Annotated in this window: 417 protein-coding genes, 9 tRNA genes, 1 other RNA gene and 4 pseudogenes (1 of these 431 cut by a window edge); 290 read left to right on the top strand and 141 right to left on the bottom strand. The window is 71.6% G+C overall.

From position 1 onward, the window contains the following. Positions 1–16: 16 nt before the first annotated feature. The 7 genes and pseudogenes from htpX to ACQP2P_RS43035 form a co-directional block, all read right to left on the bottom strand. Positions 17–892 (bottom strand): zinc metalloprotease HtpX, encoded by an 876-nt coding sequence (gene htpX / locus ACQP2P_RS43065; RefSeq protein ID WP_433611024.1) that lies wholly within the window; start codon positions 890–892, stop codon positions 17–19. 82 nt (positions 893–974) lie between these two features. Continuing rightward, entirely contained in the window at positions 975–2,477 is a 1,503-nt protein-coding gene (locus ACQP2P_RS43060; protein WP_433611022.1) for an NADH-quinone oxidoreductase subunit N, read from the bottom strand. Further along, a complete protein-coding gene (locus ACQP2P_RS43055) occupies positions 2,474–4,084 on the bottom strand; it encodes a complex I subunit 4 family protein (protein ID WP_433611020.1) in 1,611 nt (536 codons plus the stop codon). The genes ACQP2P_RS43060 and ACQP2P_RS43055 overlap by 4 nt, the downstream gene beginning before the upstream one ends. Beyond that, a complete protein-coding gene (locus ACQP2P_RS43050; RefSeq protein WP_433611018.1) occupies positions 4,081–5,922 on the bottom strand; it encodes an NADH-quinone oxidoreductase subunit 5 family protein in 1,842 nt (613 codons plus the stop codon). Before ACQP2P_RS43050 ends, ACQP2P_RS43055 begins: the two co-directional genes overlap by 4 nt. Positions 5,923–6,158: 236 nt before the next feature. Further along, positions 6,159–6,524, bottom strand: a pseudogene (gene nuoK / locus ACQP2P_RS43045) (NADH-quinone oxidoreductase subunit NuoK); the annotation flags it as partial. A 298-nt stretch (positions 6,525–6,822) separates the two neighbouring features. After that, positions 6,823–7,344 (bottom strand): NADH-quinone oxidoreductase subunit J family protein, encoded by a 522-nt coding sequence (locus tag ACQP2P_RS43040; RefSeq protein ID WP_433080850.1) that lies wholly within the window; start codon positions 7,342–7,344, stop codon positions 6,823–6,825. 96 nt (positions 7,345–7,440) lie between these two features. Beyond that, positions 7,441–7,989 carry a NuoI/complex I 23 kDa subunit family protein gene (locus ACQP2P_RS43035; protein WP_433619517.1) on the bottom strand — a complete coding sequence of 183 codons (549 nt, stop codon included), beginning with the start codon at positions 7,987–7,989 and terminating at the stop codon, positions 7,441–7,443. A gap of 58 nt (positions 7,990–8,047) precedes the next feature. On the opposite strand from ACQP2P_RS43035, the gene ACQP2P_RS43030 reads away from it, so the two are divergent. The 58 genes and pseudogenes from ACQP2P_RS43030 (at position 8,048) to truA (ending at position 51,496) form a co-directional block, all read left to right on the top strand. Further along, positions 8,048–8,491: a hypothetical protein gene (locus tag ACQP2P_RS43030; protein WP_433611015.1), complete on the top strand. Its 444-nt coding sequence runs from the start codon at positions 8,048–8,050 to the stop codon at positions 8,489–8,491. A gap of 429 nt (positions 8,492–8,920) precedes the next feature. After that, a complete protein-coding gene (locus tag ACQP2P_RS43025; protein WP_433611013.1) occupies positions 8,921–9,133 on the top strand; it encodes a hypothetical protein in 213 nt (70 codons plus the stop codon). A gap of 67 nt (positions 9,134–9,200) precedes the next feature. Continuing rightward, positions 9,201–11,738 (top strand): putative bifunctional diguanylate cyclase/phosphodiesterase, encoded by a 2,538-nt coding sequence (locus ACQP2P_RS43020; protein WP_433611011.1) that lies wholly within the window; start codon positions 9,201–9,203, stop codon positions 11,736–11,738. A gap of 271 nt (positions 11,739–12,009) precedes the next feature. Further along, positions 12,010–12,082, top strand: a tRNA-Thr gene (locus ACQP2P_RS43015). A 32-nt stretch (positions 12,083–12,114) separates the two neighbouring features. Then, positions 12,115–12,187: transfer RNA gene (locus tag ACQP2P_RS43010), tRNA-Met, on the top strand. A gap of 111 nt (positions 12,188–12,298) precedes the next feature. Then, positions 12,299–12,466 (top strand): 50S ribosomal protein L33, encoded by a 168-nt coding sequence (gene rpmG / locus ACQP2P_RS43005; protein WP_033357682.1) that lies wholly within the window; start codon positions 12,299–12,301, stop codon positions 12,464–12,466. Between the two features lie 243 nt (positions 12,467–12,709). After that, entirely contained in the window at positions 12,710–13,156 is a 447-nt protein-coding gene (locus tag ACQP2P_RS43000) for an FAS1-like dehydratase domain-containing protein (protein WP_433611009.1), read from the top strand. 3 nt (positions 13,157–13,159) lie between these two features. Beyond that, positions 13,160–13,573 (top strand): MaoC family dehydratase, encoded by a 414-nt coding sequence (locus ACQP2P_RS42995; RefSeq protein ID WP_433611007.1) that lies wholly within the window; start codon positions 13,160–13,162, stop codon positions 13,571–13,573. Positions 13,574–13,680: 107 nt separating this feature from the next. After that, positions 13,681–13,753 (top strand) — tRNA-Trp (locus ACQP2P_RS42990). 210 nt (positions 13,754–13,963) lie between these two features. Then, positions 13,964–14,449: a preprotein translocase subunit SecE gene (secE, locus tag ACQP2P_RS42985; RefSeq protein WP_433080838.1), complete on the top strand. Its 486-nt coding sequence runs from the start codon at positions 13,964–13,966 to the stop codon at positions 14,447–14,449. A gap of 156 nt (positions 14,450–14,605) precedes the next feature. Continuing rightward, positions 14,606–15,241: a transcription termination/antitermination protein NusG gene (gene nusG / locus ACQP2P_RS42980; protein ID WP_433090385.1), complete on the top strand. Its 636-nt coding sequence runs from the start codon at positions 14,606–14,608 to the stop codon at positions 15,239–15,241. A 228-nt stretch (positions 15,242–15,469) separates the two neighbouring features. Next, positions 15,470–15,901 carry a 50S ribosomal protein L11 gene (rplK, locus tag ACQP2P_RS42975; protein ID WP_350619877.1) on the top strand — a complete coding sequence of 144 codons (432 nt, stop codon included), beginning with the start codon at positions 15,470–15,472 and terminating at the stop codon, positions 15,899–15,901. 80 nt (positions 15,902–15,981) lie between these two features. Further along, on the top strand, positions 15,982–16,713 hold the full coding sequence (gene rplA / locus ACQP2P_RS42970; protein WP_433080836.1) for a 50S ribosomal protein L1: 732 nt from the start codon (positions 15,982–15,984) through the stop codon (positions 16,711–16,713). 61 nt (positions 16,714–16,774) lie between these two features. After that, positions 16,775–17,503, top strand: coding sequence for an ATP-binding cassette domain-containing protein (locus ACQP2P_RS42965; protein WP_433611004.1), 729 nt, complete (start codon positions 16,775–16,777; stop codon positions 17,501–17,503). Further along, positions 17,500–18,189: a hypothetical protein gene (locus ACQP2P_RS42960; protein WP_433611002.1), complete on the top strand. Its 690-nt coding sequence runs from the start codon at positions 17,500–17,502 to the stop codon at positions 18,187–18,189. Before ACQP2P_RS42965 ends, ACQP2P_RS42960 begins: the two co-directional genes overlap by 4 nt. A 241-nt stretch (positions 18,190–18,430) precedes the next feature. After that, positions 18,431–18,979 (top strand): 50S ribosomal protein L10, encoded by a 549-nt coding sequence (gene rplJ / locus ACQP2P_RS42955; protein ID WP_433611000.1) that lies wholly within the window; start codon positions 18,431–18,433, stop codon positions 18,977–18,979. 45 nt (positions 18,980–19,024) lie between these two features. Beyond that, positions 19,025–19,408 (top strand): 50S ribosomal protein L7/L12, encoded by a 384-nt coding sequence (gene rplL / locus ACQP2P_RS42950; RefSeq protein ID WP_433080828.1) that lies wholly within the window; start codon positions 19,025–19,027, stop codon positions 19,406–19,408. Positions 19,409–19,936: 528 nt separating this feature from the next. Further along, positions 19,937–23,362, top strand: a complete 3,426-nt coding sequence (locus ACQP2P_RS42945) for a DNA-directed RNA polymerase subunit beta (RefSeq protein ID WP_433080826.1) — start codon at positions 19,937–19,939, stop codon at positions 23,360–23,362. A gap of 106 nt (positions 23,363–23,468) precedes the next feature. Further along, complete coding sequence (locus ACQP2P_RS42940) at positions 23,469–27,356, top strand: DNA-directed RNA polymerase subunit beta' (RefSeq protein WP_433610997.1); 3,888 nt, start codon at positions 23,469–23,471, stop codon at positions 27,354–27,356. A 99-nt stretch (positions 27,357–27,455) separates the two neighbouring features. Further along, on the top strand, positions 27,456–27,791 hold the full coding sequence (locus tag ACQP2P_RS42935) for a hypothetical protein (RefSeq protein ID WP_433610995.1): 336 nt from the start codon (positions 27,456–27,458) through the stop codon (positions 27,789–27,791). Beyond that, positions 27,792–28,307, top strand: a complete 516-nt coding sequence (locus ACQP2P_RS42930) for a hypothetical protein (RefSeq protein WP_433610993.1) — start codon at positions 27,792–27,794, stop codon at positions 28,305–28,307. A 336-nt stretch (positions 28,308–28,643) separates the two neighbouring features. Further along, a complete protein-coding gene (gene rpsL, locus ACQP2P_RS42925; protein ID WP_033357671.1) occupies positions 28,644–29,018 on the top strand; it encodes a 30S ribosomal protein S12 in 375 nt (124 codons plus the stop codon). Position 29,019: 1 nt separating this feature from the next. Beyond that, positions 29,020–29,490 (top strand): 30S ribosomal protein S7, encoded by a 471-nt coding sequence (rpsG, locus tag ACQP2P_RS42920; protein ID WP_350619901.1) that lies wholly within the window; start codon positions 29,020–29,022, stop codon positions 29,488–29,490. Between the two features lie 46 nt (positions 29,491–29,536). Continuing rightward, positions 29,537–31,636: an elongation factor G gene (fusA, locus tag ACQP2P_RS42915; protein WP_433080818.1), complete on the top strand. Its 2,100-nt coding sequence runs from the start codon at positions 29,537–29,539 to the stop codon at positions 31,634–31,636. 145 nt (positions 31,637–31,781) lie between these two features. Then, on the top strand, positions 31,782–32,975 hold the full coding sequence (gene tuf / locus ACQP2P_RS42910; protein WP_433610990.1) for an elongation factor Tu: 1,194 nt from the start codon (positions 31,782–31,784) through the stop codon (positions 32,973–32,975). 324 nt (positions 32,976–33,299) lie between these two features. Further along, entirely contained in the window at positions 33,300–33,608 is a 309-nt protein-coding gene (gene rpsJ / locus ACQP2P_RS42905; protein ID WP_018347762.1) for a 30S ribosomal protein S10, read from the top strand. Positions 33,609–33,620: 12 nt separating this feature from the next. Further along, positions 33,621–34,292, top strand: a complete 672-nt coding sequence (gene rplC / locus ACQP2P_RS42900) for a 50S ribosomal protein L3 (RefSeq protein ID WP_433610987.1) — start codon at positions 33,621–33,623, stop codon at positions 34,290–34,292. Further along, complete coding sequence (gene rplD, locus ACQP2P_RS42895; RefSeq protein ID WP_433610985.1) at positions 34,289–34,954, top strand: 50S ribosomal protein L4; 666 nt, start codon at positions 34,289–34,291, stop codon at positions 34,952–34,954. The genes rplC and rplD overlap by 4 nt, the downstream gene beginning before the upstream one ends. Positions 34,955–34,957: 3 nt before the next feature. Beyond that, positions 34,958–35,260 (top strand): 50S ribosomal protein L23, encoded by a 303-nt coding sequence (rplW, locus tag ACQP2P_RS42890; RefSeq protein WP_033357665.1) that lies wholly within the window; start codon positions 34,958–34,960, stop codon positions 35,258–35,260. Positions 35,261–35,272: 12 nt separating this feature from the next. Then, a complete protein-coding gene (gene rplB, locus ACQP2P_RS42885) occupies positions 35,273–36,112 on the top strand; it encodes a 50S ribosomal protein L2 (RefSeq protein ID WP_433610983.1) in 840 nt (279 codons plus the stop codon). A gap of 12 nt (positions 36,113–36,124) precedes the next feature. Next, entirely contained in the window at positions 36,125–36,406 is a 282-nt protein-coding gene (gene rpsS, locus ACQP2P_RS42880) for a 30S ribosomal protein S19 (RefSeq protein WP_259859810.1), read from the top strand. 31 nt (positions 36,407–36,437) lie between these two features. Next, positions 36,438–36,887 (top strand): annotated as a pseudogene (gene rplV, locus ACQP2P_RS42875) (50S ribosomal protein L22); the annotation flags it as partial. A 113-nt stretch (positions 36,888–37,000) separates the two neighbouring features. After that, a complete protein-coding gene (gene rpsC / locus ACQP2P_RS42870) occupies positions 37,001–37,855 on the top strand; it encodes a 30S ribosomal protein S3 (RefSeq protein ID WP_433610980.1) in 855 nt (284 codons plus the stop codon). Positions 37,856–37,858: 3 nt separating this feature from the next. Next, positions 37,859–38,284: a 50S ribosomal protein L16 gene (gene rplP, locus ACQP2P_RS42865; protein ID WP_203845084.1), complete on the top strand. Its 426-nt coding sequence runs from the start codon at positions 37,859–37,861 to the stop codon at positions 38,282–38,284. Next, on the top strand, positions 38,284–38,523 hold the full coding sequence (rpmC, locus tag ACQP2P_RS42860) for a 50S ribosomal protein L29 (RefSeq protein WP_350611877.1): 240 nt from the start codon (positions 38,284–38,286) through the stop codon (positions 38,521–38,523). The genes rplP and rpmC overlap by 1 nt, the downstream gene beginning before the upstream one ends. 2 nt (positions 38,524–38,525) lie before the next feature. After that, on the top strand, positions 38,526–38,810 hold the full coding sequence (rpsQ, locus tag ACQP2P_RS42855; protein WP_344615991.1) for a 30S ribosomal protein S17: 285 nt from the start codon (positions 38,526–38,528) through the stop codon (positions 38,808–38,810). Positions 38,811–38,897: 87 nt separating this feature from the next. Then, positions 38,898–39,266, top strand: a complete 369-nt coding sequence (gene rplN, locus ACQP2P_RS42850; RefSeq protein WP_033357657.1) for a 50S ribosomal protein L14 — start codon at positions 38,898–38,900, stop codon at positions 39,264–39,266. A gap of 2 nt (positions 39,267–39,268) precedes the next feature. After that, a complete protein-coding gene (rplX, locus tag ACQP2P_RS42845; protein WP_350611878.1) occupies positions 39,269–39,583 on the top strand; it encodes a 50S ribosomal protein L24 in 315 nt (104 codons plus the stop codon). Beyond that, positions 39,583–40,146 (top strand): 50S ribosomal protein L5, encoded by a 564-nt coding sequence (gene rplE / locus ACQP2P_RS42840; RefSeq protein ID WP_350611879.1) that lies wholly within the window; start codon positions 39,583–39,585, stop codon positions 40,144–40,146. The genes rplX and rplE overlap by 1 nt, the downstream gene beginning before the upstream one ends. 12 nt (positions 40,147–40,158) lie before the next feature. Then, positions 40,159–40,344, top strand: a complete 186-nt coding sequence (locus ACQP2P_RS42835; protein ID WP_190249376.1) for a type Z 30S ribosomal protein S14 — start codon at positions 40,159–40,161, stop codon at positions 40,342–40,344. Between the two features lie 63 nt (positions 40,345–40,407). Next, the gene (gene rpsH, locus ACQP2P_RS42830; protein ID WP_433610975.1) at positions 40,408–40,815 is read left to right on the top strand and encodes a 30S ribosomal protein S8; all 408 of its coding nucleotides are present in this window, start codon (positions 40,408–40,410) and stop codon (positions 40,813–40,815) included. Positions 40,816–40,828: 13 nt separating this feature from the next. After that, on the top strand, positions 40,829–41,371 hold the full coding sequence (gene rplF, locus ACQP2P_RS42825) for a 50S ribosomal protein L6 (protein WP_433610973.1): 543 nt from the start codon (positions 40,829–40,831) through the stop codon (positions 41,369–41,371). Next, positions 41,368–41,763 carry a 50S ribosomal protein L18 gene (rplR, locus tag ACQP2P_RS42820; RefSeq protein ID WP_433080801.1) on the top strand — a complete coding sequence of 132 codons (396 nt, stop codon included), beginning with the start codon at positions 41,368–41,370 and terminating at the stop codon, positions 41,761–41,763. Before rplF ends, rplR begins: the two co-directional genes overlap by 4 nt. A gap of 15 nt (positions 41,764–41,778) precedes the next feature. Next, positions 41,779–42,405, top strand: a complete 627-nt coding sequence (rpsE, locus tag ACQP2P_RS42815) for a 30S ribosomal protein S5 (protein ID WP_433080799.1) — start codon at positions 41,779–41,781, stop codon at positions 42,403–42,405. A 2-nt stretch (positions 42,406–42,407) separates the two neighbouring features. Further along, positions 42,408–42,590, top strand: coding sequence for a 50S ribosomal protein L30 (gene rpmD, locus ACQP2P_RS42810; RefSeq protein ID WP_350611883.1), 183 nt, complete (start codon positions 42,408–42,410; stop codon positions 42,588–42,590). Positions 42,591–42,594: 4 nt separating this feature from the next. Then, the gene (gene rplO / locus ACQP2P_RS42805; RefSeq protein ID WP_433610970.1) at positions 42,595–43,053 is read left to right on the top strand and encodes a 50S ribosomal protein L15; all 459 of its coding nucleotides are present in this window, start codon (positions 42,595–42,597) and stop codon (positions 43,051–43,053) included. Between the two features lie 196 nt (positions 43,054–43,249). Further along, positions 43,250–44,587 carry a preprotein translocase subunit SecY gene (secY, locus tag ACQP2P_RS42800; RefSeq protein ID WP_433619515.1) on the top strand — a complete coding sequence of 446 codons (1,338 nt, stop codon included), beginning with the start codon at positions 43,250–43,252 and terminating at the stop codon, positions 44,585–44,587. Next, entirely contained in the window at positions 44,587–45,240 is a 654-nt protein-coding gene (locus ACQP2P_RS42795; protein WP_350611885.1) for an adenylate kinase, read from the top strand. Before secY ends, ACQP2P_RS42795 begins: the two co-directional genes overlap by 1 nt. 49 nt (positions 45,241–45,289) lie before the next feature. Next, entirely contained in the window at positions 45,290–46,138 is an 849-nt protein-coding gene (map, locus tag ACQP2P_RS42790) for a type I methionyl aminopeptidase (protein WP_433080794.1), read from the top strand. Positions 46,139–46,207: 69 nt separating this feature from the next. Then, on the top strand, positions 46,208–46,705 hold the full coding sequence (locus tag ACQP2P_RS42785; protein WP_433610967.1) for a DUF1707 SHOCT-like domain-containing protein: 498 nt from the start codon (positions 46,208–46,210) through the stop codon (positions 46,703–46,705). Positions 46,706–46,891: 186 nt separating this feature from the next. Then, on the top strand, positions 46,892–47,113 hold the full coding sequence (gene infA / locus ACQP2P_RS42780) for a translation initiation factor IF-1 (protein WP_007073013.1): 222 nt from the start codon (positions 46,892–46,894) through the stop codon (positions 47,111–47,113). A gap of 82 nt (positions 47,114–47,195) precedes the next feature. Further along, a complete protein-coding gene (rpmJ, locus tag ACQP2P_RS42775; protein ID WP_014440745.1) occupies positions 47,196–47,312 on the top strand; it encodes a 50S ribosomal protein L36 in 117 nt (38 codons plus the stop codon). 172 nt (positions 47,313–47,484) lie between these two features. Then, positions 47,485–47,865, top strand: a complete 381-nt coding sequence (gene rpsM, locus ACQP2P_RS42770) for a 30S ribosomal protein S13 (protein WP_433080790.1) — start codon at positions 47,485–47,487, stop codon at positions 47,863–47,865. 41 nt (positions 47,866–47,906) lie between these two features. Beyond that, positions 47,907–48,317: a 30S ribosomal protein S11 gene (gene rpsK, locus ACQP2P_RS42765; protein ID WP_223099064.1), complete on the top strand. Its 411-nt coding sequence runs from the start codon at positions 47,907–47,909 to the stop codon at positions 48,315–48,317. A gap of 14 nt (positions 48,318–48,331) precedes the next feature. Beyond that, a complete protein-coding gene (rpsD, locus tag ACQP2P_RS42760; RefSeq protein ID WP_350611889.1) occupies positions 48,332–48,958 on the top strand; it encodes a 30S ribosomal protein S4 in 627 nt (208 codons plus the stop codon). An 83-nt stretch (positions 48,959–49,041) separates the two neighbouring features. Continuing rightward, positions 49,042–50,064 carry a DNA-directed RNA polymerase subunit alpha gene (locus ACQP2P_RS42755; RefSeq protein ID WP_433610952.1) on the top strand — a complete coding sequence of 341 codons (1,023 nt, stop codon included), beginning with the start codon at positions 49,042–49,044 and terminating at the stop codon, positions 50,062–50,064. Positions 50,065–50,094: 30 nt separating this feature from the next. Further along, entirely contained in the window at positions 50,095–50,616 is a 522-nt protein-coding gene (gene rplQ, locus ACQP2P_RS42750; protein WP_433610950.1) for a 50S ribosomal protein L17, read from the top strand. A 70-nt stretch (positions 50,617–50,686) separates the two neighbouring features. Continuing rightward, positions 50,687–51,496 carry a tRNA pseudouridine(38-40) synthase TruA gene (gene truA, locus ACQP2P_RS42745; RefSeq protein WP_433610948.1) on the top strand — a complete coding sequence of 270 codons (810 nt, stop codon included), beginning with the start codon at positions 50,687–50,689 and terminating at the stop codon, positions 51,494–51,496. A 54-nt stretch (positions 51,497–51,550) separates the two neighbouring features. On the opposite strand, the gene ACQP2P_RS42740 is transcribed toward truA, so the two are convergent. Continuing rightward, positions 51,551–54,403, bottom strand: a complete 2,853-nt coding sequence (locus tag ACQP2P_RS42740) for a hypothetical protein (protein ID WP_433610946.1) — start codon at positions 54,401–54,403, stop codon at positions 51,551–51,553. 136 nt (positions 54,404–54,539) lie between these two features. On the opposite strand from ACQP2P_RS42740, the gene ACQP2P_RS42735 reads away from it, so the two are divergent. The 4 genes from ACQP2P_RS42735 (at position 54,540) to ACQP2P_RS42720 (ending at position 58,054) form a co-directional block, all read left to right on the top strand. Beyond that, positions 54,540–55,142 carry a class I SAM-dependent methyltransferase gene (locus ACQP2P_RS42735; RefSeq protein WP_433619513.1) on the top strand — a complete coding sequence of 201 codons (603 nt, stop codon included), beginning with the start codon at positions 54,540–54,542 and terminating at the stop codon, positions 55,140–55,142. A gap of 29 nt (positions 55,143–55,171) precedes the next feature. Further along, positions 55,172–56,866, top strand: a complete 1,695-nt coding sequence (locus tag ACQP2P_RS42730) for an ABC-F family ATP-binding cassette domain-containing protein (RefSeq protein WP_433610944.1) — start codon at positions 55,172–55,174, stop codon at positions 56,864–56,866. 50 nt (positions 56,867–56,916) lie between these two features. Next, positions 56,917–57,717, top strand: a complete 801-nt coding sequence (thiD, locus tag ACQP2P_RS42725) for a bifunctional hydroxymethylpyrimidine kinase/phosphomethylpyrimidine kinase (RefSeq protein ID WP_433610942.1) — start codon at positions 56,917–56,919, stop codon at positions 57,715–57,717. Positions 57,718–57,808: 91 nt separating this feature from the next. Continuing rightward, positions 57,809–58,054 (top strand): DUF2630 family protein, encoded by a 246-nt coding sequence (locus tag ACQP2P_RS42720; protein ID WP_433610940.1) that lies wholly within the window; start codon positions 57,809–57,811, stop codon positions 58,052–58,054. A 43-nt stretch (positions 58,055–58,097) separates the two neighbouring features. Here ACQP2P_RS42720 and ACQP2P_RS42715 read toward each other — a convergent pair whose 3' ends face one another. Genes ACQP2P_RS42715 through nirB form a run of 3 tightly spaced genes read right to left on the bottom strand, consistent with a single transcriptional unit; the run spans position 58,098 to position 62,022 of the window. Beyond that, positions 58,098–59,237 (bottom strand): uroporphyrinogen-III synthase, encoded by a 1,140-nt coding sequence (locus ACQP2P_RS42715; RefSeq protein ID WP_433610938.1) that lies wholly within the window; start codon positions 59,235–59,237, stop codon positions 58,098–58,100. Beyond that, a complete protein-coding gene (gene nirD / locus ACQP2P_RS42710) occupies positions 59,234–59,560 on the bottom strand; it encodes a nitrite reductase small subunit NirD (RefSeq protein ID WP_433610936.1) in 327 nt (108 codons plus the stop codon). The genes ACQP2P_RS42715 and nirD overlap by 4 nt, the downstream gene beginning before the upstream one ends. Then, positions 59,557–62,022 carry a nitrite reductase large subunit NirB gene (gene nirB / locus ACQP2P_RS42705; protein ID WP_433610934.1) on the bottom strand — a complete coding sequence of 822 codons (2,466 nt, stop codon included), beginning with the start codon at positions 62,020–62,022 and terminating at the stop codon, positions 59,557–59,559. Before nirB ends, nirD begins: the two co-directional genes overlap by 4 nt. 372 nt (positions 62,023–62,394) lie before the next feature. Between nirB and ACQP2P_RS42700 the strand changes: the two genes are divergently transcribed. From ACQP2P_RS42700 to tsaE, 10 genes are all read left to right on the top strand, one after another. Then, a complete protein-coding gene (locus tag ACQP2P_RS42700; protein WP_433610932.1) occupies positions 62,395–63,108 on the top strand; it encodes a hypothetical protein in 714 nt (237 codons plus the stop codon). A 102-nt stretch (positions 63,109–63,210) separates the two neighbouring features. Then, positions 63,211–64,551, top strand: coding sequence for a nitrate/nitrite transporter (locus ACQP2P_RS42695; RefSeq protein ID WP_433610930.1), 1,341 nt, complete (start codon positions 63,211–63,213; stop codon positions 64,549–64,551). Between the two features lie 245 nt (positions 64,552–64,796). Then, positions 64,797–65,240, top strand: coding sequence for a 50S ribosomal protein L13 (gene rplM, locus ACQP2P_RS42690; protein WP_350611902.1), 444 nt, complete (start codon positions 64,797–64,799; stop codon positions 65,238–65,240). Positions 65,241–65,260: 20 nt separating this feature from the next. Beyond that, positions 65,261–65,758, top strand: coding sequence for a 30S ribosomal protein S9 (gene rpsI / locus ACQP2P_RS42685; protein ID WP_433080762.1), 498 nt, complete (start codon positions 65,261–65,263; stop codon positions 65,756–65,758). Positions 65,759–65,872: 114 nt separating this feature from the next. Then, positions 65,873–67,219, top strand: a complete 1,347-nt coding sequence (gene glmM, locus ACQP2P_RS42680) for a phosphoglucosamine mutase (RefSeq protein ID WP_433610927.1) — start codon at positions 65,873–65,875, stop codon at positions 67,217–67,219. A 13-nt stretch (positions 67,220–67,232) separates the two neighbouring features. Beyond that, positions 67,233–67,991, top strand: a complete 759-nt coding sequence (locus tag ACQP2P_RS42675) for an SDR family oxidoreductase (protein ID WP_433610925.1) — start codon at positions 67,233–67,235, stop codon at positions 67,989–67,991. Positions 67,992–68,076: 85 nt separating this feature from the next. Next, the gene (gene glmS, locus ACQP2P_RS42670) at positions 68,077–69,948 is read left to right on the top strand and encodes a glutamine--fructose-6-phosphate transaminase (isomerizing) (protein ID WP_433610923.1); all 1,872 of its coding nucleotides are present in this window, start codon (positions 68,077–68,079) and stop codon (positions 69,946–69,948) included. A 23-nt stretch (positions 69,949–69,971) separates the two neighbouring features. Next, a complete protein-coding gene (locus tag ACQP2P_RS42665) occupies positions 69,972–71,408 on the top strand; it encodes an NAD(P)H-hydrate dehydratase (protein ID WP_433610921.1) in 1,437 nt (478 codons plus the stop codon). A gap of 20 nt (positions 71,409–71,428) precedes the next feature. Further along, the gene (locus tag ACQP2P_RS42660) at positions 71,429–72,505 is read left to right on the top strand and encodes an alpha/beta fold hydrolase (RefSeq protein WP_433610919.1); all 1,077 of its coding nucleotides are present in this window, start codon (positions 71,429–71,431) and stop codon (positions 72,503–72,505) included. Beyond that, entirely contained in the window at positions 72,502–72,981 is a 480-nt protein-coding gene (gene tsaE / locus ACQP2P_RS42655) for a tRNA (adenosine(37)-N6)-threonylcarbamoyltransferase complex ATPase subunit type 1 TsaE (protein WP_433610917.1), read from the top strand. The genes ACQP2P_RS42660 and tsaE overlap by 4 nt, the downstream gene beginning before the upstream one ends. Before the next feature lie 714 nt (positions 72,982–73,695). Here tsaE and ACQP2P_RS42650 read toward each other — a convergent pair. Continuing rightward, positions 73,696–75,759: an Hsp70 family protein gene (locus tag ACQP2P_RS42650; protein WP_433610915.1), complete on the bottom strand. Its 2,064-nt coding sequence runs from the start codon at positions 75,757–75,759 to the stop codon at positions 73,696–73,698. 81 nt (positions 75,760–75,840) lie between these two features. Here ACQP2P_RS42650 and tsaB point away from each other — a divergent pair, with 81 nt between their 5' ends. From tsaB to ACQP2P_RS42620, 6 genes are read left to right on the top strand one after another with little or no spacing between them, the layout of a single operon-like run. Then, on the top strand, positions 75,841–76,491 hold the full coding sequence (tsaB, locus tag ACQP2P_RS42645; protein ID WP_433610912.1) for a tRNA (adenosine(37)-N6)-threonylcarbamoyltransferase complex dimerization subunit type 1 TsaB: 651 nt from the start codon (positions 75,841–75,843) through the stop codon (positions 76,489–76,491). An 11-nt stretch (positions 76,492–76,502) separates the two neighbouring features. After that, complete coding sequence (rimI, locus tag ACQP2P_RS42640) at positions 76,503–76,952, top strand: ribosomal protein S18-alanine N-acetyltransferase (protein WP_433610910.1); 450 nt, start codon at positions 76,503–76,505, stop codon at positions 76,950–76,952. Beyond that, positions 76,945–77,985: a tRNA (adenosine(37)-N6)-threonylcarbamoyltransferase complex transferase subunit TsaD gene (gene tsaD, locus ACQP2P_RS42635; protein ID WP_433610908.1), complete on the top strand. Its 1,041-nt coding sequence runs from the start codon at positions 76,945–76,947 to the stop codon at positions 77,983–77,985. The genes rimI and tsaD overlap by 8 nt, the downstream gene beginning before the upstream one ends. 25 nt (positions 77,986–78,010) lie before the next feature. Beyond that, entirely contained in the window at positions 78,011–78,268 is a 258-nt protein-coding gene (locus ACQP2P_RS42630; protein ID WP_433610905.1) for a hypothetical protein, read from the top strand. 46 nt (positions 78,269–78,314) lie between these two features. Beyond that, the gene (locus ACQP2P_RS42625) at positions 78,315–79,988 is read left to right on the top strand and encodes an ABC transporter transmembrane domain-containing protein (RefSeq protein ID WP_433610903.1); all 1,674 of its coding nucleotides are present in this window, start codon (positions 78,315–78,317) and stop codon (positions 79,986–79,988) included. A gap of 2 nt (positions 79,989–79,990) precedes the next feature. Beyond that, the gene (locus ACQP2P_RS42620; RefSeq protein WP_433610901.1) at positions 79,991–81,721 is read left to right on the top strand and encodes an ABC transporter ATP-binding protein; all 1,731 of its coding nucleotides are present in this window, start codon (positions 79,991–79,993) and stop codon (positions 81,719–81,721) included. Here ACQP2P_RS42620 and ACQP2P_RS42615 read toward each other — a convergent pair. Together ACQP2P_RS42615 and ybaK are read right to left on the bottom strand one after the other, a co-directional pair. Next, positions 81,676–81,993 carry a DUF1707 SHOCT-like domain-containing protein gene (locus tag ACQP2P_RS42615; RefSeq protein ID WP_433610899.1) on the bottom strand — a complete coding sequence of 106 codons (318 nt, stop codon included), beginning with the start codon at positions 81,991–81,993 and terminating at the stop codon, positions 81,676–81,678. The genes ACQP2P_RS42620 and ACQP2P_RS42615 overlap by 46 nt on opposite strands. 4 nt (positions 81,994–81,997) lie before the next feature. Then, on the bottom strand, positions 81,998–82,477 hold the full coding sequence (gene ybaK, locus ACQP2P_RS42610) for a Cys-tRNA(Pro) deacylase (protein WP_433610897.1): 480 nt from the start codon (positions 82,475–82,477) through the stop codon (positions 81,998–82,000). Between the two features lie 17 nt (positions 82,478–82,494). On the opposite strand from ybaK, the gene ACQP2P_RS42605 reads away from it, so the two are divergent. Continuing rightward, a complete protein-coding gene (locus ACQP2P_RS42605) occupies positions 82,495–83,241 on the top strand; it encodes a hypothetical protein (RefSeq protein WP_433610895.1) in 747 nt (248 codons plus the stop codon). Here the strand turns inward: ACQP2P_RS42605 and ACQP2P_RS42600 are convergent. Beyond that, positions 83,201–84,406: a class I SAM-dependent methyltransferase gene (locus ACQP2P_RS42600; RefSeq protein WP_433610893.1), complete on the bottom strand. Its 1,206-nt coding sequence runs from the start codon at positions 84,404–84,406 to the stop codon at positions 83,201–83,203. The two genes, ACQP2P_RS42605 and ACQP2P_RS42600, sit on opposite strands and share 41 nt — an antisense overlap. A 190-nt stretch (positions 84,407–84,596) precedes the next feature. On the opposite strand from ACQP2P_RS42600, the gene groES reads away from it, so the two are divergent. The 3 genes from groES (at position 84,597) to ACQP2P_RS42585 (ending at position 88,305) form a co-directional block, all read left to right on the top strand. After that, the gene (groES, locus tag ACQP2P_RS42595; protein WP_223099008.1) at positions 84,597–84,911 is read left to right on the top strand and encodes a co-chaperone GroES; all 315 of its coding nucleotides are present in this window, start codon (positions 84,597–84,599) and stop codon (positions 84,909–84,911) included. Positions 84,912–85,006: 95 nt separating this feature from the next. Next, positions 85,007–86,650 (top strand): chaperonin GroEL, encoded by a 1,644-nt coding sequence (gene groL, locus ACQP2P_RS42590; protein WP_433610890.1) that lies wholly within the window; start codon positions 85,007–85,009, stop codon positions 86,648–86,650. Between the two features lie 146 nt (positions 86,651–86,796). Then, on the top strand, positions 86,797–88,305 hold the full coding sequence (locus ACQP2P_RS42585; protein WP_433610888.1) for a molybdopterin-dependent oxidoreductase: 1,509 nt from the start codon (positions 86,797–86,799) through the stop codon (positions 88,303–88,305). A gap of 132 nt (positions 88,306–88,437) precedes the next feature. On the opposite strand, the pseudogene ACQP2P_RS42580 reads toward ACQP2P_RS42585, so the two are convergent. Further along, positions 88,438–88,812 (bottom strand): annotated as a pseudogene (locus ACQP2P_RS42580) (WhiB family transcriptional regulator); the annotation flags it as partial. Positions 88,813–88,992: 180 nt separating this feature from the next. Between ACQP2P_RS42580 and ACQP2P_RS42575 the strand changes: the two are divergent. Then, the gene (locus ACQP2P_RS42575; RefSeq protein WP_433080722.1) at positions 88,993–89,751 is read left to right on the top strand and encodes a helix-turn-helix transcriptional regulator; all 759 of its coding nucleotides are present in this window, start codon (positions 88,993–88,995) and stop codon (positions 89,749–89,751) included. Positions 89,752–89,820: 69 nt separating this feature from the next. Here ACQP2P_RS42575 and ACQP2P_RS42570 read toward each other — a convergent pair whose 3' ends face one another. Beyond that, entirely contained in the window at positions 89,821–90,213 is a 393-nt protein-coding gene (locus tag ACQP2P_RS42570; RefSeq protein ID WP_350611924.1) for a DUF5319 domain-containing protein, read from the bottom strand. Between the two features lie 122 nt (positions 90,214–90,335). Between ACQP2P_RS42570 and guaB the strand changes: the two genes are divergently transcribed. Together guaB and ACQP2P_RS42560 are read left to right on the top strand one after the other, a co-directional pair. Continuing rightward, a complete protein-coding gene (gene guaB, locus ACQP2P_RS42565; protein ID WP_433610885.1) occupies positions 90,336–91,835 on the top strand; it encodes an IMP dehydrogenase in 1,500 nt (499 codons plus the stop codon). Positions 91,836–91,873: 38 nt separating this feature from the next. After that, positions 91,874–92,992 carry a GuaB3 family IMP dehydrogenase-related protein gene (locus ACQP2P_RS42560; RefSeq protein WP_433610883.1) on the top strand — a complete coding sequence of 373 codons (1,119 nt, stop codon included), beginning with the start codon at positions 91,874–91,876 and terminating at the stop codon, positions 92,990–92,992. 156 nt (positions 92,993–93,148) lie between these two features. Here the strand turns inward: ACQP2P_RS42560 and ACQP2P_RS42555 are convergent, their stop codons facing one another. Next, on the bottom strand, positions 93,149–93,568 hold the full coding sequence (locus tag ACQP2P_RS42555; protein ID WP_425556692.1) for a roadblock/LC7 domain-containing protein: 420 nt from the start codon (positions 93,566–93,568) through the stop codon (positions 93,149–93,151). Then, positions 93,565–96,381: a nitrate- and nitrite sensing domain-containing protein gene (locus ACQP2P_RS42550; protein WP_433610881.1), complete on the bottom strand. Its 2,817-nt coding sequence runs from the start codon at positions 96,379–96,381 to the stop codon at positions 93,565–93,567. The genes ACQP2P_RS42555 and ACQP2P_RS42550 overlap by 4 nt, the downstream gene beginning before the upstream one ends. A 318-nt stretch (positions 96,382–96,699) precedes the next feature. Between ACQP2P_RS42550 and ACQP2P_RS42545 the strand changes: the two genes are divergently transcribed. Continuing rightward, positions 96,700–97,959, top strand: a complete 1,260-nt coding sequence (locus ACQP2P_RS42545) for an ABC transporter substrate-binding protein (protein ID WP_433610879.1) — start codon at positions 96,700–96,702, stop codon at positions 97,957–97,959. 25 nt (positions 97,960–97,984) lie between these two features. On the opposite strand, the gene ACQP2P_RS42540 is transcribed toward ACQP2P_RS42545, so the two are convergent. After that, on the bottom strand, positions 97,985–99,235 hold the full coding sequence (locus tag ACQP2P_RS42540; RefSeq protein ID WP_433610877.1) for a hypothetical protein: 1,251 nt from the start codon (positions 99,233–99,235) through the stop codon (positions 97,985–97,987). A gap of 77 nt (positions 99,236–99,312) precedes the next feature. Between ACQP2P_RS42540 and ACQP2P_RS42535 the strand changes: the two genes are divergently transcribed. The 5 genes from ACQP2P_RS42535 to ACQP2P_RS42515 all read left to right on the top strand — a co-directional run bounded on the left by ACQP2P_RS42535 (position 99,313) and on the right by ACQP2P_RS42515 (position 105,519). Then, positions 99,313–100,968 (top strand): FAD-dependent oxidoreductase, encoded by a 1,656-nt coding sequence (locus ACQP2P_RS42535; RefSeq protein WP_433610875.1) that lies wholly within the window; start codon positions 99,313–99,315, stop codon positions 100,966–100,968. Beyond that, the gene (guaA, locus tag ACQP2P_RS42530) at positions 100,965–102,518 is read left to right on the top strand and encodes a glutamine-hydrolyzing GMP synthase (protein ID WP_433610873.1); all 1,554 of its coding nucleotides are present in this window, start codon (positions 100,965–100,967) and stop codon (positions 102,516–102,518) included. Before ACQP2P_RS42535 ends, guaA begins: the two co-directional genes overlap by 4 nt. A 62-nt stretch (positions 102,519–102,580) precedes the next feature. Beyond that, entirely contained in the window at positions 102,581–103,516 is a 936-nt protein-coding gene (locus tag ACQP2P_RS42525; protein ID WP_433610871.1) for an NUDIX domain-containing protein, read from the top strand. A 5-nt stretch (positions 103,517–103,521) separates the two neighbouring features. Next, positions 103,522–104,235, top strand: coding sequence for an NUDIX hydrolase (locus ACQP2P_RS42520; protein WP_433610869.1), 714 nt, complete (start codon positions 103,522–103,524; stop codon positions 104,233–104,235). A gap of 291 nt (positions 104,236–104,526) precedes the next feature. Next, a complete protein-coding gene (locus ACQP2P_RS42515; RefSeq protein WP_433619511.1) occupies positions 104,527–105,519 on the top strand; it encodes a CDP-alcohol phosphatidyltransferase family protein in 993 nt (330 codons plus the stop codon). Positions 105,520–105,587: 68 nt separating this feature from the next. Here ACQP2P_RS42515 and ACQP2P_RS42510 read toward each other — a convergent pair whose 3' ends face one another. From ACQP2P_RS42510 to ACQP2P_RS42500, 3 genes are all read right to left on the bottom strand, one after another. Further along, positions 105,588–106,841 carry a phosphatidylserine decarboxylase gene (locus tag ACQP2P_RS42510; protein ID WP_433610867.1) on the bottom strand — a complete coding sequence of 418 codons (1,254 nt, stop codon included), beginning with the start codon at positions 106,839–106,841 and terminating at the stop codon, positions 105,588–105,590. A gap of 156 nt (positions 106,842–106,997) precedes the next feature. Then, complete coding sequence (locus ACQP2P_RS42505; protein WP_433610865.1) at positions 106,998–107,240, bottom strand: hypothetical protein; 243 nt, start codon at positions 107,238–107,240, stop codon at positions 106,998–107,000. After that, positions 107,237–109,198: a PspC domain-containing protein gene (locus tag ACQP2P_RS42500; RefSeq protein ID WP_433610863.1), complete on the bottom strand. Its 1,962-nt coding sequence runs from the start codon at positions 109,196–109,198 to the stop codon at positions 107,237–107,239. Before ACQP2P_RS42500 ends, ACQP2P_RS42505 begins: the two co-directional genes overlap by 4 nt. Before the next feature lie 160 nt (positions 109,199–109,358). On the opposite strand from ACQP2P_RS42500, the gene ACQP2P_RS42495 reads away from it, so the two are divergent. Both ACQP2P_RS42495 and ACQP2P_RS42490 read left to right on the top strand, forming a co-directional pair. Then, the gene (locus ACQP2P_RS42495; protein ID WP_433610861.1) at positions 109,359–110,639 is read left to right on the top strand and encodes an ATP-binding protein; all 1,281 of its coding nucleotides are present in this window, start codon (positions 109,359–109,361) and stop codon (positions 110,637–110,639) included. Continuing rightward, positions 110,636–111,292: a response regulator transcription factor gene (locus ACQP2P_RS42490; RefSeq protein WP_350611938.1), complete on the top strand. Its 657-nt coding sequence runs from the start codon at positions 110,636–110,638 to the stop codon at positions 111,290–111,292. Before ACQP2P_RS42495 ends, ACQP2P_RS42490 begins: the two co-directional genes overlap by 4 nt. A 149-nt stretch (positions 111,293–111,441) precedes the next feature. Here the strand turns inward: ACQP2P_RS42490 and ACQP2P_RS42485 are convergent, their stop codons facing one another. After that, positions 111,442–112,170, bottom strand: a complete 729-nt coding sequence (locus tag ACQP2P_RS42485; RefSeq protein WP_433610859.1) for a PIG-L deacetylase family protein — start codon at positions 112,168–112,170, stop codon at positions 111,442–111,444. A 17-nt stretch (positions 112,171–112,187) separates the two neighbouring features. Next, positions 112,188–112,466 (bottom strand): chorismate mutase, encoded by a 279-nt coding sequence (locus tag ACQP2P_RS42480; RefSeq protein ID WP_433619509.1) that lies wholly within the window; start codon positions 112,464–112,466, stop codon positions 112,188–112,190. Between the two features lie 311 nt (positions 112,467–112,777). Here ACQP2P_RS42480 and pcrA point away from each other — a divergent pair, with 311 nt between their 5' ends. The 3 genes from pcrA to ACQP2P_RS42465 all read left to right on the top strand — a co-directional run bounded on the left by pcrA (position 112,778) and on the right by ACQP2P_RS42465 (position 118,308). Then, positions 112,778–115,177, top strand: coding sequence for a DNA helicase PcrA (gene pcrA / locus ACQP2P_RS42475; protein WP_433610858.1), 2,400 nt, complete (start codon positions 112,778–112,780; stop codon positions 115,175–115,177). A gap of 211 nt (positions 115,178–115,388) precedes the next feature. After that, complete coding sequence (locus ACQP2P_RS42470) at positions 115,389–116,693, top strand: acyltransferase family protein (protein WP_433610856.1); 1,305 nt, start codon at positions 115,389–115,391, stop codon at positions 116,691–116,693. A gap of 49 nt (positions 116,694–116,742) precedes the next feature. Beyond that, a complete protein-coding gene (locus ACQP2P_RS42465) occupies positions 116,743–118,308 on the top strand; it encodes a hypothetical protein (protein WP_433610854.1) in 1,566 nt (521 codons plus the stop codon). A 721-nt stretch (positions 118,309–119,029) separates the two neighbouring features. On the opposite strand, the gene ACQP2P_RS42460 is transcribed toward ACQP2P_RS42465, so the two are convergent. Next, positions 119,030–119,602, bottom strand: a complete 573-nt coding sequence (locus ACQP2P_RS42460) for a M23 family metallopeptidase (protein WP_433610852.1) — start codon at positions 119,600–119,602, stop codon at positions 119,030–119,032. Between the two features lie 397 nt (positions 119,603–119,999). Between ACQP2P_RS42460 and ACQP2P_RS42455 the strand changes: the two genes are divergently transcribed. The 4 genes from ACQP2P_RS42455 to ACQP2P_RS42440 all read left to right on the top strand — a co-directional run bounded on the left by ACQP2P_RS42455 (position 120,000) and on the right by ACQP2P_RS42440 (position 124,268). Continuing rightward, positions 120,000–120,401 carry a cobalamin B12-binding domain-containing protein gene (locus ACQP2P_RS42455; protein WP_433080684.1) on the top strand — a complete coding sequence of 134 codons (402 nt, stop codon included), beginning with the start codon at positions 120,000–120,002 and terminating at the stop codon, positions 120,399–120,401. A gap of 429 nt (positions 120,402–120,830) precedes the next feature. Continuing rightward, a complete protein-coding gene (sucC, locus tag ACQP2P_RS42450) occupies positions 120,831–122,006 on the top strand; it encodes an ADP-forming succinate--CoA ligase subunit beta (protein ID WP_433610849.1) in 1,176 nt (391 codons plus the stop codon). Between the two features lie 5 nt (positions 122,007–122,011). Then, a complete protein-coding gene (sucD, locus tag ACQP2P_RS42445; protein ID WP_433610847.1) occupies positions 122,012–122,899 on the top strand; it encodes a succinate--CoA ligase subunit alpha in 888 nt (295 codons plus the stop codon). Positions 122,900–122,963: 64 nt separating this feature from the next. Beyond that, positions 122,964–124,268 carry a cell division protein PerM gene (locus ACQP2P_RS42440; RefSeq protein WP_433610845.1) on the top strand — a complete coding sequence of 435 codons (1,305 nt, stop codon included), beginning with the start codon at positions 122,964–122,966 and terminating at the stop codon, positions 124,266–124,268. 91 nt (positions 124,269–124,359) lie between these two features. Here the strand turns inward: ACQP2P_RS42440 and ACQP2P_RS42435 are convergent, their stop codons facing one another. Continuing rightward, on the bottom strand, positions 124,360–124,950 hold the full coding sequence (locus ACQP2P_RS42435) for a DUF4190 domain-containing protein (protein WP_433610843.1): 591 nt from the start codon (positions 124,948–124,950) through the stop codon (positions 124,360–124,362). Between the two features lie 220 nt (positions 124,951–125,170). Between ACQP2P_RS42435 and purN the strand changes: the two genes are divergently transcribed. Further along, positions 125,171–125,782, top strand: a complete 612-nt coding sequence (purN, locus tag ACQP2P_RS42430; protein WP_433080674.1) for a phosphoribosylglycinamide formyltransferase — start codon at positions 125,171–125,173, stop codon at positions 125,780–125,782. Then, positions 125,775–127,307, top strand: a complete 1,533-nt coding sequence (purH, locus tag ACQP2P_RS42425; RefSeq protein ID WP_433610841.1) for a bifunctional phosphoribosylaminoimidazolecarboxamide formyltransferase/IMP cyclohydrolase — start codon at positions 125,775–125,777, stop codon at positions 127,305–127,307. The genes purN and purH overlap by 8 nt, the downstream gene beginning before the upstream one ends. Positions 127,308–127,327: 20 nt before the next feature. Here purH and ACQP2P_RS42420 read toward each other — a convergent pair whose 3' ends face one another. Continuing rightward, complete coding sequence (locus ACQP2P_RS42420; protein WP_433610839.1) at positions 127,328–128,245, bottom strand: hypothetical protein; 918 nt, start codon at positions 128,243–128,245, stop codon at positions 127,328–127,330. A 31-nt stretch (positions 128,246–128,276) separates the two neighbouring features. Between ACQP2P_RS42420 and ACQP2P_RS42415 the strand changes: the two genes are divergently transcribed. Beyond that, positions 128,277–129,140, top strand: coding sequence for a bifunctional methylenetetrahydrofolate dehydrogenase/methenyltetrahydrofolate cyclohydrolase (locus tag ACQP2P_RS42415; RefSeq protein WP_433610837.1), 864 nt, complete (start codon positions 128,277–128,279; stop codon positions 129,138–129,140). A 48-nt stretch (positions 129,141–129,188) separates the two neighbouring features. Here ACQP2P_RS42415 and ACQP2P_RS42410 read toward each other — a convergent pair whose 3' ends face one another. The 3 genes from ACQP2P_RS42410 to ACQP2P_RS42400 form a co-directional block, all read right to left on the bottom strand. Then, entirely contained in the window at positions 129,189–130,406 is a 1,218-nt protein-coding gene (locus ACQP2P_RS42410; RefSeq protein WP_433610835.1) for an NADP-dependent isocitrate dehydrogenase, read from the bottom strand. A gap of 302 nt (positions 130,407–130,708) precedes the next feature. Next, complete coding sequence (locus ACQP2P_RS42405; protein ID WP_433610833.1) at positions 130,709–131,662, bottom strand: glycosyltransferase; 954 nt, start codon at positions 131,660–131,662, stop codon at positions 130,709–130,711. Next, positions 131,659–132,582, bottom strand: a complete 924-nt coding sequence (locus tag ACQP2P_RS42400; protein ID WP_433610831.1) for a sulfotransferase — start codon at positions 132,580–132,582, stop codon at positions 131,659–131,661. Before ACQP2P_RS42400 ends, ACQP2P_RS42405 begins: the two co-directional genes overlap by 4 nt. 80 nt (positions 132,583–132,662) lie before the next feature. Here ACQP2P_RS42400 and ACQP2P_RS42395 point away from each other — a divergent pair, with 80 nt between their 5' ends. After that, positions 132,663–133,478, top strand: a complete 816-nt coding sequence (locus ACQP2P_RS42395; RefSeq protein ID WP_433610829.1) for a WecB/TagA/CpsF family glycosyltransferase — start codon at positions 132,663–132,665, stop codon at positions 133,476–133,478. Between the two features lie 426 nt (positions 133,479–133,904). On the opposite strand, the gene ACQP2P_RS42390 is transcribed toward ACQP2P_RS42395, so the two are convergent. The 3 genes from ACQP2P_RS42390 to mfd are packed head-to-tail and all read right to left on the bottom strand — an operon-like array spanning position 133,905 to position 139,179. Beyond that, positions 133,905–134,849 (bottom strand): MazG family protein, encoded by a 945-nt coding sequence (locus ACQP2P_RS42390; protein ID WP_433610827.1) that lies wholly within the window; start codon positions 134,847–134,849, stop codon positions 133,905–133,907. Between the two features lie 5 nt (positions 134,850–134,854). Further along, on the bottom strand, positions 134,855–135,562 hold the full coding sequence (locus ACQP2P_RS42385; RefSeq protein WP_433610825.1) for a hypothetical protein: 708 nt from the start codon (positions 135,560–135,562) through the stop codon (positions 134,855–134,857). Positions 135,563–135,576: 14 nt separating this feature from the next. Beyond that, positions 135,577–139,179 carry a transcription-repair coupling factor gene (mfd, locus tag ACQP2P_RS42380; protein ID WP_433610823.1) on the bottom strand — a complete coding sequence of 1,201 codons (3,603 nt, stop codon included), beginning with the start codon at positions 139,177–139,179 and terminating at the stop codon, positions 135,577–135,579. A 211-nt stretch (positions 139,180–139,390) separates the two neighbouring features. Here mfd and ppc point away from each other — a divergent pair, with 211 nt between their 5' ends. The 9 genes from ppc to ACQP2P_RS42335 all read left to right on the top strand — a co-directional run bounded on the left by ppc (position 139,391) and on the right by ACQP2P_RS42335 (position 152,604). Further along, positions 139,391–142,201, top strand: coding sequence for a phosphoenolpyruvate carboxylase (ppc, locus tag ACQP2P_RS42375; RefSeq protein WP_433610821.1), 2,811 nt, complete (start codon positions 139,391–139,393; stop codon positions 142,199–142,201). A gap of 69 nt (positions 142,202–142,270) precedes the next feature. Continuing rightward, positions 142,271–143,785: an adenylyl-sulfate kinase gene (gene cysC, locus ACQP2P_RS42370; RefSeq protein ID WP_433610819.1), complete on the top strand. Its 1,515-nt coding sequence runs from the start codon at positions 142,271–142,273 to the stop codon at positions 143,783–143,785. A gap of 207 nt (positions 143,786–143,992) precedes the next feature. Next, positions 143,993–145,855, top strand: coding sequence for a Wzz/FepE/Etk N-terminal domain-containing protein (locus ACQP2P_RS42365; protein WP_433610817.1), 1,863 nt, complete (start codon positions 143,993–143,995; stop codon positions 145,853–145,855). After that, the gene (locus tag ACQP2P_RS42360; protein WP_433610815.1) at positions 145,852–147,246 is read left to right on the top strand and encodes an O-antigen ligase family protein; all 1,395 of its coding nucleotides are present in this window, start codon (positions 145,852–145,854) and stop codon (positions 147,244–147,246) included. Before ACQP2P_RS42365 ends, ACQP2P_RS42360 begins: the two co-directional genes overlap by 4 nt. After that, complete coding sequence (locus ACQP2P_RS42355) at positions 147,243–148,451, top strand: hypothetical protein (protein ID WP_433610813.1); 1,209 nt, start codon at positions 147,243–147,245, stop codon at positions 148,449–148,451. Before ACQP2P_RS42360 ends, ACQP2P_RS42355 begins: the two co-directional genes overlap by 4 nt. Before the next feature lie 2 nt (positions 148,452–148,453). Further along, on the top strand, positions 148,454–149,326 hold the full coding sequence (locus tag ACQP2P_RS42350) for a sulfotransferase domain-containing protein (RefSeq protein WP_433610811.1): 873 nt from the start codon (positions 148,454–148,456) through the stop codon (positions 149,324–149,326). Then, positions 149,323–150,801 carry a lipopolysaccharide biosynthesis protein gene (locus ACQP2P_RS42345; RefSeq protein ID WP_433610809.1) on the top strand — a complete coding sequence of 493 codons (1,479 nt, stop codon included), beginning with the start codon at positions 149,323–149,325 and terminating at the stop codon, positions 150,799–150,801. Before ACQP2P_RS42350 ends, ACQP2P_RS42345 begins: the two co-directional genes overlap by 4 nt. Further along, complete coding sequence (locus ACQP2P_RS42340; protein ID WP_433610807.1) at positions 150,798–151,544, top strand: methyltransferase domain-containing protein; 747 nt, start codon at positions 150,798–150,800, stop codon at positions 151,542–151,544. The genes ACQP2P_RS42345 and ACQP2P_RS42340 overlap by 4 nt, the downstream gene beginning before the upstream one ends. 10 nt (positions 151,545–151,554) lie before the next feature. Further along, positions 151,555–152,604 (top strand): glycoside hydrolase family 26 protein, encoded by a 1,050-nt coding sequence (locus ACQP2P_RS42335; RefSeq protein WP_433610805.1) that lies wholly within the window; start codon positions 151,555–151,557, stop codon positions 152,602–152,604. A gap of 43 nt (positions 152,605–152,647) precedes the next feature. Here the strand turns inward: ACQP2P_RS42335 and ACQP2P_RS42330 are convergent, their stop codons facing one another. After that, entirely contained in the window at positions 152,648–153,502 is an 855-nt protein-coding gene (locus ACQP2P_RS42330) for a DMT family transporter (RefSeq protein WP_433610803.1), read from the bottom strand. Between the two features lie 71 nt (positions 153,503–153,573). Here ACQP2P_RS42330 and ACQP2P_RS42325 point away from each other — a divergent pair, with 71 nt between their 5' ends. The 5 genes from ACQP2P_RS42325 (at position 153,574) to ACQP2P_RS42305 (ending at position 159,140) form a co-directional block, all read left to right on the top strand. Next, a complete protein-coding gene (locus ACQP2P_RS42325; protein WP_433610801.1) occupies positions 153,574–154,944 on the top strand; it encodes a PLP-dependent aminotransferase family protein in 1,371 nt (456 codons plus the stop codon). 45 nt (positions 154,945–154,989) lie between these two features. Further along, positions 154,990–156,591: a DUF885 domain-containing protein gene (locus ACQP2P_RS42320; RefSeq protein WP_433610799.1), complete on the top strand. Its 1,602-nt coding sequence runs from the start codon at positions 154,990–154,992 to the stop codon at positions 156,589–156,591. A 95-nt stretch (positions 156,592–156,686) separates the two neighbouring features. Continuing rightward, positions 156,687–157,967: a phosphopyruvate hydratase gene (eno, locus tag ACQP2P_RS42315; RefSeq protein WP_433610797.1), complete on the top strand. Its 1,281-nt coding sequence runs from the start codon at positions 156,687–156,689 to the stop codon at positions 157,965–157,967. Positions 157,968–158,046: 79 nt separating this feature from the next. Further along, entirely contained in the window at positions 158,047–158,598 is a 552-nt protein-coding gene (locus tag ACQP2P_RS42310) for an FtsB family cell division protein (RefSeq protein ID WP_433610795.1), read from the top strand. Then, on the top strand, positions 158,595–159,140 hold the full coding sequence (locus ACQP2P_RS42305) for a DUF501 domain-containing protein (protein WP_433610793.1): 546 nt from the start codon (positions 158,595–158,597) through the stop codon (positions 159,138–159,140). The genes ACQP2P_RS42310 and ACQP2P_RS42305 overlap by 4 nt, the downstream gene beginning before the upstream one ends. On the opposite strand, the gene ACQP2P_RS42300 is transcribed toward ACQP2P_RS42305, so the two are convergent. After that, positions 159,117–160,067, bottom strand: coding sequence for a phosphotransferase (locus ACQP2P_RS42300; RefSeq protein ID WP_433610791.1), 951 nt, complete (start codon positions 160,065–160,067; stop codon positions 159,117–159,119). The genes ACQP2P_RS42305 and ACQP2P_RS42300 overlap by 24 nt on opposite strands. A gap of 76 nt (positions 160,068–160,143) precedes the next feature. Continuing rightward, positions 160,144–160,629 (bottom strand): cellulose binding domain-containing protein, encoded by a 486-nt coding sequence (locus ACQP2P_RS42295; RefSeq protein WP_433610789.1) that lies wholly within the window; start codon positions 160,627–160,629, stop codon positions 160,144–160,146. A 24-nt stretch (positions 160,630–160,653) separates the two neighbouring features. Between ACQP2P_RS42295 and ACQP2P_RS42290 the strand changes: the two genes are divergently transcribed. Together ACQP2P_RS42290 and ACQP2P_RS42285 are read left to right on the top strand one after the other, a co-directional pair. Next, on the top strand, positions 160,654–161,157 hold the full coding sequence (locus tag ACQP2P_RS42290; protein WP_433610787.1) for an amino-acid N-acetyltransferase: 504 nt from the start codon (positions 160,654–160,656) through the stop codon (positions 161,155–161,157). Positions 161,158–161,175: 18 nt separating this feature from the next. Further along, complete coding sequence (locus tag ACQP2P_RS42285) at positions 161,176–162,078, top strand: exopolyphosphatase (protein WP_433619507.1); 903 nt, start codon at positions 161,176–161,178, stop codon at positions 162,076–162,078. A gap of 59 nt (positions 162,079–162,137) precedes the next feature. On the opposite strand, the gene ACQP2P_RS42280 is transcribed toward ACQP2P_RS42285, so the two are convergent. After that, a complete protein-coding gene (locus ACQP2P_RS42280; RefSeq protein ID WP_433610785.1) occupies positions 162,138–162,560 on the bottom strand; it encodes a hypothetical protein in 423 nt (140 codons plus the stop codon). Between the two features lie 157 nt (positions 162,561–162,717). Between ACQP2P_RS42280 and ACQP2P_RS42275 the strand changes: the two genes are divergently transcribed. The 10 genes from ACQP2P_RS42275 to ACQP2P_RS42230 all read left to right on the top strand — a co-directional run bounded on the left by ACQP2P_RS42275 (position 162,718) and on the right by ACQP2P_RS42230 (position 171,333). Then, on the top strand, positions 162,718–163,413 hold the full coding sequence (locus ACQP2P_RS42275) for an LppU/SCO3897 family protein (protein ID WP_433610783.1): 696 nt from the start codon (positions 162,718–162,720) through the stop codon (positions 163,411–163,413). A 121-nt stretch (positions 163,414–163,534) separates the two neighbouring features. Continuing rightward, positions 163,535–163,861, top strand: a complete 327-nt coding sequence (locus tag ACQP2P_RS42270) for a PadR family transcriptional regulator (RefSeq protein ID WP_433610781.1) — start codon at positions 163,535–163,537, stop codon at positions 163,859–163,861. 85 nt (positions 163,862–163,946) lie between these two features. Beyond that, entirely contained in the window at positions 163,947–164,867 is a 921-nt protein-coding gene (locus ACQP2P_RS42265; RefSeq protein WP_433610779.1) for an HAAS signaling domain-containing protein, read from the top strand. Between the two features lie 10 nt (positions 164,868–164,877). Then, complete coding sequence (locus tag ACQP2P_RS42260; protein ID WP_433610777.1) at positions 164,878–165,570, top strand: uracil-DNA glycosylase; 693 nt, start codon at positions 164,878–164,880, stop codon at positions 165,568–165,570. A 9-nt stretch (positions 165,571–165,579) separates the two neighbouring features. Beyond that, entirely contained in the window at positions 165,580–166,323 is a 744-nt protein-coding gene (locus ACQP2P_RS42255; protein WP_433610775.1) for a DUF4129 domain-containing protein, read from the top strand. Continuing rightward, positions 166,313–166,978 carry a hypothetical protein gene (locus tag ACQP2P_RS42250; protein ID WP_433610773.1) on the top strand — a complete coding sequence of 222 codons (666 nt, stop codon included), beginning with the start codon at positions 166,313–166,315 and terminating at the stop codon, positions 166,976–166,978. Before ACQP2P_RS42255 ends, ACQP2P_RS42250 begins: the two co-directional genes overlap by 11 nt. Continuing rightward, entirely contained in the window at positions 166,975–167,964 is a 990-nt protein-coding gene (locus tag ACQP2P_RS42245) for an AAA family ATPase (protein ID WP_433080596.1), read from the top strand. Before ACQP2P_RS42250 ends, ACQP2P_RS42245 begins: the two co-directional genes overlap by 4 nt. A gap of 6 nt (positions 167,965–167,970) precedes the next feature. Continuing rightward, positions 167,971–169,299: a DUF58 domain-containing protein gene (locus tag ACQP2P_RS42240; RefSeq protein ID WP_433080594.1), complete on the top strand. Its 1,329-nt coding sequence runs from the start codon at positions 167,971–167,973 to the stop codon at positions 169,297–169,299. After that, the gene (locus ACQP2P_RS42235; RefSeq protein WP_433610771.1) at positions 169,299–169,874 is read left to right on the top strand and encodes a hypothetical protein; all 576 of its coding nucleotides are present in this window, start codon (positions 169,299–169,301) and stop codon (positions 169,872–169,874) included. Before ACQP2P_RS42240 ends, ACQP2P_RS42235 begins: the two co-directional genes overlap by 1 nt. Before the next feature lie 94 nt (positions 169,875–169,968). Beyond that, entirely contained in the window at positions 169,969–171,333 is a 1,365-nt protein-coding gene (locus tag ACQP2P_RS42230) for an NAD(P)/FAD-dependent oxidoreductase (protein ID WP_433610769.1), read from the top strand. Here the strand turns inward: ACQP2P_RS42230 and ACQP2P_RS42225 are convergent. After that, positions 171,330–172,988, bottom strand: a complete 1,659-nt coding sequence (locus tag ACQP2P_RS42225; RefSeq protein ID WP_433610767.1) for a hypothetical protein — start codon at positions 172,986–172,988, stop codon at positions 171,330–171,332. The two genes, ACQP2P_RS42230 and ACQP2P_RS42225, sit on opposite strands and share 4 nt — an antisense overlap. Positions 172,989–173,185: 197 nt before the next feature. Between ACQP2P_RS42225 and ACQP2P_RS42220 the strand changes: the two genes are divergently transcribed. The 3 genes from ACQP2P_RS42220 (at position 173,186) to ACQP2P_RS42210 (ending at position 174,529) form a co-directional block, all read left to right on the top strand. Next, positions 173,186–173,266 (top strand) — tRNA-Leu (locus ACQP2P_RS42220). 160 nt (positions 173,267–173,426) lie between these two features. Further along, a complete protein-coding gene (locus ACQP2P_RS42215) occupies positions 173,427–174,194 on the top strand; it encodes a Bax inhibitor-1/YccA family protein (RefSeq protein ID WP_433610765.1) in 768 nt (255 codons plus the stop codon). Next, positions 174,194–174,529 (top strand): hypothetical protein, encoded by a 336-nt coding sequence (locus ACQP2P_RS42210; protein ID WP_433610763.1) that lies wholly within the window; start codon positions 174,194–174,196, stop codon positions 174,527–174,529. The genes ACQP2P_RS42215 and ACQP2P_RS42210 overlap by 1 nt, the downstream gene beginning before the upstream one ends. A gap of 5 nt (positions 174,530–174,534) precedes the next feature. On the opposite strand, the gene ACQP2P_RS42205 is transcribed toward ACQP2P_RS42210, so the two are convergent. Together ACQP2P_RS42205 and ACQP2P_RS42200 are read right to left on the bottom strand one after the other, a co-directional pair. Continuing rightward, positions 174,535–175,899: a cystathionine beta-synthase gene (locus ACQP2P_RS42205; RefSeq protein ID WP_433610761.1), complete on the bottom strand. Its 1,365-nt coding sequence runs from the start codon at positions 175,897–175,899 to the stop codon at positions 174,535–174,537. 29 nt (positions 175,900–175,928) lie between these two features. Continuing rightward, positions 175,929–176,279: a YkvA family protein gene (locus ACQP2P_RS42200; RefSeq protein WP_433610759.1), complete on the bottom strand. Its 351-nt coding sequence runs from the start codon at positions 176,277–176,279 to the stop codon at positions 175,929–175,931. Positions 176,280–176,716: 437 nt separating this feature from the next. Between ACQP2P_RS42200 and ACQP2P_RS42195 the strand changes: the two genes are divergently transcribed. The 4 genes from ACQP2P_RS42195 (at position 176,717) to ACQP2P_RS42180 (ending at position 181,537) form a co-directional block, all read left to right on the top strand. Further along, positions 176,717–177,130, top strand: coding sequence for a PPOX class F420-dependent oxidoreductase (locus ACQP2P_RS42195; RefSeq protein WP_433610757.1), 414 nt, complete (start codon positions 176,717–176,719; stop codon positions 177,128–177,130). Between the two features lie 55 nt (positions 177,131–177,185). After that, positions 177,186–178,292, top strand: coding sequence for an SGNH/GDSL hydrolase family protein (locus tag ACQP2P_RS42190; RefSeq protein WP_433610755.1), 1,107 nt, complete (start codon positions 177,186–177,188; stop codon positions 178,290–178,292). Positions 178,293–178,951: 659 nt separating this feature from the next. Beyond that, entirely contained in the window at positions 178,952–179,734 is a 783-nt protein-coding gene (locus tag ACQP2P_RS42185; RefSeq protein ID WP_433610753.1) for an SGNH/GDSL hydrolase family protein, read from the top strand. 555 nt (positions 179,735–180,289) lie between these two features. Further along, positions 180,290–181,537, top strand: coding sequence for an acetyl-CoA C-acetyltransferase (locus ACQP2P_RS42180; protein ID WP_433610751.1), 1,248 nt, complete (start codon positions 180,290–180,292; stop codon positions 181,535–181,537). A 39-nt stretch (positions 181,538–181,576) separates the two neighbouring features. Here the strand turns inward: ACQP2P_RS42180 and ACQP2P_RS42175 are convergent, their stop codons facing one another. Beyond that, positions 181,577–182,506, bottom strand: a complete 930-nt coding sequence (locus ACQP2P_RS42175) for a S1C family serine protease (protein WP_433610749.1) — start codon at positions 182,504–182,506, stop codon at positions 181,577–181,579. Between the two features lie 43 nt (positions 182,507–182,549). Beyond that, positions 182,550–184,205, bottom strand: a complete 1,656-nt coding sequence (locus ACQP2P_RS42170; protein ID WP_433610747.1) for an aminotransferase class V-fold PLP-dependent enzyme — start codon at positions 184,203–184,205, stop codon at positions 182,550–182,552. Positions 184,206–184,331: 126 nt separating this feature from the next. Here ACQP2P_RS42170 and ACQP2P_RS42165 point away from each other — a divergent pair, with 126 nt between their 5' ends. Beyond that, on the top strand, positions 184,332–184,673 hold the full coding sequence (locus tag ACQP2P_RS42165) for a hypothetical protein (protein WP_350612011.1): 342 nt from the start codon (positions 184,332–184,334) through the stop codon (positions 184,671–184,673). A 441-nt stretch (positions 184,674–185,114) separates the two neighbouring features. After that, positions 185,115–186,323 (top strand): IPT/TIG domain-containing protein, encoded by a 1,209-nt coding sequence (locus ACQP2P_RS42160; protein ID WP_433610746.1) that lies wholly within the window; start codon positions 185,115–185,117, stop codon positions 186,321–186,323. Positions 186,324–186,400: 77 nt separating this feature from the next. Here ACQP2P_RS42160 and ACQP2P_RS42155 read toward each other — a convergent pair whose 3' ends face one another. Continuing rightward, positions 186,401–187,090 carry a hypothetical protein gene (locus tag ACQP2P_RS42155; protein WP_433610745.1) on the bottom strand — a complete coding sequence of 230 codons (690 nt, stop codon included), beginning with the start codon at positions 187,088–187,090 and terminating at the stop codon, positions 186,401–186,403. A gap of 296 nt (positions 187,091–187,386) precedes the next feature. On the opposite strand from ACQP2P_RS42155, the gene ACQP2P_RS42150 reads away from it, so the two are divergent. Next, positions 187,387–187,893: a hypothetical protein gene (locus ACQP2P_RS42150; RefSeq protein ID WP_433610744.1), complete on the top strand. Its 507-nt coding sequence runs from the start codon at positions 187,387–187,389 to the stop codon at positions 187,891–187,893. A 639-nt stretch (positions 187,894–188,532) separates the two neighbouring features. Here ACQP2P_RS42150 and ACQP2P_RS42145 read toward each other — a convergent pair. From ACQP2P_RS42145 to ACQP2P_RS42130, 4 genes are all read right to left on the bottom strand, one after another. Then, on the bottom strand, positions 188,533–189,024 hold the full coding sequence (locus ACQP2P_RS42145; RefSeq protein WP_433610743.1) for a GNAT family N-acetyltransferase: 492 nt from the start codon (positions 189,022–189,024) through the stop codon (positions 188,533–188,535). 6 nt (positions 189,025–189,030) lie between these two features. Beyond that, entirely contained in the window at positions 189,031–189,312 is a 282-nt protein-coding gene (locus ACQP2P_RS42140) for a DUF1778 domain-containing protein (RefSeq protein ID WP_433610742.1), read from the bottom strand. A 58-nt stretch (positions 189,313–189,370) separates the two neighbouring features. Further along, a complete protein-coding gene (gene msrA, locus ACQP2P_RS42135) occupies positions 189,371–190,042 on the bottom strand; it encodes a peptide-methionine (S)-S-oxide reductase MsrA (protein WP_433610741.1) in 672 nt (223 codons plus the stop codon). Between the two features lie 63 nt (positions 190,043–190,105). Next, the gene (locus tag ACQP2P_RS42130; protein ID WP_433610739.1) at positions 190,106–190,522 is read right to left on the bottom strand and encodes an HIT family protein; all 417 of its coding nucleotides are present in this window, start codon (positions 190,520–190,522) and stop codon (positions 190,106–190,108) included. A 33-nt stretch (positions 190,523–190,555) separates the two neighbouring features. Between ACQP2P_RS42130 and ACQP2P_RS42125 the strand changes: the two genes are divergently transcribed. From ACQP2P_RS42125 to ilvA, 4 genes are read left to right on the top strand one after another with little or no spacing between them, the layout of a single operon-like run. Continuing rightward, complete coding sequence (locus tag ACQP2P_RS42125; RefSeq protein ID WP_433610737.1) at positions 190,556–191,695, top strand: cystathionine gamma-synthase; 1,140 nt, start codon at positions 190,556–190,558, stop codon at positions 191,693–191,695. Positions 191,696–191,737: 42 nt separating this feature from the next. Further along, complete coding sequence (locus ACQP2P_RS42120; RefSeq protein ID WP_433610735.1) at positions 191,738–193,126, top strand: amidase; 1,389 nt, start codon at positions 191,738–191,740, stop codon at positions 193,124–193,126. Further along, positions 193,123–193,749 (top strand): hypothetical protein, encoded by a 627-nt coding sequence (locus tag ACQP2P_RS42115; RefSeq protein ID WP_433610733.1) that lies wholly within the window; start codon positions 193,123–193,125, stop codon positions 193,747–193,749. The genes ACQP2P_RS42120 and ACQP2P_RS42115 overlap by 4 nt, the downstream gene beginning before the upstream one ends. Next, positions 193,746–194,969: a threonine ammonia-lyase gene (ilvA, locus tag ACQP2P_RS42110; RefSeq protein WP_433610731.1), complete on the top strand. Its 1,224-nt coding sequence runs from the start codon at positions 193,746–193,748 to the stop codon at positions 194,967–194,969. The genes ACQP2P_RS42115 and ilvA overlap by 4 nt, the downstream gene beginning before the upstream one ends. A 30-nt stretch (positions 194,970–194,999) precedes the next feature. Here the strand turns inward: ilvA and greA are convergent, their stop codons facing one another. Beyond that, positions 195,000–195,500 (bottom strand): transcription elongation factor GreA, encoded by a 501-nt coding sequence (gene greA / locus ACQP2P_RS42105; RefSeq protein WP_350612024.1) that lies wholly within the window; start codon positions 195,498–195,500, stop codon positions 195,000–195,002. Positions 195,501–195,587: 87 nt separating this feature from the next. Next, entirely contained in the window at positions 195,588–196,013 is a 426-nt protein-coding gene (locus ACQP2P_RS42100) for a DUF4307 domain-containing protein (protein ID WP_433610729.1), read from the bottom strand. A gap of 97 nt (positions 196,014–196,110) precedes the next feature. Between ACQP2P_RS42100 and mca the strand changes: the two genes are divergently transcribed. From mca to ACQP2P_RS42080, 4 genes are all read left to right on the top strand, one after another. Further along, positions 196,111–196,992, top strand: a complete 882-nt coding sequence (mca, locus tag ACQP2P_RS42095) for a mycothiol conjugate amidase Mca (RefSeq protein ID WP_433080544.1) — start codon at positions 196,111–196,113, stop codon at positions 196,990–196,992. A gap of 4 nt (positions 196,993–196,996) precedes the next feature. Next, positions 196,997–197,218, top strand: coding sequence for a hypothetical protein (locus ACQP2P_RS42090; RefSeq protein WP_433610726.1), 222 nt, complete (start codon positions 196,997–196,999; stop codon positions 197,216–197,218). A 226-nt stretch (positions 197,219–197,444) separates the two neighbouring features. Beyond that, complete coding sequence (locus tag ACQP2P_RS42085) at positions 197,445–200,135, top strand: putative bifunctional diguanylate cyclase/phosphodiesterase (protein WP_433610724.1); 2,691 nt, start codon at positions 197,445–197,447, stop codon at positions 200,133–200,135. Positions 200,136–200,277: 142 nt separating this feature from the next. Continuing rightward, positions 200,278–200,913 (top strand): hypothetical protein, encoded by a 636-nt coding sequence (locus ACQP2P_RS42080; protein ID WP_433610722.1) that lies wholly within the window; start codon positions 200,278–200,280, stop codon positions 200,911–200,913. Between the two features lie 23 nt (positions 200,914–200,936). Here the strand turns inward: ACQP2P_RS42080 and ACQP2P_RS42075 are convergent, their stop codons facing one another. From ACQP2P_RS42075 to trpB, 3 genes are read right to left on the bottom strand one after another with little or no spacing between them, the layout of a single operon-like run. Further along, complete coding sequence (locus ACQP2P_RS42075) at positions 200,937–201,668, bottom strand: GntR family transcriptional regulator (protein ID WP_433610720.1); 732 nt, start codon at positions 201,666–201,668, stop codon at positions 200,937–200,939. Positions 201,669–201,708: 40 nt separating this feature from the next. Next, the gene (gene trpA / locus ACQP2P_RS42070; protein WP_433610718.1) at positions 201,709–202,419 is read right to left on the bottom strand and encodes a tryptophan synthase subunit alpha; all 711 of its coding nucleotides are present in this window, start codon (positions 202,417–202,419) and stop codon (positions 201,709–201,711) included. After that, positions 202,416–203,597 carry a tryptophan synthase subunit beta gene (trpB, locus tag ACQP2P_RS42065; RefSeq protein WP_433610716.1) on the bottom strand — a complete coding sequence of 394 codons (1,182 nt, stop codon included), beginning with the start codon at positions 203,595–203,597 and terminating at the stop codon, positions 202,416–202,418. The genes trpA and trpB overlap by 4 nt, the downstream gene beginning before the upstream one ends. Positions 203,598–203,676: 79 nt before the next feature. Here trpB and ACQP2P_RS42060 point away from each other — a divergent pair, with 79 nt between their 5' ends. From ACQP2P_RS42060 to ACQP2P_RS42020, 9 genes are all read left to right on the top strand, one after another. Beyond that, a complete protein-coding gene (locus tag ACQP2P_RS42060) occupies positions 203,677–204,414 on the top strand; it encodes a class I SAM-dependent methyltransferase (protein ID WP_433610715.1) in 738 nt (245 codons plus the stop codon). A gap of 66 nt (positions 204,415–204,480) precedes the next feature. After that, complete coding sequence (locus ACQP2P_RS42055) at positions 204,481–206,451, top strand: thioredoxin domain-containing protein (RefSeq protein ID WP_433610713.1); 1,971 nt, start codon at positions 204,481–204,483, stop codon at positions 206,449–206,451. Between the two features lie 125 nt (positions 206,452–206,576). Continuing rightward, positions 206,577–207,146 (top strand): hypothetical protein, encoded by a 570-nt coding sequence (locus ACQP2P_RS42050; RefSeq protein WP_433610711.1) that lies wholly within the window; start codon positions 206,577–206,579, stop codon positions 207,144–207,146. A gap of 206 nt (positions 207,147–207,352) precedes the next feature. After that, positions 207,353–208,483, top strand: a complete 1,131-nt coding sequence (locus tag ACQP2P_RS42045; protein WP_433610709.1) for a 5-(carboxyamino)imidazole ribonucleotide synthase — start codon at positions 207,353–207,355, stop codon at positions 208,481–208,483. A gap of 29 nt (positions 208,484–208,512) precedes the next feature. Further along, a complete protein-coding gene (gene purE, locus ACQP2P_RS42040; RefSeq protein ID WP_433090374.1) occupies positions 208,513–208,998 on the top strand; it encodes a 5-(carboxyamino)imidazole ribonucleotide mutase in 486 nt (161 codons plus the stop codon). Positions 208,999–209,054: 56 nt separating this feature from the next. Then, a complete protein-coding gene (locus ACQP2P_RS42035; RefSeq protein ID WP_433610707.1) occupies positions 209,055–209,606 on the top strand; it encodes an exonuclease domain-containing protein in 552 nt (183 codons plus the stop codon). Between the two features lie 38 nt (positions 209,607–209,644). Next, positions 209,645–209,953, top strand: a complete 309-nt coding sequence (locus ACQP2P_RS42030; protein WP_433610705.1) for a hypothetical protein — start codon at positions 209,645–209,647, stop codon at positions 209,951–209,953. A 104-nt stretch (positions 209,954–210,057) separates the two neighbouring features. After that, positions 210,058–210,351 carry a hypothetical protein gene (locus ACQP2P_RS42025; protein ID WP_433610703.1) on the top strand — a complete coding sequence of 98 codons (294 nt, stop codon included), beginning with the start codon at positions 210,058–210,060 and terminating at the stop codon, positions 210,349–210,351. Between the two features lie 174 nt (positions 210,352–210,525). Next, a complete protein-coding gene (locus ACQP2P_RS42020) occupies positions 210,526–210,927 on the top strand; it encodes a PPOX class F420-dependent oxidoreductase (RefSeq protein WP_433610701.1) in 402 nt (133 codons plus the stop codon). A 366-nt stretch (positions 210,928–211,293) separates the two neighbouring features. Here the strand turns inward: ACQP2P_RS42020 and ACQP2P_RS42015 are convergent, their stop codons facing one another. The 5 genes from ACQP2P_RS42015 to ACQP2P_RS41995 all read right to left on the bottom strand — a co-directional run bounded on the left by ACQP2P_RS42015 (position 211,294) and on the right by ACQP2P_RS41995 (position 220,286). Continuing rightward, complete coding sequence (locus tag ACQP2P_RS42015) at positions 211,294–211,551, bottom strand: hypothetical protein (protein WP_433610699.1); 258 nt, start codon at positions 211,549–211,551, stop codon at positions 211,294–211,296. Between the two features lie 79 nt (positions 211,552–211,630). Beyond that, entirely contained in the window at positions 211,631–214,318 is a 2,688-nt protein-coding gene (locus ACQP2P_RS42010; RefSeq protein ID WP_433610697.1) for a pPIWI_RE module domain-containing protein, read from the bottom strand. Between the two features lies 1 nt (position 214,319). Further along, positions 214,320–217,700: a hypothetical protein gene (locus tag ACQP2P_RS42005; protein WP_433610695.1), complete on the bottom strand. Its 3,381-nt coding sequence runs from the start codon at positions 217,698–217,700 to the stop codon at positions 214,320–214,322. Next, entirely contained in the window at positions 217,693–218,724 is a 1,032-nt protein-coding gene (locus tag ACQP2P_RS42000) for a hypothetical protein (RefSeq protein WP_433610693.1), read from the bottom strand. The genes ACQP2P_RS42005 and ACQP2P_RS42000 overlap by 8 nt, the downstream gene beginning before the upstream one ends. Continuing rightward, on the bottom strand, positions 218,721–220,286 hold the full coding sequence (locus tag ACQP2P_RS41995) for a PD-(D/E)XK nuclease family protein (RefSeq protein WP_433610691.1): 1,566 nt from the start codon (positions 220,284–220,286) through the stop codon (positions 218,721–218,723). Before ACQP2P_RS41995 ends, ACQP2P_RS42000 begins: the two co-directional genes overlap by 4 nt. Before the next feature lie 36 nt (positions 220,287–220,322). Here ACQP2P_RS41995 and ACQP2P_RS41990 point away from each other — a divergent pair, with 36 nt between their 5' ends. Beyond that, positions 220,323–221,228 carry a serine/threonine-protein kinase gene (locus tag ACQP2P_RS41990; protein ID WP_433610689.1) on the top strand — a complete coding sequence of 302 codons (906 nt, stop codon included), beginning with the start codon at positions 220,323–220,325 and terminating at the stop codon, positions 221,226–221,228. Here the strand turns inward: ACQP2P_RS41990 and ACQP2P_RS41985 are convergent. The 3 genes from ACQP2P_RS41985 to ACQP2P_RS41975 form a co-directional block, all read right to left on the bottom strand. Continuing rightward, entirely contained in the window at positions 221,218–223,995 is a 2,778-nt protein-coding gene (locus ACQP2P_RS41985; protein ID WP_433610687.1) for an AfsR/SARP family transcriptional regulator, read from the bottom strand. The genes ACQP2P_RS41990 and ACQP2P_RS41985 overlap by 11 nt on opposite strands. Before the next feature lie 457 nt (positions 223,996–224,452). Continuing rightward, complete coding sequence (locus tag ACQP2P_RS41980; RefSeq protein WP_433610685.1) at positions 224,453–225,013, bottom strand: Uma2 family endonuclease; 561 nt, start codon at positions 225,011–225,013, stop codon at positions 224,453–224,455. Between the two features lie 350 nt (positions 225,014–225,363). Beyond that, on the bottom strand, positions 225,364–226,512 hold the full coding sequence (locus ACQP2P_RS41975) for an acyl-CoA dehydrogenase family protein (RefSeq protein ID WP_433610683.1): 1,149 nt from the start codon (positions 226,510–226,512) through the stop codon (positions 225,364–225,366). 188 nt (positions 226,513–226,700) lie between these two features. Between ACQP2P_RS41975 and ACQP2P_RS41970 the strand changes: the two genes are divergently transcribed. Next, on the top strand, positions 226,701–228,122 hold the full coding sequence (locus tag ACQP2P_RS41970; RefSeq protein WP_433080510.1) for a UDP-glucose dehydrogenase family protein: 1,422 nt from the start codon (positions 226,701–226,703) through the stop codon (positions 228,120–228,122). 126 nt (positions 228,123–228,248) lie between these two features. Beyond that, entirely contained in the window at positions 228,249–233,369 is a 5,121-nt protein-coding gene (locus ACQP2P_RS41965; protein ID WP_433610681.1) for an SCO7613 C-terminal domain-containing membrane protein, read from the top strand. A 7-nt stretch (positions 233,370–233,376) separates the two neighbouring features. Here ACQP2P_RS41965 and ACQP2P_RS41960 read toward each other — a convergent pair whose 3' ends face one another. Next, positions 233,377–233,931 (bottom strand): PadR family transcriptional regulator, encoded by a 555-nt coding sequence (locus ACQP2P_RS41960; protein ID WP_433610678.1) that lies wholly within the window; start codon positions 233,929–233,931, stop codon positions 233,377–233,379. Between the two features lie 100 nt (positions 233,932–234,031). Here ACQP2P_RS41960 and ACQP2P_RS41955 point away from each other — a divergent pair, with 100 nt between their 5' ends. The 3 genes from ACQP2P_RS41955 to ACQP2P_RS41945 all read left to right on the top strand — a co-directional run bounded on the left by ACQP2P_RS41955 (position 234,032) and on the right by ACQP2P_RS41945 (position 238,105). Continuing rightward, complete coding sequence (locus ACQP2P_RS41955) at positions 234,032–234,700, top strand: VC0807 family protein (RefSeq protein WP_433610676.1); 669 nt, start codon at positions 234,032–234,034, stop codon at positions 234,698–234,700. A 112-nt stretch (positions 234,701–234,812) separates the two neighbouring features. Beyond that, positions 234,813–235,967, top strand: coding sequence for an FIST signal transduction protein (locus ACQP2P_RS41950; protein ID WP_433610674.1), 1,155 nt, complete (start codon positions 234,813–234,815; stop codon positions 235,965–235,967). Between the two features lie 11 nt (positions 235,968–235,978). Then, complete coding sequence (locus ACQP2P_RS41945) at positions 235,979–238,105, top strand: putative bifunctional diguanylate cyclase/phosphodiesterase (RefSeq protein WP_433610672.1); 2,127 nt, start codon at positions 235,979–235,981, stop codon at positions 238,103–238,105. A gap of 59 nt (positions 238,106–238,164) precedes the next feature. Here the strand turns inward: ACQP2P_RS41945 and ACQP2P_RS41940 are convergent, their stop codons facing one another. Both ACQP2P_RS41940 and ACQP2P_RS41935 read right to left on the bottom strand, forming a co-directional pair. Beyond that, positions 238,165–239,538 (bottom strand): carbohydrate-binding protein, encoded by a 1,374-nt coding sequence (locus ACQP2P_RS41940; RefSeq protein ID WP_433610670.1) that lies wholly within the window; start codon positions 239,536–239,538, stop codon positions 238,165–238,167. Positions 239,539–239,712: 174 nt separating this feature from the next. Continuing rightward, the gene (locus ACQP2P_RS41935; RefSeq protein WP_433610668.1) at positions 239,713–241,761 is read right to left on the bottom strand and encodes a hypothetical protein; all 2,049 of its coding nucleotides are present in this window, start codon (positions 241,759–241,761) and stop codon (positions 239,713–239,715) included. Between the two features lie 24 nt (positions 241,762–241,785). On the opposite strand from ACQP2P_RS41935, the gene ACQP2P_RS41930 reads away from it, so the two are divergent. The 4 genes from ACQP2P_RS41930 to ACQP2P_RS41915 all read left to right on the top strand — a co-directional run bounded on the left by ACQP2P_RS41930 (position 241,786) and on the right by ACQP2P_RS41915 (position 246,136). Then, positions 241,786–242,307, top strand: coding sequence for an acyl-CoA thioesterase (locus tag ACQP2P_RS41930; RefSeq protein ID WP_433610666.1), 522 nt, complete (start codon positions 241,786–241,788; stop codon positions 242,305–242,307). A 144-nt stretch (positions 242,308–242,451) separates the two neighbouring features. Next, positions 242,452–242,997, top strand: a complete 546-nt coding sequence (locus tag ACQP2P_RS41925; protein ID WP_433610664.1) for an RNA polymerase sigma factor — start codon at positions 242,452–242,454, stop codon at positions 242,995–242,997. Then, a complete protein-coding gene (locus ACQP2P_RS41920) occupies positions 242,994–244,097 on the top strand; it encodes a hypothetical protein (protein ID WP_433610662.1) in 1,104 nt (367 codons plus the stop codon). The genes ACQP2P_RS41925 and ACQP2P_RS41920 overlap by 4 nt, the downstream gene beginning before the upstream one ends. 89 nt (positions 244,098–244,186) lie before the next feature. Further along, a complete protein-coding gene (locus ACQP2P_RS41915) occupies positions 244,187–246,136 on the top strand; it encodes an acetoacetate--CoA ligase (RefSeq protein ID WP_433610660.1) in 1,950 nt (649 codons plus the stop codon). Here ACQP2P_RS41915 and ACQP2P_RS41910 read toward each other — a convergent pair. Then, on the bottom strand, positions 246,120–246,737 hold the full coding sequence (locus ACQP2P_RS41910; RefSeq protein WP_433610658.1) for a TIGR03089 family protein: 618 nt from the start codon (positions 246,735–246,737) through the stop codon (positions 246,120–246,122). The genes ACQP2P_RS41915 and ACQP2P_RS41910 overlap by 17 nt on opposite strands. A gap of 121 nt (positions 246,738–246,858) precedes the next feature. Between ACQP2P_RS41910 and ACQP2P_RS41905 the strand changes: the two genes are divergently transcribed. From ACQP2P_RS41905 to ACQP2P_RS41895, 3 genes are all read left to right on the top strand, one after another. Further along, a complete protein-coding gene (locus ACQP2P_RS41905) occupies positions 246,859–248,946 on the top strand; it encodes an FG-GAP-like repeat-containing protein (protein WP_433610656.1) in 2,088 nt (695 codons plus the stop codon). A gap of 210 nt (positions 248,947–249,156) precedes the next feature. After that, positions 249,157–250,305, top strand: a complete 1,149-nt coding sequence (locus ACQP2P_RS41900) for a glycosyltransferase family 4 protein (RefSeq protein ID WP_433610654.1) — start codon at positions 249,157–249,159, stop codon at positions 250,303–250,305. Between the two features lie 110 nt (positions 250,306–250,415). Beyond that, entirely contained in the window at positions 250,416–251,534 is a 1,119-nt protein-coding gene (locus ACQP2P_RS41895; protein ID WP_433610652.1) for a mannose-1-phosphate guanylyltransferase, read from the top strand. Between the two features lie 96 nt (positions 251,535–251,630). Here the strand turns inward: ACQP2P_RS41895 and ACQP2P_RS41890 are convergent, their stop codons facing one another. The 3 genes from ACQP2P_RS41890 to cofD are packed head-to-tail and all read right to left on the bottom strand — an operon-like array spanning position 251,631 to position 254,208. Beyond that, positions 251,631–252,179 (bottom strand): NUDIX hydrolase, encoded by a 549-nt coding sequence (locus ACQP2P_RS41890; protein ID WP_433610650.1) that lies wholly within the window; start codon positions 252,177–252,179, stop codon positions 251,631–251,633. Next, positions 252,176–253,255 (bottom strand): coenzyme F420-0:L-glutamate ligase, encoded by a 1,080-nt coding sequence (locus tag ACQP2P_RS41885; protein ID WP_433610648.1) that lies wholly within the window; start codon positions 253,253–253,255, stop codon positions 252,176–252,178. The genes ACQP2P_RS41890 and ACQP2P_RS41885 overlap by 4 nt, the downstream gene beginning before the upstream one ends. Beyond that, positions 253,252–254,208: a 2-phospho-L-lactate transferase gene (cofD, locus tag ACQP2P_RS41880; RefSeq protein WP_433610646.1), complete on the bottom strand. Its 957-nt coding sequence runs from the start codon at positions 254,206–254,208 to the stop codon at positions 253,252–253,254. Before cofD ends, ACQP2P_RS41885 begins: the two co-directional genes overlap by 4 nt. A gap of 124 nt (positions 254,209–254,332) precedes the next feature. Here cofD and ACQP2P_RS41875 point away from each other — a divergent pair, with 124 nt between their 5' ends. Both ACQP2P_RS41875 and ACQP2P_RS41870 read left to right on the top strand, forming a co-directional pair. Next, entirely contained in the window at positions 254,333–255,748 is a 1,416-nt protein-coding gene (locus tag ACQP2P_RS41875; RefSeq protein ID WP_433610644.1) for a hypothetical protein, read from the top strand. A gap of 142 nt (positions 255,749–255,890) precedes the next feature. Then, positions 255,891–258,371: a bifunctional FO biosynthesis protein CofGH gene (locus ACQP2P_RS41870; RefSeq protein WP_433619505.1), complete on the top strand. Its 2,481-nt coding sequence runs from the start codon at positions 255,891–255,893 to the stop codon at positions 258,369–258,371. Here the strand turns inward: ACQP2P_RS41870 and ACQP2P_RS41865 are convergent. After that, positions 258,368–258,862, bottom strand: a complete 495-nt coding sequence (locus ACQP2P_RS41865) for a signal peptidase I (RefSeq protein ID WP_433610642.1) — start codon at positions 258,860–258,862, stop codon at positions 258,368–258,370. The two genes, ACQP2P_RS41870 and ACQP2P_RS41865, sit on opposite strands and share 4 nt — an antisense overlap. Before the next feature lie 383 nt (positions 258,863–259,245). Between ACQP2P_RS41865 and ACQP2P_RS41860 the strand changes: the two genes are divergently transcribed. Then, on the top strand, positions 259,246–259,503 hold the full coding sequence (locus ACQP2P_RS41860) for a WhiB family transcriptional regulator (protein ID WP_033364663.1): 258 nt from the start codon (positions 259,246–259,248) through the stop codon (positions 259,501–259,503). An 87-nt stretch (positions 259,504–259,590) separates the two neighbouring features. Here ACQP2P_RS41860 and ACQP2P_RS41855 read toward each other — a convergent pair whose 3' ends face one another. Then, positions 259,591–259,944, bottom strand: a complete 354-nt coding sequence (locus ACQP2P_RS41855; RefSeq protein ID WP_350612062.1) for a DUF3499 domain-containing protein — start codon at positions 259,942–259,944, stop codon at positions 259,591–259,593. Positions 259,945–260,108: 164 nt separating this feature from the next. On the opposite strand from ACQP2P_RS41855, the gene ACQP2P_RS41850 reads away from it, so the two are divergent. Then, positions 260,109–260,558: a metallopeptidase family protein gene (locus ACQP2P_RS41850; RefSeq protein ID WP_350612063.1), complete on the top strand. Its 450-nt coding sequence runs from the start codon at positions 260,109–260,111 to the stop codon at positions 260,556–260,558. Between the two features lie 48 nt (positions 260,559–260,606). Here the strand turns inward: ACQP2P_RS41850 and ACQP2P_RS41845 are convergent, their stop codons facing one another. The 6 genes from ACQP2P_RS41845 to ACQP2P_RS41820 all read right to left on the bottom strand — a co-directional run bounded on the left by ACQP2P_RS41845 (position 260,607) and on the right by ACQP2P_RS41820 (position 269,693). Further along, positions 260,607–261,059 carry a hypothetical protein gene (locus ACQP2P_RS41845; RefSeq protein ID WP_433610640.1) on the bottom strand — a complete coding sequence of 151 codons (453 nt, stop codon included), beginning with the start codon at positions 261,057–261,059 and terminating at the stop codon, positions 260,607–260,609. Between the two features lie 16 nt (positions 261,060–261,075). Continuing rightward, positions 261,076–265,812: a hypothetical protein gene (locus ACQP2P_RS41840; protein ID WP_433610638.1), complete on the bottom strand. Its 4,737-nt coding sequence runs from the start codon at positions 265,810–265,812 to the stop codon at positions 261,076–261,078. A gap of 80 nt (positions 265,813–265,892) precedes the next feature. After that, positions 265,893–267,242: an NAD(P)/FAD-dependent oxidoreductase gene (locus tag ACQP2P_RS41835; protein ID WP_433610636.1), complete on the bottom strand. Its 1,350-nt coding sequence runs from the start codon at positions 267,240–267,242 to the stop codon at positions 265,893–265,895. Continuing rightward, the gene (locus ACQP2P_RS41830) at positions 267,239–267,829 is read right to left on the bottom strand and encodes a pyridoxamine 5'-phosphate oxidase family protein (RefSeq protein ID WP_433610634.1); all 591 of its coding nucleotides are present in this window, start codon (positions 267,827–267,829) and stop codon (positions 267,239–267,241) included. Before ACQP2P_RS41830 ends, ACQP2P_RS41835 begins: the two co-directional genes overlap by 4 nt. Next, positions 267,814–269,196: an aspartate aminotransferase family protein gene (locus tag ACQP2P_RS41825; RefSeq protein WP_433610632.1), complete on the bottom strand. Its 1,383-nt coding sequence runs from the start codon at positions 269,194–269,196 to the stop codon at positions 267,814–267,816. Before ACQP2P_RS41825 ends, ACQP2P_RS41830 begins: the two co-directional genes overlap by 16 nt. After that, the gene (locus tag ACQP2P_RS41820) at positions 269,193–269,693 is read right to left on the bottom strand and encodes an Lrp/AsnC family transcriptional regulator (RefSeq protein ID WP_433610630.1); all 501 of its coding nucleotides are present in this window, start codon (positions 269,691–269,693) and stop codon (positions 269,193–269,195) included. The genes ACQP2P_RS41825 and ACQP2P_RS41820 overlap by 4 nt, the downstream gene beginning before the upstream one ends. A 248-nt stretch (positions 269,694–269,941) precedes the next feature. Between ACQP2P_RS41820 and ACQP2P_RS41815 the strand changes: the two genes are divergently transcribed. From ACQP2P_RS41815 to speB, 6 genes are all read left to right on the top strand, one after another. Beyond that, the gene (locus tag ACQP2P_RS41815; protein WP_433610628.1) at positions 269,942–271,132 is read left to right on the top strand and encodes an extracellular solute-binding protein; all 1,191 of its coding nucleotides are present in this window, start codon (positions 269,942–269,944) and stop codon (positions 271,130–271,132) included. Between the two features lie 3 nt (positions 271,133–271,135). Beyond that, positions 271,136–272,272, top strand: a complete 1,137-nt coding sequence (locus tag ACQP2P_RS41810; protein ID WP_433610626.1) for an ABC transporter ATP-binding protein — start codon at positions 271,136–271,138, stop codon at positions 272,270–272,272. Between the two features lie 85 nt (positions 272,273–272,357). Further along, complete coding sequence (locus ACQP2P_RS41805) at positions 272,358–273,260, top strand: ABC transporter permease (RefSeq protein ID WP_433610624.1); 903 nt, start codon at positions 272,358–272,360, stop codon at positions 273,258–273,260. After that, entirely contained in the window at positions 273,260–274,063 is an 804-nt protein-coding gene (locus tag ACQP2P_RS41800) for an ABC transporter permease (RefSeq protein ID WP_433610622.1), read from the top strand. The genes ACQP2P_RS41805 and ACQP2P_RS41800 overlap by 1 nt, the downstream gene beginning before the upstream one ends. Before the next feature lie 6 nt (positions 274,064–274,069). Then, positions 274,070–275,275, top strand: coding sequence for a saccharopine dehydrogenase family protein (locus ACQP2P_RS41795; protein ID WP_433610620.1), 1,206 nt, complete (start codon positions 274,070–274,072; stop codon positions 275,273–275,275). A gap of 7 nt (positions 275,276–275,282) precedes the next feature. After that, positions 275,283–276,263, top strand: coding sequence for an agmatinase (gene speB, locus ACQP2P_RS41790; RefSeq protein ID WP_433610618.1), 981 nt, complete (start codon positions 275,283–275,285; stop codon positions 276,261–276,263). Here speB and ACQP2P_RS41785 read toward each other — a convergent pair. From ACQP2P_RS41785 to ACQP2P_RS41765, 5 genes are read right to left on the bottom strand one after another with little or no spacing between them, the layout of a single operon-like run. Beyond that, positions 276,260–276,628, bottom strand: a complete 369-nt coding sequence (locus tag ACQP2P_RS41785) for a DUF779 domain-containing protein (RefSeq protein ID WP_433610616.1) — start codon at positions 276,626–276,628, stop codon at positions 276,260–276,262. The two genes, speB and ACQP2P_RS41785, sit on opposite strands and share 4 nt — an antisense overlap. Positions 276,629–276,630: 2 nt before the next feature. Beyond that, positions 276,631–278,154 (bottom strand): aldehyde dehydrogenase, encoded by a 1,524-nt coding sequence (gene adh, locus ACQP2P_RS41780; protein WP_433610614.1) that lies wholly within the window; start codon positions 278,152–278,154, stop codon positions 276,631–276,633. A gap of 9 nt (positions 278,155–278,163) precedes the next feature. Next, positions 278,164–279,417, bottom strand: a complete 1,254-nt coding sequence (locus ACQP2P_RS41775; RefSeq protein ID WP_433610612.1) for a GAF domain-containing protein — start codon at positions 279,415–279,417, stop codon at positions 278,164–278,166. A gap of 50 nt (positions 279,418–279,467) precedes the next feature. Further along, positions 279,468–280,790 (bottom strand): 4-aminobutyrate--2-oxoglutarate transaminase, encoded by a 1,323-nt coding sequence (gabT, locus tag ACQP2P_RS41770; RefSeq protein WP_433610610.1) that lies wholly within the window; start codon positions 280,788–280,790, stop codon positions 279,468–279,470. Beyond that, a complete protein-coding gene (locus ACQP2P_RS41765) occupies positions 280,790–282,220 on the bottom strand; it encodes a gamma-aminobutyraldehyde dehydrogenase (RefSeq protein WP_433610608.1) in 1,431 nt (476 codons plus the stop codon). The genes gabT and ACQP2P_RS41765 overlap by 1 nt, the downstream gene beginning before the upstream one ends. A 97-nt stretch (positions 282,221–282,317) precedes the next feature. On the opposite strand from ACQP2P_RS41765, the gene ACQP2P_RS41760 reads away from it, so the two are divergent. Then, positions 282,318–283,754, top strand: a complete 1,437-nt coding sequence (locus ACQP2P_RS41760) for an aldehyde dehydrogenase family protein (protein WP_433610606.1) — start codon at positions 282,318–282,320, stop codon at positions 283,752–283,754. Here the strand turns inward: ACQP2P_RS41760 and ACQP2P_RS41755 are convergent, their stop codons facing one another. Beyond that, positions 283,755–284,735, bottom strand: coding sequence for a cation diffusion facilitator family transporter (locus ACQP2P_RS41755; protein WP_433610604.1), 981 nt, complete (start codon positions 284,733–284,735; stop codon positions 283,755–283,757). It abuts the gene before it with no gap. A 126-nt stretch (positions 284,736–284,861) separates the two neighbouring features. Here ACQP2P_RS41755 and ACQP2P_RS41750 point away from each other — a divergent pair, with 126 nt between their 5' ends. The 10 genes from ACQP2P_RS41750 to ACQP2P_RS41705 all read left to right on the top strand — a co-directional run bounded on the left by ACQP2P_RS41750 (position 284,862) and on the right by ACQP2P_RS41705 (position 296,933). Beyond that, complete coding sequence (locus tag ACQP2P_RS41750) at positions 284,862–286,232, top strand: phosphomannomutase/phosphoglucomutase (RefSeq protein WP_433610602.1); 1,371 nt, start codon at positions 284,862–284,864, stop codon at positions 286,230–286,232. 31 nt (positions 286,233–286,263) lie between these two features. Then, positions 286,264–286,503 (top strand): Trm112 family protein, encoded by a 240-nt coding sequence (locus ACQP2P_RS41745; RefSeq protein ID WP_433080430.1) that lies wholly within the window; start codon positions 286,264–286,266, stop codon positions 286,501–286,503. Further along, positions 286,500–287,708, top strand: coding sequence for an SIS domain-containing protein (locus tag ACQP2P_RS41740; protein ID WP_433610599.1), 1,209 nt, complete (start codon positions 286,500–286,502; stop codon positions 287,706–287,708). Before ACQP2P_RS41745 ends, ACQP2P_RS41740 begins: the two co-directional genes overlap by 4 nt. Positions 287,709–287,790: 82 nt before the next feature. Then, the gene (locus ACQP2P_RS41735; RefSeq protein ID WP_433610597.1) at positions 287,791–288,759 is read left to right on the top strand and encodes a cation diffusion facilitator family transporter; all 969 of its coding nucleotides are present in this window, start codon (positions 287,791–287,793) and stop codon (positions 288,757–288,759) included. A 2-nt stretch (positions 288,760–288,761) separates the two neighbouring features. Next, a complete protein-coding gene (manA, locus tag ACQP2P_RS41730; RefSeq protein ID WP_433610595.1) occupies positions 288,762–289,910 on the top strand; it encodes a mannose-6-phosphate isomerase, class I in 1,149 nt (382 codons plus the stop codon). Between the two features lie 343 nt (positions 289,911–290,253). Beyond that, positions 290,254–291,720, top strand: coding sequence for an adenosylhomocysteinase (gene ahcY / locus ACQP2P_RS41725; RefSeq protein ID WP_433610593.1), 1,467 nt, complete (start codon positions 290,254–290,256; stop codon positions 291,718–291,720). Positions 291,721–291,856: 136 nt separating this feature from the next. Further along, positions 291,857–292,711, top strand: coding sequence for an iron uptake transporter permease EfeU (gene efeU, locus ACQP2P_RS41720; protein ID WP_433610591.1), 855 nt, complete (start codon positions 291,857–291,859; stop codon positions 292,709–292,711). 40 nt (positions 292,712–292,751) lie between these two features. Beyond that, the gene (efeO, locus tag ACQP2P_RS41715; protein WP_433610589.1) at positions 292,752–293,897 is read left to right on the top strand and encodes an iron uptake system protein EfeO; all 1,146 of its coding nucleotides are present in this window, start codon (positions 292,752–292,754) and stop codon (positions 293,895–293,897) included. A gap of 17 nt (positions 293,898–293,914) precedes the next feature. Further along, the gene (efeB, locus tag ACQP2P_RS41710; RefSeq protein WP_433610587.1) at positions 293,915–295,153 is read left to right on the top strand and encodes an iron uptake transporter deferrochelatase/peroxidase subunit; all 1,239 of its coding nucleotides are present in this window, start codon (positions 293,915–293,917) and stop codon (positions 295,151–295,153) included. A 22-nt stretch (positions 295,154–295,175) separates the two neighbouring features. Beyond that, positions 295,176–296,933, top strand: a complete 1,758-nt coding sequence (locus ACQP2P_RS41705; protein ID WP_433610585.1) for an ABC transporter family substrate-binding protein — start codon at positions 295,176–295,178, stop codon at positions 296,931–296,933. A gap of 16 nt (positions 296,934–296,949) precedes the next feature. Here ACQP2P_RS41705 and ACQP2P_RS41700 read toward each other — a convergent pair whose 3' ends face one another. Beyond that, positions 296,950–297,918, bottom strand: a complete 969-nt coding sequence (locus ACQP2P_RS41700; protein ID WP_433610583.1) for an RDD family protein — start codon at positions 297,916–297,918, stop codon at positions 296,950–296,952. A gap of 93 nt (positions 297,919–298,011) precedes the next feature. Between ACQP2P_RS41700 and ACQP2P_RS41695 the strand changes: the two genes are divergently transcribed. Beyond that, positions 298,012–299,010 carry a stage II sporulation protein M gene (locus tag ACQP2P_RS41695; RefSeq protein WP_433610581.1) on the top strand — a complete coding sequence of 333 codons (999 nt, stop codon included), beginning with the start codon at positions 298,012–298,014 and terminating at the stop codon, positions 299,008–299,010. Positions 299,011–299,175: 165 nt separating this feature from the next. Beyond that, entirely contained in the window at positions 299,176–300,405 is a 1,230-nt protein-coding gene (locus ACQP2P_RS41690; protein ID WP_433610579.1) for an MFS transporter, read from the top strand. Here the strand turns inward: ACQP2P_RS41690 and ACQP2P_RS41685 are convergent. From ACQP2P_RS41685 to ACQP2P_RS41665, 5 genes are read right to left on the bottom strand one after another with little or no spacing between them, the layout of a single operon-like run. Further along, positions 300,372–301,718: a DUF58 domain-containing protein gene (locus ACQP2P_RS41685; protein WP_433610577.1), complete on the bottom strand. Its 1,347-nt coding sequence runs from the start codon at positions 301,716–301,718 to the stop codon at positions 300,372–300,374. The genes ACQP2P_RS41690 and ACQP2P_RS41685 overlap by 34 nt on opposite strands. Next, positions 301,715–302,704: an AAA family ATPase gene (locus tag ACQP2P_RS41680; RefSeq protein WP_433619503.1), complete on the bottom strand. Its 990-nt coding sequence runs from the start codon at positions 302,702–302,704 to the stop codon at positions 301,715–301,717. The genes ACQP2P_RS41685 and ACQP2P_RS41680 overlap by 4 nt, the downstream gene beginning before the upstream one ends. Positions 302,705–302,709: 5 nt before the next feature. Further along, positions 302,710–304,143 (bottom strand): DUF4350 domain-containing protein, encoded by a 1,434-nt coding sequence (locus tag ACQP2P_RS41675; protein WP_433610575.1) that lies wholly within the window; start codon positions 304,141–304,143, stop codon positions 302,710–302,712. Next, on the bottom strand, positions 304,140–304,709 hold the full coding sequence (locus ACQP2P_RS41670) for a DUF4129 domain-containing protein (RefSeq protein WP_433610573.1): 570 nt from the start codon (positions 304,707–304,709) through the stop codon (positions 304,140–304,142). The genes ACQP2P_RS41675 and ACQP2P_RS41670 overlap by 4 nt, the downstream gene beginning before the upstream one ends. Beyond that, on the bottom strand, positions 304,706–305,563 hold the full coding sequence (locus tag ACQP2P_RS41665) for a hypothetical protein (RefSeq protein WP_433610571.1): 858 nt from the start codon (positions 305,561–305,563) through the stop codon (positions 304,706–304,708). Before ACQP2P_RS41665 ends, ACQP2P_RS41670 begins: the two co-directional genes overlap by 4 nt. Before the next feature lie 140 nt (positions 305,564–305,703). On the opposite strand from ACQP2P_RS41665, the gene mtrA reads away from it, so the two are divergent. The 5 genes from mtrA to hpf all read left to right on the top strand — a co-directional run bounded on the left by mtrA (position 305,704) and on the right by hpf (position 311,983). Then, complete coding sequence (gene mtrA / locus ACQP2P_RS41660) at positions 305,704–306,393, top strand: MtrAB system response regulator MtrA (RefSeq protein ID WP_223098678.1); 690 nt, start codon at positions 305,704–305,706, stop codon at positions 306,391–306,393. A 76-nt stretch (positions 306,394–306,469) separates the two neighbouring features. Then, entirely contained in the window at positions 306,470–308,068 is a 1,599-nt protein-coding gene (gene mtrB, locus ACQP2P_RS41655; RefSeq protein WP_433619501.1) for an MtrAB system histidine kinase MtrB, read from the top strand. Then, positions 308,065–310,005: an LpqB family beta-propeller domain-containing protein gene (locus tag ACQP2P_RS41650; protein WP_433610568.1), complete on the top strand. Its 1,941-nt coding sequence runs from the start codon at positions 308,065–308,067 to the stop codon at positions 310,003–310,005. Before mtrB ends, ACQP2P_RS41650 begins: the two co-directional genes overlap by 4 nt. Before the next feature lie 11 nt (positions 310,006–310,016). After that, complete coding sequence (locus ACQP2P_RS41645; protein WP_433619499.1) at positions 310,017–310,787, top strand: ComF family protein; 771 nt, start codon at positions 310,017–310,019, stop codon at positions 310,785–310,787. A gap of 545 nt (positions 310,788–311,332) precedes the next feature. Continuing rightward, positions 311,333–311,983, top strand: a complete 651-nt coding sequence (gene hpf, locus ACQP2P_RS41640) for a ribosome hibernation-promoting factor, HPF/YfiA family (RefSeq protein ID WP_433610566.1) — start codon at positions 311,333–311,335, stop codon at positions 311,981–311,983. A 337-nt stretch (positions 311,984–312,320) separates the two neighbouring features. On the opposite strand, the gene ACQP2P_RS41635 is transcribed toward hpf, so the two are convergent. Both ACQP2P_RS41635 and ACQP2P_RS41630 read right to left on the bottom strand, forming a co-directional pair. Then, positions 312,321–313,373, bottom strand: a complete 1,053-nt coding sequence (locus ACQP2P_RS41635) for a GNAT family N-acetyltransferase (RefSeq protein ID WP_433610564.1) — start codon at positions 313,371–313,373, stop codon at positions 312,321–312,323. After that, the gene (locus ACQP2P_RS41630; protein WP_433610562.1) at positions 313,370–314,518 is read right to left on the bottom strand and encodes a GNAT family N-acetyltransferase; all 1,149 of its coding nucleotides are present in this window, start codon (positions 314,516–314,518) and stop codon (positions 313,370–313,372) included. The genes ACQP2P_RS41635 and ACQP2P_RS41630 overlap by 4 nt, the downstream gene beginning before the upstream one ends. Positions 314,519–314,689: 171 nt before the next feature. On the opposite strand from ACQP2P_RS41630, the gene secA reads away from it, so the two are divergent. Then, the gene (gene secA, locus ACQP2P_RS41625) at positions 314,690–317,617 is read left to right on the top strand and encodes a preprotein translocase subunit SecA (protein ID WP_433610560.1); all 2,928 of its coding nucleotides are present in this window, start codon (positions 314,690–314,692) and stop codon (positions 317,615–317,617) included. A gap of 1,265 nt (positions 317,618–318,882) precedes the next feature. Here the strand turns inward: secA and ACQP2P_RS41620 are convergent. Continuing rightward, the gene (locus ACQP2P_RS41620) at positions 318,883–319,389 is read right to left on the bottom strand and encodes an Rv3235 family protein (protein ID WP_433610558.1); all 507 of its coding nucleotides are present in this window, start codon (positions 319,387–319,389) and stop codon (positions 318,883–318,885) included. A gap of 823 nt (positions 319,390–320,212) precedes the next feature. Beyond that, positions 320,213–320,446 (bottom strand): helix-turn-helix domain-containing protein, encoded by a 234-nt coding sequence (locus tag ACQP2P_RS41615; protein ID WP_350612106.1) that lies wholly within the window; start codon positions 320,444–320,446, stop codon positions 320,213–320,215. A gap of 103 nt (positions 320,447–320,549) precedes the next feature. On the opposite strand from ACQP2P_RS41615, the gene ACQP2P_RS41610 reads away from it, so the two are divergent. Next, positions 320,550–321,056, top strand: coding sequence for a DUF6912 family protein (locus ACQP2P_RS41610; RefSeq protein WP_433610555.1), 507 nt, complete (start codon positions 320,550–320,552; stop codon positions 321,054–321,056). Between the two features lie 123 nt (positions 321,057–321,179). On the opposite strand, the gene ACQP2P_RS41605 is transcribed toward ACQP2P_RS41610, so the two are convergent. Continuing rightward, on the bottom strand, positions 321,180–322,046 hold the full coding sequence (locus ACQP2P_RS41605; protein ID WP_433610553.1) for a hypothetical protein: 867 nt from the start codon (positions 322,044–322,046) through the stop codon (positions 321,180–321,182). 122 nt (positions 322,047–322,168) lie between these two features. On the opposite strand from ACQP2P_RS41605, the gene pruA reads away from it, so the two are divergent. Further along, positions 322,169–323,788 carry an L-glutamate gamma-semialdehyde dehydrogenase gene (gene pruA, locus ACQP2P_RS41600; RefSeq protein ID WP_433610551.1) on the top strand — a complete coding sequence of 540 codons (1,620 nt, stop codon included), beginning with the start codon at positions 322,169–322,171 and terminating at the stop codon, positions 323,786–323,788. 328 nt (positions 323,789–324,116) lie between these two features. On the opposite strand, the gene ACQP2P_RS41595 is transcribed toward pruA, so the two are convergent. Beyond that, complete coding sequence (locus tag ACQP2P_RS41595) at positions 324,117–325,838, bottom strand: hypothetical protein (protein WP_433610549.1); 1,722 nt, start codon at positions 325,836–325,838, stop codon at positions 324,117–324,119. A 26-nt stretch (positions 325,839–325,864) separates the two neighbouring features. Here ACQP2P_RS41595 and ACQP2P_RS41590 point away from each other — a divergent pair, with 26 nt between their 5' ends. The 12 genes from ACQP2P_RS41590 (at position 325,865) to ACQP2P_RS41535 (ending at position 340,019) form a co-directional block, all read left to right on the top strand. Then, on the top strand, positions 325,865–326,686 hold the full coding sequence (locus tag ACQP2P_RS41590) for a tryptophan 2,3-dioxygenase (RefSeq protein ID WP_433610547.1): 822 nt from the start codon (positions 325,865–325,867) through the stop codon (positions 326,684–326,686). A 90-nt stretch (positions 326,687–326,776) separates the two neighbouring features. After that, positions 326,777–328,597, top strand: coding sequence for a protein kinase domain-containing protein (locus ACQP2P_RS41585; RefSeq protein WP_433610545.1), 1,821 nt, complete (start codon positions 326,777–326,779; stop codon positions 328,595–328,597). A gap of 104 nt (positions 328,598–328,701) precedes the next feature. Then, entirely contained in the window at positions 328,702–329,217 is a 516-nt protein-coding gene (locus ACQP2P_RS41580; RefSeq protein ID WP_433610543.1) for a PadR family transcriptional regulator, read from the top strand. Between the two features lie 29 nt (positions 329,218–329,246). After that, complete coding sequence (gene prfB, locus ACQP2P_RS41575) at positions 329,247–330,365, top strand: peptide chain release factor 2 (RefSeq protein WP_433610541.1); 1,119 nt, start codon at positions 329,247–329,249, stop codon at positions 330,363–330,365. Positions 330,366–330,585: 220 nt separating this feature from the next. Beyond that, positions 330,586–331,266, top strand: coding sequence for a cell division ATP-binding protein FtsE (gene ftsE / locus ACQP2P_RS41570; protein ID WP_190251422.1), 681 nt, complete (start codon positions 330,586–330,588; stop codon positions 331,264–331,266). Between the two features lie 66 nt (positions 331,267–331,332). Then, positions 331,333–332,208 (top strand): permease-like cell division protein FtsX, encoded by an 876-nt coding sequence (ftsX, locus tag ACQP2P_RS41565; protein ID WP_433610539.1) that lies wholly within the window; start codon positions 331,333–331,335, stop codon positions 332,206–332,208. A 606-nt stretch (positions 332,209–332,814) separates the two neighbouring features. Beyond that, positions 332,815–334,101, top strand: coding sequence for a peptidoglycan DD-metalloendopeptidase family protein (locus ACQP2P_RS41560; protein WP_433610537.1), 1,287 nt, complete (start codon positions 332,815–332,817; stop codon positions 334,099–334,101). 701 nt (positions 334,102–334,802) lie between these two features. Then, the gene (gene smpB, locus ACQP2P_RS41555) at positions 334,803–335,282 is read left to right on the top strand and encodes an SsrA-binding protein SmpB (protein WP_433610535.1); all 480 of its coding nucleotides are present in this window, start codon (positions 334,803–334,805) and stop codon (positions 335,280–335,282) included. A 69-nt stretch (positions 335,283–335,351) separates the two neighbouring features. After that, entirely contained in the window at positions 335,352–336,734 is a 1,383-nt protein-coding gene (locus tag ACQP2P_RS41550; RefSeq protein WP_433610533.1) for an SRPBCC domain-containing protein, read from the top strand. A 71-nt stretch (positions 336,735–336,805) separates the two neighbouring features. After that, positions 336,806–337,179, top strand: a transfer-messenger RNA (tmRNA) gene (gene ssrA / locus ACQP2P_RS41545). A 536-nt stretch (positions 337,180–337,715) separates the two neighbouring features. Further along, on the top strand, positions 337,716–338,291 hold the full coding sequence (locus ACQP2P_RS41540) for a Uma2 family endonuclease (protein WP_433619498.1): 576 nt from the start codon (positions 337,716–337,718) through the stop codon (positions 338,289–338,291). A 309-nt stretch (positions 338,292–338,600) separates the two neighbouring features. Then, positions 338,601–340,019, top strand: coding sequence for a stress response protein (locus tag ACQP2P_RS41535; protein ID WP_433610531.1), 1,419 nt, complete (start codon positions 338,601–338,603; stop codon positions 340,017–340,019). 78 nt (positions 340,020–340,097) lie between these two features. Here the strand turns inward: ACQP2P_RS41535 and ACQP2P_RS41530 are convergent, their stop codons facing one another. Beyond that, positions 340,098–340,499, bottom strand: a complete 402-nt coding sequence (locus tag ACQP2P_RS41530; RefSeq protein ID WP_433610529.1) for a hypothetical protein — start codon at positions 340,497–340,499, stop codon at positions 340,098–340,100. A 106-nt stretch (positions 340,500–340,605) separates the two neighbouring features. On the opposite strand from ACQP2P_RS41530, the gene ACQP2P_RS41525 reads away from it, so the two are divergent. Continuing rightward, positions 340,606–341,055 carry a hypothetical protein gene (locus ACQP2P_RS41525; protein WP_433610527.1) on the top strand — a complete coding sequence of 150 codons (450 nt, stop codon included), beginning with the start codon at positions 340,606–340,608 and terminating at the stop codon, positions 341,053–341,055. Positions 341,056–341,076: 21 nt separating this feature from the next. Continuing rightward, positions 341,077–341,415, top strand: a complete 339-nt coding sequence (locus ACQP2P_RS41520) for a DUF5615 family PIN-like protein (protein WP_433610525.1) — start codon at positions 341,077–341,079, stop codon at positions 341,413–341,415. A 170-nt stretch (positions 341,416–341,585) separates the two neighbouring features. On the opposite strand, the gene ACQP2P_RS41515 is transcribed toward ACQP2P_RS41520, so the two are convergent. The 3 genes from ACQP2P_RS41515 to ACQP2P_RS41505 form a co-directional block, all read right to left on the bottom strand. Next, entirely contained in the window at positions 341,586–341,957 is a 372-nt protein-coding gene (locus ACQP2P_RS41515) for a type II toxin-antitoxin system VapC family toxin (RefSeq protein WP_433610523.1), read from the bottom strand. Then, positions 341,954–342,205, bottom strand: a complete 252-nt coding sequence (locus ACQP2P_RS41510; RefSeq protein WP_433610521.1) for a type II toxin-antitoxin system Phd/YefM family antitoxin — start codon at positions 342,203–342,205, stop codon at positions 341,954–341,956. Before ACQP2P_RS41510 ends, ACQP2P_RS41515 begins: the two co-directional genes overlap by 4 nt. A gap of 269 nt (positions 342,206–342,474) precedes the next feature. Then, positions 342,475–343,392 carry an IS5 family transposase gene (locus tag ACQP2P_RS41505; protein WP_433604667.1) on the bottom strand — a complete coding sequence of 306 codons (918 nt, stop codon included), beginning with the start codon at positions 343,390–343,392 and terminating at the stop codon, positions 342,475–342,477. Between the two features lie 196 nt (positions 343,393–343,588). Between ACQP2P_RS41505 and ACQP2P_RS41500 the strand changes: the two genes are divergently transcribed. From ACQP2P_RS41500 to ACQP2P_RS41490, 3 genes are all read left to right on the top strand, one after another. Next, positions 343,589–344,602 carry an aldo/keto reductase gene (locus tag ACQP2P_RS41500; protein ID WP_433610519.1) on the top strand — a complete coding sequence of 338 codons (1,014 nt, stop codon included), beginning with the start codon at positions 343,589–343,591 and terminating at the stop codon, positions 344,600–344,602. 172 nt (positions 344,603–344,774) lie between these two features. After that, positions 344,775–345,719, top strand: a complete 945-nt coding sequence (locus ACQP2P_RS41495) for an RNA polymerase sigma-70 factor (RefSeq protein WP_433610517.1) — start codon at positions 344,775–344,777, stop codon at positions 345,717–345,719. A gap of 93 nt (positions 345,720–345,812) precedes the next feature. Further along, positions 345,813–346,994 (top strand): NAD(P)/FAD-dependent oxidoreductase, encoded by a 1,182-nt coding sequence (locus tag ACQP2P_RS41490; protein WP_433610515.1) that lies wholly within the window; start codon positions 345,813–345,815, stop codon positions 346,992–346,994. Positions 346,995–347,840: 846 nt separating this feature from the next. Here ACQP2P_RS41490 and ACQP2P_RS41485 read toward each other — a convergent pair. Both ACQP2P_RS41485 and ACQP2P_RS41480 read right to left on the bottom strand, forming a co-directional pair. Beyond that, positions 347,841–347,913 (bottom strand) — tRNA-Ala (locus ACQP2P_RS41485). Between the two features lie 76 nt (positions 347,914–347,989). Then, the gene (locus ACQP2P_RS41480) at positions 347,990–348,544 is read right to left on the bottom strand and encodes a YqgE/AlgH family protein (protein ID WP_344619484.1); all 555 of its coding nucleotides are present in this window, start codon (positions 348,542–348,544) and stop codon (positions 347,990–347,992) included. A gap of 220 nt (positions 348,545–348,764) precedes the next feature. Here ACQP2P_RS41480 and ACQP2P_RS41475 point away from each other — a divergent pair, with 220 nt between their 5' ends. Next, on the top strand, positions 348,765–349,523 hold the full coding sequence (locus ACQP2P_RS41475) for an S-methyl-5'-thioadenosine phosphorylase (protein ID WP_433619496.1): 759 nt from the start codon (positions 348,765–348,767) through the stop codon (positions 349,521–349,523). Here ACQP2P_RS41475 and ACQP2P_RS41470 read toward each other — a convergent pair. From ACQP2P_RS41470 to ACQP2P_RS41455, 4 genes are all read right to left on the bottom strand, one after another. Then, positions 349,459–350,502 (bottom strand): sensor histidine kinase, encoded by a 1,044-nt coding sequence (locus ACQP2P_RS41470; RefSeq protein WP_433610512.1) that lies wholly within the window; start codon positions 350,500–350,502, stop codon positions 349,459–349,461. The genes ACQP2P_RS41475 and ACQP2P_RS41470 overlap by 65 nt on opposite strands. Then, positions 350,495–351,175, bottom strand: a complete 681-nt coding sequence (locus ACQP2P_RS41465) for a response regulator transcription factor (RefSeq protein ID WP_433610510.1) — start codon at positions 351,173–351,175, stop codon at positions 350,495–350,497. Before ACQP2P_RS41465 ends, ACQP2P_RS41470 begins: the two co-directional genes overlap by 8 nt. An 18-nt stretch (positions 351,176–351,193) precedes the next feature. After that, complete coding sequence (locus ACQP2P_RS41460; protein WP_433610508.1) at positions 351,194–351,559, bottom strand: hypothetical protein; 366 nt, start codon at positions 351,557–351,559, stop codon at positions 351,194–351,196. A gap of 80 nt (positions 351,560–351,639) precedes the next feature. After that, entirely contained in the window at positions 351,640–352,089 is a 450-nt protein-coding gene (locus ACQP2P_RS41455) for a MarR family winged helix-turn-helix transcriptional regulator (protein WP_433610506.1), read from the bottom strand. Positions 352,090–352,170: 81 nt separating this feature from the next. On the opposite strand from ACQP2P_RS41455, the gene ACQP2P_RS41450 reads away from it, so the two are divergent. Next, complete coding sequence (locus ACQP2P_RS41450) at positions 352,171–353,751, top strand: MFS transporter (protein WP_433610504.1); 1,581 nt, start codon at positions 352,171–352,173, stop codon at positions 353,749–353,751. 121 nt (positions 353,752–353,872) lie between these two features. On the opposite strand, the gene ACQP2P_RS41445 is transcribed toward ACQP2P_RS41450, so the two are convergent. The 3 genes from ACQP2P_RS41445 to ACQP2P_RS41435 all read right to left on the bottom strand — a co-directional run bounded on the left by ACQP2P_RS41445 (position 353,873) and on the right by ACQP2P_RS41435 (position 355,858). Next, on the bottom strand, positions 353,873–354,646 hold the full coding sequence (locus ACQP2P_RS41445; protein ID WP_433610502.1) for a hypothetical protein: 774 nt from the start codon (positions 354,644–354,646) through the stop codon (positions 353,873–353,875). 89 nt (positions 354,647–354,735) lie between these two features. Further along, positions 354,736–355,497, bottom strand: coding sequence for a hypothetical protein (locus ACQP2P_RS41440; RefSeq protein WP_433610500.1), 762 nt, complete (start codon positions 355,495–355,497; stop codon positions 354,736–354,738). A gap of 46 nt (positions 355,498–355,543) precedes the next feature. Further along, positions 355,544–355,858 carry a hypothetical protein gene (locus ACQP2P_RS41435; protein ID WP_433610498.1) on the bottom strand — a complete coding sequence of 105 codons (315 nt, stop codon included), beginning with the start codon at positions 355,856–355,858 and terminating at the stop codon, positions 355,544–355,546. Between the two features lie 80 nt (positions 355,859–355,938). Here ACQP2P_RS41435 and ACQP2P_RS41430 point away from each other — a divergent pair, with 80 nt between their 5' ends. The 6 genes from ACQP2P_RS41430 (at position 355,939) to ACQP2P_RS41405 (ending at position 361,576) form a co-directional block, all read left to right on the top strand. Further along, a complete protein-coding gene (locus ACQP2P_RS41430) occupies positions 355,939–356,511 on the top strand; it encodes a thymidine kinase (RefSeq protein ID WP_433610496.1) in 573 nt (190 codons plus the stop codon). A gap of 53 nt (positions 356,512–356,564) precedes the next feature. Continuing rightward, on the top strand, positions 356,565–356,858 hold the full coding sequence (locus tag ACQP2P_RS41425) for a metal-sensitive transcriptional regulator (RefSeq protein WP_433080324.1): 294 nt from the start codon (positions 356,565–356,567) through the stop codon (positions 356,856–356,858). Positions 356,859–356,880: 22 nt separating this feature from the next. Then, positions 356,881–357,381, top strand: a complete 501-nt coding sequence (locus ACQP2P_RS41420; protein WP_433610494.1) for a hypothetical protein — start codon at positions 356,881–356,883, stop codon at positions 357,379–357,381. A 244-nt stretch (positions 357,382–357,625) separates the two neighbouring features. Next, on the top strand, positions 357,626–358,099 hold the full coding sequence (locus ACQP2P_RS41415; protein WP_433610492.1) for a lipoprotein: 474 nt from the start codon (positions 357,626–357,628) through the stop codon (positions 358,097–358,099). A gap of 493 nt (positions 358,100–358,592) precedes the next feature. Continuing rightward, a complete protein-coding gene (locus ACQP2P_RS41410) occupies positions 358,593–360,800 on the top strand; it encodes a ricin-type beta-trefoil lectin domain protein (RefSeq protein WP_433610490.1) in 2,208 nt (735 codons plus the stop codon). Between the two features lie 101 nt (positions 360,801–360,901). Next, positions 360,902–361,576 carry an MOSC domain-containing protein gene (locus tag ACQP2P_RS41405; RefSeq protein ID WP_433610488.1) on the top strand — a complete coding sequence of 225 codons (675 nt, stop codon included), beginning with the start codon at positions 360,902–360,904 and terminating at the stop codon, positions 361,574–361,576. On the opposite strand, the gene ACQP2P_RS41400 is transcribed toward ACQP2P_RS41405, so the two are convergent. The 7 genes from ACQP2P_RS41400 to ctaD all read right to left on the bottom strand — a co-directional run bounded on the left by ACQP2P_RS41400 (position 361,573) and on the right by ctaD (position 369,778). Then, positions 361,573–362,436, bottom strand: coding sequence for a dioxygenase family protein (locus ACQP2P_RS41400; protein ID WP_433610486.1), 864 nt, complete (start codon positions 362,434–362,436; stop codon positions 361,573–361,575). The genes ACQP2P_RS41405 and ACQP2P_RS41400 overlap by 4 nt on opposite strands. Positions 362,437–362,660: 224 nt before the next feature. Next, entirely contained in the window at positions 362,661–362,879 is a 219-nt protein-coding gene (locus tag ACQP2P_RS41395; RefSeq protein WP_433610484.1) for a hypothetical protein, read from the bottom strand. A 301-nt stretch (positions 362,880–363,180) separates the two neighbouring features. Continuing rightward, entirely contained in the window at positions 363,181–363,843 is a 663-nt protein-coding gene (locus ACQP2P_RS41390; RefSeq protein ID WP_433610482.1) for a phosphotransferase, read from the bottom strand. A 447-nt stretch (positions 363,844–364,290) separates the two neighbouring features. Then, positions 364,291–364,920, bottom strand: coding sequence for a response regulator transcription factor (locus ACQP2P_RS41385; protein ID WP_433610480.1), 630 nt, complete (start codon positions 364,918–364,920; stop codon positions 364,291–364,293). 541 nt (positions 364,921–365,461) lie between these two features. Then, positions 365,462–366,535 (bottom strand): M20/M25/M40 family metallo-hydrolase, encoded by a 1,074-nt coding sequence (locus ACQP2P_RS41380; protein ID WP_433610478.1) that lies wholly within the window; start codon positions 366,533–366,535, stop codon positions 365,462–365,464. Between the two features lie 561 nt (positions 366,536–367,096). Next, a complete protein-coding gene (locus tag ACQP2P_RS41375) occupies positions 367,097–367,615 on the bottom strand; it encodes a hypothetical protein (RefSeq protein ID WP_433610476.1) in 519 nt (172 codons plus the stop codon). Between the two features lie 429 nt (positions 367,616–368,044). Then, entirely contained in the window at positions 368,045–369,778 is a 1,734-nt protein-coding gene (gene ctaD, locus ACQP2P_RS41370; RefSeq protein ID WP_433610474.1) for a cytochrome c oxidase subunit I, read from the bottom strand. Between the two features lie 508 nt (positions 369,779–370,286). Between ctaD and ACQP2P_RS41365 the strand changes: the two genes are divergently transcribed. The 4 genes from ACQP2P_RS41365 to ACQP2P_RS41350 are packed head-to-tail and all read left to right on the top strand — an operon-like array spanning position 370,287 to position 373,433. Next, entirely contained in the window at positions 370,287–371,207 is a 921-nt protein-coding gene (locus ACQP2P_RS41365) for a LacI family DNA-binding transcriptional regulator (RefSeq protein ID WP_433080304.1), read from the top strand. Between the two features lie 49 nt (positions 371,208–371,256). Further along, a complete protein-coding gene (locus ACQP2P_RS41360) occupies positions 371,257–371,886 on the top strand; it encodes a transcriptional regulator (RefSeq protein ID WP_433610471.1) in 630 nt (209 codons plus the stop codon). Beyond that, positions 371,883–372,692, top strand: coding sequence for an NADP-dependent oxidoreductase (locus tag ACQP2P_RS41355; RefSeq protein WP_433610469.1), 810 nt, complete (start codon positions 371,883–371,885; stop codon positions 372,690–372,692). Before ACQP2P_RS41360 ends, ACQP2P_RS41355 begins: the two co-directional genes overlap by 4 nt. Positions 372,693–372,725: 33 nt before the next feature. Beyond that, on the top strand, positions 372,726–373,433 hold the full coding sequence (locus tag ACQP2P_RS41350) for a hypothetical protein (protein ID WP_433610467.1): 708 nt from the start codon (positions 372,726–372,728) through the stop codon (positions 373,431–373,433). A 262-nt stretch (positions 373,434–373,695) separates the two neighbouring features. Here ACQP2P_RS41350 and ACQP2P_RS41345 read toward each other — a convergent pair whose 3' ends face one another. The 5 genes from ACQP2P_RS41345 to ACQP2P_RS41325 form a co-directional block, all read right to left on the bottom strand. Next, positions 373,696–374,034, bottom strand: coding sequence for an RNA-binding S4 domain-containing protein (locus ACQP2P_RS41345; protein ID WP_433610465.1), 339 nt, complete (start codon positions 374,032–374,034; stop codon positions 373,696–373,698). Positions 374,035–374,545: 511 nt separating this feature from the next. Next, positions 374,546–374,920 carry an STAS domain-containing protein gene (locus ACQP2P_RS41340; protein ID WP_433610463.1) on the bottom strand — a complete coding sequence of 125 codons (375 nt, stop codon included), beginning with the start codon at positions 374,918–374,920 and terminating at the stop codon, positions 374,546–374,548. Positions 374,921–375,136: 216 nt separating this feature from the next. Further along, entirely contained in the window at positions 375,137–375,709 is a 573-nt protein-coding gene (locus ACQP2P_RS41335; RefSeq protein WP_433610461.1) for an isochorismatase family protein, read from the bottom strand. Then, positions 375,706–376,962, bottom strand: coding sequence for a nicotinate phosphoribosyltransferase (locus tag ACQP2P_RS41330; RefSeq protein WP_433619494.1), 1,257 nt, complete (start codon positions 376,960–376,962; stop codon positions 375,706–375,708). Before ACQP2P_RS41330 ends, ACQP2P_RS41335 begins: the two co-directional genes overlap by 4 nt. Before the next feature lie 168 nt (positions 376,963–377,130). Beyond that, a complete protein-coding gene (locus ACQP2P_RS41325; protein WP_433610459.1) occupies positions 377,131–379,755 on the bottom strand; it encodes a LuxR C-terminal-related transcriptional regulator in 2,625 nt (874 codons plus the stop codon). A 296-nt stretch (positions 379,756–380,051) separates the two neighbouring features. Between ACQP2P_RS41325 and ACQP2P_RS41320 the strand changes: the two genes are divergently transcribed. The 6 genes from ACQP2P_RS41320 to ACQP2P_RS41295 are packed head-to-tail and all read left to right on the top strand — an operon-like array spanning position 380,052 to position 384,148. Continuing rightward, positions 380,052–381,479, top strand: coding sequence for a hypothetical protein (locus tag ACQP2P_RS41320; protein ID WP_433610457.1), 1,428 nt, complete (start codon positions 380,052–380,054; stop codon positions 381,477–381,479). A 15-nt stretch (positions 381,480–381,494) separates the two neighbouring features. After that, a complete protein-coding gene (gene clpS, locus ACQP2P_RS41315; RefSeq protein WP_433610455.1) occupies positions 381,495–381,791 on the top strand; it encodes an ATP-dependent Clp protease adaptor ClpS in 297 nt (98 codons plus the stop codon). Positions 381,792–381,793: 2 nt separating this feature from the next. Next, positions 381,794–382,288: a DUF2017 domain-containing protein gene (locus ACQP2P_RS41310; protein WP_433619492.1), complete on the top strand. Its 495-nt coding sequence runs from the start codon at positions 381,794–381,796 to the stop codon at positions 382,286–382,288. Positions 382,289–382,337: 49 nt separating this feature from the next. Continuing rightward, on the top strand, positions 382,338–382,829 hold the full coding sequence (locus ACQP2P_RS41305; protein ID WP_433610453.1) for a Mov34/MPN/PAD-1 family protein: 492 nt from the start codon (positions 382,338–382,340) through the stop codon (positions 382,827–382,829). Positions 382,830–382,881: 52 nt separating this feature from the next. Continuing rightward, the gene (locus ACQP2P_RS41300; RefSeq protein WP_392802699.1) at positions 382,882–383,193 is read left to right on the top strand and encodes a MoaD family protein; all 312 of its coding nucleotides are present in this window, start codon (positions 382,882–382,884) and stop codon (positions 383,191–383,193) included. Between the two features lie 4 nt (positions 383,194–383,197). Next, positions 383,198–384,148, top strand: a complete 951-nt coding sequence (locus ACQP2P_RS41295; RefSeq protein WP_433610451.1) for a PLP-dependent cysteine synthase family protein — start codon at positions 383,198–383,200, stop codon at positions 384,146–384,148. Between the two features lies 1 nt (position 384,149). On the opposite strand, the gene ACQP2P_RS41290 is transcribed toward ACQP2P_RS41295, so the two are convergent. Next, the gene (locus ACQP2P_RS41290) at positions 384,150–384,476 is read right to left on the bottom strand and encodes a hypothetical protein (protein WP_433610449.1); all 327 of its coding nucleotides are present in this window, start codon (positions 384,474–384,476) and stop codon (positions 384,150–384,152) included. 285 nt (positions 384,477–384,761) lie between these two features. Between ACQP2P_RS41290 and ACQP2P_RS41285 the strand changes: the two genes are divergently transcribed. The 5 genes from ACQP2P_RS41285 to rdgB all read left to right on the top strand — a co-directional run bounded on the left by ACQP2P_RS41285 (position 384,762) and on the right by rdgB (position 388,341). Continuing rightward, entirely contained in the window at positions 384,762–385,514 is a 753-nt protein-coding gene (locus ACQP2P_RS41285) for an MBL fold metallo-hydrolase (RefSeq protein WP_433610447.1), read from the top strand. Between the two features lie 67 nt (positions 385,515–385,581). Next, positions 385,582–386,730: a glycosyltransferase family 4 protein gene (locus ACQP2P_RS41280; protein WP_433610445.1), complete on the top strand. Its 1,149-nt coding sequence runs from the start codon at positions 385,582–385,584 to the stop codon at positions 386,728–386,730. A gap of 66 nt (positions 386,731–386,796) precedes the next feature. Further along, on the top strand, positions 386,797–387,009 hold the full coding sequence (locus ACQP2P_RS41275; protein ID WP_433610443.1) for a hypothetical protein: 213 nt from the start codon (positions 386,797–386,799) through the stop codon (positions 387,007–387,009). A 10-nt stretch (positions 387,010–387,019) separates the two neighbouring features. Next, positions 387,020–387,748 carry a ribonuclease PH gene (gene rph, locus ACQP2P_RS41270; RefSeq protein WP_433610441.1) on the top strand — a complete coding sequence of 243 codons (729 nt, stop codon included), beginning with the start codon at positions 387,020–387,022 and terminating at the stop codon, positions 387,746–387,748. Continuing rightward, positions 387,745–388,341 carry an RdgB/HAM1 family non-canonical purine NTP pyrophosphatase gene (gene rdgB, locus ACQP2P_RS41265; RefSeq protein ID WP_433610439.1) on the top strand — a complete coding sequence of 199 codons (597 nt, stop codon included), beginning with the start codon at positions 387,745–387,747 and terminating at the stop codon, positions 388,339–388,341. The genes rph and rdgB overlap by 4 nt, the downstream gene beginning before the upstream one ends. Before the next feature lie 190 nt (positions 388,342–388,531). Here the strand turns inward: rdgB and hutH are convergent, their stop codons facing one another. From hutH to ACQP2P_RS41235, 6 genes are read right to left on the bottom strand one after another with little or no spacing between them, the layout of a single operon-like run. After that, entirely contained in the window at positions 388,532–390,052 is a 1,521-nt protein-coding gene (gene hutH, locus ACQP2P_RS41260; RefSeq protein ID WP_433610437.1) for a histidine ammonia-lyase, read from the bottom strand. After that, entirely contained in the window at positions 390,049–391,218 is a 1,170-nt protein-coding gene (gene hutI / locus ACQP2P_RS41255) for an imidazolonepropionase (RefSeq protein WP_433610435.1), read from the bottom strand. The genes hutH and hutI overlap by 4 nt, the downstream gene beginning before the upstream one ends. Continuing rightward, entirely contained in the window at positions 391,215–392,606 is a 1,392-nt protein-coding gene (locus ACQP2P_RS41250; protein ID WP_433619490.1) for a formimidoylglutamate deiminase, read from the bottom strand. Before ACQP2P_RS41250 ends, hutI begins: the two co-directional genes overlap by 4 nt. Next, the gene (locus ACQP2P_RS41245; protein ID WP_433619488.1) at positions 392,603–393,808 is read right to left on the bottom strand and encodes an allantoate amidohydrolase; all 1,206 of its coding nucleotides are present in this window, start codon (positions 393,806–393,808) and stop codon (positions 392,603–392,605) included. Before ACQP2P_RS41245 ends, ACQP2P_RS41250 begins: the two co-directional genes overlap by 4 nt. Continuing rightward, a complete protein-coding gene (gene hutU, locus ACQP2P_RS41240) occupies positions 393,808–395,487 on the bottom strand; it encodes a urocanate hydratase (RefSeq protein WP_433610433.1) in 1,680 nt (559 codons plus the stop codon). The genes ACQP2P_RS41245 and hutU overlap by 1 nt, the downstream gene beginning before the upstream one ends. A gap of 12 nt (positions 395,488–395,499) precedes the next feature. Then, positions 395,500–396,363, bottom strand: a complete 864-nt coding sequence (locus ACQP2P_RS41235; protein ID WP_433610431.1) for a MurR/RpiR family transcriptional regulator — start codon at positions 396,361–396,363, stop codon at positions 395,500–395,502. A gap of 95 nt (positions 396,364–396,458) precedes the next feature. Here ACQP2P_RS41235 and ACQP2P_RS41230 point away from each other — a divergent pair, with 95 nt between their 5' ends. The 7 genes from ACQP2P_RS41230 (at position 396,459) to ACQP2P_RS41200 (ending at position 402,908) form a co-directional block, all read left to right on the top strand. Then, on the top strand, positions 396,459–397,259 hold the full coding sequence (locus ACQP2P_RS41230; protein ID WP_433610429.1) for an MOSC domain-containing protein: 801 nt from the start codon (positions 396,459–396,461) through the stop codon (positions 397,257–397,259). Between the two features lie 336 nt (positions 397,260–397,595). Beyond that, a complete protein-coding gene (locus ACQP2P_RS41225; protein WP_433610427.1) occupies positions 397,596–398,300 on the top strand; it encodes a hypothetical protein in 705 nt (234 codons plus the stop codon). Between the two features lie 323 nt (positions 398,301–398,623). Further along, complete coding sequence (locus ACQP2P_RS41220) at positions 398,624–400,186, top strand: circularly permuted type 2 ATP-grasp protein (protein ID WP_433610425.1); 1,563 nt, start codon at positions 398,624–398,626, stop codon at positions 400,184–400,186. Between the two features lie 12 nt (positions 400,187–400,198). After that, positions 400,199–401,146: an alpha-E domain-containing protein gene (locus ACQP2P_RS41215; RefSeq protein WP_433610423.1), complete on the top strand. Its 948-nt coding sequence runs from the start codon at positions 400,199–400,201 to the stop codon at positions 401,144–401,146. Then, complete coding sequence (locus ACQP2P_RS41210; protein WP_433610421.1) at positions 401,143–401,982, top strand: transglutaminase family protein; 840 nt, start codon at positions 401,143–401,145, stop codon at positions 401,980–401,982. The genes ACQP2P_RS41215 and ACQP2P_RS41210 overlap by 4 nt, the downstream gene beginning before the upstream one ends. Positions 401,983–402,005: 23 nt before the next feature. Continuing rightward, positions 402,006–402,078: transfer RNA gene (locus ACQP2P_RS41205), tRNA-Leu, on the top strand. 95 nt (positions 402,079–402,173) lie between these two features. Then, entirely contained in the window at positions 402,174–402,908 is a 735-nt protein-coding gene (locus ACQP2P_RS41200) for a hypothetical protein (protein ID WP_433610419.1), read from the top strand. Between the two features lie 572 nt (positions 402,909–403,480). On the opposite strand, the gene bcp is transcribed toward ACQP2P_RS41200, so the two are convergent. Next, on the bottom strand, positions 403,481–403,954 hold the full coding sequence (gene bcp, locus ACQP2P_RS41195; protein ID WP_433610417.1) for a thioredoxin-dependent thiol peroxidase: 474 nt from the start codon (positions 403,952–403,954) through the stop codon (positions 403,481–403,483). Positions 403,955–404,101: 147 nt separating this feature from the next. On the opposite strand from bcp, the gene ACQP2P_RS41190 reads away from it, so the two are divergent. The 4 genes from ACQP2P_RS41190 to ACQP2P_RS41175 all read left to right on the top strand — a co-directional run bounded on the left by ACQP2P_RS41190 (position 404,102) and on the right by ACQP2P_RS41175 (position 408,189). Next, positions 404,102–405,844, top strand: coding sequence for a copper resistance CopC/CopD family protein (locus tag ACQP2P_RS41190; RefSeq protein ID WP_433610415.1), 1,743 nt, complete (start codon positions 404,102–404,104; stop codon positions 405,842–405,844). A gap of 106 nt (positions 405,845–405,950) precedes the next feature. Further along, the gene (locus tag ACQP2P_RS41185) at positions 405,951–407,336 is read left to right on the top strand and encodes a hypothetical protein (protein ID WP_433610413.1); all 1,386 of its coding nucleotides are present in this window, start codon (positions 405,951–405,953) and stop codon (positions 407,334–407,336) included. Between the two features lie 85 nt (positions 407,337–407,421). Next, positions 407,422–408,060 (top strand): oligoribonuclease, encoded by a 639-nt coding sequence (gene orn / locus ACQP2P_RS41180; RefSeq protein ID WP_433610411.1) that lies wholly within the window; start codon positions 407,422–407,424, stop codon positions 408,058–408,060. A gap of 53 nt (positions 408,061–408,113) precedes the next feature. Further along, positions 408,114–408,189, top strand: a tRNA-His gene (locus ACQP2P_RS41175). A 49-nt stretch (positions 408,190–408,238) separates the two neighbouring features. On the opposite strand, the gene ACQP2P_RS41170 is transcribed toward ACQP2P_RS41175, so the two are convergent. From ACQP2P_RS41170 to ACQP2P_RS41155, 4 genes are all read right to left on the bottom strand, one after another. Continuing rightward, complete coding sequence (locus ACQP2P_RS41170; RefSeq protein ID WP_433610409.1) at positions 408,239–409,498, bottom strand: delta-60 repeat domain-containing protein; 1,260 nt, start codon at positions 409,496–409,498, stop codon at positions 408,239–408,241. Between the two features lie 103 nt (positions 409,499–409,601). Further along, positions 409,602–410,069: a globin gene (locus tag ACQP2P_RS41165; RefSeq protein ID WP_433610407.1), complete on the bottom strand. Its 468-nt coding sequence runs from the start codon at positions 410,067–410,069 to the stop codon at positions 409,602–409,604. After that, a complete protein-coding gene (locus ACQP2P_RS41160; protein ID WP_433610405.1) occupies positions 410,023–411,513 on the bottom strand; it encodes an MFS transporter in 1,491 nt (496 codons plus the stop codon). Before ACQP2P_RS41160 ends, ACQP2P_RS41165 begins: the two co-directional genes overlap by 47 nt. Before the next feature lie 215 nt (positions 411,514–411,728). Then, positions 411,729–412,745: a mechanosensitive ion channel family protein gene (locus ACQP2P_RS41155; RefSeq protein WP_433619486.1), complete on the bottom strand. Its 1,017-nt coding sequence runs from the start codon at positions 412,743–412,745 to the stop codon at positions 411,729–411,731. Between the two features lie 253 nt (positions 412,746–412,998). Between ACQP2P_RS41155 and ACQP2P_RS41150 the strand changes: the two genes are divergently transcribed. Continuing rightward, a complete protein-coding gene (locus ACQP2P_RS41150; protein WP_433610403.1) occupies positions 412,999–413,541 on the top strand; it encodes an HNH endonuclease in 543 nt (180 codons plus the stop codon). Positions 413,542–413,665: 124 nt separating this feature from the next. Here ACQP2P_RS41150 and kynU read toward each other — a convergent pair whose 3' ends face one another. After that, the gene (gene kynU, locus ACQP2P_RS41145) at positions 413,666–414,916 is read right to left on the bottom strand and encodes a kynureninase (protein WP_433610401.1); all 1,251 of its coding nucleotides are present in this window, start codon (positions 414,914–414,916) and stop codon (positions 413,666–413,668) included. Between the two features lie 96 nt (positions 414,917–415,012). Here kynU and ctaJ point away from each other — a divergent pair, with 96 nt between their 5' ends. Both ctaJ and ACQP2P_RS41135 read left to right on the top strand, forming a co-directional pair. Further along, a complete protein-coding gene (gene ctaJ / locus ACQP2P_RS41140) occupies positions 415,013–415,321 on the top strand; it encodes an aa3-type cytochrome oxidase subunit CtaJ (protein WP_433610399.1) in 309 nt (102 codons plus the stop codon). Then, positions 415,308–415,712, top strand: coding sequence for a DUF5130 family protein (locus tag ACQP2P_RS41135; RefSeq protein WP_433610397.1), 405 nt, complete (start codon positions 415,308–415,310; stop codon positions 415,710–415,712). Before ctaJ ends, ACQP2P_RS41135 begins: the two co-directional genes overlap by 14 nt. Positions 415,713–415,768: 56 nt before the next feature. On the opposite strand, the gene pepN is transcribed toward ACQP2P_RS41135, so the two are convergent. Then, positions 415,769–418,315 carry an aminopeptidase N gene (gene pepN / locus ACQP2P_RS41130; protein WP_433610395.1) on the bottom strand — a complete coding sequence of 849 codons (2,547 nt, stop codon included), beginning with the start codon at positions 418,313–418,315 and terminating at the stop codon, positions 415,769–415,771. 185 nt (positions 418,316–418,500) lie between these two features. Here pepN and ACQP2P_RS41125 point away from each other — a divergent pair, with 185 nt between their 5' ends. The 8 genes from ACQP2P_RS41125 to ACQP2P_RS41090 all read left to right on the top strand — a co-directional run bounded on the left by ACQP2P_RS41125 (position 418,501) and on the right by ACQP2P_RS41090 (position 422,615). Further along, positions 418,501–419,130, top strand: a complete 630-nt coding sequence (locus ACQP2P_RS41125; RefSeq protein ID WP_433610393.1) for a mycothiol-dependent nitroreductase Rv2466c family protein — start codon at positions 418,501–418,503, stop codon at positions 419,128–419,130. A 15-nt stretch (positions 419,131–419,145) separates the two neighbouring features. After that, positions 419,146–419,508, top strand: a complete 363-nt coding sequence (locus ACQP2P_RS41120) for a hypothetical protein (protein WP_433610391.1) — start codon at positions 419,146–419,148, stop codon at positions 419,506–419,508. An 11-nt stretch (positions 419,509–419,519) separates the two neighbouring features. Next, positions 419,520–419,843, top strand: coding sequence for a DUF3817 domain-containing protein (locus tag ACQP2P_RS41115; RefSeq protein WP_433619484.1), 324 nt, complete (start codon positions 419,520–419,522; stop codon positions 419,841–419,843). 83 nt (positions 419,844–419,926) lie between these two features. Further along, positions 419,927–420,340 carry an ATP-binding protein gene (locus ACQP2P_RS41110; RefSeq protein WP_433610389.1) on the top strand — a complete coding sequence of 138 codons (414 nt, stop codon included), beginning with the start codon at positions 419,927–419,929 and terminating at the stop codon, positions 420,338–420,340. Positions 420,341–420,488: 148 nt separating this feature from the next. Further along, positions 420,489–420,683 (top strand): hypothetical protein, encoded by a 195-nt coding sequence (locus ACQP2P_RS41105; RefSeq protein WP_433080214.1) that lies wholly within the window; start codon positions 420,489–420,491, stop codon positions 420,681–420,683. 17 nt (positions 420,684–420,700) lie between these two features. Continuing rightward, positions 420,701–421,879, top strand: a complete 1,179-nt coding sequence (locus tag ACQP2P_RS41100) for a DUF1015 family protein (RefSeq protein ID WP_433610386.1) — start codon at positions 420,701–420,703, stop codon at positions 421,877–421,879. A 54-nt stretch (positions 421,880–421,933) separates the two neighbouring features. Then, positions 421,934–422,128 carry a hypothetical protein gene (locus ACQP2P_RS41095; RefSeq protein WP_350616040.1) on the top strand — a complete coding sequence of 65 codons (195 nt, stop codon included), beginning with the start codon at positions 421,934–421,936 and terminating at the stop codon, positions 422,126–422,128. A gap of 13 nt (positions 422,129–422,141) precedes the next feature. Next, positions 422,142–422,615, top strand: a complete 474-nt coding sequence (locus tag ACQP2P_RS41090) for a ribose-5-phosphate isomerase (protein WP_433610384.1) — start codon at positions 422,142–422,144, stop codon at positions 422,613–422,615. 56 nt (positions 422,616–422,671) lie between these two features. Here ACQP2P_RS41090 and ACQP2P_RS41085 read toward each other — a convergent pair whose 3' ends face one another. Continuing rightward, on the bottom strand, positions 422,672–423,124 hold the full coding sequence (locus ACQP2P_RS41085) for a hypothetical protein (RefSeq protein WP_433610382.1): 453 nt from the start codon (positions 423,122–423,124) through the stop codon (positions 422,672–422,674). 87 nt (positions 423,125–423,211) lie between these two features. Beyond that, positions 423,212–424,432: a GNAT family N-acetyltransferase gene (locus ACQP2P_RS41080; protein WP_433610380.1), complete on the bottom strand. Its 1,221-nt coding sequence runs from the start codon at positions 424,430–424,432 to the stop codon at positions 423,212–423,214. Between the two features lie 105 nt (positions 424,433–424,537). Here ACQP2P_RS41080 and ACQP2P_RS41075 point away from each other — a divergent pair, with 105 nt between their 5' ends. Both ACQP2P_RS41075 and ACQP2P_RS41070 read left to right on the top strand, forming a co-directional pair. After that, entirely contained in the window at positions 424,538–426,211 is a 1,674-nt protein-coding gene (locus ACQP2P_RS41075) for a protein kinase domain-containing protein (protein WP_433610378.1), read from the top strand. Next, complete coding sequence (locus ACQP2P_RS41070) at positions 426,208–426,954, top strand: tyrosine-protein phosphatase (RefSeq protein ID WP_433610376.1); 747 nt, start codon at positions 426,208–426,210, stop codon at positions 426,952–426,954. The genes ACQP2P_RS41075 and ACQP2P_RS41070 overlap by 4 nt, the downstream gene beginning before the upstream one ends. A 113-nt stretch (positions 426,955–427,067) precedes the next feature. On the opposite strand, the gene ACQP2P_RS41065 is transcribed toward ACQP2P_RS41070, so the two are convergent. Then, complete coding sequence (locus ACQP2P_RS41065) at positions 427,068–427,901, bottom strand: SDR family oxidoreductase (RefSeq protein WP_433610374.1); 834 nt, start codon at positions 427,899–427,901, stop codon at positions 427,068–427,070. A gap of 120 nt (positions 427,902–428,021) precedes the next feature. Between ACQP2P_RS41065 and ACQP2P_RS41060 the strand changes: the two genes are divergently transcribed. Both ACQP2P_RS41060 and ACQP2P_RS41055 read left to right on the top strand, forming a co-directional pair. Further along, the gene (locus ACQP2P_RS41060) at positions 428,022–428,672 is read left to right on the top strand and encodes a DUF2625 family protein (protein ID WP_433610372.1); all 651 of its coding nucleotides are present in this window, start codon (positions 428,022–428,024) and stop codon (positions 428,670–428,672) included. After that, positions 428,669–428,902, top strand: coding sequence for a hypothetical protein (locus tag ACQP2P_RS41055; RefSeq protein ID WP_433610370.1), 234 nt, complete (start codon positions 428,669–428,671; stop codon positions 428,900–428,902). The genes ACQP2P_RS41060 and ACQP2P_RS41055 overlap by 4 nt, the downstream gene beginning before the upstream one ends. 27 nt (positions 428,903–428,929) lie before the next feature. On the opposite strand, the gene ACQP2P_RS41050 is transcribed toward ACQP2P_RS41055, so the two are convergent. Then, positions 428,930–429,310, bottom strand: coding sequence for a DUF2267 domain-containing protein (locus tag ACQP2P_RS41050; protein WP_433610368.1), 381 nt, complete (start codon positions 429,308–429,310; stop codon positions 428,930–428,932). A 199-nt stretch (positions 429,311–429,509) separates the two neighbouring features. Here ACQP2P_RS41050 and ACQP2P_RS41045 point away from each other — a divergent pair, with 199 nt between their 5' ends. Further along, a complete protein-coding gene (locus ACQP2P_RS41045; RefSeq protein WP_433080192.1) occupies positions 429,510–429,653 on the top strand; it encodes a hypothetical protein in 144 nt (47 codons plus the stop codon). Here ACQP2P_RS41045 and ACQP2P_RS41040 read toward each other — a convergent pair. Beyond that, complete coding sequence (locus ACQP2P_RS41040) at positions 429,641–430,318, bottom strand: GntR family transcriptional regulator (protein WP_433610365.1); 678 nt, start codon at positions 430,316–430,318, stop codon at positions 429,641–429,643. The genes ACQP2P_RS41045 and ACQP2P_RS41040 overlap by 13 nt on opposite strands. Before the next feature lie 191 nt (positions 430,319–430,509). On the opposite strand from ACQP2P_RS41040, the gene ACQP2P_RS41035 reads away from it, so the two are divergent. The 5 genes from ACQP2P_RS41035 (at position 430,510) to ACQP2P_RS41015 (ending at position 436,104) form a co-directional block, all read left to right on the top strand. Next, the gene (locus tag ACQP2P_RS41035; protein WP_433610363.1) at positions 430,510–430,809 is read left to right on the top strand and encodes a hypothetical protein; all 300 of its coding nucleotides are present in this window, start codon (positions 430,510–430,512) and stop codon (positions 430,807–430,809) included. Positions 430,810–432,099: 1,290 nt separating this feature from the next. Next, on the top strand, positions 432,100–432,873 hold the full coding sequence (locus ACQP2P_RS41030; RefSeq protein WP_433610361.1) for a DUF5131 family protein: 774 nt from the start codon (positions 432,100–432,102) through the stop codon (positions 432,871–432,873). Positions 432,874–432,993: 120 nt separating this feature from the next. Further along, positions 432,994–434,232, top strand: a complete 1,239-nt coding sequence (tcmP, locus tag ACQP2P_RS41025; RefSeq protein WP_433610359.1) for a three-Cys-motif partner protein TcmP — start codon at positions 432,994–432,996, stop codon at positions 434,230–434,232. Between the two features lie 103 nt (positions 434,233–434,335). Beyond that, on the top strand, positions 434,336–435,547 hold the full coding sequence (locus tag ACQP2P_RS41020) for a helix-turn-helix domain-containing protein (RefSeq protein WP_433610357.1): 1,212 nt from the start codon (positions 434,336–434,338) through the stop codon (positions 435,545–435,547). Between the two features lie 5 nt (positions 435,548–435,552). Continuing rightward, positions 435,553–436,104 (top strand): flavoprotein, encoded by a 552-nt coding sequence (locus ACQP2P_RS41015; protein WP_433610355.1) that lies wholly within the window; start codon positions 435,553–435,555, stop codon positions 436,102–436,104. On the opposite strand, the gene ACQP2P_RS41010 is transcribed toward ACQP2P_RS41015, so the two are convergent. Further along, positions 436,101–436,643 (bottom strand): hypothetical protein, encoded by a 543-nt coding sequence (locus ACQP2P_RS41010; protein WP_433610353.1) that lies wholly within the window; start codon positions 436,641–436,643, stop codon positions 436,101–436,103. The genes ACQP2P_RS41015 and ACQP2P_RS41010 overlap by 4 nt on opposite strands. A gap of 580 nt (positions 436,644–437,223) precedes the next feature. Here ACQP2P_RS41010 and ACQP2P_RS41005 point away from each other — a divergent pair. The 7 genes and pseudogenes from ACQP2P_RS41005 to ACQP2P_RS40975 all read left to right on the top strand — a co-directional run. Further along, a complete protein-coding gene (locus tag ACQP2P_RS41005) occupies positions 437,224–437,457 on the top strand; it encodes a hypothetical protein (protein WP_433610351.1) in 234 nt (77 codons plus the stop codon). Next, a complete protein-coding gene (locus ACQP2P_RS41000; protein ID WP_433610349.1) occupies positions 437,457–437,831 on the top strand; it encodes a hypothetical protein in 375 nt (124 codons plus the stop codon). Before ACQP2P_RS41005 ends, ACQP2P_RS41000 begins: the two co-directional genes overlap by 1 nt. Before the next feature lie 336 nt (positions 437,832–438,167). After that, positions 438,168–438,896: a GntR family transcriptional regulator gene (locus ACQP2P_RS40995; RefSeq protein WP_433610347.1), complete on the top strand. Its 729-nt coding sequence runs from the start codon at positions 438,168–438,170 to the stop codon at positions 438,894–438,896. Positions 438,897–439,073: 177 nt separating this feature from the next. Continuing rightward, positions 439,074–439,517 carry a hypothetical protein gene (locus ACQP2P_RS40990; protein WP_433610345.1) on the top strand — a complete coding sequence of 148 codons (444 nt, stop codon included), beginning with the start codon at positions 439,074–439,076 and terminating at the stop codon, positions 439,515–439,517. Positions 439,518–439,766: 249 nt separating this feature from the next. Further along, positions 439,767–440,123, top strand: a complete 357-nt coding sequence (locus ACQP2P_RS40985) for a hypothetical protein (protein WP_433610344.1) — start codon at positions 439,767–439,769, stop codon at positions 440,121–440,123. Then, the gene (locus ACQP2P_RS40980) at positions 440,123–441,547 is read left to right on the top strand and encodes an FtsK/SpoIIIE domain-containing protein (RefSeq protein ID WP_433610342.1); all 1,425 of its coding nucleotides are present in this window, start codon (positions 440,123–440,125) and stop codon (positions 441,545–441,547) included. Before ACQP2P_RS40985 ends, ACQP2P_RS40980 begins: the two co-directional genes overlap by 1 nt. After that, positions 441,544–441,937: pseudogene (locus tag ACQP2P_RS40975) on the top strand (DUF2637 domain-containing protein); the annotation flags it as partial. The gene ACQP2P_RS40980 and the pseudogene ACQP2P_RS40975, both read left to right, overlap by 4 nt. Positions 441,938–442,079: 142 nt before the next feature. Here the strand turns inward: ACQP2P_RS40975 and ACQP2P_RS40970 are convergent. After that, positions 442,080–442,370 (bottom strand): CPCC family cysteine-rich protein, encoded by a 291-nt coding sequence (locus tag ACQP2P_RS40970; RefSeq protein WP_433610341.1) that lies wholly within the window; start codon positions 442,368–442,370, stop codon positions 442,080–442,082. Between the two features lie 29 nt (positions 442,371–442,399). Here ACQP2P_RS40970 and ACQP2P_RS40965 point away from each other — a divergent pair, with 29 nt between their 5' ends. The 4 genes from ACQP2P_RS40965 to ACQP2P_RS40950 are packed head-to-tail and all read left to right on the top strand — an operon-like array spanning position 442,400 to position 445,446. Next, positions 442,400–444,058: a replication initiator gene (locus tag ACQP2P_RS40965; protein WP_433610339.1), complete on the top strand. Its 1,659-nt coding sequence runs from the start codon at positions 442,400–442,402 to the stop codon at positions 444,056–444,058. After that, a complete protein-coding gene (locus ACQP2P_RS40960; RefSeq protein WP_433610337.1) occupies positions 444,051–444,269 on the top strand; it encodes a helix-turn-helix domain-containing protein in 219 nt (72 codons plus the stop codon). Before ACQP2P_RS40965 ends, ACQP2P_RS40960 begins: the two co-directional genes overlap by 8 nt. Continuing rightward, positions 444,269–445,024 (top strand): tyrosine-type recombinase/integrase, encoded by a 756-nt coding sequence (locus ACQP2P_RS40955; protein ID WP_433610335.1) that lies wholly within the window; start codon positions 444,269–444,271, stop codon positions 445,022–445,024. Before ACQP2P_RS40960 ends, ACQP2P_RS40955 begins: the two co-directional genes overlap by 1 nt. A gap of 11 nt (positions 445,025–445,035) precedes the next feature. Then, a complete protein-coding gene (locus ACQP2P_RS40950; RefSeq protein WP_433610333.1) occupies positions 445,036–445,446 on the top strand; it encodes a tyrosine-type recombinase/integrase in 411 nt (136 codons plus the stop codon). An 18-nt stretch (positions 445,447–445,464) separates the two neighbouring features. Here ACQP2P_RS40950 and ACQP2P_RS40945 read toward each other — a convergent pair. Then, positions 445,465–445,535, bottom strand: a tRNA-Gly gene (locus ACQP2P_RS40945). A gap of 146 nt (positions 445,536–445,681) precedes the next feature. Here ACQP2P_RS40945 and ACQP2P_RS40940 point away from each other — a divergent pair. The 6 genes from ACQP2P_RS40940 to ACQP2P_RS40915 all read left to right on the top strand — a co-directional run. Continuing rightward, positions 445,682–445,755 (top strand) — tRNA-Pro (locus ACQP2P_RS40940). A 64-nt stretch (positions 445,756–445,819) separates the two neighbouring features. Then, positions 445,820–447,190, top strand: coding sequence for a trigger factor (gene tig, locus ACQP2P_RS40935; protein ID WP_433610331.1), 1,371 nt, complete (start codon positions 445,820–445,822; stop codon positions 447,188–447,190). A gap of 131 nt (positions 447,191–447,321) precedes the next feature. Then, positions 447,322–447,972, top strand: coding sequence for an ATP-dependent Clp protease proteolytic subunit (locus ACQP2P_RS40930; protein ID WP_433610329.1), 651 nt, complete (start codon positions 447,322–447,324; stop codon positions 447,970–447,972). Between the two features lie 11 nt (positions 447,973–447,983). Beyond that, positions 447,984–448,643: an ATP-dependent Clp protease proteolytic subunit gene (locus tag ACQP2P_RS40925; RefSeq protein WP_350616060.1), complete on the top strand. Its 660-nt coding sequence runs from the start codon at positions 447,984–447,986 to the stop codon at positions 448,641–448,643. Positions 448,644–448,879: 236 nt separating this feature from the next. After that, entirely contained in the window at positions 448,880–450,178 is a 1,299-nt protein-coding gene (clpX, locus tag ACQP2P_RS40920) for an ATP-dependent Clp protease ATP-binding subunit ClpX (protein ID WP_350616061.1), read from the top strand. Positions 450,179–450,188: 10 nt separating this feature from the next. Continuing rightward, positions 450,189–450,747 carry the 5' portion of a carbon-nitrogen hydrolase family protein gene (locus tag ACQP2P_RS40915; RefSeq protein WP_433619482.1) on the top strand. 236 nt of this gene lie beyond the right edge of the window, so only the first 559 of its 795 coding nucleotides appear in the window; it begins with the start codon at positions 450,189–450,191; the stop codon falls past the right edge of the window.

The raw sequence follows: 450,747 nt of genomic DNA, 5'->3' as shown, positions 1-450,747 counted from the left end.
CGTCTTCGGCTAAGGGTCACCGGTGCAGCGCGAGCCCCGCCATCTGCTCAAGCCGCGCCACCCGCTGCTCCATCGGCGGGTGCGTGGAGAACAGCGACGCGATCCCGCCCCCGCGCAGCGGGTTGTCGATCATCAGGTGCGCCTGGCTGGCCAGCTGCCCGTCGGCCGGCAGCGGCAGCGCCTGGGTGCCCCGGTGGATCTTCCGCAGCGCGCTGGCCAGCGCGAGCGGGTCCCCGGTGAGCTGGGCGCCCGACTCGTCCGCCTGGTACTCCCGGCTCCGGCTGATCGCCAGCTGGATCACGGTCGCGGCCAGCGGTCCGAGGATCATCATGAGCAGCAGCCCCGCGAGGCCGGGCCCCTCCTCGTCGTCGTCGGACCCGCCGAGCGGCAGGAAGATCGCGAGGTTGGCGAGCATGGTGATCATCCCGCCGAGCGCCCCGGCCACGCTCGAGATCAAAATATCCCGGTTGTACACGTGTGACAGCTCGTGTCCGATGACGCCCCGCAGTTCACGCGGCGTGAGCGTCTCGAGAATCCCCGAGGTGACCGCGACGGCCGCGTTCTGCGGATTGCGCCCGGTCGCAAACGCGTTCGGCTGCCGGGTCGGGCTGATGTACAGCCGGGGCATCGGTTGCCCGGCGCTGGTCGCCAGCTCGCGAACCATCGCGTAGAGCTGGGGCGCCTGGGCCTCGGTGACCGGCTGCGCGTTCATCGCGCGCAGGGCGATCTTGTCGGAGTAGAAGTAGCTGAACGCGTTCATGGCCAGCGACAGGAACACGGCGATGACCAGACCGGTGCTACCGCCGAGCCAGTAGCCGACAAGCAGAATGAGCGAGGTCAGCAACCCGAGCAGGGCTGCCGTCTTCACGCCGTTGAAATGCCTGTGCTGCATGTCACCTACAACAGCGCGACTCCCCGTACTCTTCCCGACGCTCGCCGTGAGCTGGCTGAGAGTCATGCCGAGAAGCTGATCGTCAGCCGAATGTCCCCGCGGCGCGCATCACCAGCTCGGGGCCGAAGCCCACCAGCACGGCCACGACCGCGGCGGCCCCCACGGAAGCGGCGACCGGCCACGGCACCCGAGCGCGCGGCGTCGCGGCCGCCGGCCCGTCGCCCGGTGCGGCGAAGAAGGTCGCGCCCACGCGCACGTAGTACGCGAGCCCGATCACCGCGTTCACCGCGACCACGATCGCCAGCCAGGTGGCGTCCCCGCCGAGCAGCGATCGGACCACCGCCACCTTCGCGAACAGCCCCGCGAGCCCCGGCGGCAGCCCCGCGAGCCCGGCCAGGGCCAGCACCAGCACCGCGGTCAGCCAGGGCGAGCGCCGGGCCAGCCCGCGGTAGTCGGCGATCTCGCCGCCGTCGGCCGCCCCGCGCACCGCGACCAGCGCCCCGAACGCGGCGAACTCGAGCACCACGTAGAAGAAGGCGTACCCGATCGCGGCCGCCACCAGCAGCGGCGTCACCTTGCCGGCGGCGACCAGCGCCCCGAGCGGCGCGAGCAGATAGCCGGCCTGCGCGACCGACGACCAGGCGAGCAGCCGCACCATCCGCCGCTGCCGCAGCGCCACGAGGTTGCCGACGGTCATGCTCAGCACGGCCAGCACCGCGAGCGTCAGCCCCGAGGTCGACAGCACCGGCCGGGCCGCCGAGACCCCGACGAGCAGCAGCGCGACGACCCCGCCCAGCTTCGACGCGGTCGAGAGGTACGCGGCGACCGGCAGCGGCGCCCCGTCGTAGGTCGCGGGGGCCCACGCGTGCGCGGGCACCGCCGCCACCTTGAACCCGAGCCCGACCAGCAGCAGCACCACGCCGACCTTGAGCATCGCCCCGGTCGCGAGCCCCGCCGCGCCGGCGTCGGCCGGCTGCCCGGCCAGGTGGGCCTGCCCCGCCGCGATGTCCGAGAAGTGCACCCCGCCGGTCGCGGTGAACACGAGCGCCGCCCCCAGCAGCGCGATCGCCGTCGACACGACGCTCACCACGAAGAAGGTGACCGCCGCCGTCGCGCCCTCGCGAGCCCCGCGGCGCAGCCCCACCAGCAGGTACAGCGGCAGGGTCAGCGTCTCCAGCGCCACGATCAGCGTGATCAGATCGCGGGCGCCGCCCAGGACCACGGCCCCGGTCAGCGAGCAGGCGAGCAGGAAGCAGTGCTCGCCGACCGGCACCTCGCCGGTCCGCAGCAGCGGCACCGACAGCGCCAGCGCCCCGAGCGCGAGGGCCGCGAACACGCCGGCGACGATCGCCGTCGCCGGGTCGAGCACCAGCGAGCACTGGTCGGGCCCGACGCAGAAGGCGGTCCGCCGCTCGCCCCCGGCCCCGGCCGCGATCGCCGCGGCGAGCACCCCCGCCATCCCGAGCGCCGTGGCGCCCATCACCGGCCCCCGCCGCCCCGGTACGAACAGATCCACGAGCAGCGCGAGCACGGCCGTCCCCGCCGCCACGTACGCGGGAATCAGCGCCACCTGGTCGATCCTCATCGCCCGAACACCCCCGCGAGTGCCTCGACGGCCGCGTTGGACCAGCCCAGCGCCAGCGCCGGCGCCACACCCACGGCGAGCGTGAGCACGATCAGCGGCGCCCAGGCGACCAGCTCACCCGCGGTCAGCCGGGCCGCCGTCCGCCCGCCGCCGTCGTCCACCGGGCGACCGGGTTCTTCGCCACGGGGGAGCGGCGCGCCGGGTGGCGCCGCGCCCACGAGCGCGGGCAGCGGCCGGGCGAGCGCGGCGACGTCGGGCGTGGCCGCGCCGTGGGTGACCCGGCGCAGGAGCCGCAGGAAGTACGCCGCCGCCAGCGCCGCCCCCGCCGCGGCCAGCACGCCCAGCGTGGTCCACAGGGGCCCGCCCCGCTGGAACGCCGCCACCACCGCGAACGCCTCGCCCCAGAACCCGGCGAGCCCCGGCAGGCCGAGCGACGCGATCGCCGCGAAGGCCAGCACCCCGCTCAGGGCCGGAGCCGTCTCGCGCAGGCCGCCGAGCCGGTCGAGGTCTCCGGTGTGGGTGCGGTCCTTGATGCCGCCGGCGACGAAGAACAGCAGCCCGGTGACGATCCCGTGCGCGATGTTGCCGATGAGCGCCGCCTGCATGCCCGTCGCCGTGAGCGTGGCCACGCCCAGCAGGACGAAGCCCATGTGACCGACGGAGGAGTACGCGATCAGCCGCTTCAGCTCCGTCTGCGCCAGGCAGATCAGGCCGCCCGCGAGGATCGCCGCCGTCGCGAGGATCCCCAGCACCGGCGCGCTGCGGGCCGCGCCGTCCGGCGCCACCCCGACGGCGATCCGCAGCAGCCCATAGGTGCCCATCTTCAGCAGCACCCCGGCCAGGATCACCGACCCGACCGTCGGCGCCTCGGTGTGGGCCGCCGGCAGCCAGGTGTGCAGCGGCCAGAGCGGGCTCTTCACCGCGAACGCGAGCGCCAGCAGCACGAACGCCAGCAGCTGCATGCCCGCCGACATCGGCCGCACCGCCGGGTCGCTCAGCGCCACCAGGTCCCCGGTGCCGGACGACGACACGACCACGAACACGCCGACCAGCAACAGCACCGAGCCGAACAGGGTGTAGAGCACGAACTTCCGCGCCGCCCGCCGCCGATCGGCCCCGCCCCAGACCGCGATCACCGCGTACATCGGCAGGAGCACGACCTCGAAGAACACGAAGAACAGCACCAGGTCGAGCGCGAGGAACACCCCGGTGATGCCGGTCTGCAGCACCAGCAGCAGCGACACGAGCAGCCGCCCGCGCCCCGGCTCCGGCACCCGCCAGAGGCAGTAGGCGCAGCAGAGCACGGTCAGCAGGGCGGTCAGCGCGACGAGCGGATAGGAGATGCCGTCCACGCCGATGTGGAACCGCAGGCTCAGCGACGGCGCCCAGGGCGCGTCGATCTCGGCGAACGGCTCGATCCGCCGCACCCCGGTGGTCTCGGTGCGCGCGAGGCCGAGGGCGACGACGACCCCGGCGGTGGCCGCCGCGAACACCGTCCCGCCGACCCGCCCGGCCCGGTCGAGCCGGGCCGGCATGGCGGCCGCGAACGCCGCCCCGATCGCCGGCAACAGCAGCGTGGCGAGCAACAACGTCTGTGCGGAGCTCATCGCCCCACCCCCAGCGCGATGACGATCACGGCCGCGAGCACCACGCCGCCGGCCAGCACCGCGGTCGCGGCCCGGGGCAGCGCGGCGCTGTGGGCCCGGGCGAGCAGCCCGCCGAGCCCGCCGGCCCCGGAGCCGACCCCCTCGACGGCCCCGTCCACGAGCCCTTCGTCGCCGCGGCGGGCCAGCCGCGCCAGCGCGGCCACCGGCCGCGTCACGAGAGCGTCCTGCACGGCATCCAGATAGAAGGCGTTCGTGAGCAGCCGCCCGAGCGCCGTGTCGGGCGGCGCGGCGGCCGGATCGCGACGCCAGGCGAACAGCGCCCCGGTGGCCAGCAGCACGAGCGCGACCAGCGACATCCAGCCCAGGTGCGCCACCGGCTCGCCGGCGCCGAGCCGCTCGCTGAAGCCGGTCAGCAGCCCGGCCAGCCCGAGCAGCGCCGCCGGCACGGCCAGGACCAGCAGCGGCCCCCGCATCGCCCACGGCGGCTCGTGCCCGGCCTCGGCCGCGGCGGTGCGCGGCGTGCCGAAGAACGTCCGGCGCCAGAGCCGCACCACGTAGGCCGCGGTCAACGCCACCGTCACCCCCGCCGACCCGAGCACGATCCACGCGACCCCGCGCGGCACCGGCCCGGACCCGGTCATCGCCTCGAGGATCGCGTCCTTGCTCCAGAACCCGGCCAGCGGCGGCACCCCGGCCAGCGCCCCGAGCCCGATCGTCATGGTCCAGAACGTCGCCGGCATCCGGCCGCGCAGCCCGCCCATCGCCGACATCAGGTTGGTGCCGACCGCGTGGATCACCGACCCGGCCGCGAGGAATAGCAGCGCCTTGAACGCCGCGTGGGTGAGCAGGTGGAACAGCGCCGCCGAGGGCGCGCCGACCGCCAGCGCCCCCGTCATGTACCCCAGCTGGCTCACCGTCGACCAGGCGAGCACCCGCTTGATGTCGTCCTGCCCGAGCGCACTGAGCGCGCCGAGGAGCATGGTCACCGAGGCCATCACCGCGAGCACGACCATCGCCGCGGTCGAGCGCTCGAACAGCGGGTACAGCCGGGCGACCACATACACCCCGGCCGCCACCATCGTCGCCGCGTGGATCAGCGCCGAGATCGGCGTCGGGCCGGCCATCGCGTCGGGCAGCCACGTGTGCAGCGGGAACTGCGCGCTCTTGCCCGCCACCCCGGCGAGCAGCAGCACACACGCCGCGGTCAGCGTCCCGCCGGAGACCGCCCCCGACCGCGCCGCCGCGAACACCTCGGCGATCCGGAAGCTGTGCGCGTGCAGCCCCAGCACCACGATCCCGAGCAGGAAGCCGACGTCGCCGACCCGCGTCACCAGGAACGCCTTGACCGCGGCCCGCGGCGCCTCGGGCAGCCGCCGATCGTGCCCGATGAGCAGGTATGAGCAGATGCCCATGACCTCCCACCCCACCAGCAGCGCGATGAGGTCCCCGGACACGACCACCAGCAGCATCGCGCCCGTGAACAGGCTCACCTGCGCCGCATACGGCGCATATCGCTCGTCGTCGTGCAGGTAGGCGACGGAGTAGACCTGAACGCAGAGCGCGACCACGCCGACCGCCACGGCGACCAGACCCGCCGGCCCGTCCAGCCACGTCCCGAACGTCACCGTGAGCCGCCCGAACTCGGCGATCGTCACCCCGGCGTCGGCGCCGCGAACCCCCCGCACCGCGACCGCGATCGCGCACGCGAGCGCGACGGTGGCCCCGCCCACCCCGAGAAGAGCGGCAAAGCCCCGCATCCGGTACCGCAGCAGCAACCCCACCAGCCCCGCCGCGACGGGCACCCCGGGCAGCGCGGCCCCCAGCGCATCGACGCTCACCGAGCCACCCCCGTTCCGCCCGCGTCCGGCTCTTCCACCGCTTCATCGGATCGAGGGCCGGCACCGGTTCTCGCCGCGCCCGCCTCGCCGCCGCCCACTCCCCCGTCCGGCACTGGGACTGGGACTGGGACGGGCACCGCACCCTCCCGCTCTGGCTCCTGCGACGGGTCTGGGGTCGGCGCCGCACCCGGCTCCGGCTCCGAGTTGGCGGCCGGCGCCGCACCGGGGTCCGGCGGCGGGGCCGGCACCGCGCCCGGCTCCGGCGACGGGGAGGTCGACGGTCCGGGAGGAGGCGATCCGTCGCCGAGCGGGAGGTCGTCGACGCCGACCGTGCGCCGCAACCGGTACAACTGCAGGATCAGAGCCAGTCCGACCCCGATCTCCGCGGCCGCCAGGACGATCACGAAGAGCGTGAAGGACTGCCCGGCCTTGGGCGCCGCGGCCCGGATGGTCGCGTCGGCGGTCACGAACACCAGGTTGACCGCGTTGAGCATGAGCTCGACGGCCATGAGCAGCAGGACGGCGTTGCGGCGCACCAGCACGCCGTAGACCCCGATGCCGAACAGCAGGCCGGCGATGGTGAACGGCAGCACGGGATGCATCAGCCGCGCCCCCGTCCGCTCGGGGCAAGCCGGGAGATGCCGGCCGCTCGCGAGCCGCGGGCCGGTCGGAAACTGCGAGCCGGCCGGGAGATACAGGTCGGCCCGGCGGCGCGGGCCGGCCTGGAGCTGCGGACCGGTACGGCGGCGCGGGCCGGCCTGGAGCTGCCGACCGGTACGGCGGTGCGAGTCGGCCGGGAGTTGAGCACCGGCCGGGAGACGCAGGCCGGCCTGGAGGTGTGGGCAGGCCGGGAGATGCGGGCCGGTGCGCGGCCGCTTGCAAGCGTCGGGCGTGGTGTCATCAGCCACGCCTCCGTTCCGCCGCGCGGCCGCCGATGTCCGGGCGGGACACCACGATCGCGCCCACCAGCGCCGCCAGCAGCAGCACCGACACGAGCTCGAAGGGCAGGACCCACGTGCGGAACAGGGCCGCGCCCAGGCGCTCGGCGGTGCCCGGCTCCGGCATCGCGACCCGCGTCCACCGGAACGCGTCGATGAACAGGGCCGCGAGTCCCAGCCCGGCACCGGCGCCGATCAGGGCCCCGGGCCACCGGGTGCGATCGAGGTCGTCGCTCGCCCCGATCGGAGCCCGGGTGAGCATCACCGCGAAGAGCAGGAGCACCACGACCGCGCCGACGTAGACCAGCACCTGCACCCAGGCGACGAGTTCGGCGGTGAGCACCAGATAGAGGCCGGCGATCGCGCCCAGGGCGACGACGAGCCAGAGCCCGGCCCGCACGACGTGCCGGGTGGTCACAACCAGGAGGCCGGCGCCCAGCGCCACAGCGCCGAGCGCCAGCGTGAGCACGTCGGCCACGGTCATCGCTGCGCCACCCTCATGGCCGACATCCTGCCATCCGGGTATGACAGGAATCGACCGCCGGGCCGCCTCGCGATCAGCCTGGGTTCGTGCGCAACGTCAGGATGCGTTCGACTCGCGGGCGGCGCGCTTGGCGGCGGCCGTCTGCTCCTTGGCCGGCTCGCCCCGCGGATCGTGGGCGGGTGGCGCCGGCACGGTGGGCACCCACTCCTCGAGCCGCTCCTTCTCGTGCAGCAGGTCGCGGATGTCGTGCTCGGCGTACTCGAACTCCGGCGACCAGTGCAGCGCGTCGAACGGGCAGACCTCGACGCAGATCCCGCAGTACATGCAGAGGGAGAAGTCGATCGCGAACCGGTCGAGGACGTTGCGCTGGCGGGGCCGCGCGGCGCCGGGGACCACAACCTCTTCCTTGTGCGAGTCGATGTAGATGCACCAGTCCGGGCACTCCCGTGCGCACAGCATGCACACGGTGCAGTTCTCCTCCTGCAGCGCGATCACGCCACGGGAGCGGGGCGGGAGGTCAGGCTCGACGTCCGGGTACTGCTGCGTGTGCGACCGCTTCGTCATCGTGCCGAGCGTGACGGCCAGCCCCTTGGCGAGGCCTTTTCCCGGGAACTCCACATTCGGAAGGTAACACCGCACCCGGATGGGTGGAGGCGCCCGACGAGCCCCAAAAAATGTCGTACACCTGTTCTAAGATGTCCCCATGAATGAGCGACGGTGGTGGAACGGCAGCTGGTCTCGGCTCACGCGCCGCGACGTCTACGTGCGCAACGCGGCCGACGGCCGGTGGGATGTGGAACTGCGCCGGGGCGGGCCCGAGGGGCGCGTGCGGACCCGCGAGTTCGGCTCCGAGCGGGAGGCGATCGAGTGGATCGAGGCCACGGTCGTCGGCGCCGAGCCGAACTGGCGCGAGGTCGCCCCCATCCGGTCCAAGGGAAAGGGGCGCGGCCGTCGCGGCGCGGTCCGGGTCGGGCCGGACGGTGGCAGCGTCAGGCGGGTCGCGCCGGGTGGAGGCGGCGGGCGGGTCGGGTCGGACGGAGGCGGCGGGCGGGTCGTGCCGGACGGTGGCAGCGTCAGGCGGGTCGCGCTGGGCGGTGGCAGCGGCGGGCGGGTCGCGCCGGACGGTGGCGGCGGGCGAGTCGCATGAGGGGGTGCCGGGTCCGTCGGTGGCGGGGCGGATGGCGAGGTGGCCGGCCGCGAGTGAGGGCGACGTGCCGGACACGTCGGACTTGCGGCGACATGTGAAGTCGTTCGGATACTTACGATCATTCGGACGGGCGGAAGAACGGGGGTCCGATTTGTGTGAGCTTGCAGAGACCGAACGGTCGGCGGCGGCGAACGGCGGATGTGGAGTTTGACGGAGGCCGACTCCTGACGACGCCAAAACGTTGCGGACAAGCTGCGACGAGTGAGCTGATATAGCCGGTTCGCCAGCCCTGAAATCGGCCGAAAGGTCGATTCTTCCGCGAGGCCACGTCATCTTGGCCCGCGCTCTGTTGGTCCTGACGTGGCGTGTGGCACGATCGTGGGTAACCAAACCGGGCCACGTGTCACAGCGATCGCATGGGAGCAAGAGATGCGCGATAAGACGCTAGGCCGGTGGATTGTGCGGTTGGCGGTGACGGTCGGGGCCGGCTCGCTGGCGTTAGGGCTGTCCACCGCTGCGGCCCACGCTGACGAGTCCACTTACGCCCGATTCAGTGCTCACCCGACGACGTTGGTCGGCGCGGCGCGGCTGAGCCCGGCGCAGGAGCAAATGTTCGTCACCGAGGACTATAGCTGGGAGTGATCGGGTCGTCGCCATCGCAGCCGGCGACGGTCGATCATGGCCACTGCTGTGCGCGAATGGGGAACTGGTGCCCGCACCGAAGACGCCGATCAGGCGTGCTGACACTCACGCCTGGCTGATCACCGGTCCACTTCTGTTCCTCGGCGTCCTGATGGCCCTGCCGGGGCTGCTCTCCGACCAGTCGTACCCGATCACGCACAACATCCAGTACGCGCCCGTGCTGCTGCTGTTCGCGATCGTGGCGACCCACACGCAGCTGAGGCTGGACGTGCGTCGGCAGGTGCTGGCGATCGGGATGAACGACGTCCCGATCCTGCTGGCGCTGTGCTACCTCTCGCCGGTGCTGGTGATCGTCATCCGGATCATCGCCAGCCTCAGCTGGAACGTGCTCAAGCTGAGGCTGGGCCCGCACAAGGTCGCGTTCAACGCCGCCAGTCACTTCGCGGGCGTCGCCGCGGCCACGCTGGTCGTCGCCGAGCTGCACATCGGGGAGCCCCGCGAGCCGCGCACCTGGCTGGTGCTCGCGCTCGCCATCGTTGCGAGCAACATCATCAACCTCGCGGCGATCTCGGGCGTCATGGCGATCGTGCAGGGCATCGCGCACCTGCCGCAGTTCCTGCGCACGGCCCTGCCGGGGCACGCGGTGATGGGCGTCGGCATCGTGCTCGGCCTCGTGATGCTGCTGACGCTGCAGGCCAACCCGTGGGCGAGCCTGCTGCTGATCTTCATCGCGATCGCGCTGGTGCTGGGCAACCGGGCCTACGCGCGGTTCCTGCGCCAGCACAAGAGCCTCATGGAGATGTACGGACTGACCCGCGACATCGCCAGCACCAACCACGACGGCACCCTGCCCGACGTGCTGCTCGGCCGGGTCCGGGCGCTGCTCGTCGCCGACTCCGCGTCGCTCTGGCTCCCGCATCACGGGCGGCACCAGGAGGTGCTGCTCTCCGCGCGCTTCGACTACCCGGGGCTGCTCGACGCCGCCCCGACGCCGGATCTCTTCCGCGAACTCGCGATGCGCAGCGGGCGCACGATCGCCGTCGGCCCCCGCGTCGGCGACCCCGAGCTGCGCGTGGCGCTGCAGGAGGCGTCGGTCAAGGACATCATCGTGGTCCCGCTGCGCTCCGGCGGCGTCACCATCGGCACGCTCGAGGTGGCCGGACGGCTCGGCGAGCGCACCGCGTTCGGCAAGGACGACGTGCAGCTGATCGAGACGCTCGCGGCGCACACCGGCGTCGCGGTCGAGAACAGCCGGCTCGTCGACCGGCTCCAGTTCGACGCCAACCACGACTCGCTCACCGGCCTGGCCAACCGCCGCCGGATGCTCGAGGCGCTCGGCGAGGCGATGACCGGCCGCGGGCCGCGCGAGGTCGTGGCCGTGCTGCTGTTCGACGTCGTCGCGCTGCGCCAGGTCAACGACTCGCTCGGGCACGCCGCCGGCGACAAGGTGCTCGCCGAGGTGGCCCGGCGCCTGCGGACGCTCGCGCCGCAGGGGGCGCTGGTGGCCCGGGTCGGCGACGACGAGTTCGCGATCGAGCTGCGCACGGCCAGCGCCGACGCGGCCGCGACCGTCGCGGACACGTTGCGCCAGGGCCTGCGCGATCCGATGGTGATCGACTCGCTGACGATCGACATCGACACGTACGTCGGAATCTCGATCTATCCCGAGCACGGCTCGGACCCCGAGGAGCTGGTGCAGCGGGCCCACGTGGCCACGCACGTCGCGAAGTCGCGGGGGATCGTGCAGGTCTTCAACGCCGGCCTGCAGTCCCGCGCGGTGCGGCGGGTCGGGCTCGCGGCCGACCTGCGCACGGCTCTCGCCGGTGGCGAGCTCGAGGTGTACTTCCAGCCGAAGGTCGCCCTCTCCGACCGCCGGCTCGTCGGCGTCGAGTGCCTGGCCCGCTGGGAGCACCCCGTGCACGGCCAGGTGGCGCCGCCGGACTTCGTGGCCGTGGCCGAGCACACCGGCCAGCTCGGCCGGCTCAACGGCGTGGTCCTGCGCGAGGGCATCCGCCGCGCCCGCGAGTGGGCCGACGCCGGACGGCCGCTCGTCGTCGCCGTGAACCTCTCGGCCCGCACGCTGGGCGACTCGGACCTGCCGCTGCAGATCTCGGAGCTGCTCGACGAGCACGGCGTCCCCGCGGACCGGCTGATCCTGGAGATCGCCGAGGACGAGGGCCTGCTCGTCGGCGGCCGCGCCCTGTCGACCCTCACCCGCCTGCGCGATCTCGGCGTGCGGCTCTCCGTCGACGACTTCGGCGCCGGGCGCTCGTCGTTCGCCGACCTCAGCCGACTGCCGGTGCAGGAGGTCAAGATCGACCGTTCGTTCGTGCAGGGCATGGCCACCTCGCCCAGCGACCTCGCCATCGTGCGCACGATCGTGGACATGGCCCGCCACTTCGAGCTCGACGTGGTCGCCGAAGGCGTGGAGAGCGAGCTGACGCTCGGGCTGCTCGAGGACATGCGCTGCGACATGGGCCAGGGCTTCCTGTTCAGCCGCCCGCTGCCCTACGAGCGCTTCGAGTCCTGGCTGCAGGTCCAGACCGCGGAGGATTCGGCCGAGGCCCCGGCGGGCGAGGTCCGCTGGCTGCGCGCCGTCCCGTAGCCGAACGCGGAGGCGCAGGGCAGTCGAACGCGGAGGCCCACTCCAGCCAGCCGGAGGCGGACGCGCCGGGCGGCAGGAGGCGAAAGCGGCTGACGGTGAGGGCGCAGGGCGAGCCTCGAACGCCGCGCGAGCGAGGCGGGGAGCAGGGGGCCAAGACGCGCCGAAAAGGGCCTCTGAGCTGGGAGAAGACCGAAAGTTGGTAAGTCGATTTCGTGCCCGGCCGGGGGCCGTGTACGCTTAGCGAGCGCGTGTACGGGAACGTACGCGATGCGCCCCCTTAGCTCAGTCGGCAGAGCGTCTCCATGGTAAGGAGAAGGTCTACGGTTCGATTCCGTAAGGGGGCTCGAGACCGGGCTTGAGACATCGAGTCCGCCGCGGCGGTGTAGCTCAGATGGCAGAGCAAGCGGCTCATAATCGCTGTGTCGCCGGTTCAAGTCCGGCCACCGCTACAGAAGCACCACTGGGACGCCCGATTGGGCGTCCGTCTGTGTGAGCCGTTATGATGGTTCGCTGGATCTGATTCCGCCCCACCTGAACGTTCTGAAGGAAGGCACTTCGCCATGGCCAAGGCGACCGACGTTCGTCCGAAGATCACGCTGGCGTGCACGGAGTGCAAAGAGCGGAACTACATCACGAAGAAGAACCGCCGCAACGACCCGGACCGCATCGAGCTGAAGAAGTTCTGCCCGCGCGACGGCAAGCACACCGTCCACCGCGAGACCCGTTAGTCGCTGCGCAGCACGAGCGTTCGATGAAGCCCCGGCCCCGATGGGACCGGGGCTTCATCGCGTACCCGGGCGGTTGGAGCCGCAGAAACGACCACCCCCCCCCGACCGTGGGTGGGGGAGAGTCGCCGCGGGAGCGACCGGCCCGTAACCGGGAGGCCGGAGAAGCCGTGCGCGGGGGGAGCCGCCGCAGGAACGACCGGCCTGCGACCGGAGCGCTTGGGCGTTACCGGTAAATTTCAGGTCATGCCGCTGGATCAGTCGTTCTTGGGCCGGGTGTACCCGCCGACCCCGCCCTACGAGGTAGGCCGGGAGAAGATCCGCGAGTTCGCGGACGCGGTCTTCGCCGCCGACCCCGTGCACCGAGACCTCGCCGAGGCGCGCGCGAGGGGCTACAGCGACGTGATCGCCCCGCCGACGTTCGCCATCATCCTGAGCCAGAACGCCGGCCAGCAGCTCGTCGACGACCCCACGTTCGGCATGGACTACAGCCGGGTGGTGCACGGCGGCCAGACGTTTCGCTACGTGCGGCCGATCCAGGCCGGCGACCACCTCGTCACGGTCATGACGGTGGAGGAGATCAGCAGCCGGGCCGGCCACGCGTTCCTGACCACGCGGCACGAGGTGGCCACCGTCGAGGGCGAGGCCGTCGTGACGATCTGGACCCGGCTCGTGATTCGTGGGGAGGGCTGAACGATGCAGCCAGGTACCGAGTTCCCGGCCCAGACGTACCGGGTCACCAGGGCCGCCCTGGTGCGCTACGCGGGCGCGTCCGGCGACTTCAACCCGATCCACTGGAGCGACCGCCAGGCGACCGCTGTCGGACTGCCCGGCGTCATCGCGCACGGCATGCTGACCATGGGTCTGGCGGGCCAGGCGGTGGCGTGCTGGGTGGGCGGAACAGCGGCGATCGTGGAATTTTCCACCCGCTTCGCGAATCCGGTCGTCGTGCCCGACGACGACAAGGGCACCGAGGTGGTCATCAGCGGGGTGGTCAAGAAGATCCACGACGACGGCCTGGTGCAGATCGACGTGACCGCGACCTGCGAGGGGGACAAGGTCCTGGGGGCCGCGAAGGCACTCGTTCGGAACAACGACGACAACCGGTAGAGGGGGGTGGTTGGGATATCCCGCCGACAACCCGTACACTGGTCCGCCGTGGGGTGAGCAACCCGACACCGTCCTGTCCGGACCTGTCGGAGCTGCCTTCCTCGCGAAGGGGTGTGGCGCAATTGGTAGCGCAGCGGTCTCCAAAACCGCAGGTTGCAGGTTCGAGTCCTGTCGCCCCTGCGCCGAAGGCCTGACCTGGGTCTGGTGCGCCCGGCCGGAAGGCCGGGACGTCGACCACAGCGGTCACGGTTGGTCCGACCGCGTGCCACCGGCTTCTCGCCGGTGTCCCGCGAACCGAGCCGAACCGGTGGTCGACGGGTCCAAGGGCCCGGGTTCTCGCTGTCGGCCGACACGGACCGAGCACTCGCGAGATCACGGAAGAGGGCGAAAGTGGCCGAACGCAGGCGACGCGGGACCAACCCCGCCGACGATCGCCGTGAAGAGGAGCTCAGCGCCGAGGACGCCGCTATCGAGGAAGAGTTCGCCGACGAGCTGGACAGCCTCGACACCGCGGACGACGTCGATGACGAGATCGACGAGGACGATGACCTCGACGAGGAGACCGCGAGCAAGAACGGCCGGTCCAAGGACAAGTCCAAGGACGCCAAGTCGAAGGACCTCAAGACCAAGGACGGCAAGAAGGTCAAGGTCAAAGAGGGCAGCTCGAACAACATCTTCGCGCGGCTCATCAACTTCATCCGCGAGGTTGTCGCCGAGCTGCGTAAGGTTATCTGGCCGACCCGCAAGGAGCTGACCACCTACACCCTCGTCGTAGTGGTGTTCGTGATCATCATGCTGGCCATCGTCGGCGGCCTCGACTTCGGCTTCGCCAAGCTCGTCCTCTGGTCCTTCGGCAACGGCAACGCCGACCAGTAAGGGCACCGGCCGACCGGGCGGAACGCCGCCGATGAAGGCCGGACCAGCACAGACGGCGACCCGAAGATCAGACAGACGGAAGTGAGCAGCGTGCAGGAATTCGACGAGACGCCCGGTACCGACGACGACGAGCAGCACGAGGAAACGTCGACGGTGATGACGGCCGACACCCCGCCGGTGACGACCGACGCCGAGGACCCCGTCGCCGAGCTGCGTGCCGCACTGCGCTTCGCACCCGGTGACTGGTACGTCGTGCACTCCTACGCCGGCTACGAGAACAAGGTCAAGACGAATCTCGAGACCCGCATCACGAGCCTCGACATGGAAGAGTTCATCTACCAGGTCGAGGTCCCGACTCGTGAAGAGGTCGAGATCAAGAACGGCAAGCGCACGCAGGTGCAGAACAAGGTCTTCCCCGGCTACATCCTCGTCCGGATGGAGCTGACCCCGGAGTCGTACTCCTGCGTGCGCAACACGCCGGGCGTCACGGGCTTCGTCGGCGCGACCGACCGGGCCGACCGCCCGGCTCCGCTGTCGCTCGACGAGGTGCTCAAGTGGCTGGCCCCCGTCGTGCAGCAGGAGGGCGGGAAGAAGGCCGGCGGCAAGACCGAGGTCAAGGTCCTCGACTTCGAGGTCGGCGACTCCGTCACCGTCACCGACGGCGCCTTCGCCTCGCTCCAGGCGACCATCAGCGAGATCAACGCCGACCAGCAGAAGCTCAAGGTGCTGGTCTCGATCTTCGGTCGCGAGACCCCGGTCGAGCTCAACTTCAACCAGGTCACCAAGATCTGAGTCGTGACCCGGCCGAGGCCAGGTCACAAAAGACCCCGGCCGAGGCCGGGTCCCGAAGATCTGAGCACGACCTGGCCCCGGGCCAGGTCGAAGATCGAATTCGCCTACGGTACGCTTGAGCGTCCGGCCTCAGTTGCCGGGCGCTCAGTCGTGCGTAGAGACCGCCGCTAAGGCGAACTCGAGGAACAGCACGAAACCGAATTCCAGCCCAGGAAGACGAAAGCAGCCATGCCTCCGAAGAAGAAGCTCGTCAAGACCTTCACGCTTCAGTTGCCGGGCGGCCAGGCCACCCCGGCGCCGCCGGTCGGCCCCGCCCTCGGTCAGCACGGCGTGAACATCATGGAGTTCGTCAAGGCGTACAACGCCCAGACGGAGTCCATGCGCGGTGACATCATCCCGGCGCAGATCAGCGTCTACGAGGACCGCACGTTCACCTTCATCCTCAAGACGCCGCCGGCCGCGCGCCTGCTGCTCAAGGCCGCCGGTGTGCCCAAGGGCTCCGGCGTCCCGCAGAAGGACAAGGTCGGCTCGATCACCAAGGCTCAGCTCCGCGAGGTCGCCGAGAAGAAGATGGCCGACCTGAACGCGAACGACATCGAGATGGCCGAGCGGATCATCGCCGGCACCGCCCGCTCCATGGGCATCGTCGTCAAGGACTGACGCTCCGCACCGCACCGAACCGCACAAGTGGGAGGGCGCCCGCGGGCGTCCGCACTGAGACCACAGGAGAACTCAGCGACATGTCGCAGCACGGCAAGAACTACCGCAAGGTCGTCGACCTCGTCGACCGCAACGCGCTCTACAGCCCGATGGCCGCCGTCAAGCTCGCGAAGCAGACGACGACCGTGAAGTTCGACCCCACCGTCGAGGTGGCCATGCGCCTGGGTGTCGACCCGCGCAAGGCCGACCAGATGGTCCGGGGCACGGTCAACCTGCCGCACGGCACCGGCAAGACCGCCCGCGTCATCGTCTTCGCGCAGGGCCCCAAGGCCGCCGAGGCCGAGGCCGCCGGTGCGGACGCGGTCGGCACCGACGAGCTGGTCGCCCGCATTCAGGAGGGCTGGCTGGACTTCGACGCGGCGATCGCCACGCCCGACCAGATGGCCAAGATCGGCCGGATCGCGCGGATCCTGGGCCCGCGCGGCCTGATGCCGAACCCGAAGACGGGCACGGTGACCATGGACGTCACCAAGGCGGTCAACGAGATCAAGGGTGGCAAGATCACCTACCGGGTGGACAAGCACTCGAACCTGCACCTCATCATCGGCAAGGCGAGCTTCAGCGAGCAGCAGCTCGTGGAGAACTACGCGGCCGTGCTCGAGGAGGTCAACCGGGCGAAGCCCTCGGCGGCCAAGGGCAAGTACCTGCGGAAGATCTTCCTCACCACCACCATGGGCCCGGGCATCCCGGTCGACCCGAACAAGACGCGCAACCTCCTCGAGGACGACAGCGTCGTCACCGCCGCGGAGTAGTCAGCAGACTCCCAGCCAAGCGGGAACATCCGGGACAGCGTGCCTGTGGCACGCTGTCCCGGTGCGTTTGCAGGACGTGTGGTTTCGATACAGCCGCCGCGCACCCTGGACCCTGCGCGGGGTCGACCTGACCCTCGAGCCGGGGGAGACCGCGGTCGTGGCCGGCCCGAACGGGTCCGGGAAGTCCACGCTGCTGCAGCTGGCCGCCGGTGTGCTCCGGCCGGGTCGGGGCCTGGTCGCGCAGCGCCCCCCGGTCGTCGGCTGGGTGCCCGAGCGCTTTGCGGCGGATCAGCCGTTCACGGCGCGCGCCCATCTGCGGCACATGGCGGCCATTCGCGGCCTGGACGCCGACGAGGACATCGAGCGGTGGGCGCGCCGGCTGCACTTCGAGCACTTTCTCGACGTCCGGCTCAACCGGCTCTCGAAGGGCTCGGCGCAGAAGGTCGGCCTGGTCCAGGCGCTCCTGCGCCCGCCCGGGCTCCTGGTGCTCGACGAGCCCTGGGAGGGCCTCGACGCGCAGACCCGCGAGCAGGTGCCCGCGATCGTCGCCGAGGTCGTCGGTCGCGGCGGGTCCGTGCTGGTCAGCGACCACCTGGGGGAGGTCGCACGGCTGCCTGGCGCACGCCGCTGGCACGTTCGCGACGGTGAGGTGCACGCGGGCGAACGGTCGGCGCGCAAGACGGTGATCGAGCTGGCGGTCGACGCGTCGGAGGCGGGGGACGCGGTCTCGCGGTTGCGCTCGGCCGGTTTCGACGTGGTGGCGGTACGCGATGAGGTGCCCCTGTCATGACCGCCCTGATCCGCATGCGGCTGACCGGGTTCGTCCAGACGGGCCGTGCCGCCGCACCGCTGCTCGCCGCGCTCGTGGTGCTCTCCGTCCTCTACGGCGGCGGGCAGGCCCAGGCCGGCGAGGCCTACGGCGTCTCCGCGGCCGTGCTGTTCGTGGTGCTCGCCTGGCAGACCAAGGTGCTGCTCGACGTCGAGCCGGACGTGCAGCGCCGCCTCGGCCGGGTCGCGGTCGGCGGCGCCACGCGGGAGATCGCCGCCGGGCTGGCCGCCGCCCTGCTGGCCGGGCTGCCCCTGATCCTCGTCGCGATGGTCCTGCCATGGGTCGTCAACGGCGTGACGACACCGGGTCCGGGCGACCCGTCGCTGGCCACCGGCATCGCGCTCGGCCTGTGGGCGCACCTGCTGCTCCTGCTGCCGGCCGTGACGCTCGGCGCGCTGGCCAGCCGCGCGGTGACCGTCCAGGCGGCGCGGGGGCTGACCGTGCTCGTGGCCGGCATCGTGTTCACGATCGTCTTCGGCCTCAAGAGCTTCCCGGCGCCCTGGCTCGCCCCGCCGGTGATGGCCACGGCCCGTGACACCGTCGGCGGCGCCCACCTTCCCACGCTCACGGTCACGACCCTGTGGGGCATCGCGTGGACCGCAGTATTCGTGATCGTGTACGGCCGCATGCGGCTCGACCGCGCCTGATTTGGAGAAACGTCGAACCGTCGCGTATTTTGGTAGCGCAAACCCGAAGACCGCTGGTCATGTCCGCGTGAGCGGACATCGAAGGCCCCGCCGCAATGCGGGCGACCCGCGCAGGGCCGCGAACATGGTGTGAATGCCGGCGCCGCAACGTGCCGTCCTCCGCTCCGAGCGCCCCTGCGCCCGGGGCGTTTTTCATTGCTGGGGCCAGTGACTGGCACCGAAGCAACGAGAGAGGAGGGACATGGCGGACAAGCCGGTTCGAGACGACAAGGCCACGGCTGTCGCGGAGCTCACCGAGCAGTTCCGGGGCTCCTCGGCCACCGTGCTGACCGAGTACCGCGGCCTCACCGTGGCGCAGCTCAAGACCCTGCGCCGCAACCTGGGCCGCGAGACCACGTACGCCGTCGCGAAGAACACGCTCGCGAAGCGTGCCGCGACGGACGCGGGCATCAGCGGGCTCGACGATTTGTTCTCCGGTCCTACCGCGCTCGCCTTCGTCGGCGGCGACCCGGTGGAGGCGGCCAAGAGCCTCCGCGAGTTCGCGAAGACCAACCCGATGCTCGTCATCAAGGGTGGTGTCTTCGAGGGCAAGGCCATCAGCGCGGACGAGGTCCGTCGCCTGGCCGACCTGGAGTCCCGTGAGGTGCTGCTGGCGAAGCTGGCCGGCGCCATGAAGGGCAACCTGAGCAAGGCGGCGGCGCTGTTCCAGGCTCCGCTGTCGAAGGCGGCCCGCACCGCCCAGGCTCTGGTGGACAAGCGCGCGCAGGAAGCCGGTGGCGCGGCCGAATAAGTCCGGCCCGCCCCGATACCCAAACTTTTGAGAGGAAACGCCACCATGGCGAAGCTGAGCACCGACGAACTCCTCGACGCGTTCAAGGAGATGACGCTGATCGAGCTCTCCGAGTTCGTGAAGCAGTTCGAAGAGGTCTTCGAGGTCACCGCGGCCGCCCCGGTCGCCGTTGCCGCCGCCGCCGGCCCGGCCGCCGCGGCCGCCGAGGTCGAGGAGAAGACCGAGTTCGACGTCATCCTCGAGGGTGACGGCGGCAAGAAGATCCAGGTCATCAAGGTTGTGCGCGAGCTGACCGGCCTGGGCCTCAAGGAGGCGAAGGACCTCGTCGAGGCCGCGCCGAAGGCCGTCCTCGAGAAGGCCAACAAGGAGAACGCCGACAAGGCCAAGGCGAAGCTCGAGGCCGAGGGCGCCAAGGTTACCCTCAAGTAACTCAGCGTCGATCCAAGGACGGCCGCCGGACTCCGGCGGCCGTCTTTTTTGTCAGCAACTTGTAAGGACCCCAAGATCTAGTGGGCCGACCACAACACTTAGTGGTCGGGGTGCGAGATATCTGTCACGAAGCCCCGACGCGCGTGGGAACCCTTGACGCGGTGACCGGCGGCCAGGCACGCTAATCAGGCACTGCCTTCCGCAGACGCGGTGGGCCGGGCGGACCGACTAGATGTGCCCCGATCCTTCTTGGGTCCGGTTCAGCGCGCATCAACAGGGAAACCGCAGGCCACGACCGTCGCGAGCGGCCCGGCCGGTGGAGAAACGATCTTCGCAAAAGGTCGTTGGAAACATCGTGCACGATGCCGCTGGACAGCGGTGAGCCTCTCGGCTACACTGCTAGTTTGCGCTGTCTTCTGACTTCACCTTCGGCGTGAGGTGCCCCTTCGTGGGCTCCTCCACATCGGGGGTCGTCAGGCTGCACGCGAAACGGCCTGTCTGCAACACCGGTCCTCGGAAGGACGCATCTTGGCAGCTTCCCGCCCTGCGAAGACCAGTTCGAGCGCTTACGCTCCCCGCCGGGTCTCCTTCGGCAGGATCACCGAACACCTAGAGGTTCCCAACCTCCTTGCCATCCAAACCGACTCGTTCGACTGGCTGGTTGGCAACGAGAATTGGCAGAGCCGCTCGGCCGGTGATCAGCACGCCCGTTCCGGGCTCGCGGAGATCCTCGATGAGATCAGTCCTATTGAGGACTTCTCCGGCACGATGTCACTGTCGTTCTCCGCGCCGCGCTTCGACGAGGTCAAGGCCCCGATCGAGGAGTGCAAGGAGAAGGACCTCACCTACTGCGCCCCGCTGTTCGTGACCGCGGAGTTCACCAACCACACCACTGGCGAGATCAAGAGCCAGACGGTGTTCATGGGTGACTTCCCGATGATGACGCCCAAGGGCACCTTCATCATCAACGGCACCGAGCGCGTCGTGGTGAGCCAGCTCGTCCGCTCCCCGGGCGTGTACTTCGACAAGCAGCCGGACAAGACCTCCGACCGCGACCTCACCAGCGTCAAGGTCATCCCGAGCCGGGGCGCCTGGCTTGAGTTCGACATCGACAAGCGCGACACCGTCGGTGTCCGCATCGACCGCAAGCGTCGGCAGGCGGTCTCCGTCCTGCTCAAGGCCATCGGCTGGTCCGCCGAGCGCATCCGTGAGAAGTTCGGCTGGTCCGAGCTCATGATGACCACGCTCGAGAAGGACCACATCGCCGGTCAGGACGAGGCGCTGCTGGACATCTACCGCAAGCTGCGGCCGGGTGAGCCGCCGACGCGGGAGAACGCGCAGAACCTCCTCGACAACCTGTTCTTCAACCCGAAGCGGTACGACGTCGCCAAGGTTGGCCGATACAAGTTCAACAAGAAGCTCGAACTGGACGTGCCGATCAACCAGGGCGTCCTGACCGAAGAGGACATCGTCGCCACGGTCGAGTACCTCTGCCGCCTGCACACGGGCGAAGAGGGCTACGAGGCCGACGACATCGACCACTTCGGCAACCGTCGCCTGCGCACGGTCGGCGAGCTCATCCAGAACCAGGTCCGCGTGGGCCTGTCCCGGATGGAGCGCGTCGTCCGCGAGCGCATGACGACCCAGGACGTCGAGGCGATCACGCCGCAGACCCTGATCAACATCCGCCCCGTCGTGGCGGCGATCAAGGAGTTCTTCGGCACCTCCCAGCTGTCGCAGTTCATGGACCAGACCAACCCGCTGGCGGGCCTGACCCACCGGCGCCGGCTGAGCGCGCTCGGCCCGGGTGGTCTGTCCCGTGAGCGGGCCGGCTTCGAGGTCCGTGACGTGCACCCGTCCCACTACGGCCGCATGTGCCCGATCGAGACCCCTGAGGGTCCCAACATCGGTCTCATCGGCGCGCTCTCGACGTTCGCGCGGGTCAACCCGTTCGGCTTCGTCGAGACGCCCTACCGCAAGGTCGTCGACGGCCGGGTGACCGACCAGATCGACTACCTGACCGCTGACGAAGAGGACCGGTTCGTCAAGGCCCAGGCCAACGCCCCGCTCAAGAGCGACGGCAACTTCGCCGAGGACCGCATCCTGGTTCGCCGAAAGGGCGGTGAGGTCGACAACGTCCCCGCCGACCAGGTGGACTACATGGACGTGTCGCCGCGGCAGATGACCTCGGTCGCGACCGCGATGATCCCGTTCCTCGAGCACGACGACGCCAACCGGGCACTGATGGGCGCGAACATGCAGCGCCAGGCCGTGCCGCTGGTCAAGGCGGAGTCGCCGCTGGTCGGCACCGGCATGGAGTACCGTGCCGCCGTCGACGCCGGCGACGTGGTCGTGGCCGAGGTCGGCGGGGTCGTCGAGGACATGTGCGCCGACTACGTCACGATCCACCAGGACGACGGCCACCGTCGCACCTACCTGCTGCACAAGTTCCGCCGCTCGAACTCCGGCTCCTGCGTCAACCAGAAGCCGGTGATCTTCGAGGGCGACCGGGTCGAGGCGGGGCAGGTCATCGCCGACGGCCCGTGCACCGACGAGGGCGAGATGGCGCTCGGGCGCAACCTGCTCGTGGCGTTCATGCCCTGGGAGGGCCACAACTACGAAGACGCGATCATCCTGTCCCAGAAGCTGGTGCAGAACGACGTCCTCACCTCGATCCACATCGAGGAGCACGAGGTCGACGCGCGCGACACCAAGCTGGGGCCGGAGGAGATCACCCGCGACATCCCGAACGTCAGCGAGGAAATGCTCGCCGACCTCGACGAGCGGGGGATCATCCGGATCGGCGCCGAGGTCGTCACCGGCGACATCCTCGTCGGCAAGGTCACGCCCAAGGGTGAGACCGAGCTGACCCCCGAGGAGCGGCTGCTGCGCGCGATCTTCGGCGAGAAGGCCCGCGAGGTCCGCGACACCAGCCTCAAGGTGCCGCACGGCGAGACCGGCACGGTCATCGGCGTGCGGACGTTCAGCCGCGAGGACGGCGACGAGCTGTCCCCGGGCGTGAACGAGCTGGTGCGCGTCTACGTGGCCCAGAAGCGGAAGATCCAGGACGGCGACAAGCTCGCCGGCCGCCACGGCAACAAGGGTGTCATCTCCAAGATCCTGCCCGTCGAGGACATGCCGTTCCTCGAGGACGGGACCCCGGTCGACATCGTGCTCAACCCGCTCGGCGTGCCGAGCCGTATGAACATCGGCCAGGTGCTGGAGACCCACCTCGGGTGGGTGGCCAAGACCGGTTGGAAGATCGACGGCGACGAGCACGAGTGGCAGCGCGCCCTGAAGGCCATCAACGCGGGGGAGTCCGAGCCGGACACCAACGTGGCGACCCCGGTCTTCGACGGCGCCAAGGAGGAGGAGATCGCCGGCCTGCTGAGCAGCACGCTGCCCAACCGGGACGGCAACCAGCTCATCGGGGCCAGTGGCAAGGCGCGGCTGTTCGACGGCCGCTCCGGCGAGCCGCTCCCGGACCCGATCGCGGTTGGCTACATCTACATCCTGAAGCTCAACCACCTGGTCGACGACAAGATCCACGCTCGCTCCACCGGTCCCTACTCCATGATCACGCAGCAGCCGCTGGGTGGTAAGGCGCAGTTCGGTGGCCAGCGCTTCGGTGAGATGGAGTGCTGGGCGATGCAGGCCTACGGCGCGGCCTACGCGCTGCAGGAGCTGCTGACCATCAAGTCCGACGACGTCCTCGGACGCGTCAAGGTCTACGAGGCGATCGTCAAGGGCGAGAACATCCCGGAACCGGGCATCCCGGAGTCCTTCAAGGTGCTCCTCAAGGAGCTGCAGTCGCTGTGCCTGAACGTCGAGGTGCTCTCCAGCGACGGCGTGGCCCTCGAGATGCGCGAGACGGACGACGAGGTGTTCCGCGCGGCCGAGGAGTTGGGCATCGACCTCTCGCGGCGCGAGCCGAGCAGCGTCGAGGAAGTCTGAAATCGCGGGCGGCGCTCCTGCGGGGGCGCCGCCTCGCCGGCCCGTTGAGGACCGGCACGCGACCTAGCAATTACCCGAGCAACTGAATCGTGAGGACATAGACGAAGTGCTCGACGTCAACTACTTCGACGAGCTCCGCATCGGCCTGGCCACGGCCGACGACATCCGCCAGTGGTCGCACGGCGAGGTCAAGAAGCCCGAGACCATCAACTACCGCACCCTGAAGCCGGAAAAGGACGGGCTCTTCTGCGAGAAGATCTTCGGTCCGACCCGGGACTGGGAGTGCTACTGCGGTAAGTACAAGCGGGTCCGCTTCAAGGGCATCATCTGTGAGCGCTGCGGCGTCGAGGTGACCCGGGCGAAGGTCCGCCGTGAGCGCATGGGCCACATCGAGCTCGCCGCGCCGGTCACGCACATCTGGTACTTCAAGGGTGTGCCCAGCCGCCTCGGCTACCTGCTCGACCTGGCGCCGAAGGACCTCGAGAAGATCATCTACTTCGCGTCGTACGTGATCACCAGCGTCGACAAGGAGGCTCGCCACCGCGACCTCGCCACCCTCGAGAACGAGGTGTCGGCCGAGAAGCGGCAGGCGGAGAACGCGCGCGACTCCGAGATCGAGAAGCGGGCCGCGAAGCTGGAGCAGGACCTGGCCGAGCTCGAGGCCGAGGGTGCGAAGGCCGACGTGCGCCGCAAGGTCAAGGAGGCCGGCGAGCGCGAGATGCGGCAGATCCGTGACCGCGCGCAGCGCGAGATCGACCGCCTCGACGAGGTCATGGACACGTTCCGCAAGCTGGAGCGCAAGAACCTCATCACCGACGAGCTGCTCTACCGCGAGCTGCGCGACCGGTTCGGTGAGTACTTCAACGGCGCCATGGGCGCCGAGGCGATCAAGGCCCTGCTCGAGAACCTGGACCTCGAGGAGGAGGCCGAGCTGCTGCGCGAGACCATTCGCAGCGGCAAGGGCCAGCGCAAGATCCGGGCGCTCAAGCGCCTCAAGGTCGTCGCCGCGTTCCTCAACACCGCCAACTCGCCGCTGGGCATGGTGCTGGACTGCGTCCCGGTCATCCCGCCGGACCTGCGCCCGATGGTGCAGCTCGACGGTGGCCGCTTCGCCACCAGCGACCTCAACGACCTGTACCGCCGGGTCATCAACCGCAACAACCGGCTCAAGCGCCTGATCGACCTGGGTGCCCCGGAGATCATCGTCAACAACGAGAAGCGGATGCTGCAGGAGGCCGTCGACGCGCTGTTCGACAACGGCCGCCGCGGTCGTCCCGTCACCGGCCCGGGCAACCGGCCGCTGAAGTCGCTGTCCGACATGCTCAAGGGCAAGCAGGGCCGGTTCCGGCAGAACCTGCTCGGCAAGCGCGTCGACTACTCCGGCCGTTCGGTCATCGTCGTCGGCCCGCAGCTCAAGCTGCACCAGTGCGGCCTGCCGAAGCAGATGGCCCTGGAGCTGTTCAAGCCGTTCGTGATGAAGCGCCTGGTGGACCTCAACCACGCGCAGAACATCAAGTCGGCCAAGCGCATGGTCGAGCGTCAGCGCCCGGTCGTGTGGGACGTGCTGGAGGAGGTCATCGCGGAGCATCCGGTGCTGCTCAACCGCGCGCCGACCCTGCACCGTCTGGGCATCCAGGCCTTCGAGCCGCAGCTGGTCGAGGGCAAGGCGATCCAGATCCACCCGCTCGTCTGCACCGCCTTCAACGCCGACTTCGACGGCGACCAGATGGCCGTGCACGTGCCGCTGTCCGCGGAGGCGCAGGCCGAGGCCCGCATCCTCATGCTGTCCAGCAACAACATCCTCAAGCCGGCCGACGGCAAGCCGGTCACCATGCCTACCCAGGACATGGTCATCGGCCTGTACCACCTCACGCACATCCAGAAGAACCTGCTCGGCGAGGGGCGCACCTTCAGCTCCGACGCCGAGGCGCGGATGGCGTTCGACAACGGCGAGCTGCACCTGCAGGCGCCCGTCAAGATCCGGCTCCGGGAGCTCATCGGCGTCGACAACGGCGCCGGTGCCGAGCCGTGGGAGGCGCCGGAGGGCTGGCAGCCGGGCGACACGGTCACGATCGAGACCACGCTCGGGCGCGTGCTGTTCAACGAGGCGCTCCCGGTCGGGTACCGCTTCGTGAACTACGAGATCCGCAAGGGTCAGCTGTCGGCGATCGTCAACGACCTCGCCGAGCGCTTCCCGAAGGTCTCCCTCGCGGCGGCCCTGGACGCGCTGAAGCTGGCCGGCTTCCACTGGGCCACCTGGTCCGGCGTCACCATCGGCATGGAGGACGTCATCCAGCCGCCTCGCAAGCGCGAGATCCTCGAGCGCTACGAGAAGGAGGCGGAGCGGATCGACAAGCAGTACCAGCGTGGTCTCATGACCGCCGAGGAGCGCCGCGGCGAGCTCATCGAGATCTGGACCAAGGCGACCGGCGAGGTGGCCAAGGAGATGGAGAGCGCGCTGCCGCGCGAGAACCCGCTGTGGAAGATGATCAACTCGGGTGCCCGCGGTAACCTCCTCCAGCTCCGCCAGATCGCCGCGATCCGTGGCCTGGTGGCCAACCCGAAGGGCGAGATCATCCCGCGGCCGATCAAGGCCAGCTACCGGGAGGGTCTGTCCGTGCTGGAGTACTTCATCTCCACGCACGGTGCCCGCAAGGGTCTGGCCGACACCGCGCTGCGGACCGCCGACTCGGGTTACCTGACCCGTCGTCTGGTCGACGTCTCGCAGGACGTCATCATCCGCGAGGAGGACTGCGGCACCGACCGCGCCATCCCGATGGCGGTCGGCGAGCTGGTCGACGGCGTGCTGCGCATCCACCAGCACGCGGAGACCGGTGTGCACGCGCGCACCCTCGCCGACGACGTGCGGGACAAGGACGGCCGGATGGTCGCCGAGCGGGGCACGGACATCAACTCGATGGTCGTGGACCTGCTGGTCGCGGCCGGCGTCGAGAACGTCCGGGTCCGCAGCGTGCTCACCTGCGAGTCGAAGCTGGGCGTCTGCGGCGCCTGCTACGGCCGGTCGCTGCCCACGGGCAAGACGGTCGACGTCGGCGAGGCGGTCGGCATCATCGCCGCCCAGTCCATCGGTGAGCCGGGCACGCAGCTGACGATGCGTACCTTCCACACCGGTGGTGTCGCGGGTGAGGACATCACCCAGGGTCTGCCGCGTGTCACGGAGATCTTCGAGGCCCGCGTGCCGAAGGGTAAGGCGCCCATCGCCGACACCCCCGGCCGCGTGCGCATCGAGGACGGCGAGCGGATGCGGAAGATCATCATCGTGCCGGACGACGGCAGCGACGAGATCGTCCACGACAAGCTCAGCCGCCGCGTCAAGCTGCGCATCCAGGACGGCGAGCACGTCGAGGTCGGCGAGAAGCTGACCGAGGGCACGATCGACCCGCACGAGCTGCTGCGCATCATGGGTCCCCGGGCGGTGCAGGTGCACCTGACGTCCGAGGTCCAGGAGGTGTACCGCTCGCAGGGTGTGCTCATCCACGACAAGCACATCGAGATCATCATTCGCCAGATGCTCAAGCGGGTGACGGTCATCGACTCCGGCTCGACCGAGTTCCTGCCGGGCGTGCTCGTCGACCGCGCGATGTTCGAGGCGGAGAACCGCCGCGTCGTCGCCGAGGGCGGTGAGCCGGCCGCGGGTCGTCCGGTGCTCATGGGTATCACCAAGGCGTCGCTGGCGACGGAGTCGTGGCTGTCCGCGGCCTCGTTCCAGGAGACGACCCGGGTGCTGACCGATGCCGCGATCCACGCGCGCAGCGACTCGCTGATCGGTCTGAAGGAGAACGTCATCATCGGTAAGCTCATCCCGGCCGGTACGGGCATCAGCAAGTACCGCAGCATCCGGGTCGAGCCGACCGAGGAGGCGAAGGCGAAGGTCTACTCGATGACGGGCTACCCGGAGGCCGACTACGGCTTCGGGCCCGCGAGTGGTCAGGCCGTCCCGCTGGACGACTTCGACCTGGGCTCCTTCCGCTAGGCTCCTTCCGCAAGGCCGAGCAAAGCGATCTGAACGGCGCAGGGGCGGGGACCTTCAGGGGTCTCCGTCCCTTCGCCGTTCACCGGATAGAGTCGTCTGGTGACGTCATCGACCCGGCATCCGCTGGATCCGGATCCCGTTCGGGCGACCAAGGCCACCGCCGTGTTCGGGCTGGGCCTGCTGTCCGTCGTCACGGGCCCGTTCCTCGGTGGGGTGATTCCGGCGACGCTCGCGCTGCTCATGGCCCGCGAGTCGCACAAGGACCTGGTCGCCGCCGAGGGCTTCCTGCTCGGCGCCCGGCGGTTGCGCAACGGCGTGCGGCTGGCCTGGACCGGGATCGTGCTGGCCATCGCCGGCCTCGTCGTGCTGGCGATCGTCGGCCTGCTGCACTACGCGCGGCAGCGCGGCACCGACTTCGACCCGACGGTGAACTAGATGTCCTACCCGCCGTATCAGCCGCAGCCGCCCGCCTACGGCCCGCCGCCCCCCTACGGCCCGCCGCCCGCCTATGGCCCGCCACCGGGCTACGCGCCGCCCCCGCTCCCGCCGTCGCCCGCGCTGACGCCCGCCATGCGCGTCGACGTCGTGCAGGGCACGCAGTTCGGCGTCGCCTACCCGGCCGCGCCGACCACGCCGAGCGGCCCGTCCATCGGCTCCCTGGTCGCGGGCATCGCCTCGATCCTGGTCGCGCTCTTCGCGCTCTGCCTCGGCGCCACCGGCGCGTCCGAGGGCTGGGGCCTCGCCGCCGCGGGCGCGTTCACCGTCCTGGGTATCTTTCTCGGCGCCGGAGCGGCCGGCCTGGGCCTCGCCGGCACCCGCCAGATCCGCCGGGCCGCCGCAGCCGGCGCCGCGGTGAGCGGGCGGGGCATGGCCATCACCGGCATCGTGCTCGGCTGCACGGGCGGCGGCCTGGCGATGTTCGTCGTGCTGCTCACATTCCTGCTCAGCTGAGCGGGGAAAACGAGCCCCCCGGACGCTTCGATCGGCGACCAGGTACTCTTGGTGTGAAGAGTGTTCCGTCGGGGGGCGTGCCGGGCGATTTTGACCAGCGTCCTTACGGTGGGTACTCTTTCCCCTCGTGCCCGGCTTTGCTGGGCAACTCGTGCGTGCGCCCACATCGCCCGCTCCGCGGGAGTGAGGGTGGGTGCGGACCACAACCCCGGGCTGGGATCAAACGGGCCGGGTCCGCGGAACTGGCGACACGCCCGACCGCGGGTGCCGGTCTACGCCGGGCAGACAGATAGAGAAGACGTTGCGGCCGCGAGGCCGAAGGGAGAGGCAGGCCCAGTGCCTACGATCCAGCAGCTGGTCCGCAAGGGCCGCCAGGCGAAGCTGAGCAAGACGAAGACGCCGGCGCTCAAGGGAAGCCCGCAGCGGCGGGGCGTCTGCACGCGTGTGTACACGACCACGCCGAAGAAGCCCAACTCGGCGCTGCGCAAGGTGGCCCGCGTGCGGCTGAGCAACGGCATCGAGGTGACGGCCTACATCCCCGGTGTCGGTCACAACCTTCAGGAGCACTCGATCGTGCTGGTCCGTGGCGGTCGTGTGAAGGACCTCCCCGGCGTCCGGTACAAGATCATCCGTGGTTCGCTGGACACCCAGGGCGTCCGCAACCGCAAGCAGGCTCGCAGCCGTTACGGCGCGAAGAAGGAGAAGAGCTGACATGCCGCGTAAAGGCCCCGCGCCGCGCCGGCCGCTCGTGGCGGACCCGGTCTACAACTCCCTGCTCGTGACCCAGCTGATCAACAAGATCCTGGTCGAGGGCAAGCGTCAGCTCGCCGAGCGCATCGTGTACAGCGCGCTCGAGGGTGCTCGCGAGAAGACCGGTACCGACCCCGTGGTGACGCTCAAGCGCGCCATGGACAACGTGAAGCCGACCCTCGAGGTCCGCAGCCGCCGTGTCGGTGGCGCGACCTACCAGGTGCCGGTCGAGGTCAAGCCGGTCCGCGCCACCACGCTGGGCCTGCGCTGGCTGGTCACGTACTCCCGCGCCCGCCGCGAGAAGACCATGACCGAGCGGCTGATGAACGAGCTGCTCGACGCCAGCAACGGTCTCGGTGCTTCGGTGAAGCGCCGCGAGGACACCCACAAGATGGCGGAGTCCAACAAGGCCTTCGCGCACTACCGCTGGTAAGCGACGCTTCCCCAGCATCCGACGAGAGACGAAGTAGGGATTTGTAGTGGCTGCCGCAGACGCCGCCCTCGCCAAGGTCCGCAACATCGGCATCATGGCGCACATCGACGCCGGTAAGACGACGACGACCGAGCGCATCCTCTTCTACACCGGCATCACGTACAAGATCGGCGAAGTCCACGAGGGCGCGGCGGTCATGGACTGGATGGAGCAGGAGCAGGAGCGCGGCATCACCATCACCTCCGCCGCCACGAAGTGCGAGTGGAAGGGCCACACGATCCAGATCATCGACACGCCCGGCCACGTCGACTTCACGGTCGAGGTCGAGCGGTCGCTGCGCGTCCTCGACGGCGCGGTGGCGGTCTACGACGGCGTGGCCGGCGTGGAGCCGCAGACCGAGAACGTCTGGCGGCAGGCGGACAAGTACAACGTCCCGCGTATGTGCTTCGTCAACAAGCTGGACCGCACCGGTGCCGACTTCTTCCGCTGCGTGCAGATGATGGTCGACCGGCTCAACGCCACCCCGCTGGTGCTGCAGATTCCGATCGGCCTCGAGGGCGACCACATCGGCGTCGTCGACCTGCTGGAGATGCGCGCGCTGACCTGGCGCGGCGAGACCCAGAAGGGCGAGGACTACGCCATCGAGGAGATCCCGGAGAACCTGGTCGAGCAGGCCAACGAATACCGGGACAAGCTCCTCGAGACGCTCGCCGAGACCGACGACGAGATCATGGTCCGCTACCTCGACGGCGACTCGTTCGACGTCAAGGAGCTCAAGGCCGCGATCCGCAAGGCCACCATCGCCGGCAAGCTCAACCCGGTCGTGTGTGGCTCGGCGTTCAAGAACAAGGGCGTTCAGCCCATGCTCGACGCCGTCGTGGAATTCCTGCCCTCCCCGCTGGACATCCCGGCCATCGAGGGCATCGCGACGGACGGCGAGACGCCGCTGCTGCGCAAGCCGTCGACCAGCGAGCCGTTCTCGGGCCTGGCGTTCAAGATCCAGACCGACAAGCACCTCGGCAAGCTCACCTACGTGCGCATCTACTCCGGCACGCTCGACTCCGGCACCCAGGTGGTCAACTCCACCAAGGACCGCAAGGAGCGGATCGGCAAGATCTACCAGATGCACGCGAACAAGCGTGAGGAGCGCAGCAGCGCCGGCGCCGGCGACATCATCGCCGTGCAGGGTCTCAAGCAGACCACCACCGGTGACACGCTGTGCGACCCGGCGAACCCGGTCATCCTCGAGTCGATGACCTTCCCGGAGCCGGTCATCGAGGTGGCCATCGAGCCCAAGACGAAGGCCGACCAGGAGAAGCTGGGCACCGCCATTCAGCGCCTGGCCGAGGAGGACCCGACCTTCCGCGTCAAGAACGACGAGGAGACCGGGCAGACGGTCATCGCCGGCATGGGCGAGCTGCACCTCGACATCCTCGTCGACCGCATGCGGCGCGAGTTCAACGTCGAGGCGAACATCGGCAAGCCGCAGGTGGCGTACCGCGAGACGATCAAGTCGGTCGCGGAGAAGGTCGAGTACACCCACAAGAAGCAGACGGGTGGCTCCGGCCAGTACGCGCGCGTCATCATCAAGCTCGAGCCGCTGGAGACCAGCGCCGACGGCCCCACGTACGAGTTCGTCAACGCGGTCACCGGTGGTCGCATCCCGAAGGAGTTCATCCCCTCGGTCGACGCCGGTGCGCAGGACGCGATGCAGTACGGCGTGCTGGCGGGCTTCCCGCTCGTCGGCATCAAGCTCACGCTGCTCGACGGGCAGTACCACGAGGTCGACTCCTCCGAGATGGCGTTCAAGATCGCCGGCTCGATGGTGCTCAAGGACGCGGCTCGCCGCGCCAACCCCGTGCTGCTCGAGCCGCTCATGGCGGTGGAGGTGACGACGCCCGAGGAGAACATGGGCGACGTCATCGGCGACCTCAACTCCCGGCGTGGCACCATCCAGGCGATGGAGGAGCGTGGCGGCGCCCGTGTCGTCCGCGCCACCGTGCCGTTGTCGGAGATGTTCGGCTACGTCGGCGACCTGCGGTCGAAGACGCAGGGCCGGGCGAGCTACTCGATGCAGTTCGACTCCTACGCCGAGGTTCCCGCGAACGTGGCGAAGGAAATCATCGCGAAGGCGACCGGGGAGTAAGCACCCCGGTAGTTTGGCCGTGAGGCTGTGTCAGCGGGGCTGAGTCGGATTCCTGCAAGGGGCCAGCCAGACCCAAGTCGACAGGGTGCGTCGGCGCTTCCAGCGTCGGCGCACCGCGAACCAAGAAGTCCACAGGAGGACACCAGTGGCGAAGGCGAAGTTCGAGCGGACTAAGCCGCACGTCAACATCGGCACCATCGGTCACATCGACCACGGTAAGACGACGCTGACGGCGGCCATTACCAAGGTGCTGCACGACGAGTTCCCGGACCTGAACCCCTACACGCCGTTCGACGAGATCGACAAGGCGCCGGAGGAGAAGGCTCGTGGTATCACGATCTCCATCGCGCACGTCGAGTACCAGACGGCGAACCGGCACTACGCGCACGTGGACTGCCCGGGTCACGCCGACTACATCAAGAACATGATCACCGGTGCCGCGCAGATGGACGGCGCGATCCTGGTGGTGGCGGCGACCGACGGTCCGATGCCGCAGACCCGCGAGCACGTGCTGCTGGCCCGCCAGGTCGGTGTGCCGTACATCGTCGTGGCGCTCAACAAGAGCGACATGGTCGAGGACGAGGAGCTCCTGGAGCTCGTCGAGCTCGAGGTTCGCGAGCTGCTGTCGAGCCAGGAGTTCCCGGGCGACGACGCGCCGGTCGTGCGCGTTTCGGCGCTCAAGGCGCTCGAGGGCGACAGCCAGTGGACCGGCGCGCTCATGGAGCTGATGAACGCGGTCGACACCGCGATCCCGCAGCCCGAGCGTGAGACCGAGAAGCCGTTCCTCATGCCCGTCGAGGACGTCTTCACGATCACCGGTCGTGGCACGGTCGTCACCGGCCGTGTCGAGCGTGGCATCCTCAAGCCGAACGAGGAGGTCGAGATCGTTGGCATCAAGGCCAAGTCGATGAAGACCACCTGCACGGCGATCGAGATGTTCCGCAAGATCCTCGACGAGGCGCGTGCCGGCGAGAACGTCGGTCTGCTCCTGCGTGGTATCAAGCGCGAGGACGTCGAGCGCGGCATGGTCGTGGTGAAGCCGGGCACCAACACCCCGCACACCGAGTTCGAGGCGACCGTCTACATCCTCTCCAAGGAGGAGGGTGGCCGGCACACCCCGTTCTTCCAGAACTACCGGCCGCAGTTCTACTTCCGTACCACGGACGTCACCGGTGTCGTCACGCTGCCCGAGGGCACCGAGATGGTCATGCCGGGCGACAACACCAGCATGTCGGTGCAGCTCATCCAGCCCATCGCGATGGAGGAGAACCTCCGCTTCGCGATCCGCGAGGGTGGCCGTACCGTCGGCGCCGGCCGCGTGACGAAGATCATCAAGTAACACCTGGAGGTACCCCGATTTCACTTTGCCGCAGGACGTGCGGCATAATGGTCGGGTTGCGTTGTGGGGCGGTCGAGACTGCTCAATGAGGAGTCTCGACCGCTTCCGCGCGGCGTCGGTCCAGTGACTGGCGCGGATCCCCTCGACTGGGCGTGGCACGCCCTGGGGTAGGTCTCCACAGCGGAAGTTGTCTGCGGCGGAGCCTGGCCCTTGGCCGCGACACGCCCGACCGCGGGGGTCGGACAAACACATTAGGCGGCACCGGACCCTGCGGGGTTTGGCGGGGCTGCGAGGCCCCGCATGAGAGAGGGAACTGAAGCCACCATGGCGGGACAGAAGATCCGCATCCGGCTCAAGGCCTACGACCACGAGGTCGTCGACTCCTCGGCGCGGAAGATCGTCGAGACGGTCACGCGCACCGGGGCTCAGGTCGCTGGGCCGGTGCCGCTGCCCACTGAGATCAACCGCTACTGCGTGATCCGCTCGCCGCACAAGTACAAGGACTCGCGCGAGCACTTCGAGATGCGCACGCACAAGCGTCTGATCGACATCATCGACCCCACGCCGAAGACGGTCGACTCGCTCATGCGGCTCGACCTGCCGGCCGGCGTCGACATCGAGATCAAGCTGTAGGGACTCGGACTTATGGACAGGCAAGTCAAGGGCATCCTGGGTGAGAAGCTCGGCATGACCCAGGTCTGGGACAACGGCAAGGTTGTCCCCGTGACCGTGGTGCAGGCCGGCCCGTGCGTCGTGACCCAGGTGCGCACGCCCGACAACGACGGCTACTCGGCGGTCCAGCTCGCGTGGGGCCAGATCGACCCGCGCAAGGTCAACAAGCCGCGCGCCGGCCACTTCGCCAAGGCGGACGTCGCGCCGCGCCGGCACGTCGTCGAGCTGCGCACCACCGACGCGGGCGACTACTCGCTCGGCCAGGAGATCAACGCCGACACCTTCGCCGCCGGCCAGCGCATCGACGTGACCGGCCGCACCAAGGGCAAGGGCTACGCCGGTGTCATGAAGCGGCACGGCTTCCACGGCCTGCGGGCCAGCCACGGTGTCGAGCGCAAGCACCGCTCGCCCGGCTCCATCGGCGCCTGCGCGACCCCCGGTCGCGTCTTCAAGGGCGTGCGGATGGCCGGTCGCATGGGTGGCGCGCGCTTCACCGTGCAGAACGTCACGGTGCAGGCGGTCGACGCCGAGCAGGGCCTGATCCTGGTTCGCGGCGCCGTCCCCGGCCCGAAGGGCAGCCTGGTCCTGCTGCGCAGCGCGGCCAAGGTCGAGGCGAAGGCGCAGAAGGGCGGGATCACCCGATGACGACCGTCGACGTTCGCAAGGCCGACGGCACCACCAACGGCTCCGTCGAGCTCCCCGACGACATCTTCGACGCCCAGGCCAGCATCCCGCTGATGCACCAGGTCGTCGTCGCCCAGCTGAACGCGGCCCGCCAGGGCACGCACAAGGCGAAGTCCCGCGGCGAGGTCGCCGGCGGTGGCAAGAAGCCTTACAAGCAGAAGGGCACCGGTCGCGCCCGCCAGGGCTCGATCCGCGCGCCGCAGTTCACCGGTGGTGGCGTGGTCCACGGCCCCGTGCCGCGCGACTACACCCAGCGGGTGAACAAGAAGATGAAGGCCGCCGCCCTGCGCGGCGCGCTGTCGGACCGTGCCCGCGAGGGTCACATCCACGTCGTCGAGTCCTTCATCGAGGGCGAGACGCCGAAGACCAAGACCGCGCTGGTCGCGCTGCGCGCCATCACCGAGGCCCGCCGGGTCCTGGTGGTGCTCGCCCGCGACGACGAGGCGAACTGGCTCAGCCTGCGCAACGAGCAGTCGGTGCACCTGCTGGTGGCCGACCAGCTCAACACCCACGACGTGCTCCTGGCCGACGACGTGGTGTTCACCACCGCGGCGCTGGACGAGTTCCTCGGGGTTCCGGCCGAGTCGAGCGCGCGCGCCGACGACAGCAACGAGGAGGGCTGAGCCATGGCGACGATCGCAGACCCGCGGGACGTGATCATCCAGCCGGTGGTCTCGGAGAAGAGCTACAGCGAGCTCAACCGCAACTGGTACACGTTCCTGGTGCACCCGGACGCCAACAAGACCGAGATCAAGATCGCGATCCAGCAGATCTTCAACGTCCGCGTCCTGTCGGTCAACACCATCAATCGCGAAGGCAAGCGCAAGCGCACCCGCACCGGCTGGGGCAAGCGCAAGGACACGAAGCGGGCGATGGTCAAGCTCGCCGAGGGTGACCGGATCGAAGCCTTCGGCGGACCGGTCAGCTGAGGGGTATAGACGATGGCTATCCGTAAGTACAAGCCGACGACGCCCGGTCGTCGTGGTTCGAGCGTTGCCGACTTCGCCGAGATCACCCGATCGACGCCCGAGAAGTCGCTGCTCGTGCCGCTGCCGAGCAAGGGCGGCCGCAACGTCCACGGGCGGGTCACCGCTCGGCACCAGGGCGGCGGGCACAAGCGCCAGTACCGGTTGATCGACTTCCGGCGTGCGGACAAGGACGGGATTCCCGCCAAGGTCGCGCACATCGAGTACGACCCCAACCGCACCGCGCGCATCGCCCTGCTGCACTACGCCGACGGCGAGAAGCGCTACATCATCGCCCCGAAGGACCTCAAGCAGGGCGACGCGGTCGAGGCCGGTGCCGGCGCGGACATCAAGCCGGGCAACAACCTGCCGCTGCGCAACATCCCGGTCGGCACCACGGTTCACGCGGTGGAGCTGCGCCCGGGCGGCGGGGCCAAGCTGGCCCGCTCGGCCGGCGTCGGCATCCAGCTGCTGGGCCGCGAGGAGCAGTACGCCACGCTGCGTATGCCCTCGGGTGAGATCCGGCGCGTCGACGTGCACTGCCGCGCGACCGTGGGTGAGATCGGCAACGCCGACCAGTCGAACATCAACTGGGGCAAGGCCGGCCGCATGCGGTGGAAGGGCAAGCGCCCCACCGTCCGTGGTGTCGCGATGAACCCCGTTGACCACCCGCACGGTGGTGGTGAGGGTAAGACCTCGGGTGGTCGCCACCCGGTCAACCCGAAGGGCAAGCCGGAGGGCCGCACGCGGCGCAAGGGCCAGCCGAGCGACCGTCTCATCGTCCGTCGGCGTTACGCCACCCGGAAGCGCGGCTAAGGAGCCTGAGCAATGCCTCGCAGCCTGAAGAAGGGCCCGTTCGTTGACGACCACCTGATCAAGAAGGTGGAAGTCCAGAACGCCAAGAACTCCAAGAACGTCATCAAGACCTGGTCGCGCCGGTCGACGATCATCCCCGAGATGCTCGGGCACACGATCGCCGTCCACGACGGACGCAAGCACGTGCCCGTCTTCGTGACGGAGGCGATGGTCGGGCACAAGCTCGGCGAGTTCGCGCTGACCCGCACGTTCAAGGGTCACGAGAAGGACGACCGGAAGAGCCGCCGCCGCTAAGGCAGCCGATAGGAATCAAGAGGATTTCCCGATGCCAACGAAGAGCGAGGCGGCGCTGCCCGGTGCGCGGGCGATCGCGCGGCACGTGCGCGTGTCGCCGATGAAGGCGCGTCGTGTGGTGAACCTTGTGCGTGGCCTGCCCGCGCGCGAGGCGCTCACGGTGCTGCAGTTCGCGCCGCAGTCGGCGAGCGAGCCGGTCTACAAGGTTCTGGCCAGCGCCATCGCCAACGCAGAGAACAACGAGCGCCTCGACCCGGATTCGCTCCTGGTCGCTGAGTGCTACGTCGACGAGGGCCCGACGCTCAAGCGGTTCCGGCCGCGGGCGCAGGGCCGGGCGTACCGGATCCGCAAGCGCACCAGCCACATCACGATGGTGGTCGAGAGCGTTCCGGCCGCCCAGGCCCGTGCGGCGAAGGCCGGCGTGGCCAAGGCGACCAAGGCCGCGAAGGCCGTGACGCCGGAGACGGACGAGGGCGACGAGGTCGAGTCGCGGCCCGCGAAGAAGGCGGCCGCGAAGAAGGCCCCGGCCAAGCAGGCCGCGCCGGCCAAGAAGGCGGACGCCGAGCAGGCTGACGCCGAGGAAGGGACCGAGTAATGGGTCAGAAGGTTCACCCGCACGGGTTCCGGCTCGGTATCAGCACCGACTGGAAGTCGCGCTGGTACGCCGACAAGCTCTACAAGGACTACATCGCGGAGGACGTCAAGATCCGCCGGATGATGTCCAAGGGCCTGGAGCGGGCCGGCATCGCCAAGGTCGACATCGAGCGCACCCGCGACCGGGTCCGCGTGGACATCCACACGGCCCGCCCGGGCATCGTGATCGGCCGCAAGGGCGCCGAGGCGGACCGCATCCGCGCGGAGCTCGAGAAGCTCACCGGCAAGCAGGTGCAGCTCAACATCCTCGAGGTGAAGAGCCCCGAGTCGGACGCCCAGCTCGTCGCGCAGGCCGTGGCCGAGCAGCTGTCCAGCCGGGTCAGCTTCCGTCGCGCGATGCGCAAGTCGATGCAGTCGGCCATGAAGAACCCGCTCGTGCGTGGGATTCGGGTGCAGGTCTCCGGTCGCCTCGGTGGCGCCGAGATGAGCCGCACCGAGTTCTACCGCGAGGGTCGCGTGCCGCTGCACTCGCTGCGCGCGAACATCGAGTACGGCTTCTTCGAGGCGCGTACGACCTTCGGCCGCATCGGCGTGAAGGTCTGGATCTACAAGGGCGACGCCGTTCCGGGTCGCGAGGCACCGGCCGAGGCCGCGCCCTCGCGCGGTCGCCGTGAGCGTGCGGACCGGCCCGAGCGGCCGCGTCGCGGGCGTTCCGGCTCGTCCGGTACGACCGCCGGTGGCACCGAGGCCGGACGCGCGGCGGCCGCCGCGCACGCCGCCGAGGCCGCCGCGACCGAGAGCGCACCCGCCGAGGCGGCCGCTCCGGCTCCGGCAGAGACGCAGCAGGAGGGCTGACGAATGCTGATCCCTCGTAAGCCCCCGAAGGGCTTCCGCAAGCCGCACCACCCGGACCGGCACGGTCCGGCCAAGGGCGGCACCCGCGTGGTCTTCGGCGAGTTCGGTATTCAGGCCCTCGAGCCCGCGTACATCACGAACCGCCAGATCGAGGCGGCCCGTATCGCCATGACCCGGCACATCAAGCGTGGTGGCAAGGTCTGGATCACGATCTTCCCGGACCGCTCCATCACCAAGAAGCCGGCCGAGACCCGCATGGGTTCCGGCAAGGGCTCGCCGGAGTGGTGGGTGGCCAACATCAAGCCGGGCCGGATCCTCTTCGAGATGTCATTCCCGAACGAGCAGATCGCCCGGGAAGCAATGCGTCGTGCGATCCACAAGCTTCCGCTGAAGTGCCGGATCGTCACGCGCGAAGGGGCTGATGTCTGATGGCCGCCGGTATCAAGGCGACCGACCTGCGTGAGCTGTCCGACGAGGGCCTGGTCGAGAAGCTGCGGGAAGCCAAGGCGGAGCTGTTCAACCTCCGCGTGCAGTCGGCCACCGGCCAGCTGGACAACCACGGGCGCCTGCAGATCATCCGCAGGGACATCGCCCGGATCTACACGATCATGCGCGAGCGTGAGCTGGGTCTTTCGGCTGCGCCCGACGCTGTGGCTGAGGTGGCATGAGCATGAGCGAGCAGACGACCGAGTCGGGCACCGAGGTGCGCGGCCGCCGCAAGGTCCGCGAGGGCCTCGTGGTCAGCGACAAGATGAACAAGACCGTCGTCGTGGCGGTCGAGGACCAGGTCAAGCACCCGCTGTACGGCAAGGTCATGCGCCGCACGAGCAAGCTCAAGGCGCACGACGAGCAGAACGCGTGCGGCGTCGGTGACCGGGTGCTGCTCATGGAGACCCGCCCCCTGTCGGCGACCAAGCGCTGGCGGGTCGTGGAGATCCTCGAAAAGGCCAAGTAAGGCCGTCGTTCCGCCAAGCTCGGCGCCGGGCTCCCAGGATCGCCCAGGGACCTGGCGCCGAGAACTGGCAGACATTAGGAGACAAGCGTGATTCAGCAGGAGTCGCGGCTGCGCGTCGCCGACAACACGGGAGCCCGGGAAATCCTGTGCATCCGTGTGCTCGGTGGCTCCGGCCGCCGCTATGCAGGTATCGGCGACATCATCGTGGCCACGGTGAAGGACGCCATCCCGGGCGCCGGCGTGAAGAAGGGTGACGTGGTCAAGGCCGTCGTCGTCCGCACCACGAAGGAGCGGCGCCGGCCGGACGGCTCATACATCCGCTTCGACGAGAACGCCGCCGTCATCATCAAGGACGGTGGCGACCCGCGCGGCACCCGTATCTTCGGCCCGGTCGGCCGTGAGCTGCGGGACAAGCGTTTCATGAAGATCATCTCGCTCGCGCCGGAGGTGTTGTAGCCGTGAAGGTCAAGAAGGGCGACACCGTCCTCGTCATCGCCGGCAAGGACAAGGGTTCCCGCGGCAAGGTTCTCGCCGCGCTGCCCCGCGAGGACAAGGTCGTCGTGGAGGGCGTCAACCGGGTCAAGAAGCACACCCGCATCCGCACCACCCAGCGGGGCTCGAAGACCGGCGGCATCGTGACGCAGGAAGCCCCGATCCACATCTCGAACGTGATGGTGATCGACTCGGACGGCAACGCCACCCGCGTCGGCTCCCGCGAGGACGAGAACGGCGTGAAGACCCGCGTGTCCCGTCGTTCCGGTAAGGAACTGTGATGACGACGGTCGAGAAGGTGAACCCGCGCCTCAAGCAGCGCTACCGCGACGAGATCGCCGGCGCGCTGCAGGAGCAGTTCAAGTACGCCAACGTCATGCAGATCCCGGGCGTGGTGAAGGTCGTCGTGAACATGGGTGTCGGCGAGGCCGCTCGCGACTCCAAGCTCATCGACGGTGCGGTGCGCGACCTGGCCACCATCACCGGTCAGAAGCCGCAGGTCCGGCGGGCGACCAAGTCGATCGCGCAGTTCAAGCTCCGTGAGGGCATGCCGATCGGCGCCAAGGTCACCCTGCGCAACGACCGCATGTGGGAGTTCCTGGACCGGCTGCTGTCGATCGCGCTGCCGCGTATCCGCGACTTCCGCGGTCTCGACGGGCGCAAGCTCGACGGCAACGGCAACTACACGTTCGGTCTCACCGAGCAGTCGGTGTTCCACGAGATCGACCAGGACCGCATCGACCGGCCGCGAGGGATGGACATCACCGTGGTCACCACCGCCCGCACGGACGAGGAAGGTCGCGCGCTGCTCAAGCTGCTCGGCTTCCCCTTCCGTGAGAACTAGGGAGAACTGACCATGGCGAAGAAGGCTCTCGTCCTCAAGGCCGCCGCGAAGCCCAAGTTCGCGGTCCGCGCGTACACCCGCTGCCAGCGCTGCGGCCGGCCCAAGGCCGTCTACCGCAAGTTCGGCCTGTGCCGCGTGTGCATCCGCGAGATGGCGCACCGTGGCGAACTGCCCGGCGTTTCCAAGGCTTCCTGGTAATCCTCCTTCGCCGCAGGCCCACCGGCACGGTGCGGAACCGCGGCGAGAAAGGCTGACAAACCCATGACCATGACCGACCCGATCGCAGACATGCTGACCCGTCTGCGCAACGCCAACCAGGCGTACCACGACCGGGTGTCGATGCCATATTCGAAGATCAAGGCGAACATCGCCGAGGTGCTCAAGTCCGAGGGCTACGTGTCCTCGTGGCTGGTTCAGGACCCGGAGGACGGCAAGGTCGGCAAGACCCTTGTCGTCGACCTCAAGTACGGCCAGAACCGTGAGCGCAGCCTCGCCGGCATCCGCCGCGTGTCGAAGCCCGGCCTGCGCGTCTACGCGAAGTCGGTCGAGATGCCGCGCGTGCTCGGCGGTCTCGGTGTGGCCATCATCTCGACGTCCCAGGGTCTGCTGACCGACAAGCAGGCTCGCAAGCGAGGGGTGGGCGGGGAAGTCCTCGCCTACGTCTGGTAAGGGAAGGCATCACATGTCTCGAATCGGACGTAAGCCGATCGCGGTGCCCGCCGGTGTCGAAATCAAGATCGACGGACCGGTTGTCACCGTCAAGGGCCCCAAGGGCGAGCTCAAGCACACGCTGGCCGAGCCGATCTCGATCGAGCGGGCCGAGGACGGCACCTACAGCGTCGTCCGCCCGAACGACGAGCGGAAGTCCAAGGAGCTGCACGGCCTGTCGCGCACGCTGGTCTCCAACATGGTGGTCGGCGTGACCGAGGGCTACCGCAAGAGCCTGGAGATCGCCGGCACCGGTTACCGCGTCACCGCCAAGGGCAGCGACCTCGAGTTCGCGCTCGGGTTCTCGCACCCGGTCGTGGTGACCCCGCCGCCCGGCATCACCTTCACGGTCGAGAAGCCGACGGTGTTCCACATCGCCGGCATCGACAAGCAGCAGGTCGGCGAGGTCGCCGCGAACATCCGCAAGATTCGCCCGCCGGAGCCGTACAAGGGCAAGGGCGTGCGCTACCAGGGCGAGGTCATCCGCCGCAAGGCCGGAAAGGCTGGTAAGAAATGAGCGCCACGCTGCTCAAGCGCCGCAACTCCGGCGGCGTTGCCGCCGCGCGCCGCACGGGGCGTGCTCGCCGGCACTTCCGCATCCGCAAGCACGTGGGTGGCACCGCCGAGCGTCCTCGCCTGGTGGTCACCCGCTCGCTGCGGAACATCACCGCGCAGATCGTCGACGACCTCAAGGGCCACACGCTGGCCTCGGCCTCGACGCTCGACGCGACCATCCGTGGCACCGAGGGTGACAAGAAGGCCCAGGCCGCGAAGGTGGGCAAGCTGCTCGCCGAGCGCGCCACGGCCGCGGGTGTCGGCAAGGTCGTCTTCGACCGTGGTGGCAACAAGTACGCCGGCCGCATCGCGGCTCTGGCGGACGCCGCCCGCGAAGCCGGACTCGAGTTCTGAGAAGGAGAAACGTTCATGCCTGGTCCTCAGCGCAGGGGCGGCGGGTCCGGTAACACCCAAGAAGGTGGTGGCGGCCGTCGCGAGAATCGTCGCGAGGGTGGCGGCCGCGGCAACGCGCCCGCCGAGAAGACCCCGCACCTCGAGCGGGTCGTCGCGATCAACCGTGTCGCCAAGGTCGTGAAGGGTGGTCGTCGCTTCAGCTTCACCGCCCTGGTCATCGTCGGCGACGGCGACGGCACGGTCGGCGTCGGCTACGGAAAGGCCAAGGAGGTGCCCGCGGCCATCGCCAAGGGTGTCGAGGAGGCCAAGAAGCACTTCTTCAAGGTTCCGCGGCTCGCGGCGAGCATCCCGCACCCGGTGATCGGCGAGGACGCGGCCGGTGTCGTGCTGCTCAAGCCGGCCTCCGCCGGTACGGGCGTCATCGCCGGCGGCCCGGTTCGTGCCGTCCTGGAGTGCGCGGGCATCCACGACGTGCTCTCCAAGAGCCTCGGCTCCTCCAACGCCATCAACATCGTCCACGCGACGGTGGCGGCGCTGAAGAAGCTCGAGTCCCCGGAGGCCGTGGCGTCGCGCCGTGGCCTGCCGGTCGAGGACGTCGCGCCGGCCGCCATGCTGGCCGCTCGCGCCGGTGTGGGGGCATAGCCATGGCCCGTCTGAAGGTGACCCAGATCCGGTCCGAGATCGGTGGCAAGCAGAACCAGCGCGACACGCTGCGCACGCTTGGCCTGAAGCGGATCCGCGACGTGGTCGTCAAGGAAGACCGCCCGGAGATCCGCGGCATGATCCACACCGTGGCGCACCTCGTCACCGTGGAAGAGGTGGAGTAATCCGATGACGATCAAGCTGCACCACCTGCGGCCCGCCCCGGGCGCCAAGACCGACAAGACCCGTGTGGGTCGCGGTGAGGGCTCTAAGGGCAAGACCGCCGGTCGTGGCACCAAGGGCTCCAAGGCCCGCAAGAACATCTCGGCGGCGTTCGAGGGTGGGCAGATGCCCCTCCACATGCGCCTGCCGAAGCTCAAGGGCTTCCGCAACCGCAACCGGATCGAGTTCCAGGTTGTGAATCTTGCACGCCTCGCGGAGCTTTTCCCGCAGGGCGGCGAGGTCGGCGTGGCCGAGCTCGTCGACGCCGGCGCCGTCCGCAAGGGCGAGCTGGTGAAGGTCCTCGGCGACGGGGAGCTCGGCGGCGTGAAGCTGCAGGTCAGCGCGCACAAGTTCAGCGCGTCGGCCAAAGAGAAGATCCAGGCGGCCGGCGGCTCTGTGAAGCTGCTCGGCGGCGACAGCGAATAGAGCGCTATCGTGGCGTCCACCATCTTGGTGGGCGCCACGCGGCGCCTCAAAAGCCGGACGTGATGTGCCCCGGACATCCTGTTAGAGTCCGTTGCGCAAGAGCACACTCGACTCATACGTTCGACAGCGTCACCCGCACCACCCGGACCCCACCTCGTCGGCCGAACGACCGGCCGCCTTGCGCAGGAGGATGAAGTTGCTCTCCGCCTTTGTTAGTGCGTTCCGAACGCCTGACCTGCGCAAGAAAATCCTGTTCACGTTGCTGATGATCGGCATCTACCGGCTCGGCGCGACGCTGCCCAGCCCGGGCGTCAGCTACGGCAACGTGCAGAAGTGCCTCAACATCGTCGAGAACAGCAAGGACAACCAGGTCTTCACCCTGTTGAACCTGTTCTCCGGTGGGGCACTGCTCCAGCTGTCGGTGTTCGCGCTGGGCATCATGCCCTACATCACCGCGAGCATCATCCTCCAGCTGCTGACGGTGGTGATCCCGCGCCTCGAGCAGCTGCGCAAGGAAGGCCAGTCCGGCCAGGCGAAGATCACGCAGTACACGCGCTACCTGACCCTCGGCCTCGGCATCCTGCAGGCCTCGGCGTTCGTCGCCCTGGCGCGGTCCGGCCAGCTCTTCGGCGGCGCGTGCGACCAGTCGCAGTACCCGATCATCCCGGACACCGGCAAGATCCCGATGTGGCTGACGCTGACCACCCTGGTCGTCACCATGACCGCCGGCACCGGCGTCATCATGTGGCTGGGCGAGATGGTCACCGACCGCGGCGTCGGCAACGGCATGTCGGTCCTCATCTTCACCTCGATCGCGGCCCGGCTCCCGCTCGAGGGCATCCAGATCTGGCAGGACAACAAGACCACGTTCTTCGTGATCGTCGGCCTCGCGGTCGTGGTCATCGCCTTCGTGGTCTTCCTCGAGCAGGCCCAGCGCCGCATCCCGGTGCAGTACGCCAAGCGGATGATCGGCCGGCGGATGTACGGCGGCACCTCGACCTACATCCCGCTGAAGGTCAACCAGGCGGGCGTCATCCCCGTCATCTTCGCGTCGTCGCTGCTCTACATCCCGCAGCTGATCACGTCGTTCGCGGGCTCCGACTCGACGAACAAGACGATCCTCTGGATCAACCGGAACATCGTGCCGCAGAACAGCGCCTGGCACATCTCGATCTACTTCCTGCTGATCATCTTCTTCACCTACTTCTACGTCTCCATCACCTTCAACCCGACCGAGGTGGCGGACAACATGCGGAAGTACGGTGGTTTCGTGCCCGGCATCCGCCCGGGCAAGCCGACGGCCGAGTATCTTGACTTCATCCTCAGCCGCATCACGCTTCCCGGCGCGCTCTACCTGGGCATCATCTCGATCCTGCCCAACCTGCTCATCGGGATCGTGGGCGGCGGGCAGGCTCTGCAGAACTTCCCGTTCGGTGGCACCGCGGTACTCATTATTGTTGGTGTGGGACTCGAGACGGTGAAGCAGATCGAGAGCCAGCTGATGCAGCGCAACTACGAAGGGTTCCTCCGGTAGTGAGGCTGGTGCTGGTAGGTCCCCCCGGGGCGGGCAAGGGGACCCAGGCCGAGTACATCGCCGCGCATCTCGCCGTGCCCAAAATCTCCACCGGCGACATCTTCCGGGCCAACGTCGGGCAGGGCACCCCGCTCGGCGTCGAGGCCAAGCGATACATGGACGCCGGGCAGCTCGTGCCGGACGAGGTCACCATCAACATGGTGTCCGACCGGCTCGCCGAGGGAGACGCCACTGACGGCTTCCTGCTCGACGGCTTCCCGCGCACGGTGCCCCAGGCCAACGCGCTGGACAAGCTGCTGGCCGACCTCGGCACCGGGCTGGACATCGTGCTCGAGCTCGTCGTGGAGAACGAAGAGGTCATCCGCCGGCTCTCGGGCCGGCGGACCTGCCGTGGCTGCGGCAAGATCTGGCACGTCGAGTTCGACGCGCCGACCCACGACGGCGTCTGCGACCGCTGCGGCGGCGAGCTGTTCCAGCGCGACGACGACAAGGCCGAGACCATCGCCGAACGGCTGAAGGTCTACGCGCGCGACACGTCGCCGCTGGTGGACTACTACGGCGCCCAGGGCAAGCTGGTGGGCATCGACGCGACGGGTCCGGTCGAGGACGTCACCGTGCGCGCGATCGACGCCCTCCGCTCCTACGGCGCCTGAGCCCACCACAGCACACGGCGCCGACGACAGCACACGACGGGTAAGTCTCATGGCTCCTCATCAGCTCGAGATCGAGCTCAAGACGCCCGAGCAGATCGGGCTCATGCGCCGTGCCGGGCTGGTCGTGGCCGACGCGCTGGAGCGGATGCGGGCCGCGGTCGCGCCCGGCGTCTCCACCGCGGAGCTGGACCGCATCGCCGAGGAGACCATCCGCGCCGCGGGAGCCGTGCCGTCCTTCAAGGGCTACCACGGCTACCCGGCCTCGATCTGCTCCTCGGTCAACGACCAGGTCGTCCACGCGATCCCGAGCCCTCGGCAGATCCTGGCCGAGGGTGACCTCATCTCCATCGACTGCGGCGCGGACCTCGACGGCTGGCACGGGGACGCGGCGATCACGGTCGGCGTCGGAGCGGTACACCCGGATCTGCGCGGTCTCGTGCGCGTCGCCGAGGACGCCATGTGGGCGGGCATCGCCGCGGCCGCCCGGGGCGCGCGCTCGGGCAAGGGGCGGCTGACGGACATCTCGTTCGCCATCCAGTCCTCGATCCGCAAGGCCGGCCGCTTCGGCATCGTCGAGGGCTACGGCGGGCATGGCATCGGCAGCGCCATGCACCAGGACCCGTTCGTGCAGAACTCCGGCCGCCCCGGCAAGGGCCCGCTGCTGCGGTCCGGCATGGCGCTCGCCATCGAGCCGATGATCACGCGGGGCAAGCCGAAGGTCGCGGAGCTCGACGACGGCTGGACCGTGGTGACCGTCGACGGCTCGGTCGCGGCGCACGTGGAGCACACGATGGCCTTCTGCGACGACGGCGTCTGGGTGCTCACCGCGCACGACGGCGGGCGCGGCCGCCTCGGCGACCTGGTCACGGCCCGCGAGCCCGTCCCCGCCACCGAGTAAGGGAAATCCCGGGGTGGAACCGGTGTGCGCCTCGATGCGATGCTGTGTGCAGTGTCCGAAGGGGGAACGGTGGCAGACCGGCGGGAAGACCTGCGCGCGGCCGACGTGGACCGGCAGTTCGTGGCGGAGCGCCTGAAGGCGGCGCTGGACGAGGGCCGACTGTCGCTCGGCGAGTACGACGACCGCCTCAAGGAGGCCTACGCCGCCCGGACCTACGGTGACCTGGACGCCATCCTCAAGGATCTTCCCGGCTTCCACCCGGCAGGCGGCTCCCAGCTGGCGCCGAAGGAGCCCCTGGCCGACGACCCGGACGAGCGCCGCGGGCGCGGCGACACCCGGAGCAACCCGCGCTGGCTGATCGGCATCTGGAGCGCCTGGCTCGTCGCCGTCTCGGTCAACGTGGTCATCTGGGCGCTGGTGAGCCTGTCCGCCGGCGAGGCCGTCTACTTCTGGCCCATGTGGGTCGCGGGCCCGTGGGGCGCGGTGCTGCTCGTGTCGACGTTCTCGGTCAAGGCGCTCGGTCAGGGGCCCGGCGAGAGCGAGCAGCGACGGTACCGGGACAGTTAGATACCCCCGATTTGGTGCCTGGGAGTCCCGCGCGTAGACTTGCCGATTGGCGCAGAGCGTCCACTCCGGCATGCCCCCACGCGCTTCTAGTGGCATGACCGGAGCCGCGGCTGGCTCGGGGTCTCCTGACCTCGAGAAAAGGATGCGAGCGTCGACCAACCGACCCGATGTCAGGTAGCGGAGGACATGCCGAAGAAAGACGGGGCCATCGAGATCGAGGGCCGAGTGATCGAGCCACTGCCGAACGCGATGTTCCGGGTGGAGCTCGCCAACGGCCACAAGGTCTTGGCGCACATCAGCGGCAAGATGCGACAGCACTACATCCGCATCCTGCCCGAGGACCGTGTCGTCGTGGAGCTCTCGCCCTACGACCTCACTCGCGGGCGCATCGTCTACCGCTACAAGTAATCGGTGTCGGTACCCAGGTAACGGTCGGGTTCTGTCGTGCCCGCTCGCCATGAGCGCGCACGCAGCGAGAGTTAGGCAAACCGTGAAGGTCAAGCCGAGCGTCAAGCGGATCTGCAACAACTGCCGGGTCATCCGGCGGCATGGCCGGGTCATGGTCATCTGCAGCACTGACCCGCGCCACAAGCAGCGCCAGGGCTGAGTCCCCGGCACCCGCTTTTCTGAGTAACAGCCCGTTCCAGCCTCGGGCGGCCCGCCGGCAACGGCGTGGCGTGCGTGGGGCTGCACCCCTGGTCGGAGGCCAGGGCCCGTCTGTGGGCAGACGGGAGCGGAGCGGGCACAGACCTCCGCACACTTGAGGAGCACGCCCACTTATGGCACGTCTCGTCGGTGTCGATCTCCCGCGCGACAAGCGCACCGAGATCGCACTCACCTACATCTACGGCATCGGGCGTACCCGCGCCGTTGAGACCCTGGCCGCCACCGGCATCGACCCGAACAAGCGGGCCCGGGACCTGACCGATGAAGAGGTCGTGCAGCTGCGCGACTACATCGAGGCCAACTACAAGGTTGAGGGTGACCTTCGCCGCGAGGTCGCCGCGGACATCCGCCGCAAGGTTGAGATCGGTTGCTACGAGGGCATCCGGCACCGCAAGGGCCTGCCCGTGCGCGGTCAGCGCACCCGGACCAACGCGCGCACCCGTAAGGGCCCGAAGCGCACGGTCGCCGGCAAGAAGAAGCCGGGCAAGAAGTAACCACCGGTCCGATCAGAAACGTATCTAGGAGCGCATAGAGAATGCCGCCGAAGGCTCGCGCCGGTGGGGCCGCTGTCAAGAAGGTCCGGCGCAAGGAACGCAAGAACGTCGCCCACGGGCAGGCGCACATCAAGAGCACGTTCAACAACACCATCGTGTCGATCACCGATCCGACCGGTGCTGTGATCTCCTGGGCCTCCGCCGGCCAGGTGGGTTTCAAGGGCTCGCGCAAGTCGACCCCGTTCGCCGCGCAGCTGGCGGCCGAGGCCGCCGCGCGTCGCGCGATGGAGCACGGCATGCGCAAGGTCGACGTCTTCGTGAAGGGCCCCGGCTCCGGCCGGGAGACCGCGATCCGTTCCCTGCAGGCCGTGGGCCTGGAGGTCGGGCAGATCTCTGACGTCACGCCGCAGCCGCACAACGGTTGCCGTCCGCCGAAGCGCCGCCGGGTCTAAGGGAAGAGAAGAACATGGCTCGCTACACAGGTGCCGACTGCCGCCGTTGCCGGCGCGAGAAGATGAAGCTGTTCCTCAAGGGCAGCAAGTGCGACGGGCCGAAGTGCCCGTTCGAGTCGCGTCCCTTCCCGCCCGGCCAGCACGGCCGCGGCCGGCCGAAGGAGACCGAGTACCTCCTGCAGCTGCGCGAGAAGCAGAAGGCCCGCCGCATCTACGGCGTGCTGGAGCGGCAGTTCGCCGGCTACTACGAGGAGGCCGTGGCCAAGCCGGGCAAGACCGGTGAGGAGCTGCTGCGCATCCTCGAGTCGCGGCTCGACAACGTCGTGTACCGCGCCGGCCTGGCGTCGTCGCGCGACATGGCTCGCCAGCTCGTCAAGCACGGCCACATCGTGGTCAACGGCCGGAAGGTGGACATCCCGTCGTACCGCCTGCGTGAGCACGACATCGTGCAGGTGCGGGAGAAGTCGCGGGAGCTCACCCCCTTCCAGGTCGCGCAGGGCCTCGCGGGCAGCAAGACCGTCCCGGCGTGGCTCGAGTTCATCCCGAGCGAGTTCAAGGTCCTGGTGCACAGCCTGCCGGCCCGGCAGGTCATCGATACCCAGGTCCAGGAGCAGCTCATCGTCGAGCTCTACAGCAAGTAGCAGGACAGTCGGAGGGGCCTCACGGCCCCTCCGATCCGGAGCGCGTCATATAGCGGGCGCGCAACGAACTGGAGGAACAGAAAGTGCTCATCTCCCAGCGGCCCAGCCTCGCGGAAGAGTCGATCAGCGAGGTCCGGTCCAAGTTCACCATCGAGCCCCTCGAGCCGGGCTTCGGGTACACCCTCGGCAACTCGCTGCGGCGCACCCTGCTCAGCTCGATCCCGGGCGCGGCCGTGACGAGCATCAAGATCGACGGCGTGCTGCACGAGTTCACCACGATCCCCGGCGTCAAGGAGGACGTGGTCGAGCTCGTCATGAACATCAAGGAGCTGTGCGTCAGCTCCGAGCTCGACGAGCCGGTCTCGATGTACCTGCGCAAGCAGGGCCCCGGCGACGTCACCGCGGGCGACATCCAGCCCCCGGCCGGCGTCTCCGTGCACAACCCCGACCTCAAGCTGGCCACGCTCAACGGCAAGGGCCGCCTCGACATGGAGCTCACCGTCGAGCGGGGCCGCGGCTACGTCACGGCCAACCAGAACAAGCAGCAGGGCCAGGAGATCGGGCGCATCCCGGTCGACTCGATCTACTCGCCGGTGCTCAAGGTGACGTACCGCGTCGAGGCGACCCGTGTCGAGCAGCGCACCGACTTCGACCGGCTCATCATCGACGTCGAGACCAAGGCGTCGCTGACCCCGCGCACCGCGCTGGCCTCGGCCGGCTCGACGCTGGTGGAGCTGTTCGGCCTCGCGCGCGAGCTGGACGAGAGCGCCGAGGGCATCGACATCGGCCCGTCGCCGCAGGACGCGCAGCTCGCGGCCGACCTGGCGCTGCCGATCGAGGAGCTGGACCTCACCGTCCGCTCGTACAACTGCCTCAAGCGCGAGGGCATCAACTCCGTCGGTGAGCTGATCAGCCGCACGGAAGCCGACCTCCTCGATATAAGGAATTTCGGTCAGAAGTCGATCGACGAGGTCAAGATGAAGCTCGCCGGGATGGGTCTGGGTCTGAAGGACTCCGCCCCGACGTTCGACCCGGCCCACGTCGTGGACTCCTTCGCCGAGGTGGACTACGACGCCGACGACTACCGCGAGACCGAGCAGCTGTAGTTCAGCCGCTGTATTAGAGGAGCCCTGACAATGCCCACGCCCACCAGAGGTCCCCGCCTCGGCGGCAGCCCCGCGCACGAGCGGCTGATGCTGGCGAATCTCGCCACGTCGCTGTTCAAGCACGGTCGCATCACGACGACCGAGACGAAGGCCAAGCGGCTGCGCCCGCTCGCCGAGCAGCTCATCACCAAGGCCAAGCGCGGCGACCTGCACGCGCGCCGTCAAGCGCTCTCCGTGGTGCGGGACAAGGACGTGGTGTTCGCGCTGTTCGACCAGATCGCGCCGCGGTTCAGCAACCGTCCGGGTGGCTACACCCGCATCGTGAAGACGGGCCCCCGCAAGGGCGACGCTGCTCCGATGGCGATCATCGAGCTGGTCGAGGAGCTCGAGGTGGCCGCCCCCAAGGCGCCGCGCACGACCGCTCGGAAGGCCGCCAAGGCCGACTCGATCGCGGTGCTCGCCGGCGAGGACGCGGACGAGACCCCGGCCCCGGCGACCTCCTCCGCGGACGAGGACGCCGCCGAGGCGAAGGACGAAGAGACCAAGGCCTGATCACCGGTCGAGGTTCGTCGGCCCGGCACCCTTTCGGGGGTGCCGGGCTTTCTTTTGGGAGTTGTACCGCATGAGCGTGCGCATCCGCCTGGACGTCTCCTACGACGGGACCGACTTCTCCGGCTGGGCCCTGCAGCCGGGCCGCCGAACGGTGGCGGGCGAGCTGCTCGCCGTCCTGGAGCGCCTGTTCGGCTCGGTCACCGGCCTGACGGTGGCGGGGCGCACGGACGCCGGCGTGCACGCGACCGGGCAGGTGTGCCACGTCGACGTGGCGCAAGTGCGCTGGGCGGCGCTCGAGTCCGCCCTCGTGCGCAAGCTGGCCGGGCTCCTCCCGCCCGATGTACGCGTGCTCGCCGCGGCCGCGGTGCCGCCCGAGTTCGACGCGCGCTTCTCGGCGCTGGCGCGCCGGTACGAGTACCGCGTCACGGATGCCCCCTTCGGCGCCGAGCCCCTGCGCCGCCGCGACACGCTCGCCTGGCCGCGCCCGCTCGACCTGGCGCTGCTGAACGAGGCGGCGGCGGGGCTGGTGGGCGAGCACGACTTCGCCGCGTTCTGCCGGCGCAAGGAGCACGCGAGCACGATCCGGGCGGTGTCGCGGATGGAGTGGCGCCGCGACGCCGACGGCACCGTGGTGGCCACCGTGGCGGCGGACGCGTTCTGCTGGTCGATGGTCCGCAGCCTCGTGGGGGCGCAGCTGGTGGCGGGGGACGGGCGGCGGGCGGCATCGTGGCCGGGTTCGCTGCTGACGCGGACGGCGCGGGCCGACGAGGTGGTGGTGGCGCCGGCGCATGGGCTCACGCTCGTGGAGGTGACGTATCCGGCGGATGCGGCGGCGTTGAGCGCGCGGGCTGAGCTGACTCGGCGGCGCCGCGACCTGTGACGGTTTGCGGGCGGCAAGCCGGGCGCTGCGCGCCGCGACGCATCGCAGGGGCGATCAGCTCGGCGGGGCCGAGCCGGGCAGGGACGCGGCCGGGGTCGCCTCGGGCTGGATGACCGAGCGGTTCTCGATGATCCCGTTGTCCAGGTACGTCTCGACGATGTCGTACGTGATCTGGTTCGGATAAGGGTCGCCCTGGGTGAAGTTGTTGCCGTCGACGCGGGCGATCACGCAGTACGTGATGAAGTGCCCCTTGTAGTTCCACCCGAGCTGCGTCGGCGCCCGCACGAGCGCGTCGGTGCCGGTGCCCGCGCCCACGCTCATGCCCGCGAACCGGCCCTTCTGGCCGTCGACGATGGGCTTGATCCCGTCGAAGGTCTTGGCCGCGACCTCCTCGCTGGTCACGTTGAAGATGCCGGCCGTGATGAGGTACTCCTGATTCGGCGACTTCATCGTCGCCCGCACGACCTGCGAGCACCCCGCCCCCGCGAGCAGTGTCGCCAGCTCCTCGGTCGCGGCCACCTTGCAGTCGTTGGACGCCTTCGTCGCCAGGATCACGTAGGGCGCCTCGTCCGGCACCGCCACGATGTTGTTGCTCGGGAACACCTCGGCCTCGGTGAGCGCCTTCGGGTCCACGTCGCGGCTGCTGATGTCGCGCTTCTTCGGCGCCGACGACTGGCCGGACTTGGCCGACTCCGGCCCGTTCTTCTCGTCCTTGAAGATGAACCAGGTGCCCACGCCGCACGCGCCGAGCACGACGACGACCGCGATCGCGCTGAGCAGCGCGACCCATCGGTGCGGCCGCGGGACCGGGCGCACCGGGTCGATGACGGCGCGCGGGCGGTCCAGCCGGTCGATGCGCTCCGGCGGGTCCCCGCGGTCGGGGCGGCGGGGCGGCTCGCGCAGGGCCCGCTTGGTGCCCCCGGTGGTGTATTCGCCCGTGTACTCCCCGGTGCCCCGCCCGCCGCGGCCCCGGCGCACGCCGGAGGGCTCGTCGTAGCGGTCGTGGCCCAGGTCGTCGTCGGGTGCGCGGCGCTGCTGCGGAGGCTCGTCGTAGGCGGGCCGGCGCCGCATGGCCTCGTCGCGCCGCCGCACCCCGCTGTCGTCGCGGCGCCCGGTCTCGTCGCGGCGCCCGGTCTCGGGTGGGGCCGCCGACTCGAACGCGGCGCGGGCGCGGCGCCCGGTGCTTTCGAGGTCGTCGTCGTAGGCCGGGCGCCCCCGACGCCCGCGCGGGTCCTCGCCCGGGCGGAACATCGTGGTCTCGCCGGCGTAGGGCGCGCCGCTGCGCGGCCCGTCTTCGTCGAAGCCGCGCGCGGGCGGGTCGGTGACCGGGGCGCCGTACGTGCGCGCGGAGCCGTTGCGGGGCCCGTCGGCACCGTCGCGCCGGCGGCGGGCGCCCGTGTCGTCGCCGGGGCGGAACATCGTCGTCTCGCCGGTGTAGAGCGCGCCCCGGCCGCCGTTCGCCTCGTCGCCAGGGTCTCCGAAGCCGTTGCGAGGCTCGGGCTCGGCCGCGCGACGGCGCCCGCCCACGTCACCCGTGCGGGGCTCATCGGCGGCCCGGCGGCGCCCGCCACCGTTGACCTCGCCGGTGCGGCTGCCGAGGTCGCCGGTGCGCGGGCCGACGTCACTCGTGCGAGGGCCGAAGTCGCTGGTCCGCGGCGTGAAGTCGCCGGTGCGCGGGCCAGGATCGCCCGTCCGGGGGCCGAAGTCTCCGGTGCGCGGGCCGAAGTCGTCCGTCCGGGGGCCGAAGTCGCCGGTGCGCGGGCCGACGTCGCTGGTGCGCGGGCCGGAGTCGCTCGTGCGCGGGGTGAAGTCGCTGGTGCGCGGGTCGGCCGCGTAGGCGCGCTGCTCCTCGGCGGCGCGGCGGGCCCGGCGGGCGGCGCCGCTCGTGGGCGACGCGTCCGGGCGCATGTTCGGGAAGATCGGCACCAGCGGAGGCGGGTCGGCCGGGGGGCTGGCCGCGCTCAGCTCGGCGAGCGGCTTGATGATCGGGGTCAGCCGCGGACCGTGATCGTATGACTCCGAGGCGCGCACATCCTCCTCGTCCCGCGCCCGCCGGCGCCCCCCGCGCGGCTCGTCGAGCCCGGCGCCGGGAAGCTGCTGGTCCAGCGGGGGACGGGCCGGAGGCGCGGCCGGGCGTCCGTAGACGCCGCCCGGGGAGTCGTCGTCGGCGGCCCGGCGGCGACCCGCGGGCGGCGCGGAGGCGCCCGGCGTCGACCAGCCCTCGACGTTGGCCGGACGGCTCGGCGGCGGGGCCGGCGGGAGCGAGCCGGGGCCGAACACGCCGCTGGGGGAGCCGAAGACCCCGCTGGGGGAGTCGTCGTCCCGCGAGCGGCGGCCGCGCCGGGCGTCCCCGGTCCGCGGCTCACGAATGTCGCCCGTGCGGGAGTCTCCGCGCGGGTCGCCGGGGCGGGAGTCGGCGCCGGGGCGGCGGATGGCCGTCGTGCGGTCGAAGTCGACGGCGCGCTCACCCGTGCCCGAGCGCTCCATGCGCCCGGGGCGGTCGAAGTCGGCGGCGCGCTCGCCGGTGCCGGAGCGCTCCATCCGCTCGGGGCGCTCGAAGGAGGAGGCGCGCTCGCCCGTGCCCGAGCGCTCCATGCGACCCGGGCGCTCGAAGGAACCGGAGCGGTCCATCGGGTCGGGGCGATCGAAGTCGAAGGAGCCGGGGCGGTCGGGCGGGCCAGGGCGTTCGGGTGGGCCAGGGCGTTCGGGTGGGCCGGGGCGGTCGGGCGGGCCGGGGCGTTCGGGTGGGCCGGGGCGGTCGAAGGGGTCGGGCGGCCCCGCGAAGGGGTCGGGTTCGCCGCGTCCGCTGCCGCGCAGACCGGCCAGCCAGTTGTCGGCTTCGTCCGCCTCGTCCCGGCGGAACGAGTCGGATCGCCGCTTCCGGCGCTGCTCGTCCCGAGAAGTCATGTCGCACAGGGTAGCCGACGCCGCCGCGCGGTGGCTTGTCGGCGATGTTGCGCACAATCCGAACGGGTGGCCGCGCAAACCGCCGGTCACCTGCGCGTGGACAATGCGTTGCGGAACGCGGGCGATGGAGGGCATGTTGTCAGGCGAGCACTACTTCTCGGCCGACCCGGCGGTCGCGCACGAGCGTCACGAGGTCGTGTTCGAGGCCCTTGACCAGGAGTTTCGCCTGGCCTCGGCGTCCGGGGTGTTCTCGTGGAGCGGGCTGGACCGGGGCACCGCGGTGCTGCTGGCCGAGGCGCCGCCGCCGGAGCCGGACACGGAGGGCGCGCTGCTGGACCTGGGCTGCGGATATGGCCCGATCTCGATCGTGCTCGCCACCGCCGCGCCCCGCGCGACGGTCTACGCGATCGACGTGAATCAGCGCGCGTTGGACCTGGTGCGCGAGAACGCGGGCGGGCGGCGCATCGTCGCGGCGCTGCCCGACGAGGTGCCGGAGACTGTCAGCTTCGCGCAGATCTGGTCCAACCCGCCGATCCGCATCGGCAAGGCCGAGCTGCACGCGCTGCTGCTGCGGTGGCTGCCCCGGCTCGCCCCGGACGGCGTCGCGTGGCTGGTCGTGGCCAAGAACCTGGGCGGCGACTCGCTGCAGCGCTGGCTCGTCGAGCAGGGTTTCACGGCCGAGCGCCACGCGACCGACAAAGGGTTCCGGGTGCTGCGGGTCGGAAAACCGCTTTCGTGACGTACGGTCGCCGATGAAGCTCTTCAGACGTGGGATATGTGGACGTCGCAGGGGTCGGGCACACGCTGCCGGACGGTCGTGAGCTCTTCTCCGAGGTCTCGTTCCGGGTCGGCGAGGGCGCGAAGGTGGCGCTCGTCGGGCCCAACGGGGCCGGCAAGACGACCCTGCTGAAGATGGTCGCCGGCGACCTGCCGGTGCACGAGGGCGCCGTCGCGCGCTCGGGCGGGCTGGGCGTGATGCGCCAGTTCATCGGCATGATCGGCGACGATCGGACGCTGTCCGACCTGGCGCTGCAGCTGGCGCCGCCGCGCCTGAGCGAGGTCGGGCGCCGGCTGGCCCTGGCCGAGCGGGCGCTCGCCGACGGGACCGAGAAGTCGCAGCTCAGATACGCGAATGCGCTGACGGCGTGGGGCGAGGCGGGCGGGTACGACGCGGAGGTGCTCTTCGACACCGTGAGCGTCGCGGCGCTGGGCCTGCCGTGGGATGCCACGCGGGACCGGCCGGTGCGCACGCTGTCGGGCGGGCAGCAGAAGCGGTTCGCGCTCGAGCTGCTGCTGCGCGGCGAGGACGAGGTGCTGCTGCTGGACGAGCCCGACAACTTCCTGGACGTGCCGGGGAAACGGTGGCTGGAAGAGCGGCTCCGCGAATCCCCGAAGAGCGTGCTCTATGTCTCGCACGACCGTGAGCTGCTGGCCCGGTCCGCGGATCGCGTGGTCGCGGTCGAGGGCGGCTCCGCATGGGTGCACCCCGGCGGGTTCGCGTCCTGGCACGAGGCCCGCGGCGCGCGCCACGAGCGCCTGGAGGAGCAGCGGCGGCGCTGGGACGAGGAGCACGAGAAGCTCAAGGCGCTCGTGCTGATGTACCGCACCAAGGCCGCCTACAACGACGGGCTCGCCTCGCGCCTGCAGGCCGCCCAGACCCGCCTGCGCAAGTTCGAGGAGGCCGGGCCGCCGCCGGCACCCCCGAAGGAGCAGGACATTCGCATGCGTCTTTCCGGGGGTCGTACGGCCAAACGCGCCGTCATGTGCGAGCAGCTGGAGCTCGACGGGCTGACCTACCCGTTCGACCTGGAGATCTGGTACGGCGACCGCGTGGCCGTCCTCGGCGGCAACGGCACCGGCAAGTCGCACTTCCTGCGGCTGCTGGCCCGCGGCGGCACCGACCCCGACGGTCCTCAGATCGGCGCCTGGTCCGGGTCGATCGGCGCGGAGCCCCATCGAGCCGGACCAGGCGTAGCCGAGCTCGCCCCCGTGGCCCACGGCGGCCGGGTGCGCCTCGGCGCGCGGGTGCGGCCGGGCCACTTCTCGCAGACGCACGACCGCCCGGAGCTGCTGGACAAGACCCTCGCCGAGATCCTGTGGCGCGGCGACGACTGGCGCGCCGGCCTGCCGCGGCCGCAGGCGATGCCCGCGCTCGGGCGCTACGAGCTCGCGGCCCAGGCCGACCAGCGCTTCGGCACCCTCTCCGGCGGTCAGCAGGCCCGGTTTCTGGTGCTGCTGCTCGAACTGTCCGGGGCGACGCTGCTGCTGCTCGACGAGCCGACCGACAACCTGGACCTGGCCAGCGCGGAGGCGTTGGAGGAGGGGCTGCGCAGCTTCGACGGCACCGTGATCGCGGTCACGCACGACCGCTGGTTCAGTCGTTCCTTCGATCGCTACGTCCTCTTCCGCGCCGACGGCGAGGTCGTGGAGGTCCCCGAGCCGGTCTGGGAGGGCCGCTCCTGACGGACTGCTTGTGCGGTCCGCGCGTCACGCTCCGTGGTCACCTATCGCCCGTGGAGCCGACTGTTGTCCTCACCATCGGGGCGTCCGACTCGTCCGGCGGCTCGGGCCTGCAGGCCGACCTGCGGACCCTGGCCGCGCTGCGGATGCACGGCGCCTCGGTGGTGACCGCGGTGATCTCGCGCAACACGCGCGACGTCACCGGCCTCTTCCCGCAGCCCACGAACGTCGTCACCGCGCAGCTCGGCTGCGTGCTGGAGGACCTGCCCGTGGCCGCGGTGAAGACCGGCATCCTGCCGACCCCGGAGACGGCGGTGGCGATCGCGGCCCGCGCGCGGACGGGCGCCCTGCCGAACCTCGTCGTCGACCCGGTCCTCACCGCGGCGTCGGGCTCGCGGCGGGGGCTGGTCGCGGCGTACGAGCGGCTGCTGCCCCACGCCAGCGTCCTCACCCCGAACCGTGAGGAGGCCTCGGCCCTGCTCGGCTGGGACGTCTTCACCCCGACCGACATGGCCACGGCCGCGTCCCAGCTCTCCGCCCTCGGCCCGCGCTGCGTGGTCATCACGGGCGGCGACTTCGCGGCCGGCGGGGATGCGATCGACGTCGTCTGGTCGGACGGCGAGGCGCGCGTCCTGCACAGCCCGCGCATCGCGAGCCGCAACACCGACGGCAGCGGGGCGACCTTCGCGACGGCGGTGGCCGCGCGCCTGGCGATCGGCGACGAGGCGGACGCGGCCGTGTCGTGGGCGAAGGGCTTCGTGGGCCGGGCCATCGGCGACGCCGCGGACTGGCGCCTGGGCCGCGGCACCGGCCCGATCGACCACTTCGGCTGGTCGTCGCTGACCCTGCGCTGATGCGCCGGGTGACCGGGTGGCGTGGGTGGTGTGGAGAGCGAGACAGGCACGGGGGCGAGAACTTCGCGATGCGTGGTGGATGATGCAACCCATGGACGAGAAGACGTTGATCCACCAGATCTCGACCCTGGTCGACGAGGAGCACAAGCTCCGCACGCAGCTGCAGGCCGGGAAGATCTCCGAGCAGGAGGAGCACGACCGGCTGCGGGGGCTCGAAGAGCAGCTCGACCAGCTCTGGGATCTGCTGCGCCGCCGGCGGGCGGCGAAGCTGCAGGGAGTCTCGCCCGACGAGGTCGAGGCGCACTCCGTCGACGAGGTCGAGCACTACCTCCAGTAGCGAAGGCAACGGGCGCCACCGGCACGAGGTGAGGGCGGGGGCCTCAGTCGACCCTGAGGCGGTAGCCGCGCTTCACCACCGTCTGGACGAAGGCCGAGCCGCCCAGCGCCGCCCGCAGGCGCGCCACCGCCATCTCCACCGCGTGCTCGTCCGCGCCCCGAGGCAGCTCGCGCAGCAGGGCCGCCCGCGACAGGACACGGCCCGGAGAGGCGGCCAGGGCGCGCAGGACCGCCATGGGGCCGGGCGCCAAGGGCTTCAAGGTGCCGTCGATGATCGCGGCGTGCCCGCGCAGGGTCACCGCGGCGCCCGCCACGTGCAGGGTGGGGGAGCGCTTCGGCAGCTCGTCCACGAGGATGCGGACGAGGGCGCCGAGGCGCGCCCGGGACGGGGCCGCCACCGGCACGCCCAGGCGTTGGAGCGGGGCGGCGGTCACCGGGCCCACGCACGCCGCGAGCACGTCGGTGCGCAGCGCCTCCAGCACGTCCGGCGCCTCCGGGCCGGCCACGCGCAGCAGCGAGCTCACGGCCGGGGCCGACGTGAACGTCACCGCGTCGACCAGGCGGGAGCAGGTCAGGTCGACCAGGCGGCGAAGGGGGGCCGGGTCGACCGGAGGCGCCCAGCGGTACACCGGAATCTCCACGACGATCGCGCCGGCCTCGCGCAGGGCGGACGTGAACTCGGGGTGGGGCTCGCCGTGCAGCTGCAGGGCGATGCGCCGGCCCGCGATGCCGCCGGGGAAGGACTGCGTCAGGTAGTCGAGCACCTCGTCGCAGCTCTCGGTCTCCGGGGACCAGGCCTCCAGCATGCCGGCCGCGCGGACGGCGCCCTTGGCCTTGGGGCCGCGCGCGATCAGGTACGCCTCGCTGAGCCGCGTCCGCAGCGCCTCCCCGAGACCCCAGCCCTCGGCGGCCTCGATCCAGCCGCGCAGGCCGATGCCCGTGGTGGCGATGACGATGTCGGGGGCCACGTCGACGCACGAGACCGTGGCCGCCTTGAGCTCGGTGTCGTCCGCGACCGGCACGATCCGCAGCGCCGGGGCGAGCACGACCCGGGCCCCGCGCCGCTCCAGCAGCGCGCTCAGCTCGTCGCGGCGCCGGTCCGCGGTCACGGCCACGGTGAACCCGGCGAGCGGCAGGTCCTCGCCGGACGCGGGCCGCGCCTCCAGCCGGCTGCCGGCGCTCATGCGAGACCGCCGATCTCCACCATGCCGTCGTTGACGCGCACGGAGTACACCGGAACCCGCATGCCCGGATCGTCGAGGCACTCGCCGGTGGAGAGGTCGAACGACTGCTTGTGCATGGGCGACGCGACCACGGCCCGATCGCCCCGGCTGCCGACGATCCCGCGCGAGAGCACGGCCGCGCCGCTGATCGGGTCGACGTTGCCGATGGCGTAGAGACCGCCGTCGAACACGCGGAACAGCGCCACCTGCTGCCCGCTGACGAGCGCGGCCACCCCGCGGTCCGGCTCCAGGCGGACGTACGGGCACACGGCGGTCCAGTTCATGGGCGCACTCCCAGCGCGACGGGTACGGGCTGTCCGCGTTCGGACACGAAGGTGATCGTCGGGTCGGGCGTGCCGGGCGCGTTCACGAACGACACGAACCGGGCCAGCCGCTGCGGGTCCTCGAGCGTCGCGCGCCACTCGTCGGCGTACGACGTGATGTGCCGCGCCATCTGCGCGTCGAGCTCCGCGGCGATGCCCAGGGAGTCCTCGACGATCACCGAGCGCAGATAGTCCAGGCCGCCCTCGAGCCCCTCGATCCAGGCCGCCGTGCGCTGGAGCCGGTCGGCGGTGCGGATGTAGAACATGAGGAACCGGTCCACGACCCGGATCAGCTCCTGCGTCGACAGGTCCGGCGCGAGCAGGTCGGCGTGGCGGGGCCGGAAGCCGCCGTTGCCCCCGACGTAGAGGTTCCAGCCCTGGTCGGTGGCGATGATGCCGAAGTCCTTGCCCCGGGCCTCGGCGCACTCGCGGGCGCAGCCGGACACCGCGGACTTGAGCTTGTGCGGGGCGCGCAGGCCGCGGTACCGCAGCTCGAGCTCGATCGCCAGCGCGACCGAGTCCTGCACGCCGTACCGGCACCAGGTCGACCCGACGCAGGACTTCACGGTGCGCAGCGCCTTGCCGTAGGCGTGCCCGGACTCGAACCCGGCCGCGACCAGCCGGCCCCAGATCGCGGGCAGCTGCTCGACCCGCGCCCCGAGCAGGTCGATGCGCTGGCCGCCGGTGATCTTCGTATACAGCTCGAAGTCCCGGGCCACCTCGCCGATCACGATCAGCTTCTCGGGCGTGATCTCCCCGCCGGGGATGCGCGGCACCACCGAGTAGGTGCCGTTGCGCTGGATGTTGGCCAGGAAGTGGTCGTTGGTGTCCTGCAGCGAGGCCTGCTCCCCGTCGAGGACGTAGTCGTTGTGCAGCGAGGAGAGGATCGAGGCGACCGTCGGCTTGCACACGTCGCAGCCGCGCCCGGTCCCGTGCTCGGCGATGAGCTGGGAGAAGGTGCGGATCTCGCGGATCCGCACGATGTCGAAGAGCTCGGCGCGGCTGTGCTCGAAGTGCTCGCACAACGCCTTCGAAGCCACGACCCCCTGCGCGGACAGGATCTTCTTCAGCAGCGGGACGCAGGACCCGCAGCTCGTCCCGGCCCGCGTGCACTCCTTGAGCGCGCCGACGTCGGTGCAGCCCTCGGTGATCGCGGCGACCACCTGGCCCTGGGTCACCGCGTTGCAGCTGCACACCTGCGCCTCGGCGGGCAGTGCCACGTCGCCGGACGCGTCCCCGGCCAGCAGCGCGAGCGGGTGCCCGGGCAGCGGGCCGCCGACGCTGGCGCGCAGGGTGGGGTACGCGCTCGCGTCCCCGACCAGGATGCCGCCCAGCAACGTCTGCGCGTCGTCGGAGAGCACCAGCTTCGCGTAGCGCCCGTTCGCCGGGTCGAGGTACACGATGTCGAGCAGGTCCGCCCGGGCGCCCGCCTCGGAAGGCAGGGCGTCGCCGAAGCTCGCGACGTCGACGCCGAGCAGCTTGAGCTTGGTCGACAGGTCGGCCCCGGGGAACTCGGCCGAGCCGCCGAGGAGCCGGTCGGCGACCACCTCGGCCATGGCGTACCCGGGCGCGACGAGCCCGTAGCAGTTGCCGTCGACCGCGGCGCACTCGCCGATCGCGTAGATCGCGGGGTCGTCGGTGCGGCAGGCGGAGTCCACGAGCACCCCGCCGCGCGGGCCCGTGGCCAGTCCGGCGGCCCGGGCGAGCTCGTCGCGGGGCCGGATGCCGGCCGCGACCACCACGAGGTCGGCCGGCACGTGGGCGCCGTCGGAGAGCGTCAGGTTGAGCCGCCCGCTCGGTGAGGTCTGCCGGATCGCGGTCGTGCCGGCGCCGAGGTGCACGCGCACGCCGAGGTCCTCGACGTAGCGGCGCAGCACCGCCCCGCCGGCCGCGTCGACCTGCATCGGCATCAGCCGCGGGGCGAACTCGATCACGTGCGTGCGCAGGCCGAGCAGGCGCAGCGCGTTGGCCGCCTCCAGGCCGAGCAGGCCGCCGCCGATGACCGCCCCGACCTCGCGGCCGCGGGCGTGGGCCCGGATGGCCTCGAGGTCGTCGAGGGTGCGGTAGACGAAGACGCCCGCCTGGTCCACCCCGGTGATCGGCGGCACGAACGCGGACGAGCCCGTGGCCAGGACCAGGGCGTCGTACTGGTACTGCGCGCGGGCCGTGCGCACCCGCCGGGCGCCCCGGTCGATCGACAGCACCGGCTCGCCGAGCCGGACGTCGACCCCCTCGGGCACGTCGTAGGTCAGCTCGTCGGCCGTGACCCCGTCGAAGTACGCCGACAGGCGCACCCGGTCGTAGGCGCCGCGGCCCTCCTCGGCGAGCACGGTGATGCGCCACCGGCGCCCGGGGTCGCGAGCGGTCAGCGCCTCGGCGAACCGGTGCCCGACCATGCCGTGCCCGACGACCACGACATGCATAGACGAACCTGAGTTCTTCATTCGTGCGCCCCGGTAACGCTGGCATGACACAGCCATTTCGGTGCTGTAACAACCCTGCGACCGCGGTGCTCGCGGGCGGGGCGGCAGGCGTCGACCGCTTCGGACATGGCCCAAAGGCTGCCGGTGGGCGGTTTCGCTCCAAAGTCCCGAATGTTTCGCGCCTGCTAAGAGCGCCTCACACGCATCGACATCGGGCCGTTACCGTTCCGTGTCGGAATCACTGTCGACAAACATCGATGGAATCCCGGATTTTGGGCGTCGGTTGTGCCAGATCTTCACACTGTAGGGTGGCGACGGTTCGCGGCTGGGTAAAGAACCACCGACCCCTATGTAGCAACGAGGAGGAAGCAGATGCGCACGACCGGCAAGGCCGCACTCGCGGCCGTTGCGGTGCTCAGCATCGGGCTCACCGGATGCGGTGGCGACAAGGCTCAACCCGGGGCCGGGGCCTCGGCCGGAGCCTCGGGCGCCGCGGGCACCGGCACGTCGGCCGGCGCCTCCGCCGGCGCCTCGGGCGACACCGGTGGCACGACCGGCGGCGGCGCCGGCAGCGTGGCGTCGTGCCTGGTCGGCACGTGGAAGGCCGACAACATCACCGGCAAGCTCTCCGGCCCGGTGGGCGGCACGTTCCAGGGCGGCGGCGGCACCCTGCTCACGATCGACTCCGGCGGCAAGGCGCAGGTCGACTTCGGCTCCATGCAGCCGGTGACCTTCACGTTCTCCGTCTCCGGCAACGACGTGAAGGGCAGTTTCTCCTACGGCGGCAAGGTCAACGGCGCGGTCAAGAGCCCGTCGGGCACGACCGGCACGCTCGAGCCGAGCGGCCCCGTGGACTTCAGCACGCTCACGGTGACCGTGGACCTCACCGCGCCCGTCGCCCAGCGCGTGGCCGACAAGGTCTCGATCTCCGAGTTCGCCGGGACGGGCACCGCCAACACCGGCGGGGCCGTGGACGCCCAGCCGATCCTCAAGAAGAGCCAGTACGAGTGCGGCAGCGGCACCCTGAAGCTCTCGCCGCCCGCCGGTGCCGACGACACCGGCACCTGGACGTTCAAGAAGGCCTAGCAACGGTTTCCGGACGGCGGCGGATCGCTCACAAGGGCAGATCCGCCGCCGTCAGGGAAAGAGGCCGCCACCTGAAACAGGGCGGTCCTAGCATCCACGGCCATGACTCTTGCCGTGGACAAACCGCAGTCTCAGCCCGAGCCGCGCCGCGGCCGGTGGATCGACGAGTGGCACCCCGAGGACCCCGAGTTCTGGGCGCGGACCGGCGCGAGGATCGCCCGGCGCAACCTGATCGTCTCCATCCTTTCCGAGCACATCGGCTTCTCGATCTGGAGCCTGTGGTCGGTCTTCGTGCTCTTCCTGGGCCCCAGGTATGGGCTCGACCCCGCGCAGAAGTTCCTGCTCACGAGCGCGCCGACGCTGGTCGGGGCCGTTCTGCGGCTGCCGTACACCTTCGCCGTGGCCACGTTCGGCGGGCGCAACTGGACGATCTTCAGCGCCCTGCTGCTCCTGGTGCCGACGATCTTCGCGGGCATCATCCTCGAGCCGGGCGTCTCGTTCCCTGTGCTGCTCGTCGCGGCCTCCGTGGCCGGCGTCGGCGGCGGCAACTTCGCGTCCTCGATGGCCAACATCAACGCCTTCTACCCGCAGCGCCTGAAGGGCTGGGCGCTGGGCGTCAACGCCGGCGGCGGCAACATCGGGGTGGCCGCGGTGCAGCTCGTCGGGCTGCTCGTGCTCGCCACCGCCGGGGCGGCCCACCCGCGGCTCATCGTGCTGATCTACCTGCCGCTGATCGTCATCGCCGCGGCGCTGGCCGCGATCTACATGGACAACCTGACGCACGCCTCGAACGACCGGCGGGCGATGCGCGACGTGATCAAGGACGGCCACGCCTGGATCATGTCCCTGCTCTACATCGGGACGTTCGGTTCCTTCATCGGCTTCGGGTTCGCCTTCGGGCAGGTGCTCCAGGTGCAGTTCAAGGCCGACTTCGACACCCCGGTGAAGGCGGCCTACCTCACCTTCCTCGGGCCGCTGCTCGGCTCGCTCATCCGCCCGGTCGGGGGGATGCTGGCCGACCGCTTCGGCGGTGCGCTGATCACCTTCTGGAACTTCGTGGCCATGGCGCTCGGCGCGGCCACCGTCCTGCTCGCCTCGCGCCTGCACTCGCTGCCGCTGTTCGTGACCGGGTTCGTGTTCCTGTTCATCTTCAGCGGCCTCGGCAACGGCTCGACGTACAAGATGATCCCGGCGATCTTCAAGGCCAAGTTCCCGGCCGACGAGCGCGAGGCCCGCCGGCTGGCGACCGCGCTCATCGGCGTGGCCGGGGCGATCGGGGCGGCCGGCGGGGTGCTCGTGAACCTCGCCTTCCGCGAGTCCTTCCTGACGTACAAGACCGGTGACGGGGCGTACATCGCGTTCATCGCCTTCTACGCCCTGTGCTTCGGCGTCACCTGGCTGGTCTACCTGCGCCGATCGCCGCGCAAGCTCGCCGGCGTGTAGCGGTAGCGAGCGGGCGTGGTGGCCGGTCACCAGGGACCGGTCACCATGAACACCGCCTGGGCCCGGCACGAGCACCCCGATTTGGCTCCGGTGGGCGCGCCGAGTATCGTGGATTGCTGTTGTGCGATGACAAGGCGTTCCCACCGTTCGGGTACGCTGGATGATCGTGCGCCCGGACTGATTCGGTTCAGCGCCGTCATCGAGACGCACCCCAGAACCGACGACGTGGAAGACAAGGTAGACCTGTGGGTACGTACAGCCCGAAGCCGGGCGAGATCGAGCGCGTGTGGCACGTCATCGACGCCACCGACGTTGTGCTCGGCCGCCTCGCCACGCACGCTGCGACGCTGCTGCGCGGCAAGCACAAGCCGACGTTCGCCCCGCACGTGGACACCGGCGACTTCGTCATCGTGATCAACGCCGGCAAGGTGGCGCTGACCGGCAACAAGCGGCAGACGAAGGTGGCCTACCGCCACTCGGGCTACCCGGGTGGTCTGAAGCGGGTCGGCTACGAGGAGCTGCTCACCAAGAACCCCGAGCGGGCGATCGAGCTGGCCGTCAAGGGCATGCTCCCGCACAACCGTCTGGGCGCGCGCCAGATCCACAAGCTGAAGGTGTACGCGGGGTCCGAGCACCCGCACGCCGCTCAGCTGCCCCAGCCGTTCGAGATCAAGCAGATCGCGCAGTGAGCGCGGACGAAGGACTGAGCGTGACCGACGAGACCACCGCCGCCCCGACGCCGGCCGCTGTCGCGACCGTCGAGACCCCCGCCGCCCCGGCCGCCACGGCCACGGCGGCGCCGACCCGCGCGCGCCGCGCCGGCCAGCCGATCCAGACCGTCGGTCGCCGCAAGGAGGCCATCGTCCGGGTCCGCCTGGTCCCCGGCACCGGCAAGTTCCTGCTCAACGGCCGTGAGCTCGAGAACTACTTCCCGAGCAAGGTGCACCAGCAGTCGGTGAAAGAGCCGCTCGTGATCGTGGAGAAGGCCGAGGCGTTCGACGTCTTCGCCAACCTGCGCGGCGGCGGCACCACCGGCCAGGCGGGTGGCCTGCGCCTCGCGATCGCCCGCGCCCTGGTCGAGAACGACCCGGACGACCGGCCCGCGCTCAAGAAGGCCGGCTTCCTGACCCGGGACGCCCGCGCCACCGAGCGCAAGAAGTACGGTCTGAAGAAGGCCCGTAAGGCTCCTCAGTACTCGAAGCGCTAACGAAGCACGTCGGCCGGGTGCCACCCTGGGAGGTGGGCGCCCGGCCGTTTCGTGTCGCGCGGACGGGTACAGGCGGGCGAGGCGCGCGGTGGTTCGACCTTGGGAGGTTTCGCGATGGGGCGACTCTTCGGCACTGACGGAGTCCGTGGGCGGGCCAACGCCGACCTGACTCCCGAGCTGGCGATGGGGGTCGCCATCGCCGCGGCCCAGGCGCTGTTCGAGCACGATCACTCCCATGCGCCGGTCGCGGTCGTCGGGCGGGACCCGCGCGCGAGCGGCGAGATGCTGGAGGCGGCCGTCGTGGCCGGCCTCACCAGCGCGGGCGCGAACGTGGTGCGGGTCGGCGTGCTGCCGACGCCCGCGGTGGCCTATCTCACCGGCGTGCTGAACGCCGACATCGGCGTGATGCTCTCGGCCTCGCACAACCCGATGCCCGACAACGGGATCAAGCTCTTCGCCGCCGGCGGGCACAAGCTGCCCGACGAGGTCGAGGACGAGATCGAGAGCCTCATGGAGGGCGCCAGCCACCGCCGGCCCACGGGCGCCGGGGTCGGCCGGGTCACCGACTACGCCGACGGCGAGGACCGCTACGTCCAGCACCTGCTGACCTCGCTGCCGAGCCCGCTGGCCGAGCTGACCGTCGTGGTCGACTGCGCCAACGGGGCCGCCTCGTCCGCCGCGCCCGAGGCCTACCGCCGCGCCGGCGCCTCGGTCATCGCGATCAACGCGGACCCCGACGGCCTCAACATCAACGAGGACTGCGGCTCCAACCACATCGCCGCCCTGCGCCAGGCGGTCGTCGAGCACGGCGCCGACCTCGGCATCGCGCACGACGGCGACGCCGACCGGTGCATCGCGGTGGCCGCGGACGGCACCGAGATCGACGGCGACCAGATCATGGCGATCCTGGCGCTGTCCATGCGCGAGGCCGGCCAGCTGACCGAGGACACCCTCGTCGCGACCGTCATGAGCAACCTGGGGCTGAAGCTGGCCATGGCCGAGGCCGGCATCCGGCTGCTGGAGACCAAGGTCGGCGACCGGTACGTGCTGGAGGAGCTGCGGGCCAAGGGCCTCGCGCTCGGCGGCGAGCAGAGCGGGCACATCGTCATGCCGGCGTTCGCCACCACCGGCGACGGCGTGCTGACCGCCCTGCACCTCATGGGGCGCATGGAGCGCACGGGCAAGAGCCTCAAGGAGCTCGCGTCCGTGGTGCACCGGCTGCCGCAGGTGATGATCAACGTGCCCGTGCTCGACCGGGCCGCGGCCGCCCGCTCGCCGCAGGTGCTCGACGCGGCCAAGCAGGTCGAGGCCGAGCTCGGCGGGGCGGGCCGGGTGCTGCTGCGCCCCTCCGGCACCGAGCAGCTCGTCCGGGTCATGGTCGAGGCCGGCACGCAGGAGGTCGCCAAGGCGGCCGCCGAGCGGATCGCTCACATTGTGCGGACGGTCAGTCCTACTCAGTAGTAACCTGCGCGCCATGACAGAAGCCCGCACCGTCATCGTCACCGGCGCATCCCGCGGCATCGGCAAGGCGAGCGCCCTCGCCTTCGCCGCCGAGGGCTGCAACGTCGTGCTCACCTCGCGCAAGATCGAAACCCTGGACGAGGTCGCGGCCGAGATCACCGCGCGGTTCCCGGGCGTCGGCGTGCTCACCCACGCCGCGCACGCCGCCGAGCCGGACCAGGCCTCGGCGGTGGTCGAGGCCGCCATGGCCCGCTTCGGCGCGATCGACGTGCTGGTCAACAACGCCGGCACGAACCCGTACTTCGGACCGCTCATGGACATCGACCCGGTCCGCGCCGAGAAGACCGTCCGGCTCAACCAGTTCGGCCCGGTGCTGTGGAGCCAGCTGGTGTGGAAGGCCTCGATGTCGCAGCGCGGCGCGGGCACGATCGTCAACGTCGCCTCGGTCGGCGGCGTGCTCACCGAGCCGGGGATCGGCTACTACAACGCGACCAAGGCCGCCGTCATCCACCTGACCCGTCAGCTGGCGGCCGAGCTGGCCCCCGTCCGGGTGAACGCCGTCGCGCCCGGGATCGTGCGCACCCATCTGGCGCGCGGGCTGTGGGAGAGCAACGAGGACTTCCTCAACGACAAGCTCCCGCTCGGGCGCATCGGCGAGCCGGACGACATCGCCGATGTCATCACCTTCCTGGCCGGTCCTGCGTCACGCTGGATGACGGGCCAGACCCTGGTGGTCGACGGCGGGGCGCAGATCCGCTCCTCGCTCATCTAGTCGTACCCGTTCGTGCGCAGTTCCCGTGCGCGTATGCGACAGTTTCGCGCACGGGACCTGCGCGAAAGTCTGCTACGGTACGGGCATGTGCGGAATCGTGGGGTACGCCGGCGCCCGGCCGGCTCTGAACATCGTGCTGGACGGGCTGCGGCGGCTGGAGTACCGCGGCTACGACTCCGCCGGCGTCGCGGTCGTGAACGGTGAGCTGCTCACCGCCAAGCGCGCCGGCAAGCTCGCCAACCTGGAGAAGGCGCTCGCCGACGAGAGCTCCCACGGCCTGGACGTCGGCACGACCGGCATCGGCCACACCCGCTGGGCCACGCACGGCGGCCCGACCGACCGCAACGCGCATCCGCACCGCTCGTTCGACGGCCGGGTCGCGGTGATCCACAACGGCATCATCGAGAACTTCGCCAAGCTGCGGGCCGAGCTGGAGGACGGCGGCATCGAGTTCGCCAGCGACACCGACTCCGAGTGCGCCGCCCACCTCCTCGCGCAGGCCCTGGCCGACGCGGCGGGGGACACCCCGGCCGAGCGGCTGGCCGAGGCCATGCGCGCCGTGTGCCGCCGCCTGGAGGGCGCGTTCACCCTGCTCGCCGTGGACGTGCGGGCCCCGGGCGTGGTGGTCGGTGCCCGGCGCAACTCCCCGCTCGTCGTCGGCCGCGGCCAGGGCGAGAACTACCTGGCCAGCGACGTCTCAGCGTTCATCGAGCACACCCGCGAGGCGGTCGAGCTCGGCCAGGATCAGGTCGTGCTCATCAGCGGCGACGACATCGTGATCACCGACTTCCTCGGCAACCCCGCCGAGGGCAAGACGTTCCACATCGACTGGGACGCCTCGGCCGCCGAGAAGGGCGGCTACGACTACTTCATGCTCAAGGAGATCGCCGAGCAGCCGCACGCGGTCGCCGAGACGCTGCTGGGCCGGCTCAACGAGCACGGCGACCTCATGCTCGACGAGGTCCGCCTCACCGACCAGGACCTGCGCGACGTCGACAAGGTGTTCATCGTCGCCTGCGGCACGGCCTACCACGCGGGAATGGTCGCCAAGTACGCGATCGAGCACTGGACCCGCATCCCCTGCGAGGTCGAGCTGGCCAGCGAGTTCCGCTACCGCGACCCGGTGCTCGACCGCTCCACGCTGGTCGTGTCCATCTCCCAGTCCGGCGAGACCATGGACACCCTGATGGCGCTGCGCCACGCCAAGGAGCAGAAGGCGCGGGTGCTGGCGATCTGCAACACCAACGGCTCCACGATCCCGCGCGAGTCCGACGCCGTGCTCTACACCCACGCCGGCCCGGAGATCGCGGTCGCCTCCACCAAGGCGTTCCTGACCCAGCTGGTGGCCTGCTATCTCGTCGGGCTGCACCTGGCCCAGGTGCGCGGGGTGAAGTACGCCGACGAGGTCGCCGCCGTCGTCGCCCAGCTGCAGGAGATGCCGGCCAAGATCGAGCAGGTGCTGGCGATGATGGCCCCGATCCGCGAGCTCGCCCGCGAGCTGGCCGAGGCCAAGAGCGTGCTGTTCATCGGGCGGCACGTGAGCTACCCGGTGGCCCTGGAGGGCGCGCTGAAGCTCAAGGAGCTGGCGTACATGCACGCCGAGGGCTTCGCCGCCGGCGAGCTCAAGCACGGCCCCATCGCGCTGATCGACGAGGGCACGCCCGTCGTGTGCGTGGTGCCCTCGCCCCGGGGCCGCGGCGTGCTGCACGACAAGGTCGTCTCCAACATCCAGGAGGTCCGCGCCCGCGGCGCCCGCACGATCGTGATCGCCGAGGAGGGGGACGTGGCCGTGAAGCCCTACGCCGATCACCTCTTCTACGTCCCGGTCACCCCGACGCTGCTCGCCCCGCTCGTCACCACGGTGCCGCTGCAGGTCCTGGCCTGCGAGATCGCCTCGGCCCGGGGCCACGACGTGGATCAGCCGCGCAACTTGGCCAAGTCCGTGACCGTCGAATAGGGCCCGTGTGGTTGGGTTGTTCCGTGAGAGCAGCCTGGCGGGTCGCGCAGGTGCGCGCGGCCGAAGAGTCCCTGATGCAAACGCTGCCCGACGGCGCGCTCATGCAGCGCGCCGCCGCCGGCCTGGCCCGGCGCTGCGCCGACACCCTGCCCAGGGTGTACGGCGCGCGCGTCCTGCTCCTCGTCGGCCCCGGCAACAACGGCGGCGACGCGCTCTACGCCGGTGCCCTGCTGGCCCGCCGTGGGGCCCGTGTCGACGCGCTGCTCTTCGACCCCGACCGGGTGCACCGGGGCGGGGCCGAGGCGCTGTACCGGGCCGGGGGACGCCTGAGTGAGGCCGCCCCGGACGGGGCCGACCTCGTGGTCGACGGCATCCTCGGCATCGGCGGGCACGGCGGCCTGCGCGAGCCCGCCGCCGCCAAGGTCGCCGACATCGCCGGCATCCTCATCGGCGCGCCCGTGATCGCCGTGGACGTGCCCTCGGGGGTCGACGCCGACACGGGGGCCGTGACCGGCATGGCGGTGCACGCGGACATCACCGTGACCTTCGGCGTGCTCAAGCCGGGCCTGCTCGTCGGGGCGGGCGCGGTGCACGCCGGCATCGTCGAGCTCGTCGACATCGGACTCACCGGGCACCTCGACGGGGAGCCGGCGCTGTACGTCCCCGACTCCGACGACATCGCGGCGTGGTGGCCGCGGGCGCAGCCCAGCGACAACAAGTACTCCCGCGGGGTCGTCGGGCTCGCGACCGGGTCGGACAAGTACCCGGGCGCCGCGGTGCTCTCCACCGCCGGGGCGCTGGCCGGGCCGGTCGGGCTGGTGCGGTACGCCGGGAGCGCCGCCGACGCCGTGCGGTTGCACCACCCGCCGGTCATCGCCACCGAGCGGGTCGCCGACGCCGGGCGCGTGCAGGCCTGGGCCTGCGGCAGCGGCCTCGGCACCGACGAGCGCGCCTACGGCGAGCTGCGCGCGGTGCTCGGCGCCCCGGTGCCCGCGATCCTCGACGCCGACGCGCTCACCCTGCTCGCCGACGCCCGCCTGGCCGACTGGCTGCGCGAGCGCGACGCGCCCACCGTCGTCACCCCGCACGACGGGGAGTTCCAGCGGCTCTCCGGCGGCGCGCCCGGCGACGACCGGGTCGCGGCGGCCGTGACCCTCGCGGCCCGGATGGACGCGGTGGTTCTGCTCAAGGGCTACCGGACCATCGTGGCGACCCCGGACGGACGGGTCTACGTGAACCTGACCGGCACCGCGGCGCTGGCCACCGGAGGCACCGGGGACGTGCTCGCCGGGCTGCTCGGCGCGCTGCTCGCCGGGGGCATGCAGGCCGAGCACGCGGCCGTGGCCGCCGCCTACACGCACGGGCTGGCCGGGCGGCGCGCGGCCGAGGGCGGGCCGGTGACCGCCTCCGACGTGGCCTCCCACCTGCGCGGGGCCGTCGGGAGCTTAACCCGTCGGTAACGACCGTTTAGGCTCTTGTCATGGGCACAGAGGTGGTCAAGGGCGGCAGCCGCAAGCGCACTGCCGGGATCATCGGGGCGATCGTCGGCCTCGCCGCGGCCGGGGTCGCGGCGGGGGTGGCCACCGAGCGGTACCTCGTGCGCCGCTCCAAGACCGCCGACGACCCGTACGCCGACGAGGACTTCGGCGTCTGGGCCGCGGACGAGCAGCTGACGGTCACCACGGACGACGGCATCGACCTGCACGTCGAGGTCGTCGCGGGGCCGGTGGACGAGCCCGGCCCGACGCTGGTCTTCGTGCACGGGTTCTGCCTGGACATGGGCACGTTCCACTTCCAGCGCACGTACTTCGAGGGCAAGCACCGCATGGTCTTCTACGACCAGCCCGGGCACGGTCGCTCGGGGCGGCTGAGCAAGGGGGAGTACACGATCGACGCCCTCGGCTCCGGGCTCCGCGCGGTGATCGCGGCCACGTGCCCCGAGGGCCCGATCATCCTGGTCGGGCACTCGATGGGCGGCATGACGATCATGGCCCTGGCCGAGCAGGTGCCCGAGCTGTTCGAGAACCGGGTCGTGGCCTGCGTGCTCATCTCCACCTCGGCCGGCAAGCTGGACCAGGTCACGTTCGGCTTCCCCGAGGTCGTGGCCCGGTTCCGCCGGCCGCTGCTGCCGGTCGTCGGGCTCGCCGGCCCGATCAGCTCGTCCGTGATCGACCGCGCCCGGAAGGCCTCGACCGACCTCGCCTGGCTGCTGACCCGCCGCTACGGGTTCGGCACGTCCCGGCCCAGTCCGGCGCTGGTGTCGTACGTCGAGAAGATGAACTCGACCACGTCGACCGAGGTCATCGCCAGGTATCTGCGCACCCTCTACACGCACTCGCGGCTGCTCGTCCTCGGCCCGCTACGCTCGGTCCCCGTGCTACTGGTCTGCGGCGACAAGGACGTGTTGACGCCGCTGGCCCACACGTACGAGATAACGTCGGTGCTGCCCGAGGCGGAGCTGGTCGTCGTCGCCGACGGCGGCCACGTGGTGCTCCTCGAGCACGCCGACGAGGTCAACGAGGCCATGGACCTGTTCCTCACGAAGGTGCTGCAGTGACTCGAATCCTGTCCACCGTCGAGCAGACGCGGGACTTCGGCAAGGCGCTCGCTTCCGTGCTACGCGCGGGCGACCTGGTCGTGCTCACCGGCCCGCTCGGCGCCGGCAAGACCGCCCTGGCGCAGGGCGTGGGCGCGGGGCTCGCCGTGCGCGGCGACGTCACCTCCCCGACGTTCGTGATCGCGCGCGTGCACCGGCCCGACGCCGAGCGCGGGGGCACGCTGCCGATGGTGCACGTCGACGCGTACCGGCTCGGCAACGTCTCCGACCCGATCGGCGAGGTGGACGCGCTCGACCTCGACGCGACGCTGGAGGACTCCGTCACGCTGGTCGAGTGGGGCGAGGGGCTGGTCGAGCAGCTCAGCGACGAGCACCTGGAGGTGCGCCTCGACCGCCGCGACGACGACTCGCGCGTGGTGGCGCTGATCCCGCGGGGCGGGGACTGGGCGGCGCGCGCGGAGGCGTTCGCTCGCTGAGCCTCGCCTGGGTGCTCGGCGCCGCGGGTGTGGCCCGATAAGTCGGGCACTCCGTGCCGCGACTTATCGGATTTATACCTTAAGTCGGATTTGCGCGAGTGGCCGTCGCGCGGTCGCCGGAACCGCAGCTCGGCGCCGGAATGGGGCGGAGTCGCCGCGGAAGTCCAGCTCGGCGCCGGAATGGGGCGCGGTCGCCCCAGAAGTCCAGCTCGGCTCCGAAATGGGGCCGGCCCTCGCCGCCGCTGTCGATGCGATGCGTGGCAAGGCGAAGACGTTGTGGGCGGCCGCGGGGCTGATGCCGCCGGTGTCGGCGCCGTGCGCAGGCGGGTGCCGACGGTTTGGGCGGCGCGGCGCGGTGCCGGTGTTGCGGGTGGCCGCGCGGGGCGGTGCCGGTGTTGCGGGTGGCGGCGTGGGGCGGTGCCTGTGTTGTGGGTGGCGGCGCGGGGCGGTGCCCGTGTTGTGGGTGGCCGCGCGGGTGCCGGCCTTGCGGGTGGCGGCGCGGGGCCGGTGTCGCCGTCGCTGGTGCCGTGCGCGGGCGAGTGAGGGCGTCGTGGCCGGCCGCGCGGAGCAGGTGCCGGTGTTGTCGATGCCGCGCGGTCGCCGTGAACGCCCAGCCGGTGGCTCAGGCGGGCTTGGAGCACGTCCCAGACGTCGGCTCAGGTGCCGGTGGTGTTGTCGGTGCCGCGCGGTCGCCGTGAACGTCCAGCCGTTGGCTCAGGCGGGCTGGAGCACTTCCCAGACGTCGACCCACGTGCCGGCGTCGTCGGTGCCGCGCGCGAGCAGGTGGCGCCCCTCGTGGCAGAACGCGGTGCTCACCGAGCGGCCCGGCGTCAGGTCGGCCCGGAACACCTCGGCCTCCGTCTCCAGGTCGCGGACCGACAGGGTGCCGTCCAGCGCCGCGGCGCGCAGCCGGCCGTCCGGGCTCTCCATCTCCGCCGCGAACGCGTCCGCGCGGCTCGACTCGGTGTAGCCGGCGAAGCGCCGGGGCAGGTCCTCGCCCACGATCCGGTCGAGGCGGGCGCCGGTGGCGAGGTCCCACACGGTCGCGACGTCCCGGCGGTAGCGGCCGACGTGCGCCGCGCCCTCGCCCGTGGTGACGAGGCGCCATTCGGCCTCATTGAGCAGTACGGCATCCGGCTTGTGCACATCGGAGAAGCTCGCCGTCACACGGCCGGAGAGCACGTCCCAGACCGCGAAGTGCCCCTCGGCGTCCCAGGTCACGAGGGCCAGCTGCTGGCCCGGCCCCAGCGCGACCTGCGCGTGCCCGCCCCGCCCGGCGCCGCGGCCCGGCCGCAGCTCGGTGACCAGGGCGCCGGTGGCGATCGCGCGCACCTTGACGTATTCGCCGTCGGCCGAGCACTCCACGAGCGTGCGCCGGTCCGGCGTGAGCAGCCAGTCCCCGGCCACGCGCAGGTGATGGCGCTTGGCCAGCTGGAACCGCTCGGGCGCGGCCGGTTCCAGGCGTGCGTGCGCGGCCACGGCGCCGGAGACCACCATGCCCCCGATCGCGACCCGCTGCTCGAGCAGGATTCCCTCGCCGCGGCCGGACGTGAGGTCGAAGACGCGGTCGTCGGCGGTGCGCACCTGGGCGAGGGGAGCCTCGCGGCCGTACGCCTCGCCCTCCTTCACCAGCCAGCGCACCAGCCGCCCGCGCCCGCCCGGGATGGTCCAGGACAGCGGCTCGACGCGCCACGAGGGCGGGTCGGCGGCCACGCCGCGCGCCGAGCGCCCGCGCGCCCACGCCGCGGCTCCGCGTAACACCGCCAGCTCCGGGTCGGCCGGGCGGGTCACCGGGCGCCCGAGCCCGTCGTGCAGGACCTGGCCGATCCCCGGCAGCCGGGCCGCGCCGCCGACGAGCAGCACCGCGGCCACGTCCGGGGGCCGGATGCCCGCTCGCGCCACGACGGCCCGGGCGCTGGCGATCAGCCACCGCGCCGCGGGTTCGGTGAGCCGGTCGAGGAGCCGGCGGTCCATCCGGTACGGCGGAACCCCCGCCTCCACCTCGTCCGCGGCCTCGGGGACGTCGGCGAGGCGGTGCTTGAGCCGGCGCACGATGTCCAGCGCGTGCAGGTTCGCCCGCACGCTGGTGTCCCCGCCGGCCGCGAACGCGGGCTCGACCCACTCGGCCAGCGCGGCGCGCAGATCGGCGACGAGCATGACGTCGATGTCGCGGCCGGTGCCCGAGCTTTCCTGGCTCAGCGGCACGGGACGGCCGTGCTGCATCTGCGCGAGCGTCGCCGTCCAGGTCGCCCCGAGATCACAGACGAGCACGTAGCCGCCCTCGGGCACCTCCAGCATCGTCATCGGGTCGAGCACCGCGGCGCTCGCGTCCACGACGAGCTCGGCGTCGGGGAAGCCGGCCACGGCGGCGGCCGCGACCAGCGCCTCGCGTCGCGGATCATGGGTCCGGTACGCCGCCGGAGCGCTCAGCACCAGGCGCGCGATCGGGCCGTACACCCGGCGCGCCTCGTCCACGATGGGCTCCAGCGCGGCGCCGAGCAGCTCGACGCCGCTCACGAGCTGGTCGCCGAGCCAGATGGGCGCGCCGGCGTCGACCGCGCGGCGCACGCCGTCGACGTACTCGCGCGGGTGACTGTCGCGGGCCTGCTCGGCCGCCGCCCCGACGAGCAGCCGCGAGCGGCCGGCCATCGTGGCGCTGCCCGGCCAGCGGGGCGCGCCCGTCACCGGCTCGCGCACCGGGTGCAGGTCATCGGGCAGCACGACAGCGGCGGACAGGGCCCAGGACCCGATGTCCACGACCAGGATCGGTGCGTTCACGGCGGCTCTCTCCCCGCGTCGACAGGCGCCGATGCTAGGTCTCCCTCATTGCGGCGCTGTTAACTGATTTAGAGTTGGGCCGTGCTGGTGATGGTGGTGGACACAGCGACGGCGGCGGTGACCGCGGCGCTGGCGCGGATCGACGACGAGGTCACCGTGCTCGCGGAGCGGGTGACGGTCGACGCGCGCGGCGCCGGGGAGCTGCTGGCCCCCCAGATCGCCGCCGTGCTGGCCGAGGGCGGGGTTGCCGCCGGTGACCTGGCCGGCGTGGTCGCGGGCGTGGGACCGGGCCCGTTCACCGGCCTGCGCGCCGGGCTCGTGACGGCCGCGGCGCTGGGGCACGCCCTGGCGATCCCGGTCTACGGCGTCTGCACGCTCGACGCGATCGGGCTGGGGCTGCCGGGTCGGGCGCTGGTCGCGACCGACGCCCGGCGCAAGGAGGTCTACTGGGCCACCTACGTCGACGGCCAGCGGCTCGCGGGGCCCGACGTGGCCAAGCCGGCGGCGGTCGCGCTCGACGGGATCGGGCTCGCGGCGGGCGACGGCGCGGTGAAGTACGCCGACGTGCTGAAGCTCCCCGTCGACGGGCCGCGCTATCCGCCGGCGCTCGCCCTGGCCGAGCTCGCCGCCGACCGGGTGCGGAGCAAGGCGCCCGCCGAGACGCTCACGCCGCTCTACCTGCGCCGGCCCGACGCCGTGCTGCCCGGTGAGCGGAAACCGGCACTGCAGTGACGGGCGCGGTCGTGCACGACGTCGAGCTCGCCGAGCTGCGCTGGTTCCACATCGCCGACCTGCTGCCGATCGAGGACGAGCTCTTCGGCGAGGAGCGGTGGTCGGCGGGCATGTTCTGGAACGAGCTGGCGATGGGCCACCACTACCTCGTGGCCCTCGACGGCGAGCGCGTCGTGGGCTACGCCGGACTGGCGCTCGCCGCGCCCGACGAGGCCTGGGTGCAGAACATCGGCGTGCGCAAGGACGCGCAGCGGCGCGGGATCGGCCGGCGCCTCCTGGAGGCGCTGCTCGCCGAGGCGCGGCGGCGCGGGGCCGAGCAGGTGCTGCTGGAGGTGGCCGTGGACAACGGCCCCGCGCAGCGGCTGTACGCGGAGTACGGGTTCGAGGCCGTCGGCATCCGCCGCGGCTACTACCAGCCCAGCAACACGGATGCACTGGTGATGAAGCGTGAACATGTCTGAACCGCTCGTTCTGGGGATCGAGACGTCGTGCGACGAGACCGGCGTCGGGATCGTGCGCGGGCACACGCTGCTCGCGGACGAGATCGCGTCCAGCGTCGACGAGCACGCGCGCTTCGGCGGCGTGGTGCCGGAGGTCGCCAGCCGGGCCCATTTCGAGGCCATGGTCCCGACCATGCAGCGGGCGCTGGACAAGGCCGGCGTGACGCTGTCCGATGTGGACGCGATCGCGGTCACCGCCGGGCCCGGGCTCGCCGGCGCGCTGCTCGTCGGGGTCGCGGCGGCCAAGGCCTACGCGCTCGCCGCCGGCAAGCCGATCTACGGCGTCAACCACCTCGCCGCGCACGTCGCCGTCGACACGCTCGAGCACGGGGCGCTGCCCGAGCCCGCGGTCGCCCTGCTCGTCTCCGGCGGGCACTCCTCGCTGCTGCGGGTGGATGATCTCGCCGGGGGCGTGGTCCCGCTCGGCGCGACCATCGACGACGCGGCCGGCGAGGCCTTCGACAAGGTCGCGCGCCTGCTCGGGCTGCCGTTCCCGGGCGGCCCGCCGATCGACAAGGCGGCCCGCGACGGCCAGGTCGTGATCCCCTTCCCGCGCGGGCTCACCGGCCCCCGGGACCTCGCCGAGCACCGCTTCGACTTCTCGTTCTCGGGCCTGAAGACGGCGGTGGCGCGCTGGGTCGAGGCCCGCGAGCGCGCCGGCGAGCCGGTGCCGGTCTCCGACGTGGCCGCGAGCTTCCAGGAGGCGGTCTGTGACGTGCTCACCGCGAAGGCGATCGACGCCTGCCGCGAGCACGGGATCGAGACCCTGGTCATCGGCGGCGGCGTCGCGGCCAACTCGCGCATCCGGTCGATGGCGCAGGAGCGCGCCGCGAAGCACGGCATCACGGTGCGCGTGCCGCGGCCGAAGCTCTGCACCGACAACGGCGCGATGGTCGCCGCGCTCGGCTCGCACCTGGTCGCGGCCGGGGCCGCGCCCGGCGAGCTCGGCCTGCCCTCGGATTCGGCCATGCCGATCACCCTCGTGACCGCCTGACGCCGTGGGGGTAGAGTCCAGCGCCGTGATCGTGCGCATGTGGGAGGTCAGGGCGCACCCGGAGGGGTTCGGGGAGCTGTTGTCCTGGGTCTGCGAGGCGATGCTGCCCAAGGTCGAGGTGCACCCGATGCATCTGAGCAGCGAGGTGTACGCATCGACGGACCAGCGCCTCGTCGTCGTGTCGAAGTGGCGGGGCAGCACGCCCGAGTCGTTCGCCGAGCCGCCGTCGCACCTGGTCGCCCGCAAGCCGCAGTTCTGGGACTTCACCGAGGTCGACCGGTAGAAAATGTAAGGCGCTGCGAGTGCCCGCGCGGTTACCGTCGGGAGCTGTGCGGAGACTGCCTCAAGCCGAGCCCGCAGAGCCCGACAGTCGTTCGGCGGGCCGCTACCTGCTCTGGATCGTGCGCGGGCAACTGTCCCTGATCGTCGGGGGCGTGTGCTTCGGCGTGCTGTGGATGGTCAGCCAGGCGCTCGTGCCCGCCGTGATCGGGTCCGGCGTCGACGCGCTCGCGCGGGGCGACCGGCACGGGCTGCTCCTGGCCGGCGCGGCCGTGCTCGGCCTCGGCGCCGCCACCGCGATCACCGGGATCCTGCGCCACCGGTTCGCGGTGTCCAACTTCCTCAGCGCCGGGTTCCGGACCGTCCAGGTGACCGCGCGTCACGCCACGCGACTCGGGGCGGCGCTGCAGAAACGGGTCGCGACCGGCGAGGTCGTGAGCATCGGCACGACGGACTTCGACCACATCGGCTACTCCGTCGACGTCTCCGCCCGCGCCGGCGGCTCCGTGGTCGCGATCGTCGTCGTGACCGCGCTGCTGCTGCGGGTGTCGGTGCCGCTCGGCCTCGTCGTGGTGCTCGGGGTGCCGCTGCTGGTCGCCGTGGTCGGGCTGCTGCTGCGGCCGCTGCACCGCCGGCGCCGTCACCAGCGCCAGCTCGCCGGCGAGCTGACCGGCCGCGCCGCGGACATCGTGGCCGGCCTGCGCGTCCTGCGCGGCGTCGGCGGCGAGGCGGAGTTCTCCCGGCGCTACCGCACGCAGTCGCAGCGCGTCCGCTTCGCCGGCGTGCGCGTGGCCAGGGTCGAGTCGACGCTGGAGGCCGCCCAGATCCTGCTCCCCGGCTGCTTCATCGCCCTGGTGACGTGGCTGGGCGCGCGGTTCGCGGTGGCGGGCCGGATCAGCCCGGGGGAGCTGGTCGCCTTCTACGCCTACGCGGCGTTCCTGATCGGGCCGCTGCGCACGCTGACCGAGTTCGCCGAGAAGCTGACCCGCGGCCTGGTCGCCGCGGGCCGGGTCGTCGCCGTGCTCCGCCTCGAGCCCGACTTTCAGGAGCATCCGGATTCGGTACCGGCAACAGAAGGCGACCTCGACGACCCCGACTCCGGGCTGTGCGTGCGCGAGGGGCGGCTCACGGCGGTCGCGGCCGTGCGCCCCGAGGACGCGATCGCGATCGCGGAGCGGCTCGCCCTGCTGGATCCGGCGTCCCGGGTGCGGCTGCGCGGAGTACCGCTGCGGGACATGGCGCTCGCCGACGTCCGGCGCCACGTGCTGCTCAGCGACAACGACGCGACGCTGTTCCGCGGCCCGCTGCGCGACGAGGTCGGCGACGGGGCCACGCTCGCCGACGCCGCGGCGCTGGACATCGTCGAGGCGCTGCCCGGCGGGCTCGACGCCGAGATCGCCGAGCGCGGGCGCGACTTCTCCGGCGGGCAGCAGCAGCGGCTGCGGCTGGCCCGGGCGCTCGCGGCCGACCCGCCGGTGCTCGTGCTCGTCGAGCCCACGAGCGCCGTCGACGCGCACACGGAGGCGCGCATCGCCGAGCGGCTGCCCGCCGCGCGGGCCGGGCGCACGACCGTGGTGTGCACGACCAGCCCGCTGCTGCTCGACCGGGCCGACACCGTCGCGTTCGTGGGCGCCGACGGGCGCGTCGCCGCGACCGGGGCGCATCGGGAACTGCTCGACCGCTGCCCGCAGTACGCCATGACCGTCACGCGCGGGGAGGACTGACGGTGCTGCCGATCGCATCCGGCGGGGAGGTGCGCGCCTACCTGCGCACGCTGTTCACCGACTACCCCTGGCGGCTCGCCGGGGTCCTCGCGCTGCATCTCGCCGGGGCCGCCGCCGGCCTCGCCGCGCCCCCGCTGCTCGGCACGCTCGTCGAGCGGGTCGCGGCCGGGACGACCGCGTGGACCGTCGATCGCATCGCGCTCGCCATCGCCGGGTTCGTCGTCGCGCAGGCGGTGCTCGTGCGCTGCGCCCGCGTCGCCGCCGCCCAGCTCGCCGAGCGCGTGCTCGCCCGGCTGCGCGAGGAGTTCGTCGACGGGGTGCTGGCGGTGCCGCTGTCCACCGTGGAGCGGGCCGGCACCGGCGACCTGCTCAGCCGCGCCTCCCGGGACGTCTCGCAGACCTCCGACTCGGTGCGCTCGGCGCTGCCCACGATCGTCGTCGGCGGCCTGCAGATGCTGCTGACCCTGGTCGCCGTCGCGCTGGTCGGGCCGATCCTGCTGCTGCCCGGGCTGCTGGCCCTGCCGCTGCTGTACCTCCCGTCGCGCTGGTACTTCCGCCGCGCCAACGCCGGCTACCTGCGCGAGACCGCGGCCCTGGCCCGCGTGGCCGACGGCCTCGCCGAGACCGTCGAGGGCGCCCGGACCGTCGAGACCCTCGGGCTGCGGCAGCGGCGCCTCGAACGGACCCACGAGCAGCTCGAGGGCGCGTACGCCGCGGCGATGTACACCCTGCGCCTGCGCACGGTCTGGTTCCCGCTCTCCGAGTTCGGCTACGCGCTGCCCGCCGCCGTCACCCTGGTCGCGGGCGGCTGGTTCGTGCTCGAGGGCTGGGCGAGCGTCGGCCAGGTCACCGCCGCGGTCCTGTACTTCGTGTCGATCATCGACCCGCTCGACCGCATCCTCAGCTACATCGACCAGCTGCAGCTCGGCCTCGCCTCCTTCGCGCGCCTCATCGGCGTGCGCGCCGCGGCCGAGCCGCCGATCCCCGCCGGCGGCCCCCAGCCGGTCGACGAGGTGCTGGTGGCCAAGGACGTCCGCTACTCCTACGTGGACGGTCGCGACGTCCTGCACGGCATCGACCTCGCCGTGCGGCCCGGGGAGCGGCTCGCCATGGTCGGCCCCAGCGGCGCCGGCAAGTCCACGCTGGGGCGGCTGCTCGCGGGGATTCACGCGCCGCGGTCGGGGGTGATCGAGCTCGGGACGGTACCGCTGCGAAATCTGTCCCTCGACGAGCTGCGCGGCCACGTCGCGCTCGTGACCCAGGAGCACCACGTGTTCATGGGCAGCCTGCGCGACAACCTGACCCTGGCCCGCGCGGGCGCGACCGACGCCGAGGTGTGCGCGGCCCTGGCCACCGTCGACGCGCTGGACTGGGCGCTCGCGCTGCCACAGGGCCTGGACACCACGTCGCTGTCGCTGTCGCCGGCCCAGGCGCAGCAGCTCGCGCTCGCCCGGCTCGTGCTCGCCGACCCGCACACGCTGGTCCTCGACGAGGCGACGTCGCTCATCGACCCGCGCGCCGCCCGGCACCTGGAGCGGTCGCTGGCCGGGGCGCTGGAGGGCCGGACCGTGATCGCGATCGCGCACCGGCTCTTCTCCGCGCACGACGCCGACCGGGTCGCGGTGGTCGAGGACGGCCGGATCACCGAACTGGGCAGCCACGACGAGCTGGTCGCGGCCGGGGGCGCCTACGCCGCGCTCTGGCGCTCGTGGCACGGCTCCCGCGCTACTTGAGCAGCGCGTAGACGACCGCGAAGACCGCCACCACGGCGATGGCCAGGGCAAAGATCACCAACAGGTGGCGGCCGGGGGCTCGGCGGAGGGCACCGGGCGAGCGCGGGGAGATCCACGACCGCGGCGCGCAGGTCGTCGAGGGTCTTCGCGGCGTACACGGTCCCGACCCGGTCGGAGAACTCGTCCAGCGACAGCCGGCCCTCCTCGGTGTGCCGTTGCAGGACCCCGATCACCCGCTGCCGGTCCTCGTCCGAAGCCCGCACGAGCGCCATGGTGTCAGTGCGACGCGATCGGCGCCAGGGTCGCGCCGGTGACCTGCACGAGGTCGGCCGGGGCGAGCTCGATCTGCAGGCCGCGGCGGCCGCCGGAGACGTACATCGTGGGGAACCCCTCGGCCGAGGCGTCGATGACGATCGGCAGCCGCGAGCGCTGCCCGACCGGGGAGATCCCGCCGGTGACGTAGCCGGTCGCGCGCTCGGCCGCGGCGGGCTCGGCCATCGCGGCGCGCTTGCCGCCGACCGCGGCCGCGAGCGCCTTGAGGTCCAGCGAGGCCGACACCGGCACCACGCCGACGGTCAGCTGCCCGTCGACGGTCGTCACCAGCGTCTTGAACAGCCGCGCCGGGTCGACGCCGAGGGCCGCGGCGGCCGCCTCGCCGTAGGAGGAGGCGCGCGCGTCGACCTCGTAGGTGTGCGGGGTGAACGCGATCTTCGAACGCGTCAGCAGCGCGGTCGCCGGGGTGCCTTTGCTCGCCACTGGCCCACAATAGCGACATGCAGATCGGCTCGGTCCAGTTGTACCTCGGCCACGGCCACCTGTTCCTGGGCGCGACGAGCGGCGTCGACCTGTCGGTGTTCGACGGCGACGGCGCGGTGACCGCGACCGAGCACCACGTCCGCATCGCCGCGCGCCCGCAGGTCGGCCTGGTGCGGGTGCGGCTCTGGCAGGGAGCCGGTCCCCGGGTCGGCAAGCTGGTCTTCGACGGGCTGCTGAAGCTGCCGGACGCCAAGTTCTGTGTCGAGGAGGGCGGGGGGCTTTCGCGGTACGTCACCAAGGTCAACAGTCACAGCCCGCGCGTGCTCGTCGCGGTCGACGACCCCGGCCACGCCTCGCGGGTCGAGGTCGTGCTGGACCCCGAGTTCGTGCCCCGCAGCGCGCAGGTGTGGACCGCGGGCGAGCCGCCGTTCCCGAAGCTGACCGTGTCCCCGACCGCGCCCCGGCACCGGGCCGACGCGTTCGCCGACGCCCTGGCCGGGCACGATTTCGCGCGGCGGCGCCTGGCCGCGGCCCTGCTGGTGGTGGCCGAGGAGCGCCGGCAGCGCAACTCCGAGCAGAGCGTGGCCTTCTACGTCAACGACATCGTGGAGTGGCTGCGCTGGCTCAACGACCGCCTCACCTACGAGATGTGCCGCGACACCGGGCGGCACCTGCTCAGCCAGCTCGGCCTGCGCCCGCCCGAGGCGCTGGCCGACGACACGCTCAGCGACCTGCAGCGGCGCCTCGGGCATCCGCTGGTCTGAGGAGGATGGCCGCGGGCTGGTGGTTGATGCGGGTGAGCGCCAGGACGGCGCTTTCCGTCCCCTGGAGTCTGAGCTGCCGGCGCAGGTCCTCCACGTCGTGCGCCGAGCCGCGCTTGAGGATCTGCAGGGCGCCGATGTTCCTGTCCCGCAGCGCCGCGCGCAGCTTCTTGAGCGCGATCGGCAGGGTCTCGGTCACCGCATAGCACTTGGCGAATGCTGTGGGGATGGGGGAGGTAGTGGTGATGTAGGCGATGGACTCGTCCAGCAGGGTGCCGTCCAGCGTCTCGGCCAGCTCCGCGATCAGGTGCGAGCGCACCACGGCGCCGTCGGGGTCGTAGAGGTACGAGCCGATGGGCCCGACCGGGGCCTTGCGGTCCCCGGTGCCCGTGATGTGCGCGACTTGCCCGTCCCGCAGGAGTGTCGCCCGCCGGGGGACCTCGGCCAGCGGTCCGCACCAGGCCGCCGCCTCGACCACGTCCCCGTCGACCGACACCCACTCACCCTCCGCGCCCTCCGGCAGCAGCGCGTGATCGATCCCCGGCGCGAGCTTGAGCACCGTGTGCGGGACCCGGGCCGGCAGCGCGGTGACGAAGTCCCACGGCGGCGAGTACGCCCGCGGGTCGAACACCCGCCGCCCGCCCGACGTGCGCCGGGCCGGGTCGCAGAACACCGCCTCGATCGCGGCCAGCGGCGTCTCGGTCGCGTCGCGCGCCTCGACGAGGACCCGGTCGGCGAGGCCGAGCGCCCGGACGTTGGCGCGGGCGACCTCGGCCGTGGCGGGGTCGGCTTCCACGGCCAGCACGCGCATCCCGGCCCGCGCGAACGCGATCGTGTCCGCGCCGATCCCGCAGCCCAGGTCGGCCACCCGGGTCACGCCGGCCGCGGCGAGCCGTTCGGCCCTTCTCCGCGCGACCGTGGCCCGGGTCGCCTGCTCCAGTCCGGCGCGGGTGAAGAACATGACGGCGGCATCGGTACCGAACTTCGCCGCCGCCCTGCGCCGCAGCGCGACCTGGGTCAGCGCCGCCGCGGCGAGCTCGGGCGGCAGACCCCGCGCGCGCAGGGCGGAGGCCGCGGCCAGCGGATCGCCGTCGTGCAGCTGCGACGCGGCCGCCAGCGCGTCCCGCCCGGCCGCCGTGAACAGGGGCTGCACATCCTCGGGGCGCACGTGATCCTTCAAAGTCCGGGGTGATTTCGTGGCGTGTTTGGCACTCTAGTTGACGGAGTGCTAGCGACCGGCATAACCTCCGAGTTAGCACTCTCCTATGGAGGGTGCCAGACATACCCGGCCGGGGCCGGCACCCGCGACGACGGCTTCACCGGGCACTCGATTAGCAAGCTCGATACCCCAGGAGGGTATGCCCGTGACTACCGCGACGCAGGTTGCGATCAAGCCGCTCGAGGACCGCATCCTGGTCCAGGCCAACGAGGCTGAGACGACGACCGCCTCGGGCATCGTCATTCCGGACACCGCGAAGGAGAAGCCCCAGGAGGGCACCGTCATCGCGGTGGGCCCGGGTCGCATCGACGACAAGGGCAACCGGGTGCCGATCGACGTCAAGGTCGGCGACACCGTCATCTACTCGAAGTACGGCGGCACCGAGGTCAAGTACGCCGGCTCGGAGTACCTCGTGCTCTCGGCCCGCGACGTCCTCGCCGTCATCGAGAAGTGACCGTTTTTCACTAGAAGCAGTGGCCACCGCCCCGGACCCGTGCGAACAGGCGCGGGGCAGCCGGGGCGGTGTCGCTTTGAAGGGAATCCACACGCATGGCGAAGATCCTGAGCTTCTCCGACGAGGCGCGCCACCTTCTGGAGCACGGCGTCAACCACCTGGCCGACACGGTCAAGGTCACGCTCGGCCCCCGCGGGCGCAACGTCGTCCTGGACAAGAAGTTCGGCGCCCCGACCATCACCAACGACGGCGTGACGATCGCCAAGGAGATCGAGCTCGCCAACCCCTACGAGAACCTCGGTGCGCAGCTGGTCAAAGAGGTTGCCACCAAGACCAACGACGTCGCGGGTGACGGCACCACCACCGCGACCGTCCTGGCCCAGGCGCTCGTCCGCGAGGGCCTGCGCAACGTGGCCGCCGGCGCCAACCCGGCCGGCGTGAAGCGCGGCATCGACCAGGCCGCCGCCACGATCGTCCAGACCCTCAAGGACAAGGCCACCCCGGTCGAGAGCCACACCGAGATCGCGCAGGTCGCCACCATCTCCGCCCAGGACGCCACCATCGGCGACCTGATCGCCTCGGCCATGGAGCGCGTCGGCCGCGACGGGGTCATCACGGTGGAGGAGGGCTCGATGCTGACCACCGAGCTCGAGGTCACCGAGGGCATGCAGTTCGACAAGGGCTTCGTCTCCCCGCACTTCGTCACCGACGGCGAGGCGCAGGAGGCGGTCCTCGAGGACGCCTACGTCCTCATCACCACGCAGAAGATCTCCGCCATCGAGGAGCTCCTGCCGCTGCTGGAGAAGATCGTCCAGACCAGCAAGCCGCTGCTGATCATCGCCGAGGACGTCGAGGGCCAGGCCCTGTCGACCCTCGTGGTGAACGCCATCCGCAAGACCTTCAAGGTCGTCGCGGTCAAGGCCCCCGGCTTCGGCGAGCGCCGCAAGGCCATGCTGCAGGACATCGCGATCCTGACCGGCGCCGAGCTCGTCGCGCCCGAGCTGGGCTACAAGCTCGAGAACACGGGTCTCGAGCAGCTCGGCACCGCCCGCCGCGTGGTGGTCACCAAGGACCAGACCACGATCGTGGACGGCGGCGGAGACAAGTCCGAGGTCGCCGCCCGCGTCGAGCAGCTCCGCAAGGAGGTCGAGGCCTCCGACAGCGACTGGGACAAGGAGAAGCTGAACGAGCGCATCGCCAAGCTCTCCGGCGGCGTCGCGGTCATCAAGGCCGGCGCCGCGACCGAGATCGAGATGAAGGAGCGCAAGCACCGCATCGAGGACGCCATCTCGGCGACCAAGGCCGCGGTGCAGGAGGGCATCGTCCCCGGCGGCGGCGCGGCCCTCGCCCAGGTCGCCTCGGTCCTCGACGGCGACCTCGGCCTGACCGGCGACGAGAAGGTCGGCGTCGCGATCGTCCGCAAGGCTCTCGTGGAGCCGCTGCGGTGGATCGCCCAGAACGCGGGCTTCGACGGCTACGTCGTGGTCGGCAAGGTCCAGGCCCTCGACTTCGGCCAGGGCCTCGACGCGGCCACGGGCGAGTACGTCGACCTGGTCAAGTCCGGCATCGTCGACCCGGTGAAGGTGACCCACAGCGCGGTGGCCAACGCCGCGTCGATCGCGGGTCTGCTGCTCACCACCGAGAGCCTGATCGTGGAGAAGCCGGAGGCGGCCGAGCCGGCTGCCGCTGGCCACGGCCACGGGCACGGTCACGGGCACTCGCACGGGCCGGGCTTCTGACCGGTTCCCGCACCGCACGTTCGACGAGCCCCGGGTTTCGGCCCGGGGCTCGTCGCTGTCCGGGCCTCGGCACGGCCGGCTCAGGGAAAGATTAGGGACCCATTACGCGGCTGGTGGTGTGCGGATGATCGCCGCATGCTGTAACCGTGCACACTCGAAAGTTCGGTGCGCTCGCCGGCCTCGCCGCCGCGGGCACCGCGCTCGGCGTGGCCGAAGTGGTCGCGATCTTCACCGGCGCGCCCACGTCGCCGTTGGTCAGCGTCGGCGGCGTGGTCGTCGACAGCGTTCCGGCCAAGGTCAAGGATCTGGCCGTCGAGGTGTTCTACACCTACGACAAGCTTGCGCTGAGCATCGGTACGCTGGTCATCCTCGCGGCCTTCGCGGCCGGCATCGGGGTGCTCGCGATCCGGCGGCGCTTGTGGGGGTACGCCGGAATCGCCCTTTTCGGCGGCATCGGGATCGCCGCCGCGCTCAGCCGCCACAACGCGCCCTGGTATGCGTTCCTCCCCACGCTGCTGGGCGCGGCCGCCGGCGCCGGGGTCCTGCACTGGCTGCTCACCCACGAGGCCGGCGACAACGCCACGGCCGAGGAGCGCCGGTGGTTCCTGCGCGCGAGCGGGTACACCCTGCTGGGCGCCGCCCTCGTGGGCTTCGCCGGGCGCTGGTGGTCCACCCGGCGCAACGTCGAGGAGGACCGGGCGTCGATCGAGCTGCCCACTGTCGCGCCGAACAGCGTGGCGCCGCTGCCGCCCCAGGCGGACGCGGCCCTGCCCGATCTCGCCCCCTTCGTGACCCCGAACAAGGATTTCTACCAGATCGACACCGCGCTGGTCGTCCCGCAGCTCACCACGCGGGACTGGAAGCTGCGCATCCACGGCCGGGTCGGCAAGGAGCTCACGATCAGCTGGGACGAGCTGCTCAAACGGCCGATGATCGAGCGGTACGTCACCCTGGCCTGCGTCTCCAACGAGGTCGGCGGCGGCCTCATCGGCAACGCGAAGTGGCAGGGCGTGCGCATCGCCGACCTGCTGGCCGAGGCGCGGCCCCAGCCCGGCGCCGACCAGGTCGTGAGCCGCTCGATCGACGGGTTCACCGCGGGCACGCCGACGGCGGTGCTCCAGGACGGCCGCGACGCCATGCTCGCCATCGCCATGAATGGCGAGCCGCTGCCCGTCGAGCACGGCTTTCCGGTTCGGATGGTGGTGCCAGGGTTGTACGGATATGTGTCGGCCACCAAATGGCTGGTCGAGCTCGAGTTGACCTCGTTCGCCGATTTCGACGCCTATTGGATCAAGCGCGGATGGGCCGCCAAGGGGCCGATCAAGACCGAGTCAAGAATCGACACGCCGCGGGACGGGAGCAATCCCAGGGCGGGCGAGATCATGATTGCCGGCGTGGCCTGGGCGCAGCACCGTGGCATTTCCAAGGTCGAAGTCCGGGTGGACGACGGGGCCTGGCAGGTCGCGAGCCTGCTGCCCGTACCGTCGATCGACACCTGGCGGCAATGGACCCTCAAGTGGCAGGCCACGCCGGGGCGGCACCGCATCACCGTGCGCGCCACCGACAACGGCGGCGAGACGCAGACAGACGCCGTGGCGCCGCCGGATCCCGACGGCGCCACGGGGTGGCACTCGATCGATATTGAGGTGAAGTAGTGCCTAGCGGGCCGCGGTGCGGGACCGGGCGTTGCCGGCCGACACCTGCGGGCGCCGCTGCGACGGCACCCCGGGGGCCGGGTGCGTCGGGCCCGGGCGGGCCGGCACCGCGCGCAGCGGCTGCTGGGCGCCCTGGTTCGGCGACGGCGTCGGCGCGGTCGGGCGCAGGCCCAGCTTCGCCTCCAGGCGCCCGACGTCGACCCGGGTGTGGCGCCGGTCCGCGGCGTCCTCCCAGCCCAGCGCCAGCAGCCGCAGCCGCTCGCTCTCGGTGAAGCCGCCCCACACGCCGTAGGGCTCCCGCGTGGTGAGCGCCTGCGCGGCGCACTCCGCACGGACCGGGCACGCCCGGCACACGTTCTTGGCGGCGGACTCCCGACGACCGCGCGAAGCGCCGCGCTCGCCGTCGGGGTGGAAGAACTGCGCGCTGTCCCGTCCGCGGCACAGCCCGAGCCGCTGCCAGTCCCAAATGTCCGCGATCGGACCGGGCAGGCGAGTCACATTCGTCATTCGCTCCTCCTTCCAGGCGTGCGGCCTGGAATTCGCGCGTTGCCCATTCCGGGTACAACGCGCGAGACCGCCACAGGTAACGGCATGTCGTCGGTCAATTTCTCGTAGGCCAATCGCGGTGAAACCACGTCTAGATCTCGCCTTTTCGTGTTTCTCTCTTTGAGAGAGAGGAGCACGACGGTGCGTACGATTTTGGTGTGTGTGCGAACACAGGTCGCGGCACAGACGGTTGCGGCGGCCGCGGCCAGGCTGGGAGTGGCACACGCGGTGCGGACCGCCGTCACGATGGTCGAGGCCCTGGCGCGTCTTTCCGAGCAGCCGGCCGACCTGGTGCTGGCGGACCCGACGCTGGCTCGTCCCGACAGTGCGGAGTTCTCCCGCCGCGTGCTGGCCGTGGCGCCGGGCGCGACGGTCGTCTTCTTCGGCACGGAGGAGCCCCGGGCCGCCGCCGCGGCGATCGCGGCCGGTGCGCGGGCGGTCATCCGGGTCGACACGGCTGACCCGGTCACGACGCTCGCGAAGGCGGTGCTGCTGGTGCTGAGCCAGGTGGGCCGCAGCAACGGCGAGCCGGTGCTCCAGGCGCGCATGGGCGCGCCGAGCCAGGCGGCCGGGGGAATGCTGCAGGCCGGGCGCGGACTGCCCGGGACGGCGCGGACCGCGGTCGGGATGCCCGGGGCCCGGGTGACCGGGGCCGGCGTGCCGCAGCAGCGCGGCGACGTGCCGGGCGAGCCTCCGCGCCGGCGGGTGGAGCTCACCGAGCGGGAGCTGCAGGTGCTGCGCGGGATGGCGGACGGCAAGAGCAACGCCGAGATCGGGCGCGAGCTGTTCGTCTCCGAGGACACGGTCAAGACGCACGCTCGCCGGCTGTTCCGGAAGCTTGGCGCACGCGACCGGGCACACGCCGTAGCGGCGGCGTTCCGCGCCGGGCTCGTGAGTTAGCGGCGCTGCAGGCCATCCGGGGCATGCCGCTGCGGTACCCGCCGCGCGGCAAACCTAAACGAGGGCCTGCTAGCCGTCGCCGTCGTCGGTCGCACTCGCCAGTGCGTCGTGAACACCGTCAGCGTAACCCCGCGCGTACTCCCATGTGACGTAATGGTCGGGATCGGGGTCGAAGGCGGGCTCGTGCACGCGCGGTCGGCCGGACGTGAGCAGGTGTTTCAGGTTCCCCCGCAGCAAATCCCAGTCGAAATAGTGCGGCTCGTGGCAATCCTCACACTCGATGACGAGCCCACGGACGCCGATCGCCGTGAGCAGCGCCTGGTAGATCTCGAGGTCCGCGAGGTCCTCGAGAACGTCCTGGCGCTCGGCGGCGGTCAACGGGTCTTCGTTCCCGCTGTCGTCGAGCTCGGCCGAAGGATCGGCCGGGTCGCCGGCGAAGGGGTCGATGGGCTCTTCGTGCACGCCTCAACGGTATCCCCATTCGGCCCTGGTGTGGGGCCGGGCACGGCTCTGCCATGGCGGACGGGTGCGCCGCCGGGGCGGAAGTACGATGAGACGCACCCGCCGGACGACCGAGAGCTGGGATGCGCTTCATGGATTTCTCCCGACCTGACGTGCTGCCTTTGGGCCTGACCTTCGACGACGTGCTGCTGCTGCCGGGCGAATCGGACGTCGTGCCCAGCGCCGTGGACACCTCGAGCCGGATCACCCGGAACATCACCCTTCGGATACCGCTGGTGTCCTCCGCGATGGACACGGTCACCGAGGCCCGGATGGCGATCGCCATGGCGCGGCAGGGCGGCATCGGCACCCTGCACCGCAACCTCTCGATCGAGGACCAGGCCCAGCAGGTCGACCTGGTCAAGCGCTCCGAGGCCGGCATGGTGACCAACCCGGTGACCTGTTCGCCCGAGGCGACGCTGCGGGAGGTCGACGCGCTCTGCGGGCGGTACCGCATCTCCGGCGTGCCGGTCACCGACGCCGACGGCCAGCTCGTGGGCATCGTGACCAACCGCGACATGCGCTTCGTCTCCGACCCCGAGACCCGGGTGCGGGACATCATGACCGTCACCCCGCTCATCACGGCGCAGGTCGGGGTCAGCAAGGACGAGGCCCTCGCGCTGCTGCGCAAGCACAAGGTCGAGAAGCTGCCGATCGTCGACGGCTCCGGCAAGCTGCGCGGCCTGATCACCGTGAAGGACTTCTCCAAGAGCGAGAAGTTCCCGCACGCGACCAAGGACGACGCCGGTCGCCTGCGGGTCGCCGCCGCGGTCGGGGTCGGCGAGGACAGCTACAAGCGGGCCCGCACCCTGATCGACGCCGGCCTCGACATCGTGATGGTCGACACCGCGCACGGGCACAATCGAATGGTTGTGGAGATGGTGCAGCGGCTGAAGAAGGACACCGCGGTCGACGTCGTCGGCGGCAACGTGGCGACCTACGAGGGCGCCCGGGCGCTGGCCGAGGCCGGCGCCGACGCGGTCAAGATCGGCGTCGGGCCCGGCTCGATCTGCACCACGCGCGTCATCGCCGGCGTCGGTGTGCCGCAGATCACGGCGATCATGGAGGCGTCCCGGGCCTGTCGTCCACTGGGCGTGCCGGTCATCGCCGACGGCGGCATGCAGTACTCCGGCGACATCGCCAAGGGCATCGCGGCCGGCGCCGACACCGTGATGCTGGGCAGCCTGCTGGCCGGCTGCGAGGAGAGCCCGGGCGACCTGATCTTCATCAACGGCAAGCAGTTCAAGACGTACCGCGGCATGGGCTCCCTCGGCGCGATGCAGTCCCGCGGCCAGGCGCGCTCCTACTCCAAGGACCGCTACTTCCAGGACGACGTGAGCTCGGACGACAAGCTGGTGCCGGAGGGCATCGAGGGCCAGGTCGCCTACCGCGGCCCCCTCTCCGCCGTCGCCCAGCAGCTCATCGGCGGCCTGCGCTCCGGCATGGGCTACGTCGGCGCGGCCACGGTGGCCGACATGCACGAGCGCGCCCGGCTCATCCGGATCACCGCGGCGGGCCTCAAGGAGAGCCACCCGCACGACATCCAGATGACCGTCGAGGCCCCGAACTACCACTCGCGCTGACGCGGTGGACGAACACCCCTATTCCAACAGGAGCTGACATGCGTGACGTGGTCGAGATCGGGCTCAGCAAGAGTGCCCGGCGTGGCTACCACCTGGACGACATCGCGATCGTCCCGACGCGCCGCACCCGCGACGTCGACGACGTTTCCACGAACTGGCAGCTCGACGCGTACCCGTTCAAGATCCCCTGCGTCGCTCACCCGTCCGACGCCACGATGAGCCCGGCCACCGCGGTCGCGCTCGGCAAGCTCGGCGGCCTGGGCGTGCTCAACGTCGAGGGGCTCTGGACGCGGTACGCCGACCCGACCAAGATCCTCGAGGAGCTGGCCGGTCTCGACGACGAGGCCCCCGCCACGCAGCGCCTCCAGGAGGTCTACGCGGAGCCGATCAAGCCCGAGCTGATCGGCGAGCGGGTCAAGGAGATGCGCGACGGCGGCATCACGGTCGCCGTGCGCGTCTCGCCGCAGCACACCCTGGCGCTCGCCCCGGTGATCCTCGACGCCGGCGTGGACATCCTGGTCATCCAGGGCACGCTGGTCTCGGCCGAGCACGTCTCGACCACCGACGAGCCGCTGAACCTCAAGGAGTTCATCGCCGACCTCGACCTGCCGGTCATCGTCGGCGGATGCACCAACTACCAGACCGCGCTGCACCTGATGCGCACCGGCGCCGCGGGCGTCATCGTGGGCATCGGCGCCGACGAGTGGTCGACGACCGACCGCGTGCTCGGCATCCGGGTGCCGATGGCGACCGCGATCGCCGACGCCGCGGACGCGCGCCGCGACTACCTGGACGAGACCGGCGGGCGCTACGTGCACATCATCGCCGACGGCAACATCCAGACCTCGGGCGACATCGCCAAGGCGCTGGGCTGCGGCGCCGACGCCGTGATGGTCGGCGAGCCGCTCTCGCGCAGCGACTCGGCCCCGGGCGGCGGCGCCTGGTGGCACTCGGCGGCGAGCCACCCGAAGCTGCCCCGCGGCTCCTTCGGCTCGGCCGAGCCGAAGCTGGGCACGCTGGAGAAGGTGCTCTACGGCCCGTCCGAGGACCCCGACGGCGCGCTCAACCTGTTCGGCGCGCTCAAGCGGGCGATGGCGAAGTGCGGCTACCGCGACCTCAAGGAATTCCAGAAGGTCGGGCTCATCCTCGATAAGTAACAGCAGCGAGCTACCGCGACGTCCGTCGTGGTCCGGACCGTAACTCCCGTGGCCTCACCGTCCGCGGTGGGCGCGGCGGCGGGACCATCGCGCTCGTCAAACCAGCCACACGACCTCGGGTGCCGGGCGCAGAGCCCGGCACCCGAGGTCGTCTCGTCAGCGGGGCAGCGCCTGTTGCAGCTCCGCGCGCAGCGCCGGGGTCAGCATCTCGCCCGCCTGCTTGGCCAGGCGAGCCATCTCGTAGCCGACCACGCCGATGTCGGCCTCGCGGCCGGCCAGCGTGGCCAGGATCGAGCCGTCGCGGATCGACATGACCAGGAAGAACCCCTGGCCCATCTCCACCACGGTCTGCTTGACCTCGTCGCCGTCGAAGATCCGCGCGGCGCCGCTGGTGACGCTCACCAGGCCCGACGTGACCGCGGCGAGCTGGTCGGCGCTGTCACGGGGCAGATGGTCCGAGACGGCCACGAGCAGGCCGTCGGAGGACACCACCACAGCATGGGCGATGCCGGGGACCCGCTCGGTGAACGCGTTGATCAGCCAGCTCAGGTCCCGTGCTTGTTGGCTCAGGGTCACGCCGTGCTCCCTCGATGTTCGTTGATCGGCACCGTGGGCACCTCGTCCTCGTTCGCGGCCCGATGCACGCCACTGTAGAACCGGGTCAGCATGCTGCCGACGCTGGCCGGGTCCGGCTCGGTGTGCACCACCGTGACCTGCTGCGTCTCCTCCGGCGCGGGCGCGGGCACGCTCGGATCGCCCGGCAGCTGCGCCTGCGGCACGCGGATCGGCAGCCCGGCACTGCTCGTGCCGGCGGTCAACGGCTGCCGCTGGGCCGGGACGACGGGCGCCGGGGCCGGGGCGTCGCCGCCCCCACCGCGCGACCACCAGCGGGTGCCCTTCGCGGCCGTCGCGGGCGCACCGTTGGGCCGCGACGCACCGGCGATGACGTCCTCGGCGCGGACCGGGCCGCGCTTGACGCCGTTGACGCTCTTCGGCGGCGCCGAGCCGGGCGCGGCCGTGACCGGCGCCGCGGACACAGGGACCGCCGAGACGGGGGCGGCCGACACCGGAGCGGCCGAGACAGGTGCGGCTGAGACAGGTGCGGCTGAGACGGGTGCGGGCGAGACGGGTGCGGCTGAGACGGGCGCGGCTGAGACGGGTGCGGCCGAGACCGGCGCCGCGGACACCGGCGCGGCGGACACCGGGACCGTCGAGACCGGGACCGCCGAGACCGGCACGGCGTCGGGCGCTTCCGGCAGCCGGGGCGCCGCCACTGCCGGTACGTCCGAATCCGCCTCGTCATCCGCGGGCTCCTCGGCCGGCCTCGCCGGGCGGGACGGCAGCGCCGGCAGGACCGCGGTCGGGTGCTCGCCGGACGGCTCGGTCGCGGCCGGGGCCTGCGAGGTGCCGCCGTCGACCGGGATCGGCAGGCGAGCCGCCCCCGCGAGCCGCGTGGCCGCGTTGTTGCCGTAGAGCCCGACCCCGTCGGGCGGGGCCGCGAGGAGGCGGGCGGGCAGGGTGACGTATGCCGTCACACCCTCCTCGCTCGCCGTGAGCCGCACCGACACCCCGTGCCGGTCGGCGAGGTGGCCGACGACGACCAGGCCCATCCGCTCGGAGGCGGCCACGTCGATCGCGATCGGGCTGGACACGCGCTCGTTGGCCTCGATGAGGCCGGACTCGGTCATGCCGATGCCCTTGTCCTCGATGACGATCGTCGCCTCGCGGGCCTGCTGGGCCGGCCAGCCGGTCACCGTCACCACGGTGTCCGGCGGCGAGAACGTGGTCGCGTTCTCCAGCAGCTCCGCGAAGAGGTGCACGATGTCGGAGACCGCGTGGCCGACGACGAAGACGTCGTTGGACACGTCCTGGCGGATGCGGGCGTACTGCTCGATCTCCGCCATGGCCGCGAGCATGACCGCGGACAGCGACACGGGCTGGGCCCACCGCCGGGTCGCCTCGCTGCCCGCGAGGACCAGCAGGTTCTCGTCGTTGCGGCGCATGCGGGTGGCCAGGTGGTCGAGGCGGAACAGGTTGGCCAGCTGGTCCGGGTCGGTCTCGGCCGACTCGAGCTGGTCCAGCAGCTGCAGCTGGCGCTCGACCAGCGTCTGCGACCGGCGGGCCAGGTTGACGAACATCGAGTTGACGTTGCGCCGCATGACCGCCTGCTCGACGGCCAGGCTGACGGCGCTGCGGTGCACGGCGGTGAACGCGTCCGCCACCTCGCCGATCTCGTCGGACGAGCGCACGCGGGTCGTGGTGTCGACGGTGACCGTCTCGCCCCGTGGCAGCGTCCGCAGGCGCTGGATCGCCTCCGGCAGCCGGTGCTGGGCCACGTCGAGCGCCTGGGCCCGCAGCTGGCGCAGCGAGCGGGCCATCGACCGGCCGATGAGCCAGGACAGCAGCAGCGCCAGGAGCATGACCAGCACGATCGCCGAGGTGGCGACGATGGCGTTGGTCCGCTGGGTGCTACTGCGATCGGCGGCGCCCGTGATCGCGTCCTCGAGCATCGCCTTCTCGATGCTGCGGATGTAGCCCAGCTCCAGCGTGCTCGCCCGCCACCAGTCCTCGGCGGAGACGCCGACCGCGGCGCCCCGGGCCCGGGAGATGATGTCCTGCTGCAGCCGGGCGACGGTGGAGACCGCGTCCTGGCGCAGGTTGCTCACGTAGAGCGCGAGGTGGGCCGGGCTCGCCGACGCGCGGAACCGCTCGACCGCGGCGACCTGCCGCGCCTGGATCTCGGAGAAGGTCTCGAAGTCGTCCGGCGCGAACTTGCCGGCGCTGGCCGCGGCGAAGATCCGCCCGCGCAGCTGGTCCTTGAGCTCCTTGGCCTGGGCGAGGTCCATGAGCGAGGCGACCTCGGCCACCGACTGGGAGTCGCCGCCGATGTCGGGCCGGTCCGGCACCAGGTCGAAGAGGTGCTGGATGGTCACCGAGAACTGCTCGAACACCGCCTCCTCGCGCAGCCACCGGTGCGCGACGCCGTCGCGGACCAGGCCGAGGTCGGTGAAGTCGGTGGTCATCCGGTTCTGCACGCCGCTGAAGATCGGGTTCTTGAGCAGCGGGCGGGCCTGCTCGGAGAAGGCGCGCAGCGCGGAGTCGGTCGCCGCCTGGCTCTCGGCCAGGTCGTCGGCTGCCTGATTCGGACCGGACGGCTGGGGCCCGCTGGTCGACTTGGCGAGATATCCGACCGTTCGGTCCCTCTCCAGCTGCAACTGGTGGATGAGATCGGTCAGTTGGCGGCCGACCTTGACCCCTTGGGCGAACTGGTCCAGCTTCGTCGCGTCCTGCACGGAGACGTTGATCTGCACGCCGGCGATGACCAGGAACGCCACCGCGGGCAGCACGAGCACGGCCGCGAGCTTCGTGGGCACGCGCCAGTCGCGCACCCGGAACAGGGATGCGCTGCGCCGTTGCGGTTCCCCGGGCCGCCTACGGCGATGGCTGTTCACCTTCATCACGACGGCCGGAGCCCTCGTCGAAGGCGGCGAAGCGAAGGTCTGCACCCCTCCACACCTTTCGCATGCGTCATCGCGCTGCCGAGCAGCGTGCGGCACTTATCAAACCAGGGTTGCGACCAGTGTCCAACCACGTCATAGTGGCGCAGGTCACAATACTCGAAGCCGGACAGCGGGCTTGCTACGCATTGATCAGACGGGAAGGATACGGCCGTCCGACCAGCCACCCGCCACAAGGAGTCATACGCCGTGCTCACCCGGGGCCGACGGCCCGCAGTGACCGCCCTGGTGCTGGCGTCGGCGTTACTCATGTCGGCGTGCACGGGCGACGCGAAGCCGGCCGTGACCCCGCCGGCCAGCGTCGCGATCGGGCTCCTGGTGCCCACGAGCGGGCCCAACGCGCAGCTAGGCCAGCAGGCCACCCTCGGCGCCCGGCTCGCCATCGAGGTGGTCAACCGCGACGTCCCGAGCAAGCCGCTGCCCCTGCCCCTCGGCCCCGGCGTCGGCCTGCGCGGCGGCACCAAGCTCACGCTGCTGACCGGCGACACCGCCAGCGCGCCGGAGCGGATCGAGAAGGAGGCGACCAAGCTCGTCGACGACGGCGCGGTCGGCCTGATCCTCGCCGACACCATCGACGTCGCCCAGACGACCAGCCGCGTCGCGGACTTCCTCGGCGTCTCCCTGGTCGACAGCCTGACCACGTCGGACACCTTCAGCGAGTCCAACCGCGCCGGGCACTTCCGCATCCAGCCGACCGACCGGCACCTGGTCAACACCGCGCTGGACCTGCTCTACCGCTACAAGGGCACGAACGGCCAGGTCAAGCGCATCGTGACCGCGTCCGGCGCGCCCGGCGGCGAGCTCGGCAAGGAGGTCGCGAGCCTCAAGAACTCGATCGAGGACCTCAGCCAGTCCTCCGGCTACGAGGTCGCGGGCAAGGACCACGTGCTGCCCCTCACCGGCAGCGAGGCCGGCCAGCCGAACGGGCAGGTGCAGAAGGGCGACGCGGTGTTCGCCGTCGTCACCAGCCCCGCCGAGGCGAGCGCCGCCAACGACCTCGCGGTGAAGCTCAAGGGCATCGCCTCGGTGATCGCGCTCGGCCCGGGCGTCGCCGCGCTCGACGGGGTGAAGAACCCGACCGCGCTGCGGGCCTCGGGCTGGTCGAACGAGTTCGCCACGCGCAACCCGACCGCGCAGGTCATCGGCGCGATGTTCGAGCAGGCGTTCCACACCAAGCTGACCGAGGTCGCGGCGGACGCGTTCATGGCGACGCTCACCCTGGCGATGGCGATGGACCAGGCGGGCGACTACACGAAGCAGGCGGTGCGCAACTCGGTCCAGCAGCTCACGCTCCCCGCGACCCAGACGATCATGCCGTGGAACGGGGTCCGGTTCGACGGCACGGGCGTGAACCAGCTCGCGGCGGGGGTGGTGGAGCAGCGGACGCAGAACGGGTACATGGTGATCCAGCCCGCCGAGCTCTCGATCACGCAGGCGCCGAACCTGTAGCTCTCGCGCTTGTCCGCGCCCGGCGTCAGCCCAGGTGCGTGCGCAGGGCGCCCGGGTCGCTGCGTACCAGCTCGTTGAGGTCCAGCACCGCATCCGAGTCCGGCGTCACGAGCCGCCGCGGCAACAGCGGATGCTCCCGCCGCCACCCCTTGCGCAGCAGCGTGTACTCGACCACCACGGCCAGCAGCGCCGCCCCCATCCACGGCGGCGGTGGCTCCGAGTCCGCGGCCGCCGGCAGGCCCCGCCGCGCCCGCTCCACGTCCACCGGGCGGCGCAGCAGCGTCCCGGCCAGCTCGTCGCGCCCGTCCGGCGCGCGGCCCAGGACCTCGTTGACCGCCTCGACGTACTGCCGGGCCCGTCGCTCCACGTCCGGCAGGTAGGCCTCGACGGGCAGGTCGGCGAGCCGGACCCAGGGCTCGCCCGAGCCGGACGGCAGCACCTCGGCGGCCAGGCTGCGCAGCGCCGCCGGGCCGAGCTCGTCGAGGTGGGCCGCGTCGGGGTCCAGGCTCACCAGCGGGCCGTCGGCGGGGGCGCGCAGCTCCTCGGCGAGCCCGGGGTGGTGCCCGGCGAGCTCCTCGCGGTCGATGTCGGCGGTGGGCGCGCCCCAGCGTGAGAGCCGCAGCCGCCAGCCCGCGTGCAGGTCCTCCGCGCGGATCGGGCCGCTCGTCGGCAGGGAGCCGGTGTTGAAGGCCGACATGGTGCCCGAGGCCAGCGGGGCCGCGGCGAAGGCCGAGAACGCGGCGTGGATCGCGGCCGCCTTGAGCAGGGCGCGGGCCGCGTCCTCGACGGCGGAGAGGCCGCCGCCGGCCGCCGTGATCGCGGCCGCGTCGCGGACCTGCTCGGCCTCGGCCAGCAGCGGCTCGGTGGCGGCGAGCAGGCGGGCGTGGCGGGCGGCGGCCTTCTCCCCGGCCGGGGTGCGGTGGCGGGCGTCGAGCAGGCCCCGCACGAGGTCGGGGTGGCGCGAGGCGGGCAGGGCGAGCTCGTGGGTGAGCAGCACGCGCAGCTGGTCGGCGGAGAGTCCCCAGGCCAGGGGCAGGCCGATGACGAGCGCGCCGGCGCGGAACTCCACCGTCGGGGAGCCGCCGAGGTGCACCGACTGCGGAGCCCCCACGTCGGCGAACTTCAGCGCGTCGAGCACCACGGAGTGCAGCGCCGCGTGGTGGCCCGCATCGACGGCCGGCAGCGCGGGCGGCGACGCCCCGGCGCGGCCGGCCTCGTCGGTGCCCAGCAGCCGGCGACCACGCCAGACGGGCAGCCCGCCGGGAAGTCTCGCCATAGTTGACCAGTCTGCCGCACATGACCACCGAAACCGAAGGGGCTTCCGTCCAAGTTACTCACGAGTCACTATGGGGCATGCGCTACGACGTCGTGGTCATCGGATCGGGGTTCGGCGGCAGTGTGACCGCATTGCGCCTGGCCGAGAAGGGGTACTCGGTCGCGGTCCTGGAGGCCGGGCGCCGCTTCGCCGACGAGGAGTTCCCGAAGACGTCCTGGGACGCGCGGCGCTTTCTGTGGGCTCCGGCACTGCGCTGCTTCGGCATCCAGCGGATCACCATGCTGCGCAACGTGCTGGTGCTCGCCGGCGCCGGGGTCGGGGGCGGATCGCTGGTCTACGCCAACACGCTGTACCGCCCCCTCCCGCCCTTCTACGAGGACCCCCAGTGGCGGGGCATCACCGACTGGCGGGCCGAGCTCGAGCCCTTCTACGACCAGGCCGAGCGCATGCTCGGGGTCGCGACCTACGCCCGCACCACCGCCGCCGACCGGGCCTTCCGCGCGGTGGCCGAGCGCATGGGCGTCGGGGAGTCCTTCCACGCCACGCCGGTCGGGGTGTACTTCGGCCGCTCCGGCGTGGACCCCTACTTCGGCGGCGCCGGGCCGATCCGCCAGACCTGCACGCACTGCGGCTCCTGCATGACCGGCTGCCGCGTCGGGGCCAAGAACACGCTCGTGAAGAACTACCTCTACCTCGCCGAACAGCAGGGCGTGCGGGTGCACCCGCTCACGACGGTCACCGCGGTGCGCCCCACCGCCGAGGGGTACTCGGTCGAGACCCGCGGCACCGACCGGCGCCGCCGGCGGCAGACCTTCGAGGCCGGCCAGGTCGTCTTCGCCGCCGGCGCGCTCGGCACCCTGCGCCTGCTGCACCGGATGCGGGCCGACGGCGTGCTGCCCCGGATCTCGCCCCGCCTGGGCACGCTGACCCGCACCAACTCGGAGTCCATCGTCGGCGCCCGCTCGCTGCGCAAGGGCGTCGACTTCACCGACGGCGTGGCGATCACCAGCTCCTTCCACCCGGACGCGAACACCCACATCGAGCCGGTCCGCTACGGCCCCGGCTCCAACGCGATGGGCCTGCTGCAGACCGTGCTCACCGACGGCGGCCCCTGGCGGCCGCTGCGCTGGTTCGGCGTGTTCTTCCGGCACCCGCTGCGGCATCTGCGGGTGCTCTCGGTCCGCCGCTGGTCGCACAAGACCGTGATCGCGCTGGTCATGCAGTCCCTCGACAACTCGCTGGACGTGCACTACAAGCGCTCGTGGACGGGCCGGCGGCGGCTCACCACGACACAGGGGCACGGCGAGCCGAACCCGGCCTGGATCCCGGCGGGCAACGAGGCCGTCCGCCTGCTCGCCGAGGAGATCGGCGGGCTGCCCGGCGGCGGCTGGTCGGAGGTCTTCAACATCCCGCTCACCGCGCACATCCTCGGCGGCGCCGCGATCGGGGAGTCGGCGGAGACCGGGGTCGTGGACGCGTACCACCGCGTCTTCGGTCATCCGGGACTCCACGTCGTCGACGGCGCCGCGGTCTCGGCCAACCTGGGGGTGAACCCGTCGCTGACGATCGCGGCGCAGGCCGAGCGGGCGGCGTCGATGTGGCCGAACAAGGGTGAGCCGGACCGGCGCCCGGACCTGGGCGAGCCATACGTCCCGGTCGCACCGATAGTTCCGTCACGTCCCGCCGTCCCCGCGGAGGCTCCGGCCGCACTCCGTCTAGGCTTTTGTCCATGACCACGCCGCAGCCAGTGCTCGTCGTCGACTTCGGTGCGCAGTACGCCCAGCTGATCGCCCGCCGGGTGCGCGAGGCCCACGTCTACTCGGAGATCGTGCCGAGCTCGATGCCGGTCGCCGACCTGCTGGCCAAGCGCCCCGCGGCGATCATCCTCTCGGGCGGTCCGTCATCGGTCTACGAGGAGGGCGCGCCCCAGGTCGACCCGGCGCTGTTCGAGGCCGGGGTGCCGGTCTTCGGCATCTGCTACGGCTTCCAGGCGATGGCGGTGGCCCTGCGCGGCGAGGCGGCCCACACCGGCAACCGCGAGTTCGGCGGCACCCCGCTCACCCTCGCCGCCGGCGGCGGCGTGCTGCTGCGCGACCTGCCGGCCGAGCAGTCGGTGTGGATGAGCCACGGCGACTGCGTGACCGCGGCGCCGGCCGGCTTCACGGTCACCGGCGGCTCGCCGGGCGCGCCGGTGGCCGCGTTCGAGGACACCGGGCGCCGGCTGGCCGGTGTGCAGTTCCATCCCGAGGTGGCGCACACCCCGCACGGCCAGGAGGTGCTGCGCCGCTTCCTCTACGACATCGCCGGCATCGAGCCCACCTGGACCTCGAGCAACATCATCGAGGAGCAGGTCGAGGCGATCCGGGCCCGCGTCGGGACCAAGCGGGTGATCTGCGGGCTGTCCGGCGGGGTCGACTCCGCGGTCGCCGCCGCCCTCGTGCACAAGGCCGTCGGCGACCAGCTGACCTGCGTGTTCGTGGACCACGGCCTGCTGCGCGCGGGCGAGGCGGAGCAGGTCGAGAAGGACTACGTCGCCGCGACCGGGATCAACCTCAAGGTCGTCGACGCGTCCGCGACCTTCCTCGGCGCCCTGGCCGGGGTGACCGACCCGGAGCAGAAGCGCAAGATCGTCGGGCGCGAGTTCATCCGCACCTTCGAGGCGGCCGCCCGCGAGCTCGACGCCGACGAGCACGTCGAGTTCCTCGTGCAGGGCACCCTCTACCCGGACGTGGTCGAGTCCGGCGGCGGCACCGGCACCGCCAACATCAAGTCCCACCACAACGTCGGCGGGCTGCCCGACGACCTGCAGTTCGCGCTGGTCGAGCCGCTGCGGACGCTGTTCAAGGACGAGGTGCGCCAGATCGGGGCCGCGCTCGGGCTGCCCGAGGAGATCGTCATGCGCCACCCGTTCCCGGGGCCGGGCCTGTCGATCCGGATCATCGGCGCGGTGGACGAGCAGCGGCTGGCCATCCTGCGGGCCGCCGACCTGATCGCCCGCGAGGAGCTGACCGCCGCGGGGCTGGACCGCAGCGTGTGGCAGTTCCCCGTGGTGCTGCTCGCGGACGTGCGCAGCGTCGGGGTGCAGGGGGACGGGCGGACGTATGGTCACCCGATCGTGCTGCGCCCGGTCTCCAGCGACGACGCGATGACCGCGGACTGGTCGCGGCTGCCGCACGAGCTGATCGCCAAGATTTCGACCCGGATAACCAACGAGGTCCGCGAGGTCAACCGCGTGGTCGTGGATGTTACGTCCAAGCCCCCGGGCACTATTGAATGGGAGTGAATCCCCCTTCAGGCTGAACTTGCTCTTGGCGAGCGGCGGGGAAGGCCGGACAATTTATCTCCGTGACTCCAGCGCTACAGCCGCTGCGGCGCATCGCGGCCTACTGCGTGTGCGTTGACGGCGATGCCTTCCTGCTCGTGCGCGCCTCGGCCAAGTCCGGGACGCCCGGTGCCTGGTCGCTGCCCGGCGGCGCCGTCGACCACGGTGAGAACCCGGTCGACACCGTCGTGCGCGAGACCGCGGCCGAGACCGGGCTCTCCGTCGCCGTGGTCAAGCTGCGCGACGTGCTGGCCGACATGCGGGCCGTGCCGGCGCGCGGGCTCACGATCCACACCGATCGGCTGATCTACGAGGTCTCGGTGCGCGGCGGCGCGCTGCGCGACCGGGTCGGGCAGCCCACCGATCTCGCCCGCTGGGTCACCATCGAGGAGGCGCAGACCCTGCCGCTGCGCCGGTTCACCGCCGACGCGCTCGGCCTGCCCGACGCCACCGCCGACATCCGGCCCGACGGCACGCCCGAGGTGCCGTCCTTCTACGCGGTGCCCGGCCCCGACGGGCTGCACCGCGCCCAGCGCTTCGCCGCCTACGCGGTCTGCACCGACCGGCGCAACCGCGTCCTGCTCACCCGCATCTCCGACGGCTACCCCGGCGGCGGCTGCTGGCACCTGCCCGGCGGCGGCACGGACTTCGGCGAGCAGCCCGGCGTCGCGCTCATCCGCGAGCTGGTCGAGGAGACCGGCCAGGAGGGGCAGATCGTCGAGCTGCTCGGCGTGGCCAGCCACCGCGACGCGGCCCAGCTCGGCCCCGAGGGCTACCCGATCGACTGGCACGGCGTCCGCGCGTTCTACCGCGTCCAGGTGGCCCGCTCCAGCCGCCCGGTGATCCACGACGTGGGCGGCTCGACCGCCGAGGCGCGCTGGTTCGACCCGGACGACCTGGACGAGCTGCCATTGACCGAGGTGACGGAGGAGGCCCTTCGCGGGGTCGGCCTACGCTGATCACCATGACGCGGACACGGGTGATCACGGTCTACGGGCGGCTGCCGGGCGCGACCGAGGAGATCGGCGGGCCGATCCGGCACGGGGAGAATCCGGCGTCCGCGGTGGTCCGGCTGTTCCGCGAGAGCGCCGGGCTGCCGGTGGCGGTTTCGGGTGTACGCGACGTGCTGGCCCTGATCACCCCCGATCTCCACGAGGATCGCGTCCTCTTCGACGTCGTCCCCGCCGACGCGCCCGGGCGCGTCGACGCCGAGCCGGGGAGCGAGTCCGAGCTGCCGAAGGGGCAGCGCTTCGCCGCCTACGGGTTCGCCACCGACCCGGCCGGACGCGTCCTGCTCACCCGCATCGCCCCCGGGTTCCCCGGGGCGGGCCGCTGGCACCTGCCCGGCGGGGGGACCGACGTCGGCGAGCAGCCGGCCGAGGCTCTGTTGCGCGAGTTGTACGAGGAGACCGGCCAGCGCGGCGAGATCGTCGAACTGCTCGGGGTGACGCACCGGCGCAGTTCGGGTCTTGTCGGCCCGGAGGGGTACCCGATGAACTGGCACGCGGTCCGGGCGCTCTACCGCGTCCGGGTGCCCGAGCCGTCGACACCGAGCGTGACGGAGGAGGCCGGCGGCTCGACCGCGTCGGCGGCCTGGTTCGCGCCGGGCGACCTCGCCGGGCTGCCCGTGACCGAGGTGGTCCAGTGGGCCGCTTCACTGCCCGCGACGACCGAGTGACCGACGTCGTTACAATGGACTAGAGGTTAACAAAAAACTACATTGAGTAGTTCCGCGGCTCGCCTGAACCGGCGGTTTCCGCCCTGAGGCATCGCCAATCTCGACCTGATATGAGACCGTGTAGATCGCGAGACCGTCTCGCGAAACGGACACCGAGGGTCGAAAGGCCCCGAAAAGCGACCGTGGGAACCTCGTTCCTACAGTGGAGGATCAGTGCCGAGCACACCTTGGCAGCGACGACGCACTACGGACAGCCCGCGCCCCGGTGGCGGAAGGCAATGGGCGGGACGGCTGCGACGCAGCGGCTCCCTCGCCCGCCAGGTGCTCTTCGCCGGGCGTGTGGGGCGGCGCGGTGAGGGTAATGTGGCCGGCGCGACCTCCCTGCTCGTCCCCGCCGCGGAGACCGACACCCGCACCGGCCGCGTCCGCCTGCCACGCCTGCGCATGCGACGCCGTGACGGAGTGTCACGGGATCTGGCGGCCGAGGTCATCGCGATCGCGCCGGTCAGCCCGGCCGTCGAGACCGCGCGGCCGGCCGCCACCCCGGCGGTCACGTCGCCGGTGGAGGAAGAGCCGCAGTCGCTGTCCATCCCGCTGCTGCCCGGCGAGCGCACCATCGCCCGCCGCATCCGCTTCGCGCTCGTCAACGCCTGCACCCTGAGCAGCCTCATGCTCGGCCTGTCGGCGATCTTCATCGCGGTGAACCAGGGTGACGTGCGGGTCGCGGCCTCGCTGCTCATCGCCTGCGTCATCTTCGACGGCCTCGACGGCTTCCTGGCCCGCCGCCTCGGCGTGGCCAGCCCCTTCGGCGCGCAGATGGACTCGCTCGCCGACATGTGCTCGTTCGGCCTGGCCGCACCCGTCGTGGTCTACGCCTGGCTGAACGCCTCCGCGCCCGGCTGGCTGCTCATCCCGGCCTGTGCCCTGGTCGCGGCGGCCGCGGCGATCCGCCTCGCGCGCTTCAACGTCTCACCGAAGGACGGCCGCTTCTTCTGCGGCGTGCCGACCACGATGTGCGCCGCGGTCCTCGCGCTGGCCACGCTGATCGCCCCGCAGATGCCGGCCGCCCTGCGCGTCGCCGGCGTGGTGCTGCTCGGCCTCGCGATGGTCTCGAGCTTCCCCTACGCGAAGCTAGCCCGCCTCGTGAAGCTGCCGCCGTGGCTGCTGGTGCTGCCGGTGATCGGCGCCCTGGTGAACTACCGCGTCACGTTCGTCGTGGTGGTCTTCGCCTACCTGGTCAGCGGCCCCCTGCTCTGGCTCAAGCAGCGCAACAAGGCCGCCTGAGTCTCAGGTCTTCCCAAGCGAAACGGCCCCGCTCCTGATTGCCGGAGCGGGGCCGTTTCGCTTGCTGCCTACTTCCAGGAGGCGATGACCGTCTGGCCGCCCACCACGCGGTCGCCGGGCGCGACCTCGGGGTCGGCCTTGTCCGCGGGCACGTAGACGTCGGTGCGGGAGCCGAAGCGGATCAGGCCGAACCGCTCGCCCTTGGCCAGCAGCGAGCCGATCGGCGCGCGCTGCACGATCCGGCGCGCGATCAGCCCGGTGCGCTGCACGACCGCGACGGGGCCGTGGGCCGTGTCGAGCAGCGTGTACGCCGCGACGTTGTGCTCCGCCTCCGGCTTCATCGCCGCCGCGAAGCCGCCGTCCTCGACGAAGTAGTCGACCACCTTGCCGGCCACCGGCGCGCGGTTGACGTGCACGTCGAGCACCGACAGGAACACCGCGATCCGCAGGAACTCCATGTCGCCGAAGCGCTTGTCGTGCATCCGCTCGACCCCGAGCACCTTGCCGTCGCTGGCCGCCACGATCGCCTTCGCGTCCTCCGGCACGTCGCGCTGCGGGTCGCGGAAGAACGCCGCCACCGGCGCCGCGGCCAGGGCCGGGACCAGCCAGAGCTTCGACTTCGGGCGGGCCGCCTTGGCCAGCGCGGCCAGGCCCAGCGCGATGCCGGCGGCGGCCACGCCGTTGGAGTCGATGTTCATGCCCCGGGTCAGCGGCACGCTGGACGGGCGCAGCGCCGGCAGGAGCTTCTCGGCCGCGCTGTGGTGGGCCGGGGTGTGCCGCAGCCGGTGGATGCGCACCGGCGGGACGTTGCGCAGGACCAGGTCGCTGCCGACGCCGTAGAGCGCCGCCTGCCGCTCGACCTCGTCCGCCGCCCCGCTGGGCAGGCGGGTCGCGGCCACCACGACGGTGAGCACGCCGCCGTCGGCGACCAGCTTGGCCAGGCCGCCGAGCACCTCGCGGGCGTCCTCGGCGCTGCCGCTCAGCGCCTCGGCGTGGATCACGACGTCGGCGGGCTCGGCGGCGTCGATCGAGTCGATCACGCGGGTGCGGTCGGCGACCCAGCGGCCCTGGCGCTCCACGTGCTCGCGCAGGGCGGCGGCCGTGCCGGGCCCGGTGCCGACCACGGTCAGCCGGTCGTCGGGCAGCAGCGCGTCGATCACCGCGGCCAGCGCCGCCGAGCCGGCGGCCGCGCCGACCACCAGGCCGGTCTTGGGACCGCCGTGGCGGGCGAGCTCGGAGGCGAGGACCCGGGCGGCCCGGTCACCGATCTGGATCGGGCGGCGGGAAGCGCCGGATGTGCCGCCAACGGGAAACTGGGTCATCTCGGAAGGGCTCCTCAAAGGCAGAAGGGTGAAGATGTCTTGGCCGCAACAGGCAGCTGGCCGACGGGGTCACGAACCCCGTCGGCCAGCATATTCCGTGCCGCGATGCGGCGGTCCACGTCCTGCAACGCGAGCCGGGCCCCCCGCCCGGCCGGGCTACTCCGCGTCCAGGTCGTAGTCGAGCCCATCGCCGTGCGGCCCGGCCCGGCCACGCTCGGGTTTGTCCGAGCGCAGCGCCCCCAGCAGGCCGAGCCCCCCGAACAGGATCAGGCCCACGGCCACGATCCAGCCGGCGTTCAGGTGCACCGAGACGGCCTGGTTGAACAGCCAGACGACCACGATGCCCAGGAAGATCAGGCCGAACGTCAGCGAGACTCCGTCCAGACGGTGCGGCTTCATCGGTCCACCCTCACATCTCCCCATTGCGTGTCCAGGTCCAGCTCCAGCTTGCCGCCACCGGGCCCGTCCGCGCCGTAGTCGGTGACGGTGGTGGTCGTGTTGAACCCGCCGCAGCTGGACCCGAACACCCGGCAGTCCCCGCCCTGGACGTGCACCCTCACCGTCACGTCCACGTCCGGCGGGACCGTGATGGTCAGGTTGCCCGCGGTACCGATCCGGAAGGCGACCACCGTCGGGGTGACCTCCTGCGCCTTGAAGTTGAGCTGCGTGAGGTCGGCGGCGATGTTGCCGATGTCGGTGGAGTACCGCTCGCCCAGCTGGTCGAACGAGGTCGGCTGGATGGTGATGTTGTCGCTGCGGTGCGGCACCGAGGTGCCCGTCGCCGCGGTCGCGATCGCCAGCGCGATGCTCAGCACGGCGCCCAGCAGGATCAGGATCCGCGCCCGGCCGAGCCACGCGCCCGTGAGCAGGCCGAGGGCGGTGATCGCCAGCGGTACCGCGAAGAACGTCGAGGCCTTGAAGTCCGCCACGGTGACCTCGAGCGCCGCGAGGATGCCCAGCGAGAGCAGGATCAGCGAGAACGTGATCCGGCCCAGGCGCGAGCGCTCCTTGGGCTTCTTCGGCGGCGGCGTCGGGGCCAGGCCCGGATACGGCGACATCGGCACGCCGGGGGGCGGGTAGCCGAGGCTGGCCGCGTACGGGCTGGAGGCCGCGTAGGGCCCGTGCGGCGCGAACGGCGGCCGGTAGCCGGCCCCGGGTCCGCTGCCCGGCATCGGCGGCAGCGGGGGCAGGGGCGGCAACGGCGGCAGCTGCGGCGGTCGCGGGCCGATCGTCGGCGACTTGCCCTCCGCGTACGCCGCGGGCTGCGGGGCCGGCGGTGCCGGGGCGAGGCGGTCGCCGGCCGGGAAGTCCGCGGCCGGGTCGGTGCCGGACTCGGGCGCCGGGGGCGCGCCGGGCACGGTGGACATCGTGGGTGCTCCTGGGGTCACTGGGGCCTGGGGCTGCATCGGTGCCGGGCCGAACGACGGCGCACCGAACGACATGGGGCCGAACGAGGGGCCTGGTGCCGTCGACTGGAACTGCGGGCCTCCGAACGGCGCGCCGGCGGCCGCGAACGGCGCGGGCGGCGGGTTGGGCACCGCCGGCGGCACGAACGGCCCCGGCGGCGACTCGCCGTTGCCGGCCTGCCCCCGCACGACCAGCGCGATCACCCCGACGACCACGGCCAGCCCGACCAGCGCGGCGCCGAAGTTCTGCGACATGACCAGCAGGAACGCGAGCACCGCGCCGACGCCGATGACGATCGCCAGGGGCGCGGAGGTGCCGGAGCGGCCGCGGCCGAGCAGCGCCTCGAGCGGGGAGCCGGTGTCGCCCTCGGCGGGCAGCAGGAGCCAGGCGAGCAGGTACGCGACGATGCTCACGCCGCCGGCCAGGGTCAGCACGGCGAAGATGACCCGCCACAGCGTGGGGTCGGTGTTCGTGGCGCGACCGATGGCGGCGCAGACGCCCGCGATGTACCGGCCCTGCTGCGGCCGGACGAGCAGGTGGCGGTTGAACCCCGCGGACCCGAACGGGGGCGGTGGCGGCGGTGGTGCGCCGAACGGCGGCGGGGGTGGTGGCGTGCCCCCGGGCGGCGGGGGTGGCGGCGTGCCCCCGGGCGGCGGCACGTCTGCCTGCGGCGGCGGGGGAGCCCCGGTATCGCCCGTCGGCCATTCGAACGGCGCGGACGGGTTCGCCGGCTCGTACTCGGCCTCGAGCCGGGGCCCGTCGTCCTTGGGTGTTCTGCCGGATTCGTCCGCGGCGGTGGCGTCGAGCCGCACGGTGTCCGACTCCGGCTTGGGCGTTTCGGGCGTCGCGTCGCCGGCCCCGGGGACGGCGGGCGGCGCGGGATCAGGCTCCGCGCCCCGTCCCGCGACGGCGTGGGCGGCCGGCTCGTCGGCGGCAGGCGGGTTCGTCATGTCATCCATGCTGGCGGACGGGCGGGGCGGGCCGCCTCAGGCATCGACCCTGACGCCACCCTGATTCTGTGGCTCCGGGGCGTTCGGAGTGGTTTCGCGCCCTGGATCCATGTGACGATCTGGGGGTACCGAATCCGCGCCCCGAGCAGAGACGAGCCCGATGAGCAGCCCGTTCCCCGTCCGCCGCCTCTACCGCGAGCCCGCCGACCGGGTCGTGGGAGGGGTCGCCGCCGGCATCGCCGCGCACCTGGGTGCGCCGGTCGTGCTGGTTCGGGCGGCGTTCGTGGTGCTGGCCGCGTTCAACGGGCTCGGGGCGCTGCTCTACGCCGCGTTCTGGGCCGTCCTGCCGCTGCAGCCGCACGGGCGCGGCGGCGGGCGCAACGTCAACCAGCTGTTCTCGTTCCTCGCGCTCGGCGTCGGCATCGTGATCCTGCGCCTCATGGTGCAGCCCGACGGCAGTGTCTCGTCGGTGATCGGCTGGCTCGCCGCGATCATCGCGCTCGGCGCCGGCATCATCTGGCACCAGGCGGACCCGAAGCGCCGCGAGCGCTGGTCGGCGACCGTTCCCGGGATGCCGTGGCTGGGCGCGGCGGTCGACAACAACCGCAAGTCCTACCTCCTGCGTTTCGTCGGCGGCGGCCTGCTCGTGGTGGCCGGGATCATCGGCGTGTTCGTGGTCGGGGTGTTCCCGCTGCGGGGCGTGCCGTTCTCCTCGATCGGCTACGGGCTCGCGTTCGCGGCCGTGGCCCTGGCCGGTGTCGGGCTCGCCCTCGCGCCGCTGCTGTACCGCATGTTCACCCAGCTCAGCGCCGAGCGCGAGGCCCGGGTGCGCGAGCAGGAGCGGGCCGAGCTGGCGGCGATGATCCACGACCAGGTGCTGCACACGCTCGCCCTGATCCAGCGCAACGCGGGCGACGTCAAGGAGGTCCAGCGGCTCGCGCGGGGGCAGGAGCGGACGCTGCGCAACTGGCTCTACAAGCCGGCGGCCTCGCCCATGGAGAAGCTCAGCGCCGCGCTGGAGGAGGCCTCGGCCGAGGTCGAGGACACGTTCGCGGTCGCCGTGGAGACCGTCGTGGTCGGCGACGTCGACGTCGACGAGAAGGTCGGCGCCATCGTCGCGGCCGGGCGGGAGGCGCTGGTGAACGCGGCCAAGCACGCGAAGGTGCAGACGATCTCGCTGTACGCCGAGGTCGAGCCCGACTGCGTGAGCGTCTTCGTGCGCGACCGGGGCGCCGGCTTCGACCTGTCCGCGGTGGACGACGATCGGCACGGGGTGCGCGGCTCGATCGTCCTGCGCATGCAGCGCCACGGCGGCAAGGCCGAGATCCGCAGCGCGCCGGGGGAGGGCACCGAGGTGCGCCTCAGCATGCCGATCGACACCGAGGCCCGGCGCCGCAAACCCGCGGCCACCAGTTCGTCTTCTGAAAGCGGAGAGCGATGAGCACCGAAGAGACCCAGCGGCTGCGCGTGTTCCTGGTCGACGACCACGCGATGTTCCGGGCAGGCGTGCGGGCCGAGCTCGGCCTGCACGTCGACGTCATCGGCGAGGCGAGCGCCGTGGCCGAGGCGGTGCAGAAGATCTCCGCGCTGGAGCCCGACGTGGTGCTCCTCGACGTGCACATGCCCGACGGGGGCGGCCGCGCGGTGCTCGACGCGATGCGCCGCACCCATCCGCAGGTGCGCTTCCTGGCCCTGTCGGTCTCCGACGCGGCCGAGGACGTGATCGGGCTGATCCGGGCCGGCGCCCGCGGCTACGTCACCAAGACCATCTCCCCGGACGAGCTGGCCGACGCCATCCGCCGCGTGGCCGACGGTGACGCGGTGTTCTCGCCGCGGCTGGCCGGCTTCGTGCTCGACGCGTTCGCCGCCCGCCCGGACGCGCCCGTCGCCGACCCGGAGCTGGACCAGCTGACCAACCGCGAGCGGGAGGTGCTGCGGCTGCTCGCCCGGGGGTACGCGTACAAGGAGATCGCGAAGGAGCTCTTCATCTCGATCAAGACGGTCGAGACGCATGTCTCCAACGTGCTGCGGAAGCTGCAGATGTCGAACCGGTACGAGCTGTCACGCTGGGCTGCCGACCGCCGTCTGGTCTGAGGCCGCGGCTGGTGCCGAGTGCGTGACATTCGGGTGGGGTGACCAACCGCGGGCCTGGCAGCGTCGGCGCGCCAGCGCCCAGCGGTGTCTGGCGGGAGCGACGGTCCGCACCACCGCGGACCCGAGTCATGCGCTTCGGCCGTTGTTCCTCAGGCGGTCGAGAAGATCGAGTAGCCCTCGGCCAGGCGTCCCTCGGGCAGGCCGCCGGCCCGGGCGACCATCGCGTGGCGCTCGCGCAGCATCTCCTCGAAGCCGTCCAGGTGGGCGGTCTGCGAGGCGTGCGCGCGCAGGGCGGCGAGCTTGCGCGGGAACGTGTCGGTGATGTCGACGATGTGATCCGGGTCCGGGCCGCCGCTGTACCAGATCTCCCGCACGGTCCAGGCCTCGAGCCCGATGTCGGTGAACGTGAACGGGTTGCGCGCGTCCGGGTACACCGCGCAGGTCGTCGCCTCGCCCGCCGCCAGGTGGTCGGGGTGGCTGGGCCCGGCGAGCCGCTCCCAGCGCCGCAGCGGCGAACTGGTCAGCACGCGGTCGGGCCGGAACCGCCGGATGGCCGCCGTGATGTCCCGGCGCAGCCCGATCGTCGGCTCGAGGATGCCGTCACGGTACCCGTCGAGGAACTCCACCTGCTTCACGCCCACCGCCGCCGCGGCCGCCCGCTGCTCCGCCTCGCGCAGCACCGGCATCTGCTCGCGCGGCGTGTCGTCGAACCCGCCCGCGTCGCCGCGCGTCACCAGCAGGTAGGCGACCTCGATGCCGGCATCGACCCAGGTCGCGATCGTGCCGGCCGAGCCGAAGTCGACGTCGTCGGGGTGCGCGAGGACACACAGCACGCGCTGCACGTCGGTCAGGGGCGCGGCCGAGGGAGGAAACGTCATGTTCCTATTTGTACCGCCTACAGCGGCCCGCGACCCGCACGAAGAATCAGCAGCGCCAGCTGCGTGCCGTCGGCGCCGAGCTCCTGGGAGAAGCGCTCGAGGATCTCGCGCTCGCGGCTGAGCACGAGCCGGGTGCCACCGGCGGCGACGCGGGTCTTGCCGACCTCCTGCGAGATCGCGGCCCGCTCCTTCCACAGCGCCACGATCGCCGAGTCGATCTCGTCGATGCGGGTCCGCAGGCCGGAGATGTGCTGGTCGGGGGTTGCCGTCTGGGCGTCGGCGGGCTGCTGCTCCATGGTGATGGCGGCCATTTCTCTTCGTTCCTCTGACTCGGGGTGGGCTCCCCGGGAACGCGAACGCCCCGGGCTTCGGAGCCCGGGGCGTCGATAGGTTCTGCGATCAGGCGCGACCTACGGCTGCCGGACTCCGGTAGCCGTAAAAAAAGTAGCGTGCGCTCTCGATCACGTTGCCGAGTATGGCACGACGTCAAGGTCAGCGGAAAGGTCTTCCGAAAGTTGGGACGGCGTCGGTTTTCGGTCACCCGTTCGACCCGCCGGGCCCGGGGCGCCGGAAACTGTCGGACGGTCGGCGTAGAGTCGCCCCTGCGATGCATGCTCTCTTCGAGGTACCTCAGTCCCGCCCGCCGCAGCCCGAGGGCTCGGCGGCGCAGCCCAGGCCACCCAGGCGCGACCTGCTGGACGGGCTCAACGGCCCCCAGCGCGACGCGGTGACGCACGAGGGGCAGCCCCTGCTCATCGTGGCCGGCGCCGGCTCCGGCAAGACCAAGGTGCTCACGAGCCGCATCGCCTACCTGCTCGGCGAGCGCCACGTGCACCCCGGCGAGATCATCGCGATCACGTTCACCAACAAGGCCGCCGGCGAGATGAAGGAGCGGGTCGCCAAGCTGGTCGGCAACCGCGCCCGGCTGATGTGGGTGTCCACGTTCCACTCCGCCTGCGTGCGCATCCTGCGCGCCGAGCACGACCACGCCGGGCTCAAGTCGACGTTCTCGATCTACGACGCCGACGACTCGCGCCGCCTCATGCAGCTCGTCGCCCGCGAGCTCGACCTGGACCCCAAGCGCTACCCGGCCCGCGGCCTGGCCACGCAGGTGTCCAACCTCAAGAACGAGCTCGTCGACCCGGAGACCTTCGCCGGCACCGCCAAGGGCCCGGCCGAGCGGGCGCTCGCCGAGGCCTACACGCTCTATCAGCAGCGCCTCGCCGAGGCCCACGCGCTCGACTTCGACGACCTGATCATGCGCGTGGTCCACCTGCTGCAGAGCCACCCGGAGGTCGCCGAGACCTATCGCCGGCGCTTCCGCCACGTGCTCGTCGACGAGTATCAGGACACCAACCACGCGCAGTACATGCTGGTGAAGGAGCTGGTCGGCACCACCGGCGAGCTCTGCGTGGTGGGCGACGCCGACCAGTCGATCTACGCCTTCCGCGGCGCCACGATCCGCAACATCCTGGAGTTCGAGCGCGACTTCCCCAACGCGCACACGATCCTGCTGGAGCAGAACTACCGCTCCACCCAGACCATCCTGTCCGCGGCCAACGCCGTGATCGGCCGCAACACCGAGCGCAAGCCCAAGCGCCTCTGGAGCGACCAGGGCCCCGGCGAGCAGATCGTCGGCTACGTCGCCGACACCGAGCACGCCGAGGCCGACTGGGTCGCCCGCGAGATCGACCGCCTCTGCGACAACGAGGGCGTCCGCCCCGCCGACGTCGCGGTGTTCTACCGCACCAACGCGCAGTCCCGCGTCTTCGAGGAGATGTTCATCCGCTTCGGCCTGCCCTACAAGGTCGTCGGCGGCGTCCGCTTCTACGAGCGCAAGGAGGTCCGCGACGCGCTGGCCTATCTGCGCGCCGTGGTCAACGAGGACGACACGGTGAGCGTCCGGCGCATCCTGAACACCCCGCGCCGCGGCATCGGCGAGCGCGCCGAGGCCTGCGTCGAGGCCCTCGCGAGCCGCGACCGCATCTCCTTCGGCGCCGCCCTGCGCCGCGCGGCCGAGGCCCCCGGCATCTCCAGCCGCGCCGTCAACGCCATCGGCGACTTCGTCGCCCTGCTCGACGACCTGCGCACCCTGGCCGAGACGGCGATGCCCGAGGAGGTCCTGGAGGCCGCCCTGGAGCGCTCCGGCTACCTGGGCGAGATCGAGGAGAGCACCGACCCGCAGGAGGCCGGCCGGGTCGAGAACCTCCAGGAGCTCGTGAGCGTGGCCCGCGAATACACCGAGCGCGCCGAGGCCACGGTCGCCGTGGCCGCCGAGCAGGGCGACGCGACCGCCGCCCCGCCCCCGAGCGTCGCGGGCTTCCTGGAGCAGGTCTCCCTGGTGGCCGACGCCGACCAGATCCCCTCGGACGACCCCGACCACACCGGCGTCGTGACCCTCATGACCCTGCACACCGCCAAGGGCCTGGAGTTCCCGGTCGTCTTTCTGACCGGCCTGGAGGACAGCGTCTTCCCGCACCAGCGCGCCATGAGCGACCGCAAGGAGCTCGAGGAGGAGCGCCGCCTGGCCTACGTGGGCATCACGCGGGCCCGCCAGCGCCTCTACATCTCGCGCGCCGTGACCCGCTCCGCCTGGGGCCAGCCGTCCTACAACCCGCCGTCGCGCTTCCTGGAGGAGCTGCCCCCGGAGCTCATGCGCTGGGAGCGGACCGAGGCGTCCTACACGAGCTGGTCCGGCCGCGCGGGCGTGGGCGGCCGCTCCTCGGGCCCGACCCAGTCCCGCAACTCGTCCTTCGTGGGCGGCACGCCGAAGGCCGCCCAGCTGGCCGCGAAGCTGGGCCTGGACGCGTCGAAGCTCTCGACGGCCAGCGAGCTCCAGCGCGACGTGCCGGCCCTGGCCGTGGGCGACCGCGTCAACCACCAGCGCTACGGGCTCGGCCGAGTCCTGGCCGTGGAGGGCGCCGGCCCCCGAGCCCAGGCCCAGATCGACTTCGGCGACCAGGTGATGTGGATCGTGCTGCGGCACGCCGCGGTGGAGAAGATCTGAAACGCTTTTTGCTCGGGTCCGCGTCACTTGCGGACCGTTGCTCCCGCCAGACAAAAGGGCGGTCCGGATGGCCTTCGGCCGGAGGGACCGCCCTAGCCATGTCCGCGGTGGTGGGTATCGCCGGCTCCGGTTGGTGGCGGCAGGTTGGACGGTGCGTGAGGTGTCTGGTAGGGCGGCTGACAAAAAGTCGGGGGTTCTCTATGCTGCCTTGGTGCGACGCCAGGGTGCCGGAGAACAGGTCGACCGGCACGCGCGGTTGGACTGGTTGGATGCGCTGCGAGGCGTCGCGGTGCTGCTGGTGGTGTATGAGCACGCCACTGACAACATCCTGCGCGCGGTGCGGGTGCATCTGGATTCCTGGTTCAACCCGGGTCAGGCCGGGGTGTTCCTGTTTTTTGTGATCAGTGGGTATATCGTGCCGGCGTCGCTGGAGCGCCGGGGTGACCTGCGTGCGTTCTGGACCGGCCGGGTGTTCCGGCTGTATCCGATGATGCTGGCGGGCATGGGCGCAACGCTGATCATGCTGGTGACCGGTGTGGTGTCCGCGCAGTCGCTGGGGGTCAAGCACGGGCTGGCGGCGGCGATCGCGTCGACGGTGATGCTGCAGGACATTCTGGGTCTTCCGTCGGTGCCGGCGGTGCTGTGGTCGCTGTCCTACGAGATGATTTTCTATCTCTTGGTATCGGCGTTGTTCGTGGTCCGATGGCATCGGTTCAGCGCTGCGTGGGCGGTCGCGTGGGCCGGCCTCGCGGCCGGGCTGGGGGGCTTGTTCCCGCTCGTCACGCTGCCCTCGCTCGGCCTGGGTCCACGGCGGGCGGCCGTTCTGGTCGTGCTGGCCACCGTGCTGGGTGTCGGCGCCCTGGTCAGCCGCCGGCCGGCGCTGGTGGGGGCGGGCGCGGTGGTGCTCACAGGGCTGGCCGCGGCGCTGCTGGTGACCAGCGGCCGGTTCCCCGGCTGGTTCCTGCTCTCGATTCCGGCCTTGATGTTCGCCGGCACGGCGCTGTACCGAGCTGAGCAGGGCCAGTTCTCCTGGCGGGTCACCGCGCCGGCGATCGGGGTGGTGTTCGCCTGCGTCATGGCCAGTGCCTGGTGGGCGCTGTCCGATCTGAGCGCGGCGAGTCTGCGTTCGACCCGCCCGTGGATCGGAACGCTGACGCTCGTGGCGGTGCTGTTCGTCATCGGGATGGGGTTGCGTCGCCGCCGTGTTCCGCGGGTGCTGGTGCGGCTGGGGGTCATCAGCTACTCGGTCTACGTGGTGCACTACGTGGTGATTCTGTGGATGGGGCCGGTCATGCAACGCCACCTGCATGAGCCCGTGTTCGTGCAGGTGCTGTGGGCGCTTGGGTTTCTGGCCCTGTCGCTGGGCATCAGCGAATTGACCCATCGTCTTGTCGAGCGGCCGGCGCAGCGGCTCGGCCGTCGCGTGGCGCAGGCTCTGGACGGGCGCGGGCGGCACGTCCGGCAGGCGCCGCAGACCGATCTGGACGTGCCGGTGGTCGCGCGGATCGGCAGCTGACGTTCCTGCCCGAAGAGCAACTGTCGTACCCACCCGTCATCCTGTCCTCGTGAACCTCATCGCTCGCGCCGCAGGCGTCGTCGTCATCGGGCTCGGCGTGGTCGCCACCATCGCCGGCCTGGCACTGCCGTGGACGATGGCCGGCGGCCGCCATCCCGACCTGGTCACCATCGCCGGGATCGCGTTCCTGGGGCCCCTGCTGAGCGGGCTCTGCGTGGTGTACGGCCGCAGTGAGCCGCGCCGCTCGCGCCTGATCTCGGTGGTCGCCGGAGTCGCGGCCGCCGCGGCGACCGTGATCGCGGTGGCGCTCGCCCGCCTGGTCGAGCCCAGCGCGGGCATCGGGCTCGGCGGGCCCGTGACCGTGGTGGGGACCGCCGCGCTGGTCCTGGGCTGGGTGCTGCTGGTCGTCACCGGCGTGGGCCGCCTGCCCGGCGCGAACTGGCGGCGGTGGGCTCCCGTGGGGGTTTTCGCAGTCGCGCTGGCCGTGGCCGCCGGATACGGCATCTCCTGGGCGCGCGAGGGAAGGTTCGTGGACGCCACGACCGCCGGCGCGGCCCCGGCGACCTCGCAGGGGCAGACGGGGCCGCAGGCATACCCCGGCGTGCAGCTCGTCGGCGTCCACAAGGGCCTGGCCGTCGTCCGCGCCGCCGACGGCATCCGGGCGGTCTGGCTCGGCAACGCCACCCCGGCCTGGCAATACGTGCGATCCGATCTGCCCAGTCAGGCCGCGGGGCTGGTCGACGGCGCGGTCGTGGTCGTGTTCGGCACCGACGACGGCGTGCTCGTCACCGCGCTCGACGCGGCGAGCGGGGCGGAGCGGTTCTCCCGGCGGTACCAGTCGGGGAAGATGGCGACCGTCCGCGCCGCCGGGAGCACGGCGGTGCTGTCCGGGGCCGGGATCGGCGCCGGGGACCTGCTCGGCATCGACTCCCACGACGGCACCCAGCGCTGGCGGTGGACCCCGGCGCGGGGCGGGGCGGCGTGCGACGTGACCGACCTGGCCGGCTCCCCGCAGACCGTCGCGGTCGCGCTGCGGTGCCGGGCCCAGGGCGTCGACGACGTGGCCGTCGGGCTCGACGCCGGGTCGGGGGCGGAGCGCTGGTCGTGGCACGCGATCCAGCGCGGCACGACCGAGCTGCGGGTCCTCTCCTCCGGCGCCGGGTTCGTGACGCTGACGGGCGCGGCTCCGCAGCGGGTGACGTACATGGACGCGGTGAGCGGCTCGGTCGGGGCCCGCCACGAAGCGCCCGGCCCGCTGCCGCTGGCCGTGGGCGCGAGCATCGTCTACGCCGGCGCGGGCTCGGCCAAGGCCCGGATCGCGTCCGTCGAGGCCGCGACCGGCAAGGAGCAGTGGAAGGCCGACCTCGCGGGACTCGGCGGCTATCAGCCGGTGGCGGCGACGACGGCCGACGGCCGCGTCTACACGCTGTGGCGCAACACCGCCGGCGCTCTCCGTCTGCTCACGGCCTCGACGAACGACGGCTCCACGATGGAGGAGCGCGCGATCGCCTGCGACACGCGCTGTCCGGAGGCCACGATCGAGGCGGCGGACGGCCGCGTGGTGGTCGCGACCCGGGAGGAGAAGGCCACGAAGGTGTATCTGAGCGTCATCTGAGCACGGGCGCGACTCGGCACTTCGGCGGGCGCGCGACGCGCGGGGTCCGCGGCGCCCGGCGCCGGGGGGAGTTGCTGAAGTCCGGCGTCGGCCACGGCGGCGACTCCCGGCAAGGCCCCGCGCGTGTCCAGCCCAGCCGGCGTGTCCAGCCCAGCCGGATCGACTCCACCCTGGCCGCTTCGGGCTCACGTCGGCCGGCCGGGCCGGGGCGATTCGGCCGGGCGTCCTGCGGCGGGCGGTTCGCGTCGGTCAGAGCGGCGGAGGGCGAACAACGGCGTCCCCGCGCCCGAGTCCGCGGGACAAGGACCGCAGGTCCCGGACGTGGGCCAGATCCGCGGGCGTCCCGGGCGCGAGGCACTGCGGGCGACCGGAGGCGTGGGTCGTTCGAGCCGGCGCGGAGATCGGGCCGTGGCCGGTCCCGGCCGTCCGACAAGCGAAGGCCCGCGGGTGGGCGCGGGTTCGCACCGCGCGCCGCCAGAGCAGTGCGCGCTGCCCGGCGCGACAGTGGACGAGAGCGGTGACGCGTGTGAGGGGCGTGCCGGGGATGGATGCGGGCGCCGCGCCGTGCGGAATCCCGCCCGGCCGCGGAACGACCCTTCGAATTGCCTGCGCGCCCTGGGAACAGCGCGGCGAGCTGTAGCGGCGGCCGCCGGGGGAATGCGGTGCGGCTGAGCGTCCGATCGGAGCGGAAACGTGAAATCGGCCGAGAGCCGAAAAGGATTTACGAATAGATCGCTTCCGTGTGCCGCTGGATGTCCACGCCGTGTTCGCGCATGAAGGACAGCGGTTCGACCGGCTTGTCGTTCTCGCGGACCTCGAAGTGCAGGTGCGACCCGAAGGAATGCCCGGTGTTGCCCACCAGCGCGATCGGATCCCCGGCCTTGACCCGCTGGCCCTCCCTGCAGAGGAGCTTGGAGGCATGGCCGTACACGGTGACGACGCCGTCGCCGTGGTCGATCATCACGTTGTTGCCGTAGCCGGCGTTCCAGCGGCACAGGATGACCTTGCCCGCGGCCACGGCCACGAACGGGGTGCCCTGGGCCGCGCCCAGGTCCACGCCGGGGTGCAGCCGGCCCCAGCGCTGGCCGTAGAACGAGGTCAGCGTGTATTTGCGCAGCGGCAGGATCCACACGTCCGGTGCGGGCTGGTTCGCGGTCGTCACCGTGCTGTGGACAACGCCGCGGCTCGCGCGGTCGCCCGAACGGGTCGAGATGTCGTCGTAGTTGCCCGTGGACTGCATGGACAGCCCGTCCGTGTGCGAGCCGGGCAGCGTGGTGGCGGTGCCGAGCGCCACGATTCCCGAGGCGACCAGCGCGGTCGTGAATACGGTGAGATAACGGGTTCGGGGATCCTCGAGACGGCGGCGGCCGCGGTAGTTCGCGCGCGTGTTCCTTGCTGGCAACGCGGGAACCTCCGAGTCGGACACAGGACGAGGAAATCGTGAACATAAATCAAAAATGCTGTTGACCGAACGTCACGGTAGCCACGCCGGAATCGTTCGCACAAGCTGTGCTGCGCGCCGCGCCGAATAAAAGCCCGTCGGGTGAATTGTGCGTAACCGCATTGTCGGGTCGTCGTTGCGCGCGCACCGCGGAATGGGTCGCCCGGCGTGCGGTACCTTCGGCTGAGATCCCGCAACGGTGCGGGCTCGACCCAGTGGCCGCCACGAACGGCCGGGAAGGACCGTGAGGATGAGCGCGCGGACCCGCGTCGTCATCGCCAAGCCTGGCCTCGACGGGCACGACCGAGGCGTCAAGATCGTGGCGCGCGCGCTGCGCGACGCCGGCATGGAAGTCATCTACACCGGGCTGCACCAGACGCCCGAGCAGATCGTGGAGACCGCGATCCAGGAGGACGCCGACGCCGTCGGGCTGTCGGTGCTCTCGGGCGCGCACATGACGCTGTTCCGCCGGGTGATCGAGCTGCTCGCCGAGCGGGGCGCCGCCGACGTCACCGTGTTCGGCGGCGGGATCATCCCGGACGAGGACCTGCCCGAACTCCAGCGGCTCGGCGTGGCCGCCATCTTCACCCCGGGCGCGACGACACAGTCCATCGTGGAATGGGCGCAGGGGAATCTGGTCGCCGACGAATAATCAGCTTCCGCAGGAATCGTTTCAGCTTGAGGGGGTGTGGGTGGAGCGAAGCTCCCCCACGAAATGGAAGCGAAGCTCCCTCACGAAATGGAAACAGGGGGAGGGGCCGGACGCACCCCTCACACGTCCGGCCCCTCTATCGCACGATGCCCCGCCGCCACCCCTCGACCGACAGGGCATCGGCCGTTTTGGTGCCGACCTCGCCCCCCGGGGTTTCCCGCGGGCGGGCCGACACTGCTCTCAACGACGCTCCGCCGGGGCGGTTACGCGGTCGCGCCCGTGTCCCCCGGAAGTGAAAAGTCACAGGGAGTGGAATGGGGCACATCGGGAACCCGCGCGAAGCCGGACGACCCGCGCCTGGTTAGGCTGCGATCGTTGAGCCGTCCTCGCGATGGGGCAGGCGGCACGGTTGACGGAACGGGACCAACTGTGGACCTGTACGAGTACCAGGGGCGCGCCCTCTTCGCCAAGCACGGGCTGCCCGTGCTGGGCGGCGGTGTCGCCGAGACCCCTGAAGAGGCCCGGGCGATCGCCGAACAACTCGGTGGCCGGGTCGTCATCAAAGCCCAGGTGAAGGTCGGCGGCCGCGGCAAGGCCGGCGGCGTCAAGCTCGCGGAGGGCGCCGACGAGGCGACCACGCACGCGACCAACATCCTCGGCATGGACATCAAGGGCCACACGGTCCACAAGGTGATGGTCACCACCACGGCCGACATCGCCGAGGAGTACTACTTCTCCTACCTGCTCGACCGGGCGAACCGCACCTTCCTGTGCATCGCCAGCGTCGCGGGTGGCATGGAGATCGAGACCGTCGCGCACGACGCCCCGGAGAAGGTGGCCAAGGTCGCCATCGACGCCGTCAAGGGCGTCGACGAGGCCCTGGCCCGCCAGATCGTCGAGCAGGCCAAGTTCCCGGCCGACGTCGCCGACCAGGTCGTGTCGATCGCGGTCAAGCTGTGGCAGGCGTTCGTCGCCGAGGACGCCACGCTCGTCGAGGTCAACCCGCTGGCCAAGACCACCGACGGCACCGTGCTCTGCCTGGACGCGAAGGTCACGCTGGACGCCAACGCCGACTTCCGTCAGCCGGACCACGAGGCGCTCGAGGACAAGGCCGCGGCCGACCCGCTGGAGCAGGCGGCCAAGGAGAAGAACCTCAACTACGTGAAGCTCGACGGCAACGTCGGCATCATCGGCAACGGCGCGGGCCTGGTCATGTCGACCCTCGACGTCGTGGCCTACGCGGGCGAGGGCCTCGGCAGCAAGCCGGCCAACTTCCTCGACATCGGCGGCGGCGCCAGCGCGCAGGTCATGGCCAACGGCCTCGAGATCGTGCTGGGCGACCCCGACGTCAAGAGCGTCTTCGTCAACGTCTTCGGCGGCATCACCGCCTGTGACGCGGTCGCCAACGGCATCGTGCAGGCGCTGCAGCTGCTCGCCGACCGCGGCGAGGCGGTCACCAAGCCGCTCGTGGTCCGCCTCGACGGCAACAACGCCGAAGAGGGCCGCCGGATCCTCGACGAGGCCGCCAACCCGCTGATCGAGCGGGTGGACACGATGGACGGCGCGGCCCGCCGGGCCGCCGAGCTCGCAGCGAGTGGGGTGTAACGACCATGGCGGTTTGGCTGACCGAGTCCAGCAAGGTCATCGTCCAGGGCATGACCGGCGCCGAGGGCTCCAAGCACACCCGGCGCATGCTCGCCGCGGGCACCGACGTGGTCGGCGGCGTGAACCCGCGCAAGGCGGGCCAGCAGGTCGACTTCGACGGCACGAAGCTGCCGGTGTTCGCCAGCGTCCGTGAGGCGATGGAGCAGACCGGCGCGGACACCACCGTCATCTTCGTCCCGCCGGCCGGCACCAAGTCGGCCGCGGTCGAGGCGATCGACGCGCAGATCCCGCTCGCGGTGGTCATCACCGAGGGCGTGCCGGTGCACGACACGGCCTCCTTCTGGGCGCACGCCCAGGCGACCGGCAACAAGACCCGGATCATCGGCCCGAACTGCCCCGGCATCGCCAGCCCGGGCAGGTCCAACGCCGGCATCATCCCGGCCGACATCACCGGCCCGGGCAAGATCGGCCTGGTGAGCAAGTCGGGCACGCTGACCTACCAGATGATGTACGAGCTGCGCGACATCGGCTTCTCCACGTGCATCGGCATCGGTGGTGACCCGGTCATCGGCACCACGCACATCGACGCGCTGGCCGCGTTCGAGGCGGACCCGGAGACCGCGGCGATCGTCATGATCGGCGAGATCGGCGGCGACGCCGAGGAGCGGGCCGCGGAGTTCATCAAGGCCAACGTGCGCAAGCCGGTCGTCGGCTACATCGCGGGCTTCACCGCCCCGCCCGGCAAGACCATGGGCCACGCGGGCGCGATCATCTCGGGCTCGGCGGGCACCGCCGACGCCAAGAAGCTCGCGCTCGAGGCGGCCGGCGTCGCCGTCGGCAAGACCCCCACGGAGACGGCGAACCTCATGCGGGACATCGTCACCGCCCTGTAAAGACGTAGGTCCGGACGGCCGGGGTTCGTGACCGGCCGTCCGGTCTTTGGCAGAGTAAAAGGCGATGCCGACCACCACCCCTGAAGACCCGGAAGAGGGGGCGCAGACCCGGCTCGCCGACCGCGAGACCGTCCGGCTGCCGATCCAGCGGCGCGCGGTGCGAGGCAAGGACCCCGCCAAGCGCCCGGCCCGGCGTGCCCCGCTGGCGCTGGCCGCGGTGGTCAACTCCCTCTGGGCGGCCCTGGTCTCGCTGCTGCCGACCCTGCTGGTGGTCTGGCTGCTCTTCGCCCTCGACAGCTCCGGCGCCCCGCTCGGGCAGGTGCTGCGCCTCGGGCTGGCCGGCTGGGTGCTGGCCCATTGGGTACCGCTGCAAACCGGCATCGGCCCGATCAGCCTCGCCCCGCTCGGGCTCACCGCGATCGCCGCGTGGCGGGTCTACCGCGCGGGCGTGCACACGGCTCGCGCGATCGGCGCGCGCGCCCACCACAAGGGCACGCCGTGGTCCCCATGGCCGGCGACGCGCGCCGGGGCCGGGATCATGGTGGTGTACGGCCTGCTGGGCGCCCTCGCCGCCACGATCGCCGGGCACAAGGGCATCACCGTGTCCCCGGTCCGCGCCGCGCTCACGTTCGCCGGCTTCGGCCTGGTCGCGGGCTCCCTCGGGGCGTTCGCCGAGGCCCGCGGCATCGCCCGGCTCGCCGCCCGCACGCCGCGGGTGCTGCGCGACGCGACCCGCACCGGGGCCGTCGCCGCCCTGCTGGTGCTCGGGGCCGGCGCGGCGACCACCGGCATGGCCGTCGCGTTCAGCGGCGGCGACGCGAGCCAGATCATCGACGACTACCACACGGGCATCGCCGGGCAGGTCGGGCTCGTGGTGATGTGCGGGTTCTTCGCCCCGGACGTGGCGACGTGGGCCGCGAGCTACCTCGTCGGGCCCGGCTTCACCATCGGCTCGGAGACCTTCATCAGCGCGGCGCACGTGACGGTGGGGCCTCTGCCCGCCGTACCGCTGCTGGCCGGTCTTCCCTCGACACCGGCGACGGGCTACGCCCCGCTGCTGCTCGGGCTGCCCCTGCTGGCGGCCCTGATCGCCGGCTGGCTGCTGGCCCGCCGGTCGCTGCGGCTCGATCCCGGGCGCTCGTGGTATGCGCTGCTCGGCGCCGCCCTGCTCGCCGGGCCCGTGGCCGGGGTCCTGCTCGGGCTGGTGAGCGCGGCGGCCAGCGGCTCGCTGGGCTCCGGCGGCCTGGCCGACGTCGGCCCCCACGCGGGCGCGGTCGGCTTCGTCGCGATGTTCATGGTCGCGATCGGCGCGCTGCTGTCGGCGGCCGCGACCAAGATCGCCCTGCGGTCAAAGCTGGCGCGCGAGTGAGCGCGCTGCTGTCGGCGGCCGCGACCAAGGTCGCCCTGAACGCAAAACGGGCGCGCGAGGAACTCGCGCGCCCGTTCAGCTGTTTCGCGATTTACGGGTAGGACGTGGGCGTCAAGCTCAGGTTGAGCGCGAACGCCAGAATGATGAAGACGACCCACAGGCCGATCGCGCCGGCGCCGCAGAAGAGGCCGGCCTTGGCCTGGCCAGCGTTGTTGGCGAGGCCCTGCTTGACCTTGTTCTGGCCGAGGTAGCTCACGATCACGGCCGCGATGCCCAGGGGCAGGCCGATCGAGCAGCAGAACACCAGCGGGATGGCGGCGATGCCCAGGATCATGCCGACGAGGCCGAGCGTGTTCTGCGGCTGGCCGCCCGCGGGCTGACCGTAGGGCGCCTGGTAGCCGGCGGCCGGGTAGGCCCCACCGGAGGTCGGGTACGCACCGCCCGAGGTCGGGTACGGCTGGCCGGAGACCGGCGGCTGCTGCGCGTACGGGTCCTGGTACGCCGGCTGCTGCGGCTGGGCGTAGGGGTCCTGGTAGGCGGGCTGCTGCGGCTGCGCGTACGGGTCCTGGTACCCGGGCTGCTGCCCGTACTGGGGCTGCTGACCGTACTGCGGCTGCTGGCCGTAGGGATCCTGGTTGGGCTGCTGCCCGTACGGATCCTGGCCCGGTGGTGGGTAGCCCATGACTGCTGGCTCCTAAGGCTGGGGACAATTGCTGTGTGGTGGTCCGCACCAGGGTAGTCCCGAGGGGATACGGAACCACGGCAGCCTACTTGGACCGATCAACTCTTCGCAGTGCTAATCGATGGAGTATCGGTAACACGCTAAAGTTTTGCGCAGTTTGTCCGTAAATGGCGGGCGACCCGGCGCTGAGCAGGGCCGACCCGGTCGATAGAGTTTCGCAGTGACCGTTCGGCTTCTCGTGCTCGTGTCCGGTTCCGGGTCAAACCTGCAGGCCCTGCTCGACGCGGCCGACGACCCCGCCTATGGCGCCGAGGTCGTCGCGGTCGGCGCGGACCGCCCCGGCATCGAAGGGCTGGCGCGTGCGGAGCGTCACGGCGTGCCCACGTTCGTGGCGTCGGTCAAGAGCTTCGCGACCCGCGACGAGTGGGACGCCGCGCTGCTGGCCGAGTGCTCGCGCTTCCAGCCGGATCTCGTGATCTCCGCCGGGTTCATGAAACTCGTCGGGCCGCGGTTTCTCGGCGAGTACGAGGGCAGGTATGTCAACACGCACAACGCCCTGCTTCCGGCGTTCCCCGGGACGCACGGGCCCCGCGACGCCCTCGCCTATGGCGTGAAGCTCGCCGGGGCCACGCTGCACTTCGTCGACAGCGGCGTCGACACCGGGGCGATCATCGCGCAGGTCGCGGTGCCGGTCCTCGACGACGACACCGAGGACACGCTGCTGGAGCGGATCAAAGTGGCCGAGCGCCGCCAGCTGGTCGACACGGTCGGGCGGATGGTGCGCGAAGGGTGGACCGTCAACGAACGAAAGGTCAGGCTGGGCCGTGGCTAACCGCCGTCCCATCAGGCGCGCGCTCATCAGCGTCTACGACAAGACCGGTCTCGAGGAGCTCGCGCGCGGCCTCGCCGGCGCCGGTGTCGAGATCGTCTCCACCGGCACGACCGCGGGCCGCATCGAGGCCCTCGGGCTGCCGGTCACCCGGGTCGAGCAGCTGACGGGCTTCCCGGAGACGCTGGACGGGCGGGTCAAGACGCTGCACCCGAAGGTGCACGCCGGGCTGCTGGCCGACCTGCGCCTGGAGGCCCACGCCGCCCAGCTCGGCGAGCTCGGCATCGAGCCGTTCGAGCTGCTGGTCTCCAACCTCTACCCGTTCACCGACACGGTGGCCTCCGGCGCGTCGGACGACGAATGCGTCGAGCAGATCGACATCGGCGGGCCGGCCATGGTGCGGGCCGCGGCCAAGAACTTCCCGAGCGTCGCGGTGGTCACGTCGCCCGCTTCCTATGAGTCGGTACTGCAGGCCGTCGCCGACGGCGGCTTCACGCTGGACGAGCGCCGCGCCCTCGCCGGGCAGGCCTTCGCGCACATCGCCGAGTACGACGTCGCCGTGGCCGCCTGGTTCGCCCGCGACGACCAGCGGTTCGCCGGCACGGCCCTGCGCCACGCGGCGACCCTGCGCTACGGCGAGAACCCGCACCAGGCCGCCGCGCTCTACACCGACCCCGCCGCCGCCCCGGGCCTGGCCCAGGCCGAGCAGCTGGGCGGCAAGGAGATGTCCTACAACAACTACGTCGACGCCGACGCCGCCTGGCGCGCCGCGCACGACTTCACTGACCCCTGCGTCGCGATCATCAAGCACGCGAACCCGTGCGGCATCGCGGTCGGCGCCGACGTGGCCGAGGCGCACCGCAAGGCCCACGCCTGCGACCCGGTCAGCGCCTACGGCGGCGTGATCGCCGTCAACGCCCCGGTCTCCGTCGAGCTGGCCAAGCAGATCAGCGAGATCTTCACCGAGGTCGTGGTGGCGCCCGCCTACGAGGAGGGCGCCGCCGAGCTGCTGACCGCCAAGAAGAACCTGCGCGTCCTGCGCGCCCCGGTCTGGACGCCGGCCCCGGCCGAGCAGCGCCAGATCTCCGGCGGCGTGCTCGTGCAGGCGGCCGACCGCATCGACGCCGACGGCGACGCCCCGGCGAACTGGACCCTCGTCACCGGCTCGGCCGCCGACGAGGAGACGCTGGCGGACCTGGCGTTCGCCTGGCGGGCGGTGCGCGCGGTCAAGTCGAACGCGATCCTGCTCGCCTCCGGCGGCGCGACCGTCGGGGTCGGCATGGGACAGGTCAACCGGGTCGACTCGGTGCGCCTGGCGATCAGCCGGGCCGGCGAGCGGGTCACCGGCTCGGTCTGCGCCTCCGACGCGTTCTTCCCGTTCCCGGACGGCCCCGAGGCGCTCATCGCGGCCGGCGTGAAGGCGATCGTCCAGCCCGGCGGCTCGATCCGCGACGACCAGGTCATCGCGGCCGCGAACGCCGCCGGCGTGACCATGTACTTCACCGGCACCCGCCACTTCTTCCACTGACGAAGGCGGCCCGCCCCCGGCTACGGCAGCGTGACGGGGGCGGGCACCCTGGCCCCGAAGTAGGTCGCGACCGCGTCGCTGACCGCGTGGGCGCCCTTCTCCAGGGTGCCGCCCGGCTTCTGCTCGTACATCGCGGCCACGACATAGCGCTCACCGTCGCCCGCGAACCCGACGGTGTGGGTCACCCAGACGTTCTTGCCGTCGACCGGCTTCTCCGCCCAGCCGTCCTTGTTGCCGGGCCGCAGCGCCGAGCCGGCCCCCCACACGCCCCAGTGCTGGTTGGCCGCGACCTTCCGCAGCGTCGTCACCAGATAGGTCCGGCTCGTCGCGTCGAGCTTCTCCAGCACGTACGTCATCAGGCTCTGCAGATCCTCGGCGCTGCACCGCAGATTGCGCCAGAAGGTGTCGTACCCGTCGATGACGGCGAGGTCGCCCATGCCGAACCTCGCCTTGAACCGCTCGAGCATGCCGGGCCCGTCGAACTTGTTCCACAGCGCCGTGGCGGCGTCGTTGTCGGAGTTGATCAGGGCCTTGTCGAGGTTCGCCCGGTCGGCCGCGGCGAGCGTGATCGCCTTGGCCTGCTGCCGTTCGAGCAGGTCGGCGGCGATCGCGAGCTTGATGGTCGACGCGGTCCAGGTCGTCGCCTTCGTGTCCCCGGCCCGCCAGACCTGCCCGGTCTGCCGGTCCCGCACGACGATGCCGAAGGTGCCCGGCTGCCGCTGCACGAACGCGAGCGCCCGCGCGGCCCGATCCGCGGTGCTCCCGGGCGCGGCCGAGGCGCCCTTGCCGGCCAGACCGGCCGAGCCTTCCTCGACCTGGCGGCCCTGGCTCGCCCCGCCCGAGGGCCGGCCCGCCGTCGGCTGCGGCGCCGCGTCATCGCCACATGCCGTCAGGACGCACAGGGTGAGGAGGACGACAACGCCCCGCCGAAGCAGCACGCCCTGCACTCTAATGGCAGGATCAGCATCCGTGACGGCAACGATTCTCGACGGTAAGGCGACCGCGACCGCCATCAAGGACGAGCTGCGCGCGCGGGTGGCGGCGCTCGCGGCCCGGGGCATCACCCCCGGCCTGGGCACCGTGCTCGTGGGCGACGACCCGGGCTCGCACGCGTACGTGGCGGGCAAGCACCGCGACTGCGCCGAGGTCGGCATCGCCTCGATCCGCCGCGACCTGCCCGCGACCGCGACCCAGGACGAGGTCGAGGCGGCGGTGCGGGAGCTGAACGAGGATCCGGCGTGCACGGGGTACATCGTGCAGCTGCCCCTGCCGGCCGGCCTCGACGAGCAGCGCCTCCTGGAGCTCATCGACCCCGGCAAGGACGCCGACGGGCTGCACCCGACCAACCTGGGCCGGCTCGTGCTGAACATCCCGGCCCCGCTGCCGTGCACGCCCAACGGCATCGTGCAGCTGCTGCGGCGGTACGACGTGCCGATCAACGGCGCCGAGATCACCGCCATCGGCCGGGGCACCACCGCGGGGCGCCCGCTCGGACTGATCTTCACCCGCAAGACGGAGAACGCCACCGTGACCCTGTGCCACACCGGCACCCGGGACCTGGCCGCCCACACCCGCAACGCCGACATCGTGATCGTCGCGGCGGGCTCGGCCGGGCTGCTCACCCGGGACATGGTCAAGCCGGGCGCGGCGGTGCTCGACGTGGGCGTGACCCGCGTCGTGGACGCGTCCGGCAAGGCGCGGCTGGTCGGCGACGTGGCCCCCGACGTGGCCGAGGTGGCGGGGTTCCTGGCCCCGATGCCGGGCGGCGTCGGCCCGATGACCCGCGCGATGCTGCTGGCCAACGTCGTGGAGCTGGCCGAGCGCCAGGCCTGACGCCAAAGGCCCCGCCACCCATCGGGCGGCGGGGCCTTTCGCGGGAAACTAGGCGCTCAGGCGCTTCGCGAGGTTCTGGTCCAGCGCGTTCATGAACTCGTCCGTGGTCAGCCACGGCGCGTCGCGCGAGATCAGCAGGGCCAGGTCCTTGGTCATCTGGCCGCCCTCGACGGTGTCGATGCAGACCTGCTCCAGGGTGTTGGCGAAGTTGGTCACCTCGGGCGTGCCGTCGACCTTGCCGCGGTGGGCCAGGCCGCGCGTCCAGGCGAAGATGGACGCGATCGGGTTCGTCGAGGTCTTCTCGCCCTTCTGCCACTGCCGGTAGTGCCGGGTGACGGTGCCGTGGGCCGCCTCGGCCTCGACGGTCTTGCCGTCCGGGGTCATCAGCACGCTGGTCATGAGGCCGAGCGAGCCGAAGCCCTGCGCGACGGTGTCGGACTGCACGTCGCCGTCGTAGTTCTTGGCGGCCCACACGAAGCCGCCCTCCCACTTCAGCGCCGCGGCGACCATGTCGTCGATGAGCCGGTGCTCGTAGGTGATGCCGGCCTTCGCGAACTCGTCCTTGAACTCGGTCTCGAAGATCTCCGCGAACAGGTCCTTGAAGCGGCCGTCGTAGGCCTTGAGGATCGTGTTCTTCGTCGACAGGTAGACCGGGTAGCCGCGGTCGAGGCCGTAGCGCAGCGACGCGCGGGCGAAGTCGCGGATCGAGTCGTCGTAGTTGTACATCCCCATCGCGACGCCGCCGCCGGGGAAGTTGGCGACCTCGAACTCCATCGGGGCGCCGCCGTCGGCCGGCGTGTAGGTGACCGTGACCTTGCCCGGGCCGGGCACCACGAAGTCGGTCGCCTTGTACTGGTCGCCGTGGGCGTGGCGGCCGATGATGATCGGCTTGGTCCAGCCGGGGACGAGCCGCGGCACGTTCGACATGATGATCGGCTCGCGGAAGACCACGCCGCCGAGGATGTTGCGGATGGTGCCGTTCGGGGAGCGCCACATCTTCTTGAGCGAGAACTCCTCGACCCGCGCCTCGTCCGGCGTGATCGTGGCGCACTTCACGCCGACGCCGTGCTGCTTGATGGCGTTCGCGGCGTCGACCGTGACCTGGTCGTCGGTCTGGTCGCGGTACTCGATCGACAGGTCGTAGTACTTCAGATCGACGTCGAGGTAGGGCAGGATCAGCTGCTCACGGATCTGCTTCCAGATGATCCGGGTCATCTCGTCGCCGTCGAGCTCGACGACAGGGTTGTTTACCTTGATCTTCGCCATCGGCCGGGCGCTCCTCTCGCGCTGTCCACGCTTAGCAGTACGAGCGTACTGCATGGCTGGGGCGGGCTCGAAGTCGGGCCCTGAGCTGGCAGGATAACGCTATACCGGGAAATGTCCGATAAGTCGGGGGCAGTCCTGGAGCGCCTGCTCCAGCTCCAGGGCCGCGGCCACGCGGCCGTCCGGGTCGCGCGCCGCCAGGCACGCGCCGAACCTGGCCGTCGCCCTCTGCGTCGAGGCGGCCGGCGAGGCAGCGACGGCTGCTCCCGCCCGGCGGCGAACGTGGAACCTCTTGGACAGGCGGACTAAATGCCGCGGCCCCTGCGGTGCAGGGCCCCGAGGACGCTCTCGACCTTGACCACGCCGGTCACGGCCGCGAGGGCGATCGCGGCGCGCGGCTCCCGCCAGTTCGAGCGCATCGCCGCCTTCGTCCAGCGCCACGCGTCCCGCCGGTTGCCGGTCGCCGCGGACCAGCACGCGAGCTGCCCGTACACGCGGCCCGCCCCGGTCGTCGACGCCGCGATCTCGGGGTGGCGGCTCATCATCCAGCGCAGCGAGGCCATCTTCGTGCCGTACTCGTAGGCGAACAGCGACGAACGCCCCCACAGCACCCGCACCAGCGGGTCGTCGACGTGCACGATCTCGCTGCGCTTGACCGCCCGCAGCAGCAGGTCCCAGTCCTCGTTCTGGCTGCCGGGCGCGTCCTCGGCGACCAGCCCCATCTCGTCGGCGGCGAACGCGGCGCGCCGCACCAGGAACGTCGAGGAGTGCAGCATCGACATCCGCGAGCGGACCAGGTCGTCCAGCCCGACCAGCGAGGCGCCCGCCAGCCGCGGCGTGAGCCGGTCTCCGAACTCCACCTCGATCGCCGACGTGCAGAACTCGGCCTGCGGCCGCTGCTGCAGCGCGTGCACCTGGCGGCGCAGCTTCGTCGGCAGCCACACGTCGTCGTCGTCGCAGAACGCCACCAGGTCGGTGTCGAGCGCCACGATGCCCGTGTTGCGCGCGCCGGCCAGGCCGGGCTTGCGCAGGTTGGGCAGCACGTCGAGGGGGCGCTCACCCCCGCGGCACAGACTCGCGTCCGGGTCGTGCTGGTCGAAGATCACGATGGTGCGCACCGGGCCCGGGTAGTCCTGGGCGACGATCCCGGCCACGGCCCGGCGCAGCAGCTCGGGCCGGTTGCGCGTGGGAATGATGACGCCGACGCTCGGCCAATGACCGGCCGCGTTCGTTGGACCAGTGTGGCCGGTCGCGTTCATCGGGCGCCCCGGTAGCCGTACGCGCCGAGCAGCGGCGCGGTCAACGCGCTCACGACCCGCCGCTGCCGGCCGGGCAGGGCCGTGCGCCAGGCGTCGTCGCGGCGCAGCGGCACCGGCCCGACGGTGAAGCGCATCGGGTTGCCGGCGGCGCTGTGGCAGGCGCCGAGGGTGGCGGTGTTGCCGGCCAGGAACGGCAGGTCACCCGGCTTTATCTCGATAAATCTCGACAAATCGCGCAGGATGGCCTCGGGGCGGTCGAGCAGCTCCTCGTACCGCACCCGCTGCACCGGCACCCCACAGCGGTGCAGCGCCGAGAACGCCACGTTGTGCGCGTTCCACAGGAGGGCGGAGCGGCCGGGGGAGTACCGCGTCATCTCCTCGGCATTGTCGGTCTCCGGCCGCGAGACCTTCTTCGTCCAGGAGTAGGCGACCCCTCGGCTGTCGCGGACCATGTGCACGACGCGCAGGTCGATGCTCGGCGCGAACCGCAGGCAGTAGGCCAGCGCGGCGTGCTTGGAGGAGTCGACGAGCACATCGGCCCCGGAGACGATCGCGGCGGCCTCATAGAGGCGGGCGTACCAGTCGGCGTACTCCTCGACGAGCATCCGGTGCGCCGGAGTCATCCGCACACTGGCGAGCCGCGGGATGTGCCGCGTGCGCTCGACGGCATGGCGCAGCGCGAGCACCCGCCACACGTCGACGTGCTGCCACCCGCCGAACGCCTTCTCCCCGACCGCCTGCCAGAACCCGCACTCCGAGAAGTGCTCGCCGCACGCGCAGCGCTCGTCGCCGGCGATGTCGCGCTCCCAGAGGTGCACGACCTCCCCGAGCGGTACCACGCCGGGCAGTTCCCCCAGCAGGCGTTCGAGCAGCGTGGTGCCGCTGCGCCCAAGCCCTCCGAGGAACAGAACGCGTACCAAAGCGTCCTCCTTGGTCGTTTTGGTAGATATGCCAGTTTCGCTGGCATCTGGTAGGTCTAACGAGGAATCGCGGACGAACGATGCTGCGCAGCTACTCCCACACCCGCCGAGTACCGGTCGGCGGCCTGCCCATCGACCCGGTGACGGAGTCCGAGGTGGTCACCCGCGTCCTGAGCGCCCTGAAGCGGGGCCGGGGCGGCTGGATCGTGACCCCGAACGTGGACATCCTGCGCAAGGTGGCCCGAGACGCCGCCCTGCGAGCCCAGCTGAGCGCGGCCGATCTCGTGGTGGCCGACGGCGCCCCCCTGGTCTGGGCGGCGCGGCTGGCGGGCCGGGCGCTCCCCGCTCGGGTGCCCGGCTCGGATCTGATCTGGTCGCTGTCGCGGGGCCTGGCCACACGCGGCGGCAGCGTCTTCGTGCTGGGCGGCACTCCCGCGGATTCCGCACAGGAGGACGGCGCTCACCGCGCGGCCGCCCGCCTGGCGGAGGCGTGCCCGGGCCTGCGGATCGCCGGAGCGTACTGCCCGCCGTTCGGCTTCGACCGCAACCGAACCCAGCTACGAGCCGTCTGCGCGCGCGTCATCGAGGCGGAACCCCAGATGGTGTACGTCGGCATCGGCTTCCCTCGCCAGGAGCACCTGATCGCGTCCCTGCGCGAAGCGTTGCCCGCGACGTGGTTCCTGGGCTGCGGCGCGGCGGTGAACTTCGTGGCGGGCGACGTGCAGCGAGCCCGCCCGGCGCTGCAGAAGGCCGGGCTGGAGTGGCTGGATCGTCTGGCTCGCGAGCCCCGGCGCCTGGCCCGGCGGTACCTTCGCGAGGACGCCCCGTTCGCCGCCGCTCTGCTGGCTCGTTCGCTGCACTACCGCCTGACTCGCCGCCCGGCTCACCGAGCCTGACCTGTTCGCGCAGGTCGCGCGCCGTTCCGCGCGTGGGCGGGCCGAGTCGGCGGCCCCAAGCCGCCGCGAGCGGTGACCACAACGTTGCGGGCGTCGATGACGAGCCGGGACAAGTCTGCGGCGATCCGTGGAGGCCGCCGGAATCAGAGCGCGCACCGCGTAGCGGTCTGCTCCGCGACCCTGGGCAAGACGGTGCAGGTCCTGGCCCGGGTAGGCGAGGCCGCAAGTCAAGCCAAACCCGACGCACGCGCGCGACGGACGTGACGTCCGAACGAAAGGCCACCCACAGACACTGGCCCGCAAATTTCAAGAGATTGCAGAATTTGCCTCGGCCGGGCGTTCCGATTTACACCTCAAGCGTACCCGACTCAACCTAATCGATCTTCGGGTCGAACACGTGGCGCAACCGGACTTCACTCAAGGTAGTCAGCGCTCCTCGGCGGCCCGCACGGCCTCCATGTACCGCAAGGCCGCCTCCCGCAGCGCGGCCTCCGCGTCCTCGTCCGACGCCCTGGCCTCCGCCACCGCCGCGAACAGCCGGCCGCCCAACGTGGACGGATCCGGCGGCGGCACGTCCAGGCCCGCGCGCGACACGCGTTGCAGGAGCTTCGCGGCCAGAGCCAGCGCCGGCTGCGAAAGCGCGACCCCGTCCACCGAAGATCCCCGCGCCTTCTCCGCCTTCTTGATCTGCTCCCAGTTGGCGATGATCTCGTCGATCCCGCCCACCTCCGTGTCCGCGAACACGTGCGGGTTGCGCCGGATCAGCTTCGCCACCAGGTCGCCGGCCACGTCGTCGATCGTGAAGTCCGACGTCTCCTCGGCCAGGCGCGCGTGCAGCACCACCTGCAGGAGCACGTCCCCGAGCTCCTCGCGCACGGCGGGCGGGTCGTCGGAGGAGATCGCGTCGTACAGCTCGTAGGACTCCTCCAGCAGGAACGGCGCCAGGCTCGCGTGCGTCTGGGCGCGCTTCCACGGGTCGCCCTCCGACGGGTGCATGAGGCGATCCATCACCGTCACCACGTCGAGGAGCCGGGCGCCCGGCGGGTCCCAGGAGCCGTGCACCAGCTCCAGGGCGGCCAGGCCGGGCTCGCGGGCCAGCCGCAGACCCAGCTCCCGGGCCAGGTCCTCGTCGCCGTCGGGCGCCGCCAGCCACACCACGGTGCCGTGCGTCGCCACCGCGGTCAGCAGGGTGTCGACGAAGGCGGACGTCAGCACCGACACCGAGGCGCCCGCGGCCGCCAGGGCGTCGGACTGCGGGGTCGCGGCGGCGGTGAACACGGGGTGCGCGCGCACCAGGTCCCAGGCCTCGGCCGTCAGGACGCCCGCCGGCAGGCGAGGGGACGTCACCAGCAGGACCACGCTGCCCGACACCGCCGTCAGCCCTCCTCCGAAAGCAGGTCCTTCTCGGAGGGGAACCCTACGTCAAGGTGCTTGCCCTCGAAGACCACGGGCATGACGACCGGGCCGTACCGCGGGTTCACCGACACGTCCGACGCGTCGAGGGCCCCGGCCAGCCGCTGCTGGGCCGAGAACAGCGGGCCCAGGCTGATCTGGGTCTTGAAGTGGTGCGTGGCCTCGTCGTAGTCGGCGTCCGCGTCCGCCCCGCCGGCCTCCCAGAGCCGGTCGGCCTCCTCGTCGGTGAGCGGCCGCGCCTGCTCGGCCGCGGCCACGGACTGCAGGCCGCTCAGGTACTCCGTCCACAGCACCACGTACGGGTCCGACGCCGACATCCCGAAGGTCTTCGCGATCGTGTCGACCGGCGCCGTCCGCGAGCCCAGGCCGCGCTCGGCGATGACGCGTTTGCCGAGGTCGGCGAGGACGATCAGGGAGACGACCTCGGTGCCGTTGGTGCGCACGAGCGGGGGCGGCAGGGTGCCCGAGTCCTTCGCGCGGGCCGCGGCGAAGGCGGCGATGCGCCGGTCGGCCTCGTCGTTGACGCTCGTCACGATCGCGTCGACGGAGGCCGCGGAGACCTGCCGGTCGCCCACGTAGACGGCGACGTCCGGCTGGGAGCGGCAGGCGGCCAGGGCGGAGGCGGCGGCCAGGGCCAGGGCGACCACACCGGCTAGGCGACGAACACGCATAGTGCAGCAGCTTCTCACGCAGTGTTGGCCGCGGCCCGCAGCGACGCGGGTTCGCCCAGGACCGTTTTGAGCAGCTCGGCCGCCCAGTCCAGCAGCTGCGTGTCGCGCATCGGCTCGCCGCCGACCCGGCGCGTCGACGGCCGGGGGAGCGAGACGGTGTCGGCCGCGGCCTTGTAGACGGCCTCCGGGTAGAGCCGCTTGAGCCGCATCTGCTTGGAGTCCGGCAGTGCCAGCGGCCCGAACCGCACGTGCTTGCCCTGCAGCGACACGTCCGTCAGCCCGTAGGAGCGGGCCAGGAACCGGAAGCGCGCGACGGCCAGGAGGTTCGCGACGGGCAGCGGGGGCTCACCGTAGCGGTCCTTCATCTCCGCCACGATCTCGTCCAGCGCCGCGTCGTCCTTGGCCCCGGCGATCTTGCGGTAGATCTCCAGCCGCAGCCGCTCGGCCGCGATGTATTCCAGCGGCAGGTGCGCGTCGACCGGCAGGTCGATCTTGACGTCCGGCTCCTCCTCCTCGGGCCGCTCGCCCTTGAACTGCTGGACCGCCTCGCCGACCATCCGCACGTACAGGTCGAAGCCCACGCCCTCGATGTGCCCGGACTGCTCGCCGCCCAGCAGGTTGCCCGCGCCGCGGATCTCGAGGTCCTTCATCGCCACGTACATGCCCGCGCCGAGCTCCGTGTGCTGCGCGATGGTCGCCAGCCGCTCGTGGGCGTGCTCGGTCAGCGGCTTGTCCGGCGGGTAGAGGAAGTAGGCGTAGGCCCGCTCGCGCCCGCGCCCCACCCGGCCGCGGATCTGGTGCAGCTGAGCGAGGCCGAGCAGGTCGGCGCGCTCGACGATGAGGGTGTTGGCGTTGGGGATGTCGATGCCGCTCTCCACGATCGTGGTGCAGACGAGGACGTCGTACTCCTTCTCCCAGAACCCCACCATGATCTTCTCGAGGGCCTCCTCGGTCATCTGGCCGTGCGCGACCGCGACCCGCGCCTCGGGCACCAGCTCCCGCAGCCGCCGCGCCGCCCGCTCGATCGACTCGACGCGGTTGTGCAGGTAGAAGACCTGCCCGTCGCGCAGCAGCTCGCGGTGGATGGCCGCGGCCACCTGCTTGTCGTCCTGGGCGCCGACGAACGTGAGCACCGGGTGGCGCTCCTCCGGCGGGGTGGCGATCGTGGACATCTCGCGGATGCCGGTGATCGCCATCTCCAGGGTGCGCGGGATCGGGGTCGCCGACATGGTGAGCACGTCGACGGAGGCGCGCAGCTGCTTGAGGAACTCCTTGTGCTCCACGCCGAAGCGCTGCTCCTCGTCGACGATCACGAGGCCGAGCTGCTTGAAGCGGGTCGCGGTCTGCAGCAGCCGGTGGGTGCCGATGACGATGTCGACGGTGCCGTCGGTGACCTTCTCCAGCGTCAGCTTCGTCTCCGTCGGCGTCTGGAACCGCGACAGCTGCCGCACCTCGACCGGGAACTGCGAGACGCGCTCGGAGAACGTGTTGAAGTGCTGCTGGGCCAGCAGCGTCGTGGGCACGAGGACGGCGACCTGCTTGCCGTCCTGCACCGCCTTGAACGCCGCCCGCACCGCGATCTCGGTCTTGCCGTAGCCGACGTCGCCGCAGATCAGGCGGTCCATCGGCACCGCCTTCTCCATGTCGCCCTTGACCTCTTCGATCGCGGCGAGCTGGTCGGGGGTCTCGTGATAGGGGAAGGCGTCCTCCAGCTCGCGCTGCCACGGCGTGTCGGGGCCGAACGCGTGGCCCTGCGAGTTCTGCCGGACCGCGTAGAGCTGGATGAGCTGGGCGGCGATCTCGCGCACCGCCTTGCGCGCCCGCGACTTGGCCTTCTGCCACTCCGAGCCGCCCATCTTGTGCAGCGTGGGGGCCTCGCCGCCGACGTAGCGCGACAGCTGGTCGAGCTGGTCGGTGGGGACGAAGAGCCGGTCGCCGGGCTGGCCGCGCTTGGACGCCGCGTATTCGATGACGAGATATTCGCGGTCGGCCCCGTTGACCGTGCGCTGGACCATCTCCACGTAGCGGCCGATGCCGTGCTGCTCGTGCACCACGTAGTCCCCGGCGCGCAGCTCCAGCGGGTCGATCTGGTTGCGCCGGCGGCTGGGCATCTTGCGCATGTCCTTGGTGGACGCGCCCCGGCCGCCGGAGATGTCGGTGCCGGTGATGACCGCGAGCTTGGCGCCGTCGTCGAGGAAGCCGAGCTCGAGCGAGCCGGTGGTGATCGTGATGACGCCGGGGGCGGGCGCGGCCGGGATCCCCTCGGCGAAGGAGACGCCGAGGTCGGAGCCGCGCAGCACCTCGGCGGCCCGCTGGGCCGGCCCGGTGCCCTCGAACACGAGCGCGACCCGCCACCCGTCGCCGGTGAGGCGCTTGAGGTCGTCGACGACCCGGGCGGTCTCGCCGTGGTAGAGCGACACGGCCTGCGCGGGCAGCGTGATCGAGATGGCGTCGTCCGAGACGGCGACCGCCGGGGCCGCGTCCTGCCAGGGCTCGGCGGGCGGCGCCGAGTCGGGCGTCGCGGCGAACGGGCTCAGCGACCACCACGGCTGCCCGAGCGAGGCCGCCGCGGCCCGGACGTCGCCCAGGTGGCGGAAGGCCGCCGCGCCGAGGTCGATCGGCGCCTTGCCGCCCACGGCGGCCGCGGCCCAGCTGGCCTCCAGGAACTCCTCGCCGGTGCGCACGAGGTCATGGGCGCGGGTGCGGATGCGCTCGGGGTCGCAGAGCAGCACGTGCGTGCCCTCGGGCATGCAGTGCAGCACCAGCTCGAGCGAGTCGGTGCCGCTGAGCAGCGCCGGCGCGAGGGACTCCATGCCCTCGACCGGGATGCCCCCGGCGAGCTTGTCGAGCATCTCGGCGAGCTGCGGGTGGTCGGTGGACAGGGCCCGGGCGCGGTCGCGGACCTCGTCGGTGAGCAGCAGCTCCCGGCAGGGCGGGGCCCACAGCCGCTCGACCTTCTCGATGGTGCGCTGGTCGGCGACGGCGAAGGAGCGGATCTCCTCGACCTCGTCGCCCCAGAACTCCACCCGCAGCGGGTGCTCCTCGGTCGGCGGGAAGACGTCGAGGATGCCGCCGCGCACCGCGAACTCACCCCGCTTGGTGACGAGGTCGACGCGCGCGTAGGCCAGCTCGGCCAGGCGCACCGTGAGCGCGTCGAGGTCGGCGGAGCCGCCCGCGCGCAGCTCGATCGGCTCCAGGTCACCCAGGCCCTTGAGCTGCGGCTGGAGCACCGAGCGGACCGGTGCGACGACGACCCGGGGCCGAGGCGCCTCGGCGGTCGGGTGGGCCAGGCGGCGCAGCACCGACAGCCGCCGCCCGACGGTGTCGGAGCGGGGGGAGAGGCGCTCGTGGGGCAGCGTCTCCCACGACGGGTAGACCGCGACCGCGTCCGGCTCCAGCAGGCAGGTCAGCGCCGCGGCCAGGTCCTCGGCCTCGCGCCCGGTGGCGGTGACGGCCAGGACGGGGCGCTCCCCGGCGATGGCGGCCGCGACGAACGCGCGCAGGGCGGGCGGCCCGGTCAGGTCGACCTGGTCGCTGTGCCCGGCGCGGGCGAGGTCACGGGCGCGGGCGAGGGCCGGATCGGCGAGGATGGCGTCGGTGAGACCGGCGAGCTTCATGGCGTTTTGCACCCAATCTGCACGGCAAACAGCCCCGCGCCGAGATTCGGGCGGGGGTGGTCGATGCGGGTTCAACCCTATCCGGAGGGTATGACAGAAACCGAGACATGGCTCACCGGAACGGCACGGGCCGACGACAGAGCCGATACGATGCCGATGAAATCGGACAGCGCCGTCCCCGCCCCGAGCCGACCGCAATTGGAGGGGACACATGTCCGACGACGCCGCTGACGCCGCCCTGCGGGCGGACATTCGCCGGCTCGGCTCGCTGCTCGGCCAGAGCCTGGTGCGCCAGGACGGACAGCAGCTGCTCGACCTCGTCGAGGAGGTGCGCGCGCTGGTGCGCACCGACCCGGAGGCGGCCGCCGAGCGGCTGCACGGGCTCGACGTGGTGACGGGCACGCAGCTGGCGCGGGCCTTCTCGACGTATTTCCACCTCGCCAACATCACCGAGCAGGTCCACCGCGCGCGCGAGCTGCGCCGGATCCGCGTCCGCGAGGGCGGCTGGCTCGAGCGCGCCGCGAAGCTCATCGCGGACCGCGGCGTGGGCGTGCGCGAGATCGGTCAGATCGCCTCGAAGCTGGCCGTGCGCCCGGTCTTCACCGCGCACCCGACCGAGGCCTCCCGCCGCTCGGTCCTGACCAAGCTGCGCGCCGTGGGCGACGAGCTCGACGCCGAGGCCGTGGCGACCGCGCTGGACGGCTCGGTGGAGCCGGACAAGACCCGCACCGCGCGCACCGACCGGCGCCTGGCCGAGGTGCTCGACCTGCTGTGGCAGACCGACGAGCTGCGCCTGGAGCGCCCGGAGCCCAGCGACGAGGCCCGCAACGCGGTCTACTACCTCGCCGACCTGGCCGAGGGCGCGGCCCCGCAGGTGCTCGACGACCTTTACGAGACGCTGCGCGACCTGGGGGTTCAGCTCCCGCCGACCGCCCGCCCGCTGAGCTTCGGCTCGTGGATCGGCGGCGACCGGGACGGCAACCCGTTCGTCACCCCGGCGGTCACCCGGGACGTGCTGCTGATCCAGCACGAGTACGGCATCCGCACGGCCGAGAGCGTCATCGACACGCTCATCGACGAGATCTCGGTCTCCAAGCGCCTGCGCGGCGTCTCGCTGGACCTCTCGGCCAGCCTCGCGGCCGACCTCGACAACCTCCCGGAGCTGCCGGCCCGCTACCGCCGGGTCAACATGGAGGAGTCGTACCGCCTCAAGCTGCGCTGCATCCGCCTGAAGCTCGGCCACACCCGCCAGCGCCTGGCCACGGGCACGCCGCACAAGCCGGGCCGCGACTACCTCGGCACCGGCGAGCTCATCGCCGACCTCGAGCTCATGCGCGCGTCCCTGGCCCGCAACGGCGGCCAGCTCGCCGCGACCGGCAAGCTGGCCTCGGCGATCCGCACCCTGTCGGCCTTCGGCCTGCAGCTGGCCACGCTGGACGTTCGCGAGCACGCCGACGCCCACCACGAGGTGCTGGCCCAGCTGTACCGCCGCGTCGGCGAGGTCGACTACAGCGACCTGTCCCGCGAAGCACGCCGCGATCTGCTCATCGACGAGCTCAACGGCCGCCGCCCGCTGGCGACCCGCGACACCGGGCTGTCGGACTCGGCGCGCAAGACGTTCGACGTGTTCGCCGCGATCCGCGAGGTGCAGGAGCGCTTCGGGCCGGAGGTCGTGGAGACGTACATCATCTCGATGACCCAGGGCATCGACGACGTCCTCGCCGCGGTGGTCCTGGCCCGCGAGTGGGGCCTGGTCGAGGTGAGCGCGGGGGCCGGCTTCGGCGGCGCGTCGATCGAGTCGGCCCGGGCGCGCGTGGGCTTCGCCCCGCTGCTGGAGCAGGCCCGCGAGCTGGAGATGGCCGGCGAGCTGCTGGACGAGCTGCTGTCGATCCCGGTGTACCGCGCGATCGTGCGCGCCCGCGGGGACGTGCAGGAGGTCATGCTCGGCTACTCCGACTCGAACAAGGACGCCGGCATCACCACCTCGCAGTGGATGATCCACAAGGCCCAGCGCCAGCTGCGTGACGTCGCGGCCCGCCACGGGGTGCGGCTGCGGCTGTTCCACGGCCGGGGCGGCACCGTCGGGCGCGGCGGCGGCCCGACCCACGAGGCGATCCTGGCCCAGCCGTGGGGCACGCTGGACGGCGCGATCAAGGTGACCGAGCAGGGCGAGGTGATCTCGGACAAGTACACCCTGCCCGCCCTGGCCCGCGAGAACCTCGAGCTGACGCTGGCCGCGGTGCTGCAGAGCGCGCTGCTGCACACCGAGCCCCGCCAGCCCGCCGAGTCGCTGGCCCGCTGGGACTCGGCGATGGAGACCGTGTCCTCCGCGGCCTTCGCCAACTACCGGGCGCTGGTGGAGAACCCGGACCTGCCGGCGTACTTCTGGGCGGCCACCCCGACCGAGCTGCTCGGCGCGCTGAACATCGGCTCGCGGCCGGCCAAGCGCCCCAACGCCGACGCGGGCCTGTCGGGCCTGCGGGCGATCCCGTGGGTGTTCGGCTGGACGCAGTCGCGGCAGATCGTGCCGGGCTGGTTCGGCGTGGGCAGCGGTCTCAAGGCGGCCCGCGAGGCCGGCCTCGGCGACGTGCTGCGCGAGATGCACGAGAAGTGGCACTTCTTCGCGACGTTCCTGTCCAACGTGGAGATGATGCTGGCCAAGACCGACCTGGAGATCGCGTCGCGGTACGTCGAGACGCTCGTGCCGGCCCCGCTGCGCCCGATCTTCGAGGTGATCAGCGCGGAGTACGAGCAGACGGTCGCCGAGGTGCTGGCGATCACCGGCGAGACGGCCCTGCTCGACCGCCAGCCGGTGCTGCAGCGCACGCTCGGGGTCCGCGACAGCTACCTCCAGCCGCTGCACCATCTGCAGGTGACGCTGCTGGGGCAGTACCGCGACAGCAAGTCGGCCGACGCGGGCGCCTGGCCGGGTGGCCGCCGCTCGTCGCCGGACCCGGCCCTGGAGCGCGCGCTGCTGACCACGATCAACGGCATCGCGGCCGGTATGCGCAACACCGGCTGAGCCCCCGGACCGTTCCTATGGCAGGCTTGCGAGGTGTCTGTGAACGGTTGGGGTGTCGAGGGTTTCACGTTGCCGGATGACGTCTTGCGGGACGCCCCGACCTATACCCCCAAACCGTCCGAACTCGCGGACCTGGAGCTGCTCGTGTCGGGGGCCTATGCGCCCCTGACCGGGTTCCTCGGCTCGGCCGACCTGATCGCGCTGCGCCGCACCGGCCGGCTGGCCGACGGCACCGCCTGGCCGGTGCCGGTCACGCTCGAGCTGCCCCGCAGCCTCGCGGAGCAGTTCGACGTGACCGACCCGGCGCGGCGGGTGCTGATCCTCGCCGATCTGGAGGGCGCGCCGGTCGCGGCCCTGGACGTGCAGGAGGTCTACCCGGCCCGCAAGACCACCGCCGGCGTGGCCGGCCCGGTCCGGCGGCTCGGCGACGGCGGCCACGGCGCGTTCCGGCGGATGCGCCGCACCCCGGCGGAGGTGCGCGGCTCCCTGCCGCCCGGGCGGATCCTCGGCGTCATCGCCGACCGGCCGCTGCACCGCCCGCAGCTGGCCCAGATCGCGCGCGCGGCCCGGACCCTGGCCGCGCACCTGGTGGTCCTCGTCCCGATCGACGGGCCCGGCCCGGACGGCCTGGCCCCGGAGGCCCTGGTCCGCTGCGTGCTGGCGGCCCGCGACCGCATGCCGGCCTCGACGATCGTGGCCCTGCCGCTGCCCAACCACGACGGCGACGACATCCGCGACGCGATGCTGCGCACCCGGGTCGCCGCCTCCTACGGCGTGACCCACCTGCTGGCCTCGAGCGAGTCGATGCTCTCCGGCGGCGGCCTGCGCGTGCTGGTCCCGCGCGAGCTGGCCTACGACGGCCGCGACGGCCAGTGGCGCTCCCTGGACGACATCCCGCCGCGGCACCGCCGCCTGCCGCTCACCTTCGCCGAGATCGACGACTTCCTCGACCGGGGCACGATCCTGCCGGAGTGGCACACCCCGCCGGCCGTCGCCCGCGAGCTGGTCCGCGCCCGCCCGCCCCGTCGCCAGCGCGGCCTGGTCGTGTTCTTCACCGGCCTGTCGGGCAGCGGCAAGTCCACGATGGCGACCGGCCTCGCCGACGTGCTGCTGGAGACCGGGGAGCGCACGATCACCCTGCTCGACGGTGACATCGTGCGCCGGCACCTGTCGGCCGGGCTGGGCTTCTCGGCCGAGGACCGCGACACGAACATCCGCCGCATCGGCTGGGTGGCCGCGGAGGCGGCCCGGCACGGGGGCGTGGCCATCTGCTGCCCGATCGCCCCCTACCGCGACGCCCGGGCCGCGGCCCGGCAGTTCGCGCACAACGCGGGCGCCGACTTCGTGCTGGTGCACGTGGCGACGCCGCTGGCCGAGTGCGAGCGGCGGGACCGCAAGGGGCTGTATGCGAAGGCCCGGGCCGGGCTCATCAAGGGCATGACGGGCATCGACGATCCGTATGAGGATCCGCTGGACGCCGAGCTGACGATCGACACGACCGACCTGTCCCAGGGCGAGGCGGTCACGACGGTCCTGCGCTACCTGGGCAGCAACGGGTGGCTGGACCCGAGGCCCATTCCTTAGGAGATTCCTTGCTCGGGTCCGCGGTGGTCCGGACCGTCGCTCCCGCCAGGAATCCCGGCCTCCGCGGTGACAAGAGCAGGCTCGACGCGTTGAACCCCGTAGCGAGCACGGGTGAACTCGCGCCGACCCGGACCAATCGGCCATTACGAACATAGCGGTCGCGGCGTTAAGGGCTGGAGAACCCGACGCCGAAGGGGCCGCCGCTCAATGGACGCCACACGCCTGCACTCCGCTGATGCCGCAACCGACTCCTCCGGCGTCGATCTGCTCGGCATGGCCCGGCGCCACTGGTGGCTGGTGCTGGTGTTCGTGCTGGTCGGCCTGGCCGGCGCCGTGCAGTTCACCTCCACGCAGACCAAGGTCTACGAGTCCTCGACGTCGGTCCTCGTCTCGCCGATCGGCAACGGGCAGGACGCGAACTCGACCAGCGGGCGCACCAAGGGTGACATCAACCTCGACAACGAGGCCCAGCTCGTCGCCAGCACCACGGTCGCCACCGACGCCGCCGCGCTCATGCGCTCCACCACGCCGCCCGACACGCTCGCGGCGAGCGTGCGCGTCGAGGTCCCGCCGAACACGACCTTCCTGGTGATCACCTTCTCGGCGGGCACCGCCGAGCAGGCCCAGGCCGGCTCGCACGCGTTCGCCGAGGCCTACCTGCGCAACCGCGAGGAGTCCGCCAAGGCCGACGTCGCCGGCCGCATCGCGATCCTCAACGACAAGATCAACCAGCTCAACACCGGGCTGACCCAGATCAACACCAAGCTCGCCACGCTCAAGCCCTCGGACCCGAACCGGCCCAACCTGGAGAGCCAGCGCAGCACCGCCACCGCGCAGATCAACGCCCTCGCCGGCCAGCTCAACCAGCTGCTCACCACGACCGTGAGCGCCGGCAAGATCACCCGCGACGCCGACCTGCCCAGCGCCCCGGTCAAGCCCAACCGCCTGCTCAACCTGGCCAGCGGCGCGGCCGCCGGCCTGCTGCTCGGCGTCGGCGCGGCCATGCTCCGCGAGCGGCTCGACCAGCGCGTCCGCCGCGCCTCCGACCTGCCCCGCCGCGTCGACGTCGGCGTGCTCGCGAGCGTCCCGGGCCGGGTCAAGCCGCGCCTCGACGACGTGTTCGCGCCCTTCGGGGCCGGCGGGCGCATCTTCAACCGGCTACGCAACGAGGTCCTCGCGAGCATCCCGGCCCCGGCCGGCGGCGACGCCCGCGTCGCGCTCGCGGGCCAGGTCGTGGTCGTCGCCGGGGCGAGCCGGGGCGCCGCCTCGACCGTGGTCGCGGCCAACCTCGCCGCCGCGTTTGCCCGCACCGGCGCCGAGACCGTGCTCGTCTGCGCCCACCTCCCCGACAGCATGGTCGACACCGCCTCGGTGAACCGGATGCTCGGCGTGCGCGCGGTGCCCGGCCTCTCCGACGTGCTCGCCGGCCGCTTCTCGCTCAGCAGCGCCACCCAGCGCGCCCCGCGCCACCCGAACCTCAGCGTCGTGACGACCGGCGGCACCGCCAGCGCCGGCGGGCTGCTGCAGTCGCAGGCGCTGCGGGACACCCTGGCCACCCTGCGGGAGCGGGCCGCCTACGTCGTGGTCGAGGCCCCGTCCACCGCCACCAGCGCCGACGCGCAGAGCCTGGCCGCCCTCGCCGACGCCGCCATCGTCGCCGTCGAGGTGCGCCGCACCCGCCACACCGAGATCGCCGACGCCGCCGACCAGCTGCGCCGGGTCGGCACCCCGCTGCTCGGCGCCGTGGTGCTGCCCAAGCTCGCCGCCCCGCGCGGCGGCGAGGAGCGCGACACCGCCGCGGCCACGCCCGCCATGGCCGACGACATGACCACGGTGCTGGAGAAGCTCCCGCCCAAGGAGGAGAAGGAGGAGCCGGTGGTGGCCAAGCGCATCCGCACGGCCCCGGCCGCGGCCCCGTCGTCCCCGGCCCCCACGGCTCCCGCCACCCCCGCGCCGCCCACCGTGAACAAGACCAAGACGGTCCCGCCGACGCGGCAGACCCGCACCATCTCGGTCACCCGCATCCCGGCCGAGGCCCCCAGCGAGAACGGTGCCGACAAGCGCCGATGACGACCCTGACGAGCCACCCCTCCGCCGACGCCGGCCTCGCCGGCCCCGGCGCGCCGTCCCGGCCCCGCAGACCGGTCCACCGGCTGGCCGCCTGGCCCATGACCGGGATCCTCCTGCTGTACCCCCTGTGGTGGGCCCTGGGCCTCGGCGTCCTCATCTTCTTCATCGCCGCGGTGCCGATGGCGTGGTCGCTGATCCGCCACCGCGCGGCCGGCCACGTGGTGAAGCTGCCGCCCGGGTTCCTGCTGTGGCTGCTGTTCCTGGCCACCGTCGGCTTCGGGCTGTTCACCCTCGGCGCCGATCCGGCCGGGACCGTCCCCGGCACGTGGTCGAGCCGCTCGGTGTCCTACGCCTTCCGCCTGGGCGGCTACGGCGCGCTCACCGTGCTGCTGGTCTACGCCGGCAACCTCGAGCGCCGGGTGCTCACGCAGGAGCGCTTCGTGCGCCTGCTCGCCTGGCTGTTCGCGGTCACCGTGGCCGGCGGCGTGCTCGGCATGGCCGCGCCCCGCTTCGAGTTCACCGCGCCGTTCGAGCTGCTGCTGCCCGCGCACGTGCGCCACGACGGGTTCGTGCAGTCGCTGGTGCACCCGACCGCGGCCCAGATCATGAACCTGCTCGGCGGGGAGACGCCGCGGCCGGGGGCGCCGTGGGGGTACACGAACACCTGGGGCAACAACGTGTGCCTCCTGGTGGGCTGGCTCGCCGTCGCGGGCTTCTGGCTGGCCCGGCGCCGGCGCACCAGGGTCGCCGCGGCCGCGACGCTGCTCGTCGCCGTCGTGCCGATCGTGTACTCGCTCAACCGCGGCCTGTGGATCGGCCTCGGCGTGATGGCCGTCTACGTGGCCGTGCGGCTCGCGCTGCGGGGCCGCCTGGCCGCGCTCGGCCTCGTCGCGGTCGTCACCGTCGGCCTGGCCGTGGCGCTCGCGGTCACCCCGCTCGGCGACGTGGTCAACGCGCGCGTCGACGACGGCAAGTCCAACGGCGTGCGGATGTACACCACCCAGAAGGCCCTCACCGGCATGTGGGAGTCGCCGCTGATCGGCTTCGGCTCGACCCGCAGCACCATCGGCGGGCGCAACTCGATCGCGGTCGGCGAGAGCAGCAACTGCGCGCGCTGCGGCAACTTCACCATCGGCGGCAACGGCCAGCTGTGGCAGCTGCTCTACGCGCACGGGCTGATCGGCACGTTGTCGTACATCGGATTCTTCCTGGCCGGCCTGTGGCGGTTCCGGCGCGACGCGAGCCCGATCGGCCTCGCCGGCGGCGCCGCGCTCGTGTCCGGCTTCGCGGCGATGCTCTGGTACAACGCCCTGGTCACCCCGCTGGCCCTGACGTTCCTGGCGTACGCCGTCCTGTGGCGCAACCAGCAGAAGGGTTTCAGCGAGCGATGAGTCCGATGAAGACCGCGCCGGCCGCACTGCGAGCCGACGACGAACAGCTGCGCGCCCAGTACATCGAGGAGGTTCTGGGCCTGCTGTACCCCGGCGACGGGGACCGGCCGGTCGAGTACCTCGTGATCCCCAACGCGCGCAAGCCGCGCCTGCTGGTGCCGGCCGACGACCGGCGGGTGGCCGCCGCGGCCGTGCGCCGCTACGCGGAGCCGCAGTCGCGGCTGGCCCGGCTCAAGCGCGACGCCGTCGTGGCCGCGCTGCGCACCGGCCTGTCCGGGCTGCTGCTGCGCGACCGGCTGACGCTGAGCCCGGCCGAGGACACCATCGACACCTACCTGGGCCGCCACCTCGGCGCCGGCCTGCGCCTGAGCGTCCACATCGGACCCGCGCGGGCCAACCGCAAGCCGGTGCTGCAGCTGCTCGACGGCGACGGGCGCACCCTCGCCTTCGCCAAGCTCGGCACCTCGGCGCTGACCCGGGAGCTGGTGCGGGCCGAGGCGGCCGCGCTGAGCACCGTCGGCGCGGCCGGCCTGACCCAGGCCCGGGTGCCGGACGTGCTGCACGCCGGGCAGTGGGGCGAGCACGAGGTGCTGGTGCAGTCCGCGCTGCCGGTGTGGCAGCCGCGGGCGCCGCTGACCGCGCCGCGCCTGGCGGGCGCCATGCTCGAGGTGGCGCGCTGCTGCGGCACGAGCCACGGCCGCCTCGACGGCAGCGGCTACTGGAACCGGCTGCGCGCGCGGCTCGACGCCGTCGCCGACCACGCCGAGGGCGCCGCCCTGCGCACGGCCGCGGAGCGCATCGCGCGCGCCGCCGGCGACGTGGAGCTGCACTTCGGCTCGTGGCACGGGGACTGGTCGCCGTGGAACATGGCGGCCGTCGCCGACGCGGTGCTGGTCTGGGACTGGGAGCGGTTCACCCCGGGCGTGCCGATCGGCTACGACGGGCTGCACCACGCCCTCCAGCTCGGCATCGGCCGCTCGCCCTCGGCGGGCCAGGCCGTCAACGAGCTCGTCGCGGCCGCGCCCGACCTGCTGCTGCCCTTTGGCGTGGTGCACCGCCAGGCGGTCGAGGTGACCGCGCTGCTGTACCTCATCGACCTGGCCACCCGGTACGTCACCGACCGGCAGGCGGAGGCCGGCGCCCGGCTGGGCGTGCTCGGCAGCTGGCTGCTGCCCGTCCTCGTCGCGCGAGTGGAGGCGCTGTAACCATGCCCGTGCAGGTCCCCGAGACGATGAAGCGCATCGTCCACTTCGGATCCCGCAACTACGGTCACCTCACCGCCGGGCGGCGGATGCTGCCGCAGTTCCTCATCTGCGGCGGGCAGCGCTGCGGCACCACCTCGCTCTACCGGGCGCTGGCCGCGCACCCTGCGGTCATCAAGGCGGTGCTGCACAAGGGCGTGCACTACTTCGACGTCGGCTACCACCACGGCCTGCGCTGGTACCGCGGCCACTTCCCGCTGCAGCGGCGAGCCGAGCGGGTGCGGGCCGAGTTCGGCGTGCCCGCGCAGACCTTCGAGTCCAGCCCGTACTACATGTACCACCCGCACGCGCTCACCCGGATCGCCGCCGACCTGCCGGGCGTGCGCCTCGTCGTGCTCGTGCGCGACCCGGTCGAGCGGGCCTACTCGCAGCACGCCCACGAGGTCGCCCGCGGCTTCGAGCCCGAGGTCGAGTTCGGCCGCGCGCTCGAACTGGAGCAGGAGCGGCTGGCCGGCGAGCGGGAGAAGCTGCTGCGGGACCCGTTCGCCTACAGCTTCGCCCACCAGCACCACGCCTACCGGGCCCGCGGCGAATACATCGAGTACCTCGAGCCGATGGCCCGCCTGCTCGGCCGCGACCGCATCCACGTGGTCGACAGCGGTGAGTTCTTCACCCGGCCCGAGCCCGTCTACGACGCCGTCGTGGACTTCCTCGACCTGCCGCACGTGAACACCTACCCGAAGTTCGAGCGGCACAACGCCCGCCCGCGCAACCGCCTCGACGACTCGATCGCTCAGCGGCTGGCGGAGCACTACGCCCCCTACGACGAGCGCCTCGCGAACTTCCTCGGGTACAAACCCTCCTGGATGCCATCGTGACGGCAACGCTGGAGCGGCCCGCACTGGAGTCGCCCGGCGGGATGCTGCGCGGTGCGGCCCGCGGCGGGATCGCCAACCTGGCCGGCACCGCCTGCACCGGGCTGGCCGGCGTCGGGGTCACCTGGCTGGCCGCCCGGGCCCTCGACCCGCACGCGGCGGGCGCGTTCTTCGCCGCCACGGCCACGTTTGGGCTCGGCGTGACCTTCGCCAAGCTCGGCGTGCAGACGTCGCTGGTCTACTGGCCGGCCCGGATGCGCGCGGTCGGCGACCTGTCCCGCTTCGGCGAGTGCCTGCGCATCGCGCTGGTGCCGGTGGCGGTCGCCGCCGTGTGCATCGCGGGCGGGCTGTGGTTCGCGGCCGACCTGCTGCCGGGCCGGCCCGACCTGGTGCGGGCGCTGGCGCTGTTCCTGCCCGCGGCCGCGTTCACCGACGTGCTGCTGTCCATCACCCGCGGGCTGCGGGCCATGCGCCCCACGGTGCTGCTGGACCGGGTCATGCGCCCGGCCGCGCAGCTCGTGCTGCTGGTGCTGGTCTGGTCCGCGGGCTGGGGCGAGCAGCTGTTCGCCGCGTTGTGGGCGCTGCCGTACGTCCCGACGGCGCTGCTGGCCGGGTACGCGCTCAAGCGCCTCCGGATCCGCCTCGACCTGAACCGGACGGAGACCTCGGACTTCACCCCGAAGCGGTTCTGGTCCTTCACCGCCCCCCGCGCCGTGGCGAGCTTCGCCCAGATGGCCCTGCAGCGCGTCGACGTGCTCATGGTCGCGGCGCTGGCCGGGCTCGCCCCGGCCGCCATGTACGCCGTCGCCGGCCGGTTCGTCATCCTCGGCCAGTTCGTGAACCAGGGGGTGTCCCAGTCCGTGCAGCCGCGGCTCGCCGAGCGCCTGGCCGTCCGGGACACCAAGGGCGCCAACCTGCTCTACCGGCAGGCCACCGCGTGGGTGGTGCTGTGCTGCTGGCCCCTGTACCTGCTGGTGTTCACCTACGCCCCGCTGTATCTGGGCCTCTTCGGCGACCACTACGAGGACGGCGGCGTCGGGGTCGTGCGCGTGCTCGCCTCCGCGATGCTGGTCGCCACCGCCTGCGGCATGGTCGACGTGGTGCTGGCGATGGCCGGGCGCACCTGGTGGAACCTGGCCAACGTCGGGCTCGCCCTCGTCGTGATGCTCGCCGCCGACGCGCTGCTCATCCCTCGTAGCGGTGCGCTCGGCGCCTCCGTGGGGCTCGCGGCCGCGGTGCTGGTGAACAACCTGGTCCCGCTCGTGCAGGTGGTGCGCGGGCTCGGACTGCACCCCTTCGGCCGGGCCACGCTGCTCGCCGCCGCCATGGCGACCATGTGCTTCGCGGTGCCGCAGCTCGCGCTGTGGCCGCTGCACCCCGGATTGATCGTGAAATTCGCCGCCACGGGGGCGGGTGCCGTCGCGTATTGCTGCGCGGCGGTGCGCATGAAACAGGTTCTGATGCAGGGGGAGCGATGAGAACGGACTACGCGGAGGTCTTCCAGTCGGAGGCGGCGGTCGACAAGTACGAGCGGGTGGTGTACGCGCCGGAGACCTACGCCTCGGCGGTGAGCGGGCGCCAGCGGGCCTTCCTGCGCCGGCTGGTGCGGCGGGAGTTCACGGCGCGGCGACCCGTTCAGCACGACTTCGCCTGCGGCACCGGCCGGGCCATCAAGCTGCTGCACGGGGTGGTGCGGGCCGCGCACGGCTACGACACCTCCGAGCAGATGCTCGCCAAGGCCCGGGAGGCGGGCGTCTACGCGAAGCTGCACCAGGTGAGCGAGGAGGGGCCGCTGCCGGAGCCGGCGACGGTCGACGGGCCGGCCCTGGTGACCGTGTTCCGGCTGCTGCTCAACGCGCCGAAGGACGTGCGCGACCGGGCGATCGCGTTCGCCGCCCGGATCCTGCCCGAGGCCGACTCGGGGCTGCTGGTGGTGGAGAACCACGGCAACCGCGCGTCGCTGCGCCACCTGCGCCACCGGCGGCACCGCGGCAACGCCTGGTTCGCCGAGCTGCAGCACGCGGAGGTCGAGCAGCTGCTGGCCCGCCACGGCTTCGAGGTCATCGACCGGCGCGGCTTCGCGGTGTTCCCGGCCGGCGCGTACCGCCGCGAGTGGCTGCGCCCGATGGCCCGCAAGGCCGACGACCTCGCCACCCGCTCGCGCAGTCTCTCCGGGGTGGCCACGGACGTTCTCTATGTAGCCAGGCGCATTCCGAAGTAGGGGAGCCCCTTTGAAGCGGATCGTCGTTACCGTCGCCGTGGTGGCCGTGACCGTCGCGGTCGCCGCGGGGATCACCCTGACGGTGCTCAACCACGGGAGCCGGACGCATCCGCCGTCGGCGGCCCCATCGTCCACCGTGGACACGGGGCCGCCGGCCATCGCGACGTCGGAGGGGCCGTTCCAGGCCGGGCCCGTCGGGCCGCCGAAGCATGGCTCCTACCTCGGCGCCTGGGTGCGGCCCGGCAGCCTGACCGAGTCCGGCCGGGTGACCGCGATGACGGCCTGGGAGCAGTCGCTCGGGCGCAAGATGGCGATCGTCAACACCTACCGCCGCTTCGACGAGGACTTCGACACCGTCTCGGACCGGCAGTTCGCGGCCCGCGGCAGCACGCTGATGCTGTCGTGGGCCGGCGGCGACACCCGGCTCATCACCATGGGCCGCTACGACGACCTCATCCGCCAGCGGGCCCGGGAGCTCAAGGCGTTCGGCCACCCGGTGCTGCTGCGCTACCGCTGGGAGATGGACCGCCCGAACCTGCGTGCGCAGATGTGGTCGGGCGCGGACTACATCGCGGCGTGGAAGTACGTGCGCAACATCTTCACCCAGGAGGGCGCGACGAACGCCTCGTGGGTGTGGTGCCCGACGGCCGAGGGCTTCCAGGGCGGCTACGCGGCGGACTTCTACCCCGGCGACGACCAGGTCGACTGGACCTGCGTGGACGTGTACGCCGGCACGAAGTACGGCACCATCGGCCAGCTCATGCGCCCGTTCCTCGAGTTCGGCGCGAAGCACCCGAGCAAGCCGGTGATGGTCGGCGAGTTCGGCATCGCCCGCAGCTGGGGCACCGAGCAGCGGGCGTCGTGGTTGCGCGACGCCTCGGCCACGTTCAAGGCCAACCCGCAGATCCGCGCGGTGCTGTACTTCGAGTCCGACCCCACCGACAACAAGGGGCCGACGAACCAGTTCATGGTCTCGGACGACCCCGGCGTGCTCGACGCGTTCCGCTCCTCGCTCGCGCAGGACACGTACTACAGGCCGATGACGAGCTCGCGGCCCTGACGCACGGCCGCGGCGGCGGTGCGCGGGTCGGCGAACGCGCCGATCAGCGCGCCGGTGAACGGCTCGCGGTCAGCAGGAGTCCGGCACCCACCAGCAACACGCCGAGGACCTTGGCCGGGCCCGGAACCTCGTGGTCGACCACGGCCGCGGTGCCCAGGGCGAACACCGGCACCAGGGCCAGGAAGACGCCCGCGCGGTCGACGCCGAGGCCGGCCACGCCCGTGTACCAGCACACGAACGCCACCACGGTCAGCACGAGCCCGAGGAACGCCAGGGCGGCCGCCTCGCACGGGTGCGGAAGGCGCGGCCGCTCGCCGGTCAGGGGCAGGAGCAGCAGCAGCAGTGGTACGGCCAGGGCCGTGCTCCAGGCCGAGACGCGCACGGGTCCGAGCCGGGGCAGCAGCGGCGCGGCGAGCAGCGAGAAGGCCGCCTCGCAGGCCAGCACGCCACCGGCCGCGACGAGCCCCGCGGTGTCGTGCGCGCCGAAGCCGGAGACCAGCGCCGCCCCGGCGACGACCACCGCGGCCGCGCCGAGCAGCCGCGGGGCCGGGCGGCGGCCCTCCGACAGCGGTCCGAGCAGGGCCAGCAGCAGCGGGCTCACGCCGACGACGGTGGCGATGACGGCCGGGTCCGCGTGCTGGAGGGCGTACAGGAGCAGGATGTTGAACGCGACCAGCCCGGTCGCGGCCACGAGCCCGAGGCGCACCAGCTCCCGCCCGGTCGGGTGGGTCCGCGCGGGTTCGCGCCGGACGAGCGCGAAGAGCGTGACGGCGGCCAGCGCGTAGCGAAGGGCCTGGCCGGACAGGATCGGATAGGCGACGACCGAGCGGCTCACGACGAACGAGCCGCCGAGAATCGCGCAGGTCAGCATGCAGTAGGCGGAGTGACGCCGGGTCATGCGCACGAACTTACGAGCGCCAGTGGTACCCGCTACAGTGCCACCGAGGGACCGTTTCGGAGGGCCACTTCTTGTCGGTATGGGAGGCGTTGGTCGAGCTCGACCGCACCCGCCCACGGGTCGGCGAGCAGCTCGTCGGCGCCCTGCGCGAGGCGATCACGCGGGGCCGCCTCGCCCCCGGCACCCGGCTGCCCTCGACCCGTGACCTCGCCGCCGACCTGGGCGTGTCCCGCGGCTTGGTGGTCGGCGCCTACGAGCAGCTGGCCGCCGAGGGCCGCCTGGTCAGCCGGCGCGGCTCCGGCACCGTGGTGGCCGAGGTGGTCGCGGCCGCGCCCCGCCGCCGCGCCGACGTCGCCGAGCGGCGCGCCGTGGTCGCCCCGCTGCGCCCGGGCGTGCCGGATCTGGGCGCCTTCCCCCGCACGGCCTGGCGCCGCGCCTACGAGACCGCCCTGACCAGCGCGCTCGACGCGGACTTCGACTACGGTGACGCGACCGGCGTGCCGCGGCTGCGGGCCGAGCTGGCGGGCTACCTCGGCCGCGTCCGGGCGGCCCTCGTGCCCGCCGACGGGCTGATCGTCACCGCGGGCGTCACGCAGGGCCTGGCGCTGCTGGCCCGGGTGCTGCTGGCCCGCGGGGTCAAGCGGATCGCGCTGGAGGACCCGGGCCCGGCCGCGCTGCGCGAGCACCTGGCCCGGCTCGGCCTCGACGTGCTCGCCGTGCCGGTGGACGCCGACGGCCTCGACGTCGCCGCCCTGGCCCGCACCCGCGTCCGCGCGGTGGTGCTGACCCCGGCCCACCAGTTCCCGACCGGCGTGGTCCTCGCCCCCGGCCGGCGGGCCGAGGTGATCACCTGGGCGCGGCGCGTGGACGGGCTCGTGGTGGAGGACGACTACGACGCCGAGTACCGCTACGACCGCGAGCCCGTGGCCTGCCTGCAGGGCCTGGCCCCGGACCGGGTGGCCCTCGTCGGCTCGGTGAGCAAGGTCCTCGCGCCCGGCCTGCGGCTGGGCTGGCTGGCCGCGCCGCCGCAGTGGCTGCCCGACCTGTGCGCGGCCAAGCACGACGCCGACAACGGCGGCCCGGCCCTGCAGCAGCTCGCCTTCGCCGAGTTCCTGGCCGGCGGCGGCTACGACCGGCACCTGCGCCGCGCCCGCCGCCTGCACCGCGAGCGCCGCGACGCCGTGGTCGCGGCCGTGCGCCGGCACCTGCCGCGCGCCCGCATCGGCGGCATCGCGGCGGGCCTGCACCTGGTCGTGGAGCTGCCGCCGGGCGTCGACGACCGCGCCGTGGCCGAACGCGCGGCCGCCGCCGGCCTGGGCCCGCTGGCGCTGTCGACGCTGCGGGTGCGCAAGGGCGGGCCGGGCGGGCTGGTGCTGGGCTACGCCGCGCACACGCCGCACGAGCTGGCGGCCGCGGTGCGCGAACTCGCCACGCTCGTGTGACCCGGGGGGTGAGCGCCGGCATCGCGCACCGGATACGGTCGGGGGATGTCCCAGCACTTTGTTCCGTTGGCCGAGCACATCGCGGACGCGTTGCTCGAGTGTGCGCCCGCGCTGGCCGCCGGCGCCGGGGATCACCGCTTCGACAACCGGCTGCCCGACTACTCCGCCGAGGGGGTGGCCGGCGACGTCGACATGCTGCGCGACGCCTCCGCCGCGCTGAGCCAGATCGACGTCGACGAGCTCGACCGGCAGGACCAGGTCGACCACGCCGTGCTGCTGGCCCGGGTGGAGCGGATGCTGTTCGAGCGCACCGAGATCCGCGAGCACGAGTGGAACCCGCTCGTGCACAACCCCGGCACCCTGCTGCACGGGCTGATCTCGCGCCCCTTCGCCCCGGCCGAGCAGCGGCTGATGTCGCTCGCCGCGCGGCTGAGCGCGATCCCCGACGCCCTGGCCACCGCCCGCGAGGTGCTCGGCGAGTCGCCCCGCGTGCACGTCGAGACGGCGATCGGTCAGTTCACGGGCACCGCCCGGCTGGTGCGCGAGGAGCTCGGCGAGCTGCTCAAGGAGGAGCCCGGCCTGGCCGAGGTGATCGCGCCGGCGCAGGAGCGCGCCGCGACCGAGCTGGACGCCTTCGCCGACTGGCTGCGCGGGCGCCTCGACTCGAGCGACCGCGACCCCCGCCTGGGCCGCCGGCTGTGGGAGGCGCGGCTCTGGCACACGCTGGACACCGAGCTGGGCGCCCGCACGGTGCTGGAGCGGGCCGAGGCGAACCTGGACCGGGTGACCGAGGAGCTGCGGGAGGTCGCGGCCGAGCTGACCGGCGACCGGGACATCCGCGCGGCCCTTTCCCGGGCCGCGGCCGACGTGCCGGACGACGACACCATCGTGGAGCTGGCCAAGGTCTCGCTGGACGAGGCGACCGCCTTCGTGCGCGAGCACGACCTGATCACCCTCATCGACGACCCCCTGGTGATCATGGAGATGCCCGAGTTCGCGCGCGGCGTGGCCGTGGCCTACTGCGACCCGCCGGGCCTGCTGGAGCCCGCGGAGCTGCCGACGTTCTTCTGCATCTCGCCGACGCCGGCCGACTGGTCGAGCGAGCGGGTGGCGTCGTTCTACCGCGAGTACAACCGCCACATGCTGCGCGACCTGACCGTCCACGAGGCGACGCCGGGCCACTTCCTGCAGCTGGCCCACGCCCGCCGCTTCCGCGGCCGGACCCGGGCCCGGGCGATCGGCTGGAGCGGCCCGTTCGTGGAGGGCTGGGCGGTCTACGCCGAGGAGCTCATGGCCGAGCGGGGCTTCGGCGGCCTGCCGGTGCGCCTGCAGCAGCTGAAGATGCAGCTGCGCATGAGCATCAATGCCATCATCGACCAGCGCGTGCACTGCGACGGCATGGGCGAGGCCGACGCCATGGCGCTGATGATGGAGCGCGGGTTCCAGGAGGAGGGCGAGGCGGCCGGCAAGTGGCGCCGCGCCCTGCTGAGCTCGACGCAGCTGTCGACGTATTTCGTGGGCTACACCGAGGTCCGGCAGATCGCCGATGAACGCCCGGCGAACGTCACCCTCCGCGACTGGCACGACCGGATGCTCGCGCACGGTTCCCCGCCCCCGCGCCACCTGCGCACGCTGCTGGATCTGTAACCCGAGCGGCGGGCGAGATCCCGCCGGGGGATAGGCTCAGGGGTGCCGCACCGTGGCGGCCGACCACAATTTTTTCGGCAAGGAGTGACACGACAGTGGCCACTATCGAAGCAATCGGCGCGCGGGAGATCCTCGACTCGCGGGGCAACCCGACGGTCGAGGTCGAGGTCGTCCTCGACGACGGCACCCTGGCCCGGGCGGCGGTTCCCTCGGGCGCCTCGACCGGCGCGTTCGAGGCCAACGAGCTGCGCGACGGCGACAGCAAGCGTTACCTCGGCAAGGGCGTCGAGAAGGCGGTCGAGAACGTCAACGAGCGCATCGCCGAGGCCGTGCGCGGCTTCGACGCCACCGAGCAGCGCCTCGTCGACCAGGCCATGCTCGACCTCGACGGCACCCCGGAGAAGTCGGAGCTGGGCGCGAACGCGATCCTCGGCGTGTCGCTCGCGGTGGCCAAGGCCGCGGCCGACTCGGCCGGGCTGAGCCTGTTCAAGTACCTCGGCGGCCCGAACGCGCACCTGCTGCCGGTGCCGATGATGAACATCCTCAACGGTGGCTCCCACGCCGACTCCAACGTCGACGTGCAGGAGTTCATGATCGCGCCGGTCGGTGCCCCGACCTTCCGCGAGGCCCTGCGCACCGGCGCCGAGGTCTACCACACGCTCAAGTCGGTGCTGAAGAAGAAGGGCCTGTCGACCGGCCTCGGCGACGAGGGCGGCTTCGCGCCCAACCTGCCGACCAACGCGGCCGCGCTCGACCTGATCGCCGAGGCCGTGGAGAAGGCCGGCTTCTCGCTGGGCAGCGACATCGTGCTCGCGCTCGACGTGGCCGCGACCGAGTTCTTCAAGGACGGCGCCTACACGTTCGAGGGCGCCGCCAAGTCGTCCGACGAGATGATCGCGTACTACACCCAGCTCGTCGACGCCTACCCGATCGTGTCCATCGAGGACCCGCTGTCGGAGGAGGACTGGGACGGCTGGAAGGCGATGACCGACGCGCTCGGCTCCCGCATCCAGATCGTCGGCGACGACCTGTTCGTCACCAACCCGCAGCGCATCGCCCGGGGCATCGCCACCGAGACCGCGAACGCGGTGCTGGTGAAGGTGAACCAGATCGGCTCGCTCACCGAGACGCTCGACGCCGTGGACCTCGCGCACCGCGCGGGCTTCCGCACGATGATGAGCCACCGCTCGGGTGAGACCGAGGACACCACGATCGCCGACCTCGCCGTCGCCGTGGGCAGCGGTCAGATCAAGACCGGCGCGCCGGCCCGCTCCGAGCGGGTCGCGAAGTACAACCAGCTGCTGCGCATCGAGGACGAGCTCGACGACGCGGCGCGCTACGCCGGCCGGGGCGCCTTCCCGCGCTACCGTGCATAAATCGTTCTGATCGGCCCGCGACCCCGATCCGCCCCGGGCGGACCGGGGTCACGGGCCGCACGGAGCTGGGGAGGAGCACATGCAGCAGCGCACCAGGCCGGGCGGGCGCGGCATCGGCCCCCGCGGCTCGGCCCCGCGTGGGCAGGGCGACCGCCGGGGCACGCAGCGGGCCGGCCGGGCGCCCTCGCGGCCGATGGTCGCGCGCCGGGCCGTGGCCACCGGCGCCGGGGCGGCGCTGCGCACCCGGGCCCCGCAGCCGCGCCGGTTCACCAGCCGCGCGGTCGTGCTGAGCCTGGTGCTGCTCGTGCTGCTGCTCGCCTACGCCTACCCGGTGCGGGTCTACCTCGCCCAGCAGGCCGAGATCGAGGCGCTGGAGGAGAGCCAGCAGCGCCAGAGCGTCAAGGTCGCCGAGATGCAGGCGCGCGCGAAGAAGTGGGACGACCCCGAATACGTGATCTCCCAGGCCCGTCAGCGGCTGCACATGGTGCTGCCCGGCGAGAAGCCCTACGTGGTCGTCGACCCGGCGAACAACCAGGCCACCGACCCCGCCGAGCTGCCGGGCGCGCCGAAGCCGCCCCGGCCGTGGTACGGCAAACTCTGGTCGAGCGTCGAGGCGGCGGACAAACAGTGAGCGAATCGGACGAGAGCACCGCGCCGGCCACCGAGGAGGATCTCGCCGTGGTCGCGGCCCAGCTCGGGCGCACGCCCCGGGGCACCCGCGCGGTCGCCCACCGCTGCCCCTGCGGCCTGCCCGACGTCGTCGAGACCACCCCGCGGCTGCCCGACGGCACGCCGTTCCCGACGCTGTTCTACCTGACCTGCCCCCGGGCCGTGCACGAGTGCAGCCGGCTCGAGTCGGCGGGCCTGATGCGCGAGATGGGCGCCCGGCTCGCGGAGGACCCCGACCTCGCCGCCCGGTATCAGGCCGCCCACGAGGACTACCTGCGCCGCCGCGAGGCGGTCGGGCACGTGGCCGAGATCGACGGCGTCTCCGCGGGTGGCATGCCGACCCGCGTGAAGTGCCTGCACGTCCACCTCGGGCACGCCCTGGCGGTCGGGCCGGGCGTCAACCCGTTCGGCGACGAGACCCTGAAGCTGGCCGGCGAGTGGTGGGCGCAGGGGCCCTGCGTGTCACTCGATGCTGGCGTGTCACTCGATGCTGGTGACGACTGAGCGCAGGATCTCGTAGCCCTCGGCGTCGTCCTGGGTGCCGGTGTGCGGCCGACGGAAGCGGCGCACCTCGACCGCGATGTCCGACAGCGCCCACCGCAGCTGGAACAGCATGATCGTGGACGGGCGGACGAGCACGCCGGTGGCCTCGGCGTAGGCCGCGAAGATCGACCCGTCGCCGGGCTCGATCAGCCACAGGTCGCGCTCCGGCGGGGAGACCAGCACCGTGTCCCAGTCGATGAGGCGCCACCCGGTCGGCGTGCGCATGGTGTTGCCCGAGTGCGGCTCGCCGTGGGTGAGCACCGCCCGCACCGGCTCGGCCCGGCTCTGCAGCACGAGCTCGTCGTAGCGGGCCAGCACCCGCTGCAGCGGCCGGCGGTGCGCCTCGAGCAGGTCGGCCGCCGGCACCGCGTAGGGGCCGCAGGCGGCCTCGTCGCCGGGCCGGCGCAGGGCGGCCTCGACCTCGTCGCGGTGCGGGACCGCGAAGTCGTCCACGCGCGCGTGGCGGCGGGCGATGGGCGGGGCGGTGTGCAGCCGGATGATCATGTCCAGGGTGGCCCGGCGGTGCGTGGGGCCGGTGAAGGCGTTCCACTCGAAGCTGGCGCCCTCGACGAGCGGGTACAGCGCGATCGTGAACGGCCCCTGGTGCACCGCGACGGCGCCGTCCAGCGCGGGGACCGGCGCGACGACGAAGGAGTGCCCGGTGGCGTGCAGGTCGGCGGCGACCCGCAGGGAGGCGTCGAGCTTCGCGGGGTCGGCCGGCTCGTCCACGGTGACGAACCAGCGGAAGCCGGCGGTGTCGGTGAGCTCCCAGTGGTGGCTGCCGAAGCCGACGGCCCGATAGCTCAGCGACTTGACCGGAATGCCCCACTCCTTGGTCAGCACCGCCCCGAGGGCGTCCTCGGGGAGTCCCGCCGGTGGGGTCAGCACCCAAAGACGGTACGTCAGACTTCACCCGAGAGCGGGACCGGAGCCCGTTCGCGGCCGAACAGTCGGATTGTTGACGTTAGCAGGGTGAGCCATTGACGGAACAGCTTGTCGGTGGTCCGGCTGGTCCCTTGGCCTCGAATCCCATCCGGATCACCCCGCCGGCCTCCAGGTAGGTGTTGTACGCCTGCGAGCGCAGCACCAGCCGCCCCGGCCCGAGCTCGGCGGTGGCGCCCCAGGTCGAGGTCACATCGACGTCCTTGGGCAGTTCCAGCCGCACGATCCAGCCCATGAGCGGCTGGCTGCCCAGGTTGGTGACGGTGACCTCGGCATTGAAGCCGTCCTTCCACTTGCTGCGCACCGCGTACGCCGCCTTGATCGAGCCGGGGGCGGCGGAGGCGGGGGCGCTCGGCCGGGGCGGTTGGGTCGGGCCGGCCGCGGGGGCCGTCGGCGGGCGCTCGGCGGGCGCGTCCTTGGTCACGTACAGGACCGTCATGGTGCCGGCCACCACCGTCATGAGCGCAGTGGTGACCATCAGCACCCGATCGCGTGTCAGGAGCCACATCCGCGCGCCACTACCCTTACGCCCATGGAGGTAACCGTCCGGCGGGCCCGAACCGCCGACGTGCGGGGGATTCGGCGACTGGTCGCGATGTACGTCGCGGACCGGCGCCTGCTCTCCAAGCCCACCGTCGCGCTCTACGAGGCCGTGCCGGAGTTCTGGGTCGCCGAGCGTACGAGCGACGGCACGATCGTCGGCTGTGGCGCTCTGCACGTGATGTGGGAGGACCTCGCCGAGGTCCGCACCGTCGCCGTCGACCCGCTCCTGCGCGGGCACAAGATCGGCCACCGGATCGTCACCGAGCTGCTCGAGGCGGCGCGCCAGCTCGGCGTGCGCCGGGTCTTCGTGCTGACCTTCGAGACCCGCTTCTTCGCCTCGTTCGGCTTCGTGCCGATCGACGGCACCCCGGTCACCCACCAGATCTACGAGGAGCTGCTGCGCTCCTACGACGAGGGTGTCGCGGAGTTCCTCGACCTGGAGCGGGTCAAGCCCAACACCCTCGGCAACCATCGGATGCTGCTGCATTTGTAGGCTTCGGGTGTGAAGCGCGTGGCGGCCATCGACTGCGGGACCAACTCGGTCCGACTCCTCATCGCCGACGTCTCCGGGGACTCGGAGATCTCGGACGTGACCCGGCAGATGCGCATCGTCCGGCTGGGCGAGGGCGTGGACCGGACCGGGCGGCTGTCGGAGGCCGCGATCGAGCGCACCCGGCTGGCCCTGGCCGACTACGCCGCGGACATCGCCGGGGCCGGGGTCGACGCGGCCCGGATGGTGGCGACCAGCGCCTCGCGGGACGCCGGGAACGCGGCCGACTTCCGCGCGATGGTGCTCGACACGCTCGGCTTCCCGCCCGAGGTGATCACCGGCGACGAGGAGGCGCGGCTGTCCTTCTCCGGCGCCGTGCGCGGGCTCACCGCCGAGGCGCCCTTCCTCGTGGTGGACATCGGCGGCGGCTCGACCGAGTTCGTGGTGGGGGAGCGCGACGTCGACGCGGCCATCAGCGTCGACATCGGCTGCGTGCGCATGACCGAGCGGCACCTGCGCGCCGACCCGCCGACGCCGGAGCAGATCGCGGCGGCCGAGGCGGACATCGAGGCCGCGGTGGATCGGGCCCTGGCCGCGGTCGACGGCGCCCGGGCCCGCACGCTGGTCGGGCTGGCCGGCTCGGTGACGACGGTGGCGGCGCTGGCGCTCGGGCTGGGGGAGTACGACCCGAAGCGCATCCACCGCGCGCGGATCTCCGCCGCCGACGTGGCCAAGGTGACCGCCGGGCTGCTGGGCCAGTCCGCCGCCCAGCGCCTCGAGCACCCCGTCATGCACCCCGGCCGCGCCGACGTGATCGGCGCGGGGGCGCTCATCCTGCGGGTGATCGTCGATCGGGTGGGGGTCGACTCGGTGATCGCCTCCGAGTCGGACATTCTCGACGGAATCGCCCTGTCGCTCGCGTAAGTTCCTCAGGTTTGCCCTGTCGGATTTGTGTCAGAGCAGCTCAGGTGCCGTGCACCGCGTCACCCGGTCCGGCGGACCTCGGCCCGGGACTGCTCGCGGGGCTCGGCGTCGTCGCGGGACCACCACCAGCCGTACGTGAGCACCCCTTCACTCGGCATGGTGACGATGATCTTCGCCAGGAGGGCGCCCTCGTAGGCGTTGAACACCCCCGGCTCGCTCTGCACGAATCGCGTCACACCCGGCAGCTCCAGGCACGTGACGTGCAGTTCCAGCCGGCCGGCCTCACTCGCGGTGAGGATCGTGTGCTCGACGTGCTGCAGGCCCTTGCTGTCGCTGACGGCCTCGTAGTCCAGCGTGATGGCGTTGCCCCGCACCACCGAGGTCACCTTGATCCGGGCGACGAATGGTCCGGACTCCAGCCCGTCCCCGCGGCCTCGGTAGACACCGGGCGCCGCGGCGAGCCGCTTCAACAGATCGGTCACGGCGCACACCGTAGTACGAGCACGCTCAGTGCTGCGCGCATTGGCCCTCTACCGATATCGTGAGCCGTCTCCAGCGGGTAAGAGGTCGGTTTTCCAAGCTCAACCGGCATTTTGCCCGTTAGGGTGATCTTTGCGGCATACCCCCGGAAGGAAACGCATGTCTGATCAGTACCCGCCGCCCGGCAGCTACCCGCCACCCGGTGGCGGGGGTTACCCGCCGCCCGGCGGCGACCAGCCGCCGTACGGGCAGTCGTCCGGCGCCCCGTACGGCCCGCCCTCCTCGGGTTCCCCGTATGGCCCGCCCTCGTCGGGCTCCCCGTACGGTCAGCCCTCCTCGGGCGCCCCGTACGACCAGTCCTACGGCCAGCCGCCGGCGTCCGGCTCGCCGTACGACCAGCCGGCCTACGGTGCCCCGGCCGCGCCGCCCGGTGGCGCGCCGTTCGGCGCCCCGCCGCCGCCCCCGAAGAAGAGCAGCGCCGGCAAGATCATCCTGATCATCCTCGGCGTCATCGCGGTGCTCGCGATCGTCTGCTGCGGCGGCACGTACCTGTTCGCCAAGGACAAGTGGAACGAGTTCGTCAACTCCGACGCGTCCAACGCCAAGGTCGGCGACTGCCTGGCCGGCGACTCGATCAGCGACAGCACGTCGAAGAACGTCAGTGTGAAGATCGTGAAGTGCGACGACGCGACCGCGAAGTACAAGGTCGTGGGCATCAAGAACGGCGTGTCGCAGACCGAGTCCCTGAAGGACGAGGCCACCGTCTGCGACGCGTACTCCGACGCGAAGTACGTGCTGTGGCAGGGCACCGACGTCAGCAGCGGTGACGCCCTCTGCCTCGACGACGCCAAGTAAGGCGCAGCAAGAACCGGCAAGACCTTCGCAGGGCGGTCCGCATCCATCGCGGGCCGCCTTTTTGCGCGTCGCGGTCCTACGCGCTTGATACTACTGTGCATTGCGTACTACTCTGCTTGCCGTGGACACCACCCAGCTGCTCAAGGGGGTGCTCGACCTCGCCGTTCTCGCCGTGCTGCGCGACGAGGACGGCTACGGGTACGACATCCTGCGCCGGCTGCGCTCGGCCGGCCTCGACGACGTCGGCGACGCGTCGGTCTACGGCACCCTCCGCCGCCTGTTCCAGGCCGGCGCGCTGACCACCTACGTGGTGCCCAGCGAGTCGGGACCGCATCGCAAGTACTACGCGCTCAACGCCGCCGGCCGGGCCCAGCTCGCCCAGTCCGGCAAGGTCTGGACGGGCTTCGCGCAGACCATGGACCGGCTCATCGGGGAGGAGGCGGCATGAGCGGTACGGAGCGAAGCGGAGTGGCCGCTCATCAGGGAGATCAGGTCCTGTCATGCCGGTGCCGGAGCGAAGCGGAGGTGGCGGCATGATCGCGCCGAGTGGCAGCAGCATAGAGATCGACTACTACCTCGAACGGGTCGGGGAGGCGCTGGCCGACCTGCCGCAGGAGGTGCGCGACGACCTCATGGAGGACCTGCCCGCGCACTTCGCCGAGGTCCTCGAGGAGCAGGGCGGCTCGCTGGTCGAGCGGCTCGGCCCGCCCGCCGCCTACGCCGCCGAGCTGCGCGCCGCGGCCGGCATCGAGGCCGGGGGCCGCAACGTCAGCGCCGCCCGGATCGACCTGGAGCGGCTGCGCGGCCGGCTGCGGACCGTGGACGCGCGCGGCGGGCGGCTCATCGGCTACGAGCACGCCACCGACTTCCTGCGCCTGCTGCGCCCGGCCTGGTGGGTCGCGCGCGGGGTCGCCATCGTGGTGCTGATCTTCGCGATGGACATCCTGCCGACCGACCGCATCGACGACCCGCTCGGCTGGGTGCTCATGGCCGCGGCCGTGATCGTCTCGGTGCGGCTGGGTGCCCTCGGCCGCCCGCGCATGCACCGCTTCGTCGGCTACGGGATCACCGCCCTCGGCGTGATCGGCGTGCTGGTCATCGCCGTGAACCTGGACCGGCTCGGGGGCTCGCACACCTACCTGCCGCAGTCCTCGTACAACCCGTACGAGGGGGTCGTGGACGTGTACCCGGTGGACCAGGACGGGCGGCCGCTGCAGAACGTCACGCTGTACGACCAGAACGGCAACCCGATCTCGATGGGCGACGCGTGGCGCTGCTACACGGGCCAGGAGCCCGAGCCCCGGGCCACCCCCGCCTACCCGCTGTGCCCGCTGGGCCGGACGGCACCGACCCCCTCGGTCACGCCGACCACGACCCCCTCCGTCACAGCGTCCAGCAGCCCGAGCACCAGCCCGAGCACCAGCCCGAGCGGGAGCCCGTCGGCGTCCGGCTAACGTCTGAGCTGTGGAAGACGCGCTCGACCGGCTCGATCAGGAGATCTCCGAGTGCCGCCGCTGCCCCCGGCTGGTGGCGTGGCGGGAGGAGGTCGCCACCGTCAAGCGCGCGGCCTTCCGGGACCAGGAGTACTGGGGGCGTCCGGTGCCGGGCTTCGGCTCGCACCGGGCGCCCATCGCCATCCTCGGGCTCGCCCCCGCCGCGCACGGCGGCAACCGCACCGGCCGGATCTTCACCGGCGACCGCTCCGGCGACGTGCTCTTCGCGGCGCTGCACCGCGCGGGCCTGGCCAACCAGCCCACCAGCACCTCCCGCGACGACGGACTCACGCTGACCGGCCTGCGGATCTTCTCCGCCGTGCGCTGCGCCCCGCCGGACAACAAGCCCACCCCGGCCGAGCGCGACACCTGCGCGCCCTTCCTGCATCGCGAGCTGCGCGAGATCGCCCCTGACCTGCGCGTGGTGATCGCCCTCGGCGCATTCGCGTGGGCCGCCTTCTGGCCTGCGCTGCGAGCCGTCTACGGTGTAGCACCGGCAAGGAAGGTACCGTTCGGCCACGGGACCCTGTGGCAGGCCGAACGCGCCCCGGCGTTGCTCGGTTGTTACCACGTGAGCCAGCAGAACACCTTTACCGGTCGGCTCACGCCAGGAATGCTGGACGAGATTCTCGCCCGGGCGAAGCAGCTCGCCGGGCCTGCTTAGAGCGACGGGATGCTGGTGGAGGCTCGGGACCGCACCTTCAGCCGATGGTGGCCGGTGCTGGGTGTCATCGCCGTGCTCATCATCGGCGGGCTGGCGTCGTCCATGTCCACGCTGGAGATCAACAACGTGCCGGTGGCGACGCCGGCCGTGGACCAGCCGACCCCGACCGTCGTGGCCACGAGCGACCAGCAGGAGGCCGAGCCGCCGCCCGACCCCGGGCGCAACGAGGAGCTCGAGATCCCGGGCTGGGTGCTGACCGGCGCGACCGCGCTGTGCGGGCTGCTCGTCCTGGTCCTGGTCGGCAGCCTGGTCTACTACCTGCTGACCAACCGCACCGCCAAGCCCAAAGCGCGGGTCTTCGTCGAGCCCGAGGCCCCCCGCCCGATGACCGCGGGCGCGGCCGAGGAGGTCATGGCCGCCGTCGAGGCGGGCATCGTCGAGCTCAGCGACACCGACACCGACCCCCGCCGGGCCGTGATCGCCTGCTGGGTGCGCCTGGAGCGCGCCGCCGCGGCCGCCGGCACGCCGCGCCTGGTCGGCGACAGCCCGACCGAGCTCGTCACCCGCCTGCTCGCGGCCCATCAGGTGAGCCGCGCCACGCTCGAGGGCTTCGCCGAGGTGTACCGCGAGGCCCGCTACGCCACCCACCCGGTCGGCGAGCGCTCCCGCCAGGACGCGATCGGCGCCCTGCGGCAGATCCGCGCCGAGCTCGCCGGCGTCGGCGCGCGCGGGGGTGAGCCCGGTGCCCCGTGACGAGCAGGTGGTCGGCCTCGACGAGCTCTTCGACGGCGGCCCCGCGGTCCCGCGCCGCGAGCAGGCGCCGCGCCCCGCCCGCCGCCCGTCGCGCCCGTTCGACTGGCGCTGGTGGGTGCGCCGGCTGTTCGTCGCCGTCGCGCTGACCACGGTCGGCGGCGGCATCCTGTACTTCGTCGGCTACACCCTGCAGTACGCGCTCGTGCTGCTCGTCATCGTCGCCATCCAGGTGATCCGGGAGATGCTGCAGCAGGTCCGCGCCGACGAGCTGCCCGCCACCCTGACCGGCGTCGGCCTGGAGCCGGTCGCCCGGCCGCGGGAGGGGCGGCGTCCGGATCGGGCGCCCGGGCGGCGCGACCTGCGCGACGCGATCCCGTCCGGCGACGGCATCCTGCTGGCCGTGGCCAAGTGGGACGACCGGTTCGTGTGGGGCGAGCGCGACCCGAACCGCTTCGCGGCCGTCGTCGTGCCCCGCTTCACCGACCTGGTCGACGCCCGGCTCCGCCAGCGCCACGGCATCACCCTGGCCGGCCAGCCGGAGCAGGCGCGCCGGCTCGTCGGCGAGGAGCTCTGGCAGCTGCTGCACTACACACCGTCCCGCGTGCCCAGCCCGCAGGACATAGCATCGATCGTCGCAAAGGTGGAGGCGCTATGAAGACGCTCGCACCGGCCGAGGTGGGCCGGATCGCCAAGGTGGTCCTGGACCAGGTCGGCACGGTGGTCGTCGGCAAGCGCGACTCGCTGGAGCTGGTCCTCGCCGGGATTCTGGCCGGCGGCCACGTGCTGCTGGAGGACCTGCCCGGCCTGGGCAAGACGCTGACCGCGCGCTCGTTCGCCCAGGCGCTCGGCATCGGCTTCCGCCGCCTGCAGTTCACGCCCGACCTGCTGCCCGCCGACGTCACCGGCTCGTTCCTCTACGACCAGCGCAACCACGAGTTCTCGTTCCGGGCCGGGCCGGTCTTCACCAACCTGCTGCTCGCCGACGAGATCAACCGCACGCCCCCGAAGACCCAGTCCGCGCTGCTGGAGGCGATGCAGGAGCGGCAGGTCTCCGTCGAGGGCGCCACCTACCGCCTCGACGCGCCGTTCCACGTGCTCGCCACCGCGAACCCGATCGAGTACGAGGGCACCTACCCCCTGCCCGAGGCCCAGCTCGACCGGTTCCTGCTGCGGGTGTCGTTCGGCTACCCGGAGGCCGACGAGGAGTGGGACGTGCTGCGGCGGCGGATGTCGCGGCGGCAGGAGGAGGCGATCCTCGAGCCGGTCGTCGACTCCGAGACGCTGCTGGCCATGCAGGCGGCGCTCGAGGACGTCATGGTGGAGGACTCGATCGGGCGGTACATCGTCGCCCTGACCGCCGCCACCCGCGTGCACCCGCACGTGCTGGTCGGCGCGTCCCCCCGCGGCTCCCTCGCGCTGCTGCTGCTGTCCCGCGCGTCGGCGGCGCTGAGCGGCCGGGACTACGTGGTGCCCGAGGACGTCAAGGCGGTCGCGATCCCCGCCCTGGCCCACCGCATCTCGCTGCGCCCGGAGATGTGGCTCAAGCGCATCGACCCGCGCTCCGTCGTCACCGAGGTGCTGGCCCAGACGCCGGCCCCGGCCAGCGGGGCGCTGCCGTCCTACGGCGGTCGCCGTGGCTGAGGTCCGATGAGCGAGCGGGGGGCACCCCGGTCCCACGCGCGGGCGTTCGAGCCGACCCGCGCCCTGGGCCGGGCCGTGCTGGTCACCGGGGCGCTCGTGCTCATCGCCGTGCTCACCGGCCGCTTCGACCTGGTGGTCATCGCCGCGCCGTTCGCCATCGGCACCGCGGTGTCGCTGGTTCGCCGTCCGCGCCGCGGCCCCACGGTCGAGGCCGTCGCGGCCGAGCCGTTCCTGGTCGAGGGGGCCGACCTCGGCGTCTCGATCAACGTCGGCAACCCGAACCCGGCCGGCTTCGACCTGGTCGTGGTCCGCTCGGTGGTCCCGCGCTGGGTCCGGCTCAAGCACAGCGACCGCCCCTACGCGGTCACCGTCGACGCCGGGACGATCTCCGGCGTCGACCTCGAGGGCCGGGTGCTGCGCTGGGGCCGCCACCCGCTCGGCCCGGTGACCGCGCACGCCGTCGCCTCCGACGGGCTGCTCGTCGGCCGCGCGGTGCAGACGCCGCCGCTGCCGCTCAAGGCGTACCCGGCGACCGAGCACTTCGACGCGGCCGAGGCGATGCCCCGCGCGGCCGGGCACGTCGGCGGCCACCGCTCCCGCCGGCCCGGCGAGGGCGGCGAGCTCGCGGGCGTGCGCCGCTTCGGCCCCGGCGACCGCCTGCGCCGCATCGACTGGCGGGTGTCGCTGCGCACCCGCGAGATCCACGTCGTGAGCACCCTCTCCGACCGCGACGCCGAGGTCGTCGTGCTGCTCGACGCGCTGCACGAGGCCGGGCGCTCCGGCGGCATCGACGGGCGCGCCTCCGTGCTCGACATCACCGTGCGCGCCGCGGCCGGCATCGCCGAGCACTACCTGCACCGGGGCGACCGGGTGGCGCTGCTGCAGTACGGCGGGACCGTCCGGCACCTGCGCGCGGCCAGCGGCCGGCGGCACTACATGACCGCGCTGGAGTTCCTGCTCGACGTCGCCGCCGGCGAGCAGGCCGACGAGCCGCCGCCGTCGTCGTTCGGCCCGCACATGATCCAGGGCAACGCGCTGGTGATGGTGCTCACCCCGCTGCTGGACGTGCGCAGCGCGGCGATGCTGGCCAACCTGGCCCGCGCCGGAAGGTTCGTGGTGGCCGTGGACACGCTGGCGGATCCGGTCCTGCGTCTGCGCGCGACCGGCAAGTGGGGCGACGTCGCCCAGCGCATGTGGCGCCTGGAGCGCGAGGCCATCATCGGCCAGCTGCGGGAGCACGGCGTGCCGGTCGTCGCCTGGGGCGGGGCCGGCAGCCTCGACGAGGTGCTGCAGGGGGTCGCCCGCGTGGCGGTCGGGCGGACGGTGACGGCGTAATGCTGGACGAGCTGGCGGAATACTGCTCTGGCCGCATCGGCCGCCTGCGGGACAAGGCCGGGCGGGCCGCGGCCGGGCCGCTGCTGGTCCGCGGCGCGATCGTGCTCTTCGCGGCGCTGAGCCTGGTGCTCGCGTTCCCGGCCGAGGTCATGCGCAACGTGGCCGCCATCGTGCTGGCCGCCATCGTGGCGCTGCTGCCCGCGACGTTCCCGCGCTCGCGCCTGCCCGGGCTCGCGATCTTCGCGTGCGCGTTCGGCTGGGTGCTGGGGCCGCTGCTGTACGGCGAGAGCGTCTCCGTCCCCCGGCTCATCGGGCTCTCGACGGCGCTGTACCTCATGCACTCCATGGCCGCCCTGGCCGCGGTGCTGCCCTACGACGCCGTGGTCTCCCCGGGCGTGATCAGCGGCTGGCTGCTGCGGGCCGGCGCGGTGGTGGCCGTGAGCGCGGTGGTCAGCGTGGCGATGCTGTTCCTCGTGCGGGCGACGATCGGTCCCGTGTTCCTCGTCGCGTCCCTCGTGGGGGTCGCCGCGGCCGGTGTCCTGGCCTATCTCGTGGCCCGCCGGGTGTCCGGCTGACCCCCTGTGGCCCCGGTTACAGGCCTGGTAACGAGGGTTACATGTGTCCGGCCTGCGGCAGTGCAGAGCGACGGTCGTCCCTAGCGTTGAAGCCGTGGCTGCGAAGCGAATCCTGATCGTCGGGGCCGGGCACGTCGGGCTCTATGCCGCCCTGCGCATGTCCAAGAAGCTCCACCGGCACGAGGCTGAGGTCACCGTCGTCGACCCCCAGCCCCACATGACCTACCAGCCGTTCCTGCCGGAGTCGGCGGCCGGCAACATCTCGCCCCGGCACAGCGTCGTCCCGCTGCGCCGCGAGCTCAAGGACTGTCACGTGCTGTCCGGCACGGTGACCAGCATCGAGCACGCGCGCAAGGTCGCGATCGTCCAGCCGATCATCGGCCCGGCGCGCGAGGTGCCCTACGACCACATCGTCGTCGCGCCCGGCTCGGTCTCGCGCACCCTGCCGATCCCCGGCCTGCGCGAGCAGGCGGTCGGCTTCAAGACCATCGGCGAGGCCGTGTTCCTGCGCAACAGCGTGCTGGACCGGCTCGACGTCGCCGCGACCACCGACGACGAGGCCACGCGGCGCCGCGCGCTCGCCTTCGTCTTCGTCGGCGGCGGCTACGCGGGCGTCGAGGCGCTGGCCGAGATGGAGGACATGGTCCGGGGCGCGCTGCGGTACTACCCGGAGATCCCCCGCGACGAGGTCCGCTTCGTGCTCGTGGAGGCGGCCAACCGCATCCTGCCCGAGGTCGGCGCGGAGATGGGGGCCTACACCGCGGTCCAGCTGACGCGGCGCGGCATCGACATCCGCCTCGGCACGCGGCTGGAGTCGTGCGTCGACGGCCTCGTGCGGCTCTCCGACGGCGACGCCTTCGAGGCCGACACGATCGTGTGGACCGCGGGCGTCAAGCCGCACCCGATGCTCGAGGACACCGACCTGCCCAGAAGCCCCCGCGGCGCGATCACCTGCAAGCCGACGCTGCAGGTCGTCGACGCCGAGGGCAACGTGGTCGAGGGCGCGTGGAGCGCCGGCGACTGCGCCGCGGTGCCGGACCTCACCGCCGGGGACCCGGGCGCGCTGTGCTCGCCCAGCGCCCAGCACGCGGTGCGGCAGGCCGCCCGGCTCGCCGACAACATCGCGGCGGTGGTGCGGGGCCGGGCGCCCGTCGACTACCGGCACAAGCACGTGGGCTCGGTCGCCGGGCTCGGGCTCTACAAGGGGGCCGCGCGGGTGTACGGCATCAAGGTCCGAGGCGTCCCGGCGTGGTTCATGCACCGGACGTACCACCTCAGCCGCATCCCCACCCTGAACCGCAAGATCCGAGTGCTCGTGGACTGGACCCTGCAGCTCGTGCTGCGCCGCGAGGTCGTCGCGCTCGGCTCCCTGCACGAGCCGCGCGAGGCCTTCACCGAGGTCGCGGTCCCGATCCCGCTGCCCGTGCGGGGCCAGACCGGCGAGAAGAAGGCGGCCTAGCTCCGGGCTCGCCAGACCCACACGTCGGCGACGCGTTCGCCGGGGCCGAGCAGGGCGTCGAGGGTGCTCTTGAGCGCCGCGGCGCCCCGCTGGCCGTCGGCGAGCACGAAGCACGACGCGTGCCAGTAGGCGGCGTCGCGGCGCAGGTCGATGCGATCCTGGTCGGTGAGCACCGGCGGGCTGTCGTTGGCCACCACCCGGTGCAGCAGCTGCGACGTCGGCCGCGGGAAGACGCCAACGGCCGAGCCGCCGCCGTCGCCGTACGGGCCGATGAACCAGCCCTGCGGGGTCGCGAACGACACGGCGGTGGCCGCGGCCCAGCGCATCGCCTGCGGGTCGTTCCAGTCGGGCAGCGGCACCGGGACGATCGTGCCGTCGCGGGGGGCGCAGCCGCGCCAGTACCCCTCGGTGAAGAACTTCGGCACCGGGGCGCGCTCGGCGGTGGGCAGCGGCCTCGGGGCCAGCGGCACGAGCGCGGCCACCACCGCGACCGGCGCGAGCAGCCGGAGCGTCTCGGTCTGGGTCAGCGCGGCGTGTACCACGCTTGCGAGCACGAATCCGAGCAGCGGGACGGCGGCCAGCGCGAAGCGGGTCGGCAGCGCCCACTCCACGATCGGGACGTGGGCGATCAGGGAGTACGGCGCCCACTGCTCGGTGCGCTCGTGCCCGACCACGACGTGCGGGCCGAGCGCGAGCGCGCACAGCACGATCGACACCACCGTGCACGCCACGACGGCCGGGCGGCGCCACATCCACAGCGTCGCGCCCAGGACCACGATGAGCACGGGGGCGCCGAAGAAGGCGGTGTACTCCGCCGGCCCGCTCGCCAGCCGCGCCGCGCCGTCGCCGCCGGCCAGCGAGAGCGGGGAGATGGCCGCGAAGCTCTTGAGGTCGGCCGAGTAGAACTCCGGCTTGAACACGCCGCCGTGCGCGCTCTGCGGTCCGCGGAACTGCAGCCAGATCGGGAACACGAGCGCGACCAGGGCGACGGCCGCGGCGACGCCGAGCCCGATGCCCAGCGACGGCAGCACGTGCCTCGGGATCGGCCGGGTGGTCGCGGCGAACGCGAGGCAGAACAGCGTGAGGGTGACGGCGGCCAGGAGCAGGACCTCCTCGCCGAGGAAGAACTGCGCGACGACCAGCCCGCCCAGCAGCAGTCCGAGCCGGGCACTGCGCTGCCCCTTGGCGAGGCTGAACACGCACCAGGCGATCGCGGGCACCAGCCAGGCCGCGGTCATGTGCAGGTGGCCGTTGGACTGGCTCACCATGCCCGGCGCGAAGCCGCAGAAGGCGCCGCCGACGAGCGCGGCCAGGCGGTGGAGCCCGGCGGTGCGGGCGAAGAGGAGGTACCACCCGGCGCCGTTGGCCGCGAGGTTGAACCCGGTCACGACCGCGAACGTCACCGGCGCCCCGAACGCGAGGGTCAACGGGGCGAAGAGCACGCCGAGCCCGACGAGCGAGGCGTTGCCGAGCACGTTGATGCCCTCGGGCGCGTTGAGCGCACCGGTCACGAAGTGCAGGTCGCCGCGGTACGCTCGGGTGGCGTAGGCGAGAAACCACTCGTCGAGGGCCTGGTCATTGGCGTTCAGCGCGAGGCCGCGACCCGCTGGATCGGCCCAGAGGCCCCGCGTCAGCAGGGCGGCCGCGAGCACCATGAGGGAGCACGCGGCAAGGTCGCTAATCCATAAGCGGCGAATGCGCAATGGCTGCGCGGCCGGTGTTTCATGGTCAACCGGCGCAGTGCCCGCCTCGTCGGTCTGTGGGGCGCTGGTCACCCGGACGACAGTAACGGCCAACCCCTTGTCGGTGTTGGGGGTTCGTCGGACGGGCTACCGTGAGATCGCGTTTCTACGCCCGGGTGGTGGAACGGCAGACACGGCCGCCTTAAAAGCGGCTGCCGCGAGGCGTGCGGGTTCGAACCCCGCCCCGGGCACCGAGTTTGCTGGTCGACACCCCCTCACGATTCCCACGAGTCCCCACGCGTTCCGTCATTGTCCGCGACCGTAACGTCGGGCTGTATGGTGCCCGTTTCGCGCGGGCGGGTTCGCGGTACCCTGGGCTTACACGTGAATGAGAGCCCATGGAGGCCGATCGTGCAGAGTTCGAACCCGGTGCTCACCCGCCTTGGCGAGGCGGCGCGGGCTTCCCGTTACGAGACCGCGTATCCGGGCGCGCCGACGCGCGCCATGACCATGGACGACGTCGTCGTCCGGACCGTCGCCCTGCTCGCCATCACCGGCGTGGTCGGGGCCGGCGCATGGATCCTGTTGCCGGCCAGCAGCCCGGTGACCTTCTTCGCGGCCTTCATGTCCGGCATCGCCGGGCTCGTGCTGGGCCTCGTCATCTCGTTCCGCCGGGTCACCAGCCCCGCGGTGATCATCCCCTACGCGGCGCTGCAGGGCGTCGCGCTCGGCATCATCAGCCGCGCGTTCGAGAGCTGGTTCTCGGGCATCGTGCTGCAGGCCGTCGTCGGCACGTTCGGCATCTTCGCCGTGATGGCGGTGCTCTACAAGCTCAAGGTGCTGCGAGCGACGCCGCGCTTCACCAAGTTCGTCATCGGCGCCCTCATCGGCGTCGTGGTCCTGTCGCTCGCCAACTGGCTGTTCTACATGTTCGGCGTCAACCTGGGCCTGCGTGAGTACACGATGAACGGCCAGGTCAGCTGGCTGCCGATCGTCTTCAGCCTGGTGATCATCGGCGTGGCCGCGCTGACCTTCATCCTGGACTTCGACGCGATCGAGCAGGGCGTGCGCTACGGGATGCCGGAGAAGTACGCCTGGTACTGCGCGTTCGGCATCCTCGTGGGGCTGATCTTCCTGTACTACGAGATCCTGCGCATGCTGAGCTACCTGCGCCGCTGATGACGCACGACGATCAGCTCGACACCGCGGTGCGCAAGCTGGTCGGCCAGGTCTCACACTGGACGCCGCCCCGATGGGCGGCGTCCAGTCTGTCGGTCTCCGGGCTGTCCGGGCCCAGCCGGGCCGACCTGATGCACGACCTTGTGCAGTGGATGGCCGACCGGTGCGCGGAGGCGGAAGGCCGGCCGCCGCTGCCCGTGCCCCGGCTCGACAACGACCTGGCCCTGCCGGACCAGCTGCAGGTGGTCGCGGCCGACCTGCGCCGCTTCGCCCCGCTCGCGGTGCGGCAGGACGCCGCGGCCCGCATCACAGCGGTCCGCGGCGCCTTCGGCTAGACGACTCAGGTCAGGTGGGCGAGCAGGTCCTGGCGGGTGATGACGCCGGCCGGCTTGCCGTCGATGAGCACCACCGCGGCGTCGGCCTTCTCCAGCAGCGCGACCGCCTCGCTCACGGGCTGGCCGCCGCCGATCATCGGCAGCGGGTCGCCCATGTGCCGCTCGACCATGTCGTGCAGGTGGGCGTGGCCCGAGAACAGCGCGTCCAGCAGGTCCCGCTCGGCGATCGAGCCCGCGACCTCGCCGGTGACGACGGGCGGCTCGGCCTTGAGCACCGGTAGCTGCGAGACGCCGTATTCGCGCATGTAGTCGATCGCGTCGCGCACGGTCTCGTTGGGGTGCACGTGCACCATGCCTGGCACCCGGCCGTCCTTGCCGACGAGGACGTCGGCGACCGTCGGGGTCTGCTCGGCGGTACGCAGGAAGCCGTACCGGGCCATCCAGTCGTCATTGAAGATCTTGGAGAGGTAGCCGCGGCCCCCGTCGGGCAGCAGCACCACGACCACGTCGTCCGGGCCGGCCTCGCGGGCGACCTTCAGCGCGGCGGCCACGGCCATGCCGCAGGAGCCGCCGACGAGCAGGCCCTCCTCGCGGGCCAGGCGGCGGGTCAGCTCGAACGAGTCCTTGTCCGACACCTCGACGATCTCGTCGCAGATGGTGCGATCGTAGGTCGTCGGCCAGAAGTCCTCGCCGACCCCCTCGACGAGGTAGGGGCGGCCGGTGCCGCCCGAATACACCGAGCCCTCGGGGTCGGCCCCGACGACGCGCACGCGGCCCTCGGAGGCCTCCTTCAGGTAGCGCCCGGCGCCGGAGATCGTGCCGCCGGTGCCGACGCCCGCCACGAAGTGGGTGACGCGGCCCTCGGTCTGCTCCCAGATCTCGGGGCCGGTGCTCTCGTAGTGCGAGCGCGGGTTGGCCGGGTTCGCGTACTGGTCGGGCTTCCAGGCGCCGGGGATCTCCCGGGCCAGGCGGTCGGAGACGTTGTAGTAGGACCGGGGGTCCTCGGGGGCGACGGCGGTGGGGCAGACCACGACCTCGGCTCCGTAGGCCCGCAGGACGTTCTGCTTGTCCTCGCTCACCTTGTCGGGGCAGACGAAGACGCAGCGGTACCCCTTGAGCTGGGCCACCAGCGCGAGCCCGACGCCGGTGTTGCCGGACGTGGGCTCGACGATCGTCCCGCCCGGCCCGAGCAGCCCGGCCTTCTCGGCCTCCTCGACCATCCGCAGCGCGATGCGGTCCTTCACGCTGCCGCCGGGATTGAGGTATTCCACCTTGGCCAGGACGGTGGCGGAGATGCCCGCGGTGACGTTGCGGAGCCGGACCAGGGGCGTGTTGCCCACCATCTCGACGACGTTGTCGTAGTAGCGCACGCCGCCAGCGTATCCGGCCCGCCCGCGGGCTACCCGACGACGTGTCCGGGAATGATGTGCTCCCGTTGCTTCTCCCACTCCAGGAAGCGCTCGAGCTCGTCCATCAGGGCGCCGGCGAAGTACCCGGCCACGGCCAGGTCGTCGACGAGCCCGAAGACCAGCAGGAACGCCTCCGGCACGGCGTCGATGGGGGAGACGATGTACGCCCCGGCGACGGCCAGCATCGCCAGGCGCGTGCCGCCGTCGTACTGCCCCTTCATCGTCGCCTTGATCATGCGCGGGATCGCTCCGAGCCGCCGGCCGATTCCGGGGGTGTCGGAGCGGAAGACGCGCGCGAGCGCCGTCCACGCCATCCTCCGTCGCAGCGCACTGTCCGCCATGGTGACCGCCCTCTCTGCCTTGCTTCGAATGTAACGGTGCTCGTCACCATGTGCCGGAGTCACTGTCGGCTCCTGGACCGGTTCGTCCCCGCGGAGCGGGTGTTCGTCCGCCTCATCCGGGCGGACCGGCCGCTTCGTCCGCTTTGTCGCGGCGAGCGGCGGCTTCGTCCGCTTTGTCGCGGCGAGCGGCGGCTGTGTCCGCTTTGTCCACAGCGAGCGGCGGTTGCGTCCGCTTTGTCCGCGTGGAGCTGCCGCTGTGTCCCTCTGCAGCGGCCATTTCGTCCGTTTCGTCCACGGCGAGCAGCTGCTGCGTCCGCTTTGTCCGCGGGCAGCTGCTTTGTCCGCGTGGGGCCGGCTGTTCTCGTCCGCGCGGCGGGTGCTTCGTCCGCGCGGACGAGAACGGCCGGCCACGAGCCGGACTGAGGGACAATGGCGACATGGATCTCGATGAGGCTCGTGCCGTTCTGGCGGACCAGCACCAGGCCGTGCTCGCCACCCGCCGAGCCGACGGCGGGGTGCAGATGTCGCCGGTCGTCGTCGCGGTGGACGCCGAGGGCCGCGTGGTGATCAGCAGCCGCGAGCCCGCCTACAAGGTGCGCAACCTGCGGCGGGACCCGCGGGCGGCGGTGTGCGTGCTGCCCGACGGGTTCTACGGCCGGTGGATCCAGGTCGAGGGTGAAGCTGAGATCATTCCGCCCCCGCAGAGTGTTGAAGGTTTGATCGACTACTACCGGCGGGCATCCGGACGGGAACACGACAACTGGGATGAATATCGCGCCGCAATGGTTGCGGAACAGCGGGTGCTGATTCGGATCACCCTGCTGCGAGCGGGGCCGGACCGGTCCGGATGAGCGACGTTTAGTTGGAGGGCGGGGGTTAGCCTCGGGGGCCGCGGGGACCTCGGGGATGGAAAGGGCGGGGGCGGTGAAGCTGCAGTCGGAGCGGGTGAAGCGGATAGCCACGGCGGCGGTGGTCGGTGGCGGTGGCGTAGCCGGGGCGGGCGCGCTGTTCTACGGGTTGGTGCTGGGCCAGGCGCTGCTGGCGCGCAAGACGATTCCCCAGGTGGTGAGCCCGCCGCCGCGCGCGAACGGGCTCTACGGCACCCAGTTCGAGGGGCCGCCGGTGCGGCTGGTGGTGCTGGGGGACTCCTCCGCCGCCGGGTACGGTGCGCTGAGCCCCAGCGAGACGTTTGCCGCCGCGGTGGCGGCCGGGCTGGCCGAGCAGTTGCGACGGCCGGTCTGGATGCGCTGCCTGGCCGTCGTCGGGGCCGAGTCCAAGGGTCTCCCGCCGCAGGTGGAGGTGGCCCTGCGCCAGCATCCGGACGTCGCCGTCATCTGCATCGGCGGCAACGACGTGACCCACCGCGTGCGCATCCCGACCGCCGTGCGGCACCTGGTGCGCGCGGTGCGCGTATTGCGTGAGGCGGGCGTCGAGGTCGTCGTGGGCACCTGCCCCGACCTGGGCACCATCCGGCCCATCCAGCCCCCGCTGCGCTGGCTGGCGCGGCGCTGGAGCCGGCAGATGGCCACCGCGCAGACGATCGCGGTCGTCGAGGCCGGCGGCCGGACGGTCTCGCTGGGCGACCTGCTCGGCGAGCTCTTCTACGCCGAGCCCGACCGGATGTTCAGCCTCGACCGGTTCCACCCGTCCGGCGCCGGATACCTGGCCGCCGCCCAGGCCGTCCTGCCCACCGTCGTCGCCGCGCTCACCGAGCCGGCCCCGGTCGCGGGCGCGATCGCGGCCCCGGCTCGGGCGCTGGCGGCCGGCGAGGGTGTGCGGGCGCTGCCGCAGGCCGCGGCGGAGGCCGCGCACCGGCCGGGCACCGAGGTCAGCGCGGCCCAGGTGGCCGGGCACGACCGGGGTCCGGCGGGCCGCTGGGCCCAGCTGCGCCGGCGGGTCTGGCACCGGCTCCCGCAGCAGGCCGACCGCACCCCGGACCGGGCCACGGACCGAGCCGCGGACCAGGCCACAGACCGGGCCACGGGCCGGGCTGCGGAGCCGGCGGACCGGTGACCGGGACCGGCGTGGACAGTCCAGGCCACGGGCCGGGCTGCGGAGCCGGCGGACCGGTGACCGGGACCGGCGTGGACAGTCCAGGCCACGGGCCGGGCTGCGGAGCCGGCGGACTGGTGACCGGGACCGGCGTGGACAGTCACGCGCCGGCGGCCCGGACCGGTCCTCCCTGCGGCCGTGGGTCGGCGGTCCGGAGCGGTCCCTCGGGCGGCCGGGGGGCGGCGGCCTGGGGCGGTCGTTCGGGTGCCCGCAGGCCCAGGGGACGGCGGCCTGGGACGGCGGCCTGGGGCGGTCGTCCGGGTGCCCGCAGGCCCAGGGGACGGCGGCCTGGGACGGCGGCCTGGGACGGCGGCCTGGGGCGGTCGTCCGGGTGCCCACAGGCCGGCGGCCGGGGCGGCCCTTCGGGCGGTCCTTCGGGCGGTCGTGGTGCGGCGCTCGGCGGTGGGTGTGAGTCCGCGGGGCGGAGAGGGTATTGGGCCATCACGTGATACCGGTGGCACGCTGCGTAGCCCGGCGACTTGGAGCCGGTCCGGGAGTCGGCGGGAACGGGCGGAGAGTGGTTTCCGTCACTTTGTGTTCCGCAGTTCGTCCGGATTTGCCCCTTGTTCGTGTCACCCGGACCGTGATTCGATTGACTCGCTCGGAACGGAGGTGACGGCGTGAGTGTCGTCAAGCGCCTCGCCCAGCTCGCGACCGTCACGGTGATCGCGGGCACGGTCGGCGGGGCCGCCGTGCTCGCCGCGCAGGCGGTTGCCGCCCGCACCCGCCCCTACGCGAAGCCCGACATGCGGCTCGCGATGCGCTCCTCGATCGGGGGTGCCGGGAAGCCGCCCATGCGCCTGGTGCTGCTCGGCGACGCGACCGCGCTCGGCGTGGGGGTCGAGCGGGTGGCGGACACCGTCGGCGGTCAGCTCGCGGCGCTGCTGGCGGCCGGGGCCTCGGGCCGGCGGGTCGAGCTCTCCAGCGTCGCCGTGTCCGGATCACGCTCCTCCGACCTGGCCACCCAGGTCGCCCGGGCGCTCGTCGGGCCGGTGCCGGACGTGGCCCTCGTGCTCGTCGGCACCAACGACGTCACCCACGCCGGCCGGGCCTCGGACGCGGCCGAGCACCTCGGGGCGGCCTGCCGGCGGCTGCACGACGCGAGCATTCCCGTGGTCGTCGGGACCTGCCCCGACTTCGGCGCCCTGCGTGCCTTCGCGCCGCCGCTGCGGCAGCTTCTCGGGCTGCGGAGCCGGCGGATGGCCCGGCTGCAGGCGGCCGCGGCGGGGGCCGCGGGCGCGGTGGTGGTCGACCTGGGGGCGCGTACCGGGGCGGTGTTCCGGGCGGACGCGGGGACGCTCTGCCACGACGGCTTCCATCCGTCGGCGGACGGGTATCGGGTCTGGGCGCACGCGCTGCTGCCCGCCGTCGAGGAGGCCGCGGCGGTGCGCCGGGCCGCGTAGGCGCGGCGACCGTCGGATGACCTGCCGTGAGGACTTGCCGGCGGAGGCGGCGACCGGCCGTGTGCTGGCCGTGTAGGCGCGGCGGTCGTCGGGTGAGCTGCCGTGCGGACTGGCCGCCGGGAGACGGCGACGGGCCCTGCGCCGGCCGTGTAGGCGCGGCGACCGTCGGGTGAGCTGCCGTGCGGACTGGCCGTCGGGAGGCGGCGACCGGCCGTGCGCTGGCCGTGTGCTGGCCGTGTAGGAGCGGCGGTCGTCGGGTGAACTGCCGTGAGGACTTGCCGCCGGGAGGCGGCGACCGGCCGCGCGCCGGGCGGCGCCGGACCGGCGGGCGTGGGGTGACCGGGCGCGAGCCTCTGCGTCCGGCGGGGAAGCGAAGGGTGACCAGCCGCGGGCCTGGCAGCGTCGGCGCGCCAGCGCCCAGTGGTGTCTGGCGGGAGCGACGGTCCGGACCACCGCGGACCCGAGTCATGGTGCCTTGGATTGCGCACGTCGTGTGACAATTTTGGCGGGGCGAAGGCGGATGGGCCGGGGTTACCTCGAAGTAGCATCCGAGGTATGCCGGAAGCTGTCATCGTTGCCACCGCCCGGTCCCCGATCGGCCGTGCCGTCAAGGGATCGCTGCGCGACCTCCGCCCCGACGATCTTGCCGCCACCATCGTCCGTGCCGCCCTCGACAAGGTGCCGCAGCTCGATCCGCGCGCGATCGAGGACCTCTACCTGGGCTGCGGCCTTCCCGGCGGCGAACAGGGCTTCAACATGGCCCGCGTGGTGAGCACGCTGCTCGGGTTCGACCACCTGCCCGGCGCCACGACCACGCGGTACTGCGCATCGTCGCTGCAGACCACGCGCATGGCCTTCCACGCGATCAAGGCCGGCGAGGGCGACGTGTTCATCTCGGCCGGGGTCGAGTGCGTGTCGCGGTACGCGCGCGGCAACTCCGACGCCCTCCCGCCCGACGCGCAGGCGGCCGTCGGCGGGCCGTGGCAGAACCCGGCGTTCGCGGACGCCTACGCGCGCACGACCAAGCGCTCCGAGGGCGGCGCCGACGCGTGGCACGACCCGCGTGAGGACGGCGAGCTGCCCGACATCTACATCGCCATGGGGCAGACCGCCGAGAACCTGGCCGAGGTCGAGGGCGTCACCCGGCAGGACATGGACGAGTTCGGCGTCCGGTCGCAGAACCTCGCCGAGGAGGCCATCAAGAACGGCTTCTGGGCCCGCGAGATCACCCCCGTCACCACCCCGACCGGCGAGGTCGTCTCCACCGACGACGGGCCGCGGGCGGGCGTCACGCTCGAGGGCGTCGCCGGGCTCAAGCCGGTGTTCCGGCCCGACGGCCGCGTGACCGCCGGCAACTGCTGCCCGCTCAACGACGGCGCGGCCGCGGTGGTCATCATGAGCGACACCAAGGCCCGCGAGCTCGGGATCACGCCGCTGGCCCGGATCGTCTCCACCGGCGTGACCGCGATGTCGCCGGAGATCATGGGCATCGGCCCGGTCGAGGCCTCGCGCAGCGCGCTGCGGCGGGCCGGGATGACCATCGACGACGTCGACCTGGTCGAGATCAACGAGGCCTTCGCGGCGCAGGTCATCCCGTCGTACCGGCAGCTGGGCATCCCGCTGGAGAAGCTCAACGTCAACGGCGGCGCGATCGCGGTCGGGCACCCCTTCGGCATGACGGGCGCGCGCATCACCGGGACGCTCATCAACTCGCTGAACTGGCACGACAAGTCCATCGGCCTCGAGACGATGTGCGTCGGCGGCGGTCAGGGCATGGCGATGGTGCTGGAGCGGCTGAGCTGACGTTGCTGTTGGGGGACCCCGAACCCCCCACCCGGGCGCTCACTCCAGTGGGGCCGGGACGGCGACCACGTCGACCAGGGCGTCCTTGCGCAGCACCGTGATCGGCAGTCGCGTGCCGATCGCGGCGCCCAGCATCAGCCGCAGCACGTCCTGCACGCCGGTGATCGGTTTGCCGCCGGCGCTGAGCACCACGTCGCCCACGTAGAGCCCGGCCAGCCCGGCCGGGCTCCCGGGCACCACCTCGGCCAGCCGCAGGCCCTTGGACTGCCCCAGGCGCTGCGCGAGGGGCGGCGGGAGCGGCACGGTGGCCCCGGCCACCCCCAGCCAGGCGCGCCGGACGCGGCCGGTGGCCATGAGCTCGGACATGATCAGGCGGGTCGTGCCGTTGATCGGCACCGCCAGGCCGAGCCCGATCCCGGCCACGGCTGTGTTGATCCCGACGACCCGCGACGCCGAGTCGGCCAGGGCGCCGCCCGAGTTGCCCGGGTTCAGGGCCGCGTCGGTCTGGATGACGTCGTCGATGAGGCGGGCGTGCCGCCCGTCGCGCACGGGCAGCGAGCGCCCGAGTGCGGAGACCACGCCGGCGGTGACCGAGCCGGCCAGGCCCAGCGGGTTGCCCACCGCCACGACGAGCTGGCCGATGCGCAGGTCGTCGGCGTTGCCCAGGGTCGCCGGGGGCACCCCGGCCTCGCGGATGCGCAGCACCGCCAGGTCCGCGAGCGGGTCGGCGCCGACCACGTCGAAGCGGGTCTGGGTGCCGTTGGTGAACTCGGCGACGCCCCCGTCGGCGCCGGCGACGACGTGCGCCGAGGTCAGGGTGAAGCCGTCCGGGGTGTAGACGACGGCCGAGCCGGCGCCCTCGCCGCGGCGGCTGCGCACGGTCAGGCTGGCGACGCTCGGCAGCAGGGTGGCCGCCACGGTGGAGACGACCCGGCTGTACGCGTCGAGCGCATCGATTTCGGGGTCCATGCGAGCAGGAACACCGGCGACGCCCCTTCGATGCCGCCCGCCGTTACGCCAACAGCGATACCGCCGGCAGGTCGAACCACCGCAGCGCCTCGAAGTTGGCCGACACGACCCCGTCCGGCTCCGCCTCGTCGGGCAGCGACTCGAACAGCTCCCGGGCGTAGCGCAGGTATCCGGCCAGGTCGGACTCGGGCGCCCGCTCGTGGTGCGAGGGCCAGGTCAGCTCGCCGGAGTCCGAGTAGGACAGCTCCGACAGGCGCAGCGGGGGCTCGACCACGCCGTCGCGGTGCTTCCACAGGCCCGTCCGCGGGTCGAAGCGGTACTGCGGCAGCAACGCCCACCCGTGCGTCGCCACGAGGTGTACGGCCTCGACGATGTACCGGAAGACCGTCTCGGAGATGAAGTAGTTGAAGCTGACCCGCACCCAGCCCGGCTTGATGCCCTCGCAGCCGGCGATGATCTCCCGCTCGAAGCGGTGCGAGCGCTCGATGTCGATGCCCAGCAGCCGGTGGCCGTAGGGGCCCGCGCACGAGCAGCCGCCCCGCGACTGGATCCCGAACAGGTCGTTCAGCAGCGAGACGACGAAGTTGTGGTGGAGGTACCGCCCCCCGGGCTTCTTGATCACGAAGGACACGATCGACAGCCGGGGCGCGTCCAGGTTGCCCAGGATCTCGATGTTGGGGTTGGTCTGCCACGACGCGATCGCCTCGCGCAGGAACCCCTCCTCCAGGGCGCGGATCGTGTCCGTGCCGACCGCCCGCTTGAGCTGGAACACCAGGCCCGCGCGGATCGACTCGACGATCGCCGGGGTGCCGCCCTCCTCGCGGTGGGCCGGGTCGGCGATGTAGTGGTGGTCGGTCGGGTTCACGTAGTCCACGGTTCCGCCGCCGGGCACGGTGGGGACCCGGTTGGTCAGCAGCGCCCGGCGCACGACCAGCACGCCGGGGGTGCCGGGGCCGCCGACGAACTTGTGGGGCGAGATGAAGACGGCGTCCTTGTCGTGCATCTCGATGTCGATGTAGGGCGCGGCGGCCGCGAAGTCCCAGAACGACAGCGCGCCGTGCTCGTGCAGCAGCGCCGAGATCGCGTGCGTGTCGCTGACGATCCCGGTCACGTTGGAGGCCGCCGAGAACGATCCGATCCTCAGCGGCCGGTCGGCGTGCCGCACGAGTTCCGCGCGCAGCCGGTCCAGGTCGATGTGGCCGTTGTGATCCTCGGGGATGACGACCACGTCCGCGATGGACTCCCGCCACGGCAACTCGTTGGAGTGATGCTCGAAGGGGCCGATGAACACGACCGGGCGATCGGCGGCGGGGATGCGCGCCGAGAGCTCGTAGCGGTCCTCCAGCGCGGCCGGCACCCGCAGGCCGAGGATGTGCACCATCTTGTCGATCGCCGCGGTGGAGCCGGATCCGGTGAAGATCACGACGGTGTCGGCGTCGCCGCCCACGGCCTCGTTGATGATCTGGCGCGCGTCCTCCCGCAGGCGGGTCGTCTGCAGGCCGGTGCCGGACGACTCCGTGTGGGTGTTGGCGTACCGCGGCAGAACCTCGTCCCGGACGAAGCGCTCGATGAAGTCCAGCGCCCGGCCCGAGGCGGTGTAGTCCGCGTAGGTCACCCGGCGCGCGCCGAAGGGCCCCCGCATGACCTGGTCATCGCCGATCACCGCGGCACGAATGCGCTGCAAGAGGGGGGTCTGCATGACCGTCATCATCCCAGGCGCCACGCCGTCCCCTTTCGTGTGGTCGGGAGAATGTCGCACTGGTTGTCCGCTCCACCGCAGGGCCGGACTGTTTAACGTTTCGTCCGGAGGTGCTCAGGAAGCCTCATGAGACTGGGGGTAGGGAAGTTGGTCAGTGTTGACCAGTCCGAGCCAACAGACGTCGTCGATCGACTCCTGTGGCGGGACGCCACGCAGATCCTGAGTCGGCACAGCGAGTCCGACGGGGAGGGGCTGTGCCTCTGGTGCGGGCGGGAGTGGCCCTGCGCGCCGCGCCGGCTCGCCGAGAACGCCGCCGAGGCCTCGCGGCGCCCCTGGAACGAGGCCTGGACGGCGCGTCACGACCTCTACAGCCTGCGGACCATGCCCGACTGGCGGATCGACCTCGGCAAGCCGCGCTCGCGCGGCGGCTGGCATCGAGCCGGCGGAAACCGGGGAACCTTCCTGTAACACGATCGTTGATACCAGCGGAGACTTCGGCGCGCCCCGCCAGTGCTACGCAGTCCCGCGACACAAAGACCCGCCCGGACACGGTTGCCGACATGCCTCCGTCGGCTCCGAACGCCTCCGGCCAGGCGTCCTCCCCAGGGATCGGGCGGGTCTACCCGGCAGGCGAGGGCACTTCTCGTGGTTCCCCCGCATATATCGCGAAATGTGCCCTCGCCTGCCAAAACCCTCCATGTGGTAACCGAAGAGCCCCGGCTGCGGCCGGGGCTCTTCTTGGCTGATTTGAGTAACTCTCAGCTACTTCACTGCTACTTTGCGTGAGGTAAGCCCTCAAGTCAGCTTTGCTGTGGCGACCACCGGAGGAGACCACACATGAACCACCCGAAGACGCGTCTTCGCACCTGGCGGACGCGCGCTGCCGTAGTCGGCGGCACCGTCACCGCAATGATCGTCGGCACGATGGGCACCGCGTTCGCGGCTACAGTCCCGCTGACCCTCAGTGCGGCGAGCGGCCCGAGCGGCGGCGGGAACACCATCACCGCCACGGCGACGACCAACATCTTCACCACGGCGACGACGCCGGCGGTGGAGTTCCAGTACGTCGGCACGGGCGCGGCCGCCAGCTGCGCGGCGACCTACCTGGCCCCGGCGGCGATCGCGCCGACCACGGCCCCGACCGGCACCGCGGCCTACGTGCAGACCGCTGGTGTCATCGCCGTGCCGTCCTCCAACGTGAAGAAGCTCGGCGGGACGAACACCAACAAGATCTCGGTCACCGTGCCCGCCGGCCTCGCGCTGGCCAGCACGGGCGGTGGCACGCCGACCATCCTGCAGTCGACCGCGAAGTACAACCTGTGCGTCTACTCGGGCACCACGGTGGCCTCGACGGGCGTGGCCGGCAGCCCGCTGATCGGCAACGCGGCGTACACCATCGCCGGCAAGCCCACCATCACCGGCGTGTCGCCGTCGACCGGCCCCGCGCTGGGCGGCACCACCATCACCGTCACGGGCACCAACTTCCCGGCCACCGGCATGACCGGCACGCTGGGCGGCACGGCGCTGACCAACATCGTCGTGGCGTCGGGCGGCACCAGCTTCACCGCCACCGCGCCGGCCCACGCCGCACAGACGGGCGTGTCGCTGATCATCAACTCGGCCGGCGGCCTCGTGACCCAGACGGCGGCGTACGACTACACCAACGGTGTGGTGATCTCGCCGAACACCGCGCCGCCGTCCAGCACCGTCGACATCGACGTCCAGGGCGTCGGCTTCCTGGCGCCGAACTTCACCACGTCCGACGGCACGACGCCGAACGACACCAACGCCCACGTGTACCTGGTCTCCGGCGCGTACGACCCGTCGCCGGACGCCACGGTCACCACCAACAAGGCCAACCCCGAGGTCGCCGAGTGCGTCAACGTGCTGGTCGTGAGTGACACCGAGCTGATCTGCACCCTCGTGCTGACCGGCAGCATCGGCGTGACGGGTGCGCCGGCCGCCGGCACGCCGGTCAAGCAGGGCACGTACACGCTCACCGTCGTCACCGACGGCCGGCTCGACGTCCAGACCGGTGGCGCGAACGCGGCCTCGGCGCCGGACTACGACAGCTCGCTGGTCACCAGCGGTGCCACCTTCACGGTGTCGCCCTACTAGGACGGCCCGCTGATACGAAAGCGGCCCGGGAGCTGAGCTCCCGGGCCGCTTTGCCGTGTTCGTTCAGCCGTGTTCGTTCAGCCGAGCTCGAGCCAGGTCTTGTCGATCGCGGCCACGCTGTCGGCCTCCGACGGGTGGCCGCTCTGGTCGATGAGCACCGTGAAGACGCTCTTCGCGGCGCTCACCCGCCAGCAGATCAGCATGTTCGGCTTGTGCGAGACCGGCTGGTTCGCGCTGAGCCGGAAGTTCTGCGAGCAGTGCGCGTCGCCCACCGCGTGGCCGTCGTCGGCGACCCAGGCCAGCTCGCGCTGCCCGGTCAGGTCGGCGCGAGCGCTCACGATGCGCAGCGTGGTCCGGTCCGGGCCCGTCGTCTCGCTCACCGAGGCCGAGGCCGACGCCCCGCCCGGCGCCGGCGGGAGCGGCTGTCGCACGTTGTTGCTCGCCTTGGCCGCGGCCGAGCGCGCGGCGCCGATGCGCTGCTCGCTCGTCATCGGGCTCGGCGTCGCCGTGGTGTCCATGACCGCGGCGCCCGGCGCGCTCGTGGCCGCGCCGGCCGACGGGGCCGGGGCGGTCGACGGGCTTGTGCCGTCACTGGCGGCCGCGGACGGATCGTCCGAGGCCACGTTCTGCGCGGCCGCCCTCGCGACCGGGTCGGTGGCGGCCCCGGCGCTGGTCTGCAGGGCCATGAAGCCCCCGACTCCCAGCACCGCCGCCAGACCGACGCCCCCGAGCACGAGCGGCCGGCGCCGCCGTGCCCACCGGGGCACCCTCTCATCCGCTGACTGATGGTTCTTCGCTTCGGCACGACGATCGTCGGCGTGGCCCATACTCTTCAGTCCCCCGCGTGTGTCACTGCTTCGATGGCCGGCCGCCCGCGCGGAAGCCTCCGCGGGGCGGCCTCAAGCCCTGATCATCCCACCGAAGTAGTGACAAAAACCCCCAAATCAGCTACCTGGGCCGTGGCCGGGTTCCCCTCCGCGGCGCCCCCACGAACGCGCGGGCCCGGTACAGTGCGCGTCGCTGCCTCGTCGAGGCGGTCGTGGCGGGGAACGGGAGCCGGCGAATGGCGGTCGAGCGGGTCTTTCCCGTCCGGGACACACCGGACGGGCCGGCGGTGGCGCTGCGGTGGATCGGCACCACCTGGCTGGAGCGCGGCCCGCGGTACCGTCGCCGCCGGGCCCTGACCGCGGCCGCGGCGGTGCTGGGCACCCTCGGCGGCGCGGCGGCGACGGTGTGGATGCTCAGCGGCGCGGCCGCGCACGCCTCATCGCGCGGCGAGGAAGTGGTCGGCTACCTGTACGCGGCGCTCGTCGTCCCCGGCGTGTTCTGGGGACGGCACTGGCTGCGCCACGTGCCGACCCGGGAGCGCGACGCCGGGCGCGGGCTCATCGTCGGCGGGCCGGTGCTCGTCGTGCTCCTGCCGCTGGCGGTCGGCTTCGGGCTGGCCGTCGTCCCGCGGCTGTTCGGCGCGCAGTACCCGGGGGAGGAGCGAGCCCGTCGCGCGACGCTCGAGCTGCGGGGAGTGGACCTCGGCGGTCTGCCTTCGGGGTCCTCCGGCACGCCGTCGTGAAGGCCCGCCGGGGCTCTTCGACTCTGGCGGGCAATGTGGTATTCCAACCGGCTTTCATGCCGGGTTCGTACGCGGCTCGGCTGCCGGTGTCAGCCGTGCCGTCCGAGCGCACCGCGCCGCGAGGCCGCACGTGAGGTCGCGTTGACCCTCATGCAGGCAGACCGCGGTGCCGGACCCGGCGACGAGGCTCGGGTATTCACGCGTGAGCAGCTTGCCGAGGCGTGGGGAATTCGTGCCTGACCGGCAGATTCGCTTTCCTGAGCAAGCCTGGCAACAGGTAGAGGCACTTCCCCGGCAACTGCGATAGACAGTCCAGCGTGCGATCTTCCATCTTCTCGATGATCCGGTTCCGACGCTCGCAGATCCGTTCCCGCCGGGCGATCCCCTGCCGGGTGCCTAGGAACTTCACCTGCCCGCCGACGGCGTAACCATCTGGTACATGGTCACGCCGCACGACGGGAACGAGGTCATCAGCATGCAATACGTGCGAGCCGATACCTGATCCGGTGCCCGGCGTGCGGTCAGGCGGGCAGGGTCCCGACGCCGATCGGGCAGGTCATGCCGTTCGGGCCGTGGTTGCAGTAGCCGCCGGGGTTCTTGGAGCCTGGCGCACGATGAGGTACTTCGGAAAACATCGGCTCAAGAGCCGAGCGCGGCGGCGATGTCGCTGACCTTCTGGACCAGACGCATCGAGCCCGGGATGTCCCGGAAGCCGTGGTGCCGGTAGAAACCGTGGGCCGCGCTGTCGAGCGCATCGACGACCACGAACCTGGCGGCAACGGTCTGCGTGGCGACGACGATCCGGTCGAGAGCGTCCGAGAGCAGTGCGCCGCCGTGGCCGCGGCCGTGAAGAGTTTTGTCGAGGGCCAGCCGCGCGAGCAGCACGGCCGGGATCTGGGCCGGGTTGCCGCGGCCGAGCGTGCGGGGAAGATCCTCGCGCACGATCAGATGCGCGGCGATCGTGTAATACGCGACCACGCGGTGGTCCTCGTGCCACACGAAGGTGCGCCCCGTGCGCCGCGCTTCGGTCGTCATCGCGTGCTGCTGGAGCCAGCCATCGAGGTCGGGCTTGCTGCTGTCGAAGAAGCTGGTGTCGTGGTGCTCGCTCAGGGCTTCGCTGATGAACGCCACGCGGGCTTACCTCCGTTCCACAACGTCGTGAGCCCGTTGTGCGGCGGCTCGCAGCGCTTGGTTCGGCTTGGTCGGCTCGTCGAGAGCGGTCAGGAGATCGTCGAAGAACTCCGCCGGGACGACGGTGGCCATCATGTGCTCTTGCAGGACGCGTTCGGCGCGTTCCTCCGCCGCGGTCCGCGCGAAGTCGGACGTGCTCTCGTGCACAAGATCTGCGGCTTGCTCGATCCGCCTCTTGGCTTCCGGTCGCAGGCGGAACTCGAAGCGCGCCGAGGCTGCAATGGTCATTGAACCCTCCCCGTACTGTCCGTACGATTGTACGGACAGTACGGGCGAAGTGTCCATCTCAGGATGCGTCAGGGACGGTTGCGACACCGATCGGGCACGTCATGCCATTAGGACCGTGGTTGCAATAACCCATCGGGTTCTTGGCGTCGGAGAGGTACTGCTGGTGGTAGTCCTCCGCGTAGTAGAACGGCCCCGCGGGCCCGATCTCCGTCGTGATCTCGCCGTGGCCCGCGTCGCGCACGACCGGCGCGAAAGCCGCGCGCGAGGCCTCGGCCACGGTCGCCTGGGCCGGCGTGGTGGTGTAGATCGCCGAGCGGTACTGCGTGCCGACGTCGTTGCCCTGGCGCATGCCCTGCGTCGGGTCGTGGTTCTCCCAGAACGCCTTGAGCAGCGTCTCGTACGACACCGTGGCCGGGTCGTAGACCACCTGCACGGCCTCGGTGTGCCCCGTGCGGCCGGAGCAGGTCTCCTCGTACGTCGGGTTCGCCGTGAACCCGCCCTGGTAGCCGACCGCGGTGGAGTACACCCCCGGAATCCGCCAGAAGATGCGCTCCGCGCCCCAGAAGCAGCCCATGCCGAAGTAGGCCACCTCGAGCCCGGCGGGCCAGGGGCCGCGCAGCGGGGTGCCGAGGACGGTGTGCTTCGCGGCGACGGGCATCTCGGTGTCGCGCCCGGGGATGGCCGACTCGGCGGTCGGCAGGTCAAGCTGCTTGTTGTACCGCAGGAACACGATCCGCTCCTTAAAACTTGAGGCTCGCTGGCTCAAGTCTGCCGCGAAATGCGCCGCGATGCCTTATGAGCTCATTACGGCGGAGACCTTCTCCGCGAAGGAGAACGCCTCCTCGTCGCTCGCGTATTTCGTCCGCGGCCAGAAGAAGCCCTTGAGGCCGTCGCCCTTCGTCCGCGGTACGACGTGCGTGTGCAGGTGCGCGACGCTCTGTGACACGCGGTTGTTGATGGCGACGAAGGTGCCGCCCGCGGACAACCCGGTCTCGACGGCCGCCGCGATCCGCTGGACGAAGGTGAAGTACGAGGGGATGTCCGACGGGTCGAGATCGGTCAGCGTGACCACGTGCGCCTTGGGCACCACGAGCACATGGCCCTTGAACACCGGCCGGATGTCGAGGAACGCGGCGGCGGTGTCCGTCGAGGCCACCAGGTAGCCGGGCGAGGCGCCCGACGCGATCGAGCAGAACAGGCAGTCCGACACGAACGCCAGCCTAGCCGCGACTAGTGTCGGCCCATGACCCACGGCTTCGAAACCCTCGCCATCCATGCGGGGCAGGACCCGGACCCGGCCACCGGAGCGGTCGTCCCGCCGATCTTCCAGACCAGCACCTACGCCCAGGACGCCGTCGGCAGCCCGCGGCTCGGGTACGAATACAGCCGCACCACCAACCCGACCCGCGACGCCCTGCAGGAGTGCCTCGCCGCGCTCGAGGGCGGCCGCCGCGCGCTCACCTTCGCCTCCGGCCTCGCCGCCGAGGACACGCTGCTGCGCACGGTCTGCCGCCCCGGCGATCACGTGGTCATCCCCGACGACGCCTACGGCGGCACGTTCCGCCTCTTCTCCAAGGTCGCCGAGCGCTGGGGCCTCACCTGGAGCGCGGCCTCGATCCACAGCGTCGAGGCGATCCGCGCCGCGATGACCGACCGCACGCGGATCGTGTGGGTCGAGACGCCGACCAACCCGCTGCTGGGCATCGCCGACATCGCCGCGCTGGCCCAGGTCGCGCACGACCGCGGGGCGCTGCTGGTGGTCGACAACACGTTCGCCTCGCCGTATCTCCAGCAGCCGCTGCACCTGGGCGCCGACCTCGTCGTGCACTCGACGACGAAGTACATCGGCGGGCACTCCGACGTCGTCGGCGGCGCGCTCATCGGCTCCGACGAGCGGCTGATGGGCGAGCTGGCGTTCCACCAGAACGCGATGGGCGCGATCAACGGCCCGTTCGACGCGTGGCTGACCCTGCGCGGCATCAAGACCCTCGGCGTGCGCATGGACCGCCACTGCGACAACGCCGAGAAGGTCGTCGAGTTCCTGTCGCGCCACAAGGCCGTTTCCCAGGTGTTGTACCCCGGGCTGCCCGACCACCCCGGGCACGAGACGGCGGCCAAGCAGATGCGGCGCTTCGGCGGCATGGTGAGCTTCCGCGCGCAGTCGGAGGAGCACGCGGTGGAGATCTGCAACCGCGCGCGCCTGTTCGTGCTCGGCGAGTCGCTCGGCGGCGTCGAGTCGCTCATCGAGCACCCGGGCCGCATGACGCACGCGAGCGCGGCCGGCAGCCCGCTGGAGGTGCCGGGGGACCTCGTCCGGTTGTCCGTCGGAATCGAGACGATCGACGATCTTCTGGCCGATCTGGAGTCCGCGCTCGCTCGTTGACACACTTGACCGCACCACGGACGGGTACGGAAGGTGTCATCGATGCTGGACCGCGCAACCACCTGGGTAGGGGCCACGGCCAGGGAGATCGCCCGTGCGGTGCGCCGCGGCGACACCTCGGCCACGGCCGTCGTCGCCGATCACCTGGACTCCATCCGCGCCTACGACCGGATCGTCGGCGCCTTCCGCGAGGTCCGCGGGGGCGCCGCGATCGCCGAGGCGGAGATCGTCGACGACCAGCCGAACCTCGCGAACCTGGCCCTCGCCGGGGTGCCGGTCGCGGTCAAGGAGAACGTCCCGGTCACGGGGCTGCCGACGTGGAACGGCTCGGCCACCGCGCGCTGCCCCGTGGCCGAGCGCGACCACGAGGTCGTCCGGCGGCTGCGCGGGGCCGGGGCGGTCGTCGTGGGTGTGACCCGGATGCCGGAGCTGGGCATCTGGGCCACCACCGACGACGCCGGCACCGTCACGCGCAACCCGTGGCGGACCGACCGCACGCCCGGCGGCTCCTCGGGCGGCTCGGCCGCGGCGGTCGCGGCCGGGCTGGTGCCGATCGCGCACGGCAACGACGGGCTCGGCTCGATCCGCATCCCGGCCGCCTGCTGCGGCATCGTCGGGCTCAAGCCCGGCTCGGGCTCGGTGCCGGCCGGGATCGGGAGCAACGACTGGTACGGGCTGGCCGAGAACGGCATCCTGGCCACCACCGTCGCCGACGCGCACCTGGGCTACTCGGTGCTGGCCGGCCGCACCCCGCACGCGCTCGCCGAGCCGGCCCGGCTGCGGGTCGCCGTGTCGCTGCGCAGCCCGGTCGCGGGGGTGTGGCCGGACGCCGGGTCGCGCAAGGGCCTCAGCGATGCGGTACGGCTGCTGCTCGCCCATGGCCACAACGCCGTGCGCGCCGACCCGTCGTATCCGCCCGCGCTGGCCGCCCGGGTGCTGTCCACCTGGTTCGCCGCGGCGAGCCTCGACGCCGCCGAGCTGGACAAGGCCGCGCTGCAGCCGCGCACCCGCCGCCACGTGGCCCTCGGCGAGCGGGCACTCAAGCAGGGCCTGATCCGCGACGCCGACCGGGCGACCTGGCGCGAGCGCTGCCGCAACTGGTTCGGCGACGGCGGCTTCGACGTGCTGGTGACGCCGGCGCTGGCCGCCGCGCCCCCGTCCGCGGACCGCTGGTCGGCGCGCTCGTGGGCCGCGAACATGCTGGTCAACACCCGCTACGCGCCCTACGCGGCGCCGTGGAACTTCGCCGGCTTCCCCGGGCTCGTGTTCCCGGTCGGGGTCCGGCCGGACGGGCTGCCGGCCGCGGTGCAGCTCGTCGGGGCGCCCGGGTCGGAGCCGCTGCTGCTCGCCCTGGCCGGTCAGCTGGAGCAGGCCGCGCCCTGGCGTCGGCACGCGCCCGGGTGGCCCCGCGTCGCCGCGCGGCGCCGATGATCCGGGCGATCTCGGGCCCGGCGGCGGCGGCGATGCTCGGCGTCGCGGCCGCCGCGCTGGTCAACCTCGGGGTCGCGTTCCTGCCCCTGGCCGATCTGCATGCGGTCCATCACCCCGGCGTCGAGTCCGCGACGCTCGCCCTGTTCCTGCGATGGTTCGCCGGGACCCTGCTCGTCGGGTGTCTGCTGGTGGCCGCCGTGGCCTGGGCCGGCTGGTTGCTTCGGGCCCGCGGCAACCTGGTCGCCTTCGGGGTCCGGTCGCGCCGCGTCGTCGACAGCGTCGGGCGGGCGCCGCAGCTGCGTCGCCGCGTGGCGATCCTGCGGTGGACCTTCTACGGCACGGCATCCGTGGCGCTGGTGTGGGTCTGGGTGGCCTGGCTGGCGGGGCGCGAGACCGCGGCGGAGATCGCCTCCGTGCGCGACCAGGCCCGGGCCGGGCACCCGGTGGACGACGCGCTGGCCGCGCACCTGTTCGGGCGGGAGCTGATCCTCCACCTCCCTCCGGCCGCCCTGTTCGTGCTGGCCGCCGGGGCCGCGCTCCTGCTGATCGCCAATGTGACCAGCGCACAGTACGGCCGGGTGGCCCGGCTGCGCGGAGCCGCTGGTGGGACGATCGGGCCATGACCGTCTCCTCGGATCTCGTGACGCTGGCCGACATCGAAGCGGCACGGCACCTGCTGGCCGGCGTGACCCGCCTGACGCCGGTGGAGCCGAGCCGGCCGCTCACCGCCAAGCTCGGCGGCCCGGCGTGGCTCAAGTGCGAGAACCTCCAGCGCGCGGGCTCGTTCAAGGTGCGCGGCGCGTACGTCCGGCTCGCCCGCCTCTCCGCCGAGGAGCGCCGCCGCGGGGTCGTGGCCGCCAGCGCCGGCAACCACGCGCAGGGCGTCGCGCTGGCCGCGGGGCTGCTCGGCATCAGCAGCACGGTCTACATGCCGCACGGCGCCCCGCTGCCCAAGATCGCCGCGACCAAGGGCTACGGCGCGGCCGTCGAGTTCGCGGGCTCCACCGTCGACGAGGCTCTGGTCGCCGCGAAGGAGTTCGCCGAGCGCACCGGCGCCGTGTTCATCCACCCCTTCGACCACCCCGACGTCATCGCCGGGCAGGGGACCGTCGCCCTCGAGATCCTCGGGCAGGTGCCCGAGGTCAAGACCGTGATCACCGGGGTCGGCGGCGGCGGGCTGATCTCCGGGCTCGCCGTCGGGATCAAGGCGCTGCGCCCGGACGTGCGGGTCGTCGGCGTGCAGGCCGCGGACGCCGCCGCGTTCCCGCCCTCGCTGGCCCAGGGGCGCCCGGTGCGGCTGGACAGCTTCGGGACGATCGCCGACGGCATCGCGGTCGGCCGGCCCGGGGACATCACCTTCGAGCACGTGGCCAAGCTCGTCGACGACGTCGTGACGGTCACCGAGGAGGACATCTCCCGGGCGCTGCTCATGCTGCTCGAGCGCGGGAAGATGGTCGTCGAGCCGGCCGGGAGCGTCGGGGTGGCCGCGCTGCTCGCCGGGGTCGTGACGGTGCGGACGCCGGTGGTGGCCGTGCTCTCCGGCGGCAACATCGACCCGATGCTCATGCTGCGGGTGATCGAGCACGGGCTCGCGGCGGCGGGGCGGTACCTCACGTTCACCGTGCGCTGCGGGGACCGGCCCGGGCATCTGGCGAAGCTGCTGACGTACATCGCGGAGCAGGGCGCCAACGTGGTCGACGTGGCTCATCGCCGCCAGGACTCGCGGCTGCAGCTGGGGGAGGTCGAGCTCGCGCTGTCCGTCGAGACGCGCGGGTCGGAGCACTCGGATCGCCTGCTCACCGCCCTGCGGACGGCGGGCTACACGGTCACGTTCGGCGTGTAGCCCGCCTGTCCGGAGAGGTTCGGCGGCCGCTCAGCCCGCGAAGGGCTCGAAGGCGATGACCTTCACCGTGATCGCGGCGCCGTTGGGGGCCGTGTAGGTGACGATGTCGCCCTGCTTGGTGCCCAGGATCGCCTTGCCCAGGGCGGACTCCGGGCTGTAGACCGTCAGGTCGGTCGTCGCGGCGATCTCGCGCGAGCCGAGGAGGAACTTCTCCGTGTCGTCCTCGTCGTCGTCGAACTGGATGGTGACGACGGTGCCGGGCGCGACCGCGTCCGAGGTGGGCGCGTCGCCGACGACCGCCTTGCGGAGGAACTCCTTGAGGTACAAGATCCGACCCTCGGCCTTGCCCTGCTCCTCGCGGGCGGCGTGGTAGCCGCCGTTCTCGCGCAGGTCGCCCTCTTCGCGGCGTGCGTTGATCTCGGCAGCTACTGCCGGGCGGTTGGCGATGAGCTCGTCGAGCTCGGCCTGCAGCCGGTCATAGGCGTCCTGCGACAGCCAGGTGGTGGCCTGGTTGCCGTCGGTGGTCGACACTGAAGATCTCCTTACGAGCACGCTTGGGTCAAACCACCAAAGTACCAGTGACTCGCATCACCGCGGCCACTTGAATTTTCCCGGGCGTTACCTGGTTTTCAGCGGCCCGCACGCGGGGACCTCGACGGTGACCGGCCGATCGCTCGTGGCCAGCCGATATGTGACCTGCGCCTCCGCCCCCTCGGGCACGTCCACCTGGGCCAGCCCGACCTCCTGGCCGCTGGCCGAACGTGCCCGAACGCTGCAGGTCGCGCGCAGGTCGGGCTCCTTGCGCACCACGAAGTCGACGGTGATGCCGTCGTCGGTGACGTTGTAGAAGCGCTGGACCTGCGGCTCGAAGTCCTGGGGACCATACTGCCGGTAGAGCTGCCACGCGATCGCGAGCCCGGCCACGGCCACCACCGCGGCGAGGGCGAACACCAGCCAGCGGCGCCGTGGCTGCGGCTCCCGCCGGCGGCCGTAGCGGCCCGGCGGGTACTTGTCTGTGGCGTGCGTCTCTTTGGCAGTGGTCACGGGAGTGCGTCCTCGTCGTTTTTTGTCAGAGGTACCGACCACAATAGGGTCGTTACGTTTCCTCGCCTCGCGGTGGGTCTCTCTGGAGGGATAGCTCGTGACCGAGCAGTTGCGTTTGATGGCGGTGCACGCACACCCTGACGACGAGTCGAGCAAGGGCGCGGCCGCCATGGCGAAATACTCGGCCGAGGGGGTCGACGTCCTCGTCGTGACCTGCACCGGAGGCGAGCGCGGCAGCGTGCTCAACCCGAAGCTCGACCGCCCGGAGATCTGGGAGAACATCGGCGAGATCCGCCGCGCCGAGATGGACCGCGCCCGCGAGATCCTCGGCGTGCGCCAGGAGTGGCTCGGCTTCGTCGACTCGGGCTTCCCCGAGGGCGACCCGCTGCCGCCGCTGCCCGAGGGCTGCTTCGGGCTCATGGATCCCGAGGTCGCCGCGGAGCCCCTCGTCAAACTCATCCGCACGTTCAAGCCGCACGTCATCACCACCTACGACGAGCGCGGCGGCTACCCGCACCCGGACCACGTGATGACGCACAAGGTCAGCATGGTCGCCTTCGAGGCCGCCGCCGACCCGTCGCGCTACCCGGACGCGGGCGAGCCGTGGCAGCCCCTGAAGCTGTACTACAACATGGGCTGGTCGCGGAAGCGCATGACGCTGCTGCACGAGGCCATGCTGGAGGCGACGGGCGAGTCGCCCTACACCGAGTGGCTCAAGGAGTGGCAGGAGCGCCGCGACGGCCAGGACTGGCCCGACCCCGACCAGCGCGTCACCACCAAGGTCCCCTGCGGCGAGTTCTTCGAGGTCCGCGACGACGCCCTGCGCGCACACGCCACGCAGGTCGACCCGGACGGCTTCTGGTTCGCGGTGCCGATGCCGATCCAGCAGAAGATCTGGCCCACGGAGGACTACGAGCTCGTCAAGAGCTTCGTCGAGACCACCACGCCCGAGGACGACCTCTTCGCCGGCGTAAGGTGAGGGTATGAGCGCGTTGGCCGTCCTGGCCGAGAACAACTTCGGCGACACCCGCTCCGGGGGCCTGGCCGGCCCCATGGGGCTGCTCATCATCGTGCTCCTGGGCATCGCGACGGTGTTCCTGATCCGCAACATGACCGCGCGGATCCGTCGCCTGCCGGCCGAGTTCCCCGATCCGGACGCCCGCAAGAACCCGGACCGCAACGACTCGACCACATCGTCTGAGTAGTCGGCAGCAACGATCTGAGTTAGAAACGCATCGCCGGCCACTGTTGGTCCCTGTCCTGCGTGGCTTAGCCTGCACGAGGTGCGTGTTCCACTTCGCCGTGCGCGCATCCCCGTGAGGCAGGCAAGGGGGCAATGGTGACCGCGATGGCGCACGCCCCGTTGCACCCACCGTCGTCCGTCCCTGTCGCCACCGGGCCGGCGGCCGCCACGCTCCCGCGGAGGCGGCGGTGATCGCCCTCGCGCGTGCGCATCGGTCGCTGCCGTCCCGGCTCGTGGCCCTCATGGTCGCCGCCGCCGGGCTGAGTGTCGCCGCCGCGCTGGTGGCCGCCGCGCGCCTCCCCGAGGGTGCCGTCGCCGCCGCGTTGAATCGGTTCAACGTCGAAGGTCTGCCGGCGGTGCCGACGGCCGTGCTCACCGGCGCCGCCGTGGCGATGGTCTCGCAGCTGGCCCGCGTGCGTGTGCGCGCGGGTGGCGGCCTGGCCCGGCTGGCCTGGGGCGAGGCCGCGATCGTGGTGCTGCTCGCGAACTTCCCCCCGCAGGTCGTCCCGCTCGTCGCCCTGCTGGGCTTCGCCGCCGCCCACGCCGCCCTGCACCTGTTCGACGCCCGCGCGAGCCGGGCCCGGCCCGTCCGCGAGAGCATCTACGGCGTGGCCGCCCTGACCGTGGGCGCCGCCCTGGCCACCGTGGTCATGGTCGTGATCTGGGGCAGCGGCACCGCCGGCGAGAGCCTTCCGGCGCGCTTCGTCGCGGCCCTGTGCGCGGCCGCGGCCGTGTACTTCGTGGCCACGTTCGCCCTGGTGATCCTGCGCATCGTCGCCGCCGGCGGCGACCTGCGCGACACGGTGTCGACCATGGTCACGAGCAGCCCGCTGATGCTCGTCGGCAATGTGGCGGTCGGCCTGGTGGTCGTCTGGGCCTGCGCCACCAGCGGCTTCCTGCTCCTGCTGCTGCCTCCCGTGCTCTGGCTGATGCACCAGTTCTACGCGAACCGCATCGGCGAGGACGACGAGCGCCGCACGTGGGCCGAGTTCGCCGACGTGGCCCGCGACCTGAACCGCCTGGACGAGCGCGACGCGGCGACGGCCGGCATCGCGGGCGCCGTGCGCCTCTTCCGCGTGCCGGCGGCCAAGATCGTCCTCTCGGGCGGCCGTTCTCACGGCGATCTTCCCCCGGGGCCGTACACCAGCCGAGCCCTGACCGTCGGCTCGGTGTCGGTCGGCGAGCTCCAGCTGGCCGGCCCGCCGCCGCAGCGCTCGCGGGACCGCCTGATGCTGGCGACCTTCGGCGACGCGCTGGCCGCGGCCCTGCACGACGCCATCACGCACGACGAGCTGCGGGCCATGAGCGAGCGCACGACCTACGACGCCGTACGCGACCCGCTGACCGGCCTCTTCAACCGAGCGGCCCTGCTGGCGAGGGGCAACGGCCGGCTGTCGGCCCGCTCGCCGGGCGCCCCGGTGGCCCTGCTCCTGCTGGACGTGAACGACTTCAAAGAGGTGAACAACGCTCTGGGTCACACGGCGGGCGACGAGGTCCTGAAGGTGATCGCGCGCCGGGTCCAGGGCACCGCGGCGGAGGTCCCGGCCTCGGATCGGCCCTCCGGCCCGGTCATCCCGCGCCCCCGGACCCCCTCGGCGCCCGCGTTCGCCCGATCGGCCCCCGGTGGCGCGTCGTACTCACCGGGCGCGCCCGCGGCCGCGGACGTCCACCCCTCCACCGACCTCCACGCCCGCCTGGGCGGCGACGAGTTCGCGATCCTCATCACCGACCTGGCCGACGGCGCCGAAGACCTGGCCCTGGCCGCCGCCGTGGAGCGAGCGCGCCGCCTGGGCGCCCAGATCGCGGCCCCCATGGAGATCGACGGTGTGGTCCTGTCCAAGGAGACGTCCATCGGCGTGGTCGTGGCGGCCGCCGGCTCCGCCGACCTGACCGAGCTCCTGCGCCGGGCCGACATCGCCATGTACCAGGCCAAGCACGGCGGCCAGCCGGTTGCCTGGTACGACCCGGCGCGCGACGACGCCAGCACCGACCGCCTGGCCCTCCTGGCCGAACTTCGCGAGGCCCTGAACGCCGCCACCACCGGCGAGGAGCAGCTGACCCTGGACCTGCAGCCGGCCATCGCCCTCACCCCCGCGCTCGTCTCGCCGAAGTCCACCTCCGGCGGCGCCAAGCCCGCGGCGGCTCCCCCGGCGGCCGGCACCGCTCCGGTCACCGGCGTCGAGGCCCTGATCCGCTGGCGCCACCCGCGCCGAGGTCGCCTGATGCCCGGGCAGTTCCTCCCGGCCGTGGAGGCGAGCGAGCTCATCGGCCCCTTGACCCATTGGGTGCTGGAGAAGGCCATCTTCCTGGCCGCGGGCTGGCGCCGGGCCGGCTCGGCCGTGCCGGTGGCCGTGAACATCTCCGCCCGCAGCCTCGCCGACCGCCAGCTCCCCGAGACGATCAAGGACCTCCTGAGCCGCTACCGCCTTCCGGCCGAGCTGCTCGTCCTGGAAATCACCGAAACCGTCATGCTCTCCAACTCCCCGGTGATCGACGACGTCCTGGCGCGCGTGCGCCGGCTGGGCGTGCAGCTCGCCGTGGACGACTTCGGCACCGGGTACTCCGCCTTCACGCTCCTGACCCGGGTACCGGTCCAAGAGGTGAAGATCGACCGCGAGTTCGTCGCCCAGATGCTCGACTCGCCGAAGGCCGGCGCGATCGTCCAGACCACGGTGGACCTCGGCCGCCGGATAGGCCTCCGCGTGGTGGCGGAGGGCGTGGAGAACCCGGAGCAGCGGGCCCGGCTGGCGGAGCTGGGCTGCACGGCCGCCCAGGGCTTCCTCTTCTACCCGCCGATGTCGCCGGAGAGCCTCCAGTCCGTCCTGCGCGAGCGCCGCCAGGTCCAGCGCCGCCACCTGAGGGCCGAGGGCACCGGCTGATCCGCCGGGCTCGCCCGACCCGCGCGCCCGGTGGAACGCGGCCCAGGTCCTGTGTGGACGGATGGGCGGAGCGGGTGATCGAGGACTGACACACCGGCCGGGTGCTCGGTGTTGGAGTGGCGTTGCCCTAGCGTCACCGAATGTGAGCAGGCGGGGGATTGCCGGGGCGGCCGGGTTCGTGGTCGCTGCTGTCGGGGCGTTTGTCGTGCTCGATCACTTCGGGGGGAGTGAGCGGTTCGCCGATCTGCCCGGGGGTGCCGACGTGCGGCTCGCCGGGCGGTTCACACCCCAGCAGGTCGAGCGGCTCGCGGGGCTGCCCGAGGCGGAGGCCGTCGAGTGTGACGACACGCTGTTCGACGTGGGGATCGCCACCGGGCGGCTGCAGCTGGAGCAGGTGACGGTGCTGACGGCGGTGCGGAGCCCGGGGCTGCAGCGGGCGGCGCTGGTGCAGGGGCGGGCGGTGCGGGGTGACGCCGAGATGCTTGCCGTGGACGGGCGGGGACTGAAGCTCGGGGACCGGGTCACCGTGACGCGGGGCGGGCGCGGGGTCGCGGGCAGCGTGGTCGGGGTCGTGGCTCGGCCCTCCGGGCAGCCGGACGCCGTGGCGTTGTTGCCGGCCGGGGCGGTGGCTCGGCTCGGCGGGGGGAGTGGGTGCGCGCAAGTCGCTGTGCGGCTTCGGCGGCCCAGCGAGGCCACGGCGTTTCAGCGGGCGGCCAAGGGGCTGCTCGGCGGGGACCCCGTGGTCACCTACGACGAGTCGCTGCGGGGACACGTCTGAGTGCCGCGAGGCGAGAGCGAGGGCTACGCGGTCGCGGGCGTGCCCGACCACGTCATGGACAGGGCCGTTGCCGCTCGTTCGGCCCGGATCTCCATCGCCGAGCCCAGGATCACGGCCCGGTCCGACACCACCAGCGTGTCGTGCACGGTGTACGTCTGCCGCGCGCTGATGAAGACCGGCGTGTTCGCGGGCTCGGCCAGCAGCGCCGACGACGCGGCGTCCAGCAGGCCGGGGCTGACCGTCTCCGTCGCGCGCAGGACCGGCACGCCCGTGTTCGACAGGGCCGTGTACAAGGCCGTCGTGGTGAAGTCCACCTCCAGCAGGGCGGCGGCGTACGGGGCCGGCACCCACGACACCTGGTGGACGCAGGGGCGTCCGGCGAACGTGCGGACCCGTTCGAGGCGAAGGGCGCGCCCGCCGAAGGTCTTCGAGTCCGCCAACGTCGACGAGATCACCTCGGTGGCCACGGCGAAGCCCTGGTCGCGCAGGTCGTCGGCGAGGCTGCGCAGCGAGCCCAGGCGGTAGGCCAGAGGGGGCGGGGACACGAACGTGCCCCGCCCCGGCTGCTGGACGATCAGGCCCTCGTCGCTCAGCTGGCGCAGGGCCTGCCGCAGGGTCATCAACGTGACGCCGTAGGCGGTGCTCAGGTCACGCTGGGCCGGCAGGGCCGCGCCGGGGGCGTAGAAGCCGCTGCGGATCTTCGCGGCCAGGTCGGTCGCGATGGCGCGGTAGCGGGGTTCGCCGTCGCGGGGCAACCGGTCCTCCTGAAGCGTGAAGCCTGATGCGAGCAGGCCGCTACGATATCGCCGCCCTCAAGGCGCGGACGTACTCGCCCGCCTCGGAGGCGCTCGCGCCGTCGAGGATTCGGCGCATCAGGGCCGCGCCCACCACCACGCCGTCCGCCAGGGACGCGGCCTGCGCCGCCTGGGCCGGTGTCGAGATGCCGAAGCCGAGCAGGACGGGCAGGGAGGTCTGCGGCTTCAGGCGGGCGGCCAGGTCGGCGGCCGACGAGGCCAGCGACGCCCGCTCGCCCGTCGTGCCCATGACCGTGACGCCGTAGACGAAGTGGCGGCTTCTCCGGCCGATCTCGGCCAGGCGGGCGTCGGGAGTCGCGGGGGACGCCAGCAGGACCAGGTCGATGTGGGCGGCCACCTCCTCGCACTCCTCCAGGGGCAGGTCCGGCACGATCAGGGCGGTGAAGCCCGCCGCCTTCAGGCGGGCGCAGAACGCCGCGGCGCCCGAGCGGATCACGAGGTTGGCGTAGGTGGAGGCGATCAGCGGTACCGAAACGGAAACCGCGGCAAGGTCGGACAGGATGCGATCCAGGGTCGCGCCGCGGGACAGCGCGGCCTCGGTGGCCTCCTGGATCGTCGGGCCGTCCAGGGTCGGATCCGAGAACGGCAGGCCCACCTCCAGGTAGTCGGCCCCGGCGTCCGCGAACGCCGTCAGATAGTCCGTCCACGACGACGTCACGCCGGCGGTGACGTACGGCATCAGCAGCTTCACAACGCCTCCCGCAGCGACGCGAGGTCCTTGTCGCCGCGGCCCGACACGGTGACGAGCACCGTCGAGCCCTCGGGCAGCTCGCCGCGCATGACCCAGGCCAGCGCGTGCGCGGACTCGAGGGCCGCGACGATGCCCTCGGTGCGGGCGAGCCGGCCGAACGCGGTCACGACCTCCTCGTCGGAGACGGTGACGTAGCGGGCCCGGCCGAGGTCGCGCAGGTGGACGTGCTCGGGGCCGATGCCGGGGTAGTCCAGGCCGGCCGCGATGGAGTGGGCTTCGGCCACCTGCCCGTCGTCGTCCTGCAGGAACAGGGAGCGCACGCCGTGCAGGACGCCGAGCCGCCCGCGGCTCGCACCGGCGCCGCCGTCGGCCTCGACGCCGATCAGGCGGGCCGGCGTGTCGACGAAGCCGGCGAAGGTGCCGGCCGCGTTCGAGCCGCCGCCCACGCAGGCCACCACGTAGTCGGGCACCGCCGAGCGCAGCTCGGTCGCGCACTGGCGCCGGGCCTCGTCGCCGATGACGCGCTGGAACTCGCGGACCATCCACGGGTACGGCGCCGGGCCCAGCACCGAGCCCATGCAGTAGTGCGCCGTCGCGACCTCGCCGACCCAGGCGCGCATCGCCTCGCTGGTCGCGTCCTTGAGCGTGCGGGCCCCGGTGTGCACCGGCACGACCTCGGCGCCGAGCATGCGCATCCGGAAGACGTTGAGCTCCTGGCGCTCGATGTCCTTCGCACCCATGTAGACGGTCGCGGCGAGGCCGAACAGCGCCGCCGCGGTCGCCGTGGCCACGCCGTGCTGGCCGGCGCCGGTCTCCGCGATGAGCTTCGTCCGCCCCATCCGCTTCGCCAGCAGCGCCTGCCCGAGCACATTGTTGATCTTGTGGGAGCCGGTGTGGGTCAGGTCCTCGCGCTTGAGCAGCACCGTCAGCCCGAGCTCGGCGGAGAGCCGCAGCGCGGGTGTGAGCGGGGTCGGGCGGCCCGCGTAGGTGGCCAGCAGGCGCTCGAGCTGCCCGCGGAACGCGGGGTCGGCCCACGCCTCCCGGAACGCGTCCTCGACCTCGCGGCAGGCGCCGATGAGCGACTCGGGCACGTACCGCCCGCCGTACTCCCCGAACCGCCCGCGCGCGCCCGGGTCGGTCATCGCGGAGTGGCGCGGCCGCATGAGCAGCTCGGTCATGGTGAGCCTCCACAGTTCTAGAACAGTTGACTGTTCTAGAACTGTGGCACGAGGGGTGCGAGATGTCCAGACTGTTTCCATGGCGCTCATCGACTACGACACCAGGGCCGCGGCCGCGTTCGCCGCCGGACGGCACCTCGACGACGACGCGTTGCGCGGGTGGCGCGAGCGCATCGCGCACTATGTGCGCCCCACCGCCGAGACGCGCCTGCTCGACCTCGGGGCCGGCACGGGGCAGTGGATGTCGGCGTTCCGGCGGTGGTACGGCCTGACCCCCGTCGGCATCGAGCCGTCCGCCGCGATGCGCGCGATGGCGCCGGAGCCGATCCTCGGTGGCGACGCCGAGCGCATCCCGCTCCCGGACGGCGACGTGGACGCGGTCTGGCTCTCCACCGTCGTGCACCACCTCCCCGACCTGCCCGCCGCGGCCGCCGAGATCCGCCGCGTCCTGCGCCCCGGCGGCCTGGTGCTGATCCGCTCGGCGTTCGCGGGCCGCCCCGACGGCATCTCGCTGTTCACGCACTTCCCGGAGGCCGCGACCGCGATGGCCACGCGGTTTCCGTCCGCATTGGACGTTGCCCGCGGATTCGGCACCGCCGGCTTCACCGCCCTGGCCCTCGAACCCGTTCCCCAGCTCACGGCGCCGACCCTGGGCCACATCGTGGACACCTTCGACCGGGCGGCCCACACCCCGCTCATGCTGATCGGCGACGACGAATACGCGCGCGGCCTGGCCCGGCTGCGGGCCGCCGATCCGACGCAGCCCGTCGTCGACGCCCTCGACCTGCTCGTGCTGCGGGCCCCGGACCGGCGCTAGCGGCCTGCGCCGAGCGGCCCGGCGGATCGGTACATGTCCGCGACCCGCCTGGGTAGCCTGACGCACATGGCCAACCGTCTCGCCGGGGCGACCTCGCCCTACCTGCAGCAGCACAAGGACAACCCGGTCGACTGGTGGCAGTGGTCGCCCGAGGCGTTCGCCGAGGCGCGCCGCCGCGACGTGCCCGTGCTCATCTCGGTCGGGTACGCGGCGTGCCACTGGTGTCACGTGATGGCCCACGAGTCCTTCGAGCACGAGGGCGTGGCCAAGCTCGTCAACGAGCTGACCGTGCCGATCAAGGTCGACCGCGAGGAGCGGCCCGACGTCGATGCCGTCTACATGACCGCCACCCAGGCGATGAGCGGCCAGGGCGGCTGGCCGATGACGGTGTTCGCCACGCCCGGCGGCGAGCCCTTCTACTGCGGGACCTACTTCCCGCGCGAGGCGTTCGCGAACCTCGTCCAGGCCGTCGCCGCCGCCTGGCGCGACCAGCGCGAGGGCGTGCTGCAGCAGGGCGCCGCGGTGGTCGAGGCGATCCGCAAGGTGGCGGAGCGTCCGCCGTCCAACCCCATGGACGATGCGGTACTGCGCGCCGCCGCGGCCTCGCTCATGAAGTCCTACGACGCCCAGCACGGCGGCTTCGGCGGCGCGCCCAAGTTCCCGCCGCACATGGCGCTGCTGTTCCTCCTGCGGCACTACCAGCGCACGCGGGACGACGCGATCCTCGACGCGGTCCGGCACACCTGCGAGCGGATGGCCCGCGGGGGCATGTACGACCAGCTCGCCGGGGGCTTCGCGCGGTACGCCGTCGACGGCACCTGGACCGTGCCGCACTTCGAGAAGATGCTCTACGACAACGCGATGCTGCTGCGGGTCTACACGCACCTCGACCGCATCGCCGGCAGCGCGACCGGCCGCCGGGTCGCCCACGAGCTCGTCGCGTTCCTCTCGCAGGAGCTGCACGACGGGCACGGCTTCATCTCCGCGCTGGACGCCGACGCCGACGGCGAGGAGGGCCTCACCTACGTCTGGACCCCGGCCCAGCTCGACGAGGTGCTCGGGGAGATCGACGGGGCGTGGGCGCGGTACCTGCTGCAGGTCACGCCGGAGGGCACCTTCGAGCACGGCTCGTCGGTGCTGCAGCTGCCCGAGGACCCGGGCAACGCCGAGCGCTGGCACGACATCCGCACCCGGCTGCTGGCGGCCCGCACGACCCGGCCCCAGCCCGCCCGCGACGGCAAGGTGGTCGCGGCCTGGAACGGCCTGGCGATCACGGGGCTGGTCGAGTTCGGCAAGGCGTACGGCGACCCGGACGCGATCGCGCTGGCCGTCGAGACCGCCGAGTTCCTGGCCGGCACGCATCTCGTCGGCGGCCGCCTGCGCCGGGTCTCCCGCGACGGCGTGGCGGGTGAGCCGGCGGGCGTGCTCGAGGACTACGGCGCGGTCGCCGAGGCGTTCTGCGCCGTGCACCAGGCGACGGGTGACGGCCGCTGGCTCGACCTGGCCCGGCAGCTGCTCGACGTGGCGCTCCAGCACTTCCGCGACCCGGACTCCGGGGGCTTCTTCGACACCGCCGACGACGCCGAGGCGCTCGTGGCCCGCCCGGCCGACATCACCGACAACGCCACGCCGGCCGGGCTGTCCGCGGTGTGCGCGGCCCTCGTGACGTTCTCGGCGCTGACGGCGGACACGACCTACCGCGAGGCGGCCGAGCGCGCCCTCGCGACGGTCTCCGTCGTGGCGGCCACGCACGGGCGGTTCACGGGCTACGCCTGCGCCGCGGGGGAGGCGCTGCACTCGGGGCCGTTCGAGATCGCGATCGCCACCGCCGACCCGTCGGACCCGCTGGTCGCGGCGGCGTGGTGGCACGCCCCGCCCGGCGCCGTGGTGGTCTCCGGCGCGCCCGATCAGCCCGGGGTGCCGCTGCTGTCGGACCGGCCCCTGCGCGACGGGCTGGCGACGGCGTACGTCTGCCGCGGGTTCGTGTGCGACGCACCGGTCACCGCGCTGGAGGATCTGGTCGCCAAGCTCGCCTGACGGGTCGCGAAATATCCGGTTCGTACCTCACCGGATATTTCGGACTTATCAGCATTTCACGGTCTTCCGCTGGCAGCGTAGTGCCCATGGTTGGCCAACTCCTGTAATGGTGTAATCGTGTAATCATGATGATGCGACGAGGAGACGCCCCCTGGGGGCGGGGCGGTGGGCCGCGCAGCGAGCCCCCGCCCGCCGACGACGCCACCGCCTGGATCGGCGGGGCGCTGCCGGAGAGCTGGTTCCAAGGTCCGGCCGAGGTGACCATCGACCGCGACGAGATCCTGATCGTGGGCCGGCTCGGCGCGCCTTCCCTGCCCGAGGACGCGAGCGACGCCGACCGGGCCGCCGCCGAGCAGGGCCGGATCGCGGGCTTCCGCGAGACGACCCGCGACCAGCGGATCGGCATCGCCCAGCAGCTCGAGCGCCGCTACCGCCGCAAGGTCTCCTGGGGCGTGCAGGTCGGCGAGGCCCGGGAGCTGTTCACGACGCACTCGGCGCCGGTGATGACCCGCCTGCGCCAGGCCGAGCGGCAGGTGCTCGACACGCTGGTCGACTCGGGCGTGGCGCGGTCGCGGTCCGAGGCGCTCGCGTGGTGCGTGGCGCTCGTCGGGCAGCACGCGGACGCGTGGCTGACCGAGCTTCGGCAGGCCATGGAGTCCGTGGACGAGCTGCGCAAGCGCGGTCCGGCGGTCTAGATCCACGGTTGCGTTCCCAGTTGCGCCGCGCGGTCTTCTCGGGCAAGTCGGACATGCCCGAATGCCGCGCGGTGCAATCCGGGACAATGTCACGAACGCGATATTTCTATCGTCAGGGTATAAATCCGATATGTCGCGGCGCGCCAGCGCCCGACATATCGTCCCTGCTCCGAGCCCGAAAATCGAAACGATAGGCTGGCCAGCCTATGGACACCCGAACCGGACTTCCCGTCGTCGGCATGGTGGGCGGCGGCCAGCTGGCCCGGATGACCCACCAGGCGGCGATCGCCCTCGGCCAGTCGCTGCGCGTGCTCTCCGTCTCGCCCGACGACGGCGCCGCACTCGTCGCCGCCGACGTGCGCATCGGCCGCCATGACGACATCGACGCGCTGCGCGAGTTCGCCAAGGGCTGCGACGTGGTCACCTTCGATCACGAGCACGTGCCCGGCGACCTGATCCGGCAGCTGGCGAGCGAGGGCTTCACCCTGCTGCCGGGCGCCGACGCGCTGCACTTCGCCCAGAACAAGCGGGCCATGCGCGAGCACCTCGGCGCGCTCGGGTTGCCGATGCCGCGCTGGACCGACGGCGACGTCCAGGCCTTCGGCGACGAGGTCGGCTGGCCGGTGATCGTGAAGACGGTGACCGGCGGCTACGACGGGCGCGGCGTGTTCGTCGCGCACTCGATGGCCGACGTGCCGCCCGGCGTCAAGGTGATCGCCGAGGAGCTGGTGCCGCTCAAGCGCGAGCTGGCCGCGGTTGTCGCGCGCTCGCCGCTCGGGCAGGTCGCGGCCTACCCGGTCGTGCAGACCGTCCAGGAGGGCGGGATCTGCGTGGAGGTGCTGGCGCCCGCCCCCGGCCTCGACGAGGACCTCGCGATCACCGCCCAGCGGCTCGCCATCGACATCGCGACCGGGCTCGGCGTGGTCGGCCTGCTGGCCGTCGAGCTGTTCGAGACGACCGACGGGCGCCTGCTCATCAACGAGCTCGCGATGCGCCCGCACAACTCCGCGCACTGGACCATCGAGGGCGCGCGCACCTCGCAGTTCGAGCAGCACCTGCGGGCCGTGCTCGACTACCCGATGGGCGACACGCGCCTCACCGCGCCGGCCGTGGTGATGGCCAACGTGCTCGGCGGCGAGCCGGGCGGGATGTCCATCGACGAGCGCCTGCACCACCTGTTCGCCGAGGAGCCCGGGGCCAAGGTCCACCTCTACGGCAAGCAGGTCCGCCCCGGCCGCAAGATCGGGCACGTGACGGTGCTCGGCGACGACCTGGAAGACTGCCGTCGGCGGGCTCGCAAGGCCGCCCGCATTCTCGAGGAGGGGTATCAGCATTGAGCGCGCCAGTGATCGAGGTCGGCGTCATCATGGGCAGCGACTCCGACTGGCCGGTCATGCGGCTCGCGGCCGAGGCCCTCGACGAGTTCGGCATCGGCTACGAGGTCCGCGTCGTCTCGGCGCACCGGACCCCGCACCTGATGCTCGACTACGCGGGGGAGGCCGTGGCCCGGGGCCTGAAGGTCATCATCGCGGGCGCGGGCGGGGCCGCTCACCTGCCGGGCATGGTCGCCTCGGCCACGCCGCTGCCGGTGATCGGCGTGCCGGTGCCGCTGAAGTATCTCGACGGCCTCGACTCCCTGATGTCGATCGTGCAGATGCCCGCCGGCATCCCGGTCGCCACCGTGTCCATCGGCGGCGCGCGCAACGCGGGTCTGCTCGCCGTGCGCATCCTCGCCGCCGCGAACCCGGAGCTGCTGGCCAAGGTCCGCGACTTCCAGGAGTCCCTGCGGGCCCTGGTCGCGGAGAAGGACGCCGCGCTGTCGGCGTCCCTGATCGAGCCCGCCGCCGAGTAGAGCCACCGCAAAATCCGCAGGCGCGGCCGGGGTGGTCGCGCCTACCCTCGGCGGTCATGGGACGGCTGCTCAATGTGATCGACGTCGAGGCGACGTGCTGGGCCGGGCCGCCGCCCGCCGGACAGGTCAACGAGATCATCGAGGTCGGGGTCTGCGTCGTGGACCTCGACGCGGGGGAGCGCGTCGGCCGGGACCGGATCATGGTGCGGCCCGCCCGATCGGCCGTCAGCGCGTTCTGCACCGAGCTGACCGGCATCACCCCCGACGAGGCCGCGGCCGGGCTCTCGTTCGCCGAGGCGTGCGAGCGCCTGCGCACCGTGCACCGCAGCGACTCGCGGCCCTGGACGAGCTGGGGCGACTACGACCGCAAGCAGTTCGAGCGGCAATGTCAGGGGCGGCAGCGGTACCCCTTCGGCTGCGACCACACCAACGCGAAGGTCGCCTTCGCCGACGCCCACGGCATGCGCAGGCAGGGCATGGCCGGCGCACTGCGGACGGCGGGCCTGCCCCTTGAGGGGCGGCACCACAACGGCGCGGACGACGCCTGGAACATCGCCGCGCTCGTGCTGCACCTGGTCGAGCGTGGCCAATGGGCCCGCATCGCCTGATCGGCGCAACTCTTTGTCTGTTTCTTCCGTTATCGGAGGTGTTGGTTCGGGCGGACGAGGGCGGGTACGGCATGACGGCGCACCAGGGCGGCAGGCTCCATCGGTGGACGGCGCGCGCCCTGGTCGGCGGCGCCGCCGTGGCCTCGGCGCTCGCGTTCGGCTCCGCGTCCGCCGCGCCCCCGCGGACCGTTCCCGGCGCCGAGCCGGCCCGCGTGGTGAGCGGTGTCGTCGTCGCCGGGGTGGCCTCGGTGACCCTGCTGCTGCTCCTCGCGGGCACGATCCTCGTCGTGGCGCCGCACTTGATTCGTCTCGTGCGAATCATCAACGCCCGCCGTCAGGTGCGCTGATCTGCGGCGGAAAAGGTCGGGCTTTTCGAACGTCGATCGGTGACCCCACGCAGCCGTGGCGTAGCGGTAGAGTGACCGCGTCGCGTTGACGGTGAGGGGGATCGATGTCCGATTACTCGGCGGTCGGCGGGGTCGGGTCGTTCGAGTGGAGCCGGCGGGACAGCGCGCGCTACGACGCCGCGCTCGAAGCCGTCGAGGAGGCGATCGCCTGCTACGCGCGCCTGCGCAACCGGGCCGTCGCGAGCGGCAACGACGCCGAGGCCGAGCGGCTGCTGGCCGACCAGGCGGCCTGCGTCACCGAGCAGCGGCTCCTGCGGCCCGACGACACCGCGGCCGTGGCCCGGATCCTCGCCGAATACCCGGCGCTCATCGCCTGGCTCCGCGACCGCATCGGCTAGGCCCGATCTGCCGGTCATGTCGAGTCGTGTGTGGGTGCCGCGCGATGGCCTGGCTACGGCAGGGTGACCCCGCCTTCGCGGGGCACACGGAACCCGGGCCCGTCGCCGGCCGGCGCGATCGGCAGGACATGAACTGCAGCCCGCGCCCGGCCACGGGATCGTACGGTGGGAGACGTGACACTTCCTGAGTCTCTGCAGCGGCTGCTCGCCCAGCCCAACCCGGCCGTCATCGCGACCGTGCGCCAGGACGGGCAGCCCGTCTCCGTGGCCACCTGGTACCTCTTCGAGGACGGCCACATCGTCGTGAACATGGACGCCGGGCGCAAGCGCCTCGCCTATCTGCGCCAGGAGCCCCGCGTCAGCCTGACGGTGCTCGACAAGGAGAACTGGTACACCCACGTCTCCGTCACCGGCATCGTCACCGAGATCAAGGACGACCCGGACTTCGTGGACATCGACCGCATCGCCAGGCACTACACCGGCAAGCCCTACACGAACCGGGAGCGGCCGCGGACCACGGCGATCATCGACATCACCTCGTGGCACGCCTGGCCGCCGGACGCCGTCGACGAGTAAGGCCGGCTTCAGGGCGACCGCCTCTGATCACCCACGGTGAGCCCGGGTTCACCTCGGGCTGACCGAAATCACCCAGGTGAACGCGGCCGACGAGCACGGCGGCGCGATCCGCATCACGGTCGATGCGCGGCCGTCCGGCCCGGTTGTAACGCCAGTGTTAATTCCAGACTTGACACAAGACGTCAATAGATAGATGGTCGTCGTAGCAGTACCGCAGAGGCCGGTTCCGGTCGCGCCGCCGAGCGCCGGGGCCGGCCTCTCGCGATCGGTCAGGCCTGCAGCAGCTGGCGGGCCATGACGATGCGCTGGACCTGGTTCGTGCCCTCGTAGATCTGGGTGATCTTTGGTTCCGTGGGCACTGAGCTGCTAAAACTCGCTATCTAGGTGGCGGGCCAGGATTCTGCCAGAGTTCATGATTCGCTCCATTCGGACAATAACGGTTACCTTCGATGCGTTGTCGTCCAATCTCTCTGCGTGATTGGCCGGTTGGAACTCAATGTGATGCCGTTGTTCGGCGTCGACCTCCGCCTGCATGATTCCGATCGGCTCGGTACAGAACGCGCTCGCGGTCGACCGGGCCGACGGCATCATGATTCGGTCGATGACGTCGAGCAGCTGGTCCATGGCCGCACGGGCACGATCGATCTCTTCCTGCCGCCCCCGGCATCCACTGCGCAGTGCAGCCCTAAGCGACGCGGCTGTTTCATGATTCGTCCTCGCCGACGACCGGTAGCACGTAGTCCTCGGCAAGCTTCGCCAGATGCATCGGCAGCGGCCGTGCAAGCGGGATGTAGTCATCATGGAAGCGCAACTGATGCGCCAGTGCGGCCCAGTTGGATGGTTTGTCTGGCTCAACGTCGTCCCGCCCGGCATCTGCCAATGCCTTTTCCGACAGGCACCCAAGGACAACAAGCTCAAGATATTGCGGATTCGACGCCGGCCAGGACGGCGCCGTCGGCCAGGCCGGGTGCGGGCCGAGCTTCATCGCACCCTTCGGCTTCTTGTTGGTGTGGGACTTGTCGGTGACGCTGACGAAGACCCGGTTGTCGAGTGGAGCTCCGTCCTCCGACCACAGACCCGCGGCCAGCCCGGCCGCTTCGTCTCCGCCGCTCGGCGCGTACCACTGCGGCACCTCGCCCCGGCCGCCGGAATCCCGCATCAGCACGAGGCGCAGGTCGGGGCCGTATACCGCAAGGCGCTGCGCCTCGTCGCCGCCGAATCCGAGCCGGTCGGCCTGCAGCGAGCCGTTGCGCAGCCACTGCCACGAACTGCGCAGGTTGGCGGCGTTGCCGAGCAACAGTGTCGGGCGGTCCCGGACGCCGAAGAGGACGGTGCGAATGCGTCTCTCAAGGTCGTCGCGCTGTTCTTGCGCCGGACGAACCCGGGGCGCACGTTGATCGTCTTCATTCGCCTCGACCACCTTGACACTCCGCGCCAGACCGACCAGCAGCTGCGGGTACGGGACCCAGTCCTGGAGTGCGTGATCCCAGCCTCGCACTGGGTGGACGTCGTCGCCGGGTCGTACCCGCACGGCAATGAGTTGCGCGGCTGCCGCACGCGTGAGGCCGCCGCTGCGGCGACGCACGATCCAGAGCGCGAGGTACTGCAGGTCCTTCGGCACGTATGAGTTGACCCGCCGTTCCGGAATGGTGATCGCGCCGACCTGGCGCAGGCCGTCCAAGATCGTCCAGCGGGCCTTCTCTTCAAGTTCCTTGTCGGCCGGATCGGGCGCGACAAGGAACTTGCTGACTCGGCCGGTATCCGCGAGCCCGAGCCGAAGTGCAAACTTTGGATCGGCATCGGACCCGTACCATGTCCGGCCGTTGATCTCGGCGAAAGCCAGACCGATGCCGTCGTGAACGGCCGCGAGTCGCGTGCTAACGGCAACGCGGCGGGCCTGAACCGCCTCGCCGAGCGCGGCCGCTGCGGTCAGGCCAGGCCGCTTGGGCGGCTCCAGCGCGCCGCCAAGAGGACCGATCTCCGCTGTGCGGATACGGAGATGCAAGCCGCCGAACTGCCATTCCTGGTTATGCTGGTGGTGCTCGATTGGCGCAGGAAAGCCCAAGGCCTGGGCGAGCGCGGTCATCAGCCGACGGCGGGTTTCAGGCAGTTGCCAGAGGATGTCGATGTTGAGCGGGTCACCGTTGAGACCTGCAATCAACGCCGTGCGCCGCGCGGCCGCCGCAGCTCGCTCGGCGGCCACTCGGACCTCGGGTTCCGCGGTCTTGGACGCTTTGCTCATCAGCGCTGGCTTGTTGCTTTCGCCGGCACGCCGCAGGTTGGGGGCCCTACGCAGCATCGGCCGGAAACCCTCTTCGATCCAGGCATCCAACATGGCCCGCTCGCCCGAGAAAATTCCGGCCTCGACCTCGTGCGGACCGTTCCCGTTTCGGTGGACGACACCCGCGGCGATCGAGCTGTGACGTCCCTCCAGCCAAGCCCTGGGTTCGCGGAGGATTTCTTGCGGATCGGGGAACACCCGCATGATGTCCAGCTCGGGCAACAGGTCGGCAGGGCTCCGCTGAAGCCATCCGACCTTGCGAAGGTCACGGCGGTAGCCGACCTGGTGTTCGATGAGCCGCCCGGCCCTTTCGCCGTTTGCGTCGAGCCACGGCATCGGCACGTCAAGCGCTACGCGAGCGTGCCGCCCCCCGAACGTGTCGACGACCGAGTTCGTCGTCCATCGCCGAATTCCGGTCTCCACGTGAATCCGGTAGCCCGGCCGAAACGGCACGGTCTGCATCGTGATGACGATGGACGCGGAGTAGAACCAGTCGCGGCCCTTGGACCAGAACCGGTGCGGCGGCCAGGACACGAGCCGTGCACCCTGTTCCCGGTCCACCATCCGGAACTGGATGTCGCGGTCAAGGCCGGCTGAGCGGTACGTCCGGTCGGCGATCCTCGCCGCGAGGATCTCTGGCACGAGCGAGTAGAGGCGGCGTTCGGGATCAGCGGTAGGCCCGCTCGACGGCGCCGCAGCGCTGAAGTCGACCGGCTTGACGTCCCACCTAGGGACCTGATCGAACATCGAGCCGAGCACCTCGATCGCACGCTCTTCGTCATCATGCCCGGAGAGGATCCACGCGCTGACGACCGGCGCGATGACCGCCTCAGGAACCGGTGAACGCGCGTAGATCCATGGCGCCTCGACATCGGTTCCGGCCCGCCGCCCGGTGGCGACCACCCCGGGGGCCAAGGCCCGCAGCGCCGAGTTGAGTTGCTTGACCGGTGGGGTGAACGGGTGTTCCCGATGCGGGTTTCGCTGGCGATCGAGGTTCAGTAGCTTCGTCCGCCATGCCTCGGAGAAGGCAATGACGTGAAAGTTCTCCGTCCAGACGCCGAAGTCGGGATCGAGCTCGTACGCCGTCGGCCGAATCAGATTGTTGACCACTTCAGTTCCTTTCCACCGTCCGCTCGACACAGCCGGAGAGCGCGAGCCAGAGCGGCCTGTAGAGGGCGTCGACGATGAAGCGCTCGTCCATCGGTTTGTCGGATGTATCCGTGAAATACGGCTGCAGGACGTGCAGCATGCTGTGCAGCAGGCTCGTCTCGTTGGTGTCGCGACCGGCCGGCAATTCGGCGAGCTGGGGCGCGAAAGCAGCGTCGACGAACACGACTTTTGCGGCGACGTTTCCCCGCACCAGCCGACCTATGACCTGCCAGATAAGGACCAACATGTCCCAGGTGATGCTGTCGCGATCGTCACCGAGCCGACTCCAAGCAAGCGATCGCGCGAGCACGCTATACCACTTCGAGCGGGACAGACGACGCACCTCCCGTGCCGCCTCACCGAACCCGGGCTTGCTCCGAACCCAGCCGTCGAACTCGCCCGAATCGATGGCCCGGACGATCCAGTCGTTGATGGCGTGTACGGCGAGGATGATGTCGTCGGGCCTGGGATTCGGCCGGACGAGAAAGTAGGCGGTACCGATGGCCGCCTGGTTGTCGAGATTCAGAATGTTGTGTCCACGCTCGACCGCGAGCAGCGGTGCGACCAGCACAGACGCTGGTGTTTCGGCCAGGTTGTCGACGTCACCCCGCCGCAGGATGCCCGCATGCCGGTCGCCGTCCTCGAAACCGATCTCGACCGTGTCGTCATAGTCCGGCACGAGCCGCATGACACGGTGCTGCTGCCAACGGATGTTTGCCTGGTGCAGTTCGTCGGCGACAACGGTCGTCTCCGCGTAGCTGCCGACCAGCAGCAGGATTCGTTGTCGCTCCTCAGGGAGAGTGGCAAGTTCGCGTTCGAGGATGCTCGGCTCTCCGTTCACGGACTCACCGAGCCGCCGGGCGATGCGCCGGAGCATTTCTTCACGCCGACCTTCTGGCTGGCCAGAGATGCGCAGGGCTTCACCACGGTCTCTGACAAACTCGATGCGCATCTCGGAGGCGTCGATACCGGGGCGTTGTCCGGCCGATGCGTCGGCTTCCGGCGAGGCCTCGGGATCCGGCCGAGGTTTCAGGATCACGCCGACCGGAACCGGGATGTGGTAACGGCTGGATTTGCCGGCCCAGCTGCTACCTGACATAAGCAGGACATTCGTTGGGGGATGGCTGTCGACCTCGGCGATGCGCGGAATCGCGCGCAGCAGCTCGCGCCCGACACCGATGCATCGAAAGAAGCGCAGTTCGCCGCTCTGGACGCGTCCGCTGTTGGGGCCATTCGGCACGAACTGGAACCCGACGACGTTGCCCATCGGGGATTCGGGCACGATCGGCCGATAGTCGTCGGGGCCTCGATACATCTGGTTGAAGTCCAGGTTCAGGGCGGCCTGGACTCGCGGCCACATGGCGTTGACGAGGGACAGTTTGCGCTCCAGGACGGCCAGGAGCAGCGTGAACTCGAACTTGCGACACGTCTCGTCGAGCCAGTCGGCGGGGGATTGAGTCTTCTTACGCGGACGACGTGCGTCGAACTCCTGCCGCTTCCTCTCGAGTACGGGTTTGAGGTTGAAGAGGTCGATCATGATTGTGCGGAGTCGTGCGCGCGTCTGGCGCGGCCGCCCGGTGTGCAGAAGCTCGGCCGTCAGTTGGGAGAGGGATGAGCCCGAGTCGAGCGGGTTCGCCCGGAAGGCGTCCAGCCGCAGCGTGAGCTCGCGCTGCAGGTGAGCCCGGTCGTCGTCCGAGTTGCCGTAACGGCCCTCGATCAGGCGCAGCTGAAGGGTCCAGGAGTTGAAGTATCCGATTTGCACCCACCGGCGCAGTTCGGGTTGACCGACCAGCATCGTGTACAGCCGGTCGGTCGCCGTGCCGACCACGTTCACGGCGGCAGTCCAGTTGGCAACGTCGCGGTCGGAGAGTTGCCGGCGTCCAGCAGCAGCGAGAACACGAATGCGGTGCGTATTGAGATCATCGAGCAGGGATTGATTGCCGACGGAGCCGACAAGCGAGACAGCCGGGGCGAACATCTGGTCCAGCTGCATCTGTACTCGGTCGGCCTCGTCGACGATCACCAGGTCGCTTCGGCGGCAAGCCAGCTCGAGGTAGCGAGCTCGCTCGGCGTTCTGCGGTCTCGGCACAGCAGCTTGGACCAACCCTGCGGGCGTCGTGACCCAGATGTACGCGTCGACGAGAGCGCGTTCGCCTTGGTGTCGCGGGCACTCCGACCAGTACGGGCAGGCGGACCTGCCGATTGCCCATTGTGCCGAGCCGGCCCGACGGCCATTTGCTGCGGCCGCGTGCAGCGCGCTGCAGGGCGCTTCGCCGTAGGCCAGCGGTTCCCGGTCGTCGGGTAGCAACGTGTTGATCACACACGAAGTCGACAGATACCGGAAGCCAGGGTCGTTGTGCGCCAAGAGATTCCGTTCTCCTCGGCTCGCCTTGCGACGATGGAGCCGTTCGGCATGCTTCTCGCGTCCGAACGCTCCGATTACGGGGGCGGCCGCGTCTGCGCCGAGGTCTGGAGCCAGGTGCAGGTTGTAGAGCTCCACCAGTTTCAGCACCTCCGCGACGTCGCCGACGATCACGGTGACCCGCATCCGGTGCCGAGCGAGATGAATCGCGATGATGTCGCGGATGGTGCTCTTGCCGGCACCGACGATGCCGAGAAGATGCTGGACACGCTCGATGGAGAATGTGCTGTCGGCATGGTAGGTACGGTCGCTCCTGGTCAGGAACTCAGTTCGCCGGAGCCGTCCGACCCAGTCTTCGGATCTCCGTTCATCCATCTCCCGCGCTGTCGCCTCGAGATCGTCCCGGCTGAAGGTCAGACCTGCACCCCTTTGTGCTGGAGCAAGATTGAGGTCATGCGGATGCTGCGGTCTGGCAGACCGTTCGGGCAGGATGACGGTGAGATCCGCCTGGCCGACCTGAAACCGGTGGGGTCCGGGCTCGGCCGGCGGCGTCGGACGCATGGTGAACGGTGGTGCCTCGCGGATCAGGACTTCGTAGTGCGTCAGCCGGTTCGCAGCGATGGCCGGAGACTGAGGAACCGCGGGTGCTTGATGGTCCGATACATCGAAGAGACGCAGCCGAGGGTCGAAGTCCTGGTAGAGATCCAGCATTTCCTCCCAGGCCGCCCATCGGTTGTACGGCCACAGGGCGTATCGCGCGGTGCGGAGCGTCCGTTCGTCTGACACGCCCCAGGCACGGGCGAACGGGTAGCCGCTGAACAGCGGCCATGCGTCGGCGACTGCCGCGTCGGGCATCAGTCTTTGCTGGGTTAGTAGGCCGATCTCGATTTCGCACAGTCGCTGCAGCTCCGACCGGGACTCTGGGAACCGGTCGGACATTGCATCGATCACTGGCTTGAGTACCGTTTCGACGTCACGCACGGTCAAGCTCCGTTTCAGTTCCACCGACCAGGGCGACCAGTTCGTCGTCCGAGACGAGAGCAACGTCGGCGTCGGCGCTCGCCGCGTTCGTGAACCGCTGCCGGTAGTGGGGCACCCGATCGAAGAGCTGTTGCGGTACCACTACGAGCGAGTCGGGCCACCGCGCAGCATCGACTGCCAGAAGCGCGGGTTCGATGCGATCGGCGACGTGGACGACGCGCTTGCCGAGTACCGGGCGCTCGAGCAGGTATGCTCCCTCAACCGCATCAGTCAACGTGATGTCAGTGCCGATCGCTCTGAGGTGTTCAACCAGACGGAGCTCGATGCGGCCAGGGAGGGTCACGAACAGCCGGAGCCTCTCGTCGAGCAACTGAATGCCGTTGGTGGCTGGATACCGGAGAGGTTCTTCGACACGATCGCATAGCCCGGCCTCGCACCAGACAACCTTCAGCCGGTCCATTTTGCTCGGAAGACCGCAGACCGGACAGGCAGCGATCTGACGCTCCTTAAGATGCGCGGGCGGAACGAACTGGTATAGGTGCCTGACGCGCTGCCAGGTCGCGATGCCGCCCGAAATCTGATGTGTGAGGCCGTTGACCACGACCGGGTGCGCGACGAGGAACGCTCTGGCTCGGCGGCCCGAGTTTGGTGCGTCGGCCGCCTCGATGAGCTGCCGGATCAGGTCGCGGGCTGCGTCCGCAGCCGTTCCGGCAAGCTCGAAGCATGTCCGGCTCGGTGTTCGCGAGAACGGGTCGACAAGCACCGAGTCGGGCCGGACAAGATCGGGCTGTACCGGGAACGGCCAATCGCCCGGACCTCGTTGCGTGCACCAGTTGATCAGCTCGGGCACTCCGCTCGGCGGACGTTGACCGAGGTCGAGGCACAGTCGCACGATACGGTCCATGATCCGCTGGACGTGCGCCGGGTACGGCAGCGAGATCACCCCAGAACGGCCCACGTTGTGAAGTTCGATCACCGCCTGAGCGAGTGCCTGTAGCAGGTGCGTGCCCTCGTCCTCGTTCATCCGGCAGTCTCGAACCGGACGGAACACCAGCGCGAGACCTCGCAGCGGTGACACTCGCGGCCGGGCATGGCCAAGAAGCGATCGTCGTCGTGCCAGGCCTGAGCGTGCTGCAACAGGACGCGTTCAGCCCGTTCGCGGATACCGGCCGTAAACGGGTCGAACATCCTCAGGTCGGCGCCGTCCGGCCGGAGCACCTCAAGCTCGACTCGGCCGCGGCCCGGGCCGAGTGCGCCGCGAGCAACCAACACAATCCCGAGCGCCAGCTGGGGGTAGTCCATCAGCACGTCGTTCGACCAGAAGCGACTGTTGGCAGAGGTTTTAACCTCGCGCCATACCCAGGCACCGTGCTCCTTGTACAGCAGGTCGGGTTTGGCCAACACAACCACGTCGGCGTCGGTGTCGTCGTAGACGAGATCGGGTTCGGTCTGTACATCTGTTGCGTGGCGCAAGGGGCAGACCTCCATGTGATGCCGCAGCAGCGTCGCGCCAAGGACGCGGTCCGCTTCCGACAGGTCAAATGGTGTGGGAACCCAGGCTGATGGGATGTCCCCGCTGCAGGTCCGGGCCGCTGTTGAGCGATGTTGCTGTTCGAGAAACGCGTGAACGGCCCGCCCGCGCTCCGCGGCGGAGTTCCGCTCGATCGAGGACTCGACAGGTAGCCGCTGCTGTTTCAGGTAATCCCGGGCCGGGCACGCCCGGTACGCCCGGGCGCTGGTGGCCGACCAACTGCGGCGGGGGCGCGCTTGGTTGCCGATGCCGAGCAGTCCGGGCGTCCTCGGAAGGGCAGGGCAGACGGTGGTGTATGGGCAGTCCGTACACGTTGCGCCAGGCCGGTATTCGTTGCTGTCGACGATCGCGCCTAGGGCCGTCCGGCCGTGCAGGCGGTACGCCTCGGCGGCGGCAGCGACGGTGTCATCGAAGAGCGTGTCGATCGTGCCTTCGAGAATCGCGAACTGGACGACTCGCACGCGTTCAGGGCGAGTCCCGGGTTGGCCGTGGGCGACGACAAAGGCCGCTACGGCAACTTCGGCGTCCGCTCTGACCCGCGCATCGCGTCGGTTGGTGATCAGTCGTAGTTCTCGGGTTGTGCCGTCGCTTGAGACGTAGCAGCGTCCCCACACGTTGATCTCGTAGCGCTCGGCGCCTCGATCATCTGGCGCGCTCAGCCTGGTGCTGTACGTCCATCTGTTTCGCATCGGGTGCATGTCGTGAGCACCCTCAGCTGCGAACGCGGCTCTGTAGCCGTGCACCGCATGAGCCGTCCACTGCATGATCCCGTCATGGATCGGCCGGCCTGGCCTGCGGTTGATCGCGTCGAGCGCCTGATCGGCCGTGCGAGTGTGGTCCTCGATCAGGTCCATGGCCGCCATGAAGGGCCCGGCCGTGAACGACTCCAGAAGTTCCCGCTTTCGGCGCGGCCGTTCGGGGGAGCGCAGATTCGGGCGGGCGGCCATGGCGTCACGAGCCGGGCAGCGGTATTGCCGGGGGCCTAGAATCCCGAGCGACACCCGAATGAGGGCCGAGTCGCCGACCAGCCCTTCGGGTGGCAGCCACGGTGCCATACTGCTTCCTCGCTTTCGTGTCGGTCTGGAGAGCTTGTGATCGCAACGGGCGTCACCATCGCTGGACGCTTCGCTCTCAAACGTCTGCTCGGGGTGGGTACCTCGGGTCAGGTCTTCGCAGCTTTTGACCACCAGCGGCGCGAAATGGTCGCGATCAAGATTCAGAAACCATGGAACCTTGAGCCGACTGACTGGTACGCAGCCGGCGGTTATCTAAAAGCCGACCTAGACCTGGCCGATCACCTGGTCGGCATTCGAGGAATTCCAGCCGTGTATGGCCGTGGTGAGTTTGGAGGCCGAAAATTTCAAGTTATGGAGCTGGTTGATGGTTCGTCGCTCGCCTCGCTGATCGAGCAGATTCGCCCCGCCTACGCCGAGTTTGCCGCCAGCGTCATGGCTCAGTTGTGCGACATCCTTCGCCAGGTGCACGATCGGGGATTTGTGCACCGGGACATCAAGCCCGAAAACATCATGGTGGGGCAGGACGGAGGTGTCCGGCTGATCGATGTGGGAAGCGCTGTGCCGATCGGAGCTGTCACCGACCCGGAGGAAGACGATTTCCGAACCTTTGCAACGCACGGATACGCGGCACCCGAAGCGCGCGTAGAGGCGCTGCCCACCATTCAGTGGGACATCTACTCCCTCGGAGTCACGTTGTTCGAAATGTGTGCCCTCCTCCGACCATACGAACGACACAACAGTCGACCGCAAGCCGACACGCCGCAGTTCGAGCCCGGCAGCCTGGATGCGATGAACCAGACGCTGCGACGGATCGGGCTGGCGATGGTGGCTTTTGAGCCTGAGCGCCGGCCTGCCAGCACGTCGGTGGTGCTCGGCGATCTTGAACCGCTCCTGCCACGCCCCGGTCAGAACCGCAATCCCAAGGCGCCCACGCCTGACCCGGCCCAGTGGTATCGCCATGGTTGTCATCTCAAGCATTGAGTGCTCCGATTCGTGCATCGGCGGCATGCAGACCAATCGTGTCGTCAAGCTCCTCGAACAATGCGCGGGCCTGCTGCAACGCCTCACGTGCATCTTCGAACTCGAGCGCGCGGATCTGTGCATCAGCCAGCGCGACCAGGGTCTGCGCCAGGCGGCTGACGTAGCGCAGGCTTCGATATCGATCGACAGCATCCGCAAGGCACGCGATGGCTCTCGGTACGTCATTGCGGGCCATGTGTATCCGGCCGAGGCCCGCGATGGCGCTGGCATAACCATTGCTGTCCGAGGTCGACTGGAACCGAGACCGGGCGGCCTCACCGAACTCGAGCGCCGCTGTGAGATCTCCAACATCGAGCCGGACGTCGGCGAGGCCGGCCAGAGCATGAGCCTCGCCGCCGGTCTCACCGATGCGCCGAAATTCGTTTCGGGCGAGCTCGTACTGCTCCGTTGCTGCCTGCGGTTCGCCGGCTTCGCGGTAAAGGAGCCCGAGACGCTGGCGCCCACGCGCGACACCCAGCCGATCGTCGGCCTCGTCAGCCAGCTGGACGGCCAGTGCCGCCTCGGTCTTGGCCTGCTCGCGGCGGCCGAGTCCCCGTAGCGAGCCGCCGAGGGCGAGATGGATCATCGCGCGTGTCGACCCATCGGCGGTACGGGCGGCGGCCGCGGCGAGTCGCAGGTACTGTTCCGCGTCCGCGTATCGACCGGTCCGCCACTGATAGGTGGTCAGGATCAGCGCGAGCGACCAGGCGTAGCGGTTCAAGCCGTTGTCGTGGGTCTGCCGGATCGCAGCGGTTATCGTCTGGTATTCGTCGTCCAGCCACCGCATGGCCTGGTCGACCGTTGCATGCGCCCCGATCTCAGTGCCGAACTTCTCCTCGAACGGCAGGGTCCGTTCCGGGGCCAGTGCGCGATCGCAGGCATACGCGTGACACAGCAGGTAGTCCAAAATCCGGTTCGCAACACGGGCCCGGGCGCTTCCCGGCAGTTGCACCGTTTCCGCGGCATGGATTCTGACCAGGTCATGAAGCGAGTAGCGGTCAGGAGCCGGCTCCTCGAGCAGGTTCGCGGCGAGGAGGCCGTCGCGGGCGATTCGTGCGCTGTTCCGGCTGGGATGGAGCGCGATGATGGCGTTCCACCCAATGGTGGGTCCTGGGTGCAGCGCAAGGATCCCGAGCAGGCGCGTCGAGGCCCTGGGCAGCACCTTGAACGAGGCGCTGAGCGCGGCTCTGGCGTTGAGATCGCCGTTGCCGTGTTCGAGGACGTCCAGGCGTGTCCGTTCGTCGCGGAGCGCGGCGGCGGTCTCGGTGATGGTCTCCCAGCGCATGAGCTGCACTCGTGCCGCGACGATGGCCAGTGCCAGCGGCAGACCGCCACATAGCGCAGCGATTTCGTCCAGCTCTTGATCCGCGCCGCGCGTGCGCGCCGTGCCGATCTGGGCAGAGATCATCCGCCGTGCATCGGAGGGCTCCAGGTGTCTGAGCCAGACTTCCTGATAGCCGTGTGCCCACAGCTCCTGCAGGCGGTCGCGGCTTGTCACGATCACCGCACCGGCGCTGTTACCGGGGAGGAGCGGGCCGACGTGCCTGGCGTCCCGTGCGTTGTCCAGCACGATCAGCGCTCGCCGATCGGCCATCGCCGTCCGGAAGGCGGAGATCATGCCGTCGAGCGTCGGCATCGGCGGTGTCATGCCGAGATCGTTGAGCAGCCGGGCCAGTATCTGCTCCGACCGCTCGGGCTTCCCGGGCGCGGTGTAGCCGAGAAGATTCGCGTAGAACGTGCCGTCCGGAAACGAGGCCTTCGCGTGATCTGCCCAGTAGCTGGCCAGCTGGCTCTTGCCAACGCCGGGCATGCCGGTGATCACGATTCGGCGTACCGCGTTGGGATCATCGTCCAGCAACACCTGGTCCAGTTCGGCGAGTTGCGCGTCGCGACCGAACAGTGTGGACCGATACGCCGGTAGCTGCCGCGGAATCATCCGTTCACGAACCGGGGGAGTCGGCCGTGTGCGGCTTTTGTCGCACAGCTTCCGAAGTCTGGCGGGTATCGGGCCATATCGTTCGACCCGCCGATTGAGGAACTCCTCGAGGTTCGAATCTCCCTCGTTGATTCGTTGTCTAAGTTCGATCTCGAACAGGGTGATGTCGTCGGGCCGAGATCTGCGGAGGTTCTGCAGCTCGCGACGGAAGGCGCTGGGGTCTGTCTTTTGCAGAATGCGCAAAAGATCGACTCCGGCCTTGACGCGTTCCGCGGCGAGTCGCGACCTCTCGGCCGGAAGGTATCCGGAGTCGACGTCGGCGAGAGCCTCACCCTGCCATTCGGCCAAGGCCCTGCGCAGCGTGGCGACCTGTTCGGTGCCCGTCTGTCCATGGGCTTCGGTGATCGCGTCGCGAAACCGGTAGTAGTCGACATCGTCGCGGTCGAAAGCGACCCCCACGTAGCCGGGCTGGTTGCCCTTCGGCAGGTTGTGGGGCATGCGCCTGCGCAGTGAGGTGATGCACTGCTGGTAGGTGTTGACCTTGCCGGCGGTGCCGCTCGGCCAGAGCCTGATCTGCAGGTAGCCGTGCTCGACTGGCTGCTGCGGGGAGAGAATAAGCGCGGCCAGCAGGACCCGCTGTTGCGGCGACAGGGGAACGGCAGTATCGCCATCGCTGACGCGAATAGGGCCGAGCAACTGGACGCGCATCGCTCTCCAAGGTGAGTCGATCGAGGAAGGAGGCCGGTCGTTCGCTAAGGCGATCGTCGCATCGGCGTCCAGCCCTTTGCTCACTCGTTGCTCACAGCGGCATCGGCGTTGCTTGCGATCCGTCTGACACACTTCGCCGTGACGATAACGTCGGCCTCGATCCGCGAATAGACTCGAGGCAACCGCGAATGAATGGGGTATCCATGCGCAAGCAGCGCGGCTTGTCACCAATTCGTCCGCCGCGGAACGCGCCGGCCTTGGCTCGACCGGGTACCTGGCCGCCGTCGCCCAGGAGGCGGAAGGGTGCACGACCGGAAGGGCCTGCTGCTCCGAAACCCTTGCCGGCTACGCCGTCCACTCCCGCGACAACCTGAGGCGACCGAAACGGTGATCACGGTCCGGTGTGGCTACTCCGCCGGACCGTTCCCGACCTTCGACTGATACGCCGCGGCGTTGACCGCCTCGACTGGTGCACACGCACGGAAACCGTTCGGTAGGTGCCGCCGCGATGGGTGGCGGGGTCAAGTGGTCAAGCTGCAGGTCACCCGTTGGACAGGTGATCACCGGGTGACGTTTGCAGCAGCCAGGCCAACGGCATCTGCGCCGACCGCACGTAGGTGCCGGTCGGGCCGAGTCCGTACAGAGTCACGGTCTGGGCCGAGTCGCGGGCTACGGTCCAGTACTGAGGAATTCCTGCTGCCGCATACTCGTCGACCTTGATGACTCGGTCGGTTACCTCGGAGCCGCGGGACATGATCTCGATGACGAGCAGAAGATCTGTCACGGCCAGCCATACGGCATGCTGCTGAGGTCGCGACCACACCGTTAGGTCGGGGATACGGCCGCCGTCACCGTCCGGGCCGGAGATGCGGATGCCGGCGGCCTGCATCAGCTGCTCGGCTGGCCAGCCGGCGAGGCCGAGCCACAGCATCAGGCGTGTAGCGATGACGGCGTGCTCACTGTCGGGGGGTGGCACGACGGAGAGCACTCCCTCGGGACTGGTCTCATACCGACGGCCGTGCGTGTCGGCGGAGATCATGGCGGCCAGGTCCTCGAGCGTGATGATGGCAGGCATGTATCTGCCAACGGCCTCCGCGCTCATACACCTAATGCTACCGACCCTGCTCGTCGGATGGGCCGCCGTTACGGTGCGCTACATGCAGTCGAGGTCAATTTTGGCATGTCCATAGTGGAGGATAAACATCGATGCACTTGTAATAATGCGGCTGAAGGCCAGGATTTCGTCAGGGTGATGGTGGCCCACCGGGTTGGCTTGAGGGTGGGGTCTGCCTGGTCTCCTGGCCTTTCACCTGCGAAAACAGAATCGATAGGGCCATGAGGGCAAGCCGGTGCCGCGTGCTCGTAGATCAACGGCATCTCGGCATGCTTCGTAGGACTTGAATAGGTGATGGTCGCTGATCGAAGTGACCTGAGCTGCGAAAATGTGCTGGATCAGCCGTTGAGCAGCTGGCGGCCCATGACGATGCGCTGGACCTGGTTCGTGCCCTCGTAGATCTGGGTGATCTTCGCGTCGCGCATCATGCGCTCCAGCGGGAAGTCCTTCGTGTAGCCGTAGCCGCCGAGCAGCTGCACCGCGTCCGTCGTGATGGACATGGCCGCGTCCGAGGCGAAGCACTTCGCCGCCGCGCCGAAATACGTCAGATCCGCGTCGCCGCGCTCCGACTTCGCCGCCGCGGCGTAGGTCAGCTGGCGCGCGGCCTCCAGCTTCATGCCCATGTCGGCGAGCATGAACTGGATGCCCTGGAAGTCCGCGATGGGCTTGCCGAACTGCTTGCGCTCCTGGACGTAGCCGAGCGCGAAGTCCAGCGCCCCCTGCGCGATGCCCAGGGCCTGCGCCGCGATCGTCACGCGCGTGTGGTCCAGGGTGCGCATCGCGGTGCCGAAGCCGGTGCCGGGCGCGCCGATGATGCGGTCGGCCGGGATGCGGACGTTGTCGAGGTAGACCTCGCGGGTGGGGCTGCCCTTGATGCCGAGCTTCTTCTCGGGTGCGCCGAAGCTCACGCCGGCGTCGGACTTCTCGACCACGAAGGCCGAGATGCCGCGCGAGCGCGCGGTGGGATCGGTGACGGCGAAGACGGTGTAGTACTCGCTCACCCCGGCGTTGGTGATCCAGCGCTTGACCCCGTTGAGGACCCAGGTGTCGCCTTCCAGCACCGCGCGGGTCTTCATCCCGGCTGCGTCGCTGCCGGCGTCGGGCTCCGACAGGCAGTAGGAGAACATCGCGTCGCCGCGGGCCACCGCCGGCAGGTAGCGCTGCTTCAGCGACTCGGAGCCGGCCAGCAGCAGCGGCATGGTGCCGAGCTTGTTCACGGCCGGGATGAGCGAGGACGAGGCGCAGGCCCGCGCGACCTCCTCGATCACGATCGCGGTGGCGAGCGCGTCGGCTCCCGCGCCGCCGTAGGAGACCGGAATGTGCGGCGCGTGAAAGTCGGATGCACGTAGCGCGTCGTACGACGCCTGAGGGAACTCGCTGGATTCGTCCGCAGCCGCCGCGTTCGGTGCAACCTTGCCGTCACAGACCGCGCGCACCGCCTCACGCACGGCGATGTGCTCCTCGGGCAGCGAATACACCTCGAACACGGCAAACCCCCTCGTCACAGGGCTCCTGAACCCGCGTTCAGCAGCCCGCCGCTGTGAGCATACCGACGAGTAGTGAAATGGCCGGAGGCACGGTAGCGTCCGAGGGTCTATCCTCGCCGTGGCGACGTCGGCCCGGTCCCACCAGGTGAGGGTCGGCCGAGCAGACCTCGATCGAGCGGAGACAAGGCGTGACCATCGCGTACCCCAGCACCCCACCTGTCGTAGCCCCGCCGTCCGGTTCGGCGCGGCCCCGGCTGACCTTCCTGGGCACCGGATATCTCGGCGCGACGTACGCAATCTGCTTCGCGGAACTCGGTTACGAGGTGATCGGCTTCGACATCGACGAGGCCAAGATCGCCAAGCTCGCGGGCGGCGACGTGCCGTTCCACGAGCCCGGCCTCGACGAGCTGCTGCGCAAGAACCTGTCGGCCGGTCGGCTGCGGTTCTCGACCTCCTACGAGGAGGTCGCCGAGTTCGGCGACATCCACTTCATCTGCGTCGGGACGCCCCAGCGCGCCGACGGCATGGCCGCGGACCTCTCCCACGTCGAGAGCGCCGTCTCCAACCTCGCGCCGCACCTGACCCGCAAGGCGCTCATCGTCGGCAAGTCGACCGTCCCGGTCGGCACCGCCGAGTGGATCGAGCAGCTGGTCGCCCGGCACTCGACCGTCGACCTCGGCGTCGAGGTGGCCTGGAGCCCCGAGTTCCTGCAGGAGGGCGTGGCCGTCGAGGACGTGCTGCGGCCCAACCGCGTCATCTTCGGCGTCAAGTCCGAGTGGGCGACCGGCATGCTCTACGCCGCCCACAAGGGCGTCTTCGACCTCGCCGTCACCGAGGACCGCGAGGTCCCGGTCGTGGTCACCGACTTCGCCACCGCCGAGCTCGTGAAGGTCGCGGCCAACGCGTTCCTGGCCACCAAGATCTCCTTCATCAACGCGATGGCCGAGGTCTGCGAGGCGGCCGGCGCCGACGTCACCCAGCTGGCCCGCTCCATCGGCTACGACGCCCGCATCGGCAACAAGTTCCTGCGCGCCGGCGTCGGCTTCGGCGGCGGCTGCCTGCCCAAGGACATCCGCGCGTTCCAGGCCCGCGCCCAGGAGCTCGGCGTCGGCGAGGCGCTGCGGTTCCTGCACGAGGTCGACCTGATCAACCAGCGTCGCCGGCAGAAGATCGTCCAGCTCTCCGCCGAACTGCTCGGCCGCGGCTACGGCCCGGCCGGCCCGGACCTGGCCGGCACCAAGATCACGGTGCTGGGCGCGACCTTCAAGCCCAACTCCGACGACGTGCGCGACTCGCCGGCCCTCTCGGTCGTGCGCAAGCTCGCCCGCTCCGGCGCCGAGGTCACGGTCTACGACCCGGAGGGCATGGAGCAGGCCCGGGCCGAGGTCGGCGACGTCGCCTACGCCAAGACGCTCACCGATGCCGTCACCGGCTCCGACCTCGTGTGCGTGCTCACGGAGTGGGAAGAGTTCCGCAACACCGACCCGCAGTCCCTCTCGCCGCTCGTCTCCGCGAAGAAGGTCATCGACGGCCGGAACTGCCTCGACCAGGCGGTCTGGGTCGCGGCCGGCTGGGAGTACCGCGGCATGGGGCGTCCGGTCGTTTCATAGAGAACCTCCCGAACGGGCGCATCGCTTTCGTCGCCCGGCGAAACAAGGCATTCTTCCCAGTAGGGCGTGAACGGCCGGGGCACCGCACCGCGGAGTCCCGGCCGAGAGCACCGGGGGAGGAGTGGCGTGGAGACGTATCCGTGCCCGGCGTGTGGTGGGCCGGCCAGCGAGGCCACCGGCTGCCGTTCGTGCGGCCGGCCGCACGATCCGGACGCGGCGGCGCTCGCGATGTTCCAGCGGACCGTCGCGGCGCTGGAGCAGAAGAAGCGGGACCTCACCGAAAACACGCAGATGCTGCGCAAGCAGCTCGCGCACACCTCCGCCCAGCGCGACAGCCTCCGGCGCAAGGTCCGCGCGGCCGTCGACGCCGAGCGCGCAGCCCAGGAGGCCAAGGCCAAGCGGCCGCTCCTGGGCCGCCAGCGCGAGATCGTCCCGCCCGCGGCGACCCCGGCGAGCGCGCCCGCGGAGCCGGTGGCCCTCACGACGAGCACGACCACGACTTCCAGCACGACTTCGACTTCCAGCACGACTTCCACCGCGACCCTGCCGCCGAGCCAGCAGCGCTTCTCGCCGCGCGCGCCGCACGCGGTCGAGAGCGGGCACGTGCCCGCGGCCGGCGGGCCCCGCATCGCGCCGCTCAACGCGCCTCCCCCGCCGCGCCGGCCGAGCGGCGGCCAGAAGAGCCTCCCGCCCGGCGACCAGCCCGAGGCCACCGAGAGCAGCATGCAGGCGTCGGTCCTGGCGCTCGGCGGCCTGCTGCTGGCCGGCGCCGCGATCGTGCTCACCCTCGACGCGTTCGGCAGCATCGGCACCGTCGGCCGGGTGCTGTCCCTGGCCGTCATCACCGCGATCGCCCTGGCCCTGCCGCTCGTGCTGGTCAAGCGCGGGCTGAGCGCGACCGCGGAGACCGTCGCGTCCGTCGCCCTGCTGCTCGTGCTGCTCGACGGCTACGTGGTGCGCTCGGAGAAGCTGCTGGGCGCGGACGGGCCCCAGTTCAGCACCTACCTGGGTCTCGTCTGCCTGCTCACGGCCGGGGTCGCCGCCGTCTACAGCATGCAGAGCCACCTCATCGCCTCCCGCTACGCGACGCTGCTGGCCCTGCAGCCGGTCCTGCCGCTGCTGTTCTACGACGCGATCCACGGCCCGACCGGCTGGGCGATCGCGCTGTCGGGCGTGGCGCTGATCGACCTCGGCTTCGCCGTCGCGCTCAAGCAGTCGATCCAGCGGCGGATCGAGGCGCACCACGAGGACGCCGCCGCCGAGGACGAGCTCGCCCACACCGGCCGCACCAACCGCATCGCCGACGGGCTCATGCGCGATCTGGCCTGGGTCCTCTTCGCCGTGGCCACCGGCGTCGCGCTGCTGGCCGCCGCGGTCGGGCTGGCCGTCACCGCGGAGCGCGTCGCCACCCTGCAGGCCGCCGCGGCCATGCTCGTGGCCGCCGCGCTCGGCGTCGGCGGCGCGCTGACCTGGCGCCGCGGAACGCTGCCCGACATCGCCGCGGGCGTGGCCACCGGCGCGGTCATCGTGGCCATCGCGCGGGTCGGCGCCGTCTGGCTGCCCGGGGCCACCCCGCTCTTCCTCGCGCTCGCGGTGACCGTCGCGGCCGCGGGGGTGCCGTTCCTGCCCGAGGACGCCCGCCGGGGGCCGCGCTACGCCGTGTCGGTCGCGGCCGCCGGGGCCACGCTGCTGGTGCTGGTGCGGGCCTTCCCCGGGATCGTCGCGCCGCTGCGGGCCGCGTGGCCGGTGTGGAAGGCGGATCTGGGGGCGTACGAGGCCCGCATCCACGCCGCCGTCGGGCCGGAGGGCTGGCAGTACGTCATCGCCATCCTGCTGCTCACGGGCGCCTGCATCCTCATGCTCAGCGGGCGCAGTGACCGGGTGGCGGTCCGGCTGCGCGACAACGTGGGTCCCGAGGTGCCCCCGGACGAGCTGCGGACCGACATCGCGGTCGTCGGCGCGGCCCTGACCCTGCTCGTCGCGCCCGCCGCGCTCGGCCTGAGCTGGCTGGCGATCCCGGCCCTGGCGGTCAGCGCCGCCGTCGTGATCGGCGCCCTGGCCCTGCGCGTGCGCGCCCCGCACACCGCGTGGGTCTGCCTCGGCGCCGCACTCGTGCTCGGCCTCTACGCCGCCGCGGCCGCCCTGGTCCGCCCGGGCGCGACCGCGCTCACCCTGACCGCGATCGCCGTCGCCGGGGCCGCGATCGCCTGGCTGCCCCGCCCGCACCAGACCGACGGCGACCGGCTCGCGGTCACCCAGCGGGTCGCCGACGCCGCGGCCGGGGGCGCGCTGTTCGCCCTGCCCGGCGCGGCCGCGTCCGGTGCCGCGATCGTCTTCGGCGGCCTGCCGGGCGGCGCGACCGTCGTGCTGGTGCTGAGCTTCCTCGCGCTCGCGGTCAGCCTCGGCGTGGCCGCCCTGATCCAGGTCGCCCGGGACCGCGCCGGCGCCGAGCCCAGCGTGCCGCTGCTGGTCGGGGCCACCGCCGGCGCCGTCGCGGTCGGCCTCGCCACGGTCATCGCGCCCGGCGCGGCCACCATCGACTTCGTCATCGGCCTGCTCATGCTCGTCGCCGCGGTGATGCTGTGGGCGGCGCCGCGGATGGACGACCGGCAGACCTTCGGCGTCGAGTTCTCCGGCTCCGACGCGGCCGCCGCGGCGGTCACCATCGCCGCCATCGGCGCCCTGGCCCGGGCCGTGTCCCTGGCCGCCTCCGGCATCGAGGTCGTGGTCCTCGCCGTGCTCGTGTTCCTCGTCGCGGTCGCGGCCCGCTCGTCGCTGCCGCAGGAGTGGCGGCGGGGCCCGGTCGCGGGCGCGGCCATGGTCGGCTTCGGCACCGGCCTCTACGCCGGCGCGCTGTCGGTGATCGGCGCGATCGGGGTGATCCGGGCGGCCGACCCCATGTGGCACGCCCCGCTGGACGCCCGCTGGGCGCAGACCGCGCACGGGCTCGCGGAGTTCGGCTGGCAGATCCCGATCGCCCTGCTGCTGCTCGCCGGCGCGGCCGCGATCGCGCTGCCGCAGCCGTACGGCGACGACACCGCCTCGGCCGCCCTCGTGCTCGCCACCCTGGGCGCGCCGGTCGGGCTGGGCCTGGGCTGGTCGGCGCCGATGGTCATCGGCTGGGCCGCGGCCACCGGCGTCGCCGTGTGGGCCTCCTTCGCCCGCAGCTGGCGCGGGGTCTACACGCGCCTCGGCGCCGCCCTCGTCGCCGGGCTCTACGCGGCCGGAGCGAGCCTCGTGCGCCCCGGCGCGACCGCGGGCACCCTGGCCGCGCTCGGCATCAGCGGCGCCTTCGTCGCCGCCCTGGCCCGCACGGTCGCCCTGCGGCGCGCGGCCGAGGACACGCGCGCCCGTGTTGCGCACGAGGACGGCGAGGACGACGTCGACGGGGGCCCGCTGACCGTCGTCGGCGGAGCCGGGGTCGCGGGCGCCCTGTTCGCGTTCACCGGCGCGGCCGCGGCCATGGTCGGCAGCCTGCACCCGGACCGGCCCAGCACCATCCTCATCGCCGCGCTCGCGACCGCCGCCGTGGGCCTCGCCGCCGCCGCGGCCGGGGCGCAGCAGGCGCCCGGATACATGCCCTACGTCAGCACCGGCGTCGCGGTCGCGGCGACCACGACGGCCCTGGCGGCGCTCGTGGTCCAGCGCGACGGCGCGGTCGTCTACGCCGCGGCCGCCGCGCTGCTCGGGGTGCTCGCGGAGCTGCTGCGGGCGAACTGGTACCGCCCCGCCGAACCCGAGCTCGGGCGCTTCCGGCCCGACCGCGCCGGCCGCCCGAGGGTGCGCGCCGGCGAGCAGCGCATCCCGCGCAACTTCGCGATGGGCGTCGCGGCCGCCGCCGGCATCCCGGCCGCGATCGTCGTGGTGTTCATCGCGCCCGCGCTGTTCGCCGCGCTCGCCGGGCCGTACCGCTGGCTCCAGCAGCCGTGGACCGGCACCCCGCAGACCGCGGCGCATCTGGGGTCGCTGGCGCAGTACGCCGGCAACAGCACCCATGTGCTGGGCGCCTTCCTGCTGACGGTCGCCGCCGCCCTGATGGCCGTGGGCCTGGGCGGCGACGGGCAGGCGATGGCCAACCGGGCCGTGGCGATCGTGGTGCCCGGCGCGGCCCTGACGCTGCTCATCGCCCCGGCCGCGCTCGATGCGCCGTGGCCGGTGCAGCCGACGCTGGCGCTGCTGGTGGCCACCATCGCCGGCCTGGGCCTGGCCCTCACGCTGCCGCCGAGCTCGGACAGCCCCGACGCGCGGCTCATGACCGGCGCCCGGCAGCTGGTGTTCGTCATCGCGCTGCTGGCCGCGGGCGCGGGCGGCGCCGGGAGCCTGGCCACCCGCAGCCAGACGCTGACCTGGCTGGCCGGCTCCGTGGTGGTCGGCGCGATCGGCGGCATCTGGGGCAAGGTCGCGACCGCGCGGATGCTCGGCTGGAACGTGGCCGCCTCGACCGCCGAGGGCTTCGCGGTCGCCGCCGGGCTCGCGGCCGGCCTGAACCTGAAGCAGTGCGCGTTCCCGCTGCTGATCGTGGCGACCGCGCTGCTGGTGCTCGGCGCGGCCCTGCCCCGGCTGCGGCCCAGCGACAGCATCAACCGGGAGGCGATGACGGTCGAGGCGGCCGGATACGCCGGCGCCGCGATCGCGGTGCTGCTGACCCTCGGCTCGTGGGCGCACACCGCGGCTGCACTGACCGCCGTCGGGGCGATTCTGGGCCTGTCGGCGGCGCGCAAGGGCCGCAGCCCGCGCCAGCGCACGACCCTCATCGTGGCCGCGTCCGTCGCCGAGCTGCTGGCGATCTGGCTGCTGCTCATGACCGTGCAGGTCGCCGTCCCGGAGGCCTACACGATCCCGTTCGCCGCCCTCGCCCTCATCACCGGCCTGATCGAGATCCGCAACCGGCCGGAGCTGGGCAGCTGGCTCGCCTACGGGCCGGCGCTCGTGGCCGGCTTCGGCCCCAGCCTCGCGATCGCCGTGGCCCAGCCCGACTCGCCCGAGCTGCGCCAGGTGCTGCTGATCCTGGCCGGCGTCATCTGCGTGGCCATCGGCGCGGCCCGGCAGCAGAAGGCCCCGGTCGCGGTCGGCGCCACGGTGACGGTGATCGCGACGGTGAACGAGCTGTTCCGCATCGGCCTGCCGTTCTGGATGATGCTGCTGCTGTTCACCGGCACCGGCGTGCTGCTGATCAGCCTGGGCGCCACCTATGAGCAGCGGCAGCGTCTGGACCGGCTGCGGGGCGTCTACCGCGGGATGCGCTGAACGGGGGTCAGACCGCGCCGCCGGGCGAGCCGGCGGCGCCCTGGTCCATCTGCTCGACGACCCAGCGGGCCCAGTCGCGCTGCAGGGCGAAATACCGCCGGCCGAACTCCGCGGCGTAGCGCGCATAGCCCTGCGCGTGCCCCGCCTCGGCCGCGCCGTCCAGCTGCTCGATGACGTGGTCGAGCTCGGCGACCCGCGCGTCGCTGGTGCCCGCCATCCGGTCGACGAGCACCTTGACGTCGGGCATCTCCAGCGAGGAGAGCATGAACAGGCGCAGCACGAACTCGTTGCGCGGCGGGGTCTCCCCGAGGGGGCTGAACATCCACCGGCGCAGCTCCTCGCGGCCGGGCTCGGTCACGCCGTAGACCTTGCTGCCCCGCGACCCCTCGTCCACGACCTCGATCAGCCCGTCGGCGAGCATCCGCTTGAGCTCGGGGTAGATCTGGCTGTGCCCGGCGTTCCACGCGTGCGACGACAGCGTGACCTCGAAGCGCTTGGTCAGGTCGTAGCCGTTCTGCGGGGTGTCGGAGAGCAGGCCCAGCAGGGCGTGGCGAAGGGACATGGCGGAAGCCTAACCTGTCAAACTCGACATGTCGACCACGACATGACGTGCTCGACATGTTCCGATTGACATGTCTGGCTCGACATGTCAGAGTCGACACATGCCTGACGACGAGCGCGCGACGAGCAAGACCCCCGGATTCCTGGCCATCCTCAAGTCTCTGCTGTGGGACGTGGGCCTGTCGCTGGCCGCCTACTTCGTCGCCCACTGGCTGGGCGCGAGCGACTACGTGGCCCTGCTGTGCGGCTCCCTCGCGGCGCTGGCCCGGATGCTCTGGGTCGCGGCCCGGGCCCGCCGCTTCGACGTCTTCGCCGCCGTGATGCTCGGCGTGTTCCTGGTCGGCCTCGGCCTGTCGTTCCTGACCGGCTCGCCGAAGTTCCTGCTGATCAAGGAGTCCTTCGGCACCGGCATCGCCGGCCTCGCCTTCGTGGTGTCCTGCTTCGTCGGCCGCCCGCTGATCTACCACGCCGCGCTGCGCATGCAGGAGGGCGACCCGGCCAAGGCGGCCGAGTTCGAGCAGAAGTGGCGGGACCTGCCCGGCTTCCGGCGTAGCTTCCGCGTCATGTCCGCGGCCTGGGGCGCCGGGCTGCTCTTCGACGCCGCCGTGCGCCTCCCGCTGGTGCTGGCCCTGCCCACGTCGGCCGCGGTCACCGCCTCCACCGTGCTGTTCATCGCCACGATGGTGATCCTGGCGGCCTGGCAGGTCCGGTACGTCCGGCGCATCCAGGCCCGGACGGCCGCGGCGGAGGCCGCCGTCAGGACCGCGTGACCTCGGGCGCGGCCGCCTCGGGACCGGCTGCTGGACGGCTTGGCGGCGACCCTGCCCTGAGGTCCGCGTAACGGCGGCTCAGCTTGCCCGGGACCGTGCCGATAGCAGGGCCATGTCAAGCACGAGTGAGCGCTGGTTCGGGGCCGGGCACAGCACGGCCGCCGACCCCGCGAAGGCCGGCGGCGAGGCCGCGGCCCAGGCGATCGCCCGGCGTACCCCCGCCGCGGTCTTCGTCTTCGCCTCCGGCGAGTACGACGCGGTGGCGGTGCTCGCCGGGGTCCGGGCCGAGGCGGGCGACGCCGTCGTGGTCGGCGGCGTCGGCCTCGGCGAGCTGACCGGGGCCGGTGCGACGGCGCACGGCGTGGCGGTCGCGGCCCTGGGCGGCCCCGGCTTCACCGTGCGCGCCCGCGCGGCCGGCATCGCCGAGCTCGGCGCCCGCGCGGCCGGGGCCGAGGCGGCCGCGGCGATGGCCGAGATCGACGCGCCCCACACCGCGCTGCTGCTCGTCGCGGACGGCACCGCGCTCGGCCCGCACGAGATCGTGCGCGGCGCCTACTCCGTGGTGGGGGCGGCGGTACCGCTCGCCGGCGGCCTCACCCGCGGCTCGGCCCAGTTCCTCGGCGACCGCGTGCTGGCCGGCAGCGTCGTCGGCGTCGCCCTCGGCTCCGACCGCCCGATCGGCATCGGCATCGCGCACGGCTGGCGCCGCGTCGAGCCGCCGCTGATCGTGACGCGATCGGTGGGCGAGCGCATCTACGAGCTCGACGGCGAGCCCGCCCTCGACGTGCTCCTGCGCCGGGCCGCCGCGTCCGGCGCCGGCGCGCCCGGGACCGCCGCCGAGCTGTTCCAGGACGGGGTCAACCTCCAGCCCGTCGGCCTGGCCCGGCGCAGCGGCCTCGACATCCGCTCGCTGCACGCGGGCGACGACGAGGAGCGCTCGGTCTTCGGGACCGCCGAGATCCCGCAGGGCGCCCTGGTCTGGCTGATGGAGGCCGAGCGCGACGAGCTCGTGGCCGGCGCGGGGGCCGCGATCGGCGCGGCGACGGCGGCCCTGGGCGGCGCCGAGCCGATCGGCCTGCTCGCCTTCGACTGCGGCGGCCGCAAGCTCACCCTGGGGGAGGACGGCATCGCCGAGGAGGTGGCGGCCATGCGCGACGCCCTCGGCGACGTGCCCTTCGCCGGCTTCTACACGCTGGGCGAGATCGCGCGGCTGCGCGGCGCCTCCGGACTGCACCAGCTCACCCTCGTCGCCCTCGCGCTGGCCTGAGGGGAAATCTCGTGCCTTCATGGTCGACCGCTCAGCTGACCGAGTACTTCGTCGCCGTCAACGCCGCCGGCTCCGAGGAGGCCGCCATCGCGCTCGCCGTGGAGCGGGCCGCCGAGATCGTCGAGGCCGAGGTCGGTCTCGTCGCGCTCGGCGGGCGCCCGCGCGGCTCGTGGGGCTTCGGCGGCGCCGCGCCCGAGCGCGACCTGCTCGCCCTGTCCCCGGCGGGCGGGATCGTGGACCTCCCGGGGCTCGGCGACGTCCACGCCGTGCCGAGCCAGCTCGGCTCCGGTCTGCCGGGCGCGCTGATCCTGGGCCGGCTCGACGAGCCGTTCACGCCCGAGGAGCGCCAGACGCTGCAGGGCATGGCCCAGATGCTCGGGGCCGCGATGCGCAGTGCCCGGGCGCTGGCCGCCGAGCAGACCCTGCGCGCCGACCGCGAGCGGGAGACCCGGCTCGTGGAGACCCTCCTGGCCATCCAGCGCGGTATCACGAGCCGGCGCCCGCTGCAGGAGACCTTCGACGCGATCACCGGCGGCGCGGCGGAGCTGCTGGGCGGCGCCTACGTCGCGCTGATCCTGGCCGACCCGGCGCCGCGGGTGGCCTCCTGCGTCGGCGGCGCCGGGCCGGGCGACCGCCCCGGCAACGCGGCCCGGGCGGCGATGCACACCGGCTCGCTGCACGTGGACGAGGACGAGGAGGGGCACGCGGTCATCGCCGTGCCGGTGCTCGTGACCGGAGAGATCGCCGGGAGCCTGGTGGCCCGGGCCGGCGACGCCGCCGGCTACCACGCCGACCAGCTCGAGGCCTTCGCCCAGCAGGTGGGCCTGGCGCTCACCGACGCGCGCACCGTCGAGCAGGTCCACGAGGCCCACCACGACCACGTGACCGGCCTGCCCAGCCGCGCCCTGTTCCTGAAGGCCTTCGACGGCCGTCCGCGCGCCGGGGTGCTCTTCATCGACCTGGACCGGTTCAAGGCGGTCAACGACAGCCTCGGCCACGACGCCGGCGACCAGCTGCTCGCCGACGTCGCCGAGCGGATCCGCGGCTGCGTGCGCGCCGGCGACACCGTGGCCCGCCTCGGCGGCGACGAGTTCGCGGTGCTGCTCGGCGACGCGCACCGCGACGTCGCGGTGGCGACCGGCGAGCGGATCATCGCCGCGGTGCGGGAGCCGTTCCGGGTCAAGGGCCGCAGCGTCTACATCGGCGCGAGCGTCGGCGCGGCCCTGCCCGGCGCCGAGGGCAGCGGATCGCCCGATGAGCTGCTCAACTGCGCCGACCTGGCGATGTACCGCGCGAAGCAGGACGGCCCCGGGCTGGTCGTCGTCTACGAGCCGGCCATGCACGCGGCCGCGCTGCACTACCTCTCGCTGCGGACCGACCTGCAGCGGGCGCTCGCCGAGGGGGAGTTCGGGCTGGTGTACCAGCCGCTGGTCCGCCTCGACGCCGGCTCGGTCGTGGGCGTGGAGGCACTGCTGCGCTGGAACTCCCCGGGCCGCGGCATCGTCGCGCCGGGCGAGTTCCTGCCGATCGCCGAGGAGTCGGGGCTCATCGCCGACATCGGGCAGTGGGTGCTGGCCCGCGCGGCCCAGCAGGTCGCGGCCTGGCGGCGGCGCCGGCCCGGGCTCACGCTCAACGTCAACGTCTCCGGGCGGGAGCTGGTGCGGCCGGGCTTCGTCGAGGACGTGACCCGCACCCTGGCCGCCGCCGGGCTGCCCACGCACGCGGTCACGCTGGAGCTCACCGAGTCGGTGCTCATGAGCGACCCGCAGCCGGCGGTGCTGGCGCTCAACCGGCTGCGGGCGCGCGGGGTGCAGCTGTCGATCGACGACTTCGGGACCGGGTACTCCTCGCTGGCCTACCTGCGCGACCTGCCCGTCGACGAGCTCAAGGTCGACCGCGCGTTCATCGCGCGCACCCAGCTGACCGGGCGGGACATGGCGCTGGTCTCGACCATCATGGAGCTCGGGCACATCCTCGGGCTGCGGGTCGTCGCCGAGGGCATCGAGAACCAGGCGCAGCTGGATGCGGTACAGCGGCTGGGCTGCTCCCTCGGGCAGGGGTTCCACCTCCACCGGCCGCTCGACCCGGCCGCGATCCCGCCGCTGCTGGAGACGCCGGCCCTGCACCGGGCGGCATGACGGAAGGGCCGGGCATGCGCGCCCGGCCCTTCGTCAGTGCGGAATCGAGGTGTGTGTGATCAGCGGCCCTGCAGCGACTTCACGTTGTCGCCGAAGGTCCAGCCCTTCGAGCCGTCCCAGTTGATCGACCAGTCCATGACGCCCTTGATGCCGCTGACGCTGTTGTACGCCTGCGACACCAGCGACGGGGTCATGTAGCCGCCGCCGGCACCCGACTGCGCGGGGAGGCCGGGGACCTGCTTGTCGTAGGGGATCCGGATGGTGGTGCCCTGGATCGTCAGGCCCGAGTTCAGGCAGTTGGTCTGCACCGTGAAGCCCTGGACCGTGCCGGCCGAGTACGAGTCGCCGGAGCAGCCGTACATCGAGCCGTTGTAGTACTGCATGTTCAGCCACCACAGGCGGCCGTTGTCCAGGTATTTCTTGATGATCGGCAGGTACGAGCCCCAGATGGAGCCGTAGGTCACGCTGCCGCCGGTCACGTAGGCCGTCTCCGGCGCCATGGTGAGGCCGAAGTTCGACGGCATCTGGGCCAGCACGCCGTCGATGATGCGGATGAGGTTGGCCTGCGACGTCGACAGCGTGTTGATGTTGCCGCTGCCGGAGAGCCCGGTCTCGATGTCGATGTCGATGCCGTCGAAGTTGTTGGCCTTGAGGATCGGCACGATCGTGGCCACGAACCGGTCCGCGACCGCCGACGAGCTCAGGTCGATGCCGGCCGCGGCGCCGCCGATGGACATCAGCAGCGTCATGCCGTTCGCCTTGGCCTGGCACATCTCGGCCGGCGTCGGCACCTTCACGCCCGCGTCCATGCCGTTCTCCCACAGCACGGTGCCGTCCGAGCGGATGACCGGGAAGGCGAGGTTGATGACGTTGTACCCGTGCTGCGCCATCCGGCTGTCCGTGATCGGAATCCAGCCGAGGCCCGGGTGCACGCCGTTGGAGGCGCCGTCCCAGTTCTCCCAGTAGCCCTGCAGCACCTTCCCGGACGGCCGGGACTTCACCGCGCAGCCGCCCGTGCCGCCGGTCGGCGACGTGGTCGGGGACTTGCTCGGCGAGGCCGACGGCGACTTGCTCGGGGAGGTCGACGGCGACGGGGACGTGGTGCGCGACGGCGACGGCGAGGCGGTCGGGGAGGTGGTCCCGCCGCCCGAGCAGGCGCCGAGGTCCTTCCACAGCGACGGCGTGGCCGCGGGGTTCCAGCCGGCGCCGACGTAGGCGGTGTGGGTCACCAGCGCCTGGTACGTGTGGCCGTTGTACGTCACCTGCTGGCCGGCGGTGTACGTGTTGCCCTCGGCCCAGACCGGCGCCGAACACGCGGCGGCGGCCACGTTCGTGGCGGCCTGGGCTCCGAGCACGGGCGCGAGGGCCAGTGCCGTAACGAGAGCCGCGGCCGCCCCGGTCACCAGGGCGATTGTGCGACGACGAGATCTCACGGGACCTCCTGCCCATCGATGGATCGATGAGCAGGGACGCTATCAGTTAACACTATTAAATGTAAGGGTCGGGAACCTTAAAGCGCCGCCGGTGCGATCCATCGACGGGCGTGCACGGCAACGGCCCCGCCGCTCGAGCCGAGCGGCGGGGCCGGAAGGTGATCGACGTGCGGCTCAGCCCCGATCGCGCGGCGGCTGCGCCCAGGGGTTGTCCCGCCGCTGCTGCGGCTCGTCGGCGTCCGGCTGCTGTGTGTCCGGCTGCTGTGTGTCCGGCTGTTGCGCGGCGGGCTGCGAGCCGGTCCCCTGGGAGGCGGCCCGCTCCGCCGAGATGCGATCGAGGTGGGACTGCGCCGCGGTCGCCCGCCGCTCCGCCTCGCCCCGCGCGAACGCCGCCCGCCGCTCGGCCGCCTCGGCCGGGCTGACCGCCTGCTCCCCGAACCCGAAGTTCGCGGTCGCCTCGGCATCGGCCATCGGCGCCGCGAGCCGCGTCGTGGCCTCGTCGCCGCCGTTCGGCCAACGCGTCGTGGCATCCGGGTCCTCGGCCTCGGCCTTCGCCGGCTCCGCGGCACGGGCCGGCGCCTCCTGAGTCGCCGGCGGGGCTTCGGAGCGCAGCACGGTGGTGGCCTCGTCCGCGGAAGGCGCCTTGATCACGGTCGTGGCCTCCTCGACGGGCGGCTGCGGCGCCATCGGCTGGAACCGCCCGCGCCGCCCCTCCGGCTCGGCGTCCCCGCCGGCGCCGGTCGGCCCGGCCGAGTGCCGGGGCCGCGGCGCCGCGGGCGACTGGGAGCCCGGGTGGAACGCCTCGGTCTCCTCCTCGCGCCCCGGACGCGACGACGCGGCGGCGAACCCGTCGAACGAGGGCCCGGCGAGAATCGAGCGCTCCTCCTCGGCCGGCCCCCGGGCCGCGCGCGACGGGAGGCCGCCGGCGCTCTCGCCCGCGTGCAGCGGCCGGGTCGCCTCCGTCTCGCTCTCGGCGTCGGGGTCGGTGCTGGTGCTGGTGCTGGTGGCCGCGCTCGGTGCCGGGACGACGGGCCACGAGCCCGACGGCATGTCCGTCGACCCGGGGGCCGGCGCGGGCGAGGCGGGCACCGGCCAGGCAGGCGGCGCGTCGTCGGCCGGCGGCGGCGAGCTGGCCCCCCGGCTGTAGGCCACGGCCCCGGCGGCGGGCGCGTCGTCCTCGGGCGTCAACCAGGCCGGCTCGGCGGCAGCCGCCGGCGGCGTGGAGACGGGCGGCGGCGCGGAAGCAACCGGCGGTGCGGAGACAACCGGCGGCGCCGAGACGACCGGCGGCGCGGAAGTGACCGGCGGCATGAAGACCGGCGGCGCGGCCGCGGGCGGCGGTCCGGAGACAGGAGGTCCGGAGACAGGAGGCGCGGAGACAGGCGGTCCGGAGACAGGCGGTGCCGAAACCACCGGCGCCGCAGACATGAACGGCGGCGTCGAGACCGGCGGCGGCGCGGCGAACGGCGGCGGAGCCGACCCGGGCGGCACGGAGGCCCCCGGCGGCGCCGAGACCGGCGGCGTGGACACCGGCGGCGGCGCGGGCGCGAACGGCGAGGCGGCCGGCGGGGCGAACCGCGGCACCGGCTGGGTCTCGTCGGTGGGCGCGGGCGGCGCGGCACCGAACCCGCCCGGCGCCGGCAGCACCGACGTGGCGGCGGCCGGGAACGCGGTCGTGGTGGAGGGCGGCGAGTACGCGGGCCGGGCCACGGGGGGCGGAGCCGCCGGCCCCTGCCCGAGCGGGTACTCGTGCGCGTCCGCCGGCCCCTCACCCGCGACCGGCACCAGCGGCACCGCGGTCGGCCAGGTCCGCCAGCGCTTGACGCTGAAGGCGGCGACGAGCAGCGCGAGCCCGAGCACGGCGGTGGTGCCGTTGACGATCGGCAGGCGCAGGTCCACCTTCAGCGAGGCGATCGCCAGGTCGCGGGGCAGGCTGTTCATCACCGACAGCGGGTCGATGAAGAGGCTCACATAGGTGGAGAGCAGCGCGAGTCCCGCGACGATCGGGCCGACGGGCGAGATGCGCAGGCTGGCGATGAGTCCGATGAGCAGGCCGGCACCCAGGAGGTAGGCGGCGGGCACCAGCAGGTCGACGGAGTCGAAAGCGCCGCGCTCGACCCACTTCGCCACGGTTTCCGCGGATTGCTGCTGACCGATCGCGATCAGCAGCCAGGCGATCGGGGCGATGAACATCCCCGCGATCAGGCTTCCGACGTGTCGCATGGCTCGCACCGTACCGTCTTTGGCATGACCGAGCACACCGCCGGACCGCCCGGCCGTCCCACCGGTTACTCGCGGGTCACGCTGAGCCGGATCATGACCGCGGTCGACGTCAACCTCTACGGCACGGTCCACGGCGGCGTGATCATGAAGTTCATCGACGACGTCGCGGGCGCGGCGGCCGCGCGGCACAGCGGCGGCACGGCCGTGACCGCCTCGATCGACGAGATCGCGTTCCTCGAGCCGCTGCGCGTCGGCGACCTCGTCCACGCGTTCGCGCAGGTCAACTGGACCGGCACGAGCTCGATGGAGGTGGGCGTCCGGCTCGAGGCCGAGCGCTGGGACGAGGTCAGCGAGGCCGCCCCGCTGGTCGTGGCGACCGCGTACCTCGTCTTCGTCGCCATCGACGCCCATGGCCGGCCCCGCCCCGTCCCCGCCGTCGTCCCCGACTCGCCCGTCGACGAGGGCCGGTGGCGCGAGGCGGAAATCCGACGCGAGCACCGTCTCGCCCGCCGGGACGCGATCCAACGGCATCGATCGAACCGCTGAGCAGCCAACAACCAGAAGCCAGGAGCCCATGGCTCGGGTCCGCGTCAGTCACTGACCGTCGCTCCCGCCAGGAATCCCGGCCTCCGCGGTGGCAAGAGCGGAAAAACCCGGGAACAGCGCGGCGGGCACCGGACAAGAAGGTGTGTGGACCCGGAAGGCAACCTCTTGATCGCGGACGGCTTCACCGCCCTCTACGACCGGCACACGCAGGCGCTGTACCGCTACTGCGCGCGCCGGGTGGGGCCGGATCTCGCCGAGGACGCGGTGGCCCAGACGTTTCTCGTCGCGTACGAGAAGCGTCACACCGTCGACCCCGGTGCCGACCCGCTCCCGTGGCTGTTCGGCATCGCCACCAACGTGCTGTTCCGCCATCGCCGCGACGAGGTGCGCGGCTACCGAGCGCTGGCCCGGACGGGCGCGGACCCGCTGCTGGCGCAGGTGTCGGCGGAGAGCCATGCGGCCCGGACGGACGAACGGGTGGACGCCGGCCGGCGGGCGCGCCTCATCGCGCGAGTGCTCGCCAAGCTGCCGGCCCGCCAGCGCGACGTTCTGCTGCTGTTCGCGGTCGCCGACCTGTCGTACGCGGAGATCGCCGAGGCGCTGCACCTGCCCCTCGGCACCGTCCGCTCGGCGCTGCACCGGGCCCGCACCAAGTTGCGCAAGGCACTCGACGAGGCGGAGCGACGATGAGCACTGACGACAAGGACCTGTTGGCCCTGCGGGAGTTCCGCAGCGCCCTGGACGCCCCGCCGGAAGGGGTGCTCGTGAAGGGCCGCTACCGGCTGGCCGCCAGCGAGTATCGCCCTCCGGCGCGCCGCCGCCAGTGGTTGCTGGTCACCGCCGGTGCGGCCGCGGCCCTGGCCGTGGTCGTGGGCGCGGGGGTGGCCGTGCGGCAAGCGGGCGGCCCGGTCGGTGACGGCGGCGGCCAGGCCCCGGCCGAGCGCCCGGCCGCGACCGGCTCGCCGACGGACGGCGGGCCCGCGGACATCCCGGTCGCGATCGGCACCCGGGCTCCGCTCGACGCCAAGGTCATCGGCGACGGGGGCGCGACGCACGCCAAGGCGGTCGCCGCGATGGATCGCCTGGCCGACGCGGGGGCGAGCGCCCAGCCGATGCCGGTCCCGGCGGGGCAGGTGCTCTACGTGAAGACGTACAACCTGTCCGCCGGCGAGCAGACCTACATCCACGAGGTATGGCTGGACCCGGTCGCCATGGTCACCCTCCGCGTCCGCCGCACCGACGGCACGCACACGATGGACACGCCGAGCACCGAGGAGGAGATCGACCAGGCCGCGGCCCTCCCGGCGGGCATGTACCGCCCGACCGCGCAGTTCGTGGCCGGCCTGCCCACCGACCCGGGCCAGCTCCTCACGTACTGGCGGCAGTGGGCCCAGACCGAGTACCCCGGCCGCCCGGCCGACGCCATGATCTGGAAGGACGCCTTCGAGCTGATCGACTACTCGGAGCCGTTCTGGACGCCGCAGCAGCGGGCCGTCATCTACAGGGCGCTCGCGAAGATGCCCGACGTGAAGGCGACCACGGCGAAGATCGACAACAAGCCGTACGACCTCGTCTGCATGGATCGTGAACTCAACGGCTCGGGCAGCGTGGACTGCTGGTTGTTCGACTCGGCCACGGGCCGCCACGCGGGCAGCGCCTGGCCGTCCAAGAACCTGGCCCTGAACGCGGGCAACGTCGGCCTGATCGACTACGGCACCCAGCCCCGCCCGGCCCCCGGCGTGCTGCTGAGCAACCCGCCCAAGCCGAGCGGTTCGCCGAAGACGAAGTAGTGCGATGTCGGTGGGCCCCATCCGGTCGAGGGATCGGATGGGGTTCTCCCACACTGAGCGACCATTCACGCGTACCGCAAGATGGACCAATGGCAAAGGTGCTCTGGGAACCCCCGTCGGACGTGCGCGAGAACACCCGCATCGGGGCATTCCTGCGCCGGCTGGAGGCCGAGCGCGGCCTGGCCTTCGACGACTACCAGGCACTGTGGCAGTGGTCGGTCGACGAGCCCGCCGAGTTCTGGCGCGCGATCTGGGACCACTTCGAGGTCGTCGCGCATGTGGCGCCCACCGACACCCTGCCCGACGCGACGATGCCCGGCGCCCGGTGGTTCCCCGGGGCCCGCCTCAACTACGCCGAGCACGTCCTGCGCATGCCCGGGGTCGCCGACGACGAGCCGATCGTGATCGCCCGCTCGCAGACCCGCGGACCCGTCGAGCTGACCGCCGCCGAGCTGCGCGAGCAGGTCCGCCGGGCGCGGGCCGGGCTGCGGCGGCTGGGAGTCGGTGAGGGGGACCGGGTCGCGGCCTACGCCCCGAACATCCCCGAGACCTTCGTGCTCCTGCTCGCCGCGGCCAGCCTCGGCGCCGTCTTCTCCAGCTGCGCCCCCGAGTTCGGCACCCGCTCCGTCGTCGACCGCTGGCGCCAGATCGAGCCGAAGGTGCTCGTGGCGGTCGACGGCTACCGCTACGGCGACAAGCCCATCGACCGCACCGCCGAGGTCGAGGCCATCCGCGCGGCCCTGCCGTCGGTCGAGCACGTGGTGCGCATCGGATACCTGAACCGGGACGCGGACGCGGCCCGGGACGACTGGTCCGGGCTCACCGCGGCGACCGACGAGCCGCTGGAGTTCGCCGGGGTCCCGTTCGAGCACCCGCTGTACGTCCTCTACTCCTCGGGCACGACGGGCCTGCCGAAGCCGATCGTGCACGGCCACGGCGGCATCCTCCTCGAGCACCTCAAGATGCTCGCCCTGCACCACGACCTCGGCCCGGGGGACCGGTTCTTCTGGTTCACCACGACCGGCTGGATGATGTGGAACTACCTCGTCTCCGGCCCCGCCGTCGGCGCCGCGGTCGTGCTGGTCGACGGCAACCCGGCGCACCCGGACCTCGGCTGGCTGTGGCGGGTGGCGCAAGAGACCGGCACCACGTATTTCGGCACCTCCGCCCCCTTCCTGCTCTCCTGCCGCAAGGCCGGGCTGGTGCCGAAGGACTTCGCGGACCTGAGCCGCCTGCGCGGGGTCGGCTCCACCGGCGCGCCCCTGCCGCCCGAGGGCTTCGAATGGGTCTACGACGCCGTGTCGAAGGACCTGCTGCTGGCGTCGGTCTCGGGCGGTACCGATGTCTGCACCGCCTTCGTCGGGGGAGCGCCACTGCTGCCGGTGCGGGCCGGGGAGATCGCCTGCCGGGCGCTCGGCGCACGGGTCGAGGCGTTCGCGGCGGACGGCACCCCGGTGGTGGGCGAGCTCGGCGAGCTGGTGATCACCGCCCCGATGCCGAGCATGCCGGTCGGGTTCTGGGGCGACGCGGACGGCAGCCGCTACGCCGAGGCCTACTTCGGCACCTACCCGGGCGTGTGGCGCCACGGCGACTGGATCACCATCGACGAGCGCGGCGCGTGCGTGATCACCGGCCGCTCGGACGCGACCCTGAACCGCGGCGGCGTCCGGCTCGGCACGAGCGAGTTCTACTCGGTCGTGGAGGGGCTGGACGAGGTCGTGGACTCCGTGGTCGTCCACCTGGAGGACCCCGAGGGCGGGGCGGGTGAGCTGCTGCTGTTCGTGGTGCTGGCCGACGGCGTCACCCTCGACGACACGCTGCGCGCGCGCATCGCCCGGGAGCTGCGCACCGCGCTCTCGCCGCGGCACGTCCCCGACGAGGTCTTCCAGGTCGGGGCCGTGCCGCGCACGCTGTCGGGCAAGAAGCTGGAGGTGCCCGTGAAGCGCATTCTCACGGGCACGCCGGTGGATCAGGCGGCCGCCAAGGGCGCGCTGGTGAATCCGGAGTCGCTGCAGTACTTCGTCACAGCACGGCGGTAGCCTGCTCCGACGCCGCGCGCTGCTCGAGCTTCGCCGGGTCGCTGTTGACGCTCAGCACGATGCTGGCCCCGGCGACGAGCGGCGCGACGAGCCACTCGACGGGGTCGGGGTGCGCGACGGCGTCCACGAGCACGCGCCCGGCCGGGTAGCCCAGCGCCCGCGCGCGCTCGACCAGCTCCTCGGTGCCGGCCCCGCCGACCGGCCCCGGGTAGTGGTCGCCGAACTGCCGCACCTCGGCCACGTAGTCCGCGAACCCGTCCGGCACCCCGCCGCGCATCGGCAGGCCCATCGGCGCGAGGCCGAGCACGTACCGGTCGGCCGGCCCGGGCGCGCCCGTCTCCGCCGCCGTGAGGGACGCGAACTCGACGTCGGCCCCCGCGCCCGTCGGCTCCCCGTAGGCCACGCTCAGCCCGGCCGTCCACGCGCCGAGCAGCACCGCCGCGGTCTGCCAGTGCGCGGGCAGCCGCACCGCGGCCACGTCACCCGGCCCCAGCCCGCACCCGTCGACCAGCAGGTTCGCGGTCTTCGACACCCAGTTGGCCAGCGTCGCCCCGGACAGCTCGGTGCGCTCGCCGGTCGCGTCGTCGTAGAACGTCAGCAACGGAAGTGACGGGTCTTTCCCCACAAATGCCGCAAAGAGTGAAGGAACTGTATTCCCCATATGTCCAATTGATCCCTTCCATAGCATCTCACCTGATTTCTAGCGAGATGGGGCAAGCGAGATGGGTGTCTGGGCAACGCGACGATACCGGCGCAGCAGGCTGCTCGCCCTCGCCGGCTGCTCGCTCGCCCTCCTCGCCGCCGGGGCCGTCGGCGGCGGCGCCGCGGCCCGCACGAGCGAGCCCCCGGTCGCCGCCGAGGGGCTCACCGCGCCGGTCGAGTGGGCCAACCCGGCGGCCAAGGCCCCCGGTGGCAGCGGCGTGCCCACCCGCGTGACCCGCGTCCCGCTCGGCGACTTCGACCGGCCCGCGGACGGGGTGAGCGCCCAGAACGGGGTGCTCGAGGACGTACCGCTGGACGGCGGATACCGCAAGACCACCCGCAGCCGGACGCTCACCGTCACCCGCGCCTCCGTCGAGCCCTTCAGCGCCGTCGGCGTCACCTGGCGCGAGACCGGGCGCGTCGGCGCGGTCAGCGTCGCCGTGCGCCACCACACCCCGGGCGGTGCCTGGAGCGCGTGGCAGACCGTCGGCGCCGGCGCGGCCGACCGCGACCCGGTGAGCGTGCCCGCCCGGCCGCGCGCCAAGGCCTCGCCCTCGCCGAGCGCGCCGGCCGGCGGCCCCGTCGAGCGCGGCGGCTCCGATCTCGTCTGGGTCGGGCCGAGCGACGGCGTGCAGATCACCGTCAGCGCCACCGGTGGTTCGGCCCCGCACGATCTCGCCGCCGACCTCATCGACCCGGCCGACTCACCCGCCGACGCCGCGCCCCCGGCCCCGCCCGTGCTCGAGGACGCCCCGGTCGCGCTGCGGCCGTTCATGCCGGCCATCAACCGCCGCGCCGCCTGGGGGGCCAACGAGCAGCTGATGGACTGGCGGCCGCAGTACGCGCCGATGGTCAAGGCGGTCGCGGTGCACCACACGGCGACGGGCAACGACTACTCCGAGGCCGACGTGCCCAAGATCCTGCGCTCGATCTACCAGTACCAGACGGTCAGCCGCGGCTGGGGCGACATCGGCTACAACGTGCTGGTCGACCGGTTCGGCCGGCTCTGGGAGGGCCGGGCCGGCGGGCTGAGCCGTCCCGTGGTCGGGGCCCAGGCGGGCGGCTTCAACACCGGCACGGCCGGCATCGCCATGATCGGCACGTACTCCACCGTGACCGTCCCGCCCGCCGTGGTGGAGTCGGCCGCCCGGTACACCGCGTGGAAACTTTCACTCAGCCAGGCCGTCGACCCGCGCGGAAGCGTGACGCTGACCGGGGGCGGCTCCACGTCGCGGTACCCGACCGGCACCACGGTCACCGTCCCGCGCGTCTTCCCGCACCGCCAGACCAACCCGACCGAGTGCCCGGGCGCCCGCGGGATGGACGCCCTGCCGGCGATCCGCGACCGCGCCGCCGCGCTGCTGGGGGACCTGGTCAAGCCGCAGACCGTGCGGTCGCTCATGGCGGCGTACCGCCCGGCCGACGGCACGGTGCGCCTGCAGGGCATCGCCGAGCCCATCTTCACGTCCGGCCCGAACGAGATCGCGGTGCCGGCCGACTACAACGGCGACGGCAAGGCCGACGTGGCCACCTGGTCGCCGATCACCGGCAACTGGACGATGCTGCTCACCGGCGAGGGCCGCTCGGTGGCTCAGTGGGGCCTGCCCGGCGACGTGCCGGCCCCCGCGGACTACGACGGCGACGGCAAGGCCGATCTCGCCGTGTTCCGGCCGTCCAACGGGGTCTGGTACATCAAGGGCGTCGGTGAGCTGCAGCTCGGCCAGGCCGGCGACCAGCCCGTGCCCGGCGACTACACCGGCGACGGCAGGGCCGAGCCCGCGATCTGGCGCCCGTCCACCGGACTGTGGGCGATCCGCGCGATCCGCGAGTGGCAGTTCGGCGAGCCCGGCGCGATCGCGGTGCCCGCGGACTACGACGGCGACGGCCGGCTCGACGCGGCCGTGTGGTCCCCGTCGACGCAGCAGTTCACGATCACCGGCCAGGCCCCCGTGCGCCTCGGCGACCCGGGCGACACGCCGGTGCCGGGGCAGTACGACGGGGACGGCCGGGCGGACCTCGCGGTGTACCACGACGGGCGGTTCGACGTGCGGGGGATAGGGAAGTACGAGGTCGGAGCGCCCGGCGACGTACCGATGCCCCTGAATTGAGCAAAACTTGAAGTTGGACGATTCCCGGCGGCAGCGAAGGGCTTCGTACTTGAACTTGGCGGCCGGCACATGAGTTGATTCAGGCTGAATCCTGGGTGGAACTCACGATGCGAGTCGCGTCGTGGACATCGATCACCGGCGGATCGGGCGTAGGCTTTGCCGCGAGACGTCGCACCGAAGATCCGCATCGAGTTCAAAAGGGAGTGCCCCGTGACCCCCGGCCGACCGCCCCGCGTGCTTGTAGACGCCACGAGTGTCCCAGCCGACCGAGGCGGGGTGGGGCGCTACGTCGACGGTCTCCTGGGCGCGCTGGGCGCGCTCGACGCCGACCTGGCCGTCGTGTGCCAGCGCACCGACGCCGAGCGCTACGGGCGGCTCCTGCCGGACGCGCGGATCATGTCCGCCCCCGCCGCGGCCGCGCACCGCCCGGCCCGCCTGGCGTGGGAGCAGACCGGCCTGCCGATGCTCGCCCAGCAGGTCGGCGCCCAGGTGCTGCACTCGCCCTTCTACACGTGCCCGCTGCGCGCGGGGTGCCCGGTGACGGTGACGGTCCACGACGCCACGTTCTTCACCGAGCCCGAGCACTACGACAAGTCCCGCCGCACGTTCTTCCGCTCCGCGATCAAGACGTCGCTGCGGCGCGCCAGCCGGGTGATCGTGCCCAGCAAGGCGACCCGCGACGAGCTGATCCGCCTGCTCGACGCCGACCCGACCCGCATCGACGTGGCCTACCACGGCGTCGACCCCGAGGCGTTCCACGCGCCCAGCGAGGACGAGAAGGCCCGTGTGCGGGCGCGGCTGGGGCTCGGCTCGACGGAGTACGTCGCCTTCCTGGGGGCCAAGGAGCCCCGCAAGAACGTGCCCAGCCTGATCCGCGGCTGGATCTCGGCCGTGCGTGACCGGGCGGACCCGCCCGCGCTGGTGGTCGCCGGCGGCCAGGGCCACGACGACGAGATCGACGGGGCCATCGCGGAGGTCCCCAGCCACCTGCGCCTGCTGCGCCCGGGCTACCTGCGCTACGCGGACCTGCCGGGCTTCCTCGGCGGTGCGGTGGTCGCGGCCTACCCGTCCTTCGGCGAGGGCTTCGGCCTGCCGATCCTGGAGGCGATGGCCTGCGGCGCACCCGTGCTCACCACGCCGCGGCTCTCCCTGCCGGAGGTGGGCGGGGACGCGGTGGCCTACACCGGACCGGGCCCCGACGAGATCGCCCGCGACCTTGCGGCACTGCTCGACGACACCGAGCGACGTAACGCTTTGGCCAAGGCCGGCGCCGCGCGCGCCAAGGAGTTCACCTGGGAGTCCAGCGCCGAGGTCCACCTCGCAGCCTGGGCCAGAGCCGCGGGCCCCCGCGGTTACTGACCCCGGGCGACCCCGAATGTCACCCGCCGAAACGGCACGGGGCGATTTCGGTAATGGTATTGACACCCCCGAGTTGTGAGAAGGCCCCCTTTTCCGGGCATGATGGGCGCGTGTTCTACGCGGTGATTCCTGCAGGTGGCAGCGGCACGCGGCTCTGGCCGCTGTCGCGAGCCGGCCATCCGAAGTTTCTCCACGCCCTCACCGGGACCCCGTTGTCGCTGCTCCAGGCGACGTACGGGCGTCTCGAAGGCCTGGCGACGCCCGAGTCCACGTTCGTGGTCACCGGCGTAGCGCACGCGGCCGCCGTGGCCCGGCAGCTGCCGGGTCTGCCGGAGGGCAACGTCCTCGTCGAGCCCACGCCGCGCGACTCCTGCGCCGCGATCGGTCTCGCCGCGGCGGTGATCGCCCGCCGCGACCCGCACGCCATCATGGGCGCCTTCGCCGCCGACCAGCTGGTCCGCGACGTCCCGGCCTTCCAGGACACGCTCCAGCGGGCGATCCAGGGCGCCGGGGACGGCCTGCTCATGACGATCGGCATCACGCCGACCCACCCCGAGACCGGCTACGGCTACCTCCACGTCGGCGAGCCCACGGGCACCGGCGACGTGTGCAAGGTCGCCGAGTTCGCGGAGAAGCCCGCGTTCGACGTGGCCCAGCGCTACGTCGACTCGGGGGAGTACCTCTGGAACGCCGGCATGTTCGTCTGGCGCGTGGACGTGTTCCTCGACGAGCTCGCCCGCCAGCAGCCGACCCTGCACGACGGCCTGCGGCGCATCGCCGAGTCCTGGGAGTCGCGCGAGCGCGAGGAGGTCCTGGCCGAGATCTGGCCCGGCCTGACCAAGATCTCGGTCGACTTCGGCGTCATGGAGGGCGCGGGCCGCGCCGGCCTGGTCGGCACCGTGCCGGGCAACTTCGGCTGGAACGACGTCGGAGACTTCCACACCCTCGGCGAGCTGCTCGAGACCGACACCGCGGGCAACGTGGTGGTCGAGCTCGCCGGCGTCATCGACGACCCGGTCGTCTCCCCGAAGCCGACGGTCCTCATGCACGACGCGGAGCGCGTGGTCGTGGTGCCGCGCTCGGGCCGCCTGGTGGCCGCGGTGGGCGTGAGCGACCTGATCATCGTGGACACGCCGGATGCGCTGCTGGTCTGCCCGCGCGCCCGCGCACAGGACGTCAAGAAGCTGGTCGACTCGCTGAAGGAGCGCGGCTCGAGCGAGCTGCTGTAGGGCGGCTCCGGCTTCCGGGCCCGGGCGCCGTCGTCCGGGCCCGAGCGTTTTCCCCTGGCGCCTGCTCGTGCTTGTCCGGATCAGGCCCGAAACGCGTCAGGAGCGCTTGGCCCAAGCCAACGCCGGCCCGACCAGCTGCTCAGTAGCATCAGCAAGCGGCTCCGGCAGCGAGTCGGGCGCAAACCACCCGAGCGCACTCGACTCCGCGCTGACGAGCTCCACGGCCCCGGCCGGCGCGATCGCCGCATACCGGATGTCGTAGTGCAGCGACGACCCGCCCGAGCAGTGCACATGGTGCACGTCGAGGTCAATCGGCGCCTCGCTCACCCGCAGCCCGAGAATGCCCGACTCCTCGGACGCCTCGCGCAGGGCCGCGCCCGCGATCGTGCTGTCCACCGGCTCGCAGTGCCCGCCCAGCTGCATCCAGCGGTTGACCCGGCCGTGCAGGCACAGCAGCACCCGCTCGGCGTTGGCGTCCACGACCAGGGTGCTCGCGGTCACGTGGCCGCCGGTGTGCTCGCGCCAGACGGTGGTCGGATCGGGCCGTACGAAATCCAGGAACCGCTGTCGGGTCGCCTCGGCCTCCGGCGAGGGAGCCGCCCAGCCCGACAGCACCGCCAGTGCGTCCTCGTGCAGCGTCGTCATAGTGACGGCAGGCTACCGCGCCCGATGACGAGCACGCCGAGGGGCACACCGCCTTCGGGCAGCTCGGCGGCCAGCGTCGCCGGATCGGTGACCTCCAGCCAGCCGCTCGCAAGCCCGTCAGCTGCGAGAACGGCTCGCAACCGCTCCGCCTTGCGGCCCGCCTCGGCCGCGGCGCGCAGGTCGCCGGCCGGGGACCACACGATCACGGCGGCCACGGTGTTGGCCGGAACCGTCACGCTGCGTGTCGTCGGGAACGGCAGGGCGGGCAGGCGCACGGGGCCGCCGGCCGGGGCGAAGCCGGTCGCGTCGGGCAGCTCGGCGGCGGCGCGCAGGCCGCGGGCGGTGGCTTCGGCGGTACCGAGCGCGAACAGATCGGCATCGGCCCCGCGAATGAGCTCGGCGGCGCCGCGGCCGTGCTCGGGCGGGAAGGCGCGCGCGAACCCGCGCACCACCGCGACCGGCACCTGTGTCGTCTTTCCTTTGACCAGCTCCGCCGCGGCGGCGAGCTGGTCGATCTGGGCCATCTGGGTGAGCTGGAGCTCGTTGCCGTACGCGTCCCGCAGCCCCCGGTAGTCGACCACCGCGTCGACGCCGGCCGCGCCGATGGCGAAGTCGACGAGGCCGAGCCGCCACGGCCGGCCCATGGTGTCGGTGATGACGACGGCGACGTCGAGCCCGAAGCGCTCGCGCAGCTCCTCGCGCAGCGCGCGGGCCGAGGCGTCCGGGTCCTTGGGCAGCAGCACCAGGTGCGTGGAGTCGACGTTGGACGCGTCGATGCCGGCCTGGGCGAGCACGAGCCCGTGGTGCGTCTGCACGATGCGGGTCGGGCCGCGCTCGGCGACCACGCGGGCGGTCTCGGCGCGCAGCGCGGCCTCGCGGGCGGCGTCGCGGTCGGGCCCCTCGGGCGGCAGCTCGACCAGCCGGCCCTCGGCCTTGCTCACGACCTTGCTGGTGACCACGAGCACGTCGCCGTCGCGCAGCCAGTCGGCCGCCCCGGTGATGAGCTCGGCGAGGTTGTCGCCCGGCTGCACGTCGCCGATGCCGACGACGGGGTGGACCTCCAGCGACGGGATCATGCGACACCCACCGTGGCGAGCGCGTCGCGGACCATGGTCGCGGTCGTGGCCTCGTCGGTCATCCAGAGCGGGACGGCTCGCACCTGCAGGCCTGGCACGACCACTCCGGCATCCGACGAGTCGACCAGCCAGGCGTCGAGGACCCCGCCCTGCGACCGGGCCCCGAGCAGCCCGCCGACGCCGGCCGCGCTGACCTCCACGCCCATCACCTCCAGGCACTTGTCGGCCATCCCGCGCACCGGGGCCGAGCCGATGACGGGGGAGAACCCGGCGACCGGCGCCCGGCCCCCGGCCACGGCGTCGCGGATCGCGGGCACCGCGAGGATCGGGGCGATGGAGACCACGGGATTGCTCGGGGCCACCAGGACGACATCCGCCGCCGCGATCGCGTCCAGCACCCCCGCGGCCGGCTTCGCGGTCTCGGCCCCGACGAACACGAACCGCTGGGTCGGGATCTGCGCGCGGTGGCGGATCCACCACTCCTGGAAGTGGATCGCGCGGGTCGCGCCGTCGACCTCCACGACGGCGTGCGTCTCCACGCGGTCGTCGCTGGCCGGCAGCATGCGGATCCCGGGCTGCCAGCGGTCGCAGAGCGCCTCGGTGACCGCCGAGAGGGGGTAGCCCGCATCCAGCATCCGGGTGCGCACCAGGTGGGTCGCGATGTCCTTGTCGCCGAGGCCGAACCAGGTGGGCTCCGCGCCGTAGGCGGCCAGCTCCTCCTTGACCGTCCAGCTCTCGCCGACCCGGCCCCAGCCGCGCTCCGGATCGGCTCCGCCACCGAGCGTGTACATCACGCTGTCCAGGTCGGGGCAGATGCGTAGCCCGTGCAGGGTCACGTCGTCGCCCACGTTGATCACCGCGGTGACGTCGGCGCCCGTCTCCCGGGCCACCGCGCGCACCCCGAGCAGGAAGCGCGCGCCGCCGATGCCACCTGCAAGAACCACGATCCGCATGCGTCCAATCCTGCCCCACCGCCGTCACGGCCCCATTGGGGGTCTCTCACGGACGCGGGAATCGGCGCCGGGAGCTAGGCTGCTGGCGACCTGTTGCACGGACCGCTTCATTTCGGGAGAGCCAGTGAGCACCCAGCCACCCGATCCGACCCCCACCGGGGCCTACCAGCCCCAGGCGGCGGCGCAGTATCAGACCCCGGCGACCCAGGCTGTTCCCGTCTCGGGGGCCGCGCAGCAGTACCAGGCCGCCCCCGTCTCCGGTGCCGCGCAGCAGTACCAGGTCGCGCCGGCCGCGCCGGTCGCGCCCCCGGACGCGAAGAAGGCCCGCGGCCTGCTGGAGCCCTACCGCGAGCTGGCCGCGTTCGGCCTGCTCGGCGCCGTCGCGCTGATCCTGATCGCGGGGCTCGTGCGCGTCCTCACCGGCCTGTTCAACTCGTTCCTGGCCACCGCCACCGCGTCGTTCTCCAACGTGATCGGCTTCGAGGTCATCCTGCTGCCGATCGTCGCGGTCGTGCTCGTGCTGCTCCTCGAGCCGGTCACGCCGCGGGCGAAGACCGTCGTGCTCATCGCGATGGTCGAATACGCGATCGCCGCGGTGCTCGGCCTCGTGCTGCTGCTCGGCGGCCTCATCGGCGACTTCCAGAGCGAGGGCCCGATCGGCTGGGCGCTCGGCGGCTTCCTCGAGCACCTGGCGGGCCTCGCGCTCATCGGCCTCGGGCTGTTCCTCGCCGCGCGGCTCTACCTCGGCGCCTACACGGCCCCGAAGCCGGTCGCCTCGCCGTACCAGGGCTACCAGTACCAGCAGCAGGCCTACGCCCAGCAGCAGTACGCCCAGCAGTACGCGCAGCACCAGGCCGCGTACGCCGCCCAGCAGACCGGCTACGTCACCGGCTCCCAGCCCGCCGCGGCCCAGCCGCAGCAGGGTGCCCAGCCGCAGCCGGCCCAGCCGGCCTACGCCCAGCCGCAGCCGACCACCCAGGGCTGGCAGCAGCCGGCCACGGGCGGCACGCCGGCGGTCGCCGCGCAGCCCCAGGGCTACCCGGCGCAGCCGACCTCGGGCGGATACGCGGCCCCGGCTTACGCGACCCCCGCGTATGCCGCGCCGGCCGCGCCCGCGCCGGCCGCGCCCGAGACCCCCGCGGCCGAGACGGCGGCGCCCGCGGCCCAGCCGGCCTCCGGCCCGCCGCTGAGCTCGCCGTTCGCCGCCTACACGGCACCGGCCCCGACCCCGGTGGCCGACGAGCCCGTCTCGGCCTCTCCGGCCGACGCCCAGTCCTCGACGCCGCCCGGCGGGTTCGCCTCGGCGGGCTGGCCGGGTGGCCACTCGACGCACCCGGCCCCGGCCGAGGACGAGGGCACGGCGGTGCTCAGCCCGGCCGACCCCGACGCCACCCAGCAGGCGCCCGTGGTCAAGCCGGCCGAGCCGGCCGCCCAGGAGACCGCGGACCCGGACCGCACCACGGTCCTGCAGCCGGGCGCCAAGAAGGACGACGAGGGCGAGGCAACCCAGCGCACCCAGGCGATTCCGCCCGGTAACTGACGTCCCGCTCGAACGCCGTGGCCGCGACCCAGTCGCGGCCACGGGTGGTATTAGGTCACACACCGTCCTACCCGGGAATCGCCCCCGGGCGGCCTACAGTTCGGTGGTGACACCTGAAGGTAGAGGCACCGAAGGCAACGCCATGCGCCGGGCCCTGCGGCGGGCGGCCGATGGCCGGACACTCGACCCGACCGAGGCGGCCGTCCTGCTGAGCGCCCGCGACGCGGCCCTGGAGGATCTGCTCGGCATCGCCGGCGCGGTGCGCGACGCGGGACTCGCCGACGCCGGGCGCCCGGGCGTCATCACGTTCTCCAAGAAGGTCTTCGTCCCGCTGACCCGGCTGTGCCGGGACCGGTGCCACTACTGCACCTTCGCGACGGTGCCGCACCGGCTGCCCGCCGAATACCTCGAGATCGACGAGGTGCTCGAGATCGCCCGCGAGGGCGCCCGGCAGGGCTGCAAGGAGGCCCTGTTCACGCTCGGCGACCGGCCCGAGGAGCGCTGGCCCCAGGCCCGTCGCTGGCTGGACGAGCGCGGCTACGACTCGACGCTGTCCTACCTGCGCGCGTGCGCCATCGCGGTGCTGGAGGAGACCGGCCTCCTGCCGCACCTCAACCCCGGCGTGCTGTCGTGGGCGGAGCTGCAGCGGCTCAAGCCGGTCGCGCCGAGCATGGGCATGATGCTCGAGACCACCGCGACCCGCCTGTGGTCGGAGCCGGGCGGCCCGCACTTCGGCTCGCCGGACAAGGAGCCCGCGGTCCGGCTGCGGGTGCTCGACGACGCCGGGCGGGTCGGCGTGCCCTTCACGACCGGCATCCTCATCGGCATCGGCGAGACGCTGGACGAGCGGGCCGAGTCGCTGTTCGCGATCCGCCGGACGATGCGGGAGTACGGCCACGTCCAGGAGGTCATCGTCCAGAACTTCCGCGCCAAGCCGGACACGGCCATGCGCGGGATGCCCGACGCGGAGCTGCAGGACCTGGCCGCGAGCATCGCCGTGGCCCGGCTCGTGCTGGGGCCCAAGGCGCGCATCCAGGCCCCGCCGAACCTGATCGACGAGGAGTACGCGCTGCTCATCCGGGCCGGGATCGACGACTGGGGCGGCGTGAGCCCGGTGACCCCGGACCACGTGAACCCCGAGCGCCCCTGGCCGGCCCTCGACGAGCTGGCGGCAAGGACGAAAGCCGCCGGTTTCGTCCTGCGCGAGCGCCTCACGATCTACCCCGAGTACGCCCGCCGCGGGGTGCCGTGGCTCGATGCCCGCCTCGTGGAGCACGTCGAGGCCCTCATGGAGCGCGACTCGGGCCTGGCCGACGAGTCCGCGATGCCGGTCGGCCGGCCGTGGCAGGAGCCGGACGGGGGGCACGAGGACAGCGGCCGCACCGACCTGCACACCGCGATCGACGAGCAGGGGCGCAGCGCGGACCGCCGCGGCGACTTCGACACCGTGTACGGCGACTGGAACGAGGTCGCCACGCGCGTGCCGCAGACCGCGCCCGAGCGCCTGGACTCCGACGTCCACAGTGGACTGGACCTGGCCGGGAGCGATCCGGGCGCCCTGCTGCGGCCCGAGCACGAGGCGGCCGCCCTGGCGCTGTTCAATGTGGACGGTGCCGGGCTGGACGAGCTGGTGCGCATCGCCGACGACCTGCGCCGCGAGGCCGTCGGGGACGACATCACCTTCGTGGTGAACCGGAACATCAACTTCTCGAACGTCTGCTACGTGGGCTGCCGGTTCTGCGCGTTCGCCCAGCGCGAGCGCGACGCCGACGCCTACCGGCTGTCGTACGAGCAGGTCGCCGACCGTGCCGAGGAGGCCTGGAACGCGGGCGCCACCGAGGTCTGCATGCAGGGCGGCATCGACCCGAAGCTGCCCGTCGGCGCCTACGCCGAGCTCGTGCGGGCGGTCAAGGCGCGGGTGCCCGGCATGCACGTGCACGCGTTCAGCCCGATGGAGGTCGTGACCGCCGCGGCCAAGGCCGGGGTGTCGATCCGCGACTGGCTGACCCAGCTCAAGGAGGCCGGCCTCGACACCATCCCCGGCACCGCCGCCGAGATCCTCGACGACGAGGTCCGCTGGGTGCTCACGAAGGGCAAGCTGCCCACGTCGGCCTGGGTCGAGGTGGTGAGCACGGCGCACGAGCTGGGCATCCGGTCGAGCTCGACGATGATGTACGGCCACGTCGACCACCCCGGCCACTGGCTCGGCCACTTCCGGGTGCTGGCCGGCATCCAGGACCGCACCGGCGGCTTCACCGAGTTCGTGGCGCTGCCGTTCGTGCACCACAGCGCGCCCATCTACCTCGCGGGCATCGCGCGTCCCGGCCCCACCTGGCGGGACAACCGCGCCGTGCACGCCATGGCCCGCGTGCTGCTGCACGGGCGCATCCCCAACATCCAGTGCTCCTGGGTCAAGCTCGGCGACGAGGGTACGGTCGCGATGCTGCGCGGGGGCGCCAACGACATCGGCGGCACGCTCATGGAGGAGACCATCTCGCGCATGGCGGGCTCCGAGCACGGCTCGGCCCGCACCAAGGAGGAGCTGGAGGCGATCGGCCGGGCCGCCGGCCGTCCCGTGCGCCGCCGCACGACGGTCTACGGCCGGGTCGAGAACGTGGTCTAGCCGATCGTCGTCGGCACCATCGCCACGCCGGCCACCAGCGCGCCCAGCAGGAGCAGGCCCAGGATCCGCCGGCCGGGGACGAGCAGGGCCAGCAGCAGCGCGCCCAGGGCGATCTTCACGGGGTGGGTCCGGACCTGCTGGACCGGCCACCCCACGTGCGGCAAGATCAGCCGCACCGGCCCCACCACGTGCTCGCGGTCGACCGCGCGCGGAACCGCCTGCGGCTCCGCGTCGCCCTTGACCGTCAGCGCGCCGTCGGCCGCCTGGGCCACGACCCGGTGCGTGACGGGGCCCCGGGGATCGTTGTACGTGACGATCTCGTACTGCGCGACGGACTTCGCGTGCGGGTCGACGAGGATGAGGTCGCCCGCGTGCATCGAGGGCGCCATGGACTCGGACATCACGACGTAGGGCTTCCACCCCAGGCTGGCGACGCCGACGGTGAACATGATCACGGAGACGGCGGCGCCCAGGAGCACTCGGCGGATCATGGGCGGGCCGTGAGGTCGGATCTCAGCTCTTGCCGCACATCGGCGCAGTTCGGCCAGGCGGCGCGCGGCTTGAGCAAACTTTCCGAGACTCTTCCGGCGCGTCCGGCGTGTCGCCCGTTACCTCCGGTGGGGCTTCGTCGGTATGGGTACGGCACGGGGTGCAGGCGATCGCCCGAGCGGGCCTATTTAGCAGGTTCGGCTTGACGACGCACGCATTACACGCGTGTAATTTCACGGGGGATGTTCGCCGGATGGGTTCCGACAACCTGTCAAGCGGACATATGGAACACCGCGCCGAGGTACAGCAACCTTGTAGGACATGCGCCTTCCGCGTGGGGGGTTGCGCCGGCATTGACGCCGGTGCGCAAGAAGGAGGCACGCTGATGGACGGCCGACCAGTCGTGGCCGACCTGCTGGGTAACGCTCCGGAGTGGCAAGAGCGCGCTTTGTGTTCGCAGACCGACCCGGAGGCTTTCTTCCCGGAGAAGGGCGGGTCGACGCGCGAGGCCAAGCGCATCTGCTCGCGCTGTGAGGTGCGGGCGGACTGCCTGGAGTACGCGCTCGGGCACGACGAGCGCTTCGGGATTTGGGGCGGGCTCTCGGAACGCGAGCGTCGCAAGCTCAAACGACGGGCTGCTTAGCGGATCGGATTTTCGAATTCGGGCGCCGATCTCCATTCGGGGGTCGGCGCCCTTTTATTGGAATTGTTATGCGCTCGGAGGAATAATCTACGCGTCGGGGGGAATGACGCGCAGATGCCCGCGCCGGCCGAGCGGATGCTGCTGGTCGGGCTCCTCGCGGTTCGGTGCCGGCCGGGCCGCCTCGCGCACCGCCTCCGCGAGCGCCACGAGGTCGTCGTTGGTCGGCGGCGGCGGACCGTACTCGCCCTCGTGCCGCACCAGGTCCCAGCCCCGTGGCGCGGTCAGCCCGCGGGCGTGCGACTCGCACAGGTCGTAGGAGTGCGGCTCGGCGAACGCGGCCAGTGGACCGACAACTGCGGTCGATTCGGCATAAACGTACGTCAACGTCGCAACGGGAGATCGGGGGCAACCGTTGCGCGAGCATCGACGTGGGGTCCTCACGGCCAGACGGTATCGCTCGAAGGCCGCCGCGTCGTCCCGGAAGGCCCGCGACACGCCGACGTGACCACGGCGACACGCCCGCACGGGCGACCGTCGCAAGAGCCCGGCGACCCGCGGCGGCCGCACCGAGCCCGAGGGGGGAACCTGGCGCTACGCTGAACATCGTGGCGAGCCCAGACCGACGACGCAGTGGACCGGGCCGGCGCGGTCGCGACCGGCACGGCCGGGGGCTGCGCGGCCGGCTGGTCCCCGCGTCGCTGCCGATGTCCCGCACGCGCGCCGAGATGTTCGACGATCTCGTCCTGGACTCGGTCGAGCAGCTGGAGCAGCGCTTCTCCCAGGAGCTGGCGGGCGTCGAGTTCGCCGTCGAGGACGTCCCCCCGGAGCTCAACGTCTACGACTCCGACGTGCTCGAGGACGGCGAGGTCCCGCTGGCCCGCCTGCTGCCCGGCCGCCCGGGCCGGCACGGGGTCCCGCCGCGCATCGTCCTCTACCGGCGCCCGCTCGAGTTCCGCGCCGCCGACCACGACGACCTGGCCGACCTCGTGCACGACGTGATCATCGAGCAGGTCGCCAACCTGCTGGGCGTCTCGCCCGACGAGCTCGAGGGCTGAGCACTCCTCTTCACGGCTCCACCGTGGACTCGCCGAGCAGCCCTGCCCTCAGAGTTCGTCGATCCGCACGCCCAGCACGTCCTTGCCCCGCTCGACCTGCTGGTCGACCCGCAGCGAGCGGTCGCCCCGGATGCGGCCCACCTCGGCCCCGACCACGCGCTCGGCCTCGACCACCCGCTGGATGACGTGGACGGTGCCGCCCGCCCGCTTGGCCGTGGCGATGGACTCCGCGACCTGGTCGGCCAGGTCCGGGTCGGTGGCCAGCCGGGCGCTGAGCACGCGGACGAAGGCCTCCTGCTCGGCCTCCGGCGCCCGCTCGAACCGGGTCATCGCGTCGGCCGCCGCCGGGTCCGGGGCCAGCGCGCCCTTCAGCCTCCGGTAGAGCCGCTGGGTCGCCTCCCAGACCGCCTGCCCGGCCGCCCCGGCGTACTCCTCGGCGGCCTTGCGCACGTAGGGCGCCAGCAGCGTGACGGCCCCGGTGGCGATGATCGCGATGTCCATGGGTTCTCCAGTCGAGCTAGCCGGAGTAGGTCCACCATTCGTGCCGCCGCAGCCGGGCGAAGATGACCGGCAGCAGGCGCTGGAGCTTGGAGTAGTCGTCCTGCGTGCGGGTCACCTCGGCGATGACCTTGCGCAGGGCCTCGTCCAGGGCCGCGCGCCCGTTCTGCCGGGCGATCGCGGCGTGGATCACCTGGGCGTTGGCCGCGTCGATGGCGAAGTCGAGCCGGCGCGCGTCGTCGGCCGGCGTCGCGGCGAGCGCCTCGTCGTAGGCCGCGATCGCCCGGCCGAGGTCGGCGACGCGCAGCGCCTCGTCGGAGCGGGTGTCGGCCCGCGCGGCGTAGGCGTCGCCGAGCAGGTTCGCCGCGTTGATCCACAGCGGATCGCCGGCCGCGCGCCGCCGGTCGCGGATCTCGGTCTGCGCCCGGATCCACACGTCGAGCTGCTCGTCCGACGGCGCCGGCAGCTCACGAACGGAGTCGGCGACGTCGACCGCGTAGGTGACCCGGTGCTCGTCGTCCGGGGCCGCCGCCCGCCACGCCTCGAGGTAGGCGGCGAGCGCGGCCGCGACGTCCACGGCCGCGGTCTCGTCGTCCGGCCGCCGGCGGCTGCGCAGCGCGTAGGCGTCGCCGAGCAGGTTGGCCGAGGATTCCCACCCCGGCTCGTCGGCCGCGCGCCGCAGGTCCACGATCTCCTGCTGCACCTCGATCCACCGGTCGACCAGCGCGTCGGACGGCAGCGGCAGCTCGCGGACGGTGTCGGCCAGCATGATCGCGTAGTCCCGGCGGCGGTCACGGTCGTCGGCGGGCACCGCGGTCAGCGCCTCGTCGTACGCCTCGATCGCCCGGAGGAGGTCGGCGACGCGGGCGTCGTCGTCCGGCGCGGCCTCGGCCCGGGCCGTGTAGGCGTCGCCGAGGAGGCTCGCCGACTGGTGCCAGTCCTCGTCGCCGCCCGCGAGGCGCAGGTCGCGGATCTCCGTCTGCACGCGGACCCACAGGTCGAGCTGTGCCGGCGACGGCTCCGGCAGCCCGCGCAGCGCCCGGGCGGCGTCGATGGCGTAGGTGAGGCGGCGGGGGTCGTCCGGGAGCGAGCCCTGCCAGGCCCGCAGGTAGGCGTCGAGCGCGGCGCCCCGGTCGGCCGCGCGGGCGTCGTCGTCGGGCGCGGCCTCGGCCCGGGCCGTGTAGGCGTCGCCGAGGATGTTCGCCGACTGGGGCCACAGCGGATCGTCGGCCGCGACGCGCAGGCCGAGCAGCTCCCGCTGGACGGCGACCCAGAGATCCAGCTCTGCGGGCGTGTGGTCCGGCATCGTCAGCAGGGCGTTGGCCAGGGCGACCCCGGCATCGGCCCGGTGCTCGGGCTCGTCCGCGGTCGCGGCCCAGGCCGGCCGGGCGGCCTCGAGCGCCGCCGCGAGGTCGTCGGCGTCGGCCGGCTCCGACCGGGCGGTCGCCCGGTCCAGGTAGGCGCCGCTGAGCAGCGCCGCGGCGAGCGGCCACTGCGGATCGCCCTCGCGGCGCCGGGCGTCGCGGATCTCGATCTGCGCCGCGATGCGCAGGTCCAGGTGCTCCGCCGACGGGTCGTCCAGCCGGCGGATGGCGTTGGAGACGTCGATGGCGAAGTCGACGTGATCGTCCCCGTACTCGTCCTCGCCCTCGTCCGCCGCCGTCGCCCGCCAGGCCTCCACGTAGGCGTCGACGGCGGCCTCGAGGTCGGCGGCGCGGCCGGGGTCGCCGTCGGCCCGGGTGGCGGCGCGGGCGCCGAGGGCGTCGCCGAGCAGGCCGGCCGCGCGCGGCCACGAGGCGCTGCCCGCCGCGCGGGAGCGGTCCCGGACCTCGGTCTGCGCGCTGATCAGCAGGTCGAGCTCCGCGGCCGAGGGCTGGGCGAGCGCGTGGAGCGCGTCGGCCAGGTCGGCGGCGTAGGTGAGGCGCAGGGAGTCGTCTTCGGGCGCAGCCTCCCAGGTCCGCTGGTAGCAGGCGCGCGCGGCACCGAGGTCGGCGGCGCGGGCCGGGTCGTCCTCGGACCGGTGCCCGGCGCGCTCGCCGTAGGCGTCGCCGAGCAGGCTCTCCGCCAGCACCCACCCGGGGTCGCCGGCCGCGAGCTTGCGGTCGCGGACCTCGGTCTGCGCCTCGATCAGCAGCTCGACCTGCTCGGCCGAGCGGTCCGGCAGCTCCCGGAGGGCGTCGGCCACGTCGGCGGTGAACATGAGGCGGTTCTCGTCGTCGCCGGGCGCCGCGGACCAGGCCTGCAGGTAGGCGTCGAGCGCGGCGCCGAGGTCGAACGCGCGGGCGGCCGCGAGGTCGTCCGGCCAGGTGGCGGCCCGGGCCCGGTAGGCGTCGCCGAGCAGGTTCGCCGAGTTGCGCCAGGCCGGCTCGGCCGCCGCGCGGCGGCGGTCCCGGACCTCGGTCTGGGCCCGGATCAGCAGGTCGCGCTGGTCGGGGGAGGGGGACGGCAGCCGGCGCAGGATGTCGGCGACGCCGATGGCGAAGACGAGGCGGAGGTCGTCGTCCTCGGGGGCCATCGTCCAGGGCGGAAGGTAGGCGGCGAGCGCGGCCTCGAGGTCCGCGGCGCGGGCGTCGTCGTCCTCGGTGGCGTCGGCGCGGGCGAGGTACGCGTCGCCGAGCAGGTTCAGCGACAGCAGCCAGGCGGGGTCGTCGCCCGCCCGGCGCAGCTGCTGGATCTCGGTCTGGGCCTGGACCAGCAGGTCGAGGTGCTCCGGCGCCGGATCGGTCAAATCGCGCACGGTGTTCGCCACGTTGATCGCGCCGTCGACCAGGTTGGGATCGCCGGGCCGCATCAGCCGCCACGCGGCCACGAAGGCGGCCACGGCCGCGATGAGATCGTCACGGCCCGCGGCCCGGTCCCGGCGCACCGTGCCGATGCACACGTACGCGACCCGCTGGATCTCCGACGGCCGGGCGGGGTCGGCGGCGATGGCCTCGAGCCGGCTCAGCAGCTCGGGGATCTGGCCGGGCCGGATCGTCCCGGCGAGGGCGATCGCCGCCGCCTCCAGGCTGTCCGGGTTCGGCCAGCCCGAGTCCGGGGACAGCAGGTCGACCACGCAGCTCGGGGCCAGCGCCACCTCGAGCCGCCCGGAGTCGCTGACGACCAGGTAGTAGCCGCGCAGCAGGCCGCCCCACATCGCCCGGGACACCCGCGCCTGGTAGTCGGGCAGCCGCTGCTTGAGCCAGTCGGTGCGCTCGTTGCCGGCCAGCGCCGCGTGCTCGTCGAGGTCCTGGATGGACAGGGCCGACAGCACCTGCACGCCGATGTACCGGTTCACGGAGTCGGAGTGCATCAGCGCCCGGAACCCGACGGAGAGCGGCAGGGCCAGCCCCGGCAGCCGCAGCCGCGGCACGATCCGGCCCGCCTGCTCGATCGTCTCGAGCATCGGCCCGGCCCGCTCCAGCCAGCGGGGCTCGGCGAGGATCCGCTCGACCTCGCGCTCGTGCCGCTCCGCGTCCGGGTGGAAGGGATCGAGCACGAACAGCGAGAACCAGTGGCCCAGCACCCACGAGGCCGCGTAGTCCTCGGTGACGGGGCCCCAGCTGGCGCTCGTGCCGAGCCGGGTGAGCCCGATGGCCAGGCGCAGGTGCTCGGCCGCCTCCGAGATGCCGGCGATGTTCCCGGCGAGCAGCCAGCGGCCGAAGTCCGGGTGGAAGAGCCGAATCCGCCGCCGCGGGTCGGGCTCCACGAACGGATGGCAGACCTCGATGAGCGAATCGAGGTCGGCGTCGTCGAGCCCGATGACCCAGCGCAGCTCGGTCGGGCCGAGGCCGCCGCTGAACGAGCACGCGACGGCGCCCAGCAGCGGCCGGACCTTCGACTCCCAGGCGGGCCGGCTGACGTGCTGCTGGATGCGCCGGATGCCGTCCTCGTAGAGCCCGGCCAGCCCGGCCGAGAGCCGGATGGGCTGGGGCACGCGGCCGGACGCCGCGATCTCGGCCTCCAGCGCGGCCGCGTTCGTCGTGGCCCACAGCCAGTTGCCCTGGGCGCCGCCGACCAGCGCCTCGACCAGGCGCCCGCGGTCGTCGCCGGGCACCGCGGCGAAGCGCCGGCCGAGGTACGCCCGCAGCTCCCCGTCGAGGTCCTCGGCGTCCTCGACGAGATCGAGCGTCACGCTGCGGGCGGGGTCGAGCCAGATGGAGCCCCGGCGCCGGCTCGCGCACAGGAACCGCACGCCGGTGCCCTGAGCGGCGGCGGTCAGCGTGTTCAGGACCCGGAGGAACTCCTCGGCCCCCTCGTCCTCGGCCTGGTCCAGCGCGTCGATCAGGATCAGGGCCGGCTCGGAGGCAGGGGTGGCCCGGATGCGCCGCTCGGCCTCGGGCACGAGCCCGCTGAGGGCGGAGAAGTTCGTCGCGTTCACGGTGACGGCGACGGCCGCGACGCGCTCGGCGCTGCCGACCTGTTGATTGATGTTCTCGATGACGACGGCGGGCGCGCGAACACTCAGCACATGATCGTCATCGGTGCCCGCCTTGAGCCGGTCGATGATCTGGACCAGCAGATGACTCGCGTCGAACGCATTGTCGACCTTGGAATGACGCAGAACGGTGGCGATAACCCGGCGGTGCTCGCCGACGGCCTCGAAACCGGCCCACGCCTGCAGCAGCACGCTCGACTTCCCGCTGCCCGGACGGCCCGTGAGCAGCATGGCCGGGGGTCCGTCGACCCGGTTCAGCCAGGCCTCGATCCGGCCGAGCGCCCAGGATCGCACCGCGAAGTCCCGTGCGATCTCGGCGATCCGGGCCGGCTCAGCCATGTCTGGAATTCTAAGAAGGAATGAGCCGGATGGATTGGGCTGATCGGCTCATTCGGTGGCGCGTGCATGGTGCGGAATAGTCAGTTACCGAGCATTCGGGAGATCAATTCGGCCCGTTTCGCGGGACGCCCGGTGCGGGCCTCGGCGGCGTCGGACGCCGTCATCAGGCGCAGGCTCGCGTTGATGCCCAGCCAGCGCAGAGGCTCCGGCTCCCAGTTCGGGGAGCGGTGGCCGACCCACGGCAGCCGGACCAGATCGCTGTCGGCGCCGGTGATCAGGTCGGCCAGGGTGCGGCCGGCCAGGTTCGCGGTGCCGACGCCGTCGCCGACGTAGCCGCCGGCCCAGGCCAGCCCCGTCGCCCGGTCCAGGCCGACCGACGCCATCCAGTCGCGGGCCACCCCCAGCGGGCCGCCCCAGGTGCGGGCGACCGGCACCTCGTCGCCGATGAACGGGAACAGCGTCCGCAGCACGCGGGCCAGGTCGGCGAAGACGCGGGGCTCGTGGTCGAAGGCCGGGTCGATCGCCGAGCCGTAGTGGTAGGGGGCGCCGCGGCCACCGAAGGCCAGGCGATCGTCGGCGGTGCGCTGGCCGTAGATGATCAGGTGGCGGCCGTCGGCGAACGTCTCGCGGGCGGCCAGCCCCGCCTCCGCCCAGAACGCCGGCGGCAGGGGGTCGGTGGCGATCATGAGGGAGTACAGCGGCGTGATGACGCGGCGATGGCCCGGCAGGCGCGGCGTGAAGCCCTCCGTCGCCCGCACGACGACGGGCGCCCGGACGCGCCCGAGCGCCGTGGTGGCCACCCCGGGGTCGAGGCGCGTCACCGGGGTCCGCTCGTAGATGCGCACGCCGCGCCGCGCGCAGGCCGCGGCCAGGCCGCGCACGAGCTTGGCGGGCTGGATCGCGGCGCAGTGCGGGGTGTAGGTGCCGCCCAGCACGTCGGTCGCGCCCGCGCGCGCCTTCGCCTCCGCGGCCGAGAGCAGGTGCAGCTCGATGCCGTAGCGCGCGGCCTCGGCGACCTCCGCGCGGGCCCGGGCGAGCTGCGCCGGCGAGCGGGCCAGCACCACGGTGCCGCCCTTGGCGTAGTCGCAGTCGATGCCCTCGGCCGAGGCGACCCGGCCGACCTCGTCCACGGCGGACTCCATGGCCGCGTTCAGCGCGAGGGCGGCGCCGCGGCCGAACGCGCGGTCCAGGTAGCCGACCGACTTGGGGAACAGGGCCGAGCACCAGCCGCCGTTGCGGCCGCTCGCCCCGAAGCCGGCGTGCTCGGCCTCCAGCACGGTGATGCGCAGCGAGGGATCGGCCACGGCGAGGTAGTACGCGGTCCACAGGCCCGTGTACCCGGCGCCGACGACGCACACGTCGGCATCCTCGTCGCCGGCGAGGGCCGGGCGCGGGGGCTGGGGCGGCAGTACCGCCGTCCAGAAGCTCATTGCGCCTCGCCCGGCCGGAACGCACCGAGCTCGGTGCGGATGGGGATCACGCCGGTCGGCGGGGACCAGCCGGCGTCCTCGGGCGAGGTCTCGGGCCAGCCGTCGCTCACCTTCAGCGACCACTCGGCCAGCGGCAGCCGCAGCACGAGCGTCGCCGCGAGCTCCTTGCGGGACGGGGGCCGGATCACGTCCCACCGCCCGGGCGTGAGGTGCTCGCTGATCACCCGCAGCGCCGGCGCCTGGTCCTCGACGACCGTGCACGAGCCGAGGACCATGGCGCAGCGGTACCGCATCGACGCCTCGAACGCGCTGCGCGCCAGGATCAGCCCGTCCAGCAGGGTGACCGTCAGGCAGGCCGGGGCGCCGCCCGCCAGCAGGCGGAACAGCCGGCTCCCGCTCGAGCCGTGGAACAGCACCGAGTCCCCGTCGCGGCCGTACGCGACCGGAATCGCGTACGGCTGTCCATCGTGGACGAACGCCACGTGGGCGACCATCCCCGCGTCGAGCACGGCGTGCAGCGCGGAACGCTCACGGACCGCCTTGCCGGGCAGCCGGCGAATCCGCGTGCGCGCTACAGGCGGTTCCATGCCTCGGTGAGGACCGCGCGCAGGATCTGCTCCATCTCGGCGAAGTGCTCCTCGCCGCAGATCAGCGGCGGCGCGAGCTGGATCACCGGGTCGCCGCGGTCGTCGGCGCGGCAGTAGAGCCCCGCCTCGAAGAGCGCCTTGGACAGGAAGCCGCGCAGGAGGGCCTCGGACTCGGCCTCGTTGAAGGTCTCCTTGGTCGTCTTGTCCTTGACCAGCTCGATGCCGAAGAAGTACCCGTCCCCGCGCACGTCGCCCACGATCGGCAGGTCGTGCAGGCGCTCGAGGTAGGACCGGAACAGCGCCGAGTTCGCGCGCACGTGCTCGTTGAGGTTCTCGCGCTCGAAGATGTCGAGGTTGGCCAGCGCCACCGCGGAGGCGACGGGGTGCCCGCCGTAGGTGATGCCGTGGGCGAACCAGTTGCGCCCCTCCAGGAACGGCTCGGCCAGCCGGTCGGACACCAGCATCGCCCCCAGCGGGACATAGCCGCTGGTGAGGCCCTTCGCGCAGGTGATGATGTCGGGCCGGTAGCCGTAGCGGTCGGCCCCGAAGTACTCGCCGAGCCGCCCGAACGCGCAGATCACCTCGTCGGAGACGAGCAGCACGTCGTACCGGTCGCAGATCTCGCGGACCCGCTGGAAGTACCCGGGCGGGGGCGGGAAGCAGCCGCCCGCGTTCTGCACGGGCTCCAGGTAGACCGCGGCGACGGTGTCGGGCCCCTCGAACTCGATCATCTCGGCGATGCGGTCCGCGGCCCAGACGCCGAACTGCTCGGGCGTCATCGACTGGTCGGGCCGGCGGTAGTAGTTGGTGTTGGGCACCCGGAAGGCGCCCGGCACCAGCGGCTCGAAGTCCTGCCGGAACGCCGGCACGCCGGTGATCGACAGCGCGCCCATCGAGGTGCCGTGGTAGGCGACGTACCGCGAGAGCACCTTCGTCTTCAGCGGCTTGCCGGCCTTGCGGAAGTAGGAGCGGGCCAGCTTCCAGGCGCTCTCGACCGCCTCGGAGCCGCCGGTGGTGAAGAACACCCGGTTCAGGTCGCCCGGGGCCAGGCTGGTGAGCCGCTCGGCCAGCTCGATCGCCTTCGGGTGGGCGTAGGACCACAGCGGGAAGTACGCGAGCTCGGCCGCCTGCTTGGCGGCGGCCTCGGCGAGCTCCTGGCGGCCGTGGCCGGTCTGCACGACGAAGAGTGCGGAGAGGCCGTCGAGGTAGCGCCGGCCGTGGCTGTCGTAGATGTAGGCACCGTCACCCCGCACGATGACCGGAACCGGGTTCTCCGCGTAGTCCGACAGGCGGGTGAAGTGCATCCACAGGTGATCGCGCGCCGCGTTGTCCAGCGCGGCGGCGTCGGGTTGCTGGTCGATGGTCATCGGGTCCCCCACGCATAGGTTTGCTTGGCGAGCTTGAGGTAGACGAAGGTCTCCGTCGCGGTGACGCCGGGGATGCTCCGCACCGTGTCGTTGATGAGGTCGAGGAGATGCTCGTCGTCGGTGCAGACCAGCTCGACGAGCAGGTCGTAGCCGCCGGCGCAGATCACCACGTAGTCGATCTCCGGAACCCCCGCGAGCGCCTTGGCGACCGGACGGAGATCCCCTTCGACCTTGACCCCGATCATCACCTGGCGGGCGAAGCCGAGCGTGAGGGGATCGGTGACGGCCACGATCTGCATGACGCCGGTGTCCAGCAGGCGTTGCACCCGCTGGCGCACGGCCGCCTCCGACAGCCCCACGACCTTCGCCAGGGCGGCGTAGGACATGCGGCCGTCGCGCTGCAGCTGCTCGATGATGCGCTTGTTGACGTCGTCGAGGGCGGGCTCGGTCACCTGTGGATTCTGACCCAGCATGCGGGCTTTGGCAACTGATTCCATGGCTGGTCAACGATCAATCTGCGGAATCGTTAGGGTTGCCGACGGCCCGGAAAACGTTGCAGACTGTGCTCCCCGCGTTTCGGCGCGATGACGATCGTGACTTCACGTTGACTTCATAGCGTTTTTCGTTGTGCGGCCCGATCGTGACAACGGAATCCCTTGTGAGTGATGGCACCCCGTGTCAGGATCAGTCGTCGGTCACCGCCCCCCAGTTCGGGTGACCGATATCGAGATCCGTAGGAGCCCCTGTGCGAAACCAAGCCGCCGGCCTCTCGCGCCGGACCCTGATTCGCAGCCTGCTGGCCAGCGGTGCCGTCGTCGCGTCCGGCGGGACGCTGGCGGCGTGCGGCACGAAGCCCGCGAAGAAGAACGACGCCGAGAAGGCCGCCTGCATCGGCACCGACGCCTCGGCGACCGAGAAGAAGCTCAACTGGTCCAACTGGCCGCTCTACATCGACGCCACCGACGACAAGAAGCGCCCGTCGCTCGACGCGTTCACGGCCAAGACCGGGATCGCGGTCAACTACACCGAGGACGTCAACGACAACAACGAGTTCTTCGGCAAGGTGCGCAACCAGCTCCAGGCGTGCCAGTCGATCGACCGCGACGTCATGGTGCTCACCGACTGGATGGCCTCGCGGGTGGTGAACCTGGGCTGGGTGCAGCCCTTCGACCCGGCCAAGACCCCCAACTTCACGGCGAACGTGCTCAAGACGCTGCGCAACCGCCCGTGGGACAAGGACATGAACCACGCCGCGCCGTGGCAGTCCGGCCTCACCGGCATCGCCTACAACGGCGCGGTGACCAAGGAGGTCCGCACCGTCGACGAGCTGCTGACCCGCCCCGACCTCAAGGGCAAGGTCGCGGTGCTCACCGAGATGCGCGACACCGTCGGCCTGCTGCTGCTGTCGATGGGCAAGGACCCGGCCACGGTCAGCGACGCCGACTACGACGCCGCGATCGAGAAGCTCAAGAAGGCGGTCGACTCCGGCCAGATCCGCAAGTTCACCGGCAACGACTACAAGGAGGACCTCGCCAAGGGCGACCTCGCGGCGTGCATCGCGTGGTCCGGCGACGTCATCCAGCTCGCCGCCGAGGAGGGCTCGAAGGTCGCGTTCGTCACGCCGGAGGAGGGTCTGATCATCTGGTCGGACAACATGCTCATCCCGGCCCCGGCGACCCACAAGGCCAACGCCGAGCAGCTCATCGACTACTACTACGACCCCGCGGTGGCCGCCCAGGTGGCCGCGACGGTCAACTACATCTGCCCGGTCCAGGGCGCGCAGGAAGCGATGCAGAAGATCAACCCGGAGCTGGCCACCAACCCGCTGATCTTCCCGGACTCGGCGACGCTGGCCAAGACGCACTCGTTCAGGGCGCTCACCGAGGACGAGGACAAGAAGTACGCCGCCAAGTTCGAAGCCGTGTCGGGGGCCTGAACCATGACCGGGCAGCCCAGCGGCGCCGACCTCCGCCTCAGTGGTGTGACGAAGCGGTTCGGCACCTTCACCGCGGTCGACGACCTGACCCTCACCGTGCCCCAGGGTTCGTTCTTCGCGTTGCTGGGCGCGTCCGGCTGTGGCAAGACGACCACCCTGCGGATGATCGCGGGGCTCGAGGAGCCGACCGAGGGCCAGGTCCTGCTCGGCGACTCCGACGTCACGCGGCTGCGGCCCTACAAGCGGCCGGTCAACACGGTGTTCCAGAGCTACGCGCTCTTCCCGCACCTCAACATCGAGGACAACGTCGCGTTCGGCCTGCGCCGGCGCGGCATCCGCAAGTGCACCGACCAGGTGGAGGAAATGCTCCACCTGGTCGACCTCGACGGCTTCGGCAAGCGCCGGCCGGCCCAGCTCTCCGGCGGCCAGCAGCAGCGGGTGGCGCTCGCCCGGGCGCTGATCAACCGGCCCCAGGTGCTGCTGCTCGACGAGCCGCTCGGCGCGCTCGACCTGAAGCTGCGCCGGCAGATGCAGGTCGAGCTCAAGCGCATCCAGACCGAGGTCGGCATCACGTTCGTGCACGTCACGCACGACCAGGAGGAGGCCATGACGATGGCCGATACGGTCGCGGTGATGAACGCCGGGCGCATCGAGCAGCTCGGCGCGCCCGTGGAGATGTACGACTTTCCCGGCACCGCCTTCGTGGCCAACTTCCTGGGCCAGTCCAACCTGCTCGCCGCCGACGTGACCGGGCGCTCCGGCGACGACCTGCTGGTCGGGGCCTACGGGGGCCGCTACACGGTTCCGGCCGCGCGCGCCCGCGCCGCCGAGGGCACGGTGTGGCTCGGCGTGCGGCCGGAGAAGCTGCACCTGAGCACGGGGGAGGTGCCGGCCGGCCACCAGAGCGTCACCGGGATCGTGACCGACTCCTCCTACATGGGGGTCAGCACGCAGTACCTCGTGCGTGCGCCCTGGGGCGACGAGCTGACGGTCTTCGCGCCCAACTCGGGCGTGGCCGCGCCGCTCGCCGTGGCCAGCGAGGTGACCGTGCACTGGCGGCCCGACCACGCGTTCCTCCTGCCCCGCCCGGCCGGCGAGACCCACGCGCCGGTGGTGGATGCCCAGGAAGTGGCGGCATGAGCGGTACGGAGCGAAGCGGAGTGGCCGCTCATCAGCAGCTCAGATGGACCTCATGCCGCCGCCGGAGCGGAGCGGAGGTGTCGGCATGAGTGCGCTGGGGCAGCTGGGGGCCGGTAACAGTGCCCCGGTCAAGCTCGAACGACCCAGGAAGAAGTGGCTGCCCTACCTGCTGCTGCTCCCCGGCGGCCTGTGGCTGATCCTGTTCTTCGCGGTGCCGTGCGTCCAGCTCTTCGCGACCAGCCTCTACGACCCGAGCGGGTCGCTGGAGGACGGATACGCGATGACCTGGCAGTTCAGCAACTACTCCGGCGCCGTCGCCGAATACCTGCCCCAGTTCGGCCGCTCGCTGTGGTACGCGCTGCTGACCACCGCGTTCTCGCTGCTGCTGGGCTACCCGCTGGCCTACGCGATCGCGCTCAAGGCCGGCCGCTGGAAGAACGTGCTGCTCATCTGCGTCATCGCGCCGTTCTTCACGAGCTTCCTGATCCGCACGCTGGCCTGGAAGGTCATCCTGTCCGACAACGGCACGGTCGTGTCGGTGCTCAACGCGCTGCACGTCCCGCTGCCCGACGGCCGGCTGCTGGCCACCACGCCGGCGGTGATCGCGGGGCTGGTCTACAACTTCCTGCCGTTCATGGTGCTGCCGCTCTACGCCAGCCTGGAGAAGCTCGACCCGCGGCTCATCGAGGCGGCCGGCGACCTCTACGCCCGCCCGGTCGCGCGCTTCACGCGGGTCGTGCTGCCGCTGTCGATGCCCGGCGTCGTGGCCGGCACGCTGCTGACGTTCATCCCGGCGGCCGGCGACTACATCAACGCGCAGCTGCTGGGGACCAACCGGCAGTACATGATCGGCAACGTCATCCAGTCCAAGTTCCTCAAGGTCGGCGACTACCCGGCCGCGGCCGCGCTGTCGTTCACCCTGATGGCCGCGATCCTCGTGCTGGTCTTCGTCTACGTCAAGCGCGCCGGAACGGACGAGGTGCTCTGATGCTCCACCGCCTGCGCAGATTCCTCGCCGATCACTGGGTGCTCGCGATCGGGCTGATCGTCCTGCTGTACCTCTTCGTGCCGATCGCCGTCGTGGCCGCGATGTCGTTCCGGGACGCCCGCCCCAACGCCCCCTACACGCTGGACAACTACAAGTTCACGCTGGAGCACTGGAAGCACCCCTTCGGCGCGGCCGGCATCGCCGACGCGTTCTGGCTCAGCATCGGCGTCGCGGTGCTGGCCACCGTGGGCGCGACGGTGCTGGGCACGCTGATGTCCTTCGCGCTGGCCCGGCACAGCTTCCGCGGCCGCGGCGCGACCAACACGCTGATCTTCCTGCCCATGGCGACGCCCGAGATCGTGATGGGCTCGTCGCTGCTGGCGCTCTTCGTCGCCTCGGGCGTGCCGCTGGGCTTCTGGACCGTCGTCATCGCCCACGTGCTGTTCTGCCTGTCGTTCGTGGTCGTCACGGTCAAGGCGCGCCTGGCCGGGCTCGACCCGCGGCTGCAGGAGGCGGCCATGGACCTCTACGCCGACGAGCGGCAGACGTTCCTGCGGGTGACCCTGCCGCTGGTGATGCCCGGCATCGTCGCGGCCGCCCTGCTGTCGTTCTCGCTGTCCTTCGACGATTTCATCGTCACCAACTTCAACTCCGGGACCGTCGTGACCTTCCCGATGTTCGTCTGGGGAGCCTCGCAGCGCGGCATCCCCGCCCAGATCAACGTCATCGGCACCGCGATGTTCCTGATCTCGTTCCTGATCGTCCTGATCGGCCAGTTGCCGCGCCTGCGCCGGAAGGCCTAGCGGCGCATGCGACTGCTGATCGTCGGCGCCGGTGGTGTCGGCACCGCGGCGGTGCGCATCGCCGCCCGCCGTCCCTTCCTCGAGCACTGCGTCGTGGCCGACCACGACGCCGCCCGGGCCGAGGCCGCGGTCTCCTCGGTGGACGATCCGCGGTTCGCCGCCGCGGTCCTCGACGCCTCCTCCGCCCCCGCCGTCGCGCAGCTGTGCCGGAGCCTGCGCATCACGCACGTGCTCAACGCCGTCGACCCCCGCTTCGTGGTCGCGATCCTCACCGGCGCGCTCGAGGCCCGCGCGCACTACGTCGACATGGCGATGTCGCTGTCCCAGCCGCACCCGCAGCGGCCCTACCAGAAGGTCGGGGTGCTGCTCGGCGCCGAGCAGTTCGCGGTCGAGGACCGGTGGCGGGCGGCCGACCGGCTGGCGCTCGTGGGCATGGGCGTCGCGCCCGGCCTGTCCGACGTCTTCGCCCGTTACGCCGCCGACGTGCTCTTCGCCGAGGTGCACGACATCGGCGTCCGCGGCGGCTCGGACCTGGTGGTGGACGGTTACGAGTTCGCCCCCGCGTCCTCGATCTGGACGACGATCGAGGAGTGCCTCAACCCGCCGCTCATCTACGAGAAGAACCGCGGGTTGTACGTCACGAGGCCCTTCTCCGAGCCCGAGATCTTCGACTTCCCGGCCGGCATCGGCCCGATCGAGTGCGTGCACGTCGAGCACGAGGAGGTGGTGCTCATCCCGCGCTGGATCGACGTGCGGCGGGTCACCTTCAAAGCCGGCCTGGGCGACGAGTTCATCCAGGTGCTCAAGACCATCCACAAGCTCGGGCTCGACTCGACGAGGAAGGTGACGGTCGGCGGCGTGGCGGTGTCCCCGCGCGACGTGGTGGCCGCGGTCCTGCCCGACCCGGCGAAGCTCGGCGAGCGGATGCACGGGCGCACCTGCGCCGGCACCTACGTCACCGGGCTCGGGCGCGACGGGCGGCCGCGGGCGACCTACCTGTACCACGTCGTCGACAACGCGTGGACCATGCGCGAGTACGGCTGCCAGGCCGTCGTGTGGCAGACCGCGGTCAACGCGGTGGTCGGCCTCGAGCTGCTCGCGGCCGGCACGTGGACGGGCACGGGCGTGCTCGGCCCCGAGGCCTTCCCGCCGCGGCCGTTCCTCGAGCTGCTCGCCGAGCACGGGGTGCCGTGGAGTATGCAGGAGCTGTGAGCGAGTCATGAACCAATTCGGACCGGACTTCACGTTCCTCGGGGTGCCGCGCTGCGACCTGGCCGCGCTGCCCGAGGCCGACGTGGTGATCATCGGCGCGCCCTACGACGGCGGAACCTCCCACCGGCCCGGCACCCGGTTCGGCCCGCAGGCGATCCGCCAGGCCTGCTACCTGCCCCACGACGGCTCGCGGCCCTCGCTCGCCATGCGGGTCGACGCGCTGCGGGACCTGAGGGTCTTCGATGCCGGGGACGTCCACATGTACGCCCCGGAGTCCACGGCGGCGCTCAAGACGCTCGAGGACGCCGTCTTCGCCGTCGCCGACTCGGGCGCGATCCCGGTCGTGCTCGGAGGCGATCACACCATCGCCTGGCCCGACGCGACCGGCGTGGCCCGCAAGCTCGGCTACGGCCGCGTCTCGATGGTCCACTTCGACGCCCACGCCGACACCGGCGACGTCGAGATGGGCTCGCTGGTCGGCCACGGGCAGCCGATGCGTCGCCTGATCGAGTCCGGTGCCCTGCGCGGCGACCGGTTCCTGCAGCTGGGCCTGCGCGGCTACTGGCCCGGCCCGCAGACGCTGGACTGGATGGCCGGCCAGGGCCTGCGCTCCTACGAGATGACCGAGATCGTCGCCCGCGGCCTCGACGAGTGCCTGACGGAGGCCTTCACCATCGCCACCGACGAGTGCGACGGCGTGTTCCTCTCCGTCGACGTCGACGTGGTCGACCCGGGGATGGCGCCCGGCACCGGCACCCCGGAGCCGGGCGGGCTGACCGCGCGGCAGCTGCTCGACGCGGTGCGCCGCTGCTGCTACGAGCTGCCGATCGCCGGGGTCGACGTGGTCGAGGTGAGCCCGCCCTACGACCACGCCGAGATCACCGCGTTCCTCGCCAACCGGGTCGTGCTGGAGGCGCTGTCGGCGATCGCCCGGCGCCGGCGCGGAGACCCGTGGGACCCGCGCCGGCCGCTCCTCGAGGGCCGCTAGTCGAGGGCTGCCAGCTCCTCCGGGGTCAGCAGCCTCGACCTGATCAGGAAGCGCACCCCCTCCGGCGCCTCCAGGGAGAAGCCGGAGCCGCGCCCGGGCACCACGTCGACCGTGAGGTGGGTGTGCCGCCAGAGCTCGAACTGCGACTTCGACATCCAGAACGTCACCGGCTCGTCGACGCCCTCCACGGCCAGCGACGCCAGGAGCACGTCGGAGGAGCCGGTGCGGAACTCGCCCTCCGGGTAGCACATCGGCGAGCTGCCGTCGCAGCAGCCGCCGGACTGGTGGAACATCAGGGGTCCGTGCGTGCCCCGCAGCGACCGGATCAGGTCGGCCGCCGCGGGGGTCACCGCCACGCGCTGCATCTCTAGAAGAACCCGAGCTTGTTCGGGCTGTAGCTGACGAGCAGGTTCTTGGTCTGCTGGTAGTGCTCCAGCATCATCTTGTGGTTCTCGCGGCCGATGCCGGACTGCTTGTAGCCGCCGAACGCCGCGTGCGCCGGGTAGGCGTGGTAGCAGTTGGTCCACACCCGGCCGGCCTGGATCGCCCGGCCGGCGCGGTAGGCGGTGTTCGTGTCGCGGGTCCACACGCCGGCGCCGAGGCCGTAGAGGGTGTCGTTGGCGATCTTGATGGCGTCGGCGAAGTCGGAGAACGAGGTCACCGAGACCACCGGGCCGAAGATCTCCTCCTGGAAGACGCGCATCGCGTTGTCGCCCTCGAAGACCGTGGGCTGCACGTAGTACCCGCCGGAGAGCTCCCCGCCGAGGTCCGCGCGCTCGCCGCCGATGCGGACCTTCGCGCCCTCCTGCCGGCCGATGTCGAGGTAGGAGAGGATCTTCTCGAGCTGGTCGTTGGAGGCCTGCGCGCCGATCATCGTGTCGGTGTCGAGCGGGTGGCCCTGCTTGATCGCCCGGACGCGCTCGGTCGCGGCGTCCATGAACGTGCCGTAGTGGCCCTGCTGGACGAGCGCGCGGGACGGGCAGGTGCACACCTCGCCCTGGTTGAGCGCGAACATCGCGAAGCCCTCGAGCGCCTTGTCGAAGAAGGCGTCGTCGGCGCAGGAGACGTCGTCGAAGAAGATGTTGGGGCTCTTGCCGCCGAGCTCCAGGGTCACCGGCTTGATGTTCTCGCTGGCGTACTGCATGATCAGCCGCCCGGTCGTGGTCTCGCCCGTGAACGCGACCTTGGCGACCCGCGGGCTGCTGGCCAGCGGCTTGCCGGCCTCGACGCCGAAGCCGTTGACGATGTTGACCACGCCCGGCGGGAGCAGGTCGGCGATGAGGCTCATGAGCACGTGGATGGAGGCGGGGGTCTGCTCGGCCGGCTTGAGCACGACCGCGTTGCCGGCGGCGAGCGCGGGAGCGAGCTTCCAGGTGGCCATGAGCAGCGGGAAGTTCCACGGGATGATCTGCGCGACGACGCCCAGCGGCTCGTGGAAGTGGTACGCCACGGTGTCGTCGTCCAGCTCGCCGAGGCTTCCCTCCTGGGCGCGGATGGCGCCGGCGAAGTACCGGAAGTGGTCGACGGCCAGCGGCAGGTCGGCGGCCAGCGTCTCCCGGATCGGCTTGCCGTTCTCCCAGGTCTCGGCGACGGCGAGGGTCTCGAGGTTGGCCTCGATGCGGTCGGCGATCTTGTTGAGGATGTTGGCGCGGTCGGCCACCGAGGTGCGGCCCCACGCATCGGCCGCACCGTGGGCGGCGTCGAGCGCGGCCTCCACGTCGTCGGCGGTGCCCCGCGCGATCTCGGTGAAGGTCTGGCCGGTCACCGGCGTCGGGTTCTCGAAGTACTGGCCGCGGGCGGGTTTGACGTACTCGCCGCCGATCCAGTGGTCGTAGCGGGACTGGAAGGTGACCAGGGATCCGTCCTGGCCCGGGGCTGCGTAGCGGGTCATGCCCCGAAGTTAGTTACGGGGACGTTGCAACAACGTTGCGTACTCCTCCGACAGGCACGCGACCCGCTCCAGGGCCAGGGCCTGGCGGGGCGAGCCGGGCGGCAGGGCGGCGGCGAGGGCCTCCCACATCCACAGGTCCTCGGCGCCCCACGCGGCCGCCGTCCAGGCTGCGAGCATCTCCGGGTCCCCACTGGCCCGGACCCCCGCGCGCAGCTGGCCCTCGATGAGCCGGCGCAGCCGCACGATGCCGGGCGCCTCCGAGTTGGGCAGCAGCGGGCCGGGGTAGGCGCGCAGGGCCCCCTTCACGTCCCCGGCCGCGAGGCACTCGGCGATCTCGGCGAAGTCGGACGCGACCGCGTCGCGCAGCCGGTAGGGGCGCGACAGCAGCAGCGGACCGAGCACGTGACGCAGCCGCGACAGCTCCGCGCGCAGGGTGACCGGGTTGACGCACTCATCGCCGTAGAGCTCCAGGGCGAGCTGGTCGCCGGTGAGCCCCTCGGGATGGGCGCACAGCAGGGCCACGATCTCGCTGTGCCGTCGGCTCAGCCGCCGCGCGCGCAGCACGGCTTCGTCGCGGCCGAGCGCGGTGAACGTGGGGCCCGAGGGCGCGAGGGTGGCCAGGTGCGCCTCGGCCGCGCGGGCGGTGGCGACGACCAGCGCGAGCGAGTGCGGACTGGCCAGGTGGTCGCCGCCCGTCACGTCGATCGCGCCGAGCAGGCGGCCGGTGCGCGGGTCGTGGATCGGCGCGGCGGAGCAGGTGAACCGCTGGACGCGGCGGCTGAAGTGCTCGGTGGCGAAGATCTGCACCTCGTGGTCGAGGGCGATGGCGGTGCCGGGCGCGTTGGTGCCCGCGTGGGCCTCGTCCCACTGCGCGCCGGCGACGAAGTTCATGTCCTCGGCCCGGCGCACCACCGTCTTGTGGCCCTCGACCCACAGCAGCCGGCCCTGGGCGTCGCACACGGCCATCAGGTGGTCCCCGTCCTCGGCGAAGGTGCCGAGCAGGTCCCGGAAGAGCGGCAGCGCGTGGCGCAGCGGGTGGCTGCGGCGATACTCCTCCAGCTCCTCGTCGCCGAGGTCCACGGGCGCGGTCGCGTCCGGGTCCAGCCGGGCCGCGGCGCTGCGCCGCCACGAGTCGGCGACGACGCCGCGCACCTGCTCCTCGACCCGGCCGCCGCCCAGGAACGCGGTCCAGGCGCGGCCGACCTGGCCGATCCGCTCGCGGGCGTCGGCGCCCGCCGGCAGGGCCAGCCAGGGATTGCGCATGCCCCATAGTGACCCGGGTCACCCCCGATCGCCAAGGGGCGAACGGATGCTCAGAGCACCGACTCCAGCAGGTCGAGCGCGCGCTGCAGGGTCGGGTCGTCCATCACGAGCGGGGGCAGGAAGCGGATCACGTTGCCGTAGGTGCCGCAGGTGAGCAGCAGCAGCCCGGCCTCGTGGGCCAGGCGCTGGATGTCGGCGGTCTTCGCCGGGTCCGGGGTCGCGCCCATCGGCGCGCCCCTGGCCCAGCCCCGCTCGGCGGTGAGCTCGCCCGGTGCGGCGGACTCGGGCACCACGATCTCCAGGGCCAGCATCGCGCCCCGGCCGCGGACGTCGCCGATGAACGGGAAGCGGGACTGCAGGTCGCGCAGGCGGGGCAGCATGACGGACTCGATCCGCCGGGCGGCCGCGGCCAGGTCGAGCTCCCGCATGGTCTCGATCGAGGCGAGCGCGGCCGCGCAGGCCACCGGGTTGCCGCCGTAGGTGCCGCCGAGGCCGCCCGGGTGCACGGTGTCCATGAACTCGGCCCGCCCGGTCACCCCGGCCAGGGGCAGGCCGCCGGCGATGCCCTTCGCGGTGGTGATCAGGTCCGGCTCCAGCCGCTCGTGGGTGGTGGCGAACCAGTCCCCGGTGCGGCAGAAGCCGGTCTGGATCTCGTCGGCGACGAACAGCGCCCCGTTCGCCCGCGCCCAGGCGGCCAGCGACGGCAGGAAGCCCGGCGCGGGCACCACGAAGCCGCCCTCGCCCTGGATCGGCTCGATCAGCACCGCGGCCACCTGGTCGGCGCCCACCTGCTTCTCGATCATGCCGATGGCCAGCGCGGCGGCGTCCGGGCCGGCGAGGCCGTCGCGGAACGGGTAGGACATCGGCATCCGGTAGATCTCACCGGCGAACGGGCCGAAGCCGTGCTTGTAGGGCATGTCCTTCGCGGTGAGCGCCATGGTGAGGTTGGTCCGGCCGTGGTACGCGTGGTCGAACACGACGACGGCCCGGCGCCCGGTGGCGTGCCGGGCGATCTTCACCGCGTTCTCGACCGCCTCGGCGCCCGAGTTGAACAGCGCCGAGCGCTTCTCGAACCCGCCGGGGGTGAGCGCGTTGAGCTGCTCGCAGACGGCGACATAGCCCTCGTACGGCGCGATCATGAAGCAGGTGTGCGTGAACCGCTCCGCCTGCCGCCGCACCGCCTCGACCACCCGCGGGTTCGCGTTGCCGACGTTCGTGACCGCGATGCCGGCCGCGAGGTCGATCCACTCCCGCCCGTCGACATCCGTGAGGGTGCCGCCGGAGGCGTGGTCGACGTACGAGCCGATCATGCTGCTGACCCCGCGCGCGACGGCGGCGGAGCGGCGCTTGCGCAGATCCTCGGACGATGTCATCACAGCTCGATGTTGTGCATGACGTGCTTGATCCGGGTGTAGTCCTCGAGGCCGTACATGGAGAGGTCCTTACCGTATCCGGACTGTTTGAACCCGCCGTGCGGCATTTCCGCGACGATCGGGATGTGGGCGTTGACCCAGACGCAGCCGAAGTCGAGCCGCCGGGTCATGCGCATCGCGCGGCCGTGGTCGCGGGTCCAGACGGAGGACGACAGGCCGTACTCCACCCCGTTGGCCCAGCGCACCGCCTCGTCCTCGTCGGTGAAGCGCTGCACGGTGATGACCGGCCCGAACACCTCGTCCTGGATGATCTCGTCGTCCTGGCGCAGGCCGGAGACGACGGTGGGCGAGTAGAAGTAGCCCCTGTCGCCGACCCGGGCCCCGCCGGTGTCGAGCCGGGCGTGCTCGGGCAGCCGGTCGATGAAGCCGCCGACCCGGGCCAGCTGGTTGGCGTTGTTCAGCGGGCCGTAGAGGATGTCGTCGTCGTCCGGGGCGCCGGTCTTCGTCGCGGCCGCCTGCTCGGCGAGCGCGGCCACGAAGTCGTCGTAGATGCCCGGCCCGGCCAGCACGCGGGTGGCCGCCGTGCAGTCCTGGCCCGCGTTGAAGTAGCCCGCGACCGCGATCGCCTCGGCCGCGGCGGCCAGGTCGGCGTCGTCGAAGACCACGACCGGGGCCTTGCCGCCCAGCTCCAGGTGGGTGCGCTTGAGCGACGGGGCGGCCCCGGCGGCCACCTCGCGCCCGGCCCGGACCGAGCCGGTGATGGAGACGAAGTTCGGGGTCGGGTGCGCGACCAGGGCGCGGCCGGTGTCCCGGTCGCCGGTGATCACGTTGAGCACGCCCGGCGGCAGGAACTCGGCGGCCAGCTCGGCCAGCAGCAGCGACGAGACGGGCGTGGTGTCGGACGGCTTCAGCACGACCGTGTTGCCCGCGGCCAGCGCCGGGGCGATCTTCCACACCGCCATCATCAGCGGGTAGTTCCACGGGGTGACCTGGGCGCACACGCCGATCGGCTCGCGCCGCACGTAGCTGGTGTGGCCCTTCATGTACTCGCCGGCCGACTTGCCCTCGAGCACCCGGGCGGCCCCGGCGAAGAACCGGATCTGGTCGATCGACGGCGGCAGCTCCTCGCTGGCGGTCATCGCGCGGGGCTTGCCGGTGTTGCGCACCTCGGCGTCGATGATCTCCGACGCCCGGTCCTCCATCGCGTCGGCGAGCTTGAGCAGGGCCCGCTGCCGCTCCGAGGGCGTGGCGTCGCGCCAGGTCTCGAAGGCCTTCGCCGCGGCGCGCACGGCGCGGTCGACGTCCTCGGCGCTGGAGACCGGCGCCGAGGCGAACACCTCGCCGGTGGACGGGTCGATCAGGTCGGAGTAACGGCCGTCGGCGGGGTCGATGTACGCGCCGTCGACGAAGTTCTGCAGCTGTTCGGTCATGTCCGCTCCCTTGAGTGCCCGGCACGGACATCTTTCCATCGAATCCGTCGCACACAAGCCCTCGGGCAACTGTTTCCGTTGGGGTTAGGGTGGAATCGTGACCCCGTTCTTCATCGCCGGGCGCCCGGCAACCAGCGACGACGCCGTCGAGATCCGCCACCCCTATGACGGGCGTCAGGTCGGCACCACCTCCAACGCCACCCCCGAGCAGGTTGAGGCGGCGGTCGCCGCCGCGGCCGCCGTCGCCGCCGAGGCCGCGGCCCTGCCCGCGAGCGCCCGGGCCGCCGCCCTCGACCACGTCAGCGCCCGGCTCAAGGAGCGCGCCGACGAGGTCGCCCGGCTCATCACCGCCGAGAACGGCAAGCCGATGAAGTGGTCGCGGGGCGAGGTCGCCCGCGCGGTGTCGACGTTCCGCTGGGCCGCCGAGGAGGCCCGCCGCTTCTCCGGCTCGCTGCAGCGCCTCGACACCGACCCGGCCGCGACCGGGCGCATCGCCCTGGTCAAGCGGGTGCCCCGGGGCCCGGTGCTGGGCATCTCCCCGTTCAACTTCCCGCTCAACCTGGTCGCTCACAAGGTCGCCCCGGCCCTGGCCGTCGGCGCGCCGATCGTGCTCAAGCCGGCCCCGGCGACCCCGCTCAGCGCGCTGCTGCTCGGCGAGATCCTGGCGGAAGCCTCCGACCGGAGCGGCCTGCCCGCGGGGATGTGGTCGATCGTGCCGATCCCGAACGACCGCGCCCCCGCCCTGGTCGCCGACCCGCGGCTGCCCGTCGTGTCGTTCACCGGCTCGGGCCCGGTCGGCTGGCAGATCCGCGACGCCGTGCCGCGCAAGCACGTCACCCTGGAGCTCGGCGGCAACGCGGCCGTGGTGGTGTGCGAGGACTGGGACGACCTGGACTGGGCGGCGAACCGGATCGCCACCTTCTCCAACTACCAGGCCGGGCAGAGCTGCATCGCGGTGCAGCGGGTGTACGTCCACGAGCGCCACTACGACGAGCTGGCCGAGAGGCTGGTGTCGGCGGTCGAGGCCCAGGTGACCGGCGACCCGGCCGCCGACGAGACCGACGTCGGCCCGCTCATCAGCGAGGCCGCGGCCCGGCGGGTCGAGGACTGGGTCGGCGAGGCGGTCGCGGCCGGGGCCAAGCTGCTCACCGGCGGCACCCGCGACGGCGCCGCCTACGCCCCGACCGTCCTCGCGCACGCGCCGGCCGACGCCAAGGTCAGCGCCGAGGAGGTCTTCGGCCCGGTGCTGGTGCTCGAGCGCGTCGCCTCCGACGCCGACGGGTTCGCGGCGGTCAACGCCTCGCCCTACGGGCTGCAGGCCGGCGTGTTCACCCGGCGGCTGGACCGGGCCTTCGAGGCCCACCGGGTGCTCGACGTCGGCGGGGTGATCGTGGGCGACGTGCCCAGCTACCGGGCCGACCAGATGCCCTACGGCGGGGCCAAGGCCAGCGGGGTCGGGCGCGAGGGCCTGGCCAGCGCGATGGCCGACTACACCGAGGAGCGCGTCATGGTCCTCACCGGACTCCAGCTGTAGTCACTCCCACGCCTCACGGGGCTCGGCCGAGGAGGAGCCGGGCGGGCGCTCGGCGGTCTCGAAGAGCTTCGCGTCGAACACGTCCGGCTCCAAGAAGATGAAGCACTCGTAGGTCAGGGCGTCGCGGACCTGGCGCTCGGCGCGGTTGATCGCCTGGGCCACGTGCGCCATCGTCTCGCTGGCCCGCACCGCCACCTTGGCCGCGATCAGCAGCTGGTCGGGGCCGAGGTGCACGGTGCGCAGATGGATCACGCGCTCGATCAGCGGCTCCCGCTCGATCGCCGCCTCGATCGCCAGCAGGGTGCTGTTGTCGGCCGACTCGCCGATGAGCAGGCTGCGCATCCGCTGCGACAGCGTGATCGAGATGACCACGAGCAGCACGCCGATGGCCAGTGTGCCGGCCGCGTCCCAGCGCCCGTCGCCGGTGATCACCGCGAGGGTGATGCCGGCGAAGGCGAAGGTGAGGCCGGTCAGCGCGCCGAAGTCCTCGGCGAGCACGACCGGCAGCTCGGGGGAGCGGGTGGTGCGGATGAACCGCAGCCAGGGCGCCCCGCGGCGGGACGGCTCGGCCTCGCGCACCGCGGTGCGCAGGGAGAACGACTCCAGCCCGACCGAGATGCCCAGCACCGCGAATGCCCAGATCGGGTCCTCGACCGGCTCCGGGTGGTGCACCTTCTGCCAGCCCTCGAAGAGCGCGAAGACGCCGCCGACGAGGAAGATCACGAGGGTGACGAGGAAGGCGTAGAAGTATCGGAACCGTGCGTAGCCGAACGGGTGCAGCTGGCTGGCCCGCTGCTGGGCGCGGCGGCCGCCGATGAGCAGCAGCACCTGGTTGGCGGTGTCGGCCACCGAGTGCACGGCCTCCGCGAGCAGCGACGACGAGCCGGTGAACAGGAACGCGACGAACTTGCTCAGCGCGATGCCGAGGTTCGCGGACAGGGCCGCGACGATCGCCCGCAGGGAGCTGCCTTCCTCTGCCATGTGCTCATCCTGCACCACAAGCTTTCCTGGTTCTCACATGCGCAACTTAGGACTGACACGTGCACGGAACGCAACCGCACTAGGCTCCGTCGTAGGAACAGCGACCACGACTAGGGGTGCGAGACTGTGATCGACCTGAGCCGGATCGTCAAGGCCTACGACGTGCGGGGGACGGTGCCCGACCAGCTCAACGAGCCGGTGGCGGAGGCACTCGGGCGGGCGTTCGTGCAGACGCTGCGCAGCCGTGGGGAGTTCGTCGAGAAGATCGTGACCGCGCACGACATGCGGGCGTCGGGCCCGGCCCTGGCCACGGCGTTCGCCAACGGCGCGCGCGCCGAGGGCGCCGACGTGCTGGAGGCCGGCCTGGGCTCCACCGACCTGCTGTACTACGCCTCGGGCGTGCTCGACCTGCCCGGCGCCATGTTCACCGCGAGCCACAACCCCGCGCAGTACAACGGGATCAAGCTGTGCAAGCAGGGCGCCAAGCCGGTCGGGCAGGACACCGGCCTGACCGAGATCCGCGAGCGCGCGCAGCAGATCCTCGACAGCGGGGCCCGGGTCGCCGAGGGTGAGCTCAGGGGCGGCCTGGAGCAGTACAGCCTGCTGGAGCGGTACGCCACCCACCTGCTCAAGCTCGTGGACCTCTCCGACATCCGGCCGCTGACGGTCGTGGTCGACGCCGGCAACGGCATGGGCGGTTACACGGTGCCGGCCGTGCTCGGCTCGGGCCTGCCGCTGACGATCATCCCGCTGTACTTCGAGCTCGACGGCACCTTCCCCAACCACGAGGCCAACCCGCTGGAGCCGGCCAACCTGGTCGACCTGCAGGCCAAGGTTCGCGCGACCGGCGCCGACATCGGCCTGGCCTTCGACGGCGACGCCGACCGCTGCTTCGTGGTCGACGAGCGGGGCGAGGCCGTCTCCCCGTCGGTGATCACGGCGATGGTCGCGGTCCGCGAGCTGGCCAAGGACCCGGGCGGGACGATCATCCACAACCTCATCACCTCGAAGGTGGTGCCCGAGATCGTCCGCGAGCACGGCGGCGAGCCGGTGCGCACCCGGGTCGGGCACTCGTTCATCAAGGCCGAGATGGCCCGCACCGGCGCGGTCTTCGGCGGCGAGCACTCGGCGCACTACTACTTCCGCGACTTCTGGGGCGCCGACACCGGCATGCTCGCCGCCCTGCACACGCTGGCCCTGCTCGGCGGCCAGCCCTCCCCGCTGTCGGCGCTGGCCAAGGACTACGAGCGGTACGTGGCCTCGGGCGAGATCAACTCCACGGTCGCCGACACCGCCGCGAAGATGGCCGAGATCGAGCGGGTGTTCCCGGTGGAGATCGACCGGCTCGACGGGATCACCCTCAGCTTCCCCGACGGCAGCTGGGCCAACGTGCGCCCGTCCAACACGGAACCGCTTCTGCGGCTTAACGTTGAGGCGCCGACCGCCGAGCGGATGGCGGCGCTGCGCGATGAGATGCTGGCCGTCATCCGCCGCTGAGTCGTCCGCCGCTGAGAAGGAGTTGGAACGCGTGTCCGTGGACCCCGCCCTGCTGTCGATCCTGCGCTGCCCCGACGAGCACCACGCCGAGCTCACCCTCGACGCCGATGCGCAGACGTTGACCTGCACCGAATGCGGGCGGATCTTCGAGATCCGCGACGGCATCCCGGTGCTCCTGCTCGACGAGGCGCGCCGGCCCTCTCCCGACGGTGCGGTTGAGAACGGTACCGACGGGGAATCCGCCAAGACCGAAGAGGGTGGTGCGGCATGAATCCACTGGAAGGCACTGCGGGTGTCCGCGGGCATCGCGAGATCGACCTGGCGCTGCTGGACAACGCCGAGGCGCTGGAGAAGAACGACCCGGGCGGCATGCTGCGCGCGACCGCGTCGGCCGGTGCCCAGGTGCGGGAGGCGGCCACGCTGGCCGCCGAGACCGACCTGAGCGCGCTGGCCGACGAGGGCCGCCCGCGGGCCGTGGTCGTCGCGGGCGTCGGCACGGCCGCGCGCACGGGGGACATCCTCGAGACCGTCGCCGGGCCGCGCTGCCCGGTGCCGGTCCTGGCCCACCGCAGCGCGGGCATCCCCGGCTGGGTCGGCGCGGCCGACGTGGTCATCGCCGTCTCGGCGTCCGGCCGCTCCCCGGAGGCGCTCGCCGCCGCCGAGGCCGCCGGTCGCCGCGGGGCCCGGCTCGTGGCCATCGGCGCGCCCGACACCCAGCTGCATGCCCTGGCCGACCGCTTCCGCGCGCCGTTCATCCCGGTGCCGCGGCGGGCGCCGGCCCGGGCCAGCCTCTGGGGCCTGACCGTCCCGGTGCTGCTCGCCGCGCGCCAGCTCGGCCTGGTCAAGGTCACCGAGGCCGACTTCGCCGAGACCGCCGCGCGGCTGGACGTCGACGCCGAGCGGTGCCGCACGGCGATGGAGACGTTCGTGAACCCGGGCAAGAGCCTGGCCCTGGACCTGGCCCACTCGGTGCCGATCGTCTGGGGCTCCTCGCCGCTGGCCACCGTGGCGGCCCGCCGCTTCGGTGACACGCTGTCGGCCAACGCTCGCTACCCCGCAGTCGTCGGCGCGCTCGGCGAGGCGGGCCGGGGCCGGGTCGGCCTGCTCGACGGGGTCTACGGCGGCCTGGCCGAGGCCGACCGGGACATCTTCGCCGACCCGGACGAGGACGCCGACAACCCGGCCACCCGGCTGCGCCTGGTGCTGCTGCGCGACGGCGGGCTGACCGGAGAGGACGAGGACGACGGCGAGCCGGTCGTGGTCGAGGAGCGCCGGGCCGAGGCCGTGCAGGAGCTGGCCGAGCGCCGGGGGGTTCGGGTGAGCCTGATCACCGCCGAGGGTGGCTCCGCTCTGGAACGATTGGCTTCGCTCGTCGCCGTGCCGGACTTCACCTCGATCTACCTGGGTCTGGCCCACGGCTTCGACCCCATGGCCGTCCCTGCCGTGTCCGAGATGAAGGATCTGGTGAGTCCGTGAGCGGTCCGAAGCGAAGCGGAGGGGCCTCTCACCAACCAACTCAGTGCGATGCCTCGCATCGCCGTAGCGAAGCGGAGGCGATGTGAGCACCGAGGGCGGGACGAAGGCAATCCTGGCGGCGCTGGCCGCGAACCTTGGCATCGCCGCCACGAAGTTCGTCGCGTTCTTCCTGACCGGGTCGTCGTCGATGCTGGCCGAGGCCATCCACTCGGTGGCCGACTCCGGCAACCAGGGCCTGCTGCTGCTCGGCGGCAAGCAGGCCTCGAAGCGGGCCACCGCGCGCCACCCGTTCGGCTACGGCCGCGAGCGGTACATCTACGCCTTCATCGTCGCCGTCGTGCTGTTCTTCGTCGGCGGCGTCTTCGCCATCTACGAGGCCTGGCACAAGATCTCCCACCCGGAGCCGATCGAGTCCTGGCAGTGGGTGCCGGTGGCGGTCCTCGTCGCGGCGATCGTCATGGAGGGCCTGTCCTTCCGCACCGCGATCGGCGAGACGAAGAAGATCAAGGGCGAGGCGACCTGGGTGCAGTTCATCCGCCGGGCCAAGGAGCCGGAGCTGCCGGTCATCCTGCTCGAGGACTTCGCGGCCCTGCTCGGCCTGGTGCTCGCGCTCTTCGGCGTCGGGCTGACCCTGATCACCGGCAACGGCATCTGGGACGGCATCGGCACCGCGGCCATCGGCGTGCTGCTCATCGCGGTCGCGGGCGTCCTGGCGGTCGAGATGAAGAGCCTGCTCGTCGGCGAGGCGGCCACCCCGGACCAGGTCGCCGCGATCGAGCAGGCGATCGTCGACGGCCCCGAGGTCGAGCGCGTGATCCACATGCGCACCGTCCACCTGGGCCCGGACGAGCTGCTGGTCGCGGCGAAGATCGCGGTCCGGCACAACGAGACGGCCGACGAGATCGCCCGCGGCATCGACGCCGCCGAGGCCCGCATCCGGGCCGCGGTGCCGATCGCCCGCGTGATCTACCTGGAGCCCGACATCTACCGCGCCGCCAAGGCCGGCGAGGCCGGCCAGAACACCGTCCCGACCAGCGCGGAGGCGCACTGACCGTGGAACTGCTCGACAGCCCGATCCGCAAGTACGCCTGGGGCTCGCGCACCGCGATCGCCACGCTGCAGGGCCGGCCCACGCCGACCCCGGACCCCGAGGCCGAGCTGTGGATGGGGGCCCACCCGGCCGGCCCGTCGCGGCTCGCGGTGAGCGGCACCTCGCTGGTCGACGCGATCGCCGCCGACCCGCGGACGCTGCTCGGTGCGGCCAACGTCGAGCGCTTCGGCACGCGGCTGCCGTTCCTGCTCAAGGTGCTCGCGGCCGCCCAGCCGCTGTCGCTGCAGGCGCACCCGACGCTGGAGCAGGCCCGGGCGGCGCACGCGGCCGGGCACCAGTCCTACGTCGATGCCTGGCACAAGCCGGAGATGCTGGTCGCGCTGACCGACTTCGACGCGTTGTGCGGCTTCCGCGACCCGGCGGCGGCCGCGGCCGACCTCGCCGCGCTCGGCGTGGCGCGGCTCAAGCCGACGATCGACGCGCTGAGCCAGGCCGACCCGGCCGCGGCCCTGCACGACGCGGTCGGGGGCCTGCTCGGCCACCCGGACGCGGATCTCGTCGGCGAGGTCGTGGCCGCGTGCGGGCCGCGGGCGGCCGAGAAGCCGGCCTACGACCTGGTCACCGGGCTCGCCGAGCAGTATCCGGGCGACAGCGGGGTCATCGTGGCCACGCTGCTCAACCGGATCCGGCTGCGCCCGGCCGAGGCGGTCTGGATGCCGGCCGGGAACCTGCACGCCTACCTGCGCGGCGTGGGCGTCGAGATCATGGCCGCCTCCGACAACGTGCTGCGCGGCGGCCTGACCCCGAAGCATGTGGACGTCGAGGAGCTGCTGCGGGTGCTGCGCTTCGAGGTGCTCGACGAGCCCGTCACCCACGCGGAGGACCTGGGCGGCGGCCTGTCGGCCTACCCGGTGCCCGTGCCCGACTTCGCGCTGCACCGGGCGGTGCTCAGCCCCGACCGGCCGGCGGTGCGGCTGCCGGGCTCGGGGCCGCGGATCGTGCTGTGCACGCGCGGCTCGGTCCGGGTCGACGACGGGGCGCTCCCGGTGACGCTGAGCCCCGGCCAGGCGGCGTTCGCGCCGGCGAGCCGGCCGGTGCTCGCGCTCAGCGGGTCCGGCGAGGCCTTCCAGGCGGCGACGCCGCTGACCTGAGTTCACCCACTCGGGCAGGCTCGCGCGAGGCGCGGGCTGCTGAACCGGCCGCGTCGCGTTCCTCGCGGCGCGGCCGGTCTCGTTACCAATCCAGGGTGTCCGAATTTGGAGCATTTGCTTGACATCTGGGTTGCACAGAGTAGTGTCGTAGCTACGCAGGGTTTGAGACAGCGCTCGAAGCCAATGCGGGGGAACCAAACCGGGGGGAAGAGCGGGGCGGTGGGAGCGATCCCGCCGCCCCGCTCGCTGTCCCGGTCACTTCGTGCAGGGGCGATTGGAAGGCTTTCCGGTCGCCGCGTACCGTGAAGGGTCGCCGTATGCCTCTGCAGACCAGGAGATCGCATTGACCAGCACGCTGCCGCCGAGCACCGTCGCCGACGGTGACTTCAAGGTGGCCGATCTGTCCCTCGCCGCGTTCGGGCGCAAGGAGATCCAGCTCGCCGAGCACGAGATGCCCGGCCTCATGGCCATCCGGCGCGAGTTCGCCGCGACGCAGCCCCTGAAGGGCGCGCGGATCACCGGCTCGCTGCACATGACGATCCAGACCGCAGTGCTGATCGAGACGCTCGTCGCGCTCGGTGCGCAGGTGCGCTGGGCCAGCTGCAACATCTTCTCGACCCAGGACCACGCCGCCGCCGCGATCGCCGTCGGCCCCGAGGGCACCCCCGAGAAGCCGGCCGGCGTGCCGGTCTACGCCTGGAAGGGCGAGACCCTCGACGAGTACTGGTGGTGCACCGAGCAGGTGCTGCTCTGGCCCGACGGCCAGGGCCCGAACATGATCCTGGACGACGGCGGCGACGCCACGCTGCTGGTGCACAAGGGCGCCGAGTTCGAGGGTGCGGGGGCCGTGCCGTCGCCGGACACCGCCGACTCGGAGGAGTACGCGGTCATCCTCAAGCTGCTGCAGCGCTCCATCGGCGAGGACAACCGCCGCTGGACCCGCGTCGCGGCCGGCATCAAGGGCGTGACCGAGGAGACCACCACCGGCGTGCACCGCCTCTACGAGATGCAGCAGGCCGGCACGCTGCTCTTCCCGGCGATCAACGTCAACGACTCCGTCACGAAGTCGAAGTTCGACAACAAGTACGGCTGCCGTCACTCGCTCATCGACGGCATCAACCGCGCCACCGACGTGCTCATCGGCGGCAAGGTGGCCGTGGTCTTCGGCTACGGCGACGTGGGCAAGGGCTGCGCCGAGTCGCTGCGCGGCCAGGGCGCCCGGGTCATCGTCACCGAGGTCGACCCGATCTGTGCCCTGCAGGCCGCGATGGACGGCTACCAGGTCGCCACGATGGAGGACGTCGTCGAGACCGCCGACATCTTCATCACCGCCACCGGCTGCCTCGACGTCATCACCGCCGAGCACATGGGCCGGATGAAGCACCAGGCGATCGTCGGCAACATCGGCCACTTCGACAACGAGATCGACATGGCCGGCCTGGCCCGTCGCTCCGACGTGACGCGGATCAACATCAAGCCGCAGGTCGACGAGTGGAAGTTCGACGACGGTCACTCGATCATCGTGCTGAGCGAGGGCCGCCTGCTCAACCTGGGCAACGCGACCGGTCACCCGTCGTTCGTCATGTCCAACAGCTTCGCGAACCAGACGATCGCGCAGATCGAGCTGTTCACGAAGACCGAGGAGTACCCGATCGGCGTCTACACGCTGCCCAAGCACCTCGACGAGAAGGTCGCCCGGCTGCACCTGGACGCGCTCGGCGTCCGGCTCACCGAGCTGACCAAGAAGCAGGCCGAATACCTCGGCATCCCGGTGGAGGGCCCCTACAAGGCGGACCACTACCGCTACTGAGCCTGATCGTCAAGGGCCCCGCCGGAGCACTCCGGCGGGGCCCTTGGTGTTCAAGTCCCACCAGCTTGTAGCGAATGCCGGTGAGGTCTAAGGTAATGCTGACCTAAGTAAGACAAGGCTTACCTGCGGAGCTCGAATGACCGCCATCTACCTGATCGGCCTGCGCGAGGGACTCGAGATCACGCTCGTGGTCTCGATCCTGGTCGCGTTCCTGGTCAAGAGCGACCGCAAGCACCTGCTGCGGTGGGTCTGGACCGGCGTCGCGGTCGCGGCGCTGCTCTCCATCGGGGTGGCCGCCCTGCTGCAGGCCGGCACCGCGTATCTCTCCGGCCCCCACCAGGAGATGGTGGACGCGATCGCCTCGCTGATCGCCGTCGTGTTCGTCACCTTCATGATCTTCTGGATGCGGCGGATGGCCCGCCAGATGGCCAAGGAGCTGCGCGGCAAGCTCGAGGACGCGATCCAGGTCGGCCCCTTCGCGGTCGCCGGCATGGCCTTCCTGGCCGTCGCCCGCGAGGGCCTGGAGACGTCGATCCTCTTCTTCGCCGCGGCCCAGGGCGCCGATACCTGGCAGCCGATCGTCGGCATCTCGCTCGGCCTCGCCACCTCGGTCGTGCTCGGCTGGCTGCTCTACGCCAGCGCCATCCGGATCAACCTGACGAAGTTCTTCACCTGGACCGGCGCACTGCTCGTGCTCGTGGCCGCCGGGATCTTCAAGTACGGGGTGCACGACCTGCAGGAGGCCAACCTCCTGCCGGGGCTGAACAACCACGCGTTCGACCTCTCCGGCGCGCTGCCGCCCACCGCGTGGTACGCGGAGCTGCTGCGCGGCATGTTCAACTTCACGCCGCAGCCGTCCGTGCTCGAGACCATCGCCTGGATCGCCTACGGGGTGCCGGTCCTGGTCCTCTTCCTGCTGCCGCTCCTGCGCCGACCGGCATCCGAGCCGGCATCAGGGCCGTCATCGAAGCCGGTCGCCTCCGAAGCCTGACGCCGCACCACCCCCCTCTTCCACGTCTCGTAGGAGAACCATGCGTACATCACGCCTGCTCGTGATCGGTGCCGTACCGGCGCTGGCCGTCGCGCTGACCGGCTGCGGCGACGACAAGAGCGGATCCGGGGCCGGGGCCGGGGCCAGCTCCAACGGCAAGATCGCCGTCACCGCCACCGACTCCGAGTGCAAGGTCGAGAAGACCGAGACGGCGTCCGGGCCGGTCACCTTCACCGTCAGCAACAAGGGCGGCAAGGTCACCGAGTTCTACGTGTACGCCACCGGCGACCGCATCGTCGGCGAGGTCGAGAACGTCGCGCCGGGTCTCACCCGCGACCTCGTCGTGGAGCTGCCGGCGGGCACCTACGAGACCGCCTGCAAGCCGGGCATGGTCGGCAACGGCATCCGCGGCCAGTTCAAGGCCACCGGCGAGAGCAAGCCGCTGACCGACGACGCCAAGCTCGCCCAGGCGACCAAGGACTACCAGACGTACGTGAAGAACAACACGGGCGCCCTGATCGACAAGACGACCGAGTTCGTCAACGCGGTCAAGGCCGGCGACGCCGAGAAGGCCAAGTCGCTGTTCCCGATCGCCCGCACCTACTGGGAGCGCATCGAGCCCGTGGCCGAGAGCTTCGGCGACCTCGACCCGGCGATCGACGCCCGCGAGGCCGACCTCGAGCCCGGCCAGGAGTGGACCGGCTTCCACAAGATCGAGAAGGACCTCTGGGTCACCAAGGACATCAGCAAGTCCGGCCCGACCGCCGACAAGCTGCTCGCGGACGTCAAGACCATCGTGAGCAAGGCCGAGACGGTGCAGCTGTCCCCGATCGAGCTCGCCAACGGCGCCAAGGAGCTGCTGGACGAGGTCGCCACCGGCAAGATCACCGGTGAGGAGGACGCCTTCTCGCACACCGACCTCTGGGACTTCCAGGCCAACCTCGAGGGCTCCCGGGCCGCGATCGCGGCGCTGCGCCCGGTCATCGAGGAGAAGGACGCCGCCCTGGCCAAGAGCCTGGACGAGAAGTTCGCGGCGGCGCAGACGGAGCTCGACAAGTACCGCAACGGCGACGGCTGGAAGTTCCACAACGAGCTCTCCGAGGCCCAGCTCAAGTCGCTGGCCGACGCGATCAACGCGCTCGCCGAGCCGATCAGCAAGGTCGCCCCGCTCGTCGCCTCCAAGTAACGACCGGAGTTCTCGCCATGGATCGTCGCAAGATGCTCGGACTCGCCGGAGCCGGGGCCCTCGGGGCCGCGGCCGGCGGGGCCGTCGGCCTGCAGGTCTTCGACGACCCGCCGCCCGCCCGGGCCAGCGACCCGGGCGCGTCGGTGCCCTTCTACGGGGCCCGGCAGGCCGGGATCGTCACGCCCGCCCAGGACCGGCTGCACTTCGTCGCGTTCGACGTGATCACGGACAAGAAGGCCGAGGTCGCCGAGCTGCTGCGGAAGTGGACGGCGGCCGCGGCCCGGATGACGGCGGGGCAGGACGCCGGCGCCATCGGGGCCGTGAACGGGGTGCCGGAGGCGGCGCCCGACGACACCGGCGAGGCCATCGGGCTGCCGCCGTCCGGGCTGACGCTGACCGTCGGCTTCGGCCCGACGTTCTTCCGCACGGCCGAGGGCAAGGACCGCTTCGGCATCGCGGACCGGCGCCCCGAGGCGCTGGCCGACCTGCCGAAGTTCGCCAAGGACGCGCTGAAGCCCGAGATCTCCGGCGGGGACATCTGCGTGCAGGCGTGCGCGCACGACCCCCAGGTGGCCGTGCACGCGGTGCGCAACCTGGCCCGCATCGGCTTCGGGGTGGTGAGCGTGCGCTGGTCGCAGCTCGGGTTCGGCCGGACCTCCTCGACGTCGCGGACCCAGCAGACCGCCCGGAACCTGTTCGGCTTCAAGGACGGCACGGCCAACCTGAAGGCCGAGGACACGAAGCTGCTCGACGAGCAGCTCTGGGTGCAGCCGGGCGACGGCCCGGAGTGGATGACCGGCGGCTCCTACATGGTCACCCGCAAGATCCGGATGGTGATCGAGACGTGGGACCGCACCTCCCTGGCCGAGCAGGAGGCGATCATCGGCCGGAACAAGGGCGAGGGCGCGGCACTGGGCAAGGCGGGCGAGTTCGACGAGCCGGACTTCTCGGGTGAGACGATCCCGCGGGACTCCCACGTGCGCCTCGCGCACCCCCAGTTCAACGACGGGGCCCGGCTGCTGCGCCGCGGCTACAACTTCGTCGACGGCTCCGACGGCCTGGGCCGGCTCGACGCGGGCCTGTTCTTCATCGCCTACCAGCGCGACCCCCGCAAGCAGTTCGTGCCGATCCAGACCCGGCTGTCGCGGCAGGACGCGCTCAACGAGTACATCCGGCACGTCTCCAGCGGCCTGTTCGCCTGCCCACCCGGAGTCTCCGCCGCGGACGACTCGTGGGGTCGTGCCCTCTTCGTCTAGGCCCGCCCCCTATGGTGGCCGGGTGGCGTTTGTAACTGGAAGGCAGATGCGGGGCTCGATCGCGGCGCTGGCGGCGGCCGCGCTGCTGCTCGGCGCGTGCACCGGCGGCGGCTCCAGCAAGCCGTCCCCGACGGCCACCATCGGGTTCGCGGACTGCGAGAAGAACCCGACCACCTGCAACGGTGGCGATCTCAAGCTCGGCGGGGCATACACGTACGGCCTCGAACAGCCCATCGCCAACTGGAACGTGAACACCCGCGACGGCGCCTCGCCCGCGACCAAGCAGGCGCTGTCGGGCCTCCTGCCGCAGGTGTTCAAGGTCGACCCGCAGGGCCGCCTCCAGCTCAACGCCGACCTGGTGAGCTCGGCCGACATCACCAACCAGAACCCCGAGACGATCGTCTACAAGATCCGTCCCGACGCGGTCTGGAGCGACGGCATCCCGATCACCGCCGACGACTTCCTCTTCGCGTGGAAGCAGAACTCGGGCAACCCGCTGCACTGCTCGAACTGCACGCCCGCGGCCACCGCCGGCTACGACGTGATCAAGAGCATCGTCGGCTCCGACGGCGGCAAGACCGTCACGATGACCTTCACCGACGGCAAGACCTTCGGCGACTGGAAGGGCCTCTTCTCCAACGACGGGCTGTACCCCTCGCACCTGGCCACCAAGCAGGGCTTCGACCTGGCCAAGCCCGCCGGCGTCGCGGCCGCGTCCGACTGGTTCGCCCGCACGGTGCCGACCTGGTCCGGCGGCCCCTACCAGGTCGACAGCTACAACCAGGGTCAGAGCGTGGTGCTCAAGAAGAACGACAAGTGGTACGGCAAGATCAAGCCCAGCCTCGACACCATCACGTTCAAGGTCATCACCGATCCCGGCGCGATCCTGCCCGCGCTGAAGGCCAAGGAGCTCACCGGCATGTCGCCGCTGCCGAGCCAGGCCCTCGTCGCCGGCGTGTCCGCCACGCCCGGGGTGATCTACTCGGTGGGCGAGAGCTACACGTGGGAGCACCTGACGCTCAACGTGCGCAACAAGTACCTCGCCGACCCGGTCCTGCGCCGCGCGCTGTTCACCGCCGTGAGCGTCAAGACGGTGCTCGAGAAGACCTACGGCGCCTTCGACAAGAACCTCAAGCCGCTGGGCAGCCACAACTTCGTCCCCGGCGACACCGCCTACAAGGACGTGATCTCCGGCACCGGCCAGGGCAGCGGCGACACGGAGAAGGCGAAGAAGCTGCTCACCACCGCCGGCTACAAGCTGGACAACGGCCGCCTGTCCACGAAGGCGGGCGAGGCCGTGCCGGCGCTGCGGCTGCGCTACGACAAGGGCAACGCGACCCGCGCGGCCGCGGCCGAGCTGATCTCGGCCGCGCTGAAGAACATCGGCATCGACGCCCACCCCGAGGCCGCCGACAGCCTGCCGCAGACCCTGACCTCCGCCGACTTCGACCTGGCGCTGGCCGACTTCGTCAACGGCCCGCTCTACCAGGGCGCGGCCGAGCGGCGCTGGTCCACCGGGGCCGTGGGCAACTACGGCGGGTACTCGAACCCGGAGCTGGACCGGCTGGTGCACTCGGCGGCGACGGACGTGGACCCGCGGCACGCGGCGGACCTGCTGAACCAGGCCGACGACCTGCTGACGAAGGACGCGTACGTGCTGCCGCTCATGCAGCGCCCGACGCTCACGTTCACCTACTCGGAGTACGCCAACATCCGCGACAACCCGTCCGTGTGGGGACCGACGTACAACATCGGGGAGTGGGGCCTGCGCTCCGACTGATGCGGGACCCGTCGGATCAGGCGTGCGGGACCGGCGGGCGCGGCATCGGCGGCCGGTCGGCCGGCGGCTGCGGCGGCGCCCACGAGCTGGTCACGCCGGGCTGGTGCTTCGGGGGCTGGAAGCGCGGCGTGACGACCGCGTAGAGCCCCGGCCACACCGCCGCCGAGGCCGCCCGGGCCTTCGCCAGGCGGTGGCTCGACCGCCGGTGCCGCTCGGCCAGGACCGCGGCCAGGTAGGCCCAGCCCGGCACGCCCGGGGGCGGCGGGGGCGTCGTGCGCTGCGACACCTCGCTGGCCAGGGCCTGGCCCAGGGCCGTGCGCGCGGGCTCGGCGATCTCGCGGTTGCGGGCCAGGAAGTGCCGCACGGCCAGCGCCAGGCTGTCGTCCAGCCCGGTCAGGTCGAGCAGGGCGGCCCAGCGGGCCAGGGGCGGGGGCATGGCCGGGACCCAGCCCCAGCCGGCCGGGGTGCGCTCGTGGATCACGATCGTGCCGGCGACGAGGTCGCCGATGCGCTTGCCGCTCGGGTTCAGCATCAGCACGCCCAGGCTGCCCAGCCAGGAGACCACCGGGAAGAGCAGGCCCGGCCACTCGACGGCCAGGCCGACCAGGGCGCGGGCGAGGGCGTGGCGGAAGCGCACCGGGCCGCCGTCGTCGCGGACCACGCGCAGGCCCATCGCCGCCTTGCCGGGCGTCCGGCCGCGCAGGAGGGTCTCCCAGAACACGGGATACCCGATCAGGGTCACGGCCATCAGGATCACGATGATCGCCTGGAACAGGCCCCCGTCGAAGACGTTCGCGCGCAGGGTCAGCCAGACCACCAGGGCGGTGGCGAACAGCAGCGCGATCAGCAGCAGGCACTGCAGCACGATGTCGAGCATCAGGGCGAGGACGCGGGAACCGGCCCTTGCCACGCGCACCTCGAGCTCGACGGCCTCGCCGCTGACGAGGCGCTCGCCGGGGGCGGCCGCGGCCGAGGGGTCGGTCATGGCTGACAGTTTGCTACATACGCGCACCTCGCGGGGCCCGCAGCCGCGCAGAACGGGCACCCGGGGCGTGCGGGCGCCGTCTACGCTGCCGGAGTGGACCTGGACGCCTTCGTCGCCGAGCACAACGTCGAGTGGCGGCGCCTGGAGGAGCTGGCGAAGCGCCGCAAGCTCGGCGCGGCCGAGGCGGACGAGCTCGTGGCGCTGTACCAGCGCGCCGCCACGCACCTGAGCCTCATCCGCAGCCGCTCGCCCGACCCGATCCTGGTCGCGCGCCTGTCCCGGCTGGTGCTGAGTGCCCGCAACGCGCTCACGGGCGCCCCGTCGTTCTCGCCGGCCACGGTGGTCCGCTTCTTCACCCACACCTTCCCGATGGCCGTGTACCGCGCGTGGCCCTGGTGGTGCGGCGTGGCGACCGCGTTCTCGCTGTTCACGTTCGCGCTGATGGGATACGTGGCGGCGAACCCCTCGGTGGCCGGGTACTTCCTCTCCGACGCCCAGATCAGCGCGCTGGTCAACGAGGAGTTCGAGGGCTACTACAGCCAGTACCTCCCACAGAACCAGTTCCTGCGCGTGTGGACCCACAACGCGCTGCTCACCGGCGAGTGCCTGGCCTCGGGCGTGGTCTTCTTCCCCGTCGTGTACCTGCTGTTCCAGAACGCCATGAACGTCGGGCTCATCGGCGGGGTCATGATCGGCTACGGCCGCGCCGACACGTTCTTCGGGCTGATCGTCCCGCACGGCCTGCTGGAGCTGACCGCCGTGTTCGTCGGGGCGGGCGTGGGCCTGCGCATCGGCTGGTCCTGGGTCGCCCCGGGCCCGCTGCGCACCCGCGGCCGAGCGCTGGCCGACACAGCGATGGAGGGCATGCTGGTCGCCCTCGGACTCGTCGCCGTGCTCCTGGTCAGCGGCCTGCTGGAGGCGTTCGTGACCCCGGCGGGCATGCTGCCCTACATCGTGCGCGACTGCATCGGCTTCGTGGTCTGGGCCGCGTTCCTGGTCTACGTCTTCGTGCTCGGGCGCCGGGCCCACCTGGACGGCGCGTCGACGGCTATCGAGGGAGAGATCGCCCAGGAGTCGCTCCCGGCCGCCTGACCCACGCGGGGGCGGCCTGCAACTGCCCGGCGTCCTCGGCGGCGACGAAGGTACGCACGGCGTCGAGGTCCACGCCGCCGACCCTATGCGCACAACGGGCCGTTGTGGCGCCCCGGCGGGCGCGTCGTTTGATCGCGGCGGGCCCGGCCTGCTGAGATCGGCGGCGTGGTTCGACGGGATCTGGGTGCGCGCTTCGGCTGGCTGTGGGCGGCGTACGCGGTCAGCGCGTACGGCTCCGGAGTCGGCTTCGGCGCCCTCCCGCTCATCGCGGTCCTCGCGCTGGACGCCGGCCCGGGGCAGGTGTCCGCGCTCTCGGCGGTGGGCCCGGCGGTCGGCGCGCTGATCGCGCTCCCGCTCGGCCCGTGGGTCGAGTTCCGGCGCAAGCGGCCGGTGATGATCGCCATGGACGTGGCCCGGTTCGCCGCGATGATGACCATTCCGGTCGCGTACGCCATCGGGCTCCTCGGCTTCGTCCAGCTGCTCGTGGTCTCGGCGGTCGTCGCGGCGGCCAAGATCGCGTTCAACTCGGCGAGCGGCGCCTACCTCAAGCGGGTGGTCGAGCCCGCGGACCTGCTCGTGGCCAACGCCCGGTTCGAGTCGACGAACTGGAGCTCCATCGCGGTCGGGCCCCCGCTCGGCGGCGCCGCGGTCGGGCTGTTCGGGCCGGTGGCGAGCGTCGTCGCGGACGCGGCGAGCTACCTGCTGTCGGCCCTGGGGATCGCCGCGATCCGGGACCGCGAGCAGCGCCCCGCACCCGCCGTCCGCGGGACCCGGCTCGGCGAGCTGCTGGACGGGTGGCGGTTGCTGTTCGGCCATCCCGGCCTGCGGCTGTTGTACGCGAACCAGGTGCTCGTGAGCGGCCTGATCATGGCGACCGAGCCGCTGCTGGCCGTGCTCCTGCTGCGCGAGCTCGGGTTTCCGCCGTGGCAGTACGGGCTCGCCTTCGCCGCCCCCTGCCTCGGCGGGCTGCTCGGCTCGCGCCTGGCGCCGCGGGTCGTGGCCCGCTGGGGCCGGCGGCGGGTCGTGCGCGTGGTCGGCACCCTGCGCGTGGTCTGGCTGGTCGGCCTCGCCTTCGTCCGGCCCGGGCCGCTCGGGCTCGCGACCGTGATCGCCGTCGAGCTCGCGATCATCGTGAGCATGAGCCTGTTCAACCCGGTGCTGGCCGCGTACCGGCTCGAGGAGATTCCGAAGGAGCGCGTCGCTCGCGCCCTGTCGGCCTGGTCGATCGGCAGCGGCCTGTCCATCGCCGTGCTGAGCGCGCTCGGCGGCGTGCTCGCCGACCTCACCGGCCCGCGCACGGCGCTGCTGGTCGCGGGCCTGCTGATCCTCGCCACCCCGGTGCTGCTGCCGCGGCTGGCGGATCAGAGCCGGCCGGTGGCCTTGAGCGCGAGGTAGTGGTCGGTCAGCCGGGAGGCGAACTCGTCCGCGGGAGCGTCCACGACCTCGACACCGTGGCGGCGCAGCGCGGCGGCGACCCGGTCGCGCTCGGCGAGGGCGCGCTGGGCGGCGGCCGCGGCGTACACGTCGGCCGGGGTGGCGTCGGGCATCACGCGCGCCATGCGGCTCAGCTCCGGGTCGTGCACGGCGGCGACGATCACCTTGTGCCGCGCGGCGAGCTGGGGCAGCACGGGCAGCAGCCCCTCGCCGAGCGCGCCGGGCTCCAGGGCGGTGAACAGCACGACCAGGGCCCGCTTGCGCTCGCGGCGCAGCACCTCGCCCGCGACCAGGCCGAAGTCGGTCTCCACCAGCGCCGGCTCGAGCGGGGCCATGGTCGTGACCAGGCGGAACAGCAGCGTGCGCTTGTCGACGTCGGTGACCGACGCGCGCACGGCGGTGTCCACGGCCAGCAGGTCGACGCGGTCGTCCGCGCGGGCGGCCACGGACGCGAGCAGTAGGGCGGCGTCCATGGCCGCGTCCAGGCGGGGCTCGTCGCCGATGCGGGCGGCGGAGGTGCGGCCGGTGTCGAGCACGCACACCAGGCGCCGGTCGCGCTCGGGCCGCCAGGTGCGCACCACGACGTCGGAGCGCCGGGCGCTGCCCCGCCAGTCGATCGAGCGCACGTCGTCGCCGACCACGTATTCGCGCAGCGTGTCGAACTCGGTGCCCTGGCCGCGGCCCCGGGTCACCACCGAGCCGTCCAGCACGCGCAGGCGCGAGAGCTTCTCCGGCAGCAGGCGGCGGCTGTGGAAGCGCGGGTACACCCGCAACCGCCACGCCGGCGTGAGACGGTCCGCGGTCCGCCGGCTCGTCTGGCGGTACATCAGCCCGAGCGGCCCCACCGAGCGCACCAGCACACGCACGGCCGGGCGGTCGCCGCGCCGCGTCGGGGTGAGCGTGGTGGCCACGGCGACCGCGCGGCCCGGCTCGATCCGCACGTCGTGCAGCGCGGGCGCGGCGCCCGCGGACGGCACCCAGGCGTCGCGCACCCTGCCGGTGAGGACGCGGTCGGAGCGGTTCTGCAGCAGCAGGCTCACCTGGCCGGACTCGCCCAGCCAGAGCGACTGCTCGCCGGTGCGGCTCATCCGCAGCAGCTTCGGCGACGCGGCGTTGTGCCAGTCCAGCGCGCACGCGCCGGCGACGGCGAGCACGAGCACCCCGGCCGCGACCCACAGCCCGGCGGCCGGGATCGCGTCGCCCGCGACGATGCCGGCGAGCGCCAGGATCACGGCCCCGCCGCCGAGCAGCGCCGCGGCCCGCCAGGTGATCATCGCGGGGTCGGCACGGTGGCCAGCACCGACTCGAGCACGTTGTCCGTGGTGACGCCCTCGAGCTCGGCCTCGGCCCGCAGGCACACGCGGTGGCGCAGCGTCGGGCGGGCCAGGGCCTTCACGTCGTCCGGGGTCACGTAGTCGCGCCCGGTGAGCCAGGCCCACGCCTTGGACGCGGCCAGCAGGGCGGTCGCCCCGCGCGGGGAGGCGCCCAGCTCCAGCGACGGCGAGGTGCGGGTCGCGCGGCAGAGGTCGACGATGTATGCCAGCACGCCGTCGGCCACCTGCACCCGCTGCACCGCGGCGCGCCCGAGGGCCAGGTCGGCCGCGGTGGCCACCGACTGCACGCCGGCCTCGCGCAGCCTGCGCGGGTCGAAGCCGCGGTGGTGCGCCCGCAGCACGCCCAGTTCCTCGTCGCGGGTCGGCAGCGGGACCGTGAGCTTGAGCAGGAACCGGTCGAGCTGGGCCTCCGGCAGCGGGTAGGTGCCCTCGTACTCGATCGGGTTCTGCGTCGCGGCGACCAGGAACGGGTCGGGCAGCGGGCGCGCGGTGCCCTCGACCGACACCTGCCGCTCCTCCATGACCTCCAGCAGCGAGGCCTGCGTCTTCGGCGGGGTCCGGTTGATCTCGTCGGCGAGCAGCAGGTTGGTGAAGACCGGCCCCTCGCGGAACTGGAACTCCGCGGTGCGGGCGTCGAAGATCAGCGAGCCGGTGACGTCGCCGGGCATCAGGTCGGGGGTGAACTGCACCCGCTTCGAGTCGAGGTCCAGCGCCGCGGCGATGGTGCGGATGAGCAGCGTCTTGGCGACGCCGGGCACGCCCTCCAGCAGCACGTGACCGCGGGCGAGCAGCGCGATGACCATGCCGGTCACGACCGCGTCCTGCCCGACGACGACCTTGGCCACCTCGGCGCGCAGGCGCCCGAGCGCGGCCCGGGCCTGCTGCGCGCCGGTCTCCGGCGAGCCTTCGATCAGCGGGGTGGCGATGTCGGTCACCGTGGCTCTCCTTCGAATGGCGCGGCCGGGGCCGGCTGCGTCCCGGGTTGTTCGGTCGTGACGGCGTTGACCAGCTGCTCGAGGCGCAGCGCCGCGTTCACCAGCTCGTCGTCGGTGTCGGGCGGCGGCCCGAAGAGCGTGTGCTCGACCGCGGGCGGCGGCCAGCCGCTGCTCGCCGCGACCGCCGCGACCAGGACGGGCCGCTCGACGTCGGGCGCGAGGCGCAGCAGCCTGATCAGCCGGACCACGGCGGCGTCGCGCAGCACCTGCAGCGACTCGCCGCGGGCCTTCGCGCGCTGGTAGAGCCGGCCCCGGCCGATCGCGGTCTCGCTGGAGCGCACGACCACCGGCAGCGGCTCGACCACGGGCGCGCCGAGCCGCCGGGCCATCGCCACCGCGAGCGCGACGACGCCGAGCACGACGAGGGCGGTCGCGACGTACGTCCACGGCGGGAACGCGCTCCAGAGCGGGTTGGGCGGCTCCCGCGGCGGCTTCGGGTCCTCGTGGTTCGCGCTGGTCTGGCCGGTGGGCTGGTTGCCGGTGGCGCGCGGGCCCGGCTGCGGGAAGTCGCGGTCCGCCGGGTCGGCCGGGTTGGACGGGTCGACGGGGCGCAGCGACGGCGGCGCGCCCGGGGCGCCCGCGAGGGCGGGGTCGTTCGTGATGCCGGGCGGGGGTTCGCGCCGGTGCAGGTCCAGCCAGATGAGCCGGGGCGCGGCGGTGAGCAGGCCGGTGGCGAGCGCCGCGTTGCCGTGCTCGCCGATGCGGTCGTTGCGGAACACGTCCGCCGAGCCCACGACGGTCACGGTGACGGCGGCGCGCTCGTAGACCACCAGCGAGTCGGCGTAGCAGCGCGCGACCTCGCGGCCGAGGTCCTCGTCCAGCGGGCCGTAGCGGGTGCGCACCACCGCCGCGGTCCCGGCCTTGGCCGCGGGCGCGTAGGAGCAGCCGGGCGCGGCGGTCCTGGCGATGTAGTTGCGGCTCGCGCCCCGCATCGGCAGCAGTCCGTCGACGATCGCGCTCGCGTTCGGCTCGACGATCACCACCCGGGTCGAGGACGGGAGGACCTTGAGCATGCGCAGGTAGTACCGCTGCATCAGCCGCGGCGTGGTGATCAACAGCGTGGCGTTGCCGGCCGAGGCGGCGACGAGCGCGTCCGAGCTCTTCTGCTCGACGGCGACCTCGACGCCCGCCCGGCGCACCCGGTCGGCGAGGTCGGCGGACCCGATGCCGGCCCGGTTGGTCGGGGAGAGGAACGCGGGGTCGTCGTCGCTCGGCTCGCCCGCCTGGTAGACGAGCGTGCCCACGAGCACGAGCAGCAGCGCGGCCGCCGGCGGCACGACGAGTCGCAGCCATCGCCAGTTGCGCGGCCTCTTCGGCTTCCTCGCCGTGGCCGACGGTGTCGGAGCGGACGGCGTCGTCGTGGTGGTCATCGGCCGACCTCTGCGGCGAGTTCCCGCATGCGATTGTCGTGCTCGGCGGTGGCGGGGCGCTCGCCGTACCAGATGTCGGAGAAGATCCCGGACGCGCTGCGCATGGGCTCCTCGACGGCGGGGCGGGCCGCGCCGGCCGCGCGGGCCAGCTCGGTGACGGTCATCCCCGGCGCGTGCTCGAGGACCTGGCGCTCGACGAGGCCGCGGACCATCGCGCGGAGCCGCTCACGGACGGCCTCGGCGTAGCGGCCCTCGGCGGCGAGCCGGTCAGCCAGGGAGGCGAACACGTGCGCGGGCAGCTCGGGGACCCCCTCGCCGTCGGACGGCTCCGCCTCGGGCTCGGGCTCCTCGTCCGCGCCGAGATCGACGTCGAGCTGCTCGCTGTCCTGCTTCGACCTGCGCCGGCGGCGCAGGCGCAGGCGCGGGAAGCGCCGGGGAATCCATCTGGGGTAGAAGTAGTGCAGCAGGCCGAACGCGAGCCCGGCGACGATCAGCAGCAGCGTCGCCAGCGGCACGCCGATCAGGTCGTCGACGGCCTGCAGAAAGCCGGCCCAGGCCCGGGTCATCGGACCGCCGCCCCGAGGATGACCGATCCGGCCAGGTCGATCGGGCGGCCGAGGCGGCGCAGGCGCCCGATCGCCACGTCGAGCCCCTCGACCCGCATCCGGATCTCCAGGTAGAGCACGGCGTCGACGCAGGCGAGCATCGCGTATGCCACCGTGTCGACGATGACCCAGACGGCGAGCAGGGCGATCGCGTAGCCGGTGGTGTGGGGCCGCAGCCAGATCTCGAGCAGCGCTCCGCCGCCGAGGCCGAGGGCGATGCGGATGGCCGCCCAGCTGACGTAGCCCCCGACCCGGATGGACATGCCCCGCAACCCGCGCCCGGCGAGCTTGAACGAGCGGCCGATGGCCGCGAACGGCCCGACGCGGTCGACCACCAGCGCGGCCGGCGCGAGCCCGAGCAGCCCGTAGAGCAGCGGCCAGGGCAGCATGAGCATGCATGCGGTGACGAAGATGAGGGCGGTGGCCGTCAGCGCGATCACGAGCAGCGGCAGCGCGCGGCGGGCCACCTGGCGCAGCAGGTCGCGGCCGCGAGCCTTGCGGCCGAGCAGGCCCGGCCCGGCCGCGGCGCCCGCGAACCCGCCGAGCAGCGCCAGGATCCCGGCCTCCAGCGCCATGGAGACGCAGAACACCAGCCAGGACTCGGCGGGATGGTCGTCCAGGTCGAGCCAGTAGGCCGGCGGCCGCATGTGCCCCCACTCCCGCAGCGGGAAGAGCAGCACCTGCTGGACGGCGCAGAGCACGAAGGCGGTGCCGAGCAGCAGCGGGGCCTGGGCGCGCAGGAGCGACACGGCGGCGTCGAGCAGCTCCCCGAAGGTGAGCGGACGCATCGGTATCACGGCCCGGGACTCCTCCACGCGGGACACCGTAGTCGGCCCGCGCGACTCCGGGTGGCCTGATTACCCAGAGTCATGGTATCGACACTACAGGGCGCGAAAATTCCAAGATCGGCGATCGGGTTCCCAACTTCGCCCGCCGAGGTGAAATATTGGACCGCATGAGAGCCCGTGTCCTGGTGGTCGACGACGACCCCGCCCTCGCCGAGATGCTCGGCATCGTCCTGCGCAGCGAAGGCTTCCTGCCGTCCTTCGTCGCAGACGGTGAGCGCGCTCTTGCCGCTTTCCGGGACACCCGCCCCGACATCGTGCTGCTCGACCTCATGCTTCCCGGGATGAGCGGGATCGACGTGTGCCGGTCCATCCGGGCCGAGTCGGGCGTGCCGATCGTGATGCTCACTGCCAAGAGCGACACGGTCGACGTGGTGCTGGGCCTGGAGTCGGGTGCCGACGACTACGTGATGAAGCCGTTCAAGCCCAAGGAGCTCGTCGCCCGCATGCGCGCGCGGCTGCGCCGGGGCGAGGACGTGGCGCCGGAGCTGCTGACCATAGGGCCGCCGGGGAACCAGATCACCATCGACGTGCCCGCGCACACCGTGATGCGCGACGGCGAGGAGGTCAAGCTCACCCCGCTCGAGTTCGACCTGCTGGTCGCGCTCGCCCGCAAGCCGCGGCAGGTGTTCACCCGCGAGGTGCTGCTCGAGCAGGTCTGGGGCTACCGCCACGCGGCCGACACGCGCCTGGTCAACGTCCACGTGCAGCGCCTGCGGGCCAAGATCGAGCCGGACCCCGAGAAGCCGGAGATCATCCTGACCGTGCGCGGCGTCGGCTACAAGGCCGGGACCGGATAGGCCGTCCGTGGTGCGCATCGACCCCATCATCGTTCGAGCCCGCCGTCTGCGACCCCGGCGGCTCGTCCCGCAGGCCATGAGCCGGCGGCTGTGGCGGCTCTGGGCCGTCGCCCGCCGGCAGTGGCGCCGCTCGTTGCAGTTCCGGGTCGTCGGCATCACGCTGTCGCTCTCCGCCGCGCTCGTGCTGGCCTTCAGCTACACGGTCGCGTCGCTGATCAGCAACGGCGTGCTGCAGAGCAAGCTCGAGCAGTCCAAGACGATGATCGACAGCGGGGCCGCCTACGCGATGCGCGAGCTCGCGGGCTTCACCCAGCCCGACGACCCCGGCCTGCCGCCGAGCGTGAAGAACGTCGTCACCCAGCTCTACGGGTCGATCAACAACCAGAAGGCCGAGGTCGTCATGCTGCGCAGCAGAGGGCCCCTCGCCGCCTCCTGGCCGCCCACCCGCGACAAGGACGTGATGGACGACCCGCAGGTCAAAGGCCTGCGGTCGCTCGTGGTCGGGTCGAAGGGCGGCACCTACGAGCAGCTCGCCACGCTCGACATCGGCGACGGCACGCAGAAATACCTCGTGATGGGCACCCCCGTCGCGGTGGGCTCGGTGCCGATCGAGCTGTACTACGTGATTCCCCTGAACAACGAGGACGAGCTCGTCCGGTTCACGGGCGCCGTCGTGACCGGGACCGGCATCGCGCTCGTCGCGCTGCTCGCCCTCATCGCGGCCATGATGACCCGGCTCGTGGTCACGCCCGTGCGGGTGGCCGCGCGCACCGCCCAGCGGCTCTCGGCCGGCCTGCTCGATCAGCGCATGGTCGTGCGCGGGGAGGACGACCTGGCGCGGCTCGCCGCCGCGTTCAACCAGATGGCCGCCAACCTCCAGCGCCAGATCGTGCGGCTGGAGGAGATGTCCCGGCTGCAGCGGCGGTTCACCTCCGACGTGTCGCACGAGCTGCGCACGCCGCTGACGACCGTACGGATGGCGGCCGACCTGCTCTTCGCCTCGCGCGACGAGTTCGACCCGGCCGCGGCCCGCAGCGCGGAGCTGTTGCAGGCCGAGCTCGACCGGTTCGAGGGCCTGCTCACCGACCTGCTGGAGATCAGCCGGTTCGACGCCGGGTTCGCCGCGCTGGACGCCGAGCCCACCGACCTGGTCCCCGTCGTGCGGCGGGTCACCGACCAGCTCCTGTCGCTCGCCGAGCGGTGCAAGGTCGAGCTGAAGGTCGTCGTGCCCGAGGGTGAGGTCATCGCCGAGGTCGACCCGCGCCGCGTCGAGCGCGTGCTGCGCAACCTCGTCGGCAACGCGGTCGAGCACGGCGAGGGCAAGCCGGTCGTGGTCACCCTGGCCGCCGACAGCTCGGCCGTCGCCGTGACCGTCCGCGACCACGGCGTCGGGCTCAAGCCGGGGGAGGAGAAGCTGGTCTTCAACCGATTCTGGCGCGCCGACCCCTCGCGCGCCCGGCAGACGGGTGGGACCGGCCTCGGCCTGTCCATCAGCCTCGAGGACGCCCGCCTGCACGGGGGCTGGCTGGAGGCCTGGGGCGCGGCCGGCAAGGGCGCCCAGTTCCGCCTCACGCTGCCGGCCCGCAGCGGGGACCGGCTGGTCTCCTCGCCGCTGCGGCTGGTGCCGGACGACGCCCGCGCCGACGAGGCCGCGCTGATCGGCGAGACCCCGTGACCCGCTCGTTCCGTCCTTCCGCGGCTGCCCGGACCGCCGTGGCCGCCCGGCTGCGGCGGGGGCTGGCCACTGTGGCGACGCTCGCCGCGTTCGCCGTGATCGGCGGCGGGTGCGGGCTGCCGTCGCAGACCGAGCCGAGATACGCGGGCCCGGCGCAGAGCCCGGCCGCGGCCCAGGGCGGCCAGAAGACGCCGCCGCAGCCCACCGACGGGATGACCTCGGAGCAGCTGATCGAGCGGTTCCTGCAGGCGTCGGTCGGGGCCAACCTGGGCGGCGGCGGTGACGGGGGCGAGCCGGACGCCAACAAAGACGCGCTGGACCGGATGAAGCATTTCATGGTCGCCGCGACGGCCGAGGCCTGGAAGCCGCAGAAGCCGGGCGGCGTGGTCATCGTGCGGGACCCGCACATCGAGCCGGTCCCCAACGGCAACGGCCGCGACACCGCCGAGGTGAAGCTGACGCCTCTGGGCGTGCTGAACGAGAGCGGCCAGGTCACCCGCTGGGCGAGCGGCACGCTGCCGACGGCGACCTTCTCCACCGTCCTGGTCGGCGGCCAGCGCCGGCTGCAGGACGTGCCGACCGACTACATCTACATGAGCGAGTCGGGGCTGCGGGAGTGGTATACGCAGCAGCCCATCTACTTCTGGAGCAACGGGGGCGACAGCCCGCGGCTGGTGCCGGATCTGCGATACATGCCGAGCTCGCTGTCGCCGGCCAAGCAGGTGGCCGAGACGATGCGGTGGCTGCAGCGCGGCCCGGGGCAGCTGCTGTCGCCCGTGGTGAACAAGTGGGCCGACGCGTTCGAGGTCAAGGACAACCCCGTCCTCGAGGACTCCGACGTCAAGGTGAACCTCAGCGGCAAGGCGGCCGGGCAGAGCAGGGAGGACCTGATCCGGCTCGCGCGGCAGATCCGCTGGTCGCTGCCCGACCACAAGCCGGTGAAGCTGGCCATCGAGACCCAGGACTTCGGGGTGGACACGGAGGGGTATGTCGACTACAACCCCGCGGTCGAGGCGGCGACGGTAGATCAGGGCAAGGTCTACGTGATCGTCAACGAGGCCGTGCGCAGCATGACCCTCGGCTCGGGCGTGACCGAAAACCCGCTCTTCGCCCCGGGCGGTCAGAACAAGGGGGTCGTGTCGGCGGCGATCAACCGGCAGGGCAGCCGGGCGGCGCTCGTGACCAAGTCCCAGACCGCCGGCAAGAGCGAGCAGCACCTGCTCGTCTACGCGCCGGACCAGTCGGTGGGCAGCACGCCCAAATACGCCGACGTCGGCATCGCCGCGCCGCGGCTGAGCCGGCCGGCCTGGATCAGCTATCCCGTCAAGCGCCTGATGATCGCCGATGGCAACCAGCTGTGGGTGAGCCGCACGGAGGAGGGCAACAAGGAGTACGACCCCGTGGAGCTCGGCGCGACGTCGAGCGCGGCGATCACGGCCTTCGCGGTGGCGCCCGAGGGCCGGCGCATCGCGTTCATCTCCAACCGCCAGCTCATGGTCGCGCCGCTGCTCTACGACAAGGACAGCAACAAGTTCAGCATCGGCACGGTGCAGCCGGTGACCACGTCGCTCGGCGACAACCAGGCGGTCGGCTGGCTCACGGAGACGACGCTGGCCGTGGGCGGCAAGCCGTCTCCCCGGTCGGTGCACCCGATCGGCGTGGGCAACGACGGCCCGCGGTACAACATCGTGGCCGTCACCATCGACGGGGCGCAGGAGGAGCCGCTGCCGGCCTTCTCGCGCACGACGGACGCGGCGACGGAGGTCACCGAGCTGGTGACGCGCGTGAACCGTCCGGGCTTCCCGCTGGACTACTCGATCGTCTCCGAGGCGAACGGAGTGGCCCAGCGCATGTACTCCACGAGCAATGACCCCATTCAGGTGTCTCCGGAACAGAACCCCGCCTCGCTGGTCACTGCCCCCTTCTACGCGGACTGAACCGGGTCGTGATGCGGGGGCTGCGCGGGCTGGCGGAGTCGTTGCTCGACCTGGTGCTGCCGGCCACGTGTGCGGGGTGCGACGAGCCCTCGGCGCGGGCGTTGTGCGAGCGGTGCCGTTCGGCGATGGACGCGGCCCGGCCGCAGCGGACCTCGCCGGATCCTGCGCCGGAGGGGATGCCGGTGACGTTCGCGCTCGCGGCGTATGCGGGGGCGGTCCGGCGGGCGATCGTGCAGTACAAGGAGAAGCATCGCCACGAACTGACCGGGGCGCTCGGGGCTCAGCTCGGCCGCGTGGTGGAGCGCGCCGCGGCCGGTGGGCCGGTCGTCCTCGTGCCCGTTCCCGCCACGGCCGCGGCCGTGCGGCGGCGGCACGGGGACCACATGCTCCGGCTGGCCCGGGCGGCGGCGCGGGGGCGGCCCGGGGTGGCGATCGCGCGGCCGTTGCGGGCGCTCCCTCGGCAGGACGACTCGGCGGAGCTCACGGCCGCGCGGCGCGCGGTGGCGGCCCGGCACGCGTTCGCGGTGCGAGCCCGGCCGGCGGCGGCGCTGCGGGCTCTGGTGAACCGGGAGGGCGCCGCGGTCGTACTCCTCGACGACATCGTCACCACCGGCGTGACGCTGGCCGCGGCGGCGGATCGGCTTGCGGCGGCGGGGGTGCGGGTCGACGGGGCGGCCGTGCTCGCCGCCACGCAGCGGGACGGGACCCGTCGTGTCGGCGCCGGACGCGACGCGGCGCGGCGAGGTGCTGGCTGGGCAACGGGCAAGCGAGGCGACGGCTGAGCGGCGCGGGATCCGATGTCAGGCCCTGCGCGGGATCCGATGTCAGGCCCTGCGCGGGACCCGGTGCTCGGTCCTGCGCGGGTCGGGAGGCGGCAGTCGTTGACGTGAGCCGGGATGCGGGCCGTGAGCCGGAATTCGAGGCTCCCGGCGTTGCCGAGTGGACTTCGGCGGGCCGGGTGGACGGAACGCGGCACTACGCTACGTCAACAATGGATCACGTAGTTTGGTCGATTTATACCGAATGTTACTTCCCGCGTAGCGTGGGGTAATCCCTCGGGGTGGGTTTCGGGCCGGGAACTGATCGTTCTTTTGAACGGGGGGTGACTAGCGGCTGTCCTCGGTTTAACGTCGAGAGACGACCAATGCTTGCCACGGCGGCGCTCTTGGCGAGCCGCGGCGAGAAGGCCGCGAAGGGAGGATCTGACACCCGCTGTTCGGTCGCGTGCCGCGTGGGGCTCAGCCTCTGGGGAGGCGCGTTTCCGGCCGAGTCTCGATACCGAAACCCGAACCCGATCCTTTGGAAGAACCCGTGGGGGAGGTCAGGAGTGGACATCGTCGTCAAGGGCCGCAACGTCGAGGTGCCCGATCACTACCGGCAGCATGTGGCAGAAAAGCTTCAGAAGATCGAGCGCTACGACCACAAGCTCATCAGCGTCGACGTCGAGTTGTTTCACGAGCGCAATCCGCGCCAATCCGATCACTGTCAGCGAGTCGAGATCACGTGCTACTCGCGTGGTCCGGTGATCAGAGCGGAGGCCTGCGCCGCCGACTTCTACAGCGCCCTGGACGTCGCGATCAGCAAGCTTGACAGGCGGCTGAGCCGCGCCGCAGACCGGCGGCGAGTGCACCGGGGCCGGCACGCGCCGGTGTCCGTCGCCGCCGCGACCGCGTCACTCGCATTCACGCCACCCGAGCGGTACACCGCGACCGCGCTCGCCACCCGGGCCGAAACACCGGCCCAGGCCGAGGAGCGTACCGAGGGCTTCGAGCTCATCGAGGATGCCGACGACCAGCCGTGGCACATCGTGCGCGAGAAAGAGCACCCCAGCGAGCCGATGACCGTGGACGATGCGTTGTTCCACATGGAGCTGCTCGGCCACGACTTCTACCTGTTCAACGACAAGGAGTCGGGGCGCCCGAGCGTGGTCTACCGCCGCCGTGCGTACGACTACGGCGTCATGAGCCTCGGCATGTAGCCGCAGCCCCACGCCGAACACCTGTAGCGGGCTCGACGCCGGACCGTCGTCGAGCATCGCACCGAGCACGACCGTGCCCCGGTGGGCCCCCCGCTGCCCCGGGCGACCCACCGGGGCCGGTTGTCCAACCCCGCACCGCCGGCCCGCGCCGCTTTCGCCGGCCGGCGCCGCTTTCGCCGGCCCGCGCTGCCGTCCGCACCGGCCGCCCGCCCGGTGCGCGACGCTCGCGCCGCGCCGCGCCGCGCCGTGCCAGGGCCACGAGCGCGAGGACCGTGGGCAGGAGCGTCGAGCCGGCGGGCACGAGCGCGGCGGCGGGAGGCTCGGCGTCACGTGACGTTCAGGTGCCCGCGGGGCGCACCTTGGCGAACGCGACGTTGTCGATTCGCCCCCCGTCGGGTCCGGGGAGCCGGGCGAGCTGGAGCGCCTCGCGGTGGTACCCGGCCGCCTCCAGCACGCGCTGGGAGGCCACGTTGTCCACGGCGGTGCCGGCGACCATGCGGGCCATGCCGATCTCGAAGCCCCAGCCGGTGACAAGGCGGGCGGCTCGCGAGGCGTACCCGTGGCCGCGCGCCTCGGGCGTGAGGCTGTACCCGATCATCGCCTCCCGCAGCGCGGGCTCGGAGTAGAACAGCGCGATCTCGCCGAGGTACTCCTCGTCGGACGCCCGGCGAATGGTGAGCTCGGCCCGCTGCCCGGCGAGCCACTTCGCGGCGGACTCGGCGCAGTGGCGCTCGACCACGGCCAGGTCCAGCGGGGCGGCGACGACGGACCTTCCGCTCACGTCGGGACGGATCCGCAAGGTGTACGTCGGGCCGGCGTCGGCCGGCACCAGGGGTCGCAGGGTCACCACGCCGTCGGTGAGCCGGCCCCCGGGCAGGTCGGGCAGCGCCCGCGGGCTCGGGCCGGCCGGATCGTCGTCGAGCCGCGCCCAGACCACCATGTCGAACCGCGAGCCGTCCGGCCGCCGCCCGCCCCCGCGCGCGACGCCCTCGCGGATGAAGCCGGCCGTCACCGCGACCCGTTGACTGGCGATGTTCTCGGCCTCGATCTCGAGGTACAGCCGATGGAACTCGCCCTTGAAGAGCTCCTGGCTCAGCCGGCCGAGCGCGGCCGAGGCGACCCCGCGCCCGCGGGCCGCCGGGCTGACCCAGTAGCCGATCGAGGCGACGCCGGGGCCGCGCGGGATGAAGCCGATGCAGCCGAGCACCTCGCCGGTGGCCCCGTCGACCACCGCGCGCTCGTTGGCGCCCCGCTCGATGAAGGCCAGCGCGTCCGCGTGGGTGTACGGGGCCGGGAGCATGGGGAGGTACCGCCGCGTCGTCGGGTCGTCGACGGCGGCGACGATGGCCTCGGCGTCCTCGGGGCGCCACATGCGCAGCTCGACGCTCACGAGAGGTCCCCCGGCAGCAGCGTGGCCACCCAGCCGTCGACGCGCTCGCCGCGCTGGACGCAACTGTCGCGCTGCACGCCCTCCACCTTGAACCCCACCTTCTCCGCCACCCGGCGGGACGCGTCGTTGCCCACGTGCGCGCGCCACACGATGCGACCCAGCGCCAGCCGCTCGAAACCGTATCCGCACGCGGCCCGCACCGCCTCCGTGGTGTAGCCCTTCCCGCGCGCCCAGGGCGCCGCGGAGTACCCGACCTCGGCCGTCACCGGGTCCAGCGCGCTGATGCGCAGGTCGACGGTGCCGGCGAAGCGGTCGTCGCCGTCGGCGAACGCGAAGCCGACGCCGGTGCCGCGCAGCCACATCGCCGGATACGCGTGGGTGATGAAGTCCAGGCCCTGCTCGGGGCCGTAGTCCAGCGGGATCGAGGTCCACTGCACGGTGCCCGGGTCGCGGAAGGTGGCCACGACGTCGTCCAGGTCGCTCTCGCGCAGGAGGCGCAGCGTGCACGGGCCGGCCGGCAGGCGCCCCGGCGGGTGGCTGAGCGCCTGGGCCCGCCGCGCGCCCGGGCCGCCCGGCGCCACCCAGGCCGGCGGCGTATCGCAGACCTCGCCGGGCAGCAGCACGCCGTGCCAGCCGTCGACGAAGCCGCCCCCGCGCGCGGGCAGCGCGGCGCGCGCGACCCCGTCGAAGGTGAACCCGATCCGCTCGGCGGTGAGCTTGGAGGCGTGGTTGCCCACCTCGGCGCGCCAGGTCAGCCGGCGCAGGCCGAGCACCTCGAACGCCCAGTGCGCGACCGCGCGCCCGGCCCGCTCGGCCACCCGGCGGCCCCGCGCCCACGGCGCCACCCAGGTGCCGAGCTCCCCGTTGCCGCCCGCCTTGTCCAGCGCGACCAGCCCGGACGAGGCGAGCAGTTCACCCGAGCGGGCGTCGAAGACCCCCAGCGGGGCGGAGGTCTGGGTCGCCCACGCCGTCCGGGTGACCGCGCCGGTGAAGTCCTCGGCGTGCTCGGGCAGGTAGGGGACGGGCACCGTGGTCCAGCGCTGGATGCGCGGGTCCTGGCACGCCCGGTAGACGTCCTCGGCGTCCTCGGGCTGCCAGGCGCGCAGGACGAGCCCGTCACCGGTGGCGAGTTCGATGGGGTCCATGAACGCCGATCCTGCCGTACGTCCGGCGCCCTGAGACGGATATTTCCGCGGTACCTCGGGTGATTTGTCCTAGTATGGGGGTTAGTGTCCGAAGAGTAGCCGGGCGGGGGCGGCAGGTCGGCGGGAAAGCCGCCTACGATGGGTCGCAGACGTTTGAGGGAGCGCTGACCCGTGTCGATTTTCGAGAAGATCCTCCGCGCCGGCGAGGGCCGGATGGTGCGCAGGTTGAAGGCCGTCGCCGACGCCGTCAACTCGCTGGAGGACGAGTATGCCGACCTGACCGACGAAGAGCTCGCCGGCATGACCGTGCAGTTCAAGGAGCGGCTCGCCGACGGTCAGACGCTGGACGACATCCTGCCAGAGGCGTTCGCGGTCGCGCGCGAGGCGGCCTCCCGGGTGCTCGGCCAGCGCCACTACGACGTGCAGATCATGGGCGGCGCGGCCCTGCACTACGGCAACATCGCCGAGATGAAGACCGGTGAGGGCAAGACCCTCACCTGTGTGCTCCCGGCCTACCTCAACGCGCTGTCCGGCAAGGGCGTGCACGTCGTCACGACCAACGACTACCTGGCCCAGCGCGACGCCGAGTGGATGGGGCGGGTCCACCGCTTCCTCGGCCTCACCGTCGGCACGGTGCTGCCCAACCAGCCCTCCAGCGCGCACAAGGCCGCGTACGAGTGCGACATCACCTACGGCACGAACAACGAGTTCGGATTCGACTACCTGCGCGACAACATGGCCTGGTCGCGCGACGAGCTCGTGCAGCGGGGCCACAACTTCGCGATCGTCGACGAGGTCGACTCGATCCTCATCGACGAGGCCCGCACCCCGCTGATCATCGCCGGCCCGGCCGAGCAGTCCGCCCGGTGGTATCAGGAGTTCGCCCGCGTGGTGAACCGCCTCAAGCGGGGCAAGGAGGGCGAGGCCGACTACGACGTCGACGAGTCGAAGCGGACCATCTCCGTCACCGAGCGCGGCGTCGCCAAGGTCGAGGACCAGCTGGGCATCGAAAACCTGTACGAGTCGGTGAACACGCCCCTGGTCGGATACCTCAACAACGCGATCAAGGCCAAGGAGCTCTACAAGCGCGACAAGGACTACGTCGTCAACGAGGGCGAGGTCCTCATCGTCGACGAGTTCACCGGCCGCATCCTGCACGGCCGGCGCTACAACGAGGGCATGCACCAGGCCATCGAGGCCAAAGAGGGCGTCGAGATCAAGCAGGAGAACCAGACCCTCGCCTCGATCACCCTGCAGAACTTCTTCCGCCTCTACTCCAAGCTCTCCGGCATGACCGGAACGGCGCAGACGGAGGCCGCGGAGTTCAACAAGGTGTACAGCGTGGGCGTCGTCTCCATCCCGACGCACCGCTCGATGATCCGCGTGGACCACCCCGACGTGATCTACAAGACGGAGAAGGCGAAGTACAACGCCGTCGTCGAGGACATCGTCGAGCGCCACAGCCTCGGCCAGCCGATCCTCGTCGGCACCGTCTCCGTCGAGAAGTCCGAGCTGCTGTCCCAGCTGCTGCGCCGCAAGGGCGTCCCGCACGCCGTGCTGAACGCGAAGTTCCACGCCAAGGAGGCGGAGATCGTCGCGCAGGCCGGCCGCAAGGGCGCGGTGACGGTCGCGACCAACATGGCCGGCCGTGGCACCGACATCCTCCTCGGCGGCAACGCCGAATACCTCGCCAACGCCGAGCTGCGCCAGCGCGGGATCACCGAGGAGGAGACGCCGGAGGAGTACGAGAAGGCGTTCGCGGAGATCCTCCCCGAGTTCGAGAAGCTGGTCGAGCAGGAGTCCGACGAGGTCACCGACGCCGGCGGCCTCTACGTGCTCGGCACCGAGCGGCACGAGTCCCGCCGCATCGACAACCAGCTCCGCGGCCGCTCCGGCCGGCAGGGCGACCCCGGCGAGTCGCGCTTCTACCTCTCGCTGCAGGACGAGCTCATGCGCCGCTTCCGCGCCAGCGCGGTCGAGGCGGTCATGGACCGGTTCAACATCCCCGAGGACGTGCCGATCGAGTCCAAGATGGTCACGCGCCAGATCAAGAGCGCGCAGACCCAGATCGAGGCGCAGAACGCGGAGATCCGCAAGAACGTTCTGAAGTACGACGAGGTGCTCAACAAGCAGCGCAAGGTCATCTACGCCGAGCGCAAGCGCGTGCTCGACGGCGAGGACCTCAGCGAGCAGGTCCGCAACATGATCGACGACGTCATCGGCGCCTACGTCGTCGGCGCCACCTCCCTCGGCGAGACCTCGGAGGACTGGGACCTCGAGCAGCTGTGGACCAGCCTCAAGCAGCTCTACCCGGTCGGCGTCACGATCGAGGACCTCGAGGAGGAGGCGGGCGGCCAGCTCGACCCCGAGTTCCTGCGCGTCCAGCTCATCGAGGACGCCCACAGCGCGTACGACCGCCGCGAGGAGGAGCTCGGCGCCGAGGCCGTTCGCGAGCTCGAGCGCCAGGTGCTGCTCAACGTCATCGACCGCAAGTGGCGCGAGCACCTCTACGAGATGGACTACCTGCAGGAGGGCATCACCCTGCGGGCCTACGCGCAGCGCGACCCCGTGGTCGAGTACCAGCGCGAGGGCTTCGACATGTTCCAGCAGATGCAGGAGGGCATCAAGGAGGAGGCGATCGGCTTCCTCTTCAACCTCGAGGTCCACGTCGAGGAGGCGGTGGAGGAGTCCGTGGCCGTCGAGGCGGCGGACGACGAGACTCCCGCCGTGCCCCTGCCGGAGCCGCACGTCGAGATCCGCGCGAAGGGCCTCGGCGGCAACCGCGCGCCGCGCGCCCTGCAGTACTCCGCCCCGACCATCGACGGCGCGGCCGGCGAGTCCGGGGTCGTCATCGAGCAGGAGCAGGCCCCGGCCCTCGGCCTCGGCACCGGCGCCGGCGGCGCCAACGGCTCGGCCGCGGGCCAGCGGCCGTCGCCCTCGGCCCGCCGCTCGGGCCCGCCGGCGCCGAACGCGGGCGCGCGCAAGCCTTCACCGGGCCAGGCGGCGGCGAGCAACGGTCCGTCGCGCAACGCGCCGTGCCCGTGCGGCTCGGGCAAGAAGTACAAGCGCTGCCACGGCGCCCCGGGCGGCCCGGCCTAACCCGCGCCTGTTACGCCATCGAGGCGGGCGCTCCCTGGGTTTCCCGGGGAGCGCCCGCTTCTTTTTCACGCCAACATTTCGGCCGCGACTCTTCTCGGTCCTGACGCTGCCGTCTACCCCGGACCCCGGCTGTTCGCTGATCTCGAGCTCTGGCGCGGGCGCTTGTCCTTGCGCAGGCTCGGGCTCTCGTCCGGATTCGGGCGCTCGGCTCTACCCTGGCGCAGGCTCTACCCAGGCCCAGGCCCAGGCGCTTTGGCCCCGGCCCTGGCGCTTGGCCCTGGCGCTGGCAAGCGCAGGTCCGGGCACTGGTGCGGGCTCGGGCCGCTGGGCTCCCCTGGCGCCGGCCGCGGGTTGCGGGCGGTGGACGTGTAGTTGCTGGCGCTTGGCGTTGCCGACCTGGGGTTCGTACGCGTACGCCGGGCGCGTTGGAGTTCAAGCGCGCCCGGTCGCGCGGACTTCACCGTGCTGGCCGGGCCGGTTCGCATTCGCGGCGCTCGCCGCACGGGGCGGGTACGAGGTTCGGGGGTTTGCCGGGCGGGTTGGGGGCGGTCGGGTTCGTCGGGCGGGGTGGAGTTGTGGCGCTCGCTGGGGTCGGTGGCCGGCTCGGTGGATGACTGCTACGGCAGCGTGGCCAGGGACCGTCGAGCGGTCGACGAAGGGGAGGGCGGCCGCCGCATGAGCTCTTGGGGGAATGCGGCGGCCGCGTCCAGTGCGGTGGTCTCTGGTTGTAGGCGGTCGCCTCGGGTCGGACCCATACGGCCCGCGGCGGCCGCGTCCAGTGCGGTGGTCTCTGGTTGTAGGCGGTCGCCGCGGGTCGGACCCATACGGCCCGCGGCGGCCGCGTCCACTGCGGTGGTCTCTGGTTGTAGGCGGTCGCCTCGGTCAGGCCTATACGGCCCGCGGCGGCCGCGTCCAGTGCGGTGGTCTCTGGTTGTAGGCGGTCGCCGCGGGTCGGGCCCATACGGCCCGCGGCGACCGCGCCATTGGTGGTGGTTGGAACCCAGTGCACCCGCCGCTTCATCGAGCTACCGAGCACACCGGGGGTACGCGTGGTGGGCGGCGGCCATCGCGCCCCGGCACGATTGGGCGCGATGGCCGCCTTGGAGGGGTTGTCCCGGCCCACCGAATCCGGGACGACCACCCTCCGGAGCCGCCGCTCGTGTGCTGTCCCTCCCCGGAGCCACGAGCGGCGGGAGCGTTGACGGGCCGGGCCGCTCGGCCCCGTGATCGGAGCGGCCCGGGCCTCGCCGTCGCGGTGAGGTGGCTCAGAGGACCTGGACGAGGGTGCAGACCCAGCCGAACACGCCGAAGTTGGGGCGGTTGGTCTTCTCGAAGCGGACGGCCATGGCCCAGCTCGAGGTGCCGTGCTCGAGCACGACCACGCCTTCGGCCACGCCGGCCAAGGGCTCGGCCACGAGCACGCGGCGGACGCGGACGAGGGCGCCCTTGCGGGCGGCGTTGCCGGGGTTCATGCGGATGCGTACGGTCCGGCGTAGCACCTGGTCGCTGACGTCCCCGAACTTCTGTGGGTGGGCCAGGGGCCGGAGCTGGCTGGGCGGGCGGTAGCCGTTGAGGATCTCCACGCACATGGCGGCGAAGCGCTTGACGGCCTGAAACGAGTCGGATCGCACGGTCGGTGGCGGCGGAACGGCCGGGAGCCTGGGCTCGCGCACCGGCGGCCGGGGCGCGGGAGCGGAGCCGGGCGGCCAGTCGAACGGGAGCGGCTCCATCGTGTAGCCGAGCGGGCGCGGCGGCTCGGGCGGCGGATTCACGATCGGAGGGTCCAGCGGCGGGGGCAGGCGCAGGATGACGGCGGGAGCTCCCGGTGTCGGCCTCGCGCTGTTTCGCAGGCCACGGACTTCGGGGCTTCGGCTCGGTCTGGTGCGCGTATCGCCGGCCCGGCGCCGAGTGGGTGGGGGATCGGCTATTCGTGGGACGGCGCTGAGCGTCGGCCGTCGTTCGTGACCATCGTCGCGGTCTGCCCCGTCCTCGGGGTCGGGGCCCGCTTCGGCGGACTGGGCGTGGCTCGGGACGGCTCGCAGGCCGGCCTGGCGTCGTTGAACGGGTCCGGCCCGGAGATGGGCGGCATCGTCGCGAGCCGGCCCGTCGTCGCGAACAGCGGCACCTCCTCGGACCGCCCCCGTTCCCGGAGGAGCGTCGCTGCCTCGGATCGCGGGAGCTCTTCGAGCGGCGGTGCCGTCGCGGGCCGGCGTGGTCATGCGAGCTGACCTGCCGTTGCCGCCACGGGCGGTCGTGGTCGTGCGGGTGGCCGTGGTGTTGCGGGTGGCCGTGGTCGTGCGGGTGGCGCTGCCGTTGCCACCGCGGGTGGCCGTGGACCCGCCGCGTGCGCCGCGGCCCGGACGTTGTTCGGTCGACACCGTCATGAGAAGCCCCCCGATGCTTGCGTTTGCTTTCGTTTGCCTTCAGGAACCGTTGTATCGAGGCCGGGTGATGCCGTCAAGAATGGGGTGGTGGCTTATGGCAGCGTATGTGCGGTTAGGACCGATTCGTCCTTTCGCGCGCGCGGGAGTGCCGTGACCGATTCAGGCAGTACGAGCGAAATATGGAAAGAGGCGAAAGACGTAAATGCGCAGGTCAGTCGAGGTCTGGGGAGGGATCGACGAGGGGGTTGCTGCGCACCCACTCGGCCGTCTCCGCGTACTTGCGCTCGATGTACTCCTCGAGCTTGCTCCGCTCGATGCGCCACTGGCCGCGTCCGCCGACCTTGATCGCCGGCAGCTCCCCGCTGCGCACCATGTGGTACACCTGCGAGGCAGACACGTTCAACTGCTCGGCGACATCGGCCATGAGCAGGAATCGCGGCTCCATCGCCTCAGTTTGCCACCGTTCGCTTGGCACTGGTTACGACGAATCGGTCCGACACGCCCGACATGCGTGTCGAAACCCGGGCAAGGGTGTAGTACAAGGAAGCGTGACGACGGACCTCACGCGCGTGTACCTTCCCGCGACACTCGCTCAGCTCGCCGTGCTGCGAGAGAGCGGCGAGCTGCCGCCGCCGACCGAGGCGCACGCGGTCACGCCCTCGCTGCGGGAGTGGTACGCCGAGGGCGACGAGGAGGAGCTGGAGTACGTCGCCTTCACGCGCGCCGCCCAGAGCGGTCTGCGACTGCTGCGGCACGACGCGAAGGCGCCACGACGCCGGGTCGTGCTCTCGGCCGACCTGCCGGGCGCGATGGTGAAGATGAACGGGCTCGACCTCGGCTCGAGCGCCGTCGAGATCTCCGGGAAGATCGCGCTGCGCACCGTGGCCGCGATCCATGTGGACGGCCACGACGCCGAGGCCGACGTCGCCGCGGCGGCCGATGTGGTCGAGGAGGCGGAGGCGGGTGACCCGGATGCGCAGTTCACTGTGGACAGCGCTGAGGATCACGAGCTGGAGTGGTATGACCCCTCGGAGCTCGACCAGCTCGTCGGTTAGGCCCTGTCCTGTCGGCCGTGTCGAGCCGGGACGAGGGCCGGACTCGCGACGCCAAGGCTGGTCCGGCGCGCTGCGCCAGGCCGGCCCGGCCAAGGCGCTGCGTGTGCCCCGCGGAGGCCTGACCTAAGCGCGCTTGAGGGTTCGCCCGACCAGGATCATCGCCACGAACGCGCCCGCGAACAGCAGGATCAAGCCGTGGTTGACCTGCTCGGGCAGCCGGTTGGCGATGATCGCCGCGTCGAACTCGCTCTGCTTCGCCACCGCGTGCGACAGCGGCAGCGCACCGATCCAGCCGACCAGGGCCGCCGCGAGCGTGAGCAGCCCGGGGAAGGCTCCGGCCAGCGGGTACGACGGCCACGGCAGTGCGAGCCCGGTGCGCCGCAGGTAGCCGAAGGCCACGGCGCCGGCCGCGACGCCGGAGACGATCGAGGTCGTGAGCTGGAGGCGGTACGCCGCATCGGCCATGCTCCCGACCGTCTCCCGGTTGCCGAAGAGGTCGGAGAGGTCGTTCTGGAAGTACGCCGCCAGCAGCCCGATCGCCGAGGCCAGCACGCCCGCCGCCGCGCCCGCCGCGACCGCGCTGATCGGGCGCGCCGCGGCGATGAGGCCGCCCAGCACCCCGGTGACGGCCACCGTGACGGCGACGTAGGCCACGGAGGGGCCCGAGTGGTACGCCGCGAGCATCCCGCCCATCGCGAGCAGCCCGACGGGCAGGCCGCCGAGGGCGCCGTACAGCAGCCGCCCCCGCACCCCCGCCTCGGCCGCGAACCGCCCGACGGCCAGCACTCCGACGGCCGCCCCGGCGATCAGCGTCGGCGTCAGCACGCCCGGCAGCACCAGCGCGGCGACCGCGGCGTCGGGGACGTGCCCGTACGCCGAGAAGAGCGTCAGGAACAGCAGCACGAGCGCGAACGCGGCCACGAACACCGCACGCGCCGGCCGCCACGTCTCCACCGCCGGCTCCGCCACCGCAGCACGCTTCGCAACCACGATCTGCAGCGTACGCGAGTTCGTTTTGGAGCCCGCCTGTGGACAACTTCGGGCAGCCCGCGAGTGCGTGGCAGGATGGGGAAAACCTCGCCAACGCTGCCGAGACGACGTGGGAGACCCTCATGGATGCCTTGATCACCGTGCCCGAGCCCGTAAACGAGCCGGCCCGCGGATATGCCCCCGACACCCCGGAACGGGCGAGCCTGCAGCGCCGCCTCGGCGAGCTGGCCGGCGAGCGGCACGAGCTGACGATGACGATCGACGGCGAGCGGCGGATGGCCGCCGGCGAGCCGATCGACGTCGTGCAGCCGCACCGCCACCGGCACGTGCTGGGTGTGACGCACAACGCGACCACCGATGACGCCGCCCGGGCCGTGGCCGCGGCCAAGCGTGCCGCCCCCGCCTGGCGGGACCTGCCCTACGCCGAGCGCGCCGCCGTGTTCCTGCGCGCCGCCGACCTGCTCAGCGGCCCGTGGCGGGACACGCTCAACGCCGCCACGATGCTCGGGCAGTCCAAGACCGCGATCCAGGCCGAGATCGACAGCGCCTGTGAGCTGATCGATTTCCTGCGATTCAATGTGTACTTCGGGCAGCAGATCCTCGCCGACCAGCCCCGCTCCTCGGCCGGCGTGTGGAACCGTTTCGACCACCGCCCGCTGGAGGGGTTCGTCTACGCGATCACGCCCTTCAACTTCACCGCGATCGCCGGCAACCTGCCCTCCGCGCCGGCGCTGATGGGCAACACGGTGCTCTGGAAGCCCTCGCCCACCCAGCAGCTGGCCGCGCACTACACGATGCGGCTCTTCGAGGCCGCGGGCCTGCCGCCCGGCGTGATCAACCTCGTCACCGGCGACGGGCTGGCCGTTTCCGAGGTCGCGCTGGCCGATCCGGACCTGGCCGGCATCCACTTCACCGGCTCGACCGCGGTGTTCCGCAAGCTGAACCGGACCGTCGCCGAGAACGTGTACCGCTCCTACCCCCGCGTCGTCGGCGAGACCGGCGGCAAGGACTTCGTGATCGCCCACCCGTCGGCCGACCCGGCGGCGTTGATCACGGCGCTGGTGCGGGGCGCGTTCGAGTACCAGGGGCAGAAGTGCTCGGCGGCCTCGCGCGCCTATGTGCCGGAGAGCCTGTGGTCGCGGATCAAGGACGAGCTCGTGGCGACCGCGGACTCCCTCGCCTACGGCGACGTCACCGACTTCACGAACTTCGGCGGCGCGGTGATCGACCAGCGCGCCTTCGACCGGCACGCCGCGGCGCTCGACCGGATCAAGAACTCGTCCTCGTGCACGGTGGTCGCCGGTGGCACTGCCGATGACTCCGAGGGCTTCTTCGTGCGCCCGACGATCGTCGAGTGCACCGATCCGGAGCACGAGGTGTTCACGACCGAATACTTCGGCCCGATCCTCGCGGTGCACGTCTTCGCCGACGCGGACTTCGAGGCGGTCGTCACCCAGGCCGAGTCCGCGGCGCCCTACGCGCTGACGGGGTCGATCTTCGCCACCGACCGGGCCGCCGTCGACCGGGCCACGCACGCCCTGCGCTTCGCGGCCGGCAACTTCTACATCAACGACAAGCCGACCGGGGCCGTGGTGGGGCAGCAGCCGTTCGGCGGCGGGCGGGCCTCGGGGACCAACGACAAGGCCGGTTCCTGGCACAACCTGCTGCGCTGGACCTCCCCGCGCACGATCAAGGAGACCTTCGTCCCGCCGACCGACCACCGCTACCCGCACATGGGCTGACCTCCGGCTCGACGGCACCGCGCGGGCCGGGCTCACGCCCGGCCCCACGCGGCGCACCCGCGGCTGCCGCGAGGTTGGGTGCGGGTCCGCGTTCGGGCCGCGTGTGCCTCGCTCGTTGTCCTGTGGGCCGCGGCGGCGGGTCCGCTTCGGCTGGGCTCGTGTGCGGCGATCCCGCGTGCGGGCTTGCGGCGGTGTGGAGTCCGCCCGCGTGCAGGGCCGCCCGCGGGGTGGTTGGCGCCTGAGCGGCCGCGTTCAGGGGCGTCGAGCCGTGCCGCTGCCCGGGCTGGTGGCGGGGGCGGGCAGGTGGCGGGGCGTGCCGCTGTCCGGGCTAGTGGCGGGGGCGGGCCACGGCGACGATGTTGTCCAGGGTGAAGGCTCGATCGTCGCGGCGTAGGCGGCACCAGGCCTCGATGACCGTGCCGGACAGTTCGGCGTTCTCGATCACGCGCTCCGAGGCGCGGCCGTTCGCGTCCACGTAGCGGATCCAGACCGGGGTGCCGTGCTCGACGGCGTCGGCGAGCAGCTGTGCCTGCTCCGGGCGGAGTTGCGGGGCTCGATGCCGGATCTGTTCGAGGGGTGAGGCGCCTCGCTGCATCGGTACGGCCAGGCGGCGCGCCAGCTCGCCCGGGTCCACGGTCGGCTTCGGGCGGCGGGCGCCCGGCGGGGCAGGAGCGGGGCGGCGCACGGTGACCTTCGGGCCCGACTGCTCGGCCCGGTGACCCAGCTCCCGGAGCGCGGCCAGCAGTGACGGGACGGGTGAGGGGGAGGCGGCGACCGTGGGCGCCAGGCGTTCGAGGCCGAGGGCCGAGACCACCTCGTCCAGGAGGGGCACGTCCTCGCAGACGAGCACGCTCGCCGCGGGTGTCACCCGCAGCGGCGGCGCTGGCAGGAGACGCTCGGCCACCTCGGCGATCGGGCGGCCGTCGGCCAGCGCGCGGCCCAGCGGGCTGATCGAGAACGCGTCCGGCTCGGTCATCACGCACACGCCGAGGAGCGTCGCCTCGGCCACGACCCCGCTCACCGCATCCTCGAGCGTCGGCCCCGCCCGCCCGGCCGGGGACGGTGACACCGGGCGATCGGACGACGAGAACGACCCCGCCCGCCCGGCCGACGAAGGTGACACCGCGCCATCGGGCGAGGAGGGCGAACCCGACGACGGCACCGCGCGCAGAGGCGGGGGAGAGGTCACCGCCCGCGCGGGCAGGGGAGCGGTCCAGCGCACAAGGGGCGCCAGGGACTCGGTGCCGTGCACGGCGGTGTCCGGCGGTAGGTCGTGCAGCACGCGGATCACGACCCGGCGCAGGGGCGGGCCCGACCACCACCCGGACAGCAGCCGGGCCAGGCGATCGGGCGCCGGTTCGTCGGCGAGTGCGGCCGTGGTCGGCACCAGGTGGGCGCCTTCGGGGGCGAGGAGCCCGGCCTGCAGTACGACATCCGCGAAATGCGCGACGAGGGGCTCATCGAGGCCGAGCTCCGCGGCCAGCCGGGCGAGCTCGCGCGCCGCCACGCCGCCGTTGCGCTGGCGGGCCAGGGGGTGCTCGGCGGCCTCCGCGAGCAGGGCGGCCGCGTGGTCCAGCAGGGCCGCCGCGGACTGCCCGGCGGCGGTGCGGATGGCGCCCCGGTCGGCGGGGCCCAGCGCGGGCGCGGGGGGAATCGGATCGAACGCTCGTTCCGCGGTGGGCTCGAGCTCGAGCCCGGTCGAGGTCCACAGGTCATCGCCCTCGGGCCACACGAGTGCGCGCTGGCTCAGCACGCGCAGGGTCGCGTCCAGGGAGGAGTCGTCGGGGGCCAGGTTCAGCTCCGCCGCCAGCCGGGCGCGCGGGATCGGCGCCTCGCCGAGGCCGGCCAGGGCCTCGATGACCTGCAGGGCCGGCAGCGGCAGGGTGGCCACGACGTCGGCGACCGCGGTGCGTGTGGACAGGCGCGCGGCGAGCGCCGTGAGGTCGCCGGGGGAGGGGGCGGTGAGGGCGTCGGGGCGGCGCCGCAGCAGCTCGCCCAGCTCTGAAGCATCGAGACCCCGCAGCCACCGGACCAGTGCGCCTCTCGCCACGACTGGTGACCTTATAGCGTGGGCCGGTGACCAACGAATCTGCCGGCAGCGCGGCCGGCAACTGGACCGATGCGCATTTCGGGGAGCAGGGCGGCCGCCTCACGTACGGTGACTATCTGCGCCTGTCGGGGTTGCTCGAGGCCCAGGTCCCGGAGTCCAGCCCGCCCGCGCACGACGAGCTGCTCTTCATCACGATTCATCAGGTGTACGAGCTGTGGTTCAAGCTGGTGCTGCACGAGCTCGAGAACGCGCGGGATCGCCTGCTGGACGGCGAGACGTATCTGCCCCGGGTCCGGCTCGAGCGGTGCCTGTCGATCGAGCGGGTGCTCGTGGGTCAGGTCGACGTCATCGACACCATGACCCCGCAGGACTTCCTGCGCTTCCGCAACAAGCTGTCCCCGGCCTCGGGGTTCCAGTCCGCGCAGTTCCGCGAGATCGAGTTCCTGTCGGGGCTGAAGGACCACACGTACCTGCAGCGCTTCCGCGGCCTGTCGGAGCTTGAGCGCGCCCGGCTGGAGCGGCGGCTGGCCGAGCCGAGCCTGTGGGAGGCGTTCCTGACGATGCTCGGCAAGCACGGCTTCGCGGTCGACGACGCCGAGGAGCGCGTCGAGTCGCTGCTGGCGATCTCGCGGGACCGGGAGCGCTACGGCCCGCTGTGGGATCTCGCCGAGGCGATGCTCGCCCACGATCAGGCCTGGTCGCTGTGGCGGGCCCGGCACGTGCTCATGGCCGAGCGCCAGATCGGCACCAAGGCGGGCACGGGCGGCAGCGCCGGCGGGGCGTACCTGCGCTCCCGCGTCGAGCTGCGGTTCTACCCCGAGCTGTGGGAGCTGCGCAGCCGGATGTAGCCGACTCCCCGGTTTGTGCCATCCGGCCCGGCGGGGGAGCCGGGGCGTGGTGGCCCTCGCCTACCGTCTCGGGTAAGGGGAGGGACGGTCATGAAGACGGTCACGGGCGCGAAGACGATCCTGGGCAACCGCTACCGGCTCGAGTCGGAGGTGGCCCGGGGCGCGATCGGCGCGGTCTGGCGCGCGTACGACACGCGGGCCGGCGAGTGGGTCGCGGTCAAGGTGCTGCGCTCCGAGGCCGCCGAGGTGTCCGAGCTCAAGGACGGCTTCCTCGGCGAGGCCGAGCTGCTCGCCGGGCTGGAGCACCCCTCCGTCATCCGGGTCAAGAACCTCGTCAGCGACAAGCACGTGCTCGCGATCGCCATGGAGCTCGTCGCCGGGCCGGACCTGCGCCGCCGGCTGCGCGCCGAGGGTCCCCTGCCGCCCGCGGTCGCGGCCGAGGTGGTCGCGCAGGTCGCCGACGCGCTCGCGTACGTGCACGCGAACAACATCGTCCACGGCGACGTGAAGCCGGGGAACCTGCTCGTGCCCACCGACGGCGGGCCGGTGCGCCTCGCCGACTTCGGCGTCGCCCGGCGCCTGGACCGCCCGGCCGGGCCGACGCACGCCACGCCCGAGTACGTGGCGCCGGAGGTCGTGGCCGGGGGCTCCCCGAGCCCGGCCGCCGACGTGTACGCGCTCGGCGTCGTGCTCTTCGAGCTGATCTGCGGCCGCAGCCCGTACCGTGGCGGCTCGCCCACCGACGTCCTGCGCCGCCACGCCGACTGCGTGCCGGTGCCCCCGCCCGGCATGCCGGCCGCGCTCTGGCCGGTGATCGAGGCGTGCATGGAGATCGACCCGCGCATGCGGCCGACGGCGGCCTCGATCGTCGGGCGCCTCCGCGCGGCCGAGGGCGCCCTCGACGGGTTCGAGCCGCTGCCCCGGCTGCCCGCCGAGGCCGTCACGTTCTGGCAGCGCTCGGCCGAGCTGACCGCGCCCGTGCAGGCGCCGGTCCGGCGCGTCGACTGGGTGCCGCTGCCGACCGCCCCGACCTCGCCGGCGGCCGCGTCCGCCGCGCTGATGATGGCGGTGCCGATCGGGGAGCGGCCCACCGAGCCCCACGGCGTCGCCGAGGTTCCCACGCAGGTCATTTCGGCATCGGTACCGTCCGAGCAGCCTCCCGCCGCGGCCGCCCGCGAAGCCGGGGAGTCCTCGGACTCGGCTCGCCCGGAGGCCGACCCGGCGATCGCGGCCGTCGCGGCGGGGACGCCGCTGTGGGCCGGGCCGGACGCGGCCGAGACGATCATCCCGTCGCAGCGTGCCGCTTCCGCCGACGAGCCGCTGACGGAGATCGTCGCGGCTCCCGAGCCGCCGACCGCCCCTGTTGCGCAGGTCGCGCCCGTTGCGCAGCTCGCACCAGTTGCGCCGATTACGCCTTTCGTCCCGTTCGCGCAGCCGGCCCCGGCGACTCCGGAGGAGACCGCCGGCCGGCTGTTCGAGGACTTCGGCGAGTCCGACACGCCCGGCCACCGCGACACGCCAGACGGTCCCGGCACGCAGAAGCGGCAGCGCCGGGTTCTCGCCGCGATCGGCGGCGGCCTGCTGCTCATCGTCATCCTGGCGGTCGGCGCGCTGCTCTTGCCCGGAAAAACCCCGAAAACCGACAATACGGGCGATAAGCGGGTCAACGCCACCACGCCGGCACCCGCCGCGTCGAGCTCGGCCGGCGCCGCGCCCGCGGTCACACCGCAGGAGACCCGGACGACGGCCGACCCCGGTCCGACCGGCAACCCGGGCTCCGGCGAGCAGAAGCCGACGAAGAAGCCCGCCACCCCGGCGCCGACGAAGACCGGGCTGCCCGGCCTCGGCGACCCGATGCCGTCGTTCCCCCCGATGCCGTCGATGCCCGCATTCCCGACCTTCAGGCAATGAGCAGCTCCGTACGGCCGTCCTAACTCGACAGTCGCAGCGCGACAGTTCACTGTGGATTTGCCGAAATGCTGGACTGCGCTGGCGAAAGATGACAGCGTGGGGCTATGGCGGATTCTGGACTCAACGCGACCGCGGCTGCGCTGCTCGGCCTCCTGCACGAGGGACCGATGACGGGCGGCCAGTTGATGGCAGCCGCGCAGCGCCGGCTCGGGCCCTACTGGTCCATGACGCGCAGCCAGGTCTACCGGGAGCTGCCGGCCCTCGCCGAGTCCGGATACGTCAAGCTCGGCAAGCCCGGCGCGCGCTCCAGCCAGCCCTACGCGATCACGCCGGCGGGCAAGCGCGCCTTCGCGCGGTGGCTGTCGGAGCCGGCCGGTCGCGAGGCGCTGCGCAATCCGGTGGCGCTGCGCGTCGCATTCGGGGCACAGCAGTCCGCCACGCAACTGCAGGACGTCTATGCGCAGGCGGCCGAATACCACAATGCCGCGCTGACCGAGGCCCGCGAGATGGCCAAAGAGGCCAAGAAGTCCGGCGACGACTTCTTCGCGGCCTCGCTGGACTTCGCGGTCGGATATCACAAGGCGGCGCTCACCTGGCTCAAGAGCGCGCCCGGCAAATAGCCGGGGGCGCCTCGGCGTACCCTTGATGCGTGACTGCTCTGGACCACGCCGAATCCCTCAAGAACCTCGACGGCACCCTGCGCAACATCGAGGCGGTCCTCGACCTCGGTCGCCTGCGCAAGGAGAAGGCCGCGCTCGAGGAGCAGGCGTCGGCTCCCAACCTGTGGGACGACCAGGTCGCCGCGCAGAAGGTGACGTCCCGCCTGTCCTACGTCCAGGGCGAGATCAACCGGCTGGAGTCGCTGCGGTCGCGGCTGGACGACGCCCAGGTCCTGCTCGAGCTGGCCGAGGCCGAGAGCGACCCCTCCTCGCTCGTCGAGGTCGCCGAGGAGATCACCGGGCTGACGAAGTCGATCTCGGACCTCGAGGTGCGCACCCTGCTCTCCGGCGAATACGACGCCCGTGAGGCGCTCGTGACCATTCGCGCCGGCGCCGGCGGGGTGGACGCGGCCGATTTCGCCGACATGCTCCTGCGGATGTATCTGCGCTGGGCGGAACGGCACGGCTACGAGACCGACGTCTATGACACCTCCTACGCCGAGGAGGCCGGCATCAAGTCGGCGACCTTCGCGGTCAAGGCCCCGTTCGCCTACGGCACGCTGTCCGTGGAGTCGGGCACCCACCGCCTCGTGCGGATCAGCCCCTTCGACAACCAGGGCCGCCGCCAGACCTCGTTCGCGGCGCTGGAGGTCGTGCCGGTCGTCGAGCAGACCGACGACGTCGAGATCCCCGACGACGAGCTGCGCGTCGACGTGTACCGCTCCAGCGGCCCCGGCGGCCAGGGCGTCAACACCACCGACTCGGCGGTGCGCCTGACCCACATCCCGACCGGCATCGTGGTCTCCTGCCAGAACGAGCGCTCGCAGATCCAGAACAAGGCGACCGCCATGGGCGTGCTCAAGGCCAAGCTGCTGGCGCTCAAGCGGGCCGAGGAGGCGGCGAAGATGGACGCCCTGCGCGGCGACGTGGCCGGCTCCTGGGGCGACCAGATGCGCTCCTACGTCCTGCACCCCTACCAGATGGTCAAGGACCTGCGCACGGAGCACGAGACCGGCAACCCGACCGCGGTCTTCGACGGCGACCTCGACGCGTTCATCGACGCGGGCATCCGCTGGCGCAAGCAGCGGGAGCTCGACCCGGCCGCGTAACGGCACCGTTTCGCGCTTGATCATCTCTTTGGAGTCCGTCAATCACTGACGGTGACTCCGATTGCTCGCAGTAAAAAGTGACGTATATCACATTCTTGTGTGGGAATCAAGCGCTGCCCTGCGGTTCGCGTCCCCGGTTCGGGTTCGCAATCCTGGCAAATCGCGCATGACGCACCGCGTGTACTTGGCCCGCTTGTCACACCGCGTAGACTCACCTCCCGTGATTCGGCTTGACCACGTGACGAAGACGTATCCGAAGGCGTCTCGCCCCTCCCTTGACGATGTCTCCGTGAACATCGAGAAGGGCGAGTTCGTCTTCTTCATCGGTCCCTCCGGCTCAGGCAAATCCACGATCATCAAGCTGCTGCTGCACGAGGTCACCCCGAACCGGGGCAAGGTCGTCGTGAACGAGCGCGACGTGACGTCGATGCGCTCGTGGCGGATCCCGGCCTTCCGGCGCCAGATCGGCTGCGTGTTCCAGGACTTCCGCCTCCTGCCGAACCGCACGGCCTACGAGAACGTGGCGTTCGCCCTCGAGGTGATCGGCAAGTCCAAGGGCGTCGCCCGCCGCGTCGTCCCCGAGGTGCTCGAGCTCGTCGGTCTCGGCGGCAAGGAGCACCGCTACCCCCACGAGCTCTCCGGCGGTGAGCAGCAGCGCGTCGCCGTCGCCCGGGCGTTCGTCAACCGGCCGCTGATCCTGCTGGCTGACGAGCCCACCGGAAACCTGGACCCGGACACGTCGATCGAGATCATGCGACTGCTCGACCGGATCAACCGGACCGGGACCACGGTCGTCATGGTCACCCACGACTCCAACATCGTGAACCAGATGCGCCGCCGGGTCGTAGAGATCGAAAGTGGCCGGATTGTGCGGGACCAGCCGCGCGGTGTCTACGGCTGACCCCAGCCCTAGTCCGCACCGCTCCCCGTCCTCCTGCTGGGCCCGCTGGGAAGGAACCCCCACCCGATGCGCGTGAGATACATCCTGACCGAAGTCCTGACCGGGCTTTGGCGCAACGTCACGATGACCATCGCGATGATCATCACGATGACCGTGTCGCTGACCATGCTCGGCGCGAGCCTGCTGCTCTTCTTCCAGGTCGGCAAGATGGAAGACTTCTTCTACCAGCGGGTGGAGGTGTCCGTCTTCCTCAAGGCCGACGTCAGCGACGACCAGCGCGCGAGCATCGAGAGCGCGCTGAAGTCCAACGGCCTGGTCAAGTCCTACGAGCACGAGACCAAGGAAGCCGCCTGGAAGCGATTCCAGGAGCAGTTCAAGGACGCGCCCGACCTCGTCGCCGCGACCAAGCAGGACTCCCTGCCCGAGTCGTACCGGATCAAGCTGAAGGACCCGAACAAGGTCCAGGACTTCAGCGACCAGTTCCGCAGCCAGGAGGGCGTCAGCGACATCCTCGACCAGAAGCAGCTGCTGAAACGGGTCTTCGACCTGCTCGGCGCGCTGCAGACCCTGGCGCTGACCGTCGCGGTCGTCCAAGGCGCCGCGGCCCTGCTCCTGGTGGCCAACACGATCCAGGTGGCCGCCTACAGCAAGCGCCGCGAGGTGGCCGTCATGAAGCTGGTGGGCGCCTCGAACTGGTTCATCCAGATGCCCTTCGTCCTGGAGGCGGTCTTCGCCGGCCTGATCGGCGCGATCCTCGCCTTCGGTGGGCTGGTCGCGGCCAAGATCTTCTTCATCGACGGCTCGCTCAAGGCGCTGACAGCGGTCCTGCTGCCGGTGGACTGGAGCAACGTATGGGTCATGCTTCCGGTCCTGTGCGGCGCCGGCGGTCTGGTGAGCGCCATCACGGCCTGGGTCACGCTGCGCTTCTACGTGCGCGTCTGACCCGACCGGCCCAGCGGCTCCTTCGAGGGCGGATCCCCACTGCGGGGTCCGCCCTCGCCGCATCTTCCGACATTCGAGTTGGACGGCGGCCGGCTAGGTGGCCCTGCTCCGCCGCGCCGACCCGCCTTGTTCCGCAGTGCCTCGCTCGCGTGCCGCGGGCGGCGAGCCGCGCCTGTGCTCGCGTGCCGCGGGCGGCGAGGGTGGCGTCCGCGCCTGTGCTCGCGTGCCGCGGGCGGGGAGCCGTGCCTGTGCTCGCGTGCCGTGGGCGGCGAGGGTCGCGTCCGCGCCTGTGCTCGTGCGGCGCAGGTGCTCCGTGCCGCGCTGGTTCGCGGCCCCGAGCGCAGGGCGTTCGCGCGGGAGTCGGCCGCGCGTGGCGGCGTCTACGCCTCGGCAACGTGTGCGATGCCGTGCGCCGCAAGTGTGTCGGTCCACGCCTGTGTCGGTCCTCGCCGGCCGCGGTCGTCGGTGTCGGAGCCGGCGGCGAGTGCGTTCGCGATAGGGCATTCACGTTGGGTCGCCACGATAGGTGCATTTAACCGAAATTCCGGACTTACGAGCTTTTTCCTGCGTACGGTAACCCTCAAGTGGTACTGGAGGGTTGCTTCCGTGAACCGAATCCGGATCGTCGCCGCGTTCGGCGTCGTGCTCATGCTGCTCGGCCCGGGCTCCGTCGCACACGCGGACGCCGGCGATGACAAGGCTCGGCTCGACAAGCAGTTGCAGGAGACGCAGGCCACGCTCGAGGCGGCCACCGACAAGGCCCAGCAGGCCGCGGCCGACCACGATCGCGCGCAGGCGGCGCTCCCGGGCGCCCAGCAGAGCCTGGCCGACGCCAAGGGGCGCGTGATCGCGGCCGATGCGGCGGTACGGCAGGCCGAGCGCGACCGCACCGCCGCCGACGCCGCCGCCCAGGAGGCCGACGCCGGGTACGCCGAGGCCAAGCGGCAGGTCGACAAGGCCCGCCAGGACGTGTCCGTCTTCGTGGCGGCCGCGTACAAGGGCGGCGGCTTCGCCATGGTCAACTCGGTGCTCGACTCCGGGGGCCCGACGGATCTAGCGCTGCGCATCGAGTACCTCAACCACGTCGCCGAGGAGAACCAGGCGGCCGTCGACGAGCTCACCGCGGCTCGGATGGACGCGAAGAAGCGCAGCGACACCGCGGTGCTCGCGCTGCGCCGCGCTCAGGAGGCCGCGGATGCCGCCCGGCACAGCCTCGCCGAGTCGCAGGCGGCTCAGGCCGGGGCGGAGCGGGCGGCCGCCGACGTGCAGCAGCTGCTCGACACCAGCGCGGCGGCCGAGGCGACCGCGAACGCGGAGCGCAGTGCGGTGCTCGCCCGCTACGAGGCGCTCAAGGTCGAAAGCGACAAGGTCGCTGAGCAGCTGCGGGCCGAGGCGCAGGCGGAGGCCCGGAAGGCGAAGCAGCGCTCGGGCGGCGGCACAGGCAACAACGCCGCGCCGACCACCGTCGTCGGCCCGAAGACCGGGGCCTTCTTCCTGATGCCGGTGCACGGCTGGAAGTCGAGCAACTTCGGGATGCGGTTCGACCCGGTGTACAAGGTCTACCAGCTCCACGCGGGCGTCGACATCGCGGCGGGCGGAGGCCAGCCCATCGTCGCGGCGGCGGACGGCGTGGTGGTGCGCGCGGGCCCGTCGGGCGGCAACGGCAACTACACCTGCATCTCGCACGGTCTCTACCAGGGCAAGGGGCTCGCGACCTGCTACGCCCACCAGTCCGCGATCCTCGTGCACGTCGGCGAGCGCGTGAGCCGCGGTGAACTGATCGGCCGTGTCGGCACCACGGGGGCGTCGACCGGGTACCACCTGCACTTCGAGGTGCGACTCAACGGGAGCCCGGTCCAGCCCCTGACCTGGCTGCCGGGGTGCCTCTGCTGAGCCTGGGCCGATTAGTGCGAAATGTCCGGCGCTGGCGCGCCGGACATTTCGCTTTTATCGCCTGACGGGGGATAAACAGGCTCGCGGTGGCGCACAGAAGATCACGTGCGCTTCGGAGTCGCTGTGTGCTCACGGTGGGTGCGCGACCAGCCGCGGAGGTGGCAGTTTCGGCGCGTCGGCGCGGAGCGGTGCGTCGCGGGAGGATCGGGTGGGCGAGCAGCCGCGGAGATGGCAGCTTTGGCTCGCCGGCGCGGAGCGGTGCCTTGCGGAGGATCGGGTCCGCAACCAGCCGCGGAGGTGGCAGCTTTGGCTCGCCGGGGGAGCGGTGCGTCGCGGGAGGATCGGGTGCTGCTGGACTCGCGGAGATCGGGCGGTGTGCTGCCGACGCGGAGGTGCCGGCGGTGCCGGGCGGGGTCTCGCCGGGGGGGTCGGGGCCGTCGCGCTCGCGGAGATCTGGGGTGCGCGACCAGACGCGGAGGTGGCAGCGTCGGCGCGCCAGCGCCGAGCGGTGTCTCGCGGGAGGAACGGTCCGCACCACGGCGGACCCGAGTCATGGACTTCGCCCTTTGCGGGTGCCGCGTGCGGCCGGGTGGGCCGGCGCCGTGCGATGGGCGGTGGCGGCGCGTTTGCGGCCGCGTGGCCGAAATGGTCTTGCCGGGCGCGCTACGCTTCTCTTCGATCGAGCAACTCAGGAGGGGTCGATGCCGCGCGAAAAGGGGCGCAAGCTCGTCGCGTCCAACCGGAAGGCGCGTCACGACTACGAGATCCTCGAGACGTTCGAGGCCGGGATCGCGTTGACGGGCACCGAGGTCAAGTCGCTGCGCGCCGGGCGTTGCTCGCTCGTGGACGCGTTCGGGCAGATCTCCGATCGCGAGATCTATCTGCACGCGATGCACGTGCCGGAATACACGATGGGCACCTGGACCAACCATCCACCCCGTCGGATCCGGAAACTGCTGCTGAAGCGGCAGGAAATCGACCGGATCGGGGTCAAGGTCCGCGAAAGCGGCCTGACTCTGGTGCCGCTGTCGGTCTACTTCGCCGACGGATGGGCGAAGGTCGAGCTCGCCCTCGCGCGCGGTAAGAAGGCCTACGACAAGCGCCAGACGCTGGCCAAACGCGACGCCGAGCGCGAGATCGCTCGCGTTATGGGGCGCCGGGGCAAGGGCAGCGCAGAGTAAAGGACCTCCCGCGCGTGAGTACTTCGCCGCGGTAATGCAAGCAATGCGTGAAAGCCATATAGTCCCAGCGTGACCGAGATTCGGGTCGACGCTGACCTCGAGCAGCCACCTGCCGTGGTGTGGCGCGCGTTCACCGAGGCTCAGCTCGTCACCGACTGGCTCCCGACGAGCCGGTTCATGGTCCGCGACGACGGCACCTTCACGTTCCAGGCGCCCGATCTCGCCGGCCTCGAGGACCCGATCGAGGGCCAGATCGTCAAGGTCGAGGCGCCGCACCGGCTCGTGATGCGCTGGGAGGCCGCCAACCTGCACACCGTGGTCGCGGTGACGTTGCACGAGCGCGAGGACGGCACCCGGCTCACGATGACCCAGAGCGGGTTCCTGGGGCCTCAGGGGACGATGCGGCGGCGGGTACTGCTCACGACGTACACCACCCTCTTCGACGGCCCGCTGGCCGCCACCCTGGCCAAGCTCGCCGCCGCCCCGGAGCCCGCGACCCCGGCGCCCGACCCGCCGACGACACCGCGGCGCAACGACGGCGGATCGGTGTTCAACCGCCTCCCCGGCCAGCGCAACGCCCCGAGCCGCTCGGCGCCCGGCCTGAGCTCGCGTATGCGCTCGACGGCGGGCCCGCGCCCGACCACGTCCGTGCCGGGTTTCGCCGCGGCCGTGCTGACCGCACGGGCCACCGGTGTCGCCCCGGTCACCGCCGCCGCTCCCACGGTCGCCGACCCCGCGACCGCCGCCCCGGCCCCGTCGCGCCGGACGACGCTCGCCGCCCGCGTCAGCCCGGCCGTACGCGCGGCGTGGCACCGGCTGGTGGGGGCCCGCGACTGGTCCGCCGACCGCCGCAGTCAGGCGGTCGCGACGAGCGCGGCGGTCCTGCTCCTGCTGGCGATGGCCGCCATCCTCATCGGCAAGGCGACCGCCCTGCACCCGGCCGGCCCACCGCAGACCGGCGGCGCGAGCGAGGGCCCAGACCAGGCCACGATGCCGGCCGCGGTGGCGCCCCCGACCCGCGCGACCTCCGACCCGATCGTGCCGGCCGCCTCGCGCGCCCCGTCCGCGCCGCCGACCCCCTCGCTCACGCCGCCGGCGTCGGCGTTGGCGGCCCCGGCCCAGCTCACGGCCGGGTACAAGACCGAGAACCTGACCCTGACCTCGTACCGTGTGACGGTCACCATCACCAACCCCGCCACGACCACGGCCACCGCCGACGGCTGGGTGCTGATCATCCAGCTCCCCCTGTTGGACCTGGACGTGAGCAACGTCTCCGGCGCCGTCATGACCCGCTCCCAGGGCCGCATCTCCTTCACCCCGGTCGACGAGACCCGCAGGCTGAAGCCCGGCGCCACGGCCACGGTCCGCTTCGACGTCAACGGCCTCGGCGTCCGCAACGAGCCCTTCACCTGCACGATCGACCACCAGACGTGCTCCGCCATACCGGGATGAAGTTGTGGCGGGAAGGCGCTACGCTTGATCCGTCGCACCGTTGGTGGTGCGGCAGCCAACACCACCCGCGCGGGGGTGACTGGTTTCGACTTTGTTTGTAGCGATAGGGGAAGCGAGCCGAGGAAGCCGACGTTGTCTCGTGAATCAGTCGTCGGAAAGTTATAAGCGCCGAATACAAGCGCTCCGATCTCGCCCTCGCTGCCTAAGCCAGGGCCGAGATCTGTCGGTCTGGGATTGCCTTCGGCCCAGTAACCGGCATCAGCTAGAAGGCTGGCCAATCGAGCCCGGTCACGGGGCTCGTGCGGTGAGATCAATTGTGACTGGGCCTGTCACACCAACTCGCTCGCGTGATTGGTGAGGCCGAGTAGAGGCATAGCGAGCTGCGCTCGGAGAAGCCCTAACAAAGCGACGAAGGACCCGGGTTCGATTCCCGGCACCTCCACAAAGATCAAGGCGGTCGGCCAGCAGGCTGGCCGCCTTGGTGTTGAAAGGTCATGTCGCAGGTCACCGGCGAGCTGTCGTGCGGATTGAGGCAAGGGTCTTGCCGGTGCTGGCAACGAACCAGAAGTCGTAGCCGCTGCGATTTGGGGTAACGCCAGGCTTGAGCGCTGAGACGACAGCCTTCGCGGCGCCGCTGGGGGAGCGAAACCACGCTCCTGGCTCGGATCTGACGGGGAAGGTCACCAACGATGAGACTCCGTCACATCGCCGGCTTCAAGTAAGCCGTCGTCACCTCCACTGGAGATCAACTCCGGCGGCCCCGCCACAAGGCGGGGTCGCCGCTTTCGTTGACCGGTCGGCCTGAGGACTGCCGCGACGGGGATTCGCGGGCGGGGCGGCGCGGCTCCCCAATCATGTCCAGTTATGGCCATGTCCCCATTGCTGTAAGGTGTCGGCGTGTGTCTTGAGGGCGTGCGCGTCGCCGGTGGCCGGTTGGCATGGCAGGCTTGTGGCAGCAGCCGTCGGGAGGTGAAGCAGCTGATGAGCGTTGCGGTGCTTGAGCACGAAGGGCCATGGGGTGAGGACGAATACCTTGCGCTCGGCGAGACGGTGGATCGGATCGAGCTGCTCGACGGGAGCTTGTTGGTGAGCCCGGCGCCGAGCAAGCGGCACCAACGACTCTCGTCGCTGTTGTTTGTCGAGCTCGACAACGCGGCTTCCGCGGCGGGGCTACTTGCGTTGGAGGCGGTCAATGTCCGGCTGCATATGGGCCGGATCATGATTCCCGACCTTGTCGTGGCCGACACTGATGAGGACGGCGTCGTGATCGACGCACCCGATGTGCTGTTGGTCGTGGAGGTCGTGTCGCCCGGCAACGCCGGCGCCGATCGGCTGGTGAAGATGCAACTGTATGCCGCCGCAGGGATCGGCCTGTACCTGCTGGTCGAGCAGGAGCCGCCCGGCTCGATCATGCTGCGGTTGTTTCGGCTCGACGGGGCCCACTACGTGGAGCATGCGGTGGCCGAGGCTGGAGACGTGCTCCACGTCCGGGAACCGTTCGCGTTCGATCTCGACACGAACGTCCTGCTGCGCCGAGTGTCTCGGAACCTCACATGAGCGGGTTCAAGTAGGCGAGCGTTGCCTCCGATCCGAGCAGGCCGTGTCCAGCGGTGATGTCGACGCTGCCTGGATCGCGACAGCCGAGGCGGATGGGCGGTGCCTGGTTCGACCGGCGCTGTCCGTCTGCGTGACGTGTCCGTTCTCCCGGGTTGTGGGGGTGCTTCTGGTCCGGAATGCATCGTGCGATCCGCTGCTGGGAGCCGACGGACAGACTAAATTCGATATTCCCTTGCTAACTCGATCCACCCGTTTCGTCGGCGGAATTGGATGTAGCTTACGGTAACCACTCACCCGCGAGGAGTTGCCGTGTCTCAAGAAACGTGGCTCGCTGCCCGACTCATTCCGACCTCTGGCATCAATGGCGCGGCGGAGCAGGAACGGCGAGCGACGTCGGCATTGTTGGCCGTCATCAGCGCGGTGCGGGAGTTCGGCCGTGTGCTCACGCAGCCGTTGGGCGCTCCGGCGGGCGTGGTGCAGACGTACATCGAGGTTCCGTTCAAGCTCGGCGACCGGCAACTCTTCCCCGACGGGCTGATTCGGGTGACGCGGGGAGGGCGCCAGTGGACCGCGCTGGTCGAGGTGAAGACCGGAGCCAATGAGCTGGAGCCGCAGCAGATCGAGAGCTACCTCGACATCGCCCGGGAACAAGGCTTCGATGCAGTCATTACGATTTCGAACGAAATTCCCCCGATTCCTGGCCAACATCCGACGCTCGTCGACAAGCGGAAGCTGAAGAAAGTTGCGTTGTACCACCTTCCGTGGTCTGAGGTGCTCACCACGGCGGTCATGCAGAAGGAGTATCGGGGTGTCGCCGATCCGGACCAGGCATGGATCCTAGGAGAGCTGATTCGCTATCTGGAGCATCCCAAGTCGGGCGCCATGGAGTTCAGCGACATGGGGCCGGCATGGGTCTCAGTACGCGAGTCGGTGAGCGCGGGGACGCTTCGGCCTACCGACGCGACGGTCCCCCAGGTTGCCGGAAGATTCGACGCACTGGTTCGATACGCCGGGCTGCGGCTCGGTCGGCAGTTGGGCATCGAGGTCGTGCCCGCCCTGACGCGACGTGAGGCGGCAGAACCGCCACTGCGCACGCAGGCTCTGGTCGGCCAGCTGGCCGCGACCGGCACGATGACCGCCGGCCTGCGTATTCCCGGCGCAGTCGGGAACCTCTACATTACGGCCGACCTGCGAGCCGGCAAGATCATTTGTCATGTTGACCTGGAGGCGCCGCGCGAGGGTCGGATGACCACCAAGGTGAACTGGCTGACGCGGCAGCTGAGGAATGCCCCGGAAACGCTCAGGCTGGAGTCCTATGTGATGCACGCGCGTGGCCCCGGCAAGGCCGAACTCCTCCGCACCGTGCGTGAGAACCCGTCCGTGCTGGTCGCCGACCCTGCCAAGGACCTACGTGCGTTCCGCGTCGCTCAGAACTCCCCGGCCGGCACGAAGCGTGGAACCGGCCGGGGCGCCTTCGTCGATTCGGTGCTGGAGGCAATCGATTCCTTTTACGAGGACGTGATCCAGAATCTCAAGCCCTGGATGCCGACGCCTCCGAAGCTTCGCTCGCCCGAGGAGGCGGTCATCGTTGAACCCGTGCCGGCGGCGCTCAGCTCAACCGCCATCTCATCTCAGGATGGGCCAGAGCCGAGCGGCGGTACCCCGGTGAAGACATCGGTCGGCGGTCAGGAGGACTCTGATGCGGAGCCCGCCGGTGGGTTCAAGTAGTCCATCGTCACGTCCACAGTGATCAAGGCGGTCGGCCAGCAGGCCGGCCGCCTTGGTGTTGAAAGGTCATGTCGCAGGTCACCGGCGAGCTGTCGTGCGGATTGAGGCAAGGGTCTTGCCGGTGCTGGCAACGAACCAGAAGTCGTAGCCGCTGCGATTTGGGGTCACGCCAGGCTTGAGCGCTGAGACGACAGCCTTCGCGGCGCCGCTGGGGGAGCGAAACCATGCTCCAGCCAGTGGTGTCGATGTCACGGTCAGGCCGCCGGTTGTGGCGTCGAATACCCCTTCCACGCGTTGACCCTGATATGTCGCGTAGACCGGCACACCGTCTGGCGCTGTCCGGCCAGCGTCTGTGGCTCGAGATGCCTGGTGGAACTGTTCGATGAGGAAGGCGACGGCTTGCCCGTGCGTCAACCCTCCCGTCCGTGCTATGAGCGACAAGTCGCGGTACGTGCCGTCGTCGACCTCAATTTTCTCCACTTGAGGAGTCTACATCCCATCGGAGAAATTTCCGATACGGAGTTGACTCGCAGGCCGGGCGGCAGTATGGTGACCCCCCCCAACTACGAACGGCTACGATGTAGTCATGACGACTCCGCGCTCGGTCCGGTTCGAGGAGGGGGTGCTCTCCCGTCTCGATCGGTATGTCAAAGAACATCCAGGTTCGTCGTCGTCTTCCGTCGCCAACATGTTCATTGACGAGTCTCTTCGGGCCTACGAGCATCCAGGTGTCATGTTCCGACCGGGTCCAACCGGGCGCCGAGCCGCGCTGTCCGGTGGTCCGGACGTTTGGGAGGTCATCGCCGCGCTGAACGCGATTCGCGATGAGGATCCCAGCTTGGGCGGGGACCTGCTCACCGAGGAACTTGCCGCTGTCACGGGTCTCAGTGCCTCGCAAGTGGCGATCGCGCTTCGCTACTACGTCGCCTACCCGGATGAGATCGACGAGCGCATAGCAGGCAACAAGGACGTTGCGGAGCGGGAGGAACAGTTGTGGGCGGCCCAGCAGAGCCTTCTGCGGCGACCGAAAGCCTGACGAACCTGCTGCTCGACGAAAATGTATCCACCCACGCTGGCTCAGCGGCTCCGCGACAACGGCCACGACGTCGTAGCCGTGCTGGATATCGAGGTTGGCCTCGCATCGAGATCCGATGAGGACGTGTTGGCGTGGGCCGCGCGGAACAACCGATGCGTGGTCACGGAAAACGTAAGCGACTTCGCCCGCCTGGCATCGCAGGGAGTCGCTCACTGCGGGATCATGTTTGTCTTGGCGCGACGGTATCCGCGGACCAGGGACGGACTCATCCGACTCGGCGATGCCCTCGACGTGCTGCTGGCGGCAAAACAGGTTCCGGGAAGAGACGTCGTAACCTGGCTCGGATCTGACGGGGGATGAGACTCCGTCACATCGCCCGGTTCAAGTAAGCCATCGTCAGCTCCACTGGAGATCAACTCCGGTGGCCACACGCTGAGCGAATCAGGCCTCGCCCGTTGTGTCGCGTCAGGGGGCGGGAGTGCATGGGCCTGTGTTTTCCGCACCCCTGCGGCTATAACGCGGATCCTGCGCTAGAGCGGAAGGATGCTGACGTCGTACTTCTGGATTTCGGGATCGCGGGTGGCCAGTGTCAGGCCCTCGACCTGGGCCTGGGCGATGAGCATCCGGTCGAAGGGATCGCGGTGCAGGAGGGGCAGACGGCCGGCGACGATGGCGTGTTCGGCGGTGCTCGGCAACGGGCGAAAACCGGCGTCCCGGACGCGCTCGGGTAGGTCGGGTGGCTGGAGCTTGCCGTGGGCTTGTTTGATTGCCACTTCCCAGACGGTTGCCGAGCTCAGGTAGACGTCCGGCTCGTGGTCGAGCTGGTCCTTGATGTCGTCGGGCAGGGTCGGATCGTTGGCGAGCCACCGCAGGACGACGTGCGTACCGAGGAGAAGACTCACGACGTCAGGCCGAAGTCACGGGCAATCGCGTCGTTGACGTCGGATGAGTCCCAGTCCTCATCCATGGTCAGGCGACCGGCGAGCGAGCCGCGGCCGGCGCGGTTGACTCGTCGGCTCAAGGGGACGACCTTGGCCACCGGCGTGCCGGCCCGGCTGATGACGATCTCCTCGCCGTGCTCAACGCGGTCGATGATCCGCGAGAGGTTGGTCTTGGCGTCGTAGATGTTGAACGCGGCTGCTTCGAACACTGCGAACTCCTTAGCTAACAGCTTAGCTAATAGGCGCTCCGCTCGTCCGTCACGAACCTCGAGGACATCGTGGGCTCCGGCCGTTGTGTACGGCGATCGACCTTCCGGGTCCAGTTGCCCGTGAACCGCACTACGCCGATGACGTCAGCTCAGGTCGGGAACGAGATTTTCGAGCGGGACCGAGCCGTACTCCACGTAGCGGTTGCCGTCGAGGCGAAACTGCACGACGGTGCCGAGTCTAGAGAGCCACATGGCTACTAGGCCGTGTGTCATAAGTGCTTCGCGAGGCGGCGCAGCCAGATGTCGATGATGCTGATGGTTGTGGTGGTCTCGTACCGCACGGCGAGCTTTTCGTAGCGGGTGGCTACCGCTCGATGGGCTTTGAGCAGGTTGATCCCGCACTCCACGGCGTGGCGCTGCCGGTAGGCCACCAGGTCGAACGCTGGTGGCCTACCGCCCCGCGAACCGCGTGCGCGGCGGTGGGCGGCCTGATCAACTTTGATCGGGATGACGCACCGGATCGACCGCCGCCGCAGGTACTCCCGGTTCGCGCGGCTGCTGTACGCCTTGTCAGCCAGGACCCGGTCCGGGCGGACCCGCGGCCGGCCACCACCGGCACGGACCACCCGGATCCGGCGCAGCACCGTAGTGAACTGCGGGCTGTCCCCGCGCTGCCCGGCAGTCAGTACCAGCGCCAGGACTTTGCGGCCCTGCTCACAGGCCAGATGCAGCTTCGTGGTCCAGCCGCCCCGGGACCGGCCCAGCGCGTGATCACCCGGCTCCGCCGCGCCGTCCCCACCCGGCGGCTCGACCTGCAGATCGGGCCGCTTGCGGGCACCGGCGGCGTGCTGGTGCGCCCGGGTGATCGTCGAATCCACGCTCACGTCCCAGCCGATCAGACCCGCCGCGTCGGCGCGGCCCTGCACCACCGACAGGATCCGCGCCCAGGTACCGTCGCGCTGCCACAGCCGGTACCTGCCATAGATCGTGCGCCAGTGCCCGTAGCACTCCGGCACGTCCCGCCACGGCGACCCGACCCGGATCCGCCACCGAATCCCGTCAATAAGCTGCCGCTTACTCCACCTCGGCGGCCGGCCTGACTTCTTCCCCGTGGGCAGCAGCGGTTCCAGCAGCGCCCACTGCGCGTCGGTCAGGTCGAACCGCCTCGTCACCGCTACGCTGGCCACGAGGTCTCCGTGCAGATGGTTGTCTTGGTCGATAACCCATCTACCGGAGACCTCGCCACATATCGATCACCGACACGCCCGACCAGTCAACTCGCCACCACCACTACACGACCCACTTCTGACACACGGCCTAGGTCGAGGAGAGTCGCGAGTACCGGTTGACCTGGAGCGCACTCCAGGTGACAGGCTCGCCACCATGGATACGCGATTCCTGGGACGCAGTGGTATCGAGGTCAGTGCGCTCGGCATGGGCTGCTGGGCGATCGGCGGGCCGTTCTGGGCCGGTGCGCAGCCGCTCGGGTGGGGCGAGGTCGACGACGACGAGTCGATCCGGGCGGTTCGCCGCGCGGTCGAGCTCGGGGTGACGTTCTTCGACACCGCGAACGTGTACGGCGCCGGGCACAGCGAGAAGATCCTCGCCCGCGCGCTCGAGGGGCGGCGCGACGAGGTCGTGATCGCCACCAAGTTCGGGGGGACCTTCGACGAGCAGACGCGCCAGACCGGGCCGGATGACGGTACGCCCGCGAACGTCGAGCGCTCCGTGCGCGAGTCGCTGCGGCGGCTCGGCACCGACTACATCGACCTGTACCAGCTGCACATCAACAGCCTCCCGATCCCCGAGGCGCTCGACCTCGTGCCCGTGCTCGAGGGGCTCATCGACCAGGGGCTGATCCGAGCGTACGGCTGGAGCACCGACTTCCCCGAGCGCGCCGACGCCTTCGCGACCGAGGGGCGGCGCTGCGCCACGATCCAGGCCGACCTCTCGGTGCTGCGCGGCTCGTTCGAGGTGCTGCCCGTGGCCGCCAAGCACGACCTCGCCGTCATCATCCGCGGGCCGCTCGCGATGGGGCTGCTCGGCGGGCGCTACTCGGCGACCTCGGAACTGCCGCGCGACGACGTGCGCGGGCTGAGCCCGGAGTGGATGACGTACTTCCGCGACGGCCGCCCCACCCCCGAGTTCCTCACCCGCATCGACGCCGTCCGCGACATCCTGACCTCGAACGGCCGAACCCTGGCCCAGGGCGCGCTGGCGTGGCTGTGGGCGTTCGACGCGCGCACGATCCCGATCCCGGGCTGCCGCACGGTCGCCCAGGTCGAGGAGAACGCCGGCGCGCTGCGGCACGGCCCGCTGACCGAGCCGGAACTGGCCGAGATCGAGCGCCTCATGGGCCGCGCCCAGAGCGACGCAAGGGCGGATGCAAGGCCATGACTCGGGTCCGCCGTGGTGCGGACCGCTCCTCCCGCGAGACACCGCTCGGCGCTGGCGCGCCGTCGCTGCCACCTCCGCGGTGGCAGAGCAGCCCCTCATCGCGAAAACCCCGAGGCGGGGGGTGGGGTGCTCCGCGCCGGGCGGTTCGGCGGGGTGGGGTTAGCATCGGGCCATGAGCCTGGCCGCCGAGGATGTGGAGCGGTTCGAGGCATCCCGCCGGCGGCTGGAGGCCATCGCCTACCGGATGCTCGGCTCGGCCGCCGAGGCCGAGGACGTGGTGCAGGAGACCTACCTGCGCTGGCAGGCGGCCGATCCCGAGCGCATCGAGGTGCCCGAGGCCTGGCTCACCAAGGTGCTCACGAACCTCTGCCTCAACCAGCTCACCTCCGCACGGGCGCGGCGTGAGACCTACGTCGGGCAGTGGCTGCCCGAGCCTCTGCTCGCCGGCGACCCCATGCTCGGGCCGGCCGACACCGCGGAGCAGCGCGAGTCCGTCTCGTTCGCGGTGCTCACCCTCATGGAGCGGCTCTCGCCCAACGAGCGCGCCGTCTACGTGCTGCGCGAGGCGTTCGACTACCCGCACCGCGAGATCGCCGGCCTCCTCGACATCAGCGAGGCCGCCAGCCAGCAGATCTTCCACCGCGCCAAGCAGCACGTCGCCGAGGGCCGGGCCCGCACCGAGGTCGACGCGGCCGCGGCGCGGCGGATCGTCGAGGAGTTCCTGGCCGCGGCGGCCAACGGCCGGACCGAGCCGCTCGTGAAGCTGCTCACGGCCGACGCGGTGAGCATCGGCGACGGCGGCGGGAAGGTGCCGGCCCGGGCCAAGGCGTTCGAGGGCGCCGTGGCGGTGGCCAAGTTCGTGTGGGGGCTGTTCCGGCCCGGGGCCGGCAAGCGCGCCGCCGTCGGCGGCACGCCCGAGGTCTACGCCGCGACGGCCAACGGCGATCCGGCGGTCGTCGGTGTCCTGAACGGCCGCGTGGTCGGGGTCATGTGCCTCCAGGTGACCGAGGACGGCATCGCCGCGCTGCTCAACCAGGTGAACCCGGACAAGCTCGAGCGCGCGACCGCGACCTGGGCGGCCGAGGACCACGGAGAGCCGCTGTATACGGTCTTCTGACCGCCTGTGAGGTGCTTCACAGCGCGTGGGTGTCAGGAAACGGCGGGCCGCCCGGCTCAAAGGGCAAAACCACGCTGGACGGGAGCACCCACCATGTCGCACCGCATCGTCGTCCTGGGCGCCGGATACGCCGGGGCCATCGCCGCCGGCCGCCTGGCCCGCCGCCTCAGGCGCGAGGACGCCACCGTCACCCTCGTCAACGCCGAGCCCGACTTCGTGGAGCGGGTCCGCAACCACCAGCTCGCGACCGGCCAGACCCTCAAGCCCCGCCCGCTGGCCGAGATGTTCGCCGGCACCGGGGTCGACCTGCGCATCGCGAAGGTCACCGCCGTGGACGTCGACCGCCGGACGGTCAGCACGACCGGCGGCGAGCTCGGCTACGACACGCTGCTCTACGCCCTCGGCAGCGCCTGGAACGCGCGGGGTGTGCCCGGCGCCGCCGAGCACGCGTACGAGATCGCCGGCCGCCCCGGCGCCCTCCGCCTGCGCGAACGCCTGGCGCGCCTCGAACCCCGCCGCCCGGTCGTGGTCGTCGGCGGCGGCCTGACCGGCATCGAGGCGGCCACCGAGATCGCCGAGTCCCGCCCGGACCTGGACGTGTCCCTGGTGACCACCTCCGACCTGGGCGACTGGCTCTCCCCGAAGGGCCGCGCCCACCTGCGCCGGGTCTTGCGGAAGCTGCGCGTCACGGCCCACGAGCACACCACGGTGACCGCCGTCGAGCCCGACGCCGTCCGCACCGCCGACGACCGCACCATCCCGGCCGCCGTGACGATCTGGACCGGCGGCTTCGCGGTCCACCCGATCGCCGCCGACACCACGCTGGAGGTGACCGAGGCCGGCCAGATCGTCGTGGACGGCTACCTGCGCTCGGTCTCGCACCCGGACGTGTACGCCATCGGCGACGCCGCCATGGCCATGGGCCCGGGCGGCAAGCCCCTGCGCATGTCCTGCGCCTCGGGCACCCCCTCCGCCTGGCAGGCCGCCGACGCCATCGCCGCGAGACTGACCGGCGGCAAGCTCCCGAACGCCCCGATCCGCTACTTCAACCAGTGCATCTCCCTGGGCCGCAGGGACGGCCTCATCCAGTACGTGACCGCCGACGACCGGTCCAAGCCCGCCGTCCTGACCGGCCGCCTGGCCGCGGTCTACAAGGAGCTGGTGTGCAGGGGCGCGGCCTGGGCCGTGGCCAACCCGACTTTGGGCCTCCCAACCCGCCACCGCCCCACGACCCCAACCCCAACCGCAACCGAACCCAAGGTCAACGCCCGATAAAAAGACCGCACCCCCTCGCGCACCCGGCAGCAACGGCGCGAAGCGCCAAGCGGTGCCTGGCGGGAGCAACGGCCAGCCCCCCAACGAACCCGAGCAAAGAAAAGGCAAAGCGAAGCGAGCCGAACACCACCCGCAAGAACCGGACAGCGCCAAACAACCGACCCCCCATCGCAAACGCGTTTGGTGCTCCGCCGCGATGAGCAGGGATCGCGAATCGGCGCCGTGAACTCTTCGGCTGCCAGGGTGCGCCGGTGCGCGGGGGGTTTGGTGGGGCGAAGCCCCCCATTGGGGAGCGACCGAAGGGAGCGCGAGGAATGCCACCCGTCGCAAACGCGTTTGGTGCTCCGCCGCGATGAGCAGGGATCGCGAATCGGCGCCGTGAACTCTTCGGCTGCCAGGGTGCGCCGGTGCGCGGGGGGTTTGGTGGGGCGAAGCCCCCCATTGGGGAGCGACCGAAGGGAGCGCGAGGAATGCCACCCGTCGCAAACGCGTTTGGTGCTCCGCCGCGATGAGCAGGGATCGCGAATCGGCGCCGTGAACTCTTCGGCTGCCAGGGTGCGCCGGTGCGCGGGGGGTTTGGTGGGGCGAAGCCCCCCATTGGGGAGCGACCGAAGGGAGCGCGAGGAATGCCACCCGTCGCAAACGCGTTTGGTGCTCCGCCGCGATGAGCAGGGATCGCGAATCGGCGCCGTGAACTCTTCGGCTGCCAGGGTGCGCCGGTGCGCGGGGGGTTTGGTGGGGCGAAGCCCCCCATTGGGGAGCGACCGAAGGGAGCGCGAGGAATGCCACCCGTCGCAAACGCGATTGGCGCTCCGCCGCCATGAGCAGGGAGCGCCAATCGATGGGTGGAGCCGAGGGGACTCGAACCCCTGACCCCCACACTGCCAGTGTGGTGCGCTACCAGCTGCGCCACGGCCCCATCATGCTGTGCTTCGCTCTCGCGGGCACTCACGGAATAGTACACACACCCGGGGTGGGGGTCACATCGGGTATCCCTAGTTCTGCGTCGGGTCCGCCGGGTAGTGCGCCACCGCGGCCATCAGGCCGCCCTGGCGGCGCAGGACCATCTGCCACAGGTCGTCGGGGCGCGGGGCGAAGGCGTCGCTGGGGAGGGCGTCGAAGACGAACCAGGAGCCGCCCTCGATCTCGCGTTCGAGCTGGCCCGGGGACCAGCCCGCGTAGCCGGCGAAGACGCGGACGCCGAGGACGCCGGCCACGAGGAGGTCCGGGTCGCCCGAGAGGTCGACGGTGCCGACCGCGCCCGAGACGCGGTTGAAGCCGGCCAGGTCCTCCACGCCGGGGCGGGTGCGGGCCAGGCAGATCGCGGCCTCGGGCTGGACCGGGCCGCCCTCGAAGACGACCGGGGGTTCACCCGCCAGGGCGCCCCAGCCGCCGAGCACGTCGGCCACCTGGACCTCGGTGGCGCGGTTGAGCACGACGCCGAGCGCGCCGCCCTCCTCGTGCGCGACCACGAGCACGACGGTGCGCTCGAAGTTCGGGTCGCGGAGCGCGGGGGTCGCCACCAGCAGCCGCCCGGTCAACGACTCCATCGCCCTCCCTCGACGCTGCCTGGACGTGCCCCGGCCGGTGCCGGAATTTCTCGGTCTCGGTGACCCACGTCCCGTGGGGGGCTCACCCAGTTCGCCGGGCATCGACATCAGTCCCACCAGCAGACAACGAAGCGGGGTGCGAGGGTCATGTCTCGCACCATAGCCTGACCCGCGCGTCCCGGTTAGGGTCTGTTCCGTGACCTCACTCGCGGACGTCGCCGTGATCGGCGGATCGGGGCTCTACGCACTCCTCGACGACGCCGAGGAACACGTGGTCGACACGCCGTATGGCCCACCGTCGGACCCGATCACGGTCGCGACCGTCCACAACAGGCGCGTCGCGTTTCTGCCCCGGCACGGAAAGGATCACCGGTTCCCGCCGCATCGGATCCCCTATCGGGCGAACCTGTGGGCGCTCAAGGAGATCGGCGTGTCGCAGGTGCTGGCGCCGTGTGCGGTGGGCGGGCTGCGGCCGGAGCTGGGGCCGGGCACGTTCGTGGTGCCGGACCAGCTCATCGACCGGACCTCGGGGCGGGTGCAGACGTTCTACGACGAGGGCGCGGTGCACGTGAACTTCGCCGACCCCTACTGCGCGACCGGGCGTGACGTGGTGAAGAAGGTCGCGGCCGAGCACGGGATCACGGCCGGGGACGGCACGATGGTGGTGGTGGAGGGGCCGCGGTTCTCCACGCGGGCCGAGTCGCGGTGGTTCACGGCGATCGGCGGCGCGGTGGTGAACATGACCGGGCACCCGGAGGCGGTGCTGGCCCGGGAGCTGGCGCTCTGCTACACCTCGATCGCCTTGGTCACCGACCTCGACGCCGGGGTGGAGGGCGAGCACGGGGTTACCCAGGAGGAGGTCTTCCGGGTCTTCGGGGAGAACACCGAGCGGCTCCGGCGGGTCCTGCTCGACGTCATCCCGCGACTGCCGGAGCGGCCGGACGATCCGTGCCGGCACGCCCTGGACGGTCTGCGCTAGGCAGCCGCACGACGAACCGGCAGCCGTCGCCCACGTTGGCCGCGGAGACGGTGCCTTGATGGGCCTCGACCAGCCCGCGCACGATGGCCAGGCCGAGTCCTCCGCCCGCGCTTCTGTCGGGTGTGCGCGCCGGAGTCCCCCGGAACGCCACGTCGAACACGCGGGGCAGGTCGGCCTCGGCAATGCCGCCGCAGGTGTCGCTGACCGCGAGCCAGCCCCCGGCGTCGTCCTGGCCGCCGGTGACGGTCACGGTGCCGTCCGGCGGCGTGTACCGGATCGCGTTGCGCACGAGGTTGTTCACCACCCGCGAGAGCTCCGGCATCGAGCCGCGCACCACCGGCCAGCCGGTCGAGGGCTCGGCGACGATGCTGATGTGCCCGGCGGTGGCGAGGGGCTCGGCGGAGGCGATGGCGTCGGAGACCACGTCGCCGAGCGGCACGTCGGCCACGGTCAGCCGCAGGGCGCCGGCGTTGATCCGGGACAGCTCGAACAGGTCGTCGACGAGCGCGGCCATGCGGTCGGTCTCGGCGCTGATGCGGCGGTGGTACTCGGCGACGGTCTCGGGATCGGACACGACCCCGTCGTCGAGCGCCTCGGCCATCGCGCGCAGCCCGGCCAGGGGCGTGCGCAGGTCGTGCGACACCCAGGCGACGAGCTCGCGGCGGCGCGCCTCGGCCTCGCGCTCCCAGATGCTGGCGCGGGCCAGGCGGCGGCCGGACCAGAGCCCGACGGCGAGCGAGACGCTGGCCGCGGTGCCGACGACGATGAGCAGCACGTGCAGGTCGTGGTCGGAGATGAACATGCGCATGGCGGCGCCGAGGATGCCGGCGAGGACGCTGAGCACCGAGACGAGCAGGATGACCACGACGTGCGCGGTCACCGAGCGGCGGCGCAGCGCTCGCAGCGCGGCCAGGCCCGCCAGCGCGACGACCAGGGAGCCGCTCAGCGCCATGAGGAAGGTGTTGAGGACGTCACGCATATTCGTACCGGTACCCGACGCCCCACACCGTGAGGATCCGCTTCGGTTCGGCCGGATCGTCCTCGACCTTCTCCCGCAGGCGTCGCATGTGGACGGTGACGGTGGACTGGTCGCCGAAGGTCCAGCCCCACACCTGCTCCAGCAGCTCCGCCCGGCGCAGCACCCGGCCCGGGTTGCGCATGAGGAACACCAGCAGGTCGAACTCGCGCACGGTCAGCGCGAGCTCCTCGCCCCGCCGGGTCGCGATCCGCCGGGCGACGTCGACGCGCAGGTCGCCGTCGGCCAGCTCGCCGGTCGCCGGGGCGGGGGCCGCGCGGCGCAGCACCGACTGCACGCGCAGGACCAGCTCGCGCGGGGAGAACGGCTTGGTGACGTAGTCGTCGGCGCCGACCTCGAGCCCGAGCACCCGGTCGGACTCCTCGCCGAGCGCGGTCAGCATGATGATGGGCAGGCCCGGGTCCTGGGCCCGCAACCGCCGGCACACCTCGAGCCCGTCGAGGCCGGGCAGCATGAGGTCGAGCACGACGAGGTCGGGCCGCTCGCGGCGGTACTCCTCCAACGCCCCCGGCCCGTCCCCGGCCAGCGTGACGCCGTAGTCGGCCCGCTCCAGGTATCGCCGGACGACGTCGCTGACGGTCGGGTCGTCATCGACGACCAGCACGCGCTGCCCCATCGCTCGACTGTAGAGCGGTCAGGTCTCGCCGCCGAGGTCCGTCTCGTACGCCTCGTGGAGCAGATCCGCGCCCCGCTGCCGGTGCTGCCACACCTCGCGGATGAGCCGGTCGGCGTCGCGCCGCACAGCCTCCGCCGGGTGCCGGCCCGACAGCCGCCCCTCGAGCTCGTCCAGGGCGCTCCACACCGAGCGGTGGTCGCCCACGAGGGTGCTGAGGTACGGCGCCAGCCGCGGCGCATCGTCCAGCATCTCCGCGTAGAGCCCGCCGGGCCCCTCCGTCTCCTCCACGTGGACCGCGAACGCCTCCTTGAGCTGCGCGACCGCGCGACTCACCCGGGTCTCGAACGCCGGGTCGCCGACCGGGGTCTGGATGGCGTGTCGCATGACTTGAATGCCGCCGAGCAGTTCCATGCCGCACCTCCCGCCCAATCCATAATGTGACGCGGGACACACTGCTGTCCAGCTCAGAGCGTGGGGATCTCCTCGCTCGCAGTGGCCTCGGCCTCGGTCATGCGCGTGAGCCAGGCGTTGACGACGGCCAGCTCATCCGCGGTGAACCCGCCGGACAGGCGGGCCTCGACGGCCTGGACGGCCGGCACCGCCTCGCCGAGCCGCGCCCGCCCGGCCTCGGTCAGGAAGATCTGCTGCGAGCGCCGGTCGGTGGGGTGCTGGCGGCGCTCGACCAGCCCGGCCCGCTCCAGGCCGGCGAGCATCTCGTTGGCCGACTGGCGCGCGGTGGAGACCTTGCGGGCCACGTCGGCCACGGACATCCCCGGCGCCTCGTCGAGCAGCATCAGCGACGCGAACTGCGCCACCGACAGCTCGTGCGGGACCAGCGCCTCGGCGACGACCCCGCGCAGGGCGAGCCAGGCGTGGCGGACGAGGAAGGTCGAGCAGGCGTCGCTGGGGTTCACCCACCCATTGTGCGCCCGGGGCTATTGACAGGGACCTGTCATTGCGGGAGCGTGGCCATCATGACCGTCAGGGACCTGTCAATGAATCTACTGCGGCAGCGCCGGGTGCTGTCCGTGCTCGTCTTCGCCGCGGTGCTCATCTGGATCGACACCACCATCCTGGGCATCGCCCTGGAGCGCATCGCGGACCCGCGCACCGGCCTCGGGGCCACGCCGGGCCAGCTGCAGTGGGCCGTCGGCTCCTACGCGCTGCTGTTCGCCACCGCGCTCTTCGCCGCCGGCGCGCTCGGCGACCGGTACGGCCACCGCACGATCCTGGTCCTCGGCCTCCTCGGCTTCGGTGCCGCCTCGGTCTGGGCCGCCTGGGCCGGCGACGCGACCGGCCTGATCCTGGCCCGCGGCCTGATGGGCCTCGGCGGCGCGATGATGATGCCCACGTCCATGGCGATCATCGGCGCCACGTTCCCGCCCGAGCGCCGGGCCGGGGCGATCGCCGTGTGGTCGGCCTCCAGCGGCGTCGGCGTCGCGCTCGGCCCGCTGCTCGGCGGCGTGCTCGTGGACCACTTCTGGTGGGGCTCGGTCTTCCTGGTCAACCTGCCCGTCGTGGCGCTCGCGCTGGCGGGGATCGCGTGGGCGGTACCGAATCCGAAGCTCGCCCAGCGGCGCCGCCCGGACCCGATCGGCCTGCTGCTGTCCACGGCCGGCCTGGCGTCCCTCGCCTACGGCCTCATCGAGGCCGGCCAGGACACCGACTGGGCCCGCGTGCGGGTGTGGGGCCCGGTCCTGCTCGGCCTGGCGCTGCTCGCGCTGTTCACCGTCTTCGAGTGGCGCGCGCCCGAGCCGTCGTTCGACCCGCGCCTGTTCCGCAGCGGCCGCTTCAGCGCCGGCAACGTCGCCCTCGCCGCGCTGTTCTTCGCCATCACCGGCCAGATGTTCTACGGCAACTTCTATCTCCAGGGCGCCCGCGGCATGAGCGCCCTCGCCACCGGCCTGGCCTTCCTGCCCGGCGCCCTGGGCGTGGCGATCGGCTCCGGCCTGGGCGCGCGGCTCGCGAGACGGTTCGGGGTGGGCCTGGTCAGCGGCGGCGGCCTGCTCGTCGTGGCGGCCGCGTTCCTGGCCAACCTGGCCTTCGACGTGGACACCCCGCTGGTCTGGTTCTGCGCCGTCGGCCTGGTCAGCGGCACCGCCATGGGCATGACGATCGCGCCGACCGTGGCCGCCGTCATCGCCGTGCTGCCCCTGGACCGCATGGGCGCCGGCTCGGCCGTGAACAACAGCGTCCGGCAGGTCGGCAGCGTGCTAGGCATCGCGCTGCTGGGCGCGGTGCTCACCACGACGTACCGCGACCGCATCGCCCCGGCCCTGGCCGGCCTCCCGCCCGCGGCCCGCGACGCGGCGGCCCCGTCGGCCGAGCACACCCGCGCGGTCGCCGATGCCCTGCACCGCCCGGACCTGACCGAGCGGGCGAACGACGCCTTCGTCGCCGCGATGCACACCACGGCGGCGACCGCCGCGCTGGTCGCCTTCCTGGGCGCGGTCCTGCTGCTGCTCGCCTTCCGCGCTCGTCACGGCCACGGCGCGCCCGCCGGCCGCGAGCGGCAGTCCCAGCCGGGCGACGAGCAGCGGCAGCCCGGCGCGAAGGCCGGCTTCAGCCGTGCATGATGACTCGGGTCCGCGGTGGTGCGGACCGTCGCTCCCGCCAGACACCGCTCGGCGCTGGCGCGCCGACGCTGCCAGGCCCGCGTGTGGTCGCGCTCTTTTGATCGACCCGACCCGGACGGTCCTAGGCGTGGACGAGTGCCAGGTCCTCGCCGGCCCGGATGCCGGGGCCGCTGAAGGTCGACCGGGTGCCGCCCGGGCCCGCGTGGACCACCCGGGCGCCGGCCAGGTAGCGGATGCTCACGTTCTCGGCGAAGTTCCGGCCGTTGGGCAGGGCGCCGGCGGCCATGATGGTGCCGATGTCCACGCCCCAGACCCGGTGGCCCTCGTGGCCGTCGCGGAACAGCACCGCCACGTCGCCGCTCAGGTAGGCGTCGTAGACGATCCGGACGCCCAGCTCCAGCCGCAGCGCGAGCAGGGTGTCGCCCCGGGCGCCGTCCGCCAGCGCCGTGCTCGCCGACTCGATGGTGTCGGCGCCCCACGCGTGCTCGTAGGTGAGGCGCTGGACGTTGGGGATCTCGATGTCGTACCGCAGGTGCTCCGCCGCCGCCACCCCGCCGTTCGGGGACCACAGGTGGGCCGCGGTGGCGATCAGCCGGGGAACGTCCTCGATCGGCAGCTCCACCGGCTCGGAGCCCACCCCGGTGATCGAGGCGCTCGCCACGCGCAGCGTCGTGGTGACTGGCGTCCAGCCGTGCGTGCCGTGCAGCAGGCCGTCGATCTGCACCCGGTCCGGCGCACGGCCCAGGCACGCGGCCACGGCCTCGGCCAGGCCGTCGTCGCCGAGGCCGAACAGCTCCACCTCCGACTCGCTCGTCGGATGGCGGTCCTGCCCGTGGGCGTTGACGCTGGACGACGCATAACACTGGCCCGCAACGATCGACAGCTCAATGCCCATGACCGGCCCCCGTGATCACGCAATGTTACGCATACGTTACGCCCGGTCAAGCGAACTTGACCTTGAAAAGCGAAACCGGGGGCCGTGATTCAGGAGCGGGCGGTCGCCGCGCGGAAGGACGGCGCGGACTGCTCGGGCGCGACCGCGGTCGCCTTGCGCAGGCGCAGCTCGGCGTCGAAGGCCTCGTCGTCCAGGCTCCGCTTCGCGGCCGCGGCCATGTCCGCGGCCTTCGCGGTCTGGCGCTCGATCTCCGACGCCTCCTGGTACGCGTGGAACTTCCGGTCCCGGATGACCTTGCGCAGCATGAGCTGCTGGGCGAACGGGTGCGCCCGCGGGTCCCACCCGTTGCGGTGCATGAGCGCGTCGGCCAGGTCCGAGGCCGTGATCTCGCCGCGGTCGTGCGCGGCGTTGACCATGCGGACGAGGTCGCGGCGGCGGTTCTCCGGGTCGTCGTCCTCGGTCGCCGGGAACGCGTTGGCGCGGCGGAGGCGGTGCACGGCCTGCTCCGCCTCCTCGAACGCGCGCCACGCGGCCTCCTGGGTCCGCTGGGCCGCCTCCCACTCGCCCCGCCGGCGCTCGGCCATGGCGTTGGCGCGCTCGGCGGCGATGGCGACCTCGGCGCAGTACCGCCGCAGCTCTTCGATCTCCTTGGCGCTGCGCTCGAGCTTGGCCTGCTTCTCGCGCACGGCCTCGGGGTCGCGGATCGCCTTGCGCAGGCGGCTCCACCAGGACGGTCCGCCGGAGCCGCGGCGGGAGATGAGCGTCACGATCAGGAACGTGATGATGACGGCGGCGAGCAGGGCCAGCCAGATGGCCAGCGCTTCCTGCATGCCGTGCGAGAAGTTCTGCATGGTGGGGGCACCTCGGATGGCGAGACCGGTCAGGGAGGGGTTCGTCTCACGCCGGGTGCGCCGGTGGTGCCCGGCCCGCCACGGCACCCACGTGGCGGCCGGTGAGCAGCGGGCTCGAGCCGCCCGCGAGGGCGGGCCCGGCGTGGGTGCGCGGAGCGACCGGCCGCGCATCGTCCACTGTGGACTTCGGCGCGGGCGCCGGGGGTGCGGCGGCGTTGAGTGACACCGGCGCGGGGCGCACCGGCTCCACTGTGGACGGCAGGGCGGGGGTGAAGCCGGCGCCGATGATCAGCGCGCAGACGGCCATCGCGAGTCGTCGCACGCTGCGCCGCAGGCGGCTGGGCGGCGAGACGACCTGCATCACTCAAACATGCCCGTTCCCGGCGAAGGTCGCAACCTGGGGTGAAAATTCCTACAGTCGCGAAGGCGTACCGTGACGCCGTGGATCTGACCGTCATCCTCGGCCCGATGAAGAGTGGCAAGTCGCTGGAGCTGGTGAGCCTGCTCTCGCCGCTGCAGTACACGGACGCGCGCCACCGCGTGTTCCAGAGCGCGCGCCACGTGCGCGACGCCGGTGTCGTCTCGCGCAGCGGCGCCGCGCTCACGACCGTCAAGGCGACCTCGCTGGCCGCGGCGCTGGACGAGGAGCTCGACGTCGTCGGCATCGACGAGGTGCACATGTTCACGCTCGCGGACATGCTCGTCGTGCGCCGGCTGCTCGAGCGGGGCACGCGCGTGGTGGCGGCCGGCATCGACCTCGACCACCGCGGCGAGCTGTTCGCGCCGGTGCGGGCGCTGCTGGAGCTCGGGCCCGCGAGCGTCACCTACCGGCGCGCGGTGTGCGACCGCTGCCGCTCGTTCTCGGCCGTCCACACGCAGGTGCTCGAGCGCGGCGAGCCGATGATCCGGGAGCTCGCGCCCTCGACGGCGCTGCCGGACGACGGGACGTACACGTACGAGGCCCGCTGCCGCATCTGCGTGGTGCTCCCGGACCGGCTGACCCTGGCGGTCTAGCCGCCGCTTCATACCCCCAGGGGGTTACCCCGAACGCGGGTATGCTGGTGGGTATGACCAGCCCGACGCCGCGTGGGTACACCGCCACCAAGGACCAGCTCCAGAGCCGCCTGCGCCGCATCGAGGGCCAGGTGCGCGGCGTGGAGAAGATGGTGGACGAGGACCGGTACTGCATCGACGTGCTCACCCAGATCAGCGCCATCCAGGCCGCCCTGGACAAGGTGGCGCTCGGGCTGCTCGACGACCACGCCCGGCACTGCATGCACAACGGCGCCCAGGAGGGCAAGGGCGAGGAGATGGCCACGGAGATGATGGCGGCCGTGGGACGGCTCCTGCGCCGGGGTTGACGGTTCCCTATTGTCTACTGCCGTGCCCGACTACGCGTTCGTACGGCAGACCGACGGCTTCACCTGTGGCCCCACGGTCGCGATGGTCGCCTCCGCGGCCCTGGACCCCTCCTACGGCGCGACCGTCACGGACGCGGGCGAGGAGCAGCACCGCATCCACGCCGCCGCCAACCGGCTGTGGCCCCGCAAGCTCGGCACCACCCCGTGGGGCGTGGCCGGGGTCATCTCCGCGCACACGGCGGCGCTGGGCGTGCGCTACGGATGGCGGTTCTTCCGCGGCGACCTGAGCGCGGCGATCGCGGCGGTGGAGTGCGACTGGCCGGTGGCGATGCTCATCGGCGCCGCGATCCCGCGCCACTGGGTGCTGATCGTGGGGCACCACGACGGGGTGCTGGAGTGCTTCAACCCGGCCCGGGGCGTGGTGACCTCGATCCCGGTCGCGGACGTGGCGGCGCGGCGGCTGGAGCCGCTGGGCTTCCCGCGCGCGTTCGCTCTGGTGCTGCCGCGACACGTCACGTCCTGAATCTGCGGGACGCGGTGATCGCGGGTACGTTGCTGGCGTGGTGCCGCTGCGTTACGTCCAGGGCGACGCGACCAGCCCGCCGGCCGCCGGTCCCAAGATCATTGCGCATGTGGGCAACGACCTCGGCGGCTGGGGGAGCGCATCGAGCCGCTGATCATCACCCGGCTGTGCGCCCGCGACATTCCGACGACCGTGTACGACCTAGCTTGATCACGTTGCCGCCGACGTCCTCTTGGAGTGTGCAGTGAGGCGCATCCTGAGCCTGTTCCTGACCGCCGCCGTGCTGGCCGGCTGCTCGAACGACGACAAGAGCGCTCCCGCGCCCGCCGCCGAGCCGTCGGCCGGGAGCGTGGTCGCCATGCCGCACGCGGATGCGCAGGCGCTCGCGGACAAGTACCGCACCGAGGCCGTCACGGCCCTGGGCGCGACGCTGAGCGGGCCGCCGACGAGCAACCTGACGCCGTGCGAGGGCCCGCACACGTTCACCGCGATCACCTACGGTGACGTGCCCGTCCCCACCGACCAGCAGAACGCCGCCCTGCAGAAGCTGCGCGAGCACTTCAGCGGCGCGCGGTACACGGTCGCGCCGCCCGGGGCCGACGGCTCCCTGAACGCGATCACGCCCGACCGGGTCAAGATCTCGGTCGCCCCCGAGGGCACCGACACACTGCGCATCAACATCGCGACCGCGTGCTACTCGTCGGACGAGCCGATGTGACCGCGAAGACGCACGTCGACGTGGTCCGCCCCGACGGGGCGATCGTCGCCGACCCCGACGGCACCATCACCGGGGGCCCCGCGCGGACCGTCGCCGTCCACCACGGCACGGATGTGCCCGCCGGCCCGCTGCTCGCGATGGGTCCGCCAGATCGTCGCGCCCGACCGTGCCGGTCAGGCGCTCCGGGTCTCCCTCCGTCACCGGGATGTCGCAGCGGCGCGTCGGGGGCCGGGTTCTCGGCGGGATATCGGGGCAGCGCGACCACCCACGGACCTGGCAGCGACGGCGCGCCAGCGCCGAGCGGTGTCTGGCGGGAGCGACGGTCCGCACCACCGCGGACCCGAGTCATGGGCTTGAGAGAGCGCTCTCCAGACACTGAATTTTCAGGCTCTTGACTACGGGGTCACATCGACGCAACACTTCACGTACTCGCTGAGAGCGCTCTCACCGCCATGGATCGCGCCCGGCCGGCAACCTCGAAAGCAGGCAGCCCATGAGTTCCAGATCTCGCGCCCTACGCAATGTTCTGCTGGCCGGGACGACATTGACCGTTGTCGCGTTCGGCCTCGCCGGCGTCATCGGGTCGGCGTCCGCCGCCGTCACCGGCAACCCGATCATCGGTCCCGGCGGCAAGTGCGTCGACATCTCCGGCGACGACACCGGCGTGAACGGCACCGCGGCCCAGTTGTGGGACTGCCAGGCCGCCGCCGCCGACCAGCACTGGACCTGGAGCGGCACCGCGCTGACCGCGATCGGCCGGTGCCTCGACGTGGTCAGCGGCGGCACCGCCAACGGCACCAAGCTGCAGCTGTGGGACTGCAACGGCACGGGCGCCCAGCAGTGGGTCGCGCAGGCCGACGGCTCGATGAAGAACCCGCAGTCCGGCCGGTGCATGGACTCGCCGAGCGGGGCCACCGCCAACGGCACCCGCCTGCAGATCTGGGACTGCAACGGCACCGGCGCCCAGAAGTTCGCCATCACCACACCGCCGCCGCCGACCGGCACCTGCCCGACGTACTCCGACACGCCGGACTTCGGCCCGAACGTGCACATCTATGACCACTCGATGAGCGACGCGGCCATCCAGGCGTCGCTCGACTCGGTCTTCAACGCGCAGAAGGACACCCAGTCCGCGCAGTTCGGGACCCGCCGCGACGCCCTGGTGTTCAAGCCGAGCACCACCCCCTACGCCGTCGGCGCGAACATCGGCTTCAACACCTCGATCCTGGGCCTCGGCCAGAACCCCGACGACACGCGCATCAACGGCGCCGTCACGGTCGACGCCTTCAACGCCAGCGACGCGGGCAACGCCACCCAGAACTTCTGGCGCTCGGCGGAGAACCTGTCGGTCAACACCCTCGGCGGGACCAACCGCTGGGCCGTCGCCCAGGCCGCGCCGTACCGCCGCATGCACGTCATCGGCGGGCTCAACCTGTTCCCGGCCAGCTACGGCTGGGCCAGCGGCGGCTACATCTCCGACTCCAAGGTGGACGGCAACGTCGAGTCGGCGTCGCAGCAGCAGTGGTACACCAAGGACAGCACCCTGGGCAGCTGGAGCGGTTCCAACTGGAACATGGTCTTCTCCGGCGTCAACGGCGCCCCGGCGAACAACTTCAACACCAACCCGGCCGCCGGTCCCCGCTACACGACCCTGGCCACGACCCCCGTCTCGCGGGACGTGCCCTACCTCTACATCGACGGCAGCGGCAAGTACCGCGTGTTCCTGCCCTCGCTGCGCACCAACGCGTCCGGCGCGAGCTGGGCCGGCGGCTCGACCCCCGGCACCTCGGTGCCGATGAGCACCTTCTTCGTCGCCAAGCCCAGCGACTCCGCCGCGACGATCAACACCGCCCTCGCCAACGGCTGCAACGTCTTCTTCACGCCCGGCGTCTACCACGTCAACCAGACGCTGCACGTGACCAAGGCCAACACGGTCGTCCTCGGCATCGGCTACCCGACGATCATCCCGGACGGCGGCGTCAACGCGATGGACGTCGCCGACGTCGACGGCGTGCGGCTCAAGGGCCTGCTCTTCGACGCCGGCACCACCAACAGCGACACCCTGCTCAAGGTCGGCCCGGCCAAGACGGCCGTGTCCCACGCGAGCAACCCGACCACGGTCCAGGACGTGTTCTTCCGCATCGGCGGCATGGTCGCCGGCAAGGCCACGAACAGCCTGGTGGTCAACGCGAACAACACGATCATCGACCACACCTGGGCCTGGCGCGCCGACCACGGCAGCGGCATCGGCTGGACGGTCAACACCGCGGACAACGGCCTCACCGTCAACGGCGACAACGTCCTGGCGACCGGCCTGTTCGTGGAGCACTACCAGAAGAACGAGGTCGTCTGGAACGGCGCCAACGGCCGGATCGTCTTCTTCCAGAACGAGATGCCCTACGACCCGCCGAACCAGGCGGCCTGGATGAACGGCTCGACGCAGGGCTACCCGGCCATCAAGGTCGCGTCGGGGGTCACCAGCTTCGAGGCCTGGGGCCTGGGCAGCTACTGCTTCTTCAACGTCAACAACTCCGTGGTCTCGGCCCGCGCGTTCGAGGTCCCGGCGGTCGCGGGCGTGAAGTTCCACAACATGGCGATCGTCTCGCTCGGCGGGGTCGGCACCATCAGCCACGTCATCAACAACACGGGGGCGGCGGCGAACTCGACCACCAACAACGTGTACCTGGTCAACTTCCCCTAACCCGCACATCGACGACGGCCGGTCCGGGACATCGGGCCGGCCGTCGTTGTGTGCCCGAAATGACGGCGCGGCCGCGGCGCGTCACCCGCTAGGTTGACCGGGTGGCCTACCTGCTCTCCGTCAACGTCGGCACGCCCGTGCGCACCCAGCACTCCGACGTGTCGCACACGGGCATCGACAAGCGACCCGTCGACGGCCCGGTGGCGATCTTCGTGCCCGGCCCGCGCGGGACGCAGGAGACCGGCGTGGCGGGCGACCGCGTCTGCGACACCCGCCACCACGGCGGCCCGGACCAGGCCGTGTACGCCTACGCCCGCGAGGACCTCGACACGTGGGCCGCGCAGCTGGGCCGCGACCTGCCCGGCGGCGTCTTCGGCGAGAACCTGACCACGTCCGGCCTGGACGTGACCGGCGCCCGGATCGGCGAGCGCTGGCTCGTGGGCGACACGGTCGTGCTCGAGGTGTCCGCCCCGCGCATCCCCTGCCGCACGTTCGCCGGCTGGCTGGGGGAGCGGGGCTGGATCAAGACCTTCACCCGGCGCGCGATCCCCGGTGCCTATCTCCGCGTCATCCACCCCGGCTCGGTCCGGGCCGGCGACGAGGTGCGCGTGGTCCACATCCCGCCCCACGACGTCACGATCGGCCTCGCCTTCCGCGCGCTGACCGCCGAGCCGGAGCTGCTGCCCCGGCTCCTCCCGGCCGACGCGCTGCCGGTGCGGACCCGCGAGAAGATCCACAACCGCGTGGCCGCGCTGGTGCCGGCTTCCCGGCGCTAGGCCGTCTGCAGCGAGCGCTTGGACAGGCCCATGAAGTAGCCGTCGATGACCGACCGCACCGGGGCGTCGGGCTGGTCGGCGGCGCCGAGCGTGACGAACAGCGGCGTGTAGTGCTCGGCCGTCGGGTGCGCGAACGGCATGCCCGGGGCCTGGCTGGCGTACCGGCTCAGCGTGTCGACGTCTCCGCGGGCGAGCGCGTCGGCGGCCCAGTCGTCGAAGTCGGCCGACCAGCCCGGCGGGGTGCCGTGCCCGGTCCAGTGCTCCCGCGTGAGGAACGGCAGCCCGTGGGTCATGAACCCGGAGCCGATGACGAGCACGCCCTCCTGCCGCAGCGGCCGCAGCCGGCGCCCGAGCTCGAGCAGCCGATCGGGGTCGTGGGTGGGCAGGCTGAGCTGCAGCACCGGGACGTCGCCGAGCGGGTACATCGTCATGAGCGGCACCCAGGCCCCGTGATCGAGCCCGCGGCTGCTGTGCTCGTGCAGCGGCTCCGAGTCGGGCATGAGGGCCGCGACCTTGCGCGCGAGCCCGGTGGCGTCCGGCGTGTCGTACCGCAGCGTCCAGAACACGGGCTTGAAGCCGCCGAAGTCGTACACCAGCGGCGTGCCGGCGGCCGTGGCCGACACACTCAGCGGCGCCTGCTCCCAGTGCGCGCTCACGATCAGGATCGCCTTCGGCTTGGGCAGGTCGAGCGCCCAGTCGAGCAGCTGGCGCATCCATTCGGCGTCCTCGAGCAGCGGCGGCGCGCCATGGCTGATGTACAGGCTGGGCAGCGCCCCGTCCTCGGGCGCCCACGTCCGCTGCTCGCGACTGGCCGGCACGGCTACCGCGAGGTGCCGCTCGAGAAGGGGAAGCTCGTTCATACTTCCAGAGTAGCGCGTTAGTTGAGCGCTCAACAGTGTGAGCGCGCTCGCGGTTCGCCACGCTCGACCGGGCCCGGCACGTCCTCCTCGACCGGGCGCGGCTCGTCCTCCTCGGCCGCCCGGCCCTCCTCTCGGCCGGGCGCGGCTCGTCATGCGCAACCGGGCGCAGTGCCTTCGTCCGTTCGCCAGCGCGCAGTGTTCCCTCCGCAATGCGGCCGACCGGCTCAGCCGGCCGCCACCTCGGAGGCTCGGTGCAGGGCATCGGCCACGGCCCGCGTTTCTTCGGCGCCGTACACAAGGAGGAGTTCGCGCTCATGTCCACCACGGCGATCGGTAGCCGTGGCGCGCTCAACGACGACCCGGGTGGTGGTGAGCCGGTCATCGACGCAGATGTCCATGTCGGCCACGCCGATGTCCACCTGTCGGACGAAGAGTTCTTCCATGAGGCAAAGCGTGGCGCCACCCCGAACCCGGTACGCCGCCCTGATCGGGTTATTCGCCCTCGCCTGCGCACCGCCGGGCCCTGGTCGGCCGCGACTATGACCTGTGACCTGTGACCTGGGCCCAGCCTCGTCGCCGCCGAGCGCCTAGTGCGTTGACCGCCAACGTTGACCGGGTTGGTGGCCGCCGCCGTGAGCGCTCGTTCGGCTGTGTCTCGGAGCCGGCAAGGTTGGTGGACACCGCACTAGGCCGCGGCGATCGTGCGGGCCTGCGCCTCGGCGACGCCGGCGCGCCGTGACCCGCTCAGAAGTGGGCGCGCGCGGCCGTGGTGACCAGGAGCTTGGCCTCGTGCAGGTGGACCTTCTCGTCGGCGGTGACGTTGGCGTCGGCGGAACGCCGGTGCACGGCGGCTTCGAGCTGGGAGAGGGGGTTGTCGCGAGTGCAACTCAGGAGCGTGTCCAGGAATGCCTCGGCCCGCTCGGCGAACTGGTGCCCCGGCAGCACCGCGACCGTGGCGATGATGAGCGCCGTCATCGCCACGTCCAGCTCCGGCGGCCCCTCGCAGCTGTTGCGCCAGTCGATGACGACGGGGCCGCCCTCGGTCATGACGACGTTTTCGGGGTGCAGATCGAGGTGGAGAATGCGTGTGCCGGGGTCGGTGGCTGAGCGAACGCGCACTTTGTGCAGCCGTTCGAGCAGATCGGCCAGCACGGTGGCGCCCGCCTTGAGGTCGAGGGCGCCGTCGCCGAGGGCCTGCAGCATCGTGGGCCCGTCGAGGCGCTCCATGACCAGGTCGGCGCCCTCGGCCTGGTAGATGCGCGGGACGGGATACCCATGATCGGAGACGTACCGCATGATCGCCGCCTCCGCCGCGACATCCCCGCCGCGACGGTACCGCCGGAGCACTCGCCGCTCGTCGAGCGCATAGACATCCGCGTCGCGGCCGCTCGCGAGAAGTGCGGTCATGCCGCGACTCTACGTCCCCGGTCGCAATCATTCAGCCCTTAGGGGCGGGGCCATCCACTCTCGTGAGCGGCACGCGGCCGTTCTGCACGAGCACCGCTGGACGAACGCTCGATGCCCACCACCACGCCGAGTCACCGCAAGCGATTCCGGACCGGCCGCACACCGCACGTTCGCTCACATTGGCCCGTGCAAGTCACGCATGCACATTCGCTCACGTCCCGCCGCGCGAGTCGTGCATGCACATTCGCTCACCGCGCGCCGCGCGAGTCGTGCATGCAGGTTCGCTCATGTCCCGCCGTCCCAATCCCCGGCGTTTGTGCGGGTCCGCCTGCGCGCTCGCTCACGTCCCGCCGTGCGGGTCGGGCTTTGCACGTTCGCTCACCGTCCGTTGTGCGGGTTGCGCGTGGCACCCACGGCGCGAACGGCCAGTTCGGGGAGGCGGTGTGGCTAGAGCCAGCCGTTTTCGTCGGCCAGGCGGACGGCTTCGGCTCGGGTGCGGGCGCCGGTCTTGCCGATGGCCGCGGACAAGTGGTTGCGCACGGTGCCCTCGGACAGACCGAGCTGCGCGGCGACGTCGGCCACGGTGCCGCCTTCTCGGGCTGCGCGTAGTACGTCGGCCTCGCGCGGCGTCAAAGGACTGTCGCCGCTGGCCAGGGTCTCGGCGGCCAGGGTCGGGTCGACCACGCGGAGGCCCTGGGCGATGCGGCGGACGGCGTCGGCGAGCTGCTTCGCGGGCGTGTCCTTCACGACGAACCCGGATGCGCCGGCGGCCATCGCGCGCCGGAGATATCCGGGGCGGCCGAACGTCGTCACCATCAGCACCTTGCACGAGGGCAGCGCCTTGCGCAGCGCGGCGGCGGCCGCGATCCCGTCGAGGCCGGGCATCTCCACGTCGAGCAGGGCGACGTCCGGCCGGTGCTCCCGCGCGGCCGCGACGACCTCGTCCCCGCGCCCGACCTCCGCGACGACGGACAGATCGGCCTCGAGATCGAGCAGCGCCGCGAGCGCGCCCCGCACGAGGGCCTGGTCGTCGGCGATCAAGAGTCGGATGGACACCCGAGCATCGTGCCACGCCATGAACGCTAGCCCGTCACGCGTCGATGCCCACGAGGTCGGGCGCGCCACACGTGCGGGCGTGCCACACGTCGGTCGCCGCCACACGTGCGGGCGTGCCACACGTCGGTCGCCGCCACACGTGGGGGCGTGCCGCACGTGCGGTCGCCCCTGCTCGTTCGGGCGTGCCGCACGTGCGGTCGCCCCTGCTCGTTCGGGCGTGCCGCACGTGCGGTCGCCCCTACTCGTTCGGGCGTGCCGCACGTGCGGTCGCCCCTGCACGTTCGGGCGTGCCACACGTGCGGTCGCCCCTGCACGTTCGGGCGTGCCACACGTGCGGTTGCCGCAGCACGCTTGAGCACATCACGCGTCCGCACGGCGTTGGGGCCGGTAAACATTCGCGCAGTGCTGAGGTTCGTAGACGTCCCCGTGCAGCGTTGGTCGGTCAACGTCCGTGCGGCATGGGGGTCGATGTCCGTGCGGCGTAGGGTCGGTCAACGCCCGCGCGGCGTGGAGTCGGTCGACCATTCGCGTGGCGCTGGGAACGGCGATGCACGGGGCGGGCTTACTGGGCGAGTTCCGTGACCGTTCGCACGGCGGCGGTCACGACATTGGCTGCGAACTCGTAGTCCAGCGTGTCCGCGGTGTCGTCGGCGCGGTGGTAGTGCGCGTTGCGATAGTCGGCCGTGTCCGTTACGAGGAGGGAGCGGCGGCCGGCGTCCCAGTACGGTACGTGGTCACTGCGCATTGCGACATGCTCGGCGAATGCCGGCAGGATCAGCGGCAGCGACGGTATTTCCAGGTGGCGCGCGAATCGCGTCTGCAGGTCCTGGGAGCGCTCGTCGGCCACGAGGGCGATGAAGTCGCCGCGCTCGGGGGCCTCCAGGAAGTCGCTGAGCTCATCCGGGATGCGTTGGTGCGCGGCGGTGTGCCCGATCATCTCGAAGACGATCGACTCCGTCTGCGCGGTGATGAACGCTTGGTGCGCGGCGCTGCCGTCGAATCCTGACTCTTCGCCGCCGAACAGACAGAAACGAATGGTGCGGGCGGGCAGGTCCGCGTCGCGCAGGACGCGGGCGGCCTCCAGCACGCCGGCCACGCCGCTCGCGTTGTCGTCGGCGCCGGGGCTGACCTCGACGGTGTCCCAGTGCGCGCACAGTTCGACGGCATCGTCGGAGGTGCCGCCCTCGATCTCGGCCACGAGGTTGACCTGGTGCAACTCGCTGCCGTAGCGCTCGACGCGCACTTTGAGGCCCATGGCGCTGAGCTGATCCGTCGAGTACCGCAGGCAGGCGGCGACTCCCGGCAGGTCCTCGAACCGCGGTCCGTGCGCGGTGAGCGCCTCGACATGTGCGCGCAGCCGTTTCGCGGAGATCATGGCCACAGGATAGGGAATCCGAGCCACGGCCGGGAACGCCGGACGCATCGCGCGTTTGCGAATCCGCCCATCCGTGCGGCGGATCGCTCGCTGCTCGTGTCGGACATTCGCCGTGCTCGCCGCGCGCAGTGCCTGGTCCCGGCGGCGGGGAACGGGCCGGCGCGCGAGGCGGACGAACGTGGCGGTGGAAGGCAGTGGAAGGCCGGAGACGAGACGTCGGCGAGACCCGCGCGAGGTGGGCGCGCAGGGGCGGAGAAGCACAGACGGCGGGGAGCGCAGGCGGCGGGGAGCGAGCGGCGGGGCCAAGCGGCGGGGAGCGCAGGCGGCGGGGAGCGAGCGGCGGGGGCAAGCGGCGGAGAGCGCATGCGGCGGGGAGCGCAGGCACAGGCGGAGAGCACAAAGCGGCGGGGACCGAGTGGCGGGGAGCGAGTGGCGGGGAGCACAGGCGGCGGGAGCGAGCGGCGGCTGAAGGCGGCACCCGCGCGAGGTCGGGCGCGCGTGGTGGTGCGAAAGCGAGGAGTGGCCGGAGCCGAGATACCCGCGCGAGGTGAACGAACACGAGGGTGGCAGGAGAAGCAGCGACCGGGAGGCTGGACTGGTCCAGGAAATGGAACAGCCCCCGAGGTTCCCGCGCTAGGCGCGTGGGCCGGTCGGACTACACCGGAAAGCCTCGGGGGCTGGGTGGCTGTCTCGTATTCGCCTGCCGCCATCCGGGCGGACAAACGAAGTGCGAGTCCAGAGGACGGCGACTAGCGGACAGTCACCTCACGAGTCCCATTGCTACACAACTTTGGACCACCTCCTTTCCCGTGTACGACCAACCTAGCCAGCCCCATGGATCACCCGCAACGGTTTTTCGGGAGCATCTTGGTTAGCGGCCTCCGCGCTGCCCAGGCGCTTGATCAAACGGCGCACGACGAGCAGGGGGATGATGCCGAAGACGCCGAACGAGATGTCGATGACCGACCACCAGAGCGGGATGCCGCGCACGGGGCCGGCGAACAGGGCCAGCGGCACGATGCCGACGCAGGCGATCATGCCCCAGTCGATGATCCAGATGTTGCGCACCGGGTCGCGGAAGGGGCCCCAGAAGGCGACGGCGATGACGAGGTGGGCGAAGGCGAGCCAGTCCGTGCCGTACATGATGAAGGGGTAGCGGTCGTTGGTCTCGGTGATGCCGCGGTCGACCCGGGCGATCCAATCCACCAGGGCCTGCGGGGCGGGGGAGCCGTCCAGCAGGTGATGCAGCCAGCGAACCTCGTGCTCCAGGGGGAACGCGGTCACGCCGCTGGCTACCAGGCCGACGATGAAGATGATCAGCCAGACCCGGATTTTCGTCATGCCCGCAGCGTAGGGGCGAGCCCGTCAGATCGGCGGCCGCCATCACGAGATCTGCACAACATCGATCCGCGGGCCCAGCGCCGAATGGGAAGCGCGACGGGGCGAAGACCTTACGAGTTCCGGGAACTGGCGCCGAGTGGGGAGCGCGACGGGGCGAAGACCTCACGAGATCGGGAACCGGCGCCGAGTGGGGAGCGCGACGGGGCGGGGACCTTACGAGTTCCGGGAACCCGACGCCAGTAGGAAGCGCAACCAGCCGCGGAGGGTGAGGCCACGGGAGTAACGGTCCGTACCCCGGCGGACATCGCGGTAGCTCTCCGCTGCTTGATGCTCTTGCCACCGCCCTCAGCCCGCCGCTGCCGCCCGTAAACGCCGCGACGCCCCCGGCACCAGAAAGGTGCCGAGGGCGTCGCGGAAGGCGCAGACGGGTCAGGAGTCCTGGTAGCTGGCGCCGCCGTCGGCCTCGTGGCTGAGGGGCCGGGCGCCGCCGGGCGGCGGGGCCTCCAGGGAGTGGCCGGGCGCGTGGGCCGGGAAGCGGGCGTCGAAGGCCGGCCGCTCCGAGCGGATGCGCGGCATGCTGTCGAAGTTGCGCAGCGGCGGCGGGCAGGACGTCGCCCACTCCAGGGACATGCCGTGGCCCCACGGGTCGTTGACCTCGACGACGCGGCCGGTCTTGTACGACTTCCACACGTTCCAGATGAACGGCAGCGTCGACAGGCCGGTGATGAACGAGCCGATCGTGGAGATCGTGTTCAGCGTCGTGAAGCCGTCCGTGGCCAGGTAGTCGGCGTAGCGGCGGGGCATGCCCTGCGTGCCGAGCCAGTGCTGGACCAGGAACGTGGTGTGGAAGCCGATCGTGGTCAGCCAGAAGTGGATCTTGCCCAGGCGGTCGTCCAGCATGCGGCCGGTCATCTTCGGGAACCAGAAGTAGATGCCGGAGTACACCGCGAAGACGATCGTGCCGAAGAGCACGTAGTGGAAGTGGGCGACCACGAAGTAGGTGTCCGACACGTGGAAGTCGATGGGCGGGCTGGCCAGCAGCACGCCCGACAGGCCACCGAAGAGGAAGGTCACCAGGAAGCCGATCGCGAAGAGCATCGGCGTCTCGAAGGTGATCTGGCCTCGCCACATGGTGCCGATCCAGTTGAAGAACTTCATGCCGGTCGGCACGGCGATGACGAAGCTCAGGAACGAGAAGAACGGCATCAGGACCTGGCCCGTGGCGAACATGTGGTGCGCCCACACGCTCATCGACAGGGCGCCGATCGCGATCGTCGCGCCGACGAGGCCCTTGTAGCCGAAGACCGGCTTGCGGCTGAAGACCGGGATGACCTCGGTGATGATGCCGAAGAACGGCAGCGCCACGATGTAGACCTCGGGGTGGCCGAAGAACCAGAAGAGGTGCTGCCAGAGCATCGCCCCGCCGGTCTCGGCGTCGTAGACGTGCGCGCCCAGGCGGCGGTCGGCCTCCAGGGCCAGCAGCGCGGCGGCCAGGATCGGGAAGACCATGATCACCAGGACGCTCGTCACCAGGATGTTCCAGGTGAACATCGGCATCCGGAACATCGTCATGCCGGGCGCGCGCAGGGTCAGCACCGTCGTGATCATGTTGACCGCGCCGAGGATGGTGCCGAGGCCGGAGAGCACCAGGCCGACGATCCAGAGGTCGGCGCCGACGCCGGGGGAGTTGATGATGCTGTTCAGCGGCGCGTAGGCGAACCAGCCGAAGTCCGCCGCGCCGCCCGGCGTGATGAACCCGATCAGCGTGATCGAGCCACCGAACGCGTAGAGCCAGTAGGCGAACGCGTTGAGCCGGGGGAAGGAGACGTCGGGGGCGCCGATCTGCAGCGGCGTGATGTAGTTCGCGAACGCGAAGACGATCGGCGTCGCGAAGAACAGCAGCATGATCGTGCCGTGCATGGTGAACAGCTGGTTGTACTGCTCAGGCGAGAGGAACTGCAGGCCCGGGCGGGCGAGCTCGGCGCGCATCAGCAGCGCCATGAACCCGCCGATCATGAAGAACACGAACGACGTGATGAGGTACATCAGGCCGATCTGCTTCGCGTCCGTGGTGCGCAGCAGCCGAGCGAACGCCGAGCCCTTGACCGGCTTGTGCACCGGCCATGGCCTGGTGACGATCGGCTTAGGTGCGACGGTGGTCACGAAAGGCCTCCTGAGGCTGTTGAACCAGCTGGCGAGCCAGCTCCGTGAGGTGCCGAGCGATCAACACGTCACCCCGCAGGCAGGATAGTCCTCCCACGTGACGCGGAATCGCTGGGGTGCGATCGCGGCCGGCATCAAGAGGATCTTCCCCCAGAAGATCGGCCGATCGGCGGGACTCGGGCTATTCGTCGCACCGAAGAGTCGGCTGGTGCCGGCGGCGCCGGGGAGAGACCCGGCTCACGCTCCGGCGCTGAAATTTACAGTCAGAACCCCGGTAGCGAAACCTTGCGGCAATCTCGTGTTGACACCGCAGAAACGGTGTACGACGCTCCGATATGGAAGCGCTCCCAAAATCGACGACTTGCTATCTAAGGAGGTCGCGATGTCGATTACCGCCGCTCCAGAAGCGCTCGATCCCACGCACGACCCCATGCGTGACAGCTCCGAACACCCCACTCTTGCCCATGTAGCCGCCCTCGCCGGAGTGTCTTCCGCCACCGCCTCACGCGTGCTCAACGGCTCCGCCCGTGTCTCGCCGGCCGCCCGCCAGCAGGTCCGCGACGCCGTTGACCGTCTCGGCTACGTCCGCCAGCGTGCCGCCCGCGCTGTCGATCGCCGCCCCCGTTCCGTCGCCGCCGTGGTGTGCGAGCCGAACGCGCGCCTCTTCGCCGATCCGTTCTACTCCCGTGTCCTGGCCGGAGCCAGTGCCGCGTTCGCCGAGCGCGACATGCCCATGCTCCTCGCCGCGGGCGAGCGCCCCGCCTCGCTGCAGCGCTACCTCAGCAGCGGGCACATCGACGGCGTACTGCTGATCTACTGCCGCAGCAGCCACCCCCTCGTCGTCACGCTCCCCGCCCTCGGGGTGCCGGTCACCCTGATCGGCCGCCCGCTGCAGGGCAGTGCCCTGTCGTACGTCGACGCGGACAACCGCGGCGGTGCCCGGCAGGCGGTGGAGTACCTCGCCCGCACCGGCCGCCGGCGCATCGTCACGATCGCCGGGCCGCCGGACGTCTCGGCCGGGGTGGACCGCCTCGCCGGGTTCCGCGAGGGGCTCGAACGGGCGGGGCTGGACCCGGGCCCGATCGCGTACGGCGACTTCACGCGCCCCGCCGGGGTGCACGCCATGACCCGCCTGCTCGATCACCGGCCCAACCTCGACGCCGTCTTCTGCGCGTCGGACCTGATGGCGGTCGGGGCGCTGCACGCGCTGCGGCAGTCGGGCCGGCGGGTGCCCGAGGACGTGGCCCTGGTCGGCTTCGACGACCTGCCCCTGGCCGCGTTCACCCAGCCGCCGCTGACCACGATCAAGCAGCCGGTCGAGGAGATCGGGGCGGCCGCCGCCCGGCAGCTGCTCGCGCAGATGTCGAACGAGCCGTGGGACGAGCCGCCGGTCCTGCCCACGACCCTCGTGCGGCGCCAGAGCGCCTGATCGTCGGGGCACTGCATCCAAGCGCCGCTATCCGGGCGAATGACTGGGTATGCGGCTCTCGGACCTGTTGGACGCGGCCCGGGACCTCGACAGCGGCACCGTCGCCGGCATCGTCGTCACGCTGACGGCGCGCCACGGCGTCGCCGCGACCTGGAACGGGGCCTGTGTCCCGGCCCTGCGGCGGATGGCCGCGGGAGCCGGCCCGGCCGACATCGCCGTCGAGCACGCCCTCGCCGAGGGCATCGCCCGCGGCCTCGACCTGGCCAGCGTCCCGCGGCACGCCGACATCCGCAGCAACCACGTGCTGCTCGCCTGCGCGCCGGGCGAGCAGCACGAGCTGCCCCTCAAGGCGCTCGCGGCCGCGCTGTTCGAGCTGCGTGTCGGCACGTTCTCCCTGGGGGCCGGGCTGCCGTGGCCCGCCCTGCACGCCGCTACGGAGCGAACCGCCCCGAGCGCCGCGGTCATCTGGGCCCAGACCGCGGAGACGGCCGACGCCGCCGGGCTGTTCGCGGTCGCCGCGGATTTCGCCGGTACCGTCTTCGCCGCCGCCGGCCCCGGATGGCTCGCGGCCGGGGTGGCGCCGCGCCTCACCCGGGCGGGACTTGCCCATCTCACCTCCCTCGACCTGGCCATATCCGCCTGCGCGCGGGTCCCGCAGCCGCTAGACATGGAGGCGTGAAGGCGATCACGCTGACCGCAGAGCACACGCTGGCCCTGCGGGACCTGCCCGACCCGCGCCCGGCTCCCGACCAGGTCCTGCTGGCGATCCGCGCCGCGGGCGTCGACGACGATCTCCCCCAGGACGCCGGCGTGCCGGGCCACGAGCTCGCCGGCGTCGTCGTCGGCCGGGGCCCCGAGGTCACCGACTTCGTGGTCGGCGACGAGGTCTACGCGTGGGCCGACGGCGCCTACGCCGAGCGGGTCGCGGTCCCGTCGCAGCTCGCCGCCCACAAGCCGGCCGGTCTCACGTTCGTCGAAGCGGCGGCGGTACCGAGGGCCGCCGTCACGGCCCTGCAGGCCCTCCGCGCCGCCGGGACCGGAGAGGGCGACGTGGTGCTCGTGCACGACGCGGCCGGCGGGGTCGGGCACTTCGCGGTGCAGATCGCGCGGGCGCTGGGGGCCGAGCGGGTCATGGGCACCGGGGACGCCGAATTCCTGAAGGAGCTCGGCGCCGAGCCGGTCGACGAGTCCCCGGCGGACGTGGCCGTCGACTTCTCCGGAGGTGAGACCACGGCAGCCGTACTGAGGGAGGTCCGCGATCCCGCCCGCGCCGTGTCCACGGTGAATCCCGCGGTCGCCGCGGCGGGCGGCCGGTACGTGGTCCCCAGCCCGTCGGCCGCGGACCTCCGCTGGCTGGCCGAGCTCGCCGATCGCGGCCTGCTGCGGGTCGCCCTGCACCGGGAGCTGCCCCTGGCCGAGGCGGCGGACGCGCATCGGCTCCTGAGCGCCGGAGGCGTGCGCGGAAAGCTCGTGCTCACGCCATAGGGATTTCCGCCTGGTGGCGGTACCTTCTCGGACATGATCGACGCTCCCGGCGACTACCTGGGCCGGCGGCGTGTTTCGCATCGGCCGGTACCCTTGGTGCTCATCGCGGTGCTGATCGTGGCCGTGGTCGCCGGGCTGGCCCTCGTCGTCGCGCTCCCGGACCGGGCCCCGCGCGACCTGCCCTGGCGAGGCGGCGATCCGGTGATTCCGGTCCTGTCGCTGGAGCCGCCGCCCACGCCGTCCGCCGCGCCGCCGTCCGCGTCGCCCTCGGTATCCGCGTCGCCGTCGCGCTCGCGCACGTCGCCGTCGGTCAAGCGCTCGCCGTCGCCGTCCCGGCCCCCGGCCCTGGTCTTCGAGGCCGAGGCGGGCGGCCGCTCGGGCCCGATGACGATCCGCTCCGTGCCGGGCGCCTCGGGCGGCCGGGTCGTGACCGGCATCGGCGACGGCCGGGCGCTGGTGTTCCCGGCGGTGACGGTGCCGGCGAAGGGCGAGTACCGCCTCACGATCGCCTACGCGTCCGACTCGTCCCGCCGCTGCTACATCGGCCTCGGCCGGCGCTGGACGCAGCTGACGTTCCCCTCGAGCGGCGGCGCGAACAAGGTGGCGGCGATCTTCATGACCGTCCGGTTCGATCAGGGCCGCAACACAGTCGAGGCCGGGAACACCTCCGGCAGGTGGTGCCCCGACCTCGACCGCATCACCGTCACCCCGGCTGACCACCCCAGCTCGGCGACGTCGTGAGCAACGTTTTGGCGTGACCGTGCGCCGGTGGACCATCCAGGGAGGCTTCCGGTTTTTCCGGCGCCGGTCACATGAAGAACTATGCGGGTCCGACCTGAGGACCGGCCCATACGGCGCTGTGAAGTTCCTGGGTACCCCCGCTGGTCAGCCCCCGCCGCACCCGGGTTTGGCGCGACGGCGACTGCCGCGGCCGCGGGCATCGCACCGGTCGGCCCGGCACTGCTCGCACACGCCTCCAACGGCGGGCGCCGGCAGGTCGGGCTCAGGCGACGCGGAGGGTTTCGCCGAGGACGCGTACGACGTCGCCCTTGTGCAGCTGCCGGCCGCGGCGGGTGTCCACTTCGCCGTTGACGCTGACCTCGCCGTCGAGGATCAGCTCCTTGCTTTCGCCCCCGGACTCCATGATGTCGGCGAGCTTCAGGAACTGACCGAGGCGGATCATGTCGCCGCGGATCTCGATGTCTCTCACATCGCGCAGCGTATCCGCCGCTCCGCCGCCGTCCGAGACGGTCGGTGACCCGGCCGGCGCCCCCCGCGCGCGGTTGCGGCGCGTTGCGCGCGTCGTGCACTCCGATTGCGCGCCACGCTCCACAAAGGTCACCGGGGTGCCCGCGGCGAGCCGTGCGCGGGGCGTGCGGGCGGATCTGACGGCGCCGCGCGGTCCGTGCGCGGTTGCGGGAAAGAGGCGCGTAGTGGTGCGGCTGGAAGGGGCCCGGCTGCCCGGGCGATCTGAAGCCTTTGCGGTGCGGCTCGCAGGGGCCAAGGACGGTCGGCGTGCAGCGCCCGGCGCCAGCAGGGAGCGCCACCACCCACGAGCGGTGAGGCCACGGGAGTTACGGTCCGGACCACGGCGGACATCGCGGTAGCTCACCGTATTCGCCCTCGAAACGCCGCCCCCCCGTATGACAGTTCTATGAAAAATCGGGCGTGATCACTCGCGCGGGTGAATTCCGACCTCGAAGTAACCCAGCGTGGAAGCGGCAACACGGCCAGCGACTGAGTGTGACCGTGAAACGACGAGAGCGCCGCGCCCGGGGTGAGGGGCACGGCGCTCCGCATGCGTCGTCTAGAGGGGTCGGCCTAGGCCGGGGAGAGACTGCGTTCGGTAACCGTCAGGCCGGCTGGGTAACCCCGCTACGCGGGGCGGGCAGGCGGCCGGACACGGTGCCGGGCGGGATCGGCACGCCGAGGATGTCGCTCACGCCCACCACCGCGAACAGGCGTGCGATGAACGGGTTCGGCCGGCGAATGTCGAGCTTGACGCCCATGCTGTGGCAGATGCGCTTGGCAACGACGAGGGTGCCGATGCCGGTGGAGTCGAGGAAGGTGACCCCCGCGAGATCGATGACAAGGAGGTCGATGCTTCCGTCGAGCACTGAGCTCACCGCTGTGCGGAGCTCCTGAGCGGTCTCATAGTCGATTTCGCCACTCAGCGTCAGCACTGACTCTCGCTGATCCGAGGGGCGAGTCTCGATCGACAACTTCACGTGACCCTCCTGGTGCTGAGCCGTCCACCATGGACGACCCTTCGAGGTCCCGCAAGCGTAGCGAAGTCCAGCTGTTTTCGCCACGCTCCGTGTAGGGGCTCCTTACGTAGTGACGTGAGAAGTCCTCACATCGGTGCTGCGGGATCCGCTTGCCCGGATGACGGTACACGTCGGTTGTTACACGGCAAGTCCAGCCATGTGCCATCCGCCGGTCGGTCAGCTGCCGGCCACGACCGGTTCGCCGACCAGGGTCACGCCGGCCTCGCGCAGCTCTACCAGGGCAGACTGTGTGGTCGCGGGGGCTACCCCGGCCGTGAGGTTCAGGAGCACGGTCGTAACAAAACCCTCACGCACCGCATCGAGAGCCGTCGCGCGGACGCAGTGGTCGGTCGCGATGCCCACCACGTCGACCTCGGTCACGTCGCGTTCGCGCAGCCAGTCGGCCAGGCCCCGGCCGGCCGCCGAGCCCTCGAAACCCGAGTACGCGGCCGCGTACGAACCCTTCTCGAAGACCGCCTCGATCCTGGCGGTGTCGAGGGAGGGGTGGAAGTCGACGCCGCCGGTGCCGACGACGCAGTGCACCGGCCAGGTGCTCACGAAGTCCGGGTGTTCGGCGAAGTGCGCGCCCGGGTCGATGTGGTGATCCTGGGTGGCCACCACGTGGTCCCACGGGCCGTCGGCGATCGCCGCGGAGATCTCCGCGGCCACCCCGGCACCGCCGGCGACGGCGAGGGAGCCGCCCTCGCAGAAGTCGTTCTGCACGTCCACCACGATCAACGCCCGCGTCATGCGGTGCCTCCAGAGATTCCGCCGGACATGATGACCGGGACCGCGGGGTCGCCGGCCGAGAGCTTGAGCCCCTCCCACGGGATCGAGATGAGGCACTGGCGCAGGTGCTCGCGCGAGGCGGCCAGGGTCGGCAGGTCCGCGACCGGCTCGCCGGCGCGCAGCAGGGGCCGCTGGAGCAGGCGGTCGTGCGGCTGCGGCTCCGGCTCGCCGAGCGAGACGACGACCTCCTCGATCGCCGTTCCCGTCGGCTTGTGCCGCCGTACCGCCGTCTTGCGCCCCCCGACCGTCCCCTTGTGCTCCGAGCGCTTGACGACGGGGCGCCCCTCGACCTCGACGAGCTTGTAGACCAGCCCGGCGGTCGGCGCGCCCGAGCCGACGACGACGGCGGTGCCCGCGCCGTAGACGTCGACGGGCTCGGCGGCCAGGGCCGCGATCGCGTACTCGTCCAGATCGCCCGACACGACGATCTGCGTGTCCGTGGCGCCCAGCGAGTCGAGCAGGGCCCGCGACTCGGACGCGAGCACGGACAGGTCGCCGGAGTCGATGCGCACGGCGCGCAGTTCGGGGCCGGCGACGGCGATCGCGTTGCGGATGCCCTGCGCGATGTCGTACGTGTCCACGAGCAGCGTCGTCTGCTTGCCCAGCGCCGAGACCTGGGACGCGAACGCGGCCTGCTCGGAGTCGTGCAGCAGCGTGAACGCGTGCGCGGCCGTGCCCGTCGTCGGGATGCCGAAGCGCCGCCCCGCCTCGAGGTTGGACGTGAACGCGAAGCCCGCCAGGTACGCCGCCCGGGCCGCCGCGACCGCCGCCTCCTCCTGCGTGCGCCGCGAGCCCATCTCGATCACGGCCCGCCCGCGCGCGGCGGTGACCATCCGCGCCGCGGCGGCCGCGATCGCGCTGTCGTGGTTGAGCACCGACAGGATCAGCGTCTCCAGCACCACGCACTCGGCGAACGTGCCGCTCACGGTCAGGATGGGGGAGCCGGGGAAGAACAGCTCGCCCTCGGCGTAGCCGTCGACGTCTCCGCTGAACCGGTACTTCGACAGCCAGCCGGCCGTCGTGTCGTCCACGATGCCCCGGCTCTTGAGGAACTCGATCTCCTCGTCCCCGAAGCGGAAGTCGGCGATCAGGTCGAGCAGGCGGCCGGTGCCCGCGACCACGCCGTACCGGCGCCCGGTCGGCAGCCGGCGCGCGAACACCTCGAACACGCAGCGCCGGTCGGCGGTGCCGTCGCGCAGCGCGGCGGACAGCATCGTCAGCTCGTAGTGGTCGGTCAGGAACGCGCTACTCGTCACGTGAACAACATATTCCAAGGGTGATAGGACGGCGATCACTCCTTGACCGGCATCTGAGCGGACGACCGACCGGACAAACGGAGCGCCCGGGTCGTCAGCCGGGCGCTCCGGTGCGAAAGGGAGCCGCTACTCCTCCGGCGGCAGCGAGCGCAGGGCCGCCGCCAGCTCCGCCCGCCCGGTCACGCCGAGCTTCGCGTACACGCGCATGAGGTGGTTGTCGACGGTACGGGAGGAAAGGTAAAGCTGATCCGCGATCTCCTTCGACGGCACGCCGGCCGCGGCCAGGCGCGCGATCTGGCGCTCCCGTCCCGTCAGCATCGGTTGCGGCACGACGAGGGCCGGCGTCACCGCCTGCGGGCACTCGACGCGCAGCTCGGCGAGGCGCTGCGCGGCGCGGGGCGTCTGCGGCGAGCGGATGCCGCGCAGCAGCGTGACGGCCCCCGCGGCGGCCTCGGCGGCGAAGAGGTACAGCTCCATCTCCGCGAGCTCCTCCGCCACCGCGAGCAGCGCGCCGCCGTCCTCCTCGGCCATCGCGCGCACGTGCCAGGCCATGGCGGGCGCGAGGCGGCCCTCCACCGTCTGCGCCAGGGCGCCGATGCGCTCGTTGACCTCCTGGGCGAAGCCGAGGCGGCCCAGGTCGTACAGCGCGAACATCTCGTGCGCGGCGAACCCGTCGCTGCGGTTGCGCGCGGCGAGCAGGCGCAGCACCTCGGCGGCCGTGCTCACGTCGCCCGCGGCCACGGCGACCCAGGCGCGGGCCTCCTCCAGCCACGGGTACAGGACCTCCATCGAGCGGTAGTGCGCCTCCTCGGCCAGCGCGAACGCCGCGGCGGCGCCGGCCGCGTCGCCCTGCAGGGCGGCCACGTGCGCGCGCTCGGCGTGGGCGAGGGCCACGAAGATCCGGCCGGTGGCGAGCATGGCGCTGGCCTGGCTCGCGGCGCGCCCGGCCTCCTGGAGGTGGCCGCGCAGGCGGGCCGCCTGGGCGCGGACGATCTGCAGGTAGCCGGAGCCGAGCAGGAAGTTGCCGGCGTCGGCCATGCCCGCGAACTCGGTGGCCACGATCGCGTCGACGGCCGCCAGGTCCGCGGCGAGGATCATCGCCGTGCCGCGGGCGAGCTCGATGCCGAGCTGGATGTAGGGCACCTCGGCCCGCCACTGGGCGGCGTCCGCGTCGAGCAGCGCCATGGCCTTGACGGTCTGCACCGGGGTGCCGCGCATGGCCTGCAGGTGCCCCATGTTGCTGCGGGCGAGCGCGCGCGGCCCGGGCGCGGAGGCGGGGCCGTCGAGCACGGTGCGGGCCAGGGTGAGCGCCTGGCCGTAGTCGCCGCGGTGCAGCCGCATCGTCGACTCGACCGACAGCGCGAGGGAGCGTTCGCGCAGGTCGGTGAGCTGGTGGGCCTGGCGGTTCATCTCGTCGGCGGTGGAGGAGTCGCCCTGGCCCCACTGCGAGGTGATGTGCCGGATCGCCAGCCACCGGCTGCGCTGGGCCTCGCCGGTGATCTGGTTCGCGTTCTGGTCGAGGATCTGGGCGCCCTCGTCGGGACAGTTGGCGAACATCAGGATCGTGGCCAGGGTCTCGGCGGCGTCGAAGCCGCCGCCCGCGGCCACGGCCGCCTTGCCCAGGCGCATCGCGAGCGCCATGTCGTAGGTCGCGAACGCCAGCCGGCACGCGTTGAGCAGCAGCACCGGGTCCCGCGCGGTGTCGGAGTCGAGCCGCCAGACGGCCACGCGCAGCAGGTCGTCGCGGCGGCGGGCGCCGGAGTTCTCGACCAGCGTGGCGAGGTCGGCGAGCAGGCGCCGGAACCGGGTCACCGGGCAGCGGCGGCGGACGACCTCGCCGTAGAGCGGATGGGCCAGCCGGACCGTCGTGCGCCGGTCCTCCACGACCACCCGGACCAGCTGCCGCTCCTCGGCGGTCTCCACGGTGGCCAGGTCGGTCGCCTTGACCAGCAGCGGCAGGCCGATGGGCTCGCCGAAGGCGACGAGCTCCAGCACCGCCCGCTCCTGCGGGGTCAGCTTGCCGATGCGGGCGTCGACGACCTCGGTGAGCGTCGGGGCCAGGTCGACCTTGCCGGTCCAGCGCTGCATCCCGTAGCTCTCGATGATCTCGCCGGCCGCGTGCGCGGCGATCACCAGCTCCCGCAGCAGCAGGGCGTTGCCCTGGGAGAGCTGCTGCAGCCGGTCCACCGAGGCGGAGTCGACCGGGCCGCCGAGCACCTGCTGCAGCAGGTCGGAGGTCTCCTGCAGGGTGAGCGGGCCGAGCTCGATCCGCTCGACGAGATCGTCCTTCCACAGCGCGCTGATCGGGTCGTGCACCGACTCCCCCGTGCGTACCGTGCCGATCACGGTGGCGTTCTCGGAGCGGGCGACGTAGTACACGAGCGCGGCGGAGAGGGGGTCGAGCAGGTGGGCGTCGTCGATCGCGACGACGATCGGGCGGCCCGCGGCCTGGCGGTGCAGCGCGTCGACCGCCCAGCGCAGCAGGCCGGCGGGCGAGCCGCCCGCGGGCTGGTCGGGCGGGAGCACCTGGGCCAGGCCGCCGAGCGGGAGACCGGCCGTCGCGATGTTGGCGGTGGCCGTCCAGACGGCGATTCTGTCCTGGTCAAGCGCGCTCACGCCCTCGCGCAGCAGTCGGCTCTTGCCGATGCCTGGCGGGCCGCCGAGAATCAGGCCGCGACCGGTCGAGCCGGTCGCCGCCTCGGCGACACGAATGAGTTCTGCGTTTCTGCCGACAAAGCTCCAGGGAGGCACCGTCGCAGCATATCGATACGTTGATTACTGCGCGTACCGGCGGGAGCACGAACTTGAGTACCCCGTTCGGCCCCAGTGAGTAGCACGAACCCTGCTGCCGTAAGTGCCCGTTCACGTAGCGTTCCGATGCCCCGCCCGTCAAGCGCCGTTCGTTCGCGCGTCGGGGCGGGCCTTCCCGGGCGTGCACAAGGAGGTCGCACATGGGCTTCGGGGTCATGCAGGCGCCATTGATCGATTTTACCGTCGTGTCAGCGCCGGCTTTCGGCGTCCCGACGAGCGGGAGGCCGGGGTCCGCCATGCCGGCCGGAAACATCCGAGGCAGCCGGAGCAACCGGCAACCGAGCACGCCCTCCCACTCGCTGCGGCGGTCCTGCGCGGTCGTCGCCGGCACCGCGCGGTCCGGCAAGACCGCGCTGGTCGACGCCCTGATCCGCCGCCCCGCGGAGCCGATCGAGGCCGGCGACGCCTGGGTGGTCTTCCGCCACGGCGAGCGCCCGGAGGCGTGGGCCTTCGTGCCCGGGCACCGCGAGGCGCGCCCGTTCCCGGACCCCAGCACGGTCAAGGGGCCGGCCCGCCCGGCCCGGCGGATCGAGATCACCCATCCGTCACCCCTGCTCAAGCGGGTCACGTTGATCGACACGCCCGGCCGCGGGGATCTGGACCCGGCCACCGCCGAGATCTCCCTCGACGCCGCCGCCGACGGGCTCGGCCTGGTCTTCGTGGTCGACGCCGCGGCCCCGCTCGGCCGCGCCGACCTCGACCTGCTCACCGCCGCCGCCGACCGGCTGGAGCGCATCGCCTTCGTCCTCACCCACATCGACCAGCACGACGAGTGGCCGGAGATGCTCGCCGCCAACCGGGCACTGCTCGCCGCGCGCGGCCCCCGGCTCGCCACCGCCCCGTGGTTCCCGGTCTCGCTCGAGCCGGCGTCGATCTTCGGCGTGGCCGAACTGCGCCACCAGCTCGAGGCCTGGGCCGACGAGCGGGCCGACGCCGGCGCGCCCAAGAAGATCACCGCCACCACCGTCTCGGCCACCGGCGACGCGTGGCAGGAGCATCTGGAGCGGGAGATCCGCGCCCGCCGCCTGGCCGCCGTCGAGCGGGTCTCCATCGACCTGGCCACCATCCACGTGCGCTGTGTGCAGGAGCTCGGCTCCGGCAAGGGCTGCCCCGAGCTGCCCCGGGTGCTCGACCGGCACCTGCACGCGCTCTCCGTGCGCAGCTCGCGCCAGCTGCGCACCGACACCCGCGAGGTGATCGACGCGGTCTTCGGGGCGCTGCTGGACGCCCCGCCGGACGAGGTCGTGCTGGCCCGGATCGCCATCGCCGCCCGCCGGGCCGTGGACGGGGCCCGCGACGACGGTCGTGAGCGCGACCGGGCACTGCTGGTCACCACCACCTCGGGCGTCGCCTCGCTCACCGGCACGGGCGCGCTGGACGGCCTCTCCGCGATCGGCGCGGCCGGTGAGGACCCGGCGCAGGTGCTCTCGCCGCTGGGCATCGGACTGAACGCCGGGTCGTTTGCGATGTGGCAGCCCCGGTACGCGCCGGGCGGCCCGCCGAAGCTGCCGGACAAGAAGGAATGCCGCCGCTGGCTCCAGCACGCGCTGCGCGAGATCGAGGTCGAACTCGGCCACGAGCTCAGCGAGCGCTACGCCGAGCTGCGCCAGGCGCTGTCGATCATTGCGGGGGACGCGGTCGACCATGGCGTGCTGCTCGCTTGATGGCACCATGTTGGTATGGCGGCGCCGCAGGTCCTACCGATCGAAGAGACCCACGTCGAGGTTGACGAGGTGCCCCAGACCGACCGTCCGTGGGTGACTGTCGTCTGGAACGATCCCGTCAACCTCATGAGCTACGTGACCTGGGTCCTGCAGAAGCTGTTCGGGTACAGCAAGGAGAAGGCCGAACGCCTCATGCTCGACGTGCATCACAAGGGCAAGGCGATCGTCGTCAGCGGGGCGCGCGAGAAAATGGAGTACGACGCCTCCCGGCTGCAGGCCCACGGGCTCTGGGCGACGGTGGAGCAGTCGTGACCATGTTCGTGCGCGCCGGCACGGTGTGCGTCGCCCGGTTCGGACCGGGCGAGGCCGCGGTGCTCAACGAGGTCATGCTCGAGGTCATCACCCTGCTCTCCGAGGGCTTCGACCGCAGCGATCCGGTCATCGGGCGCCTGTTCCCCGACGTGTACCGCGACGACCCCGCCCTCTCCGCGGAGTTGCGCCGGTACACGGAGGACGACCTGCGCTCGGCCAAGCTGGAGCAGGCCGCGCTCCTGCTGGACGCCCTGCCCGTCGAGGGCGGCGAGGTGGCCCTCGACGAGGAGCAGGCCGAGGCCTGGCTGCGGGCGCTCACCGACGTCCGGCTCACCCTCGGCCTGCGCCTGGGCATCGCCGACGACGACGTGGACATCGAGTCCGAGCTCGACGACGCGATCCTCAAGGACCCGACCTCGGCCCGCGTCGCGCAGCTCTCGGTGTACCAGTACCTGACCTACCTGCAGGAGTCGCTCGTCGGCGCGCTCATGGGCTGAGATGCCCGTCACGGGCGAGTGTCGCTCGGGTTTCGGTAGGCTGTGTTGCGTGCTGACCATCGACGCCGCGATCCTCGACGCGATCGTCGCGCACGCCCGCCGGGACCACCCGGACGAGGCGTGCGGGATCGTCGCGGGTCCGGCCGGCTCGGACCGGCCGGAGCGACACGTGCCGATGGAGAACGCGGCCCGGTCCATGACGTTCTACGAGTTCGACTCCAAGGAACAGCTGAAGCTGTGGCGGGAGATGGACGACGCCGACGAGGAGCCGGTCGTGGTCTACCACTCGCACACGGCCACCGAGGCCTATCCGTCCCGCACGGACGTCTCCTTCGCCGGCGAGCCCGGCGCGCACTACCTGCTCGTCTCCACCCGCGATCCGCAGCTGACGGAGGTCCGCTCGTTCCGCATCGTGGACGGGGCCGTCACCGAGGAGCCGGTTCAGGTAGTTAATGCAGTCGTGGATCCGAACGCCGTCCAGAAGTACCTCTTCGGGCAGAGCCCGGCGACCGTCGACTACGAGTGTCGGACCGGCAACTGACCAGCCGCCCGTTCTGACCCGTTTCGTCCCGTCGTCTCAGAGGAGAACACCCATGGCCATCGAGGTTCGCATCCCCACCATCCTGCGTAGCTACACCGGCGGCGCCAAGACCGTCGAGGGCTCCGGGGACACCATCGCCGACCTGCTCACCGACCTTGACTCCCGCCACGCCGGGCTCAAGGACCGGCTGATCACGGGCGAGGGCGGCCTGCACCGGTTCGTCAACGTCTACATCAACGACGAGGACGTCCGGTTCCTCGGCGCGCTCGACGCGAAGCTCAACGACGGCGACTCCGTGACGATCCTGCCCGCGGTCGCGGGTGGCGCGTTCGCGTTCGCCGCCGCCCACGCCCTGCGGGGCTGATCGCGTGACGCGCTACGAGTCCCTGCTCGACGCGTGCGGCAACACGCCGCTCGTCGGACTGCCCCGGCTCTCGCCGAGCGCCGACGTGCGGCTCTGGGCCAAGCTCGAGGACCGCAACCCGACGGGAAGCGTCAAGGACCGCGTGGCGCTGTGGATGGTGAAGGCGGCCGAGGAGTCCGGCCGCCTCCGCCCGGGTGACACGATCATCGAGCCGACCAGCGGCAACACCGGCATCGCGCTGGCGATGGTGGCGAAGCTGCGCGGCTACCGGCTCGTGTGCGTGATGCCCGAGAACGTCTCCGCCGAGCGCACCTCCCTGCTGCGGATGTACGGCGCGGAGATCATCACCTCGCCGGCGGCGGGCGGCTCCAACCGCGCCGTCGCCGTGGCGAAGGAGATCGCGGCCGAGCACCCGGACTGGGTGATGCTGTACCAGTACGGCAACGAGGCCAACGCGCGCGCCCACTACGAGTCGACCGGCCCGGAGATCCTGCGCGACCTGCCGACCATCACCCACTTCGTGGCGGGGCTGGGCACCACCGGCACGCTCATGGGGGTCGGGCGCTACCTGCGCGAGAAGGTCGAGGACATCGAGATCATCGCGGCCGAGCCGCGCTACGGGGAGCTCGTCTACGGCCTGCGCAACCTCGACGAGGGCTATGTGCCGGAGTTGTACGACGCGAAGGTCCTGACCCGCCGCTTCTCCGTCGGCACCCAGGACTCCGTGCTGCGCACCCGGCAGCTGGTCGAGGTCGAGGGCATGTTCGTGGGCTTCTCCACCGGCGCCGTGCTGCACGCCGCGCTCGCCGTCGCGCACCAGGCGCTCAAGGCCGGCAAGCGGGCCGATGTCGTGTTCCTCGTGGCCGACGGCGGGTTCAAGTACCTGTCGACCGGCGCCTACGGTGGCACGCTCGCCGAGGCCGAAAGCGCCCTCGACGGGCAGCTCTGGGCCTGAGCTACAGGCCCGTCACGAACCAGCCGAGCAGCAGGCTCACCGACGCGGCGCCGAGCAGCGCGTAGGGGAGCCTGCGCCGGTGCACGCTCGCGAACGCCGCGATGGTGCACGCCAGGCCCAGCAGGCCGATGGTGATGACGACGGGGCCGTACCAGACGCGGTACTGCCCGATGAGCCCCACGAAGGCCCGCAGCGCCACCGCCATGCCCCCGAGCCCGAGCGCGGCCGCCCAGGCGCACACCGCGGCGATCTGGCGGTTGTCCGGGCGCGGGTCGGCCTCCGTGGGCAGGCGGAACGCGTCCGGCAGGTGCCGGCGCAGTCGCTTCACACGTGACAGGTCAACCGACACGGTGCCTCCTCTGTTGCCGCCTCACTGCGTGCAACGAGCGAGGTAGTTGAGCGTGACGCGACCCCTGTCACGTTGGCGACATCCGCCCCCCGATCTTTCGGCCTGGGCAGCCAGTCCGGCGTAGGCTGCGCAGCGTGAACGGGCCAAGACGTGCCCTACAGCCGCGGGTTCGTGGATTGGATCTATCCTCAACCTCACCGTTCCTTTCCACATGCGATCCACAGTTCGTTCGAAGACGGGAGACGGCGGGTTGAGGGCAGCATCATGAGGCTCACGGTTCTCGGCTGCGCCGGCAGCTTCCCGGGGCCTGAGGCGCCCTGCTCGGCCTACCTGGTCGAGGCGGACGGCTTCCGCCTGCTGATCGACTTCGGCCCGGGCTCGATGTCGGCGCTGCAGCGCTACGGCAGCCTCTACGCCGTCGACGCGATCCTGCTGTCGCACCTGCACTGCGACCACATGCTCGACGCCTGCTCCTACATCGTGGCCCGCCGCTACGCCCCGGCCGGACCGTTCCCGCCCCTGCCCGTCTACGCGCCCGTGAACGCCCCCGAGCGGATCACGGCGGCCTACGGCGGGGAGAACGAGCCGATGTCCATCGGCGACGTGTACAGCTTCTACGCCCTGCAGCCGGGCAGCTTCCCGATCGGGCCGTTCGCGGTGACCGTGGACCGGGTGAACCACCCCATCGAGACCTACGGCGTGCGCCTCGAGCACGAGGGCAAGGTGCTCGCGTACTCGGCCGACACCGCCCCCTGCGAGGCCCTCATTCGCCTGGCCCAGGGCGCCGACGTGTTCCTGTGTGAGGCGAGCTACCTCGACGGCGTGGACAATCCGCCCGACCTGCACCTGACCGGCCGGGAGGCGGCCGAGCACGCCACCAAGGCGGGCGTCGGCCGGCTGCTGCTCACGCACCTGGTCCCGGCCTGGGGGAGCGAGGCGCTCACGCACGAGGCGGCATCGAGCGCCTTCTCCGGCCCGATCGACATCGTGCGGCCTGGCGCGCGGTACGACATTTAGGGACCCGTTTGCCGCCTGGCCAGCAAATCGTGGCCGCCTGCACGGACGCCGCCCTCATGGTGATGGCATGCGGATCGCGATCGTCACCGAGTCGTTCCCGCCCGATGTGAACGGCGTCGCCCACTCCGTGGTCCGGGTCGCCGAGCACCTCGTCGCGCGTGGCCACGAGCCGCTCGTGATCGCTCCGCAGCCGTCGTCCGCGGCGCGTTCGGTCACCGGCTCCTTGCCGTACCAGATCATCCGCGTCCCCTCCGTGGCCACGCCGGGCTATGGGAGCTTCCGCCTGGGGCTGCCCAGCCGCCACCTGGCCGCCGCGCTGCGGGCGCACCGCGCCGACCTCGTGCACCTTGCCAGCCCCTTCGTGCTCGGCGCCCGAGGCATGACGGTCGCCGCCTCGCTGGGGCTGCCCACGGTGGCCGTGTACCAGACGGACGTGCCCGCCTACGCCCGCCTGTACTACCGCTCGAACCTCGGCGAGTCGGCCGCCTGGCGCTGGCTGCGGCACATCCACAACGCCGCCGACCGGACCCTCGCGCCGTCGACCGCCGCCGCCACGGCCCTGCAGGGCCACGGCATCGAGCGCGTGTGGATCTGGCGCCGCGGCGTCGACGCGGCCCGCTTCGACCCCGGGCACCGCTCCGCGGCCCTGCGCCGCGCGGTCGCCGCCGAGGGGCAGGTGATCGTCGGCTACGTCGGCCGGCTCGCCGTCGAGAAGCGCGTCGACCTCCTCGCGCCGGTCAGCCGCATCCCCGGCGTCCGCGTGGTCGTGGTCGGCGACGGCCCGGCCCGCGCGAACCTCGAGCGGGCCATGCCGGACGCGGTGTTCCTCGGCGAGCGGCGCGGCGACCAGCTGGCCCGGATCTTCGCCAGCCTCGACCTGTTCGTGCACACCGGGCCGTTCGAGACCTTCGGCCAGGCCATCCAGGAGGCCCTCGCCAGCGGCGTGCCCGTGGTCGCGCCGGCCCAGGGCGGCCCGCTGGACCTCGTCGACGACGGCCGCACCGGCCTGCTCGTGCCGCCCGGCGACGCGCCCTCGGTCGTCTCGGCGGTGACCGAGCTCGTCCAGAACCACGAGCGGCGCCTCGCCATGGGCGTGGCCGCGCGCGTGGCGGTGGCGTCGCGCACATGGGCCGCGGTCGGCGACGAGCTGATCAGGCACTACGCCGACGTGCACGCCGGTGGTGTCGCCGCGCGCCCGGTGCCGATCCCCGCGTGAGTTCGGCGCTCGGCGTGCGGCTGCGCAACTTCGCGGTCAGCGGCGCCCGGGCCGCCGACCTGGAGTGTGACCGGCCCCCGCGCGCTCGTCGTCCGCCCGGCCGTCGCGGCCGCGCTCATCGGCGCCAACGACACCCTGCGCGACCCGTTCGACGCGGCGGCCGGCGGCGCGGGCACGACCGGTTCGCCGGGCACCTCGAGCGCCACGGCTCCCCGGCCGCGAATCCCGACCTGGACCTGGACCCGGTCCCCGGCAAGGTCGCCTGATCGGCTTGTCTAGGGTGGTTCCTATGGCCCGACCCGATGGACGCGTCCCAGACCAACTTCGACCTGTATCGATCACCCGCCAGTGGAGCATGCACCCGGAGGGGTCCGTACTCATCGAGTTCGGCGGCACCCGCGTGCTGTGCACCGCCAGCGTCACCGAGGGCGTGCCGCGCTGGCGCAAGGGCTCCGGCCTGGGCTGGCTGACCGCCGAATACGCGATGCTCCCGCGCGCGACCACCACCCGCAGCGACCGGGAGAGCGTGAAGGGCAAGATCGGCGGCCGCACCCACGAGATCTCCCGCCTCATCGGCCGCAGCCTGCGCGCCTGCATCGACCTCAAGGCCCTCGGCGAGAACTCGATCGTCCTGGACTGTGACGTCCTGCAGGCCGACGGCGGCACCCGCACGGCGGCGATCACCGGCGCCTACGTGGCCCTCCACGACGCCGTCGCCTGGCTGGCGACCCAGCGCAAGCTCGCCGGCAAGCCCGCGGACGTCCTGCACCGCTCGGTCGCCGCCGTCAGCGTCGGCATCATCGCCGGCGAGCCCCGCCTGGACCTCTGCTACGAGGAGGACGTGGTGGCGGACGTGGACATGAACGTGGTGTGCACCGGCGCGGGCGAGTTCGTCGAGGTCCAGGGCACCGGCGAGCAGGGCATCTTCACCCGCGCGGAGCTGGACACCCTCGTGGACCTCGGCGCCCGCGGCTGCGCGGATCTGACCGCCCTGCAGCAGAAGGCCCTCGCCGGATGAACCTCCTCCTCGCGACCCGCAACAAGAAGAAGCTGGTCGAGCTGCGCCGGGTCATGGAGGCCGCGGCGCTGAGCATCGACCTGCTCGGCCTGGACGACGTCGACAGCTACCCGGAGGCCCCCGAGACCGGCCTCACCTTCGAGGAGAACGCCCTGCTCAAGGCCCGCGAGGCCGTCCACTACACCGGCCTGCCGAGCATCGCCGACGACTCGGGCCTGGCCGTGGACGCCCTCAACGGCATGCCCGGCGTCTTCTCGGCCCGCTGGTCGGGCCTGCCGAGCGGCGCCCCCGACCGCGACGGCGCGAACCTGCGCCTGGTCCTGGCGCAGGTCGGCGACGTCCCCGACGAGCACCTGGGCGCCGCGTTCGTGTGCGCCGCCGCCCTCGTCTACCCGGACGGCCGCGAACAGGTCTTCCGCGGCGAGATGCGCGGCCACCTGATCAGGGCCCCGCGCGGCGACGGCGGCTTCGGCTACGACCCGATCTTCGTGGCCGACGGTTACACGAAGACGACCGCCGAGCTGACCCCCGACGAGAAGGACGCCATCAGCCACCGAGGCAAGGCGTTCCGCGCGCTGGCCGCAGCGCTGTAACACCTGCCGACCGGCGGCGGTCGGCTCAGGCGCGAGTTTCTCGGTTCGCCTGCTCCGGCCGCCGTCTGTCAGCGCTGCAACACCCGCTGACCGGCGGCGGTCGGCTCAGGCCCGGGTTTTCTCGGTTCGCCTGCTCCGGCCGCCGCTGTGCTCCCTCGCTGCTGCTCGCCGGCTTGGGCTCTCGTTCCCCTCAGGCGAGCGGCCCCGCCACTTCCTCGATCTCCTTGCGCAGCTCCCGCGACCAGACCAGCCCGCGAGCCGCCTCCATCACCGGCGCGAGGAACACATCCGGCCCCGGCCCGCCCGCGAACCGCTCCACCATCGCCACCGCGCGCTCCCCGGCCGGCGAGGGCCGCAGCGGAGCCCGCAGCTGGATCCCGCGCACCGCCGAGATCAACTCGACCGCCAGGATGCTGCAGAGGTTGTCGAGAACGGTCCGCAGCTTCCGCGTCGCCGCCCACCCCATCGACACGTGGTCCTCCTGCATGCCCGACGTCGGCAAGGAGTCCACGCTCGCGGGCGCCGCCAGCCGCCGGTTCTCCGCGACGATCCCCGCCGCCGTGTACTGCGCGATCATCAGCCCCGAGTTCACCCCCGCATCCGGGGTCAGGAACGGCGGCAGGTCCCGCGACCGGGTGACGTCGAGCAGCCGGTCCACCCGCCGCTCCGCGATCGCCCCGACCTCCGCCGCTGCGATCGCGAGAAAGTCCGCCGCGAACCCGAGCGGCGCCCCGTGGAAGTTCCCCGTCGACTCGACCCGCCCGTCGGTGAGCACCACCGGGTTGTCCACGATCGAGCGCAGCTCCCGCCCCGCGACGGTCGTCGCGAACTCGAGCGTGTCCCGCGCCGCCCCGGCCACCTGCGGCGCGCACCGCATCGAGTACGCGTCCTGCACCGCATGCACCAGGTCGTCCCGGTGCGAGTCCATGATCGGCGAGCCCTGCAGGAGCCGGTGGATGTTCGCCGCCGAGGCCGCCTGCCCCGGGTGCGGCCGGATCGTGTGCAGCTCCGGCATGAACGGCCGATCGGAGCCGAGCATCGCCTCGATCGACAGCGCCGCGGTGATGTCCGCCATCGTGAACAGGTGCCGCGAGTCCTCGATGGCCATGATCAGCATGCCGAGCATGCCGTCGGTGCCGTTGATGAGCGCCAGCCCCTCCTTCGAGGACAGCGCGATCGGCGACACTCCGGCATCGAGCGCGCTGAGCCGGGTGCCGTCCTTCGCCAGCACCCACCCCTCGCCGATCAGCACCAGCGCACAGTGGGCCAGCGGCGCCAGGTCCCCGGACGCGCCGAGCGACCCGTGCTCCGGCACCCACGGCGTGATGTCGGCGTTGAGCAGTTCCACGAGCGCCTGCGCGACCTCGGGCCGCACCCCGGAGCGCCCCATCGCCAGGGAGCGGATCCGCAGGAGCATCATCGCTCGTACGACCTCCCGCGGCATCGGCGCCCCGACGCCCGCCGCGTGCGAGCGGATCAGCGCGTGCTGCAGCTCCGCCCGGCGCTCGGGTGCGATGAACGTGTTGGCGAGCGCCCCGAACCCGGTCGACACCCCGTACACCGGGCGCCCGTCCCGCTCGATCGCATCCACGATGGACCGGCTCGCGCGCATGGCGTCGAGCGCGTCCGGCGCGAGGGTCACCCGCGCGTTGCCCCGGGCGACCGCGATCAGGTCGTCGGGGGTGATGCCAGAGGCGGTGATGGTGATCAAACCAGCTCCCCATTGAGCACGACGTTGGTGGTCAGCGGCACCCCGGGCCGGTAGGCCAGGTGCACGTACGAGGGGGCGTCCAGCACGACGAGGTCGCCGCGCGCCCCGTACGTCAGCCGCCCGATGTCATCCCGGCGCAGCGCCGCCGCCCCGCCCCGCGTCGCCGCGAGCACGGCCTCGGCCGGCGTCATCGCCATCTCCCGCACCGCGAGCGCGATGCAGAACGGCATCGACGTGGTGTACGACGACCCCGGATTGCAGTCCGTCGCCAGCGCGACCGTGGCCCCCGCGTCCAGCAGCGCCCGGGCCGGCGGATACGGCGACCGCGTCGAGAACTCCGCCCCCGGCAGCAGCGTGGCGACCGTGCTCGACCCGGCGAGCGCCGCGATGTCCGCCGCGGTCAGGTGCGTGCAGTGATCCGCCGACGCCGCGTTCAGCTCCACCGCGAGCCGCACCCCGGGCCCCTCCGACAGCTGGTTCGCGTGGACCCGCACACCCATCCCCGCGTCGGCGCCGACGGTCAGGATGGCCCGCGAGTGATCCGCGTCGAACGCACCCCGCTCGCAGAACACGTCGATCCACCGCGCCCCGGCCCCGTGCGCCGCGGTGAGCATCGGCCCGCAGACGAGGCTCACATAGTCGTCCGTCCGCTCCGCATATTCCGACGGCACCACATGCGCCCCGAGGAACGTCGTCTCGGTGCTGAACTCCCGCGCGATCCGCAGCGACCGAGCCTCATCGGCGACGCTCAGCCCATATCCGGACTTGATCTCCATCGTCGTCGTGCCCTGCCGCAGCGCCTCATGCCGCAGCCGCGCCACGTTCGCCCGCAGCTGCTCGTCATCGGCGGCCCGGGTCGCCCCGACGGTCGTGCGAATCCCCCCGCCCGTGTACGGCTGCCCCGCCATCCGCGCCGCGAACTCCGCCGCCCGATCGCCGCCGAACACCAGGTGCGAGTGGCTGTCGACGAACCCGGGCAGCACCGCGGCCCCGTTCGCGTCGAGCCGCATGTCGGCCGCCGGCGTTTCCCCGGCCCGCCCGATCCACTCGACCCGCCGGCCGTCGATGACGAGCGCGGCGTCGCGCCGGATCCCGAGCGGTCCCTCACCCCAGTTCGGGTCGCCCGTGACGAGCTCCCCGATGTTGGTGACCAGCAGCGACCTCATCGCGCCGCCGCCCCGACGCGCCCGCTGTCCACGGCCTCACGCGCTCCGGCGGGGCCGCTCGCACCGGCCGAGATCATCTCCAGCGCCTCCCGCAGCGCCGCCCCGACGTCCGGCACCGCGATGTGCAACCCGTCACGCACGACGACCCGCCCGTCGACCACCACGTGCCGCACGTCGGCCGCCGTGGCCGCGAACCCGATCGCCGCCGGATCGCAGCCCGCCGTCCGCGGCGAGTCGAGCGCCACGGTGACCAGGTCCGCCCGGCCGCCGACGGCGATGGAGCCGGCGTGCGACCAGCCGAGCGCCGCGTGCCCGGCGGCCGTGGCCGCGGTCATCAGCTCGGCGCCCGTGAAGTGCCCGCGACGCTCAGTGTGGAGCCGCTCGTGCATCTCGACCCCGCGCGCCTCCTCGAACAGATCGATCACCGCGTGGCTGTCGCTGCCCAGGCTGAGCGGGCTGCCCGCGTCGACCAGCGCCCGCGCGTGCCCGATGCCGTCGGCGAGATCCCGCTCGGTCGTCGGGCAGAAGCACACCCCGGTGCCGCTGTCGCCGAGCTCGGTCCGGTCCGTGTCGGTCAGGTGCGTGGCGTGCACGGCCGTCACCCGCCCGCCGAGCAGTCCGCGATCGGCCAGCAGCTCCGTCGGTGTGCGGCCGTGCACCGCGAGGCAGGCCTCGTTCTCCGCGCGCTGCTCCGAGAGGTGTATGTGCGTCGGCAGGCCATCGGTGCGCGCCACGAACGCCGTCAGCACCTCCGCCGGCACGGCCCGCACACTGTGCGCCGCCGCCCCGATCCGCGCGTGGGGCCGGGGCCGGAGCCGATCCAGCCGGTTCGACCAGGCCTCGATCGACCCGTCACCGAACCGGAGCTGTACCCCCTCCAGCGCCCGCCCGTCGACCCCCGCCGTCAGATACAGCGTGTCGAGCAGCGTGATCCTGATCCCCGCATCGGCCGCCGCGGCGATGAGTGCCTCGCCCATCGCGTTGGGGTCCGCATACTTCACCCCGCCCGGCCCGTGGTGCAGATAGTGGAACTCGCCGACGCAGGTGATCCCGGCCCGCGCCATCTCGGCGTACACCGCCATCGCCAGCGCGTGATACGAGTCCGGGTCGAGCGCGCCCGCCACCGCGTACATCTGCTCGCGCCAGGTCCAGAACGTGCCCCGCCCCCGCTGTGTCCGGCCCCGCAGCGCCCGGTGGAACGCGTGGGAGTGCGCGTTGGCCAGGCCCGGCAGCGTCAGCCCCGGCAGCCGCACCGCGCCGGCGGCCCCGGCCGCGTCGACCGGCGTCTCCGGCCGAACCGCGACGAACCGGCCGCCCGCGATCTCGACCACCACGTCGTCGGCGACGCCGGACGGCAGCCAGGCGTGTTGGCAGTGGTACCGCATCACTGACATAGCCGAGCCAAGAGATCGGTGAGCTTCTCCACCCCGGCGGCGCAGTCGGCATCGCTGGCCGATTCCTGCGGCGCGTGCGAGATGCCCGTCGGGTTCCTCACGAACAACATCGCCGTGTCGACATGAGCGGACAACACGCCCGCGTCGTGCCCGGCACCGGTCGGCAGCACGGGCGCCTGAAGCTCGAGGGCGGCGAGCTTGCTGACGTCCCCCGTGAACCCGACCTCACCGGTGACCGACTCCGCGGCCATCGTGACGTGCGTGCCGTCGAGCCGAGCCCGCTGCTCCGCCCGCTGGTGAATGGCCTCGACGAGCTTCTGCAGCGTCTCGCCGTCCGCCGCCCGGGCGTCGAGCCAGGCGGAGGCGCTGGCCGCGATGGCGTTGGTGGCGTTCGGCGCGACCTCGACCCGCCCGACGGTCGCGTGTGCGCCGTGGGTCCGGGCGGCCTCGTCGGTCGCCAGCACCGTGAAAGCGAGGGTGAGCATCGGGTCGTGCCGGTCCGACATGCGGGTCGTGCCGGCGTGGTTGCCCTCGCCGGTGAAGTCGAAGCGATACCGCCCATGCGGCCAGATCGCACTCGCGACCCCGACCGGGGCGTTGAGGTGGTCGAGGGCTCGCCCCTGCTCGACGTGAAGCTCGACGAACGCCCCGATGCGCGCCAGACGCTCCGGGTCGGGGCCGAGCCGATCCGGGTCGAGCCCGGCCCGCCCGATCGCGTCCGCGAGCCGGGCGCCCTCCCGGTCCCGCAGCCGCAGCGCCTTCGCGGGATCGAACGCTCCGGTCATCAGCCGCGAGCCGAGGCACGGCACCCCGAACCGCGCCCCCTCCTCCTCGGTGAACACCACGACCGCCACGGGCCGCGCCGGCTTCACGCCCCGCTCCCGGAGCCGGTCGATGGCGAGCAGCCCCGACACGACGCCCAACGGCCCGTCGTAGGCGCCGCCATGCGGGACGGAGTCGAGATGGCTGCCGGTGACAACGGCGCCCTCCTGGTCCGGCTCGCCCCACCAGGCCCACAGGTTGCCGTTGCGGTCGATCTCAACCTCGAGGTCGCGGTCCAGCGCCTCCTCGACGAACCACTCGCGGCAGACCAGGTCGGTGTCGGTCCACGAGTGACGGACATATCCGCCGTCCTCGCCGGCCCGCCCGATCGGGCTCAGCGATCCCCACAGCGCGGCGAACCGGTCGGCGCTCATCATGCCCGCTCACCGGCCTCTTCGCCGTCGGCCGTCGTCTCCCGCATCGGCACCCGGAGCCCGTTGGACTCGGCGACCTCCACCGCGTCCTCGTACCCGGCGTCCACGTGCCGCAGCACGCCCATCGCGGGGTCGTTGCCGAGCACCCGCGCCAGCTTCTGCGCCGCGAGCTCGGTGCCGTCGGCGACCGAGACCTGCCCGGCGTGGATGGAGCGGCCGATCCCGACGCCGCCGCCGTGGTGGATCGACACCCAGGAGGCGCCCGAGGCCGTGTTCACCAGCGCGTTGAGTAGCGGCCAGTCCGCGATCGCGTCCGAGCCGTCACGCATCGCCTCGGTCTCCCGGTACGGCGAGGCGACGGAGCCGGTGTCGAGGTGGTCGCGCCCGATGACGATCGGGGCCTCCAGCGTGCCGTCGGCGACCATCTCGTTGAACCGGAGTCCGGCCCGGTCACGTTCGCCCTGGCCGAGCCAGCAGATGCGGGCCGGCAGACCCTGGAACGCCACCCGCTCCTGCGCCATCTTGATCCAGCGGTGCAGCGAGGCGTTCTCCGGGAAGAGGTCGAGGATCGCCTGGTCGGTGGCGGCGATGTCGGCGGGGTTGCCCGACAGTGCGGCCCAGCGGAAGGGGCCCTTGCCCTGGCAGAAGAGCGGCCGGATGTACGCCGGGACGAACCCCGGAAACGCGAACGCCCGATCGAATCCGCCCAGTTGCGCCTCGCCCCGGATCGAGTTGCCGTAGTCGAACACCTCGGCGCCGCGGTCGAGGAATCCGACCATCGCCTCCACGTGCCGCGCCATCGAGTGGCGGGCCCGGTCGGTGAACTCCTCGGGCTTCTTGGCCGCGTAGTCCGCCGCGTCCTCGGGGTCGATGCCGCTCGGGATGTAGGAGAGCGGGTCGTGCGCCGACGTCTGGTCGGTCACGATGTCGACCGGGACCCCCATCCGCAGCAGTTCGGGAAGCAGCAGTGCGGCATTGCCCACGATTCCCACCGAGAGCGGCTTGCGCGCGATCTGGGCCTCGGCCGCGGCCCGGACCCCGGCCTCCAACGAGTCGGCGATGACGTCGAGGTAGCGGGTGGCGACCCGGCGTTCGAGCCGGGTGCGATCGACGTCGATGATCAGGCAGACGCCCCCGTTCATGGTGACCGCGAGCGGCTGGGCACCGCCCATCCCGCCGCACCCCGCGGTGACCGTGAGCGTGCCGGCCAGCGTCCCGCCGAACCGCTTCTCCGCCACCGCCGCGAACGTCTCGTAGGTGCCCTGGAGGATGCCTTGCGTGCCGATGTAGATCCAGGACCCGGCGGTCATCTGCCCGTACATCGTGAGGCCCAGCGCCTCCAGCCGCCGGAACTCCGGCCAGTTGGCCCAGTCGCCGACAAGGTTGGAGTTGGCGATCAGGACCCGCGGCGCCCACTCGTGCGTCTGCAGCACCCCGACGGGCCGGCCGGACTGCACCAGCATCGTCTCGTCGGGCCCCAGGGTCGTCAGCGTGCGGACCAGCGCTCGGTAGGACGGCCAGTCCCGTGCGGCCTTGCCCGTGCCGCCGTAGACCACCAAATCCTGGGGGCGTTCCGCGACGTCAGGATCGAGGTTGTTCATGAGCATGCGAAGGGCGGCTTCTTGTTGCCATCCTCGCGCCGTCAACTGGGTGCCCCGAGGGGCACGGACTGCTTCCATGATTCTCCTCGGTTAGGGCAGGAATACCTGACGAGTGGCGGCGGAGCGCTCGAACGCCTCGAGCCGTTCCTGGGTTTCGGCCGGTGCGGAGTCGCACATCGCCTGGAGCAGGATCGTCACCATCGCCATCGGCGCGGTGTGCATGTCGAAGACCAGGCGGGAGCCCACCGGCGCGGTGAGCACCACGTCCGACTCGGCGGCCGCCGGGCTGACCGGTGAGTCCGTCACGGTGACGACACGAAGACCCGCGGCCCGCGCTTCCCGGAGCGCGTCGACCGCCTCGCGCGGATATCGGGGCAGCACAAACGCCAGCATCGCAACTGCACCGGCCGCGCGCGCCTGTTCCAGACGATCCGCGAGCAGGCTGCCTTGCTCCTGCACAAACCGTACATCCGGATGGACCTTGGCCGCGAAGTAGGCAAACGCTCCCGCGATCGCCGCGGCCGCCCGCAGGCCGAGGACCGGCAGTGGGCGGCTCGCCATCAGTAACTGCCCTGCCTCGTGCAGCGGCCCGGGGTCCTTGAGCATGGCGGAGAGCTGCTGCAGGTTGGTGATCTCGTCGCCGAGTGCCTGCTCGAACTGGCTGGCCGCGGCCGACTCGTCGGCACCGTCCACTGTGGATGAGCCGTGCCGGTAGCCGTCGATCGTGACGCGCAGTTGGTCGCGGAGCGCGGGATAGCCCTCGAACCCCAGCGCCGTTGCGAACCGGGTCACCGACGGCTGACTCACGCCCGCAAGGGTCGCCAGGTCGCCGCTGGAGAGATAACCGGCCTGCCCGGCGTGCTCGACCAGGATGCGCGCGATGCGCCGCTGGACTGGCGTGAGCCGCTGTCCGTCGAAGAGGTCGAGTATCCGCTGGCGCGGGGTGGAAGTCATGGGGTCAATGTAAGTCGGCTTTCAGGCTTGCGTCAAGTGCATGAGGTCATTCAGAATGTTGGCAGGAGGAGGGATGACCATGCGACTCTCTGAGCGTGCGGCTGAGTTACCTCGCGACCTATCCGATCAAGAGCTGCTACCGCGTCGAGGCGGAAAGCGCGGAAGTCGAGCCCTGGGGGCTCGCCGGCGACCGCCGCTGGATCGTCGTCGACGAGGCGGCCAAGCTGATCACCCAACGGGACTGGCCGTCGCTGGGTCGGGTCCGCCCGCGGTACAACGGCCTCGGGCTGGTGCTGGAGGCGGAGGGGGCGGAGCCGCTCGCGGTGCCGTACCCGTCGGCCGAGACATCCGACATCAAGCACTTCCACATGTGGATCGCCGCGACGTCCGCGGGGGACGTCGCGAACCGCTGGGTGTCGCAGGTGATCGGCCGGCCGGCCCGCCTGTTCCACCTCGACGATCCGGCCCGGCGGCCGGTCGACCCGGCGTACGGGACGCCGGACGATCGGGTCAGCTTCGCCGACGGATACCCGCTCCTGCTGGCCAACGAGGCCTCGCTGCGGGCGGTCAACGACTGGCTGGCCGAGGAGGGGGACGAGCCCATCGCGATGACGCGGTTCCGGCCCAACGTCGTCGTCTCCGGCGCCCCGGCCTGGGCGGAGGACGACTGGATCGGCCGCCGAATCGTCATCGGCGAGGTCACCTTCCGTGTGCCGAAGGCGTGCGAACGGTGCGTGCTGACCACCATCGACCCCGAGACGGGGGAGAAGGGGCGGCAGCCGCTGCGAGTGCTGGCCAAGCACCGGCGGTTCCCGACTGGGCTGCTGTTCGCTGTCAACCTCATCCCGGACATGCGCGGGAGAATCGCGATCGGCGACAAGATCGCGGTCGTCTGACGGCGCCGGGCGGCCGGGCCGCGCTGGCGGTGAGGCGACGACGGCAACCAATTGCAGGCGGGTGTCGTTCACCGGCCGCTGCGGTTCTCGTCGTTCGCTGCGGCTCGGAGCATCCGGGGCAGCGCTGATCGGCGAGTCGGGGGACGTCCGCTCGCGGCGCCCGGCCCGGGCGGTTCGTGAGGTCCGTGCGCCGACGGCGGGTGCGAGGCGTGTGGAAGTAGCCGGTGGCGGAGGTGATGCGTGGGATTCGGACACTGACGACGAGAGCACGCCGGACGGCGAGGCGAAAGTGGCATAACGCGTCGCGGGGTGCTGCTGGCGGGACATGATCAAGGCGTGACGCCCGGGCGGGTGCGGCCCCATCTTGCCGAGATCCTCGATCGCACGCATCACGTCGTCGTGACGTTCAGCGTGCTCGGGAACCTGCTGCCCGAGCCGGAGGCGGTGGCGTGGCAGGTCGGCGAGATGCTGCGGGAGGCCGGGCATCGGATGTCGATCCTGGGCGGCACGAGTGACAACCCGTTCGAGGTGCTGGCCGAGGCGTACGAGGTGTCGGAGGAGGTGGGGCGCAGGGCCGAGCAGCTGATCCACGACGCTGAGGTCGACGCGGCGGACTGGGTGCCGGTGACCACGGGATCGGCCGAGTTGCTCGAGGCGTGCCGGGCGACCGGGCGGTCGGTCGCCGTGTACGCGCCGCACAGCGAGTCGGCGGTTGGGCGGTACCTGCACCGGCTCGGGCTGCGCGGGCTCGTCGGGCCGGCGCTGGGGCGGGGGTTCGCGATGCGGAATCCGGCGATCCGGACGATGGCGCCGGTGCTCGAGGCGATCGGGGTTCAGGCGCAGGATGCGGCGGTGGTGTGCGCGACGTTCTCGGCGATGTCGGCGACGCAGCGGGCGGGGGCGCATGCGATCGGGGTGGAGCGGATTCGGGAGCCGCGGAAGATGCTGCACGGAGGGGAGGGGCGCAATGCGGTGGTGCGGTCGTTGATGGCGCTGGCTGAGGCGATGAAGGAGGTCGGGTCGCCGCGGGGTCTGTCGTAGCGGCGCTCGGGCCACCGGGATGGCGACCGTCGTAGAGGGGCGCAACGCGGTGTGCGGTCGTTGATGGCGCTGGCTGAGGCGATGAAGGAGGTCGGGTCGCCGCGGGATCTGTCGTAGCGGCGCTCGGGGCCACCGGGACGGCGACCGTCGTAGAGGGGCGCCCAGGAACGTTGGCTGTGGCACCGGGGCGGCGGGGGCCGTTCGATCGTCGAGCTGCCGTACGGGTGCCTGCGCGAAGCATCGAAGCGGGGCTATCGATGCAAGATCAGTAGTCAAAACACATCGGTAATGTGAGTGAAACGGTTCGTGCCTAGGCTCCGTTCATGGCGGACATCTTCGATGAGTACTCGATGTCCGGGGCCATGTTCGAGGCGTGGGACGAGATGTTCGAACGCCCCGGGCAGCCGCGGTCGCCCTATCGGTCGTTGTTTGCCGCGCTCCAGCCCCTCGCCCCCGCTGACCTGCGGTTTCGGGCCGATCAGCTCGCTCGGGTGTTCACCGATCGCGGGGTCACGTTCGCGTACGCCGGGGAGGAGCGGCCGTTCCCGCTCGACCTCATTCCGCGCATCCTCGACGCCGCGGAGTGGGATCTTCTCACCGCCGCGGTGCAGCAGCGGGTCAAGGCGCTCGAGGCGTTTCTGGCCGACATCTACGGGGCCGGACGCGTGTTCGCCGATGGGGTCGTGCCGCGGAAGCTGATCACGACGAGTGCGCACTTTCATCGGCAGGCGTACGGCATCGAGCCGCCCAACGGCGTGCGGGTGCACATCAGCGGCGTCGACCTGGTGCGGGACGAGCAGGGGCATTTCCGGGTGCTGGAGGACAACCTCCGCATTCCGTCGGGAGTGTCGTACGTGATCGAGAACCGGCGGGCGCTCACGCACACGATGCCGGCGCTGTTCGCCGATGCGCGCGTGCGGCCCGTCGACGACTATCCGGCTCGGCTCCTCGCGGCGCTGCGGGCCGCGGCGCCCGAAGGGGTCGACGATCCGACCGTCGTGGTGCTGACGCCCGGGGTCTACAACGCCGCCTACTTCGAGCACGCGCTGCTCGCGCGGCTCATGGGCGTCGAGCTCGTCGAGGGGCGCGACCTCGTGTGCAGCGGCAATCGGGTGCGGATGCGCACCACGCAGGGCGAGCGGCCGGTGCACGTCGTCTACCGGCGCGTCGACGACGACTTCATCGATCCGCTGCACTTCCGGCCGGACTCGGTGATCGGGTGCCCGGGGATCGTGAACGCGGCGCGGGCGGGGCAGGTCACGCTCGCCAACGCGGTGGGCAACGGGGTCGCCGACGACAAGCTGCTGTACACGTACGTGCCCGACCTGATCCGCTACTACCTCGCCGAGGAGCCGCTGATCGACAACGTGGAGACGTACCGGCTCGACGACCGCGACCCCGAGGTGCTCCACGATGTGCTCGGCCGGCTCGACCAGCTCGTGCTCAAGCCGGTCGACGGCGCCGGGGGCAAGGGGATCGTGATCGGGCCGCAGGCCTCCGAGGAGACCCTGGCCAGGCTGCGGCGGGCGGTCGAGCAGGACCCGCGCGGCTGGATCGCGCAGTGGCCCGTCGCGCTGTCCACGTCGCCGACGCTGCTCGGGGACCGGGTCGCGCCGCGCCACATCGACCTGCGGCCGTTCGCGGTCAACGACGGCAACGAGATCTGGCTGCTGCCCGGCGGGCTGACCCGCGTCGCGCTGCCCGAGGGGGCGCTCGTGGTCAACTCCAGCCAGGGCGGCGGCTCCAAGGACACCTGGGTGCTGGCCCACCCGGGCGATCCGGCGCCGCCACCGCAGCCGCGGGTCGCCGCCGAGCCCCGCGACACCGGCGGGAGCCCGCGCGACAGCGGGCCCGCGGCCGCCCAGATGGCCGGACAGCAGCAGTAGGGAGGAGGGCAGATGCTCAGTCGCATCGCGGAGTCGCTGTTCTGGATCGGCCGGTACATCGAGCGCGCCGACGACACCGCGCGCATCCTCGACGCCTTCCTCGGCCGGCTGATCGAGGACCCGTGGGCCGACGAGGACGCGGCCTGCCGCACGCTCATGTCGATCCTCGGCGCCCCCGCGCCGCAGGACCGCCGGCTCACCACCGGCGACGTGCTGGAGCTGCTCGCGTTCGACGCCGAGGACCCGAGCGCGATCTCCGGCGCGATCGTGGCGGCCCGCGACAACGCGCGGGGCGTGCGCGAGACGATCTCCAGCGAGATGTGGGAATGCCTCAACGTCACCTGGCACACGCTGGCGTCGCGCCGGGTGGCGGCCGAGCGGCTCGGGCCGACGGTCTTCCTCAGCTACGTGCGCGAGCGGGCGGCCGTGCTCGCCGGGCTCGCCGAGTCCACGATGAGCCGCGACGACGGCTGGCGGTTCCTGGTCCTCGGGCGCAGCCTGGAGCGGGTCGACATGACCGCGCGGCTGCTGTCGATCCAGACCAACACGCCCGACGAGGTGACCGGCTGGCGCACGGTGCTGCGCTCGTGTGGCGCCGACGAGGCGTTCCTGCGCACCCACGGCGGCACGTTCGACCCGCAGCGGGTCACCGAGTTCCTGCTCCTGGACCGGCTGTTCCCCCGGTCCGCCCTGCATGCCCTGGGCACCGCCGAGCAGTGCCTCGTCGACCTGGCCCCCACGACGGAACGCGCGGGCGTGACCGACGCCGCGCGCCGGCCGATCGGGCAGATCCGCACGCGGCTGGAGTACGCCGACACGACCATGCTGCTGGCCGAGCTCCCGCAGCACCTGCGCGCGCTGCAGCAGACCTGCGCGACGGCGAGCGCGGCGATCACGGCCCGGTACTTCCCGCAGTCCACGCCCGTCACGTGGGGCACAGTCGCTTGGGGTGGCTCATGAACTGGCGCCTGAAGATCCGGCACGTCACCGGCTACAAGTACGCCGGCACGGTCTCGGCCTCCTACAACGAGGCGCGGCTGACCCCGCTGACCCTGCCGTGGCAGACGACGCTCTTCAGCCAGGTCGAGGTCACGCCGGGGGCGACCACGTACCGCTACCACGACTACTGGGCCACCCAGGTCACCGCGTTCGATCTGCACCGCCCGCACCAGCAGCTGCGCGTCGTCTCCAGCAGCCTGGTCGAGGTGTCGCCGCCCCCGGCGCCCGCGACCTCGCTCGGCTGGTCCGACCTCGGCACCGACCTGGTGCTCGACGCGCACGCCGAGTTCCTCGCGCACTCGCGGCTCACCGCGGTCGCCCCGGCCCTCGCCGCCGAGGTCTGGGCCGCGTGCGGCGGCTCCCCGGGCGACGCCGCCGAGGCCGTCTGTCACTGGGTGCGGGATCAGGTGTCGTACGTCCCGGGCTCGACCGGCGTGCAGACCAGCGCCCAGGAGGCGTGGGACCTGCGCCAGGGGGTCTGCCAGGACATCGCGCACCTGACCGTGGGCCTGCTGCGGGCCCGGGGGATTCCCGCGCGCTACGTCTCCGGCTACCTGCACCCCAAGGTCGAGGCCGAGGTCGGCGAGACGGTCGCCGGGCAGAGCCACGCCTGGGTCGAGTGGTGGGCGGGGGAGTGGACCGGGTTCGACCCGACCAACGGCGTGCCCGTCGGGCCGCGGCATGTGGTGGTCGCCCGCGGCCGCGACTACGACGACGTGCCGCCGCTGCGCGGGGTGTACCACGGCGCGCCGAGCAAGCACCTGGGCGTCACGGTGGAGATCACACGCCTGGCGTGAGTATTGTGTCTCTGCGTTACGCGGGGGCCGTAGCCCAATGGCAGAGGCACACGGTTTAGGTCCGTGCCAGTGTGAGTTCGACTCTCACCGGCCCCACCGCCTTGAGTGCTTCCTGCGCGCGCCATGCTCCGGCTGCGCCGCCGTTTATCGGTACTGCAACCTTTTTTCGGCCTCGTACACTCGGGCGCATCATGACGAAGCTGAATCAGATCATCGCGGTCGAGAAGGGCGTGAAGTCCCGCTCGTTCCAGGAGCTCACCGAGGCCCACCACGTTCTGCAGAAGCCGGCGCTGCTGGCCGGCATCTCCCGCACCTATCGCCCGAAGGACGAGGAGGGCGAGCAGCTCCCGCCCGAGTCCACCCGGGTGCAGGTCAAGGCCGAGGAGGTGCTCCGCCAGACCGGCACGATCCTCACCCGCCTGTTCGACGTCACCGCCACCAAGGACTGGACGAACTGCGTCGCGCGCGCGGACGTCTCGGTCGACGGCCAGGTCCTCCTGCGCGAGGTTCCGGTGTCGTACCTGCTCTTCCTGGAGAAGCAGCTCGCCGACCTCCTGACCTTCGTGCGCAAGCTGCCGATCCTCGACGCCGCGGAGACGTGGGTCTACGACGCCTCGGCCGACACGTACGCGACCGAGCCGACGCAGACCACCCGCACGAAGAAGATCCCGCGCAACCACGTCAAGGCCGAGGCGACGGAGAAGCATCCGGCGCAGGTCGAGGTCTACTACGAGGACGTGGTCATCGGCTACTGGAAGACCGTCAAGTTCTCCGGTGCCCTGCCGGCCAAGCGCGTGAACGAGCTCGTCGAGCGCGTCGAGAAGCTGCAGGCCGCGGTGAAGTTCGCCCGCGAGGAGGCCAACGGCGTGCAGGTCGTGGAGCAGGAGACCGGCGAGAAGGTCTTCCGCTACCTGTTCGGCGCCTGACCGCGCGGCGGGGCGGAAATCGCGTTTCGCCGATCGGTGCCGAGCGACTACGATCGGCGGTGCGCAAGGAGCGCAGGCTGAACCTGAGGCTCAGTTTGACAGGTGCGCGCGGTGTCAACGTGGAGGTTCGATTCCTCCCGCCGTCACGACTCGAGACGGCGTAGCCCAACGGTAGAGGCGGCCGCGGGAGCCGAAACACAAACTCAACTTCTCGCTCCAGTCTGAGCATCCGCCGCCGAACGCCGGATCAACCGAACGGGACGCCAGTCGTCGAGGTTGCGGGTTCAACTCCCGCTCGGTCCTCTCCATGGGCCGATAGCTCAATCGAAGAGCGCGACGTCATAATCTGATCTTCGTTCTTCAAACGTCGCCGGTGTGCGCAATTGGGCGGCAAGCCGAAGCCCGGTGGATGGATACTCCACCGGGCTTCACCAATTCCCGCCGCCTGCCGGGCCGGTAGCAAAGTGCGCAGACCATGACTCGGGTCCGTGTCAGCGGCGGACCGTTGCTCCCGCCAGACACCGCTTGGCGCTGCGCGCCGTCGCTGCCAGGTCCGTGGCGCAAGAACGCAGTCAGTCCAGACCGAGGTCTTTGCGCAGCTTGGCGACGTGGCCGGTGGCGCGCACGTTATACATGGCGCGCTCGACGAGGCCCTTCTCGTCGATCACGAAGGTGGAGCGGATCACGCCGAGGACGGTGCGGCCGTAGTTCTGCTTCTCGCCGTAGGCCCCGTAGGCGCGCAGGATCGCGCGGTCGGGGTCGGAGACCAGCGGGAACGTGATCGCGTCGCGCTCGCGGAACTTGGCCAGCTTCGCGGGGGCGTCGGGCGAGATGCCCACGACCTCGTAGCCGGCGGCCTGCAGTGACGCAAGGTTGTCGCGGAAGTCGCACGCCTGCTTGGTGCAGCCGGGCGTCATGGCGGCCGGGTAGGCGTAGAGGACGACCTTGCGGCCGCGGAGGTCGGCCAGCGACAGGGGCTCGTCCCGGTCCGTCTGCAGCGTGAACTCGGGGGCGGTGTCACCCGGCTCGAGGCGCGTCGTCGTCATGCCCCGACTGTAGCTCCCGGGTACGACAAAAATCCGCCGCGACGAGGTCGACACACGTCGCTACGCAACGTCATGAGGGAGCCGTCGGGAACTTTTCGCCGCCGCCCCGCGACCAACTCGAAATGACCGGCGCGAAATCATGAACCCATGACCCGACGCAGATGGTCCGTCCCCCTGGCGATGCTCCTCGGCGCCCTGGCCATCCTCGTGCTGCCCGCCGCGCCCGCCAGCGCGCACGCGGAACTGGAGAAGACCGCGCCGGTCGCCGGCACGGTGCTCAACGACATGCCCGGCGAGGTGACGCTGACCTTCAGCGAGCAGGTCCGGCTCGTCGCGGACAAGATCAAGGTCGTCGCGCCGGACGGCGGCCGGGCCGACACGGGCAAGCCCGTCGTGCGCGACCAGGAGCTCGTCATCCCGCTCAAGCCCGGCGGTGCGAAGGGCACCTACCTGGTCAGCTACCGGGTCATCTCGGCCGACAGCCACCCGGTCAGCGGCGGCTACAGCTTCTCCTACGGCCAGCCGTCGGCCACCCCGAACCCCGACGACGCCGGCTCCGGCGTGCAGACCGACGCCGTGGTCAAGAACGCCATGTCGGTCGCGCGCTTCCTCGGCTTCGCGGGCCTCGTGCTGCTGGTCGGACCCGCGCTCATCCTGTTCGCGCTGTGGCCGCGCCGGCTGTCCACGCGCGACCCGGGCCGCCTCGCGCTGACCGGCGCCGGAGTGCTCGGGGTGAGCACGATCCTGGAGTTGTACGTCCAGATCCCGTACACCGCGGGCACCACGCTCTTCGACATCACCGGCGCGGCCGCGAGCGAGGTGATGGGCACCCCGTTCGGCGCCGCGCACCTGGTCCGGCTCGGCGCCGTGCTCGCGACCGCGATCCTGCTGCGCCCCGTGATCGCCGGGCGGGCCGGGAAGTTCGACCAGACCATGCTCGTGATCCTCGGCGTCGTCGGGCTCGCGACCTGGCCGATCTCGGGCCACCCGAGCGCCTCGCCGGTCCCGACGCTGACCGTGGTCGCCGACGCCGCCCACCTCGCGGCCATGTCCGTCTGGCTGGGCGGGCTCGTCATGCTCTTCGGCTTCCTGCTGCGCCGCGCGAACGCCCGCGAGCTGAGTGCGATCGTGCCGGTGTGGTCCGGGTGGGCGCTCTTCGCCATCACGGTGCTCGTGCTCGCGGGCACCGCGCAGGCCCTCGTGGAGATCGGGACCCTCGACGCGCTCACCGGCACGACGTACGGCCAGATCGTCATCGCCAAGGTCGCGCTGCTCGCCGTCGTGGTGGCGGTCGCGGCGTATTCGCGGCGCCTGACCAGCCGCCGCTTCGCCCCGGCCACCCCCGCCGTGCCGGACGATCCGGAGGACGACGACGAGCCGGTGGACGACGAGCAGCCGGTGGCGGAGCAGCCGGTGACGGAGGCGCCGGTGATCGAGGAGTGCGACCGGCGCCGGCTGCGCACCGCGGTCATCGCCGAGGTCGCGATCGCCGTGGTGGTGCTCGCCCTGACCTCCGTGCTGGTCCAGACGAGCCCGGCCCGCGCCGGGCAGAGCGACACCCCGCCGGGCCCCTTCGACACGGTGGTCTCCACGAACCTGCTCAAGATCCAGGTCGACATCTCCCCGGCGACCGTCGGCATGAACTCCGTGCATCTGTACGCGGTCAAGCCCGACGGCTCCGGCCCCCAGACGGTCGTCGAGTGGAAGGCGACGGCGGCGCTGCCGTCCAAGGGCATCGAGCCGCTGACCGTGCCGACGCTCGCGGTGAGCGACGACCACGCGATCGGCCAGGTCTCGCTGGTGTCCGCGGGCACCTGGGAGTTCAAGTTCACGGCCCGGGTGGACGACCTGAACCAGAGCACGGTGACGGTCCAGGTCCCGGTCAAATAGCGCGAAAACCGCGACATTCTGCGGTTTTCAGACGATACGTGCAGTGTGCGCCCGAATTGCCGGTAATGTCGGGAGTGTAACGCCGGGGGGAAGAGGGGCCGCTGCCATGGTCGTGCGTCTGGTTCGGGCGGGTGTCGGCGCGCTGCTGCTGCTCATCGCGGTGCCGCTGGCTCTCGCCGGTGGCGGACTCCTGCTCGCCATGGAGCATCGGGCCGCCGACGACACGTTCTCGGCGCGACTGGAGCGGGTCCGTGCCGACGGCACCGCCGTCGTCGTGCCCGACGTCGACGCGCTCCTGCGAGCCGACGCGCCGTTCGCGCGGGGTGGGCAGACCACGCTCAGCCTGTCGGCGGTCGGCTCCGGCGGCCCGCTCTTCATCGGGCTCGCGCCCACCGCGGACGTCAAGCGCTACCTCGACGGCCGGGCCCACACGAGCCTGACCCACGTCCGCCTCGCCCGCGGCCCGCTGCCGGTCGAGCTGACCGCCGAGCCCGCGAACCGCACCGCGAACCAGGCGGCCGCCCGCAACGACCCCGCCGACCTCGCCGGCGCCGCGAACCAGGCCGCCAACCAGGCCGCGAACCAGGCGGCCAACCAGGCCGCGAACCAGGCGGCCAACCAGGCGGCGGACCCGGCCGCGGCGAACCCTGACGCGGCGAACCCGGACGGGGCGAACCTGGCCGCGACGAACCCTGACGCGGCGAACCCGGCCGCGGCAAACGCGCCCGCGAACGACCCGGAGGCGAAGCGCCCGGCCCAGGAGAAGTTCTGGATCGCCCGCAGCGAGCAGCGCGCCGGCGAGGCCCGGCTCACCTGGTCGTCCTCGGCCCTGCGGGGCAAGCACCTCGCGCTCGTCGTGATGCGCGCCGACGGCCGGGCCGGCATCGACGCCGCGATCACCGCCCGCCTCGCCCCCGCCTGGCTCGGCCCCACCACCGGCGGCCTGCTCATGCTCGGCGGCGCCCTGTTCTTCCTCGCCCTGATCACGCTCGCCTGGCCCCCGGCCCGCCCGGCGCTGCAGGCCGCCGCCCCGGCCCCCGCCCCGGAGCCGCTCCCGATCCCTGCGCAGACCGCGCCGAAGGAGTCCGAGGGGCCCAAGGAGCCGAAGGCGGAGGAGCAGCAGCAGGCGGATGGGCAGACGGAGCAGCAGGCCGAGGGTCAGCAGGCCGAGGGTCAGCAGGCCGAGGAGCAGCAGACCGAGGCCGAAGCCGAGGCTCCCGGAACGGCGAACGAGCGCGTCATGGCCACCCTCGCCGACGTCCTCAAGGCCGCCGACGCGGATGCGACACCCCCGGCGAAGCCCGAGAAGCCGGCCCTGGAGGAGTGTGAGCTCGACCGCCCCGCCCCCGAGGACGCCGCGCTCGAGATCGACCTCCCGCCGCTGCCGGCGATGCCCAACATCGAGCTGCAGTTCACGTGGGCCCCGCTGGAGGTCGGCGACGAGCCCGCCGAGAAGGCCGAGAAGCCCGCCGAGTCGGTCGCCATGCCGTGACGCGCGCCACATCGGAGCCCGGCTTTGGTAACGACATGGCGCAGTATGAGTGGTTGCCCGCACCGAGGAGCGAGAAGTCGGCCGAATGAACACTAGGCTGTCCAGTGTGGGTGATCTTTTGGTCTGGATCGACTGTGAGATGACGGGGCTCGATCTGGGGAAGGACGCGCTGATCGAAGTCGCGGCGCTGGTGACCGACCCCGATCTCAACGTGCTCGGCGAGGGCGTCGACGTGGTGATCCACGCCGACGACGCGGCGCTGGGCGGGATGCTCGAGGTCGTGCGCGACATGCACGCCAAGTCGGGCCTCACCGAGGCGGTGCGCGCCTCCACGGTGACGGTGGCCGAGGCCGAGGACCTCATCATGTCCTACATCACCGAGCACGTCCGCGACCCGCGCACGGCCCCGCTGTGCGGCAACTCGATCGCGACCGACCGCGGCTTCCTGGCGAGGGACATGCCGCGCCTCGACCACCACCTGCACTACCGGATGATCGACGTCTCCTCGATCAAGGAGCTGTGCCGGCGCTGGTATCCGCGCGTGTACTTCGGCCAGCCCCCGAAGGGCCTCGCCCACCGGGCCCTCGCCGACATCCGCGAGAGCATCCGCGAGCTGGAGTACTACCGCCGAACCCTCTTCGTGCCGCTGCCTGGCCCCGACGTCGAGACCGCCAAGGGGATCGCCGCCGAGTTGAGCCGGGAAGGCGACACGAACGCGTCATAACCCTGTCGACGAATCCCGTCCCGCATGCCCTACTATAAGCGGGCGAGTTCATGGTGGCTGTAGCTCAGTTGGCAGAGCACCGGGTTGTGGTCCCGGGTGTCGTGGGTTCAAATCCCATCAGTCACCCCACATGAAAGCGGCCCCCGTCCGAGGACGGGGGCCGCTTTCGTTCGCGGGCTCAGGAGAGCGGGAGCAGCGCCAGCCGGGCGTGGTACTCGCCGCCGATCTTCTCCGTGTCCGAGCCCACCAGCAGGCCCTGGGGCGTCGCCAGCAGCGCCCGGGCGCCGACGCCCCGCGGGTTGCGCTGCGGGTTCCACGCCGTCGCCTTGCCCGTCTGCGGGTTGATGGCCGCGATGCCCGGCCGCGACACCGCGCCGGGGCCGGCCGTCTCGCGGCCCTGCGGGTTGTCCATCCAGCGCTGGTGCCCGCCGACGTAGATCGCGGCCCCGGTGTCGGCCACCGAGTAGAGCGAGTCCCCGCCCGTGTGGTTCACCCACAGCGGCTTGTGCAGCCCGCTGCCGCGCAGGTCGAAGCGCGCCGCCGTGTCGCACATGAGGTCCTGGCCCCACTTGCGGCCCGTCGCCACGATCGTCGCGTACGTGCCCGTCGGGTCGAAGTCGATGCCGCGCAGGTACGTCTCGAAGCCCGCCCGGCACTCGTGCGCGTACGCGTCCGTGTACCAGTCCGCGAGCCGCACCGCCCCCGTCGCCGGAATGTCGATCATCACGACCTGGGCCCGCCACTGCCCGGCCGCCTGCTCGACCGCGCCGATCGCGGCCAGCCGGTGCCCGTCCGGCGTCAGCGCCAGGTCCTCGAGCTTCACGCGGGTCAGGTGCGGCGCGGCCAGCTTCATGTCGAAGGCCGGGTCGACGGCGCCGGTGGTCGCGTCGAGGCGGGCCAGGCCGACGCGCTGGGTGCCGTTGATCGCACTGAACGAGCCGGCCGCGTAGAGCCACTGCCCCTGCGCGATGAGCGCCCGGTCGTCGCCCCAGTTGATGGCCGCGGTGAAGGCCGGCACGCGGCTGCCGTCGGCCAGGCTGAGCTGGGCCAGGCCCCGCTGCGAGCCCCCGGCGATCTTCTGGAACGCCCCGCCGGCGTAGACGGTGTTGTTCGGCCCCGTGGCCAGCGCGAACACCGGCGCGTCGGGCTGTGGCGCGAACGGCAGGATCTCGCCCGTCGCGGCGCGGTACGCGAACAGGTTCTTGCGGCTGTACCGCACCTTGCGCTGAGCGTCGGTGACGGTGCTGAAGTCGCCGCCGACCACCACCGTGTCCCCGACCAGCGCGAACGCCCGCACCTCGCCGTCGAGCACGTTCGGGGTGAAGTCGGCGGGGTTGGTGGAGACCTGGGTCGGCTGGTTCAGCGCGGCGGAGGCGGGGATGGCGACCGCGAATGCGGCCAATGCTGTGGCGGCAGCGGCGATCAGGCGTCGGCGCATGCAGGCGTCTCCTCGGTCGTTTCGTGGGTCCGGCGGTGCCACCGGAGACGGCGGCACATAGCCAAGACAACGGGAAACGTAGCGAAAGGAAACGCTTATGCAGCTAAAGCACCTTAACGGCCGGAGAGTCCGATTCTTCCGGGTCGTCGGCGTTGACCATGAAGTGGGCCGCGCGCTCCAGATAGTCCCAGAGCACCGCCTCGTGCTCGGGCGCCAGCTCGATCGCGTCGACGGCCCGGCGCATCTGCCGCAGCCAGGCGTCGCGCTCGGCGGAGGCGATGACGAAGGGGGCGTGGCGCATCCGCAGGCGCGGGTGGCCGCGGTTCTCCGAATACGTCGTCGGGCCGCCCCAGTACTGCATCAGGAACAGCCGGAAGCGCTCGTTGGCCGGGCCGAGGTCCTCCTCGGGATACAGCGGGCGCAGGATCGGATCCTCGGCCACGCCGGCGTAGAACTCGTCGACGAGCTTGCGGAAGGTCGGCTCGCCACCGACGAGCTCGTAGAAGTTGGGGGACGTCACGCCATCAACTATGCCGCGCCGCCCGCGAGGGTGGTGCGGGCGGGAGGCCACCGAGCTCCGTGGTGCGCTCGGTCAGATCGACGGTGGCCTCCGGCGGGTCGACCATCATCGGCTCGCGGCGCGGGCCGGGGGAGGGGCGCCGGCGCGGCGGCAGCGGCACCCGGGCCAGGTCGATGGTGACCTCGCCGAGATCGTCGATGCTCTCGTGCTCGGCGGCGTGCTGCACGGCCGCGGCCCGGACCTTGTTGGCCGCGATCGCGTCGGCGATGGTCGCCTTCGCCGGCCAGCCGGCGATGATCAGCACGGTGGCGCCGAGCCCGGCGATCCCGAAGTAGCCGACGACGTCGGGGAGCGGGTAGCTGGTGGCCAGCCAGCCGGTGAGCACGATGGCCCCGCCCTGCAGCAGGTGCACGCCGCTCTGCATCACGCCGAACGCGCGGGCCCGGTACGCCGGCGGCAGCACCTGCACGAAGAGCCCGTTGCCGGCCGGGAGCGTGACCGCCAGCGAGGCGCCCCCGACCAGGGTCATCACGACGATGCCCGGCAGGTCCGGATGCAGCAGAGCCGGGACGAGCGCCAGGGGCGTGATGATCGCGAGGGGGCGGATGAGCGCGACCCGGCGCTGGGGCGGCAGCAGCCACGTGACCAGGGAGCTGCCGAGCACGAAGCCGGCCGCGGCCGCGGTCATGATGACGCCGAAGCCGAACGCGTCGGCGTGCCCGGCGAGGTGGGCGGCCCAGGCCGCGGCCAGCCCCTCGGGGACCACGCCGAAGCAGACCCCGGCGAAGACGATCAGCGCGATCGAGCGCATCACCGGCGAGCGGAACACCACCCGGTAGCCGTCGGCCGCCTCGCGCAGCAGGCCGGTGTGCTCCTCGCGCTTGAGCGCGGGCTCCCGCTCGCCGACGACGAGGCTGATGAGCAGCGCCGAGACCGCGAACGTCAGGCCGTTGACCAGCAGGGCGAGGGAGCCGTTCACGGACACGAGCACGGCGCCGAGCGCGTAGCCGGCGATGAGCGAGATCTGTCCGGTGGTGCGGTTGAGCACGATCGCGGTGACGTACCGCTCGCCCTGCAGCAGCTGCGGCATGAGCGCCGAGCGGGAGGCGTCGAACGGCGGGCTCAGCAGCGCGTTGCCGAACAGCAGCGCGATGACCAGCGCGGTCGGCATCCCGGGAAGGGCGGCCAGCACCAGCATGATCCCGGCGCGCAGCAGGTCGCAGCCGATCATGGTGCGCCGATACGGATGCCGCTCGGCCCAGGCCGACAGCAGGGCCCCGACGCCGAGCCAGGGCAGGTAGCTCACCGCGAACGCGGCGGCCGACATGAGGGGGGAGTTCGTCTGCTTGTAGACCAGCGCGACCACGGCCGCGCGGGCCACGTTGTCACCCAGGCTCGACTGGGCCTGCGCCGCGAACACGGCCGCGAACTCGCGGTTGGCCAGGGTCTCGCGGATCGTGGCGGGGCGCTTCGCGGTCTCGTCGGGGTGCGGCACCGGCAGAGCCCCCTTCCCCTGTGGTCGCGACGGCGGGACGTTCGCGGGCGCGGCCCAACCGGTCAATCCGCCCGAGAGGGGTCAACGGCGGCGGACCGGGACACTGTGCAGCGATGCACCTGAACGAACGGACGATAACCGACTGACCACCCGACGCGCGACCCTACCCTCCGGGTTGATCACAGATGGCCGTGAGATTGGACGAATACCACCGATCAGGTAGGTCCGCCCGGTCCCGGTTCGCCACCCTCGCCATTGGCCGGGCGGATGTACATGCGCGCGGCCGAGAGCTGGGCCGTGATCCCGGCCCGCTCGAGCGAGTCGGTCAGCCGCCGGCGCAGCTCGCGCCCGATGCGCCACTGCGCCTCGTTCGACGTCTTCACCGTGGTCCGCAGCACCGCGCCGTCCGCGTTGAGCTGCTCCACGCCGAGCACCTGCGGCGGGTCCATGAAGTCGTCGGCGTAGTCGGGGTCGTTGGCGAACGCGTCGGCCGTCTCCTGCAGCACGGCGGTGGCCTGGTCGACCGAGACGAACCCGACCGGGACGTCGACGTTGACCACGGCCCAGCCCTGGCTCTTGTTGCCGACCCGCACGATCTCGCCGTTGCGCACGTACCAGACCACGCCGCCCGAGTTGCGGATCGTGGTGATGCGCAGCCCGACCGCCTCGACGGTGCCGGTGACCTCGCCCACGTCGACCACGTCGCCGACGCCGTACTGGTCCTCGAGCAGCATGAACAGCCCGGCGATGAAGTCCTTGACCAGGTTCTGCGCGCCGAAGCCGATCGCCAGGCCCGCGATGCCGGCGCTGGCCAGCAGCGGCCCGAGGTTGATGCCGACCTCGCCGAGCACGAGCATCGTCGCGATCGTGAACACGACGGCGGAGGCGATGCTGCGCAGCACCGAGCCCAGCGCCCGGGCGCGCTGGTTGCGCCGTTCCGACGGGGCGGACAGCGTGGGCAGCCGCTTGCGCAGCGGCCGCAGCATCGCGCCGCCGGCCTCGTTGTCGCTGACCGTGTGCTTGATCAGCCGGTCGATCGCCCGGTGGATCAGCGCCCGGATGATCAGCGCGACGACGATGATCACGAGGATCGTCACCGGTTTGACCAGCAGCCAGTAGCTGCTCTCGGCCAGCCACTTGCTCTTGGTCTGGTCGTAGACGAGCTCGCAGAGGCCGGATTTGTCGGCGCAGCTCGGCGTGCTTCCGGGCTTCGGCGTCTCCTCGAACGGCATCGCGATGGGGCTGATCACGGGGCTCCTAGCAGCAAACCGGGGCGAACGGGGGCAAGTCCGCCCAAACAACGGGGGTGACGGGTGAAGGTTCACCCGACGGCCGCAAATAGTACGTGCAATCCGAGGATCTATCAGGGACGATTAGCCCACGGACCACCGCCGGTGGGCCCGCACAGCAGACCTCGCGAGGCCGCATCAGGGCCGCTCGGGGCCCATTCCAGGGAGACTTCCTTCACGCACTAGGGGGACGGCGATGCCTGACATACGACCCGCACGAGTATCGGGTGCGCTGGTGCTGAATGCCACCTATGAGCCGCTGTGTGTCGTGTCTGTCAGACGTGCCACCATCCTGGTCCTGACGTCGAAGGCCGTGTGCGTCGCCGACGGCGACGGGATCCTCCACAGTGCGATGAACGAGTTGCCGGTGCCGTCCGTGGTCCGGCTCACCCGCTACGTCCGGGTGCCGTACCGCACACACATAGGCCTCTCCCGCCGCGGCATATTCGCTCGCGACGGATGGCGTTGCGCCTACTGCAGCGGCCCGGCCGAGACCATCGACCACGTGATGCCACGCAGCCGGGGCGGGCGGCACGCCTGGGAGAACGTCGTAGCCGCCTGCGCCCGATGCAACCACACCAAAGGTGACAAAACGCCAGCCGAACTCGGCTGGCGTTTGCATGCCACCCCCATGGCGCCGAAGGGCGTGGCCTGGCGTGTCCTCGGTCACCGCACGCCCGACCCGCGCTGGGCCGACTGGCTGGACCTGCCCGTGGAGGGTGTGCAACAGGCCGCATAGATCCATGGCTCGGGTCCGCGTCAGTCGCTGACCGCCGCTCCCGCCGGGACGCCCGGTCTGGTCCGGGTTCCGCGAAGCCTCGCCCAGCCGGACCGGGCGCACCGGCCTCCGGGGGGTCACGCCTTCACGTGACCCGCCCGAGTTCGGCGCCGTAGGACAAGTACGCGCCGGTGTCCACGACGTCCCGCAGCCGCGCCATGCCCTCGTGCACGTCCACGAACCGCGTGTACAGCGGCGCCAGCCCGATCCGCAGCCGCTCCGGCGTGCGGAAGTCCGGGATCACCCCGGCCGCCTTGAGCGCCTGGCAGATCGGCCACGCCTCGGGCGCCCGGAACGTCACGTGGCTGCCCCGCCGGGCGGACTCCCGCGGGCTGGCCAGCGCGAGCCGGTCGCCCAGCCACGCGGCGGCGAGTCCGATCGCGTAGTCGGTCAGCGCGGCGCCCTTGGCGGCAAGCGCGTCGATGCCGGCCGCGGCCGTGATCCGGGCCCCTTCGAGCGCCGCGTACCCGCCCAGCACCGGCGGCGTGCCCACCAGGAACCGGTCGACCGACCCGGCCGGCTCGTAGCCGGCGCCCATCGCGAACTGGTCCCTCCGCCCGAACCAGCCCCAGATCGGCTGGCGCAGCGTCGCCTGCAGGTCGCGGCGCACGTAGAGGAACGCCGGAGCGCCCGGTCCCGCGTTGAGGTACTTGTACGTGCACCCGACCGCGAGATCGGCCCCGGACTCGCGCAGCGGCACCCGGACCGAGCCCGCGGAGTGGCACAGATCCCACAGTGTGAGGGCCCCCACCCGGTGCGCGGCAGTGGTGATCGCCACCATGTCGGCGATCGCGCCCGAGCGGTACGCCACGTGCGACAGGCACACCAGCGCCACGTCGTCGTCGAGCGCCGCGGCCACCCGCTGCGGGTCCACCCCCGCGTCGAGGTCGGTCGTCACCACCCGCAGCTCCAGCCCGCGCGCGGCCGCGAGGCCCTCCAGCACGTACCGGTCGGTGGGGAAGTTGTCGTCATCGGTGACGATCACGCCGCGGCCGGGGCGGGCGTCGAGCGCGGCCGCGGCCAGCTTGTAGAGGTTCACGCTGGTGGAGTCCGAGAGCACGACCTCGCCGGGGAGCACGTGCAGTACCGATGCCGCCAGAAGATCCCCGGTCGAGCGGGCCAGATCGATCCACGTGTCCCAGCCGCGGATCAGGTCGTGACCCCATTCGCGGTCGATCGCGTCGCGGAGGCGCTCGCGCGTGGCCAGCGGCAGCCGGCCCAGGGAGTTGCCGTCGAAGTAGACCAGCGCTGTGTCCGGAATGTAGAATTGCGCGCGGAAATGTCCGATCGGGTCCTGGGCGTCGAGCGATTCGGCATACTGGCGCGAGAGGTCCATGAACGTGACGGTAGGCCCCCGGCAACCGGCTGGTCATCGCCGCCCGCTAACGTGAAGCCGGTCTTTTAGTCCCTTCGACGCCTGGGGGCGTTGAGCTTGTCCATCATCGAGACGACGCTGATCTTCGCCGGGATTCCGGTTGCGGTCATCCTGCTCATCGCGGGCGCCGTCTACGCGGGGGGTTCCCGCCGTAGCAGGCGCTACCGGCCCGGACGGCCGTTCGATTTCACGCCCGTCTGGTTCCTGTCCGCGCCCGAGCAGCAGACCGAGGCGGCGCACGCCCGCGAGCTCACCGGTGCGCGGCGGGCCGAACTGACCGCGAGCGGCGAGAGCTCCGGCGCGACCGACTGGTCGGGCGACCGGACGCAGCCGCAAGTCATCGGAGGCGCAAGTGACCGGTGGTAGCGCGGCTGGCCTGACCGGCCGGCCCGAAGTCCTCAACGGCCCGTTCACCACGCGCCAGCTGCTGCGCCTGGACGAGGCGCTGCGCCTGGCCGACTCGTCGACGGGGCTGACGTTCAGCATTTACGTCGGCGACCTCGAGGAGCCGGGCCGGGCCTACGCCGAGAAGCTGCACGCCCAGCTCGCCGACCCGGCCAACACGGTGCTGATCGCCCTGTCGCCGAACCAGCGCGTGCTGGAGATCGTGACCGGCGGCGAGGCCCGTCGCCGCCTGCCCGACCGCGCGGCGAAGCTCGCGGCCCTGTCGATGGCGGCGGCCTTCGGCGGCGGTGACCTGGCCGGTGGTCTGGTCTCGGGCCTGGCCCAGCTGGCCGACCACGCGGGCAAGCACTGAACTGACGCGAAGAAGAGGCGCCGCGCTCGACTCGAGCGCGGCGCCTCTTTCGTGTCTCAGGAGGCCGCGGCGTCCTTCGCACGCGCCTTGAGGGCCCGCACGATCCCGTCGCGCCCCTCGCCGACCAGACGGCGCAGCGGCGCCGGCGTGCCGGGCGTGGCCAGCCAGGCCTCGGTGCGCGCCACGGTGTCCTCGCTCACCTGGTAGGCCGGGTACGCCATCTCCACGAACTCGGCCGCCGGCTCGCTGTCACGGTGCTCCCAGACGGGCAGCAGCGCGTCGAAGTAGGCCGGCACGAACGGCGCCGTCAGCTTCGTCTGCGCCGAGTGCTGGAAGCCCTGCAGCAGCGAGCGCTGCAGCCAGTTGGGCAGCGCGTGGTCCTCGGTGAGCCGGCGCCAGGTCTCGGCCTTCGACTCCGCCGTCGGCACCAGCGCCCGGGCCAGCGCCGCCTGCCGCTCGCCGCTGGCCGTGCGGTCACGGTCCAGCTCGGCCTCGATCTGCTCCGGGTCGGCCGCGCCCGCCGCGATCAGCGAGTGCAGGATGCCCCAGCGCAGGTCGGCCTGGATGGTCAGCCCCGGCGGCACGCTCTCGTCGCGCAGCCAGCCCGCCAGCACCCCGAGGTCGGCCTCGCTGCGCGCGGCGGCGGCGAACGAGCGGGCCCAGGCCAGCTGGAAGCCGCTGCCCGGCTCGGCCGTGGCCAGCGCCGCGCGGGCGGTGTCGGCGAGCTGGGCCCAGCCCTGCGGCCCCCACGCCGGGTCGGCGTAGAACACCAGCGCCGACTGGGCCTGGCGGATCGTCGCGGTGACGAGGTTGATGTCGCGCTCGGCGGGCAGGCCGGTCGCGACGAGCTTCACGTAGTCGCGCGCCGCGAGCTCGGCGTCGCGGACCATGTCCCACGAGGCCGACCACACCAGCGCCCGGGCCAGCGAGTTGTCGAGCCCGTCGATGTGATCCACGACGACGGCCATCGAGGCCGGGTCGAGGCGCAGCTTGGCGTACGTCAGGTCGTCGTCGTTGAGCAGCAGCACGTCGGCCGCGCGCACCCCCGCGAGCGCGGCGATCTCGGTCTGCTCGCCGTCCACGTCCGCCTCGACCAGGTCGCGGCGCACCAGCCGGCCGCCGTCGGCCAGGTCGTAGAGGCCGATGCCGATGCGGTGCGTGCGCAGCGTCGGGTAGGCGGCCGGGGCCTCCTGGCGCACCACGACGCGCTCGTAGGTGCCGTCCGCGGCCACGGTGATCTCCGGCCGCAGCGTGTTCACCTGGGCCGTCTCCAGCCACTGCGCGGCGAACTTGCGCAGCTCCTTGCCGCTGGCCGACTCGAGCGCGGTGAGCAGGTCGTCGAAGGTGGCGTTGCCCCACTGGTGCTGCTGGAAGTAGGCGCGCAGGCCGCTGCGGAAGGCGTCGATGCCCACGTACGCGACCAGCTGCTTGATGACGCTGGCGCCCTTGGCGTACGTGATCCCGTCGAAGTTGACCTCGACCGCCTCGACGTCCGGCATCTCGGTGTAGACGGGGTGGGTCGAGGACAGCTGGTCCTGCCGGTAGCCCCAGTTCTTGCGCACGGACAGGAACGTCGTCCACGCGTCGGTGAAGCGGGTCGCGTGGGTGTTGCACCAGTGGCTGGCCCACTCCGCGAACGACTCGTTCAGCCACAGGTCGTCCCACCAGCGCATGGTCACGAGGTCGCCGAACCACATGTGGGCGAGCTCGTGCAGGATCGTGTTCGCGCGCTGCTCGTATTCGAAGTCGGTGACCGGCGAGCGGAAGATGTAGTGCTGCTCGGCGTGGACCACGCAGCCGAAGTTCTCCATCGCGCCGGCGTTGAACTCCGGGGAGTACACCTGGTCGTACTTCGGCAGCGGGTAGCGGATGCCGAACTCCTCGTGGAAGAAGTCGAAGCCCTGCTTCGTCACGAGGTTGATGTCGTCGGCGTCGAGGTACTGCTTCATCGACTGGCGGCAGAACACGCCCAGGTCGATGCCGTCGTGGGTGTCGCGGACCTCGTGATACGGCCCGGCGCACACGGCGGTGACGTAGGTGCTCATCCGCGGCGTGGGCTGGAAGTGCCGCACGAGGCCCTCCTGCCGCTCCAGCGGCATGTTGGAGATGACCTTCCAGTGCGCGGGCGCCGTGACCCGGAAGGTGAACTCGGCCTTGAGGTCGGGCTGGTCGAAGCAGGCGAAGGCGCGCTGGGCGTCGGCCGTCTCGAACTGGCTGTAGAGGTACACCTCCTTGTCCACGGGGTCGACGCTGCGGTGCAGGCCCTGGCCGGTCGTGGAATACGCGAACTCGGCGTCCACGACGAGCACGTTGTCGGCCGCCAGCCCGGTCAGCGCCAGCCCGCCCTCGGTGCTCCAGCCGCTCGTGTCGACGGGCTCGCCGTTGAGCGTGGCGCTGTGCAGGGTGGCGGCGGCGACCTCGATGAAGGTCCCGGCCCCCGGCTCCCGGCAGGTGAAGCGCACCTCGGTGGTCGACCGGAACGTGCCCTCGCCCGGATGCCCGGCGCCGTCGGTCAGGTCGAGGCTGATGTCGTACGCCGTGACGCCGAGCAGGCGGGCCCGCTCGACCGCTTCGACCTGGCGTAGGTTGCGTACACCGGCCACGTGTCGTCTCCTGTCGTTTCGCTGTGGCCGTCCCCGTCGACGGCGTCACCCCGAGTGTTCCATGCTCGCGGAGGAGACTGGGGGAGTGGCTCAGGTCACTCCTGCCCGAAGTGGTACCTCGCGTGCGGGTTGCGTAAGGATCGGTCCGGGTTCCCGACTCTTTCACTAGTGAGGTGGTCACCGTCATGGGTGAAGACCGCGTCATCGCCGATATGTGGTTCGACCCGCGCTGCCCGTGGGCCTGGATCACGTCCCGCTGGCTGCTCGAGGTCGAGCAGGTCCGAGCTGTGGACGTCCGATTCCACGTGATGAGCCTCTCGATCCTCAACGAGGGCCGCGACGACCTTCCGGAGCAATACAAGGAGGGTTTGGCAAAGGGTTGGGGTCCGGTCCGGGTGGCGATCGCCGCCGAACAGAAGTTCGGCAATGATGTCCTTCGTCCGCTTTACACCGCCCTGGGCAACCGAATCCACCACGAGCAGCAGGAGCTCTCGGACGAGCTCTACCGCTCCGCGCTGGTCGAGGCGGGGCTCCCGGCCGAGCTGGCCGAGGCCGCCGAGTCGACCGAGTTCGACGCCCAGCTCCGCGAGAGCCACTTCGCCGGGATGAACCCGGTCGGCATGGACGTCGGCACGCCGGTGATCCACGTGCCGGGCCCGGACGGCAGGATCATCGCCTTTTTCGGCCCCGTCGTCACCCCGCGCCCCAAGGGCGAGGCGGCCGGTCGCCTGTGGGACGGCACGCTCCTGGTCGCGGGCACGCCCGGCTTCTACGAGATCAAGCGCACCCGCGACGTGGGTCCGGTCTTCGACTGAGTAGCCTGGCTACTCGTGCGGCGATTCTTCACACCCCGGTGGGTGCTCGGGCATGTCCTGGCACTCGCCGGGGTGGCCGTCTGCGTGATCGCCTGCCTGTGGCAGTACCAGCGGGCCACCGCGGGCAACATGCTCAGCTGGGCCTACACCGTGCAGTGGCCGCTCTTCGCGATCTTCGTCGTGTTCCTCTGGGCGCGGGCGATCCGCGACACCCGCGGCACCGCCGCGCCGAGGAAGCCGGGCCCGCCGCCGCTGCGGCCGATGGCGACCCGGCCGGCGCCCGTGACCGAGGACGATCCGGAGCTGGCGCAGTACAACCGGATGCTGGCCTGGCTCGCCGCCAACCCCGACCGCCGCCCGAGCGACTTCCCAGGATGAAGCAGATGAATCTGAACCCCGCCCTCGCCCGCTACCGGGTCGTGGCCTGGATCGTCGGCGTGCTGCTGATCGTGCTGACGGCCGGCACCGTGCTCAAGTACGCCGCCGGCAACGAGACGATCGTGGCCGTCGTGGGGCCGGCGCACGGCTTCCTCTACATGGTCTACCTGGTCCTCGCGGCCGACCTGGCCCGCCGGGCGCGCTGGAAGGTCGGGTTCACGGTGCTGGTGCTGCTGGCCGGCACGGTGCCGTTGCTGTCCTTCGTCGCCGAGCGCGTGGTGACCCGCCGGGTCCGCGCCGCCCAGGCCCCGGAGCCGGTGCGCACCGCGGCCTGAGCGCGAACCGCAAGTTTCCTCCCTTCGCGTGCGGGGCATCCTTACCGCACAAGGCGATCGCGCGAAGGGAGCCCGTTGTGGGGATGGAAGTACGGCTTTCGCTCTCCCTGCCGCGCGACACCACAACCGTCCCGCTGACCCGGCGGGTGCTCGATGCCGCGCTGGCCGTCTTCGCCGTGACGACGGACTGCCGGGAGGACATCGGCCTGGCCGTCGGCGAGGCGTGCGCCAACGCGGTCCAGCACGCCGAGAACGGCACCGACTACGAGGTGACGGTCACCATTCACGAGGACCGCTGCATCATCGACGTGGTCGACGAGGGCATGGGCCTGGACAGCGTGGCCCCCAAGGACGTCGGGCCCGACGCCGAGAGCGGCCGCGGGCTGAAGATCATCCATGCGCTGGCCGACATGGTCGAGCTGCGCCGCCGTCAGCCGCACGGGATGGCCCTTCGGATCGTCAAGCTGCTCACGCGGACGACCCCCGCCTTCTCCTGACGGTCCATGGTTCGTGCCAGGTCCGCGACTGAACGCTCGCCTGGGCGCATCCGTGTAGTTCTCTGGAATCGGCACCTCTGGTGCGTCACCCGAACGGATGGGTGCCGTTGCATCTTGCGACGACACATTTCTGGAGAAAGCCGAGATCATGTCTGAGTCCCGCTGCACCGTCCAGGAACGGACCTGGAAGGACGAGCTGCCCGAGCTGCCCGACGATCTGAGCGCGCTCCTGGCGCCGCCGGTCGTCGTGCGCTTCGACACCGTGGTCTTCGACCCCGCCACTGACGAGGCGCACCGCACTGCGGGACTGCTGAACCCCCACGCCGTGGCCGCGGTCGCCTGACCTATAGCGTCGTACGCATGACGGTTGCGTACCCGATCGCCCACGCCTGGCTCTCCACCGGAGGGACCGGCGCGCAGAACTACGACGAGTTCGCCGACGACGCGGAGATCACCGCGATCATCGCCGCCAACCCCGCCAGCGCGCTGGCGGTCGAGATGCCGCACCGGGCGCCCGGGAGCGTCGGCCGCCCGTTCCTCGACTGCCTCCCCGACGCCGTCGCGCGCCTGCGCACGGCGAAGGAGGACGGCCACTACGCACCCGCCACCGACGTCGTGGTGCTCTACCGCATCACGGCGCCGGACGGCGCCCGCGCCTACGGCCTGTGGTGCATGGTCGCCACCGACCAGATCTCGACCAGCGCCGACGAGCCCGGCGCGGTCATCCGCAACGAGGACGTCTTCATCGAGAAGGTCCGGGAGCGCGTCGCCCTGGCCGAGGCCACCAGGCACCTGCTCTCGCCCGTCCTGCTGCTGCAGACGGCCCACGGCGACGCCCTGCACACCGCCCTGGCCCAGGCCGTGGCCGACGCCGGTAGCCCCGCCGTGACCGACGTCGACCCGTCCGGCCGCGCCCACGAGATCTGGGCCGTCGGCGCCGGCACCACCCGCGACCGCCTCCTGGCCCTCGCGGGCGGCGGCGAGCTCGTCGTGGCCGACGGCAACCACCGCAGCCTCGCGGCCCAGACCGCCGGGTACGAGCGCTTCCTCGCGGTCGTGACCACGCCGGAGTCGGTGGCGATCCAGCCGTACAACCGCCTGGTCTCGGATCTCCCGGAGCCCCTGGAGGGCCTGGACCTGGTGCCGATCACCGGCCCCGCGGGCGTCCCGGCCACGGGCGGCCGCGTGCACCTCTACACGCGCGAGGGCGCCTGGTCGGTGAGCCTGCCCCGCACCGAGGGCGGCGGCGTCGTGGAGAACCTCGACCACGCCCTCGTCGAGCGCCGCCTGTTCGCCGAGACGCTGGGGCTCGAGCCCGGGGACAAGCGGATCACGTACGTCGGCGGCGACTACCCCGCCGAGTGGCTGCGCGGCGAGGTCGACGCCGGCCGGGCCGAGCTCGCGGTGCTCATCGCCCCCGTGACGGTCGGGGACTTCGTGGCGGTCAACCTGGCCCGCCAGAAGATGCCGCGCAAGAGCACCTGGTTCACGCCGAAGGCCCGCGCCGGCCTCGTGGTGGCCCAGCTCGATTCGTTCTAGTCACCCGATCGTGATACACACTAGGCCGCTGTACTTCGGGCCTGGGGTGTGTAGATGCAGATGCAGATCTTCATTGCGGCGATGATCGCCGCGTGCGGAATCGGCGCGTTCGCCGCCGCCGCGCTCGTCTGGGACCGCCGCAGAATCCTGCGCCTCAAGTCGGGCGCGACGGCGGGTTGGGTGTTCGGCCTGGTCGTGCTCGGTGGCGGCTTGCTGGCGGGTTCCTGCCTGGGACTCATCCGGCTCTGACAGACTGCCGGGTATGCGCGTCTACCTTGGTTCGGACCACGCCGGCTATGAGCTGAAAGTGCACCTGGTCAGCGCTTTGGGGCTGCAGGGCTACGAGGTCGTGGACGTCGGCCCGGCGAAGTACGACCCCGACGACGACTACCCGGTCTTCTGTTTCCACACGGGAGCCCGGGTGGTCGCCGATCCCGACAGCCTCGGCGTGGTGATCGGCGGCTCGGGCAACGGCGAGCAGATCGCCGCGAACAAGGTCCCCGGCGTGCGGGCCGCCCTGGCCTGGAACGTGGAGACGGCCCAGCTGGCCCGCGAGCACAATGACGCGAACATCGTCGCGATCGGCGCGCGCCAGCACACCCTCGACGAGGCGACCACCCTCGTGACGACGTTCCTGTCGACGAAGTTCTCGGGCAACGAGCGCCACGCACGGCGGATCGCCCAGGTCCTCGAGTACGAGAACTCGCGCGTTCTGCCACCACTGCCGAGCGCCTGAGCCTCCACGTTGTGCTTGAGGGCGCCGGGGAGCGGCGTCCTCAAGCAGTTCCGCGGCTAGGAGGTGGGGGAGCGGCGGCCCGGGCGCGTCAGCTCCTCGCGCGGCACCCACCCCCGCCGGATGATCTGCAGGTCCCGCTCCGCCGCCGCCAGATCCGCCTCCGTCGGCCGGGCCGCGTCGCGGGCGCGCAGGGCCGCCGACACCGAGACCTGCGACGCGCCGCCGCCGACCAGGCCGCGCAGGCCCCGCTCCGACACCACCTCGTCGTGGTGATGGTGGTGGTGGTGATGATGATGGTCGTCGTGCCCGTTGGGATGGTGCTCGTCCTCGGGGGCGGTCGCCGCCTCGGCCGGCTCCGGGTCGTGCACCGCGGCGGTCATCGCGAAGGTCCCCGACAGCTCCGCCAGGTGGTGCGGCGAGGGCGGGCGGGGCGCGGCCGGCTTCGGGGCGGGGGGCTCTTCTTCCACGACCGCAGGGGCCGCGGGCTCCTCGGGGGGCGTCTGGGTCACCGGTTGATGTTGCCGCATGCGGCGCCGCCGGCGCTGGATCCCACCCATGAACCGAATCTACCGCCTGCGCCCCCGCCCGCCGAGGGATCAGAAGATTTCGATCGAATACGGGGCGACGGGCCAGCTGAAGGCGGTGCTGGCCGCGGCCACCGCGGTCGGGCGGTGCTCCGTGACCCGGCCCGACAGGTGCAGGGCGCCCAGGCGGGTGCCGCCCATGTAGGCCGCGCCCAGCTCCTTGATCCCAAGCGTGAAGTCCGGGTCGCCGTCGGCCCTCGTGCAGGTGACCAGGGCACCGCCGGCGCCGGCGCGCAGGCGCCAGCGGCCCGCGTTGGCGGGGAGGAGCTCGTCGGTCACCTCGAAGACGACGTCCAGCGGGGCGGCGTACTTGCGCGCCGCGAGCGCCCGCGGCAGGTCCACGATGCGCACCCAGAGGCCGTCGCCGGCCTTGGCGCCCAGGTGCCTCGGTTCGTCGACGAGGTGGAAGAGCGGGTCGTCGGCGCTGGTCAGGCCCTGGACCAGGGTGCGGGCGAGGTCGATGCGCAGCAGGAAGCGGTAGAGCTCGGCGTAGGCCGCCGGCGTCCCGGCCACCACCTCGATGACGTTGACCTCCTGCTTCGGGCCGCTGTCGTCCCAGGCGGCGCGAATGCGGTACCGCGCGAAGCCCTCGACCACCCCGTCCCCGTTCTCGTACAGCACCGCGCGCGCCCGGGTGGCGCCGCTGCGCTCCGATTCCGGGTCCGAGGTCAGGTGCCGCCACCAGTGCTCGTCGCGGCTCGACCAGCCCGGCTTGGTGGGGAACACCCGCGAGTACACCTCGGAAAGCTCCTTGATGAGCTCCGCCGGGTTCCCCGAGCGCAGGGTGCCGGGCGCCTTCGGGGCCGTGATCGTGAGCTCCCGGCGGTCGGCGCGCATGGTGACGTTCTGGGCCGCGAGGCCGTAGCCGAACCGCGGGTAGATGCGGCCCTCCGACGCCCACAGCGCCGCCACGGCCTCGGGCGCGGTCGTCAGCTGGGCGGTCATCATGCGGCTGAGCAGGCCCTTGCGGGTGTGCACCGCCGAGACCGCGACGCCGGTCACGTGCGCGGCCGGGATCACTGCGCCCGGCACCGCGAGGTCGCGCGTGAACACGCCCGCCGTCGCCACGACCTGCCCGTCGTGCTCGACCAGGTGGGTGCGGGCCGGCTCGAAGACCAGGCGCGACGTGCTCTCGGGGTCGAAGTCGGCGGTGGCCCCGAACGCCTCGCGGCGCAGGCGCGCGACCGCGGGGAGTTCGTCGGCGCCGGCGGTGCGCAGCACATAGTCGCTCATCGGTTGTGTCTACCTCGTGACCTCCGGTCAGCGCGACCGATTTGCGCGCTCGTTACTCTCGAAACCGTATGGGGGCGGCAAAACGATGCTGGGGGGAGCGACACGATGACGCAGGGTGCGTTGCTGGACCTGGTCTGCGGTCCGGCGAGCCCTTTGCCCGAGACGTTCCAGCGGTACCGCCTGGTGGCCCACCTGGGCTCGGGCGGGCAGGCGGACGTGTATCGCGCGGTGCGGGTCGCCGGCGGGGTGACCTCGGCGCCGATGACCGTGAAGGTCTTCCGCGTCGACCCGCTGCGCCCCATCGCCGACGAGCTGCGCTCGTGGGACAAGGGCGACGCCGCGCTCATGGACCTCAACAACCGCGGGGTGCCCGGCATCTGCCGGCGGGCCGACGGGTTCTACGGGCCGCCGCCGCACCGTCCCGGTGAGCGCCCGGCGCCGGGCGACGCCGTGCCGTACCAGGTCTACGACTACCTGCACGGCGTCAACCTGCGCGAATACGTGGTGCAGCGCGCCGGGGCGAACCCGGCGGGCCGCCGCCTCAACGCCGTCTCCGCCCTGAAGACGCTCGCCGTCGTGCTGTCGAACCTGCACGACCCGCAGGAGCCGGGCGCGACCCCGGTGCTGCACATGGACGTGAAGCCGTCCAACGTGATGGTGCTGGCCACCGGCGAGGTGCGCCTGATCGACTTCACCGGGGCGCGGTACTACCGCGAAGACGAGATCACCCAGATCGCCTACACCCCGGAGTCGGGCGGACCGGAGGCGTTCGGCGGGGTGAAGCACGTCGGACCGGCGTACGACGTGCACGGCTTCGGCGCGGTCGCGTACTTCATGGTCACCGGCGCCTACCCGCGCGTCGACGGCCGCAGCGATCAGGGCGGCCCGCCGGACGCGTCGCCGCCGCCGTGGAGCGTGCTGCGGCGCCACCCGCTGCTCGAGCGCATCCCGGCCCTGCGCGACCACCTGCACGCGCCGCTCGCCGACCGGCCGTCGGACCGGCCGCAGACCCGCGAACTGCAGTCGTGGCTCGCCTACCTGGCCGACCTCGTGCGCCGCTCCGGCCTGCCCGACGTGGGCTGCGACTGGCACGAGCCGGAGTCGGGCGAGACGGGCCGGGTGGTCGGACGGGCGCGTCCGGCCGTCAGCGGTACCGAGACCGACGCCGCCCAGCGCATCGAGCGCCTCGAGCGCGAGCTCGTCGCCATGCGCACCGGCGCCGCCCCGCCCACCGCGTTCCACCAGGAAGTCCCGCCGCCGGTCTCCGCACCCCCCGTCTCGGGTGCCCCGGTCTCAAGTGGAGGTGTCGCCGTGAACGCCGACGGAGTGCCGCAGATGCGCGGACGGGCCAAGGTCGTGCCGCGGCCCGCCCCGGAGCCGACGGGCGTGATGGACTTCGAGCCGCAGCAGCAGCCGCCGCGGTACTCCCCGCCGCGCGGCGAGCGCGCCCGGCAGCTCAAGCTCGGGTGGGAGTACACCGGCACCGGCGCGGTCATCGCGTTCATCTGCTGGGGCCTGTGGGCGCTGGACAGTGCGGGCAGCCTCAACGGGCCCTTCATCGCCTTCCTGGTCGTGCTCGTCGTGGCCGTGGGCGTGTTCGCGCTGGCGCGGCTGCTCGGCCGGCTCATCATCGAGCAGCGCCTCGGCCGCCCGCGGCGCTCCGCCCGCGGCGCCCACGCGATCACCGGGCTCTTCCTGGCCGCGGCGGGCATCGCCTACCTGCGCGAGGTCAGCTTTGCGGTCACCGCCTACCACTGGGTGAAGGACCTCATCGGGTGAGGTTCTGGCGCCGCCGCAAGCCCTCCACCGGGTCGCTGACCGGCCCGCTGGAGGGGCTCGTCAACTTCCGGGACCTCGGCGGCCTGCCGGCGGACGGCGGCACCGTACGCACGGGCGTGCTGTTCCGCAGCGACTCCCTCGCCTACGCCACCCCGGCCGACGCCGACCGCCTGGTCCGCGACCTCGGCCTGTCCACCGTGATCGACCTGCGCGGGGAGTACGAAGTGTCGCAGCTCGGCCGCGGCCTGCTCTCGGACACCGCGGTCGAGTACTACCCGGCCCCCATCGCGGACGTCAGCGGGGCCGAGGACCTCGTCGGGCACTACGTGGCGATGCTCACGGAGAAGGGCCCGGTGCTCGCGGGCACCGTACGGCTGCTCTCCTGCGCCGGCACGCTCCCGGCCGTCTTCCACTGCGAGGCCGGCTGCGACCGCACCGGGGTGCTGGCCGCGGTCGTGCTCGGGCTGCTCGGCGTGCCGGAGGACGCGATCGCGGCGGACTACGCGGCCACGGCGGCGGCGATGCCGACGATCCACGAGCGCGTGGCCGTCGTCGTGGACCGGCTCGGGCTGCCGCCGCGGCCGGTGGAGGTGCCGGCCTGGGAGCCCGAGGCGGCACTGATGGCCAAGATGCTCGACGTGGTGCGGGAGCGCTGGGGCGACATGGAGGGGTGGGCGCTCTCCTACGGGCTGACGCAGGACGAGCTGGCCGCCCTGCGTCAGCATCTGATCCTGGCCTCGTAAACCCGGTTGGTATGCGATATGTCGGGCGCTTCGCACCCGACATATCGCATGTATCGCCTGACCGGCGAAAAGTCAGAAAAGTCCGATCACGAAGTGTCGGACTTTTCGATCACCTACACGGCAACAGCGTGAGCCGCGGGAGCGGGACGGGCGTTCAGCAGCGCCGTGTAGTCGCGCTGGGCCGCGTCCAGCAGCCCCCGCCAGGCGTCCTCGCCGACCGGGAGCCGGACGGGCCGCTCCTCCGCCGCGATGTACCGCAGCACCTCGGCCGCGAACACCTCCGGCGGGCCGGACATCGGCAGCGACTTCAGCGCCCGCAGGCCGGCCCGCATCGGCTCGGTGACACCCGAGTACGCCGAGACGCGCTCCGCGGACTCGGTGAGTGACGAGCCCCACTCGGTCGCGAACATCCCGGGCTCGATCGCGGTCACGTGCACCCCGCTCCCGGCGAGCTCGAGCGCCAGCGTCTCGACGAGCCCCTCGACGGCGAACTTCCCGGCCGCGTACGCCCCGAGGCCCGGCATCGCCACCCGCCCCGCCATCGACGACACCATCACGATGTCGCCGAAGCCCTGGGCGCGCATGAGCGGCAGCACCATCCGGGTGAGCCGCCACGGCGCGATGAGGTTGACGGCCAGCTGTGCCTCCAGCTCGGCGTCGGTGACCTCCTCGACGGCCCCGAAGTGGCCGATGCCGGCGTTGTTGACGAGCACGTCCACGCCGCCGTAGCGGGCCAGGGCCGCGTGCACGGCGTTGTGGCAGTCGTCGGGGTCGCGGACGTCGAGGGCGCAGGTGGCGAGCGTTCTGGGGTACCGGTCCCGCAGCTCTTCGAGCACCTCGGGGCGGCGAGCGGTGGCCAGCACCTGCTGCCCGGAGGCGGCGACCGCCTCGGCCAGCGCACGCCCCAGGCCGGTGGAGCAACCAGTGATCAACCAGCGACGAGTCATGTTCGACATAGTGACTCTCAGTATCCGTCGACCGACAGTCCGAGAAACGTGAATGACAGATCATTCAGCGGCCATTTCCGTCGTTCGTGTCCGCCCGGCATCCGGCCGTACAGTTGCGGCGTGCGCTCGCTGGCGGAGCTGATCTCCGACGACCGGTCCGCCTGGGCCGAGATCGAGGCGGCGGTGTCCGGCTCGCCGTATGCGGTCGAGCTGCTGCCCGCCGACCCCGACCGGGCGGCCGCGTGCCTGCACCGGCTCCAGGTCGGCACCACCTCCTGGCTGGGCGCGCTCGTCTACGGCACCGGCGGGCTGATCGTCGACGGCGGCTGGCTGCGCGTGCTCGGCTCCGGCCACCCGCGCCGCCGCCTGGCCGACATCCACGAGGTCAACGCGAGCTTCGAGGCCGCGGGGCTGGTCGTGGCCCAGGACATCCTCGGCGGCGAGTTCGTGTGGCGGCAGGGCGAGTCCGGCCGGCGGCCCACCATCCACTACTTCGCCCCCGACACGCTCGGCTGGGAGGACCTGACCCTCGGCTACACCGACTGGCTCTTCGCGATGCTCGCCGGCGCCGCCGACCAGTTCTACCTGAGCTGGCGCTGGCCCGGCTGGCGCGACGAGGTGGCGGCCTGCCCGCTCGACGCCGGCATCCACACCGCCCCGCCGCTGTTCTCGAAGGAGGGCCGCGACCTCGACAGCGTCAGCCGCCGCCCGATCGCGATGGCCGAGCTGGTCGGCTACAAGCACGACATGGCCGACCAGCTGGGCGCATGAGGCTCGCGCGCAACGACACCGGCGGCTGCGGCCCCGCGACCGTGCTGCTGCACGGGGGCGGAAGCGGGCAGCTCCTGCTGCGCCGCGCCCCCGGCCCGATGGTCACCCTGAACCACGCGGTGGCGGTGTCGATGGCCCGCGGCCCGCTCGCCGGGCTCTCCCGCTGCTGGACGCCCTCACGCCGCTACCTGAACGCCGGGGCCGGGCGAATTCCGGATCCGGGGGCATGATCCGGCGTGGCTTTCAGCCGCGACTGTTCAGGCCGCCGTCGTGGTCAGCTCGCGGTACTCGGCGGGCAGCTGGGACAGCGCGTGCCGCAGGTGCGCGCCGTCGATCTCCTGGCTGAGCGTGCTCAGCACCGCCCGGACACCGCGTGTGACCTCGTCTTTCTTGAGGCCCGTGCGCCGGCTCAGCTCGCGGACGAAGTCGGCCAGCGGCACCGGGTGCGCCCCGCCGCCGTGCCGCGGGGGAAGGTTGGCGGCCAGATCCTGCGGAAGGTCGATCGCGAGTTCGCGGAGTTCGCCGCCGCTGAGCTGTTTGCCCACTTCCTCCAGCGTGGCGCGGATGAGGTCCGCGGCCTCTTCCTTGGCCAGAACGGCCTGGTCCGCCACCACCGCGGCGAGTGCTCGCTCGTCCATACGTCGTCCCCCTCGCTCTCGCTGCAATGCTGATGGCGGGGAGGCCATGGTGCGTCCCTCGCCCGGGGTGAAATGGGTCAGTGCCCGGTCCGGCGTTGCGGCGTTGATCGGTGGCTGACTGCCACACCCGGGCGTTTCCCCAGGTCATTTCCTTGATCCGCGGTGCTTTAGAACCTATGTTCGACTAGTGTCGGCAGTCATGACAGAAACCTGTTCGGCAACGAAGACCACGACGACGGCAACGGGCGACGTGCAGGTCCGCTGCACCAAGCCGGCCGGCCACGAGTCGGCCCACGAGGCCAGGCTGGGCGCCTTCCCGATCCGCTGGCGTCAGACCTCATAGGTCTCCGCTATCTCGGGCGACTCGCGCGGCAGAATCCCGTCCACGAGCAGAAACGGCGCGCCGCTCAGATCGTGCACGGTGAGGACCGACAGCGCGACGCTGAGTGGATACGGCAGCGCCAGCGCCGCCGTCTCCGCTCCCGTCGTCAGCCGCGCCCCGAAGCGCTCGACCACGTGATGCGCCCGCCGCCCGTGCGTCGATTCGAGTTGCTCGAGCAGCCCCCTGGGCTGGGCGAGACGCACGGGCGTGAAGGCGGTGGTGAGCGCCAGCGGCCGCGCCTTGATCAGCGTGAGCCGGTAGCGGGCGGCGAACACGGTCGCCCCGGCGGGCAGCCCCAGCAGGGCCGCGACCCGCGGGACGGCCGGCAGCAGGCGGCTGCCGAGACACTCACCGTGGCGGTCGGCCTGGAGCAGGTACTGCACCCGCCGCGGCAGGGCCGCCAAGGTCGTCATGGGCCGCCCGAGCACGATGCGGCCCTTGCCCTGCACGCCGCGCACCCAGCCTTGATGGCGCAGGTGGCGCAGCGCGCGGACAACGGTGGAGCGGGATGTTCGGAACTCGTGGGTGAGCTCGGCCTCGCTGGGCATGAGCGCCCCGACGGCGAGGACACCACGGTCGATGCGGTCCTGCAGGGCGAGCACGATCTCGGCGTACTTCGAATCCACGGCGGCGCGAACCCTTCCGGGACTGGGGGTTTGCGAGCCGCCGTCCGGAGCGTACTGACGCTCGACGATCTCGATCGAATATCGACGCGCGGCCTGGTCAGGCCCGGTTTTCCGCCCAACCACCGTCACTGGGAACGCCGGTTTGAAGCCGACCGCGGAGGTTTCTCGCACCCATCGGCCACAATGAGGCCATGCTCTTCTTCGGTCGCGCGATTTCCCGGCGCGCTCGGGTGTGGTGCCACCTGGCCTGCCAGTTTCTGGCGCTCGCCGCAGCAGCGCCGGTAGCGACGTCCGTTCCCCACGTCGACCCACTGATCGTGCGGGCGGAGCCTCCGTCGAACCCGAGTGTCTTCGGCAATCACGACTTGGAAGACCCGCCCGGACCGCAGTGGGCGGCTCCGGACAACACGAGCGCGGCGGCAGGTGGTGGCGTCAACATCACCGACTCGGGGAGCGCGGCTGACACGCTTACGGTGCAGAAGTCGCCGTAGGCCCAAGCCTTGACGAAGACGAGTGACGGCGGTGTCTCGGCGTTGTTACCGAAGCTCGTCGCGTTTCGCGGGGACGTGTTGTCGATGGTGGGCCGACGTGCTGCGCTCACCTGGCGGGCGGACTTAAAGGGAAGACTCCGGCGCGCTGACCGGTCGCTTCACGCGTGGGGGCGCCGGGCGGATCGTGAGCTAAGTGTGACGATCGGCCCGCTGGCAAGTTGCTACTCGTCGTGCAGAAGCTACTTTGGGTGAAGTTAGGTGCCCTGGGCGGATGAGGGCGCGGTGGTTTTCTGGGTGGTGATCGTTGGGCTCGCGGTGGGCGGCGGGCAGCAGGAAGTACGAGAGCCGCTGGTTGAAGGCGAGAACGTCCGGGCCCCTCGGGCACTTGGTGCGGTTTTGAGGGGGTCTGGGTGGAGCGAAGCTCCCCCAGGGAAAGCTAGAAGAGCGGGCGAGGAGAATCGAACTCCCACCGTCAGTTTGGAAGATCTTCCCGGCCCGGAGGGTCTGTCCGGATTTGCCCGGTGGCGTTGCGGTTCTCCGCGCCCGCTCGTGCCCGTTCGCGACCGCCGGCGGACGGGGCTACTGGCACGGATCTGGCACGTTCGATCTTGGCGCGCAAACCCTCCTTAACGAGCCGCCGCGCCGGCCGATGCCGGCGCTTGCGCCGCCAGCAGGCCGAGCGCGAGCGGCGTTCAATCCAGGACCCTCGTTTCCGCCCCCAGGATGGCCGTGGCGGTCCTAGCGACCTCCCGTATGCCGTCGTCCACCCGCAAGGGGAGCGGGGCGGTGTCGGGCGGGCCAGGCTCGCCGTAGGCGACCGCGTAGCGGCTCGGCCTGGCGCGCTCGGCGCCGGTCTGCTGGGCTCGACCTGGACGCCGGTGCGGGAGCGGAGCGACTTCCCGGAGCCAGAGGCCCCGTCGGAGACCCGCCGGAGGCAGGCCGCAACTACACGCGGACGGCGAGGCCGCGGGAGCTACGGTTCGGGCCGCATCGGACATCGCGGTAGCTCAAATCTTCAGTTGTGAACCGTGCTGCACTGTCCGTCGCCGCATCCGGGCCTGCCTGCGACGCGCGTAGCGCGTCTTCTTGATTCACTACAGGTCAATTCGGCAGGACTAAGAGGTGACGCGGCTAGGGACGATCGAGACCGGGAGTCGCCGAGTGCGATGGTCGGGACTGGGTCGTTGGCTTCATTGGGCGTCCGTGATGGCGACTTAAACTCACCGTGTTCGCAGCCTTCCGATGGGTACATATGTTCGACATAATGATCGAGACCGCTGGGAGGACCGCATGGCTGACCGCAGCAGCATCGAGTGGACTGAAGCGACGTGGAACCCGACTACGGGCTGTGATCGAATATCAGCTGGTTGTGACAACTGCTATGCGCTCACGCTCGCGAAGCGGCTCAAGGCCATGGGTTCGCCGAAGTATCAAACAGACGGCGACGAAAGAACATCCGGACCGGGTTTTGGGCTGGCGCTACATTCTGACTCCCTGGCTATACCGCGACGTTGGAAAGAGCCAAGGGTAGTCTTCGTAAATTCAATGAGTGACTTATTCCATGCGCGTGTTCCCGTATCTTTTATCAGGGACGTCTTCGACGTAATGGCGGCAACGCCCCAACACACATACCAAATCTTGACCAAACGTGCGAAGCGCCTAGCGGCGGTTGCGTCAAAGCTTGAGTGGCCGGCCAATGTTTGGATGGGTGTAAGTGTTGAAGACGAAAGGCAACTTGCCCGCGTTCGTCATCTAGCTGCCGCACCGGCCGCGGTTCGCTTCATCTCGGCTGAGCCGCTCCTTGGCCCGCTGCCGAACCTCGACCTTGAGGGCATTGATTGGATCATCGCGGGAGGGGAGTCTGGCCCAAGGGCTCGTCCGGTAGATCCGCAGTGGATTCGCGAACTACGAGACAACGCTAATGCGCGTGGGGTTCCGTTCTTTTTCAAGCAGTGGGGCGGCACTACACCCAAGGCGGGGGGGCGAACTCTTGATGGCCGGCTCTGGGATGAGATGCCGGAACAGCATAGACTTTCGGACCGATTGTTGGGCGCTTCCGTATAGAACATCCAGTTTGTCCAGGTCATATTCGTAGTCGTTCTTGCACGCACTGTCATTGATGGACTATCGTCGGGGTCCTATGGGAGTCGAGTCGCGAAGCTCGACTCGACTTGGGGGCATGGAATGGTCGATGGTTCTGACGGGGCGCAGAATGCCGATCTCGGGTCCACTCTTGGCGGCGAATCTGCTGGTGAGCAGGACACGGACTCGGCGAGCCAATTCTTCGTAAGCAAGAAGGCCGCAGCCGTACTGAAGCATGAAATCCTACGTCAGTATGTTGTCCCCTTCGTCGGGAAGGTGGGATCAACCAGTACTGACGCACGGGTTGTCTACCTCGATGGTTACGCGGGGCCTGGTACCTATTCTGATGGAACACATGCGTCGCCCTCGCTCGTCCTGGAGTCGGCGGCCAATGTTTCGCAGTTCCGCAAACTTGAATGCATTTTTGTTGAGAGAGGTCGTAAGGATTTCGAACGCTTGCAGGGTGTGGTTAAGGCTGCACAGGATCGGGGAATCAACGCCGAAGCTCGGTCTGGTCGCGTTCAGAACCACCTCGACTATGTGCTGGAGCGGGCGCGTGGCGTTCCGCTCTTGGCATTCCTAGATCCATTTGGCCTTGGAATCCCCTTTGATGACCTCGTTGGAAAGATTTTCGGTCCCGAACGTCCCCAGAACTCACAGGGCTGGATAGCGACTGAGGTTCTGCTGAACTTCTCCGCCAACGCCGTCAGGCGCATCGGTGGACTTCTTACGACAACGAAGGCTGGGACCAATCGGGAAGCTACTCTAAATGCACTCGACCTTGCGTGCGGGGGAGCGTGGTGGCGGCAGGAGTACCTTGCATCGGCGGACAACACGGAAGCGGTGCAGCGGATAGCGTGGGGCTTCGCGCGGCGAGTGTGCGACGCTACTAGTGCCAGCGCTTGGGTGGTCCCGGTTCGAAATCGATCGCATCACCAGCCGGTCTATCACCTCGTCTTCTTCACTAGACATAAAGACGGTATCTGGCTCTTCGGTGAAGCGAACTCGATCGCGCAGGAGAAGTGGCGCGCCTATTGTGCGCCGCCGCCTCCGCCTAAAGACGAAAATGCGCTGTTCGATATTCCCGACACCTTTGAGGCCGAGGAGCTGGCCCGGAAACGGCTATGGATTGATCAGATCAAGGTCAATATCCTAGCGCTCCTTGATAAAAACGGTTCCTTCGTGATCAAGGATCATCATCGTGCGGTATTGGGTGATGCGATTGCGGGGGCGCGAAAGCTGCACATTAGAGCTGCGGTCAAAGAGCTGTATGCGGAGCGGCGGACGGGCTGCAATGGGGTCGGTGATGTTGAGACACTCAGAATCACTCCACCGGTCTGATTGGCGGCCAGAATGAATTCCTTCTGGCCGGTCACGCTGCGACGCAAGATGTGCATCAGAGTATGGCCTAACGCTCCGGCGCAATCTCTGAGAAGCTAGACGCATGACAACGGGTTCGGTTGGCGAGCGAATCGGGGCCTATAGGCGTCGGCGTGGGCTGAGTCAAGCTGCGCTGGCGGGTCTCGTTGGACGGTCTGAGTCATGGTTGTCGCAGGTCGAGCGTGGTGTGAGATCCGTCGATCGGCTCTCGGTGCTGCTCGACTTGGCGAAGGTCTTGCGGGTTGAAGTTGAGGCACTGACGGGACAGCCGTGGCAATATGCGCCGGGCGGAAGCCCTATCGTTGGTGACTTGGCTGAGGTTCGGAGGTTTTTCGCTCGGTACGACAGCCTTCTCGGTGTTGAGTCGGGCGTTGAAATTCTTCCGACTGATGTCGGATTGCGTGTTGAGGCGGCGCACCGTGCCTATCAGGCCGCCCAATACGAGCGGGTCGTGGAGCAGTTGCCAGCGCTGCTGTCGTCAGCGGAACCGCTGCGGTGGTTCGGGTCGGGCGCCGTGCGGCGTGAGGCACTAGTCTCTTACGTCAACGCTTACGCCATGGCCGCGAAGCTGCTGACCAAGATGGGCGCTGCCGATCTTGCATTGCTGTCGGCAGACCGGGCGGCCTCCGCGGCTGTCGACGCGTATTCGGTTGAGGCGCGTGGAATGGCTGCATACCAGGTTGTCTGCGCGTTGCTTCGGGCAGACCGTGCCGAGGACGCTGAGCGGCTCGCTGTGCAGATGGCTGAGGCGGTACAGCGGGAGTCGCGACCTGAAAGGCCGACGGTCGTGTCCGTAGCTGGTGCCCTGTGGTTGATCGCCGCTGTCATTGCTGGTCGTCGCACAGACCGAGGCGAGGCGTGGCGGCGACTAGACCAGGCCGACACGCTCGCTGCGATGCTTGGGCAGGACGGCAACTACGCGTGGACCGCTTTTGGGCCTACCAACGTAGCCATTCATCGTGTGTCTGTGGCGGCCGAACTTGGCGATCCGGCGGAAGCGATCCGCGCGGCGGATGCTGTCGATCCCGACCGGCTGCCGGCCGGGCTCAACAGCCGACGAGCCCAGGTCCACCTCGATTTGGCTTGGGCACACGTGCAACGGAAGCGGGACGCTGACGCTCTGCTGCATCTGATGGAGGCGGAGCGAACGGCGCCGGAGATGGTGCGGTACAACGTGATGGCTCGTGAGCTGGTTCGGGAGATGCTGGCTCGCCAGAAGAAGTCGAAGACCAGTGCCCTGCATCGGTTGGCGGTTCGGGCAGGTGTGCTGGACTAGCAAGCGTGGCTGATCGCTCGGTGACGCTTGTGGTGTGCGGTGCTCCGTTGGCGCTGCGCACCGGTGACCTCGTGACGGCATTGCTGGACGCTGGTTGGTGGCCTCGAGTCGTCGGAACACCTGCCGCTCGGGAGTGGCTGAACGCCGGTGCGGTCGAGCGGCTGACCGGGGTTCCTCCGCAGTTCGACCACCGAGCACCGACGTTGGAGCGGCGCGCCGATCCGCCGGCCGCGCTCGTGGTCTGTCCGGCGACGTTCAACACAATCAACAAGGCCGCCGCCGGCGCGATGGACACGTACGCGCTTGGCCAGGTTTGTGAGGCGCTTGGGATGCGGTTGCCAACACTCGTGGTGCCGATGGTGAACGACAAGCTCTGGGGCCACCCGGCGTGGCCGTCAAGCTTGGCGGTGTTGGTTGCCGCCGGTGTGCGCTTAGTCGACATCCACACCGGGCAGCTCGGCGAGGTGCCGACCAAGTCGGGCACTGGCGCCAAAATCATCGAGCGGTTCGATCCGGAATGGATAGTTGCCAATCTTAACTCCTTGGTTGGTAGTTAATTCGTGCTTGCTTCGATGACATGCTCCGCCGTCTCCTGGTCTCGTATCGGCGAGGAGTTAGGCACATGCAAAGAGCCTCCTGCGTCCTTCCAGTGACGGTCCAATCTGATCCACCACTCGGGATGGTCGGATACGAGCTGTCGTAGCACTGGACTGTTGCCGTGTAGGAAGTTGGCAAAGTTGCGCCAGCCTTCGTAGTCCTTCACGGGAGGCATCAGATCGACGACCATTAGCCCGTAGTCAACTGCGTCTGCCAGCACTTCCGCGACAACCGCGATCCTCGACCCCTCCGCGGTCTCTGCAGGGGGAGCCACCTTATTGGAGTAAAAGTAGGGCCTGAGGGCTGGATCCTCAATGAGTAGCGCCTGAATCGAATGCAGGCGCTCAAGGCCGTTGTACATTGCGCCCAGTGAGGCGATTCCATTGCTGATTTTCGTCTGGTGTGCCAATATTCGTGCCTGGTATGCGGCGAAGACGAGTGAAGCGATTACTCCGATAGAGGCCAAAACATTGGCGACGTTTGAGATCACGATGGACATCCTCCGTTGACGGTCTCGGTCAACGGTAGGGCATCGACGCCAATTTGATCTCCGTCCTTGCGGTTGACTGTCTTAACCTTCCAGCCGCGTTACTGGGCTGTGTTGCGGTGGGGGCGGACTCCTCGTATGTGCCACTCCGGCACTGGTCCCTGACCCGCACAAAAGTGCGGGCTGTTTGGTCGTGCGGGGCGGTCACCGTCTGCGGTTGCACGCTGTCCTCTAGCAGCGAGCCTTGCGCATTCCTCGATCCGAAGCACCTCACAGCGGGTCGGTCGCCCAGAGCGCAGGGACACGATCGTGAGGAGGACGGCGACCCATGGGGAGCGCCGAGAGCGTCGATCAGGCCGACCGGTGTGGTGCCTGCGCCGGGTTCGGATGGGTGTACGTCACTGCCAAGCTCGCTCTCGCCACCGGCGGGGAGCGTGGAGCACGGGCCGGGCGTAGCCGGCGGGCATGCCGGGTCTGTGGGGACCCGAGCGCCGATCTGAACGGGGCGGGCTCGTGAACTGGCACCGGGGCGGGTGCCGGACCGACGAGCCCGCCCGCCTCGGTGCCGTCCATCGGATCGGGGGTGGCTGTGATGTACGTCCCTGAGCCTGGCCACATCGTGTGGGCCTGGATTCGTCCGCCCGTTGAAGACGGCGCCGGCGGACGAGCCGCCCGGATCAAGGTCCGTTCGGCTGAGGCGGCTCCGCACGACCGGTTGCGCTTGACCGGTGCCGAGCTCGATCCCGAGTACCGCCCGACCGGCGATGTCTCCGTCCTCGTTGAACCCGACCGCCTTTGGCCGGTCGCAACGGAAGGGGACGAGTGATGGCCGAACCGGTGCTCTACACCGAGCGTTTCTACCGTGATGCCGAGCACCACCGGGTACGCCGCCCGGGATGGACCTGCACCGCATGCGCCCGCCCGTGGCCGTGCATGATCGCGCGACTGCTGATCCGTCATCGGATGAAGGACTTCTACCACCTGGTCCGTGCCGCCACGGCCGGCCAGATGCGGGTCGCAGACAGCGAGGTCGACAAGGAGTCGGCCTACAAGCTCTACCGGCGCTTCACGGTCTGGACCCATCGCAACCTGGTGTGCGGTGTCTGCGGCAGTGATCGGCACGTCGCCCTGCCCGGTGTTCCTCCGCGGCTGTACGGCTGCGACGGCATCCGCGCACTCATGGCCGGTGACGGATCATGACGGTCTACCTGACGACGACCGCGAGCGACCAGGTCAATGCCGCGCAGGAAGTTCTCGGCCGTCATGCCCTCACGCTGAACGGCAGTCTCTGCACATCGTGCGGGACGGAAGGGCCTTGCTCGGAGCGACGGGCGGCTCTGAGGACGCTCACGCACTTCGGCCGGCTGCCGCGTCGGCGGCCCGGGGCGTCGCGACCGGATCGGCTGTCGGTACGGCTCTCGGGCGGGTCTAGTTGGTTCGGGCAGGCACATACCGACCGATGAGACAACTTGTGCACTCATCCTGAACTCACTACGGTCTTGTCTTAACAAGTGATCAGGCGAGGGGAGGCTCCGCGTGCTGAACCTCGAACCGAGGACTCCGAAGTACGTCCGAGTTCTCAACACATTGCGGCAGCGCATCGAAGACGGGACGTACAAGCCGGGCGCTGCGCTGCCCTCGGAGAACCAGCTCGCGGGAGAGTTCGACGTCTCGCGCCCGACCGTGCTCAAGGCGCTGGCGTACCTCAAGCAGGACGGCTGGATCGAGTCGAAGCAGGGCAAGGCGAACTTCGTGCGGGGCAAGCCGACCGCGCGCCGGACCGTCCCGCCGCACGCGCACGGCGCGCTGCACCTCGATGAGGTCGCGGAGACCGAACTCCTCGCCGTGGCGCCGGTGCTGGCCGACCGGCGGGTCGCGTCGATTCTCGCGGTGCCGGAGGGAACCCCGGTTTACCAGCGGAAACGGCGAACGACGGCGGATGAGGGTGCCGTCGACCTGGTCACGGTCTGGCTGCCGATCGAGGTGGCCGCAGGCACGGATGCCACCAAGCCGGAGCCGATCGCGGGGAGCCTGCTCGACCACATCGCGCAGCGGAAGAGCGTGCGCGGAGACTATGCCGTCGAGTGGACCTCGGCCCGCCGGCCGACCGCCGATGAGGCGCAGCTGCTCGACATCGCAGGTGATGAGCCGGTCCTCGCCGTGACGATCGCGGTGCACACGGCGAGCGGCGACCTGGTCCTCGCCGTCGATGTGGTCCTGCCGGGCAATCGGCACGAGATCGAGGACACGTACCCGCTGTCCTGACAAGCCTTTGAAGATTTTTTGAGCCCGGGTCCATCGACCCGGGCTCTTCTTCGTGCTGGTCGCGTTGGGTTGTGGCCGTATCACTCATGTGCATGTCTCGAATTACTCCGTAGCATGTGTTTACAAGTGCTCTTACTGTTACAGCCAAGTGCATGACGCTATGGAGGTTCAGAGACCGTGGTTCCCAACTCGATTCGGTACCCGATGCCGTTCGACTACGCCTTCCCGGCCGGGGCGCTGTTCCTCGGTGTGGAGAAGCAGACCGACTTCGACAAGCTGCGCGAGGACGACAATCAGGCGCGCGACGAGCACGGCGTCCGGGTGTGGGTCGTCACCGTGATGGACCAGGACCCGGAGGCGTCCAAGTTCGGGCGTTCGCCGCAGGTCAAGGTGAAGATCGCGGCTCCGCACCAGCCGCTGCCGCCGGACCCGATTCAGGTGGCCGGGATGTCGATCACCCCGGTCGCGTTCACCGATCTCGTGGTGACGCCGTACACCGACACGTCCGGTTGCAAGGGCGAGCGCAAGCCGCACCGGTGCCGCGCTCGGCTCGCCTGGTCGTACCGGGCCTCGGGCATGGTCGCCCCGGCCGAACTCGTCGCCGCTCCCGCTGCTGCGTGACGCAACAGAGGTGCGGGGCGAGCCTTCCTCCGGCAAGAGACCTGCCCGCCCCGCCTTCCCAACCCCTCGCAAGGAGAAGGCTGGAATGCCCAAGCTAGTCGATGCCGCCCGCATCACGTCGCCTGACGGCGCGGTGTGGCGTACCTGCTCCGCTTGTCTGTCCCTGGCCCCGCTCCCGCCGGCCGTCGAGCGCTGCGACGCATGCCGCCTCGGCCCGGCTCCGACCATCCCGGGCGGCGGTGAGGCGCGATGAAGACCCATCGCCGTGCCGTCGCCGCGCTCGCGGCCACCGGCGTCAACGCCGCCCGGGAGCTGTACCAGACCGTTCCGTCCGACACGGTCCGTGTCGCGGCGCTGGTCGAGATCTCGGCGGCCGCGGCCGCTCTCGCCCGTACCGTCGTCAAGCTCCGGCACCTGGACCCGGACCTCATCGCGCCGCACGTTTCCGATCGCGTCGACCTCCGCGCGGTGCTCGGCCGAGGACAGTGGCTGCCGACGATGGTCCGACACGTCCCGCAGCCGCCTCCGGCGCCTGCTCCGGTCCGCCGGCGGGCCATCCGTCGGAAGGCCACCCCGCAACTGCCGCTGTTCGGGGGTGATCGCTAGTGCCGCTGATCAACGTGATCCGGGGCGAGCGGATCGAACCGGCGCCGTTCAACGTCCGCACGCCGTACCTCAAGGTCCCGCTCTGGCTCGTCCTCCTGCTGTGGACGGTCCGGGGCGTCTGGCGGTTGGTCCTGGTGTACCTGCGCTTCTGGTACGTCACCGTCCCGCTGACCGGCCTCACGTACCTGTACTTCCGATTCGGATGGTGGGGACCCGGGCTTGCGCTCGGCGTCCCCGCCGCTGGGCTCGGGCTCTGGGCGGTAGTGGATTGGCGCTCCTGCCGGCGCTGGGCGTGGTGGCCGACGCTCTCCCGGTGGAGGCGCTTTCGGTACCGGCGAACCTGGAAGCCGGCCATGGTGACGGCCGGGCTGGCAGTGAGCTTCGACGGCAACACGATCCTTCCGGTGCTCAAGAAGGTCCGCGTCAGTGGCGGCACCGATGTCCTGACTGTGCGCATGGTCACCGGCCAGATCCCGGACGACTTCGCCAAGGTCTCCGAGCGGCTGACGCACACCTTCGCCGCGCTCAACTGCCGCGTCTCGCCGGGCTCGCGGCCCGACCTCGTCGTGCTCACCATGCGGCGGGGTGACCCGCTGACCGCGGTGGTCGAGCCGCTGCCGGTCACCGGCGTCCCGGACTTCACGGCGCTCCCGATCGGGCTGCGGGAAGACGGCAGCGTGTACGAGCTGCGCCTCTACGGCACGCAGATCTTGGTCGTCGGCGCGACCGGCGCGGGCAAGGGCTCGGTCGTCTGGTCGATCGTCCGCGCTCTGGCCGGCGGGATCTCGGCCGGGCTCGTCCAGCTCTGGGCGTTCGATCCCAAGGGCGGCATGGAGCTGGGCGCGGGGGAGCGGCTGTTCGCCAAGTTCGCCTGCACCGACTTCAAGGCCATGGCCGATCTCCTGGAGCTGGCGCTCAAGACCGCGCAGGACCGGGCGGCCCGGCTGCGCGGCCACACCCGGCAGCACGTGGCGAGCGTCACGGACCCGCTCATCGTGATCGTCATCGACGAGTTGGCGGCGCTCACGGCGTACATCACCGAGCGGCAGCTCAAGGACCGGATCAAGGCCGCGCTCGGGCTGCTCCTGACGCAGGGCCGCGCGGTCGGCGTTCACGTCATCGGCTGCCTTCAGGACCCGCGTAAGGAGGTCCTGCCGTTCAGGAACCTGTTCCCGACCCGGATCGGCCTGCGCCTCGCCGAAGAGCCGGAGGTCGACCTGGTCCTCGGCGACGGCATGCGCGACCGCGGCGCCCTCTGCGACCGCATCCCGATGTCGCTGCCCGGCGTCGGCTTCGTCGTCCTCGACGGCGACCCGACCCCGGCCCGGGTCCGCTTCTCCTACCTCGATGACGACGACATCGCCAGCCTCGCGGACACGTACGCCTTCGACGGCGCCCGCGTCGTGGACGGGGAGTGGGCATGACCACGGCTCAGCTTCTGCGGATCCGTTGGGCGGTCCGCGTGACGCTCCTGCTCGGCGTGGCCGCCTCGGTGGCCGCCAACATCCTGCACGCCAACGCCAACCCGATCTCCCAGACCATCGCGGCCTGGCCGCCCCTGGCGCTCCTGCTCACCGTCGAGCTGGTCTCCCGGGTTCCCGTGCACCACCGGAGCCTGGCCGTGCTGCGAGTCGTCGCGACGGTGGCGATCTCGGGCATCGCGGCCTGGGTGTCGTACTGGCACATGGCCGGCGTCGCCGCACGCTACGGCGAGACCGGCGCAAGTCCGTACCTGCTGCCGTTCTCGGTGGACGGGCTCATCGTGGTCGCGTCAATCTGCCTGGTCGAGCTGGGCGGACGCATCCGAGCCGCCGCGGAGAAGAGCGAACCGGTCAGCGCCGAGCATCCTCTCCAATCGGCTGTCACCCGTCCCGCGCCGCCGGCGCGCCTGCCGGTCCTGCCGCCGAATGGCCTCGTCCGGCCGGGCATCAATGGGGGTGGCACATGAGCCGGGTGTCATTGCGCCAGCGGATGCTCGTCAGCAAGCGGTGGCCGAACATGCGGCAGCCTGCGGGCCTCCGACGCGCCGATCTCAACGAAGTTGCGGCGAGCGGCAGTAAGGCTCAGGCCACGGTTCGGGCCGCCACGAATCTGATCGGCGTCGTGGGTGTCCTGCCCGTCGTCCTCCCAGAAACACACGGGGCAGATCTCGTATCCGCCGCGCTCGTCAAGCGTGAGGTAGCCACAGCACGGGCACGCGTACGGACCGTCGCCGCGCCGGATGACGTTGATGAACGGCTCGTCCATACCCGCGATCTTCGCAGGGAGGTGCGTCCGTGATCACAACTACGCCCGAGGCCCAGCCGCGCCCCGGGAGTCGTCTCGCCCGCCTTCTCACCCCGAGCACCGTTGACGCCCTCAAGGCCATGGCCGAGGAGCACGGCGTCTGTACCCGTCCGGTCCTGCTCCGCCGTACCGATCTCGCCACCGGGCAGACGGAGGTGATCGACCTGCCATGTGGCGCCACCCGCGAGGACAAATGCAAGCCCTGCGCCAAGCGCGCCCGCCGGCTACGGCAGCAGCAGTGCCGGGAGGGCTGGCACCGCACCGACGAGCCGCTGCCCGAGCCGGACGACCCGACCGACGAGCAGCGCGCCATGCTCCAGCTCCGGTCGCACTTCGTATTCGAGCGCAACCGTGCGGAGCAACTGGCCGAGTGGGACCAGGTAGCCGAGCTCGAAGCGGGCATCGGCGAACTCGATCAGGCGATCATCGCGTCGGGCATGCGCGGGCGACTCGCCCCCGTCGGCGGCGATGCGGACGAGCAGCCGGCCAAGCGCCGCGTCCGCTCGACCCGCCGCCGCCAGGATGCTCCCGACCTGCCGCGACTCAAGGTCGCCCCAACCACGGTGGGCCGGACCTTCACCGGCCGCGACGGACATGTGTTCCAGCCGTCGACCTTCCTGACCCTCACCCTGGACACGTACGGTCGCGTCCTCAACGACGGGAGTCCGGTCAACCCAGCGACGTACGACTACCGGCGCGCGGCCTGGGACGCGGTGCATTTCCCGGCCCTGCTCGACCGCTTCTGGCAGAACCTGCGCCGCGCCGCCGGCTGGAACGTGCAGTACTTCGGCTGCGTCGAGCCTCAGCGGCGCCTCGCCCCGCACGCGCACTTCGCGATGCGCGGCACCGTCTCCCGGGATCTCCTCCGGCGGGTCGCGGCGGCCACCTACCACCAGGTCTGGTGGCCGCCGACCGACGTGATCCGGTACCAGGACCACAACGCGCCGGTCTGGGAGCCGGACCTCAGGCAGTACGTCGATCCGGAGAGCCGTGAACCGCTTCCGACCTGGGAAGATGCGCTCGATGAGGTTGAGGAGCCGGTGCACGTGGCCCGGTTCGGCGCCCAGGTCCACGCGGAGGGCGTGCTCGGCGGCACCCCGCAGGCGGACAGGCTGATCGGCTACCTCACGAAGTACCTGACCAAGTCGGTCGACACCTGCCATGCGATGACGACCGATCGGCAGACGGCACACCTCGAGCGGTTCTGGGCCGAGCTGCGGTACACCCCGTGCTCGCCGCGGTGCGCGAACTGGCTCCGGTACGGCGTCCAGCCGAAGAACGCTCGCCCGAACCAGTCCGCCGGCCGCTGCAAGGCCAAGGTCCACCAGCGGACGACGCTCGGCATGGGTGGCCGGCGCGTGCTCGTCTCCCGGCAGTGGTCCGGCAAGACGCTCGCGGACCACAAGGCGGACACCCGGGCGTGGGTGAGGGCCATCCTCGGCATCTCGGAGGCGCACGACCAGGTCCCGGTGGTCGACGGGCAGCCCGGCAAGCCGGCGCCGTTCGCCTGGGAGATGGCGAGGAACGACGATCCCGACGTACCGCCGCTGCAACACCGCCTCATGCGCTCCATCTCCGCGCGAATTCAGCAACGGGCACAGCTCAGAGCAGCCATGGACCGGGAGAGGGAGGTCACGCCCGTTGGGTGAGGAGTTGCTGACGGGGGAGCAGGTCGCGGCCCTGCTCAAGGCAACACCGAGGTTCGTCCGGCGGCTCGTGCAGATGCGCCGGATCGAGTACGTCAAGGTCGGTCGGCGCGTGCGCTTCCGTGAGGCCGCGGTCGCGGACTACATCGAGAGGAATCGTGTGGTGCCGCTCAGCAGGGCCGAGCTGAGGCGGCAGATCGGAAGGGCGGCTTAGTGGCCAAGGAGAAGAAGGCCCGGCGGAGTTTCGGCAACGTGCGGGAGCTGCCGTCGGGGCGCTGGCAGGCGCGGTACCTGGGACCGGACGGGATCGAGCGCAAGGCGCGGACGACGTTCGCGACCGAGAAGGAGGCAGACAACTGGCTGACCATCGTCCAGGCGGAGATCTTGCGCAATGACTGGTCGGCGCCCGAGCTGGGGGAGAGCAACCTGGACGAGTACGCGGTCCGGTGGATCTCGGAGCGGAAGCTGGCCCCTCGCACCCGTGAGAACTACGAGGATCTTCACCGGCTGCACATCGGGCCACACCTCGGCGAGATGAGCCTGGGAGACCTGAAGCCGGCGACCATCCGCACCTGGCGGAAACGGTTGCTCGATTCCGGTACGACGGAGCCTCAGGCGGTGAAGGCGTACCGGCTGCTCCGGGCGGTGCTGAACACGGCGATGAAGGAAGACGGGCTGATCAAGGACAACCCGTGCCGGATCAAGGGGTACGACAAGTACCACACTCCGGAGCGGCCGACCGCGACCGTCGATCAGGTGTTCGCCCTGGCCGACGCGGTCCCCGAGCGGTACCGGGCCTTCATCATCGTCGCGGCGTTCTCGGGGCTGCGGTGGGGCGAGCTGGTAGCGCTCCGGCGGTGCGACGTCGACCTTGTGGAGGGCGCCTCCGGGTGCATCGGAAGCTCGCAGCCCTGCGGAGCCGGCTGGAGTTCGGTCCGCCGAAGTCGGAGGCCGGTGTCCGGGCGGTGAGGCTGCCGTCCGTGGCGACTGACGTACTCCGTGTTCACCTGGCGAGTGGTTTCGTGGGGGAAGAGCCGGACGCGCTCCTTTTTACCGGCGGCAAGGGGGCACTACTGCGTTCCGGCAACTTCGGCCGGGCCGTGCAGTGGGTCGTGACCGTCGTGTCGGTCGGACTGCCGGCGGGCTTTCACTTCCACGACCTGCGCCACACCGGTAACACGATCGCGGCGGCGTCGGGTGCCAGCACGCGGGAGTTGATGAAGCGGCTCGGGCAGTCGAGCATGCGAGCGGCGTTGATCTACCAGCACTCGACCGACGAGCGGGACCGGGAGATCGCGAGCAACATGGACGAAAGGATCAAGAAGATCTGGCACGCTACTGGCACGGCGGCCGATACAAGATCCAGAAAGCAAAAGCCCCAGGTCGGTTGACCTGGGGAGATTTACCAGAGCGGGCGAGGAGAATCGAACTCCCACCGTCAGTTTGGAAGACTGAAGCTCTGCCATTGAGCTACGCCCGCGTGCGGCCCCGGCGAACGGGGCTGCGACCACCAGAGTACCGAATCCCCGCCCGACCGGTCAGCGGCGGGGGTCCACGGTGTGCGACACCGGCATACCGAGCGGCGCCGTCTCCGGCCGAGCGCATACACTTGCCGACGCACACCACCGGGGTGTAGCGCAGTTTGGTAGCGCACTCGCTTTGGGAGCGAGGGGCCGTGGGTTCAAATCCCGCCACCCCGACCGGGAACAACGACGTAGCGCAGCCGCCAGTCCAACCAGTCGTAGTAACGAGGGAGAAAGTTCTGTGAAGAGCACCGTCGAGACCCTGAGCCCGACTCGCGTGCGGCTCGAAATCGAGGTGCCGTTCGCCGAGCTCGAGCCGAGCCTCAAGAAGGCGTACCGCGAGATCGGGTCGCAGGTCAACATCCCCGGGTTCCGTCGGGGCAAGGTGCCCACCGCCGTCATCGACCAGCGGGTCGGGCGCGGCGCGGTGCTCAACGAGGCCGTGCAGGAGGTCATTCCGACCCAGATCCTCGCGGCGGTCCGTGAGCACGAGGTGAAGACGCTCGGGCGGCCCGAGGTCGAGATCACCGAGTTCGCCGACGGGCAGCCGCTGAAGTTCTCGGCCGAGGTGGACGTGCGGCCGCAGATCACCCTGCCCGACCTGAGCGAGATCACCGTCACGGTCGACGCGCTCGCCGTGTCCGACGACGACGTCGAGGAGCAGCTCAAGGGGCTGCGCGACCGGTTCGCGACGCTCAAGACCGTCGAGCGCACCGCGGCTACCGGCGACTACGTGCAGATCGACCTGGTCGCGAAGGTGGACGGCGAGGAGGTGCCCGGCGGCAGCGCGACCAACGTCTCGCACGAGGTCGGCTCCGGCCAGCTGGTCCCGGGCCTCGACGACGTGCTCGTGGGCATGGGCGCCGGCGACTCGACGACGTTCACCACGCAGCTGGTGGGCGGGGAGTTCGAGGGCCGCGACGCCGAGGTGTCCGTGACCGTGAAGTCGGTCAAGGACAAGCAGCTGCCCGAGGTGGACGACGAGTTCGCGCAGCTCGCGAGCGAGTTCGACACGCTCGACGAGCTCAAGGACGACCTGCGCACGCGGCTCACGCGGGTGAAGCGCATGGAGCAGCTCTACTCCGCCCGTGACCTCGCCCTGAAGGCGGTCATCGACGCGACCGACGTTCCCGCGCCCGAGGGTGTGGTGAAGGACGAGGTCGAGTCGCGCAAGGAGTCGATGAACGACCAGCTCCAGCGGATCGGGGCCTCGTTCGACGACTACCTGCAGACCGAGGGCAAGACCGAGGAGGAGATGGACGCCGAGCTCAACGAGGCGGCCGTCGAGGGCGTGAAGGTGCAGCTGGTGCTCGACACCCTGGCCGACGCCGAGGATGTCCAGGTCAGCGACGACGAGTTCGGGCACGAGATCGTGCACCGGGCGCAGCGCGCCGGGATGGGCCCGCAGCAGTACTACGACCAGCTGGTCCAGGCCGGCGTGGCCGGTGCGGTCTTCGGTGACGTGCGCCGCGGCAAGGCGCTCGGGATCGTGCTCGAGCGGGTGAAGATCGTCGACAGCGAGGGTGCCGAGCTCAGCCTCGACGACCTGCGCGGCGCGGTCGACGAGCACGAGGGCCACGATCACAGCTCGCACGAGGGTCACAACCACTAACGTTGTAGGCCGGGGCAAAAGCCCCGGCCTTCACCACGGTGCGCTCATAGCGAAATGCGGTGAGCACGGGAAGCTGCGGCCCCCCGCACCGGTTAGGGTCGGCAAGTACAAGACTCTTGCGAAGGGCTGCCATGACCGACCTGCATATTCCAGCGTCGCCAGTCAGTCCCGCGCCCCAGGGGCGCGGTCGGGGCGCGGACACGAGCCTGACGCTCGACGACTCGGTGTTCAACCGGCTGCTCAAGGAGCGCATCATCTTCCTTGGCAGCGAGGTCAACGACCAGGTCGCCAACCGGATCTGCGCCCAGATGCTGCTGCTCGCCGCCGAGGACGAGGAGCGCGACATCTGGCTGTACATCAACTCGCCCGGTGGCTCCGTCTACTCGGGCATGGCGATCTACGACATCATGCAGTTCGTCACCAACGACGTGGCGACTGTCGCGATGGGCATGGCCGCCTCCATGGGCCAGCTCCTGCTGTGCGCCGGTGCGCCGGGCAAGCGCATGGCCCTGCCGCACGCGCGGATCATGATGCACCAGCCGTCCGGCGGCATCGGGGGCACGGCCGCCGACATCGCCATCCAGGCCGAACAGATGCTCTACACGAAGCGCATGTTCCAGGAGCGCGTGTCGTTCCACACCGGGCAGTCGCTGGAGCAGATCGAGGCCGACTCCGACCGTGACCGCTGGTTCACCGCCAATGAGGCGCGGGACTACGGCTTCATCGACAAGGTGATCACCGGGGCCCAGCAGGCTCCGGAAGGCGCCGGAACCCTGGCCTGAGGAGCGAAGCGATGACCGATCTGAGCCTGCCGCCGGCGCTGCGCGAGGTGCACAACCGCTACATCCTGCCGTCCTACGTCGAGCGCACGTCGTACGGCATCAAGGAGACCAACCCTTACAACAAGCTGTTCGAGGACCGGATCATCTTCCTCGGCGTGCAGATCGACGACGCGTCGGCCAACGACGTGATGGCGCAGCTGCTGACGCTGGAGAGCACCGAGCCGGACCGCGACATCACGCTCTACATCAACTCGCCCGGCGGCTCGTTCACGGCCATGACGGCGATCTACGACACCATGCTCTACGTCCGGCCCGACATCCTCACGGTGTGCCTGGGCCAGGCGGCGAGCGCGGCCGCGGTGCTGCTCGCGGCGGGCACGCCGGGCAAGCGTCTCGCGCTGCCCAACTCGCGCATCATCATCCACCAGCCGGCCACCGAGGGCGGCTACGGGCAGGGCTCGGACATCGAGATCCAGGCCCGGGAGATCATGCGCATGCGGACCCAGCTCGAGGAGATGGTGTCGCGGCACACCGGCCAGCCGGTCGAGAAGGTCCGCAAGGACATCGACCGCGACAAGATCCTCACGGCGGACGAGGCCAAGGAGTACGGCCTGGTCGACAACGTGCTGGTCAGCCGGAAGAAGTCGAGCCTCGTGGCGTCGGGCAGCTGACGACGCTGCGTGCAACACCCCATCGGCTCGCCCTAACCTGGAGGTTGGGCGGGCCGATGGAGTGTCGGGCGGATGTCGTCGGGAGGCCGGCCCAAAAAGACACCCCCTCGTAGGGGGTCGGAATACGGGCGACCACCAGGTAACGTCGAGGCAGTAGCCAGCGTGAGGCGAAACGCGCACGCGGCGAGCAGATGCGATCCGGACGTAGGGTCCGGCCGAAGGCAGGGAGATCGTAGGTGGCACGGATCGGCGACGGCGGCGACCTACTGAAGTGCTCCTTCTGCGGCAAGTCGCAGAAGCAGGTGAAGAAGCTGATCGCCGGGCCCGGCGTCTACATCTGCGACGAGTGCATCGATCTCTGCAACGAGATCATCGAGGAAGAGCTGGCGGAGTCGGGCGACGTCAAGTTTGACGAGCTGCCGAAGCCGATGGAGATCTGCGCCTTCCTCGATCAGTACGTCGTCGGTCAGGACCAGGCCAAGAAGGCGCTCGCGGTGGCGGTCTACAACCACTACAAGCGGGTGCAGGCGGAGTCCGGCGGCAACTCGGGCGGCGACGGCGTCGAGCTGGCGAAGTCCAACATCCTGCTCATCGGCCCCACGGGCTGCGGCAAGACGCACCTGGCCCAGACGCTCGCGCGGATGCTCAACGTGCCGTTCGCGATCGCCGACGCCACGGCGCTCACCGAGGCGGGATACGTCGGCGAGGACGTCGAGAACATCCTGCTGAAGCTCATCCAGGCCGCGGACTACGACATCCGCCGCGCCGAGACCGGCATCGTCTACATCGACGAGGTCGACAAGATCGCGCGCAAGTCGGAGAACCCGTCGATCACGCGGGACGTCTCCGGCGAGGGTGTGCAGCAGGCCCTGCTGAAGATCATCGAAGGTACGGTCGCCAACGTCCCGCCGCAGGGCGGACGCAAGCACCCGCACCAGGAGTTCATCCAGATCGACACGTCCAACGTGCTCTTCATCTGCGGTGGCGCCTTCGCCGGCCTCGACCGGATCGTGCAGCAGCGGGTCGGCAAGGGCGGCACCGGCTTCGGCGCCAACCTCCGCTCGATCACCGACCGGACGGCCGACGACGCCTTCAGCGACGTGATGCCCGAGGACATGCTCAAGTTCGGCCTGATCCCCGAGTTCATCGGGCGGCTGCCGGTCATCACGAGCGTGAAGAGCCTCGACCGCGACGCCCTGGTGAAGATCCTGACGGAGCCGCGCAACGCGCTCGTCCGGCAATACCAGCGGCTGTTCGAGCTGGACGGGGTGGAGCTCGAGTTCGCCCCGGAGGCCCTGGAGTCGATCGCGGACCAGGCCATCCTGCGCGGCACCGGCGCCCGCGGACTGCGGGCCATCATGGAGGAGGTCCTGCTCTCCGTGATGTACGAGGTGCCGAGCAACCCCAACATCGCCCGGGTGCTCATCACCCGCGAGGTGGTGCTGGAGAAGGTGATACCGACCATCGTGCCGCGGGACCTGGCCGCCCACCGTGTCGGTCGTCGACGTGCGGACCGCGAGGAGAAGTCGGCGTAGCCTGGCGCCCATGCGCGTAGCGGTATGTCAGCTCAATGCCCGCGACAACCGGGCTGAGAACCTCAAGACGGCACGAACGCTCCTCCAGAGGGCATCCGATGGGGGAGCGGATCTGGCGGTCCTCCCGGAATACGTGGACTACCTCGGGAGGGCCCACTCGGCCCCGACGCCCGAGCCCGTCGACGGGGAGTTCGCCGCGTTCTTCGCCGACGCCGCGCGGGAACTCGGGATGTGGGTCCACGCCGGCTCGTTCCACGAGACCGGACCCGACCCCGAGCACACGTACAACACAACGCTCGTCTTCGATCGGTCCGGCGCACTGGCCGCGACCTATCGAAAGATCCACCTCTATGACGTCGAGATCCCGGGGCGCGTCTCGTACCGGGAGTCCGCGACCGTCGCACCAGGGGAGTCGACGAGCACCGTCGATGTCGAGCAGATCCGACTAGGCCTGTCGATCTGTTACGACCTGCGATTTCCTGAGTTGTACCGTCAGCTCGCGATCGACGGCGCCACAGTCCTCGCCGTGCCGGCCGCCTTCATGCTCCACACCGGACGGGACCACTGGG

The organism is Dactylosporangium sp. CA-139114, assembly GCF_050955725.1.
Classification (GTDB): domain Bacteria; phylum Actinomycetota; class Actinomycetes; order Mycobacteriales; family Micromonosporaceae; genus Dactylosporangium.
The sequence above is the reverse complement of the archived record's forward strand: the minus strand, read 5'-3'. Positions and strand labels throughout refer to the sequence as shown.

What these genes read in the sequence shown, in the direction of transcription:
- ACQP2P_RS43000 (WP_433611009.1), top strand. Translation starts at nt 12,710, where the DNA reads ATGCCGCTGGATCAGTCGTTCTTGGGCCGGGTGTACCCGCCGACCCCG.
- ACQP2P_RS41465 (WP_433610510.1), bottom strand. Translation starts at nt 351,175, where the DNA reads ATGGGGCAGCGCGTGCTGGTCGTCGATGACGACCCGACCGTCAGCGAC.
- mtrB (WP_433619501.1), top strand. Translation starts at nt 306,470, where the DNA reads ATGAGCCGGCGGCTGTGGCGGCTCTGGGCCGTCGCCCGCCGGCAGTGG.
- ACQP2P_RS42120 (WP_433610735.1), top strand. Translation starts at nt 191,738, where the DNA reads ATGCTGGACCGCGCAACCACCTGGGTAGGGGCCACGGCCAGGGAGATC.
- ACQP2P_RS41385 (WP_433610480.1), bottom strand. Translation starts at nt 364,920, where the DNA reads ATGGCGTGGCACGATGCTCGGGTGTCCATCCGACTCTTGATCGCCGAC.
- ACQP2P_RS42115 (WP_433610733.1), top strand. Translation starts at nt 193,123, where the DNA reads ATGATCCGGGCGATCTCGGGCCCGGCGGCGGCGGCGATGCTCGGCGTC.
- ACQP2P_RS43040 (WP_433080850.1), bottom strand. Translation starts at nt 7,344, where the DNA reads ATGACCGTGGCCGACGTGCTCACGCTGGCGCTCGGCGCTGTGGCGCTG.
- pcrA (WP_433610858.1), top strand. Translation starts at nt 112,778, where the DNA reads ATGCATGCTCTCTTCGAGGTACCTCAGTCCCGCCCGCCGCAGCCCGAG.
- clpS (WP_433610455.1), top strand. Translation starts at nt 381,495, where the DNA reads ATGGCGGCGCCGCAGGTCCTACCGATCGAAGAGACCCACGTCGAGGTT.
- ACQP2P_RS41185 (WP_433610413.1), top strand. Translation starts at nt 405,951, where the DNA reads ATGGTCGTGCGTCTGGTTCGGGCGGGTGTCGGCGCGCTGCTGCTGCTC.
- ACQP2P_RS42365 (WP_433610817.1), top strand. Translation starts at nt 143,993, where the DNA reads ATGGACGCCACACGCCTGCACTCCGCTGATGCCGCAACCGACTCCTCC.
- ACQP2P_RS42035 (WP_433610707.1), top strand. Translation starts at nt 209,055, where the DNA reads ATGGGACGGCTGCTCAATGTGATCGACGTCGAGGCGACGTGCTGGGCC.
- ACQP2P_RS42500 (WP_433610863.1), bottom strand. Translation starts at nt 109,198, where the DNA reads ATGACGAACCCGCCTGCCGCCGACGAGCCGGCCGCCCACGCCGTCGCG.
- ACQP2P_RS40985 (WP_433610344.1), top strand. Translation starts at nt 439,767, where the DNA reads ATGAAGACCCATCGCCGTGCCGTCGCCGCGCTCGCGGCCACCGGCGTC.
- ACQP2P_RS41830 (WP_433610634.1), bottom strand. Translation starts at nt 267,829, where the DNA reads ATGGAACCGCCTGTAGCGCGCACGCGGATTCGCCGGCTGCCCGGCAAG.
- ACQP2P_RS41055 (WP_433610370.1), top strand. Translation starts at nt 428,669, where the DNA reads ATGAGGCTCGCGCGCAACGACACCGGCGGCTGCGGCCCCGCGACCGTG.
- rpsJ (WP_018347762.1), top strand. Translation starts at nt 33,300, where the DNA reads ATGGCGGGACAGAAGATCCGCATCCGGCTCAAGGCCTACGACCACGAG.
- ACQP2P_RS41200 (WP_433610419.1), top strand. Translation starts at nt 402,174, where the DNA reads ATGACGAAGCTGAATCAGATCATCGCGGTCGAGAAGGGCGTGAAGTCC.
- ACQP2P_RS41170 (WP_433610409.1), bottom strand. Translation starts at nt 409,498, where the DNA reads ATGCGCCGACGCCTGATCGCCGCTGCCGCCACAGCATTGGCCGCATTC.
- rplE (WP_350611879.1), top strand. Translation starts at nt 39,583, where the DNA reads ATGACGACGGTCGAGAAGGTGAACCCGCGCCTCAAGCAGCGCTACCGC.
- pruA (WP_433610551.1), top strand. Translation starts at nt 322,169, where the DNA reads ATGGATGCCTTGATCACCGTGCCCGAGCCCGTAAACGAGCCGGCCCGC.
- ACQP2P_RS41755 (WP_433610604.1), bottom strand. Translation starts at nt 284,735, where the DNA reads ATGGCAGAGGAAGGCAGCTCCCTGCGGGCGATCGTCGCGGCCCTGTCC.
- ACQP2P_RS41525 (WP_433610527.1), top strand. Translation starts at nt 340,606, where the DNA reads ATGACGACTCCGCGCTCGGTCCGGTTCGAGGAGGGGGTGCTCTCCCGT.
- ACQP2P_RS42140 (WP_433610742.1), bottom strand. Translation starts at nt 189,312, where the DNA reads ATGACCATTGCAGCCTCGGCGCGCTTCGAGTTCCGCCTGCGACCGGAA.
- ACQP2P_RS42675 (WP_433610925.1), top strand. Translation starts at nt 67,233, where the DNA reads ATGACAGAAGCCCGCACCGTCATCGTCACCGGCGCATCCCGCGGCATC.
- ACQP2P_RS42175 (WP_433610749.1), bottom strand. Translation starts at nt 182,506, where the DNA reads ATGGACCCCGAAATCGATGCGCTCGACGCGTACAGCCGGGTCGTCTCC.
- rplB (WP_433610983.1), top strand. Translation starts at nt 35,273, where the DNA reads ATGGCTATCCGTAAGTACAAGCCGACGACGCCCGGTCGTCGTGGTTCG.
- nirD (WP_433610936.1), bottom strand. Translation starts at nt 59,560, where the DNA reads ATGAACTGGACCGCCGTGTGCCCGTACGTCCGCCTGGAGCCGGACCGC.
- ACQP2P_RS41400 (WP_433610486.1), bottom strand. Translation starts at nt 362,436, where the DNA reads ATGAACGAGCTTCCCCTTCTCGAGCGGCACCTCGCGGTAGCCGTGCCG.
- ACQP2P_RS41785 (WP_433610616.1), bottom strand. Translation starts at nt 276,628, where the DNA reads ATGCAGCGCGTGGCGGTGACCCCCGCGGCGGCCGACCTGATCCGGTCG.
- ACQP2P_RS42330 (WP_433610803.1), bottom strand. Translation starts at nt 153,502, where the DNA reads ATGACCCGGCGTCACTCCGCCTACTGCATGCTGACCTGCGCGATTCTC.
- rplJ (WP_433611000.1), top strand. Translation starts at nt 18,431, where the DNA reads ATGGCGGACAAGCCGGTTCGAGACGACAAGGCCACGGCTGTCGCGGAG.
- ACQP2P_RS41775 (WP_433610612.1), bottom strand. Translation starts at nt 279,417, where the DNA reads ATGCGCAATCCCTGGCTGGCCCTGCCGGCGGGCGCCGACGCCCGCGAG.
- ACQP2P_RS42245 (WP_433080596.1), top strand. Translation starts at nt 166,975, where the DNA reads ATGAAGACGCTCGCACCGGCCGAGGTGGGCCGGATCGCCAAGGTGGTC.
- efeB (WP_433610587.1), top strand. Translation starts at nt 293,915, where the DNA reads ATGGATCGTCGCAAGATGCTCGGACTCGCCGGAGCCGGGGCCCTCGGG.
- ACQP2P_RS41995 (WP_433610691.1), bottom strand. Translation starts at nt 220,286, where the DNA reads ATGGCACCGTGGCTGCCACCCGAAGGGCTGGTCGGCGACTCGGCCCTC.
- ACQP2P_RS41075 (WP_433610378.1), top strand. Translation starts at nt 424,538, where the DNA reads ATGACGCAGGGTGCGTTGCTGGACCTGGTCTGCGGTCCGGCGAGCCCT.
- ACQP2P_RS41350 (WP_433610467.1), top strand. Translation starts at nt 372,726, where the DNA reads ATGATCGACGCTCCCGGCGACTACCTGGGCCGGCGGCGTGTTTCGCAT.
- efeO (WP_433610589.1), top strand. Translation starts at nt 292,752, where the DNA reads ATGCGTACATCACGCCTGCTCGTGATCGGTGCCGTACCGGCGCTGGCC.
- ACQP2P_RS42180 (WP_433610751.1), top strand. Translation starts at nt 180,290, where the DNA reads ATGCCGGAAGCTGTCATCGTTGCCACCGCCCGGTCCCCGATCGGCCGT.
- tsaD (WP_433610908.1), top strand. Translation starts at nt 76,945, where the DNA reads ATGTCTGAACCGCTCGTTCTGGGGATCGAGACGTCGTGCGACGAGACC.
- ACQP2P_RS42520 (WP_433610869.1), top strand. Translation starts at nt 103,522, where the DNA reads ATGACGCGGACACGGGTGATCACGGTCTACGGGCGGCTGCCGGGCGCG.
- ACQP2P_RS42605 (WP_433610895.1), top strand. Translation starts at nt 82,495, where the DNA reads ATGCAGATCGGCTCGGTCCAGTTGTACCTCGGCCACGGCCACCTGTTC.
- rpsD (WP_350611889.1), top strand. Translation starts at nt 48,332, where the DNA reads ATGGCTCGCTACACAGGTGCCGACTGCCGCCGTTGCCGGCGCGAGAAG.
- groES (WP_223099008.1), top strand. Translation starts at nt 84,597, where the DNA reads ATGCCCGTGACTACCGCGACGCAGGTTGCGATCAAGCCGCTCGAGGAC.
- rplR (WP_433080801.1), top strand. Translation starts at nt 41,368, where the DNA reads ATGAGCGCCACGCTGCTCAAGCGCCGCAACTCCGGCGGCGTTGCCGCC.
- hutI (WP_433610435.1), bottom strand. Translation starts at nt 391,218, where the DNA reads ATGAGGTCGCTGCTGGTCACCAACATCGGGGAGCTCGTCACGGGCGAC.
- ACQP2P_RS41095 (WP_350616040.1), top strand. Translation starts at nt 421,934, where the DNA reads ATGCAGATGCAGATCTTCATTGCGGCGATGATCGCCGCGTGCGGAATC.
- ACQP2P_RS42535 (WP_433610875.1), top strand. Translation starts at nt 99,313, where the DNA reads ATGCGCTACGACGTCGTGGTCATCGGATCGGGGTTCGGCGGCAGTGTG.
- ACQP2P_RS42090 (WP_433610726.1), top strand. Translation starts at nt 196,997, where the DNA reads ATGAGCGCGTTGGCCGTCCTGGCCGAGAACAACTTCGGCGACACCCGC.
- ACQP2P_RS42410 (WP_433610835.1), bottom strand. Translation starts at nt 130,406, where the DNA reads ATGGCGAAGATCAAGGTAAACAACCCTGTCGTCGAGCTCGACGGCGAC.
- ACQP2P_RS42930 (WP_433610993.1), top strand. Translation starts at nt 27,792, where the DNA reads ATGTCCTACCCGCCGTATCAGCCGCAGCCGCCCGCCTACGGCCCGCCG.
- ACQP2P_RS42015 (WP_433610699.1), bottom strand. Translation starts at nt 211,551, where the DNA reads ATGGACCAGCTGCTCGACGTCATCGACCGAATCATGATGCCGTCGGCC.
- tcmP (WP_433610359.1), top strand. Translation starts at nt 432,994, where the DNA reads ATGGTCGATGGTTCTGACGGGGCGCAGAATGCCGATCTCGGGTCCACT.
- ACQP2P_RS41300 (WP_392802699.1), top strand. Translation starts at nt 382,882, where the DNA reads ATGGCCATCGAGGTTCGCATCCCCACCATCCTGCGTAGCTACACCGGC.
- rpmC (WP_350611877.1), top strand. Translation starts at nt 38,284, where the DNA reads ATGGCCGCCGGTATCAAGGCGACCGACCTGCGTGAGCTGTCCGACGAG.
- ACQP2P_RS41425 (WP_433080324.1), top strand. Translation starts at nt 356,565, where the DNA reads ATGACCAGCCCGACGCCGCGTGGGTACACCGCCACCAAGGACCAGCTC.
- ACQP2P_RS42235 (WP_433610771.1), top strand. Translation starts at nt 169,299, where the DNA reads ATGCTGGACGAGCTGGCGGAATACTGCTCTGGCCGCATCGGCCGCCTG.
- ACQP2P_RS40925 (WP_350616060.1), top strand. Translation starts at nt 447,984, where the DNA reads ATGACCGATCTGAGCCTGCCGCCGGCGCTGCGCGAGGTGCACAACCGC.
- map (WP_433080794.1), top strand. Translation starts at nt 45,290, where the DNA reads ATGGCTCCTCATCAGCTCGAGATCGAGCTCAAGACGCCCGAGCAGATC.
- ACQP2P_RS42485 (WP_433610859.1), bottom strand. Translation starts at nt 112,170, where the DNA reads ATGACGTTTCCTCCCTCGGCCGCGCCCCTGACCGACGTGCAGCGCGTG.
- ACQP2P_RS41065 (WP_433610374.1), bottom strand. Translation starts at nt 427,901, where the DNA reads ATGACTCGTCGCTGGTTGATCACTGGTTGCTCCACCGGCCTGGGGCGT.
- ACQP2P_RS42440 (WP_433610845.1), top strand. Translation starts at nt 122,964, where the DNA reads ATGCCGACCACCACCCCTGAAGACCCGGAAGAGGGGGCGCAGACCCGG.
- ACQP2P_RS41645 (WP_433619499.1), top strand. Translation starts at nt 310,017, where the DNA reads ATGCGGGGGCTGCGCGGGCTGGCGGAGTCGTTGCTCGACCTGGTGCTG.
- ACQP2P_RS41000 (WP_433610349.1), top strand. Translation starts at nt 437,457, where the DNA reads ATGGCCGAACCGGTGCTCTACACCGAGCGTTTCTACCGTGATGCCGAG.
- ACQP2P_RS42495 (WP_433610861.1), top strand. Translation starts at nt 109,359, where the DNA reads ATGAGCAGCCCGTTCCCCGTCCGCCGCCTCTACCGCGAGCCCGCCGAC.
- rpsG (WP_350619901.1), top strand. Translation starts at nt 29,020, where the DNA reads ATGCCGCGTAAAGGCCCCGCGCCGCGCCGGCCGCTCGTGGCGGACCCG.
- ACQP2P_RS42720 (WP_433610940.1), top strand. Translation starts at nt 57,809, where the DNA reads ATGGACGAGAAGACGTTGATCCACCAGATCTCGACCCTGGTCGACGAG.
- ACQP2P_RS41210 (WP_433610421.1), top strand. Translation starts at nt 401,143, where the DNA reads ATGAACTGGCGCCTGAAGATCCGGCACGTCACCGGCTACAAGTACGCC.
- ACQP2P_RS42740 (WP_433610946.1), bottom strand. Translation starts at nt 54,403, where the DNA reads ATGACTTCTCGGGACGAGCAGCGCCGGAAGCGGCGATCCGACTCGTTC.
- ACQP2P_RS42490 (WP_350611938.1), top strand. Translation starts at nt 110,636, where the DNA reads ATGAGCACCGAAGAGACCCAGCGGCTGCGCGTGTTCCTGGTCGACGAC.
- mtrA (WP_223098678.1), top strand. Translation starts at nt 305,704, where the DNA reads ATGAGAGCCCGTGTCCTGGTGGTCGACGACGACCCCGCCCTCGCCGAG.
- glmM (WP_433610927.1), top strand. Translation starts at nt 65,873, where the DNA reads ATGGGGCGACTCTTCGGCACTGACGGAGTCCGTGGGCGGGCCAACGCC.
- ACQP2P_RS41440 (WP_433610500.1), bottom strand. Translation starts at nt 355,497, where the DNA reads ATGCAGAACTTCTCGCACGGCATGCAGGAAGCGCTGGCCATCTGGCTG.
- ACQP2P_RS41835 (WP_433610636.1), bottom strand. Translation starts at nt 267,242, where the DNA reads ATGAGCTTCTGGACGGCGGTACTGCCGCCCCAGCCCCCGCGCCCGGCC.
- ACQP2P_RS41235 (WP_433610431.1), bottom strand. Translation starts at nt 396,363, where the DNA reads ATGACTTCCACCCCGCGCCAGCGGATACTCGACCTCTTCGACGGACAG.
- ACQP2P_RS41360 (WP_433610471.1), top strand. Translation starts at nt 371,257, where the DNA reads ATGCGGCTCTCGGACCTGTTGGACGCGGCCCGGGACCTCGACAGCGGC.
- ACQP2P_RS41090 (WP_433610384.1), top strand. Translation starts at nt 422,142, where the DNA reads ATGCGCGTCTACCTTGGTTCGGACCACGCCGGCTATGAGCTGAAAGTG.
- ACQP2P_RS41495 (WP_433610517.1), top strand. Translation starts at nt 344,775, where the DNA reads ATGAGCCTGGCCGCCGAGGATGTGGAGCGGTTCGAGGCATCCCGCCGG.
- rpsQ (WP_344615991.1), top strand. Translation starts at nt 38,526, where the DNA reads ATGAGCGAGCAGACGACCGAGTCGGGCACCGAGGTGCGCGGCCGCCGC.
- ACQP2P_RS42435 (WP_433610843.1), bottom strand. Translation starts at nt 124,950, where the DNA reads ATGGGCTACCCACCACCGGGCCAGGATCCGTACGGGCAGCAGCCCAAC.
- ACQP2P_RS41870 (WP_433619505.1), top strand. Translation starts at nt 255,891, where the DNA reads ATGCGCCGGGCCCTGCGGCGGGCGGCCGATGGCCGGACACTCGACCCG.
- ACQP2P_RS41470 (WP_433610512.1), bottom strand. Translation starts at nt 350,502, where the DNA reads ATGCGTGACGTCCTCAACACCTTCCTCATGGCGCTGAGCGGCTCCCTG.
- ACQP2P_RS41845 (WP_433610640.1), bottom strand. Translation starts at nt 261,059, where the DNA reads ATGGACATCGCGATCATCGCCACCGGGGCCGTCACGCTGCTGGCGCCC.
- ACQP2P_RS41220 (WP_433610425.1), top strand. Translation starts at nt 398,624, where the DNA reads ATGGCGGACATCTTCGATGAGTACTCGATGTCCGGGGCCATGTTCGAG.
- ACQP2P_RS42125 (WP_433610737.1), top strand. Translation starts at nt 190,556, where the DNA reads ATGACCCACGGCTTCGAAACCCTCGCCATCCATGCGGGGCAGGACCCG.
- ACQP2P_RS42190 (WP_433610755.1), top strand. Translation starts at nt 177,186, where the DNA reads ATGGAAAGGGCGGGGGCGGTGAAGCTGCAGTCGGAGCGGGTGAAGCGG.
- ACQP2P_RS41935 (WP_433610668.1), bottom strand. Translation starts at nt 241,761, where the DNA reads ATGCGACACGTCGGAAGCCTGATCGCGGGGATGTTCATCGCCCCGATC.
- ACQP2P_RS41920 (WP_433610662.1), top strand. Translation starts at nt 242,994, where the DNA reads ATGAGCACTGACGACAAGGACCTGTTGGCCCTGCGGGAGTTCCGCAGC.
- rpsM (WP_433080790.1), top strand. Translation starts at nt 47,485, where the DNA reads ATGGCACGTCTCGTCGGTGTCGATCTCCCGCGCGACAAGCGCACCGAG.
- ACQP2P_RS42355 (WP_433610813.1), top strand. Translation starts at nt 147,243, where the DNA reads ATGAGTCCGATGAAGACCGCGCCGGCCGCACTGCGAGCCGACGACGAA.
- ACQP2P_RS41100 (WP_433610386.1), top strand. Translation starts at nt 420,701, where the DNA reads ATGACGGTTGCGTACCCGATCGCCCACGCCTGGCTCTCCACCGGAGGG.
- rph (WP_433610441.1), top strand. Translation starts at nt 387,020, where the DNA reads ATGGCCCGACCCGATGGACGCGTCCCAGACCAACTTCGACCTGTATCG.
- ACQP2P_RS42165 (WP_350612011.1), top strand. Translation starts at nt 184,332, where the DNA reads ATGAGACTGGGGGTAGGGAAGTTGGTCAGTGTTGACCAGTCCGAGCCA.
- ACQP2P_RS41285 (WP_433610447.1), top strand. Translation starts at nt 384,762, where the DNA reads ATGAGGCTCACGGTTCTCGGCTGCGCCGGCAGCTTCCCGGGGCCTGAG.
- nusG (WP_433090385.1), top strand. Translation starts at nt 14,606, where the DNA reads ATGACGGCCGACACCCCGCCGGTGACGACCGACGCCGAGGACCCCGTC.
- rplP (WP_203845084.1), top strand. Translation starts at nt 37,859, where the DNA reads ATGCTGATCCCTCGTAAGCCCCCGAAGGGCTTCCGCAAGCCGCACCAC.
- ACQP2P_RS41435 (WP_433610498.1), bottom strand. Translation starts at nt 355,858, where the DNA reads ATGCAGGTCGTCTCGCCGCCCAGCCGCCTGCGGCGCAGCGTGCGACGA.
- ACQP2P_RS42000 (WP_433610693.1), bottom strand. Translation starts at nt 218,724, where the DNA reads ATGAACGAGGACGAGGGCACGCACCTGCTACAGGCACTCGCTCAGGCG.
- ACQP2P_RS41445 (WP_433610502.1), bottom strand. Translation starts at nt 354,646, where the DNA reads ATGGGCATTGAGCTGTCGATCGTTGCGGGCCAGTGTTATGCGTCGTCC.
- gabT (WP_433610610.1), bottom strand. Translation starts at nt 280,790, where the DNA reads ATGACATCGTCCGAGGATCTGCGCAAGCGCCGCTCCGCCGCCGTCGCG.
- rpmD (WP_350611883.1), top strand. Translation starts at nt 42,408, where the DNA reads ATGGCCCGTCTGAAGGTGACCCAGATCCGGTCCGAGATCGGTGGCAAG.
- ACQP2P_RS42505 (WP_433610865.1), bottom strand. Translation starts at nt 107,240, where the DNA reads ATGAAGCCGCACCGTCTGGACGGAGTCTCGCTGACGTTCGGCCTGATC.
- ACQP2P_RS42195 (WP_433610757.1), top strand. Translation starts at nt 176,717, where the DNA reads ATGGATCTCGATGAGGCTCGTGCCGTTCTGGCGGACCAGCACCAGGCC.
- ACQP2P_RS42660 (WP_433610919.1), top strand. Translation starts at nt 71,429, where the DNA reads ATGGGCACAGAGGTGGTCAAGGGCGGCAGCCGCAAGCGCACTGCCGGG.
- ACQP2P_RS41375 (WP_433610476.1), bottom strand. Translation starts at nt 367,615, where the DNA reads ATGACGAAAATCCGGGTCTGGCTGATCATCTTCATCGTCGGCCTGGTA.
- speB (WP_433610618.1), top strand. Translation starts at nt 275,283, where the DNA reads ATGAACCAATTCGGACCGGACTTCACGTTCCTCGGGGTGCCGCGCTGC.
- orn (WP_433610411.1), top strand. Translation starts at nt 407,422, where the DNA reads ATGAACACTAGGCTGTCCAGTGTGGGTGATCTTTTGGTCTGGATCGAC.
- ACQP2P_RS41190 (WP_433610415.1), top strand. Translation starts at nt 404,102, where the DNA reads ATGACCCGACGCAGATGGTCCGTCCCCCTGGCGATGCTCCTCGGCGCC.
- ACQP2P_RS41800 (WP_433610622.1), top strand. Translation starts at nt 273,260, where the DNA reads ATGCTCCACCGCCTGCGCAGATTCCTCGCCGATCACTGGGTGCTCGCG.
- ACQP2P_RS42510 (WP_433610867.1), bottom strand. Translation starts at nt 106,841, where the DNA reads ATGACCCAGTTTCCCGTTGGCGGCACATCCGGCGCTTCCCGCCGCCCG.
- nirB (WP_433610934.1), bottom strand. Translation starts at nt 62,022, where the DNA reads ATGCATGTCGTGGTCGTCGGGCACGGCATGGTCGGGCACCGGTTCGCC.
- ACQP2P_RS42265 (WP_433610779.1), top strand. Translation starts at nt 163,947, where the DNA reads ATGATCGCGCCGAGTGGCAGCAGCATAGAGATCGACTACTACCTCGAA.
- ACQP2P_RS41030 (WP_433610361.1), top strand. Translation starts at nt 432,100, where the DNA reads ATGGCTGACCGCAGCAGCATCGAGTGGACTGAAGCGACGTGGAACCCG.
- ACQP2P_RS41765 (WP_433610608.1), bottom strand. Translation starts at nt 282,220, where the DNA reads ATGACCGAACAGCTGCAGAACTTCGTCGACGGCGCGTACATCGACCCC.
- ACQP2P_RS41685 (WP_433610577.1), bottom strand. Translation starts at nt 301,718, where the DNA reads ATGATCACCTGGCGGGCCGCGGCGCTGCTCGGCGGCGGGGCCGTGATC.
- ACQP2P_RS41050 (WP_433610368.1), bottom strand. Translation starts at nt 429,310, where the DNA reads ATGGACGAGCGAGCACTCGCCGCGGTGGTGGCGGACCAGGCCGTTCTG.
- ACQP2P_RS42050 (WP_433610711.1), top strand. Translation starts at nt 206,577, where the DNA reads ATGATGATGCGACGAGGAGACGCCCCCTGGGGGCGGGGCGGTGGGCCG.
- ACQP2P_RS41930 (WP_433610666.1), top strand. Translation starts at nt 241,786, where the DNA reads ATGACCGAGCACACCGCCGGACCGCCCGGCCGTCCCACCGGTTACTCG.
- ACQP2P_RS41005 (WP_433610351.1), top strand. Translation starts at nt 437,224, where the DNA reads ATGTACGTCCCTGAGCCTGGCCACATCGTGTGGGCCTGGATTCGTCCG.
- ACQP2P_RS41955 (WP_433610676.1), top strand. Translation starts at nt 234,032, where the DNA reads ATGCCTGACGACGAGCGCGCGACGAGCAAGACCCCCGGATTCCTGGCC.
- rpsH (WP_433610975.1), top strand. Translation starts at nt 40,408, where the DNA reads ATGACCATGACCGACCCGATCGCAGACATGCTGACCCGTCTGCGCAAC.
- rpmG (WP_033357682.1), top strand. Translation starts at nt 12,299, where the DNA reads ATGGCCAAGGCGACCGACGTTCGTCCGAAGATCACGCTGGCGTGCACG.
- ACQP2P_RS42275 (WP_433610783.1), top strand. Translation starts at nt 162,718, where the DNA reads ATGTCTGATCAGTACCCGCCGCCCGGCAGCTACCCGCCACCCGGTGGC.
- ACQP2P_RS42700 (WP_433610932.1), top strand. Translation starts at nt 62,395, where the DNA reads ATGCGCACGACCGGCAAGGCCGCACTCGCGGCCGTTGCGGTGCTCAGC.
- rplD (WP_433610985.1), top strand. Translation starts at nt 34,289, where the DNA reads ATGACGACCGTCGACGTTCGCAAGGCCGACGGCACCACCAACGGCTCC.
- ACQP2P_RS42255 (WP_433610775.1), top strand. Translation starts at nt 165,580, where the DNA reads ATGCTGGTGGAGGCTCGGGACCGCACCTTCAGCCGATGGTGGCCGGTG.
- ACQP2P_RS41950 (WP_433610674.1), top strand. Translation starts at nt 234,813, where the DNA reads ATGTCAAGCACGAGTGAGCGCTGGTTCGGGGCCGGGCACAGCACGGCC.
- ACQP2P_RS41890 (WP_433610650.1), bottom strand. Translation starts at nt 252,179, where the DNA reads ATGACGACGCTGCACGAGGACGCACTGGCGGTGCTGTCGGGCTGGGCG.
- hutU (WP_433610433.1), bottom strand. Translation starts at nt 395,487, where the DNA reads ATGGAAGCAGTCCGTGCCCCTCGGGGCACCCAGTTGACGGCGCGAGGA.
- guaA (WP_433610873.1), top strand. Translation starts at nt 100,965, where the DNA reads ATGACCACGCCGCAGCCAGTGCTCGTCGTCGACTTCGGTGCGCAGTAC.
- ACQP2P_RS43060 (WP_433611022.1), bottom strand. Translation starts at nt 2,477, where the DNA reads ATGAGGATCGACCAGGTGGCGCTGATTCCCGCGTACGTGGCGGCGGGG.
- ACQP2P_RS41105 (WP_433080214.1), top strand. Translation starts at nt 420,489, where the DNA reads ATGTCTGAGTCCCGCTGCACCGTCCAGGAACGGACCTGGAAGGACGAG.
- ACQP2P_RS41675 (WP_433610575.1), bottom strand. Translation starts at nt 304,143, where the DNA reads ATGACCACCACGACGACGCCGTCCGCTCCGACACCGTCGGCCACGGCG.
- ACQP2P_RS42240 (WP_433080594.1), top strand. Translation starts at nt 167,971, where the DNA reads ATGAGCGAGCGGGGGGCACCCCGGTCCCACGCGCGGGCGTTCGAGCCG.
- ACQP2P_RS41865 (WP_433610642.1), bottom strand. Translation starts at nt 258,862, where the DNA reads ATGATCCGCCGAGTGCTCCTGGGCGCCGCCGTCTCCGTGATCATGTTC.
- ACQP2P_RS42290 (WP_433610787.1), top strand. Translation starts at nt 160,654, where the DNA reads ATGGAGGTAACCGTCCGGCGGGCCCGAACCGCCGACGTGCGGGGGATT.
- ACQP2P_RS42395 (WP_433610829.1), top strand. Translation starts at nt 132,663, where the DNA reads ATGCTGCGCAGCTACTCCCACACCCGCCGAGTACCGGTCGGCGGCCTG.
- rpsC (WP_433610980.1), top strand. Translation starts at nt 37,001, where the DNA reads ATGGGTCAGAAGGTTCACCCGCACGGGTTCCGGCTCGGTATCAGCACC.
- ACQP2P_RS41960 (WP_433610678.1), bottom strand. Translation starts at nt 233,931, where the DNA reads ATGTCCCTTCGCCACGCCCTGCTGGGCCTGCTCTCCGACACCCCGCAG.
- ACQP2P_RS41245 (WP_433619488.1), bottom strand. Translation starts at nt 393,808, where the DNA reads ATGAGCGCCGACCGGTTCGCCGCGCTGTGGGGATCGCTGAGCCCGATC.
- rplL (WP_433080828.1), top strand. Translation starts at nt 19,025, where the DNA reads ATGGCGAAGCTGAGCACCGACGAACTCCTCGACGCGTTCAAGGAGATG.
- ACQP2P_RS41155 (WP_433619486.1), bottom strand. Translation starts at nt 412,745, where the DNA reads ATGCCGTTCGAGGAGACGCCGAAGCCCGGAAGCACGCCGAGCTGCGCC.
- guaB (WP_433610885.1), top strand. Translation starts at nt 90,336, where the DNA reads ATGCGCTTCATGGATTTCTCCCGACCTGACGTGCTGCCTTTGGGCCTG.
- bcp (WP_433610417.1), bottom strand. Translation starts at nt 403,954, where the DNA reads ATGACGACGACGCGCCTCGAGCCGGGTGACACCGCCCCCGAGTTCACG.
- ACQP2P_RS41810 (WP_433610626.1), top strand. Translation starts at nt 271,136, where the DNA reads ATGACCGGGCAGCCCAGCGGCGCCGACCTCCGCCTCAGTGGTGTGACG.
- ACQP2P_RS41110 (WP_433610389.1), top strand. Translation starts at nt 419,927, where the DNA reads ATGGAAGTACGGCTTTCGCTCTCCCTGCCGCGCGACACCACAACCGTC.
- infA (WP_007073013.1), top strand. Translation starts at nt 46,892, where the DNA reads ATGCCGAAGAAAGACGGGGCCATCGAGATCGAGGGCCGAGTGATCGAG.
- ACQP2P_RS43025 (WP_433611013.1), top strand. Translation starts at nt 8,921, where the DNA reads ATGCGCGATAAGACGCTAGGCCGGTGGATTGTGCGGTTGGCGGTGACG.
- rpsE (WP_433080799.1), top strand. Translation starts at nt 41,779, where the DNA reads ATGCCTGGTCCTCAGCGCAGGGGCGGCGGGTCCGGTAACACCCAAGAA.
- ACQP2P_RS42060 (WP_433610715.1), top strand. Translation starts at nt 203,677, where the DNA reads ATGGCGCTCATCGACTACGACACCAGGGCCGCGGCCGCGTTCGCCGCC.
- ACQP2P_RS41125 (WP_433610393.1), top strand. Translation starts at nt 418,501, where the DNA reads ATGGGTGAAGACCGCGTCATCGCCGATATGTGGTTCGACCCGCGCTGC.
- trpB (WP_433610716.1), bottom strand. Translation starts at nt 203,597, where the DNA reads ATGACCGAGCTGCTCATGCGGCCGCGCCACTCCGCGATGACCGACCCG.
- ACQP2P_RS41310 (WP_433619492.1), top strand. Translation starts at nt 381,794, where the DNA reads ATGTTCGTGCGCGCCGGCACGGTGTGCGTCGCCCGGTTCGGACCGGGC.
- glmS (WP_433610923.1), top strand. Translation starts at nt 68,077, where the DNA reads ATGTGCGGAATCGTGGGGTACGCCGGCGCCCGGCCGGCTCTGAACATC.
- rplQ (WP_433610950.1), top strand. Translation starts at nt 50,095, where the DNA reads ATGCCCACGCCCACCAGAGGTCCCCGCCTCGGCGGCAGCCCCGCGCAC.
- mfd (WP_433610823.1), bottom strand. Translation starts at nt 139,179, where the DNA reads ATGAAGCTCGCCGGTCTCACCGACGCCATCCTCGCCGATCCGGCCCTC.
- ACQP2P_RS41080 (WP_433610380.1), bottom strand. Translation starts at nt 424,432, where the DNA reads ATGAGCGACTATGTGCTGCGCACCGCCGGCGCCGACGAACTCCCCGCG.
- ACQP2P_RS40930 (WP_433610329.1), top strand. Translation starts at nt 447,322, where the DNA reads ATGACCGACCTGCATATTCCAGCGTCGCCAGTCAGTCCCGCGCCCCAG.
- ACQP2P_RS42210 (WP_433610763.1), top strand. Translation starts at nt 174,194, where the DNA reads ATGACGCACGACGATCAGCTCGACACCGCGGTGCGCAAGCTGGTCGGC.
- ACQP2P_RS41395 (WP_433610484.1), bottom strand. Translation starts at nt 362,879, where the DNA reads ATGGAAGAACTCTTCGTCCGACAGGTGGACATCGGCGTGGCCGACATG.
- ACQP2P_RS43030 (WP_433611015.1), top strand. Translation starts at nt 8,048, where the DNA reads ATGAATGAGCGACGGTGGTGGAACGGCAGCTGGTCTCGGCTCACGCGC.
- ACQP2P_RS41905 (WP_433610656.1), top strand. Translation starts at nt 246,859, where the DNA reads ATGGGTGTCTGGGCAACGCGACGATACCGGCGCAGCAGGCTGCTCGCC.
- ACQP2P_RS42360 (WP_433610815.1), top strand. Translation starts at nt 145,852, where the DNA reads ATGACGACCCTGACGAGCCACCCCTCCGCCGACGCCGGCCTCGCCGGC.
- ACQP2P_RS41980 (WP_433610685.1), bottom strand. Translation starts at nt 225,013, where the DNA reads ATGAGCGCGGAGGCCGTTGGCAGATACATGCCTGCCATCATCACGCTC.
- rplF (WP_433610973.1), top strand. Translation starts at nt 40,829, where the DNA reads ATGTCTCGAATCGGACGTAAGCCGATCGCGGTGCCCGCCGGTGTCGAA.
- ACQP2P_RS42995 (WP_433611007.1), top strand. Translation starts at nt 13,160, where the DNA reads ATGCAGCCAGGTACCGAGTTCCCGGCCCAGACGTACCGGGTCACCAGG.
- ACQP2P_RS42835 (WP_190249376.1), top strand. Translation starts at nt 40,159, where the DNA reads ATGGCGAAGAAGGCTCTCGTCCTCAAGGCCGCCGCGAAGCCCAAGTTC.
- ACQP2P_RS41035 (WP_433610363.1), top strand. Translation starts at nt 430,510, where the DNA reads ATGCTCTTCTTCGGTCGCGCGATTTCCCGGCGCGCTCGGGTGTGGTGC.
- ACQP2P_RS42055 (WP_433610713.1), top strand. Translation starts at nt 204,481, where the DNA reads ATGGCCAACCGTCTCGCCGGGGCGACCTCGCCCTACCTGCAGCAGCAC.
- rplC (WP_433610987.1), top strand. Translation starts at nt 33,621, where the DNA reads ATGGACAGGCAAGTCAAGGGCATCCTGGGTGAGAAGCTCGGCATGACC.
- ftsX (WP_433610539.1), top strand. Translation starts at nt 331,333, where the DNA reads ATGCGCGTGAGATACATCCTGACCGAAGTCCTGACCGGGCTTTGGCGC.
- ACQP2P_RS41460 (WP_433610508.1), bottom strand. Translation starts at nt 351,559, where the DNA reads ATGCGACACGCCATCCAGACCCCGGTCGGCGACCCGGCGTTCGAGACC.
- ACQP2P_RS42170 (WP_433610747.1), bottom strand. Translation starts at nt 184,205, where the DNA reads ATGCAGACCCCCCTCTTGCAGCGCATTCGTGCCGCGGTGATCGGCGAT.
- ilvA (WP_433610731.1), top strand. Translation starts at nt 193,746, where the DNA reads ATGACCGTCTCCTCGGATCTCGTGACGCTGGCCGACATCGAAGCGGCA.
- ACQP2P_RS42615 (WP_433610899.1), bottom strand. Translation starts at nt 81,993, where the DNA reads ATGGCGCTCGTGCGGGCTTCGGACGAGGACCGGCAGCGGGTGATCGGG.
- smpB (WP_433610535.1), top strand. Translation starts at nt 334,803, where the DNA reads ATGCCGCGCGAAAAGGGGCGCAAGCTCGTCGCGTCCAACCGGAAGGCG.
- groL (WP_433610890.1), top strand. Translation starts at nt 85,007, where the DNA reads ATGGCGAAGATCCTGAGCTTCTCCGACGAGGCGCGCCACCTTCTGGAG.
- ACQP2P_RS42200 (WP_433610759.1), bottom strand. Translation starts at nt 176,279, where the DNA reads ATGGCGGACAGTGCGCTGCGACGGAGGATGGCGTGGACGGCGCTCGCG.
- rpsS (WP_259859810.1), top strand. Translation starts at nt 36,125, where the DNA reads ATGCCTCGCAGCCTGAAGAAGGGCCCGTTCGTTGACGACCACCTGATC.
- ACQP2P_RS41150 (WP_433610403.1), top strand. Translation starts at nt 412,999, where the DNA reads ATGCCTGACATACGACCCGCACGAGTATCGGGTGCGCTGGTGCTGAAT.
- ACQP2P_RS41480 (WP_344619484.1), bottom strand. Translation starts at nt 348,544, where the DNA reads ATGGAGTCGTTGACCGGGCGGCTGCTGGTGGCGACCCCCGCGCTCCGC.
- kynU (WP_433610401.1), bottom strand. Translation starts at nt 414,916, where the DNA reads ATGGACCTCTCGCGCCAGTATGCCGAATCGCTCGACGCCCAGGACCCG.
- sucD (WP_433610847.1), top strand. Translation starts at nt 122,012, where the DNA reads ATGGCGGTTTGGCTGACCGAGTCCAGCAAGGTCATCGTCCAGGGCATG.
- ACQP2P_RS41410 (WP_433610490.1), top strand. Translation starts at nt 358,593, where the DNA reads ATGAGTTCCAGATCTCGCGCCCTACGCAATGTTCTGCTGGCCGGGACG.
- ACQP2P_RS41700 (WP_433610583.1), bottom strand. Translation starts at nt 297,918, where the DNA reads ATGACCGACCCCTCGGCCGCGGCCGCCCCCGGCGAGCGCCTCGTCAGC.
- ACQP2P_RS41010 (WP_433610353.1), bottom strand. Translation starts at nt 436,643, where the DNA reads ATGTCCATCGTGATCTCAAACGTCGCCAATGTTTTGGCCTCTATCGGA.
- ACQP2P_RS41740 (WP_433610599.1), top strand. Translation starts at nt 286,500, where the DNA reads ATGAATCCACTGGAAGGCACTGCGGGTGTCCGCGGGCATCGCGAGATC.
- ACQP2P_RS42340 (WP_433610807.1), top strand. Translation starts at nt 150,798, where the DNA reads ATGAGAACGGACTACGCGGAGGTCTTCCAGTCGGAGGCGGCGGTCGAC.
- adh (WP_433610614.1), bottom strand. Translation starts at nt 278,154, where the DNA reads ATGACCCGCTACGCAGCCCCGGGCCAGGACGGATCCCTGGTCACCTTC.
- ACQP2P_RS42150 (WP_433610744.1), top strand. Translation starts at nt 187,387, where the DNA reads ATGGCGGTCGAGCGGGTCTTTCCCGTCCGGGACACACCGGACGGGCCG.
- ACQP2P_RS41280 (WP_433610445.1), top strand. Translation starts at nt 385,582, where the DNA reads ATGCGGATCGCGATCGTCACCGAGTCGTTCCCGCCCGATGTGAACGGC.
- ACQP2P_RS41860 (WP_033364663.1), top strand. Translation starts at nt 259,246, where the DNA reads ATGGACGGCCGACCAGTCGTGGCCGACCTGCTGGGTAACGCTCCGGAG.
- ACQP2P_RS41020 (WP_433610357.1), top strand. Translation starts at nt 434,336, where the DNA reads ATGACAACGGGTTCGGTTGGCGAGCGAATCGGGGCCTATAGGCGTCGG.
- ACQP2P_RS42480 (WP_433619509.1), bottom strand. Translation starts at nt 112,466, where the DNA reads ATGGAGCAGCAGCCCGCCGACGCCCAGACGGCAACCCCCGACCAGCAC.
- ACQP2P_RS41825 (WP_433610632.1), bottom strand. Translation starts at nt 269,196, where the DNA reads ATGACCATCGACCAGCAACCCGACGCCGCCGCGCTGGACAACGCGGCG.
- ACQP2P_RS42385 (WP_433610825.1), bottom strand. Translation starts at nt 135,562, where the DNA reads ATGCGTGTTCGTCGCCTAGCCGGTGTGGTCGCCCTGGCCCTGGCCGCC.
- ACQP2P_RS42310 (WP_433610795.1), top strand. Translation starts at nt 158,047, where the DNA reads ATGCAGCAGCGCACCAGGCCGGGCGGGCGCGGCATCGGCCCCCGCGGC.
- ACQP2P_RS41215 (WP_433610423.1), top strand. Translation starts at nt 400,199, where the DNA reads ATGCTCAGTCGCATCGCGGAGTCGCTGTTCTGGATCGGCCGGTACATC.
- ACQP2P_RS42695 (WP_433610930.1), top strand. Translation starts at nt 63,211, where the DNA reads ATGACTCTTGCCGTGGACAAACCGCAGTCTCAGCCCGAGCCGCGCCGC.
- ACQP2P_RS42320 (WP_433610799.1), top strand. Translation starts at nt 154,990, where the DNA reads ATGTCCCAGCACTTTGTTCCGTTGGCCGAGCACATCGCGGACGCGTTG.
- ACQP2P_RS41335 (WP_433610461.1), bottom strand. Translation starts at nt 375,709, where the DNA reads ATGACGCGGGCGTTGATCGTGGTGGACGTGCAGAACGACTTCTGCGAG.
- ACQP2P_RS41330 (WP_433619494.1), bottom strand. Translation starts at nt 376,962, where the DNA reads ATGCTGTCCGCCGCGCTGCGCGACGGCACCGCCGACCGGCGCTGCGTG.
- ACQP2P_RS42560 (WP_433610883.1), top strand. Translation starts at nt 91,874, where the DNA reads ATGCGTGACGTGGTCGAGATCGGGCTCAGCAAGAGTGCCCGGCGTGGC.
- ACQP2P_RS41630 (WP_433610562.1), bottom strand. Translation starts at nt 314,518, where the DNA reads ATGGACCCCATCGAACTCGCCACCGGTGACGGGCTCGTCCTGCGCGCC.
- truA (WP_433610948.1), top strand. Translation starts at nt 50,687, where the DNA reads ATGAGCGTGCGCATCCGCCTGGACGTCTCCTACGACGGGACCGACTTC.
- rplO (WP_433610970.1), top strand. Translation starts at nt 42,595, where the DNA reads ATGACGATCAAGCTGCACCACCTGCGGCCCGCCCCGGGCGCCAAGACC.
- ACQP2P_RS41320 (WP_433610457.1), top strand. Translation starts at nt 380,052, where the DNA reads ATGCCGGCCGGAAACATCCGAGGCAGCCGGAGCAACCGGCAACCGAGC.
- ACQP2P_RS41500 (WP_433610519.1), top strand. Translation starts at nt 343,589, where the DNA reads ATGGATACGCGATTCCTGGGACGCAGTGGTATCGAGGTCAGTGCGCTC.
- ACQP2P_RS41670 (WP_433610573.1), bottom strand. Translation starts at nt 304,709, where the DNA reads ATGACCCGGGCCTGGGCCGGCTTTCTGCAGGCCGTCGACGACCTGATC.
- ACQP2P_RS41520 (WP_433610525.1), top strand. Translation starts at nt 341,077, where the DNA reads ATGTATCCACCCACGCTGGCTCAGCGGCTCCGCGACAACGGCCACGAC.
- rdgB (WP_433610439.1), top strand. Translation starts at nt 387,745, where the DNA reads ATGAACCTCCTCCTCGCGACCCGCAACAAGAAGAAGCTGGTCGAGCTG.
- rplW (WP_033357665.1), top strand. Translation starts at nt 34,958, where the DNA reads ATGGCGACGATCGCAGACCCGCGGGACGTGATCATCCAGCCGGTGGTC.
- htpX (WP_433611024.1), bottom strand. Translation starts at nt 892, where the DNA reads ATGCAGCACAGGCATTTCAACGGCGTGAAGACGGCAGCCCTGCTCGGG.
- ACQP2P_RS41490 (WP_433610515.1), top strand. Translation starts at nt 345,813, where the DNA reads ATGTCGCACCGCATCGTCGTCCTGGGCGCCGGATACGCCGGGGCCATC.
- rpsK (WP_223099064.1), top strand. Translation starts at nt 47,907, where the DNA reads ATGCCGCCGAAGGCTCGCGCCGGTGGGGCCGCTGTCAAGAAGGTCCGG.
- ACQP2P_RS42540 (WP_433610877.1), bottom strand. Translation starts at nt 99,235, where the DNA reads ATGGCGAGACTTCCCGGCGGGCTGCCCGTCTGGCGTGGTCGCCGGCTG.
- ACQP2P_RS41390 (WP_433610482.1), bottom strand. Translation starts at nt 363,843, where the DNA reads ATGACCGCACTTCTCGCGAGCGGCCGCGACGCGGATGTCTATGCGCTC.
- purE (WP_433090374.1), top strand. Translation starts at nt 208,513, where the DNA reads ATGGGCAGCGACTCCGACTGGCCGGTCATGCGGCTCGCGGCCGAGGCC.
- ACQP2P_RS42045 (WP_433610709.1), top strand. Translation starts at nt 207,353, where the DNA reads ATGGACACCCGAACCGGACTTCCCGTCGTCGGCATGGTGGGCGGCGGC.
- ACQP2P_RS41450 (WP_433610504.1), top strand. Translation starts at nt 352,171, where the DNA reads ATGAATCTACTGCGGCAGCGCCGGGTGCTGTCCGTGCTCGTCTTCGCC.
- ACQP2P_RS41580 (WP_433610543.1), top strand. Translation starts at nt 328,702, where the DNA reads ATGGCGGATTCTGGACTCAACGCGACCGCGGCTGCGCTGCTCGGCCTC.
- ACQP2P_RS41045 (WP_433080192.1), top strand. Translation starts at nt 429,510, where the DNA reads ATGACAGAAACCTGTTCGGCAACGAAGACCACGACGACGGCAACGGGC.
- ACQP2P_RS42350 (WP_433610811.1), top strand. Translation starts at nt 148,454, where the DNA reads ATGCCCGTGCAGGTCCCCGAGACGATGAAGCGCATCGTCCACTTCGGA.
- ACQP2P_RS41840 (WP_433610638.1), bottom strand. Translation starts at nt 265,812, where the DNA reads ATGGCTGAGCCGGCCCGGATCGCCGAGATCGCACGGGACTTCGCGGTG.
- ACQP2P_RS42715 (WP_433610938.1), bottom strand. Translation starts at nt 59,237, where the DNA reads ATGAGCGCCGGCAGCCGGCTGGAGGCGCGGCCCGCGTCCGGCGAGGAC.
- efeU (WP_433610591.1), top strand. Translation starts at nt 291,857, where the DNA reads ATGACCGCCATCTACCTGATCGGCCTGCGCGAGGGACTCGAGATCACG.
- ACQP2P_RS42160 (WP_433610746.1), top strand. Translation starts at nt 185,115, where the DNA reads ATGATCGTCGGCACGATGGGCACCGCGTTCGCGGCTACAGTCCCGCTG.
- ACQP2P_RS41820 (WP_433610630.1), bottom strand. Translation starts at nt 269,693, where the DNA reads ATGGAATCAGTTGCCAAAGCCCGCATGCTGGGTCAGAATCCACAGGTG.
- ACQP2P_RS41915 (WP_433610660.1), top strand. Translation starts at nt 244,187, where the DNA reads ATGGCAAAGGTGCTCTGGGAACCCCCGTCGGACGTGCGCGAGAACACC.
- ACQP2P_RS42025 (WP_433610703.1), top strand. Translation starts at nt 210,058, where the DNA reads ATGTCCGATTACTCGGCGGTCGGCGGGGTCGGGTCGTTCGAGTGGAGC.
- ACQP2P_RS42960 (WP_433611002.1), top strand. Translation starts at nt 17,500, where the DNA reads ATGACCGCCCTGATCCGCATGCGGCTGACCGGGTTCGTCCAGACGGGC.
- ACQP2P_RS42405 (WP_433610833.1), bottom strand. Translation starts at nt 131,662, where the DNA reads ATGAACGCGACCGGCCACACTGGTCCAACGAACGCGGCCGGTCATTGG.
- ACQP2P_RS42225 (WP_433610767.1), bottom strand. Translation starts at nt 172,988, where the DNA reads ATGGTGCTCGCGGCCGCCCTGCTGACGCGGGGCCTCTGGGCCGATCCA.
- ACQP2P_RS42295 (WP_433610789.1), bottom strand. Translation starts at nt 160,629, where the DNA reads ATGTGGCTCCTGACACGCGATCGGGTGCTGATGGTCACCACTGCGCTC.
- ppc (WP_433610821.1), top strand. Translation starts at nt 139,391, where the DNA reads ATGTCCGACGACGCCGCTGACGCCGCCCTGCGGGCGGACATTCGCCGG.
- rplA (WP_433080836.1), top strand. Translation starts at nt 15,982, where the DNA reads ATGTCGCAGCACGGCAAGAACTACCGCAAGGTCGTCGACCTCGTCGAC.
- ACQP2P_RS42455 (WP_433080684.1), top strand. Translation starts at nt 120,000, where the DNA reads ATGAGCGCGCGGACCCGCGTCGTCATCGCCAAGCCTGGCCTCGACGGG.
- ACQP2P_RS40970 (WP_433610341.1), bottom strand. Translation starts at nt 442,370, where the DNA reads ATGGACGAGCCGTTCATCAACGTCATCCGGCGCGGCGACGGTCCGTAC.
- rplK (WP_350619877.1), top strand. Translation starts at nt 15,470, where the DNA reads ATGCCTCCGAAGAAGAAGCTCGTCAAGACCTTCACGCTTCAGTTGCCG.
- cofD (WP_433610646.1), bottom strand. Translation starts at nt 254,208, where the DNA reads ATGCGGATCGTGGTTCTTGCAGGTGGCATCGGCGGCGCGCGCTTCCTG.
- ACQP2P_RS41615 (WP_350612106.1), bottom strand. Translation starts at nt 320,446, where the DNA reads ATGGAGCCGCGATTCCTGCTCATGGCCGATGTCGCCGAGCAGTTGAAC.
- ACQP2P_RS41795 (WP_433610620.1), top strand. Translation starts at nt 274,070, where the DNA reads ATGCGACTGCTGATCGTCGGCGCCGGTGGTGTCGGCACCGCGGCGGTG.
- ACQP2P_RS41805 (WP_433610624.1), top strand. Translation starts at nt 272,358, where the DNA reads ATGAGTGCGCTGGGGCAGCTGGGGGCCGGTAACAGTGCCCCGGTCAAG.
- ACQP2P_RS43055 (WP_433611020.1), bottom strand. Translation starts at nt 4,084, where the DNA reads ATGAGCTCCGCACAGACGTTGTTGCTCGCCACGCTGCTGTTGCCGGCG.
- ACQP2P_RS41885 (WP_433610648.1), bottom strand. Translation starts at nt 253,255, where the DNA reads ATGATCCCGTCGCTGGAGGTCCACCCCGTCGTCGGCATCGGCGACGTG.
- ACQP2P_RS41585 (WP_433610545.1), top strand. Translation starts at nt 326,777, where the DNA reads ATGAAGACGGTCACGGGCGCGAAGACGATCCTGGGCAACCGCTACCGG.
- ACQP2P_RS41540 (WP_433619498.1), top strand. Translation starts at nt 337,716, where the DNA reads ATGAGCGTTGCGGTGCTTGAGCACGAAGGGCCATGGGGTGAGGACGAA.